This is a genomic window from Acinetobacter sp. V102_4 (genome assembly GCF_031799005.1).
Classification (GTDB): domain Bacteria; phylum Pseudomonadota; class Gammaproteobacteria; order Pseudomonadales; family Moraxellaceae; genus Acinetobacter; species Acinetobacter calcoaceticus.
Genome location: NZ_JAVQNR010000038.1, coordinates 1 through 409091, shown reverse-complemented (window position 1 = coordinate 409091; position 409091 = coordinate 1). Strand labels below are relative to the sequence as shown.

Annotated in this window: 373 protein-coding genes, 4 tRNA genes and 7 pseudogenes; 208 read left to right on the top strand and 176 right to left on the bottom strand. The window is 38.3% G+C overall.

Annotation, left to right across the window (positions count from 1 at the left end; translation table 11 throughout):
• The 3 genes from RMB13_RS11565 to RMB13_RS11555 all read right to left on the bottom strand — a co-directional run.
• Window positions 1-579 (bottom strand): fimbria/pilus periplasmic chaperone (locus RMB13_RS11565; protein ID WP_311085303.1); only part of this gene is annotated, 579 nt, incomplete at its 3' end.
• 86 nt (window positions 580-665) lie between these two features.
• Window positions 666-1199 carry a fimbrial protein gene (locus tag RMB13_RS11560; RefSeq protein WP_311073117.1) on the bottom strand — a complete coding sequence of 178 codons (534 nt, stop codon included), beginning with the start codon at window positions 1197-1199 and terminating at the stop codon, window positions 666-668.
• Between the two features lie 1620 nt (window positions 1200-2819).
• A complete protein-coding gene (locus RMB13_RS11555; protein WP_311085302.1) occupies window positions 2820-3332 on the bottom strand; it encodes a TetR-like C-terminal domain-containing protein in 513 nt (170 codons plus the stop codon).
• A 222-nt stretch (window positions 3333-3554) separates the two neighbouring features.
• Here RMB13_RS11555 and RMB13_RS11550 point away from each other — a divergent pair, with 222 nt between their 5' ends.
• On the top strand, window positions 3555-4421 hold the full coding sequence (locus RMB13_RS11550; RefSeq protein ID WP_281834491.1) for a metal-dependent hydrolase: 867 nt from the start codon (window positions 3555-3557) through the stop codon (window positions 4419-4421).
• A gap of 294 nt (window positions 4422-4715) precedes the next feature.
• Here the strand turns inward: RMB13_RS11550 and RMB13_RS11545 are convergent, their stop codons facing one another.
• Complete coding sequence (locus RMB13_RS11545; protein WP_281834489.1) at window positions 4716-4940, bottom strand: hypothetical protein; 225 nt, start codon at window positions 4938-4940, stop codon at window positions 4716-4718.
• Window positions 4941-5725: 785 nt separating this feature from the next.
• On the opposite strand from RMB13_RS11545, the gene RMB13_RS11540 reads away from it, so the two are divergent.
• From RMB13_RS11540 to RMB13_RS11490, 11 genes and pseudogenes are all read left to right on the top strand, one after another.
• Window positions 5726-5962: a hypothetical protein gene (locus tag RMB13_RS11540; RefSeq protein WP_311085301.1), complete on the top strand. Its 237-nt coding sequence runs from the start codon at window positions 5726-5728 to the stop codon at window positions 5960-5962.
• Window positions 5963-7120: 1158 nt separating this feature from the next.
• Entirely contained in the window at window positions 7121-7420 is a 300-nt protein-coding gene (locus tag RMB13_RS11535) for a hypothetical protein (RefSeq protein ID WP_281834485.1), read from the top strand.
• Between the two features lie 174 nt (window positions 7421-7594).
• A complete protein-coding gene (locus tag RMB13_RS11530; RefSeq protein WP_281834483.1) occupies window positions 7595-7930 on the top strand; it encodes a type II toxin-antitoxin system HicB family antitoxin in 336 nt (111 codons plus the stop codon).
• A 781-nt stretch (window positions 7931-8711) separates the two neighbouring features.
• Window positions 8712-8957: a hypothetical protein gene (locus tag RMB13_RS11525; RefSeq protein ID WP_311077310.1), complete on the top strand. Its 246-nt coding sequence runs from the start codon at window positions 8712-8714 to the stop codon at window positions 8955-8957.
• A 119-nt stretch (window positions 8958-9076) separates the two neighbouring features.
• Window positions 9077-9724 (top strand): annotated as a pseudogene (locus RMB13_RS11520) (putative metallopeptidase).
• A gap of 102 nt (window positions 9725-9826) precedes the next feature.
• Window positions 9827-10144 (top strand): annotated as a pseudogene (locus RMB13_RS11515) (DUF2280 domain-containing protein); the annotation flags it as partial.
• Between the two features lie 360 nt (window positions 10145-10504).
• Complete coding sequence (locus tag RMB13_RS11510; RefSeq protein ID WP_281834475.1) at window positions 10505-10813, top strand: hypothetical protein; 309 nt, start codon at window positions 10505-10507, stop codon at window positions 10811-10813.
• A gap of 74 nt (window positions 10814-10887) precedes the next feature.
• Window positions 10888-11322 carry a DUF2213 domain-containing protein gene (locus tag RMB13_RS11505; RefSeq protein ID WP_311077309.1) on the top strand — a complete coding sequence of 145 codons (435 nt, stop codon included), beginning with the start codon at window positions 10888-10890 and terminating at the stop codon, window positions 11320-11322.
• Window positions 11309-11491, top strand: a complete 183-nt coding sequence (locus RMB13_RS11500) for a DUF2213 domain-containing protein (RefSeq protein WP_311085300.1) — start codon at window positions 11309-11311, stop codon at window positions 11489-11491. Before RMB13_RS11505 ends, RMB13_RS11500 begins: the two co-directional genes overlap by 14 nt.
• A gap of 31 nt (window positions 11492-11522) precedes the next feature.
• A complete protein-coding gene (locus tag RMB13_RS11495; protein WP_281834473.1) occupies window positions 11523-11843 on the top strand; it encodes a hypothetical protein in 321 nt (106 codons plus the stop codon).
• 63 nt (window positions 11844-11906) lie between these two features.
• Window positions 11907-12287 (top strand): annotated as a pseudogene (locus RMB13_RS11490) (DUF932 domain-containing protein); the annotation flags it as partial.
• Window positions 12288-12718: 431 nt separating this feature from the next.
• Here RMB13_RS11490 and RMB13_RS11485 read toward each other — a convergent pair.
• Both RMB13_RS11485 and RMB13_RS11480 read right to left on the bottom strand, forming a co-directional pair.
• Window positions 12719-13312 (bottom strand): hypothetical protein, encoded by a 594-nt coding sequence (locus tag RMB13_RS11485; protein WP_311077307.1) that lies wholly within the window; start codon window positions 13310-13312, stop codon window positions 12719-12721.
• A 499-nt stretch (window positions 13313-13811) separates the two neighbouring features.
• Window positions 13812-14396: a TetR/AcrR family transcriptional regulator gene (locus RMB13_RS11480; RefSeq protein ID WP_311077306.1), complete on the bottom strand. Its 585-nt coding sequence runs from the start codon at window positions 14394-14396 to the stop codon at window positions 13812-13814.
• Between the two features lie 154 nt (window positions 14397-14550).
• Between RMB13_RS11480 and RMB13_RS11475 the strand changes: the two genes are divergently transcribed.
• From RMB13_RS11475 to RMB13_RS11450, 6 genes are all read left to right on the top strand, one after another.
• Complete coding sequence (locus RMB13_RS11475) at window positions 14551-17637, top strand: type VI secretion system Vgr family protein (protein WP_311077305.1); 3087 nt, start codon at window positions 14551-14553, stop codon at window positions 17635-17637.
• A gap of 71 nt (window positions 17638-17708) precedes the next feature.
• Window positions 17709-22532, top strand: a complete 4824-nt coding sequence (locus tag RMB13_RS11470) for an RHS repeat-associated core domain-containing protein (protein ID WP_311077304.1) — start codon at window positions 17709-17711, stop codon at window positions 22530-22532.
• Window positions 22533-22541: 9 nt separating this feature from the next.
• A complete protein-coding gene (locus RMB13_RS11465) occupies window positions 22542-22802 on the top strand; it encodes a hypothetical protein (RefSeq protein WP_311077314.1) in 261 nt (86 codons plus the stop codon).
• Between the two features lie 2 nt (window positions 22803-22804).
• Window positions 22805-23065, top strand: coding sequence for a hypothetical protein (locus tag RMB13_RS11460; RefSeq protein ID WP_311077303.1), 261 nt, complete (start codon window positions 22805-22807; stop codon window positions 23063-23065).
• Window positions 23066-23301: 236 nt separating this feature from the next.
• On the top strand, window positions 23302-24429 hold the full coding sequence (locus RMB13_RS11455; RefSeq protein WP_311085299.1) for an exodeoxyribonuclease VII large subunit: 1128 nt from the start codon (window positions 23302-23304) through the stop codon (window positions 24427-24429).
• Entirely contained in the window at window positions 24426-25421 is a 996-nt protein-coding gene (locus RMB13_RS11450; RefSeq protein WP_311077301.1) for a hypothetical protein, read from the top strand. Before RMB13_RS11455 ends, RMB13_RS11450 begins: the two co-directional genes overlap by 4 nt.
• A gap of 390 nt (window positions 25422-25811) precedes the next feature.
• Here the strand turns inward: RMB13_RS11450 and RMB13_RS11445 are convergent, their stop codons facing one another.
• The 6 genes from RMB13_RS11445 to RMB13_RS11420 form a co-directional block, all read right to left on the bottom strand.
• Window positions 25812-27560, bottom strand: coding sequence for an ATP-dependent helicase (locus RMB13_RS11445; protein WP_311077300.1), 1749 nt, complete (start codon window positions 27558-27560; stop codon window positions 25812-25814).
• Window positions 27560-27805: a hypothetical protein gene (locus RMB13_RS11440; RefSeq protein WP_311077299.1), complete on the bottom strand. Its 246-nt coding sequence runs from the start codon at window positions 27803-27805 to the stop codon at window positions 27560-27562. The genes RMB13_RS11445 and RMB13_RS11440 overlap by 1 nt, the downstream gene beginning before the upstream one ends.
• Window positions 27806-27828: 23 nt before the next feature.
• The gene (locus RMB13_RS11435; RefSeq protein WP_311077298.1) at window positions 27829-29685 is read right to left on the bottom strand and encodes an AAA family ATPase; all 1857 of its coding nucleotides are present in this window, start codon (window positions 29683-29685) and stop codon (window positions 27829-27831) included.
• A 315-nt stretch (window positions 29686-30000) separates the two neighbouring features.
• Entirely contained in the window at window positions 30001-31290 is a 1290-nt protein-coding gene (locus RMB13_RS11430) for a phage integrase central domain-containing protein (protein ID WP_311077297.1), read from the bottom strand.
• Between the two features lie 368 nt (window positions 31291-31658).
• Entirely contained in the window at window positions 31659-32441 is a 783-nt protein-coding gene (locus tag RMB13_RS11425; RefSeq protein WP_311085298.1) for an SDR family oxidoreductase, read from the bottom strand.
• A complete protein-coding gene (locus tag RMB13_RS11420) occupies window positions 32441-32764 on the bottom strand; it encodes a nuclear transport factor 2 family protein (protein WP_311085297.1) in 324 nt (107 codons plus the stop codon). Before RMB13_RS11420 ends, RMB13_RS11425 begins: the two co-directional genes overlap by 1 nt.
• 107 nt (window positions 32765-32871) lie before the next feature.
• On the opposite strand from RMB13_RS11420, the gene RMB13_RS11415 reads away from it, so the two are divergent.
• The 3 genes from RMB13_RS11415 (at window position 32872) to RMB13_RS11405 (ending at window position 39394) form a co-directional block, all read left to right on the top strand.
• Window positions 32872-33774 (top strand): LysR family transcriptional regulator, encoded by a 903-nt coding sequence (locus RMB13_RS11415; protein ID WP_311085296.1) that lies wholly within the window; start codon window positions 32872-32874, stop codon window positions 33772-33774.
• Between the two features lie 278 nt (window positions 33775-34052).
• Window positions 34053-38048: a delta-poly-L-ornithine synthetase PosA gene (posA, locus tag RMB13_RS11410; protein ID WP_311085295.1), complete on the top strand. Its 3996-nt coding sequence runs from the start codon at window positions 34053-34055 to the stop codon at window positions 38046-38048.
• A 467-nt stretch (window positions 38049-38515) separates the two neighbouring features.
• A complete protein-coding gene (locus tag RMB13_RS11405; protein ID WP_005038764.1) occupies window positions 38516-39394 on the top strand; it encodes a MetQ/NlpA family ABC transporter substrate-binding protein in 879 nt (292 codons plus the stop codon).
• 98 nt (window positions 39395-39492) lie between these two features.
• On the opposite strand, the gene RMB13_RS11400 is transcribed toward RMB13_RS11405, so the two are convergent.
• Both RMB13_RS11400 and RMB13_RS11395 read right to left on the bottom strand, forming a co-directional pair.
• Window positions 39493-39798, bottom strand: coding sequence for a hypothetical protein (locus RMB13_RS11400; protein ID WP_311085294.1), 306 nt, complete (start codon window positions 39796-39798; stop codon window positions 39493-39495).
• Between the two features lie 117 nt (window positions 39799-39915).
• A complete protein-coding gene (locus RMB13_RS11395) occupies window positions 39916-40398 on the bottom strand; it encodes a hypothetical protein (RefSeq protein ID WP_311085293.1) in 483 nt (160 codons plus the stop codon).
• 189 nt (window positions 40399-40587) lie between these two features.
• Between RMB13_RS11395 and RMB13_RS11390 the strand changes: the two genes are divergently transcribed.
• Both RMB13_RS11390 and RMB13_RS11385 read left to right on the top strand, forming a co-directional pair.
• The gene (locus RMB13_RS11390; protein ID WP_311085292.1) at window positions 40588-41508 is read left to right on the top strand and encodes an aminoglycoside phosphotransferase family protein; all 921 of its coding nucleotides are present in this window, start codon (window positions 40588-40590) and stop codon (window positions 41506-41508) included.
• Window positions 41509-41718: 210 nt separating this feature from the next.
• Window positions 41719-42432, top strand: a complete 714-nt coding sequence (locus RMB13_RS11385; RefSeq protein WP_311085291.1) for a DUF4882 family protein — start codon at window positions 41719-41721, stop codon at window positions 42430-42432.
• Between the two features lie 91 nt (window positions 42433-42523).
• On the opposite strand, the gene RMB13_RS11380 is transcribed toward RMB13_RS11385, so the two are convergent.
• Both RMB13_RS11380 and RMB13_RS11375 read right to left on the bottom strand, forming a co-directional pair.
• Window positions 42524-42916, bottom strand: coding sequence for a hypothetical protein (locus tag RMB13_RS11380; RefSeq protein WP_231764719.1), 393 nt, complete (start codon window positions 42914-42916; stop codon window positions 42524-42526).
• 45 nt (window positions 42917-42961) lie between these two features.
• Window positions 42962-43237, bottom strand: coding sequence for a hypothetical protein (locus RMB13_RS11375; RefSeq protein WP_311085290.1), 276 nt, complete (start codon window positions 43235-43237; stop codon window positions 42962-42964).
• A gap of 295 nt (window positions 43238-43532) precedes the next feature.
• Here RMB13_RS11375 and RMB13_RS11370 point away from each other — a divergent pair, with 295 nt between their 5' ends.
• Complete coding sequence (locus RMB13_RS11370) at window positions 43533-43958, top strand: hypothetical protein (protein WP_311085289.1); 426 nt, start codon at window positions 43533-43535, stop codon at window positions 43956-43958.
• A 194-nt stretch (window positions 43959-44152) separates the two neighbouring features.
• On the opposite strand, the gene RMB13_RS11365 is transcribed toward RMB13_RS11370, so the two are convergent.
• Window positions 44153-44638: a hypothetical protein gene (locus RMB13_RS11365; RefSeq protein ID WP_080027634.1), complete on the bottom strand. Its 486-nt coding sequence runs from the start codon at window positions 44636-44638 to the stop codon at window positions 44153-44155.
• A gap of 727 nt (window positions 44639-45365) precedes the next feature.
• Between RMB13_RS11365 and RMB13_RS11360 the strand changes: the two genes are divergently transcribed.
• Window positions 45366-45935: a TetR/AcrR family transcriptional regulator gene (locus RMB13_RS11360; protein WP_311085288.1), complete on the top strand. Its 570-nt coding sequence runs from the start codon at window positions 45366-45368 to the stop codon at window positions 45933-45935.
• Between the two features lie 69 nt (window positions 45936-46004).
• Here RMB13_RS11360 and RMB13_RS11355 read toward each other — a convergent pair whose 3' ends face one another.
• Window positions 46005-46868, bottom strand: a complete 864-nt coding sequence (locus tag RMB13_RS11355) for a metal-dependent hydrolase (RefSeq protein WP_311085287.1) — start codon at window positions 46866-46868, stop codon at window positions 46005-46007.
• Between the two features lie 107 nt (window positions 46869-46975).
• On the opposite strand from RMB13_RS11355, the gene RMB13_RS11350 reads away from it, so the two are divergent.
• Window positions 46976-47593 (top strand): TetR/AcrR family transcriptional regulator, encoded by a 618-nt coding sequence (locus RMB13_RS11350; protein WP_311085286.1) that lies wholly within the window; start codon window positions 46976-46978, stop codon window positions 47591-47593.
• A 115-nt stretch (window positions 47594-47708) separates the two neighbouring features.
• Here RMB13_RS11350 and RMB13_RS11345 read toward each other — a convergent pair whose 3' ends face one another.
• Together RMB13_RS11345 and RMB13_RS11340 are read right to left on the bottom strand one after the other, a co-directional pair.
• Window positions 47709-48314 carry a nitroreductase family protein gene (locus RMB13_RS11345; RefSeq protein WP_017391802.1) on the bottom strand — a complete coding sequence of 202 codons (606 nt, stop codon included), beginning with the start codon at window positions 48312-48314 and terminating at the stop codon, window positions 47709-47711.
• Window positions 48315-48347: 33 nt separating this feature from the next.
• Window positions 48348-49133 (bottom strand): SDR family oxidoreductase, encoded by a 786-nt coding sequence (locus RMB13_RS11340; RefSeq protein ID WP_056481576.1) that lies wholly within the window; start codon window positions 49131-49133, stop codon window positions 48348-48350.
• Window positions 49134-49255: 122 nt separating this feature from the next.
• On the opposite strand from RMB13_RS11340, the gene RMB13_RS11335 reads away from it, so the two are divergent.
• Window positions 49256-49822 carry a TetR/AcrR family transcriptional regulator gene (locus RMB13_RS11335; RefSeq protein ID WP_231764727.1) on the top strand — a complete coding sequence of 189 codons (567 nt, stop codon included), beginning with the start codon at window positions 49256-49258 and terminating at the stop codon, window positions 49820-49822.
• Here the strand turns inward: RMB13_RS11335 and RMB13_RS11330 are convergent.
• The gene (locus tag RMB13_RS11330) at window positions 49819-50976 is read right to left on the bottom strand and encodes a glycerate kinase (RefSeq protein ID WP_311085285.1); all 1158 of its coding nucleotides are present in this window, start codon (window positions 50974-50976) and stop codon (window positions 49819-49821) included. The two genes, RMB13_RS11335 and RMB13_RS11330, sit on opposite strands and share 4 nt — an antisense overlap.
• A 214-nt stretch (window positions 50977-51190) precedes the next feature.
• On the opposite strand from RMB13_RS11330, the gene RMB13_RS11325 reads away from it, so the two are divergent.
• From RMB13_RS11325 to epmA, 3 genes are all read left to right on the top strand, one after another.
• Window positions 51191-51583 (top strand): YkvA family protein, encoded by a 393-nt coding sequence (locus tag RMB13_RS11325; protein ID WP_080027627.1) that lies wholly within the window; start codon window positions 51191-51193, stop codon window positions 51581-51583.
• A gap of 105 nt (window positions 51584-51688) precedes the next feature.
• Complete coding sequence (locus RMB13_RS11320) at window positions 51689-52756, top strand: 4-phosphoerythronate dehydrogenase (RefSeq protein ID WP_311085284.1); 1068 nt, start codon at window positions 51689-51691, stop codon at window positions 52754-52756.
• Window positions 52753-53727 (top strand): EF-P lysine aminoacylase EpmA, encoded by a 975-nt coding sequence (gene epmA, locus RMB13_RS11315; RefSeq protein WP_311085283.1) that lies wholly within the window; start codon window positions 52753-52755, stop codon window positions 53725-53727. Before RMB13_RS11320 ends, epmA begins: the two co-directional genes overlap by 4 nt.
• Before the next feature lie 58 nt (window positions 53728-53785).
• Here the strand turns inward: epmA and RMB13_RS11310 are convergent, their stop codons facing one another.
• Together RMB13_RS11310 and radA are read right to left on the bottom strand one after the other, a co-directional pair.
• Entirely contained in the window at window positions 53786-54763 is a 978-nt protein-coding gene (locus RMB13_RS11310) for a Tim44-like domain-containing protein (protein ID WP_311085282.1), read from the bottom strand.
• A gap of 82 nt (window positions 54764-54845) precedes the next feature.
• A complete protein-coding gene (gene radA / locus RMB13_RS11305; RefSeq protein WP_311085281.1) occupies window positions 54846-56234 on the bottom strand; it encodes a DNA repair protein RadA in 1389 nt (462 codons plus the stop codon).
• Window positions 56235-56723: 489 nt separating this feature from the next.
• On the opposite strand from radA, the gene RMB13_RS11300 reads away from it, so the two are divergent.
• The 6 genes from RMB13_RS11300 (at window position 56724) to RMB13_RS11275 (ending at window position 62224) form a co-directional block, all read left to right on the top strand.
• Window positions 56724-58130, top strand: coding sequence for an amino acid permease (locus tag RMB13_RS11300; RefSeq protein WP_004643801.1), 1407 nt, complete (start codon window positions 56724-56726; stop codon window positions 58128-58130).
• Between the two features lie 140 nt (window positions 58131-58270).
• Complete coding sequence (lptM, locus tag RMB13_RS11295) at window positions 58271-58495, top strand: LPS translocon maturation chaperone LptM (protein WP_004643800.1); 225 nt, start codon at window positions 58271-58273, stop codon at window positions 58493-58495.
• Between the two features lie 22 nt (window positions 58496-58517).
• The gene (gene lysA, locus RMB13_RS11290) at window positions 58518-59768 is read left to right on the top strand and encodes a diaminopimelate decarboxylase (RefSeq protein ID WP_311085280.1); all 1251 of its coding nucleotides are present in this window, start codon (window positions 58518-58520) and stop codon (window positions 59766-59768) included.
• A 5-nt stretch (window positions 59769-59773) separates the two neighbouring features.
• Entirely contained in the window at window positions 59774-60619 is an 846-nt protein-coding gene (dapF, locus tag RMB13_RS11285; protein WP_003650169.1) for a diaminopimelate epimerase, read from the top strand.
• A gap of 77 nt (window positions 60620-60696) precedes the next feature.
• Window positions 60697-61620: an ADP-ribosylglycohydrolase family protein gene (locus tag RMB13_RS11280; protein ID WP_311085279.1), complete on the top strand. Its 924-nt coding sequence runs from the start codon at window positions 60697-60699 to the stop codon at window positions 61618-61620.
• Window position 61621: 1 nt separating this feature from the next.
• Window positions 61622-62224 (top strand): alpha/beta fold hydrolase, encoded by a 603-nt coding sequence (locus RMB13_RS11275; RefSeq protein ID WP_311085278.1) that lies wholly within the window; start codon window positions 61622-61624, stop codon window positions 62222-62224.
• A gap of 49 nt (window positions 62225-62273) precedes the next feature.
• Here the strand turns inward: RMB13_RS11275 and RMB13_RS11270 are convergent, their stop codons facing one another.
• Entirely contained in the window at window positions 62274-62897 is a 624-nt protein-coding gene (locus RMB13_RS11270) for a LysE family translocator (protein WP_005038808.1), read from the bottom strand.
• Window positions 62898-63070: 173 nt separating this feature from the next.
• On the opposite strand from RMB13_RS11270, the gene xerA reads away from it, so the two are divergent.
• From xerA to gyrA, 6 genes are all read left to right on the top strand, one after another.
• Window positions 63071-63961 carry a site-specific tyrosine recombinase/integron integrase gene (gene xerA, locus RMB13_RS11265; RefSeq protein ID WP_281835245.1) on the top strand — a complete coding sequence of 297 codons (891 nt, stop codon included), beginning with the start codon at window positions 63071-63073 and terminating at the stop codon, window positions 63959-63961.
• A 461-nt stretch (window positions 63962-64422) separates the two neighbouring features.
• A complete protein-coding gene (locus RMB13_RS11260) occupies window positions 64423-65172 on the top strand; it encodes an electron transfer flavoprotein subunit beta/FixA family protein (protein WP_003650176.1) in 750 nt (249 codons plus the stop codon).
• A 17-nt stretch (window positions 65173-65189) separates the two neighbouring features.
• Window positions 65190-66122, top strand: a complete 933-nt coding sequence (locus RMB13_RS11255; protein WP_311085277.1) for an FAD-binding protein — start codon at window positions 65190-65192, stop codon at window positions 66120-66122.
• Window positions 66123-66197: 75 nt separating this feature from the next.
• Window positions 66198-67040 (top strand): AraC family transcriptional regulator, encoded by an 843-nt coding sequence (locus RMB13_RS11250; protein ID WP_311085276.1) that lies wholly within the window; start codon window positions 66198-66200, stop codon window positions 67038-67040.
• Window positions 67041-67130: 90 nt separating this feature from the next.
• Window positions 67131-68090, top strand: a complete 960-nt coding sequence (locus RMB13_RS11245) for an MBL fold metallo-hydrolase (RefSeq protein WP_311085275.1) — start codon at window positions 67131-67133, stop codon at window positions 68088-68090.
• 415 nt (window positions 68091-68505) lie between these two features.
• Window positions 68506-71220, top strand: coding sequence for a DNA gyrase subunit A (gene gyrA, locus RMB13_RS11240; RefSeq protein ID WP_017391817.1), 2715 nt, complete (start codon window positions 68506-68508; stop codon window positions 71218-71220).
• 44 nt (window positions 71221-71264) lie between these two features.
• On the opposite strand, the gene RMB13_RS11235 is transcribed toward gyrA, so the two are convergent.
• The 4 genes from RMB13_RS11235 to RMB13_RS11220 are packed head-to-tail and all read right to left on the bottom strand — an operon-like array spanning window position 71265 to window position 76114.
• The gene (locus RMB13_RS11235) at window positions 71265-72362 is read right to left on the bottom strand and encodes an ABC transporter permease (protein ID WP_311085274.1); all 1098 of its coding nucleotides are present in this window, start codon (window positions 72360-72362) and stop codon (window positions 71265-71267) included.
• Window positions 72359-73489 (bottom strand): ABC transporter permease, encoded by a 1131-nt coding sequence (locus RMB13_RS11230; RefSeq protein ID WP_311085273.1) that lies wholly within the window; start codon window positions 73487-73489, stop codon window positions 72359-72361. Before RMB13_RS11230 ends, RMB13_RS11235 begins: the two co-directional genes overlap by 4 nt.
• A gap of 3 nt (window positions 73490-73492) precedes the next feature.
• The gene (locus RMB13_RS11225; protein ID WP_311085272.1) at window positions 73493-74614 is read right to left on the bottom strand and encodes an efflux RND transporter periplasmic adaptor subunit; all 1122 of its coding nucleotides are present in this window, start codon (window positions 74612-74614) and stop codon (window positions 73493-73495) included.
• Window positions 74615-74626: 12 nt separating this feature from the next.
• Complete coding sequence (locus RMB13_RS11220) at window positions 74627-76114, bottom strand: TolC family protein (protein ID WP_017391821.1); 1488 nt, start codon at window positions 76112-76114, stop codon at window positions 74627-74629.
• Between the two features lie 385 nt (window positions 76115-76499).
• On the opposite strand from RMB13_RS11220, the gene serC reads away from it, so the two are divergent.
• Entirely contained in the window at window positions 76500-77579 is a 1080-nt protein-coding gene (serC, locus tag RMB13_RS11215) for a 3-phosphoserine/phosphohydroxythreonine transaminase (RefSeq protein ID WP_005038821.1), read from the top strand.
• Between the two features lie 57 nt (window positions 77580-77636).
• Here serC and RMB13_RS11210 read toward each other — a convergent pair whose 3' ends face one another.
• Together RMB13_RS11210 and RMB13_RS11205 are read right to left on the bottom strand one after the other, a co-directional pair.
• Entirely contained in the window at window positions 77637-77783 is a 147-nt protein-coding gene (locus RMB13_RS11210; RefSeq protein WP_005038822.1) for a hypothetical protein, read from the bottom strand.
• Window positions 77784-77816: 33 nt separating this feature from the next.
• The gene (locus RMB13_RS11205) at window positions 77817-78758 is read right to left on the bottom strand and encodes a hypothetical protein (protein ID WP_311085271.1); all 942 of its coding nucleotides are present in this window, start codon (window positions 78756-78758) and stop codon (window positions 77817-77819) included.
• Window positions 78759-79003: 245 nt separating this feature from the next.
• On the opposite strand from RMB13_RS11205, the gene RMB13_RS11200 reads away from it, so the two are divergent.
• Complete coding sequence (locus tag RMB13_RS11200) at window positions 79004-79492, top strand: YaiI/YqxD family protein (protein ID WP_016801978.1); 489 nt, start codon at window positions 79004-79006, stop codon at window positions 79490-79492.
• Window positions 79493-79499: 7 nt separating this feature from the next.
• Complete coding sequence (locus RMB13_RS11195) at window positions 79500-80408, top strand: EamA family transporter (protein WP_311085270.1); 909 nt, start codon at window positions 79500-79502, stop codon at window positions 80406-80408.
• 29 nt (window positions 80409-80437) lie between these two features.
• Here the strand turns inward: RMB13_RS11195 and RMB13_RS11190 are convergent.
• Window positions 80438-80518: pseudogene (locus tag RMB13_RS11190) on the bottom strand (PilZ domain-containing protein); the annotation flags it as partial.
• 149 nt (window positions 80519-80667) lie between these two features.
• Here RMB13_RS11190 and RMB13_RS11185 point away from each other — a divergent pair.
• From RMB13_RS11185 to RMB13_RS11175, 3 genes are all read left to right on the top strand, one after another.
• Entirely contained in the window at window positions 80668-81903 is a 1236-nt protein-coding gene (locus tag RMB13_RS11185) for a lipoprotein-releasing ABC transporter permease subunit (RefSeq protein ID WP_003650195.1), read from the top strand.
• Window positions 81896-82582: a lipoprotein-releasing ABC transporter ATP-binding protein LolD gene (gene lolD, locus RMB13_RS11180; protein WP_017391826.1), complete on the top strand. Its 687-nt coding sequence runs from the start codon at window positions 81896-81898 to the stop codon at window positions 82580-82582. The genes RMB13_RS11185 and lolD overlap by 8 nt, the downstream gene beginning before the upstream one ends.
• Before the next feature lie 83 nt (window positions 82583-82665).
• On the top strand, window positions 82666-85098 hold the full coding sequence (locus RMB13_RS11175) for a DNA internalization-related competence protein ComEC/Rec2 (protein ID WP_311085269.1): 2433 nt from the start codon (window positions 82666-82668) through the stop codon (window positions 85096-85098).
• On the opposite strand, the gene RMB13_RS11170 is transcribed toward RMB13_RS11175, so the two are convergent.
• Window positions 85051-86034 (bottom strand): lysophospholipid acyltransferase family protein, encoded by a 984-nt coding sequence (locus RMB13_RS11170; protein ID WP_311085268.1) that lies wholly within the window; start codon window positions 86032-86034, stop codon window positions 85051-85053. The two genes, RMB13_RS11175 and RMB13_RS11170, sit on opposite strands and share 48 nt — an antisense overlap.
• A 133-nt stretch (window positions 86035-86167) precedes the next feature.
• Here RMB13_RS11170 and sppA point away from each other — a divergent pair, with 133 nt between their 5' ends.
• Together sppA and RMB13_RS11160 are read left to right on the top strand one after the other, a co-directional pair.
• Window positions 86168-87184, top strand: coding sequence for a signal peptide peptidase SppA (gene sppA / locus RMB13_RS11165; RefSeq protein ID WP_311085267.1), 1017 nt, complete (start codon window positions 86168-86170; stop codon window positions 87182-87184).
• A gap of 21 nt (window positions 87185-87205) precedes the next feature.
• Window positions 87206-88015 carry an alpha/beta fold hydrolase gene (locus tag RMB13_RS11160; RefSeq protein ID WP_198495297.1) on the top strand — a complete coding sequence of 270 codons (810 nt, stop codon included), beginning with the start codon at window positions 87206-87208 and terminating at the stop codon, window positions 88013-88015.
• A 69-nt stretch (window positions 88016-88084) separates the two neighbouring features.
• Here the strand turns inward: RMB13_RS11160 and purN are convergent, their stop codons facing one another.
• On the bottom strand, window positions 88085-88714 hold the full coding sequence (purN, locus tag RMB13_RS11155) for a phosphoribosylglycinamide formyltransferase (RefSeq protein WP_017391829.1): 630 nt from the start codon (window positions 88712-88714) through the stop codon (window positions 88085-88087).
• Window positions 88711-89781 (bottom strand): phosphoribosylformylglycinamidine cyclo-ligase, encoded by a 1071-nt coding sequence (gene purM / locus RMB13_RS11150; protein ID WP_311085266.1) that lies wholly within the window; start codon window positions 89779-89781, stop codon window positions 88711-88713. Before purM ends, purN begins: the two co-directional genes overlap by 4 nt.
• A 135-nt stretch (window positions 89782-89916) precedes the next feature.
• Between purM and cxpE the strand changes: the two genes are divergently transcribed.
• From cxpE to RMB13_RS11130, 4 genes are all read left to right on the top strand, one after another.
• Window positions 89917-91110: a chloramphenicol efflux transporter CxpE gene (gene cxpE / locus RMB13_RS11145; protein WP_080027610.1), complete on the top strand. Its 1194-nt coding sequence runs from the start codon at window positions 89917-89919 to the stop codon at window positions 91108-91110.
• A gap of 20 nt (window positions 91111-91130) precedes the next feature.
• The gene (hda, locus tag RMB13_RS11140; RefSeq protein ID WP_003650214.1) at window positions 91131-91829 is read left to right on the top strand and encodes a DnaA regulatory inactivator Hda; all 699 of its coding nucleotides are present in this window, start codon (window positions 91131-91133) and stop codon (window positions 91827-91829) included.
• A 329-nt stretch (window positions 91830-92158) separates the two neighbouring features.
• Entirely contained in the window at window positions 92159-94015 is a 1857-nt protein-coding gene (gene rbtA / locus RMB13_RS11135; RefSeq protein ID WP_311085265.1) for a rhombotarget A, read from the top strand.
• Between the two features lie 17 nt (window positions 94016-94032).
• Window positions 94033-96468, top strand: a complete 2436-nt coding sequence (locus tag RMB13_RS11130) for a CSLREA domain-containing protein (RefSeq protein WP_311085264.1) — start codon at window positions 94033-94035, stop codon at window positions 96466-96468.
• A 94-nt stretch (window positions 96469-96562) separates the two neighbouring features.
• Here the strand turns inward: RMB13_RS11130 and RMB13_RS11125 are convergent, their stop codons facing one another.
• The 5 genes from RMB13_RS11125 to RMB13_RS11105 form a co-directional block, all read right to left on the bottom strand.
• Entirely contained in the window at window positions 96563-96952 is a 390-nt protein-coding gene (locus RMB13_RS11125) for a DUF3106 domain-containing protein (protein ID WP_004790640.1), read from the bottom strand.
• Entirely contained in the window at window positions 96942-97262 is a 321-nt protein-coding gene (locus tag RMB13_RS11120; RefSeq protein ID WP_004643705.1) for a hypothetical protein, read from the bottom strand. Before RMB13_RS11120 ends, RMB13_RS11125 begins: the two co-directional genes overlap by 11 nt.
• Window positions 97252-97866 carry an RNA polymerase sigma factor gene (locus RMB13_RS11115; RefSeq protein WP_004643704.1) on the bottom strand — a complete coding sequence of 205 codons (615 nt, stop codon included), beginning with the start codon at window positions 97864-97866 and terminating at the stop codon, window positions 97252-97254. The genes RMB13_RS11120 and RMB13_RS11115 overlap by 11 nt, the downstream gene beginning before the upstream one ends.
• 159 nt (window positions 97867-98025) lie before the next feature.
• Window positions 98026-98802: an RNA methyltransferase gene (locus RMB13_RS11110; protein WP_056481512.1), complete on the bottom strand. Its 777-nt coding sequence runs from the start codon at window positions 98800-98802 to the stop codon at window positions 98026-98028.
• Between the two features lie 59 nt (window positions 98803-98861).
• Entirely contained in the window at window positions 98862-99833 is a 972-nt protein-coding gene (locus RMB13_RS11105; protein WP_311085263.1) for a class 1 fructose-bisphosphatase, read from the bottom strand.
• 184 nt (window positions 99834-100017) lie between these two features.
• Between RMB13_RS11105 and RMB13_RS11100 the strand changes: the two genes are divergently transcribed.
• Complete coding sequence (locus tag RMB13_RS11100) at window positions 100018-100203, top strand: NF038105 family protein (RefSeq protein WP_003650227.1); 186 nt, start codon at window positions 100018-100020, stop codon at window positions 100201-100203.
• A 58-nt stretch (window positions 100204-100261) separates the two neighbouring features.
• Here RMB13_RS11100 and pal read toward each other — a convergent pair whose 3' ends face one another.
• From pal to RMB13_RS11050, 10 genes are all read right to left on the bottom strand, one after another.
• Complete coding sequence (gene pal / locus RMB13_RS11095) at window positions 100262-100822, bottom strand: peptidoglycan-associated lipoprotein Pal (RefSeq protein ID WP_009393712.1); 561 nt, start codon at window positions 100820-100822, stop codon at window positions 100262-100264.
• A gap of 27 nt (window positions 100823-100849) precedes the next feature.
• A complete protein-coding gene (tolB, locus tag RMB13_RS11090; protein WP_080027605.1) occupies window positions 100850-102130 on the bottom strand; it encodes a Tol-Pal system beta propeller repeat protein TolB in 1281 nt (426 codons plus the stop codon).
• A gap of 93 nt (window positions 102131-102223) precedes the next feature.
• Complete coding sequence (gene tolA / locus RMB13_RS11085) at window positions 102224-103630, bottom strand: cell envelope integrity protein TolA (protein WP_311085262.1); 1407 nt, start codon at window positions 103628-103630, stop codon at window positions 102224-102226.
• Between the two features lie 3 nt (window positions 103631-103633).
• The gene (tolR, locus tag RMB13_RS11080; RefSeq protein WP_003650231.1) at window positions 103634-104086 is read right to left on the bottom strand and encodes a protein TolR; all 453 of its coding nucleotides are present in this window, start codon (window positions 104084-104086) and stop codon (window positions 103634-103636) included.
• Window positions 104086-104784 (bottom strand): protein TolQ, encoded by a 699-nt coding sequence (gene tolQ / locus RMB13_RS11075; protein WP_003650232.1) that lies wholly within the window; start codon window positions 104782-104784, stop codon window positions 104086-104088. The genes tolR and tolQ overlap by 1 nt, the downstream gene beginning before the upstream one ends.
• 23 nt (window positions 104785-104807) lie before the next feature.
• Window positions 104808-105215, bottom strand: coding sequence for a tol-pal system-associated acyl-CoA thioesterase (gene ybgC, locus RMB13_RS11070; RefSeq protein ID WP_004643695.1), 408 nt, complete (start codon window positions 105213-105215; stop codon window positions 104808-104810).
• A gap of 210 nt (window positions 105216-105425) precedes the next feature.
• Window positions 105426-106760, bottom strand: coding sequence for a M20 family metallopeptidase (locus tag RMB13_RS11065; protein ID WP_311085261.1), 1335 nt, complete (start codon window positions 106758-106760; stop codon window positions 105426-105428).
• 205 nt (window positions 106761-106965) lie between these two features.
• On the bottom strand, window positions 106966-107970 hold the full coding sequence (ruvB, locus tag RMB13_RS11060) for a Holliday junction branch migration DNA helicase RuvB (RefSeq protein WP_005038860.1): 1005 nt from the start codon (window positions 107968-107970) through the stop codon (window positions 106966-106968).
• Between the two features lie 7 nt (window positions 107971-107977).
• The gene (gene ruvA / locus RMB13_RS11055; RefSeq protein ID WP_056481505.1) at window positions 107978-108577 is read right to left on the bottom strand and encodes a Holliday junction branch migration protein RuvA; all 600 of its coding nucleotides are present in this window, start codon (window positions 108575-108577) and stop codon (window positions 107978-107980) included.
• 93 nt (window positions 108578-108670) lie between these two features.
• The gene (locus tag RMB13_RS11050) at window positions 108671-110011 is read right to left on the bottom strand and encodes a deoxyguanosinetriphosphate triphosphohydrolase (RefSeq protein WP_003650236.1); all 1341 of its coding nucleotides are present in this window, start codon (window positions 110009-110011) and stop codon (window positions 108671-108673) included.
• A 309-nt stretch (window positions 110012-110320) separates the two neighbouring features.
• On the opposite strand from RMB13_RS11050, the gene purL reads away from it, so the two are divergent.
• The 4 genes from purL to RMB13_RS11030 all read left to right on the top strand — a co-directional run bounded on the left by purL (window position 110321) and on the right by RMB13_RS11030 (window position 116153).
• Window positions 110321-114154: a phosphoribosylformylglycinamidine synthase gene (gene purL / locus RMB13_RS11045; RefSeq protein ID WP_311085260.1), complete on the top strand. Its 3834-nt coding sequence runs from the start codon at window positions 110321-110323 to the stop codon at window positions 114152-114154.
• Window positions 114155-114230: 76 nt separating this feature from the next.
• Complete coding sequence (locus tag RMB13_RS11040) at window positions 114231-115436, top strand: multidrug effflux MFS transporter (protein ID WP_004643690.1); 1206 nt, start codon at window positions 114231-114233, stop codon at window positions 115434-115436.
• Between the two features lie 200 nt (window positions 115437-115636).
• Window positions 115637-115762 (top strand): KGW motif small protein, encoded by a 126-nt coding sequence (locus tag RMB13_RS11035; RefSeq protein ID WP_311085259.1) that lies wholly within the window; start codon window positions 115637-115639, stop codon window positions 115760-115762.
• Between the two features lie 70 nt (window positions 115763-115832).
• A complete protein-coding gene (locus RMB13_RS11030; RefSeq protein WP_311085258.1) occupies window positions 115833-116153 on the top strand; it encodes an NGG1p interacting factor NIF3 in 321 nt (106 codons plus the stop codon).
• On the opposite strand, the gene RMB13_RS11025 is transcribed toward RMB13_RS11030, so the two are convergent.
• Window positions 116146-116946 carry an enoyl-CoA hydratase-related protein gene (locus tag RMB13_RS11025; RefSeq protein ID WP_003650247.1) on the bottom strand — a complete coding sequence of 267 codons (801 nt, stop codon included), beginning with the start codon at window positions 116944-116946 and terminating at the stop codon, window positions 116146-116148. The two genes, RMB13_RS11030 and RMB13_RS11025, sit on opposite strands and share 8 nt — an antisense overlap.
• 109 nt (window positions 116947-117055) lie before the next feature.
• On the opposite strand from RMB13_RS11025, the gene RMB13_RS11020 reads away from it, so the two are divergent.
• Window positions 117056-117631, top strand: coding sequence for a nicotinate-nicotinamide nucleotide adenylyltransferase (locus RMB13_RS11020; protein ID WP_133747140.1), 576 nt, complete (start codon window positions 117056-117058; stop codon window positions 117629-117631).
• 11 nt (window positions 117632-117642) lie between these two features.
• On the opposite strand, the gene RMB13_RS11015 is transcribed toward RMB13_RS11020, so the two are convergent.
• From RMB13_RS11015 to dapD, 8 genes are all read right to left on the bottom strand, one after another.
• Window positions 117643-118005, bottom strand: coding sequence for a glyoxalase superfamily protein (locus RMB13_RS11015; protein ID WP_004643686.1), 363 nt, complete (start codon window positions 118003-118005; stop codon window positions 117643-117645).
• 12 nt (window positions 118006-118017) lie between these two features.
• Window positions 118018-118587, bottom strand: a complete 570-nt coding sequence (locus RMB13_RS11010; protein WP_311085257.1) for a CAP domain-containing protein — start codon at window positions 118585-118587, stop codon at window positions 118018-118020.
• Window positions 118588-118705: 118 nt separating this feature from the next.
• Entirely contained in the window at window positions 118706-119167 is a 462-nt protein-coding gene (locus RMB13_RS11005; protein ID WP_017391841.1) for a peroxiredoxin, read from the bottom strand.
• An 18-nt stretch (window positions 119168-119185) separates the two neighbouring features.
• Window positions 119186-119872, bottom strand: a complete 687-nt coding sequence (locus tag RMB13_RS11000; RefSeq protein ID WP_311085256.1) for a diphthine--ammonia ligase — start codon at window positions 119870-119872, stop codon at window positions 119186-119188.
• 95 nt (window positions 119873-119967) lie between these two features.
• Window positions 119968-120384, bottom strand: coding sequence for a hypothetical protein (locus tag RMB13_RS10995; protein ID WP_005038873.1), 417 nt, complete (start codon window positions 120382-120384; stop codon window positions 119968-119970).
• Between the two features lie 16 nt (window positions 120385-120400).
• On the bottom strand, window positions 120401-121069 hold the full coding sequence (gene queC, locus RMB13_RS10990) for a 7-cyano-7-deazaguanine synthase QueC (protein WP_004643680.1): 669 nt from the start codon (window positions 121067-121069) through the stop codon (window positions 120401-120403).
• A 40-nt stretch (window positions 121070-121109) separates the two neighbouring features.
• Window positions 121110-121820: a 7-carboxy-7-deazaguanine synthase QueE gene (gene queE, locus RMB13_RS10985; protein WP_311077262.1), complete on the bottom strand. Its 711-nt coding sequence runs from the start codon at window positions 121818-121820 to the stop codon at window positions 121110-121112.
• A 78-nt stretch (window positions 121821-121898) separates the two neighbouring features.
• Complete coding sequence (gene dapD, locus RMB13_RS10980; RefSeq protein WP_004643678.1) at window positions 121899-122720, bottom strand: 2,3,4,5-tetrahydropyridine-2,6-dicarboxylate N-succinyltransferase; 822 nt, start codon at window positions 122718-122720, stop codon at window positions 121899-121901.
• 295 nt (window positions 122721-123015) lie between these two features.
• Between dapD and carO the strand changes: the two genes are divergently transcribed.
• Entirely contained in the window at window positions 123016-123765 is a 750-nt protein-coding gene (carO, locus tag RMB13_RS10975; protein ID WP_311085255.1) for an ornithine uptake porin CarO type 1, read from the top strand.
• Between the two features lie 90 nt (window positions 123766-123855).
• On the opposite strand, the gene RMB13_RS10970 is transcribed toward carO, so the two are convergent.
• The 6 genes from RMB13_RS10970 to RMB13_RS10945 all read right to left on the bottom strand — a co-directional run bounded on the left by RMB13_RS10970 (window position 123856) and on the right by RMB13_RS10945 (window position 129322).
• Window positions 123856-124779: a CysB family HTH-type transcriptional regulator gene (locus tag RMB13_RS10970; RefSeq protein ID WP_003650277.1), complete on the bottom strand. Its 924-nt coding sequence runs from the start codon at window positions 124777-124779 to the stop codon at window positions 123856-123858.
• 28 nt (window positions 124780-124807) lie between these two features.
• On the bottom strand, window positions 124808-125869 hold the full coding sequence (locus RMB13_RS10965) for a sulfate/molybdate ABC transporter ATP-binding protein (protein ID WP_003650279.1): 1062 nt from the start codon (window positions 125867-125869) through the stop codon (window positions 124808-124810).
• Window positions 125870-125880: 11 nt separating this feature from the next.
• A complete protein-coding gene (gene cysW, locus RMB13_RS10960; protein WP_045429575.1) occupies window positions 125881-126765 on the bottom strand; it encodes a sulfate ABC transporter permease subunit CysW in 885 nt (294 codons plus the stop codon).
• Window positions 126762-127595, bottom strand: coding sequence for a sulfate ABC transporter permease subunit CysT (cysT, locus tag RMB13_RS10955; RefSeq protein WP_003650283.1), 834 nt, complete (start codon window positions 127593-127595; stop codon window positions 126762-126764). The genes cysW and cysT overlap by 4 nt, the downstream gene beginning before the upstream one ends.
• An 80-nt stretch (window positions 127596-127675) precedes the next feature.
• Window positions 127676-128284, bottom strand: a complete 609-nt coding sequence (locus tag RMB13_RS10950; protein WP_005038880.1) for an alpha/beta hydrolase — start codon at window positions 128282-128284, stop codon at window positions 127676-127678.
• A gap of 30 nt (window positions 128285-128314) precedes the next feature.
• Window positions 128315-129322: a sulfate ABC transporter substrate-binding protein gene (locus RMB13_RS10945; RefSeq protein WP_005038882.1), complete on the bottom strand. Its 1008-nt coding sequence runs from the start codon at window positions 129320-129322 to the stop codon at window positions 128315-128317.
• A gap of 263 nt (window positions 129323-129585) precedes the next feature.
• Between RMB13_RS10945 and pabC the strand changes: the two genes are divergently transcribed.
• From pabC to RMB13_RS10925, 4 genes are all read left to right on the top strand, one after another.
• Window positions 129586-130398: an aminodeoxychorismate lyase gene (gene pabC / locus RMB13_RS10940; protein WP_017391847.1), complete on the top strand. Its 813-nt coding sequence runs from the start codon at window positions 129586-129588 to the stop codon at window positions 130396-130398.
• Window position 130399: 1 nt separating this feature from the next.
• Entirely contained in the window at window positions 130400-131470 is a 1071-nt protein-coding gene (gene mltG / locus RMB13_RS10935; protein WP_311085254.1) for an endolytic transglycosylase MltG, read from the top strand.
• Between the two features lie 9 nt (window positions 131471-131479).
• Window positions 131480-132079, top strand: a complete 600-nt coding sequence (gene tmk, locus RMB13_RS10930; RefSeq protein WP_311085253.1) for a dTMP kinase — start codon at window positions 131480-131482, stop codon at window positions 132077-132079.
• Between the two features lie 136 nt (window positions 132080-132215).
• Window positions 132216-132632, top strand: coding sequence for a PaaI family thioesterase (locus RMB13_RS10925; protein WP_003650294.1), 417 nt, complete (start codon window positions 132216-132218; stop codon window positions 132630-132632).
• A gap of 57 nt (window positions 132633-132689) precedes the next feature.
• Here RMB13_RS10925 and nadB read toward each other — a convergent pair whose 3' ends face one another.
• Window positions 132690-134333: an L-aspartate oxidase gene (gene nadB / locus RMB13_RS10920; protein ID WP_056481442.1), complete on the bottom strand. Its 1644-nt coding sequence runs from the start codon at window positions 134331-134333 to the stop codon at window positions 132690-132692.
• Window positions 134334-134563: 230 nt separating this feature from the next.
• On the opposite strand from nadB, the gene RMB13_RS10915 reads away from it, so the two are divergent.
• From RMB13_RS10915 to RMB13_RS10855, 13 genes are all read left to right on the top strand, one after another.
• Window positions 134564-135940 (top strand): Do family serine endopeptidase, encoded by a 1377-nt coding sequence (locus RMB13_RS10915; RefSeq protein WP_311085252.1) that lies wholly within the window; start codon window positions 134564-134566, stop codon window positions 135938-135940.
• Window positions 135941-136063: 123 nt separating this feature from the next.
• Window positions 136064-136516 (top strand): thioesterase family protein, encoded by a 453-nt coding sequence (locus RMB13_RS10910; RefSeq protein WP_198495320.1) that lies wholly within the window; start codon window positions 136064-136066, stop codon window positions 136514-136516.
• A 20-nt stretch (window positions 136517-136536) separates the two neighbouring features.
• On the top strand, window positions 136537-137085 hold the full coding sequence (locus RMB13_RS10905) for a GNAT family N-acetyltransferase (RefSeq protein WP_231764764.1): 549 nt from the start codon (window positions 136537-136539) through the stop codon (window positions 137083-137085).
• A gap of 183 nt (window positions 137086-137268) precedes the next feature.
• Window positions 137269-139086, top strand: a complete 1818-nt coding sequence (gene lepA, locus RMB13_RS10900) for a translation elongation factor 4 (protein ID WP_003650302.1) — start codon at window positions 137269-137271, stop codon at window positions 139084-139086.
• A 75-nt stretch (window positions 139087-139161) separates the two neighbouring features.
• A complete protein-coding gene (gene lepB / locus RMB13_RS10895) occupies window positions 139162-139989 on the top strand; it encodes a signal peptidase I (RefSeq protein WP_056481432.1) in 828 nt (275 codons plus the stop codon).
• A gap of 24 nt (window positions 139990-140013) precedes the next feature.
• Window positions 140014-140388: a DUF4845 domain-containing protein gene (locus RMB13_RS10890; RefSeq protein WP_056481431.1), complete on the top strand. Its 375-nt coding sequence runs from the start codon at window positions 140014-140016 to the stop codon at window positions 140386-140388.
• The gene (gene rnc / locus RMB13_RS10885) at window positions 140360-141052 is read left to right on the top strand and encodes a ribonuclease III (protein ID WP_004643662.1); all 693 of its coding nucleotides are present in this window, start codon (window positions 140360-140362) and stop codon (window positions 141050-141052) included. Before RMB13_RS10890 ends, rnc begins: the two co-directional genes overlap by 29 nt.
• Before the next feature lie 11 nt (window positions 141053-141063).
• Window positions 141064-142086, top strand: a complete 1023-nt coding sequence (gene era, locus RMB13_RS10880; protein WP_080028321.1) for a GTPase Era — start codon at window positions 141064-141066, stop codon at window positions 142084-142086.
• 17 nt (window positions 142087-142103) lie between these two features.
• Window positions 142104-142301, top strand: a complete 198-nt coding sequence (locus RMB13_RS10875) for an NF038104 family lipoprotein (RefSeq protein WP_311085251.1) — start codon at window positions 142104-142106, stop codon at window positions 142299-142301.
• Between the two features lie 9 nt (window positions 142302-142310).
• Window positions 142311-143024, top strand: a complete 714-nt coding sequence (locus tag RMB13_RS10870; RefSeq protein WP_311085250.1) for a DNA repair protein RecO C-terminal domain-containing protein — start codon at window positions 142311-142313, stop codon at window positions 143022-143024.
• Window positions 143025-143037: 13 nt separating this feature from the next.
• Complete coding sequence (gene pdxJ, locus RMB13_RS10865) at window positions 143038-143763, top strand: pyridoxine 5'-phosphate synthase (RefSeq protein WP_311085249.1); 726 nt, start codon at window positions 143038-143040, stop codon at window positions 143761-143763.
• Window positions 143764-143769: 6 nt separating this feature from the next.
• Window positions 143770-144414, top strand: coding sequence for a tRNA-(ms[2]io[6]A)-hydroxylase (locus tag RMB13_RS10860; protein ID WP_003650317.1), 645 nt, complete (start codon window positions 143770-143772; stop codon window positions 144412-144414).
• Window positions 144415-144713: 299 nt separating this feature from the next.
• Window positions 144714-145472 carry an SDR family oxidoreductase gene (locus RMB13_RS10855; protein ID WP_205468685.1) on the top strand — a complete coding sequence of 253 codons (759 nt, stop codon included), beginning with the start codon at window positions 144714-144716 and terminating at the stop codon, window positions 145470-145472.
• A 187-nt stretch (window positions 145473-145659) separates the two neighbouring features.
• Here RMB13_RS10855 and RMB13_RS10850 read toward each other — a convergent pair.
• Window positions 145660-145735: transfer RNA gene (locus tag RMB13_RS10850), tRNA-Asn, on the bottom strand.
• 52 nt (window positions 145736-145787) lie between these two features.
• Here RMB13_RS10850 and RMB13_RS10845 point away from each other — a divergent pair.
• Together RMB13_RS10845 and RMB13_RS10840 are read left to right on the top strand one after the other, a co-directional pair.
• Window positions 145788-145928 (top strand): annotated as a pseudogene (locus RMB13_RS10845) (hypothetical protein); the annotation flags it as partial.
• A 41-nt stretch (window positions 145929-145969) separates the two neighbouring features.
• A complete protein-coding gene (locus RMB13_RS10840) occupies window positions 145970-146401 on the top strand; it encodes a hypothetical protein (protein ID WP_311085247.1) in 432 nt (143 codons plus the stop codon).
• 15 nt (window positions 146402-146416) lie between these two features.
• On the opposite strand, the gene RMB13_RS10835 is transcribed toward RMB13_RS10840, so the two are convergent.
• Window positions 146417-146854, bottom strand: coding sequence for a PaaI family thioesterase (locus tag RMB13_RS10835; protein ID WP_005038906.1), 438 nt, complete (start codon window positions 146852-146854; stop codon window positions 146417-146419).
• Window positions 146855-147040: 186 nt separating this feature from the next.
• On the opposite strand from RMB13_RS10835, the gene RMB13_RS10830 reads away from it, so the two are divergent.
• Complete coding sequence (locus RMB13_RS10830; protein ID WP_311085246.1) at window positions 147041-147448, top strand: GFA family protein; 408 nt, start codon at window positions 147041-147043, stop codon at window positions 147446-147448.
• A 55-nt stretch (window positions 147449-147503) separates the two neighbouring features.
• Here RMB13_RS10830 and RMB13_RS10825 read toward each other — a convergent pair whose 3' ends face one another.
• A complete protein-coding gene (locus tag RMB13_RS10825) occupies window positions 147504-148739 on the bottom strand; it encodes a pyridoxal phosphate-dependent aminotransferase (protein WP_311085245.1) in 1236 nt (411 codons plus the stop codon).
• A 207-nt stretch (window positions 148740-148946) separates the two neighbouring features.
• On the opposite strand from RMB13_RS10825, the gene RMB13_RS10820 reads away from it, so the two are divergent.
• Entirely contained in the window at window positions 148947-149126 is a 180-nt protein-coding gene (locus RMB13_RS10820) for a hypothetical protein (RefSeq protein WP_045429644.1), read from the top strand.
• Between the two features lie 30 nt (window positions 149127-149156).
• Here the strand turns inward: RMB13_RS10820 and RMB13_RS10815 are convergent, their stop codons facing one another.
• Both RMB13_RS10815 and RMB13_RS10810 read right to left on the bottom strand, forming a co-directional pair.
• Complete coding sequence (locus RMB13_RS10815; protein ID WP_311085244.1) at window positions 149157-150596, bottom strand: sensor domain-containing diguanylate cyclase; 1440 nt, start codon at window positions 150594-150596, stop codon at window positions 149157-149159.
• 175 nt (window positions 150597-150771) lie between these two features.
• A complete protein-coding gene (locus RMB13_RS10810) occupies window positions 150772-151563 on the bottom strand; it encodes a hypothetical protein (RefSeq protein WP_311085243.1) in 792 nt (263 codons plus the stop codon).
• 180 nt (window positions 151564-151743) lie between these two features.
• Between RMB13_RS10810 and uvrB the strand changes: the two genes are divergently transcribed.
• From uvrB to proB, 8 genes are all read left to right on the top strand, one after another.
• Window positions 151744-153765: an excinuclease ABC subunit UvrB gene (gene uvrB / locus RMB13_RS10805; RefSeq protein WP_005038916.1), complete on the top strand. Its 2022-nt coding sequence runs from the start codon at window positions 151744-151746 to the stop codon at window positions 153763-153765.
• Between the two features lie 93 nt (window positions 153766-153858).
• Entirely contained in the window at window positions 153859-154446 is a 588-nt protein-coding gene (locus RMB13_RS10800) for a lipocalin family protein (protein WP_005038917.1), read from the top strand.
• 110 nt (window positions 154447-154556) lie between these two features.
• Window positions 154557-155504, top strand: coding sequence for an EamA family transporter RarD (gene rarD, locus RMB13_RS10795; protein ID WP_311085242.1), 948 nt, complete (start codon window positions 154557-154559; stop codon window positions 155502-155504).
• A 216-nt stretch (window positions 155505-155720) separates the two neighbouring features.
• Window positions 155721-157178: a glyceraldehyde-3-phosphate dehydrogenase gene (locus tag RMB13_RS10790; RefSeq protein WP_003650341.1), complete on the top strand. Its 1458-nt coding sequence runs from the start codon at window positions 155721-155723 to the stop codon at window positions 157176-157178.
• 149 nt (window positions 157179-157327) lie between these two features.
• Window positions 157328-158053: a hypothetical protein gene (locus RMB13_RS10785; protein ID WP_004643644.1), complete on the top strand. Its 726-nt coding sequence runs from the start codon at window positions 157328-157330 to the stop codon at window positions 158051-158053.
• 11 nt (window positions 158054-158064) lie between these two features.
• Window positions 158065-158739 (top strand): hypothetical protein, encoded by a 675-nt coding sequence (locus RMB13_RS10780; RefSeq protein WP_003650344.1) that lies wholly within the window; start codon window positions 158065-158067, stop codon window positions 158737-158739.
• Between the two features lie 182 nt (window positions 158740-158921).
• A complete protein-coding gene (gene cgtA, locus RMB13_RS10775) occupies window positions 158922-160142 on the top strand; it encodes an Obg family GTPase CgtA (protein ID WP_003650347.1) in 1221 nt (406 codons plus the stop codon).
• A gap of 15 nt (window positions 160143-160157) precedes the next feature.
• Window positions 160158-161291, top strand: coding sequence for a glutamate 5-kinase (proB, locus tag RMB13_RS10770; RefSeq protein WP_005038923.1), 1134 nt, complete (start codon window positions 160158-160160; stop codon window positions 161289-161291).
• Window positions 161292-161318: 27 nt separating this feature from the next.
• Here proB and RMB13_RS10765 read toward each other — a convergent pair whose 3' ends face one another.
• Both RMB13_RS10765 and RMB13_RS10760 read right to left on the bottom strand, forming a co-directional pair.
• Window positions 161319-161975 carry an HAD-IB family hydrolase gene (locus RMB13_RS10765; protein WP_005038925.1) on the bottom strand — a complete coding sequence of 219 codons (657 nt, stop codon included), beginning with the start codon at window positions 161973-161975 and terminating at the stop codon, window positions 161319-161321.
• On the bottom strand, window positions 161942-163150 hold the full coding sequence (locus RMB13_RS10760) for a DUF1615 domain-containing protein (protein WP_026056191.1): 1209 nt from the start codon (window positions 163148-163150) through the stop codon (window positions 161942-161944). The genes RMB13_RS10765 and RMB13_RS10760 overlap by 34 nt, the downstream gene beginning before the upstream one ends.
• 83 nt (window positions 163151-163233) lie before the next feature.
• Between RMB13_RS10760 and dusB the strand changes: the two genes are divergently transcribed.
• Window positions 163234-164259, top strand: coding sequence for a tRNA dihydrouridine synthase DusB (gene dusB / locus RMB13_RS10755; protein WP_017391860.1), 1026 nt, complete (start codon window positions 163234-163236; stop codon window positions 164257-164259).
• 37 nt (window positions 164260-164296) lie between these two features.
• On the opposite strand, the gene RMB13_RS10750 is transcribed toward dusB, so the two are convergent.
• Complete coding sequence (locus RMB13_RS10750; protein ID WP_311085241.1) at window positions 164297-165343, bottom strand: nitronate monooxygenase; 1047 nt, start codon at window positions 165341-165343, stop codon at window positions 164297-164299.
• 117 nt (window positions 165344-165460) lie between these two features.
• Complete coding sequence (locus RMB13_RS10745; RefSeq protein WP_311085240.1) at window positions 165461-166162, bottom strand: VIT family protein; 702 nt, start codon at window positions 166160-166162, stop codon at window positions 165461-165463.
• Between the two features lie 265 nt (window positions 166163-166427).
• On the opposite strand from RMB13_RS10745, the gene RMB13_RS10740 reads away from it, so the two are divergent.
• Both RMB13_RS10740 and wecB read left to right on the top strand, forming a co-directional pair.
• Window positions 166428-167645: a hypothetical protein gene (locus RMB13_RS10740; protein WP_311085239.1), complete on the top strand. Its 1218-nt coding sequence runs from the start codon at window positions 166428-166430 to the stop codon at window positions 167643-167645.
• Between the two features lies 1 nt (window position 167646).
• Window positions 167647-168789 carry a non-hydrolyzing UDP-N-acetylglucosamine 2-epimerase gene (gene wecB / locus RMB13_RS10735; RefSeq protein ID WP_311085238.1) on the top strand — a complete coding sequence of 381 codons (1143 nt, stop codon included), beginning with the start codon at window positions 167647-167649 and terminating at the stop codon, window positions 168787-168789.
• On the opposite strand, the gene RMB13_RS10730 is transcribed toward wecB, so the two are convergent.
• From RMB13_RS10730 to RMB13_RS10690, 9 genes are all read right to left on the bottom strand, one after another.
• Complete coding sequence (locus tag RMB13_RS10730) at window positions 168774-169694, bottom strand: hypothetical protein (protein WP_311085237.1); 921 nt, start codon at window positions 169692-169694, stop codon at window positions 168774-168776. The two genes, wecB and RMB13_RS10730, sit on opposite strands and share 16 nt — an antisense overlap.
• Window positions 169672-171516: a hypothetical protein gene (locus RMB13_RS10725; RefSeq protein WP_311085236.1), complete on the bottom strand. Its 1845-nt coding sequence runs from the start codon at window positions 171514-171516 to the stop codon at window positions 169672-169674. The genes RMB13_RS10730 and RMB13_RS10725 overlap by 23 nt, the downstream gene beginning before the upstream one ends.
• Window positions 171513-172766, bottom strand: coding sequence for a glycosyltransferase (locus RMB13_RS10720; RefSeq protein WP_311085235.1), 1254 nt, complete (start codon window positions 172764-172766; stop codon window positions 171513-171515). The genes RMB13_RS10725 and RMB13_RS10720 overlap by 4 nt, the downstream gene beginning before the upstream one ends.
• Complete coding sequence (locus RMB13_RS10715; RefSeq protein ID WP_281835072.1) at window positions 172753-173649, bottom strand: hypothetical protein; 897 nt, start codon at window positions 173647-173649, stop codon at window positions 172753-172755. The genes RMB13_RS10720 and RMB13_RS10715 overlap by 14 nt, the downstream gene beginning before the upstream one ends.
• Complete coding sequence (locus tag RMB13_RS10710; protein ID WP_311085234.1) at window positions 173649-174392, bottom strand: hypothetical protein; 744 nt, start codon at window positions 174390-174392, stop codon at window positions 173649-173651. Before RMB13_RS10710 ends, RMB13_RS10715 begins: the two co-directional genes overlap by 1 nt.
• A gap of 192 nt (window positions 174393-174584) precedes the next feature.
• A complete protein-coding gene (locus RMB13_RS10705; protein WP_005038952.1) occupies window positions 174585-176027 on the bottom strand; it encodes a deoxyribodipyrimidine photo-lyase in 1443 nt (480 codons plus the stop codon).
• Between the two features lie 116 nt (window positions 176028-176143).
• The gene (locus RMB13_RS10700) at window positions 176144-176626 is read right to left on the bottom strand and encodes a peptidylprolyl isomerase (protein WP_003650377.1); all 483 of its coding nucleotides are present in this window, start codon (window positions 176624-176626) and stop codon (window positions 176144-176146) included.
• 136 nt (window positions 176627-176762) lie between these two features.
• A complete protein-coding gene (locus tag RMB13_RS10695) occupies window positions 176763-178049 on the bottom strand; it encodes an NAD(P)/FAD-dependent oxidoreductase (protein WP_311085233.1) in 1287 nt (428 codons plus the stop codon).
• 98 nt (window positions 178050-178147) lie between these two features.
• Entirely contained in the window at window positions 178148-179467 is a 1320-nt protein-coding gene (locus RMB13_RS10690; protein ID WP_045429688.1) for a D-alanyl-D-alanine carboxypeptidase PBP6B, read from the bottom strand.
• A gap of 171 nt (window positions 179468-179638) precedes the next feature.
• Here RMB13_RS10690 and RMB13_RS10685 point away from each other — a divergent pair, with 171 nt between their 5' ends.
• Window positions 179639-181342 carry a M61 family peptidase gene (locus tag RMB13_RS10685; RefSeq protein WP_311085232.1) on the top strand — a complete coding sequence of 568 codons (1704 nt, stop codon included), beginning with the start codon at window positions 179639-179641 and terminating at the stop codon, window positions 181340-181342.
• Window positions 181343-181740: 398 nt separating this feature from the next.
• Window positions 181741-183978 (top strand): NADP-dependent isocitrate dehydrogenase, encoded by a 2238-nt coding sequence (locus RMB13_RS10680; protein WP_017391874.1) that lies wholly within the window; start codon window positions 181741-181743, stop codon window positions 183976-183978.
• Window positions 183979-184096: 118 nt separating this feature from the next.
• Here the strand turns inward: RMB13_RS10680 and RMB13_RS10675 are convergent, their stop codons facing one another.
• A complete protein-coding gene (locus RMB13_RS10675; protein ID WP_311085231.1) occupies window positions 184097-184885 on the bottom strand; it encodes an rRNA large subunit pseudouridine synthase E in 789 nt (262 codons plus the stop codon).
• A 196-nt stretch (window positions 184886-185081) separates the two neighbouring features.
• Between RMB13_RS10675 and icd the strand changes: the two genes are divergently transcribed.
• Window positions 185082-186338, top strand: coding sequence for an NADP-dependent isocitrate dehydrogenase (gene icd / locus RMB13_RS10670; RefSeq protein ID WP_311085230.1), 1257 nt, complete (start codon window positions 185082-185084; stop codon window positions 186336-186338).
• Window positions 186339-186373: 35 nt separating this feature from the next.
• Here icd and RMB13_RS10665 read toward each other — a convergent pair whose 3' ends face one another.
• Window positions 186374-186499: a hypothetical protein gene (locus tag RMB13_RS10665; protein WP_017391875.1), complete on the bottom strand. Its 126-nt coding sequence runs from the start codon at window positions 186497-186499 to the stop codon at window positions 186374-186376.
• Window positions 186496-187722, bottom strand: coding sequence for a YbfB/YjiJ family MFS transporter (locus RMB13_RS10660; protein ID WP_311085229.1), 1227 nt, complete (start codon window positions 187720-187722; stop codon window positions 186496-186498). The genes RMB13_RS10665 and RMB13_RS10660 overlap by 4 nt, the downstream gene beginning before the upstream one ends.
• 48 nt (window positions 187723-187770) lie before the next feature.
• Here RMB13_RS10660 and RMB13_RS10655 point away from each other — a divergent pair, with 48 nt between their 5' ends.
• From RMB13_RS10655 to RMB13_RS10640, 4 genes are all read left to right on the top strand, one after another.
• Window positions 187771-188652 (top strand): LysR family transcriptional regulator, encoded by an 882-nt coding sequence (locus tag RMB13_RS10655; protein WP_045429716.1) that lies wholly within the window; start codon window positions 187771-187773, stop codon window positions 188650-188652.
• 208 nt (window positions 188653-188860) lie between these two features.
• Window positions 188861-190252 carry an L-cystine transporter gene (locus RMB13_RS10650; RefSeq protein WP_004643616.1) on the top strand — a complete coding sequence of 464 codons (1392 nt, stop codon included), beginning with the start codon at window positions 188861-188863 and terminating at the stop codon, window positions 190250-190252.
• A gap of 147 nt (window positions 190253-190399) precedes the next feature.
• Window positions 190400-191218 carry a PhzF family phenazine biosynthesis protein gene (locus tag RMB13_RS10645; RefSeq protein ID WP_311085228.1) on the top strand — a complete coding sequence of 273 codons (819 nt, stop codon included), beginning with the start codon at window positions 190400-190402 and terminating at the stop codon, window positions 191216-191218.
• 122 nt (window positions 191219-191340) lie between these two features.
• Window positions 191341-194103, top strand: a complete 2763-nt coding sequence (locus RMB13_RS10640) for a pitrilysin family protein (protein ID WP_311085227.1) — start codon at window positions 191341-191343, stop codon at window positions 194101-194103.
• A gap of 61 nt (window positions 194104-194164) precedes the next feature.
• Here RMB13_RS10640 and RMB13_RS10635 read toward each other — a convergent pair whose 3' ends face one another.
• Complete coding sequence (locus RMB13_RS10635; protein WP_004643612.1) at window positions 194165-194548, bottom strand: DUF3144 domain-containing protein; 384 nt, start codon at window positions 194546-194548, stop codon at window positions 194165-194167.
• Between the two features lie 103 nt (window positions 194549-194651).
• Here RMB13_RS10635 and RMB13_RS10630 point away from each other — a divergent pair, with 103 nt between their 5' ends.
• The gene (locus tag RMB13_RS10630) at window positions 194652-195284 is read left to right on the top strand and encodes a hypothetical protein (protein ID WP_003650404.1); all 633 of its coding nucleotides are present in this window, start codon (window positions 194652-194654) and stop codon (window positions 195282-195284) included.
• 35 nt (window positions 195285-195319) lie between these two features.
• Here RMB13_RS10630 and RMB13_RS10625 read toward each other — a convergent pair whose 3' ends face one another.
• Window positions 195320-196783 (bottom strand): CHAD domain-containing protein, encoded by a 1464-nt coding sequence (locus tag RMB13_RS10625; protein ID WP_311085226.1) that lies wholly within the window; start codon window positions 196781-196783, stop codon window positions 195320-195322.
• Between the two features lie 165 nt (window positions 196784-196948).
• Here RMB13_RS10625 and RMB13_RS10620 point away from each other — a divergent pair, with 165 nt between their 5' ends.
• The 6 genes from RMB13_RS10620 (at window position 196949) to rapA (ending at window position 203920) form a co-directional block, all read left to right on the top strand.
• Window positions 196949-197332, top strand: a complete 384-nt coding sequence (locus RMB13_RS10620; protein WP_017390055.1) for a DUF962 domain-containing protein — start codon at window positions 196949-196951, stop codon at window positions 197330-197332.
• Between the two features lie 116 nt (window positions 197333-197448).
• Window positions 197449-198060, top strand: coding sequence for a thiamine phosphate synthase (thiE, locus tag RMB13_RS10615; RefSeq protein ID WP_311085225.1), 612 nt, complete (start codon window positions 197449-197451; stop codon window positions 198058-198060).
• 42 nt (window positions 198061-198102) lie between these two features.
• The gene (gene hemL, locus RMB13_RS10610) at window positions 198103-199401 is read left to right on the top strand and encodes a glutamate-1-semialdehyde 2,1-aminomutase (protein ID WP_311085224.1); all 1299 of its coding nucleotides are present in this window, start codon (window positions 198103-198105) and stop codon (window positions 199399-199401) included.
• Window positions 199402-199462: 61 nt separating this feature from the next.
• Window positions 199463-200167: an acyl carrier protein gene (locus RMB13_RS10605; RefSeq protein WP_311085223.1), complete on the top strand. Its 705-nt coding sequence runs from the start codon at window positions 199463-199465 to the stop codon at window positions 200165-200167.
• Window positions 200168-200299: 132 nt separating this feature from the next.
• Window positions 200300-200938, top strand: a complete 639-nt coding sequence (locus RMB13_RS10600; RefSeq protein ID WP_111854438.1) for an RluA family pseudouridine synthase — start codon at window positions 200300-200302, stop codon at window positions 200936-200938.
• 144 nt (window positions 200939-201082) lie between these two features.
• A complete protein-coding gene (rapA, locus tag RMB13_RS10595; protein ID WP_132068862.1) occupies window positions 201083-203920 on the top strand; it encodes an RNA polymerase-associated protein RapA in 2838 nt (945 codons plus the stop codon).
• Window positions 203921-203976: 56 nt separating this feature from the next.
• Here the strand turns inward: rapA and RMB13_RS10590 are convergent, their stop codons facing one another.
• Window positions 203977-204993 (bottom strand): AI-2E family transporter, encoded by a 1017-nt coding sequence (locus RMB13_RS10590; protein WP_005038990.1) that lies wholly within the window; start codon window positions 204991-204993, stop codon window positions 203977-203979.
• Between the two features lie 166 nt (window positions 204994-205159).
• Window positions 205160-205855 carry an HTH-type transcriptional repressor FabR gene (fabR, locus tag RMB13_RS10585; protein ID WP_005038992.1) on the bottom strand — a complete coding sequence of 232 codons (696 nt, stop codon included), beginning with the start codon at window positions 205853-205855 and terminating at the stop codon, window positions 205160-205162.
• A 141-nt stretch (window positions 205856-205996) separates the two neighbouring features.
• Here fabR and RMB13_RS10580 point away from each other — a divergent pair, with 141 nt between their 5' ends.
• The gene (locus RMB13_RS10580) at window positions 205997-207064 is read left to right on the top strand and encodes a ferredoxin reductase (protein WP_311085222.1); all 1068 of its coding nucleotides are present in this window, start codon (window positions 205997-205999) and stop codon (window positions 207062-207064) included.
• Between the two features lie 12 nt (window positions 207065-207076).
• Entirely contained in the window at window positions 207077-208171 is a 1095-nt protein-coding gene (locus tag RMB13_RS10575) for an acyl-CoA desaturase (RefSeq protein WP_005038996.1), read from the top strand.
• A gap of 36 nt (window positions 208172-208207) precedes the next feature.
• Here the strand turns inward: RMB13_RS10575 and RMB13_RS10570 are convergent, their stop codons facing one another.
• A complete protein-coding gene (locus tag RMB13_RS10570; RefSeq protein WP_080027561.1) occupies window positions 208208-208672 on the bottom strand; it encodes a hotdog fold domain-containing protein in 465 nt (154 codons plus the stop codon).
• Window positions 208673-208790: 118 nt separating this feature from the next.
• Between RMB13_RS10570 and RMB13_RS10565 the strand changes: the two genes are divergently transcribed.
• The gene (locus RMB13_RS10565; protein ID WP_311085221.1) at window positions 208791-209414 is read left to right on the top strand and encodes a TetR/AcrR family transcriptional regulator; all 624 of its coding nucleotides are present in this window, start codon (window positions 208791-208793) and stop codon (window positions 209412-209414) included.
• Between the two features lie 63 nt (window positions 209415-209477).
• On the opposite strand, the gene RMB13_RS10560 is transcribed toward RMB13_RS10565, so the two are convergent.
• On the bottom strand, window positions 209478-210179 hold the full coding sequence (locus RMB13_RS10560; protein WP_004643594.1) for an SIMPL domain-containing protein: 702 nt from the start codon (window positions 210177-210179) through the stop codon (window positions 209478-209480).
• Between the two features lie 465 nt (window positions 210180-210644).
• Between RMB13_RS10560 and RMB13_RS10555 the strand changes: the two genes are divergently transcribed.
• The 3 genes from RMB13_RS10555 to RMB13_RS10545 all read left to right on the top strand — a co-directional run bounded on the left by RMB13_RS10555 (window position 210645) and on the right by RMB13_RS10545 (window position 215272).
• The gene (locus RMB13_RS10555; protein WP_004643593.1) at window positions 210645-212018 is read left to right on the top strand and encodes a diaminobutyrate--2-oxoglutarate transaminase; all 1374 of its coding nucleotides are present in this window, start codon (window positions 210645-210647) and stop codon (window positions 212016-212018) included.
• A gap of 2 nt (window positions 212019-212020) precedes the next feature.
• Complete coding sequence (locus RMB13_RS10550) at window positions 212021-213553, top strand: aspartate aminotransferase family protein (RefSeq protein WP_311085220.1); 1533 nt, start codon at window positions 212021-212023, stop codon at window positions 213551-213553.
• 288 nt (window positions 213554-213841) lie between these two features.
• Window positions 213842-215272: an aldehyde dehydrogenase family protein gene (locus RMB13_RS10545; RefSeq protein WP_311085219.1), complete on the top strand. Its 1431-nt coding sequence runs from the start codon at window positions 213842-213844 to the stop codon at window positions 215270-215272.
• Window positions 215273-215342: 70 nt separating this feature from the next.
• Here the strand turns inward: RMB13_RS10545 and RMB13_RS10540 are convergent, their stop codons facing one another.
• A complete protein-coding gene (locus RMB13_RS10540; protein ID WP_017387914.1) occupies window positions 215343-215828 on the bottom strand; it encodes an Lrp/AsnC family transcriptional regulator in 486 nt (161 codons plus the stop codon).
• Between the two features lie 134 nt (window positions 215829-215962).
• Here RMB13_RS10540 and RMB13_RS10535 point away from each other — a divergent pair, with 134 nt between their 5' ends.
• From RMB13_RS10535 to blp2, 8 genes are all read left to right on the top strand, one after another.
• On the top strand, window positions 215963-217684 hold the full coding sequence (locus tag RMB13_RS10535; protein WP_005045955.1) for an alpha-keto acid decarboxylase family protein: 1722 nt from the start codon (window positions 215963-215965) through the stop codon (window positions 217682-217684).
• A 141-nt stretch (window positions 217685-217825) separates the two neighbouring features.
• The gene (locus RMB13_RS10530; RefSeq protein ID WP_004643586.1) at window positions 217826-219205 is read left to right on the top strand and encodes an amino acid permease; all 1380 of its coding nucleotides are present in this window, start codon (window positions 217826-217828) and stop codon (window positions 219203-219205) included.
• Between the two features lie 476 nt (window positions 219206-219681).
• Complete coding sequence (locus RMB13_RS10525; protein WP_056481326.1) at window positions 219682-220713, top strand: substrate-binding domain-containing protein; 1032 nt, start codon at window positions 219682-219684, stop codon at window positions 220711-220713.
• A gap of 99 nt (window positions 220714-220812) precedes the next feature.
• Window positions 220813-222192 (top strand): phosphate ABC transporter permease subunit PstC, encoded by a 1380-nt coding sequence (gene pstC / locus RMB13_RS10520; RefSeq protein ID WP_311085218.1) that lies wholly within the window; start codon window positions 220813-220815, stop codon window positions 222190-222192.
• Window positions 222189-223586: a phosphate ABC transporter permease PstA gene (gene pstA, locus RMB13_RS10515; protein WP_017391895.1), complete on the top strand. Its 1398-nt coding sequence runs from the start codon at window positions 222189-222191 to the stop codon at window positions 223584-223586. The genes pstC and pstA overlap by 4 nt, the downstream gene beginning before the upstream one ends.
• A gap of 13 nt (window positions 223587-223599) precedes the next feature.
• Window positions 223600-224502, top strand: a complete 903-nt coding sequence (gene pstB / locus RMB13_RS10510; RefSeq protein WP_003650451.1) for a phosphate ABC transporter ATP-binding protein PstB — start codon at window positions 223600-223602, stop codon at window positions 224500-224502.
• A 148-nt stretch (window positions 224503-224650) separates the two neighbouring features.
• Entirely contained in the window at window positions 224651-225613 is a 963-nt protein-coding gene (sohB, locus tag RMB13_RS10505; protein WP_311077227.1) for a protease SohB, read from the top strand.
• Window positions 225614-225868: 255 nt separating this feature from the next.
• The gene (gene blp2, locus RMB13_RS10500) at window positions 225869-228052 is read left to right on the top strand and encodes an Ig-like repeat protein Blp2 (protein ID WP_311085217.1); all 2184 of its coding nucleotides are present in this window, start codon (window positions 225869-225871) and stop codon (window positions 228050-228052) included.
• A gap of 52 nt (window positions 228053-228104) precedes the next feature.
• Here the strand turns inward: blp2 and RMB13_RS10495 are convergent, their stop codons facing one another.
• The 9 genes from RMB13_RS10495 to RMB13_RS10455 form a co-directional block, all read right to left on the bottom strand.
• Window positions 228105-228731, bottom strand: a complete 627-nt coding sequence (locus RMB13_RS10495) for a DUF2238 domain-containing protein (RefSeq protein WP_311085216.1) — start codon at window positions 228729-228731, stop codon at window positions 228105-228107.
• An 81-nt stretch (window positions 228732-228812) separates the two neighbouring features.
• Window positions 228813-230201 (bottom strand): adenylosuccinate lyase, encoded by a 1389-nt coding sequence (gene purB, locus RMB13_RS10490; RefSeq protein ID WP_311077225.1) that lies wholly within the window; start codon window positions 230199-230201, stop codon window positions 228813-228815.
• Between the two features lie 55 nt (window positions 230202-230256).
• Entirely contained in the window at window positions 230257-230988 is a 732-nt protein-coding gene (gene hflD / locus RMB13_RS10485; protein ID WP_004643577.1) for a high frequency lysogenization protein HflD, read from the bottom strand.
• 13 nt (window positions 230989-231001) lie between these two features.
• Window positions 231002-232135 (bottom strand): tRNA 2-thiouridine(34) synthase MnmA, encoded by a 1134-nt coding sequence (gene mnmA, locus RMB13_RS10480; protein ID WP_056481309.1) that lies wholly within the window; start codon window positions 232133-232135, stop codon window positions 231002-231004.
• A 4-nt stretch (window positions 232136-232139) separates the two neighbouring features.
• On the bottom strand, window positions 232140-232628 hold the full coding sequence (locus RMB13_RS10475; RefSeq protein WP_311085215.1) for an NUDIX hydrolase: 489 nt from the start codon (window positions 232626-232628) through the stop codon (window positions 232140-232142).
• Window positions 232629-232772: 144 nt separating this feature from the next.
• On the bottom strand, window positions 232773-233324 hold the full coding sequence (locus RMB13_RS10470; protein WP_005039022.1) for a gamma carbonic anhydrase family protein: 552 nt from the start codon (window positions 233322-233324) through the stop codon (window positions 232773-232775).
• A gap of 90 nt (window positions 233325-233414) precedes the next feature.
• Window positions 233415-234563, bottom strand: coding sequence for a D-alanyl-D-alanine carboxypeptidase PBP5/6 (gene dacC / locus RMB13_RS10465; protein ID WP_311085214.1), 1149 nt, complete (start codon window positions 234561-234563; stop codon window positions 233415-233417).
• 126 nt (window positions 234564-234689) lie between these two features.
• Window positions 234690-235112 (bottom strand): MCR_0457 family protein, encoded by a 423-nt coding sequence (locus tag RMB13_RS10460; RefSeq protein WP_005039026.1) that lies wholly within the window; start codon window positions 235110-235112, stop codon window positions 234690-234692.
• A 153-nt stretch (window positions 235113-235265) separates the two neighbouring features.
• Window positions 235266-235637, bottom strand: coding sequence for an MCR_0457 family protein (locus RMB13_RS10455; RefSeq protein ID WP_017391902.1), 372 nt, complete (start codon window positions 235635-235637; stop codon window positions 235266-235268).
• 101 nt (window positions 235638-235738) lie between these two features.
• Here RMB13_RS10455 and surE point away from each other — a divergent pair, with 101 nt between their 5' ends.
• The 3 genes from surE (at window position 235739) to RMB13_RS10440 (ending at window position 238479) form a co-directional block, all read left to right on the top strand.
• Window positions 235739-236509, top strand: coding sequence for a 5'/3'-nucleotidase SurE (gene surE, locus RMB13_RS10450; protein WP_004643567.1), 771 nt, complete (start codon window positions 235739-235741; stop codon window positions 236507-236509).
• A gap of 111 nt (window positions 236510-236620) precedes the next feature.
• Entirely contained in the window at window positions 236621-237448 is an 828-nt protein-coding gene (locus RMB13_RS10445; RefSeq protein ID WP_311085213.1) for a peptidoglycan DD-metalloendopeptidase family protein, read from the top strand.
• 101 nt (window positions 237449-237549) lie between these two features.
• Window positions 237550-238479, top strand: a complete 930-nt coding sequence (locus tag RMB13_RS10440) for a LysR family transcriptional regulator (protein WP_003650468.1) — start codon at window positions 237550-237552, stop codon at window positions 238477-238479.
• 51 nt (window positions 238480-238530) lie between these two features.
• Here the strand turns inward: RMB13_RS10440 and RMB13_RS10435 are convergent, their stop codons facing one another.
• On the bottom strand, window positions 238531-241149 hold the full coding sequence (locus RMB13_RS10435; RefSeq protein ID WP_056481294.1) for a Lon protease family protein: 2619 nt from the start codon (window positions 241147-241149) through the stop codon (window positions 238531-238533).
• 165 nt (window positions 241150-241314) lie between these two features.
• On the opposite strand from RMB13_RS10435, the gene RMB13_RS10430 reads away from it, so the two are divergent.
• The 4 genes from RMB13_RS10430 (at window position 241315) to rpmE (ending at window position 245434) form a co-directional block, all read left to right on the top strand.
• Complete coding sequence (locus RMB13_RS10430; protein ID WP_281835000.1) at window positions 241315-243486, top strand: AmpG family muropeptide MFS transporter; 2172 nt, start codon at window positions 241315-241317, stop codon at window positions 243484-243486.
• Window positions 243487-243508: 22 nt separating this feature from the next.
• On the top strand, window positions 243509-243910 hold the full coding sequence (gloA, locus tag RMB13_RS10425) for a lactoylglutathione lyase (protein WP_003650472.1): 402 nt from the start codon (window positions 243509-243511) through the stop codon (window positions 243908-243910).
• 134 nt (window positions 243911-244044) lie between these two features.
• Complete coding sequence (locus RMB13_RS10420) at window positions 244045-245016, top strand: bile acid:sodium symporter family protein (protein WP_171252330.1); 972 nt, start codon at window positions 244045-244047, stop codon at window positions 245014-245016.
• Window positions 245017-245209: 193 nt separating this feature from the next.
• Window positions 245210-245434, top strand: coding sequence for a 50S ribosomal protein L31 (gene rpmE, locus RMB13_RS10415; RefSeq protein ID WP_003650476.1), 225 nt, complete (start codon window positions 245210-245212; stop codon window positions 245432-245434).
• Between the two features lie 63 nt (window positions 245435-245497).
• Here rpmE and RMB13_RS10410 read toward each other — a convergent pair whose 3' ends face one another.
• From RMB13_RS10410 to epmB, 3 genes are read right to left on the bottom strand one after another with little or no spacing between them, the layout of a single operon-like run.
• Entirely contained in the window at window positions 245498-247609 is a 2112-nt protein-coding gene (locus RMB13_RS10410) for an EAL domain-containing protein (RefSeq protein ID WP_311085212.1), read from the bottom strand.
• Window positions 247606-249351: a GTPase gene (locus RMB13_RS10405; RefSeq protein WP_311085307.1), complete on the bottom strand. Its 1746-nt coding sequence runs from the start codon at window positions 249349-249351 to the stop codon at window positions 247606-247608. The genes RMB13_RS10410 and RMB13_RS10405 overlap by 4 nt, the downstream gene beginning before the upstream one ends.
• Window positions 249352-249366: 15 nt before the next feature.
• On the bottom strand, window positions 249367-250383 hold the full coding sequence (gene epmB, locus RMB13_RS10400; protein WP_003650480.1) for an EF-P beta-lysylation protein EpmB: 1017 nt from the start codon (window positions 250381-250383) through the stop codon (window positions 249367-249369).
• Window positions 250384-250456: 73 nt separating this feature from the next.
• On the opposite strand from epmB, the gene efp reads away from it, so the two are divergent.
• The 4 genes from efp to RMB13_RS10380 all read left to right on the top strand — a co-directional run bounded on the left by efp (window position 250457) and on the right by RMB13_RS10380 (window position 253837).
• Window positions 250457-251026 (top strand): elongation factor P, encoded by a 570-nt coding sequence (efp, locus tag RMB13_RS10395; RefSeq protein WP_004643557.1) that lies wholly within the window; start codon window positions 250457-250459, stop codon window positions 251024-251026.
• Between the two features lie 164 nt (window positions 251027-251190).
• The gene (locus tag RMB13_RS10390; protein WP_005039046.1) at window positions 251191-253287 is read left to right on the top strand and encodes a carbon starvation CstA family protein; all 2097 of its coding nucleotides are present in this window, start codon (window positions 251191-251193) and stop codon (window positions 253285-253287) included.
• Window positions 253287-253592, top strand: a complete 306-nt coding sequence (locus RMB13_RS10385) for a YbdD/YjiX family protein (protein ID WP_004643555.1) — start codon at window positions 253287-253289, stop codon at window positions 253590-253592. Before RMB13_RS10390 ends, RMB13_RS10385 begins: the two co-directional genes overlap by 1 nt.
• A 168-nt stretch (window positions 253593-253760) precedes the next feature.
• Window positions 253761-253837, top strand: a tRNA-Val gene (locus tag RMB13_RS10380).
• A gap of 139 nt (window positions 253838-253976) precedes the next feature.
• Here the strand turns inward: RMB13_RS10380 and RMB13_RS10375 are convergent.
• The gene (locus RMB13_RS10375) at window positions 253977-254846 is read right to left on the bottom strand and encodes an NmrA/HSCARG family protein (RefSeq protein WP_311085211.1); all 870 of its coding nucleotides are present in this window, start codon (window positions 254844-254846) and stop codon (window positions 253977-253979) included.
• A 30-nt stretch (window positions 254847-254876) separates the two neighbouring features.
• The gene (locus RMB13_RS10370; RefSeq protein WP_311085210.1) at window positions 254877-255812 is read right to left on the bottom strand and encodes an NADP-dependent oxidoreductase; all 936 of its coding nucleotides are present in this window, start codon (window positions 255810-255812) and stop codon (window positions 254877-254879) included.
• Window positions 255813-255914: 102 nt separating this feature from the next.
• Between RMB13_RS10370 and RMB13_RS10365 the strand changes: the two genes are divergently transcribed.
• From RMB13_RS10365 to RMB13_RS10345, 5 genes are all read left to right on the top strand, one after another.
• Entirely contained in the window at window positions 255915-256790 is an 876-nt protein-coding gene (locus RMB13_RS10365; RefSeq protein ID WP_003650531.1) for a LysR family transcriptional regulator, read from the top strand.
• A gap of 508 nt (window positions 256791-257298) precedes the next feature.
• Entirely contained in the window at window positions 257299-257514 is a 216-nt protein-coding gene (locus RMB13_RS10360) for a cold-shock protein (RefSeq protein ID WP_003650532.1), read from the top strand.
• A 107-nt stretch (window positions 257515-257621) separates the two neighbouring features.
• On the top strand, window positions 257622-257849 hold the full coding sequence (locus RMB13_RS10355) for a hypothetical protein (RefSeq protein WP_003650533.1): 228 nt from the start codon (window positions 257622-257624) through the stop codon (window positions 257847-257849).
• A gap of 68 nt (window positions 257850-257917) precedes the next feature.
• The gene (locus RMB13_RS10350; RefSeq protein WP_004643550.1) at window positions 257918-258124 is read left to right on the top strand and encodes a hypothetical protein; all 207 of its coding nucleotides are present in this window, start codon (window positions 257918-257920) and stop codon (window positions 258122-258124) included.
• An 805-nt stretch (window positions 258125-258929) separates the two neighbouring features.
• Window positions 258930-259490, top strand: a complete 561-nt coding sequence (locus RMB13_RS10345; protein ID WP_311085209.1) for a TetR/AcrR family transcriptional regulator — start codon at window positions 258930-258932, stop codon at window positions 259488-259490.
• 33 nt (window positions 259491-259523) lie between these two features.
• Here RMB13_RS10345 and RMB13_RS10340 read toward each other — a convergent pair whose 3' ends face one another.
• Window positions 259524-260381 carry a LysR family transcriptional regulator gene (locus tag RMB13_RS10340; RefSeq protein WP_311085208.1) on the bottom strand — a complete coding sequence of 286 codons (858 nt, stop codon included), beginning with the start codon at window positions 260379-260381 and terminating at the stop codon, window positions 259524-259526.
• A gap of 331 nt (window positions 260382-260712) precedes the next feature.
• Between RMB13_RS10340 and RMB13_RS10335 the strand changes: the two genes are divergently transcribed.
• The 4 genes from RMB13_RS10335 (at window position 260713) to RMB13_RS10320 (ending at window position 264294) form a co-directional block, all read left to right on the top strand.
• A complete protein-coding gene (locus RMB13_RS10335; protein ID WP_311085207.1) occupies window positions 260713-261144 on the top strand; it encodes a DoxX family protein in 432 nt (143 codons plus the stop codon).
• A 32-nt stretch (window positions 261145-261176) separates the two neighbouring features.
• The gene (locus tag RMB13_RS10330) at window positions 261177-262091 is read left to right on the top strand and encodes a glyoxalase (RefSeq protein ID WP_311085206.1); all 915 of its coding nucleotides are present in this window, start codon (window positions 261177-261179) and stop codon (window positions 262089-262091) included.
• A gap of 109 nt (window positions 262092-262200) precedes the next feature.
• Entirely contained in the window at window positions 262201-263661 is a 1461-nt protein-coding gene (locus tag RMB13_RS10325; protein ID WP_311085205.1) for an alginate export family protein, read from the top strand.
• 18 nt (window positions 263662-263679) lie between these two features.
• Window positions 263680-264294 carry a M17 family peptidase N-terminal domain-containing protein gene (locus RMB13_RS10320; RefSeq protein WP_311085204.1) on the top strand — a complete coding sequence of 205 codons (615 nt, stop codon included), beginning with the start codon at window positions 263680-263682 and terminating at the stop codon, window positions 264292-264294.
• 95 nt (window positions 264295-264389) lie between these two features.
• Here RMB13_RS10320 and RMB13_RS10315 read toward each other — a convergent pair whose 3' ends face one another.
• Entirely contained in the window at window positions 264390-265301 is a 912-nt protein-coding gene (locus tag RMB13_RS10315; RefSeq protein WP_311085203.1) for an ornithine cyclodeaminase family protein, read from the bottom strand.
• A gap of 115 nt (window positions 265302-265416) precedes the next feature.
• Entirely contained in the window at window positions 265417-266385 is a 969-nt protein-coding gene (locus RMB13_RS10310) for a threo-3-hydroxy-L-aspartate ammonia-lyase (RefSeq protein WP_311085202.1), read from the bottom strand.
• Between the two features lie 255 nt (window positions 266386-266640).
• Between RMB13_RS10310 and RMB13_RS10305 the strand changes: the two genes are divergently transcribed.
• On the top strand, window positions 266641-267264 hold the full coding sequence (locus tag RMB13_RS10305; RefSeq protein WP_004643545.1) for a transcriptional regulator: 624 nt from the start codon (window positions 266641-266643) through the stop codon (window positions 267262-267264).
• A 47-nt stretch (window positions 267265-267311) separates the two neighbouring features.
• Window positions 267312-267554: a hypothetical protein gene (locus RMB13_RS10300; protein WP_311085201.1), complete on the top strand. Its 243-nt coding sequence runs from the start codon at window positions 267312-267314 to the stop codon at window positions 267552-267554.
• Between the two features lie 34 nt (window positions 267555-267588).
• On the opposite strand, the gene RMB13_RS10295 is transcribed toward RMB13_RS10300, so the two are convergent.
• Window positions 267589-268275: a pirin family protein gene (locus tag RMB13_RS10295; RefSeq protein ID WP_311085200.1), complete on the bottom strand. Its 687-nt coding sequence runs from the start codon at window positions 268273-268275 to the stop codon at window positions 267589-267591.
• A 188-nt stretch (window positions 268276-268463) separates the two neighbouring features.
• Complete coding sequence (locus tag RMB13_RS10290) at window positions 268464-269702, bottom strand: L,D-transpeptidase (protein WP_311085199.1); 1239 nt, start codon at window positions 269700-269702, stop codon at window positions 268464-268466.
• Between the two features lie 301 nt (window positions 269703-270003).
• Between RMB13_RS10290 and hemE the strand changes: the two genes are divergently transcribed.
• The 4 genes from hemE to RMB13_RS10270 all read left to right on the top strand — a co-directional run bounded on the left by hemE (window position 270004) and on the right by RMB13_RS10270 (window position 274452).
• A complete protein-coding gene (gene hemE, locus RMB13_RS10285) occupies window positions 270004-271077 on the top strand; it encodes a uroporphyrinogen decarboxylase (RefSeq protein ID WP_003650543.1) in 1074 nt (357 codons plus the stop codon).
• A gap of 5 nt (window positions 271078-271082) precedes the next feature.
• Complete coding sequence (locus tag RMB13_RS10280) at window positions 271083-271877, top strand: DUF817 domain-containing protein (RefSeq protein ID WP_311085198.1); 795 nt, start codon at window positions 271083-271085, stop codon at window positions 271875-271877.
• Window positions 271878-272027: 150 nt separating this feature from the next.
• Window positions 272028-272498, top strand: coding sequence for a DUF3015 family protein (locus RMB13_RS10275; protein WP_005039106.1), 471 nt, complete (start codon window positions 272028-272030; stop codon window positions 272496-272498).
• Between the two features lie 61 nt (window positions 272499-272559).
• Window positions 272560-274452, top strand: a complete 1893-nt coding sequence (locus tag RMB13_RS10270) for a DUF4105 domain-containing protein (protein ID WP_311085197.1) — start codon at window positions 272560-272562, stop codon at window positions 274450-274452.
• Window positions 274453-274519: 67 nt separating this feature from the next.
• On the opposite strand, the gene blaADC is transcribed toward RMB13_RS10270, so the two are convergent.
• Together blaADC and folE are read right to left on the bottom strand one after the other, a co-directional pair.
• Entirely contained in the window at window positions 274520-275671 is a 1152-nt protein-coding gene (gene blaADC, locus RMB13_RS10265) for an ADC family extended-spectrum class C beta-lactamase (protein ID WP_311085196.1), read from the bottom strand.
• Window positions 275672-275822: 151 nt separating this feature from the next.
• Window positions 275823-276371, bottom strand: a complete 549-nt coding sequence (gene folE, locus RMB13_RS10260) for a GTP cyclohydrolase I FolE (protein WP_005039113.1) — start codon at window positions 276369-276371, stop codon at window positions 275823-275825.
• A 261-nt stretch (window positions 276372-276632) separates the two neighbouring features.
• On the opposite strand from folE, the gene xdhA reads away from it, so the two are divergent.
• Genes xdhA through xdhC form a run of 3 tightly spaced genes read left to right on the top strand, consistent with a single transcriptional unit; the run spans window position 276633 to window position 281505 of the window.
• A complete protein-coding gene (gene xdhA / locus RMB13_RS10255) occupies window positions 276633-278132 on the top strand; it encodes a xanthine dehydrogenase small subunit (protein WP_311085195.1) in 1500 nt (499 codons plus the stop codon).
• 1 nt (window position 278133) lies between these two features.
• Window positions 278134-280509, top strand: a complete 2376-nt coding sequence (gene xdhB, locus RMB13_RS10250; protein ID WP_311085194.1) for a xanthine dehydrogenase molybdopterin binding subunit — start codon at window positions 278134-278136, stop codon at window positions 280507-280509.
• Between the two features lie 6 nt (window positions 280510-280515).
• Window positions 280516-281505, top strand: coding sequence for a xanthine dehydrogenase accessory protein XdhC (gene xdhC, locus RMB13_RS10245; RefSeq protein WP_311085193.1), 990 nt, complete (start codon window positions 280516-280518; stop codon window positions 281503-281505).
• 10 nt (window positions 281506-281515) lie between these two features.
• Here the strand turns inward: xdhC and RMB13_RS10240 are convergent, their stop codons facing one another.
• Genes RMB13_RS10240 through trpD form a run of 3 tightly spaced genes read right to left on the bottom strand, consistent with a single transcriptional unit; the run spans window position 281516 to window position 284087 of the window.
• Window positions 281516-282211, bottom strand: a complete 696-nt coding sequence (locus tag RMB13_RS10240; protein WP_003650560.1) for a Smr/MutS family protein — start codon at window positions 282209-282211, stop codon at window positions 281516-281518.
• A gap of 10 nt (window positions 282212-282221) precedes the next feature.
• A complete protein-coding gene (trpC, locus tag RMB13_RS10235) occupies window positions 282222-283028 on the bottom strand; it encodes an indole-3-glycerol phosphate synthase TrpC (RefSeq protein ID WP_017387943.1) in 807 nt (268 codons plus the stop codon).
• A 9-nt stretch (window positions 283029-283037) separates the two neighbouring features.
• On the bottom strand, window positions 283038-284087 hold the full coding sequence (trpD, locus tag RMB13_RS10230; RefSeq protein ID WP_080593083.1) for an anthranilate phosphoribosyltransferase: 1050 nt from the start codon (window positions 284085-284087) through the stop codon (window positions 283038-283040).
• Between the two features lie 357 nt (window positions 284088-284444).
• Between trpD and RMB13_RS10225 the strand changes: the two genes are divergently transcribed.
• Both RMB13_RS10225 and RMB13_RS10220 read left to right on the top strand, forming a co-directional pair.
• A complete protein-coding gene (locus RMB13_RS10225) occupies window positions 284445-287177 on the top strand; it encodes a TonB-dependent receptor (RefSeq protein WP_311085192.1) in 2733 nt (910 codons plus the stop codon).
• Between the two features lie 7 nt (window positions 287178-287184).
• Window positions 287185-289956 (top strand): M1 family metallopeptidase, encoded by a 2772-nt coding sequence (locus RMB13_RS10220; RefSeq protein ID WP_311085191.1) that lies wholly within the window; start codon window positions 287185-287187, stop codon window positions 289954-289956.
• Between the two features lie 100 nt (window positions 289957-290056).
• Here RMB13_RS10220 and RMB13_RS10215 read toward each other — a convergent pair whose 3' ends face one another.
• The 3 genes from RMB13_RS10215 to RMB13_RS10205 form a co-directional block, all read right to left on the bottom strand.
• Entirely contained in the window at window positions 290057-290641 is a 585-nt protein-coding gene (locus tag RMB13_RS10215; RefSeq protein WP_003650566.1) for an aminodeoxychorismate/anthranilate synthase component II, read from the bottom strand.
• Window positions 290642-290943: 302 nt separating this feature from the next.
• On the bottom strand, window positions 290944-292746 hold the full coding sequence (locus RMB13_RS10210; RefSeq protein ID WP_311085190.1) for an aminopeptidase P family protein: 1803 nt from the start codon (window positions 292744-292746) through the stop codon (window positions 290944-290946).
• Window positions 292743-294302: a peptide MFS transporter gene (locus RMB13_RS10205; RefSeq protein WP_311085189.1), complete on the bottom strand. Its 1560-nt coding sequence runs from the start codon at window positions 294300-294302 to the stop codon at window positions 292743-292745. Before RMB13_RS10205 ends, RMB13_RS10210 begins: the two co-directional genes overlap by 4 nt.
• A gap of 794 nt (window positions 294303-295096) precedes the next feature.
• On the opposite strand from RMB13_RS10205, the gene glnA reads away from it, so the two are divergent.
• From glnA to RMB13_RS10180, 5 genes are all read left to right on the top strand, one after another.
• Entirely contained in the window at window positions 295097-296512 is a 1416-nt protein-coding gene (gene glnA / locus RMB13_RS10200) for a type I glutamate--ammonia ligase (protein ID WP_003650573.1), read from the top strand.
• 126 nt (window positions 296513-296638) lie between these two features.
• Complete coding sequence (locus RMB13_RS10195) at window positions 296639-297148, top strand: chorismate lyase (protein ID WP_311085188.1); 510 nt, start codon at window positions 296639-296641, stop codon at window positions 297146-297148.
• Window positions 297145-298023 carry a 4-hydroxybenzoate octaprenyltransferase gene (ubiA, locus tag RMB13_RS10190; RefSeq protein ID WP_311085187.1) on the top strand — a complete coding sequence of 293 codons (879 nt, stop codon included), beginning with the start codon at window positions 297145-297147 and terminating at the stop codon, window positions 298021-298023. The genes RMB13_RS10195 and ubiA overlap by 4 nt, the downstream gene beginning before the upstream one ends.
• 114 nt (window positions 298024-298137) lie before the next feature.
• Complete coding sequence (locus tag RMB13_RS10185) at window positions 298138-299475, top strand: lipase family protein (RefSeq protein WP_311085186.1); 1338 nt, start codon at window positions 298138-298140, stop codon at window positions 299473-299475.
• 106 nt (window positions 299476-299581) lie between these two features.
• Window positions 299582-299782 (top strand): hypothetical protein, encoded by a 201-nt coding sequence (locus RMB13_RS10180; protein WP_026056195.1) that lies wholly within the window; start codon window positions 299582-299584, stop codon window positions 299780-299782.
• Between the two features lie 9 nt (window positions 299783-299791).
• Here the strand turns inward: RMB13_RS10180 and RMB13_RS10175 are convergent, their stop codons facing one another.
• The 4 genes from RMB13_RS10175 to RMB13_RS10160 all read right to left on the bottom strand — a co-directional run bounded on the left by RMB13_RS10175 (window position 299792) and on the right by RMB13_RS10160 (window position 302045).
• Window positions 299792-300235: a DUF2726 domain-containing protein gene (locus RMB13_RS10175; RefSeq protein ID WP_311085184.1), complete on the bottom strand. Its 444-nt coding sequence runs from the start codon at window positions 300233-300235 to the stop codon at window positions 299792-299794.
• Between the two features lie 56 nt (window positions 300236-300291).
• Window positions 300292-300367, bottom strand: a tRNA-Asn gene (locus RMB13_RS10170).
• Between the two features lie 147 nt (window positions 300368-300514).
• Window positions 300515-301141, bottom strand: coding sequence for a superoxide dismutase (locus RMB13_RS10165; RefSeq protein WP_003650584.1), 627 nt, complete (start codon window positions 301139-301141; stop codon window positions 300515-300517).
• Window positions 301142-301286: 145 nt separating this feature from the next.
• On the bottom strand, window positions 301287-302045 hold the full coding sequence (locus RMB13_RS10160; protein ID WP_004643518.1) for a Nif3-like dinuclear metal center hexameric protein: 759 nt from the start codon (window positions 302043-302045) through the stop codon (window positions 301287-301289).
• A gap of 194 nt (window positions 302046-302239) precedes the next feature.
• Here RMB13_RS10160 and RMB13_RS10155 point away from each other — a divergent pair, with 194 nt between their 5' ends.
• Window positions 302240-303415 carry a S1C family serine protease gene (locus RMB13_RS10155; protein ID WP_004643516.1) on the top strand — a complete coding sequence of 392 codons (1176 nt, stop codon included), beginning with the start codon at window positions 302240-302242 and terminating at the stop codon, window positions 303413-303415.
• Between the two features lie 42 nt (window positions 303416-303457).
• Here the strand turns inward: RMB13_RS10155 and RMB13_RS10150 are convergent, their stop codons facing one another.
• From RMB13_RS10150 to ahcY, 6 genes are all read right to left on the bottom strand, one after another.
• Window positions 303458-304696, bottom strand: a complete 1239-nt coding sequence (locus RMB13_RS10150) for a multifunctional CCA addition/repair protein (RefSeq protein WP_003650590.1) — start codon at window positions 304694-304696, stop codon at window positions 303458-303460.
• Window positions 304697-304787: 91 nt separating this feature from the next.
• On the bottom strand, window positions 304788-307058 hold the full coding sequence (locus RMB13_RS10145; protein ID WP_003650593.1) for an NADP-dependent malic enzyme: 2271 nt from the start codon (window positions 307056-307058) through the stop codon (window positions 304788-304790).
• Window positions 307059-307295: 237 nt separating this feature from the next.
• A complete protein-coding gene (locus RMB13_RS10140) occupies window positions 307296-310148 on the bottom strand; it encodes an EAL domain-containing protein (RefSeq protein ID WP_311085183.1) in 2853 nt (950 codons plus the stop codon).
• Between the two features lie 135 nt (window positions 310149-310283).
• The gene (locus RMB13_RS10135; protein ID WP_311085182.1) at window positions 310284-311006 is read right to left on the bottom strand and encodes a 16S rRNA (uracil(1498)-N(3))-methyltransferase; all 723 of its coding nucleotides are present in this window, start codon (window positions 311004-311006) and stop codon (window positions 310284-310286) included.
• An 18-nt stretch (window positions 311007-311024) separates the two neighbouring features.
• The gene (gene metF / locus RMB13_RS10130; protein WP_004643512.1) at window positions 311025-311861 is read right to left on the bottom strand and encodes a methylenetetrahydrofolate reductase [NAD(P)H]; all 837 of its coding nucleotides are present in this window, start codon (window positions 311859-311861) and stop codon (window positions 311025-311027) included.
• 74 nt (window positions 311862-311935) lie between these two features.
• Window positions 311936-313318, bottom strand: coding sequence for an adenosylhomocysteinase (gene ahcY, locus RMB13_RS10125; RefSeq protein ID WP_005039164.1), 1383 nt, complete (start codon window positions 313316-313318; stop codon window positions 311936-311938).
• A 223-nt stretch (window positions 313319-313541) separates the two neighbouring features.
• Here ahcY and RMB13_RS10120 point away from each other — a divergent pair, with 223 nt between their 5' ends.
• Window positions 313542-314078 carry a cysteine peptidase family C39 domain-containing protein gene (locus RMB13_RS10120; protein ID WP_311085181.1) on the top strand — a complete coding sequence of 179 codons (537 nt, stop codon included), beginning with the start codon at window positions 313542-313544 and terminating at the stop codon, window positions 314076-314078.
• Between the two features lie 37 nt (window positions 314079-314115).
• Here the strand turns inward: RMB13_RS10120 and RMB13_RS10115 are convergent, their stop codons facing one another.
• The 3 genes from RMB13_RS10115 to lipA form a co-directional block, all read right to left on the bottom strand.
• On the bottom strand, window positions 314116-314499 hold the full coding sequence (locus RMB13_RS10115) for a carboxymuconolactone decarboxylase family protein (protein ID WP_000043120.1): 384 nt from the start codon (window positions 314497-314499) through the stop codon (window positions 314116-314118).
• Window positions 314500-314605: 106 nt separating this feature from the next.
• Window positions 314606-317068, bottom strand: coding sequence for an acyl-CoA dehydrogenase (locus RMB13_RS10110; protein ID WP_311085180.1), 2463 nt, complete (start codon window positions 317066-317068; stop codon window positions 314606-314608).
• Between the two features lie 282 nt (window positions 317069-317350).
• Window positions 317351-318364, bottom strand: a complete 1014-nt coding sequence (lipA, locus tag RMB13_RS10105; protein WP_003650609.1) for a lipoyl synthase — start codon at window positions 318362-318364, stop codon at window positions 317351-317353.
• Between the two features lie 196 nt (window positions 318365-318560).
• Between lipA and sthA the strand changes: the two genes are divergently transcribed.
• The gene (gene sthA / locus RMB13_RS10100; RefSeq protein WP_017387960.1) at window positions 318561-319973 is read left to right on the top strand and encodes a Si-specific NAD(P)(+) transhydrogenase; all 1413 of its coding nucleotides are present in this window, start codon (window positions 318561-318563) and stop codon (window positions 319971-319973) included.
• 119 nt (window positions 319974-320092) lie between these two features.
• Here sthA and RMB13_RS10095 read toward each other — a convergent pair whose 3' ends face one another.
• From RMB13_RS10095 to map, 5 genes and pseudogenes are all read right to left on the bottom strand, one after another.
• Window positions 320093-320227 (bottom strand): hypothetical protein, encoded by a 135-nt coding sequence (locus tag RMB13_RS10095; protein ID WP_005039176.1) that lies wholly within the window; start codon window positions 320225-320227, stop codon window positions 320093-320095.
• Window positions 320217-321432 (bottom strand): annotated as a pseudogene (locus tag RMB13_RS10090) (MFS transporter). The gene RMB13_RS10095 and the pseudogene RMB13_RS10090 overlap by 11 nt, the downstream one beginning before the upstream one ends.
• 170 nt (window positions 321433-321602) lie before the next feature.
• Window positions 321603-322949, bottom strand: coding sequence for an MFS transporter (locus RMB13_RS10085; protein ID WP_017391946.1), 1347 nt, complete (start codon window positions 322947-322949; stop codon window positions 321603-321605).
• 413 nt (window positions 322950-323362) lie between these two features.
• The gene (locus RMB13_RS10080; RefSeq protein WP_056481188.1) at window positions 323363-324436 is read right to left on the bottom strand and encodes an OmpW family protein; all 1074 of its coding nucleotides are present in this window, start codon (window positions 324434-324436) and stop codon (window positions 323363-323365) included.
• A gap of 206 nt (window positions 324437-324642) precedes the next feature.
• Window positions 324643-325467 (bottom strand): type I methionyl aminopeptidase, encoded by an 825-nt coding sequence (gene map, locus RMB13_RS10075; RefSeq protein WP_004643502.1) that lies wholly within the window; start codon window positions 325465-325467, stop codon window positions 324643-324645.
• A 210-nt stretch (window positions 325468-325677) separates the two neighbouring features.
• Here map and rpsB point away from each other — a divergent pair, with 210 nt between their 5' ends.
• The 6 genes from rpsB to RMB13_RS10045 all read left to right on the top strand — a co-directional run bounded on the left by rpsB (window position 325678) and on the right by RMB13_RS10045 (window position 330052).
• Window positions 325678-326430 (top strand): 30S ribosomal protein S2, encoded by a 753-nt coding sequence (gene rpsB / locus RMB13_RS10070; protein WP_002118204.1) that lies wholly within the window; start codon window positions 325678-325680, stop codon window positions 326428-326430.
• Window positions 326431-326567: 137 nt separating this feature from the next.
• Window positions 326568-327443: a translation elongation factor Ts gene (tsf, locus tag RMB13_RS10065; protein WP_311085179.1), complete on the top strand. Its 876-nt coding sequence runs from the start codon at window positions 326568-326570 to the stop codon at window positions 327441-327443.
• A 65-nt stretch (window positions 327444-327508) separates the two neighbouring features.
• The gene (locus RMB13_RS10060) at window positions 327509-327994 is read left to right on the top strand and encodes a DUF3465 domain-containing protein (protein ID WP_311085178.1); all 486 of its coding nucleotides are present in this window, start codon (window positions 327509-327511) and stop codon (window positions 327992-327994) included.
• Between the two features lie 104 nt (window positions 327995-328098).
• Window positions 328099-328923, top strand: a complete 825-nt coding sequence (locus RMB13_RS10055; protein ID WP_005039189.1) for an AraC family transcriptional regulator — start codon at window positions 328099-328101, stop codon at window positions 328921-328923.
• Between the two features lie 93 nt (window positions 328924-329016).
• Window positions 329017-329733 carry an AzlC family ABC transporter permease gene (locus RMB13_RS10050; RefSeq protein WP_311085177.1) on the top strand — a complete coding sequence of 239 codons (717 nt, stop codon included), beginning with the start codon at window positions 329017-329019 and terminating at the stop codon, window positions 329731-329733.
• Between the two features lies 1 nt (window position 329734).
• Complete coding sequence (locus RMB13_RS10045) at window positions 329735-330052, top strand: AzlD domain-containing protein (protein WP_311085176.1); 318 nt, start codon at window positions 329735-329737, stop codon at window positions 330050-330052.
• Between the two features lie 44 nt (window positions 330053-330096).
• Here RMB13_RS10045 and RMB13_RS10040 read toward each other — a convergent pair whose 3' ends face one another.
• The 11 genes from RMB13_RS10040 to RMB13_RS09990 all read right to left on the bottom strand — a co-directional run bounded on the left by RMB13_RS10040 (window position 330097) and on the right by RMB13_RS09990 (window position 339257).
• Complete coding sequence (locus tag RMB13_RS10040) at window positions 330097-330546, bottom strand: Mpo1-like protein (RefSeq protein WP_311085175.1); 450 nt, start codon at window positions 330544-330546, stop codon at window positions 330097-330099.
• Between the two features lie 569 nt (window positions 330547-331115).
• Window positions 331116-331727 (bottom strand): septal ring lytic transglycosylase RlpA family protein, encoded by a 612-nt coding sequence (locus RMB13_RS10035; RefSeq protein WP_003650639.1) that lies wholly within the window; start codon window positions 331725-331727, stop codon window positions 331116-331118.
• Between the two features lie 289 nt (window positions 331728-332016).
• Entirely contained in the window at window positions 332017-333018 is a 1002-nt protein-coding gene (mltB, locus tag RMB13_RS10030) for a lytic murein transglycosylase B (protein WP_311085174.1), read from the bottom strand.
• 19 nt (window positions 333019-333037) lie between these two features.
• Window positions 333038-334180: a rod shape-determining protein RodA gene (gene rodA, locus RMB13_RS10025; protein WP_017391954.1), complete on the bottom strand. Its 1143-nt coding sequence runs from the start codon at window positions 334178-334180 to the stop codon at window positions 333038-333040.
• Between the two features lie 127 nt (window positions 334181-334307).
• On the bottom strand, window positions 334308-334958 hold the full coding sequence (locus tag RMB13_RS10020) for a hypothetical protein (protein WP_017391955.1): 651 nt from the start codon (window positions 334956-334958) through the stop codon (window positions 334308-334310).
• 23 nt (window positions 334959-334981) lie between these two features.
• Window positions 334982-335794: an NADPH-dependent 7-cyano-7-deazaguanine reductase QueF gene (queF, locus tag RMB13_RS10015; RefSeq protein ID WP_004643495.1), complete on the bottom strand. Its 813-nt coding sequence runs from the start codon at window positions 335792-335794 to the stop codon at window positions 334982-334984.
• Entirely contained in the window at window positions 335791-336564 is a 774-nt protein-coding gene (locus tag RMB13_RS10010) for an ABC transporter permease (RefSeq protein WP_016137528.1), read from the bottom strand. Before RMB13_RS10010 ends, queF begins: the two co-directional genes overlap by 4 nt.
• A complete protein-coding gene (locus RMB13_RS10005; protein ID WP_005039205.1) occupies window positions 336561-337496 on the bottom strand; it encodes an ABC transporter ATP-binding protein in 936 nt (311 codons plus the stop codon). The genes RMB13_RS10010 and RMB13_RS10005 overlap by 4 nt, the downstream gene beginning before the upstream one ends.
• Before the next feature lie 116 nt (window positions 337497-337612).
• A tRNA-Arg gene (locus RMB13_RS10000) sits at window positions 337613-337689 on the bottom strand.
• Window positions 337690-337790: 101 nt separating this feature from the next.
• The gene (locus RMB13_RS09995; protein WP_311085173.1) at window positions 337791-338423 is read right to left on the bottom strand and encodes a hypothetical protein; all 633 of its coding nucleotides are present in this window, start codon (window positions 338421-338423) and stop codon (window positions 337791-337793) included.
• 147 nt (window positions 338424-338570) lie between these two features.
• On the bottom strand, window positions 338571-339257 hold the full coding sequence (locus RMB13_RS09990) for a 3'-5' exonuclease (protein ID WP_045430094.1): 687 nt from the start codon (window positions 339255-339257) through the stop codon (window positions 338571-338573).
• A gap of 247 nt (window positions 339258-339504) precedes the next feature.
• Between RMB13_RS09990 and RMB13_RS09985 the strand changes: the two genes are divergently transcribed.
• Complete coding sequence (locus RMB13_RS09985; protein ID WP_311085172.1) at window positions 339505-340734, top strand: alpha/beta fold hydrolase; 1230 nt, start codon at window positions 339505-339507, stop codon at window positions 340732-340734.
• A gap of 92 nt (window positions 340735-340826) precedes the next feature.
• On the opposite strand, the pseudogene RMB13_RS09980 reads toward RMB13_RS09985, so the two are convergent.
• Window positions 340827-340919 (bottom strand): annotated as a pseudogene (locus tag RMB13_RS09980) (hypothetical protein); the annotation flags it as partial.
• Between the two features lie 61 nt (window positions 340920-340980).
• Between RMB13_RS09980 and glyA the strand changes: the two are divergent.
• On the top strand, window positions 340981-342234 hold the full coding sequence (gene glyA, locus RMB13_RS09975) for a serine hydroxymethyltransferase (RefSeq protein WP_311085171.1): 1254 nt from the start codon (window positions 340981-340983) through the stop codon (window positions 342232-342234).
• Between the two features lie 62 nt (window positions 342235-342296).
• Here the strand turns inward: glyA and RMB13_RS09970 are convergent, their stop codons facing one another.
• From RMB13_RS09970 to adeF, 3 genes are read right to left on the bottom strand one after another with little or no spacing between them, the layout of a single operon-like run.
• Window positions 342297-343772, bottom strand: coding sequence for an efflux transporter outer membrane subunit (locus RMB13_RS09970; RefSeq protein WP_311085170.1), 1476 nt, complete (start codon window positions 343770-343772; stop codon window positions 342297-342299).
• Window positions 343773-343784: 12 nt separating this feature from the next.
• Window positions 343785-346964 carry a multidrug efflux RND transporter permease subunit AdeG gene (adeG, locus tag RMB13_RS09965; RefSeq protein ID WP_311085169.1) on the bottom strand — a complete coding sequence of 1060 codons (3180 nt, stop codon included), beginning with the start codon at window positions 346962-346964 and terminating at the stop codon, window positions 343785-343787.
• A 6-nt stretch (window positions 346965-346970) separates the two neighbouring features.
• Window positions 346971-348191: a multidrug efflux RND transporter periplasmic adaptor subunit AdeF gene (gene adeF / locus RMB13_RS09960; RefSeq protein WP_311085168.1), complete on the bottom strand. Its 1221-nt coding sequence runs from the start codon at window positions 348189-348191 to the stop codon at window positions 346971-346973.
• A 197-nt stretch (window positions 348192-348388) separates the two neighbouring features.
• Here adeF and RMB13_RS09955 point away from each other — a divergent pair, with 197 nt between their 5' ends.
• The 5 genes from RMB13_RS09955 to RMB13_RS09935 all read left to right on the top strand — a co-directional run bounded on the left by RMB13_RS09955 (window position 348389) and on the right by RMB13_RS09935 (window position 352654).
• On the top strand, window positions 348389-349417 hold the full coding sequence (locus RMB13_RS09955; protein WP_311085167.1) for a LysR family transcriptional regulator: 1029 nt from the start codon (window positions 348389-348391) through the stop codon (window positions 349415-349417).
• A 174-nt stretch (window positions 349418-349591) separates the two neighbouring features.
• Window positions 349592-350377: an ABC transporter substrate-binding protein gene (locus RMB13_RS09950; protein WP_311085166.1), complete on the top strand. Its 786-nt coding sequence runs from the start codon at window positions 349592-349594 to the stop codon at window positions 350375-350377.
• A gap of 91 nt (window positions 350378-350468) precedes the next feature.
• Window positions 350469-351158 carry a histidine ABC transporter permease HisQ gene (locus RMB13_RS09945; RefSeq protein WP_311085165.1) on the top strand — a complete coding sequence of 230 codons (690 nt, stop codon included), beginning with the start codon at window positions 350469-350471 and terminating at the stop codon, window positions 351156-351158.
• The gene (locus tag RMB13_RS09940; RefSeq protein WP_311085164.1) at window positions 351155-351868 is read left to right on the top strand and encodes an ABC transporter permease; all 714 of its coding nucleotides are present in this window, start codon (window positions 351155-351157) and stop codon (window positions 351866-351868) included. The genes RMB13_RS09945 and RMB13_RS09940 overlap by 4 nt, the downstream gene beginning before the upstream one ends.
• Before the next feature lie 9 nt (window positions 351869-351877).
• On the top strand, window positions 351878-352654 hold the full coding sequence (locus RMB13_RS09935; protein ID WP_174726538.1) for an ABC transporter ATP-binding protein: 777 nt from the start codon (window positions 351878-351880) through the stop codon (window positions 352652-352654).
• Between the two features lie 72 nt (window positions 352655-352726).
• Here the strand turns inward: RMB13_RS09935 and abeS are convergent, their stop codons facing one another.
• A complete protein-coding gene (gene abeS / locus RMB13_RS09930) occupies window positions 352727-353056 on the bottom strand; it encodes a multidrug efflux SMR transporter AbeS (RefSeq protein ID WP_003650669.1) in 330 nt (109 codons plus the stop codon).
• A gap of 258 nt (window positions 353057-353314) precedes the next feature.
• A complete protein-coding gene (locus tag RMB13_RS09925) occupies window positions 353315-354775 on the bottom strand; it encodes a PLP-dependent aminotransferase family protein (protein WP_311085306.1) in 1461 nt (486 codons plus the stop codon).
• A 232-nt stretch (window positions 354776-355007) separates the two neighbouring features.
• Between RMB13_RS09925 and RMB13_RS09920 the strand changes: the two genes are divergently transcribed.
• Entirely contained in the window at window positions 355008-355877 is an 870-nt protein-coding gene (locus tag RMB13_RS09920; RefSeq protein WP_311085163.1) for a PhzF family phenazine biosynthesis protein, read from the top strand.
• 53 nt (window positions 355878-355930) lie between these two features.
• Here RMB13_RS09920 and RMB13_RS09915 read toward each other — a convergent pair whose 3' ends face one another.
• Window positions 355931-356710, bottom strand: a complete 780-nt coding sequence (locus RMB13_RS09915; protein ID WP_080027497.1) for a ferredoxin--NADP reductase — start codon at window positions 356708-356710, stop codon at window positions 355931-355933.
• A gap of 101 nt (window positions 356711-356811) precedes the next feature.
• On the opposite strand from RMB13_RS09915, the gene tsaA reads away from it, so the two are divergent.
• Window positions 356812-357543 (top strand): tRNA (N6-threonylcarbamoyladenosine(37)-N6)-methyltransferase TrmO, encoded by a 732-nt coding sequence (gene tsaA, locus RMB13_RS09910; protein WP_080632494.1) that lies wholly within the window; start codon window positions 356812-356814, stop codon window positions 357541-357543.
• A gap of 8 nt (window positions 357544-357551) precedes the next feature.
• Here tsaA and RMB13_RS09905 read toward each other — a convergent pair whose 3' ends face one another.
• Complete coding sequence (locus tag RMB13_RS09905; protein ID WP_005039358.1) at window positions 357552-358823, bottom strand: DUF4010 domain-containing protein; 1272 nt, start codon at window positions 358821-358823, stop codon at window positions 357552-357554.
• A gap of 288 nt (window positions 358824-359111) precedes the next feature.
• Here RMB13_RS09905 and RMB13_RS09900 point away from each other — a divergent pair, with 288 nt between their 5' ends.
• The 4 genes from RMB13_RS09900 (at window position 359112) to RMB13_RS09885 (ending at window position 363414) form a co-directional block, all read left to right on the top strand.
• Complete coding sequence (locus tag RMB13_RS09900) at window positions 359112-360869, top strand: GspE/PulE family protein (protein ID WP_311085162.1); 1758 nt, start codon at window positions 359112-359114, stop codon at window positions 360867-360869.
• Between the two features lie 80 nt (window positions 360870-360949).
• Window positions 360950-361309, top strand: coding sequence for a NirD/YgiW/YdeI family stress tolerance protein (locus tag RMB13_RS09895; protein ID WP_005046092.1), 360 nt, complete (start codon window positions 360950-360952; stop codon window positions 361307-361309).
• Window positions 361310-361414: 105 nt separating this feature from the next.
• Window positions 361415-362077, top strand: coding sequence for a response regulator transcription factor (locus RMB13_RS09890; protein ID WP_004643474.1), 663 nt, complete (start codon window positions 361415-361417; stop codon window positions 362075-362077).
• Window positions 362074-363414, top strand: a complete 1341-nt coding sequence (locus RMB13_RS09885) for an ATP-binding protein (RefSeq protein ID WP_311085161.1) — start codon at window positions 362074-362076, stop codon at window positions 363412-363414. The genes RMB13_RS09890 and RMB13_RS09885 overlap by 4 nt, the downstream gene beginning before the upstream one ends.
• Before the next feature lie 72 nt (window positions 363415-363486).
• On the opposite strand, the gene hemP is transcribed toward RMB13_RS09885, so the two are convergent.
• Window positions 363487-363657, bottom strand: coding sequence for a hemin uptake protein HemP (gene hemP, locus RMB13_RS09880; protein ID WP_002118129.1), 171 nt, complete (start codon window positions 363655-363657; stop codon window positions 363487-363489).
• A 136-nt stretch (window positions 363658-363793) separates the two neighbouring features.
• Here hemP and RMB13_RS09875 point away from each other — a divergent pair, with 136 nt between their 5' ends.
• On the top strand, window positions 363794-364696 hold the full coding sequence (locus RMB13_RS09875) for an NUDIX domain-containing protein (RefSeq protein WP_311085160.1): 903 nt from the start codon (window positions 363794-363796) through the stop codon (window positions 364694-364696).
• Between the two features lie 25 nt (window positions 364697-364721).
• Here the strand turns inward: RMB13_RS09875 and RMB13_RS09870 are convergent, their stop codons facing one another.
• A complete protein-coding gene (locus RMB13_RS09870) occupies window positions 364722-365273 on the bottom strand; it encodes a tetratricopeptide repeat protein (protein WP_003650683.1) in 552 nt (183 codons plus the stop codon).
• 21 nt (window positions 365274-365294) lie between these two features.
• The gene (gene mrcB, locus RMB13_RS09865; RefSeq protein ID WP_311085159.1) at window positions 365295-367691 is read right to left on the bottom strand and encodes a penicillin-binding protein 1B; all 2397 of its coding nucleotides are present in this window, start codon (window positions 367689-367691) and stop codon (window positions 365295-365297) included.
• Window positions 367692-367876: 185 nt separating this feature from the next.
• Between mrcB and RMB13_RS09860 the strand changes: the two genes are divergently transcribed.
• The 3 genes from RMB13_RS09860 to RMB13_RS09850 all read left to right on the top strand — a co-directional run bounded on the left by RMB13_RS09860 (window position 367877) and on the right by RMB13_RS09850 (window position 369524).
• Window positions 367877-368785, top strand: coding sequence for an NAD(+) kinase (locus RMB13_RS09860; protein ID WP_003650688.1), 909 nt, complete (start codon window positions 367877-367879; stop codon window positions 368783-368785).
• Window positions 368782-369054, top strand: coding sequence for a YeaC family protein (locus RMB13_RS09855; RefSeq protein WP_004643467.1), 273 nt, complete (start codon window positions 368782-368784; stop codon window positions 369052-369054). The genes RMB13_RS09860 and RMB13_RS09855 overlap by 4 nt, the downstream gene beginning before the upstream one ends.
• Window positions 369055-369116: 62 nt before the next feature.
• Window positions 369117-369524, top strand: coding sequence for a hypothetical protein (locus tag RMB13_RS09850; protein WP_003650692.1), 408 nt, complete (start codon window positions 369117-369119; stop codon window positions 369522-369524).
• Window positions 369525-369562: 38 nt separating this feature from the next.
• Here the strand turns inward: RMB13_RS09850 and RMB13_RS09845 are convergent, their stop codons facing one another.
• Window positions 369563-370558, bottom strand: coding sequence for a glycosyl transferase family protein (locus tag RMB13_RS09845; protein WP_017391973.1), 996 nt, complete (start codon window positions 370556-370558; stop codon window positions 369563-369565).
• A gap of 503 nt (window positions 370559-371061) precedes the next feature.
• Here RMB13_RS09845 and RMB13_RS09840 point away from each other — a divergent pair.
• Both RMB13_RS09840 and RMB13_RS09835 read left to right on the top strand, forming a co-directional pair.
• Window positions 371062-372420, top strand: a complete 1359-nt coding sequence (locus tag RMB13_RS09840) for a dicarboxylate/amino acid:cation symporter (protein ID WP_056481146.1) — start codon at window positions 371062-371064, stop codon at window positions 372418-372420.
• Window positions 372421-372583: 163 nt separating this feature from the next.
• Window positions 372584-373729, top strand: coding sequence for an acyl-CoA dehydrogenase family protein (locus RMB13_RS09835; RefSeq protein ID WP_311085158.1), 1146 nt, complete (start codon window positions 372584-372586; stop codon window positions 373727-373729).
• A 50-nt stretch (window positions 373730-373779) separates the two neighbouring features.
• Here the strand turns inward: RMB13_RS09835 and RMB13_RS09830 are convergent, their stop codons facing one another.
• Both RMB13_RS09830 and RMB13_RS09825 read right to left on the bottom strand, forming a co-directional pair.
• Window positions 373780-374406 carry a hypothetical protein gene (locus RMB13_RS09830; RefSeq protein ID WP_311085157.1) on the bottom strand — a complete coding sequence of 209 codons (627 nt, stop codon included), beginning with the start codon at window positions 374404-374406 and terminating at the stop codon, window positions 373780-373782.
• Between the two features lie 108 nt (window positions 374407-374514).
• On the bottom strand, window positions 374515-375459 hold the full coding sequence (locus tag RMB13_RS09825) for an alpha/beta hydrolase-fold protein (RefSeq protein ID WP_311085156.1): 945 nt from the start codon (window positions 375457-375459) through the stop codon (window positions 374515-374517).
• 185 nt (window positions 375460-375644) lie between these two features.
• On the opposite strand from RMB13_RS09825, the gene pheA reads away from it, so the two are divergent.
• The 4 genes from pheA (at window position 375645) to RMB13_RS09805 (ending at window position 381250) form a co-directional block, all read left to right on the top strand.
• Window positions 375645-376754, top strand: coding sequence for a prephenate dehydratase (gene pheA / locus RMB13_RS09820; protein WP_003650703.1), 1110 nt, complete (start codon window positions 375645-375647; stop codon window positions 376752-376754).
• 107 nt (window positions 376755-376861) lie between these two features.
• A complete protein-coding gene (locus RMB13_RS09815) occupies window positions 376862-379108 on the top strand; it encodes a bifunctional prephenate dehydrogenase/3-phosphoshikimate 1-carboxyvinyltransferase (RefSeq protein ID WP_311085155.1) in 2247 nt (748 codons plus the stop codon).
• A 127-nt stretch (window positions 379109-379235) separates the two neighbouring features.
• Window positions 379236-379619, top strand: a complete 384-nt coding sequence (locus RMB13_RS09810; protein WP_004643460.1) for a hypothetical protein — start codon at window positions 379236-379238, stop codon at window positions 379617-379619.
• A gap of 170 nt (window positions 379620-379789) precedes the next feature.
• On the top strand, window positions 379790-381250 hold the full coding sequence (locus tag RMB13_RS09805) for an aminoacyl-histidine dipeptidase (protein WP_311085154.1): 1461 nt from the start codon (window positions 379790-379792) through the stop codon (window positions 381248-381250).
• Between the two features lie 107 nt (window positions 381251-381357).
• Here RMB13_RS09805 and RMB13_RS09800 read toward each other — a convergent pair whose 3' ends face one another.
• Complete coding sequence (locus RMB13_RS09800; RefSeq protein WP_311085153.1) at window positions 381358-382314, bottom strand: ribonuclease Z; 957 nt, start codon at window positions 382312-382314, stop codon at window positions 381358-381360.
• A 201-nt stretch (window positions 382315-382515) separates the two neighbouring features.
• Complete coding sequence (locus tag RMB13_RS09795; protein WP_311085152.1) at window positions 382516-383148, bottom strand: hydrolase; 633 nt, start codon at window positions 383146-383148, stop codon at window positions 382516-382518.
• A gap of 125 nt (window positions 383149-383273) precedes the next feature.
• Between RMB13_RS09795 and yaaA the strand changes: the two genes are divergently transcribed.
• Window positions 383274-384047, top strand: a complete 774-nt coding sequence (gene yaaA, locus RMB13_RS09790; RefSeq protein WP_311085151.1) for a peroxide stress protein YaaA — start codon at window positions 383274-383276, stop codon at window positions 384045-384047.
• A 19-nt stretch (window positions 384048-384066) separates the two neighbouring features.
• Window positions 384067-384696, top strand: a complete 630-nt coding sequence (locus tag RMB13_RS09785) for a metal-dependent hydrolase (RefSeq protein WP_311085150.1) — start codon at window positions 384067-384069, stop codon at window positions 384694-384696.
• A 147-nt stretch (window positions 384697-384843) separates the two neighbouring features.
• On the opposite strand, the gene RMB13_RS09780 is transcribed toward RMB13_RS09785, so the two are convergent.
• The 5 genes from RMB13_RS09780 to RMB13_RS09760 all read right to left on the bottom strand — a co-directional run bounded on the left by RMB13_RS09780 (window position 384844) and on the right by RMB13_RS09760 (window position 387575).
• Window positions 384844-385629, bottom strand: a complete 786-nt coding sequence (locus RMB13_RS09780; protein WP_005039404.1) for a thiazole synthase — start codon at window positions 385627-385629, stop codon at window positions 384844-384846.
• Between the two features lie 13 nt (window positions 385630-385642).
• The gene (gene thiS, locus RMB13_RS09775; RefSeq protein WP_003650729.1) at window positions 385643-385840 is read right to left on the bottom strand and encodes a sulfur carrier protein ThiS; all 198 of its coding nucleotides are present in this window, start codon (window positions 385838-385840) and stop codon (window positions 385643-385645) included.
• 13 nt (window positions 385841-385853) lie between these two features.
• Window positions 385854-386219 carry a DUF423 domain-containing protein gene (locus RMB13_RS09770; RefSeq protein WP_004643452.1) on the bottom strand — a complete coding sequence of 122 codons (366 nt, stop codon included), beginning with the start codon at window positions 386217-386219 and terminating at the stop codon, window positions 385854-385856.
• A 110-nt stretch (window positions 386220-386329) separates the two neighbouring features.
• Window positions 386330-387196, bottom strand: coding sequence for an RNA polymerase sigma factor RpoH (gene rpoH / locus RMB13_RS09765; protein WP_311085149.1), 867 nt, complete (start codon window positions 387194-387196; stop codon window positions 386330-386332).
• A gap of 133 nt (window positions 387197-387329) precedes the next feature.
• On the bottom strand, window positions 387330-387575 hold the full coding sequence (locus RMB13_RS09760; RefSeq protein WP_004643450.1) for a sulfurtransferase TusA family protein: 246 nt from the start codon (window positions 387573-387575) through the stop codon (window positions 387330-387332).
• Between the two features lie 375 nt (window positions 387576-387950).
• Between RMB13_RS09760 and RMB13_RS09750 the strand changes: the two genes are divergently transcribed.
• Together RMB13_RS09750 and rhlB are read left to right on the top strand one after the other, a co-directional pair.
• The gene (locus RMB13_RS09750) at window positions 387951-388163 is read left to right on the top strand and encodes a cold-shock protein (protein WP_000126912.1); all 213 of its coding nucleotides are present in this window, start codon (window positions 387951-387953) and stop codon (window positions 388161-388163) included.
• 102 nt (window positions 388164-388265) lie between these two features.
• On the top strand, window positions 388266-389417 hold the full coding sequence (rhlB, locus tag RMB13_RS09745) for an ATP-dependent RNA helicase RhlB (RefSeq protein WP_003650737.1): 1152 nt from the start codon (window positions 388266-388268) through the stop codon (window positions 389415-389417).
• Between the two features lie 38 nt (window positions 389418-389455).
• On the opposite strand, the gene RMB13_RS09740 is transcribed toward rhlB, so the two are convergent.
• Window positions 389456-389836: a hypothetical protein gene (locus tag RMB13_RS09740; RefSeq protein ID WP_003650739.1), complete on the bottom strand. Its 381-nt coding sequence runs from the start codon at window positions 389834-389836 to the stop codon at window positions 389456-389458.
• 210 nt (window positions 389837-390046) lie between these two features.
• Between RMB13_RS09740 and RMB13_RS09735 the strand changes: the two genes are divergently transcribed.
• From RMB13_RS09735 to RMB13_RS09680, 12 genes are all read left to right on the top strand, one after another.
• Window positions 390047-390622, top strand: coding sequence for a nitroreductase (locus tag RMB13_RS09735; protein WP_003650741.1), 576 nt, complete (start codon window positions 390047-390049; stop codon window positions 390620-390622).
• Window positions 390623-390656: 34 nt separating this feature from the next.
• Entirely contained in the window at window positions 390657-391730 is a 1074-nt protein-coding gene (locus RMB13_RS09730; RefSeq protein ID WP_003650743.1) for an NAD(P)H-dependent glycerol-3-phosphate dehydrogenase, read from the top strand.
• A 56-nt stretch (window positions 391731-391786) separates the two neighbouring features.
• Entirely contained in the window at window positions 391787-392242 is a 456-nt protein-coding gene (locus RMB13_RS09725) for a phosphoglycerate mutase family protein (protein WP_311085148.1), read from the top strand.
• Window positions 392243-392264: 22 nt separating this feature from the next.
• On the top strand, window positions 392265-393404 hold the full coding sequence (gene gspL / locus RMB13_RS09720; RefSeq protein ID WP_311085147.1) for a type II secretion system protein GspL: 1140 nt from the start codon (window positions 392265-392267) through the stop codon (window positions 393402-393404).
• Window positions 393404-393883 (top strand): type II secretion system protein GspM, encoded by a 480-nt coding sequence (gene gspM, locus RMB13_RS09715; protein ID WP_151743252.1) that lies wholly within the window; start codon window positions 393404-393406, stop codon window positions 393881-393883. Before gspL ends, gspM begins: the two co-directional genes overlap by 1 nt.
• An 89-nt stretch (window positions 393884-393972) precedes the next feature.
• Complete coding sequence (locus tag RMB13_RS09710) at window positions 393973-394977, top strand: quinone-dependent dihydroorotate dehydrogenase (RefSeq protein ID WP_017391991.1); 1005 nt, start codon at window positions 393973-393975, stop codon at window positions 394975-394977.
• A gap of 6 nt (window positions 394978-394983) precedes the next feature.
• Window positions 394984-395571 (top strand): CvpA family protein, encoded by a 588-nt coding sequence (locus RMB13_RS09705; protein WP_004643443.1) that lies wholly within the window; start codon window positions 394984-394986, stop codon window positions 395569-395571.
• A gap of 25 nt (window positions 395572-395596) precedes the next feature.
• Window positions 395597-397138, top strand: a complete 1542-nt coding sequence (gene purF, locus RMB13_RS09700; protein WP_017391993.1) for an amidophosphoribosyltransferase — start codon at window positions 395597-395599, stop codon at window positions 397136-397138.
• Window positions 397139-397216: 78 nt separating this feature from the next.
• The gene (locus RMB13_RS09695) at window positions 397217-399106 is read left to right on the top strand and encodes a M48 family metalloprotease (protein ID WP_080758364.1); all 1890 of its coding nucleotides are present in this window, start codon (window positions 397217-397219) and stop codon (window positions 399104-399106) included.
• A 100-nt stretch (window positions 399107-399206) separates the two neighbouring features.
• Window positions 399207-399854 (top strand): hypothetical protein, encoded by a 648-nt coding sequence (locus RMB13_RS09690; protein ID WP_311085305.1) that lies wholly within the window; start codon window positions 399207-399209, stop codon window positions 399852-399854.
• Window positions 399855-399865: 11 nt separating this feature from the next.
• Entirely contained in the window at window positions 399866-400831 is a 966-nt protein-coding gene (locus tag RMB13_RS09685) for a D-glycerate dehydrogenase (protein ID WP_311085146.1), read from the top strand.
• Window positions 400832-400973: 142 nt separating this feature from the next.
• The gene (locus tag RMB13_RS09680; protein WP_311085304.1) at window positions 400974-402401 is read left to right on the top strand and encodes a M48 family metalloprotease; all 1428 of its coding nucleotides are present in this window, start codon (window positions 400974-400976) and stop codon (window positions 402399-402401) included.
• Window positions 402402-402491: 90 nt separating this feature from the next.
• On the opposite strand, the gene RMB13_RS09675 is transcribed toward RMB13_RS09680, so the two are convergent.
• Window positions 402492-402938, bottom strand: a complete 447-nt coding sequence (locus tag RMB13_RS09675) for a GatB/YqeY domain-containing protein (protein ID WP_311085145.1) — start codon at window positions 402936-402938, stop codon at window positions 402492-402494.
• Window positions 402939-402963: 25 nt separating this feature from the next.
• Window positions 402964-403179: a 30S ribosomal protein S21 gene (gene rpsU / locus RMB13_RS09670; protein ID WP_001136722.1), complete on the bottom strand. Its 216-nt coding sequence runs from the start codon at window positions 403177-403179 to the stop codon at window positions 402964-402966.
• Between the two features lie 145 nt (window positions 403180-403324).
• On the opposite strand from rpsU, the gene tsaD reads away from it, so the two are divergent.
• A complete protein-coding gene (gene tsaD / locus RMB13_RS09665; protein ID WP_311085144.1) occupies window positions 403325-404335 on the top strand; it encodes a tRNA (adenosine(37)-N6)-threonylcarbamoyltransferase complex transferase subunit TsaD in 1011 nt (336 codons plus the stop codon).
• An 8-nt stretch (window positions 404336-404343) separates the two neighbouring features.
• Here tsaD and RMB13_RS09660 read toward each other — a convergent pair whose 3' ends face one another.
• Window positions 404344-405441: a DUF6670 family protein gene (locus tag RMB13_RS09660; RefSeq protein WP_311085143.1), complete on the bottom strand. Its 1098-nt coding sequence runs from the start codon at window positions 405439-405441 to the stop codon at window positions 404344-404346.
• Between the two features lie 110 nt (window positions 405442-405551).
• Window positions 405552-406433, bottom strand: coding sequence for an ATP-binding protein (locus tag RMB13_RS09655; protein WP_311085142.1), 882 nt, complete (start codon window positions 406431-406433; stop codon window positions 405552-405554).
• A gap of 177 nt (window positions 406434-406610) precedes the next feature.
• Here RMB13_RS09655 and RMB13_RS09650 point away from each other — a divergent pair, with 177 nt between their 5' ends.
• Both RMB13_RS09650 and RMB13_RS09645 read left to right on the top strand, forming a co-directional pair.
• Entirely contained in the window at window positions 406611-408119 is a 1509-nt protein-coding gene (locus RMB13_RS09650) for a DUF3336 domain-containing protein (protein ID WP_005306944.1), read from the top strand.
• Entirely contained in the window at window positions 408106-408909 is an 804-nt protein-coding gene (locus RMB13_RS09645) for a serine/threonine-protein kinase (RefSeq protein WP_311085141.1), read from the top strand. Before RMB13_RS09650 ends, RMB13_RS09645 begins: the two co-directional genes overlap by 14 nt.
• Window positions 408910-409091 lie beyond the last annotated feature (182 nt).

Below are 409091 nucleotides of genomic sequence, written 5' to 3'. Positions count from 1 at the left end.
TGCCTTTTGGTAAACAGAGGTCATCGTGATATGAAAAGGAGTTGGATTTTTTACCGTTAAATTTTGACCAGATTTAACCCATTGAAGTTTATCAGCTGCTAAATTCGCATCGTCTTTAATCGAAGCTGGTCGATAAAAGAATTTAATACGTGAGCGAATTGCTAATTGCAGGAAATTATCAGGTGTCGTATCTTCACTTTTTGAAGTTGGTCTTGGAGGAATATCCAAAACATTTAACCACAAAACTGTTTCTTGCTTCTGATTTAGCTGAGAAGCTGTTGGCAGAGCAGTAATACGAAGGGTCTGACTTTTTGTAGCCTCAACACGAGAAATAGGAGGAGCAATCATAAAAGGTACTTTTGATTGGTCCGGAGTGCTTTTTGGGTCACCTTCATCAATCCAAGCTTGGACAAGTGCTGGTTTTGAACCGTTATTGCTAACTTGTAGTGTAACTTCGCGAGCATCCGAAGGATAAATCACACGAGTGCCATGAATTACAATTTCTGCTTGAGTAGCAGGTGCAACAACTGCTGAAGCAAATGCCAAACCTAACAAAAAATTATAACTGTTCAATTTCATTTCAGAATTCTCAACCAAGAATGATTCGGGAAAGCGTCACAAAAAGAGGGTTTCCATGTAAACATAGAAACCCTCTCATCCATCAATTATTGATAGATAATTGTGTATTGAACAGAAGTGTTTACTTTACCAGCGGTAGAAGCGCCAGTTGCATAGTATTCAGCATAGTAGTTAAGGTCAGCACTTGCGCCTTCAACTACGTCAACCCATTGAGAGTTAGCTTGAGTACCATTTGCACCCGCAGCAAGTACTGGGATGAAGTTATTATTATCACCTAAAAGTTGAACATCAACGTTTTTAGCACCAGTAGCATCTTGGTTAAGTAAACGACCAGAATTAAAGTCAACAGTTGCACCTGGTTCGAAGTAAGTCGCTACTTTACCTTCAGAACAGTTAGCTAAGTTGATTTGGAAAGGAGTACGGCCAGCTGTATCCCCAGCTGCAGCTAAAGTTTGTTTAGAAACAGTTGGAAGAGTAACTGTGAAGTCTTTACCTGCAGGGGTAACGATGTCACAAGTTTTGTCTGTAACTAAACCATTAATTGTAATTGTACCGTCAGCAGCTTGAACATTCGCAATTCCTACAACCGAAAGAGCAGCGATCAAAGCAAGTTTTTTCATGGTATTTTCTCGTAAAGTTTAGATAAGGAAAAAATTAATTACACTTCAAATAAAATGCCTTGAAGTCGTAATGGGCGGAAATTAACAGTTGATATAAAAAAATGCAAACTTCATCACATAAAACTCATTGTTTTTCTCTCAACACTTGCATGAAAGGTATTGTTTTATATTTGTTTTTGCTACCTATATTACATTGTAATTTTTTTGTAACACTGTGAAGTTTGTCTTTATAACTCCACTTGATTTTGAAAATTTACTTACTAATTTGAGACTGCTAGCTATTATTTTTGTGTCATAAGATGTATCTTCAATGGGTGTTTTGTTAGTTTTGTTTATTGAATGTCTAAAAAGAAGTTAAAAAAGCTGTATTTGAGGAAAGGCGAGCATCCATTTGTTTTGAGTACTTTATTTGCTTCTTCAGCAAGGAACCAAGGGTGGAGTGTTGAAGAGATCAATGAAGTGCTTATGAAGTCAAGGGGACTTGATTATGCACATTTCTATAAGACATTGACCTCATATCTTCAGGATTGAGAATAGCTGGTAGATGATTAATTGTTAAATATTGAGACTATATTAGTAATAATGTGATTTTATGAGGCCAAAGCTTAAATTGATTTGTATACAAAGTGAGTTTTACAATAGCCGTGTTTTTGCATCATATTTTTAATAGATTGTTCTACTTTTTGCTTTAGATTTCATTGTAAGTATCGGATTGAGATTTTTGGGAATTGACGTGATGCGGAAGGATGTTACAGTAATTATGATCATTTTTTTGTGACTTCGTTAGGTTATTTCTCCATAGCAAATTTGTCGAGAGAAAATCCAAGTATTAGTTTTATAGGTGATCGTATTACTTAATTGCTGCCAAACTTATAGATTTATGGATAACTAAAAATATATCAATATGCTCTAAAGCAAATGGCTTACTTCTGTTTTTTTCTAGTTCAATCAGAGTATTGATATAAGCCCATGTTTTCTGAGGTTGATGCAGTTTTTTATCGTAAACAGAGTCACTAGATTACACTGTCTAGAATATTGATGAATACGTTAGCTAAAAATGTAGGACTATTTACGTTTAATTATTTAAATAAAGACAATGTGAGTTGGAACCCCCAGTCTTGATATTCATCCTGAATTTCTAAAATTGAAGCTATAGCTCTCCGACATCCATTGAAAAACTCATTATACGACTATATGAAAAGCATAGGTTGTTTTGTTGCATTGCATAAAAAGATTTCTTAGTCATCAAGGAGATGGACTGAAGATCAATTAAATTTAAGATTTGCGCTTCTAGTACAGCTTATGTTCAATTGTGATTGTTGGATTATGATTCATCACAAATGATTTTTAATGATCCTGAGTTCAATATACTTTATTTGATCGTCAAACAGGGTGATCACTTTGCACAGGCAATAGTGAAATCTGTCAGTGACTTGGAAAAATGGGATTGAACAACATTTTTAACGTACTAGGAGAAGAGGGTTTGGATATTGTTGAGGAGTTTTACACAGGAAAATCCAAATCAGAGCAACATCTAGTTGTTGCCAAGACAGTAGCTTAGCATTTCCTTCTGCCAAATACCTCAACACATTGCTGATGAGGTTTTTTCTGATTTAAGGTTTAAACTTCCTGTTGAGGTGGTTCCTTATAAAGACCGCGTATCAGAATAGGTAGATTTAGTTCAACTAGGTTGACGGTGGTCGGATAGCATAGTTCAAACAATACGGCTCCATGTATGGATGCCCATAAAGCTTGAGTGCAGGTTTCAATATTATCAATCGCATAAAACAAGCCAGTATCAACACCTGATGCTATTAATCCTGAAAATAGCGAGAATGCATTGGAAGAAGCCATCATTTCTAACAGGTTGGCTTCATTGGCGGCAGGTGAACAACCAAATAAAAATAAATCTGGATTGGATAAAGCTTGCTCCCGATAAATATGTGCGGTTTGAGTGATCAATTCAACGGTTGAGGAATGAAGTTTTGCTTCTAATAATCGTTGCTCCAATTCTGTGATCCAGTGCTGGTACATGGCCTGAATTAAACCTGATTTTCCACCCAGTAGGGTGTAGATGGCTTGAGTTGACGTTCCTGATAGTTCTGCCACCATACGCAAATTTAGAGTATTCATTCCCGAGTTTTTTACCATATGTCGCGCAACATTTACTATGGTTTTTTTAAGCTCGGCGGGCGATTTAGTTGAGGCGGATTTAATGTTCTGTGTGGTTGAGGCCATGCGAATCACGAATTAATTTTGCAATTTCTCCATTTTAATGCAAAAGCATTGACATTGTCTATAACGATGTTATATCGTTGTTATTGTGGTCATACATTGAAGTCGGGATGAGTAATCATGAATAGACCAGCTACCAATAAAAACCGTCAAAACATGTTAAATCAGAAGCCTTACGAAATAAATCCATCTACGATCCAATCGACATGGGGAGAGTCGACACCTGATTATTGGTTTGCAGATAATCCTTTTTTGACGCATTTTATGAATGCTTTTTCGGGTATCTTACCGCAAGGTGAATATTTCATGATTGCTAGTGTGCGTTCGGTACGTGATCAAGTACAACAGCAAGCTCAATTAAATAAGGATATTTCAGGATTTATTGGGCAAGAGGCTCATCACGCCAAAATACATCAATCCTTTAATCGTATGTTGGAAGAACGGGGGCTACCTGTTCAGCAATTAGAAAAATTGATGATGCAATGCCTTAAATTTGTCGATCAGCTGTCTGAACAAAATCGCATGGCGGTGACGGGGGCGACGGAGCATTTTACAGCGTTGTTTGGCAAATTATTGCTGACCCACCCCGAAATCATTGAACAAATTGATTCGACCATGAAAAGGGTGATGATTTGGCATGCACTTGAAGAACTTGAGCACAAGGCTGTTGCCTATGATGTTTATCAATTAATTGATGGTAGTTATGGGCGTCGCGTGTATGGTATATTGTTGGCAACAGGTCTTATTAGTGGCACGGTATTATACGGACAGGCTAGTTTTTTATGGGCGGATAAATCCATCTGGAATCTTAATGCCACTATGAAAGGGCTATGGTGGATGTTTGGTGTTGGCAAGAAGGCTGGATATTTTAGAAAGGCGCTACCAGGTTATCTGGAGTTTTTTAAACCGAATTTTCACCCAATGCATGATGATAACTCCGCGCTGATTGAGCAATGGAAGCCTATACTGAATTTACATAATGTATAAAATTAAAGTTTTCCTTTTTAAGGTGAGCCCTAAAAATAAACTTACATGAACAGATGAAAATGGATAGTCGCCACGTATTACAAATGGGTTGAAAGAGCAAGCTTTTATGCTCATAATAACTGTGCTTTTTTGTTATTTGTAAGATTTATATTTGGTAAGATTAATCAATAATTCTAATAGACTTGCCTAAATAATAATTGAATATATTCAAGCTAGCGTGATTTAGGATTGCTTCTTTCAGTTTTGTCCACCATTCTTTTCTTCTCTAGATTAATTTTAAAGGATTGTGCTAGGTCAAGGCTTATTAATTTTCCTCAATTCTATATTCTGACTAAGTTTACCTTCCTTTGCCATTTGCAAAACCTGCTCATTGGTAAGTACAGGTATAAAGTATTTGTCTCCAATTTTTCTTGAAAGAATTTTCACCTCTTCAGCGGTTAATACTAATGCTTCGTTATTGACTGCAGCATCATTAATTCTAGTAATAATTTTGTTAATTGGTGGTTTTGAGTAATCCATTTATCATCCTTAAAATATACTTGAACACACTTCGAGGGGCATTCGATCTTTGGGAGGCGCACAACATACCAACCATTTCTGGTAGGAGGGCTTTGAACCTGACCCCTTTACCATACTATTTCACTGGCAGAATGGATAGGAATATATCCATTTCCATCATTAGCCTTGTACCCTGTATAGGTAAGGTATTCATCTTACTGTATACTTTTACTAGATCTCACCTTTTTGAAATGACAGAGGTTTTTTCTACCATATTCGGAGAATTGTACATTGTGCTAAGAGTTTATCGGATAGTTAAGTATTTGATGTTTATAAATGTTTTGATATTTAAGGATTTTAGTAAAAATGTAATTTTAATCACATAAAATTACAGTAATGTAAGTTTAATCAATAAGTTGACTATGTTGAAAATCTCAGCTTTAGCCTTACTTGGGGCATCTGTTGTTTATTATGTATTTATTAATCTTTCACGCCCAGAGAAGAAGTCAAAGATGACTATACTTATATAAATGAAGTTGAACAATCGATGACTGATGCTCAAAAATCAGTGGAAAATGCCGATAGATCATTGAGTAAAATTAAATTGAAACAATTAACTGATAGTGAAATTCAAAAATAAACTGTTTTAAAGGGTAAGTATTTGAAAATAATAAAATTATTGTATGTTTTTTATGGGTGAGCTATTGCATATTCTAAAGCATGCCATTTATGGACTTTTTTGCATTTCGATTAATTGTATGGAATTCTAACTCCTTATCTTAATTTATAATTAAAGTTGTAAGAGAATGAAATTTTATACTATTAGGTATGGTCATTGTGATAACAGTTTTTTTGTGGCATCGAATTCTGCAGGTGAATTTATTGTTATTGAAGCGTTTGGTTCAGAGTTCAAAATTGGTCATCAAGTACTGTGTAACGGCGTTAGAATAGTGAATGAAACTTTAAATAAAGAAACAAATGCAATAGTTCGAAGCAAGAGTAATGAAGAAGGAGCATATAAATTCTTAAGCTCCCAAAAATGAAAGTTTACATCACTAAACAGGGCCCATAATATCGCAAAATAAAGTGATAGTGTAAATCTGACTATTTAGCCTGTTTAATATGTGAATATTTATTAGTCCTTCCCAAGATGCCTTATTTTTATGAGGTTTACATATCCTTTTACATTTTTGATATGGTCAATGAGCATCATTTATAGTTGCTAGAAAATGAGGTTTTACACAGAGTTTATTTAGTGATGAATTTAACTTGCTTTTAGATTATAACAAATTGAAAAGATAAGAAATGTGGCTATTTTTAATCCTGGAGGAATCCATGAGAGAAAAATTTATAATGGAACGCTTCATTGAACTCATTAGATGAACTTTCTAAGAGTTGAATGGGTTTTATAGGGTATTTAAAATAAAATATTGAAATATATATTATTGTGTGGGACTATTGTTTTGCAAACAAGAGTAGGTGAGATACTCCCTATTACGTTTGTATTTCAGGACTGAGTGGATCTTCACTAAACCCATTTCTTATTTAGAAGTAGAGAAATGGGCTTTTTTTTATGTAGATTGCAGAACAATGTTGATATGAAAATATTGTAATTTGTCACTTTTGCTATTGACCAAAAGAGCGGGCTTACATAGATTAATAGAGTATTTTTGAGAATTATAATTATATAGCTTAGTCCTGAAATACAGTAAGAAGCCTGCTCGTTTGAGTGGGCTTTTTACTTTGTACATTTGAATAAAAACCGCTAAGTTAATTTTCAAAAAGCTGGTTTTGAACCTCTCAAACATGACCTATCAGAATATTGGTCAAGGCAGCATTGATCAGGAAAATCGTATCGTCGATAAGGTTACATCAGACTCTATTATCCTTGTTATGTGCCGTTATCATTGTAATTAAAGATTAATAAAGGTAAAGCTTCATAATAATAAATACTATATGAGCTTTTACTGTGTTGTCTTAGTTTTGCGGTCAAGACCAAACAAGTATCTTAGTATGTAACTTTCTATCAATGTCTTTTGAGTGCTATTTTAATTGATATAAGAAAAGTGGCCCATTAGTGTGCGGTTCACTGAATTATTCAAAGCTCATCAAATGATGGGCTTTTTTATGGGCATTTGAAATTGGATTTTTAATGAATAAGGGGATTAGAATGGCAAAAAAGAAATCTAATAGGAACGGTTATGAGAAAAATTATATTAATCTACTTGATTGCTTTTGGAACTGCTGGGTGTACATCCAATGAACTTCAAGAAACTCAGCAAGATATAGAGCCTATTAAAAGTACTTATTGTCTTCCCCTTGAGGCAGAAAAACTTTTAGGCCAACTTGTTCTAAGTGAAGATGATTTAAAAAGAAGAACTAATGCTGGAGTTATTCTAATCTCTTATAGAGGCGAACCTGTTAGTTCAGATTTGCGATATGATAGGTTGAGCATTGTGATAAATAGCGAATTAAAGATCATTTATGCAGCTTGTGTTTAAGGTTGGAATGATATCTAGACGAGATCATGGGTATTGAAATTTAATATTATTTTTATCACAAATTATTAAAATACAGTGAATTACAAGAGAAATTGGGAAATGTTAAGAATACATCTCCTTATAAAGACTTGGTCCTTTAAAGGCCGTCAAGCAAACACTGAACAGGAGTTTGTTATGAGTTATTTAAAATACAAAGGTTATCTTGGGACGATTGAGCCAAATATTGAAACAGGTGAACTATTCGGGAAGTTAGCTTTTATTCGTGATTTGATTACATATGAAGCGGAAACATTAAAAGAGCTTGAAAGGGAGTTTCAATTTTCTGTGGATGGATATTTAGCATCATGTGCGGAATTGGGTAAGTCTCCTGAACAACCACTTAAAGGAACGTTCAATGTGTCTATCTCTCCTGAATTGCACTGTAAAGCCGTGATGGCTGCAGGTGATAGTAACTTGAATGCATTTGTTAGTGAAGCAATCAGTGAAAAGTTGGTGCGACTATACGACTAGGCACTTGACTGTACGGTGTGCTTTGCCTATATTTTTTTGATATGGTGGAGCTTAGAATAACTAAGAGAAATCACCAGTCCAGTTATTATGAAAAAAAATTAGAAAGCCTAACTTTATCAGTGTAAAGGTGTTTTTTTTATTTTAATGTCAAGTGTTGATTATTTTGCGATTATGCGTATAATTTGTGATGAAGTTTGCATTTATTGAGTGGTTTTTCGGTGTTTCTCGCTTATGAGGTGAATATATTTTTTCTATTCACTTGAGTTTATGCTCGCAGCCATCCGTAGATGCGGGCTTTTTTAATTACTTTATCAACTGCAGTATTTATAAATACTGCAGATAACAAGAACCCTCAATGATCAGCGCAAATATCATAAGGGGAAGCCTACTCAATGAGTAGGCTTTTTTTTATTCTAGATATAAAAATAAAAGAACTCGGCACTTTGGGGATGCCGAGTTCCGGTTGAGCCTGAACTTGGTAAACACTTGCGAAGGGAAAGTAATGCTGATCGTCGTATATCAGATTAGTTTAATTACCAGTTCAGAAACAAACTATCAAAATGTGATTTAGTGCACAATATTGCAACTTATACAAAATATGTGTAATACGTCACAAAACTTTGCACATATTAACTTACATCTTTGTTACTTGACTGAATGTCTTATGGCAGAGAAAGCTGCCTTAAATATCAATTGTTGTTTTAAGTAGTAAATTAATATGCTGTAATTTAATGAGTTTTGTTCATGTTATAATGGTTGAATAACCTCATTGGAGTTTGCTATGAGCATTTCAGTACATTGGGTGGAAGCTTCTGTTGATATTGGCCAGGATCAAAAAGTAACTAAGCAAATTTACTTTTATAAAGAACAGTTACTTCATAAAGGCAAAGATTTATCAGATTTAAGTTACAGAGATATTGAGAGTGGCTTGAAGCAACAATATGATGAAACTATTCAAATACGTGTGCTTATAGATCGGGGTGTACATGGAATCAATAAATATAAATCTAGTTTGCGGAATGATTAAAGTCTAGCATTAAAAGTGGAAGATCTCCTTCGGGAGGTTTTTGTTTACCATAGTTATTACGGGTACATGAAGCCCCGCTAATAATCGATATTTAGTGGGTTCTTCTTTTTGGAGTATGTATGAAAAAAGAAGTCGGTTTTCATGTTCCAGTTCGGCCAATGCCTCCAGAATGGATTTTTGAGCTAGATACTCCTAATTTTGCGCCGGCACCAGAAATGTGGGATTGGATTTGACAGGTATTTTTAGATCCTAAATCTCAAATGTTTAACTCAGATCATTTGCATTTACGGTCATTTCGTTACCCGAATATTGCCGTGATGTGGGCTAGATCAGGCTTTAGTAAACAAGGACGTCAGGTCATTGGTACAACAGAGAAAGTCATGATCAATGCTGGTGGTTGGAAAAAAGAGCTACAAGAAGAACAATATATCCAATGGTTCAGATGTGTTCCTGAATACCTCATTACTTTTGATGCTTCATATTCTCGTATTGCTAATGATGTGGACTTTTGCGCTTTGGTTGAACATGAGCTTTATCACATTGCACATAAGAAAGACCAATACGGACACCTGCATATAACAGAGAGACTAGTGCGCCAAAGTTAGCAATTCAAGGCCACTATATAGAGGAATTTACAGGCGTTGTTTGCTGTTATGGAGCAAATAAAAATATGCAAAGAATTGGTGGAAGCAGCGAATACAAGACCAGAGCTGTCACGTGCTGATGTCCATTACGCTTGTGGCACTTGTTACTTGAGAGTGGTTTAAATTTTTTTGCCATTCTACCTTGATGGAATAGTTGAAATGGCAGGTATTACCAAAAAGATGAAACTGTTCATCGTTAGGATGCTTGTTTAATTTGAGACACCCACCAAAACGTCCAAAGCAGTTAAAGACATATTTAATGTTGATGTTTCACCACAACAAGGTGAACTATATGGCCCTACAAAAAGGATGGGGCAGGAATTAAGCCAGGAACTCCGAGATTTATTCTTTGATTTCCGCCGTAAAGCCAATCAAGAGCTTGAAGCTATACCAATCTCAAATAAACGCTATCGACTGCAATTGCTACCTACCGTCCGTGAGGCTAATTCAGAAATTTGGGTGACATGGCCAAATGTCATGATAGTCCAACCAGCCAGCATTACATCGGATCAAGCAAACAAACAAGGCTCATGCAGAATATGAGAGTGCTAGACGGCAAGAGCTTGGCATTAAGAAAGCTATTTGGCTGCATTCTCATACTGGAAAAAAGCCAAAAAACTCACATGTTGCTATTCATGGAAAAGCCTTTGATGTGGTTAAGGACATGTATCTGGATGGCCAGTGGGTTAAATCTGGGCAATTGATTCACTGCCGCAGTGGGAGTAAAGCCATTATTGATGGGGCACTTCTATAGCTAAATAATCGTATTAAATGTGAACTAATAGCAAAAAATAGCTTTTTTTAACGATTGGTTCATGGGATACTTAAGTTTTTCTTATATTTAATATTACATTGTTAATATTTTTTAACATATCGTTTTGCTTGAGTCTAAGGTCAGTTGAGATGAGTCAAATTTCAGAACTAGAAAAAAATGAAATATATATGCAAATAGATAAGAGGTTTCATGATTACATGAAGGCTAGAGTTCTACGCATTGATAAGGACTCCTATAAATATGAACTTTTTAATATCTTGGCTAAAACGGTGATTGAGCCCGCAGGCTTTAGAATTGAACACTTCAGGGGATATACCGCTCAAGAGAAAATTGAAAAGACTTTGTACTGTTGCAGGAAAATAGGATTAGACCAATTTAATACGGAGAGTGTGTTGTTCATCTGGTCGGATGATGCACTTAAATTAGTAGATATCTAAGTCATTATAGTCGTTATTTTTTAATATTTTGGGCCCCACATATTAGTGGGGGTTTATTTTTATATAGTGAGTAAATGAATATAAAAATCGCAATGGACTCATCATCTGTAAGACGATATGACGGCAATGGGCATCTCATCATTGAGCGAACGGTGATTACCAAGTGTGGGGTGAATGAGTACCTTGGTAAAGAGATACCTGGCTACGAGCAGTTAGGTTTAGATCCAAAAAAAATCTATCGCTTATTACGAGATCCGGAAGAGCTGTCAAAGGCTCTTTTTACGTTTAGAGGGGTTCAATTTCTATTATGCCATATCCCTGTCAGTGCTGAAAAGCCTCAGAAAGACTCTACAGTTGGCGCAATAGACACAGAGGTCGAAATGGAGGATGGCGTTGTCTACAGCTCAATGCGCGTATGGGATGACAAAGCGATCTGTTACATCGAAACAGAAATGCTTGATGAGATTTTTGCTTGTTATGCATATACCCATCGATATGACATCAGGTGAATGGAATGGCCAGCTATATGATGGCGTTATGCGAGATATTCACGGCAATCATGCTGTTTTAGTTAAACACGGTCGTATCGGTACAGATGCGGTTATTGCAGATCATCTATCTGATGAATTAATAGAGAGACAAATAGGTAATAAAACCAATCGAAAAAGGTGCAGTTGAGCGAATTGCAAAAGTCATTCAAGGTTTTGCAATGGACTCAGAAAATCCAGAACTTGGGCAAGATCAAGTGGAGGACATTGTAGAGGCTGTTACTCAGAAAATTGAAGAGGAGCCTGAAAAACTAACCTTAGGTGCTGATGAAGTTAAAGTAGGCTTGGCAGCATTAGATGAGGATATTGTTAAAGAGATCCTCACTGAATTGGGCTTAGCTCTGACAGCGGCAGATGATGATGAGGGTAGCCCGGAAAAGGTTGATGGTGGTTATTGGGCTTTGTTGGCCGCAGCTATACCACACCAATTCTTGAGCATCGTGTGGAGGCTTCTATGGAGATTCCTGCAGGTAGAGTGTTAATAGCTATCAGCAATATGCATTATCTCTAGGTTCCTCACTATGATTTATCAAGGCGCTTAAATACAACAGGAAGCAGCAGCTTACTTTGATGCTGTGTTTAACAACACGAACCTGAGTGCTACAGATCAGGACGAAAGTATCATTCAGTTCTACCGTAATGTAGCTACGCCTAAACAAATCCATTCAACCAAAGCTGTCAATAAAACAGAACCAAATGGGCGTGCCATGTCTAAGGTCATGACCATGTTTAACGGGCATGGACGTGGGGCTGAGTTAGCTTCCGCTAAAGATACGGCTTATGGGCTACTTTGTAGTATTACCGAGTTTGTCGATCACGAACGACGTGCGATTTCAACGGATCACCGGATGGATTCAGCATGGTTTGGGGCTGGGGCCAATCTTAAACAACGAGGACTGGAGCAGGCATTAAGAATGATGTCTTAATAACATTTTTAATGGTTCAGTTTAATTTAAGCTTGCCTGTTTAGCCTAAGTCAATTCTTTACGCTGCGTTTTAAAATTACTCTAAGTCGATCTTTAGCCACATTTCTCCCAATGTGGCTTTTTTTATGCCTTAAAAATATAGGAGTACTGTTATGTGATAAATCGCTGTTAGCTAGTAGCAACTTTTTAAAAGTCTACTTGTTAGAGTAAAAACTTATTCACGATATAACCAATAAATAATAAATCCAAACGATTATTTGAAACCAGACGGATGAGCCGTGAACAAGATCGACAAATTTGAGAGTAGCGTATTGGTAGTAGGATAGTGCGGCTGTATGGGGAGAGATTAGATGTAGTTGAAGAGTTTTTCTTAATTCCCCCTTATTAAACAAAGGGGGAAGGTGTAATCTGAATTTTATAGAAGTTTAGAATTAACCATTAATAAGTGCGTCTAATCGTCCTATCCATAAACTTTGTTCTCGGTCACTAGAAACAGCAAATCTCATTTCTGGAATGTTAGGATCGGCTATACGTACTGTAATATGTCTAGCTATAGTCAAAGATCTAGTACCTGCATAAGCACCATCACTATTTTGATATTGAGTTTCATGTACTTCTGACCCGGAAAACCATTGCCTCACATCATCAAAATTACAAATGTAAACGATTGGTTTCGGATCTAAAGTAAAAATAAGTTTTCTATTTTTATGATCAACCAATAGACCTATTGCGGAGAAATCAATGTTAAAACCATGTTTTTTAATCTCGGTTTCTTTTTCTCGATGTAGCTTTTTTATATCTACCATTAACATAGTTCTAAAAAGAAGATATAAGGCATAAGGCACCATACATAAAGAACCTATACCTAAAAAGGCGAGAAAGAATGTACCAAAAAAACCTCCTCCATCTCGAGTAAAAGTGATTATTAATGCAATTGCTAGGATGATAAAGAAAAACATTTTCCAGCGAGAGCCCTGCGATTTGAATTTACCTATATTTGAGAGTTCTTTTATTTCAACAGCCATATTTGTCTTCTTGCTAATCTAAGATTAGGGAAATTTTAAAAAGAGTTTGAATAATTTAGAAAACTAAAGAATTTAATCTTTATGTTTAACTTAATTTTTAGTAGGGTTATTATTTAAACTTGAAAATAAAAAATCAACTAAAAATTATAAATAGAGGTAATTTTAGGCATAGTTATGAGCTAATAATTTAATACAGTATCTTAATTTTTTTGCTAAATTATATTTAATCAGCCAGAAAGTTTGCAGTATTTTTATCAATTAAACTAGTTTAAATTGAGAATATACTTGTTTAATGAGTAATAGAAAAACTGTTTTAAATTTAGTGCAAAATATTTAATGAATATTAAAGTCATGGCTACAAAAGTTATTGTTAAAGCAATCTTCAAAGGATGAATCAGGGCAAAATAACATTATGTAGATTTTGATTGATTATCTTTATCAAAATATTCTATTGATAGATACCCCTAAGAGCTAGTAGCTCTCAGGGCTTATTAAATATCTATTTTTTTTCGAGTTCAATCAAGGTTTGAATAAAGTCCCATGATTTTTTAGGTTTAATAGGGGCTTTCTCACAAACCGAACTATTGATGATGCCATCTAAAAGTGAGAGAAATAGATGAGCTATAGCAATAGGATCGTTCAATTCTAATTCTTTCAAAATAGAAGTGGTGGTATCGAATAACCAATTGCGGTACTCATCCAATACCACCAGAATGGATGGGTATAGGTCGCCTACATCCATACGAGCTTTATGAAATGGGCAGCCTCTGGCATCATTTTGATTTACCCAGTCGATATACCAAAGATAGAGTTGTTCCAGTTTTTCTAGTGGAGCTGACTTTTCCGAGATATGTTCTTCAACTGCAATTTGAATATCGAGTTTTAATTCCTTTAAGCAGGTGAGTACCAATTCTTCTTTGGAGGGGAAATTCTTGTAAAAAGTCATTTTTGCTACGTTGGATTCTGAAATAATACGGTCTACACCGACATTGATATAACTTTCCTGAATAAAGAGCTGAGTTGCTGTAGTTAGAATAATTTCTCTTTTTGTACATTTTTTTTTGAATTTTATTTCTGCATTCATAATGAGTTAGCACAATATTCTGAAGTATTTAGTTTTTATTTTAGTGTATAGATAGGGTATTCGGCTAGGCTTCAGGAGTAAGATTGATATAAAAAATAGACAGAACAGTATGTATTTTATAAAATACTGCAAAATATAACTCAGTCCTATAAAGATGTTGAACAGTATTCATCAAGTTTTAGATAGTTTGGGTATTAGCCCACAGAAACGTGCCATTCATATTCAATTTACTTCTCCGATATTGAATGACCAAGTATTTCTGCAAAGAATTGATGGCGTACATGCATTAAATGATGGCTTAAAAGCAGAACTTTTATGCCTATCAACGAATGCAACGATTCAACTAAAATCTTTTATTGGTGTTCAGGTCGCTGTAGATATAGTGACGGAGCGAGGTGAGTTAACCCGAGTTACAGGCATTATTACTCAAGCTCAACAAGGCCAATCAGATGGAAGCTTGACTTTATATAAGCTGACCTTAGAAGATCCAACCACTTTATGGAAGTACCGTCGCAACTCGCGTGTATTTATAAATAAAAGCGTGGTTGAGATATGGGAAATATTATTTAAAGAATGGCAAGTTAAAAATCCGATATTTGCTGCAAGCTTAAGTTTAGATTTAAGTGGTTTAACACAAACTTATGATGTTCGTCCTTTTGTTATGCAACATAATGAAAGCGATTGGGACTTCCTCACACGCTTACTTCGCTGTGAAAATATCAGTTGGCTAATTGATGAAGCTCAGCATATTGTTCCAAGTACCGATACATCTATTCAAGCTCAGAAACTCAGATTGATTGATGCTAATAGTCAATATCAGCCTTTAGACCGTAAAACGATTCGTTACCACCGTAGTAGTGCGGTGGAACAATACGACAGCATGACTCGCTTAACTGCCGAGCGTTCTCTTCAACCCAACGTTATGCATATACAACGTTGGCAAGCAGAAATATTAGAACAAGAAGAAGGGATTGGAAGCGTTCAAAGTAAGCATCAGCATAGCGAACAATATGACAATGCTACACTTGGCTTAGAGCAAGCTTGGAACTATGCGCCTGCATGGATTGGTGACTTAAAGGGTGAGGATGGTGTAACTAAATCTGGAAATCAACAAATTGAGCGCTTAAACCAGAACCTCCACAATTACTACGAGGCACAGGCGAAACGCTTTATTGCGCAAACGACAGTCCGTGATGCCTATGTGGGTTACTATTTCGAATTAAATGAACACCCAGAAATAGACCAGCATGAAAGCTCAGATAAAAGCTTTTTGATTGTTTCTAAAAACTTCTTTAATCAGAATAATTTACCTAAAGATTTAAATGACCAAATTAATGGTCTATTGGTGCAAAGTAACTGGTCAATACAAAACCCTGAAAACAGTGATGAACGCCAAGCGAATCAGTTGATTTTACAACGTCGTCATATTCCAACAACACCCGCTTATAACCCACAAATTCATAGTCCAGTCACTCATCCACAACGTGCGAAAGTGGTGGGTCCTGAAGGTGAAGAAATCTATGTAGATGAATGGGGACGTATCAAAGTCCGTTTCCTGTTTACCCGCAGTGATGACCATAGCCATGATGGGGGCGCAGGGACCAATAATAATGACACCGATTCAGCTTGGATTGATGTTTTAACACCTTGGGCCGGGGAAGGGTACGGAGCACGGTTTTTACCTCGTATTGGTGAGATCGTCGTTATTGACTTCTTTAATGGTGATATAGACCGACCATTTGTAATGGGTCGAATTCATGAGGCTCAGCGTCATCCAACTAAATTTGATAACAAAGGTAAGCTTCCCGATACGAAAAAGCTGAGTGGTATCCGCTCCAAAGAAGTAGCGGGTGGTGGTTTTGGGCAACTCAGATTTGATGATACTACGGGACAAATTAGTACCCAGCTACAAAGTAGTCATGGTGCAAGCCAGTTAAATCTGGGAAAACTTAGTCATCCTAAAGATAAAGCGGAAAGTGAAGACCGCGGAGAAGGATTTGAACTGCGTACTGACCAATGGGGAGCTGTTCGTGCGGGGGCTGGATTATTACTTTCAACTTATAAACAAGCCCAAGCAAAAGCAGATCATTTAGATGTACAGGAGACACAAAAACAACTTGAAAGTAGTCAGAAAAACACTAAAGCATTAAGTGATTTAGCCAAGAATCAACAAACGGATGAAATCGAATCTGTAGAGCAACTCAAAGTATTTGCAGAACAATTAGAAAAAGATATTGCCAAGTTTAAAAAATCTTTGATGCTCCTAAGTTCACCTGACAGCATTGCTCTGAGTACCCCGGAGGATATTCATCTATCAGCAGATGGACAGATTAACCATTTTGCAGGGGATAGTATTAATCTTAGTACACAGAAAAACTGGGTGGGGCATGCGCTAAATAAAATTAGTCTATTTGCAGTTCAAGGTGATTTTAAGCTTGTTGCCGCACAAGGCAAATTTAGTATTCAAGCTCAATCTAATGCATTGGATATTTTATCGAAGTTAGGTATTCGTATTGCTTCTACTGAAGACCGTATTGAAATTAGTAGCCCCAAAGAGGTTTTGATTACTGGCGCCTCTTCACAAATTGCCCTAAATGGTTCTGGGATATTCCCCAAAACTGGTGGAAAGTTTGAGGTGAATGCTGGACAACACTTATTTAAAGGTGGTGCAGGTGCAAGTCAGTCTGCACAACTTCCAGAAGCAAAGCCATTAAAAGGTGCACTTGAGCTATTGAAAAGCTATGGTGGAAATGACTTTTTTAAACAAACCAGTTTTAAAGTTCAAGATTCATTAGGAAAGCAAGTTACGGGCACATTGGATAACAATGGCTTTGCAACGGTGACAGGAATTGCACCGGGTCCAGCAAAAGTCGAATTTGAGAAAGATCAACGGAGTTCTTGGGATCAAGGAAGCCATTTTACTACACGAAATTATACATGGTCTGATCAAGTCATTAATCGTGTAACTCAAGGGGCGAAGGATGCAATGGGCTCGTTAGGACAAAATATGATGTCGCAACTCAAGAGTAATCTCTTTTCCGGACAATCTTTGAATCTTAAAGATATGGGTAAACAAGCTCTTAGTGATTTAGGACAACAGACGCTAGGGCAGGTTAAAGAACAAGCCGTTACTCAAGTTTTCGGGGGTATTTCTTCACAGTTAAATACCCATTTGTCGCCTGAGCAAATGATGATGGGGCAAGGTGGTTTTAATCCAAATCCCACTGGTAATAAAGAATAAAGTTCAACTGCATTTTAAAAGATAAACAGTATTACAGATATGCTTTTGCATAGAGAAAAGGTTTTAGTTTTATGGCAACAAATAATATTAAGTCAACTTCAGAACAAAATAAGCCTGCGGTTGAACTTGCTGTTTTTAATTTAGAAAGTATTACTGAAGTTACAGACTTACAATTGATCGCAAAACAAATTCAGCAATATCTATTTGTACGCGGTAAAACTAATTTAGAACAATTACAAACTCATGCTTATACACCAACTGTAGCAAATATTTTTGCATTAACGGGAAGTGTTCTAGATCTATTGCTCTATATAACTGATAAAAAGACTGGGGATGCAGGGACACAGCAAACAGCCCTATTGGGAGCAAATCTGATTGGATTATTTTCAGAGCCGAATAACCAAGCGCATGCCCGTATGGCTTTACGTCCTATGTTAGGACTCATGGCTGAGTGTTTATATCTGGAAAACGGAAAAATGAAGAGTACGGATATAAAACGCTTGGGCCTACATTTAAATGCCATGATTGCGGGAGATTTAGAAAAATTCTTACAAGAAACTTTAGCTAAACTCCCAGAACTTTTAACAAATGCCACAATGTTGGGCCTCAATATTTTGCGCAGTCTTGGTACTCCTCTTTCTGCTGACTTTCCTATTACAAGGATTGGTTCAGCAGGCGCAAGTGCGGAAAAACGTGACCCTAAATTAAAATTTACCAATTGGGCTGTACCTTTAATTGATTTATTGGCAGCCCCTAGTCAATCAGATGATTCTGCAAAAATTAAGGTAGAGGCGAGTAGTGCACTTATCCAAGATGCTCTAAAGGCGACCGCTACTTTAGGTTCAGCGCTTCAACAGCAATCTAATGCTGGACAAAAATATACATTAGCTTGGCTTATACAAGAAAGTTTAAAGGCGATTAAAGAGCAACAAAAAAAAGCGAACGCCAGTGTTCCTGCTAACCAAACTGGCGAACATGAACAACATACGAAAGGTGATATTTTGGAGTTTGTAAGTCTGCAAGCGAACGCTCTAAATGCTGCACCTTGTACAGGTGTAGATTCACAAACAAATAATAGTATTAATTATTCAATTGGTGCTGAAAAAGTAGAACATATTGATTTTTCTCTACCTAAAATTAATTTTTCGTTCAGCCGTCATTATCACTCACAACGAGGTGAGTTTGATAACGGTATGATAGGTGCACGTTGGATGATGCCTTTTTCCAATGTCATTAAACAAAGTTCTAAAGGTTATATATTTATTGATGCTCAAGGACGAAAACATCAGCTTCCATCCTCAATAGCATACCAAGCTTATGCTGCACCATTCGAAAACCTCACAGTTCAACCATTAGAAGATGGAGATTTAATTTTAAATTTTGGCACAGAATGGAATTGGCAGTTCCACAGCTTTAATGAAGGTAAAGACTACCAGTTAATCCAACAGCTTAATGGCAGTACCCAAGAAAAAATCATATTGAGTTACTTGTTAGTAGGACAGGATGCGTATTTACAGGCGGTCAATTTTCAATTTAAAAGGGCAAAGCATACACTTAAATTTGCTTTTAATGATCAAGTGAAAATTATTGCCATCTTTGTTGATGATCAAGTAGAGCCTTTAGCTAAATATGAATATGATCAATATGGTAACTTAATAAAAGCCTATGACCAAAATGGTCATACTCGTCAATATGAATACAACCAAGCACATCAACTCACTCGTTATACAGATCGTACTGGGCGAGGGCATAACATTCGTTATGACTCTATAGAGGTTAATGCGAAAGCTATAGAGGAATGGGCAGATGATGGTAGTTTCCACACCAAATTGAAATGGCATCCTCGATTACGTCAAGTCGCTGTTTATGATGCGTATGAAACCCCAACTTACTATTACTACGATTTGCAAGGTTTCACTTATCGTATTCGTTTAGCAGATGGGCGAGAATCATGGTATTCCCGTGATAAATACAAGCGAATCACGAGACAGATTGACTTTAATGGTCAGGAAATCCAACAAGAATATAATGATAAAGGGCAATTAATTAAAATCGTACAGCCAAATGGTGGGGTGATTCGTTTTGCATATAACGAACAAGGACATTTGATTGAAGCTAAAGATCCAGAAGGAAGTATCTGGAAATGGGAATATGATACACAAGGCAATATCAGTAAAGAAATTAATCCTTTAGAGCAAATAACTCAATATAAATATAATAGTGGCAACCAATTGATAGAAGAGATTGATGCCAAAGGTAACTCTAAAAAAATCCTATACAATGACCTTGGACAAATACTTTCTTATACAGATTGTTCTGGGAAAAGTAGTACATGGGAATATGATGAGGATGGAGTTCTTAAGGCCGAGCAAGCTGCTGATGAAAATGCCGTTCAGTATAAATACAGTACACAAGGTAAGAATAAAGGGCAGTTACAAACCATCATTCATGCAGATGGACTAAAAGAACATTTCGAACATGATGAAGAGGGACGCTTACTTAAGCATACCGATACCAAGGGTTTTGTTACTCAATATCAATATAATTCTGTGGGGTTAATGGCCCAACGAATTGATGCTAATCAATCTCAGGTTAGTTATGAGTGGGATAAGCAAGGGCGTTTGAATAAGCTTATTAACCAAAATCATGCTGAGCATCAATTTGACTATAACCACTATGGGCAGTTAGTTCGCGAACAGGCATTTGACGGTGAGGAAAAATACTTTAGTTATACTGAAAGTGGACAATTGTCAGAGATCCGACAGCCGAATATCTTGAGTCGATTCAGCTATCATGATGATGGTCAAATCGCATCAATAATCTATACAAATATAGAGACAAGACAGAGTCAAAAACAAGAGCTTGAATACAATTTAAATCAACAGCTTATTAAAGCAAGTAATGAAGTAAGCCAGATTGATTTTTACCGCAATGCACTTGGACAAGTGATTAGGGAACATCAAAATTATAAAGTTCCAAATTCTGTACCACTAACAGCAGTGTTACGTTATGAGTATGATGAGTTAGGTAATTTAAGCAAAACGATTCGACCAGATGGGCAAGAGCAAACTCATTTAAGCTATGGCTCAGGGCATGTTTATGGTGTTGGTTTCAATCAACAAGATATGGTGGCTTTTCATAGAGATGATTTACATCGTGAAACAACACGGATGCTGGCAAATGGCCTAATCCAAACCAGCAATTACAATACTATCGGTTTATTAAGTTCACAAATCGTAAATCCTGAATCGGAAAGTCAAATTCCATTACAGGTTTTGAAATATCAAACAGAGCGTCATTACCAATACGATAAAAACTATTTATTGGCTCAAATAAAAGATAGTCGTTTAGGGCAGCTGAATTACCAATATGATGCAATTGGCCGAATAATTAAAAGCCAAGGGCCAGAACATAATGACAGTTTTTATTTTGATCCAGCGAATAATTTAATAGATTCTAAAGCCACTCAATCTTCTGAATTGAAAAGCAATTTAGTTGCTCAATACCAAGGTAAGAATTATAAATACGATGCACAAGGTAATGTCACTGAAGTAAGTGAAACTGGAAAAATGCTCAAATTGAAATGGGATAATTTGAATAGACTCATTCGTACTGATCTTAATGGGCAGATCACCGAATATGGTTATGATGTCTTCGGACGACGACTTTACAAGAAATCATCCCAAGAACTTACACTGTTTGGTTGGGATGAAGACTTAATGATTTGGGAGTCTGGGCAATATCAAGATAGTGAACAGAACTATACCAAACACTATGTGTACGAACCGAATAGCTGTATACCGCTATTCCAAACAGGCTACAGAAGTTTTATTCAGTTAATTAAAACACCGGACTATTCTAAATTCCAAACAGAAGCTTACTCTATCCATAAAGATCCGATTTGGCGTGATGACTCTAGACGTAATAGAGCTGAATTGGAGAGGGTTAGCTTTTACCATTGTGACCAGATAGGTACACCACAAGCTTTGAGTAATGAATTAGGAGAGCCCGTTTGGGAAATTACTTTAAATACTTGGGGTAAGGCTCTCAATATAAAAACAATTAATGAAAGTAATCCATTTGAGCAAAGCAACGTACGTTTCCAGGGGCAATATTACGATAAAGAGAGTGGATTACACTATAATCGTTATCGCTACTATGATCCGCATAGTTCAAGATATATAAGTAAAGATCCGATAGGATTAGATGGTGGACTAAATACTTCGGCTTATGTAAGTAACCCAACTCAATGGGTGGACCCAATGGGGTTACAGCCAGTAGGTGGGAAAAAACCAGGATTAGGTATTGGCTTTTTATTCCCAAATACAATGGCTGGCTTCGCTAAAGATCCAGATGATGCTCGTACTTTAAGAGCATTAGGGGCAATACGTAATAATAACTTGGCGGCAGTGTCTGTAGCAGGCTATGGACCTTATGTTGTGGCAGGGACAGCAGCAGCTGGATCTGCTGCTGCACCAGTAGTAGGAAGAGTGGCTGCACCATTTATTGGTACTGGAGCACAATTAGAAGGGGCTGGTTTAACGGTTGGAACTGTGGGCAAAGCTGCTGTCACAAGTGCGGGCATTGGTGGAGGCTTGGACGTAATTGCTCAAGGAGCTAAGTGTAAATGTTTAAAAGATATTAATCTTGTCCGTACTGGAGGAGTCGCTGCGGTAAGTGCTGTAACGAGTGGATGGGGAGCAACAACCTCAGCTGCCGCTGGTGTTGGGCAAGTCGGTTGGAAAAGTATGGCATTAAATGCTCCAAAAATAGGGCAATTTCTTAAAAATAATACTTCAGGATTAGTTATATTCGCAAATGAGCAAATGATTGGGCAAGCTGGTTCAAGAGCAGTTAAAGCTGCAACTGATAAAGATAAATCAAGTAAGAAATAAGGTGAAATGATGTTAACGATGTTGGTAGAAGTGATTATGGGTGTTTTTATAGCGAACTTTAAAGCTTCAGAACATCCTATTATAAATATAATAGTACGTGGCCTTTTGGTTGCGGTAATCGGCTTTTTTATAGCATTATTTTCGTCAATCGTAGAAGGTTGGGATTTTTCGATTGGATTTGCTTTAATATTTAGTCTGGCAATTGGTATGCTCGTAAGTGTTTTTCTGTTCTTGGTGGAGATTTTTTTTAATTATCTTGATAAAAAATAGTAATGCTGACAGTGTTAGTTGAAGTGATTATGAGTGTTTTTATAGCGAATTTTAAAGCTTCAGAGCATCCAATTATTAATATTATTATACGAGGCATTATCATTGCTGTAGTTATGTTTTCGTTGATGATGTTTTCAGACATTTCAAATGGTAAAGAAAGTTCTATTGGGCTAGGGCTGGCTATAAGTATTGGAGGTGGGCTAATAATTAGCTTAGCTGTTTTTTTAATTGAGATATTTGCAAATTATCTCGATAAGAAATAGTAATGCTGACAGTTCTAGTTGAAGTTTTTATAAATATCTTTTTGCTATAGCAGTCATGATCATGAGTCACCAGATGGATAATTAACTATCACGGATTATGTTCAGGTATACGAACCTTCTCCTTTTTTAAACAGATTAATAAGAAGTTTATCGATATTGGAATGATGAATAACTTAACTGGATTATTTCCAATAAAGCTTTTAATAGATAGTTGTATATAAATTTTAAGATGAATTATGAACCAGAATTTTTTACCCACGTTTACGGTTAGTGACTTACATAATTTTTTAAATGATACATTAAATGCTTGTATTGCTCAGCGGAAACAAGGAGGACAATTGTTTTGCGTGCGGGGCATATTAAAAAATGTTGAGCAAGCAGTTGAGAACTCAAAATGGGCATTAGTCTATGATCTGATCATTCAAGATATAACTGGGACGATTGAAGTAGAGATTTCAAAACATCTATTATCTAGTTTCAAAAACGGTAGTTATGTTGAAATACAAGGTGTCCCAACATTTAATTTTTTTAGAGAGCAATGCACGAAAAGATTAAAGGGATACACTATACGGGCGATTGAAGAAGATAGTGCAATACAAGCATTCCAGTCGAAGCTGTCAACATTAGATGCTTTAAAAAAATATAGACCTAAAAGTCAAACTTTTCCTAGTCAGTTTGATCTTTCAGTTGCAGTGATTTATTCATCAGCAACAAAAGACTCTATCCAAGAAGACTTTTATGATTATCTGAAAGAATATCGTGATGAGTTCAATTTTGATGAGAAGCCTGTTAGCTTGAGCAATGTTGAAGCATTATCGCAAGCAATAAGTTCTTGTACAGATCATGATATTGTTGTGATTATTCGAGGTGGGGGAAGTAAGTATGCATTTGATATTTTTAATGAAGAAAAAGTATTAAATGCTTTTTCTAATTTGAAGGGATACAGGATTGTAGGCTTGGGCCATAATCCAGATTTAACACTTTTAGACTTTCTTGCAGATCATTCTGTAATCACTCCAACAGCAGCTGGAGTACACTTAAAGGGGCAGTTTGATGAGCTATTTGCTAGAAATCATACTTTGACGCAGCAAAAGACTCAAATATTAAAGCTTCAGAATGACCTTAAAACAAAAAATGATGATGTGATTGCATTGTCTGCTAATTTAAAGCAACTGTCTGATCGAACAGATATACAGTCATTAATGAATGAAAATGAGAGCTTAGTTGAACTGAATCATGAGCTCAAACAACAAGTAAGCAATAGACGGAAGGACGACGAAACTAATAAAAGAGGTTCCGTTATGATGTTTATTATTGCCGTTGTTGCTGTTATTGCAGGAGCAGTATTAGGAAGACTAATGTGAAGACAGTAGATAGGGCTAGGTTGGTGATAGATGCTTTGAAAGATAAGTCATCGGTACAGAAAGTCAAAAAGCAAATTTGTAATGATGATAATGCTGACTGGAAGACTGTCAGTAAAGAAGCCTATGACTTATATCTCGAAGAAGCGCGTCAACAGCGCAAAGTTGATGAAAAAACTCGGCATGTAATTGTTACTCCGCTGGAAGAAATCGATGATCTCATTCAGTTAAATAACAACCTTCTACAATATGCCCTAAGTTTGCCATCAACTGTAACGGGGGCTGATGTATCGAATATTCAAAAGTTAATTTCTGATATGCCAGCAAATGAACATAAAATCATAGATGCCTTTGCAAGTATTATCATGAATCCTGTAATGCGAGCGCGACAGAAAAAAGGTCGATTTGAGCACTTTGGTCCTTTTAAAAGCTTTGTAAACATCATTGAATCTGCTGTGATTTCTTACTATCGAGGTAATTTTATAGGCTCTTATTTGACCTTGATTCCTGTTGTTGAGGGGGGTCTCTTAAGGTGGCTTGATTATTTCGGAAAGGGTAAAAAGCCTAAGTTTGGTGATCTAAAGATGTTCTTTCGTAATTCTTATCAGAGACAACCATGCCCGGGTAATGTTTTGTTTCATGATGTATTCTCAAAAGCATGTGACAAGTTACTTACAGAACATTTATTTAAAGATTCGCAAGATGGAGATGCCTATTCAAACTTTAATAGGCATCTAGCAGCTCATCTGCTTAGTGATTCACAATTTGCTACTAGAGAAAATTGTGTAAGACTCTTTTTGTTATTGGATTTAATGTCAGAGCTTTACTTATACGAAGCTCATTGCGGTGGTGATCCAAGATTTAAATTGAGCGGTGAAGACATATCACTTGAATTTAATGAATATCTTAAACTAATAGCGCAGTTACATAGCCCTGAAAGAGTTCTTTTAGGTGTCCCAATGGACACTAAACATCCTTCATCAGGTGACCAATGACAGAACCTACAATATTTGAAGAGTTTAAGTCATCTTTAGCTGAGAGAGACTTAGATGGCATTGAATTTTGGGCGAGAAGTGTTGGAGTTAAGTGGAAAGCGTTCGATGATCCACTTTCCTAGTTCTGTTCTTACCTTAAGAGAACTTCGAGAAATTGTAATTGCTAGACCACATTCTCAACACAAGTTTAAGAATGAAGTCATTGATCGTATCATGCCAGAGATTGTGCAAAGGGTCGTTAAGTTCTGTGATGGGTTATCTTGACTAAAATTGTTATTTTGAGATATGAGAGTTGTGATAGGTAAGGAGTAATTTTGCCTGCTTACCCGTTTAGATTAAAAAATTACGAGATCAGTAATTTGCCTATTTTTCAAAGTTTTTTTAATACTACTATAGTTGTCTTGTGGGTCTATATGGTGCGCCCTTAGTTGTTCTATATCCAAGTTCCGAAATTAAATAGAGATGCTTTTTAGCACGTGAGGAAATGACATACAGTAGCCTTCTAGCAACATAATCTTGATGTGTATCGCCACAGCCCATTATATCATTCCAGTGTGGTATTTTCCCTTCTAACAATCCGGTGCATATAACGACTTCGTATTCGTCACCTTTGGTGGAGTGCGCAGTTGTTATTTTTACTCCACTGGAGGAGGAGAAAAATTTTTCTAATTCTGAAGCTTTGTAGTCCATTTTATACTTCGTCATCCTCGCCCTTGTTGCATTTAATATGCTTTTCATCCCTTCATGAAATAGGTCATTTTCTGTTAGTTCTATTCTGAGTCTTTTGCAAAAGCTAACGATAATTTCTTCTATCCACTCGTCAATCTCTTTATCAAATTGCACGTTAAGTGAATTAACTGTTCTTAGTATAGTTTTAGGGTTTATAACCTCTTCATCAAAGGATATATCGGTTAATTTTTCTGAAAGCTCGTTAGCGTACCATTTTCTTTTTATATAATTGTGGATACTTGGTTTAGTAAGTACTAGTCGAATTAATATCAGCCAAAAGTTATCTTGATTTTTGGGAATAGGCGAGATTAAAACACCGTCAATATTAAAGCCTTTATTTAATGTACTAATGTTTTTTGACATATTAATTACATCGAACCAGCTAGGGCACAGAATTGCTATCTCTTTCTCAGGAATACCTTCTGTAAGGTGCTGCTTAACAATATCTGCCACATAATCAGCAAGGTTATCTTTATGAAGGCTTCTCTCTAAATGAACGACAGAAGGGTAGTTTCTTAGATTCGATTTAGAGTCTATTCCATAGCCTTCATCTTGGTATTTAGGATAATGATTAATTATTTTTTGACTACTGCGAAAGCAACCTGTCAATCGTTTTTCTTGTAAAGAGAAATCGAGTTCAAAAAAGCTCTCTAGCTCTGATTTACTTTTAACAATTGCACCTAGTCCAGTGTAAATTGCCTGCTCTCTATCTCCTATCAATGTTATTTTGGTTTGCTTCTGTTTGATAATACATTTCAGTATCTCATACTGCATTACAGAGGTATCTTGATATTCATCTACAAGTATATGGTAGAAAAGGTTTCCTAGTCGCTTACATAACTTAGGATTAGATTGTAGGAGACGATGGCTAATGTTTAGTATTAAATCAAAATCAATATAATTGTTTTCTGCTAGATATCTATGATAATCAATCGTCAGCTTGTATTCTTTAGTTTCTGCTGAGTATTGTGGGATATTATCTAGATTTAGTGCTGTGTCGATATGGTTATAAGATTTGAAACCGTAATTTTCTTTAAGTTCTGATATTTTGGTTTCTTTCTCATGTTCATCAATAATAATAAAGCCTCCACATAATCTTGATATTATATTGATATTTGGCATTATTATCCATTGAAGGCAGAGTGCATGAATTGTGCCGACCCAGAGTGATTTGCTTTCAACTCCATAGGAAAGCAGTCTTTCTTGTATTGTGTTTGCAGCAATGTTTGTGTATGTAATAGCTACTACTTTCCGCTTACCAATTAAAAGTTCTTCAGAGTTATCAATTATGTGGCAGAGCTTTGAGACAAGCGTTCTTGTTTTACCTGAACCTGGACAGGCTGACAACAACATATTGTCATTGTATACGACAGCATCCATCTGCTCATCAGTTAAGTTTTTATAAGGCATTATATTTCCCAAAAACGTATAAAAGTGTCACTATCATAAAAGCTCTTATAGGTAGCTATTTTTTCATCAAAACTCTTACATTTATTTATTTTGTGTTGTTGTTCTGGATATTCGTCCATGGCTGCTACATTATATTCCATCATTTTTAAAGCTATTGCATCAATATTTCTATCAGAAAGTGAAAACTTGATGGCTTTTAGAATATATTCAGGGATTATGTTATTAATTGTTATATGACTTACCATCTCAGCGGCCAGCCATCCTTTTCCTATTTTTTCGCGAATTTCAATGTGTAATGATATTTTGTGGGTATATCGCTAGAAGTTATATTTGCGAGAACTGTTTTACAACGTGTTTTAACGCTATAGGTTGATTCTATTACTAATTTAAATAGATGAACATTTTCAGCATAACTGATTAATTCAGTTTCAAAGGTGTTTTCTGCGTAAAAAGCACTGACGTATGCATTGTTAACTGTGTAAGCATCTAGAGCAGTCTTTCTATCTGCTCCTGACTTTTGAGCATTTAATTGGGCTTTTATATATTCAGCATCTGCGAAAGTATCATTTTGATGAGTTATGAATGCTTTATCTAAATCAGTGAGAATGGAACAATAGCTGCGGATTCTATCTTCATGAAATAGATCAGATATATGCTTAAATACCGTCCCGTCCATTTTTATTAGGCTAATGCCCATCTCTTCTAGGCTTACTCCTAGCGTCTTTTTGACTAGTGCTGGTATAAGTATTAATTCTGCATCACCCTCTACGAGAATTACACTTTTTGCAAATAGAATGTCACTTCGGATAGCATCAAGATATCTTTCAATACATCGAATATTGTCAAGTTTTAGATTGTTAGAGGGCGCATATACTTCAGTCTTTACATCTTTCCTCGAAAGTATATTCATAGACGAAATATTTGACACAGAGCTTATTTGTGTAGAGTGAGTTGATACGAATACCTGTGTGTTTTTAAAGTTGAAATTCTCAAAAAGTGTTTTCTGAATATGATTATGAATATGAGCTTCAGGCTCTTCAATCATCAAGAAGTGGGTGATATGTTCTTCGTTGTCACGAATTGATTCATATTCATAAAGTTTTAGTGCTAGATATATAAGGTTCGCCCCACCAAGGCTAAGGTCTTCTATTCTTCCAGTTCCTTGATAGCTTAAAGAGTCTTCTATTACTAGACCAAGAGATTGGATTAACTCGATAAAATCTTCTGGAAGCTGTGATGATACTTGGATCTTAGGTGAATAGGTTGAGCCTATGGTATTTACTAATGAGCGAGAAATGTCATTGCTGAGATTTTCGATTTCGGGTATTGAGGAAATTTTTTGATTCACTTTAACTATGTCATTAACAATACTTTTGTCATCATTGATCTGTTTACTTCTTAAGGTTAGTAGCTTGTATAGAGGATTAGTTTTGTAATATTTTAGATCTGCAACTACATTTCTAAGTGCTTTTACGTATGTACAGGCAACTTCATTTACTAAAGAAAAATATGGAGGTTTTTTATTCCCAATCAGTTCTTCACTTTCTAAATTTGGGTCTGGGAATATATATTGTTTAAAGTCTCCTACGTGGTCTCGGTATACGCTTTCGTCAGTGAGGTCGATTTTTGTTCGAACAAATGCTACAGGCTCATAAGTTTCTCTTGATATTGTGTGTGAGGAGCAGAACTCAAGAATTTTATCTTTACGAGTACCAAGGTCTTCATGATCATTACTAATTTGGTGAAGCTCTTGTCTGAATGAAAATTTCGGCCTAAAAATAAAGGTGTAAGTTCCTTTCGTTGAGGTTTCTTGGTCTTCTCCATCATTTAATATGTAGTTCGCTAAAACTTGCTGTTCTTCTGTATCCCCTAAACCAGCAAAATTGAGAGAGATTATTATCCAATGCCCAAACGCTTCTCCTAGTCCTCTGTGAAAATCATCTTTGGAAAGGAATTTCGCATTAGCAGGCAATGAGTCATCTAGAATTAATCTCATGGCTTGGAAAACATTGGTTTTACCTGAGGCATTTTCGCCAATGATGTTGTTTACCGATTTTCTTTTGAACTTAAATTTTTCCTGTTTGAAGTTTTTATAGTTAACGATGGATAATTGGCTAATATACATGATGTTATGGCGCCTTAAACTCTTGTTGGATTTGTAATGTCATAGATTTATTGTGTAGCATAAAATCATGTGATATGGAATCAAGAGTTTATGGAATAAGTTAAACATTCCATTGAATACTGGTAAAGCAATCTAATACGTAAACCAAACCTGATAGCTCAGGATATGAAATATCATATTTCTAATCCCTCAGACTAAATGGAACTGGGGGGTAGCATTAATACAGAAACTTATAAAGCTCCTTTGAGTCGATTGACTCCAAGTGAAGTGGACTAACTGTGTAGGGAGATGGCTGAAGAATTCGTTTTTTGTTACCTAGTTACAGTATGTACTAGATGTACTAGCGAACTCAGCCCAATCTTCCATTAATCCCTTACGTTTTTCTAGATAAGCTCCACGTAAGTAAGCTGCTTCAACTTCATCTGGTAGCTTGTGTGCTAATACATGTTCACAGACTTCACGAGGATAATCTGTTTTATCGGCTGACCAATCACGGAAAGTCGAACGAAAACCATGTGTTGTGATCACTCGATTTTGCTTAGGATCAATATAGCCAATACCATCTTCTTTTAATTTCTTGTCATGCATCCGTTTAATTAAAGTTGTTAAAGACATATCGGACAACATACCACCGCGTGGAGCAGGGAAAATAAAGTCACCTAGTTGAGGATGCATTTCTTGATAAAGTAGTTCAAGTAATCTAATTGCTGCTTGTGATAAAGGAACTCGATGTTCTTTATCAGCTTTCATTCGTTCTTTTGGAATAATCCAGATTTTATTTTTAAAGTCGATTTCTTTCCATAATGCACCAAATACCTCACCTGAGCGACAAGCCGTTAATATGGCAAATTCTAATGCTTTGGGAGAAATTCCAATTCGATGTCTCAAGTCATGAATAAAACTAGCCACTTGCATATACGGTAATGAAGGATGAGGTCTGGACTCTTGCTTTAAATTTCCAAGAATGGGTTCTAAGTTACCTTTCCATGATGCGGGATTATCTCCAACAAAATATTCCATAGCTTTAGCATAATCGAAAATAGTTTCTATTCGACCACGAACCCGTTTTGCTGTTTCATGTATTTCTATCCAGATAGGCTCAAGTGCTGCAACAATATCCGTTTTAGTAATAGAGCCAATCACCCGATCACCAATAACAGGATAGATATAGGTTTCTAGAGTAGATGACCACTGTGCAATATGTTTTTCATTTTTGAGCTCACGTGTTTTCTTCTCAATTACAATCTTGGCGCATTCACGGAAAGTTTTTTCACGCTGTTGTTTAAGAAGTAAAGCTTCGCGTTGTTCCTGTTTATGTCGAAGAGGATCAATTCCGTTTCGGATTTGTAATCTTAGTTCAGTAGCTTTTGCTCGTGCTTCAGCTAAAGAAACTTCAGGGTAGGGACCAAGACCAATATCATGGCGATGTGGTTTTAGCTTTCCATTTTCACCAAAGTGCTTTCCAAAAGTAGCGCGTAGAATCCATACACGAGAATTACCTTCAACATTCAAACATAAGCCATCAACACCCCCTACAGAATGTCGTCCAGTCTCTTTAATTTTTGATACACTGAGTGCTGAAAGCTCTTTAGATTTTTTTGGCATCTACCTTTTACCCCACAACCTACCCCTCAAAGAATATTGGAAAGAGCTAGATTGTGCAAGACTGTATTGGATGATTTTTGTTTTAATATATTGAATTATATAATTATTATTTATTATATTGGACTGTATAAGACTGCTGTTAGACGGACACCGCTTCCGCCAAATTCTTAAAAAGCCCTTGTTAATGACGAGGGCTTTTTTTATGCCTGTTATTTTATCTTCAGCCCACCTCATGCTAAAACGTAGATTGGAATAGTCCGAATCTCCTATTCTTACTTTCTCAGCCATTTTTTAATTGAGCAGTCTAGTGTAATTATAAACTGCTTAAGTAAAGAGAAAATATAGTATGGAGTGATTCAATATGACTATTAAATTGTAGGAATCGTCCCACCATCAATCACATATTCAGTACCTGTAATTGCAGACGCACGGGATGATGCCAAAAAAGCGATAAGATTTGCTATTTCATCAGGTTTAGCAGGTCGTCCCATAGGAATTCCTCCGATTGAATCCATAACTATCTTTTTACCACCCTCGTAATCTGTGCCAGCTTGTAAAGCCAGTCGCTCTGCAAAAGCAATAGATGCCTCTGTTTCAATCCATCCTGGCGAGGCTTGAACAACCCGAATACCTTTGGGGGATATTTCTTTTGACAGGCTTTTACTATAAGTCGCTAGTGCTGCTTTTGCAGCAGCATAAGCTGTCGTAGCTTCTGGTAACGGAAGTGAGCGTTGTATTGACGTAACATGGATTACAACACCTTGGCCTTGCTGAAGCATATCGGGAATTAATTGACGATCAATACGTATTGCAGGCATCAGATTTAGGTGAAGTTCTTTATACCATTCTTCATCGGTTAATGCTGCGAATCCACCTGCTGGTGCTGATGAACCACCAAGAATGTGTATAATTATGTCCACACCGCCTAATATCTCTTGTACTGCTTGGACGACAGCTTCACAACCTTCTGGAGTTGTGAGATCAGCAGAAACAAAATGTGTATTATTTGGTAAATAATCTGGTTGAGTTCTAGCAGTGGTTAGTACTGTTGCGCCAAGTTCATGGAATAACTGAACTGTGGCAGCACCAGTACCTTTTGTACCCGCCGTGATTAAGGCACGTTTTCCTTTTAAAGTAATAAAATCTTCCATTAATAAATCCTCAATTTAACAACTTTGCCATTTTCAAGTGTGAACTGAAACTTAAGTTTCACAGGACTATTCGGAAAGTTGCCGCTCACTTGTGTTAAAACCGTGCTGATATGGTCTGTATTAGAAATCTCAATAAGTTCAAGAAAATATTGGTATTTTTCTTTCATTGCTAGCCACCAGGTACGAATTTCCACAATTCCTGTGTATAGACTATTTTCATCTTCAACAATGGCAGAGTCAGAAAAAATTTGGTTTAAAGCATCTATATCGTTTGCTTGATCAGCATCAAAGTATGCACTAACCACTTCTGGTATATCTTTCATGAGTCGCTCTTTTTGAATGATCCAAATTGGTGTTTTAAATTTTATAATTTGACGATTGTTCTAACAATCCGTATAAAATGGGATGTTTAGTTGAATAAATCAGGATAATGGAAAGAGCAAATTTAAATGATCTAAAAGCAGTAATGGCAATCGCCAAACGTGGAACGTTTCGTGGCGCTGCGATTGAACTTGGGATGTCTACAACAGCTTTAAGTCATGCAATTAGTAAATTAGAAGAAAATTTGGGTGTACGTCTGTTTAATCGAACAACACGTAGTGTCTCATTGACAGAGGCAGGCAGACTTTTTGTAGAACAAGTCGGGCCTGCTCTTCAGGATATTCATAGCGCTTTAGATATTGTACGTTCGCAGAGAGAAACACCCTCAGGTACATTAAGAATTAATGCGGCCGCATTTGCAGCGAGAGAAATTATTTCTCCTGTGATTATCGAATTTCTTCGACGTTACCCAGAAATGAATATTGATTTGGTGACTGAGGGTAAACTTGTTGACATTATTGCTGATGGTTTTGATTTAGGCATTCGTGTTGCCCATCTTGTTCCAAGTGACATGATTGCAGTGTCTCTTGGTAAACTTCAAAGATATGTTGTTGTTGGTTCGCCTGAATATTTTGAGCGTTACGGAAAGCCAAAAATACCAACAGATCTTTTTAGACATAAATGTATTCGAGTACGTCTCCCTGATGGTGCATTATTTAGCTGGAAGTTTGAAAAAAATGGAGAAATTATTCAAATTGATGTGCAAGGACCGATTACCCTCGATGAAGCAAGCTTATCAAGAGCTACAGTATTAGAGAACATTGGCCTAGGATACTTTATGGAACAGGATGTTCGTGCTGAAATTGAGTCAGGTCAACTTATTTCTGTTTTAGAGGATTGGATGCCTTGTATGTCTGGTCTCTGTTTATATTATTCAGGAAGACGCAACCAATCTGCTGGTTTGAAAGCCTTCCTTGCCCTAGTTCGTGAAGTAGCCTTGTGTAATGAGTAATTCGTTATATATCAATTTTGAATAACGCTATTTAAGTTTTATTGAAACACGTGCTTATATTTTTACTTATTGTCGCCCTAGTTTGATTTATAAGTCATAAAAATCGATTGTTCTTCTAAGTTAATAACTCACTCTCTACGCTTAAAATAAAATCTTTAATCTTCATTTAAGTTCAACTCTTTAATTTGTTGCCTAACAATTGATTTCTTTAATAAGTCATAAAAATCTAAACATGACTGTATTTAAGTTAAATCAAGAACTTAAAGAGAGTTATAAAAATGAACCAATGCGTAACAAGCTCGAAAAATATTATTCGTGGTAAATTTCACCCCGAATTTTTGCAAGATGAAGTACTCGCCGATATTTTTATTCAAACTGCTCAAAATCTCCCAGATAAAACAGCTTTAATTGAAGCAAATAAAATGCTGAGCTATGGAGAGTTATATCAGCAAGCTTTTGTTATGGCGCAACAACTGACTTTAAATGGTGTAAAAGCGGGAGATATTGTCGGGTTATGGCTACCAAGGGGTATTGAGCTTTTAAAAGCACAACTGGCGATCTGTTTGAGTGGCGCAGCTTGGCTTCCTTTTGATATGGATACGCCAGCAGACCGTATTGCAGTTTGTCTTGAAGATGCTGAAGCTGTAGGAATGATTACTACAGATGAATGGTATGAACATTTAGCTGAAGTGCCACAAACCAAATGGACAAACTCTGAGCTACAACAGCCAGTTATTAAAGAAGTAAGCTTACCGAAAACTACACCCGATCAACCTGCCTATATTATTTACACTTCAGGCTCAACTGGAAAGCCTAAGGGTATTGTGATTACCCAGAAAAATATTTGTCATTTCTTGCGTAGTGAAAATAGTATTTTAGGGATTCAAGAGCAAGACAAGGTCTATCAAGGCTTTTCAGTCGCTTTTGATATGTCATTTGAAGAAATCTGGCTTTCTTATTTGGTTGGGGCAACATTATGGATTGCTCCAAAAAACTTGGTGAGTGACCCTGAACGTTTATGCCAAACATTAAAGCAGGAACAAATTACAGTATTGCATGCTGTACCAACATTACTGGCTTTATTCCCTGAAGATGTACCAAATTTACGCATTATCAACTTAGGTGGGGAAATGTGCCCAGACTCACTTGTTGACCGTTGGGCATTACCTCATCATCAAATGTTTAACACCTATGGCCCAACTGAGACTACGGTTACTGCAAGCTTAGAGCTATTACAACGTGGTAAACCCGTCACGATTGGAAAACCGTTACCGAACTACGGCATGTTGGTGATTAATGCAGAACGAGAATTACTGGCTCAAGGTGAAACAGGTGAGCTATGCATTTTCGGTCCGAGTGTAGCACCAGGCTATTTAGGCAGACCTGATTTAACGGCGGATAAGTTTATTGAAAACCCTTGGGCAATGAGTGCGGATGAAGAGTTGCTTTACCGTACTGGGGATTTGGCAAAAATTGATGAATTTGGTCAAGTACATTGCCTAGGTCGTGCTGATGATCAGGTGAAAATCCGTGGTTTCCGTGTTGAACTCGGTGAAATTGAAGCGGCACTTTGCGATATTGATGGCATTGGTACCGCGGCTGTAATTCTACGTGCAGAAGACGGAATTGATCAGCTGATTGCTTTTATTGCACCTGAACTTGATGCCAAACAACCGATAGAAATTAAGCAGCTTCGACATAATCTTGGTCAACGTCTACCACCTTATATGGTGCCGAATCGTTTTGAGATTATTGAAGAAGTACCACGTTTATTATCTGGAAAAATTGACCGTAAAGCGTTAAAAGCAAGACCGCTCACTAGTGTGATTGACCGTAGTGAATCTGACCAGCCGCAAAATCCAGCAGAAGAAATCTTATTTGAAATTTTGACTCGCCTGTTTCCAAACATGCCGATTAAGCTAGATTCGGACTTCTTTGATGATTTAGGTGGGCATTCGCTTTTAGCAGCCGTTTTAATTTCTAACCTGCGTGAACATCCTCAATATAGCCATCTTACAATTCAAAGCTTATATCAAGCCCGAAGAGTGGGGGCTATTGCAGCTTTAATGTTAGAGCAACCAGAGCCTACTTTATTTGATAGCCAGATTGGGCAAAACAACCCACGCAATCAAACTTATAAATGGCTATGTGGTATTGCTCAGTTTGCAACTATTCCCGTTTTAATCTCAATTAATATTTTGCAGTGGTTGGCACCATTCTTTACCTATCACTATTTTACAGGGGGAACCCGAGATAGCATCCCGTATGCGATCTTGTTGTCTCTATTGGTCTATGTCAGTGTCATTATTAGCAGTTTTGTACTTTCAATTACGGTGAAACGATTATTAATGTTGGGCATTGGTGCAGGACGTTACCCACTATGGGGGATGACTTATTTCCGTTGGTGGTTGGCAGACCGTATTAGTAATATTTCACCAGTTTATTTATTGTCGGGTTCAACTTTACTTAACCTCTATTTAAAAGCACTGGGTGCGAAAATCGGACATGATGTCACCATTAGTTCGGTTCATATTCGCATGCCATCTTTATTAACAGTTGAAGACGGTGTGAGTATTGGTTCTCAAGTGAATTTAGAAAATGCCAAAGTCGAACATGGTCATTTGGTGTTGGGTTCAATTCATCTTAAAGAAGATAGTTATGTGGGTTCGTATGCTGTATTAGAAGAAAATACAGTGTTAGAAAAACAAGCTCATGTAAATGCCTTAACTTCAATTGAATATGACACGGTTGTACCAGCCGGCGAAATTTGGGATGGTACGCCAGCTAAGAAAATAGGGCATGTAGATGAACACGCTAAAATGCCAGAACGTCCTAAATTATCGTTCATTCGTAAAATTTCTGAATATGGATATTATGGTGTTAGTGCGTTAATCATTGCTTGTCTGTTCTTTATTCCAATTTTCCCAAGTTTCCTTTTGGTCGATTGGTTAGATGTAAACGTATTTAATATTAATCCGAATAACCACCTGCAAATCGCACTTTATTATTTTGCTTTAGCGATTCCAGCTAGTGCAATGATGATGATTACTGCTGTCATTTCTTCAGCAATACGTAAAATTGCATTGCCTCATCTTGAGACTGGAACGTACGCTGTTCATGGCAGCACGTATTATCGTAAATGGTTTGCATCTCAAATTTTAGAAACAAGCTTACAAACATTGCATGGCCTGTTTGCTACGATTTATGCACCGATATGGTTCCGTATGTTAGGGGCGAAAGTAGGTAAAAATACCGAAATTTCTACCGCAAATGGTGTTATTCCTGAAATGCTGACTTTGGGCGAAGAAAGCTTTATTGCCGATGCTGTAATGTTGGGTGATGAAGAGATCAAAGGCGGTTGGATGACATTAAAATCGACCAAAATCGGGAATCGTAGCTTTGTCGGAAACAGTGCTTATATTACTGATGGAACTGTCTTGCCAGACAATGTCTTAATTGGCGTACAGTCAAAAACACCAGATAACCTTGAGATGTATGATGGTCAAACTTGGTTTGGTTCTCCGCCATTATTATTGCCTGCACGTGAAGCTGCTGAAAAATATCCTGACCATTTAACGTTTAAACCTAGTGCCAAGCGCCGTTTCATGCGTGGTTTTATTGAAGGACTTCGTGTTGTATTGCCAGCCGCACTCGCAATTGGCGTAGGTTATATGATTGTATTAGACGTTATTGATGTTATTAATAACTACGGCATAGCGAAAGGACTATTAGCATTAACCATTGCAGGGCTGCTCTATGGCGTCGGCTGTTTCGTTATTGTGGCTCTATTAAAATGGATTTTGATTGGACGTTATCAACCTCGTTCAGCGCCAATGTGGACCATGTTTGTATGGTTAAGTGAAGGGATTACCAGCTTATATGAATCGGTTGCGATTCCAAACTTCCTGAACTACTTAAGAGGAACGCCAATGTTGCCATTCTTCTTGCGTATTTTAGGTGTTCGAATTGGTAAAGATGTCTATATGGATACGGCTGATATCACAGAATTTGACTGTGTGAGTATTGGCGACCGTGCTGAATTTAATAGCTTTTCAGGTCCACAAACTCACTTGTTTGAAGATCGTATTATGAAAATCGGGCAGGTCAATGTTGGAAATGATGTGGTGGTAAATTCGCGTAGTATTATTTTATATAACGCCAATGTTAGTCACCATGCAGTTTTAGGGCCATTAACATTAGTTATGAAAGGGGAGAATATTCCTGCTAAATCTGCGTGGATTGGTTCGCCAGCTGTGCCTTGGGTTCATAAATAATTGATATTAAGTTGAATCATCTCATTTAAAAAAGTCCTTGTGAAAACAGGGGCTTTTTTTATGCATAGGACATAAATTACAGTCATAGTTAGCTTAAATATTGCTAACAAATCCTGAAAATTTCATATAAATCAAATAAGTACATATTTTAATCAAAATTGCTTCATTTATATAATATGTTTTTTATTTTCAGTATCTTATCAAGAGCGTGTCTATATATCAAAATCGAACAAGTTATTTGTAGAATATTCACTTATTGATATATGATGATCCAATATTTAGAAACTGATTCAAAACATAATTCTATTGTTCAGCGAGCAAGATCAAGGAAGAAATTAGGCTGAATTCAGGCTTCTAAACCCTTATATATCTGGAAATTACTTCCAGCCAAATATTGCATTTGACCCAATGGTTGGGAATGCCTCATTCTTTTGAAGAGTAGGCATTTCCTATTTTAGGATGTATCTATGAAAAAATTATTTAGTGTCCTGTTCAGCGCATCTGTACTTACACTGACTGCATGTAATAAACAACCTGCACAAACTGAAAATACAGCACCAGCTAATGACAAAACTGAGTCAGTACGCACAATTAAACTTGTTTCAACAGGTTCAGACACTGACGTATGGAAATATGTTGCAACGCTTCCTGAGACTAAAGAAGCGGGCATTAAACTGGAAGTGACCAACCTGACTGACTACGTTGTGTTGAACACATCTGTAGCAAGTGGCGAACAAGACGTAAATGCGTTCCAGTCATTTAACTATTTAGCGGCTTATAACGCTTCAAATACAGCTAAAGTTGCTGCTGTTGCGACAACTTACTTGGAACCAATGGGCCTTTATGCAAATAAAGTTAAAACTGTTGATGAGTTCCCACAAGGCGCTACAATCGCGATTCCTAACGATACTGCTAACGAAGCGCGTGCATTAACATTATTACAGTCTGCTAAACTCATTAAACTTAAACCAGACTTTGACCCTGTAAAAGGGACAACGAATGACATCGCTGAAAACCCTAAAGGTTTAAAATTAAAACCAATTCAAATGACAACAGCAGTTCGTGTTAAAAACGATGTAGATGCAATTGTATTGGGTAATACATTGGCACTTGAAGGTGGCTTAAACGTACTGAAAGATTCTATCTTCCGTGAACCTATTGACCAGTCTACAAAGCTTTATGTGAACCTATTAGGTGTGGCTGAAGCGAATAAAAATGACCCGATCTATACGAAGTTAGGTGAACTTTACCACTTACCTAAAGTACAAAAGTTTGTGAGCGAAAAATTTGCTGGCACAAAAGTTGAAGTCAACAAACCTGTTTCTGAGTTTACAGACATCAAATAAGTAGTTTTTTAATTAAAAATTATTTTAAAGCTAAGCCTCGGTAATCGGGGCTTAGCTTTTGTTTATTTAGAGCTTTTTTATTTATTAGTTTAAGAATATTATTCTCTAGAAAAATAAATTGCTAACATAAGTATAAGAGTAATAAAAAATCCCACGCCTACGCTGATAGTTACTAGTTCTAAATTAAATATCTCTTTCCATAAGCCATGTGCTCCCCAATCACCATCTATTCCTCGATTATTAGATTTACGGCCATAGGTAGCTGCTACACCAAAACCTAAAGTGGAAAACAAGAAACAAGCTAAAGAAAGTTTTAGGGGGTTAAACTTTAAAAATAAAGGCATTAATACTGTTGCAATAATAGTCACAACAACGGCGGTGATGATATGCTTCCAGTTATCCATAACTTCTCATTAAATTTTATTGTTTATAGCGTGTAGGAGAGAACACTCTCCTATATATCGTTATATTTTATCTTGTACCAGTGACGGAATATATAACAGATGGCTGGATAAAAAAATCTAGGGTATAGAAATAGGAGTATATTTTCCTATAGGAAAATTCCATTTTGTTAAATAAGTAGTATAGCTACACCAGTCCTCATAGCTAGATAATTTTACTTCTAATCCCATTCCATCTTTCTCACATCGATATACAGCCCAAGCCATATTTCTAGATTTATCAACTTTTAAGTCAACCAGCTTTGCTTCACTAAAACAGTTTTTTAAAGGAATCTCTAAAAGTCCATTTCCTGATTGATCGGGATGAAATAAATTGAGTTTTTTAGCTTCTAATAATTTTTCTTTTAGTTCAGGGTAACGAATTACTGAGTAATTGGTAGGAAAGCAATTTCTTCCTGGTCCACCGTTCGGTGATTTTTTCATTCTTTCCCCCCAATTGATAACAAATTCTTTTGGAGATATCTCAGATTCTTTTTTATTAATGAAATAAATAGCTGTAAGTGCTACAAGTACACTACTCGATACTAATAAGATTATCTTCACCTACTTTGACCTTGTCTTTATAATTTAAAATTTTCCTGAAATACAAATACAGGTTATATGAAATATGGCTTAGCTTTTGTTTATTTAGAGCTTTCGAAGTTCTAATAGTCCTTATAAAACAGGGCCTCTCATGTATTCTTTATCATATAATGAATAGAGTTTATAACTTTATATATTTAATAAAATATTATGAAAAATTTAGATGGTTTACTTAACCGAATTCAAGCAGAGACATTGAGTTTAGTTACTCATAGAGATGGAGCTACTGTATACAAAGCACAAACTACTCAAGGAGAGGTCTTTGTAAAGGCGTATACACGAAAAGTAGATAATGACAGATATTGTGAAATATTGAATGAGCTTAAGGCATTTTCCCTAGCCCCAGAGTTATTAAATAAATTTGAATGGGGAAATTATTTTATTGTTGTAATGAGTACTTTAGAAGGGCAGCCAGTAAACAGTATTTTAAAAAATTGCTCGAGAACAGAAAAGTTATTATTGCTAAAATCCGCAGGATCATCTCTAGGAAGTTTTCATCGAGAGATTAATTCTTGTCGTTTACTTGAGATGAATTTCTGGAAGGGACGAGATAATTCTTCTGAATATCCAACTTTATGGAGCGAACATCTAAAATTAATGACATCAAAGTGGATGTCCCGTATTAATCCATCTAAAGCTGACTATCAAGAATTTAGTTATGAGTTGAATGTATTGCTTTCATATTGCAAAGATTTACGAGAACCAAAGCAGTTGAGTCTTTTGCATTGTGACTATATTGGTCGGAACCTTCTTGCAACTAGCAGTAATAAAATCTCTGGTGTTTTAGATTTTGAGGCTGCTCGTATTGGAGATGCGGTTTATGATCTAGCGAAGATGGTCTGGGTAGATATAGATTTCTCTGATTTAGAATTAAGAAATTCATTTCTACGAGGTTGGGAAATGACTTATGGAGAAGAAGTTCCTCAAAGGGAATTTTTATGCTATGTCGGTATTCAATGTCTTGCAGCAATAGCATGGACAGATAAAAATAAGCTTATGGACGGTAATACTATATTTAGGGCTTCAGCCGTTAAGACATTAAAAATAGTACTAGAAGAGTTACAGATGTAGTTTTAGTAAATTTTTAGTTTCATTAATAAATATTGCTGATGATTGGTAAGTAATCTTACTTTTATTTAATACATATTATTTTGTTTTTAGAAAAACACCTATCTAATAAATCACTATAGAGCTTAACCTATTGTCTCTTTATCTGAAAAATTTCTACGTCTTAAATTTTTGCCATACAATCAAAAATCACAATAAAATTAAGGTGAAATAATGAAAAAAAATATATTGATTTTTAGCTTATTAATTATCAGTGTACAGAGCTGGGCCGAGTGTAAAATTGGTGATCTAGAGATTGATCCAAGTGCTTCGCAAACACCAGAAGGGACACCAAATCCAAGCAACTATATAACAATAACTGGGCAGAAAGTGTTAACTAAGGCTTTGGCTAATATAAACATAGGAACACTTATAAAAACTAAATCTGATACCAATATTGCTCAGTCTAATGTGATTGCTCTTGAATATATTTTCAAGAAACCAATAAATCTAAATTCAAATGAACTAGCTTCAGGATTTATCACGGGAACAAGTAATTATGACGGTATTGTTTTTGCCGCACCAAGTTTTGGAAGTGCGTATGGTTCACAGCAAAATTTATTTATGAGTTCTATTTCTGGAAATATAACCCCAACTCAGACACAAAATGAAGTCTTAGCAAATGAAACAGTGAGAGTTGGGGTTTATTACAATCAAATCAGCAAGAAAATTGGCTATATTGTAAATGGAGTCGATAGAGGATACACATGGAGTTATACAACTCCATTAAGCAAAATGAAATTTGCTATTGCAATTGAAGAAGGATTTTATGCTTCCAACTCAAGTGCTTTAGGTAAAGAAATATCATATGAAATAGTATCTGATTATTCAAAACTACAATTTACCTATCCAACAGGCACTACAGATATTTGTGGAACACCTCTTTAAAAATAAATTATATATCAAATAGGCTGTTTCACTACTTTAGTGAGACAGTTTTAATAGTCTATTGAGTAATCTATTTCTAAATTCTTATTTACTAATAGTGAAAGGTTATTCCTTTAAAATCATTTTTAAAGTTATTTATAAAAGTAGTACAAGCATTTATTAATTCTGAATATGTTACATAAATATTGTTTTGATTTTTATTGAACCAGGCAGAGTTAATTCTCCATAAATTATCTTTATCTTCTTCAAAAGTGAGAATATTTTTTTCCTCAAACTCCATGGAGGTATAGGAAAAATTTGACTTTTCATCTCTATCAAGCCATTGTTTTAAGTGAATGGCAAATTCCAGTAATAGCAGATTCTCTTCATTGAAGATAATTTTATTTTTAACTTTAATTATCAAAGTACCTTCAATTTCTGATGAAACAATAGGATCTATGATAGAGCTTTGTGGACTATGCGTGATTACGTAGGAAATTTCCATATTGCCTTTCTTTAATTTTATATAGTAGATATCTTAATAAATACTTTATTCTAAAGTTATTTTGTTTAATTCAGTTTTGAGCCAATTAAAAAAATTAATAAAATCTGTTTCAGATTGAAAGTAAATATTTGCTTCATCTGTGAAGATCTTCCAATCTAATAAATCATCATTTATTAGCTTTGAAATTTCATCAATACATATAGGAATTTCATCAGGATTTTTTTGAAAATAATTTAAAATATCTTGGTTGCTTTCAAGAATATCTAAATATCCCAGAAAAAATCCTATTAGATATCCATATTTATCAAAATATGTGGACATATATTTCCTCTTATTAGACTTAGAAAAAATGAAAATTTCCTAAAATACACAATACAGCTTATATGAAATTTACCAGCTTAATAAGTAAAAAACTTAGTATTTCTAATCGGCTGATTAACTAAATTGTATCTAAACTGCTGCATCAATTCTTTTAAAATTGGCTGAGGCTGCTGTAGTTACATCATCAAAAGCTGTAAAAATAGGTTTATAAATTATTTAGTGTTGAATTAAATATGTTATACGATGAAAAGCTCTTAATGTATCCTTATAAAATTCTAGAAATTTGAGTAAATTTATGTGGGACACGGTCATTTCTATTTCTATTTTTGATCATTGGCTTTCAGAAGTAGAAGCTGATCAATCGAATATCATTTGCTATGACATATCATTGAAAAATAATAGTCTAGATGAATATTTAAGTGGGGAGGAAAAATTCTTAAACTTTTACTATCAACTTTTTGATGAGTATTCTTTTAAAGATAATAAAAAAATAGATTTTGATGAATATAAAACCACCATTATACAAAGTCTAAGAGAGCAGCAGTTGATGGATATTTATGTTCAAAATCGAAAAATAAGGTTACAAGGTGGATTTGATAGGACTGATCAGCTCTTTTTAGCTAATAGATCTTTGATCCCAGATATTATGAAAAAACTAGAAATAAGTAAATTACACGTTTTAGAGATAATGAGTTATGAAGATCATTTAAAATTAATGTAATGCAGCTTATACAAAATCTTTCTAGCTTAAAACAGCTTGTAATCAATAGGCTTTTTTAATTTATAGTCATTTAAATAATGGTGTAACTCCAGAGATAGAACAGGTACTAAATGATTTAGAGCTTGAATTGGAAAATTATTAGAAAGATACGATATAGCCTCCTTAAGTGAGGCTAATTTCTAAGAGCAGTTATTCTATGAAAGAAGCTCACATTGTAATGAAAGCCAATTTTTAAGATCCTTCAAGAAAGTAGGCCATATCTCATCTAATTCTAATTTAGATATACCTTCTGAAGCCAAATATAACTCATCATCATAATAATTTATAAAATTGTATAGATCTTCATCTTCAGCAAATCTAGATATCTTTATTAATATTGCAAATAAATTAGAAATGAATTCTATTGAATATCCGATAGAGGGCGTTATCTCTGTATATTTTTTTAATATTTCATAAAGAATTTTTTTCTTAAGAGTAGGTTCTACATTAGTTTCAGCAATACTAATATTATTACAATAATCTAAGATTTCCTCATCTTTAGAGAAAAAACAAATGTCTAAAGCTAATAGATCTGCTGGGTTTTTGTCTAATTTATCTATAGCCCATTTTTGAATGTCTTGAGCAGATTTTAAGTTTAATGTTAACTCCAGTTTGAGCTGAAACTTCTCTGCATCATTCATTTCATATTATTCACTTCACTTAGAATTAATAGAATATACCTTATACAAAGAGTCTGTCATAGGGCGGCAGTTTTCTCTATATCCCTTTTATATATTCTAATCGTACCCACCTAAACTAATATATCTATGTAAATTTCAATCCCTTTATAAACCCCACTTTAACAATACCTCACTCATTATTTATCCTTACTTTTTAATGATCTAATTTAAAACAAATGTCATTTTGTGTGCTTGACTGCAAAAGGGCGGAGCACTATCCTTTGCCTGCTGGCCTACATTGCCAGTCGGTTGTCGCAGACCGTACTCAAGTGCATCGAAAAAATTCGTTTTTTTGATGTAGACCCGTTCGTCTCCCTTTTGTTGCGGTAGGACGGAAGGGGGACACCTTCGGGTGTGCTGGGTCTTGAGCCAGTCTGCGAACCCCTTTTCGTTCTGCCACCATAATTCCTATTCATGTCTGGCGGAACTCCCAATAAAAAGGAGTTGGCTTTGCACATTCTTAATTTCTTGGCAGCCTTTGCCAAAGTCTATATCGACACGACTTAAACTTTAAAAGCAGTTTGATGGCCATTGCGCTTTTCAGGCTTTAAATCGTCACGACCAAAAAACTTAATCAACAATAAAACTTGAGATGTGCCACGCACAGTCTTTACGGCTTTGCTATGCCTTTTTTCTCCCAAAAAAGTATCTCGTTTATCTACAACAATAATTTTATAACGGTAAAACTATGCGACATTTAGTGATCTCCCCACGTGCCATACAAGTCGTAAATAAATCGATTAATCTGTTTCACAACCACGGATTTCATACTGTTGGGATCGACAGAATCGTGAAAGATTCTCAAATTCCAAAAGCGACTTTTTATCATTATTTTCACTCTAAAGAGTGGTTTATCGAAATCTGTTTAACTGTGCAAAAAGAACGCTTAAAAGAAAAAGTAGTATCAATTGCTGACTACGACCAAGGTGCAGGTATGATGGATAAAATCAAAGCACTTTATCTTTTACATACCGATTTAGAAGGGTTGTACTATCTATTATTTAAAGCCATTTTTGAAACGAAACTGACCTATCCCAAAGCCTATCAAATCGCAGTGAGGTATAGAACGTGGCTACTGAATGAAATCTATAGCCAACTTATAAAACTAAAAACCGATGTTTCCTTTCAGGATGCCAAACTATTTTTATATATGATTGAAGGCGCGATTATTCAGCTTTTAAGCTCGGGTCAAGTAGGGGATAGAGAGATGATATTAGAATGTTTTTTGAAGCAGTTTAAATTTAGCGAGCCTATGTAATCTCTACACATTTTTAAAGAGAATCAAGTCTGAAAAAGCCCTCAGATGAGGGCCTTATATATTGCTTTTCTAGCTGAGCGATTCTTTGAGAAATCCTTCTTGGCCAAATAGCTTTTCTCGAAATTCGGCTTCGAGGCGCTCTGTTTGCATGTGTAAAGGATCAAAACTTTCTTCTCTGACATCAAGCATATCGACAAATGCTTTAGATAAAATTCCTAAGCGATTGATTCCGCCAAATCCTAAATAAATACCATCTTTCAACTGTTTTAAGGTGAATCTAATATCTTTTCTTTTCAAAATTTTTATCCAATATTCAAACATAATTGGCATGATAAGTTTTGAAACTCTCGCTAAAGCTGCTTTTCTGTTTTTGCTAGAATTTCCTCCTATCGCATTTAATACATCAAATGCGACCGATTTATGTTCAAGTTCTTCGAGTGCATGCCACTCCCAAAGATTTCTGCTCTCTTGCGTGGTTTTTTGTTTAATTAACTGGTCTGTGAGTAATAGGCGAGCGAGTGTAGCTGTATAGTGTTCCATTACTACTGTCGCCGCGACTTGTTCGACTGTTGAAAGTTTACGTAATTTATCCAATCGTGCTTTGGTTTTGGCCTCAATCTCTATCACTTCAGGATAATTAGAATGGATGAGATGATTGTTCAGTGTTTTATGTTCACGGCTATGAAAGGCTTCTTGAGCAATAAAGGCTCTGATATCTTCTAAAAGTTTTTCATCCTTAATTTGATTTCGAACATTTCTGATACTTTCAATAAAGAACATTTCACCTGGGGGAAACATAGCTGAAAGTACAACGAATAAAGACGTAACGACAGGATTTTCTTCATAATAAAAAGAGTAACTTTTATTCGCATCGTAAGAAAGTTCAACATTACGACGAACAATTTTTTGATTTGTAGCGAGAGCTGTATTCATTTTTTTAACTCATCTTTAAAAAACAATTGATCAAATTTTGATTTCAACTAGAATTTATCAATGAATTTATACGGAAAAAAGACGGATTTTTTGAAGGATAAAAAACAATGGTAACTATAAGAAAACCAAAACAAAATAGAGCTAAAAACACATTTGAATCTATAGTAAGTGCAGGATTTATATCTGTTATAAAAAACGGCTTGGACCATACCACTGTACTTAAAGTGTGTGAGATAGCAGGCGTAGGATCGGGAAGTTTTTATGAGTATTTCAAAAATAAAGAAGCACTTTTTATTGAGATGCAGCAGCACTTTATTATGGAAATATCAAAAGTCATTTATGAGGTAATTCCAGAAATTTTGGATTTAGAGATCCCTGAAGCAATCAGAAGAATTTTTTTAAAAATCGGTGAATTTTTGGCGAAGGATAATAATAAATATTTTTATTGGCTCAGTGTTTCTTCTAAATATAGTACTGAAGCAAGTCATGTAAAAGCTGTAAAAGCGATTAATGTATTGGCGATTGAATATGCCATGAAGCATCCTGAAGTATTAAAAATCAAAAACTTAAAAATGATGGTTTATATTTTGATTCATTCAAGTATTGCCTTAACGATGAACTTTTTTGCTTCACAAAATATGGGTTTTACTTTTGAAGAGTTAGTTGACTGCTTAATTAATCTTACGATGTCATACATCGAGAATGATAGGAATAAGGTGGTTTAATTTTCTGTTCGCAAATTTATGATTTTAGTCCCTAAATGCTTGCCAAATTAAAGGCTTCCAACTATTCATATTAAAATTAAGAAATAGTATGGAAGCCTAAAATCTGACTAAAAACTTAGAATGTATTTTTAATAATTACATCATCAAAAGGAAGTTTACCCACACGTGGGTAAGGCTCGGAAGCTGATTTACCAACTGCAATCATTAAACACACCACGTGATCTTCAGGTAAGTTAATGAGTTTCGCCATCGCATCAAAGTCAAAACCATCCATTGGGCAACTGTCTAAACCATGCTCTTGAGCAAGCAACATTAAAGTTTGAGCAAAAATACCCGCACTACGCATCACTTCGTCACGTTGAGTTTGTGGGCGGTCACGGTAATATTGATCAATCGCACCTACCATAATATTTTGAACTTCCGGAGAAGCCCCATCCCACACACGTTTAGCATCAGCTTCCCACGAGCTTACTTTCGCGCATAACACAATCAGTAATGATGCTTCAGTAACTTGTGGCTGGTCCCATGCAATCGTGCGAATCTTTTGTCTTAACTCAGCATCTTCAATCACAACAGGGCGCCAGTGTTGCAAGTTAAACGCACTTGGAGCATTTGCTAAAACTTCTTGTAATAACTGCTTTTTGTTATCGTCAGAAAGTTGAAATGTAGGGTCAAAGCGTTTAACTGCACGGCGGTTACGGATGGCATCAATAACATTCATAAGATTTTCCTACTTGAGAATTGGGTAGCAGTATTAGTTAGTTTTATAACGTTGGGCTACATCAGCCGAAGAAAAGTTTGGTAGTAATGTGATACGTGATTTTTCAAAATTATTCCATTGATTTTCGTCTTTTAGCACAGGAATTGTGATCGTTTCTTTACGGTCAAAACCAATCAGAGCTGCATCGACCAAATCATTGACATCCATTAATGGTGGAACTTGGCTTAAGTCGATGCCTGAACGTTCCCAAATTTCGGTTTTAGTTGCAGAAGGCAATACCGCTTGAACATGCACGCCATGATCTTTTAACTCTAAATGTAAGCCTTGGCTAAAAAATTGGATGAAAGATTTACTTGCGCCATAAATGGTCGAACCAAATTCAGGAGCTAATCCAAGCACTGAACCTAAATTAATAATAGCGCCTTTACCTTTGCGTAGAAGAGGTTGCGAAATTGCATGAGACAACCGAACAACCGCAGTCATATTTAAAGTAATGAGTTTTTCAATGTCTTTAATATCTTGAGTCAAAAAGTTTCCGTTCAGTGCAATACCTGCGTTATTTACTAAAATTTCAATATCAGCATCATTTTTGAGTACATCTTCAATTTTACTGATGTCTTGATCTTTTGATAGATCGGCTTGAATGAACTCGACTTGAACACCGTATTTTTCTTGAAGGTCTTTTGAGATTTTATCTAAGCGGTTGGTGTCTCGTGCAACCAAGATTAAGTTATGGCCACGTTGAGCAAATCGGTCTGCATAGACAGAACCAATTCCTGACGAAGCTCCTGTAATAAGTACTTTTGATTGAACTGACATGTGATGTCTCCACGCTTTAATTTTAGATGATGAGTATAATCTAAAATATACAAGTTTTGATGTCAATCATAATCAATGTATAATTATGAGCGGTAGGGTGAATAAAAAGTGAGTAGGCCAACATGAAAGTCAGTAAAACTCAGGTAAAAGAAAACCGAGAAAAAATTGTTGAAAAGGCGACTCAACTCTTTCGTAACAAAGGCTATGACGGAGTTGGCATTGCCGAATTAATGTCTAGCGCAGGCTTTACTCACGGCGGCTTTTATAAACATTTCACTTCGAAAACAGACCTTGTCTCGATTACCGTTAAGCACGGGCTTGAGCAGATTTTAAAAAGAATAGAAGGTTTAAACTTAACTCAATTTATTCAGCTTTATGTGTCTCGCACTCATCGAGATAACCGAGATTTGGGTTGTACCTTAACAGCATTATCTTGTGATGCTGCACGACAGCCAGACGAAGTAAAAGTCGAATTTGAAGAGGGTATTGAGCAACTTATTCAGTTCATTATGAATGAACGAGCAAAACAAGTTTCTTTGGAAGCGCCAGAGTTGAGAAAGCAAGCTATTAATATTCTTGCTCAATCTGTAGGGGCAATTGCCTTGTCTCGCGCCTGCCCAGACCAATCCATGCTTAGCGATGAAATATTGGAAAGCTGTAAAGAGAGCCTTTTAAAATTAGCCGATTAAGCTTTTTTATCTTTCAAGCTGGTTTGGCTAAACTGAATTAATCTCGCAATATCGATTGTTCTTTCGAAAATGAGTTCTGCTGCTTGTTCGCAGGCTTGTTCTAATGTGATTGGACCATTTGTTAGTGAAAAAGCAGCCGTAACACCGTGCTCATAAAGCGCTTGGTAGCCTTCGCCTAAAGTACCTGCAATCACAATAACAGGTACATTTTTCATTTTCGCGACTCGACTCACACCAAAAACTGTTTTGCCATTTAAAGTCTGTCGGTCAAATTTGCCTTCACCTGTAATGACCCAATCTGCATTGGAAATTTTACTGGCAAGTTGGTTAAGTTCAGCCACAACTTCAACCCCAGCTTTAAACTCTGCATTTAAATAACTTTTTGCTGCAAAGCCTAAACCTCCAGCCGCGCCAGAGCCAGCTTCATCTCTTTTATCGAAACCCAGAAGTTGGGCAGAGACATCGGCAAAATGGGCAAGGGCCTGATCAAGTAATTGTACTTGAGCAGGGGTAGCACCTTTTTGTGGGCCAAAAATATAAGATGCACCGTTTGGACCGCAAAGTGGATTGGTGACGTCGGCAGCCAACAAAAAACGTGTCTGCTGAATACGCGGGTCGAAATGCGTTAAATCAATTTTTGACAATGTTTTTAAAGCGAGGCCACCAGCGGATAAAACGTGTTGGTTCGAGTCTAATAAACGTGCACCTAATGCAGTTAATAAACCAGTGCCGCCATCGTTAGTTGCACTACCACCTACTGTTAAAATGATGTCTTTTGCACCTGCGTCTAAAGCATCTAAAATGAGCTGACCTGTTCCAAAAGTTGTGCTTTGACAGGCATCACGTTCTGAAGGTGGAACTAACTGTATGCCGCTGGCTTGTGCCATTTCAATCATCGCTATTTTTTGTTTTTCTAACCATCCCCATTTTGCTTGAACAGGTTTACCTAAGGGGCCAATTACGGTTTTTTCACGCCATTCACCTTTGCAGACTTCTAACACCGCTTCAAGTGTGCCTTCACCCCCATCTGCCATAGGGCATAGAATTGTTTCGGCTTTAGGAAAAACCTCTTGCCATCCTCGAGCAATTGCCTGAGCTACACACAAAGCAGATAGACTGTCTTTAAAAGAATCTGGCGCAATCACAACCTTCATACGTTCTCTAAATATTGCTTCTTTTCAACTAATTTATACTGCTTAAAGCAAAAAAGCCTAGATAATTTGTTTTATGGTCAAGATACTTTGATTTTGCTGTATTACCTGATAGTCAAATTAAGTGGAAATTTACATTTCTATTTTTTTCTAATTTTAAGCTAAGCAGAAGTTTTATACTTTATTATCAGACTTCGGTAGGTCGGAGTGTGTCCCAATGTCTTGGTTGCAGTCTCTAAAAGATTGGGCAAAACATCTAAAAAAACAAATTATTATGCTGTGGTTTGCATCGAAGCACCCGCAAATGCCGTGGTTACCAAAAATTATTGCTGTTGTGGCGGTAGCTTATGCTTTTAGTCCCATTGATTTAATTCCAGATTTTATTCCTATTTTGGGTTTGCTTGATGAAGCTTTAATTTTACCCATACTCATTTGGTTAGCTGTTCGCTTTACACCCAAACACGTCATTTTAGATGCAGAACAACAAGCTGAAGAATGGCTTGAACAACAAGAACGTCGTCCTCAAAATTATTTGGTCGCTGTGTTGATTATTCTAGTTTGGATAACATTGGCTGTGCTGGCTTATTTCTATTTTAGCGGTGGTTTATAAGTTCTAAAGGTTCAAGATATAGAGTACTAATTTAAAGGCATTAACATTGTACTTTGCTACAACTCAAAGGATAATAACGTTTTTATAAGCTATGAGTTGCAGACAATGAAAATCGTCGCAGATGAAAATTTGGCATTTACCGATTACTTTTTTTCAGAGTTTGGCGATATTCAACACCATGCAGGGCGTACCTTAACTCATGCAGATGTAAAAGATGCTCAAGCTTTACTGGTTCGCTCGGTAACAGCAGTTAACGATAGTTTAATTCGAGACACTTCAATAAAATATGTAGGTAGTGCCACAATTGGTACCGATCATTTAGATATTCCAGCTTTAGAAAAACAAGGAATTACATGGGCAAATGCGGCAGGTTGTAATGCCCAAGCAGTTGCTGAATATATAATTACTGCTTTACTGTATTTAGATGCTAACCTTTTAGAACAACAAGAAAAATTTACCCTAGGCATTGTTGGGCTTGGAAACGTCGGTAAACGTTTAGCATATATGGCTCAGTTGCTTGGCTGGCATGTGATTGGCTTTGACCCATATGTACAGTTAGATTCAATTGAAAATGTAAGCTTAGAAACGCTCTTGCGACAAGCGAATGCAATTTCAATTCATGTGCCTTTAACCAAAAATGGTGAGCATGCGACGTATCATCTTTTTGATGAGCAAGCGTTTGCAGCACTTCAACCTAATACAATTTTAATTAATAGTGCGCGTGGTCCAGTCGTTAAAGAAGCGGCTTTAATCGAAGATATTCAGCGTACAAAACGTAAAGTTGTGCTCGATGTATTTGAGCATGAGCCAGTCATTTCAGAAGAGCTTCTTGATATGTTGGCTTTGGCCACACCGCATATTGCTGGTTATAGCCTTGAAGGGAAGGCTCGCGGTACACAAATGATTTACGAAGCATTTTGTCAAAAATTTGGGTTCAATATAAATAAGCGTTTCGAGACACAATTGCCTGCGTGCGAAGATTATTTTTCAGGTAATGATTTAAAGGCTGTGTTAAAGCAAAAATTAACTCAAATTTATGACATTGCACAAGATGACGCCAACATACGTGCTTGTATTAAAGACGGCAAGGTTGAGCAAAAAGCATTTGATTTATTACGTAAGAACTATCCGCTGCGTCGCGAGTGGGCAGCACATGGAGGGCCGCAGGCATGAGTTTAAGTTATCAACCTACTTGTTCAATTGATGCCTTAAAAGCTCGTGCCAAGCTCTACACCCAAATCCGCCAGTTTTTTGCAGAACGTGGCGTCATGGAAGTTGAAACACCGATTGTTTCACAAGCAGGTGTCACCGATGTGCATTTAGCGTCTGTTCAAGCTTTGCGTCATATCAATGGCAAATTGCAAACTCAATATTTACAGACTTCGCCTGAGTTTGCCATGAAGCGATTATTGGCAAGTGGTAGTGGGCCGATTTACCAGATTTGTAAGGTTTTTCGAGACGATGAACACGGGCGTAAACACAATAGTGAATTTACGATGCTTGAATGGTACCGCCCGAGTTTTGATCTAAAAGCTTTAATGCATGAAACCGCCGATTTATTGCAAAGCTGTTTGCAGCATCGTTTTGGTGAAGTTCGTCCGTTTATTCTAAGTTATAAACATGCCTTTCAGGACCGTTTAGACATTAACCCATTACAAGCAACTTTGAAGCAACTCAAAGATACGGCAAATCGTGTGGGATTAAACCTTGATTTGGGCGACGACCGTTTAGCTTATATCGATTTGTTATTCTCGCATTTTGTTGAACCAAGTTTGGGGTTTGATGCACCTGTCTTTTTAACTGACTTTCCACCAGAAATGGCATCTTTGGCAAAGGTAAAACTCGATGAAGATGGGGAAGAGGTTGCTGCCCGTTTTGAGGTTTATATTGAAGGTCTAGAACTTGCCAATGCTTACGATGAATTGCTCGATGCAGACGTGTTACGTTCACGCTTTGAAGCAGATAATGCAGAACGGGCTAAGCAAGGGCTTCATGTCATGCCTTTAGATGAACAGCTATTAGCTGCTTTACCTCATATGCCGGAATGTTCGGGAATTGCTTTAGGTATAGACCGCCTATTAATGGTTGCAATAGATCAGGTCAAAATTGAAAAAGTCATTACATTCCCAGCAGATATTGCTTAAAAACTAACAAATAAAAAAGCCACAATATTGTGGCTTTTTTATTTAGAGCTTATTCAATTTAAGCTTGTTGAATACCTGCAACAACCCAGTCTTGTTGAGAGCCAGCAGGCTTAACAAAGTGCCAGATTTCAGTAAATGGTTGTGGCAAGCTATTTAAATCTTCACTCACATTACCTGTGAAGCGTACGCTCACAACGTATTGACCATTTTCAGTCGCACTGTCTACAACCATCGCATTAAGATTGCTAAATTCAGCAACGTCTTGATCTTGGTTTTCCATGATGTCGTTATACATAGAAGTATAAAGTTCTGGTGTTAAGTAACGGCGAATTTCTTCAATGTTACTTGCAGTATTCATCGATTGGATGTGATTAAAACGTTGACGTGCAATACGCAAGAACGCAGCTGGTTCACTACCGTCTGGAAGTTGGTTGCCATTGCTGGTTGTTACACCGCCAAAAGGAGCTTGGGTTGCAGCGCCACCAGCCACAGACTGACCAAAGATGTTTGTATTATCTCCAGCATTACGTGGTGTCGCTTGTGGTGCAGCCGAACGGCCAAATGGGTTTTGACCGCCGTTGTTTGGTGCGTAAGGATTATTACCCGCTAATTTTTTTTTTGCGCCCAATTTGCGGAAAACAAAAAAGGCTAAAGCTGCTGCAAGTAATACCCAAAGCCAGCCAGGAATTCCGCCTTTCTTCTCTTCTTGTGCTTGAGCAGCTTGGTCTGTAGCTTGATGTTCAGTTGATGTTGGTTTGTCATCAGCTAAAGCATTTGCTGCAACAGCACCTACGGCAGCACCAGCCACACCAGCTGCAACCATTGAACCAACGCCTGGACCAGATCTTTGAGGTGCAGTAGCAGGTTGTTGAGCAGGAGTCACTTGACGAGGTTGTTGATAAGACTGGCTTGAAGTAGTCGAGCGTGCCATACCGTGGCTTTTACCACCACCTGCACGTTTAGCTTCAGCAAGAGGCGAAATTGCTAAAGCAGCCATTAAAATACCGGTAATCAAGCCACGCTGGTGTACTTCCATAGGAAATTCCTGTTTAAAATTAAATTGTAATAGTATTTATGAAGGTATTTGCGCTAAATTTCAACTATAAAAGTATGTTTTTTTATGTCAATTCATCACTAAGTTGCATTGCTTCGGTCAATGCTTCATGCAGGCGGGCAACCGCAATGACTTGTACGCCTGGAATTGCTTTTTGCGGCGCATTACCTCTTGGTAAAATGACATATTTAAAGCCATGTTTTGCAGCTTCTTTTAAACGTTCTTGACCATTAGGGACTGGACGAATTTCACCAGAAAGACCAACTTCGCCAAAAACTGCAAGCTGCTGAGGCAAAGCTTTAGTACGTAAACTTGAGGCGCATGCTAACAAAACTGCTAAATCAGAACCTGTTTCGGTAATTTTTAAGCCACCCACAATATTGACATAGACGTCTTGCCCCGTGGTTTGGACACCGCCATGACGATGCATTACAGCAAGGAGCATGTTTAAACGATTTTGTTCAAGACCTAATGCCACACGTCGTGGTTGTCCCTGAGCATCGTCAACTAAAGCTTGTACTTCGACCAAAAGAGGACGAGTCCCTTCACGGCTAATCATGACAATTGAACCGGGGATCGCTTCATCATAACGACTCAAGAAAATGGCAGAAGGGTTAGCAACTTCACGTAACCCTTTATCTGTCATGGCAAATACACCCAGTTCATTGACCGCACCAAAACGATTTTTAACAGCACGAATCATTCGATAACGTGAGTCGGATTGACCTTCAAAGTAAAGTACACAATCCACCATGTGCTCTAAAACACGAGGGCCAGCAAGTGCACCTTCTTTGGTCACATGACCAACAAGAAATAGCGCCGTGCCACTATTTTTTGCATAGCGTGTAAGTAATGCAGCAGATTCACGAATTTGAGAAACACCACCTGGTGCCGATTGAAGTGTTTCGGTGTAAAGGGTCTGAATAGAATCTAAAATAGCTACCGCAGGCTTTTCTTGTTCTAAAACCTCACAAATTCGTTCTACACAGGTTTCGGCCATGGCTTTTAATTTGTCAGTAGGCAAATCAAGACGTTGAGCACGAAGAGCAACCTGAGATAAAGATTCTTCACCCGTAATATAAAGTGCAGAGCTTTTCTCGCTTGCCATGTGAGTCGCGGTTTGTAACAGAATGGTCGATTTACCAATACCGGGGTCACCGCCGATCAGTACAACTGAACCGGTAACTAAGCCTCCGCCAAGTACACGATCAAATTCGCTAATCCCTGTCTGTAAGCGGGTTTCATGGGAAACTGAGACTTTATTGAGTGTTGTAATATTGGCGGCTTGGCCTGCATAGCCCCCAGTTTTGGGACGTGCTCGGTGCACAGTGGTTGGTTCAACTCTGACTTCACTAAGACAATTCCATTCACCACACTCTGAACATTGACCTGCCCATTTAAGGTGGTCGGCACCACATTGTTCGCAACGGTAAACAGTTTTGACTTTGCTCATATTCGACTTCAGTTAAAAAACTTCTTAATCAATAGTAGAAATAGAGTATAGCAAAACCAAAATAGAGAATCAGTTTTGAAGTGGAATACATTTTGCTTAATTTAAAACAACGAAAATATCAGGTCATTGTCATGTGTTAAATAAATTGAAAGATTAAGGTCGAGAAGGGGTGTTTTTAATAAACAGATGAATGACTGAAATGAAATTGAATATTAGAAAAACGGTCAATTGAGTCGTCTTTTTAATTTAAAAATCAGACAAGTTCAAGTCATGTTTTTAGACCGTAAAGTGCGTTGTATTGCTATGGGCTTGTGCGTATTATCAGATTTAATTGTATGTAGCTTGAAATCATCAGCAATACAGATAAAAATCGGTTAGCTGAAAAATTATCAAAAAATATACATTTAAAAGATACCTGCAAATGGTGCGATATCGTCTTTTTGATTTTAGCTAACGGACTAAAAAAAATTACTGGAGTGTATTGATAAGATGTCGAATCAAAATCTGAGTGAGTCTCATGAACAAGGTGAGCTCCATCGTAGCCTCTCAAATCGGCATTTACAGCTGATCGCGATTGGCGGTGCAATTGGTACGGGATTGTTTATGGGATCGGGCAAAACAATTAGTCTTGCTGGCCCATCAATCTTATTCATTTACCTGATCATTGGTGTGATGGTGTTTTTTGTCATGCGTGCGCTTGGCGAACTACTTCTTTCAAATTTGGCCTACAAATCATTTATTGATTTCACAACAGATTTAATTGGCCCATGGGCAGGTTATTTTGTAGGCTGGACGTATTGGCTATGCTGGATCACAATTGGTATTGCCGATCTGTCTGCAATTATCTATTACTTACAATTCTTTAATAATGGTCTACCTTTCTCGCCTGTCGAAGGTGCCATGATCAGTGTTGCGGCCATCGTATTCATTATGGGTTTGAACTTGTTAACAGTTCGCTTGTTTGGTGAATTGGAGTTTTGGTTTGCGCTTATTAAGATCCTTGCAATTATCATTTTAATTGCTGTGGGTTTATGGATGATCTTTACGGGCTTTACTTCTACTACTGGTGAAGTGGCATCCTTTACTCATTTGTGGGCAAATGGTGGTTTCTTCCCAACAGGGGTGCATGGTTTCTTAGCAGGCTTCCAGATTGCGATTTTTGCTTTCGTTGGTGTAGAGCTGGTTGGAACAACGGCTGCGGAAACTAAAGATCCTGAACGTAATTTGCCTAAAGCAATTAACTCAATTCCAATTCGTATCATTATTTTCTATGTGTTCGCATTAATTATTGTAATGTCAGTAACACCATGGAATCGAATTGATCCAGCCATCAGTCCATTTGTAAATTTGTTTAGTCAAGCAGGTGTTGCAGCAGCAGCAATCTTGATGAACTTAGTCGTATTGTCATCAGTGATGTCATCAATGAACAGTGGCGTGTTTTCAACAAGTCGTATGTTATTTGGTCTATCACGTGAAGACCAAGGACCTAAAGCTTTTGGTAAATTGAACAAACGTGCAGTACCTGCAAATGCATTGTATTTCTCTGCTGCGTGTTTATTGTTAGGTGCGGCTTTACAGTATTTTGTTCCAAATACCGTTGAGGCGTTTACGCTTGCAACAACACTTTCAACGATTCTGTTCATTTGTGTGTGGTTGTTAATTATCTGGAGTTACATCCGCTATTACACTACGCGCCCTGAACTACATGCCAAATCAACATTTAAATTACCGGGTGGTTTATTTACATGTTGGATCACCATTATTTTCTTTGTTGGCATGATTTATGTGTTGTCTTTAGAGCCTGACACATTTAAGGCGCTTAAGGTAAGTCCAATCTGGTTTATTATCTTGCTCATTGGTTATTTCTTCTTCTATAAACCACGCAATAAAAAATAATTAAACTTATTTGGTTATGACTAAACGCCGGCTGAAAAGCTGGCGTTTTTTATGCATATTGTTTTTCTCTTTAAGTTTACTCTTTAGCCGCTTGCATGATCACGGTATACTGCATCGAATTGTTTAAATCAGGTGCTCAGATGCGTCGTGTCATTTGCCTCATCAGTTTATTGAGCAGCAGTGTTTTGCTTAGTGCTTGTGGTCAGTCAGGAGTATTACAACTACCTTCTGATCCAAATTATGACAAACGTGCAAAATACTTGCTCTATCGTAATAAAGAACCAAAACAAGTTGTGCAAAACGATGAAAAGGCTGATCAGTCAGTTGAATCATCATCAGCTCCAACCCAAACAACATCACCTTAAGCTTTGAAATAAGGACACATTCATGAGTTTCACCCGCATTAATGGAGTATTGCACGCAGAGCAATGTTCTCTGGAGCAGCTTGCGCAGCAATTTGGCACACCGTTGTATGTTTATTCAAAAACAGCTTTTGAAAAACATTATCTAGATATGGATCGTGCTTTTGACTTTATTGATCATCAAATCTGTTTTGCGGTGAAATCTAACTCAAATTTAGCTGTTCTTAATGTATTGGCAAAACTTGGTGCGGGTTTTGATATTGTATCTGGTGGTGAGCTTGCACGTGTTTTAAAAGCGGGTGGGGATGCATCTAAAATTGTTTTTTCGGGTTTAGGCAAAACTGAAGTTGATATTGAAACATCATTAAATGCGGGTATTGCCTGCTTTAATGTAGAGTCATACGCAGAACTAGACCGTCTTCAAAAAGTTGCGGCTCGTTTGGGTAAGAAAGCTCCGATTTCTTTACGTGTAAATCCTGATGTAGATGCAAAAACACATCCTTATATTTCAACAGGTCTTAAAGAAAATAAATTTGGTATTCCAAGTGATACCGTTTATGAAACCTATCAATATGCTGCGTCTTTACCCAATCTTGAAATTATTGGGATTGACTGCCATATCGGTTCGCAATTAACCGAGACTAAGCCATTTGTTGATGCTTTAGATCGTGTCATGTTGATGATTGATGAATTAAAAAAACTTGGCATCAATCTTAAACATATTGATATTGGCGGTGGTTTAGGTGTTTGTTATAAAGATGAGACACCACCAAGTGTTGAAGAATATGCAAATTCAATGAAACCTGCTTTAGAAAAATTAGGTCTTAAGGTTTATATGGAGCCGGGCCGTAGCATTAGCGCAAATGCCGGTGTGCTTTTAACAAAAGTTGATTTGCTCAAGCCAACAAGCCACCGTAACTTTGCCATTATTGATGCTGCAATGAACGATTTGATTCGCCCTGCATTATATGAAGCATGGATGGATATCCAATCTGTGGTACCAAGTTCAGATACTGAAGAAAAAACTTGGGATCTTGTTGGTGCAATCTGTGAGACAGGTGACTTTATTGGTAAAGACCGCTCATTGGCTTTAAAAGAAAATGACTTGTTAGCTGTTCTCGGTGCTGGTGCTTATGGTTTTGTAATGAGCTCAAATTACAACACACGTGGACGTGCCGCTGAAGTAATGGTATCAGGCGATAAAGCTCATTTGATTCGTGAGCGTGAAACAGTTGAATCCCTTTGGGAAAAAGAACGTTTATTGCCTGAGGAGTAAATGAGATGTTATTAGAATTTACTAAAATGCATGGCTTAGGCAATGACTTTATGGTGGTTGATCTGATTAGCCAGCGTGCTTATTTAGATACAGAAACAATTCAACGCTTAGCTGACCGTCATTTTGGGATTGGTTTTGATCAGCTTTTAATTGTTGAACCACCAGATTTACCAGAAGCAGATTTTAAATATCGTATTTTTAATGCTGATGGTTCTGAAGTTGAACAGTGTGGTAACGGTGTCCGTTGTTTTGCTCGTTTTGTACATGAGCGTCATTTAACGAGCAAAACCAATATTACTGTTCAAACCAAAGCCGGTATTGTAAAGCCAGAACTGGGGCAAAATGGTTGGGTACGCGTGAATATGGGTTACCCGAAATTTTTACCAAATGAAATTCCATTTGTTGCTGAACAACCGGAAGCTTTATATACACTTGAGTTAGCCAATGACCAAAACATTAGTATTGATGTGGTCAATATGGGCAATCCTCATGCCGTAACGATTGTTCCTGATGTACTCACAGCAGATGTTGCTGGTATTGGTCCACAAGTTGAGTCACATAAACGTTTTCCTGAGCGTGTTAATGCTGGTTTTATGCAAGTAATTGATGAAAACCATGTGCGCCTTCGTGTATTTGAACGTGGTGTAGGTGAAACACTTGCATGTGGTACAGGTGCTTGCGCTGCTGCGGTAAGTGGCATGCGCCGTGGCTTACTTGCTAATTCTGTAGAAGTTGAATTGGCTGGCGGTAAGCTACAAATCGAATGGCAAGAAGGCGATGTGGTTTGGATGACTGGTCCAACAACCCATGTGTATGATGGGCGTTTGGATTTACGTTATTTCCAAGGCTAAATTAGATTTGTCTTAGGGGAGAGGACTTAAAATAAGGCCTTTCCCCTTTATTTTATAAGAATAAATATTGAGGAAAAATGCAAAATAGAATTAAAGGAGCAATTTATGGTTTGCTGATTGGTGATGCAGTCGGTGTACCTTATGAATTTCATTCAGCGTCACAGCTCCCTCCTTATTCGCATATTGATATGATTCCACCTAAAAATTTTAGGCGAACTTATCCCGATATTCCAATTGGAACATGGTCAGATGATGGAGCCCAGGCACTGTGCTTATTAGCATCACTATTGTATTGTCAAAAACTCGATAGTATCGATTTTGCTAACCGTCTTCGCAATTGGTACCGTTATGGTTATATGGCGGTTGATTATCAAGTGTTTGATATTGGTGTACAAACTGCTCAGGCATTAAAGCGTTATGAAGCTGGGGTATCTGTAGAAGAGATAGCGAATACAGATGAACATTCGAATGGTAATGGAGCGTTGATGCGTACATTACCTTTGACATTATGGCATAGGGGATCAGATCAGCAATTAGTTGAGTTAGCCTATCAGCAGTCCCATTTGACCCATGCTCATCTCCGATCAAAAATTTGTTGTGCATTATATTGCTTATGGGCAAAATATTTATTGAAAGGACAATCAGTTAATAATGCTTGGAAATCTAGTATTTCAATACTGATGCAACTTTATAAAAATAGTGTTAATGAACAACAAGAACTCGATAATATTCTTGATTCAACACATGAGAAAAAAATATCAGGCAGTGGTTACGTAGTAGATTGTTTACATTCAGCCCGTTTTGCTCTGCAAAAAGATAGTTATCAAGACGTCATTAAAACAGCTATTGCTTTAGGACAAGATACTGATACAACCGCTTGTGTTGCAGGAGGATTGGCAGGAATTGTGTTTGGATATGAAGGGATTCCTGAAATATGGTTACAGCATTTAAGAGGGAAAGAAATGCTTGAACCATTATTAAAACAATTAGAAGAAGCATGACATGAATTTAATTTTCTTACCCGGTGCTTCAGGAAGTATTAGTTTTTGGCAACCATTAATTGAAAAACTACCTCAGCAGTATCATACAAAAATTATTGGTTATCCTGGCTTTGGAGATACACCAGAATCTGTAGAGGTCAAAAATTTTAAAGACTTAACAAACCATGTTCTTAATCAAATTAATGATGAGTCTGTAATTATTGCTCAATCTATGGGTGGGATTTTTGCTGTTGCCGCAGCATTGCAAAAACCTCAACTGGTGAAAGGGCTGGTTTTGATTGCAACTTCTGGTGGAATTAACCTTGAAAGATTTAATGTGCAAGACTGGCGAGAAGCATACCGCCAAGCATTTTTAAAATATCCAGATTGGTTTGTTACTAATAATGCTAACTACGAAGAGTTTTTATTAGATATAAACATTGAAACTTTATTAATCTGGGGCGATAACGATCCAGTGAGCCCCATTCAGGTAGGTCAATATTTAAATCAAAAATTTGAAAATTCGTCGTTATATGTTGTGAAAGGTGGGGACCATCAATTAGCAGAAAAATATGCCGATGAAGTTGCAATCCAAATAAAACACTATTTAAAAAAGCTGAAGTAACTCTTTAAGTTATATTAAGCGTGCTAGATATCAGCACGCTTTTTTAGATTTACTTTTTGCTCAAAGCCAATTTCAAAGCAAACAACACAAAAATACTGCCTGTAATACGGTCCATATATTTCACAAACTTAGGTTGCTTTAGATAACGTGACAGTGGTTGCATAGCCAAAATTAATAGAGTTGACCATAACATTCCAATTACTACATGAATCATCACAAGCCCCATGACCCAAGTAACAGCTGATGCTTGCGGTGGAATAAATTGGGGAAGAAATGAAATATAAAAAATGCCGACTTTAGGATTAAGTAAATTACCCAAAAAACCTTTAATGAACCAATTTTGTGAAGTGGGTATATTTGAATTACTCCCTTGCATATCTGCAAGTTGACTACGGGGTTTTAAAATCATATTCAAACCCAGCCATGCAAGATAAGCGGCCCCCATCCATTTCAATATATTAAAAGCTAAATCAGAAGCCATGAGCAAAGCACCCAGACCACAAGCAACTACAATTCCCCACGCGATACAACCAAGGCTAATGCCTACTGCTGCTTGGAATGCTTTAGATTTACCTTCAAGTGTAGCGGTACGAATAATTAAAGTCGTATCTAGACCAGGAGTAAGCGTAAGTAAGGTAATTGCAAGTAGATAGGGTATGAGTATGGTGGTCATGGCAGCAAGGTTCCGACAAATACTTGAGCTAAAGTGTAATACATATATAAGGTAGTTAGTTGTTATGCTGTACGATCTCAATTTTCCTGATCAACTACTTTTTGGTACACTGAAAAAATAAAATGAGCAAATAAATGGAGAGCAATTTGGATTTTGCATTACAACTGCTCTCAATGTGGTTAAAAGAAAGAAAAATTCAGAACCAGTCTGAGCACACGATTACTGCTTATGAAAGAGATGTTAAAAGCTTTCTTGAGTTTTGTGATCTCAAACAAATTGATTTAAGAAATGTTGAAGCTTCAGATTTACGTGAATATTTGGCCCAGCGTGTTGAGCAGGACCAGTTAAGTTCAAGCAGTATGCAGCGTCATCTCACTTCCATTCGCCAGTTCATGAAATGGGCAGAACAAGGAAAATATCTAGAAATTAATCCTACTGATGATTTTAAGCTAAAACGCCAGCCTAGACCTTTGCCCGGTATGATTGACATAGAAACGGTTAATCAGATTTTAGATCAACCTATGCCTGAAAAACCGATTGATCAGCAACTGTGGTTACGTGATAAAGCTATGTTGGAGTTGCTTTACTCAAGTGGTTTGCGTCTGGCTGAACTGCAAGGTTTAACAATTAAAGATATAGATTTTAATCGGCAACTGGTGCGTATTACAGGTAAAGGAAATAAAACCCGTATTGTACCATTTGGAAAAAACGCGAAAGAAAGCCTATTGAATTGGTTAAAAATTTACAAAATCTGGAAAGGCCATTTTGATCAAAATGCTTTTGTTTTTATTTCTCAAAGAGGTGGTGTATTAACCCCACGTCAAATCGAGAAGCGTGTAAAGCTTCAAGCGCAAAGAGCCGGTGTGAATGTAGATTTACATCCTCATTTATTGCGGCATTGTTTTGCTAGCCATATGTTATCAAGTAGTGGTGATTTACGATCGGTGCAAGAAATGTTGGGGCATAGCAACTTGTCTACCACACAAATTTATACGCATATTGATTTTGATCATTTGGCGCAAGTCTATGATCGAGCTCATCCGAGAGCGCAAAAGAATGAATAGATTTAAAAACTATCTTAATAATAAAGTTGACTAAAATGGCAAGTCTTATACGAATGTAGACATCATTTGTATTTTTTTAGAAATTTGTTTAAGAGAAATAGGGAAAATAGTCAAATTGACCATTTTGATCTTCGGATATTTTGTCGGTACCCCTGAGTCAAAAACATCTAATCTCGATTATTTAAAGGCGATCTTATGTTTCTGGCTAATAAGCTAAATAAGATAAAAAGATAATAAAAATCAATATATAAAATAGAGTGTAAAAAGAATGAAATAGCACCTAATAAGGCACAATATTTTTTTTATGAACTGATGGTTTCATTTTTTTTGTGCTGTTCTGGAAAATTGTGACTTGACCGAAATGCCAAACACATTGCAAGATAGGGTACCTAAAAAATTTTAATTGAAGAGTTAATATACTTTTCTCAACATTTACTTTTGCTAGAACAGCCGAGGATTACATGAAGGCTCTTGTTGCTGTAAAACGCGTGGTTGATGCCAACGTCAAAGTTCGTGTTAAGCCGGACAATAGTGGGGTTGACCTTACTAACGTTAAAATGTCAATTAACCCATTTTGTGAAATCGCAGTGGAAGAAGCGGTTCGCTTAAAAGAAAAAGGAACAGTATCAGAAATCGTTGTTGTTTCTGTTGGTCCTAAAGAAGCTCAAGAACAAATCCGTTCTGCAATGGCTTTGGGTGCAGACCGCGGTATTTTGGTTGAAACCACTGATGAAATTGGCGCTTTAGAAGTTGCTAAAATTTTAAAAGGTGTTGTTGATGCTGAAAAACCAGAACTTATCCTTCTTGGTAAACAAGCAATTGATGATGACTCTAACCAAGTAGGTCAAATGCTTGGCGCATTATTAGGTGCGGGTCAAGGTACATTCGCTTCTGAAGTGAAAGTTGATGGCGGCAAAGTACAAGTAACTCGTGAAGTTGACGGTGGTTTACAAACTGTTGAACTGGCACTTCCAGCAATCATTACAACTGACTTGCGTTTGAATGAGCCACGTTATGCAGCATTGCCTAACATCATGAAAGCTCGTAAGAAGCCACTTGATACTAAATCTCCTGCTGATTATGGCGTTACAGCTGGTACTAAGCTTAAAACTGTTAAAGTTGAAGCTCCAGCAGAACGTAAAGCTGGCGTACAAGTGAAATCTGTAGATGAGCTTGTTGAAAAATTGAAAAATGAAGCGAAAGTGATCTAATACGGAAGGATAAAATCATGAGTATTTTAGTTATCGCTGATCACAACAACCAAGTACTTAACGGTGCTACTTTAAACGTTGTTGCTGCAGCACAAAAAATCGGTGGTGATATTACTGTATTAGTTGCTGGTTCTGGTGCTCAGGCAGTTGCTGATGCTGCTGCTAAAGTTGCTGGTGTAAGCAAGGTTTTACTTGCTGACAACGCAGCTTATGCAAACCAGTTAGCTGAAAACGTAGCTGCTTTAGTTGCTGATTTGGCTAAAGGTTACAAATACGTATTAGCTGCTTCTACAACAACTGGTAAGAACATTCTTCCACGCGTTGCAGCTCTTCTTGATGTAAGCATGATCACAGATATTATTTCTGTTGAATCTGCTAACACATTCAAGCGTCCGATCTATGCAGGTAATGCGATTGCTACCGTTCAATCTGACGAAGCAATCATTGTTGGTACAGTCCGTGGTACAGCATTTGATCCAGTAGCTGCTGAAGGTGGTTCTGCTAGCGTTGAAGCAGTAAGTGAAGCGAAAGATGCAGGTATTTCTAATTTTGTATCTGAAGAAATCGTGAAACTTGACCGTCCTGAATTGACAGCTGCTCGCATTGTTGTTTCTGGTGGTCGTGGTGTAGGTTCTGGTGAGAACTACCATAAAGTACTTGATCCATTAGCTGACAAGCTTGGTGCAGCACAAGGTGCTTCACGTGCGGCAGTTGATGCAGGCTTCGTACCTAACGACTTCCAGGTTGGACAAACTGGTAAGATCGTTGCACCTGACCTTTATGTTGCTGTAGGTATTTCTGGTGCGATCCAGCATTTGGCTGGTATGAAAGATTCTAAAGTTATTGTTGCAATCAACAAAGACGAAGAAGCGCCAATCAACAGTGTTGCTGACTACTGGTTAGTTGGTGATTTGAACACTGTAGTACCAGAGTTGGTAAGCAAGTTGTAATTTACAGCTTGTCACTTATTCAAAAACGCCCTTGTGCTATAAATAGCCAAGGGCGTTTTTATTTAGATCATCATTATGAATATCAATTTTTCTGCTTCCGTAGAGGCTCATCAGTTGCATCAATCTCTTGTGAGATTGGCAAGGGCAGATATGGCGCGAGATTATTTGTGTATTCGATCTAAAAATCAGCATGGCTTGTCAAATATTAAAGTGAACCAGTTGCACATGGGCATCATTTTGCATGGTCAACAACAACTAAATATCCAAACAACAAAAATCAATTTAAGTGCTGGCCAGCTGTATATCGTGAAACCCGATACGATTATTGATGCAGTTAATCTGCCAGATCCAGTGACAGGTGAATATTTAACTATTCTTGTACCCATGTGTGAAGAGGTGATTCAAGCTGCACAGATGATTTGGGCTAAACCAGTTATAGATAAAACTGGAGCCATATTAAAATTTTCAATCGATGATTTTGCTACACATCTAGCTGAGTGGCAGACGGCTTTGTTTGATAATGATCTGGTGAAAGCCCGTTTATGCATTGCTTCTATACTGGTACAGTTATGCCAACAGCATTATTCAGATGTATTAATTCTGCCTCCACCTAAATTGGCAAAAATAATTCATGATTGGGTGATAGATAATCCAGAACATCATTGGCAATCGAGTGAGATTGAAATGCGTTTAAGCGTGAGTAGTGCAACACTTCGCCGCAAACTTAAGCATGAAGAAACGACCTTAAGAGAAACGATTACCCATGCACGTCTTGCTTATGCACTTGAGTTGTTATATTCAAATAAATTGCCCATGAAAACTATTGCAGCAAAAACGGGTTACCAATCTGTTTCTATCTTTCGTGAACGTTTTATGCAGCGTTATGGTGTAGATCCGACTGTGCTTGCTGCCGAATAATTCAATTTGAGCGATTCACACAGATTTTTGAGCGATTTAGATAGATAAAAATGGATAGAGTTGAGGTATTAAAATACTAAGGACTCTATTATGAAATCATTAAAATCAATTGCGATATTATTGCTAGCAAGCGCCAGTGTTATCATACATGCTCAACAAAACTCCAGCGTTCATCAGGTTGATGGTTACTTTTTACAACCAGTAGGAAACCTTAAGGTAACAGCATTGTTTGATGGCGAGTTAGGACTACCTCGTAGTGATTTATTGGGTATTTCAGCTGAAAAAGCGAATCAGTTGTTTGCAGAAAACTTTGTTCCCGTAGATGAGCATAATCAGATTGTCACAGATTTTTCTGCTTATCTTGTTCAAACACCCACACAAAATATTTTAATTGATGCTGGCACTGCAAAATGTTTTGGTCCAACTTTGGGTTATGTACGTGAAAATCTGAAGAAGGCAGGTATACAACCTGAACAAATAGATACGATTTTGATTACACATGCTCATCCTGATCATTTATGTGGAATTACGCTAGATGGCAAAATGGCTTATCCGAATGCCAAAGTATATTTAGCTAAAGAGGATGTGGACTACTGGACATCGACTGTTAATGAAGCAAAAGCCACTGATTTTTTTAAGCCAATATTTAAAATGACCAGAGATGCATTAAAGCCTTACCAGAAGGCTGGCCGATTGATTGCTTTTACTAAAGCTTCTTTTAACGTACCTAATGTTCAACTCATAACGACACATGGGCATACGGAAGGTCATTCATCTTATTTGGTAGATGGACAGAAAGGGCAAAAGTTCTTAGGTTTAGGTGATGTTGTACATTATGCGGCAGTACAATTTCCTTACCCCGAGGCAAGTTATAAACCTGATACTAACTCTAAGCATGCGATAGCAGTCCGTAAAAGTATTTTTGAGCAAGCCTATAAAAACCAATGGTGGGTGGGGGCGGCACATGTTGCTTTTCCTGGCATAGGACATATTGGTAAAAATTCAAAAGGATATCAGTGGGTTCCTGCTCAATATCGACCTGTAAAATAAAAACTCTAAAATGATTTTTAAAGAAATCAGAAGAATAATAGATTTGACTAAAAACAAGAATGTTTAAGCTAAATATCGTTGAACTAAGCTAATTAAAAAAGTTTTATTTTTAAGAATAAATAAAAAGTGCTCTTTAGGGAGCACTTTTGTGTTGGTTGTATTTTAGTCGAATTGTGCAGTTTTTAAAAATACATTTAAAAGCAGAAATGTCTAATTTTAACTTATTAATTCTAATGGAATTTTTATTGTAAAAAAATGCTATTTTCAGATTACTAAACTCCCAGTTAATGAGCAGTTTATGCTATAGTATACAGCTATATTTTTTTCGACTTTAGTTCAGTTTTCGGAACTAAATTTTTTGCAAGATCAAGACATATAAGCAGATGGAAATTTCTATCTGTAAGAAGGAGTATGCATGAGCGTATCGGAAATCCGACCGATTGCCATTGAGGATGAACTCAAGCATTCATATTTAGATTACGCGATGAGTGTAATCGTATCTCGTGCATTGCCGGATGTGAGAGACGGTCTAAAACCTGTTCACCGTCGTGTGCTATTTGCCATGCACGAATTAGGCAATGACTATAACAAAGCCTACAAGAAATCTGCACGTGTTGTTGGGGACGTAATCGGTAAATATCACCCTCATGGTGACTCAGCTGTTTATGAAACCATTGTACGTATGGCTCAGGACTTTAGCTTACGTTATTTATTGGTAGATGGTCAGGGTAACTTCGGTTCGATTGATGGTGATAGCGCAGCTGCAATGCGTTATACCGAAGTCCGTATGACAAAGTTAGCGCACGAACTTCTTGCAGATCTAGAAAAAGACACTGTTGACTGGGAAGATAACTACGACGGATCTGAGCGTATTCCTCAGGTGGTTCCGACACGTGTTCCAAACTTGCTGATTAATGGTGCTGCCGGTATTGCTGTTGGTATGGCAACAAACATGGCACCACACAACATGACAGAAGTTGTGAATGCATGTTTAGCCTATGCCGACAATCCGAATATCTCGATTGAAGGATTGATGGAATATATTAGTGGTCCTGATTTCCCTACAGGCGGTATTATTTACGGTAAATCAGGTATTGTTGATGCTTACCGTACAGGTAAAGGCCGACTACACATTCGTGGTAAGTACCATTTCGAAGAAGATGAAAAGACAGGTCGTATAACCATCGTCTTTACTGAAATTCCATATCAAGTTAACAAAGCAAGAGTTATTGAGCGTATTGCCGAGTTAGTTAAAGAGAAAAAACTTGAAGGTATTTCAGAGCTTCGTGATGAGTCTGATAAAGACGGTATGCGTATTGCGATTGACTTGAAACGCGGTGAAAACGCAGAAGTCATTGTAAATAACTTATTCTTAAATACACAGCTTGAAAACTCATTCAGCATCAACATGGTTTGTCTTGACAATGGACAACCAAAATTGATGAATCTGAAAGATATTATTGCGGCATTTATTCGTCACCGCCAAGAAGTAGTGACACGCCGTACCATGTTCGAATTGCGTAAAGCACGTGAACGTGGTCATATCTTGGAAGGCTTAACCGTTGCCTTAGCCAATATTGATGAAATTATCGAAACCATTAAAACTTCTGCTAACCCAGCTGAAGCGCGTGAGCGTTTACTAGCAGGTGAGTGGGCTGGCGGTGGTGTCGTTTCTTTACTCGAAAAAGCTGGTGCTATTTCTGTTCGTCCAGATGAAATCGAAGGTGAAAACCCAGATCGTCCATTTGGCTTGTCTGAATCGATTTATCGTCTATCTCCAACGCAAGTAGGTGCAATTTTAGAATTGCGTTTACATCGTTTAACGGGTCTTGAGCAAGATAAATTACATGCTGAATATACTGAAATTTTAGGTCAAATTGCTGAACTTACGGCAATTCTTAATGATTTCAATTTATTGATGGCTGTGATTCGTGAAGAATTAGCACAAGTTTTACAACAGTATGGTGATGGACGTCGTACGGAAATTATTGAATCGCGTATTGATTTTAGTCGTGAAGATTTAATTCCAGAAGAACAAGTTGTATTAACGGTTTCACAAACAGGCTACGCAAAAACTCAACCGCTTTCTGACTATCAGGCTCAGCGCCGTGGTGGACGTGGTAAGTCTGCAACTTCAATGAAGAGTGATGACTTTATTCAACATCTCATTGTAGCTTCAAACCATGCGACTGTGCTGTGCTTTACTAACGTAGGTAAAGTATATCGCCTTCGCGTATTTGAAGTGCCTCAAGCATCACGTGGTGCAAAAGGCCGCCCGATTATAAACTTGTTACCTTTAGATGCGAACGAAACAGTAACTGCGATCTTGCCGTTAACAGAGTTCCTAGAAAACCATTACGTATTTATGGCAACAGCTTCAGGTACAGTTAAACGTGTTGATTTAGAGCAGTTCTCTAACATTCGTTCAAATGGCTTACGTGCAATTGAACTTAATGAAGAGGATACCTTAATTGGTGTTGCGATTACTGATGGTAATCAGCAAATCATGTTGTTCTCAAATGAAGGTAAGGCAATTCGTTTTGCTGAAACTGATGTGCGTTCAATGGGTCGTACTGCTAAAGGCGTCCGTGGTATGCGCGTTAGCATTGCAAGCAACACTTTAAGTGAAGAAGATGCAGAAATTGAAAATGATGAATCTGATGATAATGAAGATTCAGCAGAGCTAAGTGTAGTAAGTCGCATCGTATCACTTGTTGTTGTTCCTGAAACGGGTGAAGTGCTGTGTGCGAGTGCCAATGGTTATGGTAAACGTACTCCTGTAAATGACTTCCCAACCAAAAAACGTGGTGGTAAGGGTGTTATTGCAATTAAGACAAGTGAACGTAATGGTGAGCTTGTGGGTGCGGTATCTATTGATGAAAGCAAAGAACTGTTGCTTATTTCTGATGGTGGTACATTAGTTCGTACTCGCGCGGCAGAAGTTGCAATGACTGGTCGTAATGCACAAGGTGTACGTCTAATTCGTTTAAGCGAAGAAGAAACCTTGGTGGGTGTTGTGTCTATTGAAGCGGTTGAAGATGAAGAAGAATTTCTCGAAGGAGAAGTGGATACTTCAGAATTAGATACTGAAGATGCAGTGTCTACGAATGACGATGCGTCAGAAGAGTAAGTCGTAATTAAATAAAAAAGGAAGCGTAAGCTTCCTTTTTTATTTTATGAAGAAGATTTTTTAACAAGTCGATAATAAGCTAAGCACATTAATATTAATCCGGCTGTCGCAAGAAATATCAATTTTGGTACAACCGTTGCTAAAGGAACACCCATCTGATTAAGTTGTACAAACATTTGTACGGCATGTGTAGAAGGTAAACACCAAGCAAACCATTGTAACCACTCGGGCATGGCTTGATGAGGCCATGCAGCTCCAGTTAATAAGAATAAAGGTATAGAGCTAAACACAATAATATGTCCAGCACGTTCTGGCATGTCTAAAAGTGAACCGATCAACATGCCTAATCCAATCACACAACTAATAAAAATAGGAACGGCGACTAGCAATCCAGTAAAGTTCCCACCATGTGGATAGTCATTGAACCACAAGGTAAAACCGAAAAGATAAAAACATCCTAAACAGCCAATGGTAAATATACTTGCAAAAATTCCAGCGAAGCGAACACCTGTAATTTTTTGGTGTTGTTCACGGTAGCTTGCGATTAGCATCGCTAAACCTAACACAATAGTTTGATGGATAATTAAACCTGCAACAGCTGGAAAAATATAACTTCCATATCCTGAAAGCGGGTTAAATAACGGGACTTGATGAATAGAAAGGGCCGGTTGGAAATGTGTGCGCTCTCCAAATCTTTCAATATATTCTTTTAATGTGGCTTCAATGGATGTGGCTAAACCTAAACCAATTTCTTTAGTTTTTAAAAAGTTGGTTGTGCTCAGATATAAGCCAATCCCACCTGTTTCTCCTCGGCGTAAGCTTTGAGTTAGGTTGCTTGGTAAAAGTAAAATACCATCGGCCTTTTGTTCACGCACCATTTGTTCAGCTTGTAAGAAATTACTTGTAACGGTAACAATATGAACATGTGGACTATTTGCACTTTGGCCGATTAATTGAGAGGTTAATAGGCTTTGTTCTTCATCAACAATCACAATTGGAATTGATTCTGCACGCTCAGCTTTATAGGCAGTTGGATAAAAAAAGCTATAAAGAATGACCGATAAAATCAGAGTTGTGAAAACCGAACTATTACTAACAATATCTTTAAATGTTTGCCCATAAGCCTTTAAAAAGTCTTTCATGGAGTTGCTCCCCGAATTAATTTTTTAAGCAGCAGAGAGCTTAAAAAGAAGTAAATAAGGCAGTAACCCAGAAGTATTAAAAAGGGAATCATTGAAATGAAAAGTGGGCTACCAATCACCCATTGTTCGGTTTGCAGCTTGGCATAAGGTGTATAGGGAATAATGAGTGACCAAAATTTAGTGAAAATCGGTGCATTATTTAAAGGCAGAGTAACGCCTGCAAAACTTAAAGATGAGCCACCATAGACGGCAATAAAGCCAAAAGTTTTACTTAAATTCTTGGTCGCAAGAATAACGGTACTGCTAATTAAAGCATAGGCAAAATAAAGTAAGAACTGTGCGACCAGCAATAAACTTAAGGAACCCGCTACGAACCAGCCACGGATTTCAACTAGCCAAAACATCCACAACCATGTCCAGAAACAGAAAATAAGGCTATAGAGCAAATTTTTAGCCAATAAGCCTTGAATAAAATTTTCTCGGTTCACCCATTGAGTGAGAGTATTACGTTTTAGTTCTTGTCCAATTGCAAAAGCAACACAGCAGCATAGCAACAGATGTAATACGGCAGGAACCATAAATGGCTCTAAATAAAACTCATAGCTCATGCTCGGGTTGTAAAGCGTTGATACTTTTACATGAGCTGTAGGTACATCTAAATAGGGAATATTATTTGCAAGATAACTTTGGCCTGCATAGTCTGCTAAAGCATTGAGGGTACTTACCAGCATTGCTGAAGAAATCGTATTTCCCACACTAAAGAAGGACTGGTTAAAAGCAATGCTGATTTGAGCATCTTGCGCTTTCACAAATCGCTTTTCAGCACCGTCTGGAATGAAAACATAACCCCAGATTTTAGTTTCGTTAAGTAATTGTTCCGCTTCAGTAGGGCTTGCCGTAATCGTTTTAATATCTACCGTATGATTCAACGAAAGATACTTTTCAATATTGCGGCTGAGTTCACTTTGGTCCTGGTCAATAATCGCAATCGGTAAGTGTTCAGCTTTACCTGCGTAAAACATGCTGCTAAACAAAAAAATGATAAAAGCAGGGATAAGTGTCACCATGCACAAATCCCATTTATTGCTTTTTAGATAGTTTAGTTCGCGTAATATACTGGCAAACATACGTTATTTTTCTTCTTTAATTTTAAATAGAACACTCATACCCACTTTTAAATCTTGCACTGGTTTTTCAGGTACAAGATGAAGTTTAAAGCTACGAATATCATAACCACCAGTTTGACGAGTAGTTTTAATCGTCGCAAATTCACCCTCAGCATCAATATTTTTAATTTTAAAAGTCACATTTTGATTAAGTGCGGGAATGAATCCTTCAAGGGTTTTATTTTTATAAACAGAAGCATACTGATTTTCTCCTACGTTTAAGCTGACCCATAAATCATCATCTTCTAAAATGCTGACAACAGGTACATCCATAGCGACTAACTCGGAAGGCTTCCCGTAAGTTTTTGAAATTGTACCGGAAATAGGAGAGAATAAACGTGTCTCAGCCTCAAGTGCTTTTGCTTCGCCTACAGCTGCTTTTGCAATTTCAACCTGTGCATCTGCTGTAGATTTTTGTTGACTCGTACTGCCACGTTTTGCACGAGCATATTGTTGATAAGAGGCTTCACTTAATTCTTGCGCAGAAGTTTGAGCGGCTAGCATCTCATCTCGTCTTTGGCGTGAAATAACACCTTGTCTATATAAATTTTCACCACGTTGGTAAGTGGTTTTTGCAAGGTTTGCTTGTGCTTTGGTGCTTTGCCAGTTGGCATAGAGAGTATCGATATTTTCTTGCTGAGAACCGCGGTCTACCGTAGATTGAAATGCTAAAGCTGATTGTAAAGCTGCCAAGGCTTGTTGCTTTTTAGCTTCTATTTCTGGGCTAACCAAGCGAACAAGTGGCTGGCCTTTGGAAATTTTCTGGCCTTCTTGTACATAAATTTCTTCAATACGACTTGGAACTTTCGTACTCACGTGAATAGTTTCGGCTTCAACCCGACCTTGTAGTTCAATAGGCTTTGGCTGATAACTTTTCCATAAACCAAAAATAATTAAACCTAATAGGGCAATAATTACTAAGCCAATAATCAGTTTAAGCTTGGAGTTTTTAGGTGGTTGAGAGTCACCGTTATTTATGTTTGATTCAGGGGTGTCACTCGCTTGATCGTTTTTTTGAGATTGGTTAATTTCTACCGTATCCGCAGCAAGAGAATCCTGTTCTGAATGAGATGATTCTTGATTCATTTTATACTCCTATTAACGGATATAGTCGGTATGTGGTTGATTGACATAAGCTTTAAATTGATCAATTGAACCATGACTTTGCAATAGAGTCGCGAGTGACATGACATATTTATAGGCATTTAAAGCCATTTCAGTTTTTAAAGCACTTAAAGCATTTTGTGCATCAATGACTTGGGTAGCTGTACCCATTCCTTCACGGAAAGACAGTTCTTGAATACGCAAGTTTTCTTGAGCGGCATTCACGTTTCTTTGTAAGAGTTGATGGCTTTGCTGAGCAGAATTGAGTTCGTTATATGACTTATTCAGAAGTGCCTCAATTTCTTGCTTGGTACGTTCGGTCATAAGTTCAGAGGCATAACGCTTTAATTCGGCGGCATGGATATTCTTATTTTTATCTACACCTGAAAATAGGTTGTATTTTGCCATTACACCTACAATCCAGTTTTCATTTTCATCAAGGGCATATTCACCAAATGCAAAAAGACTTGGTTTTTTCGCGGCTTGTTGAGCTTGAATATTTACGTTAGCCAGTTGGGTATCCATCTGCATTTTTTGTACAAGACTGGATTTTTGCGAATAACTGGTTAAAAGTGATTCTAGAGTTTGGCTTGGAGTGTTATTTACAAATAATGGGGTACTTAAATCTACATTATTTTGTTGATGTAGAAGATTATTAAGGCTAAAGCGACTGGCATTTAAGTTGGCTTGAGTACTTTGTAAAGTACGTTCCGCATTATTGCGAGCTACTTCAAACTGCATGCGTTGTCCTTTACTAATAAACCCTTGTTGTTCGAGCTTTAGGGCATTGCTGTAATGTTTTTGCATGGCATTAAAGTTGAATAAACTACTTGCTACCAGTTGCTGTTGTAATTGAACATTAAAATAACTTTGTACAACTTCAAACCGCTGTACATCTTGTTGTTGTTGACTTGAAAGTTCCGAACGCTGTGCTTGAATGTTGGCTATTTTTTTTGCACTACTGGTTAAGCCGCCTGTATATAGTGGCATAACGACCGAAATAGAAGGGCGTACAACCTGATCTTCTACAGTCAGATTCGCATAGTCGGGAAAGCGATTTATACCATCATGAATGGTTTGATTTGCACCTTCTTGAACTTGTCCAAGCACATCCGATGGAATGACATTGTTCCACTGTGAAAGTTTATCGTTGAACCCCTGACTTAAATCATTCTCAAGCTTTTGTTTAAAAGAGGCGAGGGGGACGTCTGTTTCGCTATGAAAGGCATATGCTCTAACATTTAAATCAACTCGAGGTAATCCGAGTCCTTTCACTGCTTCAGCTTCTAGTTGAGACGCTTGCTGCAAAGCCTGATTGGCTTGAGTGCTATATGAACTCTTCAAAGCTTGTTGTTCCGCTTCAGCATAGCTTAAGCTTTGAGCATATAAATGATTTGTGAAAAAAAGTCCTAAGGCCAAAGCAAGATGCTTGGGTTTAAAGAAAAAGGGGCAAATAGACTGTCTATATCGATGTACTGGCATTTTAAATAACAATTTCTGGCATCCCTTATAGTTTAAATTTCTTGTTATTAAATTCAATTATCATCTTGTTTCTTATACATTTGTATAGAAACAAGATAGTTTAAGCTCCCTTTAATTCTTAAATATTATAAAGCCCATATTTTGTACTACATATCAAAGTATGTGAAATCATAATCACAAGTCAAGTTGATCTTTACTCAATGAAAATGTTTTAAACTGATAAAATCACAAATAAAAGCAAAGAAATAAATACAACAATAATTGAAAAAATGATCCTAAATACAGTCCAGCATTGAAATATTTACTTGAGAAGCTGCTGCAAGCTTAAGCAATCTGTGGTTAAATGCCATTTTTATTGTGTTTGACTTTATACAAGGGAAAAATCATGCGCGCGTACAATTTCTGTGCTGGTCCTGCTGCATTACCTACTGCCGTTTTAGAAAAAGCTCAACAAGAAATGTTGGATTGGCATGGTAAAGGTCTATCCATCATGGAAATGAGTCATCGTAGTGCTGACTATGTTGCTATGGCTGAAAAAGCTGAAGCAGATTTACGCAAGTTAATGAATATTCCAGAAAATTATAAAGTACTGTTTTTACAAGGCGGTGCGTCATTACAATTTTCTGCGATTCCTTTAAACCTTTTGGGTAAGAACAATAAAGCTGATTATATTGATACTGGTATCTGGTCTGAAAAAGCGTTAAAAGAAGCAAAACGTTATGGCGACATTAATGTTGTAGAAGCTGGTATTAAAGTAGATGGTAAGTTCGCAATTTCTGAACAAAGCGAATGGAATTTATCTGACGACGCAGCCTATGTACATTATGCCGATAATGAAACGATTGGTGGCTTACAGTTTGCAGGAATTCCTGATGTAAAAGCGCCACTCGTTTGTGACTATTCATCAAGTATTTTATCTGCTCCATTAGATGTGACCAAGTTTGGTTTGATCTATGCTGGCGCACAAAAAAATATTGGTCCTGCTGGTTTAACAATTGTCATTATTCGTGATGACTTACTTGATCAAGCTAAACCAGAAATTCCAAGCATTTTGAAATATGGTGACCAAGCGAAAAATGGTTCTATGGTTAATACACCATCGACTTATGCTTGGTACTTGTCTGGTTTGGTATTTGAGTGGTTGCTAGAGCAGGGTGGGGTAGATGCTATCCATAAAGTTAACCTTGCAAAAGCTCAGTCATTATATGGTTATATAGACTCAAGCGATTTCTACAATAACCCGATTGCAATTCCAAACCGTTCAATTATGAATGTACCGTTTACCTTGGCAGATGAAGCTTTAGAAAAGCAATTCTTAAAAGAAGCGGAAGCAAACCATTTATTAAACTTAGCTGGACATCGCTCTGTCGGTGGTATGCGTGCAAGTATTTACAACGCAGTGCCTTTAGAAGGTGTACAGGCTTTAATCAACTTTATGGATGATTTTGCAAAGCGTAATGGTTAAGTAAATCAAAAATAAAGCCCTCAAATGAGGGCTTTATTTTTGAATAAATTTTATAAACTAAAAAGGAACTAAACCAAACTGGTGCATGAATATGGCAGCTAAAAACATACCCAATACAAAAAAGCAAAACGCACCAGTATCGACCTTTACGCGCAGGCTACTAGATTGAATGAGGCTGGTAGTTTGTTCGGGTATAATCTTCATTCAATAACCTAATTATTAAAATATTAGTGAAATTCAATTAGTTTCACCCTTTTTAGCACAAATAGTCGCCTGAATCCAGATATTACCGCGAATATATTCGCCAATATTAAAGTTTTTATACAAATCGTTTTTGGTTGCAATGCGCACTAATATGGCAGGAAGGTCATCTTCTAAAACCAAAGTAACATCATAAAGGGTATATTCTGCCCCCATAAATGTCATAGAAGTTTTGCCAACAATATTACCTTGGAACCATGCTTCATCTTCTTGACCAAGATTTTCACCATATAAATAAGCAACCATTTTAGAAAAATCAACGGTTACAGGTTCTTGATCTTCTGGAGTTTTTGGTTGCCATTCATTAATGAGTTCCTGTAAATTTTCAGGAGCAATACCATTATGTTCAGTTAAAATCACATTTAATGCACGGTGATGTTTAATTGAGGCTGGGTCATCAACAACGATTTTTTCGCCTGCTGGAACCGGTTCTAATTCATAAGCCCATGCATTAAATTGAACTTGATAGTCTTTAGTTTTGTCATATTGACATGAGTTAACGCTAAATAAATTATCAAATGCATAAACCGTTGTATCTTTATTTAGTTTTAAACTTAAAACAGCTTGTGTCGCAGAGTCACAAGTAATGATACGTTCAATTTTCGCATTATATTGATATGGACTTTCAAAACTTGGAAAGGCTGTTTTGAGTGCGCGAGGTTTCTGATTTTCAACCGCAATAATCTGGTTGATTGTAACTTTTTGGTTTTGTGGGCCTTGAATCAACCAAAAAGATTGATCCATATCGTCTTCATGTTCGCATAAGCCCATTGGCATTACGGGTGCATCAAGTGCTAGTCCTAACCATTTTGGTACATCTGTTTCGGGATGGGACGTCAATAGATTCCAATGTTCGCCATGACTACCAAAATTTTGGTCATTTACTTTAATAACTTCTGGACTGTTTTGATTTTTCATAAGCATGATGCTGTTGGGTTCACATTACTTGTTATATTAAATCGAGGGTGTTTGCTATTTTTCAAGTCACCATATGTAAATTCTCTTGTAAAAGCACATATTTAGTCATTGAAAGATAGATATTGCTGCTAATTATAAAATAAAAGGTAGATCTGGCTCTTAAAAAACTTAACACTAAATTAAAAATAAGTTTAATGTTTATTACTATTCACCTTAGAAAAGCATCTGTTAGACTTATATTTTTAATGGAAATAGAGAATAACTTGCTGCCATTTAAGCTATGGGTAGATGCAGATGCTTTACCAAGAATATTACGTGAAGTGATTTTGCGCGCATCAGATCGTTATCAGTTAGAAGTCATCTTTGTTGCTAATCAAAATGTTGGGATTACGCCTTCAGTTCGCATCAAGTCAATACAGGTTTTAAGTGGTGCAGATCAGGCCGATAAAGAAATAGTTGATCGTATGATTGAAAATGACATTGTCATTACGCAAGATATTCCACTAGCGGCTCAAGTAATTGAAAAGGGTGGCGTTGCTATTCACCCCCGAGGTGAGGTCTATACAACTGCGAATGTTAAAGCGCGGTTACATCTACGTGACTTCATGGATACGCTTCGTGGCGCGGGCGTGCAAACTGGTGGACCGCCACCTATTTCCGAGCGGGATAAGCGTGAATTTTCGAGTGCATTAGATCAAACAATTTTAAAGCAAAAACGTAAAACAGCTAAGTGAGCATCGCATGCCATCGCAAACCAATTTGGCTTTAACCTATGCCTTGTTAGTGTTTATATGGGCAACAACTCCCTTGGCTATTGTTTGGAGTGTGTCCGATCTACATCTTATGTGGGCATTGTTGTTACGCTTTTTTATTGCATTGCCTTTGGCAGTAATCATATTACTGATTTTAAAAACGCCTTTTCCAACTCATCGACAAGCTATTCATAGCTATGTTGCCGGATCTTTTAGCTTAATTGGTTCTCAAATTTTCACATATGCCGCTACCCAATATTTAAGTTCAGGCATGATTGCACTTATGTTTGGTTTAGCACCCATTATGGCTGGGCTGATTGGCCGTTTTGCATTTGGTCAGCAACTTTATAAGTTGCAATGGTTAGGTATGGCTATTGCCGTAAGTGGTTTAGCGATTATTTGCTTGAATGGATCGAATCAGCATGTGCATCCGTTTGGCATTGTTCTCATGCTGATCAGTGTTTTTGTCTATTCTTTTTCAATTTTCTGGGTTAAGAAAGTTAATGCACAGATCCAGCCTATGGCTCAGGCAACGGGCTCTATTTTAGTTTCTTCGATTTTGGCAAGTTGTCTTATTCCATTTATTTGGCAATATGCACCGACACATTTACCAGAGGCCAAATCTTTATTTGCCTTAATTTATACGGTATTGATGGCTTCATTAGTCGCCATGTTTTGTTATTTCAAGCTTATACAAAACATTCAGGCAACGACTTTATCTTTAACGACAGTTATTACGCCAATGTTAGCCATGATGATTGGAGCTGCTTTAAATCATGAACAACTTTCGATTATGGTTTTTGTAGGTGCTTTAATTATCCTGTTTGGACTATTTTTATATTTCTATAAAGACATTCAGGCAAATCGAAATTTTGCCCGGCATATTAAGTCTAAATAGGAGAAGATTTGGGTAATTTGTTGAGCTTATTCATTAAATTGTTCTAATTCGTAGCGAAATGCATGATCAAATTGATCTCCCAACTTAAGTAGTAGAAAATAGCGCAGCAATATAATATTAGGATTGTTAAGGAAAGATCAGAACTTACTGATTTTTAAACCTTAATACAGCATCTAACGATATGGCCAAATAGTAGATGTGGATGCGATTTGACATGAGCATCTGCTATTTCCCATCAATCACCTTGGATTTAGAAGGTATGTTTAAACCAATCTCACTGTATATAGGGTTGAGATATACTCGCGCAAGACGCAGTAATCATTTTATTTCTTTTATTGCATTGGTTTCGATGGTCGGTTTGACACTAGGTGTCGCTGTGCTAATTACGGTACTTTCTGTGATGAACGGTTTCGATCGCGAATTAAAAAACCGTGTTTTGGGAATGGTTCCGCAAGCGACAGTTTCATCTACACAAATCCTCACGGATTGGCCTGAACTGGTAAAACGAGTTGAACATCATCCACATGTAACTGGGGTTGCACCTTTTACCCAATTGCAAGGTATGTTAACCGCGCAAGGGCAAGTCGCAGGTATTATGGTGACGGGTATTGACCCAAAATATGAAAAGAATGTGTCTATTATTCAAAATCATATTGTTGCTGGTAGCTTAGATTCACTTAAAAAGGGTGAGTTTGGTATTGTTCTTGGTAAAGATATGGCCGATTCATTAGGCTTACGTCTAAATGACAGTGTGACATTGGTTTTACCTGAAGCAACGCCATCTCCAGCAGGTGTAGTACCTCGTTTCAAGCGTTTTAAAGTGGTTGGTATTTTTAGTGTAGGTGCTGAAGTCGACTCTATGGTGGGTTATATCGCCCTATATGATGCGTCAACCCTATTACGCTTACCAGATGGTGCTCAGGGTGTCCGTTTAAAACTAGATGATATTTTTGCCGCGCCAAAAGTTGCGGACGACTTGGTAAAAAGTTTACCAAGTAATTTCTACGCGACGAACTGGACCTATACGCATGGCAATCTGTTTAATGCCATTCAAATGGAAAAAACACTAGTTGGTTTGTTACTTGTACTTATCATTGTGGTTGCAGCATTTAATATTGTTTCGTCTTTAGTAATGGTTGTGACTGATAAAAAATCAGATATTGCCATTTTGCGTACATTAGGCGCGTCACCATCAATGATTACTAAAATATTTATGGTGCAAGGCACCGTGATTGGTGTGATTGGGACAGTTGCGGGTACGGTTTTAGGTGTAATTTTGGCTTTAACCATTAGTGACATCATTTCATGGTTTAACAATGTGTTGGGCCTAAATCTATTTGATGCTTACTTTGTGCATTACCTACCTTCTTATTTAAGATGGCAAGATGTGACGATTATTGTGATTGTGTCTTTACTTCTAAGCTTCTTGGCAACTATCTATCCGGCGCTTCGTGCGGCCAAAGTTCAACCTGCCGAGGCACTCCGCTATGAGTAAAATTGTTTTAGAAGCGAAAGATATCTATAAACATTTTGATGATGGTAAATCTAAGGTTGAAGTCATTAAAGGTCTTTCTTTACAAGTTGAAGCAGGGCAGTTTGTTTCTATTGTTGGTGCGAGTGGTTCAGGTAAAAGTACTTTGCTTCATGCGCTAGGCGGTCTAGAGCAACCAACCCAAGGACAAGTATTTTTAAATGGTCAGCGTTTTGATAATTTAGGTGAAGCCGAGCGTGGTTTTCAACGTAACAAATACCTCGGTTTTGTTTATCAGTTTCATCACTTATTACCAGAGTTTTCTGCGCTTGAAAATGTGGCAATGCCTCTTATGCTTCGCCCAGATAGCCAATACAAATCGGTAAAAGCACAAGCTGAATATTTACTAGACCGAGTGGGTTTATCTCATCGTATGGATCATCAGCCAGGTGAGCTTTCCGGCGGTGAGCGCCAACGTGTCGCTTTGGCCCGTGCTTTGGTCACTCAACCTGCGGTTGTTTTGGCTGATGAACCTACCGGTAACCTAGATCGTAAAACAGCTTTAAGCATTTTTGAATTATTGACCGATCTTAAGAAAGAACTTAACATGGCTATGCTCATTGTGACTCATGATGAGCAGTTGGCGCAGGCAGCAGATTCAATCTTGCATATGGAAGATGGTCTTTGGGTGAGCGGTTCTTAAAAAATTGTCATTAAATCACATTGTTAAAGCCCACTCAGTTGGGCTTTAATTTTGCCCCTAAAAAGATAACGATATGATTTTAAATGTTAAAGATTATTTTAGTGGGGTGGGTTGGTGGTATTGCATTCATGGGAATAGATATTCCTTTAATAATGCAATATGGATGGATTGGGAAAGTTGTCCTCTTTATCAGCTTTATTTTTTATATTTTTAAGCAGCACATCGTTGTAAATCGTCCTCTATTAAAGGCAGGTTACTGTTTAATCTGTGGTCTAAGCCTTTTTGTTATAGGTCATCAATATGCTCAGCATGCCTTAAATGAAAGACTACAACTACGGGAGATACAACCTGAGTCTTTAGACGTTATTGTTTATATAGATCGAATAAGTGAAGAAAATGATAATAAGACACAGCAACTCGCTCAGGTTCTAGGGCGGTCATCCCATGTGGTGAATTGGTTGTTATATTTAAAAAATGAAAATGAGAGTGCGTTAATAGAGGGGCCAAAATTACAATTAGGCCATTACTATCGGATTTCGGGTAAAACCAGACCAGCTCATAGTTACGCAGTATCTGGTGCTTTTGATCAGGAACAATGGTTCATTCAACGAAATATAATGTCAGGTTTCAGTGTTCAGCATATTGAACCTTTAAGCTCTGATGAAATTTATCGATTGGGTTATCAAAATCATTTACAACAGCAACAAAAGTTTTTTACTAGGCAACAATTAAATATAGAAAAATTGCGCCTAAAATTTAGATTGATGCTAAAAAAATCTCCCTTACAGAACAAAGGACTGTTATTAGCACTTCTAACAGGAGATGAAAGTCTTTTAAATGAACAGATTAAAAATCAATTTAAGCAGTTAGGAATCTCTCATTTGTTGGCCATTTCAGGGCCTCATGTCCTTATTTTTTCCATCATGTTGTCTTGGGGATTGCATCAATTAGTACGACGTTATTATCCGCAGATTTATTTGTGGCACCCCAAGCAAATATTGGCAATGATTCCGTTATGTTTTGGAGTTTTGATTTATACGGCTTTTGTAGGCTTTGAAACTCCAGCCTTAAGAACTTTACTTTCAGTATTTTTATTCGCCTTTTTATTATTGGTAAAACTACCTGTTAAGCCATTTTCCCTCTTGGTTTTCAGTGCAAGTCTACTTTTGCTTTTCGATCCATTTAGTGTCTTATCGGCAGGTTTTTGGCTCTCTTATGGTTCTTGTTTTATTTTATTACGCATTTATCAAACCATAGTACAGACTCCAAATCTTGCTTCAGTGAGTCTGCTATCTAGAATAATTCTTTTAAGCAAGACCCTCATTGAATCTCAGGGCAAAATATTTATCGCCCTATGTCCCTTAATGCTGTTTTTCTTTCAACAAATTTCATGGGTTGCACCTCTCACAAATATTATTGCAGTTCCTTTGCTAGGAGGAATTATTGTTCCTTTGAATATTTTTGCTGCTTGTGTGTGGCTTATTTTTAATTCAATTGGAAATGCACTCTTTCAGATTAATGATATTTTGCTCAGTATAGTGCTGACATGTTTTAGTTTTTTAGAGAAGTTATCTCTACCGTTGCAAGGTTTTAGCCTGACACTACTTGCTTTAGTGTGTCTTAGCTGTGTCATTATTATTTTATTTTTACCGCGTGGTATTTTACCGAAATCTTGGGGGCTCATATGTTGTTTACCCTTAATCATTCCAAATAAGTCATCCCAGCAAATCCAATTAAATATTATAGACGTAGGCCAGGGCCAAGCGATTTTTTTACAACATTCAGAGCAGACATGGTTAATTGATACTGGCGGTTCTTATGATGAGAAGGCTTTTAGTATTGGTCAAAATGTAGTGATCCCATATTTACGACAGAAAGGTGTTAAACAATTAGATCATGTCGTGTTATCTCATCTTGACCAAGATCATAGTGGTGCATTTCCTGCCATAAGTCAGGCTTTTCCTATCAAACAGGTCATATCAAATGAGTTGTGGAAAGAGCAGGTTAAAGAACCATTTACTTATTGTCATCAAGGGCAAAAATGGCAATATCCCCAGTTAGATATTGAAATACTTTGGCCTAAAGAAAATGATTTAAATTTAGTTCCTTCTAATCAAAATCAATATTCTTGTGTCGTTTATATTCATTTAAAACAAGTAAAGGGTTATCAAAATTATTTAATTATGGGGGATGCTGGATGGGAAGCAGAATATCAATTGATAAAAGAATATCCTGATTTAAAGGTAGATGTTTTGGTATTGGGTCATCATGGTAGTAAACATAGTTCTGCCTATGACTTCTTAGCGACTTTAAATCCCAAGCTTGTTGTTGCCTCTGCCGGCTTTAATAACCGATACGGTCATCCAAGCAAAGAGGTGATAGCGAGAATACAAGCACTTAATATTCCTTTTAAAAGTACAATTGAGCAAGGAACATTAAGTTTTGTATCTCAGAATCATCAAATGGCTTTATACACTCGACGTTTTGAGCGTACTTGGCTTCACAGAACTTTGTGAAGCTTCGGCTTTAAGTCTATCTACAATTTGAAGTGCTTCATTTGGATCAATATTGTAAATATTATCTAAAGCAGGATTTGCCTTAAAACGTTTATAGCTCCAGTGATAGTGTTCTGGATAACGCTGGATGAGTTGTTCAATAGCCTGATGAATGACATAAGTTCCATCATCCGCACTACCTTCGTAGATTTTCTCATCCATAGGTTCAATGTGCATCGTAAAACCATCATTTTCGTTACGAATCGCGTAAAGGAATAAAGCTTTTGCTTTAGTCTTTTGAATAAGCTTGGTACTTAAATTACTTGAGGCAAGGGGAACACCAAAATAATTGATCATACTGCCGCCGACATTAGGCGTATGGTCAGGCAAAATTACGGTAGTTTCACCTTGTTTTAAAGCTTTAAAAATTTGTCTTACACCAGTTTCGTCAGTAGGAACCAAGTGGGCTTGTTCACGACTACGTGCTTCTCGAACAAAACGGTCTGCATCTTCATTTTTTACTGGCTTGTATAAAATTGTCATTGAAGTGAATTGTGAACACCAAGCATTCAGGACTTCCCATGTACCAAAATGTGGAACAATCAAAACTACACCTTTTTTTGCTGCAAGTGCTTCGTGAAAGTAATGTTCGCCTTCAATATGATGAATTCTTTCGATATTCTTACTATTTGATGAACCCCAAATACTTAAAAATTCAAAGTATGAGGTGACTTCATTACGAATAGCTTGTTGCGTAATTTCTATTCGCTGCTGTGGCATTAAATGTGGAAGGGCGATTTGTAAGTTTAGTTCTATACTTTTTGATGTTTTAGTAATTTTTAAAGTATTGATTAACCCTGCCAACATACGAGCAAGAAAACGTCCAAATTGAATTGGCTGGCGGCTAAAAGTTTTGAGTAGGTAGTAGTTCATGCTTTTTGTATCTAATTTGGTCATCTATCGCGGGAAAAAGGAAGCAATAATTAAAAAAAGATAAAATTATTATAAATGAAATCATATTATTTAGACAGTTTTTATCAAATCAACGTATATAATGACATCATTTTAGATTAATTTGGATTGGAATTTTATGTCCGATTGGCCGCCAAAACCACAAAATGAACCTATAATCCCTAAACAAAATGGACCAGAATGGCAAATTCTCGAGAAGGCTGTGCTTGCCTCTGTAGAGGAACAGCGTCGAAGTCGCCGTTGGGGTATCTTCTTTAAAACATTAACTTTTATTTATTTGTTATTCATTATTGTACTCATGGGTAAAGGCTGCTCAACCAGTAAAGAAGGATCTGCTGTGAGTAGCAGCAGTGCTCATCTGGCAGTGGTAGATATTATTGGAACTATTGATGCTTCAAGCAATCAATCTGTGAATAGTGAAGATACCAATAAAGCGCTTAAGCGTGCTTTTGAGGCATCAAATAGTAAAGCTGTTGTACTTAATATTAACTCACCTGGCGGTTCTCCAGTTCAGTCTGATGAAATCTGGCAGGAAATTCGTTATTTGAAAAAACAACATCCTGATAAGAAGGTTTACGCCGTTATTGGTGATATGGGTGCATCGGGTGCGTACTATATTGCTTCTGCTGCAGATGAGATTATTGTCAATCCATCGAGTTTAGTGGGCTCAATTGGTGTCATCATGCCTAACTATGGGATTACTGGTTTAGCTCAGAAACTTGGTATCGAAGATCGCACTTTAACAGCAGGAACGAATAAAGACATTTTAAGTATGACAAAACCGATTGATCCTGCACAAAAGCAGCACATTCAATCTGTTCTTGATAATGTTCATACTCACTTTATTACCGCAGTTAAAGAAGGGCGTGGAAAGCGTTTGAAATCGAATGATCCAGCTATTTTTTCTGGTTTGTTCTGGACCGGTGACCAAGCAATCCAGTTAGGTGTTGCTGACCGTTCAGGTAACATTACGAGCTTGATGCGTGAACTAAACCTTGATAATAAAGTTGACTACACAATTGAGCGTAACCCATTACAATCAATTTTAGGTCGTATGGGTGCACAAATAGGGCAAGGAGTAAGTGAATCTATTGCTCAAGAAGTGCAGACTCGTCAAAGCGCAAAATTACAATAAAATCTGTTTTAGGATAGCGGTATGTCAATGAAACCAGTTATACACTTTGCTCATGCGAATGGCGTACCCTCAAAAGTGTATCAAAAACTGTTTGACCAGTTGAAAGGGGAATATGACATTATTTATGTTCCCCTGATTGGTCCTGATAAGCGTTATCCTGTGACTAACCATTGGCCTTCTTTGGTTGATCAGGTGATTGATAGTATTGTGCGGCAGGCGAAAGGACGTAAAGTCATTGGACTTGGGCATTCTCTTGGTTCAGTTTTAACTTTGATGGCCTCTTTTCAGCGTCCTGAACTCTTTTCTCAAGTGATTATGCTAGATCCTCCTCTTATTTTAGGACGATATTCATTTGCTTTTCATATGGCAAAATTATTTCGTCCTAAATTAGTTGATGCGATGACACCAGCAGGCTTATCTGCACGTCGTCGTGAACATTGGGAATCGAGAGAACAGGCGGCCGAATTGCTGCGTCCTAAAGGCTTCTATAAAGATTTTGATGAAGATTGTTTTCAAGCTTACATTGACTATGCTTTAAAAGAAGACTCGGTCCGCGGTGGAGTTACTTTAACTATTTCTCGTGAAGATGAAGTTGCAATTTTCCGAAAAAATCCTTCTTGGTGGTGGCTACCTATGCCAAAACCTAAGATGCCTGTACATTTAGTGGTGGGGAAAAAAAGTGATTTCTTAAAAAGAGGCTTTCCTCAAATGGCAAAGCGAAAAATGGGAATCCCATTTACTGTAGTTGAAGGGGGGCATATGTTCCCTCTAGAACATCCTATTGATACAGTGAACTCTATAAAGAAATTGATTCATACTCAGCCAAATTAATTTTTAAACTTATAAAAAAAGGACATGCCAGCATGTCCTTTTTTTATTTTTGCTTGTAAGTAAAATGTTTTACCAATTTGCAAAACGAATAGGGTGTTTAAGAATTTGATCACGGAAATAAGCTTGACCATTTTTCCATGTAAGTTGGCCGTTACATAACCACTCTGCTACTTGTGGGTAAATAAAGTGCTCAAGTGTATGTACTCGATCTGCTAATGAAGCGGCAGTATCATGTTCTTTAACTGAAATAGCAGATTGGGCAATTGATTGACCAGAATCCAGTTCGGCAGTTACAAAGTGTACGGTACAACCATGTAAACGATCACCTGTGTTTAAAACACGTTGATGAGTGTTCACGCCTTTGTAAGCTGGAAGAAGTGAAGGATGTATGTTCAGCATTTTCCCTTGCCATTTATTGACAAAGGTGGGAGTTAAAATGCGCATGAAGCCGGCTAAAATAACTACATCCACTTGCCAAGCTAAGAGTTGTTGATGCATTGCTTCATCAAACACTTCACGAGTTGGAAAGTCTTTATGCGAAATAACAGCCGTAGCAATATTAGCTTTTTGAGCACGCTCTAGGGCATAAGCATCTGCTTTATTAGACAGTACACCTACAATTTGCCCTGATAGATTTGCATCTATCAAGGCTTGTAAATTACTGCCGTTCCCAGAGACTAGAACAGCAATTTTTATCATGCAAAGATCACACGAATTTTTTCGTCTGCGCCTTCCACTGATTCAGCATTTTCTTGGATATGTCCGATTTTCCAAGCTTTTTCACCTTGAGCATTAAGCACTTCAATTGCTTTTTCTGCATCATTTGCATCAACAGCAATGACCATACCTACGCCACAGTTAAACGTACGGTACATTTCAAAGCGTTCTACATTGCCTTCGCGTTGTAAAAGTTGGAATAATTCAGACCATTCCCAAGAAGCTTCATCAATGACAGCTTGTGCACCATTTGGTAATACACGAGGTAAGTTACCTGGTAAACCGCCACCAGTGATGTGTGCCATAGCATGTACATCAACTTGTTTGCATAGCTCAAGAACTGGTTTTACATAAATACGAGTTGGCTCCATTGCTACATCAGCAAGAGGACGGCCATCAATCATTTGAGTTAAATCAACATTTTTAACGTCTAAAATTTTACGTAATAATGAATAACCATTTGAGTGAGCACCACTTGATGCAACACCAATAAGCACATCACCAGACTTTACTTTAGAACCATCAATAATTTTACTTTGCTCAACAACACCAACAGCAAAACCAGCAAGATCGTAATCTTCGCCTTCATACATGCCTGGCATTTCTGCGGTTTCCCCACCTACAAGTGCGCAACCTGCAAGCTCACAACCTTTACCAATACCAGTAACAACATTTGCAGCAACGTCAACATTTAAGTGACCAGTTGCATAATAATCAAGGAAGAATAATGGTTCTGCGCCACAAACTAAAAGGTCGTTTACACACATAGCCACAAGATCTTGGCCGATTGTGTCATGACGATTAAGATTAAGTGCCAAACGTAATTTAGTTCCTACACCATCGGTTCCAGAAACTAAAACAGGCTCTTCATAACCTTTAGGAATTTTGCATAGTGCACCAAAGCCACCAAGTCCGCCCATTACTTCAGGACGACTTGTACGTTTAGCGACTGACTTGATACGATCGACCAGTGCGTCGCCCGCTTCAATGTCGACACCCGCATCTTTATAGCTTAAACCGGTATTTGGGGTAGAAGTTGAGTTGCTCATAAATGAAGTCTCCGCATTGGCGGCAGATTATAACCTGAATATACGAAACTCTTATGTTATTTATGCTCGAAAATGCTATCTTTAATAAAAATATTTTTTCATTTATAACGATTAAATCAAAAAAGGCTAGATTTTATGCAAGATCGTATACTGCGCCGTATTTTTTTACTCGCAGGTATTGTATTGCTGGTATGGGTATTATACTTACTCAAGCCTGTAGTCATTCCTTTTATCGGCGCTTTTTTCCTGGCTTATTTATTCAGTCCACTTGTTGATGTTCTGGTAAAAATCAAATTGCCTCGCTGGTTAGCAATTAGCGTGGTGTTTATAGGAATAGGTGTAACTTTAACTATCGCTTTGTGGTATTTGGTTCCTCTAATTTGGAAACAATTGGTTTATGCCCGAGATAGTATTCCAGCTGGTATTCACTGGATTAACGCTACCTTTTTGCCTTGGGTATCTTCGACTTTTAATCTACAGGCAATGGAAATTGACACAGAGCAGATGTCTAAAGCTGTGATGGAATATGTTCAAACCAATTATAGTGCCGATAGTATTCAGTCAGTGTTATTAAAATTGGCCCAGTCTGGTTTGAATTTTATTCAAATTGGTGGAACAGTTGTTTTAATTCCAATTATTGCTTTTTATTTTTTACTAGACTGGGATCGTATGTTACAGAACTTACGTCGTCTCATTCCACGTCGATATGAAGCAAATACTTTACAGATCGTTGGTGAATGCCATAGCGTTTTAGGGGCATTTGTTAAAGGTCAGTTTCTCGTCATGCTATTGCTAGGCATAGTATATGCAGTTGGATTGCAGCTCATTGGTTTGGAAGTTGGTCTTATTATTGGTATGGTGGCTGGCCTCGCCAGTATTATTCCTTATTTAGGATTTGCAGTAGGTATTATTGCAGCGGTTATCGCAAGTTTGTTCCAGTTCGGCTTGGACTGGATGCATTTATTACTCGTTGGTGTAGTTTTCATGATTGGCCAAGCGGTAGAGGGTTATATTCTACAGCCATTCTTACTGGGTGATAAAATTGGCCTATCTCCTGTAGCAGTTGTCTTTGCAGTATTAGCAGGTGCACAACTTGCAGGTTTCTTGGGAATGTTAATTGCATTGCCTGTTGCGGCTGTTATTGTAGTGTTGTTGAAACATTTAAGAGATAACTATGAAAAAAGCTCACTTTATGCTTCACCGTCTACGTTAGTCATACAACAAGGTGATATTAAGCAAATTCATGTAGAAACCGAAAGCACTAAGCTTGATCTTGAGGTTAAAACACAGCAAGATACAGATAAACTGAAACCATCTGACCAGAAATAATTTCAAGGTTAATTCGATATATGCGTCAACTCCAACTGGATATAGAACCTCAACTTGATGCCCGAATCAGTGATTTCTCGGGACCAAGTTGGGGGAATGTAGTCGATGCTGTGCGTCAACTACATGCTGGTCTGGTCAGTAGGTTTTATATCTACGGTGGCGCAGGGACAGGTAAGAGTCATTTACTTTCGGCAATTTGTGACTCTTATTTAGAAATAGGCAAATCTGCGATTAAAGTTTCTTTGCTTGAACTCCTGGATGCTCCTATCGAAGCAATTACATCTTTAGAGCATTATGACCTTGTTGCTCTGGATGATATTGAATCGATTAGTGGTGTGCCCCATTGGCAAAAAGCTGTCTTTCATTTAATGAATAATCACGAAGGGCAGTTGGTATTTTCTTCGCGTGTAGCACCTATCGAATTAAAGTTGGAATTACCAGACTTACAATCACGACTTACCCAAGCTGTCAGTGTTAAGGTACCGAGTGGAAGTTTATATGCGGATCGCTATGCTTTGGTTACATCTGTAATGTCTAGACGTGGTATTCATTTTGATCAGCAAATTGTTGACTATTTATTGTTACATGGCCCTCATCAAGCTTCTCTTTTGCTACAGACAGTTGCCCAATTAGAAAAATTACTCAAAGGCGAAAAAACAAAACTTTCGAATGCAACGTTAAGACAAATTTATGCTTTGATTGATGAATATCAACAATAGATATTCTTTCACTTTGGTTTATTGCTTTGCCTAAATTTATAAAAACCTATTAAAAATAGAGTCTCTGGCACAAGATTTCTAATTTCAGAGCACTTGCATTTATATCTTTTTAAATTTCCTTCTAATTTTTAAATGAGTCAATTTTTGTATTTAAAAAAGTTTTTTGAATGTATGAAGCTTTTTGTAATCTGGTTCAAAAATGACTCTACAGACCGACCAAAATGTCTTGAGAAATTCTACTTGCTGTGACAAAGTACGCACAAAGGATGCGATTGCAAAAGTAAAATTTTTGCAATATTGACAAAAAAAATGAAAAAAGATGTAAGGAGATGGGTATGCTCAAACGGAGCATTGCTTTTGCTTTATTGGCTGCTGCTGGACACGCTTATTCTGCCGATATTCAAGTCACAACTACAATTGATGAAGATGTCGATAATACAGTCTGTTCATTACGCGAGGCTGTAGTACTGATAAATAAGCGTAATTCAAGTGATTCTACCGTTGTTGCTTCTGTAAAAGATGGTTATCGCGGGTGTGGAAGTAAAGACGTCTCTTCAAATATTATTTTGCAGCGTGATAAGGAATATGCCCTAAATAAAAGTATAAAGATTTCTGCGGCTCTAACTATTAGTACAGCAAAGAATGATTCTACTCTGGTTGAGGAAGGAGCACCCAATTCTCATAATGCAACTATTAAAATGATAGGTACGGATCAATTATTCCGTATAGATGATGATAGTGTTGAAAAAGCCTCTTTTACAGTTTCATTTATTGATATCAATTTAAAAGGTGCTGGCTCAAAAAGTGTAGTCCCTCAGGGTAACGGCGGATTAATTTATAATCATGAACAATTGGTTATTCAAAATTCGCGTTTAATGGATGGGTATGCAACAAGTGGTGGAGCAATTTATAACGCTGGTAATTTATCGAATACTACAAAAACAGCAGGTTCGGTAATGATTACTAATAGCCTGATGCAGAATAATAAAGCGAGTCAGGGGGGAGTTTTATATAGTGATATGCCACTTTACTATATCAGTCGCTCTGTAGTGCGTGATAATGAAGTAACGGCACCAGATGGCGCATTGTTCCACGCACAAACTAAATTTGCAGATGAAAGTACAGGGGGATATTTAACTTCTCGTGTTATTGGTTTGAGTAATAGTACGATTTTCCATAATAAAGGTAGTTTTATTGGCATTGTCCGAGATGGGATGGTGATCAATAACATTACAATGATTAAAAACGCGGGCGGGCTATTTTTTGATGCTCCACAAGGAAAAGCTTCCGTTTCTAATAGTATTTTAGTAGGCAATACAACAAACTGTCAGACATCTGCAACAGATAAAACGATTGTACAGAGCAATTTGGTGACTGCGGAATGTAACCGTAATGCTTCAGCAACACTTCCTAATATTATTTATCCAGCCAGTGAAAAACTAATTGCAGGGAATGCCGATGAAGGAACCTGCGATGTACCACCTGCAGATGGATTGCTTTGTCCTTATTCAACACCAAGTGATAGTTTCTTAGGTTTCTTTAAACCCCGAATTCTCGATAAATATACAAGCCTTTCACAGTCATTGTTAATTAACAAAGGTCGTTTATATAGTGATGGAACTTCTGTCGGTTTAGCAAGTTGTGAAAAACAAGATCAACGTGGAAAAAATCGAAGTGCTTATGATGAGCTATGCGATTTAGGCTCAATTGAATTAACAATTAACCGTGATGATATTAGTACGCATGGTCAAGATATTAAATATGGAGAAATTGCGAAATTTAATATTGCTGATGTTGTAGGTGATGGTGAATTAGTTTCTCCAAAAACATGTGAAAAAATGTTTGGAAAAAGAACAGATGGTAAAGCATGGCAACCAGGCTGTATGAAAGTGGTTCAAACAAGCACACCATCTAAAGGAACTTTGTCGATTGATACACAAGGGAACTTAACTTACGTTCCAAATGGTAACTGGCATGGGGCAGATGTTTTTAATCTCTTGGTCGTCACAACAACAACACGTTTTAATGACGCTGCGGATGTTTATTTAACAGTTCCTGTTCAAATCGTACAAGATCCACCGTCGGGAATAGAAGATAAATCAGTGAGTACTGGTGGAGGAAGCGTTGGTGGTGGTTTAATTTTAGGTTTATTTGGCTTAATTGCTTTGCGACGTTTAAAGTCATAATCAAGGATGATAAGGCTATGAAAAATTATAAAAAAGCTTTTTTAGCATTAGCTGTGATTACTGCAATGCCATTATTTGCAGATACCACTAATGGAAGAATTGATGTTACCACTTTTGTGGATGAAGATGGTGATAATACCAATGCTTGTTCATTGCGTGAAGCGATAAAGACTGCTGAATTACGTAAGTCTTATGGTGGTTGTACAGTTATTGATACACGTGAGACTACACAGAAATCTATTCAGCTTAAAGCAGGAACTTATACTTTAACCAAGGAGTTAGTTCCTAATGCCAATATTGCTATTTTTGGTGCTGACCCCGTAGATTGGCAGAAGAAAAGTGTTTTAACCAATGATTATCCCGCACAGCTTGAATTACAAACGTATATTGATGCCCAAGGTAAATCACGTGTTTTTAATACAACGCCCTATAAGCAACCCTTAAGCTTAAATAATATCATTCTTGCAAATGGCGTTACAACCGGTCAGGGTGGGGCGATTTATGCCGGTGCTGATATTGCTTTACAAAATAGCCAGATTTTATCATCACGAGCAACAAGTGGTGGAGCAATTTATTTAGCTTCACCTAATATTACTTTGTCAGTAAATCATTCATTACTGAAAGGTAATAGCGCAACACAAGGCACTGTTTTATCAATGGGGTGTTTTAGTGACACCGTTTATGCACCACGTACCATTACGTTTACATCAAATAGTATTGTGAATAATGGTAATACAGCTTCAATAAGTACATTTGAGTTTTGCGGTAAACCTAGTGCGACATTATCGGTTAATACTATTGCAAAAAATATAGCGAATAGTACTAACGGCAGTATTATTAAGTTTACTGGCGATACCAATAATCCAGCCAATACATCAAGTATTTTAAGTTCAAGCAGTAGTTTAGTACTCTTAAATAATACAATTGTTGAAAACAACGCAAACAGTACTTTCCTCTACGACAAACTGGGCACAAAAAAGCTTAGTTTTAACGTACTGGCTTATAATACTGGAAGTTATGCCTGTAAATATCTTTTAGGTGCGGCAGCAGAACAAAAGAGTGTAGGTTTAATGCTGGATTTCAATGCCCTTAACTGGACATCAGCAACAGCAAAATGTGATGTTCCAAAGGAATCTCTGCCAGATGGTCACACGAATATTAACATCAGTACACAATCATTTAGCAGTTTACTAAGCCCACAGGATGCAACGGCTGATACAGGCTGGTTACCTATTTATTATCCAAAAGAGATTACTGACCCTCAGCAAATAGATTTAATTGATGTTGATAAAGATGGTAAAGGAAGCTGTGCTACAGCTGACCAACGCGGTTTAAATCGTTTGACAGATGGCACATCATATTACCAATCAGGAAGTCGTAATAGCTGTGATATTGGTTCTGTGGAGTTAATGAAATTAACAGCAGGTGATTTAGAGGATGTTAGTAATATTTCATTAACAACTTTAATTGATACTTATCAACAAAATTATGATTTATTTGATAAGTATATTAAGGATCCTAAGACGCCTTCTAACTTTATTACTTATTATAAAGTACGTTTAGCAGAGTTTAAAAACCTGATTGATACAACCAAGGCAAATCTTAAATATCGTGCTATATATCTTGATTTAAAGAATTATGATTTACCTTTGCCGGCCGAAGATGCTAATCATGTGTTGAAGTTCTTCAATACAACTGACTATCGTATTACAACAGAGGCATTGGGTATTGGGTCACTTGATGACAAATATGATGAACAACAAGTTAAAGACTTGTCTGATGAAGATAAGGTATTCTGTGAGTGGAATAGTGCTTTACAGCAAATTGTTTTTTATCGCAAAGACGATACGGTGACTCAAGCTGGTACCTATGCTTATTGTAAATATACAATTACAACAGCCGATAATAAATTAAGCTCAAGCGGTCTGATAAAAGCTCGTTTTAATAATATTGAACCTATTTCTGGTGATGGAACAGTTACCTTTAAATATCTTGCAAATGAAACTATTCCATTGAATTTGCTTAAATATGCGAATGATGATGGTGATGGGCCTGTCAAAACGCTTTTAAAACCTAAATCACAGTTTTGGGTAGATGAAAAAGGCGTAGAATTACCAATCTATTTACCGAGCAAAACTTCAAAAGATGGAATTTTTAAGGTAGTTAAAGCTGACCGAGAAGGGCCATGTCCGAAAACTGACAAAGATAAAACTTGTTATGGTGGGAATATCTATATTCAGGCAAATAACGTCTTTAACGTTTTCAATGATTCATTAAGCTATAACGTTTATGATGCTGATGGTAAAATTTCACCTAAAGCTGGCACAATTAACCTAGTAAGTACTGCAACTACCACAGACGATACACGTGGCGGAGGCGGTGGTGGTAGCTTAGGAATTTTATCTATAGCATCTTTACTTGGTTTAGCGATCTATAGACGCTATCGTAAATAAATCATTTAAAATAAAAAGCCTCCAATTAGAGGCTTTTTATATAAAATTATTTAAGGCATTAAATCTACTACATACGAATTTTACAGAGTTGTATTTAATGTTCTAAATACTTGTTCATATACTCTTCACGAATAGCTGTTCTTTCTTCACCATTCGCTTTAAGCATACGCTGGCGTAAATCATTACGCTCTTGTGTACTCATTTTCTGCCATGCTTCACGCATTTTTTCTTTTTCAGCATCGGGGAGCTGAGTAAACCAGTCCATACGTTGCTGTAGGTTCGTACTTTGATTGGCTGGTAATTCTTTTAAGCTCTGGTAACGTTTAATGACTGCACGTTGTTCCTCTTCAGAAAGGGCATTCCATGTGTCATCAACTTGTGTATTGGCATCTTTAGAAAAAATCCAAAATCGTTCAAAACCTGCAAAACTAGTTTGCAAGAAACTTAATGAACAAAGGATAAGAGCTAATTTTTTAGCTGCCATGTTGTACTTTATCCTCACCCAAGACCATTAGCATTTCTAAATCTTCCACCATTTGTGGGGATAATTTAGGATTTACAATCACTTGATTTTGCGGCTTATCAACAATATCTGCTGAATTAGGTAAAATTACAAAACCTGTGATCGCTGCTGCAAGTGCAAAACCAGACATTTTCCAGACACTATAAAAAGAGGCTGGTTTTTGTTGAATATGGTCAAGCACATGATTCATGACCACTGTTTTATTTTTATGGTGATGTGCCAAACTATCAAGTTTAGACGTCACCTTTTTAGTGAAATCATCATGATTCATCAGAACCTCCCAAGGGATTTAAATGGGCCAAGTACTCTCTAAGTCCCTGAATTGCTCGGTGATAATGGGTTTTTACACTACCTTCGCTACAGTCCATGATCTGAGCTGTTGTGTGTGTGTCAAAACCTTCCCACGCACGTAACATAAATGCCTGTTGTTGACGAACAGGTAATTTTGAAATCGCTTCTCGAATTTCTTCGATAGTTACTGCTTGATCGAGAAAATCCGCAGGATTAATGGCTTTTTCATCAACTACATCAATAATTTCGTCGTCGTCATTGTCCAGACTAACTTTTTTGAAGAATGAAAATGGGTTTGCTCTACGAGACTCTTTGCGGCGCCAATCCTGAAGTTTGTTGTTTAAAATCGTATAAAACAGGGGATACCATTCTTCTGTACTTTTATCGGCATAAGATTTGTGTAAAGCAATAAATGCTTCTTGAACCAAATCCATTGCAATACCTTGTTGACCTTGGGTAGCACTCTCCATCATCACCAAAGCACGACCAGTTACATCTTGCATGAAAACTTTCAGGCGTTGTTCAGCCGTGCTTGCATGAGCACTAGATGTTTCCGATCGAGACTTTTTCGGTGCTAAATCCATGGAGATGGAAAATCCTGTCATTGGACATACCCACCTTATCTTCAATATATCTCTTATATAACGTTGAAAAGAGGTGGGAGGTTGACAACAATCGGCTATTTTTTACTAGTGTAATTGATTTTTTTCACAAATATGTGAGATGTAAAATAAATTAACGTTTTATTGGCGTTGACGAACCATCTCAAAAAAACAAATAGATCCTGCAATTGCTACGTTTAATGACTCTTGTCCACCTGGTTGAGGAATAGTCACTGATTGTGCGTGATCTAATGCGTAATCACTAGCACCTTGACCTTCATTTCCTAAAATCCATACACAGGGTTTAGAAAGATCTTGTGAATAGAGGCTTGTTGAGCGATGTGAGCTTGTAACAAAAACTGGAATAGGAAATTTTGGAAGAATATCTGTGAGTTGGAAGTTTTCAAAACAATGTAAGCTAAAATGAGCTCCCATACCTGCTCTTAAAACTCGCGGAGACCAAAGTGATGCAGAGCCTTGTGTGCAAATAATTTGTTTAATATTTGCTGCTGCTGCTGAACGTAGTAATGTGCCTACATTACCTGGATCTTGGATATTCTCCAGAATTAAAGTATCTACGTTATAATCGATTGTTGATGCAGTTTTAGGTAAATCGATAATAGCTAAACAAGGCAGACTCGTACCTAATGTACTCAAATCTCTATATAAAACTTCACTAATAACAAAGATATGACCTTGATGCAGTTCGATTATTTCTTTTAAATCGTCGTGTTCTAATGCTTGTTCTGTTGTAAATAAAGAGAAAAGCTTCTTCTGTTGCTGTAGCCAAGCTAAACAAAGATGAGTGCCTTCAAGAACTGTTTGCTGGTGTTTTTTTCGGGCGTTACTAAGTTCGATTAATCCACGCAAATGTTTAATTTTTGCATTGTCTTTTGATTCTAAAAAAATAACAGCCATAAGGAAATATCCAACAAAAGGGCACCATCATACTATGATGCCCTAAGTAATTAAAATTATTAATGATAGCTTGTTACGCGTTCAACTTCATTTTTAGAGCCAATAATCACAGGAACTCGTTGATGAAGTTCTGTTGGTTCGATGTCTAAAATGCGAACACGTCCTGTAGTTGATGCACCACCAGCTTGTTCAATCAGCATACTCATTGGATTCGCCTCATACATTAAACGTAAGCGACCCGCTTTTGTCGGATCTTTTAAGTCGTATGGATAAAGGAAAATACCACTGCGGCATAAAATACGGTGAATATCACCCACCATACATGCTACCCAGCGCATGTTGAAATCTTTTTCACGAACAGAGGTTTTACCTGCAAGTAATTCATTAATATATTGTTTTACAGGATCTTCCCAATGACGCTGATTAGAAGCATTAATTGCAAACTCTTGAGTATCTGCTGCAACTTGAACATTGTCAGTAGTGAGCAAGAATGTTTGAGTTTCTGGGTCTAAAGTAAAGAATGCTACGCCATTTCCAACTGTTAAAGCCATCATGGTTGATGGGCCATAAAGTACGTAACCAGCAGCAACTTGCTGTGTACCAGCTTGCATGAAATCTTCTGCTTGTGTTACCGCATTTTTTGCCGGCAGAATAGAGAAAATTGTACCTACACACATATTAATATCGATGTTACTTGAACCATCTAATGGGTCAAACAAAACTAGATATTTACCATTTTCTTGGGCTGGTGTGAACTCATCAAGCTCTTCAGAAGCAAGACCACCTACTTGAGGATGAACTTTTAATGCATCGATTAAATAGTCATTAGAAATCACATCAAGTTTTTTCTGTGTTTCACCTTGAACATTTTCATTACCAGCACTTCCTAAAATACCAGCGAGCGCACCTTTTTGTAAGGCTTGATCGATAGTTTTACAGGTTGTGGCGATAGTATCGATGACTTGAGCCAACTCCGGTGTTAGATTCCCTTTTTGTTGTTCTAAAAATTGGGACAAGGTGAGGTTGGACATAGAAAATAGCTCCTGTGCTTCAAGCATCAAAATGAGTCAGATAAATACGTGGCATATTCTAGATGAGAATGTCACAAAAGAAAAATTATCTTACTTTATTTGTGTTGGATTTATGCTTACAACCCCCATTTTAAGTGGTATGTTGATTATATAACAACGGACTGTATATTTTAGGAGAATCGAAATGACAACAAAGAAGTTTGATGCGACCCCAACGGCAGGTGAACCAATCAATCTAGATGAAATTTCGAAAGAGAATGTTCAGGATGCTTGGAAAGATTATGAGGCAAAACCTGAATATAAAGATTTTAATAAGCATGATTTGATTGAATCGATGCAACATTCTGAAGAAGAAAAGAAATCTTCCTAAGTTTGGTTGTTATAAAAAAACGCTCATAAAAATATGAGCGTTTTTTTATGCGTATTCTTTATTTTAATAAAGGGGGTACTGCTTCGTAATTAATTTCAACGCGGCGGTTTTCTTTCCACGCAGATTCATCATGTCCTGCATTAACAGGAGCTTCTTTACCATAACTTACAGCTTCAAGTTGCTGTGGGTTTACGCCATTGGTAATTAAGTAACTTTGTACAGCTTTAGCACGACGCTCACCTAATGCCATATTGTACTCACGTGTACCACGTTCATCTGTATGACCGGTTAAAGCAACTTTTGAATTTGCATTTGCCATAAGAAATTGTGCGTGAGCTTGGAGAGTTTGATAGTCTTCAGTAGATAAGTCACTGCTGTCATAATCAAAATGAACAACGCGTTTAGCCAAAGCAGCTTTATTTGCCTCAGTTACACCTTTAGATGAAGCACCTGCCAAATTTTGAGCATTTAATGCTGCATCTTCACTTAAACCAGAAGTGTTTACCGTACTTGGATTTGTACCAGTTGTTGTAGTTGCTGCCGGTTTGCGGCTAGCACAACCTGTCATCACAAGTGCTACGCTAAGAAAGGGTAAAGCTAAATATTTGATTGATTTCATGATCATCTCCATCAATGGAATTAAAAGTTATTTTGGTGCCCATGCCGGTTCACGTACTTCACCTTGTTCACTTGGTAAATTCATACGGAAACGTCCATCAGTAGACATAATAGACAACAAGCCACGGTTGCCTTCACGAGTTGCGTAGACCACCATTTGCCCATTTGGTGAGAAACTTGGTGATTCATCTAAACTGGTTGGGGTAAGAATATTGGTGATGCCAGTATTAATGTCCTGAATTGCAACTTTATAACTGCTGCCACTTGGGCGATGAACAAGAGCAATCTTTTTGCCATCTGCACTCAGAGTTCCACGTGCATTAAATGAACCTTTAAACGTTAGACGTTTTACTGAGCCATCAGCAAAGGTATAACGATAGATTTGGGCAGAACCACCACGGTCAGAAGTAAAAATAAACGATTTTCCATCTGGTGTATAACGTGCTTCAGTATCAATTGCCGAGTCGTTTGTCATACGTTTGACTTGGCGAGTTGATAAATCCATTTGATAGATTTCAGGGTTGCCATTCATAGATGCTGTAAATAGCATTGATTGGCCATCAGGTGAAAAACTCGGTGCGCCATTTAGGCCTTTAAAACTCGTCAGTACTTCACGCGTCCCTGTAGATAAATCTTGTAAATAAATTGCTGGACGTTTGGTTTCAAACGAAACATAAGCAATTTTCTTGGCATCAGGTGTCCATGCCGGAGAAAGAATTGGATCACGAGATGACAAAACAGTTTTTGGTTGTTCACCATCCGTATCTGCAATCTGTAACGTATAACGTTCTGCAGGAGTTGCCGGATTTCTGAGAACATACGCAATACGGCCACTAAAATCACCCGGAATGCCTGTAAGTGCCTGATAAATAGCATCACTTACCATATGGCCAGCTTGACGTATGCGTGAAGCTGGTACATTTAAAAGTTCATTTAAAATGTATTGCTGCTTTTGTACATCATAAAGTTGGTAATGAACTTCAAAACCAGTAGCTGTTTGTTTAATTTGTCCAGTAACTACATATGGAATTCCAGCAGCTTGCCAGTCAGAAGCTTGAATCTGATTGATTGCAGCATTAGCAGGTAAATTTTTAGATGAGCTTGTAAAGCGTCCAGAACGATTTAAGTCAGTTTCAACAATAGGAGAGAGCCCATTGTCATTATTAAACGGGACAATAGCAATTTTAGGTGCCTGATCTGGTGCTTTAGCAATTTCCAGATATAACTGGGCAAAAGCAGTTGTAGGAGCTAGAGGGCTTAATGCGGTGATCAATGCTAAAGATAGCAGGTGTTTGCGGCTCGTATTCATAAGTTTAAAGTCATAGCTGGTATTTTTGTGACTGTTGATTTTGTAGCATAGTTACATGCCTTAAACTATTTAAAGCATGTAACTCTTTCAAAATTATTGCGCTCTAAATGTAGAGGTAACACTTCTTGCTTCGCGCCTTGCATCTGGGTCTGATGGCATAGGATATGGCGCAGAGGCTTGAATTGCGGCCTTAATACTTGCATCTAAAGCATCATCTCCGCTTGAACGCGTGATTACAATTGAATTGACACTTCCCGAATCTGAGAGGGTAAAACGAACACCAACTGTTTTACCACTACTGCCCGTCGGAACATCCCAAGAGCGTCGAATTTTTTGCTCAAAATCACGTCTAGCTGAAGAAGCAACTTTTTTAGCCTCAGCTTTCTTTTGAGCTGCCTCTTCTTGTGCTTTTTGAGCAGATGCAGCTTTTGCTTCAGCCTCTGCTTCAGCTTTACGTTTAGCATCGTCAGCAGCTTTTTGCTGCTTAGCTTTTGCATCGGCGTCAGCTTTGCGTTTAGCGTCGTCATTGGCTTTTTGCTGTTTAGCTTTTGCATCGGCATCAGCTTTACGTTTAGCGTCGTCATTGGCTTTTTGCTGTTTAGCTTTTGCATCGGCATCAGCTTTACGTTTAGCATCGTCATTGGCTTTTTGCTGTTTAGCTTTTGCATCGGCGTCAGCTTTACGTTTGGCATCTTCATTTGCTTTTTGTTGCTTAGCTTTTGCATCGGCGTCAGCTTTACGTTTAGCATCGTCATTAGCTTTTTGTTGCTTAGCTTTCGCATCGGCATCGGCTTTACGTTTAGCGTCGTCATTGGCTTTTTGCTGTTTGGCTTTTGCCTCAGCTTCAGCTTTACGTTTAGCTTCTTGTTGGGCTAAAAGTTTAGCGTTTTCAGACTTTTGAGCCTCACGTTTCAGTTTTGCATCGGTCTCAGCTTTACGCTTAGCCTCTTCAGCGACTTTTTGTCTAGCCTTAGCATCTGCTTCAGCTTTCGCACTTTGTTCGGCTTTGCGTTTTTGTTCAGCTTCCGCTCTTGCTTTAGCTTCAGTTTGACGTTTAGCTTCAGCCTGCTGCTTTTGTGCTTCCTCTACACGTTGCTGCTCTGTTGCTTGTTTAGCTTTCGCCGCTTCCTCAGCCTTGCGTTTTTGTTCAGCTAATTTTGCTTGTTGTGCCTGTTCAGCTTTTTGCTTTTCAGCAGCGAGCTGCTGTGCAGTCGGAGGAGGGGGCACTGCTGGAAGATTTTGAGGAAGAGTTTCATCCACAATAGGGCTTAACACCTCTTTTGCTTCATTTGTAGCAGTTGTCTCTTGTTCAATTTCTTTCGCTAAAGGCGGGGGTAAATCTTCTGGCTTAACTAAAATAGTTGTTAGCTTTTTTGGCTGTTCAGGTGGTTTACTCAAGCCTAAAAAAAGCAAGCCAACAATGGCAATTGCATGAACTCCAATTGTAAAGCTCAATGCAATCGCATTTTGTTTAAAGTGTGGCTTTTGATTTTTATTCATAGCTTATTTTAAAGGCTCTGTCAGAAGGCCAACCTGAGTTAAACCTGCTTCTTGTAAACTTGCCATCAGTGATACGACCTCTCCATAAGGACGAGACTTATCACCATTGACTAAAACTGTGAGTTGTTTATTTTCTTGTTCAGCTTGTTTTTGAGCATCGCTTAAAACTTCTTCAAGTTTTTCACGAGATAATGGCTCACTATCTTTGTAATCTTCATACTGAAGATAAATATTGCCATCTTTACCAATCGTTACCATAGCAGGCATATCTTTTGATTCGATTGGATGGTTATTTGCTTGAGGTAAATCGACTTTAATACCACTGGTAATCATGGGAGCAGTCACCATGAAAATAACCAAAAGTACGAGCATAACGTCAATATAAGGTACGACGTTCATATCACTTTTTAGTGGTTTTTTTATGCGCTCAAAGCGCCCTGAACGCTGAATTGCCATTATGCATCTTCCTGTGATGAACCCACAGACTGACGTTGCAATAAGGCAATCATCTCTTCAGCAAATAAAGCACGATCAGAGTAAACACTTTCACTTTTAGAAGTGAAGTGGTTAAAAGCCAATACAGCAGGAATTGCAGCAAATAAACCAATTGCGGTTGCAATAAGTGCTTCGGCAATACCCGGTGCAACAGTTGCCAGAGTAACTTGATCAACAGCAGCTAAACCGATAAAGGCATTCATAATGCCCCAAACAGTACCGAATAGACCGATATAAGGAGCTACAGAACCGATACTTGCCAAACTACCTAAGCCATATTCTAGGTGGCTCTGATCACGACTCAAACCTACACGTAAAATACGTTCAGTTCCTTCGATCGTTTGTGAAACAGGGGCCTGACGTTTTTTAAGTTTAAAAAATTCACTTAATCCTTGATAAAAAATATCTTCAAGACCTGAGCGTTTTGAGTTGAGTTGAGCATTGTTGTAAAGCGTATTGAGTTCAGCACCAGACCAGAACATTTTCTGGAAATGTTCATCTTCTTGATGTGCTTTTTTATAACTCATATGTAACTTGGCAATCAGATACCAACTAAAGATTGATGCTAATAATAAAATTAGCATGACCAACTGAACGACTGGACTTGCCTGTAAAATAAGGTCAGAAATATGCAGGGTTGATTCAATGTTTGTTGCCATAGTTACATATGCCGGTTGTTTTTTTAGTCTTGTTCCAATTCTTTACGAATAAGATCACGTATTTCTTCTGGAAGACGACGAGCTATCAGTTCTTTGCTTAAACATGCCAACTCAACCTCGCCAGAAGCAAGCAAGATTTCACCACGATAAATATTTTGTTGCAACACAAATGACGCAGCTTTACATGAAACTACACGTGCTGTAACAGTAATTAAATCATCCATTAAAATAGGACGCATGTATTTTACGTCAATTTTGTGTACGACAAAGTTGTAGTCTTTTTGATGCCAGTAATGATCAACGCCAGAAGCACGGAGCCATTCAGTACGGGTACGTTCCATATAGCGAATGTGGTTGGCATGGTAAACAATACCACCTGCGTCCGTATCTTCAATATAAACACGAATGTTGAATTCAAAATGATTCGCCATGAGAGGATTCCGTTTTAGTTCACTATAGAGCTTTGCATTTAAAATATGACTGCTGAATAAAACATCAATTTTATTCGAAGCCACGTATATGCTTTAAATACGGGGCAGTTTAGCAGATTGCATACTAAGTCCTATGGCACAACCTTTCAATTGCGATTGCTGTATTTCTAGTCTAAAAACGGTACATCTTATGGCTAGCACGCTTTTAAATTATGACGGTTTCCATGTGGTTTGAACTTGTTTTGATATATTCGGATAATCTAATACGAACCTTATATGTAACTCGGTTCCTGTTTTTAAGGCCTTGTCATCTACAATAAAATAAGGATTGTGATTCGGTGCAGCCTGACTTAAATCTTGATTTTCTGGTGTAGCTCCTAAGAAAACAAAGAATGAAGGCATCAATTTGCCATAATATGCAAAATCTTCACTTGCACTCGCATTATGATCTAAAACATGTAATTTTGAATCTCCAGCAACTTTGGCTAAAGTTGGCTGAATAAGTTGAGTAAGAGTTTTGTCATTCATGGTCACTGGTGCATAAGGTGCAATTTCAACTTTCGCAGTTACATCATTGGCTTGAGCATTATGCTCTATCATGACCGGTAAGCTTTTTAAGATATTATTTCTTATTTGTTCGCTATTAGAGCGAATGGTCCCGATCATATTGACCTGTTCAGGAATTACATTTCCTGCAGTGCCGCCTTGAATATTACCGATACTGATTACGCCCATACCTTCAGTCAGATCTGTTCTTCGGCTAATAAGACTTTGTAAATTGTTAATCATCAGTGCAGATGCATAAATTGGATCTTTGCCTAACCATGGGGTAGAGCCATGGACCTGTTTGCCATTGACCTGAATACGTAAGTGATCTGCACTATTTAAAATGGCCCCATCTTTATAGTAAAGATGACCACTTTTCATGCCTGCCATGACATGCATGCCAAAAATAGCTTCTAGCTTATAGTCTTTAAAGGCGCCGTCTGCGATCATTTTTCTAGAGCCGATTTGATCGCCATGAGTAAAGTTATCTATATCTGCACCACCTTCTTCAGCAGGTTGAAAAACAAAAACAACTGTGCCCGATACTTTATCTTTATTAGCAGCCAGAATTTTTGCTGCGCCTAATAACATTGCAGTGTGTGCATCATGTCCGCAAGCATGCATCACATAAGTTTCTTTACCTTGATAAATTGCTTTTTGTTTACTTGCAAAGGGTAGACCGCTTTTTTCTTCCATCGGCAGAGCATCCATATCAGCTCTAAGTGCGATGATAGGGCCGGGTTTGTCGCCTTTTAAAATGCCGATTACGCCAGTTTTTGCATAACCAGTTTTGACCTGAATGCCATAAGATTTCAATTCTTTTTGAACAAGGGCAGATGTTTTAAACTCCATATTGCCCAGTTCAGGATGTTGGTGAATGTTTTGTCTTAGCTGAATAATCCGATTTTCATTTTGTTGAGCAGCATGGTTGACCCAATCTGCTAGGCTTAGCTGACTTATGAGGGCGAGTGGCAAAAATAAAGTGGCTTTCTTATACATGTCCTTATCCTAAAAATATTATTGTTCATAAGATTTAATATCTTGATTTCTTATAATTCAGTTTTTAAAAATATTAAAAAATCAATAAGGTATAAAGAAATACTTAAAAGGTATCGAGTCGCTAATTGATTGATAAGACAATTATTATTTTAGTTAAATAGAATCGTTAAATTAAAAAAAGGAAGAGAAAATTCTCTTCCTTTGGCTAGTTTTTAGGCTCAGGTGGCGTCAGTCCAAACTGTAAATAAGATTGATTGGTAGCAATACGACCTCGAGCAGTACGCATCACATAACCTTGTTGAATTAAATACGGTTCAATCACATCTTCAAGTGTGCCACTATCTTCAGCCATTGCTGCTGCAAGTGCTTCAACGCCAGCAGGACCACCATCAAAACGCTCTAGTAGCATGCTCAAATAACGTCGGTCTAGGGTGTCTAAGCCTGCCTTATCAACATTGAGCATATCAAGAGCACGTTGAGCCATGTCATGGGTCACTTCACCTGTACCTTTTACTTGTGCATAGTCACGCACACGACGTAATAGACGATTGGCAATACGAGGTGTTCCACGTGCACGGCGTGCAACTTCTTCTGCACCCTCAACTGTAATTGGCACATTCATTAAGTTTGCAGAGCGCGACACAATATGAGTTAGGTCTTCTACTGAGTAAAACTCAAGACGTTGTACAATACCGAAACGGTCACGTAGTGGCGAGGTAAGCAAGCCCGCACGTGTAGTCGCAGCGACGAGTGTAAAAGGTGGTAAATCCAGTTTGATTGAGCGAGCAGCAGGACCTTCACCAATCATGATATCCAGTTGGTAATCTTCCATCGCTGGGTAAAGAATTTCTTCAATAACTGGAGAAAGACGGTGAATTTCGTCAATGAACAAGACATCGCCTTCTTCAAGGTTGGTAAGCATTGCAGCTAAGTCGCCCGCACGCTCCAAAACTGGCCCCGAAGTAGATTTAAGATTACCGCCCATTTCACGCGCAATAATGTTGGCAAGTGTGGTTTTACCCAAGCCGGGTGGACCAAAAATCAGCGTGTGATCGAGTGCTTCACCACGACCGCGAGCAGCGCCAATGAAAATTTCCATTTGTTCGCGTACTACAGGTTGCCCAATATAGTCGGCAAGTGAAGTTGGTCGAATCGCCCGATCAAAATGATCTTCTGGTTTTTCTGCTCCACTGATTAAACGGTCTTGCATAAGTGTTTTACTTCATCATTGATTTTAGAGCAGCGCGAATAATATCGGCTGATTCGGTGTAATCGGCTTTAACAGCAGCAACAGCTTTTTGTGCTTCAAGTGGCTTGTAACCTAAAGATTGCAAAGCTGCTTCTGCTTCTGCCACAGGAGAGTTTGCAGCAAACTGAATTTGAGGCAGGGTAGTCGAAGAAGAAGTTCCTTGAGCCAATGTTTTGAAACGGTCACGAAGTTCAATCATTAAACGCTCGGCTGTTTTTTTGCCAACGCCTGGGACTTTTATTAACGTGTTGATGTCGTCATGTTCAATTGTATGCACCAGTAACTCAACACTTAACGTCGATAGAATCCCTAATGCCATTTTCGGGCCAACACCATTTACTTTTAATAAGGTGCGGAAAATTATTTTTTCTTGAGCATCACTGAAACCGTAAAGCTGTTGAGCATCTTCACGGACCACCAAATGCGTCCATAACGTAACTTTTTGGCCTTTTTGTAATTGGCAAAATGTTGAAAGTGGCGTATCAATTTCATAACCCACACCATTTACATTCAGTAAGACAGTAGGGGCTTCCAGGGCAAACACTTCGCCAATTAAACATCCGATCATAGAGTAATTTCACTTATTCATAACTGTAAATCTGGTCGTTCTAACATTCATTGAAAACGACACAGGTTTTATTTCTTTCTATATCAAGCCAGCTTAAAACAAGCCAATTTTATTACCTTGTAACTCTTGAGCCAAGCTATATGCCTGATGATCTGAGAACTTACTGATAATATCGAGTACTTGCATAATATTACTGTAGTGATTATTGCTAAAGTTAGCACCATACAGATTAAGGATAGACATTAAACGTTGTTCTTTAAAGCTCAAAGATTTATGTGGCGTGGTCAAAGGTACAAATGCATCCAAAATTGTTTGCAAACTTTGATGTGCAATAATTTCTAAACCAGACTTTTGTGGATGTTCAAAAATTTTATCACGTGCCAAATTTTTGGCTGTTTCGATACCAATTGCAATATCGGGTGAGCAATATTGTAAAAGGTTGCCTTTAAGCTGACCGGTAATAATTTCATAATGATGTTTAGCAAAAGCTGTGGTGACTTCATCCACAAGACGTTTCATGACACGACCACGTAATGCTGAAATTTTTTGTTGCCACGTACTGTCTGGGTGTGACAATTCTTCAGGCTGACCATAATCGGCAATGAGGTTTAAGAAAATTGGCTCAACTTCTTGGTAACTCAGCATATTTAAGATAATGCCATCTTCTAAGTCAATTAACGCATAGCAAATGTCATCAGCAGCTTCTAACAAGTAAGTCAGTGGGTGACGGCAATAATGATATTCACCTAACTGAATAAGTCCGAGCTGTTCAGCAATCTGTTTTAAAATTTCTTTTTCAGACTGATAACAACCAAACTTTGCTCGTTGATGAGAAGGGCGATCACCTTGTGAAGCAATGGTTTTTGAAAGCCATGGATACTTTAAATAAGCCCCTAAAGTTGCATAGGTTAAGCGCATCCCGCCATCATTTGGATGATAATCAATCCGACTTAATAAACGTAATCCTTGAGCATTACCTTCAAACTGGCGAACATCGGCTTCTTCTTCGGGGCTTAGTTTCTTCAAAAAATCATCATGTGAGGCATCATCGAACCACTCACGAATTGCATATTCACCCGCATGTCCGAAAGGTGGGTTACCAATATCGTGAGCCAGACAGGCTGCTTGAATAATTGCACCGACATCGGCAGGAGAAATCCAGACAGGTAATTCATTTTTTATTTTTTCTGCTGCGAGCATGCCCATTGAGCGGCCAATACAGGAAACTTCAAGTGAGTGAGTTAAACGGGTATGAATGCCATCATGCTGTGCGAGTGGGTGAACTTGCGTCTTACGGTTTAGCTGACGAAAACTTTGAGAAAATATAATGCGGTCATAATCTTTATGGAATGGGCTACGAGCCAGTTCTGTACTGCTTTTTTTACTACCTAAACGAACTGCAGAAAGCAGCTCTAACCAACGCATTTGTTCCATTTATCATTATTCAAAACTGTAAAACCTGATCATGCCAAAAAAAAGTTAAAAGCACTAGCTTGGTGCGACATAGTTTGTCTTAGTTCAGGTTTTATTATGTTATTGAACAAACATGAAACAATTTATTTTTAGCTAGAATGCCTAAAAAAATGATTTTGAACAAAAAACTAATCACTTCTTGCAGAATTAGGTTACAGAATACTGATTCTACATCTAGCTGATTTTAGCAAGAAGCAGTAGAATATGCGCTCTCTCTAAAGTCACATTGCGGTAAGGTTCATAAGACCTGCCCGTGGAGCCAAAATCAACATGTTTATCGTGGCCGGTGCAGCAGCACATTCTTCTTTTAAGAAAGCTCAACTATTAACACGTTTATCGTCAATTAGTTCTGTTCAATCTTTTGACAGCCAATGGGTCTATTTGTTTGATCAAGCGCTCAACGAGCAGCAACATCAATCTGCTTTGCAATTATTGAATGACGGTGAGTCTTTTGAACTTCGTCAATCTGCAAGTGATGAGATTCAGATTTTAGTTACACCACGTGTGGGTACTATTTCACCTTGGTCTTCTAAAGCAACTGATATTTTCAAAAACTGTAATACGCCAGTGCATCGTTTAGAACGTGGCCTTTTATTTACGTTAAAAGGTGTTTCTGAACTTTCTAATGAAGTTAAACAAGTACTTCATGACCGTATGACAGAAACAGTTTTTGCTCAAATTGATGATGCAAAAGCATTATTTTCAGAAACGGCACCAAAACCATTAAATTCAATTGATATCTTGGGTCAAGGCAAAGAAGCTTTGGTTAAGGCGAATAATGAGTTTGGTTTTGCGTTATCTGAACAAGAAATTGATTACCTAACTGAAGCATTCGGTAAGCTTGGTCGTAATCCAAATGACATCGAGTTGATGATGTTTGCACAGGCAAACTCTGAGCACTGTCGTCATAAAATCTTTGGATCTGAATGGACAATTGATGGTGAAAAACAACCATTATCATTGTTCCAGATGATTAAAAACACTTATAAAGAATCTCCAACTGATGTGTTATCTGCTTATAAAGATAATGCTTCAGTGATTGTGGGTTATGACACGATGCGTTTTTATCCGAAAGCGGATGAAAATGGTCACTTCGTTTATAAATATAAGAGCCAAGCTGCTCATATTTTAATGAAGGTTGAAACTCATAACCACCCAACAGCAATTTCTCCATTTGCTGGTGCTGCAACTGGTTCAGGCGGTGAAATCCGTGATGAAGGTGCAACAGGCCGTGGTGGTAAACCAAAAGCTGGTTTAACAGGTTTTACAGTTTCGAACTTAAACATTCCTGGTTTTGAACAACCTTGGGAAGAAAACTACGGTAAACCTTCACGTATGGCATCGCCATTACAAATCATGATTGAAGGTCCATTAGGTGGCGCGGCATTTAACAATGAATTCGGTCGTCCTGCATTAAATGGTTATTTCCGTACTTTCGAACAGAATGTAAATGGTGAAGTGAAAGGCTTCCATAAGCCAATCATGATTGCTGGTGGTTACGGTAATATCCGTCCAGATCATGTAGAAAAAGATGCGATTCAACCAGGTGATTTACTCATTGTCTTGGGTGGCCCTGCAATGTTGATCGGTCTTGGTGGTGGTGCTGCATCTTCAGTAGATAGCGGTACAATGGGTGAAAGCCTTGATTTCGCATCTGTACAACGTGAAAACCCAGAAATGGAACGCCGTTGTCAAGAAGTGATTGATACTTGCTGGCGTTTAGAAGACTTCAACCCAATCGTTTCTGTACACGACGTTGGTGCTGGTGGTCTATCAAATGCTATGCCTGAACTTGTGAATGATCATGAGTTAGGTGCGGTACTTAATCTTCGTAAGATTCCTTCATTAGAGCCGGGCATGAGCCCAATGGAAATCTGGTCAAATGAAGCACAAGAACGTTATGTTCTCGCAATTCGCCCAGAATCTTTGGATCAGTTCGAAGCAATCTGTGCCCGTGAGCGTTGTCCATTTGCTGTTTTAGGTGAAGCAACAGAAGCGCGTCACTTAACAGTTGAAGATCCATTGTTCCAAAACGATGCAGTTGATATCCCAATGCAAGTAATGCTTGGTGGTACACCACGTATGCAACGTTCTTATGAAACTATTGAACGTAGTGGTGATGATTTCGACGCTTCAAAAGTTGATTTGAAAGATGCGATTTTCCGTGTATTGAAAAATCCTACAGTTGCGTCTAAGTCATTCTTGATTACCATTGGTGACCGTTCAATTACAGGTATGGTTGCACGTGATCAAATGGTTGGTCGTTGGCAGGTTCCTGTTGCAGATGCAGCAGTAACGACAACAAGTTTGCAAGGTTTCACTGGTGAAGCAATGGCAATGGGTGAACGTCCACCAGTTGCATTGTTAAATCCAGCAGCATCTGCTCGTTTAGCAGTTGCTGAAGCAATTACCAATATTGCATGTGCGAACATTGAGCAAATTAGTGATATCAAACTTTCTGCAAACTGGATGGCTGCTGCTGGTCAAAAAGGCGAAGACCAAGCATTGTTTGAAGGCGTGAAAGCAATTGGTATGGAAATGTGTCCTGCTTTGGGAATTGCGATTCCAGTAGGTAAAGACTCACTTTCAATGCGTACAACTTGGAATGACGACGGTGAAGATAAAGCCGTAACTTCTCCAATGACCGGTGTAATCACTGCGTTTGCTCCAGTGACAGATGTTCGTAAGACCTTAACACCTGAACTTAAAAATTTAGAAGATTCAGTACTTGTACGTATTGATTTATCTAAAGGTCAGTTCCGTTTAGGTGGTTCGATTCTTGCGCAAGTATATAAAGCAATCGGTTCAATCACTCCTGACGTTGATAGTTTTGATGATTTCAAAGCGTTCTTTGCTTTAATCCAAGACTGGAACAACCGTGGCTTGATTCAGGCTTATCATGACATCGGTGATGGTGGTTTATTAGCCTCTGTAGCTGAAATGATGTTTGCTGCGCGTTTAGGTGTTGCATTAGAAGACCAAACTCAAGCAAGTTTGTTTGCAGAAGAAATTGGTGCAGTACTTCAAATCAAAGCAACTGATTGGGAAGCTTTACAAGCAGAAATCGCTGCTTCTAGCTTGAAAGATGCAATTGCTGTAGTTGGTCGTGTAAATAACTCAGATCAATTATCTGTAAATGGTTTAACTTTAGATCGTGCTGAATTACAACAAGCTTGGTCTGAGGTATCTCATCAGATCCAACGTCTACGTGATAATGTAGAAACTGCTGATCAGGAATTTTCATTAATTACTGATAATACGCATCAAGGTTTAATTGCTAAACCAACATTCGACTTGAATGAACCTGTTGAAGCGCCGTTTATCAACACACGTCGCCCAAATATGGCAATCTTGCGTGAGCAAGGTGTAAACGGTCATATTGAAATGGCAGCAGCCTTTGATAAGGTTGGTTTCAATACTGTTGATGTGCACATGAGCGATTTACTTGCTGGTCGTGTAAGCCTAAGCGATTTCGAAGGTTTAGTGACTTGTGGTGGTTTCTCTTACGGTGACGTAATGGGTGCTGGTGGTGGTTGGGCAAAATCAGTATTGTTCAACGCTAAATTACGTGATCAGTTTGAACAATTCTTCCATCGCGATGAAACGTTCAGCTTAGGTATCTGTAATGGTTGCCAAATGTTGTCACAATTAGCGCCACTTATTCCTGGTGCTGAACACTGGCCGCGTTTCCACCGCAATATGTCAGAAGTTTTTGAAGCTCGTAGCGTAAACGTTCGTGTTGAAAAATCTGTTTCTGTATTGCTTGATGGTATGGAAGGTTCAATCTTACCGATTGCTGTTGCACACGGTGAAGGTCGTGCTGTTGCAAGTGAAGCTAGCATTGCAAGCTTGAACGCAGCTAACCAAGTGGCATTACGTTATGTTGATAGCCTTGGTAACCCAACTCAGCACTATCCATTGAACCCAAATGGTTCACCTGAAGCGATTACTGGTGTGACTTCTAAAGACGGTCGTGCAACCATTATGATGCCGCATCCAGAGCGTACTTTCCGTGCGCTTCAGCATTCTTGGAAACCAGAAGAGTGGACTGAAGACGGTGCATGGTTGCGTATGTTCCGAAATGCGCGTAAGTTTATTGGTTAATGTAAAGATTGAAATAAGCCACCGTAAGGTGGCTTATTTATGTGTACTAGAATATTAAAAATAGTGGAGAAGAAAAATGAAATCAAAAATCCATTTTCGTGAGTTTGCTTTGCTCATGGCATTACTCATGTCGATTGTTTCTTTTTCTATTGATGCAGTTTTACCAGCTTTAGGTGAGATTGGACGTATTTTTGAATTAAAAAATAATAACCAGTCGCAATGGGTCATCATTGGTATTTTTTCTGGAATGACAATCGGGCAGCTCATTGCAGGTCCATTATCTGATGCGATCGGGCGTAAACGGATTTTATTCACAGGAATTATTATTTATTTTCTGGGAAGTTTATTGTGCTTTTCTACACAAAGTTTTGAGTGGTTTTTAGTTGGGCGCTTTATTCAAGGTATTGGAGTGTCAGGGCCTTACGTTGCTTCTATTTCAATCGTTAGAGATAAATACAGCGGGGCTCAAATGGCTCGCATCATGTCTTTAATTATGATGGTGTTTATGGTTGCTCCAGCAATTGCACCGAGTTTAGGACAACTCATTATTCATTTCTTTGGTTGGCGTGAAATCTTTGTTTTATATATGGTCTATGCCACTGTTGTGGGAGCATGGGTCGCTTTGCGACTAGAAGAGACTTTACTTCCCGAAAATCGTTTACCTATGCGTATAAAAGCATTTAAGGAAGGCTTTAAAGAAGTTGTGAGTAATAAAACTACCATGAGCTATTTACTATGTGCTGGATTCTGTTTTGGTGGATTTATTGGTTATTTAGGAACGTCACAGCAAATTTTTATGCAGCAATTTGGCAAAACAGGGCAAGAGTTTAGTGCTTACTTTGCTGTGCTTGCGGGTGTGATGGGAATCGCATCATTTACAAACTCTAAAATTGTCATGAAGTTTGGCATGCGTCCAATCTGTATTTATGGCTTTCTTGGACTGTGCTTAATTTCTTTGATTTTCTTGTTGATTCAACTTGCGGGTGTAACGGTATCATTTTGGATGTTTATGCTTTATGCCTGTATTTTGTTTTTATTGTTTGGAACCCTCTTTGGTAATTTGAATGCGATTGCCATGGAGCCGATGGGGCATGTTGCTGGAATGGCATCGGCTATTATTGGTGCAGCTTCCTCTGTATTGTCACTTATTCTTGCTTCTATCATTGGGCAGTTATATAACGGTACATTAGTTCCAATGACCTGTGGTTTTGTGATTTTGTGTGGTTTAGCTTTTGCTATGACAATATATGAGAATAGATATTTAAAGAAATCGGATGCTTAAAATTATAAAGATGAAGATAGATTACTGAATTTTAAACTTTTCTTCAGACTAAGATTTGCATATGGATGAGTGCTGTTCTTTTAAGCGTTTTAGACAACTTACGAGACTATAGACATAGAGCTATTTATCCCCGTATGCTTGGTTCGAGGTTGGTTCAATTTTTGCTTTCTCTGTAGCAACGATAAAAATCGGAGATCAAAATGATGAAAAATAAGTATCACATAAGAACAATGTATACCAAAGATAATGGCTGGCGCTTATTTGGCTTGGCGCTTGCTATTCAAATACTTTTTATTGGAGCAAATTATTTAGCAATGATGAGCTGACTTTGCTTCTAAAGCTTGCTTAGCGGTATGATCTAAACCTTGTTCATAAAAGTTTTGAGTCATTCTTGTTATGTTAAAGCTGATTTATTACGTGCCTGAGTCACATCTTGAATTAACTAAACAAGCCATTTTCTCTGCTGGTGCAGGTGGTATTAGTAATTATGAACACTGCGCATGGCAAGTAAAAGGAATAGGGCAGTTTAAGCCAGTTAAAGGGGCTGCTCCCTATATTGGGCAGCTAGATGAACTTGAACAAGTTGATGAGTGGCGTGTTGAAACAATTGTGCTTGAAGAAAAAGCAAGTGCGGTAGCGAAAGCATTAAAGGCAAGCCATCCTTATGAAGAGCCTGCCTTTGAGTTTATTCAAATCATAGAAATTGATTTTAATTAAACTGAGAGAAATCTGGTTTACGTTTTTGCATAAATGCTTGAACAGCCTCTAGCATTTCAGGTGAGCGCACACGTTGCATAAAGATTTCAGCTTCATGATCAACACATTCGATAATCTGCTCTAAATTATGCTTCATGAGTGCTTTGGTTTGTTTTAAAGATGCAAGAGGCAAGGCCGTTAATTGTTGAGCAGTTTGTTGAGCTGAAACATAAGCATCTTCAACTACTTCATTGACTAAACCTGCTTGCACCGCAGTTTCTGCATTAAACTTTTTCGCAGTAAATAGCAGCTCAGCTGCTTTATGGTAGCCAGCTTGTTGAACAAGTAATTGACTTGCACCACCTTCCGGAGAAAGACCTAGGCTTACGAATGGAATTTGGAAAAGAGCGGTGTTGTCAGCAAAAACCAGATCTGCATGCAATAAAATTGTAACGCCAATACCAATTGCAACGCCTTTTACTGCAATGATAAGTGGTTTAGATAATTTGGCTGCCGCTTTAAGTAAAACGAATGGTGGGACTTCTCCCGCTGGGCCGATGTTAGGATTTTGTACAAAACCCATAAAATCTTTCATGTCATTGCCAGCTGTAAAATCTTGTTCTACACCGCGTAGAACGACTACTCTAACTTCTTTATTGAGGTCGGCTTCATTCAGTGCTTTGGCAATCCATAAATAAAGTTCGCCGTACAATGCATTTTTTGCATCTGGGCGATTTATGGCTAAGGTGAGTACGCCACCTTCTAAATTTGCGTTTAAATGTTGATGAGGTTGTTGAATACAGCTAAGTGTCATCGTACTATCCTTGCTTTAAACCACGTTGTTAATTTTTAGGTTCTCATTATGGCGCATATTTTTTGTAATGAGCGTTACTGATGAGTTCATAAAAAGTGAAAATCTAATTATGTATAAATTTGACTATCTCGTTTTTATAGGTCGCTTTCAACCATTTCATTTGGCTCATATGCAGACAATTGAAATTGCCTTACAGCAAAGCCACTATGTGGTTTTGGCATTAGGCTCTGCGCAAATGGAACGTAATATTAAAAATCCATTTCTTGCGATTGAACGAGAGCAAATGATTTTATCTAATTTTTCATTAGATGAGCAAAAACGTATTAAATTTGTGCATGTGGTCGATGTTTATAATGATGAAAAATGGGTGAAACAAGTCAAATCTTTAGTGAATGGCGTGATTGAACCGAACTCAAAAGTAGGTTTGATTGGGCATTTTAAAGATGAGTCTTCTTACTATTTAAAACTTTTCCCTGAATGGATTATGGTTGAGCTTGATAGTTTGAAAGATTCTATTTCAGCCACTCCGATGCGTGAAGCATATTATCGTGGTGAAATCCAAACTGAATTTTTTCCTGTAGGAACCATTCAGTTTTTGGATGAATTTCAAAAAACACGTGTTTATCAGCAACTTCAGCAACGCTTTGAAGAGGATGACCTCTCTAATCTAGATGAGTTTGAATAAGAGCATATAGCTTAAGCATCTGCCCAAAAGATAATTCGGTTGGAAAACGGATCGGTGATACTGAGTTCAAGTGTTTCCCAATCTGTTTTTTCAACTTGAGGTTTGGCGAACTTATAATCTTTTTGACTCAATTCGCTATGCAGCTCATAAATAGGTTCCCAATAAATGCGGATTGCGCTATGCGGGCTTGCATCTCCAAAATGCTCAGATAAATGAATAACGCAATCATCTTTGGAAATTTGTAAATATAACGGAAAGTTATCTTCAAATTGATGTTGCCAATCAAGTTGGAAACCTAAGAATTCAAGATAAAATGATTGGGCTAAATCAACATCAAAAATTCTTAAAATTGGGGTGATTGAACCTGATTGCATCATTTTTTCCTTTTAACGTGTACCAAATTGTTGAGTCCAATAGCTCTTTTGCTTTACAGACTGATCGGAAGCACAAGCGATTGCGTAAGTTGTAAATTTGGGGTTCATTAGATTACTACAATGTAGAGGACTCGGCAGCCATTTAGACATAACTTCACTCAAAGTTTTCTGGCCGCTAGCGACATTTTCACCATTAGCTTTACCGAGTGTATTATAAATTTTCAAACGTGACTTTAAATCTAGTCCTGTTGAACTCACATGTCCGAGAAAGTTATGTTTTGCCATATCTTCACTATGAGAAAGTGCACCTTTATATAAATTATTATTCCAACTCAGCGGTTTAGCAGCAGGGAAAAATTGTTGACCACACTTGCGTGGTTGTTGGCGTATCTGGTTAATTGTATTAAGTATGGCCTGTTGATAAGCCGGGTTTTGTAAATCTTGGCAGCTTATTTCAATGGCAGTTTTCTGAATTTGAGCAATTGATGGGGTGGTGTCGGTTGGCATGGGTAATGTATTTGCACTACATGCACCGATAAAAAGAGTCAAAGGCAGTAAAGAGTAATTTTTGAGTAGACTCATGTGAACGCCTTAAAATAATTATTCTAATGTTTTTATCATACGCCAAAGTAAAATTATTGAGCAATTCTTTGCAATAAAAAAGCGAGTTCGATACTCGCTTTTTTATTGCATATTTTTATCAAGCTGATTGAAGGGCTTTTAGGTCTTCAAGTACTTGTTCAGCATGTCCTGCTGCTTTGACTTTACGGTAGCTTTTAACTAAGGTTTTGTTATGGAAAATGAAAGTAGAGCGTTCAATTCCCATAACTTTTTTGCCATACATGTTTTTTTCTTTAATGACATCAAAATGATTACAAAGTACTTCTTCTTTGTCGCTAATGAGGTCAATCGTGAGCGCTTGTTTTTCAGTAAAGTTTTGATGGGCTTTTACTGAGTCGCGCGAAACACCAAAAATACGTGTACCCAAAGCTTCAAATTGGTCTTTTAAACAAGAGAAACCGACTGCTTGTGTTGTACACCCTGGGGTTGAATCTTTTGGGTAGAAATAAATGATTAACCATTCATTTTCGACCTCGGCCAAGTTCACTTCACCGTGGGTAGTAGGGAAAACCTGATGTGGTAATTGAATATTCTCAGTCATTTCTCATCCTTCAAAAAGCTAAATTTGATCTAATTCAAGTGGTAAAAAAGCATATTCTTCATGATAAACAATATCGAGCTTTCTTACAGGAATTGGTTTGTTAAAAATTGGACCGTCAATCACAGTGGTATGAAATTCACCGCCTTCACCACATGGATCAATACCGCGATTCTCAAGTTCTTGGATATATTCTAAGGTTAAAGTTTTTCCTAAATCTTCAATTGTCATGCCTAGTTTTAAGTTTACTGTCACAATGACACTACGGAAACCAAGATTGATAAACTCTTCAACAACCTCATGATGTGGACGTAGCCAAAGAGGCATGCCTAATTTGAGTCCCACTTGTTGAGTGATCCGATCATGCCAACACCCATGTTCAGGCATATCAAGGTCACCTGTAACGAGTACCTCGGCACCTTGTTGTTTTGCCTGAGTTAGTAATTCAATAAATTTAGCTTCATAGTCATTCCAACTTGATGAAGCCATAAATACTGGTAGGCCGATTGCTTTAGCTTGTGCTTGAATAATATCAAGTGGCATAGCATGTGAACGAGAGCGCTGACCTTGTTCTTCCAGCATGACGATGAGTCCACTAACCGTACCAGTTTGCATTGCATGGTAGAGTGCAAGGGAGCTGTCTTTACCCCCACTAAATGAGACAATAGACTGTTTGTTAATTGTGTTGGTTTTCCATTGTTCTTGCATGATTTATTTCAAATGAATTGGTCAAGATCGATTTTATTTTAACAGAGCACAAAAAAGCCTGCATAAATGCAGGCTTAATTTGGAATAACAAAAGCTTATTTTTTAGGAGCTTGTTGTTGAGCTGCTTTCATAGCCTCTTCAGTTAATTTTTCAAGCTTAGTTGTTAACTGAGGACCGAAACATGCTTTAAGATCACGGTTTTGTTGTTGTACAAATCCTAGAGAGCTTGGGCTTTTCTTCGCATTGATTGCACTTTGGATTTCCCATTTTTGTGCTTCAGTTACTTTACCTTGTGCTTCAACTTGGCAGCTACAGAATTTGCTAACTTCAGATGAACTTAGTTTACCGCCTTTAGCTGTTTGATCTTTACAAACGTTAACTAATGCACCTTTAACGTTAGTACTTTTATATGCTGCTTGAACTGGGTTTTCCGCAGCATGTGCTGCACCAGCCATAAGAGCAACAGTTGAAAACAAAGATGAAAGAATAAGATTTGATTTTAACAACTTCATAAATTTTACCTACTTATTACGGTATATAGCGTGTTGGGTCGGCAACACCGGCCTCGATAAAGCCTTCTTTACGCAAACGGCAACTGTCACATTTGCCACACGCACGTCCTTGAGCATCTGCTTGGTAGCAAGATACCGTTTGACTATAGTCTACGCCATGTTCAATCCCTAAACGTATAATATTCGCTTTGGATAAATGTAACAGGGGTGTTTCAAATTTAAGTGGTTTTCCTTCCACGCCAGCTTTGGTTGCTAAACGTGCCATATTGGCAAAAGCGTCAATAAATTCAGGGCGACAATCAGGATATCCTGAATAATCAACGGCATTGATACCAATAACGATAGCTTCAGCATTGAATACTTCTGCTGCTGCTAAGGCATATGAAAGAAAAATTGTGTTACGTGCTGGTACATAAGTTACAGGAATGCCTTCTTGTAATTGTTCTGGTACAGCAATGTTATGGTCTGTAAGTGCAGATCCACCTAAATTAGCCAAATCAATATTAATTACACGATGTTCAACACCTGCACGTTGAGTTAATGCTTTTGCTGCATCTAGTTCAGTGGTTGAGCGTTGACCATACATAAAACTAATAGCAATACATTCATAGCGTGCTTGTGCCCAAGCTAGGCAAGTGGTTGAGTCTAAGCCGCCTGAAAGTAAAACAATGGCACGAGGGCGCATATTTTTCTCCATATTCGGAATGATTTATTTTATTGAGTGATTAGCGACCTGATTCGTCATTCCACAGCAGTTTATGTAACTGAAGTTGGAAACGAACAGGTAATTTATCATCCAGTATCCACTGTGCCAGATCACGCGCTAGACGTGGCAGGCCAACAGCACCTTTTTCAACTGCAAAGGCAGGGGAGAACCAAACGGTACTGACTTTTTTATGCAGTTGATATTTTTCAACTTGTTGCTTTGACCATTCATAATCTTCGCGGTTACAAATGACGAATTTAATTTGGTCATGCGCAGTCAAATGATCAAGATTGCTGATGAGGTTACGATGTTCCTCACCAGAAGTTGGAGTTTTTAAATCGAGAACTTTAGAAACACGCAAATCTACTTTTGAGACATCGAGCGCGCCACTGGTTTCTAAAGAAACATCAAAGCCAGCTTCACATAGACGTTGTAATAAAATCAAACAGTTTGGCTGTGCAAGTGGCTCACCACCAGTTACACAAATATAAGGCGTTTGAAATTGTGTAGCTGTTTCAATGATATGTTCAAGTGAAAAACGTTCACCACCTTCAAAAGAATAAGTGGTATCACAATAGCTACAACGTAATGGACAGCCCGTTAGACGAATAAATACAGTCGGTAGGCCAGAGGCATTTGCTTCACCCTGCAACGAGTAAAAAATCTCGGTAATGCGTAAACCGGACGCAGGGTCTGAGACAGGGATTGCAGAGGAACGTAAGGAAGCCATTCTAGAAATACCACACTATATAAAAAATAAAATCTCTACGATCAGTGTTGACCGTAGAGATGTTTGATCAAACTGAAATTAGTCAGCGCGTAACAAATCGTTCAAACTTGTTTTTGCACGTGTTTGCGCATCAACTTTTTTCACAATAATTGCAGCATATAAGCTGTATTTACCATCAGCAGACGGCAGGCTACCTGCTACAACAACTGAACCTGCTGGAACGCGACCATAATGGATTTCGCCAGTTGCGCGGTCATAAATTTTAGTCGATTGACCAATGAAAACGCCCATTGAAATTACTGAGCCTTCTTCAACAATAACGCCTTCAACGATTTCTGAACGCGCACCGATAAAGCAGTTGTCTTCAATAATGGTTGGGTTAGCTTGTAATGGTTCTAAAACACCACCGATACCTACACCGCCAGACAAGTGAACATTTTTACCGATTTGAGCACATGAACCTACAGTTGCCCATGTATCAACCATTGTGCCTTCATCTACGTAAGCACCGATGTTGACATAAGAAGGCATTAACACTACGTTTTTAGCTTGGAAGCTACCACGACGTGCTACAGCAGGAGGAACAACACGAACACCTGCTGCTTTAAATTGTTCTTCAGTCCAACCAGAGAATTTAGTTTCAACTTTGTCGTAGAAACGAAGATCACATGACTCGATTGGTTTATTGTCATTGAGTTTAAATGATAATAAAACAGCTTTTTTTAACCATTGGTGAACAACCCATTCACCATTGATTTTTTCAGCAACTCGAAGTGTACCGTTATCTAAACCAGCAATTGCTTCTTCAACAGCTTGGCGAATTTCGCTTGGGCAATCTGCTGCAGTAAGGTTTGCGCGGTCTTCAAATGCTTGCTCAATGATCGTAGAAAGCTGAGACATGATCTTCCTTCCATAAAAAATTTTAAAGATTTTACACTAATTTGTGACAAGAATCTTTGAAAAAACGTGTTACGTTTAATCGAGAGTATAAATGAGGTAAATGAAATTAAGCTTATTAGATAATCAAGTGTTTTTTACACAAAAATGATTTGAAAATAAAAATTTAACTCAATTTGTATCAAAAAATAACAGAAATCTAGCATTTTTTGTATAAAAAAGAATCTAAGCTGTCTTTATTATGATTTTAGTCACAAGATGAATAAATTAAAAACAGAGCCTTTTTAAGGAGAAAACCATGAAAGTATTACGTGTATTAGTAACAACTACTGCTTTATTCGCTGCTGGAGCAGCAATGGCAGATGAAGCTGTTGTTCATGACAGCTACGCATTTGATCAAAAACAATTACTTCCTGTGGGGGGTCGTGCTGAAGTAGGTACAACTGGTTACGGTGGTGCTTTATTGTGGCAAGCAAATCCATATGTAGGTTTGGCTTTGGGTTATAATGGTGGTGACATTTCATGGACAGATGATGTTTCTGTGAATGGTACGAAATATGACCTAGACATGGATAACAACAATATCTATTTAAATGCTGAGATTCGTCCTTGGGGTGCTAGTTCTAACCCATGGGCTCAAGGCCTATATGTAGCTGCAGGTGCTGCTTATCTAGATAATGATTATGACTTGGCTAAACGCATTGGTAATGGTGAAACATTATCTATTGATGGTAAGAACTATCAACAAGCAGTTGCTGGTCAAGAGGGCGGCGTAAAAGGTAAAATGAATTATGAAAACAATATTGCCCCTTATGTAGGTCTCGGTTTTGCTCCTAAAATTAACAAAAACTGGGGTGTATTCGGTGAGGTAGGTGCATACTATACTGGTAATCCAAAAGTGCAGTTAACTCAATATAATCTTGCTCCTGTGACTGGCAATCCAACATCTGCTCAAGATGCAGTAGATAAGGAAGAAAACGAAATCCGTAATGATGATAAATATAAATGGTTACCAGTTGGTAAAGTTGGTGTGAACTTCTACTGGTAAGATCCTAAAGAAAAAACGAGCTGCGGCTCGTTTTTTTGTGTTTAATAAAAATAAAAGAGCTAAAAAGCTCTTTTATTTTTTCCTTAATTTTTATTCATCTGGATAAGCAATTTTCTTAAGTGCTTTAATATCGGCATCAGGTGAGCATAAAGAAATAAACTCGTAACCATAACCGCGTAATAGATGGCCTTTACGAACTGCAATCCATGTCGTGTTTACACCAAAAATATCGGTTTTAGTTTGTTTTAAACGATGATCACGTTCTGTGTCATAAGCTACGGCATTGACAATTCCGACCCCCATGCCCAATTCGACATAAGTCTTGATAACGTCCGCATCAAGCGCAGACATCACGATATCTGCATCGAGGTGAGCTTCTTCGAAAGCTTTGTCAATTTTAGATCGACCTGTAAAACCGCCATGATAAGTAATGAGTGGATAGTCCGCTAAAAGTTCAAGCGTAATCTTGTCTGCCTTCACTAAAGGATGATTTTGCGGTGTGATAATACTATGTTGCCATTGATAGTAAGGAATACTCGCTAGATTTTCTTCAGTCGTTAAAGACTCTGTAGCAATTCCAATATCAGCCTCACCTTGTAAGAGCATTTCTGAAATTTCAACAGGACTGGCTTGTTGTAAAATCAAATGAACTTTAGGAAATAACTTCTTAAATTGATTGACGATTGGAGGCAGTACATAACGTGCTTGAGTATGGGTCGTCGCGATCGTCAATGTTCCTTCATCAACTTTATTAAAGTCTTCTGCAAGGCGTTTAATATTTTCAGCATCAACTAACATGCGTTCAACGATGCCAAGAAGAGATTGTCCTGGTTCGGTTAAACCTAAAAGACGTTTACCTTTTCGTATAAAAAGTTGTACACCTAGCTCATCTTCTAAATCTTTAATATGTTTACTTACGCCCGATTGAGACGTGTAGAGTGCAGCCGATGCTTCGGTTAAGTTAAAGTTTTGGCGTACAGTTTCTCGGATAATTCTTAATTGTTGAAAGTTCATTCACACTTTTCCTTACCAAATATATTTCTTAAGCAACTTGATCTGCAAATAAGTGCAGTTGAGATGCACTTACCCAAACGGTTTGATTCGGTTTAAACGCATGTAATTTTGCAGCTTCATTGCTTAGAGCAATCTCAATTAAACGTCCATTACGGTCTTGTAATTCTGCCACTACTTTTCCAGCAATCCAGATTTCACGTACAAAAGTCGCTTCAATAGTATTCGCCTGCGGTTGCGAGTGAATATGTAACTCATCTGGACGCGCAAAAGCAATCACTTTTCCTTGAGGCGCCTCAACTAACGTTGGTAATTGAATACGGTCATTGCCAATACGGATAATACCGCCTGTGTTTTCACCTTCAAAACGATTTGCCTGACCCAAGAAATCAAATACAAATGGTGTTGATGGTTTTTCATAAACTTCACGAGGCGAACCGATCTGCTCTACATTACCTTTATTCATTACAATGATCTGATCGGCAACTTCAAGTGCTTCTTCCTGATCGTGGGTCACGAAAATTGAAGTAATATGCAATTCATCATGTAAGTTGCGTAACCAGCGGCGTAATTCCTTACGGACTTTGGCATCTAGTGCACCAAATGGTTCATCAAGTAATAATACTCTTGGCTCTACTGCCAAGGCGCGGGCTAAAGCAATACGTTGACGTTGTCCGCCCGAAAGCTGAGCAGGGTAGCGGTCTGCCAAAAATCCAAGTTGAACTAGATCAAGTAAACGAGTAACGCGTTTTTTAATTTCAGCTTCCGAGGGACGGGTTGCACGAGGGCGAACGCGTAAGCCAAAGGCAATATTGTCAAATACAGTCATATGGCGGAATAAAGCATAGTGTTGAAATACAAAGCCGACCTGACGCTCACGCACATGTACATTGGTTGCATCTTCACCTTCAAGTAATACTTGACCACCATCAGCTGATTCTAGACCCGCAATAATACGGAGTAGCGTCGTTTTACCACAGCCTGATGGCCCGAGTAGGGCAACCAGTTCACCTTCAGGAAAGTCTAGGGAAATATTTTTAAGCGCATGGAATGCACCAAAGTGTTTTTCAATATTTTTAACTTGAATACTCATGATTTCATTCCTTACGAATCAGTTGAATGCGGTTCTGGTTTGTCTTGATGTAGTTCTAACCACGTTTTCAATACCAGTGTTAATAGGGCTAAGAAAGCAAGTAATGAGGACACGGCAAACGCTGCGCTAAAGGTGTACTCGTTATATAAAATTTCGACATGAAGTGGCAGGGTATTGGTTTCACCACGGATGTGACCAGAAACTACAGATACTGCGCCGAACTCACCCATTGCACGGGCATTACATAGAATCACGCCGTAAATTAAACCCCATTTAATGTTTGGTAGAGTGACCTTCCAAAAGGTTTGCCATCCTGATGCACCGAGTACAATCGCTGCTTCTTCCTCTTCAGTCCCTTGAGCTTCCATGAGTGGAATTAACTCACGTGCAACAAATGGAACAGTAATAAAAATAGTGGCTAAAACAATTGCTGGTACGGCATATAAAACTTTGATGTCATGTTCCATTAACCATCCGCCAAACCAGCCTTGCGCACCAAAAATTAATACAATCATTAAACCGGCAATAACGGGTGAAACCGAAAAAGGCATATCAATGATGGTGGTTAAAATTGCCTTACCTTTAAACTGGAACTTAGAGACAGCCCATGCAGCGCCAACACCAAATATCACGTTAATTGGTACAGCAATTGCTGCGGTTAATAAGGTCAATTTCACTGCCGATAGCGTGTCTGGATCAATCAACGCTTGAACATAGACTTCAAGTCCTTGTTTAAATGCTTCTACAAAAACCAGAATGAGTGGCAACATCAAGCAGCTTAAGAAAAAAATCAGAGCCACGGTAATGAGTGTGTAACGTACCCAAGTTGGTTCACGTGTCGCATCTCGTGATTGCAATTTAAGCGCAAGCGCATTGCTGTCAGTATGTAGGTTCATGTGACATTTCTCCCTGTACGACGGTTTGCCCACGCTTGAAGTAAATTAATGGCAAATAAAATGATGAAAGAGAGAACTAACATGACCGCAGCAATCGTTGTTGCGCCTGCATAATCATATTCTTCAAGACGTGAAATGATCATGAGTGGAGCAATTTCTGTTTTAAACGGCTGGTTACCCGCAATAAAAATAACTGAACCATATTCACCCACACCGCGGGCAAATGCTAAAGCAAAACCTGTGAACAAAGCCGGTAGTAATATCGGTAAAATAATTTTAGTAATCGTCTGCCAGCGATTTGCGCCAAGTGCTGAAGCTGCTTCTTCAAGCTCAGTTTCGATATCACTGAGTACTGGTTGAACTGTTCTTACAATGAATGGAATACCAATGAAGACCAATGCCAACGTAATACCGATTGGGCTATATGCGACCTGAATGCCTAGAGGTTCGAGATATTGACCAATCCAGCCAGTAGGTGCATAGAGTGAGGTAAGTGCAATACCTGCAACTGCAGTTGGAAGAGCAAAAGGTAGATCGACTAATGCATCAACCAGACGTTTCCCTGGGAAGTTGTAACGTACAAGGCACCAAGCCAGAAGTAAGCCAAACACAACATTAATAAATGCTGCTATTAAAGCTGAACTAAAACTGAGTTGAAGCGATTTTAAAATACGTTCAGACGTTAAAATTTCCCATAATCCGTCCCATCCAATTCCAAATGATTTGATAAAGACTGCGGCTAATGGAATAAGCACAATAAAAGACACATAGGCGAGGGTGAAGCCCAAAGATAGACCAAACCCAGGCAGCACTCGGGATCGCTGCGACATGATATTTCCTCAAAGAGAAAAGCCTGCTGAAACCAGTAAGCGAATAAATAAAGATAAACGGTGCGATATAAAGATGGGTATTAAGCAAATTTCAAAGAGAAATGAGTTTTTACCGGGTCGATAGATGAGTGACTACACATCGAATCTTCTGGAATCAGATAATTCAGCAAATCTGGAAATGGTCCAAAACCTGAAGCAACATTAATATGGCCGACCTCACCAAGATTAACTGGATTTAATTTCCACGACTTAGCAAGTTGTAAAGCATCAAAAAAGCCGAGCCATGGATCATTTTCACTAATGAGCAGAGATGTTGGGACATCAATTTTTAACTGATGAAAATATGTTTTGTAGTCGGTCAAGCTATGGCGGGCAAAACCAGCTTCCCCAAAGCGTGCTGGATTTGCTGGAGCAACCAAAATAAGTTTCTTAACTTGTCCCTTTAACTCTGGATATTCAGCTAAAGCAGCAACACTCGTTAAGCAACCGAAACTATGCGCAACAATTTGTACAGGAGCTTGCGCTGCTTGAACTGTTTTAACGAATTGTTCAACCCATTCACTTAATACTGGTCTATCCCAGTTTTTTTGCTCAACACGAGAACTAGACACGAGTTGACGCTGCAACCAAGATTGCCAATGCTGATGTTCACTTCCACCTACACCCGGAACAATTACAGTGTGAATCATGTCTGTTCTCCTTATCTTTAGTACAAAGAATTACTTCTCTGTACTATTGATTTTCACGATTTGATCGAAAACACCACCATTGTCAAAGTGTTGTTTTTGTACCTTCGTCCAACCACCAAATTCTTTGTCGATGGTTACAAGCTTCAATGGCTTAAATACATTGCTGTATTTCTTAAGAACGGCTGCATTACGTGGACGGTAGAAGTTACGTGCTGCAATTTCTTGGCCAGCTGGTGAATACAAGTAGTTGAGGTAACCTTTTGCAATCGTGAGGTTGCCTTTTTTAGTCGCATTCTTTTCAACAATTGCAACTGGAGGTTCAGCTAGGATCGAAAGAGAAGGGGTAATAATTTCAAATTTGCCTGGCTGTTCGCGAAGCGCTAAATGTGCTTCATTTTCCCAAGCAAGTAACACATCACCAATGCCACGTTCAGCAAAAGTAGTGGTTGCGCCACGAGCACCCGAATCTAGGACTTTAGTATGTTTATAAATTTGACGAACATATTCTTGTGCTTTTGCATCATTACCACCTGGTTGATGTTTTGCCCAAGCCCAAGCTGCAAGATAATTCCAACGAGCGCCACCAGAGGTTTTAGGGTTTGGTGTAATAATTTCTACGCCTGGTTTGATTAAATCACCCCAGTCTTTAATTTGTTTAGGGTTACCCTTACGTACTAAAAACACAATTGTTGAGGTGTATGGGGTAGAGTTCTGCGGTAACTTTTTCTGCCAGTCAATTGGAAGTAATTTTGCTTTTTCAGCAATTTCATCGATATCTGCTGCAAGTGCTAATGTCACTACATCTGCATTTAAGCCATCGATAACAGCACGTGCCTGTTTACCAGAACCACCGTGTGATTGTTTAAACTCAATATCTTGACCAGTACGTTGTTTCCAGTAAGTACCGAACTGTTTATTGAAATCTGTATATAACTCACGAGTAGGGTCGTAAGAGACGTTTAAAAATTCTTGAGCTGCAAATGATGAAACTGAAAGAAGTGCAGCAATAACCCCGACTTTTAACTGAGAAAAACGCATGAGATAATCCCTCAAAAAATATGAAATGTTCAAAACATGAACGCAGAATAGCGCTAGTCTTTATTCTAAAAAAATAATAAAAAACGAATTTAATATGAAAAAAATAGAAATAGTAAAAACAGATAAGTTATTCTTAAATCTTGATATACAACAAGTTTCAAAAGTAGATACGAAATCGGTATAATTTTTTAAAATCAGTCATTTATTATTTAAATGAAAGGTGTTGTATTGTTGGATCGTTTTAAGCAAAGGGTGGATTAAACATGTGGTGTTTTAAAAATGGTCAACCTGTTGAAACCATTCCTTTACTGGATCGAGCATTTCATTATGGAGATGGGTGCTTCACCACAATTCGTATTTTTCAAAACCAGATTGAGCTTAAAGAAAGACATTGGGAACGCCTAAAACTTGCATGTCAAAAACTGTTTTTAACTGCAGATTTTGAATTAATAGAACAGAGTTTGCAGCAACTACAAAAACAGCATCTTGTGCTCAATGGCACTTTAAAAATTGTGATCAGTCGTGGGATAGGTGACCGTGGTTATAGTTTGCCAAAGCATCAGGCTGATATTTATATCTGGTTTTATCCGAAAGCTTTAGAGCCATTTCAGCCAGACTTTATTCAGTGTGGCGTTTTAAATCAGGCTTTAGGTTTAACCATGCCAAGCTTAGTTGGGCTTAAATCTTTAAACCGTCTTGAACAAGTATTGCTAAAAAAAGAAGCAGATCAACTTGGGTGGGCTGAAGCATTAGTTACTGATGTACAAGGTTATATTGTTGAAGGAGTCAGTAGTAATTGTTTTATTCGTTTAAATGATAGATGGATTACTCCCGAACTTCGCTATAATGGCGTCCACGGTGTAATGCGGGCGGAAATTTTAGCGCGTATGCAGCACCATGGAATTGCCTGTGAAGTACGTATAATTGAGCTAGATGAAGTATCTGAAATACAAAGTCTATTCTTTTGTAATGCTTTACATCCTATGCGAGTGGTCACTCATTTAGGAGCGAAAACGTTAGAAACACAGGCATGCATAGATTTATTTCATCTCCTTAACTTAAATCAGATTCATTAATATGCCGAAGCCACCTGTGAATGCGAAAGCAAAAAACGCCAAGAAAAATAACAAAAAACAAGCTCCAAAATTTTCTAAGCGATTGGTTCTAATTGGCCTGTTTATTGTTTTAATTTCTACTTTTGCCATTTTATGGTCGAGTCTATTTAAAGCTTATCCGATTGAAGGCAAAAAACAGATGTTATCCATTACATCTGGTGAGACCTATTCTGGTTTTATTGATCGGTTGGCGAAAGAAGGCAAAATTAGCTTTCCAGTGGTATTAAAGCTTTATCAGAAATTTATGATTCATGACAGCATGAAAGCTGGTGTGTATGAAATTGAACAGGGAATGAGTGTAAGAGAAGTATTAGAGATGTTATCTGATGCAGATAATGCTCAGATGAACCGTGTTTTGGTCATTGAAGGTACAACTTTTAAACAGCTTATCACTGCATTAAAAAATGATAAAAACGTAGAAAATACAATATTAGATTTACCTGATGATCAGCTTATGAAGGCGCTTGGCATTCCTTATGGACACCCTGAAGGTTTGTTTGCACCTAATACGTATTTCTTTGCAAAAGGTGAGACTGACAAGAAAATTCTTACCGATTTATATCATCGTCAAATCAAAGCTCTAGATGCAGCTTGGGCAAATCGTGCGCCGAATTTACCTTATAAAGACAAATATGAAGCCTTAATTATGGCTTCTATTGTTGAGAAAGAAACAAGTTTAGACAGTGAACTTACACAAGTTTCGGGAGTTTTTGTTCGCCGTTTAAAAATTGGTATGCGTTTACAAACTGATCCAACTGTTATTTACGGTATGGGCAATAACTATAAGGGAAATATTACCCGAGAAGACCTGCGTACCCCAACAGCATATAATACCTATACTATTAATGGCTTACCGCCAACTCCAATTGCTTTGCCAAGCCAAAAAGCAATTGAAGCTGCGTTGCATCCAGATGACTCAAATAACATCTACTTTGTAGCGACTGGCAATGGTGGGCATAAATTTACGGCAAGTTTGCAAGCGCATAATCAAGCGGTGCAAGACTATTTATCCGTGTTGAGATCGAAGAAATAAGGAAAAGAGATGTTTATTAGCTTTGAAGGCACGGAAGGTGTAGGTAAAACTACACTCATTCGAAAAATTCATCAGCATTTTGAAGAGCAAGGCAAACAAGTTGTTTTAACGCGAGAGCCGGGTGGTACTCCTCTAGCTGAACAGATACGCTCTATGCTTTTGGCAGTCAATCATGATGAAAATATGAGTCATGATACCGAGCTATTACTCATTTATGCGGCACGTGCTCAACATTTACAACAGGTCATTTTGCCGGCTCTAGAGTCTAATAAAATTGTATTAAGCGATCGTTTTACCGATGCAAGTTTTGCTTATCAATGTTCTGGTCGTGGCCTAAGCCAAGATAAATTACAGCTTTTAAATCAGAACTTTGTTTCACGCATGCCAGAGGTGACTTTCTGGTTAGATGCACCGATTGAACTCGGGATGGATCGTGCGCGTGAACGTGGAGCTTTAGACCGTTTTGAACAAGAAAAGTTAAGTTTTTTCACTAAGGTTCGTGAAGGTTATGAAACCTTATGGAAAGCTGAACCCGAACGTATTAAGCGAATAGATGCAACCCAAAGTCCTGATCAGGTGTTCGAACAGGCATTGCAATATTTAGGATAAGTAATTGGATGAGCCACTCTTATAAAAATGGGAGTGGTTAAAAATGACGTTAATTCTGATTTAAAACATCATAGAAGATATCTGTAATTTTCTTATGCTATCTTACATATGATTTATAGATTGAAGAATAACAAGGATGAAAAGCTCAAAAGAAGAAATCGTGGCATTTCTTGAAAAGGAATTTCCACCAAGTCTTGAACATTGCACGATTGAATCAGTCACGCCTAAAGCTGCTGTCGTTTATTATCATGTCGATCAAAGACATCAACGTCCTGGTGGAACCATATCTGGCCCGACCATGATGACCTTAGCAGATTTTGCTTTATATATTGCTATCTTAGGTGAAATCGGAATTATTGGCTTAGCTGTGACCACCAACTTTAATATTAACTTTTTACGCAAACCTGCGGGTGATCAAGACTTACGCAGTGAGTGTAAACTCATGAAAGTAGGAAAGAGTCTGGTTGTGGGGGAAGTCTGGATTTATTCAGTAGGGTTGGATGAACCCGTTGCACATGTGACCGCGACTTATTCAATTCCACCTAAATCATAAATATCAAACCAAATAAAAAGCACAGTCTGAACTGTGCTTTTTTTTGTTTTATAAGAATTACAGCTCTGTATTAACCAATGGCTGTTCTACTGCAAAGTTTGGAGGTGTTAAAACAGTTTTACGAATTTCACTCGAGGTTTCAGGATAATCGAGTGTGTAATGTAGACCACGTGATTCTTTACGTTGCATCGCACAACGCACAATCATCTCAGATACTAAAACAAGATTACGCAGTTCAATCAGGTTCTTGCTCACACGATAGTCTTGATAGTATTCGGTAATTTCACGCTTTAACATTTCAATACGGTGTAAAGCACGTTCTAAACGTTTTGTGGTTCTTACAATACCAACGTAGTTCCACATCGTAGAACGTAACTCATCCCAGTTTTGTAAAATCACCACATCTTCATCTGGATTGGTGACTTGAGAATCATCCCAACTTGGCACTTCTGGTAGTTTTAAATCTTTATCAAATTTATTTTCGATGTCTTTTGCTGCACTCATGCCATAGACGAAGCATTCAAGTAATGAGTTACTCGCCATACGGTTTGCGCCATGTAAACCCGTATAAGACGTTTCCCCAATAGCATATAAGCCTTCAATATCGGTCTGGCTATTTGAGTCAACCACAACACCACCACAGGTGTAATGAGCTGCTGGCACGACAGGAATCATATCTTTGGTAATGTCGATGCCCAATTCAAGCAATCGCGCATAAAGTGTAGGGAAGTGTTCTTTAATAAACTCTGGTGATTTGTGCGTGATGTCTAACCACACATGGCGAATACCGAGGCGTTTGATTTCATGGTCAATGGTACGTGCCACAATATCGCGTGGAGCCAGTTCTGCACGATCGTCAAAACGTAGCATAAAACGTTCGCCGTCAGGTAAGCGCAAGTAAGCACCTTCACCACGCATCGCTTCGGTAATTAAAAATGAACGAGCTTGTGGATGGTACAGGCAGGTTGGATGGAACTGATTAAATTCCATGTTGGCTACACGGCAACCTGCGCGGTAGGCCATAGCAATACCATCACCAGTGGCAATATCTGGATTAGATGTGTAGAGGTAAGCTTTCATCGCACCGCCGCAAGCAAGCGCGGTAAATGGTGCAAGGAAGGTATGAACCTTTTCTGTGTTTTCATCTAAGGCATATAAACCAATAGCGCGATTCGCTTGGTCAACATGGCCTAATTTTTGTGAAGTAATTAAATCAATCGCAATATAGTTTTCAAAAATAGTAATATTTTTACGTTCTTTGGCGCGTTCAACTAAGGTGGTTGAAATGGCTTTGCCTGTTGCATCAGCAGAATGGATAATACGGCGTTGTGAATGACCGCCTTCGCGTGTTAAATGAAGTTGTTCATCTTCATCTAAGGTAAACTGCACGCCTTGCTTTAAAAGAAAATCTACAGAAGGGCGACCACCTTCTACGGTATGTTGTACCGCATCCATTTCACACAAATGAGCACCTGCAATCATAGTGTCATTAATATGCTGTTGAATAGAGTCAGTCTCATCAAGAACAGCAGCAACACCACCTTGAGCATAGAAGGTACTTGCTTCGGTTAAAGCAGCTTTGGCTAAAACTGCAATATTAAAATGATTTGGTAACGATAAAGCCAGACTTAAACCAGCGCCGCCGCTGCCCACAATAATCACGTCAAAGTGGTGAATTGTCTGTAAATTAGGCATGTCCATTCGCAACAATCTAAAACGTCCGCTAATGACACCGCTTTTTATCTAAAAAGGCAAGAGCTTAAGCGCTCTAACTCAGAGAAAAATTGCAATTGGCTTAAAAAGTTGCAATGCGTAAAATAATCATTGTGATGATGCCTTACAAATAAACATATTGTTACGCACAACTCCAAAGCGTTGTGATACAAAAGTTTTATTCTTATTCTCGTAGACCAATTGTGGGTGAGCACCAAATGAAAACTCGCTATTTACAACAAGGAATGTATGCAGCGGTATTTACAGTTGCTGCTGTTCAGGCAAATGCTACTGTTGATTTTTCAAACCTCGTTGAACAAGTTAGTCCAGCCGTGGTGAGTGTAAACGTCGTAAAAAAAATGACTCAGGATGAACTATTGCAGCAGCAAGTTCCTGAAATTTTAAAACGTTTTTTTGGTAATCAGGTCATCATTCCGCAGCAACAAGGTCCACAAGAAAAAACTGCATACGGTAGTGCATTTTTTATTAGTAAAGATGGTTACCTACTCACTAACCACCATGTGATCGAAAATGCCTCACGCATTAGTATCACTTTAAATGATCGTCGTGAAATTGATGCAACGGTGGTCGGTAGTGATGAGCGTACAGACGTTGCATTGTTAAAGGTGACTGGAAATAGCTACCCAGCTTTAAAAGTGGGGAATGTTGATCGCTTACGAGTGGGAGAGCCAGTTTTAGCAATTGGTTCGCCGTTTGGTTTTGACTATTCAGCTTCGGCAGGTATTGTTAGCGCTAAATCACGAAATATGAGTGGTGAAACCTCGATACCGTTTATTCAAACTGATGTTGCGTTAAACCCAGGTAACTCTGGTGGTCCATTGTTTAACCAAAATGGTGAAGTGGTCGGTGTAAACTCTCGAATATTTAGTGGTACTGGCGGCTATATGGGCTTGTCTTTCTCTATCCCGATTGACGTAGCGATGGATGTAGCCGAACAGCTTAAAACTAAAGGTAAGGTAACGCGCTCTTATCTTGGTGTGATGATGCAAGACATTGACCGAAATCTTGCCGATGCTTACAAGTTACCAAAACCTGAAGGTGCTTTAATTACTCAAATTTCTCCGAACTCGCCTGCACAAAAAGCAGGACTGAGAGCTGGAGATGTGATTTTGAAATATAACGGCAATCCAGTATCGCGTACCAGTGAATTACTGTATGCATTAAATAAAGTACAGCCGAATCAAACTATACAGTTTGAGGTATTACGTGATGATAAAACCCGTAATATTTCAGCAACTTTAACGACTGCCCCAGATGAAACGCCTGCCACTGGTGCACAAGCTGCGGTATCTAAAGGTCCAGTTCTAGGAATGAGCATTCGTGATTTGGCTGAACCAGAAAAAAGTGCTTTAAGTGTAAAGGGCGGCATTTATGTACAAGATGTTCGCCGTGGTGGTTTGGCATCATTGTCAAATATCATTCCGGGTGATGTGATTGTTCAAGTTAACAATAACCAGATTTTAAATAGTCAGGATTTTGCAAAAGTTGTTTCTAACTTGCAAAAAAATACGGTAGCACGTGTTGCAATTATTCGTCAGGGACAACGCGCAATGCTTGGGTTACGTATCCAGTAAACTTAAAATGAAACAATGAGCCACCCTAAAGATGGGTGGTTTTTTGTTATTTATCTTGAGCGTATAGTGATATCTACCTACACTTATTTCAGTTTAAAAGTTAATAAATAAGAGCGAACATTCGTGAGTAGTATTTTTGATTTACATATTCAGGTACAGCCACATCATATTGATGCGTTAGGACATGTGAACAATGTGATGTATGTACAGTGGATGCAGGATGTAGCTGCTGCTCATGTTGAAACCTTAGGAGTCGGGGTAACTAAATATCTCGAACTAAAACATGCAATGGTCGCGGTTGAGCATCATGTGCAATATCGTAAAGCTGCATTTGAAGGCGAACAAATTGTATTACGCACATGGTTAGATGATATCAATGCTCTTTATTCTTTCCGCCAGTATGTATTTTTCCGTCCATCAGATCAGGCCGTATTATTTGTTGGAAATACCAAATGGGCATGTATTGAAATTGCCACAGGGCGCCCAAAACGAATGTCTCCAACTTTTACTCATGCATACAAGCCACTTGATTCAAGCATAAACCCTTATGATTTTACTGTTTCATATGTTAGCTAGTAAAAAAGAGAGGCTGAAATTTGGAGTATTCATTTTCCATAGAAACCGATCGATTGGTTTTAAGTGATCTTACAGATGATGATAAAGATTTTGTCTTTGAATTATTTTCAAATTCAAGCGTACTCGAATTTTATGATTTAAAAGCCTTTACTGCATTAGAAGAAGCTCAGGCTCTAATTGAAAAAATGCATAAAAAATGGGACCAACGGCTAGGTTTTAGACATGCTATTCGTCTTAAACAAGATGCAACTATGTTGGGAACATGTGGAGTAAATGCTGTCAAACCGATTGGTGATGATTTTGCGGTAGTCATTGGTTATGAGCTTCATCCTCATGCATGGGGTTCGGGATATATGCATGAAGCTCTTACAGGGCTAATTCATTCTTTGAAACAAGAGGGATTATTCCAACGAAAAATAAAATATGTTTGGGCTGAGATATTTGAGCCCAACATTAGATCCCAGCAAGTTGTTCACAAACTTGGTTTCAAATTGATTGGAAAGACAGCTAATCATACTGGCAATAATTTATCTGCAAGCCTGCTTAGGTTTGAGCTAAAGCTGTACTGATTTACATACTCTTCAAGGAGAAATAGTTTGTTATGTTGAGAAGTTTAAAAAGCTTTTTTAAAAGAAAGAATTTATGTCTTTTTCATATCTGCAATCTGTTATAATCGCACGCAATTAATTTAACTGCTTTGGCTGTGTATTAAAACAAGCTACATAGCACTCTATATTTTCTCAAGGTAACCCATGGCGCAAGCTAAAAAATCCGTCGATATCAAAAATATACGAAATTTCTCGATTATTGCTCACATTGACCATGGTAAGTCTACATTGGCTGACCGTTTTATTCAGATGTGTGGTGGTCTACAAGATCGTGAAATGCAAGCTCAAGTCTTGGACTCAATGGAGCTTGAGCGCGAACGTGGGATTACCATTAAAGCCGCTTCAGTTACGCTATATTATACTCATCCTAATGGTCAGGAATATCAACTTAACTTTATTGATACTCCTGGACACGTAGACTTCTCGTATGAAGTTTCTCGTTCATTAGCTGCATGTGAAGGTGCGCTATTGGTTGTAGATGCTGCACAAGGTGTAGAAGCACAATCAGTTGCAAACTGTTATACCGCGATTGAACAAGGTCTCGAAGTTCTTCCTATTTTAAATAAAATTGATTTACCACAGGCTGAACCTGAACGTGTAATTCATGAAATTGAAGAAATTATCGGAATTGAAGCCACTGATGCACCAACCTGTTCAGCAAAAACTGGTTTGGGTGTTGAGGGTGTTTTAGAGCGTTTAGTCGATGTTATTCCAGCGCCTGAAGGTGATCGTGATGCTCCATTGCAAGCATTAATTATCGACTCATGGTTTGATAACTACTTAGGTGTAGTTTCTCTTGTACGTATTAAACAAGGTCGTATCCGTAAGGGCGACAAAATGTTGGTTAAATCGACAGGACAAACTCATCCGGTAACTTCAGTGGGTGTATTTAATCCTAAGCATACTGAAACAGATATTCTTGAAGCTGGTGAAGTTGGTTTTGTTATTGCGGGTATTAAAGATATTTTTGGTGCACCAGTAGGTGACACTATTACCCTTGCTGCTACACCTGATGTTGCAATTTTACCGGGTTTTAAAAAGGTTAAGCCACAGGTTTATGCTGGTCTTTTTCCGATTGATGCGAGTGATTTTGAGCCATTCCGTGAAGCGTTACAAAAATTGCAGATCAATGACTCGGCTTTATTCTTTGAACCAGAAAGTTCAGATGCATTAGGTTTTGGTTTCCGTTGTGGCTTCTTAGGAATGCTACACATGGAGATTGTACAAGAGCGTTTAGAGCGTGAGTATGATCTTGATCTCATCAGTTCTGCACCTACCGTAATTTATGAAGCATTAACCAAGAAGGGTGAAACGATTTATATCGATAGTCCATCAAAAATGCCAGACGGATCTACTGTAGAAGATTTGCGTGAGCCGATTGCAGAGTGTCATATCCTTGTTCCTCAAGAATACTTAGGGAATGTAATGACCCTATGTATTGAACGCCGTGGTGTTCAAAAAGATATGAAATTCTTGGGTAATCAAGTTTCTATTACCTTTGAAATCCCGATGGCTGAAGTCGTTATGGATTTCTTTGATAAATTAAAATCATGCTCTCGTGGTTTTGCATCGCTAGACTATAACTTTGTGCGTTTCGAAAGTTCAGCTTTAGTTAAGGTTGATGTATTAATTAATAGTGACAAGGTTGATGCCTTGGCTATGATTTGTCACCGTAATGACGCGCGTCATCGTGGTATTGCATTGGTTGAGAAAATGAAAGATTTGATTCCTCGCCAAATGTACGACGTTGCTATTCAAGCGGCTATCGGTGCACAAATTATTGCTCGTTCTACTGTAAAAGCAATGCGTAAAAACGTATTAGCGAAATGTTATGGTGGTGACGTTTCACGTAAGAAAAAACTACTTTCTAAACAAAAAGAAGGTAAGAAACGTATGAAACAAGTGGGAAGTGTTGAAATTCCACAAGAAGCGTTCTTGGCTGTATTGAAAGTAGAAAGATAAGAAATGAGGGGGGAGAAGTAAGATATTACTTTTCCCCCACTTTAAGACAAGCAGCTAGGCTGCGAGTGAGGTCGTGTGGATTTTGATTTTAATTTAATTCTTGTTCCAGTTACGCTGATTCTATTTGCAGTGTGGTTGTTAGATAAATTTGTATTCAAACAGCGTGCAAATAAAGGGCGCGGGAACGAAAATTTTGTTATTACATGGGCCTATGACTTTTGGCCAGTTTTAGCTGTAGTGCTTGTACTTCGTTCATTTCTTTATGAACCATTTAATATTCCATCAGACTCTATGGTACCTACCCTAGAAACTGGTGATTTTATTCTGGTTAATAAATTTGATTATGGTGTACGTTTACCTATCGTCAATAAGAAGATTATTGATGTAGGAGAACCAAAGCGTGGTGATGTGATTGTGTTCCGTTATCCACCTCAACCTACCATTAGTTATATTAAACGTGTAATCGGTTTGCCGGGTGATCATCTTGTTTATGATCATGGACAATTGATTATTAACGGACAAAAAGTACCGAAAGTATTAACACAGTTTAGTCGCGAAAAAGATGTGTTAGATACCCCAACGTCTATTTATCATAAAGAGACGGTTGGTGAACACACCTTTACGATGCGTGAGCTTGAAGGCGTAAATGTGGCACGTCAAGCACCGTTTATCAACTATGTTGAAAATGGTAAATATGCAAACCAAGACGGTTTATATTGGGAAGTGACTGTTCCAAAAGGACATTACTTTGCAATGGGGGATAACCGTGATCAAAGTGCAGACAGTCGTTTTTGGGGCTTCGTTCCTGAAGAAAATCTAACAGGGCGAGCATTCTATGTCTGGATGCATAAAGAACCGGGTTTACATCTTCCTAACTTTGGCCGAAATGGAAAAATAGATTAAAAACAACCATTAGGAAAAAAAGAAATGCGTAAGGCACAACAAGGTACTTCGTATTTAGCAATTTTATTTGGGGTGGTTATATTTGCAGTTGCAGTAAAAACTGTACTTGCAGTTTGGCCAGCATATTGGGATGATCGATTGATTAATAATCAAATAGAAGAGCTTTTGCGAGAGAGCTCTTCTGAGATCACACCACGTAAGTTTGTGACACAAATGGATCAGCGACTGGAAATGAACAATATTCGTGATCTTCATTTTAAAGAGATTGCGCAAGTGTTTAATGAGTCTGGTCTGACAGTCAAAAAGAAATATGAAGTAAGAAAACCTTTCTTATCAAATATTGATTTAGTTTTAACATTTGAGAAGAGTTTTGATAAAACATCAGTTCAAACTAAGTGATCCTCGCTTATTGAGTCGCATCGGATATCAATTCAAGCAGCTTGAGTTGTTACAGTTAGCTTTGACTCATCGTTCGGTGAGTCATAAATACAATTACGAGCGCTTGGAGTTTTTAGGCGATTCATTATTAGGCATGATTGTTGCCAATTATCTATATCATGCCTATCCAAATGAAAACGAAGGTCGTCTAACGCGTATGCGGGCGACTTTAGTCCGTCAGGAAGCTTTAGGTAAGATTGCAACCGATTTGCAACTTAGTCGGTGTTTAATATTAAGTACGGGTGAGTTGAAATCTGGTGGTCATCATCGTGAGTCAATATTAGCTGACACGGTAGAAGCCATTATTGGTGCAATTTATATTGATAGTGGTGATCTCAACTTACTTACAGATATTGTGCTAAAATGGTATGTACCCTATTTAGACCATATTGAACCTACGGATCAACTTAAAGACCCGAAATCACGTTTACAAGAGTATCTACAAGCACGTAAAAAACCTCTCCCTGTTTACGAGGTTGTAGATATTCAGGGTGATGCACCTCACCAGCACTTTAAAGTTGAATGTTTGATAGATGGTTTATCAAAGATTTATGGTGAGGGTTCAAGTCGTCGTTTTGCCGAGCAGGCAGCAGCGGCGGAAATTTTAAAGTTATTGGAGCAATAACCTGCATGTCGATGCATTCTGATCAAATCAATCCAGATTCAAATGATAACCAAGATCCTAATAATCTGATTGATCAATTTTTTAGTTCCAAAGGCGTGACAATTCCTTCGGATTTTAAGAGCGGATTTGTGGCGATTGTAGGACGTCCAAATGTGGGTAAATCTACCCTCATGAACCATTTATTAGGTCAAAAGCTCTCTATTACTTCGCGTAAACCCCAAACAACACGCCATAAAATTATTGGTATTGATTCGCGTGAAAAAATGCAGGCGGTATATGTAGATACCCCAGGTATGCATAAAAAAGAAGTACGCGCTATTAATAAAATGATGAACCGTGCAGCTCATTCTGCATTACGTGACGTCAATTTGGTCTTATTTGTTATTGATGCTTATAAGTGGACCCCAAATGATGACTTAGTGCTTGAAAAACTTAAGAATGCTGAAATGCCAGTTATCTTGGTGATTAATAAGGCTGATACTTTTGAAGATAAAAGAGATATTCTTCCTTTAATTCAAGAGCGTGCCAAGCTTATGAATTTTGCCGAGATTGTTCCTGTATCTGCATTACGCGGAGCAAATCTGGAACACTTGAGTGAAACGATTGAGAAGTATCTTCCTTATCAAGCGCCTTTGTATTCATTTGATCAGATTACTGACCGTTCTGAACGCTTTTTAGCTAGTGAAATTATTCGTGAAAAAATCATGCGTCAGTTAGGTGAAGAGCTTCCTTATGATTTAACAGTACAAATTGAATCTTTCAAAACGGAAGAGGCTGCTGTTAATGAGAAAACTGGTCGTTTAAAACCAGCTTGTACCTATATTGATGCAACGATTTTTGTAGATCGTGCGGGCCAGAAAGCGATTGTGATTGGTGAAAAAGGTGCCAAGCTTAAAACAATCGGTATGGATGCTCGAAAAGACATGGAAAAGATGTTTGAGCAAAAAATTATGCTCACACTTTGGGTAAAAGTGAAGGGTGGCTGGTCTGATGATGAGCGTGCCTTAAAAAGCTTAGGGTATAGTGATATCTAAAGGATAAGGATACTGGTATGAAAACAATTACATCATTGGTCGCTATAATTGGATGTACATTGATGTTACAAGGTTGTGTATATAAGCTTGTAACCGTACCAGTAGGTATCGCCTATAAAACTACAAAAGGTGTTGTCAAAGGTACAGTGGCTGTTGTAGGTGCGGTGATTCCTGATGGTGATGATGAGGATGACAAAAAAGAATCTGAGGAATAGTTTCTTTTTATGATGCGCAATGAAGTCCTCCATGGATATATGATTCATCACCGTAAGTACCGTGAAAAAAGTCATATTGTGCATCTTTTTACTCAGGAGTATGGGCGAGTCGATGGTATTTTAAGACAGACTCCGCCCCCTCAGTATCAACCTATCCGATTGCAAGCAACTGGTAAAAGTGAGCTGAAGAACTTTACTAGGTTAGAAATATTAAATCAGCCTGTTTTCTTTTTTGGTGACGCCTTTTTTGCCGGATTTTATTTAAGTGAAATCATTCTTCGGCTATGTCCACTAGAAGAGGCAATGCCTCAATCTTTTGAGCAATATCAGTTAACTCTATTGCAGTTACAGCAGCTCGCTTCTACTGATCAGCCCGATCTTTTTTTAAGACAGATATTGCGTCAGTTCGAACATGTGCTTCTGCCTGAACTAGGGTACGCGCTTGATTTCTCAATTGATACTCAGCAGCAGCCGATTCAATCTCATCAGTTTTATCAATTTCAAGTGACCGAAGGTTTTGCTCCCGTTGCGCAGGCGAGTCGTTCCTCTTTGTCAGGAAAAGCGATTTTGTCTATGGTGGACTATGAGCAAGGGCAGGATTTTTCTCACGAACAACTGCAATTATTAGGTAAACTATACCGTCAAATGATTACATCGCTTTTAGGAGATCGTCCCCTAAAAAGTCGACAATTGTGGATTCAAAATACTCAAACTCAATCGTAATTAGGATTTTTTTATGGCTGCATTGCTTGGTGTAAACATAGACCATGTTGCTACTTTAAGACAGGCGCGCGGTACTACTTACCCAGACCCTGTAGAAGCTGCTCTCATTTGTGAACAAGCTGGTGCAGAGGGAATTACCTTGCATTTGCGTGAAGATCGTCGCCATATTCAAGATGATGACGTACGCCGCATGCGGCCATTACTAAAAACACGCATGAATCTAGAGTTGGCTGTTACTGATGAAATGGTCGAGTTTGCGAAAGAAATTCAGCCACAGCATGTATGCTTCGTTCCTGAAAGACGCCAAGAAGTAACAACTGAAGGTGGTTTGGATGTAGTAGGTAACTTTGAAAAAGTTAAAGCTGCAACTCAGGCCTTAGCTGCTATTGGTTGCGATGTATCATTATTTATTGATGCTGATCTAGCTCAAATTGATGCAGCAGTTGCATGTGGCGCACCTACGATTGAGTTGCACACGGGTGCATATGCAGATGCCGCAACGGAGCAAGATCAACAGGCTGAGTTGGCGCGTATTGTTAAAGGTGTTGAATACGCAGCTTCAAAAGGTTTGGTGGTAAATGCTGGTCATGGCCTTAACCTTAAGAATATTGCTCCAATTGCTGCTATTTCACAAATTCATGAGTTAAACATTGGGCATTCAATTATTGCGGATAGCATTTTTGTAGGCCTTGTTCAAGCTGTCAAAGATATGAAAGCAGCAATTCAGGTGGCAGGATAATTGGTTATGTCGAGTATCAATTACGATGAACTAATGCAACCTGTTTTGGCCTTTTTAGGATGTCAAACGCCAAAGGCATGGCTGGATGAGGCAATCAATAATTTAGATATCTTGATGCAAGATCATGCTAATTGCGAAAAAAAAGCAGCTAGTACAGCAATGAACTTAATGTTCCGCTATAGTTTTTTCCCTGATTTGCAAGTAAAGCTTGCACAACTAGTACGGGAAGAAATGCTCCATTATGAACAGGTGCTTGAGCTAATGGCCAAGCGTGGTCAGAAATGGGATGGCTTAAGTGCAGGGCGCTATGCAGGTGGGTTGCGTAAAGAGATTCGTACTTATGAGCCGGAAGCTTTAATTGATGTACTTGTGGTAGGTGCTTTTGTTGAGGCGCGCTCATGCGAACGTTTTCATGCACTTGCCCCACGTGTAGATGAAGAGTTAGGACGCTACTATCGCTATTTGCTTAAGTCAGAGTCTCGTCATTTTGAAGACTATTTGGCACTTGCACTTGATGTTGCAAAAACTGCAAAAATGAAAAATCCTAAAGAGGATATTCAGCAGCGCATTGAGCATATCCGTGAGGTTGAAAAGAACCTGATTTTAACACCTGATGATACCTTCCGCTTTCACAGCGGCGTGCCTGCATAATCAAAAAAGTTGTGAATAAAAAAGTTTATCTTTCTAGGTAAACTTTTTTTATTTTAACCTTTAAATTTTTTAATTATTTTTTATAAGTGGTTAGCATCTGGGATGCGGTATTTATTACCTGATACTCCTGATAAAATCATATCTATATAATTAATTTCCTTAAATATTGTTATCCATAATTGAATTTTTTAGAAAAATCTTTTATTTTTTAAAGTAATAACGAATATTATGTAAATATAAAGATAGGTTTGTTCATAATCGGTTCAACTAAAGTAGTCGAATATTTTAAGGATATAAGAATGTTAGCATTAGTTACAGGCGCTTCTGCGGGTTTTGGTTATAGTATTTCAAAAAAACTGATTGAGTTAGGTTATAAAGTTATTGGCTGTGGAAGACGAGCAGAAAAACTAAAAGAATTACAGCAAGAGCTTGGTGAAAAATTCTATCCGCTCGTATTTGATATGACAGATACAGTAGAAAATATAAATAAAGCATTGGTTGATTTACCAGCCGAATTTCAAATCAGTCAAATTGATTTATTGGTCAATAATGCGGGTTTGGCATTAGGCCTAGAGCCAGCAGATAAATCAGATTTGGATGATTGGTACACCATGGTAGATACCAATATTAAAGGATTGATTACTGTTACGCGGTTAATTTTACCGAATATGGTGAAGAAAAAGTCCGGTTTAATCATCAATATGGGATCAATTGCAGGTACATACCCATATCCGGGTGGTAATGTTTATGGTGCAACCAAAGCATTTGTGGAGCAATTTAGTTTAAACCTTCGAGCTGATCTATCAGGTACAGGCATCCGAATAACTAATATTGAGCCAGGTCTTTGTGGTGGTACAGAATTTTCTTTGGTGCGCTTTAAGGGCGATCAGGAAAAGGTAAATAGTTTGTATGATAAAAAGAACCCAATCTTGCCTGAAGATATTGCAAATACGGTAGCGTGGGTCGCATCACAGCCTCCACATATTAATATTAACCGTATTGAAATTATGCCGACTTCTCAGTCTTTTAATCCTTTAAAAGTTGTTGAAGTAGAGTAATAAGATTCAGAATGAACCTATAGTGAGTTTATAGATGCTATGTCCTTTGAATTTTGATTCGGACATTGAATGAAACTAAGTAGATTAATAATTAAATCCTCTATGTCGTCATAGGGGATTTTTTATAGTTATGGGTAAATTTATAGCAAAAAAAAGCCCGCTTTAATGCTGCGGGCTTTTTAGTATTTGGCTCTCCCACCTGGGCTCGAACCAGGGACCTGCGGATTAACAGTCCGTCGCTCTACCGACTGAGCTATGGGAGAATCTGCATGCGATTATAAGGAGATTTTGAGAAGGGTCAAGTGAAAATCGCCATGTTTCCTTCATTTTTGTGTTGTATGCTTTTTATTTGATCAGTTGGGCGGTGAGCTGAGAAATTACTTGCGCTTTAAAAATCCAATTGCTAGATTCAAAACAGAACAAGCGTTTGAAGAAATTCAAACAGTGTGGATTTAAACCAACTTGCCAGCACTAAAATGGCTAAATCGGAGATAAGTATGAAAACACTTACTGTTGCCTCTATTTTTTCTAATTTTGATTTTTATCAACGCAATTATCTTAATATCTTAAGTCGATCAGACTCTTATTACACATCTGTAGAGGGTGCGTCGATTGATGCTTATCCTTTTAAAAAGCAGGACTTGTACTTAGGTGATTTATTACAGCTTTGGTTCAGTTCTAAATGGAATGTGCATAGTTCACTAAAAGTTTTAAAGTGTTCAAAAGTATTAGATCAATCTAAACCCCTATATATTTTTCAATTAGAAGGGGAGTTACTGCTGGGCAAAAATAAAGTTCTAGCTTGGTCTACTGAACATCAAGAAGTTATAGAACTTCAACTTAAAAATATTTGGGCACCTTATATAGTGGCGCAAACCTGTGATCGTCCAGATAATCCAGATTACTCAATAAAAAAGGCAGCGGTTTAAGGCTGCCTCTTATGACTATGGGCGAATAATCATGCAGGTTGCTGTTGCATATGCATAAAGTTTACCTTCTTCATCAATAATTTTACCTTCAGAAATACCCAAATTTTTGCTTATATTAATGACTTTACCTGTTGCAATTAAAGGATGGTTCTTCGGAATAGGGCGGCACATTTTTACATTGAGATCGATGGTTCCATAGCCTACGCCAGCAGGTAGCATGCTGTGTACAGCACAGCCAGTCACAGAATCTAAAACTGTAGCAGCAAAACCACCATGTACCCCACCTAATGGGTTGAGATGGTTGTGATCTGCCTGAGCTTTGAACGTAACAGATCCTTCTGAAATTTCAGTAGGCTGCATAGGGATAGTTTTACTAATACTTGCTGCTGGAATCTGGCCATCAATCATCGCTTGTAAAAATTCAAGACCAGTCATTTCCGTAGGATTTATCATTTTCGAGTCCTTTAATTTTATAAGTTCTTAAATAGAACTTAGATTTAAATTATGATGTAAAAGTACTATTGTCAAGTTAGAAAAATGAAGTGATAAGTTCAGTTATAGTTTACAAACTTGTAAATTTTAATTAGACAGAATATTTTATTAAATTAAAAATATAAAACTTATCAATGGGAAATAATAATGAACGGTCAATGTTTATGTGGTAAGACTACATTTGAGGTAGAGCTAAAAAATCATGATGTGCATGTTTGCCATTGTTCGATGTGCCGCCGACAAACCAGTGGTGTTATTATGACGATTGATGTTGTACAAGGCAGTCTAAAGTTTATTCAACAAGAGCATCTGAGTATTTTTAACTCTTCCGAATGGGGAGAAAGAGGCTTTTGCAACGCTTGTGGAACTACAATTTTTTGGAGAACTAAGGATCAAGGCTACTGCAACATTAATGCATTTTCTTTAGATGAACCTGTAGATGACTTAAAGTTGGATCTGGAAATTTTTATTGATTCAAAACCCGATTTTTATACTTTTCAAAATGATACAAAGAAATTGACTGAGGCTCAGGTCGCTGCGTTATTTAACCTATAATAATTTTAATTATAAAAAAGGGCCTCAATTTTGAGGCCCTTTTAATTTTTACAGATTATTTCGCAGCTTTTTCAGCTTCGATTGAAGCAATTGCAGCATCTACGCCTTCAATTGAGTCAGCAGCTTTTTTGATACGTGCTAACGCATCAACGAGCACTTCGTCAGCTGTTGCATATGAAATACGCATAAAACCGCCTAAACCAAATGCATCACCAGGCACTACTGCTACACCAGTTTCTTCTAGTAACCATTCAGAGAATTCTGTGCAAGATTTTAAGCCTTTTGCACGAATAAGAGGGCGAATGTTTGCATAGGCATAGAAAGCACCGTCAGCAGGCAAGCAAGAAATTCCTTTGATTTCATTCAAGCCGTTTACGACTAAGTCATGACGGCGTTTGAACGCTTTAATCATTGGTTGTAAAACGTCTTGAGGACCATTCAATGCAGCTTCAGCAGCAACTTGTGAAATAGAAGTTGGGTTTGAAGTTGATTGAGACTGGATTTTTTTCATTGCGCCAATGATTTTTGCTGGGCCGGCTGCATAGCCAATACGCCAACCAGTCATTGCATATGCTTTAGAAACACCATTTAAAACAATCGTGCGATCATATAAATCTGGAGCAACAGTTGCGATGTTGTAGAACTCATCTTCCCAACGAATTGGTTCATACATATCGTCAGATGCAACAAACACTTGTGGATGGCGACGTAATACTTCAGCTAAAGCTTCTAATTCAGCTTTGCTATAGATCATACCTGTCGGGTTAGATGGGCTGTTTAATACAACTAAACGAGTGTTAGGAGTAATAACCGCTTCTAATTGTTCAGGAGTAATTTTAAAACGTTGGTCTTCACCACATTTCACAATGACAGGAGTACCTTCAGCAATAATGACCATATCTGGATAGCTTACCCAGAAAGGTGCTGGAATGATAACTTCATCGCCTTTGTTTAATAGAGCAAGTGCCAAGTTAAAGAAGCTTTGCTTACCACCACATGAAACCAAAATCTGATTCGCTTGATAATCAAGATTATTATCACGCTTAAATTTAGCAATAATTGCTTTTTTTAATCCAGGAGTACCATCTACAGCCGTATATTTGGTGAAACCATTATTAATCGCTTCAATTGCAGCATCTTTGATGTGTTGCGGGGTATCAAAGTCTGGTTCGCCAGCACCTAAACCAATCACGTTCTTGCCAGCAGCTTTGAGTTCAGCAGCTTTGTTGGTTACAGCAAGTGTAGGGGACGGTTTGATGGCATTGACACGATCAGAAAGACGTACGTCCACGGCAATATTCCTCTTATGGGATTAAAAAATAAAAAGCATACTATCTTATCGCAAAAATTAAGTAATTTGCGGATGTGAACCTTTTCAGATGTAAAAAAGTTTAGTTTGGTAATCATCTTAAGCAAGATTTATTCAATTGAAGCTTTTTTAGAAAGAAATGAGAAAATCATTTATAATAGGTCGCAATCGAAATTTCGAGAATGAATCATGACTGAGCAACAGCCAAAACAGAAAAAGGCTTTGGTGAAATTGCCATTCCCAATGCCGAATGATAGCAATGCAGCCGACGACGCGGTACACAACCAAGTGCGTCCAAAACCAGAGCAATACGCAGATAGAACGTGGATGCCTCCGCGTGGTACTCGTCGTTCTATGGGAAAACGCTAATCTCGAAAACAGGCAATATGCCTGTTTTTTTTATTGATTAAATAAAATTTCCTGATAATAGCTTTTTTTCTTTTGGTACATGTGATGGTCAGCTCGCTTCAACATGTCCTCAATTTGTTCATTTGCTTGAGTTGTTGCATGTCCAATTGCAATGCTAATTGGGTGGCTTGAATAATATTGATTGTCGATATTAAAAAGCTCTTGGATGGTTTGAAGCATAATTAGAACATTCGCCTCATCTGCCCCCGGCATTAAAATCACGAATTCATCGCCACCTATTCTAGAAGCCGTATATGCTGTATTTAAAATAGCCTGACTTAAAATATTTCCGACGCGGCGTAATAAGCCATCCCCAATATCATGACCAAACTGATCATTTGTTTCTTTTAATCCATTCATATCTAAGAAAATTGAAGAAACAGGTCGGATAATACTTCGGTTTAAACGATTAAGTTCCTCTGTAAAAAAAGCGCGATTATATAGTTTGGTCAGGACATCATGCTGCCCCAAATATTCAAGATAGTTTTCCGCTTTTTTCCGCGCGGTAATATCGGTAAGTGCAACCTGTACCAGTCCCCAAGTGTCTTCATAACCCGGAAAAACGGTAAATTGAAGCAATACATTTCTTATTTGCCCATCTAAGGCATAGTTAATCGCTTCACGCTTATGATGAATATTACCTTGCCATAATTCGATGAGTTGTTCTCGAAAGGTTTCAATCATCTCTTCAGCAAAAATCTTATGTGTATTTCTTAAAAGGGTCGATTTATCAGGAGCTTTAAATAAATCAAGAGTTGCCTGATTAACATCTAAAATCAGAATATCTTCTACACACTGACGAACAAATTCAGGATGGACATCTAGAAAAGTTCTAAAATCTTCAATACCTAATAACCTGAGTTGATCAATTCTATTTTTTATGCGGCTGAAATCTTCGACCCAGAGAGAGGTGGGTGAATAGATAAACATTGACTCAGCTAATCGACGATTTTTTGCTTCCTCACGAAGTGCATTTTGATAGGGCGTAATGTCTTCGGTGGTAATTAATACACGCTCAAAGGTCGATTCAGAGCCGGGTAAAATAGAACCTCTTAGCTGAACATCAATACGTTTGCCTGATAAGGTGTAATTTACAGTCGTACTTGAAAAGTGAGTTTTACCATTCCATAGTTCTTCAAGTTCATGAATATGTGATTCGAACATTTCTTTTTTAAAAATAAGATTTAAATTCGAATATAGCTCTTCGTGAGTTTTGGCTTCAAAAAGTTCTAATGTTTTTTGATTAACACGAACGATTTTAATTTTATGTGCACATTCACTGATTAAGTTTTTATTTTCACTTAAAAATTCATGGAGGTTTTCAATACCTTGATTTCTCCATAAATCAAATTGTTGTTTAACTTCACTGAAATCCTCAATCCACATTGGAATTGGGCTAAGGTCAAAAATTGAAGAATCTAAAGTTTCCATATGTTTCTTTAAGTATTCAGTTTGCCTTAAAGTATAATGAGAAAAATTAAGATTTGGGAAGCTAAAGAACTTAAATCTATTAGAATAATTAAAAATATAAAGATTAAATATAAGTAAAAATAAAATAATGAGAAAGCAGATATTATCTGCTTAGCTCATAAATTTATAAGAAAAATTAACGATTAATAGGGTGGTCAATATTCTTTTCACCACGCCAGAGTTTGATAAAGTCTTGCTCGTCAAAATCGTAAAGTTCCATGAGTGCAACCACTGCACTTACAAAAATCATGGCGCCCTCAGAGTTTCCGTGCAGGTCAAAAATTTTACCATTGAGCTTTCCTAAAATATCACTCAGCTCATGATCACGGCCTCGGCCATAACGATCCCGAGGGTATAGCTCTTCATTTAAAACAATAAGAGCAATGGCTTTTTCAGCACTTGATAAATCTGTTTTATCTAAGGCTTCTTCAAAAGATTCACTTCCATGATTAAAGTAAAAAATAACTTCATCATTAATGAAACTTTTCACCATCTTTTGGGTTAATGTCGGAAATTCAGAAACTGCATTATCTTCAACATACGGTTTAAAAGATTCTGGAAAGATAACGTTTTGATGGATATCTTTAAACAGTGGTGCAATTTCAGAAACTTTATAACCTGCGATGCCACAACCTAAAGCCGTGACAAAATATTTCATTTTAGGATGATTTTTTGCATATATTTTAAAATCTTCAACATAGTGCTCAATCTGTGAAAGAGGCATTTGTTGAATATGTTCATTTAAGGTGGGAATTGCAAAGCTTTGACCAGCCCAGCCGCGACCTACACCTTCAACTGCTCCGAAGTGTTGACTGGCAACGCGTGCTGCACCGCTACCGTGCTGTCCAGCAAGGTTACTTCCAAATACAAAAACTGTATCTTCGGGAAGTTCGGTTACAATACTTTCATCATGATATTGATAGGTCATGGTTATGCTTTTTATTTAATGGATAGCTTCATGTTGCAACTGATTAGGGTATTGGTCAAGTGTTAAGATGCTTAATCTTTTACATTGAATTTCCAACTCAATTTGCACTTTAAATTAAGATAAAAATCCCCATTAATGAGGGAGACGTTAAATTCAATTTTTTCATAAAGAGAGATAACTTTGAACGAAAATCAACCTTTCGATTTGGTCACTCATTATCAGCCAGCAGGTGATCAGCCACAGGCAATTGAAAAGCTGGTCAATGGTATCGAGCATGGTTTTCGTAATCAGTTATTGCTAGGGGTAACGGGCTCAGGTAAAACCTATACCATGGCAAATGTGATCGCTCAAACACAGCGACCTACAATTGTGATGGCCCACAACAAAACTTTGGCTGCCCAGCTTTATGGTGAGTTTAAATCTTTCTTCCCTAATAATGCGGTTGAATATTTTGTAAGTTATTACGATTATTACCAACCAGAAGCTTACGTTCCATCTTCGGATACGTTTATTGAAAAAGATTCAGCCATTAATGATCACATTGACCAGATGCGCTTATCAGCAACACGAGCTTTATTAGAACGCCGTGATGCAATTATTGTGGCATCGGTTTCTGCAATTTATGGTTTGGGTGATCCGAATGCTTATATGCAAATGTTGCTGCATGTGGTTGAGGGCGACCGAGTAAGCCGCGATGAAATCATCCGCCGATTGGTTGAAATGCAATATACGCGTAATGAACTTGAATTTTTACGTGGTACTTATCGCATTCGCGGCGAAATTATTGATATTTTCCCAGCGGAATCTGATCAACATGCGATTCGTATTGAACTATTTGATGATGAGGTCGATTCAATCCGTTGGTTTGACCCGCTAACTGGGAAAATGGTTCGTAAAGTTTCTCGGATAACGATTTATCCGAAAAGCCACTATGTAACACCAAAAGATCATTTGACCCGTGCTATCGATACAATTAAAGATGAATTACAAGATCAGCTCAAATTCTTCCGTGAACATGACAAATTGCTTGAAGCACAACGTATTGAGCAACGGACACGTTACGATCTGGAAATGATGCAACAGTTGGGTTATACCAATGGTATCGAAAACTATTCGCGTCATTTGTCAGGACGCCCGTCTGGTGAAGCACCGCCGACTTTATTCGACTATATTCCAGAAGATGCTTTGCTCATTATTGACGAATCACACGTTACCGTTCCGCAAATTGGAGCGATGTATAAAGGTGACCGGTCACGTAAAGAAAACTTAGTGAATTATGGGTTCCGTTTGCCAAGTGCGCTTGATAACCGTCCAATGAAATTTGAAGAGTGGGAGCGTATTGTACCGACGACCATTTTTGTAAGTGCAACACCTGCTAAATATGAATTAGAAAAGTCAGATCAAATCGTTGAACAAGTGGTACGTCCAACAGGTCTAATCGACCCTGAAATTGAGATTCGTCCTGTCTTAACCCAAGTAGATGATGTTCTTTCTGAAATTAATATTCGTAAGAACTTGAATGAACGGGTATTAATTACCACTTTAACAAAGCGTATGGCAGAAGACCTGACTTCTTATTTAAAAGAATATGGTGTTAAGGTCGCTTATCTCCACTCAGATATTGATACGGTTGAGCGCGTTAAAATTATTCATGAACTACGTACCGGTGTATTTGATGTTTTAGTCGGTATTAACCTGTTGCGTGAAGGTCTGGATATGCCGGAAGTTTCTTTGGTTGCTATTTTAGATGCAGATAAAGAGGGCTTTCTACGTTCGGAACGTTCACTCATTCAGACGATTGGTCGTGCTGCGCGTAATGTGAAAGGTAAAGCAATTTTATATGCTGACCGAATTACCGATTCTATGCAAAAAGCAATAGACGAGACTGATCGCCGTAGAGCCAAACAAATTGAATTTAATGAGTTGCATGGTATTACACCGCGTAGTGCTGTTCGTCAGGTTGTCAAAGAAATTGACTCGGGTGAGGTACTTTCAGACGACGAGATTGATGAAAAAGTACTTGAACAAGCACAAGCATTGAGTGCCGATGAAAGACATATTCTTTCAGATCCTAAACTGTTTAGTAAACATATTACTAAGCTTGAAAAAGATATGTTAAAGGCCTCGAAAGATTTACAGTTCGAGCAAGCAGCGCGGATACGTGATGAAATCATTCGATTAAAAGCGCAAATGTTGCAATAAACGAATACATAACGCTACATAATGTGTTTAAAAAACAAGCTACTGTAGATGTTTGGGTTCTTTTGTATTCACAACTAATCGTTGAGGGCAACAATGGCATTTCGAAATAATGTTCCGCAAGCCAGTTGGCGTTTGGCTAAAATTGCGTTGGGCGGTGTTGTTTTGGCTGGTTTAGCTGTTGGAACGTATGTCTATGCTCAGCCGAAACCTTTGCAAACCGTTTATAAAGTTGAACTGGACCGATATTTAGGTGTCTGGTATGAAGTCGCCCGTAAGCCTGCTTTTTTTCAAAAAAAATGTGCTTATAACGTATCTGCAACTTACACCTTAAATGAAAATGGAAATGTGGTTGTAGATAATCGCTGTTATGACAATAGAAAACAATTACAGCAATCTATTGGTGAAGCCTTTGTCGTAAATCCGCCATATAACACGAAATTGAAGGTGAGTTTCTTACCTGAAGCTGTGAGATGGATTCCAGTCATTCGTGGAGATTACTGGATTTTAAAAATAGATGAAGACTATCAAACTGTTTTAGTAGGAGAACCTTCTCGTAAATATCTTTGGGTGTTATCAAGAACACCTCATCCTGAACAAGAAGTGGTTGATGAATATCTAAATTATGCAAAAACATTAGGTTTTGATATTCGCGATATTATTCATACAGAACATAAAGAATAGCTGTAGATGTCTGATTAATAAAAAACCATGTTTTTACATGGTTTTTTCTTTTTTATAGTGGATAAATCAAGTATTGTGGTGAGCTGTTTTTACTAAAGTCTAAGAGGGTGATGATGTTTAAGGGCGTGAGCTTGTCTGTCATGGCATCTATCACTTTTGGTGTACTTTATTTTTATACTCAGTTGTTAAGTCAGCTTGATAGTGAACAGACTTTTGGATGGCGGATTATTGCAACATTACCAGTTCTCACTTTGTTTATGTGGTGGAGCGGTGATTTAGGATATATAAAAAATATCTACCAACGTATTTTGGCAAAGCCATCTTTATTATTGTTATTAATCACAACCTCTGTTTTAACTTCAGTACAACTTTGGCTGTTTTTATGGGGGCCAATGCATGGGCGTGGCCTACAAGTATCTTTAGGCTACTTTCTATTGCCGCTTGTTCTTGTCTTGGCTGGAAGTGTGCTGTATGGCGAAAAAATATCAAAATTTCAATGGGTCGCAATTATTCTTGCAGTCATTGGAGTGGGCCATGAGATCTGGCGTTTAGGAAGTATTGCTTGGGAAACTGCACTGGTTGCAGTTGGCTATTCTGCCTACTTTTTATTACGTAAGACCATTAAAACAGACAATTTAGGCGGCTTTTGGTGGGACTTAGTCATTATTCTGCCGATTGCGATTTATTTGACCCATACGGGTTTACTCCCTTATAGCAAATTTATAGACCAACCGAGTCTTGCTTTGGTCATTGTTGGGCTTGGAATTTTAAGTGCTATTGGTTTAGGAAGTTATATTCTGGCAAGTCGCTTTTTACCATTAGTCGTGTTTGGACTTTTAGGATATTTGGAACCTGTATTACTTGCTTTAGCTTCTTTAGTTTTAGGGGAGAGTATTGGCCAAGAAGAATGGTTTACTTATATTCCGATCTGGTGTGCAGTATTTGTACTCGTGTTAGAAGGCGCAGTTCACCTTTATCAGCAACGTCAAAAAGCCAAAAATTTGCAGCTAAACATCGCAAAATATCAAAAAAGATTAAAAAATGATGCTCAGGATTAGAGCATCAGAATCTAAAAAGTAAGAAAAAGCAAAAATTTAGCTGCTTTAAACAATAAAATAATAAAAAATAATTATAGGTATTTTATGAATTTATGATGAATTTTAGGAAAATCTAATCACTAACGTCAGCTTTTGATTCATTCTTGCCAATAATTCCATTACAATTACGGGGGTTAAAAAATCACGCCTAGATATAATTAATTAGAGGACGTATCTGTGAGCAAAGACACTATCATCGCCCTGCATGCTGAACACCAAGGCCGTTGGAAAAACCGTGAAGAAATCGCGGAACGTATGATTGCATTAATCGGACAATTATACCGTGAAAAAAATATTGTCGTATCTGTTTACGGTCGCTCTTTAATTAACCGTTCTGTTATCCAAATTTTGAAAACTCACCGTCGTACACGTGTTGTAGACGTTGAGCTTTCTGTTGTAAATACATTCCCAATTTTAGAAGCTTTAGCTAAGCTTGAAAATATTGGTTCTGCAGAAGTTGATATCGGTAAACTTGCTGTTGAATATAAAGAAAAAGGCGGTGATGTTGATGCTTTTGTTGCTCAAGCAGTTGAGTCAATTAAAGGTAGCGCAACTTCTGAACAACCTAAAGATGTCGTTCTTTATGGTTTTGGTCGTATTGGCCGTATCTTGGCTCGTTTAATCATTAGCCAATCAGGTCTAGGTCGTGGTTTAAGCCTTAAAGCAATTGTTGTGCGTAAATCTTCTGATGGCGATTTAGCAAAACGTGCTTCTTTACTTCGTCGTGACTCTATTCATGGTACTTTCGCTGGCACAATCGCTGTTGATGAAGAAAACGAAGCAATCATTGCGAATGGTAACTTCATTAAAGTGATTTATGCGTCTAGCCCAAGTGAAGTTGACTATACTGAATACGGTATTTCAAATGCACTTTTAATCGACAATACTGGTAAATGGCGTGATGCTGAAGGTCTAAGCCAACACTTGAAATGCCCAGGCGTTGCACGTGTTGTATTGACTGCACCAAGTAAAGGCGAAATGAAAAACGTTGTATTTGGCGTAAACAACACAGATATCTTAGATGAAGACAAAATCATCTCTGCTGCAAGTTGTACAACAAATGCAATTACTCCAATTCTTAAAGTATTGGATGACAAATATAAAGTTCTTAATGGTCATGTTGAAACTGTTCACTCATTTACAAATGACCAGAACTTGATTGATAACTACCATAAAGCAGATCGTCGTGGTCGTGCTGCTACTTTAAACATGGTAATTACAGAAACTGGTGCAGCTAAAGCAGTTGCTAAAGCATTACCTGCATTAAAAGGTAAGTTAACTGGTAACTCTGTACGTGTTCCTACACCAAACGTATCTCTTGCTATCTTGAACTTAACGCTTGATAAAGAAATTGATCGTGAAGAAGTGAACGAATACATTCGTCAAATTTCAATTAACTCTAGCCTTCAAGGTCAAATTGGTTATACCAACTCGACTGAAGTTGTATCGAGTGACTTTATCGGTTCTCGTACTGCTGGTGTATATGATGCGCAAGCAACTATTACTTCTGGTAACCGTTTAACTGCTTATGTTTGGTACGATAACGAAGTAGGTTATAGCTGTCAGGTATTACGTATCGCTGAACAAATGTGCGGCGTAAGCTACAAAAAAATCCCAGCAGAATTGAATGCTTAAGATCATTTAACGATCTATAAAAGATTTTCACAAAAAGACCCAGTTTAGACTGGGTTTTTTTACAACCGTACAAAATATATGCTGACTATTTTTTGTAAATAAATGAGAATATAAATTAAGGAAAAAAAGAAAATAGTAAGGGATTAGAATTGTCGCAGTTTAAACGTTTGTTGGTCGTTTTTATATTCATCATTATTGCCAATTTATGTGGTGTACTCATTGCAATATGGGTGTTTAAGCATTTTAATATTTATATTCCATTGAAGAATCAGGCAGTTGCTATTGACTTGCAAGAACCCCTACAGGTTAAAGTTAAAGTACAAGATGCTTTAAATGTGGATGTAAAAGGACGGGTAAATGCCAGTATTCCAATTGATGAGCAATTAAATATTCCATTAACACAAACGTTAACTCCACGTGTTTATTTCGATAATATGGTGCCCATTAGCACAACAATTCCTGTCAAAGAAGTATTAAAAGTTGAGCAAAATTTACCAATTGATACGAAGGTTCAAGTCAGAGTTTTGGGGCGTGATATTACCTTACCGTTAAAGGGATCAATTCCATTAAAACTTGATGTTCCAATTGATATTAATGTTCCGCTAGAGCAAAAGGTTCATTTGAAATTTGATGCGCCAGTGCGGACAGTATTAAAAGAAAATTTACATATTCCTCTGAAAGCAAGATTAGATACAAATATTCCAATTGAGGGTAATTTGAGTGTCCCTGTTAAAACAGCGCTAAATGCTTCGGTTGATGTGAAAAATACTTTACCTGTGAAGATTGCAAATGGTGAGTTAAAAATCCCTCTGTCCAGTATGCGATTAAATCGGGTATTAGGTTCAGAAACGTCGCAGACGACAGCTGATCAATAGGGTGGATGGTAATGTTTCGTTCACTCAAGAGTATGCTCATCAGTTTCATTTTAATGATGATACTTGCCGCTGTTATGTTTTGGGTATATCTCAATATTCAGGCAAATGTAGTGGTTTCGGCTCATAACGCAGATATTAGTTTACCTGACTCTTTAGAAACAAAGATTCAAGTTGGCAACACTTTGCAAGTCCAATCTATTGGTAAACTTGATACAACATTGGATATAGACCGCCAACTGACTTTACCGCTGAAAGGGAAATATTTAGCAGATATCAGTTTTGCTATAGAGACGCCTGTTACAGTAAATGTTGATTACACAACGACTCTAAAAATTGATCAGGTCATGCCTCTGGAAACAACTACAGATTTAATTTATCAAAATAAGTTGTTACCTAAATTTCCACTTAAACTTGATATTCCCATAAAGTTAGATGTGCCTTTTCAGTTAAAGCGTAGTTATACCATTCCGATTAAAATTGTTTTTGATGGTCCTGTTTATTTTGAATTTGATGAGCCAGTAAATTTATCGGTTAAACATCAGTTTAAACCAAGTCTACAAGTGAATGATCCTATGGAAATGGGGAATGTCTCTTCATTTAATGCCATTATGTATAATTCGGTTCCAAAAACAAAAGCAAATCTTGATATGCAAATGACCTTACCTCTACGGAATGTTCATCCTTAAAAATTAAATAGTCATCCTGCATTTTATTTTCAATTTAGGCTGTATTTGTGGATCTAAAATGCTTCTGATGACTTAAATATAAAAACAGATCGTTATAAATAGGAATTGTCCCATTTTATATTCGAGAATTTTATGAAAATATGGCAGAATAAGCGGTTTTAGAGTTTTTAGAGGATTGGCAGATGCGCTTTGTTGATGAAGCAGTCATTACCGTAGAGGCTGGCGACGGTGGCAATGGCGTAGCCAGTTTTCGCCGTGAAAAATTTGTACCATTTGGTGGCCCAGATGGTGGTGATGGCGGACGTGGTGGAAGTATCTATATTCAAGCTGATGATGATACGAGTACGCTAGTCGATTACCGTTACACACGTAAGTTCCGTGCTGAGCGCGGAAAGAATGGTGCAGGCGCTAACTGTACCGGACGTGGTGGTGAAGATGTGGTTTTAAAAGTACCCGTTGGTACAACAATTGTTGATACAGATTCAGGCGATATTATTGGCGATTTGGTTGAAGATGGCCAAAGAATTCTGGTTGCAGGTGGTGGTGACGGTGGTTTGGGGAATACCCACTTTAAATCATCAACTAACCGTGCTCCGCGTAAATGTACGACAGGTATAAAAGGTGAATTTCGTGAAATTCGCCTTGAATTAAAAGTATTGGCAGATGTTGGTTTATTGGGCATGCCAAATGCTGGTAAATCAACCTTTATTCGTGCTGTAAGTGCTGCAAAACCAAAAGTGGCAGACTATCCATTTACAACCATGGTTCCAAACCTAGGTGTAGTAGATGCTGACCGTCATCGTTCATTTGTAATGGCCGATATTCCTGGGTTGATTGAAGGTGCAGCAGAAGGTGCAGGTTTGGGAATTCGTTTCCTTAAACATCTGGCACGTACGCGTATCCTTTTACACATTATTGATGTGCAGCCAATTGATGGTTCAGATCCGGCGCATAATGCAAAAGCAATTATGAACGAGTTAGTTAAGTTTTCACCTACTTTGGCTAAACTACCAGTTGTTTTAGTACTGAATAAACTTGATCAGATTGCTGAAGAAAGTCGTGAAGAGTGGTGTCAGCATATTCTAGATGAACTAGAGTGGACTGGGCCTGTCTTTAAGACATCGGGCTTATTAAGTGAAGGAACGAAAGAGGTGGTGTATTACCTAATGGATCAGCTTGAACAACAACGTGAACGCGAAGTTGAAGATCCTGAATATGCAGCAGAAGTAAAAGCTTTCCGTGAACAACTAGAAGTTGAAACACGTGAACAAACCATTGCGGCAAAAGAAGCATATCGCGCTATGCGTCGAGCACAACGTCTTGAAGGCATGTTAGGCGATGATGATGATTTTGACGATGATGAAGACGACAATGATGTAGAAAGCGTCTACGTTCGTGACTAGAAAACCGAGGAAAACATGATAGAAGTGGTCGATGGGCAACGTCAGCTCAGTGAGTGTAAACGAATCGTTGTTAAAATCGGATCATCTTTACTCACAGCCAATGGGCAAGGTTTAGATTTGGATGCTATTTCGCATTGGGCGAAACAGATTGCAGATCTACACAATGCCGGACACGAAATTATTTTAGTGTCTTCTGGAGCTGTGGCTGAAGGTATGGTTCGTATGAAGCTTGCGAGTCGACCCACCGATCTACCCAGTCTACAAGCCTGTGCTGCGATTGGGCAGATGGGTTTAATTCATACTTGGTCTAGTGTGCTTGAAGAACATGGTATTCGTACTGCTCAGGTTTTACTGACACACGATGACCTGGCGGACCGCCGTCGTTATTTAAACTCATGTGATGCTTTGCAAAACTTGATTGATTGGCGTGTGATTCCGGTCATTAATGAAAATGATACGGTATCTACCGATGAGATCCGTTTTGGTGATAACGATACTCTAGCTGCGATGGTTGCAGGTCAGGTTCATGCAGAATTGCTGATCATTTTAACGGATCAGCAGGGTATGTTTGACTCAGATCCACGTCATAACCCTGATGCTAAGCTACTCTCTACTGTTCGTGCCATGGACGATGTTTTATTCGAAATGGCTGGCGGTGGCGGTGTGCTTGGCAGAGGGGGTATGGTGACTAAAGTTCGTGCCGCACGTTTAGCTGCTAAGTCGGGTTGTCCAACGCTCATCGCAAGTGGTGAAAGTGATAATGTCTTGTCACGTGCGATGGCGGGTGAAATGTTAGGTACGTTGTTTACGACAGATAAAGATCGTATGACTGCTCATCAACAGTGGCTCGCTGCTCATTTACAGACAGCAGGCCGTCTTGTAATTGATGATGGTGCTATTGAAGCGATTAAATTGAAACATCGCAGTTTACTCCCTGTTGGGGTTAAAACTGTTGAAGGACATTTTGATCGTGGTGATGTGGTTGAATGTGTCGATAAACAAGGTAAACGTATTGCAGTGGGGCGAGTGAATTTTAGCTCGCGATCTGCTGAGATTATTAAAGGTTTAGCCTCTGATAAGGTTTATCAAGTGCTTGGTGAAGCTCGTTCACTTGAAATGATTCATCGTGATCATATGGCGATTTACTAGATTGTTGTAAAATTAAAAAAGCTCGCTTTATGCGAGCTTTTTTTCTGGTGTTAAACGAGGTAAAACACGATCTTCACCCACCATATATGGGTGTGTCGCGAGACTCAACATATCTAGGTCTTCCGAGCTATTACCGTAAGCATAAATTTGATGATAATGCTGTAGCGTATATTGCTGATGTACTCTTAATTTCTTTTGTTCACTACTACAATCTGGGGTGGAGTAGTAACCCGTCACTATGCCGTTTTTAATTTGAGTTTCAGTACAAATTAATTCGATATCTAGTAACTTGCACAGTGGGGCAAGGTAGACATCAATTGAAGCCGAAACCAGTACGACCCGATCACCACGTAACTGGTGGTGCTGTAACTGTGCGAAAAGTTCAGGTGAGAGTGCAGAGACTAGCTCTTGTGCGTATTCTTCACCTAATCTTTGCAGTTCAATTGCGGAGGTATCTTTGAACATGCTGCGAAATAACTTGGCACGCATCGCATGGGCTGGATAAAAATTAAGATAGTAGGCTTGAATCCATGGCAGAATTTTCAAGCCTTGTTTAACGATGTGACGCTTAGACAAAGCATAAAAGATGAACCCTGTAAAACTGTCTTTGCTACACAAGGTTCCATCAAAATCGAACAGGGCGAGACTTTTTATAGTCTTATTCGTTTCGCTCGTTGCATACATGATTCATATCGTCCGTTTACGCGGGTTGCATACCAGTTGGTATTATAGTCACGACTTAATTTTGGCCCAGAAATAACGACTTGCGGCATAATTGCATAGATAGGTTCTTTACCTGTCTTCGTTTTATAAAGTTTAGTCAGGGCAATATAGGTTTGTGTACTTTCAAACTTTTTCTCTTTTTCTAATTTAAGATCATCACGAATTTGTCTTGGCGTAACTAATACATTATTTTTTGCAAATACGGTAATCAGTTCTTTTTCTGACTGGCTCTGAGTCGGGCGCGGATCGCCATCTTTTGTGTAAAGAAGTAGATCACCATCAAGACTTATTTCTGTATCTGTTAGGTCCTTTAACATGCTTTGAAAAGCAGCATTACGGCTAGAATACATGCCTGAGTTATAGTCTGCAAATCGATAAATGGCTTTATCATAATTAGCTGGATAAACCATTAAACGATGTATGCCGTAATATAAACCGCCATATTCAGTATATAAGTCATCACGAAGTGCAGCAGTATTCATGCTTGAACGTTTATTGGCTTTTGCGTAGTTAATATGGACTTGCATAGAACCTAGGGTCGTAATAGGGTTCATTTTCTCGCCAATATCTTGACCAACCAATTTAGCTGCACCCGTTAATGCGCTCACATGATAATGCTTAGCCATGAAGTCGAAAATTTCTCGGTAAAGTAAGTCGAGTTCTTTTTCGGTTTTAACCTTACGCATTTGACTCATATAGTTATTATCAGGAGAAGGCTGAGTTTTTAGCACTTCTTCAAAATAACCAGCAATTGTTCCACCAACGGTTTTGCCAAGCTTATCTTCAAATTTTTCATTTAAACGCGTACTAACTTCTTCAACTGCTTTTTGGCCTAACCCAGGCACTTGAGGATTTGCAACGAAGTTCGACTCTTGATCGACAACCGCAATAATACTGCAGACATTTTTCTTATTTTTTGGAATATCCAGTTCTTTCATAATGTCGTCAATATCTTTTGCCCAAGACTCACGATCATTCACACGTGATGGAATTAGACGTTTAATCTGTTTGCTTTCTAGTTCAGGCTCATCATTGTTTGACCACCAAGCTTTATCACCACAAGCAGCTAAACTCATGCACACGGCGACCATACCGAATGATTTTAATAAAAAACGGGAAGACAACGGTTTGTTCATGGCGAGGAAAGCACCTGCATAAAAAGATGAGCCGATCAAGCGGATGAAGTATACTATGTTGATCATCAATTGTATGAATATATATGTATATTGGTCCCTATCAACTGTCAAATAATTTAATCGTTGCTCCTATGGCTGGAGTCACTGACCGTCCATTTAGAACGCTCTGTAAGTATTTTGGCGCAGGCCATGCAGTCAGTGAAATGATGACTGCCGATAAGACTTTGCAGATGAGCAAGAAAAGCCTCTACCGTGCAAATTTTGATGGGGAACTTGCTCCGATTTCTGCACAAATTGCTGGTTCTGATCCTGAGCAGTTAGCTGAGGCCGCACGTCATCAAGTGGCAAATGGCGCCCAAATTGTTGATATTAATATGGGATGTCCTGCCAAAAAAGTATGTAATAAACTTGCCGGTTCAGCTTTATTACAAGATGAAGATTTGGTGGCACGAATTCTTGATACGGTGGTTGCTGCTGTTGATGTTCCTGTTACCTTAAAAACCCGATTGGGCTTTTTAAATGGTCAAGAAAATATTTTAAGAGTAGCAAAAAGAGCAGAAGAGGCGGGAATTGCTGCACTAGCCTTACATGGTCGTACACGTGAAGACATGTATTTAAATACAGCACGCTATGATTTGATAAAACATGTCAAAGAATTAATCAATATCCCACTTATTGCAAACGGTGATATCGATAGCCCTGAAAAAGCTAAATATGTGCTCGACTATACAGGGGCTGACGCGATTATGATTGGTCGCGCTGCTCAAGGCCGACCATGGATTTTTCGTGAAATTGCTCATTATTTAAAAACTGGAGAGCACTTAGCCGCACCTAATATTGAAGAAGTGAAGCAGGTGTTATTGGGACATTTATCAGAACTTTATCAATTTTATGGTGAATATTCTGGCTGCCGTATTGCCCGTAAACACATTGCTTGGTACACAAAAGGATTACGTTCAAGTAACGAATTCCGCCAAAATATGTATAAAGTTGAAAGTACAGCTGAGCAAGCAATAGTAGTTGAAAACTATTTTAATCAGTTATTGGCTGAAGGTAATTTGATGAGCGATGTCCAAGTCGAGCAAATTAATTTATTGCAAACTCATTAAATAAAAAAGCCAGTATCTTCACTGGCTTTTTAAGGTCTTACTCATCTTCTAATATTTCTACCACTAACTGGTTAATCAGGTCAGCAGCATCTAGTTCTCTTATTTGCGATACATTACTACCTGCCCAAAAAGCACCATATCCATAGTCTTGATATTTACTTGCAATCGCATTTAATTGCTTGGCTAAATCATAGGTATATGGATATTCTGGTTGAGGAGGGCGATTGGGTAAATCAATTTGTGTATGCCAGTGGTTCAATAGACCACGGGCTGGACGACCAGAAAGACTCGCACTAATTTGTGTTACTGGTTCATTAAATAAAGCTTTACGATATTCAACAGATGCATTGGATGATCGACATTGAACAAAAGCGGTCCCCAGTTGAACAGCCGCAGCACCTAAGCTCAACATATGCCGCGCTTGTGCTCCATTCATAATCCCACCGGCGGCCACGACAGGCAACTTGCAGTGTTTTACAATAAGCTGCACTAAATCGCTAGTTTTTATTGCTGCATCAAAGGTTTTATTAAAGATTCCTCGATGTCCACCTGCTTCAATACCTTGAGCAATAATAATATCAATACCAGCTGCTTCAATGGCTTGTGCTTCAACTAAATTGGTAGCAGAAACCATAGTGATAATTCCGGCATCTTTTAACGCCTGAATTTGATGGGGATGAGGAATGCCAAAATGAAAACTGACCGCTTTAGGTTTCGTTTCTAGTACTACATTTAAAAAGTCATCGTTATCAAGAAAACTTGGATAAATGCATTTTAAATTTTGAGGAGGTTGCTCGCCAAACTTTTCAAACTGTGGACGTAAATATTCAATCCATTGTGCTGAAGTTTGAGGATTAAGTTGTTCGGATTGATGGCAGAAAAAATTAACTTGAAATGAGTTTTCTGTGAGTTCTTGAGTTTTTAAAATCTGTTCGCGTGCACTTTGAGCCGTATTTGCACCTAATCCTAATGATCCAAGCCCACCTTGGTTAGAAACTTCGGCTGCAAGTTGAGGGGTAGACACACCTGCCATGGGTGCAAGAAAAATTGGATGTTTAATTTCAAGTTGTTGTAACAGGGTCATTTTATTCACCTCATTTCTTTCCCTTCACCATAACGTGAAATCAGAACCAAGAGCAAATAATATTGGGCATTTAGTTTTTAAATATTTATTCCTTGATGTTTAATAAGTTACTCTTTTTTAAAGAGGAGTAACATGAAACAAAGAGCCGATCCAGCTTGAAAATGCCATCGCCAGAATACCCCATAACGTAATACGTAAACTGCCTTTGAGTTTAGACGTTCCAGCAAAATGGCTTGAGAGAGCTCCTAAAAAAGCTAATGAAATAATGCCAAATATTAAAACCATTTTTTCGACCCATATGTCTGGACTAATTAAAATAGCTAACATGGGGAATAAGGCACCAAATGAAAATGAACTGGCTGATGCAAGAGCTGCTTGAATCGGATTTGCTGCTGTATTTTCATGGATACCTATTTCATCACGTGCGTGAGCACCTAAAGCATCATGACTGGTGAGTTGTATGGCAACTTGCCTTGCTAAATCAGGTGCCAAACCTCTTGATATATAAATTTGGGTGAGTTCATCTAGTTCCCTTTGCGGGTGTTTTTTAAGTTCTTGTGCCTCAAATTTTAAGTCAGCTTTTTCAATATCTTCTTGAGATTTTACAGAAATATATTCTCCGGCTGCCATGGAGGTTGCACCGGAAATTAAACCTGCAATGCAGGCAATAAAAAGAGTATGAGCAGACGCCCCACTTGCAGCCATTCCCATAATTAAGCTAGTAACAGAAATAATCCCATCATTAGCCCCTAAAACGGCTGCTCTTAACCAACCTGAACGGTGAATAAAATGATGTTCGGGATGTTGGGAGAATGACATAACTTTTCCTAATTCTAGTTATAAATTTTTATCTTATCCTATAAGATTATTTACAATAATACGATTAAAAAATGTGCCATTATAGGAAAAACAATCAGATAAGAACTTTTTAAGGATAATATAAAAGGAGATAAAATGAATGACTTATGGAACCAGCTATCACACCTAAATAGGGTAATTTACGAGTTTAATTATAATATTTATTGATTAAATTTTAATTTTATTTCTACGAATAGATTCTATCCACTTTACTCTAGAGGTCTCAATGAATAGCAAAACAATAAAATCTCTAACACGTTCCTTTATCGTTATCGGTTCGATTTATCCTGCTTTAGGCTTTTTAACTATTGAGACTACATTTGCCCAAGAGATTGTTAATCAAGAATATAAACCCGGTAATCCGATTTATGATAAATGGGACCAATTTTATAAAATTGAGAAGACTCAACCAGAGAATGCTGAGAAATTATTACTCGAACTTGGAGAGATGACTCCACAAGATATTAAGGTGTGGAAAAGCTTAACCTATTTGCAGATTAGATTAGGTAAACAAGACGCCGCTTTGCAAAGTCTAAGAAAAGCAGAGGCATTAGATCCAGCAGATGATACTTTAAAACTACAAGAAGCCTATCTACTCAATTCTCAAAAAAATAATAAAGAAGCTTTGGTAGTTTTCAAGGAACTTACACAATCTAAAGATGCTGATATTGCCAATAAAGCCACACAAGCCGTAAAAAATCTGAGTGGAGGGGGGGTTAAAACTTATTTCCGTGATGTTTATTTTGCACCTTCATATGAGTCACGTTATGACGATGTAATTTTCCCACTTAAAGCCCGTTATGGTAAGAACTTTGATAATGGCCGAGCACAAGTGTATGGCTTTTTAAACTTAAACCGTGACACTCAATCTCAAGGCGGGGTGCGTCCTGAAATTATTGATGAAAATGCAGTGACGCTAGGGATAGGTGCTAATTATCAACCTTGGACTTCAATCCCTGTACGTGCATATCTAGAAGTTGGCGGAAGTTACGATCTGATTGACCGCAATAGAGATAAATTTCGTGAAAGTGTAGTTGGTGGCGTTACGGGTTATAAAGAGTGGAATTCTCAAAATAATTGTAATAATTCACTTTGCTTTAATGATTACTTCACCGACTTATATGGCAATGCTGCGACCTATTCTAGGGAAGATTATAATGTTATTGGGGATTTACGCCTACGCACAGGCTTAAATGTATATAAAGGTGAGAATGGAACTGTGCAGGCTTATGTAAAATTGCATGGTTTAGCTGATAGTAAGGATGAATATTACAATAATTTATTCGAATATGGCCCAGGTATTTCATGGCAGCCTTTTAATTATCAACCTATAAAATTACGTGTTGAACGACTATATGGCAATTACTTTAAAGATGTGCCAGTAAATACAAAAGATCATTACAACAATACTCGCGTCGAACTCGTTTTTTATAAGGATTTCTAAAATGAAGAAAATTTTTATATCTATTGTATTTGGCACACGTCCCGAATTAATCAAACTTGCCCCTGTTATTTTATTGGCAAAACAAGATCCGCGCTTTCAAGTTGAGGTTATTTTTACCGGACAGCATGATGAATTGGTAAGGGATGCGATAGATTTCTTTGGGGTTGAAATTGACCACCGTCTCAAAATTATGAATGCAGGCCAAAGTCTAAATCAGTTATTAATACATGGTTTGAGTCAAATTGAACAGGTATATACAGATGGTCAGAAAAGAGATGCAATTGTTATTCAGGGCGATACAACGACTGTTTTAGCGGCAGGTTTAGTCGCATTCTCTATGAAAGTACCTGTTGCGCATGTCGAAGCGGGGTTACGTTCCTATGATCTAGATCATCCTTTTCCAGAAGAAGGAAATCGCCAGTTAGTTTCCCGCATTACAAAATGGCATTTTGCTCCTACTGAACAATCAAAGAGAAATCTACTCAATGAACAAATATCGCCAGAACTGATTACTGTTACAGGCAATACGGTTGTAGATGCGGTGTATTTGGGACGTAAATTAATTTCTGAAAAATCGGGTTTGAAAAATCAGCTTGAACCTTATGGTATTCAATTAAAGCAAGATGACAAAGTTGTGCTTATTACGGCTCATCGCCGTGAAAACTTTGGAGAAGGAATTCAAAATATTTGTAATGCAGTTGAGCATTTAGCGAAGGGGCATCCTGACTTACATTTTATTTGGCCCGTACATTTAAACCCAGCCGTACATGATGTCGTCCATAATAAGTTTAAAAATCATGCCCAAATCCATCTTGTTAAACCATTAGACTATCCAAGTTTATTGGCAGTCATAGATCGATCTACTTTTATTTTGACCGATTCGGGCGGTTTACAAGAAGAGAGCCCATCATTTAATAAGCCTGTTTTAATCTTGCGAGACACCACAGAACGACCTGAAGTTGTTGAAGTGGGGGCAGGTGTTTTGGTCGGTACAAACCAACAAAAAATTATTGAAGAAGCTGAAAAACTACTCACCGACCAACAGCATTATGAAAAAATGGCACATGTAGAAAATCCATTTGGTGACGGGCACGCTGCTCGGCGTATTCTTGATCAAATTGCTAAATCTTATGAATTAGCATAGTTGTGAGTTAAAGGTTTATTCTCACTTACGGAGGTATTCTTACCACCATAAGTGAGGCGATACCACAAGCTCACAATATTGACGCACCAACGATTCATGTAGTGAGGACCATCAAAAATATAGACAGTTTTTCCTTCATATGCTTTCAGTTGAGAAATAATTTCCCAAGGATATGCAGCTCTAAATTGTCCATTCTTTTTAACTCTAAAAGCTTCTAGCACTATAATTACTTTATCTTTTCCAAGCTTTTGTTCAAGCTGATCTAAAATATGTTTGGCTTGCTGAGGAGACCTTACACCTACGCCAACCCCGTCTTGGAAGAAAACACCGTTATGTTCTGGTAACCAGCTTTTAACCCATAAATCATAATGTTCGGGTTCGCTTTCACCACTATAAATACTTACCCAAACTGGTACTGGAAGTTTCGTTAAAACCTGACCTAAAGCACTGACTCTCAACCACGTTGGATCTGCTTCCACCGGAAAATAATAGCCTTTAGGCGCCGTTTTTTGCTCTTTTATAATTTCGGCAGATTTTTCCCCTAACTTAGTTACATTTGCCCGAGCTTTAGGTTCATTATATTCACCTGCTAAACCCAAGATTAGATTTTTAGCCCAAGGTTCTTGTTTAATTTTTTCTAAATTAATTGCTTTTTCCCATTGAGGAAAGTTTGATTCTTTCCACCATGATTTAGATTCAACAACAGACCACTGAGGGACAAATGTGTTAACACCCAAATAGTGCCAGTTTCCCTCTGGTGGGGTCGTGTTATTGTCGGGCTGCCAGAAAATTCCTTCAATATGCGGGGCTTGTCCTTGATGTTTGAACAACCCCGCATAAGCTATAACACTACATATAATTAAAATAATAAAAGCAGCTATTTTAATTGGTATCTGTTTTTTCATTATTTCGTCTTAACCAGTACCACAAGAAGATAATTATTATCATGATTGCAGAGATAATCACAACTAATAAGAAGAAAGAAGATTGTTGAACTAAAGGTGCTTTTTGATTTCCGACAATAAGTTTTTGTAAAACATAAATATTTCCATTTTCTGAAACTAACATTTTTGTCACATTATTTGGAATTTTATGTTGTATTTTTTCCCAAAGGTGCATGAAAGCTTGTGCGCCACCTTGTGAGTCGGTAATCACATCAAAGCGATTGTTGTTATAACTGACAATAAAACCATTTTGGGCAGCAGGTGCATAAATAATATCTTGATGCATTAATACCTGTTGTTGGTAAATATCTTTATTCACACGAACATTTATTGCTTGTGGAGCACTTGGCGAATAACGGACTAGGTTAAGTGGTATTGGTCCTTGTGTTAAAAGCATTTTTTTCGCAGTTTGGCCTAATACAATCGCGATATTTAACGCACCAGATTGATCATCAATCGCAATGGTTGGAGTAGTTGCTAAAGTCATAGAAATTGCGGCTACGCCATTTTTGAGTTTATGTGGCAGTTTTACAGTAGATTTAGCTGTATCAATCCAGAGCGAACCATGTGCAGTGGGTAAACACTGAGAGTTAGCAATCACCGAATTTTCAAGCTTTAAACTAAAATTGGTCGTATTAGAAATAGCTTTTGCAAAAATGTTGAATTGTCGGTTGACGGGATCGGAAGCAAGGTCGGCTGTTTTCATACTGCCTGCAAGTCCGCCATCAATCCAAGCCGTAATATTTGAACCTTGTAATAAGCCACTTTGAATGCGAAGAGCGATCTGTCCTTGCAAAATATCAGTGGGTTGCCATACAGCTGGGAAATCAAGGAATAAGTTCTTTTCAGCGTGATTTAATCTGAAGTCCTCAATGCCTAAATCGGCAAGTGTATTAATTTTTTTAAATTGGGCCCAAGTTGGATTAGAGATCGTGGTTGGGAAAATTGCACTTCCTGTATTCAGTTGCTGTATATAAGATGGATTAATGAGTCCATTTATGGCCGCAGTGAGTTCTTGTGGGGTGTGATAGGTAATTGAAAGAGTGGCCACGCCATCTGCTGGTTTTGCAATTTGTACTAAGGCACCCCCTTTGAGTGGCGTAGCTGAGCGAACCACTTCAATAATAAAATTTGTTTCAGGGTTTAAGTTGGTTTGTCCAGAATCCACCCACTCAATTGGCGTTACTGAATTCCAAGAGCTAGCTAATCTAGCAAGCATAGAAGCTTCTGTAATCTCTTTGCGGTTATATTTTAAGATCCCCACAAATGGTGTAGGACGTCGAGCCTGTGGGTTAAATAAAGCATCTGGTAGGTATTTTAGCTGATAGTCTTTTCTAATTGGTGTGAAGTCGAGCTGGGAATTATTAAAGTATGTTAAGTGATCAATATCTTCAGAGCAGAAAGAGTCCTTAGTTTGATTCAGAGTGTTGGGTTTCGCATATTGCTGAATAATGAAATCTAAGCGATGGAAGCCACTTTGACTTTTAGGAATATTAAACTTCAGTTGTCCATCACCGCTTAAAGTGGTGTTATAGATGAGCTTATCATCATATTTTACAAGTAACGTTGTCTCACTTTCAGTAGAGTAGTTGCTTGAAAATTCAATGTTTTCCCATTCAGCACCTTTCCCAATATAGAAAAAATGGGGCTCAACGGTATATTTGGTAGAAGTATTAATATCATTTAGTTCCCATGTATATGCATGAGCAGACATTGCTAACATTAGACTAGTGCTGGCAAGGAGTACTTGAACCATTTGGTAGAAATTAGAAGAGTATTTCATTTTTTTTTCTCCTTGCTACGTTCCGTTTTGTACCATTGAAGGGAGTTGCCCTGTATTTTATTTTTAAGCATGTCATATGCGGCTTTAAATACAATAAATAGAAATATTTGTGAGTAAGTTACGTAAGATAAAACCGAGTAAAAATAGAGCTCTGGTTTAACTTTTTCTAAAGAAAGGGTAAACCACATTTGCGCAACATAGAGGCAAAATGAAAGGCCCCACAATAATGTGAATGGTCCCGGAACTGAAATGCCTGCAATACCGAGTAAGCCCAGAGTTAAGGTAATATGACTCCAGAATAAAGCGGGTACAAAAAGTATGTAGCACATAATGTTATTCAGAATTTCAATTCCGATAGGAAAAGGTGTTCTTAACGCTACAGGTAAATATTTACGGGTCACATAAAAATTACCTTGAGTCCAGCGTGAGCGCTGTTTAATAAATACACTCAAAGATGGTGGATCTTGCTGCCAACCAATTGCGTAGGGTACCCATTTAATCCTTTTTTGGCCGATAAAAATACGGAAGCTCATTTCAGTGTCATCGACCAATGATTTCTCATCAAAACCACCTAAGGTTTCTAATGCATCGCGCCAAATGACATAGTTCGTACCCATCAATGTAGATAGTTCAAAACGTTGCCAACGTCCGCCTTGAAAAATCCATTGGAAAAAGATGAACTCAATGGCAATAAAGCGAGTCAAAATACTATCTTGCCAATTACGGGTTCTGACTTTGCCATTTACAGCCACTAATTTTTTATCGGCAAGTAGTGTTTGAGCTAAGAGGCGAACACAATCAGGTTCAGGTGTACTATCTGCATCATAGACAACAATGAGTTCACCCGTCGCATGCAGTAAGCCATTATTAAGTGTTCTAGATTTACCTTTACCACCCATGCCTTTGGGAACATTAACAATTTTTATGCACGGATAAATTTTTGCGAGGTCCTCAGCAATTTCTAGGGTGTTATCTTTAGAACCGTCATTAATGAGCAAAACTTCATAAGATTCCGCAGGATAGTCCTGCTGAGCGATTGCATGTAAAGTATCTTCAATCACTACGCCTTCATTATAGGCAGGAATTAAGACACTCAAAACGGGCCATCTGTCTGGTATGGGAAGGTTCTGTAACTCTTTTTCCGCTGTTTTTGAGTATTTCCAAGCCTGATAACTTAACCATGCCCAAAATGCTTGCGGAATCCAGATTCCCAAAAAACCAAATAGGAAGAGAATATCAATGGGAGCCATTTGATTTAACCCTCCTAATAATAGATGAGATGAGCAATAACAATAAAATCAGCCCAACGACCAAAGAGATCCATGAAACATAGCTGCCAAACGTACCAAGGAGGTCAGGGTAGTTACTTGTTAAAATAAGATCGAGTGGAACTACAACTGTGCTTAAACCAATAAAAATGTATCCGATGAGATTAGTTTTTACATGTTCAGGCGTACTTATGTAGTTAATATTATTAAATTTCCATGATATTCCGAGTTGAGGGTATCGAATATTTGTGGTTGGTAGATCAGCAGGCGGGTTAATAATAATTTCATAACCCGAAATATGACCATCAAAACTTTTAGCTGAATAAAATAAGTGCTGCTTTTGTCTAATTTCTCTAGAGGGCAGAGGAAGTTCTGGTGGATTAAACTGAACAATATAACTGCCAGCATTTTGTGAAATTAAGTTTTCATCCCAGCCTTTTGAAACAAAAGCCGCCATGGGCCGTAAACCAATGGCAGTTGAAAATGTGGCTTTGGCTGCAAAATATTGGGGCTGTCCGGATTTAAAAAGTGCAATGGGAATTGCACCTTGGCTCACTGCTTCTTTTAATAAGAAATAATGAGAAAAGCTAAATACTTCATCTGGTAATATGATGCCTGGCTTTATTCCTGTACGAATAAGCCTTTGAAAACTATCCGAGCTGATCTGGTCAATTGTAAAGACAGGCCACCATGTGTCCTGCGCTGGGAAAAACATGGAAAGGTCATTAATACTCTGAACTTCAGTTTTGGTTTGTTCAGATTTAATTTCACAATGATAATATTGACGATAGAACTGCTGTAAAGTGCCATCTGGATATTGACTAGAGGCAATAATAATTCCACAAATATTAAGAAGATTAGACATTAAGTAATCTCCTCTTCGGGTGGAATCTGAATAATTTGATATTCTACTTCAAGCCTCAAAGTCGTAATTTGTTTGAGCTTTTTAATAAAATCAGGGTCTTCATCCGTTTTCTGCTTACGGATTACAATACTGTATATATTTTCTAGGTCATCATCGGCAAATTGGAAAATAATTTCTTGTGGCTGATGCTGGCTCAAGATTTGAAACATTTCATTTTGAGTTGTTTTCCATACATCATCACCTAACATTTCTTTAATTAGACTTCTGTTGAGGATTTTGATTTTAAAGACTTCATAATCTTGTAGGTGATGATGATCAAGAAGTTTAAAGAAACTACGTTGAAAATATTTTAATGCACTGATGGGAAAAATATCACGGCGGTAATTACGGTCATAACTTTGAATATCGCGGTATTTTTGAACGTTAATTTCAATATTGTGGCGAACAGCACTCAGAAAAAGTGGAATAAGGGGAATAATAAAAAGTAGAAGGAGCTGCCGTTCAATATGCGTCTGTGCACCCAAATCGAGTAAAAAGTATACTGCAACGCCTACAAAGGCAATTAAACCAACAATTAAAGACGCACCAACTTCTAAAAAAGCACCAGAAATTAAAAGAATGAGAATAAAAATCCAGCTTCCTCTAAAACTTACAGGTAACCACTCATATGCCACCATTCCCATAAAGAGGTGAGCTGCGATAATCCATAAGACGAGTGTTCTTCCTGGGTTCTTTTGTTGCATGCGAGCTCTGGCCACCTTTTTTGTAATGTTAATTTTTATACTTTTATAATGAACTGTGACGAATTCCTAAGTTATTGTTGTGTTTTTCCTTTTATAAATCCCTTTAGAATTATTTTTAGATTAAAGTCACATTATAGTCAAATTTCTTATTTTCTTTTAATCAAAAGCAAACATAAAAGACTCAATTAGCATCTAAATACTCTTGAAAGTTTCAATTGCTTTTATACGAGTTTCTTTTAAATCAACAATTGGTTTTGGATAATTCAATTGAAGATGAGTGTTGGTTGAGTAGGGTTCATGAATCATTTTATTGTCTAGATGAGCTAATTCATTCACCCATTGACGAATATAGTCTCCATTTGGGTCAAATTTCTTAGATTGAGCAATAGGGTTAAAAATTCGGAAATACGGTACAGCATCAGTTCCAGTCGATGCACACCATTGCCAGCCACCATTATTCGCAGCTAAATCACCATCGATTAAGTGTTCCATAAACCATTGTTCACCAACTCGCCAATCGATGAGTAGGTTTTTACACAAAAACATAGCGGTAATCATGCGGACTCGATTATGCATCCATCCTGTTTTTTGTAGCTGGCGCATGCCTGCATCAATAATCGGTATGCCTGTTTGGCCATTTTGCCATGCGACCAAATGCTCTTGATTATTTTCCCACTTAATATTTTGAGTATTTTGCTTAAAAGGAAAGTGCTTAGAAACATGTGGGAAATCAAATAAAATATGTTGATAAAATTCGCGCCAAAGTAATTCATCTAACCATGTTTGTTGGCCTTCGTTTGCCAGATGAAAGTTGCCATGTTCAGCTCGGAAAAGGGCTTGTAAACATTGACGGATAGATAAAATTCCAAGATTTAAATACGGAGAAAGTTGGCTAGTTCCTTTTACATTTGGAAAGTCACGTTCTAATTTATAAGTAGATAAATGATCTTCAATAAATAAATCGAGCTGATCCAGAGCAAAATCTTCTCCAGTAGGCCATAAGTCTTGTTGCTCTTTAGAAATTGATGAGTCAAACAAAGCTTTAACATCTTCTAGATCTAAACTTTTTATATTTGAAAAAGACTGCGGATAGGCATTTTGTTTCTCAGGAATTGGATAGCACTGAGGCAAGCCACTTATATCTAGTTTTGAATAACATGCTTTTTTGAATGCACTGAAAACTTGATACGGTTGCTGTGACTGATTGCGAATGGAACGTAAAGGGAAAATCGTGCGGTCATGAAATAAAAAAAGCTCTTTACTCTGCTGATTTAAATCTTGTTGTACAGTTTTATCTCTTTTCAACTCATTCACGCCTACTTCTATATTTGAGTAAACATTTTCGATATTGAGTTGTTGAGCGAGTTTAGAAATATAGTCTGCAATATCTTTCCAGTAGGGAATGACTTGAATGATAAGTGGAATATTAAGCTGTTCTAATTCTTTTTTTAGTTGTTGAAGCTGACGTAAATAGAAATTAATTTTTATTGGCGCATCGTGATGTATGTTCCATTGTTCAGGCGACAAAATAATTAACCCAATCGAAGGACCTTGTTGGCAGGCATGCCATAATGCAGCATGATCCCGAACTCTCAAATCCTGACGAAACCAAATAAGCTGATTTACGTTTGACATGAAAGATACCCTTATAAAGTTGAGTGAGTTAGAGGTTTATTATCAAGATATTATATAAAAATAAAGACATAAAAAAAGCAAAGCCGAAGCTTTGCTCTTATCATCTTTACAGATGATTAGTGGTGATGACCACCTGCACCGTGTACGTGACCGTGATCTAATTCTTCTTCAGAAGCTTCACGGATTTCTACGATTTCAACTTCAAAAGTTAAATCTTGACCAGCAAGTGGGAAGTTAGCATCAACAACAATGTTGTCGCCTTCAACCGCTTTAACAGTTACGATCTGTACGCCGTCGTCTGTTTGCGCTTGGAATTGCATACCAGGTTGAATGTTCTCAACACCTTGGAACATTTGAGCTGGAACTTCTTGAACTAGGTCTGGGTTATATTCGCCATAACCTTCAGCTGCTGGTACATTAACAGTAAATTTTTCACCAACAGTTTTACCTGTTAGAGCATTTTCTAAACCAGGAATGATATTGCCTGCGCCGTGCAAATATGCAAGTGGTTCACCTTGAGATTGATCAAGTGTTTCACCCTCAGCGTTTGTTAATTTGTAGTGGAATGAAACCACGTGGTTATTTGCAATAGCAGTCATGTTTTTGATCCATTCAATCAATTAAAGCGTACATCATAAAGTGAAAAATAAATTTTGTAGACTACAAAATTTGAATCTTTAACACTTTTATATAATGCGTTTTTATCTAAATAGGGATGAACTTAAAAAATTCAACTCAATATAGTTTAATTTTTGGACGTACACGTCTTGTAAGTAAATCTTTCATTGTGAGTAGTCCAGCCTGTGTGTACCCGTGAATCGTTGCTTGATGTAAACGATATAAAGATACGTACATGGTTTTGGCAATATAACCTTGCACACTTACATCGCCAAGTAATTCTCCAACGGCTTTATTACGGCTTAAAGACACAAGCGAACCTTTGTCGTTAAAGCTAAACATGGGTTGTGATCGGTCATTAAGTCGAGCAGCCATAGCATCGACTAAAAAGCTCGCTTGTTGGCTTGCAACCTGAGCACGCGGGCCAAGTGGAGGGTGTCTTGCATCAAGTTGGCAACGGGCGCAATCACCAAAAGCAAATACATTTGGGTCGGAATAGGTTTGCAATGTTGCGTAGACCATCAGGCGGTTAATATTATCGCGTTCAAAATCATTGAAACTTTCTAAAACTTTAGGTGCTTTTACACCAGCAGCCCAGACGGTAATATCACTTTTTAATTGATCATCATTACTAAAATGGATGGAATGCTCATCAATTTTTTCAACGCGATGTTTTGTTAAAACTTCAATGCCCATTTTTTTGAGCTGTTTTGCACTATGCTCAGCCGTTTTTTCACTTAGAGCAGGTAAAATGCGCTCAGAAGCCTCAATTAGGGTAATTTTAACTTGGTTGGGATGAATCTTCTTTAAACCATATCGATAAAAGTTTTTAGTAGTTTCAATTAACTCGGCAGCAAGTTCTACACCTGTTGCACCAGCACCCACAATCCCAATATTTAAAGTCCGCTGATTTGGTTGATTTTGAGCTTCAATATACAGATGTAATAAATCTTGCTGAAAAATATCGGCTTGTTTTCTGCTATCGAGGAAATGACAGTTTTCACGTACGCCCGCTGTATTAAAGTCATTTGACACAGAACCAAGCGCTAAAATAAGCGTGTCATAACTCAGCTCTTGTAGATGAGTTTGTTGATCCTTAGAAACTTGAGGGGGAATTAACTCAATTATTTTTTTATCTTTATTAACTCCAACTAATGTACCTAGTACAAATTCATAGTGATGCTTTTCTGCATGGGCAAAATAGTTAGTTTGTTCTTCGTGTGGATTTAAAGATCCAGCAGCAATTTCATGAAGTAAAGGTTTCCAGATATGCGTCAGGTTTTGGTCAATTAACGTAATCTTCGCTTTATGAGTTTTCCCAAAAGTTTCACCGAGTTGTGTCGCAAGCTCTAAGCCTCCAGCACCACCACCAACAATTACAATATGATGTAAATTTTGGGTCATTTTTATCACCTAATTATTTTTCTATAAAAAAAGATGGCTGAATTATGCCATCTTTCATTTATAAAATTTATTGTGCATCTGTGCACAATTTGATGTTTTTAGTGCGAATCTAAAGGGTAGAGTTTTGCAGCACTATGTTCACTCGATGAAAAAATAGAGAAGAGGCTAGAAAACCACATCATGATTCTTTGGAAAATATTGGCTTCTTCAATATGTACGTTATCTTCAATTTGAAGACTACGGATCAGCTGGTTGTTTTGATAAATAGATACTGTTGCCAAACTCATGACTTTCATTAATGGTGCAGTTAATTGTTTTTCATTGAGTTCAATGTTTACATGTGTTTGAGTCTTTTCGAGTGGAGCAATCACTTTTGGCTGTAAATTGCTATCAAGTACTTGAATGCGTTGAGTCACATTGTCAAAAGTATTTAAGTCAATTGGTGCTGGGTCTGCATATAGCGACGTCGTTACAATCGTCGGTTGCTTTGTTGCGACCTTAAACATTTTTAAAGTCGATTTTACAACAGGCAGTTCGGCAATTAATTTCTGCTCAGGAATAATGACTTCATCGCGTGTGTAAGCATAAGCAAGGTTCATTAACTTGTCTGCAATCTCAGCTCGTTTTACCGCACTTGGTGTACCTAAAACAATTACCAATAAACGTCTTTGAGCTAAGTCAGATGAAAATGAAGGGCGAGACGCCGTTAATGCCAAATTATAACCAGCGGCTTTAGTGTAACCAGTTTTTAGACCGTCAACAGATGGGTCATATTTCAGTGCAAGGTTTGTTGCATGATGGAAGCGTTGATTGTAGCTAAAGCTTGGCATTTTTGAATAATGTAAATATTCAGGAGTTTGTTTAATTAAAGCCTGACCTAATAAGCTTAAATCGTGAGCCGTAGTGTAATGATCAGGCATCGTAATTCCCGGAGGATTACTAAAATGAGTATCTTTCATGCCCAAAGCTTGAGCTTCCTGATTCATACGTTGTACAAAGTGAGGCACATCACCAGAAATTTTTTCAGCTAAAGTCACGGCTGCATCATTCGCAGACATCACAATTAAACCTGCCAATAACTGATCAACTGAAATTTGTTCACCAGCTTTAAGATACATTTGTGATTCATCCCACTGCACGACACTTACTACCGGTGTTGCAGTAATGATTTCTTCTTTTTTCAGCTTTCCAGCTTTAATCTCTTTTAAAGCAATATAAGCAACCATCATTTTAGTTAAAGATGCTGGTGCGCGCTGCACATGGCTATTGTGCTCGGCAATAATTTGACCCGATTGAGTATCTACAATGGTCCATGCAGCGGCTTCAACACTTTCAGGTGCAATATTGAGTAACGCAGCATTGGTTAGGGTAGTGCAGAAAATACTGAAGAGGGTAAAAAGAGATAGAAAAAATTTCACGGATGACCTTAACTTTTACTGGCAAATACGGGACACAGATGCACAGCATGCTATGCCTTTTTTTAATTGAAGGCTAGTGGAAATTGTTGCCAAAAAATACATGTACGCAAGACGATACAAAAAAGTGATAATCTAATGTGAAGCCGTTCTTATTTTTAAATTGAAGAATTTATGTTGCATTATCAAATTGAGTTCGATGATTACAAACAACACCTTGTTCACGTGACAATTCGTTTTTTAGCCAATCCGAATCAGGAACTTTGGCTACCAACGTGGATTCCGGGTAGTTATCTAATTCGAGAGTTTTCAAAACATATTGAATCCGTTAAAGCTTATGATGAAGCTGGACGTATGCTGGACATTAAAAAAACGAGCAAGAATCGCTGGCGTTTATTTAATACAGATCACGAATTAATGACGATTGAATATGATGTCTATGCATATGATTTGTCTGTACGTGGTGCATATGTAGACCAGACGCGTCTATATATTAATCCAGCGTGTGTATGTTTAGCTTTGGAAGGTCAGGAGCAGTCTGCTTGTGAAGTCGAAGTTTTCTTGCCAGATGAGTTAAAGCATTTTCAGTTAGCAACCGGCTTAGCTTCAAAAAGTCTAGTCAAAGGGCGCTTTACTTTAAAAGCCGATGATTATGATCAATTGATTGATAGCCCGTTTGAATTGGCTGATCAAACGCGCTTTGGCTTCGAAACACATGGCATTGAACATGAGTTTGTAATTTCTGGTCCACATAATGCCAATATTGATCGCTTAAAAGCCGATATTGAAAAGATTTGTGCAACTGAAATAAATATGTTTGGTTCAGCGCCATTTAAAAACTATACCTTTATGACGATGGCAACAGGGAATAGTTATGGTGGATTAGAACATTGCAATAGTACAAGTCTGATTACACCACGCGATGATTTGCCAAAATCGAATGAACCAACTGAACCTTCTAAAGATTATCAACGCTTTTTAGGCTTATGTAGTCATGAATATTTTCATTCATGGTTAGTAAAGTTTATCCGTCCTGAAAACTTTGCAAATTATAATTTGCACCAAGAAGGCTACACTTCTTTATTGTGGATATTTGAAGGCTTTACTTCATATTACGATGACCTAATTTTATTGCGTAGTGGTGTAATTTCTCAGAAGTCTTATCTTGATTTACTCAAAGCACAAATTGATCGCTATTTACAAAACCCAGGCCGTTTTGTTCAAACAGTTGCGGAATCAAGTTTTGATGCTTGGATCAAATTTTATCGTCAAGATGAAAACTCAAATAATGCGGGTACCAGTTACTATAATAAAGGTTCATTGGTAGCGTTATGCCTAGATTTAGGTTTACGTCTACGTGGTTCTAGTCTTGATGCTTTAATGCGTCGGTTATATGAAAATACTCAAAATGGTATGCAAGTAAATGAGCGAACCATTTTTGATTTATGTAAAGAACTGACGGGTGATAACTGGATTGAACAGATTAATCATCTGATTAACACGACTGATGAATTACCGCTTGATCAATTGCTTCCTGAATTTGGCTTAAGCTATAGAGTTAAAACTGACAAATCTTTGCCATTAGGCTTGAAACTTGTCGATAAGCCAGAAGGCGTGCTCGTGCAAAGTGCTCGCCGTGAGAGCGCTGGAGCAAAAGCAGGTATTTCTGCCAATGATGTGATTATTGCAATTGATGGTTTAAAAGCATCCACTAAGCTTATCGAGAAGTATGCAAAACAGGGTGGTACTTATACTGTATTTGCTTTCCGTCGTGATGAGTTAATATCTTTTGCAGTCGATTGCGCTACATCTGATTTAACCGAAGTTGAACTTGTCGTTCAAGATCAAGCTAAAACTGAAAAATGGTTAAAAGCATAGATTAAAGCTAAATAGTTTATAAAAAACCGATGTTTTGCACATCGGTTTTTACTTTTAAGTACGTTCAAGTGGTGAAATCCGTTTTACCTTTGAGTTTATTTTGAATGAAAAGTATAATAATTGTCAGAACACTGAAAGATATCTCATGTAAATTAATTATGTTTAATGCCTGAAAAGTGATCTGAATGTGCGTATTACAATGACTTAGATATCAGAAAATTATCTATATATTTGAATTATGTATTATTTCGCTACGAAATGTCGTTATCACTGTATATTTCGTTGACTGGAAGGCAATGAGAGCCGATACTCTCAGGGTTTTATTTAAGCATATCGGTTCGTAGGCACTGGGCCAAAAGCTCGGTCCTCAACACTCAATCAAATGGAAGGGGCTATATATGGCTGGTGAAAAGTCAACTATTATTTACACACTGACTGACGAGGCGCCACTATTGGCGACCTATTCGCTACTGCCGATCATTGAGACCTTTACTAAGCCAGCTGGCATCGAGATTATTAAAAGTGACATCTCTGTAGCTGCACGTGTGCTCGCAGAATTCGCTGAATACCTAAGTGAAGAGCAAAAGGTATCCGACAACCTTGCAGAGCTAGGTCGTCTTACACAAGATCCAGATACTAACATTATCAAACTCCCGAATATCAGTGCGTCTGTTGCGCAATTAACTGCATGTATCAAAGAGCTTCAATCAAAAGGTTATGCAATTCCTGATTATCCGGAAAATCCTGCAACCGAAGAAGAAAAATCAATCAAAGCTCGTTATGGCAAGTGTCTTGGTTCAGCAGTAAACCCTGTCCTTCGTGAAGGTAACTCTGACCGTCGTGCTCCAGCAGCAGTTAAAAATTACGCAAAAAAACACCCTCATTCAATGAGCGAGTGGAAACAGTGGTCACAAACTCATGTTTCACATATGGAAGAAGGTGACTTCTACCATGGTGAAAAATCAATGACACTTGATCGCGCACGTAATGTGAAAATGGAACTTATCACGAACAGTGGTAAAAGCATTGTTCTTAAGCCAAAAGTTGCGCTACAAGACGGCGAAATCATTGATTCAATGTTCATGAGCAAGAAAGCACTTTGTGATTTCTATGAAAAAGAACTTGATGATTGTAAAGAAGCGGGTATTTTATTCTCTTTACACGTAAAAGCGACAATGATGAAAGTTTCACACCCGATCGTTTTTGGTCACTGTGTGAAAATCTATTACAAAGAAGCTTTCGAAAAACACGGCAAGTTATTTGACGAATTAGGTATTAACGTCAATAACGGTATGGCTGGGTTATACGAGAAAATCGAAACTCTTCCAACGTCATTACGTGAAGAAATCATTGAAGATTTACATGCTTGTCAAGAACATCGTCCTGCACTTGCAATGGTAGACTCAGCAAAAGGCATCACAAACTTCCACTCACCAAACGACATCATCGTTGATGCTTCTATGCCTGCAATGATTCGTGCTGGTGGTAAAATGTGGGGTGCTGATGGTAAGCAATATGATGCTAAAGCTGTTATGCCTGAATCAACATTTGCTCGTATTTACCAAGAAATGATCAACTTCTGTAAGTGGCATGGTAACTTCGATCCGAAGACTATGGGTACTGTACCGAACGTTGGTTTGATGGCTCAAAAAGCTGAAGAATACGGTTCTCACGACAAGACTTTTGAAATTTCAGAAGCTGGTATTGCAAACATTACCGATCTTGACACTGGTGAAGTGTTATTGACTCAAAATGTTGAAGAAGGCGATATCTGGCGTATGTGTCAGGTTAAAGATGCTCCGATTCGTGACTGGGTAAAACTTGCAGTAACTCGTGCACGTAACTCTGGCATGCCTGCGATCTTCTGGCTTGACCCATACCGTCCACACGAAAATGAATTGATCAAGAAAGTACAAAAGTATTTAAAAGATCATGACACGAATGGCTTGGATATTGAGATCATGTCTCAAGTTCGTGCAATGCGTTACACACTTGAGCGTGTAGTACGTGGTCTAGATACTATTTCTGTGACTGGTAACATCTTACGTGACTACTTAACAGACTTGTTCCCAATTATGGAACTTGGTACTTCTGCGAAAATGTTGTCTATCGTTCCGCTTATGGCGGGTGGTGGTATGTACGAAACTGGTGCGGGTGGTTCAGCGCCAAAACACGTACAGCAACTTGTTGAAGAAAACCACTTGCGTTGGGATTCGCTTGGTGAGTTCCTTGCTTTAGCAGCTTCTTTAGAAGAGATGGGTATTAAAGAAAATAATGCTCGTGCTAAGTTACTTGCGAAGACTCTTGATGAAGCGACTGACAAGTTACTTGACAATGGTAAGTCACCATCACGCCGTACGGGTGAGATTGACAACCGTGGTAGCCATTTCTATTTATCACTTTACTGGGCTCAAGCGCTTGCTGCACAGGACGAAGATGCTGAGTTGAAAGCTAAATTTGCTCCTCTTGCAAAAACTTTAGCTGAAGAAGAACCGAAGATTGTTGCTGAACTTGCTCAAGTGCAAGGTAAACCAGCTGACATCGGTGGTTACTATGCAATTGATAAAGCAAAAGTAGATGCTGTAATGCGTCCAAGTGCTACATTTAATGCAGCTCTTGCAACTGTTGAGGCTTAATTACTAACTCGTTAGTAAATAGCTTAAAGGCCGGTGCATATGCACCGGTTTTTTTATTTTTAGAAAAATAAAGGGCATTAAAAAAGCCCACTGATGTGAGCTTTTAAAAGTTTAAATATTATCGACTATTGCGGCCACGACCACGTGGTGCTTTAGCATTTGGACGAGTTGTACCATTGGTTTTACGACGAGGTTTTTCACCTTCATCCATTTGCCAAATACGTTTCGTACCAGACTTTTTCGTAGAACCGTCTTTATTCTTACGAACCATTGGTTTACCGCCAGTACCACCTGGTTTTTTCACGTATGAACGTGAACGATAAGGTTCTTCAGCTGGAACATCTTTAAAGTCAGGGTAAAGCAGAGGCTCAATTTCTTTAACATCACCAGGTTTTAAACCGAGTTGAACTAAATCAATTGAACCAATTTTAGTACGAATTAAACGTAAAGTTGGAAAACCTACCGCAGAAGTCATACGACGAACTTGACGGTTACGGCCTTCGCAAATTGAAATTTCGATCCAAGATGTTGGAATATTTGCACGAAAACGTACAGGCGGGTTACGTTCCCATAACCATTCAGGTTCATTTACTTTAATGGCTGTAGCAGGAAGCGTCATACCATCATTAAGTTCTACACCTTTACGAAGCTGCTCAAGCGCTTCTTCAGTTACATCGCCATCAACTTGAACTAAATACGTTTTGTATTTTTTATTTGCAGGGTTAGTAATGAACTGATTCAAACCACCATGATCAGTTAAAAAAACTAAACCCTCAGAGTCCATATCAAGACGGCCTGCCAAACGCAAAGTCGGGTCATCAACAAAGTCAGAGACGGTCATATGCGCTTCGTCTTTACGAAACTGGGAGAGAACGTCATATGGTTTGTTGAGAATGACAATTTTCATAAAAAATGACTTCTTCTTTCAAATAACTAGAGAAAACATTGAGGTTTATTTAAGTGAGAAATCTTATTATTTCTCATATAAATCCCAAAAATGATTAATTTCAATTAAGCTATTATGCGTTAAGAAGAGTTGAAAGTATTGTGTATCGATAATTATTTTTAGTTAATTAAGTATTATAAAAGGGAGAATTCACATAATGGGTTATCAGAAGATCGTGGTTCCTGCAGATGGCGACAAAATTAAAGTAAATGCAGACCTGTCACTGAATGTACCAAATCATCCAATTATTCCTTTCATTGAGGGTGATGGTATTGGTGTGGATATTACACCAACCATGAAAGCAGTCGTAGATGCTGCTATTTTAAAAGCTTATGGTGGCAAGCGCTCAATCGAATGGATGGAAGTGTATTGCGGTGAAAAAGCCAATAAAATTTATGGCAGCTATATGCCGGAAGAAACTTTTGAAGCACTTCGTGAGTTCGTTGTCTCAATCAAAGGTCCTTTAACGACACCAGTGGGTGGCGGTATTCGTTCACTCAACGTCGCCTTACGCCAAGAATTAGATTTATATGTTTGCGTACGTCCAGTGCGTTGGTTTGAAGGCGTACCTTCACCAGTTCAACATCCTGAATTAACAGACATGGTCATTTTCCGTGAAAATTCGGAAGATATCTATGCAGGGATTGAATGGAAAGCTGATTCAGAAGAGGCTAAGAAAGTCATTAGATTCCTTCAAGAAGAAATGGGTGTGACAAAAATCCGTTTCCCAGAAGGCTGTGGTATTGGAATTAAACCTGTATCGAAAGAAGGTTCACAGCGTTTAGTACGCAAAGCCATTCAGTTTGCAATCGAAAATGATAAACCTTCGGTGACGCTTGTTCACAAGGGTAATATCATGAAATACACCGAAGGGGCTTTCAAAGAGTGGGGCTATGAGCAGGCTCTAGATCGTTTTGGTGGAGAACTGATTGATGGCGGCCCATGGGTTAAAATTAAAAACCCAAGAACTGGTAAAGACATCATCATTAAAGATGTGATTGCAGATGCTTTCTTACAACAAATTTTAATGCGCCCAGCTGATTACTCTGTTATTGCAACGCTTAATTTAAATGGTGACTATATTTCCGATGCGCTCGCAGCAGAAGTAGGCGGCATTGGTATTGCACCGGGTGCAAATATTGGTGGTGCAATTGCAGTTTATGAAGCAACTCACGGCACTGCGCCTAAATATGCTGGTCAAGATAAAGTAAACCCAGGTTCTATTATTTTGTCTGCGGAAATGATGCTACGTGATATGGGCTGGACAGAAGCTGCTGATCTGATCATTAAAGGGATTTCAGGAGCGATTGCCGCTAAAACCGTAACTTACGATTTTGAGCGTTTAATGCCGGGTGCAACCTTGTTACGTTGTTCTGAATTTGGTGATGCGATTATTAAGCACATGGGAGAGTAATCTTCTATAAGAAAGCCCTCGGTTGAGGGCTTTTTTTATTGCAAAAATTCAGGGTGTTTTGTGGTCTTGGTGATGCCGACTTTCTTTTGATAACTCTGATCTAGGGCCTGAATAATCAGAACAAAGGCAATTAAAAATAGGGGGAAGAACAGAGATTTCATGATTCGGTTTCTCCGAGAGTTGAGATGTAAGTAGGACGTACACGAAGTAAAAGGCAAACTGCAAAGAGTAGAACGATTCCACCCAGAAGAAAGAGATGTGCATAAGACCAATGCAAATGATGCAAAGTACTAATGACGACACCACCTAAAAGCTGAGTGCTAGCAAACCCAATCGTGGCCAGACTCCATAGCTTTTGATAACGCTGTTCATAAATCTGTAATAGGCTATAAGAGCTAATAAACACCGTTGCGGGAGTAAGTAATCCTGTAAGAAGGGAAGATAAAGCGAGTAAAGAAGTGGTCTGGGAAAAGAAAGGTAAAGCAACAGCTAGACAGTAAATGGCATATAACCATTTAATGGTGTGTAAATATCCCATTATTCTGCTTAAGCAATAAGCGACAAATGCACCAATGCAGCTTCCTGCACCATAGAGAACCCAAAATAAATTTCTTTGCTGTAATGGAAAATGCAAAGTTCCAGATAAATAATCCATCCAGAATAAAGAGTGGGGAATATAAGCAAAGGCACTGCACATGTAGGCAATAATAATGACAAGACCTAAACGTGATTTTTGTGAGGCTTGCAGTTTTGTAGAATGCGGTTTAATCACCTGAGCCGTATTACGACTTAATAATTGATAAAGCAGTACGCTTCCTAATATGGAGATGCCCGCAAAAATATCCCAAACATAATGCACAGGTATATTTTTAAGTACAGGAATAATAATGGTGGCAGATAACACACCCAGGCCAATCCCGCTAAATCCTAAGAAATTAACTTTTAATCTTTGCGTGGTGGGAATGTATTTCATGGCAAAGCTCGGGGCTAAAATCATAAGTAAGCCGCCAGCAATACCAGAAACCGTACGCCAGAAAATGAACCATGCCAGAGGCATATCCATGAATGAGCAGCATAGGAGGCTGAGGCTACCGGCAATAGTTGAGAGTACGATCATGGATGGGATGTACTTTTCTTTAATACTCAATAACGCCAATAAGGCACCAATGAGATATCCCAATAAATTTGCACTCCCTAAGAAGCTGGCAAAATCATGGGTCCAGTGATATTGCTCAATCATGATGGGCATGAGCGCAGTATAGGAAAATCTAAACACTCCAATACCCAAACAAGTTGCCAAAAAGACAAGTAAGCTCATTCGATAAAACGTAGACATGAGAAGACTCTCAATTTTTTTATTATTAAAAGCTAGTTTTGTGATCATTAAAAATGATTTAATAAGATGATGGTTATCTTATTTTGAGATAGTGTAATGTTATTAAAGTCACTAGAGTTTTTCTTGGCGGTCGCAGAGAGTGGAAGTTTTTCGTTGGCTGCACAAAAAATGTATACCGTTCAATCGAATATCACGAGCCATATAAAAAAACTTGAAGAAGAGTTGGGTGTGATTTTATTAAATCGCCATAACCCAGTGACGCTAACCAATGCAGGACAACAGCTACATAGTTATGCTGTTCAAATGCTTGCACTACACCATAAAGCTAAAAAAATCTTTCAAGAAGGGGGAATTGATCCTGCTGAATCAATCCGGCTTGGAAGTATGGAGACCACTGCTGCGATACGTTTGCCACAGTTACTCAATCAATGTATGCAGCAATATCCTACTTTACCCATTGAGCTCCAAACTCATCCGACACGTTATTTATTAAATGCTGTACATCAGGGGGAATTAGACTGTGCTTTTGTAGCATCTAAACATTCCATTCCTGAGTTATATAGTTTTCCAGTGTGGCATGAAGAGCTGGTTCTGGTTTGCCCTAAGCAACAAGAGAGCTTTCCAGACATGGCAACCCTTGCAAAAACAAGATTTATAGCATTTCGGCAAGGTTGTTCATATCGACATGCAATAGAGCTTTTCTTGAATGACTTTAGTATTCCACCTTCGCAAATTATGGAAATGGGAAGTCTGGACGGTATTGTGAGTTGTGTAGAATTGGGTGTTGGTTTTGCTTTATTACCTAAGTCTTATCTGGCAAAAGTTGCGGATAAAGTGTCCGTCAATTGTTTTGGACTAAATACGGAGTCTGCTTTTTTCACTACATATTTAGTTGCCCAGTTACCCGAAACATGGGGAACAAATTTAAAGCAATTTATTTATTTTATTGAGCAACAATTTGAATTAAAGGTTGCTTAGGTAGAGGCTGATTTTTATACATAAATATCTTACGTAATTTATAAATTAAAAGTGATATATATGTATTTAAAAGTCATTTTATATTCTCACGCAGGTTTGTAATCATCTTGATGCTATAAAATTGTTGAAAAGGGTAGTTTATATACGCCGGCTATGGTCAAATATGCCCCCTTGAAAGATGACACAAGCAATAATTTGGAGTTTGGGAATGAATATACCCTTAATCATCAATATTGTGGTTTTTGTCGGGTTAATATTTTTACTCGCCCAAACACGTAAAACGGACTGGAGCTTATCAAAAAAAGTTCTGGCTGGCTTAATTCTAGGTGTGGTGTTTGGCTTAGGACTACATTTGATTTATGGCGGTGGCCATCCGATTCTTGCTGAATCTATTAGCTGGTTTAATATCGTTGGAAATGGCTATGTAAAACTTTTACAAATGGTTGTTATGCCTTTGGTATTTGTGTCTATTTTGGGAGCGGTTGCAAAATTACACCAAGCATCGTCTTTAGGCAAAATCAGTTTTTACACGATTGGTACTTTACTATTTACAACACTGATTGCTGCGCTCGTAGGGGTATTTGTTACTAACCTGTTTGGCTTAACGGCAAAAGGCTTGGTGCAAGGTGCTGCTGAAACTGCACGCTTAACTGCCATTAATACAGATTATGTAGGCAAAGTTACCGATTTAAGTGTGCCGCAATTTATTCTTTCCTTTATTCCAAGTAATCCATTTGCTGAATTAACTGGTGCCAACCCAACTTCAATTATTAGTGTGGTTATCTTTGCCGTGTTCTTAGGTATAGCAGCACTCAACCTAATGAAAGATGATGAAGAAAAAGGTCAGCGTATTTTAACTGCAATCCAGACTTTACAGTCTTGGGTAATGAAGCTTGTTCGTTTAGTGATGACGCTTACACCTTATGGTGTTTTTGCACTCATGACCAAAGTTGTGGCAAGTTCTAACGTAGCAGATATCTTAAACTTAGGCGGTTTCTTGGTGGCGTCTTATTTAGGCTTGGCGATTATGTTTGTCGTACATGCCATTATTTTGACGCTTACAGGTGTTTCTCCACTTAAATTCTTTAAGAAAGTTGCTCCAGTTTTAACGTTTGCATTTACCAGCCGTTCAAGCGCTGCAAGCATTCCACTGAGCATTGAAGCACAAACTCGTCGTTTAGGTATTCCTGAATCTATTGCAAGTTTCTCTGCTTCATTTGGTGCGACAATTGGCCAAAATGGTTGTGCTGGTTTATATCCAGCAATGCTAGCGGTAATGGTTGCACCAACGATGGGAATTAACACGCTAGACCCAATGTGGATTGCATCGTTAGTCGGTATTGTGACTTTAAGTTCAATTGGTGTGGCTGGAGTAGGTGGCGGTGCGACTTTTGCTGCACTGATCGTACTTCCTGCAATGGGCTTACCTGTAACCTTGGTTGCACTTCTTATTTCAATTGAACCATTAATTGATATGGGACGTACTGCGTTAAACGTAAATGGTTCAATGACTGCGGGTGTTGTTACCAGTCAATTTATGGGCCAGACAGATAAAGAAATATTAAACAGTGAAGATGAAATTGAACTAACACATCATTAATAAACTGTAAGAGACGGCTCAATCTCATTGGATTGGGTCGTTTTTTTATGTGTGAATGATTGCTGTAATGCTAATTTTTAAAAATCTGTGTCTGTTTATATTTAAAAAAATTGAAGACAATGAATTAATTTAAAAGAGTTGAATATCATGAAAATGTATCAAGTCGATGCTTTTACAAAAGAGTTATTTCGTGGAAATCCCGCCGCTGTGGTTGTTGAAAAAGAATGGCTAGATGCAGATTTAATGCAGAAGATAGCATTTGAAAATAACTTGTCTGAAACTGCTTTTGTCAAAATCATAGACTCTGAAAATTATGAAATCCGTTGGTTTACTCCAACAGTTGAAGCTGATTTTTGTGGGCATGCCACCCTTGCCAGTGCTTTTGTAATATTTAAAGATTTTACTAAGAAAAAGACGATTAATTTTCATGTCCGAAACTTAGGGCTTTTTGTGGTTCATCAAGATGAAGACGGCAAAATTAGAATGAATTTTCCAATTTGTAAAGCTCATCAAGTTGAAGATTATCCGGCTATTTTACGTCAAGCTTTAAGCAAACCTTTTAAAGCGGTTTATCAAAATCCTTATGCCTATGTCATTGAATATGAGTCAGTTCAAGATGTATTAGATGAACAGCCCGACATGAATTTGCTAAAAAAATTAGGTAAGTTACGTACTGCTGTTACAGCAAATGATGTGGATGTTGCAATAACATCAAAAGCCGAACAGCAATATGATTGTGTCTCTCGCTATTTTGCACCTGTCGCGGGTATTGATGAAGACCCCGTAACAGGTTCAATTCATACTGCTATAGCACCGTTATGGGCAGAAAAGCTTGGGAAAAATAATATTGTGGCTTATCAGGCTTCTAGTCGTGGAGGTATTTTATATTGCAATATTCTGTCTAAAGAACGTATTGAAATTTCAGGATATGGGAAACTTTATATGCAAGCTGAAATTTTTCTTTAAAATATAAGGCCGTTTAAATAAACGGCTTTTTTTTCAAAACTTTACTATGAAAGTCAGCTTAAATTTCCTACTATAGTCCCACAACTATTGATTTTTTATTATTCAAATTAATTGGTATTTATATGTTTATGCAGTTTAAACAACTGACTCTCTCCCTATGTATTCTTAGTTTAAGTGCTGCGTCTTGGGCACAAACCACACTAGTAAAAAGCAAGCAAAATATTGAGGAATATAAATTAGATAATGGTTTTCGGATTGTACTTGCACCGAATGACAAAGAAAATAAAATCTTTATTAATACCATTTATTTAACAGGTTCATTAAATGATCCGCAAGGCAAAAGTGGCTTAGCTCACTTGCTTGAACACTTGGCTTTTAAGGGGACAAAGAATGTTAAAGGGGAAGAATTCCAGCGTCGTTTAGATCAATATACATTGATGACGAATGCGAGTACGGATTATTATTCAACCAAATATACCAATATTGTTCGTCCAGAAAAAACTGCACTCAATGAAGTGTTGTACCTTGAATCTGAGCGTATGGATAAATTGGTTCTACAAGAAAAATTTGTTCCTTCTGAAATTGAAATCGTAAAACGCGAACGTGAAGTTCGTATGGATCAGCCTTTTGCTGTTTTAATGGACCAAATGTGGAAATCAGCTTATGGCAATCAATATTTAGGTCGTTTACCGATTGGTGATTTGCCTGAGCTTAAATCTATTAAAATGCCGGAACTAGACCGTTTTTATCGTAGCTGGTATGCACCGAATAATGCAGTCATGGTTGTTTCGGGTAAATTCGATAAAACAGATGTCTTAAAAACAATTGATCAATATTTTAGTCCAATCGCGGCACGAGAAGTTCCGAAGGCTGTACAGATTCCTGTACTCGACTCTACAAAAATAAAAAATCGTCAGTTCGTGGTGAAAAAGGGCAGTGATCTGGCGAAGTTCCATATTTATATGAATGGAAAAAACACCAAAATTCAGCCGACACTAGCGTTAGCTCCTTTGTTATATACCATGCAACCAAGTGGTCATTTATATCAGAACATGGTTGAAACAGGCATTACCACAAATGTTGATGCGAGTACGTGGTTAGACCAAGATTTTAATGTGGTATTTCTAGGCGCTATTTATGCACCAAGTAATGACCCTAAAAAAGTTGAAAGCTCTTTGCTAGCGGGTATTGAAAAAGGAAAGCCTTTTACTGAAGTGGAATTAAATCGTGTTAAGAGTTTAATGAAAACTCAAGGCGACTTAATCACTAAAGATGCGGTAGCACTTGGTTCACGTTTGAGTGATTACACGGTCGCTGGTGGGCAATGGGATCAGTATTTTAAAGATTTAGATTCGGTAAAAAACGTTAAGCTAGATGAAGTAAATCAAACTTTAAAACAGTTCCTTGTTGCTGAGCATCGTATTGACGGTGATATTTTGCCAACACCTGAAGACCAGAAGAAAGCTCAACAACAAAACTCAAAAGATGCGCCTAAAACCTTAGATCAGGTGGAAGCAAAGGCTGAGCCTTTAAAAGATCCGAAGGCGTATCAACAAGAAGTCGCTGAGTTTTTAAAAACTTCTAAGCAATATGTTGAAAGCAATGAGAAAAAGATTATTCGTGGAAAGCTGAAAAATGGAATGAAGTATGCTTTATTCCCAGTTGAAACACGCGATGATCGTACTTATGCCACAATTACGATGGACTTCGGAACAGAGAAATCTTTATTTAACAAAGGTACAGTAGTCGATTTAACCTCATATTTATTACTACGTGGTTCTGATAAATACAGTTTGCAAGATATTGCCGATAAGTCGATTGATGCGGGTGGGGCCGCTTATGCGAGCGCTGATGGTAATGGCATGACCATTAATATTCAGTCTAAATCAGAAAAATTTGATGAATTCTTTAAGTTTGCTCTCGATGTGATGAAAAATCCAAAATTTGAGCAATCTCAATTTGATTTGATTAAATCGCAGAGCTTATCTAGTTTAGATCGTCCGTATACTGAGCCGGATGTTGTAGCAGGTTTAACACTTTCCCGTTTACTTGAAGAATATCAACCGGGAGATTTGCGTTACCACTTTGAACCAGAGTTGGCAAAGCAGCAATTGAAAAGTGCTACTCAAGAACAAGTGAAAGAGTTGTACGAGCGTTTCTTTGCTATGAACCACGCCCAGATTGCGATTACGGGTGGATTTGATCCGAAAAAAATGCAGAAATTACTTAATCAGGAATTTGGTCGTTGGAACGGTAAACAACCTTATCAAAAAATCTTGATTGATCATGTTGATTTTCCAGCTCAGCAAGTTCATGTTTTATCTGAGCAGCGCGAATTTGGTAGCTATCAAAGCGTGCTTTCACTGCCAGTTGGGAAAAACCATCCAGATGCATCTGCTTTAATTTTACTTAACTATATTTTAGGTGAGTCTCAAATTTCATCACGTTTGGCCCAAGAGCTTCGTGAGAAAAATGCATTGGTTTATGGTTTTGGAAGTGGGTTACAGCTTGATCGCGATACTAACGTAGGTGCTTTAAGTATTAGCGCTAATTATACTTCGGGCCGCTCAGCGCAGGTTTCTGCATCAATACATAAAGTATTGAATGACTTGTTGAAAAATGGTGTGACAGAGCAAGAGCTTGAAGCTGCAAAAGCAGATATCATGAAGAAACGCGTTACGGCATTAGAAGATGAACGTAATATTCATGGAATGTTAAATCTCCAGCTTGAGTCAGGTAAAACATTAATGGACCGTGTAAAACACGATCAAAATCTGACTAAACTGACTGTTGCTGATGTAAATGCAGCAATTAAAAAATATATTAAACCTGAACATTTAGTTGAGGTAATGGCTGATCAATATGGTCAGGCAGCAAAAAAATAAAGTCTTCTTTTAAATAAAAAGCCACTCAATTGTGGCTTTTTATTTGGGTATTTAAATCATTTTAATGATCATGTTTATGCGCGTGAAAATCTTCATTTTTACGGAAACGTAAATAATTTTCGAACTGTTCACAATATTCATCGAAATTATCTTCAAGCATCATTTGAAATTGTTGCACAAGATAAGACATGACCTGATCTTTAGCATCACGCATTTCATCGCCATCTTTAAAGTTATTTGCCGCTACCCATGTGTTAAAACGGGCGCTAGCAAATAACATTGCTGCACTCACTTGACCACGCAGCTCGGCTGGATCTGGTTTTTCACCTTTTGGCGGGCGACAAAAATCATTGGCTTGTTTAATGAATTCATCCGCACGCTCAAAGAAAACCGCATTTAAAGCTTCTTCTTCAGTAACATCTGTTGCATTGATCTTTTGAGACATGACTTATTCCCGCAAAAATAGAGTTGCTTATTATAGGCAAAGCCTTGCGGAAACAAAACCTTTGCCTTAGTCTGTAAATAGCCTAAGTATCGGGAGGTTTAATATGCAAGATGCAATTGCTATTCAAAGTTTAAAAACGGATATTGCTTTATTACGACAGCATATTTTCCCGCCTCAATATTTAGAACATGTGGAAGGGCTGCCAATCTATTATGGTTTACAACAAGAAGTCGAAATCTATTACCAACAATGGCAAGGCCTAATTGAAAGGGCACAAGAACTTTTTCAACCCTTTATGGAAGATGAGTTACCAGATGCCATTCATTTGCCAAGTCATTTAAATTTACCCTTGTTCTTTTTTCATGTAGACCGAATTCGGATTAATAAAACACGTGCGAAAGAGTCTAAAACTTTCCGTGGTGTTGCAAGTCTTATTGAAAAATGTGGGCAGTTCGAAACAGACCAGATTTTTACGATGCAAGAATGGTTGCAGAGCGATGATACTGCTGCACTGGTGGCTCATCGTGAGTTTATCGATTTAAGAACCTATGTATTCCAACATGGCCAAAGTGAATATACCCGTTCACGTTTTTATACCAATGGTATTGTGTTAGGAGTTGAGCCGCATTTTAAATTAGTCGATGCCCGTGATAAGCCAAGAAAGCAACGTAGTGATAGCTATAATGACCCGTTAGCAGATAATGGTGTATGGAAAGTATTTGGTAAGTATAGATAAAAAGTCGCTGCACGTTTACAGCGACTTTTTATAAATTACCAGAAAGTTTCAGCCTGACTAAAAGTTTGTAAAGCTTTGGCGGACCGCTTTTGTAAGTGAGGCTGTTTGGCTTTTACCCAGCCTAATGCAAACCAGAAAGACGAGTCATTTTCGACAGCTTTATTAAAAATACCTTCAGCAATAAACAAATCGTTATATTGACCTAAAGTATTTTGTACAGGTTGTAGCTGTTTTAAATATTGCTGTACTTTTTTGTCAGAATAAAGACTCGAAATAAACTCAACACAATAGCGTAACTGCTTAGCCGTCTTGCGTATTTTATGCTGCTGGGTGACTTCAAGCTCAGAGAAATGTTCAGCATTGCTGATCACTTTATGATGTAGCTTATCTAAACTCTTTTTAATATATTTTTTTAACCCACCTGTTTTGTTCTTTGAATCTTCTTCTGAATACGCAAATGCTAATAAATCGAGTAATAGTTTAATCGTGTCCGAAGATGTAAAGAGTATTGAGAGCTCTTTTAATGGCTGTGCCGAAACGGGTAGTAAAAGCTCAGGTGAGCCATGTTGCTTAATGATTGGTAACACCTCGGTGCGAATAGCATCTTCATCACGAGTGTCTCCAAGCTGGCGGAAAAGCTCAGCAATTTGTTCTTCCCAAAGAGGATTTACCTCGTTTGACCAGCTAGAAAAATGTTTAAGTGCGCTACGTAAACGGCGCAAACTTACACGTGCCTGATGAATATGTTCAGCTTCGGCAACGCCATCGGCAATTGCAGCCATATTCGGTAAGAATTGTCCTAAACAGTTTTCTATAATCTTTTTGAGGGCCTGTTCAGCATTAATATCTTTATTTAATGTTAGCGCTTTGGCATGAACAGCGGGTGAAGCCGCTTGCCCCAGCGCTAATAAATTACCACGCTCGGCTTTACTTCTTACATCGAGCCAAAGGGTATAACGATTAATCCATTGCTGTGCAAACTGAATAAGTGTTTTAACTGCGCCTTGCTTAAGTTCAAATTCAACTTCGCAAATTATGCTTTGAGCGGTTGCAGTTTTTACGACACCGTCATCAAGGCAAACTTCAATCGCTGTATTGTCTGCTTCAAACACATGATAAGTACGCTGTACATCCGTTTCAAATTGCAAACTTAATTTATTAGCTTCTTTGCCTAGGGCTGTATTAAGTAAATCAGTCACTACTTTATTGTCTTGATATAATTCAAGGTTTAAATCAGGTTCTTGGTCACATTTGCCTAAAAAAACTTCTTCTTCAACACGGTGTAAATGGCTTTGACCAGCAGCTTTAAATGTTTGGACCCAAAGATCATTTTCTTTACGCAAACGTAGTGCCATGCCATTTTTTGCGAGTAAGCGATCGGGGGTGTCGTAATATTTTGCCTGTAGCTGAATCTGCTGTGCTTTATGCTTTTTTAAGTATTGCTGAACAGATTTTTTCTTCGATTCAGGTAACTGAAACTTAAGCTCAACTTCAACCATAATGTATCTCCCTGAATCAGTTATTTAAACTATCTTGAATGAGTATAATAGCTTAGTACTAAAAGTAATGGTTTTGATAGAGAAAGTTACAATCAAACATATGACGCCAAGCTTTTATTTCGGTGTACAATCAGGTGACGTTTTGATCAAATAAAAATCAGGAAGATGATCGTGAATGCACCCATAAACTTTAATCATGAAGCTCAGCCAGAGTTTGAATTACCAATTAAAAATTATCAGGAATTTTATCGTTTTTACTTAACCGAACACCGTAACATCATGAGCAGACGCTTACATGTGGTGGGTAGTAGCATTGGTATATACTTTTTTTCTAAAGCCATTCGTAAAAAACAAGCCAAATATGTACTCTATGGTTTGGTAGCGGGTTACGCAAACGCTTGGGTTGGACATTTTGTGTTTGAAAAAAATAAACCTGCGAGTTTTAAACAACCTTTCTATAGCTTTATTTCTGATTGGCGAATGTTGTCTGATGTTGCACGTGGTCGTTTGAGTTTGACTGATCGCAAACACGATAAGATTCCGAGTTAATTTTTTATTTCTATTCTTAATATACCGATTGGTACTGGTAAGCCCATATCAATCGGTACTTATGATGACCTATAAATCCGTTATACTAGCGAAGTTTTTTAAAGCAAGAGTAGAGTATGCGCGGTTTATATCTGATTACCAACGATGACCCAATCCAATTATTATTAGAAAAACTAGATGTCGCGCTCGCAACTAAACAGGTCGCAATTTTACAGTACCGCCGTAAAAAAATAGAAAAATCCAACCAACCTGTTGAAGTTGAACAGATCAAACTTTTATGTGAAAAATATCAGGTTCCTTTTGTGATTAATGATGACCTAGAACTGGCTGCTCAGTTTGGTTTAGGTGTACATTTAGGGCAAAGTGACGGTGAAATTACCGATGCAAAATCTCAGTTACCACAAAATGTCATTATCGGTCGTACTTGCTTGAACTCTCTAGAGCTTGCCCAAAAGGCGATTGCAGATGGTGCAACTTATATTGCATTTGGTGCTGTCTATGCGACCTCTACAAAACCTGAAGCAGGTAATGTGGGTATTGAAGTGATTAAGCAGGCAGCAGCTCAATATGATCTACCGATTTGTGCTATTGGCGGCTTAACTGTTGAAAACTCAAAACCTGTGATTGAGGCTGGGGCTGACCTGTGTGCCGTCATTAGTGATATATTAGGCCGATCAACTGCTGAAATTCCTGCCCGTGTACAGGCGTGGGCACAATTATTTTCTTAAGCTTTCAAAATTATTTTTTAGATATTTAAGACGAGCATTTCCATGAGTTTATCTCCAAAGCAAGAACAGTTATTTAAACAAGCCAGCAAACACATTCCAGGTGGTGTGAACTCTCCGGTACGTGCCTTTAATGGCGTTGGAGGAACACCTGTTTTCATCGAGAAAGCGAAAGGTGCATATTTGTGGGATGTTGATGGTAAGCGCTATGTTGACTATGTTGGTTCGTGGGGACCAATGATTTTGGGCCATGCTCATCCAGAAATTATTAAAGCAGTACAAACAGCCGCAGAAGATGGTTTAAGTTTTGGTGCACCGACCGTACACGAAACAACGTTGGCAGATATTATCTGTGAAATCATGCCATCAATTGAATTGGTACGTATGACGAACTCTGGTACAGAAGCGACCATGACGGCTATTCGTTTAGCGCGTGGTTATACTGGCCGTGACAAAATTGTGAAGTTTGAAGGTTGCTACCATGGGCATTCTGACTCGCTGTTAGTAAAAGCAGGTTCGGGCTTACTCACTTTAGGTGAAGGTGAACCGACTTCAAAAGGTGTTCCGGTTGACTTTGCTAAACACACTTTAACGCTGCCTTACAACGATATTGCTGCATTAAAAGAGTGCTTTGCTAAGTTTGGTCATGAAATTGCGGGTGTAATCATTGAACCTGTCGCAGGTAATATGAATATGGTGAAACCAATTGACGGTTTCTTACAAGCCATTCGTGATGTGTGTGATGAATATAAATCTGTCTTTATTATTGATGAAGTCATGACAGGTTTCCGTGTTGCATTAGGTGGTGCTCAATCAGTTTATAATGTAAAACCTGACTTAACGACTTTGGGTAAAATTATTGGTGCTGGCTTACCAGTAGGTGCATTTGGCGGTAAACGCGAAATCATGGAATGTATCGCACCTTTAGGTGGCGTATACCAAGCAGGTACTTTATCTGGGAATCCACTCGCTATGCGTGCTGGTATTGAGATGTTCAAACATTTGCGTCAACCAGACTTTTACAGCAACTTATCAGCTCAACTTGAAAACTTACTTGCAGGTTTACAAGCAGCAGCTGATGAAGCGGGTATTCCATTTAAAACTCAGCAAGCTGGGGCAATGTTCGGATTGTATTTTACCGATCAAGAAGACATTACAAGCTTCGACTCTATGTTGGCATGTGATATTGAAGCTTTCAAAAAGTTCTTCCATGGTATGTTAAAGCGTGGTGTAAACTTAGCACCGTCAGCATTTGAAGCAGGCTTTATTTCATCTGCTCATTCTGATGAAGATATCGAATATACGATTCAGGCTGCAAAAGAAACATTCGCTGAAATGAAGTAAGCAAAAAGGCCCGTTTAAAACGGGCTTTTTAATTTGAGCTATTTTTTATTTGTAGAGAACAATGTTTTATCCTTTACCTCGAAAAATCCAATTAGCAGCAAATACTTCAAATTGGTCAATTGAGTCTACGCAAAGTATTTTGCTCATGATTGGACTAAATGAACTTAAAGTTTTACCGAATTGGGCAGGGCAGCCATTAGCCGATCATTTAGAATTGCTAAGTAAAAGAGCGCAGGCGCTCGAAATTCCAGTCATTTTTATTGATGCATCTCTGCTTCAACAAACCATGTTGCAGTTAGGGCAGCAACTATCAGCAAATAGTAAAGCCCAAGTTGTGATGGCAGGCAATTTGTCACCTCTTTTTAAACAGGTCATGCAGCTTGTTTTATCTATTACCGATTATGTAGCTATTGTAAATGATGCGATCTTGGCGGCGAATCTAGAGCAGCATATTCAATGGGTTGAAAAGATCAGTTTTGACCATATAAAACATTTAAATACACAGAGCTTAATGCGCTTATGGTCTTTAAGTGCACCGTCTGAATATATTTTGTCGGATAAAGGAATTTTATTGGCGATTGCTGAACAGGTTGGGCGACATCCTATGGAAATTCACCCTGAAATTGATCTAAGAAACTACGGATTAAATCAATCTGCTGTGAATTATCTAGTCGACCTATGGCGTGCGAATGGTGCGAGCTTGAGCACTGAAGAGGTGATGCAAGCACCTACCATGCAACATATTATGCAGTTATTGAAGCATTGACTCACCATAGACCCAACGTGCGCCATAATATTTGCAAATTATGCTGTTAATTTACCCGAACGGCATTGTAATTCGGACGTAAGCTTTTTATTATTGCCCGCTTGTTTTTCATCTTGCCTTGGGAATACAACTTTGAGTGATTTTCTAAGTGAACATCTGATCTATCGTGATGATGATTTTATGGTGATTCATAAACCTTCGGACATCTTGAGTGTTCCTGGTAAGGGTGATTTACATGATAGCGTTTTGACAAGGTTGGTTGCGATTGAACCTAAAACTTTGCTCATTCATCGTCTAGACCGAGATACTTCAGGTATTTTAGTATTTGGATTATCGAAGCGCGGTCAAAGTGCGATTGCACGTCAATTCCAAGACCGTCAAACTTCAAAAATATATGAAGCGCTTGTCGCAGGTCATTTAGAGGGTGAGGGAACTGTAGATATTCCTGTTATTTATGACCCAAGCCGACCACCTTTACATATTGTCGACGCTTCTCACAACAAACCTGCTTTAACACATTGGCAGGCAGTAGAACATTTTCAGATTCAGGGGCAACCTGTAACTCGTGTGAAATTAACACCAATTACGGGTCGATCCCATCAACTCCGTGTACACATGCAATATCTTGGGCATCCAATTGTAGGCGACACGCTGTATGCAACACCGGAGCAGCAACTTGTTCCGCGTTTATGTTTGCATGCCAAACAGTTAAGTTTTAATCATCCTGTCACAGCAGAAACATTAACTTTTGACTGTCCTGTACCGTTTTAATGTAAAAATTTTAATGCGTGATTTTTTGTAGCAAAGTCATTTAATTGGTTTTTGCTTCAAAATTTTGCTTTAAAGACTACATAAAAAGATGCAAAAATAAGCTAATTTGCATCGTACAATATGTAGTGCGAACTTGAGAGAAAGGTGGAAAAATTGCAGCAGTATGCTATTGGTCAACGTTGGCTATCAGACACAGAAACTGAACTCGGTTTAGGTGTACTTATTGATGTAGATGAAAGATCTGTCAGCATTTTATTCCCCAAAAGTGATGAAACACGTGTATATGCACGTAATAACGCTCCACTATCTCGTATCATCTTTAACACAAATGATGAAGTTCAAGATCAAGAAGGCAAGAAGTGGATTGTTGAATCTGTTGAAGACCGACATGGCGTTTTGCGTTACAACGTTGTTCGTACATTAGAAAATGGCGAGCAAGATCGTAAAGCGTTGAACGAAACACGTATCGGTGCGCAAATTCAGTTGTCGAAACCTTTAGATCGTTTGCTTGCAAGTCAGGTCGACTATAAAGAGTGGTATGACCTGCGTATTGAAGCGATGCTTATGCAAGCACAAATGCAGAATAGCCCTCTACGCGGTATGATTGGTGCGCGAGTTGGTTTAATTCCGCATCAGCTTTATATCGCACACGAAGTTGGTAAACGTTTTGCACCTCGTGTTTTACTTGCCGATGAAGTGGGCTTGGGTAAAACAATTGAAGCTGGCTTAATTATCCACCAACAGCTTAAAACCGGTCGCTCAGAACGAATTCTTATTTTAGTCCCTGATTCTCTACAGTATCAGTGGATGATTGAAATGCGCCGTCGTTTTAACTTGCAATTCTCTCTGTTTGATTTAACACGTACCGCATCTATTAAAGAACATGACCCAGAACTTAACCCGTTCTTGACTGAGCAATGCATTATTGCCAGCGTTGATTTAATGGTTGACCATGATGATTTGCGCGAGCAAGCCATCGAAGCTGGGTTTGATTTGCTCGTGGTTGATGAAGCACATCATTTGATGTGGAGCGAAGAAGAAGGCGGTAATGACCGCTACGATTTAATTGAAGAGCTCGCTGAAAATACGGCTGGGGTGTTATTGCTTACTGCAACACCTGAACAGTTGGGTGTAGAAAGTCATTTCGCACGTTTACGTTTACTTGATCCGCAGCGTTTTAGTAGTTTAGAGCGCTTCTTAGATGAAGAAACTCAGTACCAGCAGACTGCAAAAATTGCTGAAGTGCTGATGTCTGATCAACCTTTAGCTCCTGAGCATTTATCTGCTTTAGAGGGCTTGTTAGGTCACAGTATTGAAGACCAACCTGACCAACGCTTTAGAGCAATTCACGAATTATTAGACCGTCACGGTACGGGTCGTATTTTATTCCGTAATACGCGTGAAGCAATTCAAGGCTTCCCAGGGCGTGATTGTCAGCCAGCACCATTACCAGCACCAGAAGATTGGTCAAAAGATGGAAAACTGCGTGAGCAAATGTGGCCAGAAGAAGCACACCTTGATGGTTCATGGATGCAAAATGACCCACGTGTGTTATGGGTAATGGAAGTTCTGCGCAAAGATCTCAAGCATAAAAAAGTGCTTTTAATTGCGCGTAGTGGGCCAGTTGTTGAAGCTTTAGAAAATGTGTTACGTTTGCATGCAGGCATCCGTACTGCCATGTTCCATGAAGGCATGAGCTTACTTGAACGTGACCAAGCGGCAGCTTATTTTGCTGAAGAAAGCTATGGTGCACAAATTCTACTGTGTTCGGAAATTGGTTCGGAAGGCCGTAATTTCCAATTTGCCAGTGATCTAATTTTATTTGATCTGCCAGCTAATCCAGATGTTTTAGAACAACGTATCGGGCGTCTAGACCGTATTGGTCAAGAAAACCGAATCCAGATTCATGTGCCATATCTTGTGGGAACAGCTCAAGAGCGTATGTTCCGTTGGTACAATGAAGCACTTAATATTTTCAGCAATATTTCGCCAACAGCACAAACGTTGCAAGAAAACTTTATTGTTGAATTAAAAGACTGTTTGCTTGCAGACCAAGGTCAAACATTTGAAGATTTGCTTGAAGAAGTGAATGTTCAACGTCAAGCTTTAGAAGCTGAACTTCAAGCAGGCCGAGATCGTTTACTTGAATATAACTCATGTCGTCCAATCGTGGCGCAAGAGATTGTTCAGGCCTTAGAAGATTATGATGACAACACAACGCTCCCAATGTTTGTGAAGCGTTTCATGTCATCAACCAATATCGACTTTGATGAGCAAAGTAACGGTACTGTGATTATTCGTCCAACAGACCAGATGCAAGTACAGGGTTTGGCGTTAGACGAAGAGGGCATGACAGCAACGTTCTATCGCGATCAAGCACAGCTTCGTGAAGATGCTCAATATTTAACTTTAGAGCATCCATTCATTGAAAGTGTAATGGAAATGATCCGTACACAATCATTTGGTAGTACCAATGTTGCTGTACTCAAATCTAATGCGTTAAAGCAGGGTTCAGTATTAATTGAAGTGTGGTTTAAAGTCGATGTGGTGGCGCCTAAGGCGTTGAATCTACCATCGAGCTTACCTAAGCAATTAATTCGTGTACTGTTAAGCGAAAATGGTCAAGATTTGTCTGAGAAAATTGATCCGACTATCTTAAAACCATATTTACACCATTTAGATGGCAATAGCTGTCGTCAGGTGGTTAAAGCTCGCCGTGATATCATTGAGGAACGTTATAAACAAGCGTTAGATATCGCAAAAGTTGATTTGCCACAGCTTCAGCAGCAAGCAAAAGAACACTATGGTAATAAATGGCAATATGAAATTGACCGTTTAACCTATTTAAAACAGTTCAACCCAAGTATTCGTCAAGATGAAATTGAACGCTTACAAAAGTTGCAAAAAGAAGGTTTGAGCTTGCTGGATGGTTTAACTGTTACACCAGAAGCAATTCAAGTATTAGTTGTGGTTAAGCCATAATTAATTCTAAATAAAAAAGCGCCTAGAGGGCGCTTTTTTTATAGATCGATTTTGAATTAGATGAGACCAGCATCTTTTAGTTCTAATTTTAAATATGCATAAAAAATTGGAGCCGCGATTAAACCGCCTAAGCCAAAAATTGACTCAAATACCAGCATTGCCAATAAAATCTCCCATGCATTTGCATTGATTTTATGGCCAATAATTTTAGCGTTAACAAAATATTCAAGTTTATGAACCAGAACGAGATAAAGTAATGCTGCTCCTGCTAGTCCGAGTGAAACAGTAAGAGCGGCAATGAACGTTAATGTGTTGGAAATAAGATTACCTAAAATTGGAATCAGTCCAAACATAAAGGTCAAAATAGTGAGGGTTTTAGCAAAAGGTAGGTGGACTCCCCAAAGCGGTAACAAAATAAAAGCGAATAAAATAAAGAGCAGGGTATTAATGGCTGAAATTTGTATTTGTGCAAAAACAACGTTTTTAAATGAAATTGATAATTTTTGAATGCGTTGAATCAGAAGAGATTTAAAAACTGGCTGGGGCCTACGGTGGTGAAAACCATGTATAGCGACCAAAATACCGATAATGAGGCCCATCACCATAGTCACGAAGTTATGCAAAATATCTGAACTGGCATTTTTTAATGTGGTCACGTTATTCTTCATAAATGCAAAGATTTCGTCTTTTAAATCTGTAACGCTATCGGGAATATAACCCGGAAGATATTTGCTAATTTCAGCTTGTAAATGCAGTAGGGTTTGATCAACTTTTGTATTAATACTATGTAATCCGACGCCTTTTAAATCATATACAACAAAGCTAATCAGACTCGTAATGAAAAAACCAATAAGTGAAATAGTGACAATACTTAGTAAAATACTAATAAAAATACGGGCTCTTTGACCATCAATATAACGTTCTACAACCGAGCTTAAGCTAATAATAATTTCATAAATAAGAAAGCCTGCAAAAAAACTTGCTAATAGGTGTAATGGGATAACCGAAAGCAAAAAGATGCCCATAAGAATGTAGCTTGCAATCAGGCTTTGACGATTATTCAAATTTTGCATGTTGATCCCTGAGATCGTTGGGAATATAGGAGAAAGAAAAAATGGGGTAATTATTTATACTCTCGCAAGCTATTCGCTTCAATCGATGAATTATATTTTTATTGGAAAATAGAGGAGTTAGATGTAAAAATGGCCTGTTCATCAACAAGCCATTCATTAGATAATTTTAACGAATTTTTGCTTCATCCAAATGACGTGCACCCTCTAAAATCATTCGAATCATAATCATGGTCTGTTCGGCAAGTTCTGACCTTTGCTCAATAGGAAGGTCAATCGCTTTTGCTCCCATGTGAAATACAAGTTGAGTAATTGCTTTTGCAACAAGTTCAGGGTGGTAGAGATGATTGTTATTTAAGCGTTCTAGCCGAATTAAATCTTCTTGTAGCTCTTGTTGAAAAAAGTTTAATTGACGTTCAACTGCAGCTTTATAAGAGGCAGAGCCTGTAAAGCCTTCACGTAATAATAAACTTAAGTTACCCTCATCAGCATCGAGCTGCTGAAGAAAAATATCGACAGAACTACGAATAATACTTTCTTGTAGGGATGCGCGTAGGCGAGCGTGGCGAATAATTTTACGTAAGACAATACCAGCTCGGTCAATTAAAGAAATCGCTAACTCATCAATATCTTTAAAATGGCGATAGAAACTATTTGGCGCAATTCCGGCCTCTCGTGCTACTTCACGTAAACTTAATGAAGCAATACTTTTTTGTGGACCAATAAGATTCAGAGCAGCCTGAAAAAGTTCTTCTTTAGTAATTGTCGCTTTTCTTCCTACAGAACGCGTAGCTGTTTTAATTTCAATGACATCTTGTTGTCGAGATGTGTCATTCAGGCTCTGAGAAAGTGAAGATTGGGTCATGCTGTTCAATATATTTATAAACTGTCAGGATTATAGCCTTAAGAAGGTGAACTTGTGAAATTGTAATTAAAAGTACAGGTGTATATACAAATATATATACATGTGTATAATAATTAAAAAAGAGCGATAGAGCCTCCAGCTATGCACGTAATCGAAAAGAGAAATTCTCTATTCAATTCATTGACACAAGCCATCTTTGATAGAGATACGGCTAACTTCTGGCTACAAAAAGTTAATCCTTTATGGTCCGTAAAACATGGACTTGTTCAAATTGTAAAAAAAGAATTTGTGGCTCATGACATGGTGAGCCTGACGCTAAAATGCAACCGTTTAGTAAAAATGGGTGTTGCTGGTCAGCATCATCCTGTCATTGTCGAAATCGCAGGTCGTCGTTATGAACGTACTTATAGTTTGACGCAAATTGACGAACAACATTTACGTTTAACGATTAAAAAAGTGACTGATGGTATTGTCAGTAACTGGTTTATGACTGAAAGCCAAATTGGCGATGTTTTTGAGCTTGGTCAACCTTATGGCGACATGCAACAAAATATCAAAACGCCAAAATTAATTATGCTGGCTGCGGGTAGTGGTATTACCCCAATGTTGAGCTTAATCACTGCAATTAAACAGAGTCAGCAGTTAGATAAAGTTCAAGTACAACTTCTATATTGGGTAAAACAGCGTTCTGATGTCGCTTTTATTGAATATTTTGAACAAGTTGCACAGCAATTCCCAAATTTTAGTTATCAGATTTTTTATACACAAGAAACACCAAATGATGAGCGTTTAAATGCAGAGCATTTAGCATTAGTAGACGATTTAGAAAACAGCACCGTATATGCGTGTGGGCCTTCAGGTTTTGTGTCGACAGTGGAACAGCTTTTTGAAAAAGCACCGACTGTATTAACAGAAGCTTTTAGCCTAACTCGTGATAGTACGGCTGAAGTTGGTTATGTAAATGTCACATTAACCCAGTCTAATAAGGTCATTGCAATTCCAAAAGGCGAATCAATTTTGGTGAGTCTGGAACATGAAGGCCTTAAGCCAACACATGGTTGCCGTATGGGAATTTGTAATAAGTGCGTTTGTAGTAAAGCCCAAGGGTCTACACGTAACTTACTTAATGGTAGCGAAAATACCGAACCAAGCCAATTACTCAAAATTTGTGTGAACTCCGCACAATCTGATCTAGTTATTGATCTTTAAGAGAGAACTTTTATGAATATGCCAGTGAAAGTCGAATATTTTAAAAATCCTAAAAATCGAGATTTGACGCCTGCAGAACTTGACGCATTTGCAAAAGAGCTCGATCAGATCAAACAAGAAGTATTGGATGATTTAGGTGAGAAAGATGCTAAATATATCCGCCGTGTCTATGCTGCAATTCGTTACAGTAGCTTTTTAGGGCGCGCATGCTTGTTTGCAGGTTGGTTCCCGCCAGCATGGATTTTAGGAACAGGTCTGTTAGGCTTTTCTAAAATTATGGAAAACATGGAACTTGGTCATAACGTTATGCATGGCCAATATGACTGGATGAACGATCCTAAATTTAATGGTCAAACTTACGAATGGGATACCGTTGGTACTTCTGATAACTGGCGTCAAACTCATAACTATAAACATCACACTTATACCAACATTAAAGGTATAGATGATGACATTGGTTATGGTTTGCTTCGCTTATTCCCAGAACAACGTTGGAAACCAGGTTTCTTGCTTCAACCTGTTTATAGCATACCATTTTGTTTGTTGTTCCAATGGGGCGTAGCCATTCAGAATCTTGAAATTGGACGTGTCCTTTATAAACGTAAGAGCATGGCAAAATTTTTAGAAGAGTTAAAACCAGTGAATAAAAAGATTGGTACTCAGCTCTTCAAAGATTACGTTTTTTTCCCATTAATTGCAGGCCCAGCAGCTTTACCTGTATTTACGGGAAATCTGGTTGCGAATGGTCTTCGTAATATTTGGACATTTACGATTATTTTCTGTGGTCACTTTACAAAAGATGCAGAAGTATTTCCAAAGTCTGTTTTACAGGACGAAAGCCGCGGCCACTGGTATATGCGCCAGATTCGTGGTTCTTCAAACTTAAAAGGTTCAGAAGCACTACATATCTTAAGTGGACATTTGAGCCATCAGATTGAGCATCATTTATATCCTGATGTTCCGGCACGCCGTTATCGCCAAATGGCTCCAAAAGTTGAAGCTGTATGTAAAAAATATGGTCTGAACTATAACAACGCTAGTTTGACCAAACAGTTTGGTCAGGTGGTTGGTCGTATCTTGAAATATGCCTTACCATTTAAAAAATAAATAAAAAAAGCCCTGATCAGTTCAGGGCTTTTTTTATTACTTCTTTTTAGAAATCCACATGGTAATCGTAGCTTGGAAGACTTTCTCTTTCTGAGAATCAAAGACTTCCACATTCACTAAATATTCTCCAGCTTTATCCCAGTCATAATTTTTTTCTACAGGCGTTGCAACTGCAATTAAGTCTGTTTCTGCCTTTTTTAAATATTCGACAGTCATACCTTTGGGAATCCAGCGATGTGTGGAAGGCACTGTAACTTCTGTCATTGTGCCACCTGCGAGTTCAGCCATATTACACATCGCAATCGCATGAACTGTTCCAATATGGTTGAGAACAGAACGCTTTTTCTTAATCGCTATTTCACAATAATTAGGTTTTAAATCGATAAAGAGCGGTGAAATACTGCCGAAATAAGGTGCTTTTAAACATAGCATGCGTGAGAAAGTCCATTTTCCTTTGGGGAAAGTAGACACTTTGTTCCAAAGTTCTAAAGTAGTTGCCATGGTTTAAAGCTCCATTATTAATAAAACAGAATTTTGTTCTGTTAAAGAATATAATTCTGTTTACAAAAGCGAGTCAAGTCATTCAGAATATCTCCGATAACTGGTTAGGGAACAAACAATGCAATCTGCACAAGAGCTATTAGAACGTTTATATCCAGGCAGAAGGGCTGCTTTAAAAAGACAGATTTTATTAGATGCTTTGTCTTGTTTCTTAGAAAATGGAATTGAAACTACAAGCATTGAGATGATTCGTGCGAAGTCTGACAGTAGTGTAGGGGCTATTTATCATCACTTTAAAAATAAAGAAGGGATTGTTGCGACTTTATTTTTTGCAGCTTTAGATGACCAAGCGGCAAGAAGAGATGACTATCTGGAGGGCACAGAATCCCTTCAAGAGGTTTTATATGCTTTTATTCATAGTTACATTGATTGGGTAAGTGAACAGCCAGAATTTGCTAAATTTTTAATATCTGCTCGTTTTAGTGTGATGCAAGGTGAAGACCAAGAACGTCTTGTTCAGAAAAATAAATCAAGAAATCAAAAGATCTTTAGAGAAATTTCAAATTATGCAGATTCTGAGTTTTTAAAATCTATACCTCATGAGCTATTACTTTCATTGGTGATTGGGTCTACAGAAAATTATTGCCGTGCGTGGTTATCACAACGTGTTCCTTCCAACCCTAAAATTTATAAAAATATTTTGGCAAAAGCTGCTTGGGATTCTTTGCAAAATTTGAGTTGAATATCTTGATCAGTAATAAAAAAAAGCCGCATCTTTCATGCGGCTTTTTTTGATGAAAAGAAATTATTTAAATTGAATTGAACCGTTTGCATTTACAGTAATTTTAGATTCACCAGCCGCCATGTCTTGAGCAGGAGCCGCTTCGGCAGTAGCAAACTTAGCCATGCTGGCACGCATTACAGGCTGTGGGAAATAGTTATTAGTGTTTAAGTTTAAATTAACGAGCGTGTATTGGCTTTTATTCCATGCTTGCGTCAACATTTGAGCACGTTGTTGAAAGTTTTTAGAAGCTTCGATCATCAACTCGTTTTCAACTTTTTTACGTTGTTCATCTGAAACTGTAAAATTAATGGATTGAGTTTGGAAGCCTTGCTGTAATTCATTTACTAACTGGCTTGCTGCTTTAAAGTCTTTACTTTCAAGACGAATTTCAGCGCGGCCACGCCATTCTTTTAGCTTGTTACTGTCATTATCGTAAATTGGATAAGTACTTTGTGCACCTGTTTCCACTTTTACTTGCGGATATTTACGAGAAACGGCAAGTGCCTGATTCATGAGTTGATTAATTTGATTTGAAAGTTCGGCTGGTTGTTTATTACTTTTTTCAATATATAAAGTTGCATGCATTTCATCATTAGAAACTTGACGAGAAGCTTCAGCTTGCACATTCACAATATTATAGTTCAAAGCGTTATCATCCTGAGCAAAAACTAAAGGGCTAAGGAGAGAACCTAAAAGAAGGGTTGAGACAGCTAAAGTACGCATAATTTTTTCCTTTAAAAATTAATATAAATTTAATTTTTTTCATTAAGAAATGTTAAACATAAGTTATGCATAACTTTTGCAGATTTTGTGGCGTATTTGTAATATTTAGATCAGTTTTTTAAATTTTGGTAAATATAAATTCTTTTAAAAACAAAGTCCTAAAATTAAAGTGTGTCAATGTAACTTAAAAAATCAAAGTAATATAAAAAAAGAATATTTTCTTTAGGTTGTCACATAGTATGATGATAATTCATCGTAACTATTGGGATGATACATTTTTTCAATAAGATTAGATGAGTAAAGTACATAAAAGACGTTTTTTTTCTTGTAAAATTAGGTATCATCGCGCTCCTAGTTACAAGATATAAAATAAGTGTCTTTACTAGTTCTATAAAGCACCGAGTCAAAGGACCCATCGTCACCAGACTTATTTCTTTCTACCCCTATCAGAGATGGTAATCCGATATGAGCGTTACTTCCGTTAACCCTGCCACTAATGCTACTAACGAATATTATTTGACTCGCCAAAGTCAAATGGAATCAAATGTTCGTAGCTATCCACGTAAATTACCGTTAGCGATAGCGAAAGCACAAGGATGCTGGGTTACTGATGTTGAAGGTACACAGTACCTTGATTGTTTAGCTGGGGCAGGTACATTGGCTTTAGGTCATAATCATCCTGCGGTGATTCAAAGTATTCAAGATACATTGGCAAGTGGTTTGCCATTGCATACTTTAGACTTAACCACACCTTTAAAAGATGCATTCACTGAAGCATTGTTAGCATATTTACCTGGTGGTAAAGAAGAATATTGCTTGCAGTTCTGTGGTCCTGCTGGTGCAGACGCAACTGAAGCAGCAATTAAACTTGCTAAGACTTACACTGGCCGTAGTTCAGTGATCAGTTTCTCTGGCGGTTATCATGGTATGACCCATGGTGCACTTGCTATGACTGGTAATTTAAGTGCGAAAAATGCAGTTAACGGTTTAATGCCAGGCGTACAATTCATGCCATATCCGCATGAATACCGCTGCCCACTTGGTTTAGGTGGTGAAGCTGGCGTTGACGCTTTAACTTACTACTTTGAAAACTTTATCGAAGATGTTGAAAGCGGTGTAACAAAACCGGCTGCTGTTATTCTTGAAGCGATTCAAGGTGAAGGCGGCGTAGTTACAGCTCCAGTAAAATGGTTGCAAAAAATCCGTGAAGTGACTGAAAAGCACAACATCGTTTTGATTTTAGACGAAGTTCAAGCTGGCTTTGCACGTTCAGGCAAAATGTTTGCATTTGAACATGCAGGTATTGAACCTGATGTTGTTGTAATGTCTAAAGCAGTAGGTGGTGGTTTACCACTTGCAGTATTAGGTATTAAACGTAAATTTGATGCTTGGCAGCCTGCAGGTCACACGGGTACTTTCCGTGGTAACCAACTTGCTATGGGTACAGGCCTTGTTGTATTAAAAACGATTACTGAACAAAATCTTGCTCAAAATGCGCAAGAACGCGGTGACTATCTACAAGCTGAATTTAAAAAATTGGCTCAAGAATTCCCATGTATTGGTAACGTGCGTGGTCGCGGTTTAATGATCGGTGTTGAGATTGTTGACGAGCGTAAACAAGCTGACCGTATTGGTTCGCTTCCTGCGGATTCACAATTAGCTGCTGCAATTCAAACTGCTTGTTTCAACAATAAACTATTGCTTGAAAAAGGTGGCCGTAACGGTACAGTAATTCGTTTACTTTGCCCGCTTATCATCACTCAAGAAGAGTGTGTTGAAGTAGTTGCTCGCTTTAAGAAAGCAATTGCAGAAGCATTGGTTGCAGTACGAGGCGCATAAGTATGGTGGATTTTGCAGAACATCGTAAAGCGTTACTCTGCAATGATGCACAATCCATTGCTGACTATGAGTCAGCAATGGGCGAAGCGGTAAAAGCCGTTTCAGCATGGTTGCAAAATGAAAAGATGTACACAGGCGGTAGCATTAAAGAATTGCGTTCAGCGATTTCTTTCCAGCCTTCAAAAGAAGGTATGGGTGTACAAGAATCACTTCAACGTATGATTGAGCTTTTCTTAAATAAAAGCTTAAAAGTACATCATCCGCACTCATTGGCACATTTGCATTGTCCAACGATGGTAATGAGTCAGATTGCGGAAGTACTAATCAATGCAACTAACCAGTCTATGGACTCATGGGATCAAAGCCCAGCCGGTTCATTAATGGAAGTTCAGCTCATTGATTGGTTACGCCAAAAAGTAGGTTATGGTTCTGGTCAGGCGGGTGTTTTCACCTCTGGCGGTACTCAATCTAACTTAATGGGTGTATTGCTTGCTCGTGACTGGTGCATTTCGAAAAACTGGAAAGACGAAAACGGTAATCCGTGGTCTGTACAGCGTGATGGTATTCCAGCTGATGCAATGAAAAACGTCAAAGTCATTTGTTCTGAAAATGCGCATTTCTCTGTGCAAAAGAACATGGCAATGATGGGCATGGGCTTCCAGTCAGTTGTTACTGTTCCTGTGAATGAAAATGCACAGATGGATGTAGATGCGCTTGAAAAAACAATGGCACATTTGCAATCAGAAGGCAAAGTAGTTGCTTGTGTCGTTGCGACAGCAGGTACAACTGATGCTGGTGCAATTGATCCATTGAAGAAAATCCGTGAAATTACCAATAAATATGGTTCATGGATGCATATCGATGCGGCATGGGGCGGTGCACTAATTCTGTCAAATGACTATCGTGCAATGCTTGATGGTATTGAATTGTCAGACTCAATTACCCTCGACTTCCATAAGCATTACTTCCAAAGCATTAGCTGTGGCGCGTTCTTGTTAAAAGACGAAGCGAACTATCGCTTTATGCACTACGAAGCTGAATATTTGAACTCTGCTTATGACGAAGAACATGGTGTACCAAACCTTGTTTCTAAGTCATTACAAACGACTCGTCGTTTTGATGCATTGAAATTGTGGATGACAATCGAATCACTTGGTGAAGACCTATATGGTTCAATGATTGATCATGGTGTAAAACTTACTCGTGAAGTTGCAGATTACATCAAGGCAACGACAGGCTTAGAGCTTTTAGTTGAACCACAGTTTGCTTCGGTATTGTTCCGTGTTGTACCACAAGGCTACCCAGTTGAGTTGATCGATAGCTTAAACCAAAACGTAGCGGACGAATTGTTTGCTCGTGGTGAAGCAAATATCGGTGTAACAAAAGTTGGTAATGTACAGTCATTGAAAATGACAACATTAAGCCCTGTTGTAACATTCGAAAACGTTAAAAACCTTTTAGGTCAAGTATTGGCTGAAGCTGACCGCATTAAAGATGCGATTGCTTCTGGTAACTATGTACCACCAATCGACTAATTGAGTTGATAACAAAAAAAGCCCGGTTTATTGCCGGGCTTTTTTATTACATATTATTTTTATTAAAAGTGTGTATCAGAAGAGTGATATATGCACAAACCATGCATATTTTTAAAAAACAAAAATAATTATGCATGATTTATGGGGAGCAAATTTCTTATTGTATTGGTATGTTCCCGATATTTTTGGTCGCATTGATATATCTATATCGTACTTACTTTAAATAATCCTGCTTTAACTGAAAATAAAGTAAGTGGCTGTAATTACAATTAAGACAAGGAAGAAGAAATGCAACAAGCGAATATGCTCAATGAATTTAAACTCATTATTGGCGGTCAACTTTGTTCAGGTGAACAAGGTGAACTAGAAATTATTAACCCTGCTACTGGCTTAACGGCTGCACATTGTGCAAAAGTATCGGTTGAGCAAGTGAATCAAGCAGTGAGTGCGGCTAAACAGGCATCTAAAGCATGGCAAATGGTGTCGCACGATGAACGTAAATCAATTTTAAACAAGGTAGCTGACGGTATTGAGAAGCACGCTGAAATGCTCGCAGAGCTGGTTGTGCTTGAACAGGGTAAGCCATTGGCACTCGCGCAAATGGAAGTGCAGGGCGCAATTGGCTGGACTCGTTATGCAGCTGCTATGGATTTACCTGTTGAAATTATCGAAGACAGTGAAGCCAAGCGTATTGAACGTCATCGTCAACCATTAGGTGTAGTGGCTTCAATTACCCCTTGGAACTGGCCACTCATGATTGCGGTCTGGCATATCATGCCTGCATTACGCGCCGGTAACGTTGTCATTAGCAAACCTTCTGAATACACACCACTATCGACTTTGCGTTTATGTGAAATCATTCAGCAAGAAGTTCCGGCTGGTGTTATTTCAATTGTGGTGGGTGCTGGCGAGATTGGTGAAGCATTATCTTCCCATTCAGATGTACAAAAAGTTGTGTTTACCGGTTCAACCAGAACTGGACAGCACATCATGACGGGTGCAGCTCAACAGTTAAAACATTTAACATTAGAGCTTGGCGGTAATGACGCTGGCATTGTATTACCTGATGCAAATATAGATGAAATTGCAGCTAAGATTTTCAATACTGCATTTTTAAATGCAGGCCAAACGTGCGCCGCGTTAAAACGTTTATATGTACATGAAAGTCAATATGATGCTTTATCCCAAAAATTAGCTGATATTGCCAATGCCCAAGTTGTGGGCGATGGAATGGAGTCTTCTACAACATTTGGTCCAGTACAAAACCAAATGCAATATAACAAGGTGAAAACTCTTATTGCAGAAGCAATTGAACAAGGTGCAAAAGCACTTTCTGGTCAACAGCAATTACCAGAGCAGGGCTACTTTATTGCGCCTACTATTTTGACTGAAGTTTCTGAATCTTGCCGTGTGGTCCAAGAAGAGCAATTTGGTCCAGTGTTACCTATTTTAAAATATACAGATATCAACGATGCAATTGCTCGCGCCAATGATAGTGAATTTGGTTTAGGCGGATCAATTTGGTCTTCTGACATTAAAGCTGCTCAGGTTTATGCTACTCAGCTTCAATGCGGTACGGTTTGGGTCAATACACATGCAGAGGTTCTCCCTTATGCACCTTTTGGTGGCTGGAAAATGTCAGGCTTAGGTGCTGAGTTTGGTTTGGAAGGCTTGCTTGAAAACACGATTGGTCAAACACTACATATTAGTAAAGTCTAAATATTAATTTTAAGGCGGATGATAGATCCGCCTTTTTATTCTAAATTATTTTATTAAAAGCCGAACTTGCTTAAGTCGTGTGATGGTAGCCGTGACTTTTAGGTTTGATCAAAAAATGATTCTGTTCTTTGATTTTTTTAAGAACAATGTAAGACTTTATGTGGCCAATAAAATTATAAGAAAGCAATCTTTCAGTCACAAATTGAGAAAGCTGTTCTAAATTCTCTGCAACTACTTTTAAAATAAAATCAGCATCGCCACTAATTGAAAATGCATCTTGAATGTTATCTTCAGCTTCAATTAATTCTTGAAAAGCCTGCTGCGATTTAGCTTCGTGTGTTCTTAAATTAATATGAATCATCGCTGTGACTTCCAGTCCTAGCGCTTGTTGCTGGATGCGGGCAGTGTAACCTAAAATTATGCCTTTTTGCTCAAGCAGCTGTCTTCTTCTAGAACATTGGGAAGCAGATAAACCGATTAAATCTCCAACTTCCTGATTGGTGAGCCGTCCATTCTTTTGTAATGCCTGAATGATTTGCCAGTCGAACTTATCCATTGCATAAAATCCTTTTATGATACACAAATCATGTATTTTTATTAAAATGCGTTTTTATTATGCACGAAATCTAAAAGGTAGATGAAATATTATTTTTCTATGGAATAAAAATTGGTCTCAAAGGATATAGAGCAATGTTCATAGAAATCGGTGACTTTTTAAATCTTCGTCTAAAACAAATGGGTATCCAACATCTGTTTGGTGTACCTGGTGATTTTAACCTCTCATATCTAGAACAAGTTGAAGCAGATCCAGAACTCGAATTTATTGGAAATTGTAATGAATTAAATGCTGCCTATGCAGCAGATGGTTATGCACGAATTAACGGTTTTTCTGCCTTGGCAACCACATATGGTGTAGGTGACTTAAGTGCGATTAATGGCATTGCTGGTGCCTATGCAGAAAATGTACCTCTTATCCATATTTCTGGTATTCCACCTTTACATGCAGTGCAAAAAGGTACTTTGATTCACCATACGTTGGTTGATGGTAACTACGACAATATTATGAACTGTATGAAAGAGTTCACAGTTGCTCAAACACGTTTAACTCCGGCAAATGCAGCCTTTGAAATTGACCGTGTATTACGTCAGTGTTTTCTTGATCGCCGCCCTGTACACATTCAATTACCTGGAGATATTACTCACGTTAAAATTGAAGTGTCTGAGCGTCCGCTTGACCTAAGTTATCCAGCTGTTGAACCTGAATTATTGCAAACTGTGGTGAGCAAACTTTGTGACATTATTGCGAATGCTCAAAGCCCAGCGCTTCTTATTGATAATGAAGCTTCAGTTTTTGGTGTAACTTCTCTACTTAATGATTTATCTCAAAAGTGCTCAATTCCATTTGCCGGTATGAATACTGCAAAAAATATTATGGATGAAGGCTCCCCTCGTTACATCGGTACTTATGTGGGTGGGGCAAGCCAGCCACATGTTAAAAATATCATTGAGCAGTCTGATTGTTTAATTGGTATTGGAGCACGTTTTACCGACGTCGGTTCAGCTGTATTTACTCATCAAATTGCGACTAAAAACTATATCGAAATTAAATCTTATGGTCTGAATATTTTTGGTCAGGATTTTCCAGGCATTGAGATTGGACAATTACTTGTTGAGTTAAATAAAAAAGTTGCACCGCGTAAAGCGACTAAACCTGTTCTTGAAAAGCAACCTCAAAAAGCCTTTGAAGCCCCAGCACAACAAAAGCTAAGCCAAGATGTACTTTGGAACTATATTGCAGGTTTCTTAAAAGAAGATGATGTGATTATTGGAGAGGTGGGAACATCAAACTCAGCTTTGTCTGGTTTAAAACTTCCTGCTACAGCTAAATATATTGCTCAGCCACTTTGGGGTTCAATCGGTTATACCTTACCGGCTTTACTTGGTAGTTTGCTAGCTGCTCCTGAACGCCGTCAAATTCTATTTATTGGTGATGGTTCATTCCAGCTTACGGTACAAGAGCTCTCTACGATTATCCGTCACGGTTTAAAACCCATTATTTTCTTGCTGAACAATGGCGGTTACACCATTGAGCGATTAATCATGGGCGAAAACGCTGCCTATAACGATGTACAAAATTGGAAATATACTGAAATTCCAGCTGTATTTAACGGTAAAAAAGGTCATACCACCTATGTGGTTGAAACTGCCGGACAGCTTAAGAGTGTTTTAGACAATGTTCATCAGAATGATCAATTAACTTTTATTGAATTAAAACTACCAGCAATGGATGCACCGGTGAGTTTGAAAAAATTTGCTTCTGTGATTGCTCGTTTTGACTACGGTGATCGCGGTTACGAAATTTTAAAGGAGCGTTCCCAGCCTATTAAATGTAAGGATGCAAGCTCGTTTTAAATAGAAGACAGGACAAGTCTTCTCAAAAATTAAATGGACTCATATTAAAGCAAACTTATGTCCGAAGGTCGGTTTCTGATCTTCGGATATGGTGCTGAATAAAGGTGTACAGGAAGTGACACCAACATTGGAGATAATGTTATGGATGCAAACAATAAGCACGAGTTAAAACAAGGCTTATCCAATCGGCATATTCAACTCATCGCACTCGGAGGGGCGATCGGAACAGGGTTATTCTTAGGTCTTTCTCAAACAATTAAACTGGCAGGTCCTTCAATTTTATTGGGATATGCAATTGCCGGAATTATCGCTTTCTTAATTATGCGTCATTTAGGTGAAATGGTTGTTGAAGAGCCAGTAAGCGGTTCATTCAGTTATTTTGCAAACAAGTACTGGGGCAAAATGGCTGGTTTTATGTCTGGCTGGAACTATTGGGTGTTGTATGTACTGGTAAGCATGGCTGAACTCAGTGCAATTGGCACCTTCATTCAGTTTTGGTGGCCTGAAATTCCCACTTGGCTGACTGCTTTATTTTTCTTTATTTTAATTAATGGCATTAACTTGGTAAATGTCCGCTTTTTTGGGGAATCCGAATTCTTATTTTCCTGCATTAAGATTGTTGCAATTTTAAGCATGATTGGTTTTGGTACCTATCTCTTATTTACAGGTTCTGCTGGTCCGCAAGCAGGTATTGCAAATTTATGGCAACACGGTGGTTTCTTCCCGCACGGAATTCACGGTTTTGTCATGGCTTTGGCCGTCATTATGTTTGCATTTGGTGGCTTAGAATTAATTGGTATTGCTGCGGCTGAAACTAAAAAACCTGAAACGACTATTCCAAAAGCAGTGAACCAGATTGTTTACCGTATTTTAATTTTCTATATCGGTGCGATTGGAATCTTACTGTGCCTTTACCCTTGGAATATGGTTGCAGAAGGCGGTAGCCCATTTGTAATGATTTTCCAATCATTAAATAGTAATGGCGTTGCGAACGTTTTAAACTTTGTGGTCTTGATTGCTGCCATTTCGGTTTATAACAGCTGTATTTATTGTAATAGCCGTATGTTGCATGGTTTAGCAGAGCAGGGTAATGCCCCAGCTATCTTGAAGAAAGTAAACAGTCGAGGCATTCCAGTTCCAGCAGCAGTAGTATCTGCATCGATTACAGCAATATGTGTGGTCGTAAATTACCTAATTCCAGGTCAAGCTTTTCAGCTCTTTATGATGCTGGTTGTGGCTGCACTTGTTATTAATTGGCTTATGATTTCAGTGACTCATTTGAAATTCACTAAAGCAATGAAATTGCAAAAACGTCAAACCAAATTCCAAAGCATTCTTAGCCCATGGAGTAATTATTTAACCATTAGCTTTGTATGCTTTATTCTTATTATTATGGCAATGACGCCAGATATGAGACTTGCTGTTATTTTAGGCCCAATCTGGTTGGCTGTTTTAGCCCTTACATATTTCTTAAAATATCGTAAAAAAATGGTTGCGATGCCAGAAGTACAATCGAGTTGATCGTTTAAATTGACAATGATATTGCGGTTACCTGACGTAAAACAGGTAACCCTTTATCTTTTGTCATATTATTTTCATGTTACAAAGAAATTATTATTTTTAGAAATATTTTAATAAAAACTTCCTTAATCAAAAAATATTTTAATCATTAAACTAAAGATAACTAAATTATCGTTTTTTAAAACATTTATAACATCTTTATTTTTTATATTTTATAAATACAAAAATCTTATATTTTTAACGAGTGTAATAATACAGACTAATATATAACGTAAAATACCTACTAGGATTGAATTAAATATTTGATAATAGGTAAAAAATAATAATGTGACAATTAACAATATCGAAATCATTAAAGCGTCATCATACTGTAACTTAATTGTCATATTTTCTATTCACAATGCAGCTATCGAAGAGCGTACAAGCACTCAACAAAAAGTGACGTACAACCTATTGCATTAATGAGAGAGAACAGAATGCGCTTAAATCCACGTCAAATCGCAATTGCGTTAGCAGTAACTGGGGCAGCTGTAACAACGACTGCAAATGCAGCTCGTGATACGATTCAAATTGCTGGTTCTTCAACTGTATTACCATTTGCCAGCGTTGTAGCTGAAGAGTTTGGTAATACTTTCCCTCAATTTAAAACTCCTGTAGTTGGTTCTGGCGGTTCTTCTGCTGGTTTAAAACAATTCTGTCAAGGCGTTGGCGATAACACAATCGACGTTGCAAACGCTTCTCGTAAAATTAAAAGCACTGAAATCGAAGCTTGTAATAAAGCTGGTGTAAAACAAATTCAAGAAATCAAAATTGGTTACGACGGTATTGTATTCGCGTCTAACTCAAACAAAGCTGCTTATAAATTAAAACCTTACCATGTGTTTGCTGCTTTAGCTGCACAGTTACCTTCAAAAGGTAAGTTGGTTCCAAACCCATATACAAACTGGAACCAGATTGATAAATCTCTTCCAAATGAACCGATTACACTTGTAATTCCTGCATCTAACCACGGTACTCGTGAAGTTTTCCAAGAGAAAATGGTTGAAGCTGGTTGCGAATCGTATGAATACTTCAAGAGCTTAGACAAAGATGCTCAGAAGAAAGCATGTTCTACTTTCCGTAAAGATGGTCGTGTAATTGAAATTGCTGGTGATTACACAGAAACATTGGCTCGCTTAAAGACTTCTCCAAGTGCAGTAGGTGTGTTTGGTTTAAGTTTCTATGATATGAACCGTGACAAGTTACGTGTAGCGACAGTAAACAATGTTGTTCCTTCTGAGAAAACTGTATTGAACGGTACATACCCTGTATCTCGTCCATTGTTCTTCTATGTGAAAGGCGAGCACTTAAAATCAGTTAAAGGCTTACCGCAATATGTAGAATATTTCGTAAGCAAAAAAGCAACAGGTAAAGGTTCTAAAGCTGAGCGTGATGGCTTAATCGCAATGTCTGATGCTGAACGTGCAAAAGTTTTGGCTGACTTTAAAGCAGGTAAAACTGTTAAGTAAGTTAGTTTGAATAGGGGCTGGTGATCTTGAAAGTTCATCAGCCTTTTTGTCTAACTTGTTTTTCCAAATTATGACAATTGAGAAAACAGTGGAGAGTACATGAATCTGCTACTTATCGGTGTGTTGTTAGCCCTTGTGGCAATCGCATATCAACTTGGGCTAAGAAAGAGCCGTAGCCTAGCAGGTAAGGGAAGCAACTCGGCGACGTTACATTCTCGTCCTGGTTATTATGGTGCACTGGTTGGACTTTGGTGCGGTATCCCTGCTTTTTTAATTTTGATCATTTGGAGCTTGGTTGAACCAAGTATTTTAAATCATATTATTTTTAATAATATTCCCGCGTCTATAAGTGCTTCACTTGATGAAGCCGGCAGAAGCGTATTGGTTGATCGTGTTCAAGCCATTGCTTCAGGTTTTGGGGTGAGTGATAAACCGGCAGCCTATGAATTAGCGGCTGCACAACAGTTCGCAAAATTTCAAACCATTGGCTCTTTTGCCAAATTTGCTGTTGTCGTTTGTGTAGCTTTATTGGGTTTAGTCTGGGCAAAGAAAAAAATTAATCAACAATATCGTGCGCGTAACCAAGTTGAGCGCGCCATTAATGTTGCTTTGATTTTATGTTCTGGTGTTGCGATTTTAACAACCATCGGTATTGTGATGTCGATGTTTGGCGAAGCAATGCACTTCTTCCGTTTTGTAAGCCCACTTGATTTCTTCTTTGGGACAGAGTGGAACCCAGGTTTTAGTACCTCAGGTAATGCTGAAGGCAGTTATGGTTTATTGCCATTACTTTGGGGCACATTGATGGTCAGCGGCATTGCTTTATTAGTTGCCGTACCAATTGGATTAATGATTGCCATTTATTTAGCTGAATATGCTTCGCCATGGTTACGCTCATGGGCAAAACCAACAATTGAAGTTTTAGCCGGTATTCCAACAATTGTTTATGGTGTTTTTGCCATGATGATTATTGGACCATTTTTCAAGACAGCTGGTGCTTATGTGGGTCTTGAAATTAACGCGACCAGTGCTTTAACTGCTGGTTTCGTGATGGGGATTATGATTATCCCGTTTGTTTCTTCTTTATCAGATGACATTATTACCCAAGTGCCTCGTGCATTACGTGACGGTTCTTTAGGACTTGGAGCAACTAAGTCTGAAACAATTCGTCAAGTCGTTTTACCCGCTGCGTTACCAGGTATTACTGGCGCCTTTTTATTAGCTGTCTCTCGTGCCGTAGGGGAAACCATGATTGTGGTTTTGGCCGCAGGGAACAGTCCACTTTTACATGCAAATCCATTTGAAGCTGTTTCGACAGTGACCGTTACGATCGTAAAACAGTTAACTGGTGATACTGACTTTGCCAGCCCACAAGCTTTGGTTGCATTCGCGTTAGGTCTAACACTCTTTGTGATTACCTTATGTCTAAACATTGTTGCACTGTACATTGTGCGTAAATACCGTGAGCAATACGAATGAGTACATCAAATACATCGTCTCCTATGGATCAGAACGTATTTGATCCAAAAGTTGCTGCTGAATTAAGTGAACGACGTAAACAAGTCATCGAAAAATCTTTGGCTAAACGTCATCGTAAAGAAAAAGCTTTTCGTTATGCTGGGTTCTCGGCAGTCGTAATTGGACTTGCATTCGTTGCGCTATTGTTTAGCAGTATTTTGGCAAAAGGTTTACCTGCTTTTTGGCAAACGAGTATGAATGTTCCAATTTACTTTGATCCGAAAGTGATTGATGCAGGTCCAGTACCTGTTCGTGGGCAGGGGGAAACACCTGCACATTATCAAGAGCGTTATATCGACTGGCAAACCAAAATGGGTATGGTGGATTGGGACGGCATTATTGTAAATGGAATGATTGCTAAAGACCCTACGCTTGCTGGCCAACGTGATTACTTAAGCAGTCTTTATGCGAGCTCAGAAGCTTATCGTTTACGTGATATGGTTTTTGCGGACCCATCACTCATTGGTAAGAAAGAAAATCTTAATTTCTTGGGCGATGCCAATGTTGATGTCTGGTTAAAAGGTAATATTGACCGTTCATTGCCAGATGATCAGCAACAGCTTGATCCGGAAGTGCGTAAACTTGCAGATGAACTAAAAGCAAAAGGTGTTCTTGAAAGTACATTTAATATGAACTTATTTAAGAACCCTGACTCTCGTAGTTCACCAGCAATTAGTGGTCTTGCAGGTGCATTCATGGGTTCATTATTCATGATGCTGATTGTGATCATTATTGCAATTCCGATTGGCGTTGCCAGCGCAATCTATCTTGAAGAATTTGCTCCAAAGAATCTTATTACAGACATTATTGAAGTCAACATCAATAACCTTGCTGCGGTTCCTTCAATTGTGTTTGGTTTACTCGGTGCAGCAATTTTTATTGGTTGGATGCATTTGCCTTTATCTGCTCCGTTAGTAGGTGGTTTAGTTTTAAGTTTGATGACATTACCAACAGTCATTATTACTACTCGTGCTTCATTAAAAGCAGTACCACCTTCTATTCGACAAGCTGCACTTGGTTTGGGAGCTTCTAAATTTCAGACCATTTTTCACCACGTTTTACCATTAGCTTTGCCAGGTATTATGACCGGCGCAATTATTGGCGTTGCTCACGCACTTGGTGAAACAGCACCTTTACTTTTAATCGGAATGAGTGCATTCGTTGCAAGTATTCCAACAACCCCATTTGATCAAGCAACAGCTTTACCTGTCCAAGTTTATTTATGGCAAGGTAATGAGTTGCGTAACTTCTTCGAAGGCCGTACTGCCGCTGCGATTATCGTACTCCTTGCATTAATGATTGGTTTAAACAGTCTTGCAATTTGGTTACGTAAAAAGTTCGAAGTGCGTTGGTAATAGAGGATAAATCATGAATACTATTGATATTACGAATTCCTTAGAAAAGGATAAGTTAGTGAACACTGAACAATCTCAATTTACAGATAAATCGCAAAATCATGGCACTTCGTATGTTTCGCATTTTGAACCACATACTTCAAAAAAGCAGAACTCAACCGAAATTAAAATCAGTGCACAAGATGCCCATGTTTATTATGGTGATTTTGAAGCGATTAAGGGTATTGACCTCGATATTTACCAAAACGAAGTTATTGCCTTTATTGGACCGTCAGGTTGTGGTAAATCTACCTTTCTTCGTACGATAAACCGTATGAATGACACCATTGATGGTTGTCGTGTAACAGGTAAGATTACACTTGATAACCACAATATTTATGACCCAAACCTTGATGTCGTATTATTGCGTGCTCAAGTTGGTATGGTGTTCCAGAAGCCAAATCCATTCCCTAAAACTATTTTTGATAACGTGGCTTATGGTCCTAAACTTCATGGTCTAGCACGTGATAAATATGATCTTGAAGAAATTGTTGAAAATAGCTTGCGTAAAGCGGGTTTATGGGACGAAGTGAAAGATCGTTTGAATCAACCGGGTACTGGTTTGTCAGGTGGTCAGCAGCAACGTTTATGTATTGCACGTACGATTGCAGTAAGTCCAGAAGTCATTTTAATGGATGAGCCATGTTCTGCACTTGACCCAATTGCCACAGCAAAAATTGAAGAATTGATTTCTGAATTGTCGAATCAATATACAATTGTAATTGTGACTCACTCTATGCAACAAGCAGCACGTGTTTCAGATCGTACTGCCTATTTCCATTTAGGTGATTTGATTGAAGTCAACTCAACTGAAAAAGTCTTTACTCAACCTGACCATCAGTTGACGGAAGCCTATATTACTGGACGCTTCGGTTAATTAGTAAGTGATATAAGAAAAAGAGCCATGCGCTCTTTTTTTTATTTTATAAATGAAAATGACTCTATTTTGCAAAATCGCTATTGAATTTTAATCAAAAGGACCACATCTTAAGGCTATAAAAGATAACTTATGAGCTTAGAATTTTATGTTATTCCATTTGCCTAAACTCCCTGCAGAAATACGTGTTAGTCATTTAAATGCACGTGTAAATGAACAGAGAAAAAAAATTGCACAAACTACTGCAAGCCGTTTAGAACTTTTACAATTGGCTCAACAACTTGCTAAAGAAGCTAAAATCCGCCGTAAAAATAATCAGAAAATCTTTGTGTTGGATTTTAAAGGTGATATTCAAGCTTCAGCAGTTGAAAACATACGAGAAGAAATTACTCTCATTTTAGCAACTGCTAAAGCAGGGCGTGACCGCGTTGTTGTTCGCCTTGAAAGTCCAGGAGGCATGGTACATGGTTATGGTCTAGCAGCAGCTCAATTGGTGCGCTTACGCGATGCAGGTTTCCATCTGACCATCTGTGTAGACAAAGTGGCAGCGAGTGGCGGCTATATGATGGCATGTATCGCAAATGAAATTATTACTGCACCATTTGCTATTGTGGGTTCAATTGGTGTTGTTGCTCAAGTTCCAAATTTTAATCGTCTTTTAAAAGAACATAATGTTGACTTTGAGCTTTATACAGCAGGGCAATATAAGCGTACTGTAACGATGTTTGGTGAAAATACACCTGAAGGTAAAGCAAAGTTTGAAGAAGAACTTCAACAGACTCATGTGTTATTTAAGCACTTTGTAGAAAAGTATCGACCACAGCTTAATGTTGATAAAGTCGCTACAGGTGAACATTGGTATGGTGAAGATGCGCTTAATCTCAACCTTGTTGATAAATTACAAACATCTGATGAGTATCTATTAGCTTTATTAGCACAGCATGATGTCTATGTGATTAACACTCGTAGGAAAGCGACCTTAGGTGAAAAGTTGGGTTTACAAGCAGCACAAATGGCAGATAGTTTGATTCCAGCTATAATGAATAAAGTGATGGAAAACCTTGCAAAAGCAAATACAACTCTTGTGCAGATGCGTGATCCAAAACTATAAGTTTTTGTGATTCACATTTTGATAAAAACCAGCTTAATATGCTGGTTTTTTTATTGAATTAATAAATAAATCCAGCTTTTTAAATATCTTTAGCTTTTTAATAAAAAGTCAAAAATAATTATTGATAAATATACTTTTTGAATTGTGATAAACACATGATTTTGATATTTTAAACAGCAATAAAATAGCTTTTAGATGAATCATTTAAAAAGTTAAACATTTAAAAAATATAACTGAAACTCAGGGTAGGAAATAATGACAAGAATAATTGTGGCATCCAAAGAGGGTTTGGACGTTCTGCAAGATGGTCAGCTCAATAAGGTAGTGTTAAGTAAACCTTCTATTATTCAAATTGGTGTAAGTCAAAAAGATATAGCATCGGTGGAAAAACAGGGTGGAAGTCTCGTCATCCATTTAAAAAATGGAGAGACCATTGTCTTAGAAAATTTCTTTAATGAAGCAACGAATACAACAGACCATTCACTTGTTCTTCCAACTGAACATGGGAAATTTGTTGAAGCTCAATTTGATGCCCAAGGTAAGGTGATCGACTATACAGGTTTAAACCATGTCACAGATTTAGCCTACACAAGCACTAGCCAATCAGCTTCAACAATGGCGGTCGATGATTCCCCAACTTTTTCGATGGGTAACGTGCTAAAAGCAGGCTTAGCAGTTTTAGCTGCTGAAGGTTTATATCTTTGGGCTTTTGATAACGATGACAAGGATGATTCACCTGTTGATGTCCAAAACACTGCTAAACCAACAGATTTAAAACTTGCAGATGATGCTGTTACTGTCACTGGTAAGGCAGAAGCTAATGCAAAAATCTATATTAAAGATACTGCTGGAAATACGGTAGCCTCTGGTGTTGCAGATGCAAGTGGTAATTTTACTATCAAGTTAGACAAGCCTTTGACCGATGGAAATAAATTAAATGTTTCTGCTCAAAATGGGGGCGGTAAAGAGTCTAGTGGTGCTGCTATTACAGGTACAAAAGATACAATTGCTCCAGATGCTCCCCAAGCTCAGCTTAGTGCAGATGGGTCATTAGTAACAGGTAAAGCTGAAGCCAATGCAAAAATTACTGTATATGATGCCGCTGATAAAGTATTAGGAACTGTAACTGCGAATAAAGATGGGATCTTTTCTTTAAAACTTACTCCGCCATTGACTAATGATGCAGGTGGGAAGGTGATTGCAGAAGATGCAGCTGGCAATAAATCTGAGCCAAGTAAAATAATTGCTGGAAAAGATACGTATGCTCCAGATGCGCCTTTAGTAGAAGTGAATAAAGAAGGCACAACAGTTGAAGGTAAAACTGAAGCCAATGCAAAGGTTCAAATTAAAGATGCTGATGGTAAAGTGATTGGAAGTGGTACAGCAAACGCTCAAGGCGAGTTTCAAATTACACTTTCTCCTGCATTAAAAGATGCACAGAAGGCTACTATTGTTGTTGAAGATGCAGCAGGAAATACTTCTAGACCTTTAGAAATTTCTCCAAATTATGACTCTATTGCACCTGATAAACCCATTGCTCAAATTAATGCGGATGGTACAACAGTAACAGGCACAGCAGAAGCTAATGCAAAAATTGAAGTTAAAGATTTAAGCGGCAAGGTCATTGGTAGTGGAACCGCTGGTGCAGATGGGAAATTTACGATTTCTATTTCGCCAGCCTTAACTGATAATAAACATGCATCTGTATCAGCTATTGATAGTGCCGGAAATAAATCTGATGTTCTTGATATTATCGGCACTAAAGATACTACGCCTCCTATCAAACCTATCTTAAATAGTGTGGATGATGATGTGGGAGCTTTAAAAGGGGCGATTACAGCTGGTTCTGAAACAGATGATGCAAGACCAAAACTTACAGGATCAGGTGAGGCAAATGCCACGCTCACTATTTATGATAATGGCGTTGCTATTGGAATTGTGACTGTAAGTAGTGGTAGATCGTGGACGTTTAGTCTTGATAAAGATTTAGCCATTGGAAAGCATACGATTACTTTGACTCAGACAGATGCAGCAGGACTTACGAGTGAAGTCAGTTCGCCATTTACCTTTTATGTAGTCGCTCCAAAGACTGCGAGTTTAAGTGATGCAGCAGTTGATACAGCTCATACAGAAACTGTATCTGTTGCTGATAGTGTTGGGTTAAATACATTAAAGTTAGTACAGAATACAACGAATGAAACGAATAGTGGCCAGCAGAAATCTGTGCAATTAGATGAGTTGTTAAAAAGTTCTTCATCTAATGATTCAGACCCGATCGCAAAACTTTTATCTGCAACAGAGTCTAAGCCAGTGGTGAATGAACAGAGTGATGTAAATAATACAGTTAGTGAAGTCACGACCAATCTAGATCATCTTCTACCAAATACAACTTCTTCAGTTTTACAAAATCTTTTAGATCAAACTTATCCAGTAGTCTGAAGAACCTTTAAAAGAAGCGCTCATTGAGCGCTTTTTTTTATTTATGAATTATTTATTTTAGGTTTTTTATAAGAGCAGCAACTCCATAAATTATTGCCCCAATAGTTGCTAACAGCATATCTTTATGGGCATCCCACATGTCGCCTTGTTGACCATTATAATTCTCAGCTTCTTCTGGAGATAAACCAATTGCAATCGCCCATTCAATGAGTTCATAAAAAACGCTAGATGCCATCACGAACTGGATAACAAGTAAAAACAGAGTAAAAGGCCGTGCTGTAGGCAACCAAACTTGAAAAACTCGATAAATAAGAGGGTAGAGTAAAACACCATATGCAAGATGTACTAAACGATCATACATATTACGGGACCACCCCATGTATTGATCTAGATTAAAATGGAACACCTGTTGAATCCAGTCATTATAAGGAACATATGAATATAGGTAATGTGCACCGATAATGTGAATCAGTAAAAATAGTAAGTAGAGAGTAAAACTTAAAAAATCGAGACCAATCTTTTTAAAAATAATAAATAGTAGAACTAACATAAAAACAGTCCCTACCTGATGAAGTAAATAAGCTTCAAATTCAAGGGGGTGAATGCTTGATAGTAAGATGGCAATAAATATGAGGACTAGAGCAACATAGTGTTTAAGTTTGAATTGTTTTTCGATCATTTTATAAATAGGACTTTATTGTGCTTTATATCAGTGTAATAAAAAAGCGAAGCCGAAGCTTCGCTTTTTTTAACTTTTCAATTAGATTTTGCTAATTAAGTCATTGATCTGTTTTGCTTGTTCAGCAGCATTACCTGTGTAAGTTGCAGGAGTAAGCTCTGCTAAACGCGCACGCTCTTCGCTTGGCACTTGAAGAAGTTCCTCACCATTTACGAAATTAACCATCATGTCGCGAGTCATTGCTTGACCACGAGTTAATGCTTTTAACTTTTCATATGGCTTTTCAACGTTATAACGGCGCATAACAGTTTGAATTGGCTCTGCTAAAACTTCTTGAGCTTGGTCAAGATCTTCAAGTAAACGAGCTGCATTGAGCTCAAGTTTACCAATACCTTTTAAACACGCATCAAAAGCAATTAAACTTTGCGCAAAACCAACACCCATATTACGAAGTACAGTCGAGTCAGTTAAGTCGCGCTGCCAGCGAGAAATTGGTAATTTTTCGCCTAAGTGAGCTAATACGGCATTCGCAATACCTAAGTTACCTTCAGAGTTTTCAAAGTCAATTGGGTTAACTTTGTGTGGCATAGTTGAAGAACCAACTTCACCATCTTTTAATCTTTGTTTGAAGTAACCTAAAGAGATGTAGCCCCATACGTCACGGTTAAAGTCGATTAAAATCGTGTTGAAGCGACGTAGGGCATCAAACAACTCTGCCATGTAGTCATGTGGCTCGATTTGTGTCGTGTACGGGTTGAATGCTAAACCTAAAGACTCCACAAAAGCTTGAGCATGCGCAGCCCAGTCAACATCTGGATAAGCAGAAAGGTGAGCATTGTAGTTACCTACAGCGCCGTTGATTTTGCCTAGTAGCTCAACATTTTCAAATTGCTTGATTTGGCGAGCTAAACGGTATGCGACGTTCGCCATTTCTTTACCCAAAGTTGTTGGGCTTGCAGTTTGACCGTGTGTACGTGACAACATTGGTTGTTCAGCATGAGTCGTTGCTAAAGCAGAGATCGCATTTAAAATTTGCTTCATGCTTGATACTAAAACTTCGCGGCCGTTTTTAAGCATCAGTGCATGAGACAAGTTGTTAATGTCTTCTGATGTACAAGCAAAGTGAATGAACTCACCCGCATTTTGTAATTCAGTAATACCTGCAATTTTCTCTTTTAAGAAATACTCAACAGCTTTTACATCATGGTTCGTTGTGCGTTCAATTTCTTTAATGCGGTTAGCATCTTCTTCAGAAAAGTTGCTAACAATGGCATCTAAAGCTGCATTTGTTTCATTTGAAAAAGGAGCAACTTCAACAATTTCTGGACGGTTAGAAAGCGCTTGTAACCAACGCACTTCTACAGTGACACGAGCATGAATTAAACCAAACTCAGAAAGAAAAGGGCGTAGCGCATCACATTTGCTGGCATAACGTCCATCTAATGGTGATAGTGCGGTTAAAGCGTTCATAACGATTCCTTAATGTTGGAATAAACATAAAACCAAAAATAATCTCTTTACAGTCTTAGATGACCTGGTACTGTAAACGAGCAAGTGCCTGAATATCCTGTAGCAATTTACGCTTGCTAAAAATCATGTTCCACGAACTACCACCGAGTTGTCGCCATAAATGGGCCATTTGCAAGCCAGTAAACAGACAAGCACGGATGCGATTCGTATGGTTGGTATCTTTAAATGCTTCTGCATTACCACGAACGAGAATGCGGGGATTAATCTGCCCAGCAGTATCAACATAAGTTTGAGCCAAATTGGCTAAAATGCTTGGGTGTAAATAGTTGTTATCAAAAAAAGAAAGCTGTTTTAAAATCTTTTGCTGAGCTTTTTCAATGATTGCGACGTATTCGGGATTGCTATAGACCTTCTTTTCTAATTGTAAAAGGGACATCGCGTATGACATGGGAAGCTTGGCAGTGCCCATTTTTGGAAGGCGAGATTTAGGCATATTTGTAAAGGGTTGGGTAATACAATTTTCGAGTGTTTTAAGCCCTAAAGAAATATCTGCCAATTGATTAAAAAAATCTAATGTTTGGACACCATTGTTGACTGTAGGACGAATATTTAAACTCGCTTTGATTAACAGCTCAAAATAGAAGTTACCACTTTCACCAATACTCTGTTGACCCGTTAAAGCTGTCATGTGCGTGAGCTGGGTGGCCTGAAATACCCCAGCCAAGGCAAGGGCACGGTTTTGGCGAACATTCAAGGCTTGTGATTGTTGAAATGGTAACTCCACCATGCCATTCATTCCCTTAAATAAAATTTGGTGTAGGGGCATTTGTATGGTGAATGACACCCCCGCCTAAGCAAACTTCATCTGAATAAAATACAACGCTTTGACCCGGTGTAACAGCGCGCTGAGGTTCATCAAACTCAACTCGTACACCGTGTTCACTATTTTCATCATTAAAAACTGTACATGCCTGATCAGGTTGGCGATAGCGTGTTTTAGCTGTACAGCGTAAACCTTCAGCTGGAATATTCTGTTCGCCTGCCACCCAGTCGATTGACTCACTCCAAAGCTGTGTGCTTTGCATGAGTGGGTGTTCATGCCCCTGACCAATAACTAGGCGGTTATTGGCAATATCTTTGTGTAGTACGAACCATGCACCTTCAGCTGCACCTTTCAAACCACCTAGACCAATTCCGCCACGTTGACCGAGCGTATAGTACATCAGACCGTGATGTTCACCAACTTCTTTACCTGTATCAAGTACAATTTTTCCAGGTTGAGCGGGCAAATATTGTTTAAGAAAGTCATTAAATCGACGTTCGCCAATAAAACAGATTCCTGTAGAGTCTTTTTTCTTGGCTGTAGCAAGATCAAGTTCTTCAGCAATTCTACGGACTTCTGGTTTTTCGATCTCACCTACCGGAAATAGGGTTTTGTTAATTTCTTTACCATGAACAGCATGTAAGAAATAAGTTTGGTCTTTGTTATTGTCTACACCACGTAATAATGGTGCGTATGCTTCGCCTTTCGAGTTATATGCAGTTTCACCACGGCGAGCATAATGACCAGTTGCGATAAAGTCTGCACCTAAAGTCATGGCATGATCTAAAAATGCACGGAACTTAATTTCTTTATTGCATAAAATATCTGGGTTCGGGGTGCGTCCAGCTGCATATTCAGCTAAGAAAAGTTCAAATACGCGGTCCCAATATTCCATAGCAAAGTTTGCTGTATGGAGTTTGATACCGATTTTATCCGCTACTGCTTGAGCATCGGCTAAATCTTCCATTGCCGTACAGTATTCCGTGCCGTCGTCTTCCTCCCAGTTCTTCATGAAAAGACCTTCAACTTGATATCCTTGTTGAAGTAAAAGTGCTGCAGAAACAGAAGAGTCTACACCACCAGACATACCGACGATGACACGTTGTTGCATAGGACTAGGCATCCAAATGAGAAGTTAATGAGGGAGAGAAAGGGTGCTCATAAATAAGCGATAAAGGATAATGGTAGCCTTTCATGGCATCTTCAACTGCTTTTAGTACGAGCGGACTACGAACACGAGCAGATTCTTTGAGCTCATCTGGTGTCATCCACACAGCAGCTACAATATCTGTATCGAGTTGAGGATTACTTTCAACCTGCGTCACATGCGCTAGAAAACAGAAGCGATAATATGTACGGTCCGGAAACATGGGCGGGGTATAAGTATAAATACCGAGCAAGGCATCAATTTCAACATGATGACCCGTTTCTTCAAGTGTTTCACGAATGGCTGCTTGTGTTAATGACTCACCACATTCCACATGACCAGCAGGTTGGTTAAATACGGTGTGTACAAAACCTTCGCTATGTTCTTCTACAAAAAGATAGCGTCCGTCTTTTTCTACGACTGTAGCAACGGTGACATGAGGAGTCCATGCGGCCATAAAAAAGCACCATTATTTAAAAGACGTATAATACGAAATTTAGGGGTTTTTGGCTACGGTGATCTGCTAAACGATATGAGCAATACTACAAAACCATATCGTTTAAAAAATCAGAATTTTATTGCTGATATTTCATAGAGCTAATTAATCTTGCTCTGCTTGAGCCGCTTTATGATTATTTTGTACTTTCACATAATGTCTTGCCGAATAGGGAAGAAATGCTAATTCTTTTTCGGTAAGAGGGCGTACTTGCTGTACAGGGCTTCCTACATACAGATAACCACTTTTTAAGACTTTACGCGGTGGAACCAGACTTCCCGCGCCAATCATCACATCATCCTCAATAATCACGTCATCTAGAACAACGGTATTGATCCCGATTAAAACACGGTTACCGATGGTGCAGCCATGCAAGGTGACATGGTGGCCAACAGTCACATCTTCACCAATAATAAGAGGTGAGCCATTAGGTTTTGCATCATTTTTGTGGCTAACGTGCAACATACAATGATCTTGTACGTTACTGTTTTTGCCAATTTGAATACTATTTACGTCGCCGCGAATCACTGCAAAAGGCCAGACAGAAACATTTTCAGCTAAGCTCACTTCACCGACTACAACAGCCATTTCATCGATATAGCATGTTGTATCAACTTGAGGGCGGTGTTCAAGATAGGGACGGATGTTCTTTGCCATGAGAGGTATCAACATAGAATTTAGACGAATTATAAAATAAAAAAGCACTCAGGCTAAATAGCATGAGTGCTTAATTCAACTATTCAAAAATTAGAATAAGTTGCTGAAGAATTGTTTAACATGGTCGATTAAGCGTGCAAAGAATCCTGCTTCTTCAACTGGCTTTAATGCAACTAATGGCTTTTCAGCAATTACTTTGCCGTCTAAGCTTGCAACGAGTTTACCTACGATTTGGCCCTTTTGAAGTGGCGCATTTAAGTTAGGTTGAACCACTAGCTGAGTTTTAATGCCGTCAGCTTTACCTTTAGGCATCGTCACACTAAAGTTTTCAGCTAAACCTACTTGAACTTCATCTTCTTTACCAAACCAGACTTTCGCTTTTGCAAGAACCTGATTGGCTGGCTGAACATTTGCAGTTTCAAAGTTTGCAAAGCCCCAAGCTAATAATGTACGAGTTTGGTCTGCACGTTCAGACATGCTTGGAGTGCCAAAAATCACCGAAACTAAACGCATTGGACCGCGTTTACTTGAAGTAGTTAAGCAGTAACCAGCTTCATCTGTGTGGCCTGTTTTTAAACCATCTACACTTGGGTCTGTGTAAAGCAAGGCATTACGGTTGCCTTGTTTAATACCATTAAAGGTAAATTCTTTTTCAGAGTAGATTGGGTAATATTTTGAGCTATCTTTAATAATATGCTGCGCTAAAACTGCCATATCTTTTGCAGTTGAATAGTGGCCTTCAGCTGGCATACCAGTCGAGTTAACAAACTGGGTATTTACCATGCCGATACGTTTTGCTTCCTGATTCATCATGTGAGCAAAAGTGCCTTCATTTCCGGCAATATGTTCAGCCATTGCTTTTGATGCATCATTACCTGACTGGATAATAATACCGCGAAGCATTTCTAGAACAGTTGCTGTACCATTTAAAGGGACATACATACATGATTCAGAGCTACTTCCTTTACACCATGCAGACTCGTTCATACGAACCTGCTCATTTTCAGTCAGATCACCTTTTAATAATTTTTGTTCAATGATGTAACTAGTCATCATTTTAGTCATAGAAGCAGGTGCAAGCTTTTCGTTTTCATTTTTAGAAGCAAGAATTTGTCCTGTCTCGTAATCCATTAATACATAAGACTTATTATTTAATTCTGGCGGAGCTGATAAGACAGTTGCTGCATAAGAAAAGCTTGGCAAGAGGAGTAGTGCAGCAATAGCGCTTTTTCGAGTCATTCTATGTAATTCCAATATCTTGTATGAAGCAGAAGAGCCTAGCATTTTAGGATAAAGCAAAGCCGACTTCTATGGGGGAAGTCGGCTTTTTCAAACAGTATTGTAACTCAAGAGTTTTTTGCTAATTTAGTTTTGCGATTGATATGCTTTCACGTCTTGGCAAACTAAAGTGTTTTGGTCATCGCCTGCGGCTTTCGCATCTTTACGCGCTTCTTTTAAGTATTTTTTGAAGCCTTTGTCTTTGCTACGTTTTTCTAACGCAGAGACAGCATCAGTTTCATTTGGAAGATAGTCTTTAACTAAACGTTCGTAACCTTGAGCAAAATCAGCATCTTTTTTGCCAATAAGGTCTGGGCAAATTTCAGAAAGTACTTGAATTGCAGCTAATTCTTCAGGGGTTATACCTTGTTGTGGAGTCACTTCAACAACATTTTCATTTTCGGTTTTCTTTTCAGTTGTTTTCTTCTTATCAGCAGCAAAACCAACTGTTGCCATGCTCATAAGTAAAACCAAAGAGAGCGATTGAACTAAGCTTTTCTTCATAAACATTGATAACCCGAAATAAAAAATTTAAATATGTCGATAGCTTAACCAATTTGTAGGTTAAGAAAATGGAAAAAATGTATTGTTATGTTGGTTTTCTGCTTAATGCCAAACAGAAAACCAAAAATTGATAAATCTCTATTCTAAAAAGATTAAGACCTATTCCTTATAATTAACCATCTCTTCACAGAGCTCATGTTGTTCATGATGGTCCATTTGTTTTGCAGCCTGACGTGCTTCATTTAATAAAGTTTTAAATTCAGCATCATTTTGCAGATTTGCTAAGGACATTGATTTATTTGAATAACCTTTCAAATACATCGCAATAATTTTTTGAGTATTTAACTCAAGTTTTTTATTTGTTCCCACGAAAGCTGGGCAGATTTCCTGCAAAACTTGCGTTGCGGCAATATCATCTTTAATTAAGCTATCAGCCTCTTGTGTTGAGATATCCTCATCTGCAAATACAGCTTGCGTACACAATGTGATACTGATCCCCAATACCTGAAAAAAAGGAGCGAAAGTTTTCATTTTTTCACAATTTTATAATGCTATGGAGGCATAAATATATATAATTCAACAGATAATTCAATTGTGAAAACCTTTAGGTTTATTTGTCGAGAAAGATTTTAGTGAATATTTTAATTGCGAACGATGACGGTGTTTTTGCGCCAGGTATACAGGCTTTAGCTGAAGCATTAAGACCACTTGGACGCGTGGTTGTGGTTGCACCAGAAAGTGAAAGAAGTGGTTTTTCAAGTGCATTGACATTGGATCGACCATTACGTCCAATTCAAATTGCCGAAGATGTATGGGCAGTGAATGGTACGCCAGCAGATTGTGTTTATTTATCAATGAATGGTTTGTTCGATTTTGAATTTGATTTGGTCGTGAGTGGAATCAATAGCGGAGCAAACTTAGGTGATGATGTTTTATATTCTGGAACAGTAGGCGCAGCATTTGAAGGTCGTTTGATGAAGCAACCAGCAATTGCTGTGTCTTTAGCTGGCTCTGATGTGCGGGCTTATAACAATAAAGAAGATTATGCTCAGGCTGCTCAGTGGGTTCATGATTTTATTGCAAGTGGACTGCCATCTTTGCCTCCAAGACATATCTTGAATATTAATATTCCAGACGTGCCACAATTAAAAGGAGCACAAATTACTTATCAGGGACGCCGTGCCCAATCTAAGCCAATTACGAGTCATGTCGACCCACGAGGGCGTCAAGTTTACTGGATTGGACTAGCAGGTGAGGCTGTTACAGATCCGCAGCGCGATCTAAGCCAGATTCAGTCTGACTTTTTTGCAGTGGCCAATGGATATGTAAGTGTTACCCCAATTCAGATGGACGCAACAAATTATGCTGTTTTAGAAGACCTACAGCTAAGTTTGAGCCAATAATTTGCCTCGAATGTTATAACTTTGTGAATAAAGAAAAAGAGGAACGTGTTTCCTCTTACTTTTTTGGTACTCTTAGCCGAAATGATTTGTAGCATTTAGTGAGGGAGATCAATGCATTTAATTGGGCAACAAAGCAGAGTGAATATCCAAAAAGACAAAATAATGAAAATTATGCTGTTGTCTGTAGCTGTAGGTTTTACTGTGGCTATGGCTGGATGTGCTTCTAAACCGCAAATTAATAATAGTTCACGCTATGCAATGGCTCCTAACTATTACACAGTTCGTTCAGGTGATACTTTAAGTGGTATTGCAATGCGTTATGGTCTGGACTATGTCAGTATTGCCGAAATGAATGATATTCCCGCACCATATCGCATTTATGTTAATCAGTCTTTGCGTTTGAAGAAAGGTTCTTCACCAAGAACAGTTTCTACGCAAGTCATGGCGCAACCTGAACAAATTAAGCGTCAAACCATTGCTTTACCAACAACACAGCCTGTTACTCCAGTAACTCAGCCAGCAACTAGCGTACCATCAACAAATACGACAGTAGCTTCAATTGCACCAAATTCGAGCTTACGTTGGATAAAACCGACTAATGGCCCAGTAATTCAAGGGTTTAATTTGGCAAATAATGTCAAGGGAATCCGTTATGGTGGAAATCAGGGTGACCCTATTTATGCCGCAGCCGATGGTCAAGTTGTCTATGCAGCGGATGGCTTAAAAGAATACGGAAATCTGGTTTTAGTTAAGCATATTGACGGTTACATCAGTGCGTATGCCCACAATAGCAAGATGTTGGTGAAAAGCGGTGATAATATAACTGCTGGACAAAAAATTGCCGAAATGGGATCTACTGGCGCGTCTCAGGTCATGCTCGAGTTCCAGATTCGTTTGGATGGAAAACCGATTAATCCTATAAATCTTTTACCAAAATAGCTAATGCAAAAAACTTAGGTTTCCTCGTATAATGTAATTGGTTGCTTTCATTACAACAATAAGCATTTTTTATAAATTTAAAATTAGATTTGAGGAAACCTATGTTAGATCAGCTTCGTGCGATGGGTGTTTTTGCTTGTGTGGTCGAAAAAAGTTCATTCAGTGGTGCGGCACGTGAATTGGGAATTACAACAAGTGCGGTGAGCCAACAGATTCGCTCCCTTGAGAATGAAATGGATGTAATTTTATTACATCGCTCCACTCGTAAACTTAGTTTAACAGAAGCCGGACAGGCTTTTTTTTCAAGCTGTCAAGAGATGTTGGCGGCTGCTGAAAGGGGAAAAATCAGAATTAATGAATTGAGGGATGATTTAATCGGAGATTTGCGTATTGCAACAACTCCTGATTTAGCAGTTCAACACCTCATTCCTGCATTATCTCACTGGATGTCAGCTCATCGCGGCTTATCTGTGCATTTCGAAGTTGGGCATCGCTATATCGATTTAATTGAAGAGCGAATTGATATCGCAGTACGCATGAGTTCCACTCCGGTAGAAGAGAGTAGCTCTATCATTCCGATGGCTTTTGTAGATCAAATTTTGGTAGCTTCTCCCAGTTATCTGAACCAATCTAGTCCAATTGTGCATCCTAATGATTTAAGAGATCATGAATTGTTGTCGATTAATGTCATGAATGACTCGCGCCATTTCAATTTTCAACATGTAAAAACAGGTGAAACGCTTAATATTGAAATGCAAAGCCGTTTGCAGAGCAATAATTTACAAGTTGCAAAAGCGTTATGTCAGCAAGGACACGGTATTGCACGAATTTTATATTTGGACGCTCAGAAAGAATTAAAAAATGGTTCTTTGATTGAACTCATGCCAGATTGGAAATTACCAGCTTTTACATTGTATGCAGAAGTTGCCAAGCATGATCAACAACCAATGAAAATTCAACGTTGTGTTGAAGCACTTAAACAATATTTTAGCCAGTTAGCAGGAGGGCGAGCGATTCAAATCGTCCGTTAATTTTGCAAGTCTAAAAGTAAAAAGGGCCTGTATTTTACAGGCCCTTTTTTATTACTTCTGTTTTAGTGCGGCAACTTCTTCTGCATTTTCTTGTGGCAGATCGTTAGCAGTAAGTTCTTCATGCTTCTTAATTTTTTTCTTATTTTTCTTTTTCTTTTTTGGCTCTTCTTCAATTTCAGCACCATCCTCAATGGCTTGCCAATATTCAAGTTGTTCCATCACTGCTGCATAAATTGAATTTTTGCTGTATTTACCTTTTTTATCGAGTGCACCAACCGGACGAGCCATTAAAATTTCAAGTGCCTGATCAATCGTATCAATCGCATGGATATGGAATTGACCGCTGCGAACAGCATCAATAACATCCTGACGTATCATTAAATGCTGCATGTTTTGACGAGGAATAATGACACCTTGCTTACCTGTGAAACCTTGTAATTTACATGCATCATAAAAGCCTTCAATTTTTGCATTGACGCCACCAATTGGCTGGACTTGTCCTAATTGGTTCATAGAGCCAGTAATCGCCCATGATTGATCAATTGGTATCTGGCTAATCGCAGAAATCAATGCTGAAAGCTCAGCAACAGTGGCACTATCGCCATCGACTTGACCATAGCTTTGTTCAAATGCAAGCGCAGCGGAGAAATGTAAAATTTGTTCACGGCCAAAGTGAGCTTTCAAGAAGCTAGACATCAGCAACACGCCTTTGGCATGCAGTGAGCCACCAAGTTCTACACTACGTTCAATATCAAGAATATCACCACCACCTTGATAAACAGACGCTGTCAAACGTGAAGGCAAACCAAACTCAACATCTGCATAATGAATAACGGAAAGGGCATTGATCTGACCTAAACGGTATCCCGACGTTTCGATTAATTGTGTACCACGTGAAAGATCTTGCCAGTAAAGTTCTCTTAAATAGCCTAAACGGTATTGTCGATGTTGTAGAGCTAAATTGATATGCTGTTCAGTGACGATCTTGTCTTCGGCTTTAAACGCATGGTGGTGCGCTTCTCGAATGAGGTCACCTAAAGTCGACGCATGTAATGATAACGAGCTTTGATCTTCTGCTTGGCGGCTCGAATCAGTTAATAAAGCTGCTAAAGCGCTACGATCAAATGGTAATAATTTATCGGCTTGTACATAGTCAGCAATCAACTGCATATAAGCCTGTTCATTCGTTTCATTACGTTGCAGAGTATCGGTAAAATCTGCACGAATTTTAAAGACACTGCCAAGTTCTGGTTCAATCTCTAAAATTTCATAATAAATTTCAGGCTCAGCCATTAAGATCACTTTAATATCGAGCGGAATTGCAGCAGGTTCAATCGAAATGCTGCCAGTTAGAGTCAGCATGTGTTCAAGTGAAGACAATTTAAGCTGCCCAGATTTAAGCGCGCGTTTTAAACCTTGCCATGCATAAGGTTGTTCTAGTAACTGCTCAGCTTCAAGCATTAAAAAGCCACCATTGGCTTGATGCAATGAACCAGGACGAATTAAGGTGAAATCTGTGATAATTGTGCCGTTATGGGTGAGCTGTTCAACGTGACCAAGTAAATTATAGTGCGTTGGAAAGTCTTCAAAAATAACAGGAGCACCGCTATTTGGTTTGTTAGCCACAATAACATTAGCTTGATAACGTGCAGGAACACGGTTGAACATTGATGGAGCATAATCATCTTCATCTTGTTCTAAAATCAATTCAACATTATCAATAATATCTTGCGCATATTGTTTTAAGTAGTCTTCTAACCCTTTAACCTGACCATATTTATTTAAAATAAGGTCCATTCTTGGCATAACGACTTGCGTTGCAATATCTCGATTTAACACAGACACTTTGTCACGTGCATCATCTTCTAAATCACCTAAATGTAGACCAAGGCGATCCAGCTTTTTATCCATATAGCGAATATTGGCAGCAATTTCAGCGCGTTGTTTACTATTTAAGGCATCAATATCATTTTGGGTAAGTTCTTGAACTTGATCATCTTTGACTTGTACTGGTACAAAACCATGTTTCTCATTACGAGAAATGAGTTTTAAGTCGAGTTCTTCACCTTCTTTGGTCAGTTCAACAAGTGCTTGCTGTTGTACATCACCTGTTTCCTGACGGATGCGCTCAATACGGTTATGATAAGTCTCTGCACTAAAACGGCGTTCAAGTTGTTTTAAAATTATTTGCCAAGTTTGTTCATGTGCTTGTTGAAACTTAGTCCCTTGACCTGCTGGGAAACGTAGGGCAATAGGTTGACGTGCTTGTTTGAAATTATAGACATACACCCAGTCATCAGGCGTTGGCATTGTTTTGGCGTGCTGCTGTAACAAACGTTTGATCATGGTACGTTTGCCTAAACCAGCAGTTCCTACGGCAAAAATATTATAGCCTGAGTAGGGTAAAGAAATTCCCGCCTCTACAGATGCTTTGGCACGATCTTGACCTAAAAAGTTATTAAGCGGTTTGATGCGTTTGGTTGAAGCTGGAATTTTTTCAAAATCTGGGATATGTGTAAGTTGTTCGGGTTTTAAAACGGTCTTATCTAAGGTCATTTTTATATCAGGTTGCTCAAAAGCTGAAGGAAATGCATTTACTGTGACGTTTGTGGTGTTTGTTTTGGCGAGTGATAAAGTTGAAATAGTCACTTGATCAAGTTTTTGTGTCACTGTTGATATCCAGCAAAAGAAAACGAAGGTTGAAGGCTAAAGGTATACAGGTTTAGCATAAAATATCAAGCAAACTTGCGGTTTTTATCGCCAAACTCAAAATGTTTGCATAAAGAATCTTGAAAGCAATTGTAAGAAGGGTTTGAATAGGCACATTTATAATTTATGGAAAATAAAAAACGAATGAGTGCTGAATCTAAAGGGTGGAAAAGTTCCTTTATGGCTTTCTTAGATCGCCGGGCAATTATTATGTTGTTTCTAGGTTTTTCATCGGGCATTCCAATATTCCTGATTTTTTCGACCTTATCCTTTTGGTTGACTGAAGCTGGAATTAATAGAAGTACTATTACGATGTTTTCTTGGGCGGCTTTGGCTTATTCATTCAAGTTTATTTGGGCTCCATTAATAGATAAATTGCCACTTCCGTATTTAACAAAAAAAATGGGACTAAGACGTAGTTGGCTGTTAGTGGCTCAGCTTTTGGTAATTTGTGCAATTTGTATGATGGCATTTACAAATCCACTGCCGAATTCCTCTGATTTTGGTTCATTTTCAAATCTAACGATTATGGCAGGAGCTGCTATTTTTCTAGGTTTCTCGTCTGCTACACAAGATATTATTGTGGATGCTTATCGAATTGAATTAACTGAAGATCCCAATATACAAACTGTTTTGGCTTCAACTTATAATGCCGGATATCGTACTGCTACAATTATTACACAATTGGGTGCGCTATTATTCGCAGCCTCTTTAGGTACAGCTGTGGGCAACTATATATATGAGGCTTGGCGAACTACTTATCTATTAATGGCTGGTTTAATGTCTATAGGGATTATTACAACATTACTCATCCATGAACCTCAAGTTAAGCGTGTTCAACATCATTATCAAACTAAAGATTATTTCCAGTTATTCTCAGTTTTTGTTATTTCAACTATAGTTTTTGCTACCAGTTTTTATCAAATTGGCTTAATTTTTGATTCATTCTCTATTCAAGATGCTTTTTTGAGCTTTATAATTTTAGTTATAAAATTCTTAGTTAGTATATTAATTGCTGTTGTTGCAATTTTAGCTTTAATTAAATTTGGCTTGATTAATAAGACAATTGTTGTAGAAACATGGCTATCACCACTCTTAGATTTTTTTAAACGATATGGAGTAAAAGTTGCGTTAGCAATTTTATTATTAATTGGTTTTTATCGTATTTCCGATGTCGTTGCTGGCGTAATGGCTAATTTATTCTATTTAGATTTAAATTTTGATAAAGAAGAAATTGCTTGGTTTAATAAATTTTTTGCAATTTTCTTTGTTATATTGGGGGGTTTTCTGGGAGGGATGTTAGCTCAACGCTATAATGTTATGAAGATGATGCTGTTAGGAGCAATTCTAGCAAGTACGACTAATTTGATTTTTGTAGGTTTAGTTAAATCTGGCGCAACTATGCAGAACGTTCAGGTTAATATTGGTGATCAGGTTTATACTGTAAATCCTGATGAGGTTGGAAATTGGTCATTACAATTCCCAAGTAATACCTTAACAACTCAGAATGAAGTCTCAATTACTTCACAGCCGATAGGATATACTGAGCCTTTAAAGATATCTGTTCCATTAAAATTATTTAACTCAGGATCTCAACCAGATATTTATATTCAAGCAATTGGTGGGGATAATCTCTTATATAAAGATGAGTTGAAGAAAGATGTAATTCTTCATGGTAATTTGTTGAACTTACCGAAAAATAGTCAAATAAAATCAGTTAGTATTTTATTGAATTCAAAAAATAGAATAGAAGGTAAGATTAAGGATAATGATTGGAATGTCGTTATTCCTGGAAATGAACTCGCTAAACTTGATCAAATACGAGTAGAGGCAAGTTATGAAGCTAACAAGCAATTACATAACCTAAGCTTAATACATAGTTATAAAAAACAGTTAGCAGAGAACCAACCTCGTTATCGCATGAGTTTATTTGATATTCCAGCGATTCCAGTTGATAAAAATATTGATATCGAGTTAAAAGGGAAAGTAGTTGTACCTTATAGTAAAGTCTGGCTAGTTATGGGGATCATATTTGATAATTTGGCTTCCGGATTAGCTGGTGCAGTTTTCATCGCATTTCTTTCTAGTTTAACTAGTGTGTCATTTACCGCCATGCAATATGCTATTTTTAGCTCTTTAATGTTGTTGTTACCTAAAACAATTGGTGGATACTCAGGTACCATAGTAAATCATATCGGTTATTCAGGCTTTTTTACGGTTACATTTTTGATGGGTTTGCCAATTTTATTGCTCGTTATTTGGGTAGGTAAATTGTTAAGTCAGCGATCATCAGAATAAAAGTTTCCTAGGAGATAGATATATGCGAATGCTTCATACAATGTTGCGAGTAGGCAATTTAGAACAATCTTTAAAGTTCTATACCGAAGTATTAGGAATGAAGTTACTTCGTAAGCGTGATTATGAAGAAGGGCGCTTTACACTGGCATTTGTTGGTTATGGTGATGAAGAAACCAATACTGTGCTTGAACTCACTCATAACTGGGATACTTCAAGTTATGATTTAGGCAATGCATACGGCCATATCGCTATTGGTGTCGATGATGCTTATAAAGCATGTGAAGAAATTAAAGCACGTGGTGGTAAAGTCGTGCGTGAAGCTGGCCCAATGAAAGGCGGCGTCACAGTTATTGCATTTGTTGAAGATCCAGATGGTTATAAAATCGAGTTGATTCAACAAGATGCTGATGCCAGAAATAACTAAATAAATGACTTAGGCGATTTAAGATTTAGGTCTTAAAAGTCTAGCTTTATTTTTAGAGCCCAGTATGATGAATATCCGACCGAATGGTCAATTTATCAACTGGGTTTTTTATTTATCTAAAATAATCATAGGATGTGGCTATGTTGAAGTTATTGGCACTTGATCGATTTACAATTTTGTTGGTTGGAATGGTACTACTAGCAACATTTTTTCCAGTCAGTGGTCAAGCAGCGCAATATTTCAATACACTCACCACGGTCGCGATTGCAATATTATTTTTTTTGCATGGTGCGAAGCTGTCTCGTGAGGCTGTAATTGAAGGCATTTTGCATTGGAAAATGCATTTACTTGTATTCGCATTTACTTTTTTTGTTTTTCCAGTGATTGGTTTGTTGGCTAAGCCGATTCTGTTACCTCTACTAGGTCAGCAGCTGTACTGGGGTTTTCTGTTTATGTGCTTTTTACCCTCTACGGTTCAATCTTCTATTGCATTTACATCAGTTGCAAAAGGGAATGTGGCGGGAGCGGTCTGTAGTGCATCTTTTTCAAATTTGATTGGTATGTTTATTACACCAGTGTTGGTTAGCTTTTTTATTTTAGGCCAAAGCCAACATGGGTTCGATCCGACTGCTTCAATTATACAAATTACATTGTTACTGTTAGTGCCATTTATTTTAGGACAAATATTACGTCCTTATATTTTTCCCTATATGGCAAAAGTTCCAAGTATTGTTAAAGCTTTCGATCAAGGTTCAATTTTGATGGTGGTGTATGGTGCATTCAGTGGGGCAGTGGTCGCAGGGCTTTGGCATCAGGTGAGCTGGAAAACCTTACTTATTTTAACGGTTGCTTGTTCAGTTCTTTTAACCATCATTATGCTATTAGCACTTTATCTACCACGTGTTTTTGGATTTAACCGAGCAGATCAAGTCACGGTTTTCTTTTGTAGCTCAAAAAAGACGCTGGCAAGTGGTGTGCCGATGGCGCAAATCTTATTTATTGGTCAGCCTTTAGGCATGATTGTGTTACCTATTATGATCTTTCACCAAATCCAATTAATGGTTTGTGGGGTAATTGCAAATTACTGGGCTAAATCTAAAGATTAATTCGCAAATAAAAATTATTTGACGTATAATCTTGTCCACTTGTTGTGCTTAGCTCTAACCCTAGAGGTTTCGGTGGGCCAAAAGAATGGTCTGTTGTGGTGTTGATCTGCTCATTTGAGCCTGTCCTCAACTTAGTTGAGAGTGATCAATTGCGATGGCAGCTTAAGCCTTTCTAAATTAGGAGTAATCGACGATGCGCGCCGATATTCACCCAAAATATGCAACATTAGTAGCAACTTGTTCTTGCGGTAACGTAATCGAAACTCGTTCTGCTTTAGGTAAAGACACTATCTACCTTGACGTATGTTCAGCTTGCCACCCATTCTATACTGGTAAGCAAAAGAATGTAGACACTGGTGGTCGTATCGACAAATTCAAACAACGTTTTTCTGGTATGTCTCGCTCTATCAAGCGTTAATACTGCAAAACGAAACAAAAAACGGGCTTTATGCCCGTTTTTTGTTTATGGACGACAAGACCATTATTGGTCTTGTACGTCTGTTAATCGATCAAGTTTTTTCTGGAAATAACGACCCTGTAAGAAACGTGCTTCTACATTCCAAGCGTTTGCAAATAAGTTCATATCATTAAGATCGGCAAGCAAAATCCCTACTGGTTTTACAGTCAAATAGTTCAAAACCTTTTCTTGTAATTGCGCTAAACCAGCGTCTGAGTTTAATAGCTCTGTCTTCTTCGATTGCAATTTTAAATATTGAACATCAAGTTGTTGCAAAATCGATTCACTATAAATAGAAGATGTGAAATCCCGAATTGAAATTTCTGCGCCGTGTTGACGTAGGCGAGCTATTTGTTGCTGCACAATTGCAAGATGTGGCTGAATCGCTTGTTCTGAAAATTGTAAAACCAATGGGCTTTCTTGCTTACTACCAATAATGGTGAGTAATTTCGAAATCAGCTCAGGGAATGATTTATCTTTGAGTAAGATATCAATATTCAAGTTAATAATCAGCTTAGCTTTCGGGTACTGCGTAATAAAATTATGTAGCTGCTTGCTAGCCTCAACCAAGACCCAACGGTCTAATTGAATAGAAAGTTCGCTATCATCTCTTAATGTGGCTAAATCGTTTAAGTCGTGCCACTGTTCATCTGCAATAAAACCGCTAGTAACTTCATAGTTATGGGTTTCTTGATCATGCTTATCATAAATCTGCTGATATTTTAAATGGATTTCACCCCGTGCTAACTGTTGCTTTAATTGTTGCAATAGAGAGGATTGCACAGGAGCATCAACATTCTGAAGGCTTAGATCAAGTGAGATAGAAGAACTCGTAGGCTCAGGAGTGATAATATCGATAGTTGGCACTAACTCAATTTCTGACTTCGCCTTAGGTAGCTCTTGCTGATTGGTTTGATCGAGCAGCTTTGCAAAACTAGCTTCATCTAAAGGTTCAGTAATTTGCGCATAACTCAGCTTAAACTGGATCGAGTAGTTAAGCTCATTAATCGGTAATAAATGCTCTTTTTGCAAACTTTGCAAACTAGCCAATTGGGAGTTAAGGACTGTACTGTTTTCGGCTTGCAAAACGCCAAGGTATGCCCCAAGTTCAAGATTGAAAATCGGCATTTGTGCTTGTTCTTTCAGAAAACTTTGCAGCCGATTAAAATATTGTCCAGGAGTTTGCCAATCGAGTTGAAATATACGTTCTGGGCACTGACTTAATCTAAATAAAACCAATGCATTCGCTTGAGCAGGGTGGGTTGATAGCTGTCGATTAATCTGTTGCCAAGGCGTAATTAACCCATAGCTCTTTTCAGAAAAGACTGTATTTACGGGTGTTTGTAAATCCAGTTGATAGTCAATGGTTAACTGTACGGCATCTTCTTCCTGACTGGGAATAAATTCAAGTTTTAAAGCATTATTGCCTGAAATTGCTGCATGTTGACTCTGGATTTCAAAACGCGCCTGATCAAATTGACCTAATGAAATCTTCTTAAATCTTTGTTTAAAAATATTTAAATCATTGGGTTGTAAAACATCTAATATCGGCAGGCCAATAATCTCTTCTTCTTGCTTAAAGCCAAAAAGGTTGAGATATTCTGTATTTGCCTTAACGTGCATACCTTCTTGAAAAAGGGCAACTGCTTTATGACTGTTATTGACCAATGTTTGTGTATGAGAGTGAATAGTCTCTAGTTCACTCGTCAGGCGTTGCTCAGTTTGCAATAAATGACTATACGACAAGGTCCGAATAAGCGTGATATAAAAAAAATCTAATGGTTCTAATGGAACTACATCATAAATACCTTTATGAATATAAGTCTGATATTGCTGAGGTTGATAGTCTTCAGGTTGCAATAACAAAACAGGTAAATGTGGCTGCTCAGATGCTTGAATAAGGGAGAGGGTTTGTTCAATTTTTAGGTCATAAGCACGACCAAAAATAATAGCATCCCAAGGCGTATTTAACTGTTTTTCAAAAATTTTTAGGTCATCAAGCAATAATGCCTGAACTTGATAATCATTCCCCAATAATAAATTTAAAATCTGGTTATAACGTAGCTGGTTGTCATCAATAATGAGTAAACGTGTTTCAGTACGTTTTAACTTTTTAGATAATAAAGAGTTTCTCACTTTAGTGCTTCCCATAAATCTTGACTGCTAGAGTTGCTATTCTTTTTCATCATGAACTGATCAAGCAGATTTTGTTGCTGCTCATTCAGAAGTTCGAAATGAAATTGAATAAAACTTTGAGTAATGAGTTGTGCTTTGAGTAGATACACTTTGATTTCTTCTGTCCCCAATCGTAAATGAATTGTTTGTTGCTCTCTAAAAATTTGTGACCCCGGTAAAATCAGCGTATTTTGTATTTCTTCTAGGTTTTGTGTTTGTAGTAATAGTGCAGGATGATAATTGCGAGTATGACGCTCAGCTTGAATATGCACTGCGCAAGGGAACATGGCCTGTGACAAAATCTCTAAACCTAACTCTAGGCTTTTTTCTGTCGACTGCTTAATCCAGCGGATTACTCCACCACGCCATTGTCCATGCAAGGTTTCTTTAACTAAAATATATTCACCGGTTCTTAGATTTTTCGGTGCTTCCCCAGACCATTTAATACGATATCCATTGACACTAATATCGAGAACAGTAGTTTGATAAATGGTTTTGCTTTCACGACTTAAGCGTTGATAGGATGTCGTTTGTTGTTCTTTTTTCTCTAAATTGGATAGAACTTTAGATTCACTTTGTAAGTTGTAGTTATTGTTAAGTTGTAGCGTTTCTTCAAAGTTTTTTGCTTTCGAGAGATAGAAATGAGCCGTGCTTAAACCGAAACAAATTTGTAGCTCTGCATTATATTCATAACGTTCATGACGACGTTGAGCGGTAGTACCTAAAATAGTTTGAACATGAAACTTTAAAGCTGGGCTTAAATAAAACTTTTCATTCTTGGAAATATATTGCGCATTTTTATGCATGGTTGCAGTGACATGCTCAAGTAAAGCTTGTGTGCCTATAAAAATGTTTGGGCTAAAGTTAGAGCTGCGTTTGGTGTTATAAACCGGCGGATGATCTTTATTTGGGTCGACTACATATTTCGTTAATGCTATGTCTTTCGGCAAAATATGAATCATTCTTGCCCAGTCAAAGCTACATTGAAATAATGCCTGAATTTCTGACTGACGAATTTGGTTCGTATTTAAAATGTCGAGCAAAATAAGCTGAGCATAAGCTTGAGTAATATTTGCTAGAGGGTGATGTACACCTTGAATATGGTTAATATTTACCAGATGATATTTATGCTGAACAGCAGTTTCATAGAGTTGATGTGCAATTAACCATTGTCCTTTAACTGGCTCACTATAAAGCATATGCTGCTGATATAAGAGACTGGTTAATTGTTGTAGCGCATGGAAAGTCGATAAAGTACGTGCCGTTTGCAAATTCTTTTTTTGTTTATAGGCAAACAGTGAAAATTTTTGATGCTGTAATTGCTCATGGCTATTTTTAGCAATATTTAAATAAATACTGGCAAAATAGCATCGGAGCAACATCGCTAATTCAATAATGTGTTCATTACGGTCTGTGCTAATAACACCTTGGTTAAAAAAGTTTTTTTCTAGGCTTGCAAGAACGTTATTAATGGTGGGATGAAGCGTTTGTATGAGATCGAAACGCAAGGTCTCACTACATTTTAATTCATTGAGTTCTAAAATGGCTGTGAATAATGCTTTTGACGTATCGCCGAGTTGCATAATAGAAAGGGTGGTGACCCATTCATTAAGATCTTTAATATTGGCTTCACAAAAGCTTAACCGCTCACGAGTGAGTGCGGTTTGATTGTGAAAAATGTCCGATAGTGCATTATTCATCATCACTTATTATATAACTCAAAATGTTGTTGCCCCAAAAAGCGGTGTTTTATTCTTTTCGCCCGCAATTTCCCTGACGAGTTTAGGAACCAAATACCCCGGTAGGTTCGCTAACACATCACGATATATATCATCTATCTCAGATGGTATTAAATCAAAATGTTGTGCACCTTTTACTTTATCTAAAACATGTAAGTAATAAGGCATAACGCGAGCTTCAAATAAACGATAACTTAAATCAATTAATGTTTGCGCAGAATCATTAACACCTTTAAGCAAAACTGCCTGATTAAGTACAGTAATGTGCTCGGCAGATAACTGCAACAATTTTGAACAGGTAAAGTCATCAAGTTCAGAAGCGTGGTTTGAGTGTACCACCAGAATAATACGCAGCCTACTGTTTTTTAATAAAGAAATAAGCTCTTCGTCGATACGGTTTGGAATAACAATTGGAACCCGTGAATGAATTCTCAGAATCTTAATTTGTTTGAGAGATGATAAGCGTTCTAGCCAAAGTGCTATTTTACGATTAGAAAGCGTAAGGGGGTCGCCACCACTCAAAATGATTTCATTAATGTGCGGATTCGCTTCAATATAATTTTTTATATTTGGCCAATCGTCATTTTTCGGTAAATTTTCTTGATAGGGAAAATGACGACGGAAACAATAACGGCAATGTACCGCACAAGCACCCGTCAAAGTCAGTAAAAAACGTGATTGATATTTATGTAATACACCGGGTAATTGATTTGCTGCTTCTTCACCTAAAGGGTCAGTTACAAATTCAGGATGTTCCTCAAGTTCTAAATGATGAGGTAAAACCTGTAGTAAAAGCGGGTCAAAAGGGTTTTTAACGTTCATTTTTCCGACGAACGCGCGAGGAACCCGTAATTTAAACTGTTCAGAAGCCAGAATCGCACCTGATAATAGCTGATCGGTGGATAACTCGAGTAGGTTTAGCAACTCCAAAGGATCTGTAATAAGGTCACTCAGTTGCGATTGCCAGTTTTGCTCTTGGTATAAATAGTTTATCATTTGACACGATTAAGATAATGCAACAACGCATTATATCGCATAGTTGACTTGTTAAGTTTGGAGTGTGCCAGTCATGGCCAATTATTCTACAAATGATTTCAAGCCGGGCCTTAAGGTCATGCTTGACAGTAACCCATGTTCAATCATGGAAAATGAATACGTAAAACCAGGTAAAGGTCAAGCGTTCAACCGCGTAAAATTACGTAACCTTAGAACTGGTAAAGTTTTAGAAAAAACTTTTAAGTCTGGCGATACTGTAGAAGCGGCTGACATCGTAGAAGTAGAAATGGACTACTTATACAATGATGGCGAACTTTGGAACTTCATGGATCCTGTAACTTTTGAGCAAATCGCTGCAGACAAAACTGCAATGGGCGATGCAGCTAAATGGTTAAAAGACGATTCAAATGAAAAATGTACTATTATGTTGTTCAACGGTGTGCCTTTAACTGTAAGTGCGCCGAACTTCGTAGTATTAAAAATTGTTGAAACTGATCCAGGTGTACGCGGTGATACATCTGGCGGTGGCGGTAAACCAGCTAAGCTTGAAACAGGTGCGGTTGTTCGTGTTCCGTTATTTGTTCAGCAAGAAGATAGCGTTCGTGTAGATACTCGTACTGGCGATTATTTAGAGCGTGCATAATAGTTAAAAAATAAACTATTATCGAAGGGATGATGTAAATCATCCCTTTTTTTATGCGAAAGTATAAGAGGAAAAAAATTAAAGGAGGAGTACAGTCACAAGGATTTGATAGAACAGTACATAACAATATAAAAATGCTGTAGTTATTTATTGAGAGGTTAAGAATGGACACAATGCAAGCGAAATCTACGCTTCCCTCCAAGCTGGTCTGGAGCCTAGTGGCAATTATAGGTGCAATTTCTTTTGGGATGCTGGCACTCAGTCGTGGTGAACATGTCAATGCGGTTTGGCTTGTACTTGCTGCAGCATGTGTATATAGCATCGCATATCGATTTTATAGTCTATTTATTGCAACTAAAGTATTTGAATTAAACCCAAGACGTTTAACCCCAGCACATCGTTTAGCCGATGGTCTGGATTATGTTCCCACCAATAAATACGTACTTTTTGGTCATCACTTTGCGGCAATTGCCGGAGCGGGACCATTAGTCGGGCCAATTTTGGCTGCACAAATGGGTTTTTTACCAGGGACAATCTGGCTACTGGTCGGTGTGGTTGTCGCAGGTGCAGTACAAGACTTCTTAGTTTTATTTATTTCAACGCGTCGAGACGGTCGTTCGCTTGGTGAAATGGCAAAACAGGAACTGGGTTCTTTTGCTGGTATCGTTGTAATGCTTGGTGCGCTTGGGGTAATGATTATTATCCTTGCGGTATTGGCCTTAGTTGTGGTTAAAGCACTCGCCCATAGTCCATGGGGTGTGTTTACTATTGCAGCAACTATTCCAATTGCATTATTTATGGGCGTTTACATGCGATTTATTCGCCCGGGACGTATTGCTGAAGTTTCTATTATTGGCTTCGTCTTAATGATGCTTGCCATTGTTTATGGTGGGCATGTTGCGGCAGATCCTTATTGGGGTGAATTTTTCACCTTAACAGGAACACAGCTTACATGGTGCTTAATCATTTATGGATTTATCGCCTCAGTTTTACCTGTCTGGTTATTGTTAGCACCACGTGATTATCTATCAACATTCCTTAAAATTGGTGTCATTCTCGGTTTAGCAGTCGGTATTATCATTGCATTACCTGAATTGAAAATGCCAGCAGTGACTCATTTTATTGACGGTACTGGCCCTGTTTTCTCAGGTAGCTTATTCCCATTCCTATTTATTACCATTGCCTGTGGTGCTATTTCTGGTTTCCACGCGCTTGTATCAAGTGGTACCACACCAAAACTCATTGATAACGAAGCTGACATTCGCGTGATTGGTTATGGCGGCATGCTCATGGAGTCTTTCGTCGGTATTATGGCGATGATCTGTGCAACTGTCTTAGACCCAGGCGTGTACTTTGCAATTAATGCACCCGCGGCTGTACTTGGTACAACTGTAGAATCAGCGGCAGAAGCGGTTCGTAATTTAGGATTTGTCGTTACCCCTGAAATGTTAACAGTGTTGGCACAGGAAGTAGGTGAAAGCTCGATTCTTTCACGTACAGGTGGCGCACCTACTTTTGCGATTGGTATGGCACATATCATTTCGGAAATTTTCAATAGCCGTTCAATGATGGCATTTTGGTACCACTTTGCGATTTTATTTGAAGCATTATTCATCTTAACTGCTGTAGATGCGGGTACACGTGCTTGTCGTTTTATGGTGCAAGACACAGTGGGTATTGTGATTCCTGCTGTTAAATCTTCTGGTTCATTCGTGGGTAACTTAGTGGGTACAGCAGTTGCAGTAGGTGGATGGGGATTCTTCGTCTATCAAGGTGTGATTGATCCACTGGGTGGTGTTAACTCCTTATGGCCTCTGTTTGGTGTTGGTAACCAAATGCTGGCTTCAATGGCTCTCATTTTGGGTACAGTCATTCTGTTTAAAATGAAAAAAGAAAAATATGTGTGGGTGACAATCATCCCAACAATTTTCTTATTCGTGACCTGTATGACTGCGGGTTGGCAAAAGATTTTCCACGAAAATCCAAAGATTGGTTTCTTAGCGCAAGCAAATAGATTTTCAGATGCAATCGCTCGTGGTGAAATTCTTAAACCAGCTAAAACTATTGCTGAGATGCAAAACATTGTGATGTCTAATCAGATTAATGCTGCGCTTTGTGGCTTCTTTATGATTGTATCGATTGTCATGATTATTGCTTCAATTGGTATTGTACGCCGTGCTTTAGCAAGCCCAACACCGACTGTAAATGAATCCCCAGCTGTATATGCTGATCCTGAAGTGGTCACCACGCGAGGAGAGTAATGATGAATTTTAAATTTGCAAAGAATGGAACTGTCATTATTGCGAAAATCATCAAAATGACGGTGCTCTCACAAAAAGAGCTATTGCTCTCTCCAAAGAATTGGTCACGCATTGCAACACTGTGGCAGCGTTTGCAGCAAAGCTTTCGACTCATGGTTGGAGTGCCAGATTATCAAACGTATTTGGAACATATGAAGCTTCATCATTCTGATTTAACACCAATGGATGCTAAAACTTTCTATCGCTATTGTGTCGATGCGCGTTATCCATCGGCTGGCGGTACTTTAAAGAAATGCCCTTGTTAAGTTGAGAGTTAATTTCAGCTAAACAAAACGGTATGTGGTTAAACCATGTACCGTTTTTCTTTTTTGGAAAATGAAAAAGAGTTTGCTTAAAGTCTGCTCATTTGTATTTTTTTCAATTGAAAATCACTTGTTTTGCTTTTGAAAAATGAATATTATGCTTTCCATCCTAGGTGTATAGCTCAGTTGGTTAGAGCGCTACGTTGACATCGTAGAGGTCTCCAGTTCGAGTCTGGATATACCTACCAAGACATTAAAGTCATATAAACTCGAATAGCTTTATATGATTGAAAAAGCCCTAAACTATGATGGTTTAGGGCTTTTTTTATTGCTTTCTATAAACTCATATAGCAGATCGATTCTTATGTGGTCCTAGCAATCGCTCTTTTAAACAGAAGCAATAGACTCACGGACTAAATCTTCATAGGTACGTAGGGGATGTCCTATCATCATCTCTAAATTTTCTACTGTGCCAGCAGCAGCTTGCATCCCAAATGTTTGGATTCCAGCCATCATAAGACGCATGTCATAAGCCATCCAGCTAGGGCTAAATGAAGATAATTGCCCTTCAAAAGCAGCGACATCATCCCCGCCATAAGTGATTTTTTGACCTAAAGCTTCACTCCAAATTTGTGCAACCGAATCTCCCGTAAGTGGCTGAGGGCCTACTAATTCGAGTGTAATACGATCAAGTACAGAAGAGGATCGGTCGCGTCTTAGTAATTCAGCGACGGCCACATCTGCAATATCTCGTGCATCGATCATAGAAACGCCAGCAGAACCAATTGGCATTGGATAAACTGAATAATTTTTAACGGTCTGTTGAACCATTAAATCATTTTGCATGAAGTAAGCTGGACGAAGAATAGTGGCAGGGATGTCATGACTTTCAATCATACGTTCGACCGTATGCTTCCCTGTAAAATGAGGAACATTCGTAAACTTGTCAGCATGTATGACCGAAAGGTATACGATGCGTTCAATGCCAGCTTCACGTGCAAGGTTTAATGTAATTAGGGCTTGGGTCACCTCATCTGGTGTAACTGCATTTAGCAAAAATAGGGTACGTACAGATGACAGTGCTGTACGCATGGAAGAGACATCAGTAAGGTCTCCCACTACTTCAGTCACGCCCTCAGGAAGTTCTCGCTTACCCGTTTTGCGTACAAGTGCTTTAATTTCGGCACCTGCATTTGCCAGTCCTTGAATGATGAGTGAACCAATAGTGCCTGTAGCACCTGTAACAAGAATACTCATATTGATCTCCTAGAATTGATACGTAATTATTTAAATTGAAAAATCTGCAATGACCTTACCAGTTCCTGAAACGGTACGATTGCGTTCAATTGCATTGGGAATATCAGTAAAACTGACTACGTCACCAATCCTGAATTGAAGTGTGCCGTTTGATACCTCTAGAGCTAATTTTTCTAGCAGTTCGGGATTAGGTTGGTTCATGAACCAGAGCCCTCGACGGTTCGGAGGCATACGGACTAGAATGTCGGGAGATGCAGTGCTAATCACTGTTCCATCAGTTGCCAAGACTTGCCATGAGAGGTCTAGAACTTCTCCCCCGACATAATCAAGTACTAAGTCGATGTCCTGTACAATGTCTTCGAAACGTTGAGTGTGGTAATTAATAACTTCATCAGCACCAAGACTTTGCACAAAACCCAGATCAGCTTTACCTGCAGTAGCAAAAACCTTGGCACCTGCTTGTTTCGCATACTGAACTGCATAAGAGCCCAAACCACCAGCAGCACCGTGAATAAGGATTTTCTGATCTGGGTAAAGAGGTCCTGCGTAATGTAGGCTGTTCCAAGCTGCGACTACTGCTACTGGTAGAGCGGCAGCATGTACATCGTTTAAACCTTCAGGTGTAGGAGAAAGGCTGGATTCGCCAATGACTACAAATTCAGCAAATGCTCCCAGTCTTCCCATAGCACCCATAACACGGTCACCTACACGGAAGCGGGATGTATTGGGGCCAACAGCTTCGATGACTCCCGCCATTTCGGCCCCTAAGATGATTGGTAATGGACGTGGGAAAGCTCTTTTTACATTCCCTTCACGGACCTTCCAATCAATCCCATTAATTCCAGCAGCCTGCACCCGAACCAGAACCTGACCAGATTCTGGTATTGGTTTCTCAATAGTGGCAATTTCACTAATTTCCGAACCACCATAATCACGGATTAATACCGCACGTTGAACGTTGCTCATTGCAATTCCTAATATCAAGTTTCCATAACAAGACATTATTCCATTGCATTTAATAAACAAAGATTATAAAAAATAGACACCTTGTTTTAAAAATGGAACACCATGAACTTGAATGCGCTATCAGATTTCATACTTGTGGCAACACATGAAGGTTTGGGGAGGGCTAGTCGTGTGAGTGGTATTCCAAAAGCCACGTTATCTAGAAGAATTGCCGATCTCGAGGAACAACTAGGAGTCAGATTGATTGAACGTAGTGCTCGAGGATTGAAGCTTACAGAAGCAGGTCAGCAATTGATGTCCCGCACTGAAATATTGATGCTTGAGGTAGCAGAAGCCATGACTTCTGTTAGTGATGGAATTTCAACACCTCGTGGGCGTTTACGAATAGCAGCACCAGTTTTATTCTCTCAACTCACAATGGGACGCATTGGTGCCGAATTCTGTGCAGCTTATCCAGAGATTGAAATTGAAGTTGTTGCAGAAGATCGCTTGGTAGATATTATTGAAGAACAATTTGATGTAGCTATTAGAATAAACCCAAGTCCTGATAGTAATTTAGTGGGGCGATGTTTCGCAAAAGATAAACTCGTTGTTGTAGCAGCTCCAGAAATTACCAAACCTCAATCTGGTGCAATCAGACAAGTTCCCAGTATTGTAACGACAAGCTTCCAGCCCACACATTGGAAACTAGATGAAGGGGAGTTGATTTTGGAACCAATTCCGAAACTACGATTCTCGTCACTACTTATGGTCCGTGAAGCTGCTATTGCTGGTGGTGGCGCTGCACTCATTCCGCAGTCCATAGCATGGAACCAGATTGCCCGTGGTGAATTAGTTCAGTGGGGGACATTGTCAGGAGTAGAGAGATCATTATGGGTTTTACATACTTCTAGACGACTTGCAGCTCCTAAAGTACGGGCGTTTGTTGATTTTATATGTGCAAGATATCCAGATATGTTCTTAAGTCTTAATGGATAGAGCAGCTTTGATACTCCCTGCTTATTACATAAATAAGCAGACTGCTAGTTTAAGTTTATGTTGGATAACCTATTGCTAATGATTTAAGAAATGGTTGATGAATAGAAGGTTATAGCTATTGATGTATTTCCCAAGCAAAGACAGTAGCAATATTTTTGTATCACCACTTGTATCATTAGTAATTTTTTATTAAATATATACTTATCAATATCTTATATATTATTTTGTATTAAGTTCCACCAAGATTTATAAACACCTAGAATCCAGAACATCACCTTTTTTATAAATAAATAAAATAAATATATATATTAGAAAACTTGATTAATTTTATTTTTCGTATACAATGAACATAACTAGAAAAAGTCATGTTTGGTAAATCTTCTCTAAGTACCGCAGTATTAGTCATAATCCTTCGTTTTTTTCAGATTTTCAGCTCCATTCTTTATTATTTCGATGTTACTCATAACCAATAAAATGGTTTAAATTTTTAAAAAAACTAGGATGTATTATGTCTAATTCAAATATCATGAAAGGTACTGTTAAGTGGTTTAACGAAGCTAAAGGTTTCGGTTTTATCCAACCAGAATCAGGACCAGACGTTTTTGCTCATTTTAGCGAAATCGCTAACTCAGGTTTCAGAACTCTTGCTGAAGGTCAACGTGTTGAATTCAGTGTTGCACAAGGCCAAAAAGGCCCAAATGCTGTAAATATTGTTGCTCTATAAATAATTATAAGCAGTCATAAATGAAAAGCACTAATGAGTGCTTTTCACTTTAAATTAATTTTAAAATTATTTTAAGATTATAAGTAAATTTTAATTTAGGATATAAATTGTTAAAAATAAATGATTTAATTGCAAAATCTAAAAATGGTACAGAAATTTTAGTGTCTTTAATTCCTCTAAATAGAATACAAAATACACGTGAAGGTTTTAAAACTGTTGAAGTTGGTAAAAGAGTTCTTCTTTCCTCTGGAATTGAAGTTGATTTAAATTTAGATGGTCGCACCTTTTATGCGTCTATAAATCAACTATTTAAATTAGATTATAGAGTTAGTTAAAACTCAGTTTGCTATTGGATATTTAGGCGGGTCCATTATTTCTGCCATAATTTTATTAGGATATCGTCATGCTTAAACAAAATATCAGTGTTAAAGACCAGTTTGGAATTAAATACGTCATTCAGGCAACAGTAGATAATTATTTCGCTAATACTCAATGTTTTTCTAATTTAAAATACATTACAGTTGAAGGTGAAGATATACGACCGGGTTTTGAAATGTTTTTTCAAAGTACTCTAAGTGGTAAAATTTTTAAAATTGATAAAATAAATTAATCTATCAACGCAGTACATTTAACGTTGCAGGATAGCGTTCTTTTAAAAATAGAAAACCTCATAGCTTTAGGGCACATTGCAAATACTTAATTAAACAATAACTTTAATAATAAAGCGCAGGTGGCGGAAGCCGCACTAGCGCATTTCTAGTTTCCTAAACCGCTATATCTCAAAATTCCGCAACTTTATAAACCCTAAATTAACAATAACTTATTTATTATTTAACCTTACTTTTTAATGATCTAATTTAAAGCAAATGTCATTTTGTGTGCTTGACTGCAACAAATGTGAAGCTTATCCTTTGCCTGCTGGCCACATTGCCAGCCGGCTTTGACAGGCTGAATATTATCTCCCGCATCAGAGTTATTTCTTCTGAGGAATAGCCTTGTGTGGTGTACCACTCGTTCCCTCCCGTAGCGGTAGGACGGGAGAGGGACACTTTCGGGTGTGCTAGTTTGAGATAATACTAGTCTGTCAACCTTCTTCCGTTCTGCCACCATAATTCTTATTAATGTCTGGCAGAACTCCCAATAAAAAGGAGTTGGCTTTGCACATTCATAATTTCTTGGCAGCCTTTGCCAAAAGCTATAACGACACTACTTAATTCATCTTTAAATAGTTTGAAGGCTCATCGGCTTTTCAGACTTTAAGTCATTACGGCTAAAAACTTATTTCAACAATAAAACTTGAGATGTGCCAAGCACAGTCTTTACGGCTTTGCTATGCCTTTTTTTCTCCCAAAAAGGGCAATGGATTTTGTATCTCATTTATATACAAAAAAAATTTAATTTATAACGGTAAAACTATGCCAAAGTTAGTTCTCCCAACGCGTGCTATGCAAGTCATTCATACGTCGATTCATTTGTTTCACCATCACGGATTTCATACGGTTGGGGTCGACAGAATTGTGAAAGAGTCTGAAATTCCAAAAGCGACTTTTTATCATTATTTTCACTCTAAAGAGCGGTTTATTGAAATCTGTTTGACCGTGCAAAAAGAACGGCTAAAAGAAAAAGTGATTTCAATTGCTGAGTACGCCAACCACACGAGCGCGATTGATAAACTCAAGACACTTTATTTCTTACATACCGATTTAGAGGGGCAATACTATTTATTATTTAAAGCAATTTTTGAAACAAAACTGACCTATCCAAAAGCCTACCAAACCGCAGTGAGGTATAGAACTTGGCTAATTAATGAAATCTATAGCCAGCTTAGATTGCTAAAAACCGATGCTTCCTTTCAAGATGCCAAACTATTTTTATATATGATTGAAGGCGCAATTATTCAGCTTTTAAGCTCAGATGTGGCAAATGAGCGAGAGAAGGTGCTGGATTGTTTTTTGATGGGGTTGAAAAACGCATAGCAGCATGTGATTGAAAAACTAAATTATAAAATTTCAGTGATCGTTAGAAAAATGTTGCTTTAACGAGTCTAAGAAAAGCTCAACCTTTTTTGGAATTTTTGATCCATAAGGGGTGGTTGCATAAAAATGAAGTTTTGATGAAAAGATGTCTTGTGAGCAATTAATAATAACTCCGTCATCTTCATATTTTTTTGCTAAAAAATCAGGTATAAATAAAATACTTTGATTTTTCTTGCATAAATCTAACAGGATTTCGATATTATTGCAGATCAGTTGAGGGCTTGAATTAATAATTTTGTTTTTTAAATCTGACCCTGAATATAATAATATATTATGTTTTCTTAATTCTTCTATGCTTTTAGGTTTTCCATGCTTATTTAAAAAAGCAGATGTCGCATAGAAATTTCTTTTATAGGTGTCTAGAATAAAAATATTTTCTTCTTTAATGTCTTCTTCAATTTTTAAAACAATATCAAATTTACTTTCATTGATATCTATAGTTTTTTCTGAAAATAAGAGGTCAATTTCTATGTTCGGATATTGAATTAGAAAATTAGAAATAATATCTGAAAAGCAAGTTTGAATAAAAGCATGAGGAGCGTTGATTTTTAATATACCCTCAGGGTACTTTTGATCATATATAAAGTCATTAGCCGCTAAATCTAATTCTTTAACAATGACTTTACAACGTTGATAGAACTTCTCTCCTGAGCGAGTGAGGTCCATCTTTCTGGTGTTGCGAATAAACAATGATGTACTAAATAGACTTTCTAAATAAAAAATTCTTTTAGAAACCTGATCTCTGCTGATTCCTAAATTTCTAGAGGCATTACTAAAATTTCCACTTTCGACAACGCTGATAAAAGTATTAATACAGTCTAGTTTATCCATTAAATTTTGAAAGGCTAAGTTGGCGTGTCGCTAAACTATATTATGATCTTATGGTTATCAATCATTGTATCTTTTAAGGATACAGTTTGTATTTAAATAAATATCTAGTAGTTTACATTTATTTTTGATTTTATATAGCCTAGTGGTTGGTTTTGTTTTTTGGTGGTAAGTGATATAAATAATATTTTATATATTTAAATTAAAATTAACTATTCTTGAGAATATTAATATGCATTTTAAAAAGTTAATTTTATATTTTTTAATTGATATTTTCAGTGTTTTATAAATTCATTGGGATATTAGAAAATTGAAATATCAATGAGGTAAATAGATGAGTGACTTGATTAATAATAACCCTGTATGGGTGAAAAAGATTTTATCAATTCATGGGTTGCTTCCACTTCTAAGAGTTGCATTAGTTTCGGCTTATTTAGTGGGGGGGATTAATAAATTCATAGGGTTTCATCTGGCAATTGAGGAGCAAGCAAGTTTTGGTTTACAGCCTGCTTGGCTTTGGGCAGCTACAGCGATTGTTATTGAAATTGTTGGTTCGCTCTTGGTTATTTTTAATCGGTTTGTCTGGCTAGGGGCTGGAGCTTTAGGCTGTCTAACCGCAATAGCGATGCTTGTTGCAAACGATTTTTGGAATCATACAGGTCTAGCATTCTTTAGTACGTTTAATAGTTTCTTTGAACACCTTGGTCTCATCGCTGCATTGGTTATGGTCACCATTCTTTCTAATCAAAAAACGAAGTCACAATAAGTTATAGCACCCAATATAAACAGGAGTCTTTTATGCGTAAATCATTATCAGCCTTGCTTTTAAGCACAATGCTAGTGGGCACAAATGTTGCCTTTGTTCCTCAAGTTTTAGCCAAAACAACAACGAGTGTAAAAAGTGAAGCGCCCGGTGTAGCCCCTCAATACGATACAACGCATGTTTATGTGAACCCCGAAGACTTTGCTAAATTTACCGATAGCTTAGTGGCGACATTTGGGGGAACCAAATCTAAACAGGGTGTTTTTCAGGTAACGTCAACGCCAAGTCAGACCATGTCTCAGCTTGTATTAACTCCAGTTGGAACACTGTCTGTATTTGGTTTTAAAACTCCGGTTCCATATCCTTTTGGTTTGGAGCGAACAGGCTATTTAGTCAAAGATATGGATGCAGCCGTACAGTCAGCTAAAGCAAACGGTGCAGATGTGATTGTGGATGCATTTCCAGACCCAATCGGGCGTGATGCGGTCATTCAATGGCCGGGTGGCGTGAATATGCAGCTTTATTGGCACACGACTAAACCTAACTATAACAAGTTAGAAACTGTTCCAGAAAATCGTATTTATATTTCAAAACAAAGTGCTGACTCTTTTGTTAAAAAGTTCGTCAATTTCTCGCACGGTAAAGTGGTTTCAGATAATCCAAAAGCTGCTGGTGTAGAAATTGGACGACCAAATGAAACGTATAGACGTATTCGTGTTGAATCTGATTTTGGCAAAATGACAGTGTTGGTCACCGATGGTCATCTTCCTTATCCATATGGGCATGATATGACGGGCTATGAAGTCAAAAATTTATCTGAGACTTTAGATAAAGCGACAAAAGCTGGTGTGACAGTACTGGTCAATGCCTATAAATCAGAGGGTCGTGAGGCCGCGATGGTGCAGTTCTCTGGTGGTTATATTGCCGAAATTCATGCGCCCATAAAGTAATTTATTGCCTTAAATATTGATAGAAAACAACGTTCATATTGTCCAAGGGCAATGTGAACGTAAAAGACTAAGTCTCTGCAATGACCTATTTATTACCATGGATAACAAGATGGCCCCGCATATTTCTAATGATAGAAACTGTCGAATTAAGTGCTCAGAAACTTACCTTAAAATAATTAAAATGAGTTTATTGCTAACGGGTAGTTTATTTCTTTATGAATTTGCTCATGCAGAAAATGAGGTTTCAAATACAAATGTATGTCCAACTCGTCCAAAAATCTCAAACAATCGTTGGCAAGAAAATTGGGATGTTTTAAAAAATCCGTGTGTACCAAAGAAAATAGGCGACGACTTCAAATATATACCTTTTGGCAATAATAATTATTTGTCATTGGGTGCAAATATTCGTGAGCGTTTTGAAGTCAATAATAATGCGAGATTTGGCAGCGGAAATAATCAAGCCGATCGTTATTTAATTCAAAGATTACAAGTTCATACAGATGCACGTATTGGCGATCATTTACAATTATTTACTCAGCTAAGTGATGCGCGAGCGTTTGATAAAAAGAATATTGCAAGTACAGATCAGAATAGACTCGATGTAGAGCAAGCCTTTATTGCGTGGGTGAGTCCTTTAAATAATGGAACTTTTAAATTTAGAGTAGGGCGTCAAGAAATGGCTTTTGACTTACAACGTTTTATTTCAAATCGTGAAGGTCCAAACGTTAGGCAAGCCTTTGATGGAATTTGGTCAGGTTATGAATATGGCGATTGGAGAGTTTTAGGTTATCTCACCAGACCCGTTCAAATTGAAAAAGATTCAACTTTTAATGACCACTCGAAACGAAATTTAAGTTTTAGCGGTTTTCGCGTTGATAAACAAAATGTCTGGGGCGGTGAGTTATCGGGTTACTACTCGCGTTATGAGCGAGATAATGCATCTTTTACAAGTGTTAAGGGTAATGAAATTCGAGACTTATATGATTTTCGTCATATGGGTAAACAGAACAATATGGATTGGGATGTTGAGGGTATGCTTCAACATGGAAGGATTGGAGCGCAATCTATTCAGGCATGGGGACTTAGTAGCATTACAGGATACACTTTTACTGAGCAAGCTTGGTCGCCGCGTTTAGGCGTCCAGTTTGATATTGCCACAGGCGATAAAAGTGCCAACGATAATGAACTCAATACCTTTAACCAGCTTTTTGCAAATGGCTCATATTTTACTTTGGCGGGTTATAGTGGCTACAGCAATATTATTCATATCAAACCGTCTCTGACACTTAAGCCTTCCGATAAACTCACTCTGTTAAGTGCATTAGGTTTTCAATGGCGTGAAACCACCCACGATGCGATTTATTTCCAAGGTAATAACAGCATGGCGAACACCGCAGGACAAGGTTCAAGCTGGACGGGGGCATATATTCAACTAAGAGCAGATCAAAAAATAAATTCTAATTTGTCTGTGGCTGCCGAAGGTGTTCACTTTGAAGTTGGAGATACGATTAAGAGAGCAGGAGGCAAAGACTCAAATTATTTAGGACTTGAACTTAAATATGGCTGGTAAAACTAAAAGAGTAAAAATATGAGCACAGATTTAAAGCAAACTAAAATTGGAAATTATCAAAATCTAGACATTGAACTCGTGACTTGGGATTGCACCACGGCCGAAGTTGATCTTTCTTGTGCTTGTATCTTTGAACATGAAATGAATAACCGTCCTTTTTCGGGCGGTTTGGCACATTTAGATGACGCTCTAAATGGAAGACTAAATGAAATACGGAAAAATAACTGGTTCAGCGCGAATTTGAATGATGCTCTTTTAATAAATCAAACTCCCTCAACAATACAAGCTTCTAAAGTTTTATTGATAGGAATGGGTGCGCCAGAAGATTTTACGTTAGAGCGAATCGAGACTGCGATAAAAACTGCTGTAAAAACAGCGCATCAATTGGAGCTAAAAAGTGTGTCATTTGCACCTAGTATTTTAGATACGGGTCTTAATCCTCCCGCTGGCTTAAATGAACTCATGCTAAGAAGTTTAAAAGAAGAATTAGACCGACATAATCAGCTTTATTTGCAAAATTTAGTCAAAAAGTCTGAAATTGAAAGGTGGATATTTGACTCGGGTTTTCAAAATTATGATGTTAAAGTTGAACAATATAGAACGTCTTTTGCCAAAATTTTTACTGAAGATTAATTCTTGTTTTTAAAATTAATTCGGTAAAGTGGTACAAAAGAAACACGTTTTAACTTAACTGTATCAACCTGAATAATGCAGTTAAATGATAAATATTAAGAAATTTCTAAAATTTTTTGGGCGATATATAAATCTTGTATAGATAACCCTGAACTATCATAAATCGTGATTTGTTCCTGAGATTGCCTTCCTTGAGCGTTTGCTGAAAGCACATCACCTATATTGATTAAAGTTGCAGACTCAGGCGCATGCTGGAATTCACCAATGACTTTAGACTGAGTATTAAGATCACAGAATAAACCACTCTGTGAAAATAATTCTGGTGGAAGTTCTTGTTTGCCTTTTTTATCGGAACCCATAGATGAAATATGAGTGCCAGCTTTGACCCATTCTGCTTTAAAAAGAGGAGCGCGTGAGGGAGTTGCTGTCACAATAATATCCGCTTGCTCACAAGCTTCTTTTGCATTGGTAATTTTAATCTCAATCCCTAACTTTTTTAGGTCTTCTGCCATTGTTTCGGCTTTACTTTGGTCGCGTCCTACAATCAAAACCTGATCGAAATTTCTAATTCTCGCTAATGCCTCGCATTCATATTTGGCCTGATTTCCTGTGCCAAATATGGCTAATACTTTTGAATCTTTTCTTGCCAGTACATGGGTTGCAACTGCATTAGAAGCTGCTGTACGAAATGCGTTGACTTTGCCTGCTTCGATGGCTGCTGCCATTTTTCCATTGACTTGATTAAATAATAAAATGAGCGCGTTATGGCGTGGTAAACCATTTTTAGGGTTATCTTCCCAAAAAGAACCAACTTTAAGACCAGCTAAGTGCTGGGTAGCAGATGATTTAATACTAAAGGTATTTTTTGTATCAGACGCTTGACCATGAACCACAGAAAAACTTTTAGTATCCAATTGAGTTGCAGCAATTAAAGCTTGGTAAATGGCATCGTAAGCGAGTTCATGATTGATGAGAGCAGAAGATTCAGACTCAGAAATAAATCTCATAGCCATCTCCAAAAGTTGATGTTTAAATTAAGACGTGAACAGTTCGAGAGACGAGTAGCTTGTAATGTCTATCCATGACGCTTTAACTGACATCATAGATAGACATCGATTTTTATTAAGCTGATAAAAACTCTACATATTTGGAAATATCGACATTCCCACCACTAATAATGATGCCTATACGTTTGCCTTTTAACTCATGTTTTAAATTACGCGCAGCCGCAAATCCAAGGCATCCTGTCGGTTCAACCACCATCTTCATTCTTTCAGCAAAGAACTTCATAGAAGTCACGAGTTCTTCGTCTGTTACAGTCAAAATGTCATCTACATTCTTTTGAATAATAGGAAAAGTTAGTTTGCCTAAATATTGAGTTTGAGCACCGTCGGCAATCGTTTGGGGCGTATCAATATGAACAATTTCTCCTTTTCTAAAGGACATTTGCCCATCATTTCCTAGAGCAGGTTCAACACCATATATTTTACAGTTCGTAGAGAGTTGACGAGCAGATAAGGCAGAGCCTGCTAATAAACCTCCTCCACCTAAACATACAAAGAGGTAATCCAACTCACCAACCTCTTCAAATAGCTCTTTTGCAGCCGTTCCTTGACCGGCAATTACATGCGGATGGTCATAGGATGGAATTAATGTCAGACCATTTTTTTCGGCAATCTCTTTTCCAATTTGTTCTCGATCTTCCGTATAACGGTCAAATTCAACAATATTGCCGCCGTATTCTCGCGTCGCTGCCATTTTTGCAGCAGGAGCATCTTTGGGCATGATGATTGTTGCTGGAATACCAAGGATTTTTGCTGACAGTGCAATCGCTTGAGCATGATTTCCCGAAGAGAAAGCAACCACACCAGCTTTTTTTTGAGCCTCATCGAACTGTGCAAGCGCATTCATTGCACCACGAAATTTGAAAGCGCCAACACGCTGAAAATTCTCACATTTAAAGAATACTTCTGCTTCAAATTCATTGTTAACAGTACGTGAAGTTAAAACAGGGGTTTTATTTGCAAAACCTTTTATATGTTCAGCAGCGGCTGCGACATCTTCATAAGTTGGAAGGATTAAATTTTTCATAATTAAACCTAATTCTATTCAATGTTTTCGGATGCAAGATTTCGTATTGCTCAAGCAACGCACAATATATTGACCTTGTTTAGATAAAATATATATATTTAGATAAAATGTCTAATTTTATTTTCTGATGTGATAACAATGAGATATAAGATTTTGATTTACATTAAGTTTAAAATTAGATAAAAAGTCTAAATTACTATTGCATACTTCACGCTAGGGTTTGAAATAGTAAGTAAGTCATTTGGAGGAAATACATTGGGAAATCGTGATAAACATTTACTCACTCAACTAGATACAATCGCGAAAGGATTAAGTGAAACGCTATTTCCCTTTTGTGAAGTTGTTGTCCATGACTTAACAAATCCTGAGCATGCCATACTCTCAATACACAATAATTTATCTGGACGAAAAATTGGAGATCCAGCAACAGAGTTAGGGCTGGCAAGAATTATGTCTCCAGAATTTCCAAATCTTATTTCAAACTATGCAAACCAGTTTGCAGATGGCCGCCCCGCAAAAAGCACTTCGATTGGTATTAAAGATGAAGAGGGCGAATATGTGGCCGCTTTATGTATGAATATTGATTTAACCCTATTTAGGGGCATGCAAAGCGCTTTAGACCAGTTTACTAAAATTGAAACTGACAACATTATTGAAAATTTGGAACCGAATGGGTCTGAAGCAATTCGAAGATATATCGATCAATTTGCATCAAAACATGCCACTACGCCGCGTATGTTAAAACTCAATGAGCGAAAACAATTAATACACGAGTTAAAGAATAATGGTTTATTAGACATTAAAAAGGCTGTAGAGACGGTTGCACAACATTTAGGTATATCAAGAGCGAGTGCCTATTTGTATGTGAAGGAAACTTAAAATAGTTTATTTTAATGTGTGTTTAGATTGATCAAGGAGGCCGTTATTTGAAGTTATTTATTATTGTATCTATTGCAATTTTTTCCAGTATTGGTCTGATCTGTTTAATTGCACTGCTTAGAAATTTAAAAAATTCTTCGTCATCTGGCGAGCATGATTATTCATCTTCTTCAACCCATCATTTTCACGATAATAGCCCTAGTCATCATAGCTCTAGTTATTCAAATGACTGTTCATCATCATCTTCAGATTCGGGAGGATGTGATGGGGGCGGTGGTGGTGGAGATTAAAAAAGCCCTTTTGTTCAAAGGGCTTTTGATTAATTTAAGGTAAGTCGAACCAAATAAATTGACTATCTTCGTTAGCCTGAATCGTCGCTTTATCTTCAAATACGAAAGCATCGCCTGCTTTAACTTCTTGATCGCCAATGCGGATTACACCTGAAATAACGTGGATATAATTCACTTTTTTAACCGGATCAACACTTAACTCATGTCCTTTTTCCAATACGGCAGATTTTATCTCTGTATTTTGGCGAATATGCATCGGTGCATTTGCATCAGGTCCTGCAATTAAATGCCATTTATTTGGATCTTTACGTGGGTCAAGACTAATTTGTTGGTAATTGGGCTCTGCATCTCTTACATCTGGAATAATCCAGATCTGTAATAAATGTACAGGCGTATCAGTGTTGTTAACTTCACTGTGGGCAACACCTGTGCCAGCACTCATGAGTTGCCATTCACCTGCTTTAATTTGACCTTCATTTCCCATCGTGTCACGGTGTGAAATTGCACCATCTAGCACACAGGTTAAGATTTCCATATTGTCATGCGAGTGCGTACCGAAACCATTATGCGCATCAATTCTGTCGTCATTAATGACTCGTAAAGCACTGACACCCATATATTTAGGGTTGTACCAGCTACCAAATGAGAAGCTATGATATGACTCTAACCAACCAGCTTTTACATGACCTCGATCTTCACCACGATGTACGTAAGCATTCATGATCTAATCTCCTAAGTTTTTATTTATCTATTGAGAAATATATTAATGCTATATCGGGAGTGAAAAAATAGAATAACTGCAACATGTCGTTTCATAATTGATATGATATTGAGTTTTTTGTCTGTTTGTTGCAATTTTCACAATAAAAAAAACTGCCATAAAGACAGGTTTTTTATGAAAATATTTAATTATTCAAGGAATTTAACAGTTACGCCAGAACGTACTTTACTTCCTAAATCATTTGCATCCCAGTTAGTCAAACGGATACAACCGTGTGATGCTGTTTTAGAAATTAAAGATGGATTTGGCGTTCCATGAATACCAAAAGATTTTTTACTTAAACCAATCCAGATATTACCAACAGGGGCATTCGGGCCAGGTGGTAAAGAAAGAGGTTTTAAGTTTTTACCTTGTATGAAGTTCGAAGGTGAATAGCTGTACCAAGGGTTACGAGCCACACCAACTACCTTGTAAGTACCGGCCGGAGAAGGCGTATCAGTACTGCCAATTGTTGCAGGAAATGAGGCAATCATTTGGTTCCGGCTATTGAAGAGATACAATTGTTTTGCACCTTTATGGGCAATAATCAAATGAATATCTTCTGGTAAGTCATTGCGCACGTTTGGAACAATGATTTTTTCACCAGCTTTTTTGAATGTCGCAGTTGGGTTAATTTTCTTTAAGAATGCTTCATCAATATGAAACTTCTCGCCCAACATTTCGCTAACACGGGTGTAGTACAAACCTTTCATTTTAGCTTGTAATGCGTAGTCAGAAGGAATTGACTCAGCATATGGGCCTTTTAAGTCAGCATCAGAAATGGTGTATTCAATAAATGCTGGCTTAGTTTGTTTAGCAACCAATGCATCCCAAGTTTCTTTGGTCAGGTCACCCGTAGGTGATAAACCATTCATTTGTTGGAATGAAGAAATTGCTTTTAATGTATTTTTACCGCTCATGCCGTCAATTGCACCTGGCGAAGCATGTGCATTATTAAGCATCACATGGGTACGTGCATAAACTGGAAGTTGGCCTTTACCAATATTTTCAGACCATTCTGCCGAGTTTAAGCTATCTAAAGTCCATGATGCAGCGGTTGTCGCAGGAGCCGTAGATGCAGCAGTGCTTTTAGCAACAGCTGGAGTAGACGCCGCGATGCCTGATTCAGCATTTGGATCTTCAGTTTTCTGTAAATTTTGTAATGTTGTTGACGCTCGATTTAAGTCGTTTTGTTCTTGAGCGGTAATTTGTGTCGAAGCTTGAGCTTTTACAGTTGAAGCTGCATCTACTGCTAAAGGATCAATCGGATCTTCTACAGGAGCTGATACCTTTTTAGGGTTCAGGGGTTGCTCAGTTGTTGAAGCAGCAAAAGCAACATTAGCAATAATACAACTTAAACTCATAGCGAGTAATGAGCGAACAAACATGTAATTCAACCTTAAGAATTTTCATATAAGCAATAGGGGATTGATCTAATCTCAAAGTGCATAAAACTACCAATAACTCATTTCTATGAGCCCAAGATTGGCAATTTAGTGATTAAAAGAATATCAATGACCCCAATGTAACATGTTGCAAGTATTGCAGAAAACCCCACAGCTTGCAGTAGAGTTTTGTGTAAATATGCATTTTTTAGTAGATTGACGAGTTTTTTGTGTGAAATTGAAATTATAAAAATGTCTCTGTTTTTGATATGATGCTGCCACATAAAGAAGATAGAGATTGGTAATGACGACTTTGAAAAATGATCGTTTCCTCCGTGCTTTGTTACGCGAACCTGTAGATACCACTCCGGTATGGATGATGCGTCAAGCAGGGCGTTATTTGCCTGAATATCGTGAAACACGTTCAAAAGCAGGTGACTTTCTATCCTTATGTAAAAATACAGATTTTGCCTGTGAAGTCACTTTGCAACCTTTGCGTCGCTATGATTTAGATGCAGCAATTTTATTCTCAGATATTTTAACAATTCCAGATGCACTGGGCTTAGGTCTTTATTTTGAAACAGGTGAAGGACCAAAGTTCCATAAAACAGTACGTACTGAACAAGATGTGGCGAATTTACCTAAGTTAAATGCAAAATCAGACCTTGATTATGTCATGAATGCGGTAAGCACGATTCGCTCTGCTTTAGGTGGCCAAGTTCCCCTAATTGGTTTTTCGGGTAGCCCTTGGACGCTTGCAACTTATATGGTTGAAGGTGGTTCAAGTAAAGAGTTCCGTTTTACCAAGCAAATGATGTACGCCCAACCAGAAGTTTTGCATGCCTTACTTGATCATTTAGCAGACTCTGTAATTGACTATTTAAATGCTCAAATTGATGCAGGTGCTCAAGCGATCCAGATCTTTGATAGCTGGGGCGGGGCATTGGCACATCGTGAATATGTCGAATTTTCTTTAAACTACATGAATAAAATCATTGCTGGTTTGCAACGTGAAAAAGACGGTCGACGTATTCCTATCATTGTGTTCACTAAAGGTGGTGGTCAATGGTTGGAGCCAATGATTAGCACAGGTGCAGATGCATTAGGTTTAGATTGGACTACGCGATTAGATACCGCTCGAACTACGGTGGCTGGGCGTGTCGCTTTACAAGGGAATCTTGATCCGGCTGTTTTATATGGTTCGGCTGCTTCAATTGAAAAAGCAGTGAAAGCCATGTTGGATGATGCCTACGCAAATGGTGAAAAGACGGGTTACATCGCTAACTTAGGCCATGGGATTACCCAGTGGGTAGACCCTGCACAACCAAAAATCTTTGTAGATACAGTGCATGAGTATAGTGCTAAATATCTAGGATAGTTTTTGTGCAATATTTAAATTTACCGTTTCAATTTATCGGCAAGGCTGTTTCGGCAGCCTTGTTTGGTATTTTGCTTTTAATAGCTTTTGCTTTAACAGCACCGATGGGAAGCCATGAATATATGGGGTTCTATCGTTATGATTATTTACTCATCTATGCTGTGCTGATCCAGATCTGCTTACTCTATTTAAAACTGGAGTCATGGGCAGAAGCCAAAGTCATTGCTTTATTTCATGTCATGGCGATGGTCATGGAAATATTTTTGACTCATCCTGCAATTGCTTCATGGCAATATCCGCAGCCCGCCGTATTTAAAATTTTAACAGTGCCGTTATTTGCAGGTTTCATGTATTCGGCTGTAGGTAGCTTCTTCGCACGTTCAATACGACTGTTTCAAGTGTCTTTTGAAAAGCTTCCAAATTTTGGAACTATGCTATTACTGGCATTTTTCTCATATATAAATTTTATGAGTAAATTTTTTGTTCCAGATATTCGCTATATTTTATTCGCGATTAGTATTTTTATTTTCTGGAAAACAAAACTTTATTTTCAAATAAATGAACATAAATTTAAAATCCCAATGTTACCGATATTATTGACGCTCGCATTTATCATCTGGATTGCTGAAAATATAAGTACATTTTATAAAATTTGGCTCTATCCAAGTCAGGTCGATGCTTGGCATATGGTGGGGTGGGGCAAGCTAGGATCGTGGTATTTATTATTACTTTTAAGCTTAGTATTGGTTCTTAAAATATTAGGTAATCGAGATAATCAAGGTAACTGGAATTTAAGGTAAATTTTTCTTTAGCACTTTTCATCATATTGTTTATTTTTTAATTGCTAAATCGTAGCCTTCTCGCTATCTTTAATATCGTGTAATAAAAATTACACATAACAATACAAGACATAAGAAACAATCAATAATGATTTTTGGAGATATACATCTATGTTAAAAAAAATAGCTTTAGCTGCATTGTTAGCAGCTGGTTCAAGTGTTGCAATGGCTGACAACGATGTGGGTTGTGGTGTGGGTACACAAGTATGGGCTGGCAAAAAAGGAGTAGCGCCTAAAATTCTTGCAGCAACAACAAACGGTATTTTTACTAACCAATTATTAGGGATCACTTTCGGTACTTTAGGCTGTCGTCAAGGCGGAACAGTAACAGCGCAAGTTGTAACATTCACAAATGAAAATGCAGAAGCTTTAGCACGTGATATGGCAGTAGGCCAAGGTGAAAGCCTGAACGTACTTGCTGAGTTAATGCAAATTAAACCTCAAGATAAAGACCGTTTCTTTAAAGTTTCAAAAGCAAACTTTGGTGAAATCTATTCAGCAAATAATCAAAATACCCTTCAAGTTTTAGCATCATTACAAACTGTAATGGCTAAAGACGACGTTTTAAAAGCTTACGTATAAGTTTGAAATTGAAAACCCTGTCGTATGGCAGGGTTTTTCTTATATTTAATGATAAAAATTGATGATTTTAATGAAGTCAGTTGTTTTAGTTTTTGCCTCTTTGGCAGTGAGTACTGCATATTCAGCAGATATAAATCCATCTATTCAAAAATATTGGTCCATTGCAGAACAACAAAACTTAGATCAAGACATTACATGGCAAAGGCTCATGTATGCAAATAAAGACCATAAAAGTGAGGTCACTTATTCTGGTTATTTCATGTCAGAAAATGGGAAAAATAATTTAAAAGAAGAACTGAAAGCTGACATCTCGGCATTATTTATACCTGCTCAAGATAATCAGTCTATTCGTTGTAAGTTTCCGGCTCGAAGCCAATGGCTTATACAAAAAGTAGGTATTCAAGAAAGTGAATTGCCTAAAGTTAAATGTTCAGAATTTGAAAACTGGATTGGACAGATTAAGCCTTATAAAGCCACATTAATTTATGCGACAGATTTTATGGGCAACCCTAGCTCGATGTTTGGTCATACTTTATTGCGTTTAGACCCAAAAGATCAGCAGCAATTAAATTTAGTCTCTTACGCCGTAAATTATGCAGCAACTGTGGCGGGGAATGACAACTGGTCATATGCATGGAAAGGTTTAACAGGGCAATATCCAGGTGAATATTCACTTATGCCTTATTATCGTAAGGTAAAAGAGTACGGTGATTTCGAAAGCCGTGATTTATGGGAATATGAGCTGAAACTTTCCCCTGAAGAAACGCGGTTTTTAGTAAGCCATATTTGGGAAATGCAGCATGTAAGTTTTCCTTATTATTTTGTCAGTGATAACTGTGCCTATAGGTTATTAGGCTTGGTCGATTTAGTAAAACCTGAGTCTAACTTACAAGAAAAGTTTACTTATGCATCTATTCCGATGGAAACCATTAAATCGATGCAACAGCAAGGGCTCACCAAAGCTCCTGTATATCGGCCTGCTTTAGAAACTCAGCTATTGGCCCAAGCTCATCAGCATGGTGCCTCACTCGCGAAGGTTGCACATCAAATTACGATGATGCCAATTAAGCAGTCTACAGAGGTTTTAAAAACTTTTAGTGAGCAAGATCAGGCCAAAATTCTAGAGATGGCTTACGATGATTTATATCTTCAATTTACGAGCCGTCAAATAGAAGAAAGCGTTGCTCAGCCACAGTTACGTCAGCTTTTGGCTTTAAGAAGCCAGATTGATTTAGACAAACAGCGTCAAGAACCTAAACGACCAGAAAAAGAGCCAACTCAAGGCCATAATGCACGTAATATTTCAGTGAAAGCCGGTGAAGTCCAAGGTGATAAGTTTATCGAAATTGGTCATCGACAAGCCTATCACGACCTAATAGATCCTCAAGGGGGATACCGTGCGGGGACTCAATTACTATTTTTAAATGGCAATGCACAGTGGCGAGATGATCATTTAAAGCTAGAACGTCTTGATCTGTTAGAAGTAAATTCTTATAACCCAATACAACCTTTTAAAGCACCGCTGAGTTGGGGATTTAATTTAGGCTGGCGTCAGGAAGCAATTCATGATGGAAACTTTAGTGAAGAAAAACAGCATGGCGTAGCGAATTTTAATGCTCAGGTTGGTTACAGTTTTGCAGATTATGACCGCAAACATATTTGCTATGGGCAACTACAATCCTATCTACAAGCAGGCTCAAATCTAGATAAAGGGTGGCGTGTGGGAATGGGCCCGACTTTTGGTTGTATGAACCAATGGTTTGATCGATTTAACTCTGTGGTGCAAATTGAATTGCCCTATTGGGAAGACCAAAATCAATGGAATTTGAGAGTAAATACCCAATGGCAATATGTGATTAATAGTAATAATGCCGTTCGATTAAACTGGGATTATGAACAACAAAATCATCAAGACTGGATGAAATCTAGTTTAGGCTACGTTTGGTTCTTTTAAAGAATAAGTGCATAAAAAAAGAGAAATGAGATTATTCATTTCTCTTTTTTATTTTTAGACAAGACGATTATTTCTTAATCGCGTTTAGTACAGCATAAGCCGCTTTAATACGTTCTTCATTTGGAATGCGTTTATTGGTTAACATGACTAAACCAATATTTTCTTTGGGAATAAACACGACATAAGTTCCAAATCCGTTAGTTGAACCAGTTTTATGGAACATCTTGATTGAAGGTTCTTGGGAAATGGCAGTCACTTTATTAGGTTTCATCACGATTTGTTCAGAATTACTGTCTAATAAAGTCTGTAAAGGAGTTGGATAAGAAAACTCTTCCCAACCAAGCGCCTGATACATCGTACCTACTTGATAAAAACCTTTATGAGTCTCATCAATTGCGCGTCGAATATCTGCCGGATATTTTTGTGGATTTAGATTGGCATCAATAAAGCTAAGCATGTCTGGTAATGTAGATTTAACCCCGTAGGCAGGCGCATCTAGTGGGCCTGGGGTCACACGAATCGGCTGATTTTCTTGGTTATAGCCAAATGCATAGTTTTGCATCTGAGTTTTAGGTACATTTACATAGCTATGTTTTAAGTGAAGAGACGGAAAAATTGTCTTTTCTAAAACCTGACTAAAAGGCTGGTTCATCGATAAGCCTACAACTTTTCCAAATAGGCCAATACTAGGGTTTGAATATTGTCTATATTCACCAATTTGGTTTTTAGGTTTCCAGTCTTTGAAAAAAGTTAAAACTTGTTGGTCTGTTTGTACTTCATCTGGAAACTGTAAGCCAAGGTTGCCACTCGTATAGGTTGCAAGTTGAAGTAGGTTCACTCGGTCAATCGGTGTATTTTTTAACTCTTTCCAGTATTTTCCTGGGGTATCTTCAAAAGAGATTTTTCCATTAGTTTTGGTATATCCACCTGCCGTCGCAGTAAATAATTTACTGACTGAACCTAGCTCAAAAATCGTATTGCTATTTACGGATTTTTTATCTTGAACTGATTGTAGGCCATAATACATTTCGTACTTTTTATTGTTTTGGATGATACCAACAGCCATACCGGGAACGTCATATTTTTCTAATAATGGTTTAAAGTTCTGATCAACAACTTTCTTGATATCTTGTTCTTTTGATGTGTTACCTGCATAAATTGAGGTATTAAAAATAAAAAGAGAAGGTAGAATTAAGTAAGAAATTTTTTTGAATCGCATTATCAACTCATCAAACATTTTAAAGTAAAGGGACGTACTTTTATAACAAAAATCACATAATTTAATTGTTATGTTTTATAGAATAAACGCTGTATTTAGATATAAAAAAACCCAACTAAGTTGGGCTTTTAAATTTATCACTAAAAAGAATTTAGTAACTTTCTGGTACTGCACTCAAGAACTCACGTCGTGATTCTTTATCGGTTTTAAAGTCTCCGATAAATGAAACTGTACGAGTAGTTGACTCTTGTTTGCCTACACCACGCATCATCATGCACATATGTGCTGAATCGATGACGACAGCAACGCCTCGAGCACCAGTCACTTCAGCCACAGCTTCTGCGATTTGCTGAGTCAAGTTTTCCTGAATTTGCAAACGGCGTGCAAACATTTCAGTAATACGTGCAAATTTAGATAAGCCAAGAACCTTGCCTTCCGGTAGATAGGCAATATGAACACGGCCATAGAACGGGAGGAGATGATGTTCGCAAAGCGAATAGAATTCAATATTCTTCACCAATACCATTTCATGGTTATCTGATGGGAAAACAGCATTATTGGTGACTTCTTCTAAAGTTTTACTATAGCCAGAAGTTAAATATGAAAAAGCTTTAGCCGCACGCACAGGCGTATCTTTAAGGCCGGGACGATTAAGATCTTCACCGACGGCAGTCAGAATATTTGCGTACGATTGCTGCATTGACATAAGACGTATAAATTTACTCTATTAGACAAGCTCGGCATTGTATCAGAAACATAACCAGATGTTCATAACTCGACGCACTATATTTATTTTGGTTTTGCGCGCGTTTAATAAAAGATGAATAAATTTCATGTTTTTTATCGTTAATAGTCAAGAGTTTGAACATGAAATATGCATTTAATGTTGGTAAGTTCTAAATGATCGCCTAGTGGCATCATATTTGCACAGATGCAGTGTTATAGAGCATAAGGATAAAACATGTCAGAACGTCCAATCACCTTTTTTTTCCGTGGTGGTCAGCAGCAAGTGGAAAATGTATTACCTACCATGACGGTTTTACAATTTCTGCGAGAATATACCCAAACTGGTAAGACTAGGCAGACCGGTACAAAAGAGGGCTGTGCTGAGGGCGATTGTGGTGCATGTACAGTCGTGATTGGTGAGTTGGTCAATGACAGCTTGCAATTGCGGAGTGTGAATGCATGTATTCAGTTTTTACCGACTTTAGATGGTAAAGCCCTATTTACAGTAGAAGATCTGCATACATTATTGCCTACACAGGATGGGAAACTTCATCCGGTACAACAGGCGATGGTCGATTTGCATGGTTCACAATGCGGTTTTTGTACACCTGGTTTTATCATGTCGTTATGGTCAATGTATGAAAATGAACAACATTCTCCGAGCAAAGATCAAATCAGCGATTATCTTTCTGGAAACTTGTGTCGCTGTACAGGCTATCGCCCTATTTTAGATGCAGCACAAAAAGCTTGTGACTATCCACGTGTTGTATTAGAACGCCAAAAAGTACTTGATGTATTAAAAGAGATCAAAGCATTGCCTGCATTGCATTTGAATGATCATGGTCAGCAATTTTTTGCACCAAAGACTTTGCAGGATTTTGCCGCTTTACGTTTGCAATTGCCACAAGCGCGTATTGTCGCTGGTAGCACAGATGTCGGTTTGTGGGTAACCAAGCAGGGCCGTGATTTAGGCGATATGCTTTATATCGGTCAGGTTGAAGAGCTGAAAAAGATTGTAGTTACCGAGCATGCTTTAACGATTGGGGCAAATGTAAGTTTGAGTGATGCACTCATAAAAATTTCAGATTTTTATCCTGACTTTCAAGAATTACAGCGCCGTTTTGCTTCCATGCCCATTAAAAATGCTGGAACCCTAGGTGGAAATATTGCCAATGGTTCGCCTATTGGTGACTCAATGCCGGCATTAATTACGCTAGGTACACGATTGATTTTGCGTGTAGGTGAACAGACCCGTGAAATCGCCTTGGAAGACTTTTACCTCGATTATCAAAAAACAGCATTACAGCTTGGTGAGTTTGTTGAAGCGATTGTTATTCCACTTCGTGAAGGGCAGACGCGCTTTAAATTTGCCAGCTATAAAATTGCCAAACGTTTTGAGCAAGATATTTCTGCGGTATGTACGGCTATTTCATGCGAGTTAGATACTCATTACGTCGCTCACAATGTGAGAATTGCTTTTGGTGGCATGGCTGCTATTCCCAAACGTGCAAAATATGTAGAAGCCATATTGGAAGGTCAGCAACTTACAACTGAATTGATGGTTCAGGCACAGCACGTGTTGTCGCAAGACTATCAGCCTCTAGATGATGGACGGGCTAGTTCGGCATATCGTTTACAAGTCGCGAAAAACTGTTTACAGCGGTTTTATGTAGAAAAAATCCTGTCTCAAACGATCACTCGTGTGAATGACTTGATTGCTATGGTGGAGATCTAACATGAATCAAACCATTGACTTAAGTATTTCTAAAAAATCTGCTAAAGCAGGCGACTCCATTCCACACGAAAGTGCACATTTACATGTGACTGGGCAGGCAACCTATATCGACGATTTACCTGAACTTGAAAATACATTGCATCTGGCGGTCGGTTTTTCGAGTTGTGCCAAAGGTAAAATCAGTAAGTTTGATTTGGATGTAGTACGTCAGGCTGATGGTGTCCATGCAGTTTTTTCAGCAAAGGATATTGAGGTTGAAAATAACTGGGGACCCATTGTTAAAGATGACCCGATTTTTGCTGAGGAGCAGGTCGAATTTTACGGGCAAGCCTTGTTTGTGGTTGTTGCCGAGAGTTATCAGCAAGCCCGTCAGGCAGTTCGTTTGGCAAAAATTGATTATGTGCCCGAGACTCCGATTTTAACGATTCAAGATGCGATTGAAAAAGAATCGTGGGTGTTACCGCCTGTTGAATTTAGTCATGGTGAAGTTGAACAGGCATTTCAAAATGCAGCCCACCAACTTTCAGGCGCTATTGAACTAGGCGGGCAAGAGCATTTTTACCTAGAGGGACAGATTTCCTATGCTATACCACAAGAAAATGATGGGTTAAAAGTCTATTGCTCGACACAACATCCAACAGAAATGCAGCTACTGATTTGTCATGCATTAGGCATGAATATGCATCAAGTAAGTGTGGAAAGCCGCCGTATGGGTGGTGGTTTTGGCGGTAAAGAATCTCAGTCGGCACAATGGGCATGTATTGCATCATTGGCCGCACAGAAAACAGGCCGTCCGTGTAAGTTACGTTTAGACCGTGATGATGACATGAGTGCTACAGGCAAACGTCACGGTTTTGCTTATGAATGGTCTGTGGCTTTTGATGACCGTGGTGTTTTGCAAGGCTTAAAAGTGCAGTTGGCTTCAAACTGCGGTTTTTCGGCTGATCTTTCTGGGCCTGTGAATGAACGTGCTATTTGTCATATTGGCAATGCCTATTATTTAAATGCGGTTCAGTTGCGTAACTTACGCTGTAAAACCAATACTGTTTCCAATACGGCATATCGTGGTTTTGGCGGACCGCAAGGCATGTTTGTCATTGAAAATATTATTGATGATATTGCTCGTTATTTACGGTGTGATCCGGTTGAAATTCGGCAGCGTAATTTCTTTGCCGAAGAGCCCGGTGCCGGACGTGATCGTATGCATTATGGGGCAGAAGTCCGTGATAATGTTGCTCCTCGACTGGTGGCCGAATTGTTGCAAAGTAGTGATTATGCGAAACGTAAACAGACCATTCATACCTTTAATCAGAATAATGACATCATTAAGCGTGGTATTGCGTTAACACCATTAATGTTCGGTATTTCGTTTAACGCCGTGCATTACAATCAGGCAGGTGCATTGGTCTATGTGTATATGGATGGTACTGTCTCTATTACGCATGGCGGTACAGAAATGGGACAGGGGTTATATACCAAAGTACGGCAGGTTGCTGCGCATGAGTTGGGTTTACCAATCGATAGTGTTCGCTTAATTGCAACCGATACTTCTCGTGTGCCAAATACATCGGCAACCGCAGCATCGAGTGGAGCGGATTTAAATGGTAAAGCTGTGCAAAATGCCTGTATTAAAATTCGTGAGCGTCTGGCAAAACTTGCAGCAGAAATAAGTCAAAGTGATGCTGAGCAAGTCCAGTTTGAAGATAGTATGGTTTCAACAGCGAATGGACATTCATGGACATTTCCTGACTTAGTTCAACGGGCATATATGGCGCGGGTGCAACTATGGGACAGTGGTTTTTATAAAACACCAGAAATTCACTACGATCAGGTCAACCATTTAGGGCGTCCATTTTTCTATTATGCCTATGGTGCAGCAGTCAGTGAAGTCGCAATAGATACCTTAACTGGGGAAATGAAAGTATTACGTGCTGACATTTTGCATGACGTTGGTCGGTCCATTAATCCTGCAATTGATATTGGGCAAATTGAAGGTGGCTTTGTTCAAGGAATGGGGTGGCTCACCACAGAAGAGTTGTATTGGCAGCCCCAAGGACCACATGCGGGACGCTTGTTTACGCATGCACCTTCAACTTATAAAATCCCGACCAGTTTTGATATTCCTCATATTTTTAACGTCAAACTGTTTAATAACCAAAATCAGGCAGACACTATTTATCGCTCCAAAGCGGTAGGTGAACCTCCATTTATGTTGGCATTGTCAGTTTTTTCTGCAATTCGTCAGGCAGTACAGGCGGCTATTCCAGAAAATGCACCACTCGTACTTAATGCGCCAGCAACTGCCGAAGAAATTTTACGTGCAATTGCCATTGGACGGGGACAAGCTTTGGCTGACCGCCCACAAGCTAAAATGTAGAAGATTATGCAACATTTACAATGGTGGACTGATTTTGTGGCGTGGCAAGCCGATGCTGCGCCTATGGTGTTGGTAACAGTAGTGCGCGCTGATGGTTCAACACCACGAGAAGTTGGTGCAACAATGTTATTGCGGTTTAATTTGCAACAACAATGGCAGCAGTCGGATACGATCGGGGGCGGGCATCTAGAGTTTCAGGCTATTGATATTGCTAAAGCAATGTTAAGAGAAACGGAAGCTTGTGTGAGGCGTGTTGAGCGATTTAACCTCAGTGCTCGGTTGGGACAGTGTTGTGGCGGAGTAATGTGGTTATTGTTTGAAAAAATATCACCCGCTGTAATTACCTCAGATTTATCCCATTGTTTGCAAGCATGGCGAGCTGGACAGCGTATATGGCGTACAGTCTCACATCAACATGCATCCATTTGGCAGACTATGGATATAAGTAAGGAACAGCAATCATGTTTCGAGGTTCAGCCTGCCAGCAGTGACCAATGGCAATTTGACCAGCAGATTCAACCTTATGTCATGCAAGTGCTGATTTGTGGCGCGGGGCATGTGGGTGAAGCAATTGTCCGTTGTTTATTGCCTATTGGTGTTAGTGTGAAATGGATTGATCCGCGTGATGATATTTTCCCATCGGATTTACTACAACAGGTGCAATGTTTAACGACAGATACGCTTGAAGCCGAGATCGAGCATTTTGATCGTTCAGGTGCAATTTTAATTTTAACCCATGATCATCAACTAGATCTGCAACTGTGCTTTGCAGCTTTGAAACCTGCGCCAAAGCCATTTGCTTATGTTGGGATGATTGGTTCAAAAAGTAAAAGGGCTATTTTTGAGAAACGTATGTTGACGCGCGGTTATACACCCGAAGCATTACAACGTTTAGTTTGCCCTATAGGGATAGAAGGGATTTCATCGAAACAACCTGCAACGATTGCCGTTGCAGTGGTTGCTCAATTATTGCAGGTGTTTGATGTGAAGAAATGATCTTTTGGGATCATTTCTTTTGTTCGAACTTTGGATTTTTTTCTGCACGTTTAAGCAGTACGAGAACGGCACCTGTGCCGCCTTGATTTTCAGGTGCACTTACAAAAGCTAAAACATCGCGGTGCTGACGTAGCCATCCGTTGACATAGGTTTTTAAAACAGCTTCAGGGCCTTTACCATGTACAATCTTGACAACATTTTGATTTTCATCTTTTGCCATCTGGATAACCTGTAAAACCGCGTCACGTGCTTGCTCAATCGTACAGCCGTGTAAATCTACCGCTTCAAACCAGCGCATTCTTCCAGCTTTTAAGTCTTCGAAAACTTTATGCTGAAGTGTGGCAATGCGATAGCTTAGCGTTGCTTGACTTGCTACAGGGTTTAGAGCGGCTTGAGTGTCTGATAACTCGGCATGTTCAGTTTCACGACCACCTTCGGCAGCTGCACGTTTAGCGAGTGTTTGAGCATCAATTTTTTTTGTGCGAGGCGTTCTTACATCAGCAATATTACTATTGTTGATGGGCTTAACACCTGCTAGAGCACTTTGAAACAGGTTTGCATCTTCCAATTCTTCAGACTCAGCCTGAGGTTTTGGGGCCTCAGACTGACTTGCGATTTTGCTTGAATGAGGATTGGAGATTTGCTTTTTAAATTGCTTCAGTAACTTTTGTTGCTCTTTAGAAAGCGATGAATCTTTATTACTCATATATCTTCTATTAAACCGTTTGGGGTTGTCCAAAAAGGGCGGTAAAGGCTTGATCTGGTCTTGGTTGTTTCATAAAACTTTCGCCAACCAAGAAAGTGTGAATATCATTTTCTTGCATCATACGAACATCATCTGGAGTGGCAATACCACTTTCAGTCACAAGTAAACGTGATGATGGAAGCAAGTTTTTCAAACGAATTGAGGTATTTAAATCTACATCAAAAGTTTTTAAATTACGGTTATTCACACCTAATACACATTGCTCAGACAACTTTAAAGCACGTTCCAGTTCTTCTTCGTCGTGAACTTCAACCAATACATCAAGCTGATGTTCAAAAGCAGTTTTAGACATTTCTTCAAGTTGTTGATCTGACAAAGATGCAACAATCAATAAAATACAGTCAGCATGTAATGCACGTGCTTCAACTACATTATATGGATCAATCAAAAAGTCTTTACGTAAAGCAGGTAAAGCACAGTGGCTTCGTGCAATGGCAATATTTTCATCCGCACCCTGAAAAAAATCAACATCAGTTAAAACGGATAAACATGCTGCTCCAGCTTGTTCGTACTGCTCGGCAATTTCAGCAGGATTAAAATCTGCACGAATAATGCCTTTTGACGGAGAAGCTTTTTTAATTTCAGCAATTACGGCAGGGCGTTTGTGTTGTAAAGCTTTTGCAAAGCCTCGTACCGGAGTTGCAGCTTTCGCTAGTTCTTCAACATCTTGCAAATTACGTTGTTTTAAACGTGCAGCAAGTTCCTCATGTTTACGGTCAACAATTTTACCTAAAATGGTATTTTGAATATTAATCATGAGAAGTCCTTAATCTGCCTGACATTGTTTTAATGTTTTGGTAAATTCAGCCAAAACACTCATTTTCTCTAAGGCTTGTCCGCCATAGATAATATCTTGAGCGAATGTAACAGCTTGAGCATAGGTTTTGGTAATGCCTGCTACATAGATGCCAGCGCCTGCATTAAGCGCAATCATGTTTGCTGCTTTTTCACCAATATCGGATTTATTTTTGCTTAAAGCATCTTTAATTAACTTTAGACTCGCCGTTGCATCAGCAACAACTAAACCACTTAAGGTTTGTGATTCAATTCCGACATCTTCAGGATTAAGTATCCACTCAGTAACTTCACCATCTTTGAGTTCGGCAACAGCAGTTGGAGCTGCCAGACTAATTTCATCAAGACCATCTTTTGAATGAACCACCATCACATGTTCAGCACCAAGTTGCTTCATTACTTCGGCAATTGGACGGCAAAGCTCATCTGAAAACACACCAATTACAAAGCGTTTTACACCAGCCGGATTAGTCAGTGGGCCAAGTAAATTGAAAATACTACGAATACCAAGTTCACGACGTGGGCCAGCAGCATATTTCATCGCTTTATGATGGTTTGGTGCAAACAAGAAACCTACACCCATTTCACGGATGCAGCGTTCAGTTTGTTGCATATCTAAATCAAGATGAATACCCGCTTGCTCAAGTAGGTCTGATGAACCTGATTTACTTGAAACGCCACGGTTACCGTGTTTGGCAATAGTTGCTCCTGCTGCTGCAATCACAAAGCTAGATGCTGTAGAGACGTTAAATAAATTTTGTCCATCGCCGCCAGTTCCCACAATATCAACTAAATGTTTGATATCGCTAACATCGATCTTGATCGCAAATTCACGCATGACACGTGCAGCAGCCGTCATTTCGTCAATGCTTTCACCTTTCATGCGTAAGCCCATCATTAAAGCACCAATTTGTGCTTCGGTTGCCTCACCTTGCATGATGCTGCGCATGATGTCTTCCATTTGAGGCTGAGTCAAATGAATGTTTTTGGTAATGTGGTTGAGCGCCTGTTGGATATTCATAGTCATGATTTACAGCATTAATGATTAAAATTTTTAGGTGAAGTTGATCAAGAATGGAAGGTTCGGCTTGTTGCGTTCCATGATTCACTAGCTACGGAGAGCTATGTTAGCAGAAAATAATCAAAGATTTTTGTTGTTCGATCATAGTTTTAAAAAATTTGCTCGTTTCTTACTTTAGTTTGATTAATAAACAGAATTTATTCATTGAAAAAGGTTTTAGTTTATTGTGAGTTTTTATGATAAAGAATTAACCATTTGGTATATCTTAAACATAAATATATCTAGGAAAAATGCGTATAAATCAACCAAATAAAAGTGGATATATTAGGGCGATCTTTATTTTGTCCATTAATAAATATGTATTTAAACAACTTGAAATATCGAGTAGCTTTAAAAAATAAGCACTCATTTGTTTTTGTATTTTTTGCACTATTTCATCCATTAGAAAGTTATGCCAAAGAAGCTGTAGAGCAACCACAAAAGCAAGCTAAAACAGATAAAGTAATACGTGTTGCTGTGACAGGTTCGAGGATTTCAAAAGCACAAAAAGATGGCCCGACCAGTGTAACCGTAATTACCGCAGCCGATATTGAAAAACAAGGTTTTAGTAATGCATTTGATGCGCTTAATAACCTGACGCAGAACACGGGTTTTGTACAAGGTGCCGATTATGGAAATACTTTTACGCCTGCGGCTAATGCTATTAGTTTACGAGGCTTAGGACCAAATCACACCTTGACTTTGATTAATGGACATCGGGTTGCAGATTATCCTGTACCGTACGATGGGTCTGTCAATTTCGTTAATTTAGCCAATATTCCAACTGCCATTATTGATCGTATTGAAATATTAAACGGTGGTGCCTCTGCTATTTATGGTTCAGATGCAATTGCAGGTGTCGTGAATATCATTCTGAAAAAGAAAACTGACGGTACTCAATTTAATATCAAGGCAGGCGGAACTAAAGAAGGTGGTGAGAATTTACGTTTACAACTGAGTGGCAGTAAAACTTTAGACAAGCTCAGTCTTGTTTATGGGGTTGAACTCAGTGGCCGTGAACCGATATGGGCAGCCGATCGAAATTTTATGTCGAGCCGAACTCGTTTGGGAGAGAAACCAGATACTATTGTTGGTCGTAAAGATGCCAATACTGGTAAATATCTTTCAATTGGTGGGTGTCAGGCTTTTAATGGTTTATTTAAGGGATCAGTAAATAATATAGGACAAGCTGGTGCAGACAATTGTGCCAGTGGTTTAGCGCGACCAACCTATTGGACTGTTCAAACCCAAAACCGTAGTCAAAATGGTTACCTCGGTTTGGATTACGAGTTAAATGATAAAACTCAATTGTTTGCAGATGTTTTGATTGGTGCTAACCAAATCGAAAATAATACCCGTGGTCCGACATGGACCTCTTTAGGCGCATCGAGTGGTTATTTCCTCAATCAAGATTCGGGAAATTATGAAATTTGGAATCGACGTTTTGCACCTGAAGAATTAGGTGAGGTAGAACGCGTAAATAAAAAGTGGAAAGAACTTTCTTCTAACTTAAATTTTGGAATTCGAGGTGACATTGGAGAAACTAGTTGGCGTTATGAGGCAGCCTATAATGGTTCCATTTACACCAGTCAGCTAAGCCGCCAAGGCTTATTACGTGCGAATGTTGATGAATATTTCTTAGGTAAGCAACTTGGTACAGATGCAGATGGTATTCCTATTTATTCACCTCATTTAGATCGTTTAAGTCGACCACTGACGGCAAGCGAATTTGAAAGTATTTCGGGAACCACAAAAGAAAAAGATAAGTCGTGGGCACAAAGTTTGACCTTAAGTGCGAATGGTGACGTATTTAAGTTACCTGCAGGAACTGCCAAACTTGCAGCTGTGGCTGAAATTGGGCGTCAAGGTTTTTCAATTAAGCCAGATAAAGCACTTGAAAATGGTGAGTTTTATAATGCGAGTTCTAGTGGCGAATATGGCGGTACACGTACCCGCCAAGCACTTGGTGCAGAATTATTCTTACCTTTAGCAAAACCATTAAATTTAACGCTGTCTGGACGTTATGACCGTTATGCTTTGTCAGATAACAGTATTGATAAGCTGACTTTCGGTTCAGGTCTAGAATTTAGACCACATCCGACTTTATTGGTGCGAGGTAACTACGCTACCAGCTTTCGTGCACCAGATATGAACTATCTGTTTTTAAATAAACAAAAAGGTTATTTTCCAAGCACTACAGATTATTTACGTTGTAACCAAACGGGACAACCTTTAGACAAATGTAGCTTTAAAGATTACTCGCCTGGGGCAAACTATACTTTAACTGGAAACAAAGAATTAAAACCTGAAGAGGGTAAATCTTATGGTGCAGGCTTTGTTTGGTCACCAACCAATAAATTTGATATCAGCGTCGATTACTGGGATATCAAAATTGATAATCTTGTGACGAACTTAAGTGAAGATAAAATTCTACGCTTAGAGGCAGATTGTCGATTAGGCAACCAAGATATTAACTCTGCGGCTTGTATCGATGCATTGGCACGCGTAGAACGTAACCCTGCAAATGCAGTTGTCGATCCAAATGTGATTAAGAATATTAATATTGTGCCGATTAATGCTGCGTCAGATCATACTCGTGGGATTGATTTCACCAGCAGATGGCGCTGGAAAACAGAGAGCTTTGGTAACTTTCTCTGGACGGTAAATTATAGCCGTGTATTAGAACACGAATATCAACAATCAAAAGATGGCGAGAAGGATGACTATTTAAAAGATTTAACCATTCCTGATTGGCGTGACCGTTTTAATACTAGTCTAAGTTGGAGCTTTGGTGATTGGGCATCAACAGTGTTAGTTAATCGTTATGGCAAGATTCCAAACGGCGACCAGACTGTCTATCTAAGCCCAACTTATTTAGTGAACTGGAGTGGTACTTATCAAATCTCTCCAAAAGCTTCCGCTTCAATCATTATTAATAACTTGTTTGACAAAGTGAAACGAGATGACACGGGCGGTTGGCCGTATTATCCGGTAGGATCATATTCACCATTCGGCCGTCAAGGTTGGTTGGAGTTTAACTATAAATTCTAAGAATGATGTGTGGGTGCAGCGAAGTGGTACAGCATTTGCTGCATCTTTTTATTTAAAACTACAAAGGATAAAACCCCTTATGCTGGTCAAGCCTTCATTTAAAAAAAGATTGCTACTTACAACATTATTATCTTTATCGGCAACACAGATTTTTGCATCGAATAACAGTGAACAAATCCCGATTGGTAAATTACCCGAGTGGGTCGTACCAGAATCTTATGATTTAGATTTTAAGATTGATCCTGCACAGAAAGGCTATACCGGTAAAACCACCATTCATTTAAAGCTGGCTCAAGCCACAGATCATATTTGGATTCATGGTAAATCTTTAACGGTTAAAGATGTGAATATCACATCGGCAGAGGGTACTAAAACCAAGGCAAAATATGAGCAAGCCTCTGAGGTAGATGGAGTGAGTAAAATTAAATTTGCCAAGACTTTGCCCGCAGGTCAGTATCAACTCGTTCTAGATTTTAATGCGGCGTATGACCAGCAGCTCGACGGTATTTATAAAATTGAGTTTGAGGGTAAACCTTATGTTATGACTCAAATGGAAGCAATTAGTGCACGACAGTCATTCCCGTCATTTGATGAGCCACGTTTTAAAACGCCGTTTAATATTCGTTTGACGATTCCAAGCAAATATTCAGGTTTTGCAAATACCCAACAAACATCTGAGCAAGCAGAGAAGTCGGGTTGGAAAACCCTAAGTTTTGCACAAACCAAACCACTACCAACTTATTTACTTGCTTTAGCTGTTGGACCGTGGCAATTACAAAAAGGCCCGGATATTGGAGCAACTTCATGGCGTAAGCAGCCTATCCAATTACGTGGTATTGCGCCTGATGCTAAAGCTGAAAAAATGCAGCATGCCTTATCTGAAACACCAGCCATTTTAAAAACTTTAGAAGATTATTTTGCCTTTGGTTATCCATTTGACAAGCTCGATTTACTTGCAGCGCCAGACTTTGCTGCTGGGGCCATGGAAAACCCAGGGCTAATTACTTTTAGAGACTATCTAATGTTGCTCGATAAGGATTCGCCAGTCTCTTTTGTACAGAATTCATTTAATGTCAATGCACATGAGCTGGCGCATCAATGGTTTGGTGATGTCGTCACGATGCCGTGGTGGGATGATCTGTGGCTCAATGAATCTTTTGCCACATGGATGCAAAGTAAAATTACTCAAAAATTACATCCCGAATTTAATGCTGACCTAGAACGTATTACAGACACTGCAGATGCGATGAAAAGTGATAGTTTGGTGAGTGTACGTCGTATTCGTCAGCCTATTTTAAGCAATGCCGATATTCAAACTGCTTTTGATGGCATCACGTATCAAAAAGGGGCTGCTGTTTTAAATATGTTTGAAAGCTATTTAGGCGAAGAAAAATTCAAACAAAGTGTGCGCAATTATATTAATAAGCACCAATATGGTAATGCGACAGCCAATGATTTAATTAGCGCTTTAGCAGAGCAGTCTGGGCAAGGTGAGCGTTTTACTAGAGCGATGAAAAGTTTTCTTGATCAACCGGGTGTGCCTTTAATCAACACCTCATTACAGCAAGACGGTAATAAAGTTTTTTTAAATGTGAAGCAAACCCGTTATTTACCTGTAGGCTCAAAAGGAGATGCGAGAAGCCTGTGGGGAGTACCATTATGTGTACGTTATGAAGTTCCAAATGCAGGCAGTAAAGTTCAGTGTGAACTGGTAGACCAAGCAGAAGCTAAGATTGAACTCAAAGGTGCTAGCCTTGGCAGTTGGTATATTCCAAATGCAGATGCGGCAGGATATTACCAATTTAGTTTGCCACAAAAAGATTTTGCTCGTCTGACTGCCGCTACAGAAAAGCTTTCTAACAGTGAACAGTTGGCTTATGCCTATGCAATCTCAGCTGCTTTTAACCACGGTGATATTAATTTATTGGCTGTAGTAGATGCTGCGAAGAAATTTGCCAATTCAAATAGCCGACAAATTAGTACAGCATTGTTTTCCCAGTTAAGTACCATTCATCGTCATGTATTGAAAACAGAAGTTGAACGTGAACATTTTAGAAAAGTCTTGGCTAATTTATATTTACCTAAATTAAATCAGTTAGGTTATGTAAACAAAACAGGTGAATCAGCCGAAGACAGTTTATGGCGTAGTGAGTTGGTTAAGTTTCTTGCTTTGGATATTCAAGTTCCTGAAGTTCGTACACAACTGTTAAAACAGTCAGATGCTCTATTTGCTCAAAAGCAACTTAACTTTGCGCAAGTAACACCTGAATTATTACCAACCATTTTAGCTGTACGTGTACAAGAAAAAGGCCAACTTGCTTTTGATCGTTTATCTGGAGAACTACAACGCGTGACTCAACCGACACAACGTCTTGCGATTCTTACAGCCTTAGGTTCGGCAAACCAAGAAGCAACACGCCAACAAGCACGTCAGTTGATTTTAAACCCGCGTGTTAAAGTCGGTGAAGTTCGTACCGTGGTTAACTCAATCAATAATTATGGAGGTGAGCAAGGTGGTTTGTGGTCTTGGTTTAAAGTAAATCATGACGCCGTGTTTGATCGTTTAGGTAAATCTTCGGCTGGGCGTTTTCCTGCAATGTTTAGTGGGACAGCCTGTACCCAACAACAGGCAGTACAGTTAAATGACTTTTTTGCACCACGAACTAAAGAATTGGTCGGGGTTGAAAGAGGATTGAAACAGACCAAAGAGCGTATTCAACTTTGCGAATCTTTGGTTACAAAACAAGATGGATCAATTGTGCAACAGTTAAAGTTGTAATTGATGCAACCATAAAAAAGCCAACTGATCATAGTTGGCTTTTTTATTCAGGTTACTTATCAAATCTAGTCATTTTTAAAATGACTTATTCGAAGCTGAATTATGCATAGATATCTAAAAAGTTTTTAAAGATTTGATGACCATGTTGGCTCAAGATTGATTCTGGATGGAACTGCACACCTTCAACAGGCAATGTCTTATGTTTAACACCCATAATTTCTTCCATTGAGCCATCTGCTTCATTGGTCCAGCACGTTACTTCAAGGCAATCAGGCAGTGTTTGCTGATCGATCACCAAAGAGTGATAACGAGTTGCTGAGAATGGGCTAGGGAGATTACTGAAAATACCTTTATTGCTATGGTACATATCAGATAAACGTCCGTGCATCACCGTTTTGGCTCTTACAATGTTTCCGCCAAAAGCTTGCCCAATACTTTGATGCCCTAAACACACGCCAAGCAAAGGAATTTTTCCGGCAAAGTGGTTAATTGCCGGAATTGAAATACCTGCTTCACTTGGAGAGCATGGGCCAGGACCAATAACCAGATATTTAGGTTGCCATCGTTCAATATCCTCTAATGTGACTTGATCATTGCGAACAACTTTTACTTCCTGATCCAACTCGCCAAAGTACTGGACGATGTTGTATGTAAAAGAGTCGTAATTGTCGATCATTAGAAGCATTTTTAGTCTAACCTCTTGATATATGGTATTTATTTAAATAGCTATTTAAATTTTTACCTGTTTAATTACCCATTTTGATTATCACACCAAAATCGTAGGCAAAAATAAAGCTGCTATCTAAGCGGCTAATATAACAAAAAATGAAGTGACCAGTTTAACTATTTCATTCGTTAGAAATTTGCTAAAAAAGTCAGCTTTAAATTGATATTAGATCTGTTAAGAAACAGAGATATGTGCAACTAGGGCAGAATCGGCTTTTTCATTAGAACTAAAAAGTATTCTGCCTTAGTTAGAAAAGCAGATTAAATCGCACGAGTGTTGTAAATCAGCCAGTCTAGAACCTCTCCAGACAAATGTTCAGCTAGTTTTTCTTGAACCATTTGGTGATAAGCATTTAGCCAGTCTTTCTCTTCATTGTTGAGCATATCAACAAGGATACAGTCCAAATGGATTGGGCAAAGCGTAAGTGTTTCAAACTCCAAAAATTCACCATAAGTTTTTTCAAACCCAGAGTGAAGACGGTTTGCCACTAGATTTTCAATGCGAATACCGTATTGTCCCTCATGGTATAAGCCCGGCTCGTTAGAAAGAATCATTCCTTCACGTAGTTTGCTGTAAGCATGAACTGGCGCGTAATAAGAAAGTACTTGTGGCCCTTCATGTACGTTAAGAGCAAAGCCTACGCCGTGACCTGTTCCGTGGCGATAATCTAAACCATGTTGCCATAAGGTATGGCGACAAATTGAATCAAGTAGCGGTGCAGCTAAACCTTCTGGATAAATCGTTTTGGCCAAGGCAATATGACACTTTAAAACCAAGGTATAGTCACGTTTTTGTGGTTGCGTTGGCGTCCCTACAGGAACTACACGAGTAATATCTGTTGTTCCATTTACATATTGTCCACCCGAGTCAATCAGCAATAATCCATCGCCTTCAATAAATGAATAGTGCTCCTCGGTCGCACGGTAGTGGGGTAGAGCACCATTGGCATTAAAGCCAGCAATAGTTGAAAAACTTGGCCCTATAAACCCATCTTGCTGAGCACGGAAAGCTGTAATTTTTTCATCAATGGTCAGTTCTGAAATGTTTTCACGATGATGAAGTGCTTTTTCTAGCCAGTGGAAAAAGTGGCAAAGGGCAACACCATCTTTAACCATTGCATGACGGATATGAGCTATTTCACTTTCATGCTTACGCGATTTAAAAAGCGTACTCGGGTTGATGTCGTATACAACCTGAATATCTTTTGCGATGGCTTGTTCATGATAAATCGATACTTTGGCTGGATCTAAAAGTACAGAGGCATCAGAAATATTCGCTAAAAACTTAGCTGTATCTTCGTAGTTACGAATTTCAATACCATCAGCTTTAAAAGCTTGTTGAATGGCTATATCAACTTTGTCCGCATCAATGAAAAGAACAGCTTGTTTTTCACTAATATATAAATGAGACAGAAAAACAGGGTTGTATTCTACATCTTGTCCACGTGCATTTAGGACCCATGCAATATCATCTAAAGATGAAATGAAGTGACCCTTAATATTCTTGCTGTGTAAAGTTTCACGAATATTCTGAATTTTCTCTTTACGAGATAGCGCATTTAACCCTTCAGGCATTAAATGAATTTTATTTGATGGAAGCTCAGGGCGATCAGACCAGATGGCTCCAATTAAATCTTGTTGAGTTTCGAGTTTATAGTTGTTAAGTCTTGCAGTATGTTCGAGTGCCTTATATTGTTGAATGGATAGGGTATGTCCATTTACTGCAATGACGGATCCTGCTGTTAAGTTTTGTGCAATCCAAGCTAGATGTGTTGATGATTCATCACTGGTCAGTTTTTGAAGTTCAAATCCAGTTCCGACAAGCTGTTGCTCGGCTTGTACCCAATAGCGTCCATCTGCCCATAGGCCTGCAAACTTTTGGGTTACCACAAGAGTACCAACAGAACCGCTAAAACCACTAAGCCATTGTCTTGCTTTCCAATAGTCTGGTAAATATTCTGACATGTGTGGATCGGCACTCATGACGACTAACGCATCAACATGCTGGTTAAGCATTAGTTCACGAAGTTTCTCTAGCTTTTCTTGAACAGTTAAATTGGTCATATGGTTTCCAAGTCAGGTTGAACTTTACTGGTACTTTTGTTCATTAATCTATAAATAGGTTTCTTTAATAAAAATAACACGAGTGCGCCAATCACTAACGCCAAAACACATCTCATAAAGAGGGTAGGTAAGTGATTAATGCCATCTGCCGATACATGTCCTCCAATCAACCCTGCTATCAGATTACCTAAAGCTGAACCAGTAAACCACAGACCCATAATTTGACTGCGGATGATATCAGGTGCAAGTTTAGTCATGGTTGATAAGCCAATCGGGCTTAGGCAAAGTTCACCTATGGTAAGAAAAAAAAAAGTACCGACTAACCAAAATGGTGAAACTGCCCCGCCATTAATAGCAAAATGACTGGCAAGAGACATGAGCAAAAAGCCACCTGCTGCGAATAACAATGCAATAATAAATTTGCTGATATAGCTTGGGTCTTTATTTGCCTTACCTAGCTTCGCCCATAGCCAAGCTGCAACTGGAGCAAAAACAATAATAAATAGGGCATTGATTGATTCAAACCATACAGTTGGGATCTCAAATCCGAAAACAATACGGTCTGTATAATCTTGTGCAAATAAAGTAAAAGTTGTGGGCTTTTGCTCAAAGGCAGACCAAAATAGCGCAGATGCTGCTAATAAAACAAAGCAAATAATAATTTTAAATTTGTCATGCTGCTCTAAATTCAGGAAAAGTAGTAAATATGCAAAATAAGCAATAATCCCAATACCAATCCCAACTGTTAAATAAGTTGCTACCGCGACCGGATTGATATGAATGACACCAAAGAAGGTCAGGGCAATAACGACTGCAACACTTAATAAAAAAGAGAAAGCAATTTTTGGCGCATTTTTATTTTCAACAATTGGTTTATTCCAATTGTCATTTTCTTGACGCAACTGATTAAAAGCTTGTAGCTGTGGAATAGCGAATACACGAAAAATAAGTAATGCAACTAACATCCCAAGGCCACCAATCCCAAAACCTAGATGCCAGCCATGATCACGAGCCAATATACCTGTAATAAGAGGGGCAATAAACGATCCCATATTAATCCCCATATAAAAAATGGAGAAGCCGGCATCACGTCTATTATCTTGGGCTTTATATAATGTTCCGACAATCACTGAAATACAGGTTTTAAACAACCCAGACCCAATAACAATAAGGACTAAACCGAAATAAAAAAAGAATTGATCAAAGATAGGAGTAAGTGCAATCGATAAATGACCTAATGCAATAATGATGGAACCATACCAGACAGATCTTGCTTGGCCTAACCAGTTATCGGCAATCCAACCGCCTAAAACGGTCATTAAATACATAGAGCCGGCAAATAATCCTACAATTGCTGCTGCGGTAGGACGATCAAGCCCTAAACCACCATCATTGACCATCGCAACCATGTAAAGAACCAATAAAGGACGAATTCCATAGTAAGAAAACCGTTCCCACAGTTCAGTAAAAAATAAAGTTTTTAAGGGTTTTGGATGGCCGAAAAAAGCTGTGTCGCATTGTTCGAGTTCATGCTTCATTTCAAATCCTTTGAACATATTTGTAGTTTAATAAGCCAAACTTTTAGTTTGTTTAGTTATAAAAAAAAGTTATGTTTTATTTTTTAGATTTTTTTAAATTGAAAAGCAAGTTAGTCATGTATAAAAAAGGTATATAACAAATGGTAAAAAATTATCCGTTGAAAAAATTATTTTAGCGCACCAAATCTGACCAAAACTTGCGTCACAGCAGAGAACTCCATAAGGAAAATAAGGATTAAGCTGCTTTTAACGAGTCTTAAAATAGAAGTGCTGTAAAAAAGAAAAATAATTTCAGAAAACCTCAGTATTTTAATGGGTGAGGTATAACGCAAAAGAGGACTATTTAATTTTTTTTGAAAATTACTTTTCAGGGCAATATTTACATTAAAACCTTTTTGGCAAAGGCATAAGTAGATGTTGAGTTCTTATCTAAAGGTTAAAATTTCATAAGTCATCGTTTATTATTTTTTTATTCATTGTAATAAGAATGCCAGCTTGCTATATAAGAAAGTATTATGATCATGAATTACTGTTAGATATTGATGCGATGATTCATATTAGCGCAACAATTTTGCACTAAATTAGGGCGATTGTGAGCTGTTCTTGTATGCCATAATTTGAAAATGTCTGAATATGGTGCATTTCACTATGCAAACAGTATAATGGGTTCAGGACAAGGGGCCTAAATCATGGATAGTTATAAGCAATTCAATGTTTTAGGTAAGTCTTATAAAGTTGGTATGAGATTTGCTTTATAAATACCAGCAATTAACACGCACTTAACAAGTGCAACAAAATTTCATTGGAGCAAAATGAGCATGGCGAACAAGGTCCTTCAACTCATACAAGAAAGTGGCGCAAAATGGGTCGATTTTCGCTTTACTGATACTAAGGGTAAAGAACAGCACGTAACTTACCCAGCTGATTCTATTGATGAAGATACTTTTGAAGACGGTAAAATGTTTGATGGTTCTTCAATCGCTGGTTGGAAAGGCATTGAAGCATCTGACATGATTTTACGTCCAGATGCAGAAACTGGTTTTGTTGACCCGTTCTTTGCTGAACCAACTGTAGTTGTGACTTGTGACGTTATTGAACCTTCAACTGGTCAAGGTTATGAGCGTGACCCACGTTCGATTGCTCGCCGTGCAGAAGAATACTTAAAATCTACAGGTATCGGTGATACTGCATTCTTTGGTCCAGAACCAGAATTCTTTGTATTTGATGAAGTGAAGTGGGACATCGATATGTCTGGCGCTCGTCATACATTGATCGCTGAAGAAGCTGCTTGGTCTACTGGTAAAGATTACGAGTCTGGTAACTCAGGTCACCGTCCACGTGTTAAAGGCGGTTACTTCCCAGTTCCTCCAGTTGATTCTTCACAAGATATGCGTGCAGAAATGTGTGCGAAAATCGAAGACATCATGGGCCCTGGTCGTGTAGAAGTACACCACCACGAAGTTGCTTCTTGCCAATTAGAAATTGGTGTGAGCTTCAATACACTTGTACGTAAAGCTGACGAAGTTCAACAATTCAAATATGCTGTTTGGAACGTTGCACACCAATATGCAAAAACTGCAACCTTTATGCCTAAACCAATGGTAGGCGATAATGGTTCAGGTATGCATGTTCATATGTCTATCTCTAAAGATGGCAAGAACTTGTTTGCTGGTGATGAATATGCAGGCCTTTCTGAAATGGCATTGTACTTCATCGGTGGTGTTATCAAGCACGCTCGTGCATTGAATGCGATCACAAACCCATCTACAAACTCATACAAGCGTTTGGTTCCTCATTTCGAAGCGCCAATCATGCTTGCTTACTCAGCGCGTAACCGCTCTGCGTCTATCCGTATTCCATACGTTTCTAGCCCTAAAGGTAAGCGTATCGAAGCTCGTTTCCCAGATCCAATGATGAACCCGTACTTAGGTTTCGCTGCATTGTTAATGGCTGGTATCGACGGTATCCAAAACAAGATCCATCCGGGTGAAGCTGCTGATAAGAACTTGTATGATCTTCCTCCAGAAGAAGAAGCAAAAATCCCAACAGTTGCTCATAGCTTAGATATGGCTCTTGAAGCACTTCAAGCAGATCACGAATTCTTGTTAAAAGGCGGCGTGTTCACTAAAGAAATGCTTGATGCATACATCGAACTTAAAACTGAAGATGTACGTCGTCTTAACACGACTACTCACCCAGTTGAGTTTGATATGTACTACAGCTTGTAATACGTATTTTCATAAAAAAGCCTGCTTATGCAGGCTTTTTTATTGCTTGGAATGTTGATTGAATTCTCTACGTTTTTTATCAAAAAATTGGGTTAAACTAAGTGCGAGTTTTCATGTGAGCAGATTATGCGTAAACGGCAACCAGTACTTAAACAGGACAAGAATTTAAATCCTGAGTTGAAAAAATGGTTGTATGCGTCTGGTTCTCTGACTCAACAATTGACTGATCTTGGTGGTGGTCAGTTCAGTGTAAAACCTTTTAAAGAACACTTTCAGCGTTTAACTTTTGCAGATAGCCAATGGATGAATATGCCTCATACTCACACCTCATGGGTGCGTGAGACTTATTTATATGGCAGTGAAGCAGAGCCATGGGTTAAAGCAAAAAGTATTTTTCCTATTTTAAGCCTACAAAAAAAAGCTCGCATATTTCAGCATATTGGTTCTACACCGATTGGATTTTTTCTATTTCAAAGAACGACACCACTTTGTGACCGCCGTGTCATTCGTTTGCCAGAAGGGTGGACGCGACAAAGTTGCTATACTTGGCATGGGTGTAAATTTATAGTCCAAGAAACATTCTTACCAGCTTTTGAAGCTTTTCTACATCAGCAGCACGACAAGGAACTACTATGACGACTGCAACAGATACCACATGGCGTCAGCGTTTAGAAGCATACTATTATCTATGTCGATTTGATAAGCCAGTTGGAACAGAACTGGTTTTTTGGCCAACCATGTGGGCACTTTGGGTTGCGGCAGAAGGAAGGCCGCCATTGCATATTCTTTTGGCAATGGTCTTAGGCACAATTTTTATGCGTGCTGCTGGTTGTGCCATTAATGACTTTGCGGACCGTAAAGTAGATGCGCATGTTGAACGCACTAAAACACGCCCATTAGCAACTGGGGTAATTCGTCCTAGAGAAGCAATATATGTATTTTTAACGCTAGTATTTGCTAGCGCTTGTACTTTGTTCTTTTTACCTATAGCGACATTCTATTGTGCACTAGCTGGATTAGTTTTAGCATTTATATATCCTTTCATGAAAAGATATACCCATTTACCACAAGTGGTTTTAGGTATGGCATTTTCTTGGGGAATTCCAATGTCATTTACTGCGATGGGTAAGCCGTTAGATATAACTTGCTGGCTTCTTTATTTTGGTAATCTAGCTTGGACAGTCGCTTATGACACTCAATATGCCATTACTGACCGTGAATATGATTTAAAGATTGGTGTGAAATCTACAGCTATTCTTTTTGGTCGATATGACATCCAGATTATTGCGCTTTTACAAGCAACCAGTCTTGTTTTGATTGGTTCGGCACTGTATTTAGAAAATATTTTATTTCCATGGGCGATCATTGCTTTGATTGTTGTTGCATTCGATTTTATATATCAAACAATTAAAACCAAAGACCGCAACCCTCAAGTCTGTTTTTGGGCATTCCGTCACAATCGCTGGGTTGGATTAATCATTTTTCTGGGAATAGTTTTAAATTTCATATAGTAAAAATGACCGTAAGGTTGAAAAGTGTTCTATGCAGAGCACTTTTTTTATGTCTTAATATTTGTGCATAAAAATATGCGGAATAAATAACACATAACATAAAAAGGATATTTTATGAAACGGTCAAAAATTGCTTTAGCTATAACATTATCGGTTTCAGCATTATTTCTTACAGCATGTAATGACGATGATGATGACTATACTGGTGTGAACCCTGATAAAACATATATTTCTGAAAAAGCCTATTCTAAGGATAGTTTAGAGGGTGCTTCATCTATAAAAGTCATGACCTATAACATGGTCAATGTACAAGGTAAAACAGCAGAAGCAACCGCACTAGTAATGTTCCCTAAAATTGCTCAACCTAAAGATGGTTATCGCGTAGTGGTATGGGAACACGGCACTGTAGGCGTAGGGGACAGTTGTGCGCCAAGTAATAATACGATTAATCCACGCTTCAAAATTTTAGCCGATACATTATTAGCTGCTGGATATGTGATTGTGGCGCCAGATTACGAAGGTCTTGGTACAAAAGGAATCCATCCATATCTTAATTTAGCTAGTGAAGCCAAATCAGCATTAGCAGCTGTTAAAGCAGCAAAAGATCATTATGGTACTCAGTTAAATGGTGATTGGATGTCTGTAGGTCAGTCACAAGGAGGTCAGGCATCTATAGGTACTGCTGAATATGCAAATACAGATATAACATATAAAGGTGCGGTCGCAGGCGCACCTGCATCGAGCTTGGGTACAATTATTCTTGATGTGGCACCAAATGCATTAGCATTAATTGAGCAGCAAGAAATTGCAGGTAATGTAGCTTTAGATAAACGAGTATCTGTTGACTCTTATGCTACCCTGCTAGCTTATGCCGCTTTAACGGGTGTGGGTATTAAAGCGTATGAACCACGTTTTGAGTATAGAGATCTTTTCCAAACTAGAACAAAGTCTTTAGCTGAATTTGCGGAAGGAAGTACTGGAGAAAATGGTTTATGTTTAGATAGCGCTGATCCGAGTCTTAGTCTAATTAATAAATTTAAAGAAGATATTATTAAATTTATGACTGATAACCCAGATAAAAAAGTTATGGATTATCCTGGACTTGATGCTAATAATTTTAAGTCAAATGAGACTGTTCAGAAATTTCTACTCGCAAGTCAGCCTGGTACAAAACGTTTAGATAAACCTGTATATATTGCTCAAGGTAAGCTTGATACCAATGTCCCTTATCCAATTACTCAAATGATGGTGGCTGGACTGGTAACTTTGGGTTCACCTAACATTAAACTAGATCTAGTAGAAAATGCGACACATACCCAAGCCATTGTTTGTAAAAATGCTGATATCTATCAATTTATACAAAAGAATATGCCTGCTAAGACAAATGCTGTTGTAGACCCATCGATAATTGATGCAAGTGGAAAACAAGAATGTACTGGAGTAGCACAATAATTTTTTGTATTTAAAATATTCAAGTTAAAAGGGTCCTAAAGAGGGCCCTTTTTTTGTTATATTGTTACGCATTCTGAAATCGATACCGTTTGAGTTTGAAGTAGTTATGAGCCAGCCAACTGTTGAAAAAAAATCTGTTCCTTGGTTATTAATGGGATTAGGTTTGCTTATTCCTTTTTTTATTATCGGAATACTTTTCTTGGCTGCAAAGAGTGATGCTAAGACTAAAAAACAATATGAGCAGCAACGTTTAGAAATGGAAAAAAGAATAGCTGAAAAAGAAGCAGCAAGTTCTGAAAAGAAATAACAGCGGTTTTTAATGAATATCTTTTTGTAGCTGACGTACCGTCGGAATATTTGTGTAACGTCTTACAATGTAACCTGCTTCTGTGAGCATTTGATCACGAATACGATCTTCTTCCGCTTTTTCAAGATGAGAAGGGTCATCTAGTTCAATAATGGCAATTACTTCCATCTTGTCGTTAAGCACAACGAAGTCGGTAACTTTACGGTTGAACTGACTACGAATTTTATAGTCCTTACTGGTAATTAAAGCGCTAAAAGCCACTTGTGCGAAAACATGATAACTTGGAAAACTTTGTTTTAAACGGATAAACATTTGAGTTTCAAAGTTGGTAATAACAGGGCGAGCAAAGAATTTTTGTTTTGGAAATAAATAAGGACGTAAACAAACAGCAAGAAAAATGCAGGTGCTGATGCAACCTAAAACAATAAAAAATAAGTGACTCGATTCGAACATGTGAAGGCATCATACAAATAAAAACCCACTCATGATGAGTGGGTTTTTAAGAATCTTGGCTCTCCAACCTGGGCTCGAACCAGGGACCTGCGGATTAACAGTCCGTCGCTCTACCGACTGAGCTATTGGAGAATCTGATGCGCATTTTATGGATGAAATCTAAAAGCGTCAATAAGAATATTAAAGAAAATGAATCGTTTGCTTGATTAATATGCTTTTAAGGTACTAAAAATAAAAAAACCACCCAAAATAGGGTGGTTTTTTTATAAAGAAATAAAATTATTTCTCTACACCAGCTGGTTGACCTGCAAGTTTTGCATTCGCATAGTCCCAGTTCACAAGGCTTTCTAAGAAAGTTGCGATGTATTTAGGACGTAGGTTACGGAAATCGATGTAGTAAGCATGTTCCCATACGTCAATTGTTAATACAGCAATTTGACCATGAGCAAGTGGAGTGTCTGCATTAGAAGTTTTAGTAATAGATAATTTACCGTTTACTTCATCAGCAACTAACCAAGCCCAGCCTGAACCGAATTGAGTTGTTGCAGCAGCAGCAAATTCTTCTGCAAATTTTTCGTAGCTACCAAAAGCTTCTTCAATTTTAGCAGCGATTGCGCCAGTAGGCTTACCACCACCATTTGGCTTCATAGAATTCCAGTAGAATGTATGGTTCCAAACTTGAGCAGCGTTATTGAAAATACCAGCTTTAGATGCATCACCAGCAGTTGCTTTGATGATTTCTTCTAAAGTTTTACCTTCAAGGTCAGTCCCTTTGATTAAGTTGTTTAAGTTAACAACATAGGTATTGTGGTGTTTATCGTGATGGTATTCTAAAGTTTCTTTACTAATATGTGGCGCTAAATCATCATAGCCATATGGAAGTGCAGGTAAAGTAATGGTTGTCATGTTCCTATTCCTTGCATTTGCTGGGTTATACAATTAAGTGGCTCTATTGTAAATGATTCTGTTCACAATAGGGCATCGTTTTAAAGAACTATACACAATAAAGATCTAATTAATACGCATAACACAGATTGAAAAAAAGACTTAATTAAATCGGATTATTCAATTCAAAATATTCGGCTTCAATTGCAAACTGCTTTGAAATTGCTTGGGCTAAACGTTGAACTCCATAACGTTCGGTTGCATGATGACCACACGCAAAATAGTGAACTCCTAATTCTTTTGCTTCATAGAAAGTTCGTTCACTGACTTCGCCTGAAATATAAGCATCGCAATTTTGCAAAGCCGCTTTAGCAATAAAATCTTGAGCACCGCCAGTACAGAAACCTACTTTTTGAATAGTTTTTTTCTCGGCTGGTAAGTGAATTACTTTAAAATCAAAGCTATCTTGTAATTTTGCTTTAAACTCTTCAACAGAAAGCGCTTGCTCTAAATAACCAATATTTCCAATTGGATGTTTTTCGGCTAAATCGAGTGGTTCTAAATGGTGTAAGCCCAATTTTTCTGCAATGGCTACATTGTTACCCAAACTTGGATGTGCATCTAAAGGTAGGTGGTAAGCCACGAGTGAAATATTATTTTGAATTAATTTTTTAATTCGGTTACCGCGCATTCCTGTAATTGGGTACGGTTCGCCTTTCCAAAAATAACCATGATGTACGAGTAATAGATCGGCATTTTGAGCAATAGCTGCATCAATCGCATCTTCGGAAGCAGTAACGGCACAAACGATACGTTTTACTTCAGTTGAACCTTCAATTTGCAGGCCATTTGGTGCGTAATCTTTAAATTCTGCTGCTTTTAAGGTTTGGTCGCACCACTGAATAATTTCATGCAAATTCGCCATGATATTTCCTGAATTGAGTAGTAAATAATTGCTAAAGCTATAGAAACATATTTTGTTGTGTAACTAAAGCTAGACAAATCTTTTTTGAGTTTTTTATGTATATCGACATATTTAATTTAAAATGCTTAACTGAAAACTCTTTTTGTTCAATATATTAATTTAATTAAAAGCTTCTTTGCGTAGAGGATATGAACGTGCGCCGCACCTTTACATGGTTACCTTGGGTGTTACTTATTATTGTAATTGCCAGTTTTATTGCATGGCAAAAATACCATCAGCCGAAACCAACTGTTGCAGTTGATGGGGTGCAAATGCCTGCCGAAAAAGTTGAACCACTGGTTGATACTTCACGAGCGGGCGGGGTGGTGTCTTATAGTGCTGCGGTGAAAGTTGCAGCGCCGGCAGTTGTTAATATTTTTACGACCCAGAAAGTTAAACAAAATCATCCATTGTTAAGTGATCCAGTATTCCGCGAATTTTTTGGAAATCAGGTTCCTGAACAACAACAGCAAAATGAAAATAGTTTAGGCTCTGGGGTTATTGTTCGTGCTGATGGTTATATTCTTACCAATAATCATGTGATTGCTCAGGCTGACCAAATTGTAGTTGCATTGCGTGACGGACGTCGTGCAGAAGCAACTATTGTTGGAACAGATCCTGATACGGATTTAGCTGTAATTAAAATCGATTTAGATAAATTACCCGTGTTGCCATTTAAGCTTAGCGGTAATGAAGTGGGTGATGTTGTCTTAGCGATTGGTAATCCATTTGGAGTAGGGCAAACAGTAACTCAAGGTATTATTTCTGCCACTGAACGTTCTGATTTAGGCATCAATACTTATGAAGATTTCATTCAAACAGATGCTGCAATTAACCCAGGTAACTCAGGCGGAGCTTTAATTGATGTCGCTGGTAACCTAATTGGGGTAAATACCGCTATTTTCTCGCAGTCAGGCGGCTCTTTAGGTATTGGTTTCGCAATTCCAGCTAAAATTTGCCAACAAGTATTAAACTCGATTTTGAAAGATGGTCGTGTTGTACGTGGGTGGTTGGGCATTAGTCTAGTACCGCCTACACAAGAAGATGTATTAGCACCAAAACAGCAAATTGGTGTAGTTGTTGCTGATGTTTTGAAAAACGGGCCAGCAGCTTCAGCCGGTATTAAAGTTGGTGATAAAATTATTCAGGTGAATAATGAATCAATTACCTCAGCTTCTCATTTGATTAATTACGTTGCATTACAAGCGCCTAATAGCGAAATTAATGTGGTGGTTGAGCGAGCTGGGAAGCAAGAAAACTTTGTGGTAGCAGTTGGGGAAAGAAAAAACCAAAATACTCAATCTCAATATATACCACTGCCTAAACAGTAAAAACAAAAAAGCCTCGTAATGAGGCTTTTTTATTGGCTTAAATTAAGAATGTGTGGGTGTTTGATGTTGATGTTTGAACTCAGTTAAAGCATCAATGCGACATTGAATTAACATTTCACCAATTTCAGCACCCTTAATGTTCTCGGGTAAGTCCTGAACTTTAATAGAGCGAACCACTTGCATCGCATCTAACATATACTGAGCTTGAGGATAAGGACGGTCTTCTAAACCTAATCTTCCTCTAGCATCACACTCACATGCCTGTACAAAAGCTTCCACTCTCTCAGGGCGACGTAATACATCTAAACGCTGTAATAAACGCCATACAGTTCCGGGTTTTAACGACATAATCTGATGGCATTTTAGATGTTCTTTACACACCGATAATGCCAACTGTCGAGTTTGAGTTGGAACCTTTAAACGTTCACATAATTCGGTAACGGGTTTCACACCACGCTCTTCATGCATGATATGGCGAGGAAGTTCGTTAACAGGCGTTAATGCTTTACCTAAATCATGTACTAAAACAGCAAACCGAACATCAAGCGAGTAGTTTGACTTACACGCTTGCTGTAAAGACATTAGGGTATGTATGCCGCAGTCTACTTCTGGGTGATATTCTGGACGCTGTGGTACACCAAACAATGCGTCAATTTCAGGAAAAAGATGTTTTAAGGCACCGCAATCCCGTAGTGTCTGAAAATAAATATCTGCATGGTCTTCTAAAAGTGCGCGAGACGTCTCTTTCCACACACGTTCTGGTGTCAAGGCGTCGAGTTCACCTGATTCAGCCATTGTTTGCATCAATTGTAAGGTTTCAGATGCAATATGAAAGCCATATGAAGAATATCGAGCTGCAAAGCGTGCCACACGTAAAACACGTAAAGGATCTTCAGCAAAAGCTTCTGAAACATGTCGTAAGGTTTTATTTTCTAAATCAGTCTGACCACCATAGGGGTCATATATTCTGCCATCTTGATCCATTGCTATGGCATTGATGGTTAAATCACGGCGAATCAAATCTTCTTCTAAACTTACTGTGGTATCGGTAAAAAACTGAAAACCGTGATAGCCCTTACCGGACTTTCGCTCAGTACGTGCAAGTGCATATTCTTCTTTAGTTTTAGGATGAAGAAACACAGGAAAATCTTTGCCTACAGGTTGAAAACCTTGGGCGAGCATATGTTCAGGCGTTGCTCCGACCACAACATAATCTTTTTCTTGATAGGGATGCCCAAGTAGAGAATCTCGGACGGCACCGCCTACTAAATACACTTGCATGAAAAAACCTCTATTCTTCAAGCAATCATGCTACAGAATAGAGGTTTTCTCAAGTCATTAGACAGGCTTTTCGTAAAAAGCTCTTTCTAAATTACTTTTCTTGTTGTTGGATTTCCGCAACAGTTAAAGCAGTCATATTGATAAGACGACGAGTCGTTGCTGTCGGTGTCAAAATATGAACAGGTTTTGCTGCGCCAAGCAAAATTGGACCAATAGTAACGTTGTTACCAGAAGTTGCTTTTAACAGGTTGAATGAAATATTTGCTGCATCTAGATTTGGCATAATGAGCAAGTTTGCAGAACCTTTAAAACGTGAACCAGGGAATGCAAATTGACGAATATTTTCGTCTAATGCTGCATCACCATGCATTTCACCTTCAACTTCAAGCTCAGGAGCTTGCTCAGATAAAATACGATAAACTTCACGCATTTTTTGAGCACTTGAATCAGTTTGGTCGCTACCAAAACTTGAATGAGAAAGCAGTGCTACACGTGGAGTAATACCAAAACGACGCACTTCTTCAGCTGCTAAAATGGTCATTTCAGCAAGTTGTTCAGCAGTCGGGTTAGTGTTTACGTAGGTATCTGCGATAAACAAGTTGCGATCTTCAAGCATTAATGCATTTAACGTGAAGAAGTTATTCATGCCTTCTTTAAGACCGATAACATTGCGTACAAAGTCAAGGTGAATGTTATAGCTACTGTAAGTACCACATAACATACCGTCTGCTTTACCGAATTTAACCAGTAGAGATGCAATTAACGTTGAACGACGGCGAGCTTCACGTTGAGCATATTCAACAGTGATACCTTTGCGTTGCATTGTTTGATAGTAGTCTTTCCAAAACTCTTCATACATCGGGTTTTGTTCTTGATCTACAATCTCAATATTTACGCCATGTTGTAAACGCAGGCCTAATTTTTTGATATTTGCTTCAATTACAGCCGTACGACCTACTAAAATTGGTTTAGCTAAATCTTCATCAACAGCAATTTGTACTGCACGTAATACGCGTTCGTCTTCACCTTCAGCATATGCAATGCGTTTAGGATCAGCTTTTGCTTGAGCAAAAATTGGCTTCATCAAGAATGCAGAGTTATATACAAACTCAGACAATTTTTGACGATACACAGCGAAATCTTCGATAGGACGAGTTGCTACACCTGAGTCCATTGCAGCTTTAGCAACAGCTGGTGCAATTTCTAAAATTAAACGTTGATCAAGTGGGCGTGGAATTAAATAGTCACGACCAAATGAAGCAGATTTTTCACCATAAGTTGCTGCATCAGCTTCTACATGAGCCATACGCGCAATTGCATGTACACATGCAATTTTCATGTCTTCATTAATCGTAGTTGCACCAACATCAAGCGCACCACGGAAAATGTATGGGAAACATAATGCGTTGTTTACTTGGTTTGGATAGTCAGAACGACCAGTTGCCATAATGACGTCAGAGCGTACTTCATGTGCATGTTCAGGTAAAATTTCTGGATCTGGGTTTGCCAAAGCAAAAATAATTGGGTTCTCTGCCATCTGTTTCACCATTTCTTTGGTGAGAATACCAGCAGCAGAAAGACCCAAGAACATATCAGCGCCAGTCATTACTTCATGAAGCTGAGATGCTGTAATATCTTGAACATAACGTTTTTTAGATTCGTCTAAGCCTTCGCGAGAAGTCGTTAATAGACCGCGAGAATCGGCAACAATAATATTTTCTTTTTTAGCACCAAGCGCACAAAGCAAGTCTAAACATGAAAGTGCTGCTGCACCTGCACCTGAAGCTACGATTTTGATTTCATCAATTTTCTTATTTACAAGTTGCAATGCATTGAGCAAAGCTGAACCTACAATAATACTTGTACCATGTTGATCGTCATGGAATACAGGAATTTTCATGCGTTCACGAAGTTTCTTTTCGATATAGAAACATTCTGGCGCTTTAATGTCTTCGAGGTTGATACCACCGAAAGTTGGCTCAAGAGAGGCAACAATATCCACGATTTTATCTGGATCGTTTTCTGCAATTTCGATGTCAAATACGTCAACACCAGCAAACTTCTTGAAGAGAACGCCTTTACCTTCCATTACAGGTTTAGAAGCCAATGGGCCAATATTACCTAAACCAAGAACAGCAGTACCGTTAGTGACTACAGCAACCAAGTTTCCGCGTGCTGTATATTTAGCAGCAGTTGATGGATCACGTTCAATCTCTAAACATGGCGCAGCAACTCCGGGTGAGTAGGCTAGAGCCAAATCTCGTTGGTTGACAAGTTGCTTACTTGGGGTGACGCTGATTTTCCCTGGGTTTGGATATTCATGGTAATTTAAAGCGGCCTGTTTTAAAGATTGATCGTCCATCTGAGTCTCTATTTGATACAAAAAAGCAAACTAGTCAAATCACTCATTCAGGGGAAGGCAACTCGGTTCTTTTACTATGCTTTAATTTTTATCAATTAAGAGAATAGTAGACGAATTGCCAATAGCCCTGTAGTGAGCTAAATGCTAAAGAATATAACACTACTTCTTTATTTCTCACAGTCAAAAACGCTCATTTTTGGAAAAAGCAGCATATGTAAAAATAGTCTGTGAGAACCATTAAGAAATAGGCGAATCTGTTTGTAGATAAGGAATAATCTGCTCAGCCGGGATAGGACGACTAAAGAAATAGCCTTGTAAAAAATCACATTGCTGTTTTTGTAGATAGGCAACTTGTTCCTCTGTTTCTACACCTTCGGCAACCAGTTTAAGACCCATACTTTTACCCATCGCAATCATGGCATTTACAATGGCTTCTTGTTTGTGATCACCAATTTTAGAAATAAAAGCACGGTCAATTTTTAATACATCAATTGGGTATTCAGTCAGATAGGCTAAAGAGGAATAGCCTGTACCAAAGTCATCAAGCGCAATTGAAATATCTCGTTGTTTTATTGCATGTAATAACGTTTTTACGTTATCGGTATTGTCCAAGAGGGCTGACTCAGTAATCTCAAGTTCAAGATCTGAACCTTGTATATTATATTTCTGCAAAATTTCATCAATATCATTGAGTAATAAGCCTCGATGTATTTGCTGAGCAACAATATTTACAGAGACTTGAATGTTTGTGTAGCCTTGGCCTTTCCATTCTTGTAATTGTTTTCCAACTTTATCTAAAACGACTTTACCAATATCCGAAATCAGGCTACTACGCTCAGCAAAAGGTATAAACATATTTGGCATGACTAATCCTTTTTCGGGATGTTGCCAGCGAATTAATGCTTCAAAACCTATAATTGATTGATCTTGTAAATTGATTTTGGGTTGGTAATAAACGACAAATTCATCATTTTGAATGGCTTTACGTAACTCTTGCTCTAAATCGGCAGATTTATACGAGTGAGTTGTTTGATTGCAATAGTAAGAAATGGTATTGCCTCCTAAGCGTTTTGCTTCTGAAAGTGCTTGTTCTGCATGATTGTTTAGATGATCAATTTGTCGTCCATGCTCAGGAAAGCATGCTACGCCAATAGATGCGGTAATGAAATATTCTTGATTATCAATATAAAAAGGGGCATTGAGTGCCTGCAAAATATTTTGGCAATATTGTTCAATATTTGGATGAATTGGGGAAATTTCATAAATAATTGCAAAATCGTCACTATTTAAATAGGCAACTAAAATTGCATTAATATTGATTAAGCGTAATCGTTGTGCAAACTGTTTAAGAAGTTCATCACCACTATCATTATTTAAAAATTCATTAAAAGCTCTGAAACGGTCAATGTTTACTCTTATTAATGCTAAGTTTTTAATGTTATATGATGGATTTACAAGGTATTGATGCAGTTGATTGTAATAGTAAAGACGATTAGGCAAGTGAGTGAGGCTATCGTAATTTTTTAAATAGGATAGATGCTGTTCCTGACGTTTTTGCTCAGAGAGGTCCCTTGCAAATCCAATATAATTTGTAATTTGATTGAACTCATCTTTGACCACATTGATGTGTAACCACAAATATACGCTTTTGCCAGAACTAAACTTTTCGTCAAATTGGCCCATATATTCTCCAGTTTCGAGGAGCTGTTGGGTAATTGAGCTATGAAATTGTTGTTGTAGTTCTTTTTGATTAATTGTAATGCTAAATAACTCTTTATTTAGGAGTTCTGATTTAGAAAATCCGGTTAATTTTTCGTAGTAAGGGTTAATATCAATATAGTTCAAGTGTTCATCTAAAATAAATATGCCTTCCGCAGCTTGCTCAAGCACAATCGCCGATAGTCTTAAGTGTTCTTGATCTTTTTTCTCTTGATGTATATCTCGGGTCATACCAACCATGCGAAGCGCTTTTTGTGTTTTAGGATCTCTTGTAATGACACGGCCTACATCATGAATCCATCGCCAAGAACCATCACGACGTAAAATTCGAAAATTGACATTAAAATGATCTGTAGTTCCTTCCAAATGTTGTTTCAAGCGCTCGTCAAAAAGCTTTTTATCACTTGGATGTATGCGGTCTAAAATGGTATTGAGATGAATAATGGTTGTCTGAGTTTGTTTTTGTTGATCGAAAAATGTAATTTCTAATTTTTGATTTTCAATATCCCAGTCCCATGGCCGAATGCCAGCCGTTTCATGTGCAAAAGCTAAATTGTAGTGATGGCTTTCGAGTTGCTCATTCATTTTGGTGAGATCGTAAGTGCGTTCACGTACCTTTTGCTCAAGTAAATGGTTATTAAATTGGAGCTGGGCTTCAATATCTTTAGATTTATTCACTTCTTGTTGAAGTTGTACACATAATTCTTCAGCCCACTGGGTATGTTGTTCTGAAATTTGAACAAGCTGTTTATTTTTTAATAATAGTTTAGAAATCTTTTGATAGTTACGTTGAGTTGCGTATGCGCAGAGTACTGTAGCCACGAAAGCTATATTATAGGCGAAATAAAAAGGTAGCTGAGCAATGGGTGTATGTGTAAATTGAGCGATTAATAAGGGTAATGTACTGGGAATGAATAAAAGATAAAAGTATCGAGGTTGTTGCGTTAAAAAAGTCAGGCCAATGATATGGGCAGAAGTGATAAACAAAGCAATTAAAATATGAGCATCTGGTAGCGAAACTAACTCTTGAGGAAGATAGAAGTGAATAACTGTAACGGTTATCCCTAATAAAATTCCTGAAATAAAACAAATACTTTGTAATATAAGATCAGCTTTTTTAATAAAATTAATAGTACGATAGTGGGTTAAAATATTTGGAACGAATAATAGACAGGTAAAAGATGCAATAGTGAGGCCGATAGACCAGTTAAATATGGTTATTGAAGATGAAAAATAATAAGAAAAAATAGCATATGAGATCAGACATAACAGTATTAAGCTAATCAAATACCAGCGTATATATTGAATTGAAAGTTTTAGCTGCTCAATTTTTGTTTGATGCTGTAAATATTCTTCCTGAAGCCCGGACATAAGATTTTTCTATCCTATTTTTTTTACATATATACAGAAAGAATCTGATTTATCAGTGATAAAGAATTTGAAATTTTATTCATACAATAAAAGTAAATTAACTTTAAATAACGATTTAATCAATGTTCAATGAACTTAGGTTGATAAAAACCGATAATTTAAAATAGATAAGGCAACGACAGGTGCGGTTTCTGTACGTAAGACACGGTCACCGATACACCAATTCATAAAACCAGCTTGATTGGCTTGAGTAATTTCATTTTCACTTAAACCGCCTTCTGGGCCAATCAATAAGGCAAGTTCAGGTTGTATGCCTGCTAATACATCTTTTTGTTCTTTTTCTGGTGCTAAAACAAACTTTGAAGCGGGAAGCTGAGTAGAGCTTAACCATTCACTTAGAGAAATGGGCGCTAACACTTCTGGAACGATATTAAGACCACATTGTTCACAAGCAGCAATTGCAACAGCTTGCCAGTGATCTAATTTTTTTTGATCTCGGTCGTATTTTAAGCGCATTTCACAGCGCTCACTTGTAAGCAACTGAATTTGACTTACTCCAAGTTCAGTTGCTTTCTGAATGGCATAATCCATTCGGTCACCTTTACTCATGACCTGACCAAGGACAGCTTTAAAAGGGGCACTACGGTTAGTAGGGTTAAAACTCTCAATCGTGACAAATGCATTTTTTTTATTAATTTCGGTTAGTGTCGCGAGATATTCGCCACCTTGACCATTAAAGAGAGTGGCTTGTTCTTGTAATTGTGCACGTAAAACACGCACCCAATGATGAAATACTGTTTCTGTCAATTGAATTGTTGAGCCAACAGCAAGTTCAGTTTCGATAAAAAAACGATTCATTGGGTACGCCTTACAAAATTAATTTAAACCAAGATCAACGACGAGTTGACGAGTTGGTTCGACTTGATTCATTGAATAGAAATGTAGGCTTGGTGCACCACCTGCGATCAAGCGTTCACATAGCTTCACAACAACTTCATGACCAAAAGCTTTAATACTCTCACTGTCATCGCCATAGGCTTGTAATTGCTTACGGATCCAGCGAGGAATTTCTGCACCAGTACCATCAGCAAAGCGAATTAAGTTGCTGGCATTGGTAATAGGCATGATGCCAGGAGCTACCGGAATATTAACTCCAGCTTTTTCTAAACGCTCAATAAAATAAAAGTATGAGTCTGGATTAAAGAAGAATTGAGTAATTCCTGCATTAGCACCAGCTTGTACTTTTTCAATAAAACGTTGGATATCTGAATCAAGATTCTCAGCTTGAGGGTGCATTTCTGGATAAGCTGCAACTTCAATATGAAAATGATCACCTGAATGCTGACGAATGAAACGTACTAAATCTTGAGCATAAGGAAGTTCGCCAAGTCCGACTTGACCAGACGGCAAATCACCCCGTAAAGCGACAATACGGTTAATGCCTTGCGCTTTATATAGGTCGAGTAGCTCAGCAATACGAGCTTTATCATCACCAATGCACGAAAGGTGAGGTGCAACTGGCGTACCTTTACCATTGAAATCGTCAATAGCAGCAAGAGTACGTTCACGAGTAGAACCACCAGCACCATAAGTAATCGAGAAGAAATCGGGATTTAGTGGTTGTAATTCTTGATGAACAATACGAAGTTTTTCAGCACCGGCATCAGTTTTCGGTGGGAAAAACTCAAAAGAAATGGGTATACGTTTAGTCATGTCAAATCCTTGTAAACAGCGAAACAATATTTTTAGAAAAAAGGGCAGTCGGTTCACCGTCTGCCCTTAAGTTCTTAGTATTTGTAAGCGTCAGACTTGAATGGTCCCTCAACAGCAACACCTAAATAGCCAGCTTGCTCTTGAGTTAATTGAGTAAGTACACCACCAAAACCTGCAACCATTGCCGCAGCAACTTCTTCGTCAAGTTTCTTAGGAAGAACTTCTACACGAATTTTTGCAGTTTTTTCGTTTGCAGGAAGGTCAGCAAATTTCTCTTGGAATAAGTGAATTTGACCTAACACTTGGTTAGCAAAAGAACCATCCATCACACGTGATGGGTGACCAGTTGCATTACCAAGGTTTACAAGGCGACCTTCAGAAAGAAGAATGAGGTAGTTATTTTCATCTTCAGAACGATAAACTTGGTGAACTTGTGGCTTAACTTCAACCCACTTGTAACCACGTAAATAAGCAGTATCAATTTCTGTGTCGAAGTGACCGATGTTACATACAACTGCACCAGCTTTTAAGCTATCTAACATTGCAGCATCACATACGTGGTAGTTACCAGTAGTAGTTACAACAAGGTCAGTGTTGCCAAGTAAGTCTTGGTTAATATCTTCTTTTTTGCCTGTTTGTACGCCGTTTTTGTATGGAGATACAACTTCATAGCCGTCCATACATGCTTGCATTGCACAAATTGGGTCAACTTCAGTTACACGAACGATCATGCCTTCTTGACGTAAAGATTGAGCAGAACCTTTACCAACATCGCCATAACCGATCACAAGCGCACGGCGACCAGACAAAAGCATGTCAGTTGCACGTTTGATTGCATCATTTAATGAGTGACGGCAACCATATTTGTTGTCGTTTTTAGACTTAGTAACAGAGTCATTTACGTTGATAGCTGGTACTTTCAAAGAACCGTCTTTCCACATTTCGATAAGACGTTGAACACCTGTTGTAGTTTCTTCAGTAATACCGTGAATACGTTCTAAAAGTGCAGGGTATTTGTCATGAACAAGAGCAGTTAAGTCACCGCCATCATCCAAGATCATGTTGGCATCCCAAGGTTGACCATTAACATTAATTTGTTGTTCTAAACACCATACATATTCTTCTTCAGTTTCACCTTTCCAAGCGAAAACTGGAATACCACGAGCAGCAATTGCAGCAGCAGCATGGTCTTGAGTCGAGAAAATGTTACATGAAGTCCAACGAACTTCAGCACCTAATTCAATAAGCGTTTCAATAAGAACCGCTGTTTGAATGGTCATGTGGATACAACCAAGAATTTTTGCGCCAGCAAGTGGTTTAGAGGCTGCATAACGTTTACGTAAACCAATTAGAGCTGGCATTTCTGCTTCAGCAAGTTTGATTTCTTTACGACCGTAGTCAGCAAGTGAGATGTCAGCAACTTTATAATCTGTAAATGAAGCATTAACCGCGTTCATCAGGATCTCCTAGGGAAAAAATAGTATGGATCGTTCTGTTCGCGGATGCCGTTGTTGGTTAAAAACGAGCGTTTAACCGATTGTCGAGCCTGGCAAATTGATCTTTAGTGCCGATCACTTGTCGCAGCATCCCTCGACTAGCGAAACATTGTACTTGGAAAAGCTTTTAGTGCCAATCCAGTTTTGTTTATTATCTGCTTAATTACGACTTTAGATTTAAATTATGGCCTTAAATATTCCCAAATCTTTGGCAAACCTCGAAGCGAATAGCGGTGTTTTTGCGGTTTGGATGTTACTTCGGCATCATGGGGTTCAAATTGATATTTCCGAGCTGATTCAAATTTGTCGATATGATGAAGACGGCACCTATACAATTGCCTTGGCTGTTGCTTTAAAGAAATTTGGGTTTGAGGTGTCATTTCATTCGGATAAAGACCCAAATATTAGCCCAAGCGAACGCATGAGTTATAAAGAAGCAAATGTATTGAAAATACCAACGGGCCCAGCATTAAGCTATCAGGATATTCAAGCTACAATTCAAAATGGAAAAATGGTGATTGTGTATTACGACACTTTAGAAGGTATCGGAAATCAGTCACTCATTTATTCTATAGATCAAAATGAAATCTGTTTTTTTGATAGTTTTGAACCGATGTCAGCGGCAGTCTTTGAAAAGCAACGTCAAGTGGAAGGGATTTGTCGTCAGGCTATCGTGATTGATGATCGTAATTTTCAAATGCATTCAACCAAATTGAATTAGATAAAAAGAGCCAGTAGAGTACTGGCTCATATTAAAGTTATTTTTGTTGATATTCTTGAATCACTTCTAAAGCCGCTCGAAAGGCTTCTTGAGTAGCAGGGGCACCGCAATATGGCAGACTATGCAATAACGTTTCTTGAATTTCTTCAACTGTACAACCATTGTTGAGCGCGCCGCGAACATGTCCTTTGAGTTCCGTTGGTGACTTAAGTGCAGTTAACATGGCCAAAGTAATTAATGAACGATATTTGCGCGGCAGCACACCTTCACGCTGCCAAGTAGATCCCCATGCATGTTCATTAATCCAGTCTTGCAATGGCTGAGTAAATGGTACCGTATTCTCTTGGGCACGTTTTACAAAAGCTTCTCCCATCACTTCTGTGCGAACTTTTAATCCATTTTCGTAATCTTGCTTAGACATTAATTTCTCCTAAAAATAAAAGCGTCGATTGACGCTTTTATGGCTGTTTATTAATTAATGCGAATCAAAAATGATTGCAATAGTGAATTAGTGGAGGCATCAGTCACTAAATTTGATGAGGGTTAGATAAAGGAAGATCTTTATTTAAATGTTCATCAAAAACATCTGTAAGCATGCTGTCGAATCGAATTGCGTTGTATTGCAATAATTGTTGAGCTTCGCTTTCAGAAATAAAACCTTCTTTTGTAGCGTGTTCAATATTCTCTTCGAAAGTAAGTCCCTTAAATTTACCTTTAGATTCAGCTTTTTTAAACTTATCCCAAAGTGGTTCAAGAGTTCGTAAAATTTGGAATGTATGTTCTAAACGACCAGTCACATCATCGGCTTTGGTTGAGTAAAATACATGATGTTTGAGTTGTTCTCTAAAAGGATGCTCTTGCATCATAAGTTCAGCAACTTGCTTTTTTAACTCATCATCGGGTTTTGAAATGACACGACCAAAAGGGAAACAGATCCATTTTACAAATGCTGCGGGAAGTTTAGCTGGGAAGTTTTCAAATAAGCCCCAAAATGCTTCCTGAATATTCAAGAAAGCTTTTTGCAGAGCTAATTTAGCGTGAAGTTGTTCAGCTTCAGTTTTTTGACCAGCTTCATAAAACTTTAAAATTGCAGTAGAAATAAAAAGGTGAGCATGAATATCTGCCAAGCGTCCTGATAACATTTCTTTGCGTTTTAAGTCTCCTGCAAGTAAGCCAAGCGCCATATCTGCAACTAAAGCAAAGTTGGCACTGAAACGGTTAATCGTTTTATAGTAACTGGCAGTAAATTGATCTACTGACTGCGGAGCATCGCTTGAGCCACCTGTCCAACCATAAGCAAATGATTTTGCTCCGCGGTTAAAGGTATAGGCTAAATGTTTAAATAAAAGATCATCGAATTTTTTGACTGAAGTGCTTTTATCTTCAGACTGAAGTAGTTGCAACTCTTCAAAAAGGTAAGGGTGACAACGCATTGAACCTTGACCAAAAATCATCAATGAACGGGTTAAAATATTTGCGCCTTCCACTGTAATTGCAATTGGAATTGCTTGATAGGTGAGTGCAAGGAAGTTACGTGGTCCAAGTTGAATTGCACGTCCTCCGGCAATATCCATTCCGTGATTAACCACTTTGCGCATCGTTTCAGTTGCATAATATTTTGCCATGGCGGTCATCACGGCGGGTGTTCCACCTTGATTTAGACCACACGTAACTAAATAACGGAATGCCTCAAGCATATAGGCATCACTTGCAATTTCACTCGTCGCTTCTTGTACACCTTCAAATTTGCCAACAGAGATATTAAATTGCTGGCGAATTTTCGCAAAAGCCCCTACGGTGAGATAGCTCATTTCACCTGCGGCTGTTGCTAAAGCTGGAAGTGAAATACCACGGCCAACACCTAAACATTCCATGAGCATGCGCCAGCCTTTACCGGCATTTTCTTGTCCACCAATAATCCAGTCAATTGGAATAAAAACATCTTCTCCTTCTACGGTTCCATTCATAAATGGAGAACCTGGAAAATGACGTGCTCCTATTTTTATGCCTGAATGACTTGCAGGAATGAGTGCACAGGTAATACCGTATTCTGTTTTATTTTTATCGCCGAGTAGACCTTCTGGATCATAAAGTTTAAATGCGAGGCCAACAACGGTGGCAATTGGGGCAAGCGTAATCCAGCGTTTAGAGAAATTCATGCGAAGACCAAGAACTTGAGCACCTTCATATTCGCCGTAACAAACAACGCCTGAATCTGGAATGGCACCTGCATCTGAACCCGCTTCTGGACTGGTTAAACCAAAGCACGGAATTTCTTCACCTTTGGCAAGACCGGGTAAGTATTGTTGTTTTTGAGCATCTGTACCGTAGTGCATGAGCAGCTCACCCGGTCCTAATGAGTTTGGAACCATACAACTCACCGCGGTGGTGAGTGAGCGTGAAGCAATTTTGCTCATAATACGACTTTGTGCGAATGAGCTAAATTCTTTACCACCAAAAGACTTTGGAATAATGAGTCCTAAAAAACCCTTATCTTTAATAAATTGCCAAACTTCAGGAGGAAGGTCTTTTAAGTGATGATGAATTTCCCATTCATTGAGCATGCTACAAAGTAGTTCAACTTCATTGTCTATAAAACTTTGCTCTTCTTCTGATAAAGTTGGGTAGGGATACTTTTCAAATTGAGACCAATCAGGTGCTCCCATAAATAATTCTTTTTCCCACCAACTGGTACCAGCCTCTAAAGCCTCTTGTTCGGTGGTACTAATGCTCGGCATTGAATTCGCTAAAGTCTTATAGGCTGGCTTGGTAATTAGGTTAAATCGTAAAGGCTCAACTAAAATAATGATGCTGAGCGCAATAATTGGAATACCTAAAAGCAGAGACCATGGTGTTAGCAAGAATGCCGAAAGTATGGCAATAATAATGGCCACACCGCTACCAAGAACTTTATTTAAGTTAAAAAAGAAAATTGCCCATACTGCAATAAGCTGAATAATAATACTTAATATAAAGAGTAGGAAAATCATACTTGCTCCTTACTAGCTAAGCCCTCAAGTGGATGAAGTTACAAAAGCGAGGAGATATTTAAGGCTTAACTAGCTATTTTGTTGCTGTTTAAATTTGAGTTTTTATGTCGCAAATATTGATGTATATGCTAGAGCAGGGATATATCGTACTTTTAGGTATAAGATATTTTTGAGTGAAAGTGTAAGGGGTTATTTTATTGATTTGTCAAGAAATGTTATTGATTTTCTTATACAAATAAAAAGCCCTCTAATACAGAGGGCCTTTTATAGATATTTAATTTATTAAGCTTCGACGACCTGAACAGCAATTTTCTTAGCAGGATCTACTTTACGACGAACTTCTGGTACTGGTTCACCATGGTATTGACGATCAGCAAAGTAACTTGAACGAACCATTGGTGCAGACCAAATATTTCTAAAACCAAGTTTGCGGCCATGCTCTGCATAACGTTCAAACTCTTCTGGTGTTACAAAGCGGTCAATTGGTGCGTGTTGTTTAGAAGGCTGTAAATATTGACCAATAGTGACATAGTCAACATCGTGAGCGCGTAAGTCATCAAGTAATGCAATGACTTCTTCTTCAGTTTCACCAATACCCACCATCAAACCACATTTTGTTGGAATATCTGGGCAATATTCTTTAAACATTTTGAGTAAGGTTAAAGAATGTTGATAGTCTGAACCTGGACGCATTGCTTTATATAAGCGAGGTACCGTTTCAATGTTATGGTTAAATACGTCTGGCGGACATTCGGTCATAATGCGTAAAGCAATATCCATACGTCCACGGAAGTCAGGTACTAAAATCTCAAGCAATGTAGTTGGGCTAAGCGCACGAGCTTCTTTAATACAGTCCACAAAGTGTTGTGCACCGCCGTCAAGCAAGTCATCACGGTCAACAGAAGTAATTACTGCGTACTTGAGTTTCAGATTGGAAATGGTTTCTGCCATGTGACGAGGTTCGTCAGCATCTAACGCATTTGGACGACCATGTGCAACATCACAGAAAGGGCAACGGCGTGTACAAATATCACCCATGATCATGAATGTTGCTGTACCGCCCCCAAAACATTCTGGGAGGTTAGGACAAGCTGCTTCTTCACAAACGGTATGGAGTTTTTGAGCACGTAAAGTCGTTTTAATACGCTGAACTTCTTCTGGTGCCGTCATCTTGACACGAATCCAGTCAGGTTTACGCGGCACTTCAACCGTAGGTACAACTTTTACAGGAATTCTTGCGACTTTTTCTGCGCCACGAAGTTTTACACCCTGTTCAGGTTTACGGTGTTCTGACATATTTAACTTTTCCACTCGTTTATAGAGACATTGACATTGTATTATAGCGAAGTTCTTCAGTTAATAGCGGAAAATAACTATTCATATAATAAATGTGGTTATTCAGAAATATAGGGTTGAGAAATACATAAATTCACCGCATATTAGTCATAATCTATTATAAAATATGGTCATTCAAGAGAGGAAGGAGCTTTCAATGCCACGTAAAAAAGAGGTCGTTAGTGGGAATTTCGTTAAATACGATGCGGTAGTTCTCGGTTCTGGACCTGCAGGTGAAGGCGCGGCAATGAAGCTTGCAAAAGCGGGTAAGCGTGTTGCAATTGTAGATGTGCGTGATCAACTCGGTGGTAACTGTGCACATGTAGGAACCATTCCAAGTAAAGCATTACGTCAAACAGTTTCTAGTATTATTCGCTATCAACGTGATCCAATGTTTCAAAAAGTAGGTGAATGGAAACAGTTCACCATGAAACAGGTTTTGCGTAATGCACATAAAGTGATTCAACAACAGGTTGATACACATACACGCTTTTATGACCGTAATAAGATCGGTGTATTCCACGGGCGTGCATATATTCAAGATAAAAATACAGTCTTAGTTTTTAGCCATGAAGGCATTAAAGAAACAATTATTTGTAAACAAGTTGTGATTGCGACAGGTAGTCGTCCTTATCATCCGCAAGGTCTCGACTTTGATCATCCTCGCGTATTTGATTCAGACAAAATTCTTGATCTTGATTACTCAATTCAAAAGATCATTATTTACGGCGCCGGTGTTATTGGCTGTGAATATGCCTCAATCTTTATTGGTCTAGACCATAAAGTTGACTTGATTAACACACAGCAAAAACTACTAAGCTATTTAGATGATGAAATTGCTGATGCTTTGTCTTATCACTTGCGTGAACAAGGTGTTTTGATTCGTCACAATGAACAAATGGATCATCTTGAAACGTTTGATGACCACGTTGTTCTACACTTACAAAGTGGTAAAAAGATTAAAGCCGATGCCATTCTTTGGTGTAATGGCCGTTCAGGTAATACGGAAGGTTTAGGTCTTGAGAATGTTGGATTAGTACCAAACAACCGTGGTCAACTTTCAGTAAATGATCAGTACCAAACTGAAGTTGAAAACATCTATGCTGCTGGTGACGTGATTGGTTGGCCTTCATTAGCTTCGGCTGCTTATGACCAAGGGCGCTGTGCTGGCGCAAACATGAGTGGTGAAGATGCTAAACCAGTACGTGATATTCCTACAGGTATTTATACCATTCCGGAAATCTCATCAATTGGTAAAAATGAACAGGAATTAACGGAAGAGAAAATTCCGTATGAAGTTGGTCAAGCATCTTTCCGTCATTTAGCTCGTGCACAAATTACGGGTGATACAGTGGGTGAGTTAAAGATTCTTTTCCACCGTGACACTATGGAAATTTTAGGTATTCACTGTTTTGGTAATAACGCTGCTGAAATTATCCACATTGGGCAAGCAGTTATGCACAGCCCAAATAATACCTTGAAATATTTTGTTGAAACGACATTTAACTATCCAACAATGGCTGAAGCATATCGCGTAGCTGCGCTCAATGGTATGAATCGCTTGTTTTGATTTTAAATAAGTTTTTAATAAAAAAGCCCGCAAATCTGCGGGCTTTTTTATTTGCATTAGATCATACGATTTTTATATTTTTATGACAGTTCTGAGGAGTGATTTACGTGCTTTATATTTTAGTGGGCACAAAACGCTTGGTTAAAATATTCAAATAAATCTGGTGTTTGTTTCCATAAAATTATAGAAAGCACCAAAAGCGCAGCTATGATAAAAGTCATAATTGTTTTCAAAAGTAAGGCATTATGCGTCATGAATAACTGCCTCCTCATTAACAAAGAAGTGTACGATTACCCCTAGTATACTTAAGGCTATAGAACATAGCCAAATCGCATTGTAATTACCTGTTAAGTCATGGTTAACGCCGCCAAGCCATCCACCAAAGAAAGAACCGACTTGATGGGTGAAAAACACAATACCACTCAGCATCGAAAGATATTTAACGCCAAACATATTTGCCACAATGCCATTTGTGAGCGGAACTGTAGAGAGCCATAAAAGGCCCATAATGACGCCAAAAGCATATACCGTATAAGTGCTTAAAGGTAATAGTAAAAAGGCAATGATTGCGATGCCACGGCTGCCGTAAAGCGCCATTAATAATTTAGGCTTTGAGAAGCGATCTCCTAACCAACCAGCACCGTAAGTTCCTACTACGTTAAATAGGCCCACCAATGCCAGAAATACAGTGCCAGTAGCCGCGTCAAATCCGTGGTCGATTAAATAACCTGGCAAGTGAACGCCTAAGAAGACGACTTGGAATCCACAAACTAAAAAGCCTAAAGCTAACCACCAGAAGGGCTTATGTTTTCTGGCAATGTTAAGCACTTGTTTAAATGTGAGTTGAGGTTGAGCAATTGCTTTTGGTGTTTGATTGCTTGACCCTTATTAACATAAGCGCTAGCGGAATAATAAAAGCAATTAATAGCGCACTCACCATTAAGGCTGCTGACCATCCCACCGTTTTAAGTAAGAGCAGGGTAGATGGCAACATAATGAACTGACCGAAAGATCCAGCAGCACTCGCAATACCCATTGCCATGCTTCTTTTTTCTGGTGGAGCAGCTCGACCTACTGCACTGAGTAAAACCGTAAATGAGGTTGCTGATAAAGCTAAGCCAATAATTAACCCCAGACTTAAATTTAAGATTAATACGCTTGAACTAAAAGCCATTAAGAGTAAGCCGAGGGTATAGAGCATGCCACCGACTGCGACAACAATTCGACTGCCATATTTATCGGCAATTGCGCCGGTAAAAGGTTGAACGACTCCCCAGATCAGGTTTTGCATAGCAATGGCAAGGCTAAAAACATGTTGCCCCCAACCAAACTCATGACTCATCGGTACTAGATAGAGTCCGAAACCGTGTCTGACTCCTAGAGAAAGAGCTAGAATAATTGCACTGCCAATCAACATATAGATGAGGGGCTGAGAAAATTGATTGCCAGTTTTAGTCATGATTAATGGAAAATTATAATAATGTGATGATTTATTGTAGAAGATATATCGGGTAATATCGATATATTTAGAGAGAATATTTAAGGCGGGCTAAAGAGTTAGTAGGGATTGTATTGCTTTATGCAAAAGAGAAGAAGCAGAGCCAATTTGATCTCTGCTTCTTATAAAAATTAAGCTGCGGAATTACGTTCAAGTAATGCTTGTTCAAAAAGAACTTGTTCTTTTTCTTTATGTTCGGTGGTGAAGCGAATCAAAATTACACTACAGCCTGCGACCATAACCAGACCACCTAAAATAAACAGGCAAGTTTGAACATCAAGCAATCCTTTGAGTAAGAAACCAGCTGCGACAGCACCAACGTTACCACCTGCACCAATAATTCCTGCAACGCCGCCTAATGCATTACGATCAATAAATGGTACGAGTGCATAAGTTGCACCACAAGCCATATGAGTAAACAGTGCAAAAATGGTCATAGAAATGATTGCAAGAGCAACCACATTCATTTGTGAGAAGAGTATTAAGAATAAACCTTCACCCAAGATCATGAGTACGAGTACTTTTGTACGACCATCTAATCCTTTTTTGAGTGCAACTTTATCGGAGATGATCCCGCCGAGTGCACGAGCAAATAATGCCAGTAAACCAAATATCCCAGCAGTTAAACCAGCGGTTTTCAGATCCATTTTGAACTGATCGACATAGTACATTGCTGCAACGTTATGAATAAAAATTTCAATACCGAAGCATGCGCCGTAAGCTACAAATAAAATCCAGACACGGTAGTTGCGAGCAGCTTGCATTAAAATTGCTGTACCACCTTTTTTACCACTACCAACATCCATGCCTTGCGCGCGAACTTCTTTAAAGTTCCCTTGAGGGCAATCTTGAGTTAATTTCCAGTAAAGGATGCCGACAATAACCATCATTATGCCGGGTACAATTAATGCCACACGCCATCCCATGGCTTGCTCAACACCAAACATCACAATGGCACCGAGCAATAAAGGCATTAATGCTTGAGTTGCACCCCCACCAGCATTTCCCCAACCAGCCGCCGCTGCATTTGCTGTGCCTACAACGTTAGGAGCAAACATAACGCTTGTATGGTATTGCGTAATTACGAAGCTTGCGCCAATTGCGCCAATGAGTAAGCGAAAGAACAGAAAAGATTCATAACTATTGGCAGCAGCTACACCAAATACTGGAATACTGCCAACTAATAGGAGGGTGGTGTACGTAATGCGTGGACCATATTTATCGCAGAGTGGTCCGACAATAAGCCGAACTAAAATCGTAATGGCAACAGCAGCAATATTAATATTGGCAATTTGATCTTTTGTTAATCCAAACTCACCTTTAATAACGGGCATTAATGGTGCACACGCAAACCATGCGAAGAAACATACAAAGAAAGCGAGCCATGTCATGTGGAAGGCACGCATTGCTGGAGTTGAAAAACTGAATAATTTAATCTCAGTTGCTTTTTTTGCATCTAGATTTACATTTGAAGACATACGCCGTCCCCCTGAACTGAACGAAATTTAATTTGCATGGCAATAAGTTGCCTATCTGCAGACCGATCAGAGCGGACATCGTTGGCCGTCTTGGTTTATTCATTGAATCAGCGTTGATTCATTATGCTATGAATAAAGCAAAGGGCGTGCCAAAAAATGAATTTTACTAAAAAGGAAAAATTACTTTCTAATTTTATTAAGTTAGTTTGTGAAGATAAAAATAATCAAAAAGATTCCGAAAATGAGGAGGCCGTAATAAGAATATAAGAAGGCCTTTATATCTGTAGTTTTTATAAAGAATGCTCATTTTTTTAGCATTTTGATTTAAAAAGAAGCAATTTGTAGATGTTTATAGATTGAAAGAAAGCTATAAAAACGTGCATAAGTTTTTATAGCTTTATATAAAACAAAAGTTAGAAGCGGTAACCGATCCCTGCATAACCTAAAATTGGGTTAATTTCGATGTCTGCTTTTGCATTAATTAATTCGCCATATTTGGCGTCGCTCACTGTAATGGTCGTATCTGTTTTTAAGTGAGCATAAGAGACAGAACCTACAGCGTACCATTTGTCATTAAAGTCATAGGTAAATCCTAAAGTTGCTACTGGAGCAATAGCATCGGATGCTTCAAGGTCAACTTTTGGATCACCAGAGCTAGTTTTTCTTTCTAAAGCAGCTCCTGATTTACCATCTTTAATATTTACAATCATATGACCTGCACTAACTAAGTCATTTTCAATTTCAGGGTTCATTTCTAATTCGCTGAAATAGGCATACATCACACCTAGACCAACATAAGGTCTAAATTTATTTACGCCGGTTTTGCCAAAGTGATATTGCAATTCAAATGCTGGTGTCCAAGCACGGGCTGACGCAGCACTTCCATGGGCCTCAAGATCTGTAATAAAAATATTATTATTAAGCTCCATAGAACCAGCAATTCCTCCCGCTGGTGTAGCGGTAGCTGAAAAAGGAGCATAAATTTTACCTTTACCTTGTAAATCAACTTTAGGAGGAATACCTGCTTTTACTTCTAAGGAAATGTTGTCAGTAAAGAAATAATTACTCATGAGTCCTAAGGTAGTAACGTCATCTGCCTCTAACCCAGTATTCTCTGCCTCCCATTGACTTAAACCGCGGATTTCAGCAGTTCCACTTAACCAAGATGGAATTTCATCAGCACCTAATCCACCAAGAGTGTCAATAAGTTTTTCAAGCACAATATTACTATTATCATCTGAAATATTGTCTTGGATAGTTTTTACTTTAATATCTCCAACCTTGGATTTCTCATTCTCTTTAACAGATGTATTAATTCTGAAAGGTTGAGCTTTTCCTGTAGGCTTGACATATAAAGGACCAGCAGAGACTGAAAAACGTTTGAAGCCATCACCATCTTTTAAACTAAAATATGGAGAAGCGGCAGAGGTGACTGTTGGCAGAGCAAAAAAGGCAGCTGTCATACAAAATAATGACTTTTTCATCATAAAAGGACTCCATGTCCGGCATTTGTTTACTGATTTTTATTGAGCCAACCATACCGTGTTTTATAAAAATGATTGTTTATTAAAAATTAATAATTGTAATTTTTTTGAAATAATTGTTTATATTTAGCAATATTTATTAATTAAAAATACATAATAAATAATAAAAGGCTACATAAAGTAGCCTTCTATTAAATGTAATTAAATGATTAGTTGAAGCGAGATAAGTCTTCTTCAGGGCGTGCAGTTAAAACTTCAATGCCAGTTTGAGTCACTAAAATAGTATGTTCATATTGAGCTGAAAGTTTATGGTCTTTCGTTACGACAGTCCATTTGTCGCCTAACAGTTTAGTTTGCCATACGCCTGCATTTACCATAGGTTCAATGGTAAAAGTCATACCTGCTTCCAGACGCATACCGGTACCAGCTTGACCATAATGTAATACTTGAGGCTCATCATGGAAAACAGTTCCAATACCGTGACCACAATATTCACGTACTACACTAAAACGTTCTGATTCGACATATTTTTGGATTGCATGGCCAATATCACCTAAATATGAACCATCTTTAACAGTTGCCATACCTCGGTACATGGCTTCTTGAGCAACCTTGCATAGACGGTTAGCTAAAATAGAAGTTTCGCCACCGATGACATACATCATATTGGTATCACCGTGATAGCCATCTTTAATCACAGTTACGTCAATATTTAGGATGTCACCATTTTTTAAGATTTTATTTTCAGAGGGAATACCATGACAGACAACATGGTTAACCGAAGTACAAATAGAGTGCTGAAAAGCAGGGCGTCCAGGAGCGCCACCATAGCCGACACAGGCAGGAATAGCATGCTGTACATTTTCAATGTGATTACGGCAAATGGTATCAAGTTCAAGTGTACTTACACCTGCCTTAATATAGGGCTTGATCATCTCTAGAACTTCAGCCGCCAGTCGTCCTGCAATGCGCATTTTTTCAATTTCATCTGGAGTTTTGATTAATCGACGTGGAGCTGTATAAGTACTGTTCATGATCTCTAAAAACTTTTGGTAATTTACAAGTGTCTATGGTATAAATAGCCGCCCATTTTATCAAATGCTTTTCGTGAATATCTTTTGCGAACAATTTTGATAGATGGGGTAAAAAATCCGCACATATATCGTCACATTACTCTGGGTGCCTGTAAAAGGGTGGAGAATGCGGATATATGGAGGCCTAACCCAAACTTTAAGGTAAAGAAAATGGCAGATTACAACGTAAGCATGCGCGACCTTCTTCAAGCTGGCGCGCACTTTGGTCACCAAACACGTTTCTGGAACCCAAAAATGCGTCAATACATTTTTGGCGCGCGTAACAAAATTCACATCATCAACCTTGAGCACACTGTTCCTGCGTTAAATGATGCTTTGAACTTCGCTAACCAATTAGCAAGCAAAAAGAACAAAGTTTTGTTTGTTGGTACAAAACGTGCTGCTTCTAACATCATCCGTGAACAAGCTCAACGCGCTGGTCAACCATATGTAGATCACCGCTGGTTAGGTGGTATGTTGACGAACTGGAAAACACTTCGCCAATCTATCAACCGTTTAAAAGATCTTCAAACTCAATCTCAAGATGGTACTTTTGCTAAGCTTACTAAACGTGAAGCTTTAGAACGTGCTCGTGAGATGGAAAAACTTGAGCGCTCTTTAGGCGGCGTTAAAAACATGGGTGGTTTACCTGACGCATTATTTGTAATCGACGTTGATCACGAAGCGATTGCAATCAAAGAAGCGAAGAACTTAGGTATTCCTGTTATCGGTATCGTTGATACAAACTCTAACCCAGACAACGTTGATTACGTTATTCCGGGTAACGACGATGCGATCCGTGCAGTAACTCTATATGCTTCAGCTATGGCTGACGCAATTCTTGCTGGTAAAGAATACGCTCAATCTCAAGCGAACGCTCAAGCAAAAGGCGATGACGCTGCGAAAGACGCTTCTGAGGCTTAATGCGTTTTGACGCAGGCTTGTCATTTTTGCGACATGTAATGGTGGCAAATTAAGCGTCGAGAGTGCAAACGGCCCAGAGTTTCTTTGGGCCGTTTTTGTTGAAAAGATTTATTTTCTACCGATTTTAGGAGATCAACATGACTGCAATTACTGCAAGCATGGTAAAAGAATTACGTGACCGTACTGGTCTTGCAATGATGGAATGCAAAAAAGCATTAACAGAAGCGAACGGTGACATCGAGCTTGCTATTGATAACCTTCGTAAATCTGGTCAAGCTAAAGCTGCTAAAAAAGCAGGTAACATTGCTGCTGACGGTGCAATCACAATCGTTCAAGAAGGCAACAAAGCAATTTTAGTTGAAGTTAACTGTCAAACTGACTTCGTTGCTAAAGACGAAAACTTCTCTAACTTCTCAAAAGCTGTTGCTACTGCTGCATTAGCTGCTGGCGAAACTGATGCTGCTAAAATCGCTGAATTAAAATTAGCAGACGGTCAAACAGTTGAAGAAGCTCGTATTGCACTTGTTCAAAAAATCGGTGAAAACATCCAAGTTCGTCGCGCGAAAATCGTTGAAGGCGAAAGCTTGGCTATCTACAAACACGGTTTAAAAATCGGTGTTGTAGTTTCTTATACTGGTGATGCTGATACTGGTAAAGGTATTGCAATGCACGTTGCTGCATTCAACCCAGTAGCTGTAAATGCTGAAGCTGTTCCTGCTGACCTTATCGCTAAAGAAAAAGAAATTGCTGAAGCGAAAGCGTTAGAATCTGGCAAACCAGCTAATATCGTTGAAAAAATGGTAACTGGTTCTGTTGATAAATATTTGAACGAAGTTGCTCTTGATCGTCAAATGTACGTAATCGACAACGACAAAAAAGTTGCTGATGTATTAAAAGCAACTGGTACTACTGTTGCTAACTTCGTACGTTTCGAAGTTGGTGAAGGTATCGAGAAGAAAGTAGAACTTAGCTTCGCTGAAGAAGTTGCTGCTGCTCAAGCTGCTGCGAAGTAATTCGTATCACGATAAAAAAAGCCCCTTTGGGGCTTTTTTTATCTCAACTAAAATGAGGGCTTAGCATGATAAATAAAAAAAATCTTAGTATTGGCAGTGTCATTATTTTATTGGTTGCTGGATATTTTGGTCTAGATTTATCTGGGCATAAGCAAAATCAATTACCGTCAACAACCATACCCGAAGCCCAGCATACAGAAACTACATTACCAAGTAATGGAGTCGACAACATAAAAGCTGCTCATGAGCAGAGACAAAGTAATGTTCAAGTGCAGGGGAGTGGTCGGGTCAAAGCAATTTTAAGAGATGATAATGATGGGTCGAGACACCAGAAATTTATTCTTGTATTAAAAAATGGCCTTTCAATTTTAGTCGCACATAATATCGATTTAGCCCCTAAAATTCCTAATTTAAAAAAAGGTGACACGGTAGAATTTTATGGCGAATATGAATACAACCCTAAAGGTGGTGTATTGCACTGGACTCATCGTGATCCACAAAGTCGTCATGAAAGCGGTTGGCTCAAACATGATGGGCAAATCTATCAATAAAGCCGAATAAACGAATAAAGAGATTGTTTTTATAGAGCAATTTTATTCTATTCAGTTTCTTAAAACATGTTATGGTTTTTTTATTGAATGGATGAGACGTATTTATGCAGCGGGAGCAAGCCGATTATCTGCATGTGCGAGAGCTGGGCGGTTTAGAGTTATTAAAAGCACATTATCACCAAACACAATTTTCGAAGCATACTCATGAAGGGTATTGTATTGGCGTGATTGAAGAGGGCGCACAGTCTTTTTTTAGGACAGGCCAGCTACATGTAGCTCCCAAAGGCGATATTATTTTAGTAAATGCTGACGAGATTCATACGGGTTCATCTGCTGTTGAGTCGGGTTGGCGATATCGGGCGATTTACCCTACACCTGAAATGTTAGCAGAAGTCAGCCAAGATTTTTTTGAAAATCCGCATGGTGCACCATGGTTTCCTCAAGCTGTGATTCGTGACTTAGGTTTGGCCCAACAACTTTGTTTACTCTTTGATTTATTAGAACAAAAAGATAATTTCTTACTCAAAGAAACAATGTATTTATCGACTTTAGCCTGTCTAATGAAGCGACATGGTAAATCAAATCAGACTTTTTGTGAGCTGCCAGAGGCATATTCCAAAATATTAAGAGTTAAAGAATTACTAGTAGAAATGCCTGAAACGAATTTTTCTTTGCAAGATCTGGCTGACATGGTGGGCTTGAGCGCGTGGCATTTCTTAAGACAATTTAAAAAATATGTGGGCTTGCCACCTCATGCTTGGCTTGTTCAAGCGCGCTTACAAAAAGCAAGACAATTATTAAAACAGGGTGACCAAATTGCGATGGTGGCACAGCAGTGTGGCTTTTCTGATCAAAGCCATTTTAATCGCCACTTTAAAAAAGCAATGGGGGTGACGCCAACTCAATATGTAGCTAGTCTAAATAACTAAATTATTAAAAATTTATTTACAGCAATTTTATTCAATATAAGTCGGCTCTCATCAAGCATTTTATAGAGATGCTTTTTATATTGGACTCTATATATGAATATTCAGCTTAATCAGTCAGTTGAGTTTCCAAAAAATAAGCCATCCTATCTTTTTTTGCGCGGTGCAATGGATATTTTACCATTGTCAATTTCTGTTATTCCATGGGCAATTTTAGCAGGCTCTATGGCAATTCATGCAGGTTTATCTTTCTATAAGGCGCTTGCGATGTCAGGAATTGTCTTTGCTGGAGCAGCGCAATTAGTTAGCTTAAGCATGGTAATGGAAGGTGCATCCACTTTTACAATTTATGTGACGATTTTCTTTTTAACAGCTCAGCATTTTATTTATGCATTAACTTTAAGAAATGACATTTCTATTTTGCCTCTTTCGAAACGATTAAGTTTGGGTTTTTTATTAACAGATGAATTATTTGCGGTGTGTGCATCCGGTGAAAAAAGGCAGCCAGAATATCTGTTGGGTGCAGGCATATCTTTTTATTTATTCTGGGTAGTGTTTAGCCTGGTAGGAATATTTTTAGCAACAGTGATTCCTGATTTATTAAATTATCATTTAGATTTTTCAATTGTGGCTATTTTTGTTGCCATGATCGTACCGTTATGTAAGGGGTTGCCTGTACTTGCTGGCGTACTAATGACTTGTTTTAGCGGTTTTTTCTTTAAATTTTATCAAGTTGAAGGGGCGATTTTACTTTCAGGATTACTAGGGATGTTGGTTGCTGTGTTAACTGAAAAAATAGAGAAGGAGCGATAATATGTCTTGGTTCATGATTTTAGGCTTGGCAGCAATCGTCTTTTTTAATCGTTATTATTTTTTAGAGCCTAACGTTAAAATTAAACTACCTCTCATTATGAATAAGATGCTTAATTATTCTGCTCCCTGTTTATTAACAGCAATTTGTATTCCGGTTGTTTTTTTTGATGGCGATAATTTAAAAGGAGTTTTAGATAATTCTTATATTTATGCAGCAATCTTTTGTATTGTGATTTCCATTTATCTAAAAAGAGTACTTTTAAGTGTTGTCACTAGTTTGGTTTTTTTCTATTTTATAAATTTTCTAATAAATCAGTAAAATGTAAAAAGCTGAATCGAGATGATCCAGCTTTAATTTAATAATTAGGAAAGAGCATGTTTTTGTCTGCTTTTCCATTTAGGTAAGATTTTTCCTAGATAGGCATCCATGCACCAAACTGGTCCAATTAGTAGAAATTGTAAATCTTTAAAAAAAGATGGTTTTTTGCCCTCGATTTTATGGCCATAAAATTGTCCGACCCAAGCAACCACAAAAATAGCGATATAAAATCCTACTCCTACAGGTAGGGTGTAAATGAGCCACGCCATAACAACCAGTAAAGCAGCCATTGCAATAGCAAGTACAAGATCTAAACGTGCATAAAATACGAGAGTCAGTACAAGTAATAGAGCTGTGAGTAAAGCGCTGAAATGGGCAATGATTCCAATAATAGAAAATAAAATGGCAGGAACGCAGAGCCAGTGAATTTGCTTGTTTGTTGGGTTTTGATGGCTTTCGCTATATTTATCAAACCATTCTGTAATGGATTTCATTAATGGCACACTCCTTGTTTTAGCTTTGATTTATTTTTTCTGAGTATATTTTATCCTGTTCTTAAGGTGGGCGACAAGAAACCGGTATTATTCAACTATAGAAACTTGGCAATAAAGATTTAAAAAGAACATGAGAAAAACGTAATGTCTGGGTGGTAGAAAAAGTACTCAATGTAACGTTGAGAATGATGCAATATTTCAGAATATTTTTTATAGGTTGCTAGATGATGAAATCATCAAAAAAAATGTGATTTTGAGATAGGTGGGAAAATTGCATGAAAAAGCTCTAGTTATCTACTCTAAAAACGCCATAATTAGCCTTAATTTTATAAAAATGGTACTAGGGTAGCGTAAATTTAATAAAGTCGCTCTAAACGCAATTTAGAAGCAAAATAAGCTTGGATAAGATAAACGTACTTTTTTGTGTAAAAAATATTCAAATTTAAGGGTGGAGAAGGGCTAAAAAAGATAATTTTTTAAACCTAAGTTAGAAATTATTTTATAGTTTAAAACATAAAAAAGCCGCAGAAAAAATTGCGGCTTTTTACATGAACTCTAGAGGCTATAACTTATGAAGTTGGACCATCAACACGTTCAATATTTACTTTTGCAGTTCCAGCATTGGTAATGCCAAGACGTTTAGCTGCACCGTATGATAGGTCAAGTACACGATTGCCATGGAAAGGACCACGGTCATTTACTTTTACAACCACACTTTTACCATTGTCTTTGTTAGTTACTCGGATGTAACAGTTTAATGGTAGGCTACGGTGAGCAGCAGTGAGAGCATTCATATCGAATGTGTCACCACTTGCTGTTTTGCGTCCATGGAATTGACGACCATACCATGAAGCCATGCCAGTTTGGCTAAACTTACGAACAGTGTTTGAAGCTACTGTGTTAAGTTTTTCAATCACTGAAGGCTCATCTTCAGGGATTTCAATTTTTGCTGCGATCGCTTGACGACGGATTTGATCGCCAGAACGTTCAGTGATTGAAAGACTGTTAATGTTAGAAAAACGAGAATTAAAATTTTGAGTATCTTTACTCAATACACGAGCTGCTAAATTAGAGCCATCTACATCACTATTTAATGATGATGATTGCACCATTTCAGCATGCAATGGGGCCATGCTTAAACTAGCCGTCAGTGCAAGAACGTATTTCAGCGATAACTGCATTTGTATAAACTCCTGAGAACATGTACTTTTTTCTTTCAGCGATTGACTGAAATTTAAAGTGAACATGTCTGATTATTCACTTTTGCAATTGCTACATTGGGGTGGATAATATTCATCGCTTACGGAGAGTGTCTAGTCTTTAACGAGAAATCGTTACAAAAAGGGCAAAAACTTACAGTTCTGGGTTAAAAAATAATCAAAAGTGTAACAAGATATTAAATTTGTGCGTATTGTGATCTATTTAACAAAAATATTTATTGACTTTTACATAACTCATAAAAAAGCTAGCCTATCGGCTAGCCACTTCAGTGCCTAATAACCATACAGCAGTCGCATACATACGGCTCTTATTATAGGTCGTAATTACTTGAAAATTTGGGTAAGTTAAATAGTAAATCGGACCATTATAGTCTTGTAATTGAATAACATTTACCATATCCAGATCATCAATTTTAACTAAAGGATTTAATGGTGAGATGCCTAGTGTCTTTAATGCACCATATGGAAAAGGCTGAGTTAAATCTTTAGCAATAATACTTTCCGGATTTGATCCCGTGTAACGCGCCATAAAGCCGATAGGTTGATCGCGTTGCCATCCTTGTTTTGCTAAGTAGTTTGCGATTGAACCGATTGCATCTTCTGCAGAGTTTCTTAAATCGATATGACCGTTACCGTCATAATCGACCCCATATTTACTAATATTGCTCGGCATAAACTGTGGATAGCCAATTGCACCTGCATAGGAACCTACAATACTACTTGTTGGGGAACCTTCCTTATAGGTCCATGCAATAAGAGCGGCGAGTTCATCACCAAAATATTCAGCGCGGCGAGGGTAGCCAAAAGCAAGTGTGGCTAAGGCATCACGTGTAATAAAAGAACCTTTATTCGCGCCATAACCTGTCTCAACACCCAAAATACCCAAAATGACAGCTTGAGATACACCATATTGTTGTTCAGCGCGATTTAAAGCATCTGCATATTGGTTTTTAAAACGGACGCCACGTTGAATTGTCCCTTCAACCAAAAACATAGAACGATAGTCATACCAAGGTTTGCTTTCCCCTGGACGAGTCATAATATTTAGAATGTTTGGTAAATTTTTTGCACCATTCATGGCTGCATCAACTTGATCGCCACTTAACCCATAAGCGCTCATCGTTTTGTGTTTAAAATTTACATAATCAGGATGTGTTGCAAAATCGTTGGCCTGAGCGAAGTGACTTGTACTGATTAAACCAGTACACAAAGCAAGCATTTTTAAAGTTTTATTTAAGTGTTGAGACAACATATCGTTTTAAAATTCCAGATTATCGATGTGTATGAATGGACATGACTAAACCAAAGGTGGCCATTAAAGTAATAATAGCTGTTCCACCATAACTCATAAAAGGTAAAGGAACACCTACTACAGGTAAAATACCACTGACCATTCCCGCATTTACAAATACATAAACAAAAAAAGACAAACCAAAGGCGCCAGCAACTAAACGTCCATAGTTATGGAAGCTTTGTAAGCCGATTTGGAATGTTCTAAAAATAATAGCAAAATAAAGAATAACTAAAATAAGTACACCGATGAGCCCAAATTCTTCGGAATACGCAGCAATAATAAAGTCGGTATGACCTTCGGGTAAAAAGTGCAAATGTGATTGAGTTCCTTCAAGAAATCCTTTACCCGAAAAACCACCAGAACCAATCGCAGTTTTAGATTGAATAATATTCCAACCTGTACCGAGCGCATCAGCCTCTGGGTCAAGCAAGGTTAAAACCCTTTGACGTTGATAGTCGTGTAAAAGAAATTCCCAAGCAATCGGAATGATAATCGCAGCGCAAGCTACTGCGGCACCGATCATACGCCATGATAGTCCACTTAAAAATAAAACAAATATGCCACTTGCTAGCACTAACACTGATGTCCCTAAATCGGGTTGTTCTGCAATTAGTAAAAAAGGAATACCAATTAACATTAATGATAAAACAACTTGTGAAAAGCTAGGGGGAAGGGGTTTACGTGCTAAAAACCATGCAACCATCATGGGCATACCGATTTTCATGAACTCACTGGGTTGGACACTTCCGAAACCGGGAATATCAATCCAGCGCTGAGCACCCATTCGGACTTCGCCAAACACCATGACTGCCACAAGTGAAAATAAGCCAAATAAATAAAAATATGGAGAAAAAGCTTGATAGACCTTGGGCGGAATTTGGGCTAGACCAAACATAACTAAAAAGCCAATACCAAAACTCATGGCTTGTTTACTCACTAACCCTACATCTTGTGCAGAAGCACTATATAGTACGGTTAAACCTAATAAAGCATTTAAGAGCAGAAATAGGCATAACCAAGGGTCAACATGGAGCTGTTGCCACTTTGATGGTTGCATAGCGGTGCTAAGACCATCTCGAGGAGCTTGGCGTAAAAATTTATATTGTGGGCTAGGAGACATGCGGCGTTAACTAAGGTCAATCAGTGCTTGGCGCATGCTAACATAAACGTGGTGAATGGCAATGTATATCAATATTTTGCAATAAAAAAACCTAGCTCTCGCTAGGTTTCCGATAGTCTATTTTTTATTAGTTAAAGAATAGACCATCATGGTATTCAGCCATCGCTTTAAGTTCAGTGCGATTTAAGCTTGGGATCAGTTTGTCGATTGCAATGTGAACAGCTTTTGTTACGGCTGCTGCACCAATATCTGCTGCTTTACGTTTGATCATACCGAGGTCTAATGTTTTATTAAAATCAGACATGAAGTGTTTGATCATCGCATCGCCGAATTGTTTATATAATTCAGCTAAAGCAGCTTTATTAATGTCATTGCCGGCTTCAAGCTCAGTAAAGTTATGCTTAAGGTTAGTCACTAAACCTGCATCTAAATTTACGCCTACTTTATATTGACCTTGTGGGTCTTTAAATAAGCTTTTTTCAGAGAACTCAACTGACTGTTTAACTACATCGTTAGGTGCTTTGCTTAACAATTGCTTTAAAAGAACAGCAACGGTTGATTTGACATAACCTGCTAGTTTTTCGGCAGTATCACGCTTTTCACTTGCAGGAAAATGTTGAACTAACTGAATCAAGACATTATCAATAATTTCTTCATTAAGTTGTAAAGCAATCTTATCGCGAAGTGGATATAAAGGTTCACTAGAATTTTTATTCGCAATTCCAGTCTGCATATCGTTCAATAAGCCTTCAGAAGGGGTAAAACCAAAAAACGGCATGGTATATCCTCAAATTATTCGTTTTATTGTCGTGCCAATCGAATCGGTTTTGGCATCCATGAAAGATCCGATACTCGGCAAGGGTTAATATCAAGTCCGCCGCGACGAGTATAAGTTGCATAAACCATCAGCTTTTCAGGCTGTAGATTTTGCCAAATATCGGCAAAGATCTGCTCAACACACTGTTCGTGAAAGCCGTTATGCTGACGGTACGAGATAATATAAGCTAAAACACTACGATAACAAGGTTTTTTGCCTTTAAAACGAATAAAAACTGTACCCCAATCCGGTTGTCCGGTGACTGGGCAGTTACTTCTTAAAAGATGAGAATACAATTCAACTTCGACTTCTTCACCAGAATCATCGAGTTTTAAAAGAGTGGCATCAGGATGCTGCTCTAAACGCTCTGGAGTGAGGTCATCAACACAAATGCCTTGAGGCTTAGAAATCTCTAAATCATCTACTTGAAATAGGGTTAACTCAACTTTTGCACCTGCCGCCGCCGAGAGGTCTTTTTCAACAGTTTCAATAAATGATTGTTTAGACTCAAACTGAGTGAAGTTAAGACTATTGAAGTAAAGTTTTAATGACTTAGATTCAATCAAATTCGGTGAAGATGCAGGTAGCGTAATTCTGCCAATAGCAACTTGCGGGATAGCATGAGCGTTTAACCATGAAATTTCAAAAACATGCCACCAATCTTTACCTTGTGTGATGCCTTCAATATGCGAGTAGGCTTCACGAGACTGAGCACGGGCAATTGGAAATAAAACATCAGGTTGATAGTTAGTTGGATATTGGGTTTCTTTACCCAATAAAGACTGTTCGACACTCATTCACGCATTCCTGAACCACGAGCAAGTAAATAGTAAGCAATTCCGTAAAGTACAACACAGCATGATGTCACAATGATTAAAGAGAATGAAACATTCACATCGCTATGACCTAAAATGCCGAAACGGAAAGCATTAACCATATAAACAATAGGGTTAATTAAAGAAAGTTTTTGCCAAAAAGGACCAAGGGAACTAATGGCATAAAATACACCACCTAAATAAGTTAAGGGTGTAAGAACAAAGGTTGGAATAATAGAAATATCATCAAATGATTTTGCATAGACTGCATTAATAAAACCACCTAATGAGAAAAGAACCGAAGTAATTAAGACTGTATATATAGTTACGAACCAGTTGTGTATGAAAAGGTCAGTAAAGAACATGCTCATTGCAGTTACAATTGTGCCAACTAATACACCACGGCAAATACCACCAATCACATAGCCCCACAAAATAATATGTAGTGGCACAGGACTCATGATGAGTTCTTCAATGCTTTTTTGGAATTTTACGCTAAAGAAACTGGAAGACACGTTGGCATAACTATTAGTAATGACCGCCATCATAATTAAGCCAGGCACAATAAATTGCATATAGCTCACGCCACCCATTTGTCCAATGCGTGAACCAACCAAATTACCAAAAATGACAAAGTACAAACTCATTGTAATTGCTGGTGGTAATAAGGTTTGTGGCCAAATGCGTAGAAAACGGCGTACTTCTTTACGAACGATGGTCCAGAGAGCAATTTGCAGTTGGCTAAAATTCATTTTGCCTCTCCTTCAAGATTTTTCTCGACCATTTTGACAAATAACTCTTCTAAACGGTTCGATTTATTACGCATACTGTTAACACGAATACCTTGAGATTCTAATAACTGGAATAGGTCATTCAATGTATGCGCTCTATCCATCGTTACTTCTAAAGTATTACTATCAATTAAGTTGAACTTGACACCAATAATGTTTAACTGGAGCGGTCCAATCGGCTCAGCTAAATCGAAGATAAATGATTCTTCATTGAGCTGATTAAGGAAGCTCTTCATGCTGGTATCTTCTTTAATTACACCGCGGTCAATAATCGCAATGCGACGACACAACATTTCTGCTTCTTCTAAATAGTGGGTCGTTAAAATAATAGAAGTACCGCTTTCGTTCATTTCAGTCAGAAAGTCCCACATAGAACGGCGTAATTCAATATCTACACCCGCAGTAGGTTCATCTAGAATAAGAAGTTTAGGCTCATGCATCATGGCACGGGCAATCATCAGACGGCGCTTCATACCACCAGACAGCATACGTGCTTGTATATTACGTTTTTCCCACAAACCGAGTTTTTCTAAATAATGTTCGGCACGTTTTTCTGCAATCTTTTTATGGATACCGTAATAGCCAGCTTGAGTGACTAAAATATCGAATGTTTTTTCAAACTGCCCGAAGTTAAATTCTTGAGGAACGACACCAAGCTGCTGTTTTGCCAGAGATGGATGGGTATCAAGATTGTGCCCAAAAATCTCAACTGTTCCTGAGGTTTTTTTTGTGAGGGAGCTGATAATACCAATGGTTGTTGATTTGCCGGCACCATTCGGGCCTAACAACGCATAAAATTCACCTTCAGGCACAGTGAGGTTAATACCTTTTAACGCCTGAAAACCATTACGATATGTTTTGGACAAATCTCTTAAAACCAAAGCATCAGTCATGAAATTCTCACATTATGAAAGAGGGGTATATTTTGAGCGATAATGATTAATAAACCAAGTAAAATAGTCGGAATTTTATAAAATTAAGATAAATTGAGAAATTATTATATAAAAGCTGGTGCGCCCGGCGGGGATCGAACCCACGACCCCAGGTTTCGGAAACCTGTACTCTATCCAACTGAGCTACGAGCGCATGTGTGGGGCACATCATAGGAAAAAAACACTTGCAGGTAAAGCACGAAATACATGCCAAGTGATTTTAATGCTTAATTAAACAGCAAGTTGTTCAATATTTTATATGCTTTGTGACAGAAGCTGAATTGAATAGTTAATTGTACGTAAAGCTCTTGCAAGTTCTTGAGGGGGAATGCGTGATTCTTGTAAATTAGTAATCCATTGCATTTGACATAATTTAAGCTCTTGTATTGTTGCAGTTTTCTCTATTTTTTGAACAAGCGGTTTAGTCATTAGTCCGCAATAGCTGCTAAGTGTTTTTATCATTAACTGTTGTATTTCTTCGAAAGAAAGAGCCTCAGAAGATATTACTGGTTGAAAATATGTAGTACTGGGCTGATCTAAAGTTTTTTGCTCGGAAAGCTGGATTTCTCCAACAAGATGAGGGGAATGCAGTATAGAACTATCAACAGATTCTTTTTGATTTTCTTCTACTTTATTTATGGCTGATGTTTTTAAAATAATTTCTTCATTAGTAGCGGGTTTGGTAGAGGCAATTGGGGCAATAAGTTTTAAGTCTATAAGTTGTTGAATAAGTTCTGGAGATGCAATACGTTTTTTAAACTCACCATTTAAGTTCTGAAAATCTTCATGGTCTATTAATAGTAACAAACGTCTTTGTTTTGCATTTAAAACAATATTGCGTTGTTGAAGCGCAACTCTTCCCAAATTGGTTCTATAAAAACCAGCCATTACTTTTCCCCAATATAAAAATAAATCAGACTGTTCAATCTTGTGAGTCGAACAGTACTGTTTTTAATAAAATATAAATGGGGTTAACAATAAAACCTAAAAATGACAATATGATGAATAATCTATAAATATCATTTGGTTAAAATATTAAAAGGCACTTTCTAATGCTTTGCGAAGATAGACATCAAGCTCATCTTGGCGTAGTAGCCATTGAATATAGTCTTTAGGAAGTTCAGCAATTGCTGTGCCTTTATGCTTACCAAAGTTAACAGTAGTGGGGATACGTGCTTCTTCAGAAACTCGGTAAAGCTCTTCAATATCTTGAATATTTAAATGATAGACAATATGCATCAAGATATTAGCAGTCAAAATAATATCGGCATCGGCACGGTGAGCACCTTTAAGCATCTCCCGAGCTTTACTGCTGCCTTGAGAAATCATATAGATCAGTGCTGAGATATTATGAGCCTCTGCATCTGCCCAAACTTTACGTGCCAAAGCCAAAGTACAAATCGGTTTAATATTTGATACATCAACGCCGCAACGAGCAATCGCGGCAATATCGTAATCAATATTGTGACCAATAATATACGTCGTACTCTCTGGTAATTTAAACGTTTTATAGTGAGGCTGGTTTTCTAAATCTGTTTCTAATATGTGGTGTACTGCCATCGCAGCATAAGAGATAGGCGCACCCACTTGATATAACTGATCAAACAATTTGCTTTTATCTAAGGTGAGTTTGCCTTCATTAAGTTCGATCGGGGCATACGCAATTTCAATAGGCAAACCATTTAGTGTATGAGTTTCTGTATCTAAAATAATGGCTTGCATATTTGGCCCTTTAAAAAATCACGAGTAGCTATGAATGGTAACAGTTGGCTATCTACTTTAAAACATGAAGTGCAACTAGAAAGTGATGAGAATGACAATTTATATTAAAAATAGAGTCTTTCATGGATTAATTTCATCAAATAGAACTTGCGAAAAATAAAGATTAGGCGTAATTATTTTTAAGGCATTGGAAAATGTTGATTAAAAAACTAAAGCACAACAAAAATGGAATTTAAGGGATATATCAATGAAAATAAAACTATTAATGACCAGCGTTCTCAGCACGAGTTTATTTTTAGTCGCCTGTGGAGGAGGGAGTAGTGATGATGACTCACCGATTGTTGATCCATCCGGTACTCCTGCCAACAACATACAAAATCCAGTTGTTAAAGTTGATGCTTACACCAGTACCAACTTAGGATCAGTTGCTGCAGAAAGTAGTATTTTGACTTATAAAATGTTGGGCCAAAGTGGGCAAGAGGTGCAGGCAACCAGTTTGGTATTCACACCAAACACTCCATCACCAGCAGGCGGTTGGCCAATTGTAGTCTGGGCACATGGCACTACAGGTGTTGCAGATGCCTGTGCACCAAGTAAAGCAGCTTTAACAGACAGTACAAAAGATTTAATTAGTAAGTTACTTGCAGCTGGTTATGTTGTTGTTGCACCAGACTATGAAGGTTTAGGTACTTCAGGCCTACATCCATTTTTAAATGTTAAAAGTGAGGCTTTCTCAATTACAGATGCTGTGGTTGCAACGCGTAACTATTTATCACAGCGTAACTTATTAACTTCAAAAAAATGGCTTACAGTCGGACATTCCCAAGGGGGACATGCTGCGTTGAGTGCTGCACAATATGCGAGTCGTGCACAGCTAGACTATAAAGGTACAGTAGCCGTAGCACCCGCTTCTAATTTAGGTTTTATTTTAGTTGCAGGTGAACAAGCTGTTGCTAATGCAACTATAGATAAAAAGATTCCGATGTATGCACAGCTTGATACATATACTGCGTTAGTTACAGCAGGTATTCGAAATACACAGCCAAGCTTTAATTATTCGCAGGTATTTACTTCACAAACAGAAAGTACAGCACAGCAGGCAGAAACGATTTGTGCGGGACCATTGGCCCAAGCTTTGGCAGTTAATATGCAAACCTACGCAGCAACTCATGGCGGCACACTGGATGGTTTTACGCGTACACAACCTAACTTTATGACAGTACCCTTGGTTAAAACATTCTTAGATAAAGATTCTCAACCTTTACAGGCAAAAGTATCTACACCAATCATCATTTATCAGGGGCTAGCAGATACAACAGTTCCTAAAGTAGCTACAGATATTTTGATATCTAATGCCACTGTCGTAGGTACTAAAATTAATAGTTATGTGACTGGTAACTGGGACCATAATACGGCAATGAGTAGTAATGTAGACAACATTGTTGGAAATGTTCAGACTTTGCTAACAGCACAATAGAGTTATTGATATTTAAAGTATTTTTAACCGTATTGTAAGCTAAAGTTAACGATGGAAAATTTTAAAATATAAGCTTTAAACCAGCTTTTTTATTGATTTATAAACAATGGCTCATTTTTTATAAAACTTGAGCCATTTTTATTTAAAACTGAGCTAACTTCATTCTGTTTAATTATAAAGTTCATGCTACAATATGTCGCAATCTTAGCACGGCTTAAAAGCCCTAATTTTATAGGACCCCCGCTAATGTTTGCCAATATTTCCATTTCTGAATTTGATCCAGAATTAGCTCAAGCAATTGCTTCTGAAGGTGAGCGTCAAGAAGCACATATCGAGTTAATTGCTTCTGAAAACTATTGCTCTCCTGCTGTGATGGAAGCGCAAGGATCAAAACTTACGAATAAATATGCAGAAGGTTATCCAGGTAAACGCTATTATGGCGGTTGCGAATATGTGGATATCATTGAGCAAATGGCGATTGATCGTGCTAAAGAACTTTTTGGTGCAGATTACGCAAACGTTCAACCACACGCTGGCTCACAAGCTAACTCTGCTGTTTATCTAGCACTTCTTAACCCAGGCGATACTGTTTTAGGTATGAGCTTGGCTCACGGTGGTCACTTGACTCACGGTGCAAAAGTAAGCTTCTCTGGTAAAACTTATAACGCGGTTCAGTATGGTCTAAACTCTGAAACTGGCGAGATCGATTACGAAGAAGTTGAACGTTTAGCATTAGAGCACAAGCCACGTATGATCGTTGCTGGTTTCTCTGCTTACAGCCGTGTTGTAGATTGGCAACGTTTCCGTGACATCGCGGACAAAGTTGGCGCTTACCTTTTTGTTGATATGGCTCACGTTGCAGGTTTAGTTGCTGCGGATGTATATCCAAACCCAGTTCAAATTGCTGATGTAACCACAACTACGACTCACAAAACACTTCGTGGTCCACGTTCTGGTTTAATCCTTGCGAAAGCGAATGAAGAAATCGAGAAAAAACTTCAATCAGCTGTATTCCCTGGTAACCAAGGTGGTCCATTGATGCATGCGATTGCTGCTAAAGCAATCTGCTTCAAAGAAGCAATGTCTGATGACTTCAAAGCTTACCAACAACAAGTTGTGAAAAATGCTCAAGCTATGGCTGAAGTATTAATCGCTCGTGGTTATGACGTTGTTTCTGGTGGTACTGACAACCACTTATTCTTGTTATCTTTAATTAAACAAGACGTAACTGGTAAAGAAGCAGATGCTTGGTTAGGTGCTGCTCACATTACTGTTAATAAAAACTCAGTTCCAAATGACCCACGTTCTCCATTTGTGACTTCTGGTATCCGTATCGGTACTCCAGCGGTAACAACTCGTGGTTTCGGTGAAGCTGAAGTACGTGAACTTGCTGGTTGGATCGCTGATGTGATTGACAGCAAAGGTGACGAAAAAGTTATTGCTGACGTAAAAGCGAAAGTTGAAACTGTTTGTGCAAAATTCCCTGTATACGCACAATAAGTTGTAGATATAAAAAAAGCGCCCTATGGCGCTTTTTTTATATCTAGTTAATTACGTAAGAATTAACTTTTAGTTTTTACCGATGAATCTGAATCATGCCATCCACCACCTAATGCCCGAATTAAATCTACACTAGCCATCATTCTGCTGCCATTAAGCTGAGCAGAAAGTTGCTCTTGTTGTAAAATAGTACGGTCAGAATCAATTACATCAAGATAGCTAATAGCACCTTCTCGATAACGTAAATGAGAAAGCTGATTTGCGTGACGAGAAGAAGAGAGTGCTTGGTTTTGAGCTTGTATTTGTTGATCGAGAATTCTTTGATCAGATAAACCATTTTCGACTTCACGAAATGCATTCAATACAGTTTGGCGATAGTTTGCAACGCTTTCTTCATAGGCAGCTCGTGCTTGAGCAATTCCAGCCTTACGTTGCCCGCCGTCAAATAATGGCAAAGACAAAATAGTGCCTGCGACTGGACCAAGTAAGAATGTACGGCTCGACCATTTACCTAAATCACCTAAAGTTGAGGATTCATAACCGAGTGCACCTGTCAGGTCTAGTTTCGGGAAGAAAGCAGCGCGTGCAATACCGATACGCGCATTATCTGCTGCCATAGCACGCTCGGCGGCAGCAATATCAGGTCGTCTTTCAAGTAAAGCTGAAGGTAAGCCTGCTGGCAGACGGAGGCGGTGTGCAGTTAATGGTTGAGCTGCTAGATTGAAGTCAGCTGGCGTTTTTCCAAGTAAAACAGCAAGTGCATGTTCTGCACTGGCCCGATTGCGGGCAATCGTTAGTGCATTGGTTTGGGCTGTAGCCAGTTCAGTCTGTGCGCGAGAAACATCTAATTCACTGACTAAACCATTACGAAATCGAGTTTGAACTAGATCTCGAGTCTCACCAAGTAATTTAATAGTGCGATTATAAATTACTTGTTCAGCATCAAGCTGGCGAATTAGAAAATAGCCTTGTGCAACATCTGCTTGTAAGGCTAAAAGTGCCGACTGGTATAGCGCTTCTTGTTGCTGTACATCAGCTGTTGCTGCATTGACACTACTGGCGATACGACCAAATAAATCGAGCTCATATGAAACATTCGCTTGAGCACGCCATAAAGTTTGTGCAGATGTATGGGCATTGTCATCTAAACCCAGTGAAGCGGGAGATGGTTTTTGGCGAGTTGGGCCAAAGCCAGCATTAATACTTGGTAAACGTTCTGCTTGCGCTGCTGAACGTAACGCACGTGAAGCCTTAATATTGGCAGCAGCAGCTTTAAGGTTTTGATTACCAGCAATTGCTTGTTGCTCTAGTTCGTTTAACAGTGGGTCATTAAAAACACGCCACCATTCGCCACGTGATTGTGCATCGGCAGGTTGGGCAATTTTCCAGTTATTGTCTTCAAATTTAGGGTCAGACTCTTTAAATTTGACTGGAACTATGACCTTTGCAGGTTGATATTCCGGCGCCAATGAGCAGCCTGCAAGGAGCAGGCTTCCCATAAGTGAGGACACTAACCATTTTTGTTTTGATGATGTCATCAAATGTCCTCCTTAGTGATCATGTGGGTTAGCTAATGGAGCTTCATGAACCGCTGCCGAATGCAGTTTATGTTTGCTGTTGAGTGTACGAATCAGGACATAAAAGGCAGGGGTGAGGAATAAACCAAACAACGTTACACCGATCATGCCGAAGAACACTGCAATACCCATGGCATGACGCATTTCAGAACCTGCACCTGTTGAGGTAACCAGTGGGACTACACCCATAATGAATGCAATAGAAGTCATTAAAATTGGGCGTAAACGCAGGCGACTCGCTTCAACTGCGGCATTAAATGCAGTTGCGCCTTGCATTTCAAGTTCCCTTGCAAATTCGACAATTAAGATGGCATTTTTACAGGCCAGCCCGACCAGTACCATCAGGCCAATTTGCGTAAAGATGTTGTTATCTCCACCCGTAAGCCAGACACCTGTCAGAGCCGCTAAGATTCCCATTGGCACAATGAGGATCACAGCTAAAGGCAGAGTTAAGCTTTCGTATTGTGCTGCCAATACCAAGAACACGAGTAATACACTGATTGGGAAAACCCACAGTCCTGCATTACCAGCCAAGATTTTTTGATAAGTTAAATCAGTCCATTCAAACTTAATACCGCGCGGTAAGGTTTGAGCAGCAATACGTTCAACAGCAGCTTCAGCTTGGCTAGATGAATAACCCGGTGCAGGGCCACCATTAATATCCGCTGAGGTATAGCCGTTATAACGAACGACCATTTCCGGACCGTAAGTTTGAGTCACATTCACCAATGAAGATAACGGCACCATTTGCCCAGCACTGTTGCGGGTTTTTAGCTGCAAAATATCTTCAGGGTTAGCACGGAAAGGAGCATCAGCTTGCGCTCGAACCTGATAAACACGTCCAAAGCGGTTAAAGTCGTTGACGTACTGAGAGCCTAAATAAATCTGCATGGTGTTGAACACATCGGTTACAGCCACACCTTGTTGTTTGGCTTTTACACGGTCCAGATCTACGTTCAGCTGAGGTACGTTAATTTGATAACTTGAGAACATTGGACCCAGTTCAGGGGCTGATTGTGCCGCTTTCATAAAGTTTTGTGCAGCATCGTTCAAAGCTGAATAGCCTAAGGCACCTCGGTCTTCGAGTTGGAGTTTAAAGCCGCCCATGGTCCCTAAGCCCATCACTGGTGGCGGTGGGAAAACCGCAATATAGGCATCTTGAATAGCTGAATATTTCTGGTTGAGAGCACCAGCAATTGCATTTGCAGATAAGTCTTTGGCCTTACGTTCATCGAATGGCTTTAAGGTCACAAAGACAATACCGGCGCTTGAGCTGTTGGTAAAACCGTTAATGGATAGACCAGGGAAGGCAACAGCACTTTCTACACCGGGCTGTTTAAGTGCGGTGTCACTCATTTTACGAATGACTGTTTCGGTACGATCTAATGAAGCGCCGTTTGGTAATTGAGCAAAGCTAATCAAGTATTGCTTGTCTTGGGCGGGAACAAAGCCACCCGGAACAATATAAGAAATACCAACGGTTAAACCTAAAAGTGCTGCATAAACACCCATTGCCGATGCTTTATGAGAAATGACACGACTCACGCCTTTACCATAGTTGTCTGACGCACGGGTAAACACACGGTTAAACAGTGCAAAGAAACGTCCAAATACACGGTTCATAAGACGTGTTAATGCATCAGGTTTAGCATCATGTCCTTTTAGTAGCATGGCTGCTAAAGCAGGAGAGAGCGTAAGGGAGTTAAATGCCGAAATAACAGTTGAAATGGCAATCGTCATGGCAAATTGTTTATAAAATTGCCCTGTTAAACCCGTCATAAAGGCAAGAGGTACGAAGACCGCAACGAGAGTTAAGGCAATCGCAATAATTGGACCACTCACTTCTCGCATGGCGCGATAAGTTGCATCTCTTGGGCTTAAACCTGCTTCAATATTCCTCTCGACATTTTCGACGACGACAATCGCGTCATCGACCACAATGCCGATGGCAAGTACCATCCCAAACAGTGATAACGCATTGATGGAATACCCAAAGGCAAGCATAAGTGCAAATGTACCAATAATAGAAACCGGTACTGCAAGCAATGGAATAATCGACGCACGCCATGTTTGTAAGAATAAAATAACAACCACAACAACCAGTGCAATCGCTTCAAGCAAGGTATGAACAACCGCTTTAATACTAGAGCGTACGAATTGAGTTGGGTCGTAAACAATGTCGTATTTAATTGAAGATGGGAAATCCTTTGAAAGCTCCTTCATCGTGCTACGCACTTGATCGGATACTTGCAAAGCATTGGCACCCGGAGCTTGGAAAATTGGAATAGCAACAGCTTGTTTATTATCAAGCAATGAACGCAGGCCATATTGTGATGCTGCAAGTTCAACACGTGCAACATCGCCCAATCGAGTGACTGCACCATCGGGTGCAGTTTTTAAAATAATGTCTGCAAATTCTTGCTCAGTGGTTAAACGACCTTGAGCATTCACTGAAAGTTGTACAGGTGAATTAGTTGGTGACGCACCAATAGTACCTGCGGCAACCTGAATATTTTGTTCACGGATTGCATTCACAATTTCAGTGGCTGTGAGATTACGTTGCGCTACTTTTTGTGGGTCTAACCACACCCGCATAGCGTAGTCACCAGAACCGAATAAACCAACTTCACCTACACCTTGTAAACGTGCCAAACGATCTTTTACGTTCAGTACCGCGTAGTTACGTAAGTAAGTCATGTCATAGCGGTTATCTGGAGAGGTCAGATGTACCACCATGGTTAAAGTGGGAGAACTTTTTAAGGTGGTGACACCTAAACGCTGTACATCTTCAGGTAAACGAGGCATTGCCTGAGACACACGGTTTTGAACCAATTGTTGAGCTTTATCTGGGTCAATACCGAGTTTGAAGTTCACTGTAATGGTTAAGTTACCGTCGCTGTTTGCTTGAGATTGCATATACAGCATGTCTTCTACGCCGTTGATCGATTCTTCAAGCGGAGAGGCAACAGTTTCAGCAATTACTTTGGGGTTTGCACCCGGATATTGAGCACGCACAACCACAGATGGCGGTACAACTTCTGGATATTCGGAAATAGGTAACTGGAATACCGACAGTAGACCAGCGAGTAAAATCAGTACTGATAAAACACCAGCAAAGATTGGCCGATCAATAAAGAATTTAGAAATATTCATATGTGATTAACCTTTTGCCGGAGTTGACATTTTTTCTGTTGGCTGAGGTTGAGGTGTGTTAGTACTTGCAGTGATTTGTGAATTTGGCATCGGGACGAGGTGTGGCGTAACGGGATCACCCGGACGAATACGCTGTAAACCATTCACCACAATACGGTCGCCCGCTTGTAATCCGCTATTCACGATTTGCAAGCCATCTTGTTGTGCCCCGATTTTTACTTCGCGGTAAGCAGTCTGGTTTTTAGCATCGACAACAACGACAAAGCGTTTATCTTGATCGACCCCAATGGCTGTTGGGCTAATGAGAATGGCTGAACGTGGTTGGCCACCACCCAGACGGATTCGAGCATATAAACCAGGTAATAAAACTCCGTTTGGATTGTCGAAAGTTGCACGAACACGAATCGTGCCTGAGGTTGTGTCTAGGTTATTGTCGATTGAGTTGATGGTTCCCTCACGAGAAAAACCAGTTTCATTGGCAAGCCCCATATAGACAGGAACTTGTGCAGAATTACGCTGATTACTGATGTATTTCAGGTAAGTTTGTTCATCAACATCAAAAGATGCATAGAGACGGGATACTGACACTAAACTCGTTAAAACTTGTGCTCCGTTGCCAGCAGAAACCACATTACCCACGGTCACTTCAGCACGAGAAATTCGACCGCTAACCGGTGCAGTAATACGGGTATATTCCAGATTTAAGCGTGCAGATTGAACGGCTGCTCTGGCTGCTTGTAGGTTGGCACTAGCTGAGCGTGCATCATTTTCTGCCAGATCAAGTTCTTGGCGTGATACAGCATTACTTTGAATTAGACGTTGAATACGGGAAAGATTGGTTGAGGTATAGGTGACTTGCGCTTCGGCTGAAGCAAGTTGAGCCTTGGCACGGTTGAGTTCTGCTTCAAATGGTCGAGGGTCAATTGTGAAAAGCAAATCACCTTTTTGAATTAGACTACCATCTTTAAAATGAACGGCAATTAACTTGCCCGAAACTTGAGGCCGAATGTCGACCTGATCAATCGCCTCTAGGCGACCGGAATATTCTTGCCAGTCGGTAATGGTTTTGCTGATGACATTGGAGATATCAACAGTGGCAGCTTGTTGGGCAGTGGTCGGTGCAGCTTTTGCATCGGCATTTTCATGTAAGAAGATAAAACTGCCACCCGTTGCCAAAATGGCGACAAAGATGGCAGACAGTGCGAACTGTTTGCGGGAAAATGACATGTTGTGCTCCTACTTATTTGGATACCTGTTTTCAGACTTTTAGTTATGGTCCGTATGGGAGAAACAGGGTTTAGGCAATGGACGGAGCATAAAAGTTTGTCAATCACGAATAAATATATTAAATTTGATAACACTATTCGTATTTTTATAACAATTGATGTGTTTGAATTAGAAAATGCATTGATAGGAGTGTGCGTGTGGATCTATTTCATGCCATGAAAGTATTTAACAAAGTTGTCGAAACAAATAGTTTCAGTTTAGCGGCTGACAGTTTAGGCCTACCGCGTGCTTCTGTGACCACAACCATTCAGGGTTTAGAGAAACATTTACAAGTTCGCTTATTGAACCGAACCACTCGTAAACTCAGTTTGACACCCGATGGCGCGGTTTATTATGAACGGACTTCGCGAATTTTAGCCGATGTTGAAGATGTTGAATCGAATTTTCATGATTCGGAACGTGGACCACGAGGCCGACTACGTATTGATGTTAAAGCTTCGATCGGGCGACTGATCCTGATTCCGATGCTTTGTGATTTTCATGCTAAGTATCCCGATATTGATTTGGTGATTGGAATGAGTGATCGTCCAGTCGATTTGGTACAAGATGCGGTGGACTGTGTCATTCGTATTGGTCAGCTGAAAGATTCAAGTTTGGTTGCACGTCGTATCGGAACAATTCAGTGCGTGACGGTTGCTGCACCTCGTTACTTGGCTGAACATGGTGAACCGAAAACCATTGATGATCTACAAAAACATCAGGTCGTGCATTACTTTAATAGTCGTACCGGACGTAATATCGATTGGGATTTTATGGTTGATGGTGAGATTCATAGCGTTGGCGTGAAAGGGCGCGTTTCTGTCAACGATGGTGATTCATATGTTGATTTGGCTGTACAGGGTTTTGGCTTAATTCAATGCCCATATTATATGGTGGCAAAACATCTGGAGGGTGGCTCACTCAAGGAAGTGCTGACTGAATGGTTGCCGGCACCGATGCCAATATCAGTCGTATATCTACAAAACCGTCATTTATCGCCTAAAGTTCGTGTGTTTGTTGATTGGGTGGCCGAATTATTTGCAGGTTGTCCATTGTTGAGTGGTTGCTCAATGGTATGGGATCAGAAATGTGAATTTGCCAGTGCCAAAGAACATAACCATGAATACACTATTCGGACATTGGTCGAAAATGAAAATATGGCAGAGGCTTATACACTCAAAAATTAACCTCGCAGTTTGATTGATTTTTCAACATTTAATCAGTTAATGCGATCTGCTGTTTTGACATCTTCCTGATTCTTTAACTTATGGTATAAAAATTGCAATTATTTCGGCAGAAGAGTAAGTTTGAAATACTCAAGTTTTTATCACCTTATTTTGATTTCAAGGAGAAGCTTCAAGATGGTAAGCTTTATGAAAAAAATGTTCGTTTCAACAACCTTAGTTCTGGCTGCTGTTGCGACTAATGTGCAAGCAAAGGATTGGAAGGTGATTCGTTTTGGTACTGAGTCCTCTTATGCACCATTTGAATATAAAACACCGGATGGCAAGTTAACTGGTTTTGATGTTGATTTGGGTAATGCCATTTGTGCAAAACTCAAAGCCAAATGTGTTTGGGTTGAAAACTCTTTTGATGGGATGATTCCAGCACTTAAAGCGAAAAAATTTGACGGCATTCTTTCATCAATGACGGTCACTGATGAACGCGCAAAACAAATTTTGTTTAGTAGCAAAATCTATAACACACCAACACGCATGGTTGCAAAAAAAGGCTCGCCGTTATTACCGACAGCTGCATCATTGAAAGGTAAACGTGTAGGTGTACAACAGGGCACAATTCAAGAAACTTATGCTAAAACCTATTGGGCACCAAAAGGTGTAACCGTTGTACCTTATCCAGTCCAAGATTTGATTTATCAAGACATGATGTCAGGTCGTTTAGATGCAACTTTACAAGATGCAATCATGGTTGATGGTGCTTTCTTAAAACAACCAAAAGGCAAAAACTTTGCATTTGTCGGTGGCAATGTAGTTGATGCAAAAACACTGGGTGTAGGCGCGGCTATTGGTTTACGCAAAGAAGATGCAGATTTGAAAGTGAATATTGACAAAGCACTCGCAGCAATCATTGCGGATGGTACATACAAGAAACTAGAGAAAAAATATTTCTCCTTTAACATTTACTAATGATGTGAAAAATGTCGGCTGAGTGCCGACATTTTTAAATCTATTCTCATCTCATCAATATTGGATATTGTTTTTAAGGAGAAGATGAGTCATGTTTTTATCTGGCTATGGGCTACTCCTTCTCAGCGGGACATGGATGACCCTTCAGCTTGCGCTGTTGTCACTTTTGCTTTCTGTCATTATTGGCTTAATTGGTGCGAGCTCAAAACTCTCTAGTTTTAAAGCCTTACGCTATATTGCGACCGCCTATACTACACTCATCCGTAGTGTGCCAGACTTGGTGATTATGCTGCTGTTATTTTATAGCTTGCAGTTGGGTCTAAACCAAATTACTGAATCACTGCAAATGGATCAAATTGATATCAATCCTTTTGTGGCGGGTGTGATTACTTTAGCGTTCATTTATGGTGCATATTTTACCGAGACCTTTCGTGGTGCATTTCAATCGGTTCCAACGGGTCAAATTGAAGCAGCAATGGCCTATGGTATGACCCCTTGGCAGGTTTTTCGACGTGTATTATTCCCTCAAATGATGCGTTTTGCATTGCCAGGTATTGGCAATAATTGGCAGGTCTTGATTAAGGCAACCGCACTGGTTTCTATTATTGGCCTGACTGACATTGTAAAAATTACCCAAGATGCAGGTAGAAGTACCATGCAACTGTTCTTTTTCAGCATCGTGGCTGCCGCGATTTATTTGGCAATTACCACTGTGTCGAACCTCATTTTAATGTGGCTTGAGCGTCGTTATTCTGCCGGTGTGAGGAAGGGACAATTATGATTGAAATCCTTCAACAATATTGGCAGGCATATCTTTGGACCGATGGACTACAAATGACCGGTGTCGCGATGACTGCTTGGTTATTGGTACTTTCAATTGGTATTGGCTTTGTGCTTGCTGTGCCTTTATCACTTGCACGAGTATCAGAAAATCTTTGGTTGCGTGGTCCAGTTTGGTTGTATACATATGTTTTTCGTGGCACACCACTTTACATTCAATTGCTGATTATTTACTCAGGCATTTACAGCTTTGATTACATCCATGAACATCAGACGCTCGATGCATTTTTTCGAGAGGGCATAAATTGCACCATTTTGGCATTCGCGCTCAATACTGGTGCATATACGACTGAAATCTTCGCTGGGGTGATCCGTTCTATTCCACATGGCGAGATTGAAGCTGCACAAGCTTTTGGCATGTCAAAATGGAAACGCTATACCCGCATTATTATTCCGTCGATGTTGCGCCGTGCTTTACCATTTTATGGGAATGAAGTCATTTTGATGTTGCACGCGACAACCATTGCATTTACAGCAACTGTTCCTGACATTTTAAAAATTGCGCGTGATGTGAATGCGGCAACCTATGACACCTTCAATGCTTTTGGAATTGCCGCGGTGTTGTATGCAGTGCTGGCATTTATTTTGATTTGGATATTTCGTAAGTTGGAAAAACGTTGGTTGGCATTTTTAAAACCATCGAATCATTAGGAGACATAAATGGAACACGTTGCAAAACTAGTGATTCGTGATTTACACAAAACATTTGGCGATCATGAAGTACTGAAAGGGATATCACTTGATGCAAATGCTGGCGATGTCATTAGTATCATCGGTTCATCTGGTTCAGGTAAAAGTACTTTGTTGCGTTGTATCAACTTCTTGGAACAACCGAGCAATGGCACCATTAAACTTAATGGTGAAAAACTACGTACAGTCTTTGATAAAAAAGGCAATTTAAAAGTGGTTGACCCAAAGCAACTACAAAAAATGCGTACCCAGCTCATGATGGTGTTTCAGCATTTTAATTTATGGTCACACATGACAGTGCTGGAAAATGTGATTGAAGGACCAATTCATGTACTTGGGGTAAAACGTGCTGAGGCAGAAGAACGTGCGCGGAAATATCTACGCAAAGTTGGTTTGCCTGAAAGCGTTGAAAGTAAATATCCTGCATTTTTATCTGGTGGTCAGCAGCAACGTGTAGCGATTGCTCGTGCTTTGGCTATGGAACCGGAAGTTATGTTGTTTGATGAACCAACCAGTGCGCTTGACCCAGAGTTGGTGGGTGAAGTACTCAAAGTAATGCAGGGTTTAGCTGAAGAAGGACGTACCATGATTGTGGTGACACATGAAATGGGTTTTGCGCGTCATGTGTCTAATCAAGTGATTTTTTTACATCAAGGGAAAATTGAGGAACAGGGTCATCCTGATGAAGTACTCAATAACCCGAAAAGTGAACGTTTAAAGCAATTTTTAACGGGTAGTTTAAAATAAGTTGTTCATACTGAGTATGGTAAAGTCTTTATAAAGCACTTTCATCATACTCGGTTGCTTTTTAATTATATTTTAAAGATGGGTATTTTTAGAAAACACATTAATAATGATAATGCCTGCGATCATTAAAGTTAGACCAATGCAGGCTGCTAAGTCTAAATGCTGTTTATAAAATATCCAGCCAATTGCAGAAATTAAAATAATACCTGCGCCAGACCAAATGGCATATGCAATTCCGATCGGAATTGTTTTTAGCGTCAGAGACAATAAATAAAAAGCAATTGCATAACCCACAACAGTAATAATCGAAGGAATTGGAACAGTAAAACCTTGAGATGCTTTTAAAGCTGAAGTTGCAATGACTTCACAAGCAATCGCAATTGCTAAATAAAGATAAGACATGGGGAGCTACGCCAGAATGAGTTTTAATCAATCTATATGAAATGTTGAAATGATTTGACCAGTTTTAACGATTGTGCAATTTTTTTGGTACACAAATACAAGTAAATCAAACTGAACTGATAGTTTGATTTTATCACTAGCAAAACGGTATAAACCATTAAATATATTAAAAACTAATCGTAATGATTAAAGTGCTATGTTTAACCTACATCATAAGCTAGGGTTGATGCTGTCATATCTCTCTTCGCATGCTGTAAATTACGAATGAGTAGCGATTTTGTCCATATGGTTTTGAGATGAAAGCATATTTTTTGCTAATTCTCCTAAGCGCATCAAAGCATTTAACATTTTTGGGTTCAACTCAAAACATACTGCAATACGTAAACAATGACTAAAACGTTTATCAGCAGAACATAAAATTCCCGGCATACATAAGATTTTTTCATCCATAGCTTGATGAAAGAGTTCCAGCGTATCAATAGATTCGGGGAGCTCTAACCATAAAATAAATCCCGCTTGTGGGCGACTGACTCGAGTACCGAGCGGAAAATAACGACAAATATAAGACTTGATGGTGTCAATTTGTTGTTGATAGCGTTTTTTGAGCTGACGTAAATGCAGGTCATAACCACCATTTTCCAAGAAAAGTCCTAAGGTTTCAGTGAGCAAGGCAGGCTCGGCCACTGTTGTTGTAAATTTCAGTTGCTGCACAATATTACGAAAGCGCCCAGCTTCTAACCAACCAATTCGATAGTCGGGTGCTACAGTCTTGGTGTAGCTACTACATACCAACACCCATCCATTTTGGTCAAATGCCTTAATGTTGGGTAATAGAGGTTCGGCTAGTTGCAATTCGGCATACATCGCATCTTCAATGACGGGAACTTGAAACTGATTAGCTAGCTCTGCCAAGCGACGGCGGCTGCTTTCAGGCATGCTGAAACCGAGGGGATTGTGCCCTGTTGGAATCGTTAATATGGCTTGTACACTTTGAGATTTTAAGAGTTCTTCAAGTGTATCTAGACACATGCCTGTATGTGGCGAAGTCGGTACTTCTATAATTTTTCGGCCTAAATTATGCAGGAGCGGGTACAAGTTATGAAAAGTAGGGATCTCAAGTGCAATGCTATCACCCGCTTGAGTCGTTGCCATAATCGCTAGGCTTAAGGCCTCCATAGTGCCATGGGTGAGTACAATATTATCTGCTGAAAGAAACATGCCCAGTTGCAAGCTTCGTCTAGCAATTTGAGTGCGTAGACGTATAGAACCTGGCGGTAAGGTATAGCTTTTAAAAATATCTGGTTGTGTCCGTAAAACTTGAGCAGTTAAGCGTTTTAAACGCTCAATTGGGTAGAAATTTTCTCCTGAGGGGCAAGCTAGGGCCAAATTAATATAGCTTGGGTCCATTTGCTTTTTAACGATTTGAGCGAGGAAGCAGCTAATGCCAGAAAGGGGAACTTTTTCTTCACTGATATAACGTTCTTCGAGTTCTAGCAAGTTTGAAGGTGCATGACAAACATAGTAACCAGATTGAGGACGAACAGAAATCAAACCTTGATCTTCAAGTTGACGATACGCTTCTTTTACGGTGTTAATGCTGACCTGATAATGGTTTGCACAGTCTCGTATTGAAGGTAGACGCGAACCAATAGGTTGCCTTCCATTATGGATTTGAAGGGTTAAGTCATCACTCACTTTTTTATATTTGTACATATCAATTCATTAAAAAGCTAAAGCAATGGATACACTTTATAGTGATCTGTTATTTATCTCAAATATTGTGATGACTTTAGGTTGGTCCATTTAATCGAGTTTTACACTTAAAAACTGTGTCTATTATTTTTCATATTAACTGATACTGTAACCATTAAAGATATCTCAGTAAGATCAAAAGTATGGTGAGGATTTAAAACCATAATTTTTTAATATCAAAATGAGTAGGAGTGGGTCTATGTCCGTTGTAGCATTTAAACAAGTTGATGTTTTTACTTCACAAGCATTTAAGGGAAATCCTGTCGCGGTGATTATGGACGCTAGTACCTTAACATCTGAGCAAATGCAGGCGATTGCCAATTGGACCAATCTCTCTGAAACTACATTTGTACTGCCTGCTACAGATTCGCAAGCCGATTATCAGGTTCGAATTTTTACTCCGCAAAATGAATTGCCATTTGCAGGCCATCCTACAATCGGCACAGCCCATGCTTTACTTGAAGCTGGTCTAATTATTGCTAAAGAAGGAAAATTGGTACAGCAATGTGGTGCAGGTTTAGTTGCTCTTACGGTAAGTGAATTGAATCATATTTCCTTTGAACTACCACAACCTAAAATTACGCCATTAGATACGACACAGACTCAAAAATTGGCAGAGATTTTAAAATGTCAGATTGACACTCAATGGAATGCTGCATTGGTTGATGTTGGGGCGCGTTGGGTTGTATTACAAGCTGTCAATGCCGAAGCTGTTTTAGCGGCTCAACCAGACTTCGCTGCTTTAAAACAACATGATTTAGAAATGAAAGTTGGTGGAGCGACGGTTTATGGTTTCTATGAAAATAATGATGAGAAAAAACATATAGAAGTTCGCTCATTTGCCCCTTCAATTGGAATAAATGAAGATCCAGTTTGTGGTAGTGGTAATGGTAGCGTAGCGTCTTTTATTCGTTACCATGGTATTTTGCCCGCACAAAATGATCAGGTACTTTCTTCACAAGGTCGCGTTTTAGGACGTGACGGACAGCTTCAACTAAATTTATATCAAGATAAAATTTTAGTGGGTGGAAGTGCTGTTACCTGTATCGATGGCACAATCAAGTTATAAAACAAATATAAAAAAACCGAGGACTTGGCCTCGGTTTTTTTAATTAGAAAAACTTATTTTTCTACGAACGCACGTTCAATCACGTAGTCGCCCATTACACCCATACGAGGTGATTCAACTAAACCGTGTTGGTCAAGTAACGCAGCAACGTCTTTCAAGAAAGCAGGGCTACCGCAAAGCATTGCGCGGTCAGTTTCACGGTTAAATCGTGGTAAACCAACTTTTTCGAATAAAGCACCAGTTTCAATTGCAGTTGTTACACGGCCTTGAGTGTGGAAAGGTTCACGAGTTACAGTAGGGTAGTAAACAAGTTTGTCTTTAATACCTAACTCTTCAAAGAACTCATGGTTTGGTAATTCGTTCAAGATAAGGTCTTGATAAGCTAATTCAGAAATATAACGTGTACCATGAACAACGATTACTTTTTCAAAACGTTCGTAAGTTTCTGGGTCACGAATAATTGATAAGAATGGTGCAAGGCCAGTACCAGAAGATAAAAGGTACAAGTTTTTACCCGGTAAAAGGTCATCATGAACCAATGTACCTGTCGGTTTTTTAGAAATTAAAATTTCATCGCCAACTTGTACTTTTTGCAAAATCGAAGTTAAAGGACCATCTTGTACTTTAATTGAGAAGAATTCTAACTCTTCTTCGTAGTTTGCACTTGCAATCGAATACGCACGCATTAACGGTTTGCCATTCACTTCAAGTCCGATCATTACGAACTGACCATTTTTAAAACGTAAGCTAGTGTCGCGTGTAGTTTTAAAACTGAAAAGGGTGTCATTCCAGTGGTGAACATGAGTAATGCGTTCGACGTTAAAAGCAGCCATTAAAGGTCTCGATCACGATTAAAAGAAAACAGATTGCTATTCTAATCTAAATTCATTCCCGATAAACTGAATATATTTAATTGTGTTTATAAGAAAAAGTGATGATCAATTCTGTCACCCTTCCCATAATCGGCCACATGTGCTCTCCATATCGAGAAAAATTCGGTATTCCACGCCAGCCTAATCTGGTAAATATCGAGTCATATATCGACATGATAGAACCTTATAATGACTTGTTGGCTTTTGAAGGAATTGAGCAATTTAGTCATCTCTGGCTAGTTTGGCAGTTTCATGACAATAAAAATCAGGGTAGTGCAGATAAATTCCGTCCGCAAGTTCGTCCCCCACGTTTAGGGGGTAATGAAAAAATTGGCGTATTTGCTACACGTAGCATGTATCGACCAGCACCAGTGGGCTTGTCTGTAGTACGGTTAAAGAAGGTTGAAAAAGTCGGTAAGTCAGTACGAGTGTACGTCACTGGCAGCGATTTATTAGATGGAACTCCAATTCTAGATATTAAACCCTATATTCAATATTCTGATGCGATTGTTGATGCACAAAGTGGTTATGCACATGCAGAACCAGAGCGTAAATCAGTCATTTGGTCTGAACCTGCTCTAAATACTCAAAAATATTTTTTACAAAATAAAGAAATGGACGATCAATACCTTGATGAGCTTGAGCAAGTGTTAGCCTTAGATCCTCGGCCTGCTTATCAAGAAGATTCAGACAGAATTTATAAAATGAAATTTTCCAGTTTCGATATTCATTTTAAAGTCGGTCAGCTTGAAGTTACTGTAGTGGATATGGTGAAAGCTTCTGCTGTGCAATAAATTCTATTTTAGAACCAATGGATGTTGAGCCAAAGTAAAGTAATAAAAATAGCCATATGAATAAGCTGGGCGGGAACGAAGGCAAGAGCATAAGGTAGCCCGCCCGAAATTACAGAGTTTATACTTTTGGCAATTGCATGCACTGCAAAGCCTCCCATAAAAGCAATTAATAAAGGGGACATATGAGCACTATCAGGTTCACCTTGTACAATTACTGCGGCTATAGCTGCATGGATCTCAAACAAAGAAGCGAGTAACGTTCCGGCTATTAATCCTGCATCGCCTAAAGATATACTTAAACCATAAACACCTGCCTGAATAAGCGTGAGTGTGCCAGCAATAATAATGGCTTCTTTAAGACTAAACATTCTTGAGTCGAGTTCGGGTAAAGTAGTACTAGGCTCTGCTTTACGTAATAAAATAAAAGCCCATACCGCTAAAACAACTAATGCAATAAGGGCAGGAAATATAATTAGCTTAAACCAAGTAAAGCTGATACCTATCACAATAATTAATGTTTGAATAAGTGTTGAAACGCAGGACATTAATGCAGCGCCCGCATTAGTCGTTGCATTTGCACGACCGGAACGTACCTCTAAACCCAGACTGGCAATAGCTGCTGTACTGGAAACAAAACCTGAAGCCAAAGACGAAAGTAATAAGGCATTTTTGGAAGATAATAAGCGTTTGGCAATATGTGCCAGTGCCTGTACAAATAAAATTAAAGTGAGCAATTTTAAAATAACATTCGGATTTAAAACTGGACCCCAAAAGGGTTTATTCGGGACTAAAGGTAAAGCAATTAAAAGTAAGGCGAGTAGGAAAATTCCATCGCGCAATTCTGCCTCGGTAATCCATTGGCTAGCAATACCATGCATAGACTGCTTAGCTATTAAGATAGCCGTCATGATGACTGCTAAACTTGCTGCCAATGAAATATTCCAAATACAGAGTGCTCCAATGAAATAAGTCATGATAAATGCAAGTTCGGTAGTAACGCCCGGATCATTTGGCTGATTTTTGAGGGAAACGATGCTGATTGCACCGATGATTAAAGCTCCAACAATCCCCATAGGAGTACCGAATAAAAAACAGATCGCGCCTAATAAAGCGCTAATTGCAAAAGATCTAAAACCAGCGAAAGTTTTATATTCGTGTTTGAGTTTACTGCGCTCTCGTTCTAAGCCGATTAATAAGCCACAGCCAAGGGCAGCTGCAATGACTGTAATGAATTCTTCAAAGGATGTTGTTTGTAATGACATTGTCATTGGAAGTTCCATATTACTTCCTCTTTGGTTTATTGTTATATGTAGATTTGAATCATTTTAAAATCATATATTCACGTTCAGTTTATGCTTTTTATGAGACTGATCATAGTATCTTTTTTAGACAATGCAACTTACAAAATAACTTTATAAACATGACCTATGACGCAAAAAAAGTTCAAGTTGAGAATTGGTTTAATTAATTGAAGTTGAAGGATATTTAAATAGTGGATTTAACGATTTTGGGGTGAGTTAAATCTAAAACATCTCTGCTATATTATAAAAGTATATTGGGGATAAAGCATGAATGCACATGTAGAAATAGATACCTATTGGTGTCTAGAACAACTATTACAAGAAGGCCGTATCACAGAACGAGATAAATTACTGGTACAGTCAAGCCACCGTCAAAAGGACCAGTTGAAATGGCATCCTTTACAGTGGATTGCACATTTTAATTTAAAAGATCAGCAGCACACACACGCTCATTTAAGTTTAAATCGTTTGTGTTTATGGTTTGCAGATCGGGTTCAACTTCCTTTATTTGTGATTGATCCTTTAAAGGCAGATGTGAGTGCTTTAACTCAAGTCATGTCACAAGAATTTGCTATTCGCAATCATATTTTAGCTGTTGAAATCCATGCCGATCGAATTGTGATTGGAACAGACCAGCCATTTCAAACAGATTGGCTCAATAATCTTGAAAGAAGTCTAGCTCCTAAAAAAATTGAGCGGGTACTACTTAATCCCGAACAGTTGCAACGTTATTTACGCGAATATTATCAGGTCAGTCGAGCGGTAAACTCAGCTCAAAAAGATGCAGCTCATGACCGTGATAATAAAAATGTTGAAGCTCTTTTACAACTTGGGGATAGCCAGAACCCTGATGCCAATGATCAGCATATTGTGAAATTAGTCGACTGGATTTTACAGTTTGCGTTCGAGCAGAGTGCCAGTGACATTCATATGGAACCACGCAAAGACAATGGCAAAGTCAGGTTTCGTATCGATGGTGTTTTGCACACCATTTATAACATGCCTTCAAATACACTGACCGCCGTGATTTCTCGAATTAAAATTTTAGGACGTTTAAATGTCGCCGAAAAGCGCAAACCGCAAGATGGTCGATTAAAAACTCGGACGCCAAAGGGGCAAGAAACAGAGCTACGTTTATCAACCTTGCCAACAGCCTTTGGTGAAAAACTGGTTATGCGTATTTTCGACCCAGATGTACTGGTACGTTCTTTTCATCAACTGGGTTTTGAAGAGAGTTTATTACAACAGTGGCAACAGTTAACAAAAAATAGCCATGGCATTATTTTAGTCACTGGTCCTACAGGTTCAGGTAAAACGACCACGCTATATTCTTCGTTAAAGCAGCTTGCAACAGATCAGGTCAATGTATGTACCATTGAAGATCCAATTGAAATGTTAGAGCCTAGTTTTAACCAGATGCAGGTCAACAATGCAATTGAATTAAGCTTTGCAGATGGTGTTCGTGCGCTCATGCGTCAAGACCCCGATATTATTATGATTGGGGAAATCCGTGATCAAGATACAGCGAATATGGCAATTCAAGCAGCATTAACAGGTCATTTAGTATTATCAACTTTACACACCAATGATGCGCCGTCTAGTTTGACTCGCTTGCACGATTTAGGTGTGCAGCCATTTTTAACAGCAGCCACAATTCTAGGTGTGCTCGCGCAGCGTTTAGTGCGACAGCTTTGCCCACACTGTAAACAACACACACAAATTAATGAGGACGAGTGGCAGCACCTAACATTCGACTACATTATGGACATGCCAGAAAAAGTTTATCAGGCTGTTGGATGTGAACAATGTCGTCATACAGGCTATAAAGGACGAATCGGTATTTATGAGTTTATGCCAGTCAGTCTAGAGCTTAAGCATCTTATTAGTAGTCATGTGACGTTAAATGATTTAAGAACTCAAACTAAAAAAGAAGGTATAGAACTTTTGAGAATTGCGGGTGCACGTAAAGTCATTGATGGTATTACGACATTAGAAGAGGTCTTACGGGTTGTTCCATTAAATTAAGTTTTTCTTAAGATTCACCTCATTTATGCTTGATTTAATTGCTTTATCCCAAGAGGAAACCATAAACAGAGGGTAATTATATGAATATGCTTAAAGTAATGTTGTTGACTGCTGGTATGGCTACTGCTGGCATAGTTGTAGCGAATACACCAGTGAATCAGGCTGCAATTGCTCCGGCAACTGTCACCACGGTAAAACAGGCATTAACGGCTAAAGATAGTACACCGATAAAATTACATGGTCAGGTTGTAAAATCTTTAGGTGATGAAAAATATCAATTTCGTGACAAGACAGGTAGCATTACAGTTGATGTAGATGATGAACTTTGGCAAGGTCGTCCTATTTCACCAAATACAAATGTAACTTTAATTGGTGAAGTAGACATTGATTATAAACCTTTAAAACGCGTCGAAATTGATGTGGATCAAGTTCAGTTTTAATTAATAATCTTAGATGTATTGTCTTTAGCCGCATTTTAATAATGCGGCTTTGCTTTTTCTAGAAAGGCTTGGCAAGATCAAATCAGGATATAACAGGAAAAACAGATGAGAATTTTGCTTGCAGAAGATGATCGCTCTCAAGCTGAAAGTATTCAATCGTGGCTAGAGTTAGACGGTTATCAGGTAGATTGGGTAGAAAGAGGCGATTATGCGCTTACGGCAATCGAGCAGCATGACTATGACTGTATTTTGCTTGATCGGGGGTTGCCTCAACTGGCTGGTGAAAAAGTTTTAACAACGATCCGCCATAAACAAAAAAATGTTCCTGTTATTTTTATTACAGCGCGTGACAGTATTCATGACAGGGTGGAAGGACTAGATTTAGGTGCAAATGATTACTTGGTTAAGCCTTTTAGCTTAGAAGAGTTATCTGCCCGAATCCGCGCTCAATTACGTAAGCAAACGTTGAGTCAGCAATCAGTCTTAACGTGGGGCGATCTGCAACTCGATACACAAGCAAAAGTTGTATCATGCGCTGGCAAGTCTATTGATTTAACAGCTAAAGAGTTCCAAATATTACGTAAGCTTATGGTCCATCCTGAGCATATTATTACGCGTGATCAATTAGAAGAAGCACTCTATGCATGGGGTGAAGAAATTGAAAGTAACGCAATAGAAGTATTTATTTATCAACTTCGAAAAAAAATCGGAAGTAGCAGCATTAAAACCATACGGGGGTTAGGCTACCGTATGGGAGATTTAAAATGAAATCTAATCGCTCATCCTTGCAGTCGCAACTGGTTAAAACCACGATGTGGAGTAGTGTCGTGGTGGGCTTGCTGGCTTTAAGCTTACTCACCATATTTTCTATTTATCACAACATGTCGGTGCAAGACGAAATCATGGATGAAATATCAGATACTTTGCTGGTTTCTGATATTTCTGGGCACTCTATGAAACAGTTTGATGAACTCAGTGATGAATTTGATATTCAGTATGAATTATTAAGTTCTGGGCAATTACTTACTCATTCTCATAGCTATCAGCACGAGCTTTTTGAACAAGGTAATTTATCAGAAGGTTTTTCATATTTTTGGTTTGATGGCCAATTATGGCGTAGCTTAGCTGCACAGCAAGAACACTCAAAGTTACAAGTTGAAGTTTTTCAGCCAATCAGTACACGTATTGAAGAAGTACTCAAAGCACTTGCTGGATATAGCGGCCTTATGGTGTTGTTCTGGCTGCTACAATGGGTCATTGTAAGTTGGCGTACCGAGCATCAATTGGCTGCACTAAATTTGCTTTCTAGACGAATTGCTCAAAAAACCGCATCAAATTTAGAACCCATTCAAGAACCAGATGTCATTACAGAAATTCAGCCTGTGATTGATGCGCTAAACCAATTACTTGCAAGGTTGCAAAGGGCATTAGTCGCTGAACAGCGTTTTACCGCAGATGCTTCTCATGAGTTACGTTCTCCGTTATCTGCCATACAAATGCGTCTTCAGGTTTTACAGCGTAAATATCAACATGTTCCAGAGCTTCATCAGGACTTTGAACGTATACAAGAAGACGTTTCTAGAAGTACAAAAATACTTGAAAATTTACTCCTTCTCGCTCGCTTAGAGCCCAATGAAGCAGAGCAGCCACAACTTCCCAAGACGATTATCGATTTAAATTATTTATTAGCTAGAGTCATTGAAACTGTAACTTTAGATGCGCAAGCTAAACAGATGTTGATAGAGACAAATACCTTATCGACAGAAACTAAAACATATGCAAATGAAGAATTGCTGTTTATTGCTTTTAGAAATTTATTTGATAACGCCATTCGTTATAGCCCGACTTTAGGCTCTATTCATGTGGAGATTAGTCAGCATGAACAGCAAATTAAGGTGTCTATAGAAGATACAGGCAATGGTGTAGATGATGAAGTGCTATTACGTTTAGGGCAGCGTTTTTTTCGAGTCTTAGGTACTCAGCAGCAAGGTTCGGGGTTAGGAATTTCAATTACCCGAAAAATTATTGAATTGCATAATGGCACATTACTTTTTATGCATGCTGAACAAGGTGGTCTAAGAGCAGAGATTATTCTTCCGTCATAAAAAATAGCATGGTTACCCATGCTATCCATTTTTTGTTTTCCCACGAATATTATTGAAACGCGAGTGTATTTTTTATTTAGTTAAAATTAGACGGTTGTTGCGAGTGAGGCGTAAACGATATTCCTCGCCAGCATGCATAATGCGGATTTCACGGCCTAATGCAAAGAGGTTATTAGAATGTAACATTGGTAAGGCGTGAGCTGTGTCATTGTTACGGGTAAATAAGCTAAAAGGTGCGTTCATTTGTTGTGCTCCGTGGTATGTTCTTGAACGATTTAAATGATAATCATTATCGAATAGATCTGTCAATGAGATTTTTAAAATTTTATAAAATGATAAAATTTGCTTACACTTGAGAAAAGTTTTAGAGAGTAAAAAGATGCCCAAACCAATAGTCGATGTCGCTATAGCAATCTTGATCCATCGTGGAAAAATATTAGTAGGATGGCGCGAAGAGCAGCAGCATCAAGGTGGAAAGCATGAGTTTCCAGGAGGAAAGGTTGAGCAGGGTGAAACACCAGAAGAAGCCTGCCGCCGTGAAATCTATGAAGAAGTGGGTATTGGTTTAAAAGATTGGCATCAATTTGATTATATTCACCATGAGTATGACGACATTATTGTCAATTTACATTTATTCCATAGTTATGTGCCTGATGAACTATTAAATCTTATTCATCAGCCATGGGCGTGGTACACACGGGAACAGTTACTTCATTTAAACTTTCCAAAAGCCAATAAAGACATCATAAAGCGACTCTATTGGCCCCATCTCATCAAAATCAGCAATATGCTTACACCTGTAGAAGGTAGTGATGCTTTATTGTATTGGCGTATAGAAGAAGCTGGTGCTGATCAGAGATATTTAGAACAATTAAATGCTTTAGGTGAAAATCAGTTATCAAACTTAATTATTAATACAGATATTTGGCAGCAGTTGAGCCCTGAGTTAAAGAAACAAATTAAGACCGTTCATTTAAAACAATCTCAGCTCATGAATTTGCATAAGGGCGATTTAACAGTAGGCGTACGTTATATTGCCGCTTGTCATGATGCGGTTTCTTTAAAGCAGGCTGAGCAGATTGGTTGTGATGCTGTTTTTATTAGTCCTGTAAAACCGACAACCACCCATCCAGAAGCCTTGGCATTAGGTTGGGAGCGTTTTGCTGATCTCGCCCAAAATAGCCAGATTCCGGTTTTTGCATTGGGAGGCGTGCATCCTGATGATTTAGCTACTGCACAACAGCATGGTGCCTATGGCTTAGCAGGTATTCGTAATTTCTAATAAGAAAATAGAAAAGCATTAAAAGCTAGAGGGCTTTTAATGCTTGTTGCGCTTCTTGAACAGTTTTTTGATTATTGCGTTGTTGTCCAGCTTTTAAGATGGTCAACCAAAGTTGCTTTTTCATGGCCTGACTTTGAGCAAAACTTAAACCACGTCGTGCTAGAGATTCAGCATTAGAATATTGCTGTTTATGATTTGCCGTAAGGGCAAGGAATAGATATGTTTCTGCGGCTTGTGGTGCTAAACGCTGTGCTTGGAGTGCATAGCGTTCAGCTTCTGACCATTGCTGATTTTTGTACGCTTGCTGCGTTTTCTGCATTAAGACTTTGAATGCAGGTAATTGGCTTCCATCATCATTAAAGCGTTGCGGCTTTTTCTGCTGAGGAACAATAACCTGCAAGTTCTTGCGGTGAATTTCCGGATGATCATAAGGCGTAATTTTTACACCCGATGGAGTTTCCGTGCTCTTTTTCGCTGGCGGAGCAGGTGCTTTGTCTTTGGAGCCAGATTGATCAGGCAAAGTTGTACAGCCGACCATAAGTACAGCACCAATATAAAAAACACCTTTCTTCAACATATCCTACTTTCCTGTTAACGCTTAGTTGTTATAACTACCACTTGAAATTACACGAGAGTTATTTGACAGATCTTGTTCCATCTGGCTTTCACTTTCACGAATATAACTGTCGGTATTATCATCTTGAGAGTCAGGAATTGTGTTATCACTTTGTGGCGTATATGTTGGATCAACTTGATAATAAGGTGCTCCACATGGCGTAGCACGGTGCGGAACCGTATGCGTTAGCATCGGAATATACATAGCACCATCACAAGCCTGCGCAGATAAATCACCCGTTGCACGGTCAATCCACTGCCACTGTACAGTGTCTGGTTGACGTATATTCACAGGAGTTTGACGTAATTGCTTCATCACATTAATCCATACTGGCAATGCCCCAGATGAACCTGTTAAACCAGTCACTTTGTTGTCATCTAAACCTAACCAAACTACAGCAACGTGATTACCTGAGTAACCCGCAAACCATGAGTCACGTGTATCGTTAGTCGTACCTGATTTACCTGCCAATTTTAAAGCTGGAGATAAGCTGCTATAAGCTGCACGACCAGTACCCGAAGACATCACCTGTTGTAGGCCATAATTCATGATATAGCCGACAGAAGGATCAATCGTTTGTTGAACATTAAGGCCATAACGGTCAAGCAGACGACCATTCGCGTCTACGACAGATCGAATCGCACGAGTTGGATATTTAAAACCGCCTGTAGCGAAGTTTTCATAAATTCCAAGTACTTCCATTGGTGACATATTGACTGCCCCAAGGAAAATAGAAGGGTAGGCAGGAATCGTTGATTCAACACCAAATTTTCTTAAATTATTAGTAAAAGTAGATAAACCAAATTCTTGACCCATGCGTACAGCAGATAGGTTGTATGAATTTGCTAATGCTTCACTCAGGCTGACTACACCATGTCCGCCACCACTATAGTTTTTAGGAGTCCAGCTTTTACCACCATCTACAGGAACACTGATTGGTGCATCTTCAATTTGGCTTGCCCAGTTATAACGTCCAGATTCAATAGCACTTAAATAAATCACAGGTTTCAATAATGAACCGACTTGACGTTTCGCATCTAAAGCACGGTTAAAACCAGTAAAGTCTTGTGTAGAACCAACGGCTGCAACTAACTCGCCATTTTCAGGGTGTGCAATCAGTACAGCACCTTGTAAGTTTTTCAAACGCGCTGGATTACTGTTAGCCAAACGGTCTACTGAAGCTTTAAAAGCATTTTGAACTTGAGTTTGAGTAATTGGATCTAAGGTCGTAAAAATACGTAATCCCTGATTGGTTAAATCACTTTCTTGATACTCTGTACGTAATTGACGACGTACAATATCTAAAAAGTCTGGGAATTTTGCAGGGCCTAAACTTGGTTTACTTAACACATTTAAAGGACGTGCAATTTCATCTTCATATTCAGCTTGAGTTAAATAACCCATCACACGCATGTTATTTAACACGGTATCACGGCGTTTTTTTGCACCTTCAGGGTTTTTCCAAGGGTTATATAAAGAAGGGCCTTGAACTAAACCGACTAAATAAGCTTGTTGTGCAACACTGAGTTCACGTAGCGGCAGACCGAAATAAAATTGTGAAGCCAAACCATAACCATTAATTGAATAGCTACCATTTTGGCCCAGATTCACTTCATTTAAATACGCTTCTAAAATTTCATCTTTGCTGTAATGCAGTTCGATGAGTAAAGCCATTAATGCTTCATTGACTTTACGTTTTAGTGTGCGTTCAGGGGTGAGATAGAAGTTTTTAACTAATTGTTGAGTCAGGGTTGAGCCACCTTGACGTTTTCCACCAGTGACATTACTCACCAATGCACGAGCAGTACCACGAATTGAAATACCATGATGATGATAAAAATTGCGGTCTTCTGTAGAAATTAAAGCTTCAATGAGTGGTTTAGGGACATTATTCAGTTTAATGAGTACGCGGTCTTCATTGTGTTGAGGATAAATTCCTCCAATGAGTAGCGGTTCTAAGCGTGCAACGCCGGTTGAAGAAGGTTTAGTACTTCTAACTTCCACAACTTGATCATTTGCAAAACTTAACTCTAAGACTTGTTCAGGTTCAACACTGTCACCGTAGTCAAAACCCCGTGTGTGGATATACATATTGCTGCCTTGAGCAACATAGCTTCCAGACTTGTCATAATTACTTGAAGTTTTGTAACCCAATAGCTTTAATTCTTGAGTGAAATTTGCTTGAGAAATAGGCGCGTTGTTATAAATTTCCAAAGGTCGTGCAAACACTTTGGCAGGAATATCCCACCGCTGTCCTTCAAATTTTTCACGGATAATATTATCTAAACGAATCAGATAGATACTAAGAGCAATAAAAGCACCAATGACCAAAATGGAAAAGATTAGTGCAAAGAAACCGATACCACGTTCAAACTTCATAAAAATGAGATAAAACCCTAACAATGCCTGTAATGATGCGATAGCTTGTCATCAATTTGCAATGATAAAACTGTGAATAATTGGAAAACTTAGATTGAATTTTACAGCATCTTGTAGTTATGTTTTTTTAAATTAATCGGGTTAATGTTATTATATGCGAGTATCGCAGCGGAGCTTACTCATTCGTGCAAATTTCACATAAGTCCTTCAGAAACGTCGGGTTAATCGGTCGACCAGATAAATCATCAGTTGTAGAAACACTATGTTTAATTCATGATCATTTATTGAACTTAGGTTTGAACCCCATTTTTGATCAGGAAACAGCCGAATTAGTGCCTTATGATCATGCACAGATAGTAAGCCGTCATCTATTAGGTGAAGTTGCTGATTTAGTTATTGTGGTTGGAGGTGATGGTTCTCTACTCCATGCAGCGAGAGCATTGGTCCGTTATAATACCCCTGTTATTGGTATCAACCGTGGGCGATTAGGTTTTTTAACTGATATCAAACCTTCAGAAGCTATTTTTAAACTGGATCAAGTCCTTCAAGGTCATTTCCAGCTTGATCGCCGTTTCTTACTTGAAATGGAAGTACGAACAAATGGCGAAGTTATTTATGATGCAATTGCTTTAAATGATGTTGTTTTGCATTCGGGTAAGTCCGTCCATATGATTGACTTTGAACTCAACATTGATGGTCAATATGTTTATCGTCAGCATAGCGATGGTTTAATTGTTTCTACTCCAACAGGATCAACGGCTTATGCGTTGTCAGGTGGTGGACCAATTTTACATCCAAGTATGGATGCGATTGCATTAGTTCCAATGCATCCCCATACATTGTCATCACGTCCCATCGTAGTCGGCGGGCAAAGCGAAATTAAAATTGTTATTCGCGAAAATCGAGTTTTGCCGATGGTGAGTGCTGATGGACAACATAGTATATCGCTGAATGTCGGAGATAGTTTACACATCCGCAAACATCCATTTAAACTAAGTTTATTGCATCCACCAGGTTATGATTTTTATATGGCCTGCCGTACCAAACTTGGTTGGAACCAAGATTTTGAATCTTTTCAAAGAGATGAATCATGAATATTGAACAAATGCTATCTGTTTTAAACCCTGAAATTGTAGAGCGTTTAAAAACAGCAGTAGAAATTGGTAAATGGCCAAATGGCGTTGTTTTAACAAAAGAGCAGCGTGAGACTTGTATGCAAGCTGTCATTGCTTGGGAGTTGAAAAACTTACCAGAAGAACAGCGTAGCGGCTATATTGACCGTGGTACGAAAGAAGAAGGTGAAGAGTGTGATGATGATCATCACAAGCATGAGCCAGAATTTAAGCCAATTCGTTTTGTTTAATTTAAGAAGCTCAGTGATTACTGGGCTTTTTTTATGTTTATCAAAATATAATAAAGAATCCTATGAAACGTTTAAAACCTATTTACGTACTATTATTTCTAATATTGTTTAGTGGTGCTGCATTAGCCAAACAGCCGATTGAATGTTTACTCAACGTGAAGGTTGTTGCGAGTCGGAAATACACTTCACCTCAAGCTAAATATACAAGTATAAAGAACGACGGTTATCCCATGTTATTGATTGGGATTCAGGTGCTGGAGTCGCAAACCATACGAAGCTCCCAAAAGATCAAAGCGCATCATTTATATTGTAAGACACTTATTGGTCAACAACGAGATGCTTATCTTTCGGGTTCCTACGATTCTAATAAGATTACAATCAAAATAGGTGATCACTTGAAACTAAGAAATATTCATTCTTCAGGTCAGGAATATCCATTTTGGCCAGATTTTTATTATATTGAACCTTAAAACCAAGGCTATCCGATATAACCTTGGTCATTCATATATTAGAAACGACTATTCCATAACACTTTTGCTTTCTGCATCGCCTCTTCAAAACTAGTAACAACTCCCATGGTATATAGTGCAATTCCGATGGTTTCTGTTACTGCCATTTCACCGTATTCATGGTGCTGCTGACCTAACCATACTGCTTTAAAAGTTGCTAAATCTAATTCTTCTTCAGTTGGACTACGTTCAGGTGTGAGCTTTGGTAACTCATGTTCATAAAGTTCACCATTTTTAATACCACAAATGAGTGTTTTTGCATCTGGATTTCGCTCAAATTCACCGCCTTCACCCTTAATGACTGCACTATTTTGATAGCCTAAGCGCAGTGCACTATGTTGATGGGAAGTTCTATAAGCTGGATGGAATATAGCTTGTAAGGTGGCTTTTGCATTAAAAGGATTTATTAAGCGGGCTAAAGTATGAATAGGCGAGCGTAATCCCATCACATTTCTTAAAGAAATCAGTTCACTTAAAACAGGTGAAATCACGTCTAAAGGTAAGTAAGCGAAATTTTGCTCTGCTAACTGAGTACGAACTTCTTGTTCTGAATGACAAATTGGATAACCAAGATATTCTAAAACCTGCTCGGTATAGACGCGGTTAAGCGTGTGGCCTGATGCACCGTGCATAACAATTTTATAACCGTGTTGAGCAAGGGTGAGGGCCGCTAATAAGAACCAAGGATAATGTTTACGTTTACCTGCATAAGATGACCAGTCTAAATCAACTTCTAAAGGCTGGAAATTAAGCTGGTCTCTAGTCGCTTGAACAAATCCTGCGAGTTCATCAATAGATTCTTCTTTAACCCGAAGCAGCATTAAAAAAGCGCCTAACTGCACATCAAGCACTTCACCTTTTAAAATCATGGTAAACGCTTGATACGCTTCTTCATAGCTTAAAGAGCGTGAACCACTTTTTCCTTTCCCTAAAATACGGACATATTGAGCGAAGGGGTGTTCAGCATCTTTATAGATATTACGTTTAGTATTCATCGTAGTTCAAAAACAATAAAAATGATGGGATGCAGGCAGCTCAAAATGAAATGTCCACAAGTATTTAATCAATATGACATAAAAAGCTGTCGAAAAAATATCAAAAGTGTTTCTTATACTAAAGTCTTAGGGCTACATGAGTGTTTTTTGCGCGTATTAGCCAAAAATTTAATCGAATCATTATTTAATTCGAGTACACTTTCTCGTGCTTTTTTGAGCACTCATATCATAATTTTCTGTGATTCTCCTATATCTTCAGCTTTTTATTAAAAAGTAAGAGGTTATTTCTAACTACTCAAAGTAGTTAGAAACTTCAGGTATTCTCCTGTTTTAGAAAACAGCTTTTTTGTTTTCATTGAGGTAGTAGGAAGGTTTTTTGTTTACAAAGAACCGTTTCCCTTTTGCGGTGTTCATGTGAAAGGTTAGGGCTGTGTATTCGTAAAGAATAGACGTTTCATTTTGGTATTTCCAACGGACTTGGAAATATAGATTGAAGTAAAGTTATGGCTAAAAAACCGATTTATAAATCACTTTATTTTCAAGTGATTATTGCGATTATTGCGGGTATCTTGGTAGGGCATTTTTCCCCAAGCTCAACGCAAATTGTCAATGGTGTCGAACAGCATATTCCAGGTTTAGGTGAAAAACTCAAGCCATTAGGTGATGCCTTTATTCGTTTGATCAAGATGATCATCGCTCCAGTTATTTTCTGTACCGTGGTGAGCGGTATTGCTGGCATGGAAAGCATGAAGTCAGTCGGAAAAACTGGCGGCGTTGCCTTGTTATACTTTGAAGTTGTTTCAACAATTGCACTTCTAATTGGCCTTGTTGTAATTAACATCGCTAAACCGGGTGTAGGGATGAATGTTGACCCTACTACTCTTGATACTTCGGGCATTCAAAAATACGTCAGTTCTGGTGAGTCACAATCTACCATTGATTTCTTAATGCATATCATCCCTGATACGGTGGTTGGTGCATTTGCAAATGGTGAAATCTTACAAGTCCTTCTTTTTGCAATTCTCTTTGGTTTTGCTTTACATAAATTAGGTGATGCAGGACGTCCAGTTTTAAAATTTATTGATCAAGTTGCACATGTGTTCTTTAACATTGTGAACATGGTCATGAAATTGGCACCGATTGGCGCATTTGGCGCAATGGCATTCACTATCGGTAAATATGGTGTTGGTTCACTCGTACAATTAGGGCAACTCATCATTTGCTTCTATATTACGTGTTTACTCTTTATCTTCTTGATCTTGGGTACAATCAGCCGTATTAGTGGATTTAGTATCCTCAAGATGATTCGCATGATTCGTGAAGAGTTATTAATTGTACTTGGTACATCTTCTTCTGAATCTGTTTTGCCGCGTATGTTGCGTAAACTCGAAATTGCAGGTTGTGAAAAATCTGTAGTCGGTTTAGTTATTCCAACAGGTTATTCATTTAACCTTGATGGAACGTCAATCTATTTGACTATGGCTGCAATCTTTATTGCTCAAGCAACGAATACTCAGCTTGATATTCAACATCAGATCACTTTGTTATTGGTACTCTTAATCTCATCTAAGGGGGCGGCGGGTGTAACTGGCTCTGGCTTTATTGTTATGGCAGCAACTTTGTCTGCTGTTGGACATATTCCAGTTGCAGGTTTAGCATTGATTTTAGGTATTGATCGTTTCATGTCAGAAGCACGTGCTTTAACCAACCTTGTCGGTAACTCTTTAGCAACGATTGTTGTTGCTAAATGGGTGGGTGCTTTAGATAAAGATAAGCTGAATGAAGCTTTAAACAATCCGGATGAAGTCGACAGAAAAATGATGGAACAAAAAACTCCTCAAGTCGCTGAAGGTCTAGATTAATTCGAATAAACCTATATAAAAAAGGAAGCTATGGCTTCCTTTTTTATTGGCTGACTGAAAAGTACAGTTTTAATGAGCAGCTATGCCATGACAGTTGCTTGAAAAATGATTAGCATGCACAACAACGAGATTTGATAAAACAATAAAGCTGAAGGAAAATATTATGTTGGCATACGATGCAGATTTAGAATTATTCCGTGATAATTTTAAACGTTTTATGAGTGAGCATATTGCACCACACTACGACCAATGGGAACGTGAAGGTATTATGCCTCGTTCTGTTTGGAACCAATTGGGCGAAAATGGCTATTTATGTGTGGATGTCCCTGAAGAATACGGTGGTTATGGGGTTCCGACATACTATTCATTAATGTTGGTTGAAGAGTCTGCACGTGCCGGTTTTTGTGCATTATCAACAGCCATTTCTTGCCACTCTGAAATTGCTGCACCCTATATTTTACACATCGGGACAGAAGAGCAAAAACAATATTGGTTACCGAAAATGGTAACAGGTGAAGTGGTCGGTGCAATTGGTATGACTGAACCAGGAGCAGGTTCGGATTTACAATCAATGCGTACCAGTGCCATCTTGCAAGATGATCATTATCTGTTAAATGGTTCAAAAACATTTATTTCAAATGGCCAACATGCTGATCTTGTTGTGCTTGCGGTAAAAACAGATCCTCAAGCCCGTGCGAAAGGTGTGTCATTATTATTAGCAGATACACATCTGGAAGGCTTTAAAAAAGGAACCAACCTCGACAAAATCGGCCTGCATTCTCAAGACACATCTGAGCTGTTTTTTGACAATGTGAAAGTGCCTAAAAACCAGTTACTTGGTCAAGCGGGGCAAGGTTTTACTTATTTAATGCAAGAATTACCACGTGAACGTACTGCAATTGCATCTACTGCAATTGGTGCAATCCGCGGTGCAATTGATTTGACAACGGCTTACGTAAAAGAACGCCAAGCATTTGGTCAACCTATTTCACAATTCCAAAATACGCGTTTTGTTTTAGCGCAAGCGAAAATTGATGAGCTTGCAACAGCAGCTTTTTATGAAAGAAACGTTGCCTTATATCAAGAAGGTAAACTAGATGTAGAAACGGCTGCGGCATTGAAAAGTTTCAGTAGCGATATGCAAATGAAAGTCGCAGATAACTTGCTTCAGCTTTTTGGTGGTTATGGCTATATGACCGAATATCCAATTTCTCGTTTCTTTGTAGATGCCCGTATTCAGCGTATTTACGGTGGTACAAATGAAATTATGAAAGAAATCGTAGCGCGTGGATTAATTGGCAAAGCCTAATTAAGCGGAGTAAAAACAGCTTGTCCTAGAACAGGCTGTTTTGTTTTTAACTATTTGGTCTTCTGTTGAATGACAGGGTAGTCTTGTTGTTTCGGTAATTGCTGTAATGCATGATTCATCTTTTTTAAAAACTCATCGGCTTCATCTTGACGAAATGAGTCTTCGGTATACTCACTGCGTTTTTGAAAGACGACGCCACAACCAGTTATTTCCATATTTTTAGGATTAAATGACCAGTCATTAGGATCCTTAAGGTTAATGTTTAAATCACTTTCACAACTTTTCCATAAACGTAAAAACTCATTTGATAGTTCTGTTTTAAATCCTTTGGCAGGATAGACTGAAAATCCTTTCATTTCGGGATTATAAAACTGTATAAACATGTCTACTGGCATGCCTCCCCAAACGATTGCCGTATCTGTTGGTAAAGCAATGCCTGATAAATTTTTCTCTTTCAAAGCATGTGTTTGCTCAAATTTCTGCCTGAAATGTTGCGACTGGTAGGTCAGCTTGGTTTGGGGTGGAATTGGAATACCACGAACTTGATTGCTGGCAGTCGTCATATAGTACGGGGACGGATCAGTACCATTGCACCCAGCGATGAGGGGGCAGCCACCACAAGCCGTTAGACTGACACTAATAAAACTCAGTAGACCTAAAACAATAATTTTATTCATTCTATTTTACTGTTGTTATGACATCTTCAGACAGTATAACTAATTCTCTCGATTAAGAGCTTTGTCTTTAAGAGGAGTGGAATGCTGCTCTTAAAATTTAAGTGCGTTTTACTCAGCTGTTTGCTGTGTAGGTTCATCAAATAAAGGTTTACAGCTCTCTAAGTTTTGGCATGCAGCAAACATAAGTGCTTTCGGCAAACTCGCATACAAATTGGTAATATGTTGTTCAGCAGGATTATAAAAATGCCAATAAGCAAATTGGGCTGAGCGGCGGTTTTCCAAAGCTTTAAAGAAATCTTTTTCATTAAAGTAATGATCAGATTGAGTACGAGGTCCTCCTTGCTCATGGGTGCCGACTGTAGTCAAAAGCATCGGAGAATTACTTTGTTTTTGACTCTGCCAAAAGTTTAATTTTTGAAATAGCATGCCTTGATCAAACCAGAGGGAAGGGCTGGCTGCGATGTAACGTTGAAATGTTTTAGGTTTTTGAAAAAAGTGATAAAGCACAAATAACCCTCCAAATGAGTGGCCATAAATACTTTGCTGTTGGTTATTAATTGGAAACTGTTTGGCGATTTCCGGTTTGAGTTCATCATTTAAAAATGTAATGAACTGGTCCGCACCACCATACTTATATCTGCCTTGCTTTTGAAATTCAGCAGAAGGTTTAGGGGTGTAGTCATAAGCACGTTTTTGTACATCAAAAGTTTTTTGTTTGGGGTAACCGACCGCAACGATCATGAGCGGGTCTAGACCTAATTTTGTAGAACCTGCCCCAATAGATTGAGCGATATTGACTGCACTTGGAAAGGTTGCATTTCCGTCTAATATATAAAGTACGGGATAGCCATGTTGTGGTGGGGCAACAGGTGGTTTATAGACTTGAATCAAATACTCATGGCCTGTATTTTTAGAGTTAATTTGAAATTGTGCCTGATTATTTTGAAAAACGATTTTTGATGGATTTTGTATAGGAGTTTGAGCCAAAGCAGAACAAGTTATTAAAGAGCTCAGAAGAAAACTGCAAGATAAAAAGAAAAATGAGTTATGCATAATAAACAAGAATAAAATTTATTATGTAAATGATAAATGAAAATCATTATCAAATAAAGCGATCTGAGGAATCCGTCCAAGACGGTTTAATGAAAAAAGCCAATACAGCCATATTGCCTAACAAATCAAAGCAGACTATTGTTATACTCTCGTTTAAAAGATGATTTTGCTGAGGCTGCATTCCAATGATCAACGATGATCAAAACAAAACGACTTCTCTTAGTTTAGAACAAATTCGCGAAGATATTGATAGCGTGGATCAACAGATTCAAGAACTATTAAATCGACGCGCAAGCCTTGCTGAAGCAGTTGCGAAAGCTAAATTTGCTTCCGAAGAGAATCCTTTGTTTTATCGTCCTGAACGTGAAGCACAAGTCTTACGTAAAGTCATGGAGCGTAACCAAGGTCCTTTGTCTGATGTAACCATGGCGCGTTTGTTCCGTGAAATTATGTCGGCTTGCCTTGCTTTAGAAGCACCGCAAAGTATTGCATTTTTAGGGCCAGAAGGTACTTTTACTCAATCTGCTGTGCTTAAGCATTTTGGTAAAGATGCGGTTGTACGCCCACTTCCAACAATTGATGAAGTTTTCCGTGAAGTGGAAGCAGGTAGTGCCCATTACGGTGTAGTTCCAGTTGAGAACTCATCTGAAGGTGTTGTAAACCATACCTTAGATTGCTTTAAAACATCGAATTTAAATGTGATTGGTGAAGTTGAATTACGTATTCATCATCAATTCCTTGTTTCTGAAAATACACGTAAAGACAGTATTAAGCAGATTTATGCTCATCAGCAAACTTTGGCTCAATGTCGCCAATGGTTAGATGCGCATTATCCGGGTGTTGAGCGTGTTGCTTTAAACTCAAATGCAGAAGCTGCGCGCCGTATTCGCAACGAATGGCATTCGGCAGCGATTGCATCTGATATCGCAGCGGGCATGTATAACCTTGAAATCTTACATAGCAATATTGAAGATAATCCGGAAAATACAACACGTTTCTTAGTGATTGGTCGTGAAAAAATTCCACAAAGTGGCAATGATAAAACATCATTATTGATTTCAGCGCATGACCGTGCGGGTGCTTTATTAGAAATTTTAGCGCCATTTGCAAAACATAATATTAGCTTAACAAGTATTGAGACTCGTCCAGCATTACCTGAAAAATGGGCTTATGTATTCTTTATCGATTTAGAAGGTCATATCGAACAAGAGAATGTTGCTGCTGCGATTAATGATATTCGCCCAATGGTGAAAGAGATTCGTATTTTAGGTTCTTATCCTGCCGCTGTTCTGTAATCACTTATGTTGGAATAATGACATGTATTAAGATAAGCATGTCATTATGCTTAAAAACAAATTGCTCAATGGTTTAAATATCTTTGAGCAAAAGCAAAGTTGAAGTTATGTCACAACCCCTATTTAAAAAAGTTGCATTTATTGGTTTAGGACTCATCGGATCGAGTTTAGCTCGTGTTATTGTTGCAGAAAAGTTGGCGACAACTATTGTGGCATCTACACGCTCACATAAAACTTTAGAAGATGCAAAATCACTTGGCTTAATACACGAAGGATTTTCTGATCCAGTTGAAGCCGTGAAAGGGGCAGATTTAGTCGTTTTAGCCTTGCCAGTGCGTGCTACACAAAAAGTGCTTGAGCAAATTAAACCTTATTTGTCAGCAACCACAATTTTAACCGATGTGGGAAGTACAAAAGGTAATGTCGTTGATGCAGCAAAAGCTGTATTTGGTGAAGATTTACCAGAAGGTTTTGTGCCGGGGCATCCTATTGCGGGTAGTGAACATACAGGTGTTCACGCGGGTAAAGTTGACTTATTTGCAAATCATAAGGTGATTTTAACGCCATTACCAACAAGTGCAGAATGGGCTGTTGATAAACTGATTCAACTTTGGTCGGCGGCAAAAGCTGAAGTCATTTGTATGGATGTTGCCAAGCATGATGAAGTGCTGGCACATACGAGTCATCTACCACATTTGATGGCATTTAATCTGGTCGAGCAACTTGCAAACCGTGAAGATAATCTTGATATTTTTCGTTATGCAGCAGGTGGTTTTCGTGACTTTTCACGAATTGCGGCTAGTGATCCCCAAATGTGGCATGACATTTTCTTTGCCAATAAAACAGCTATATTAAACGCTGTAGATGGCTTCGAAAAGCAGCTTACTGTACTTAGAAAATTGATTGAAAACGAAGATTCTCATGCATTAATGGGTTTGCTTGGCCATGCTCAGGCAGCCCGTCAGCATTTCAATCATATGTTAGCCAAAAAACCTTTAATGGAGAAAAATAAGGTGACACAGCAATTCAGTATCTTACCGGGAAATAAAACTTTTAAAGGTAAATTTACCGTACCGGGTGACAAATCTGTGTCACATCGCTCCATTATGTTTGGTGCTATTGCCGAAGGCACGACTCATGTCACTGGCTTCCTTGAAGGTGAAGACGCGTTAGCAACTTTGCAAGCTTTCCGTGATATGGGTGTAAGCATTGAAGGCCCTAAAAATGGTGAAGTGACTATTCACGGTGTAGGCATGCATGGTTTAAAAGCACCTGCAAGTGCATTGTATATGGGTAACTCTGGTACAAGCATGCGTTTGCTTTCAGGCATGTTATCTGCACAGAAATTTGATTCAGTCATGACAGGTGATGCTTCACTTTCTAAACGTCCAATGGAGCGTATTGCTAAGCCATTGCGTTTAATGGGCGCACAAATTCAGACTACAGGTGAAAAAGGTACACCACCTGTAAGCATTACTGGTGCTCAGCAATTAAATGGTATTCAATACGATTTACCTATGGCATCTGCTCAAGTGAAGTCAGGCATTCTACTTGCAGGCTTATGGGCTGAAGGTGAAACTTCGGTAACTGAACCAGAGCCAACACGTGATCATACTGAACGCATGCTTCGTGCATTTGGTTATGATGTTAAGACTGAAGGCAACAAAATTTCCCTTGTTGGTGGTGGTAAATTAGTGGGTACTGACATTCAAGTGCCATCTGATATTTCATCTGCTGCTTTCTTTATGGTGGGTGCGGCAATTACTGAAGGCGCCGACGTTGTGCTTGAAGCTGTAGGTATTAACCCAACGCGTACTGGCGTAATCGAAATTTTAAAACAAATGGGTGCTGACCTAACTGTTGAAAATGAGCGTATTGCGGGTGGTGAACCTATTGCTGATATTCATATTAAAGGCTCACGTACACTTAAAGGCATTCATATGCCAGAAGACCAAGTACCTTTAGCAATTGATGAATTCCCAGCTTTATTCATTGCAGCAGCTTGTGCGGAAGGCCAAACGGTATTAACTGGTGCAGCAGAGCTTCGCGTGAAAGAGTCTGACCGCATTCAAGTGATGGCAGATGGCTTAAAAATCATGGGTATTGACTGCACACCAACTGAAGATGGCATCATTATTGAAGGTAAGGGTAAGTCTGGCGATTGGTCACCAATTTTTACTGGTGGTGAAGTTGAATCACATCATGACCACCGTATTGCCATGAGTTTTAGTATGGCAGGCCTTCGTAATTCTGGTCCGATTACGATTCAGGGTACGGAAACAGTTGCTACCAGCTTCCCAACTTTTACTGAGTTGGCGAATCGTGCAGGCTTAACGATCGAAGTTAGCCAATAACTTTTTACCTAACACATTTTATAATTGCTAACACAATAGCAACGGCAGCAGCGGGCTAAAGGCTTGGCTGCTGTTTGTTTATTGCTTATGCTAAGCGCAGATAATGATAATAGTGTTAGGACAAAGGATGAAAAAATTACAATTTATTGCCAGTTGCCCACAACATGGGGTGCTTGATCATCCACCAAATGAATGCCATATCACCCAAGAATATGTAGCAGCTTTATTATTTAAACAATTGGGGCATTATGGTTTTGATGCGCAACATATTGTGCATGAACATGAAAAAGTAGAAGTGAGTATTGATAATCATCTTTTACCTTTGTCTATTACTTGCCAAAAAACAGACCATGATGGGCATTTGATGTGTGAAATCTCTGCCAACCCAGATGAAGAACAAGACTGGTTTGAGAAGATTGAAACACAAAGCATTATTCGTCAGCTCGCGCAGGCTGTTGAAAATAGTTTGAAAGCCGATCAAAGCTTTTCAGCATTTGAATGGAAAAATTAAATAAAACGATTCTTAAAACTTTTTCATTAAGTACGGCTTTTAGAAAAGTCGTACTTTCTGTTTAAATTAAATATAAAAATACAAAATCTTTACTCAAATCTCTACCTATCTTTAATGCGTTGTGTATATTGAAATTATTACGATATTTACATAATTAGAGTGTGGTTTTCATGACACAAGTTGATATTGCAGCGTTATCTCCTCAAGTGGTTTGGCAGCATTTTCAAACACTTTGCACTATTCCTCGTCCATCAAAACATGAACAGCAGCTTCGTGAGTTTTTACAAAACTGGGCTGAAAGTCGAAATTTAGAAACTTACGTAGATGAAGTGGGTAATTTGATTATCCGCAAGAATGCGACTGCGGGTAAAGAACATGTATCTGGAGTCATTCTGCAAGGCCATTTAGATATGGTCACACAAGCCAACACTGGCACAGTACATGACTTTTTTAAAGACCCGATCCGTCCAGTGCTTGAGAATGGTTGGTTAATTGCCAAAGACACCACTTTAGGCGCTGATAATGGCATTGGGGTAGCCTTAGCTTTGGCAGTATTAGATTCAAATGATATTGCTCATGGCCCTATTGAAGTTCTTTTAACAGTGGACGAAGAAGCAGGCATGAGTGGTGCGCGGCTTTTACAGGCAGGTGTGCTAAAAGGTAAATGGTTATTCAATATTGATACAGAAGAGTGGGGCGAGTTATATCTGGGGTGTGCTGGAAGTATTGATGTTGAAGTTGAGCAGCCACTTAATTATGAAAAAATCCCTGAAAACTTGACCACTGTAAACATTCAGGTTGCTGGCCTTAAAGGTGGTCACTCTGGTGTAGATATTCATTTAGGACGTGGCAATGCCAATGTTATTCTGGCCCGCTTTTTAAATGAGTATTTAGCAAAGCTTGGTGGAAGACTTGTTGAGTTTAGTGGTGGTTCAGCTCGTAATGCACTACCTCGAGAAGCAGTTGCAACTATTGCAATTTCGCCTAACCAATTACCTGAATTAGAAAAATTACTCGCTGAATATCAAACGACATGGAAAAAACAGCTACAGGGTATTGATGACAACCTGCGATTAACTATTCAAGCTACTAGCGTTGAAACGAATCAAGTGATTATTCAACAACAGCAAAATGAATGGCTACAAGCTTTGGCAACAAGTCCATACGGCGTTACAAGTATGAGTCAAGCTCTTCCAGATGTGGTTGAGACTTCAAATAATATTGGGGTTGTAAAATTAAATCGAGAGGGTGGAAAAGCTGTCTTAATGGTCCGCTCAATGGTGAACCAAGAAGCTGAGGATTTTGCAAAGAAAATTCAGACGCATTTTAGTCAATTTAATATCGCTTCTACACTCACGCCGTTGGTTTCGGGGTGGACACCAAATCCAGATTCGGCTGCTTTAAAGTGCTTACAACAAGCCTATCAAAAGGCGTTTAACATTGAGCCAAAGCTCAAAGTAATTCATGCAGGTCTAGAGTGCGGGATTATTGCCGAGCACTATCCAGATTTACAGATGGTTTCATTTGGACCTGATATTCAAGGTGCACATGCACCGGGTGAGCGAGTAAAAGTTGATACTGTAGATAATTGCTGGAAGTTGTTGGTGACGGCTTTGGCATCTGTAGAGTAATTTTTTAGAAATAAGAAGCTCATTAGTGAGCTTCTTAAACGTTGACCTCTACATGAAAATGATTTGTACCTAACTCGATAAATTCGATTTCACAAGGAATATAACTTTTATTCGACTTTTAAAAGCTGTCCTGCTTCGTTTAAAGTAAATTCATCAAAATCATTTGCTAAATAAAAATGACCTTTATAAAACTGGCGAACTTCTTCAGCAATAGCTTGCTGTCCAGTTCTATCCTGATGTCTTGGGCTAAAGTGCGTCAGAATTAAATTATCCAGAGATTGCTGCTCTGCAAATTCAGCCACCATTTTTGCAGAGCTGTGCATTGGCCCTTTTCCTACTTTATCTAAAACTGTTTGCAAATAAGTCGACTCATGAATGAGTAGTTGAGCATCCTTACAGGCATCAGCTAATAGTTCAGGCTGATCATTGTCACCACCTATAACTGCATGAATTTGCTGGTTTTGAACTTTGATAAAGTCCTGAGCTTTTAAAGTTTGTCCCTCAAATTCAACATCATAGCCTCGTTTTAAATGGCCCCACATATCGCCTTGAGGTACGCCAAGCTGATTTAGAGCTTGGATATCTAATTTCTTGTGAATAGATTTTATATAAATACTAAAAGCAAAACTTGGAACACGATGGCTAAGAGGATGTGCTTGAACGATGAATTCATCGGTGATCTGCTGTGGCTGTGTTGCTTCCTTAACATTAATAAATTGGAGTGAATAGGGCAAATGTAAATCTGTAAGTTGGGCGGTGATTTCAAACCATTGCTGAATTTCTTTTGGTGCAATCACTATTAATGGTTTTGTACGGGCATTCATGCCTGCACTTGCCAGTAAACCAACTAGACCATAACAATGGTCGCCGTGAACGTGGGTAATGCAAATGGCAACTAGGTTTTGTAAGGAAAGTTTGGCTTGTTGAATGCGGTGCTGCGTCCCTTCACCAGCATCAACTAAAATCCAGTCCTTATTTTTACTGTTACGAACAGCTAATCCTGAAACATTGCGTGAAAGGGTGGGCACACCTGAAGAAGTGCCTAAAAAAGTAAAATGAAGCATATTTTTGGAATTTTTTAGTCAAATGTGTAATGTATATTATAGATACTTATTGAAATTTTATAGAAATTATAGCCAACGAACGATAGTGATCGAGTGAAAAAATATTTGGCCCGTTTTGGATTAGGTTGGAATAATTTTTAGTAGTTACAGGGCTTATGAAATGATGGACATAGACTCAATCTATGTCCATCAAACTACTGCTTATTTCATAATAATAAAGCGTGTAATGATTTGGCGAAGCTGTTTTAAATAGCCTGTAAAGAAGTGGTTAGCGCCCGGTAAAATCGTAATTGGGTGCTTTTGAGGTTTCGCCCATGCAATCGCATCTGAAAGCAAGGTAATGTCATCTTGCTCGCCATGAATGAGTAGAATATCACCTTGAATTTCTGGAGTTTTATAGTGGCGCAAACCCACTACGGTAGCCGTTGGTAAACCACACAAAATTAACTGTACAGGTCGTAATTCAGGATTAAGCTGTGCAAAGCATTTTGCCAAAACATGTGAGCCGAAGCTAAAGCCGCCTGCATAAAATGGCAAGCCTTCATGTAGCTTACGAACATATTCAATTACGGCTAAAATATCTTCGGTTTCGCCATGACCTTCATCATGAATACCTTCACTGCCGCCTAAGCCACGGAAACTAGGGCGATAAACAATACAGCCATATTCATTAAGGATTTGGGTTAAGAGGGCAGGGACTTTATGTTGAGGGGTTCCACCTTGCAATGGGTGCGGATGACAAACAACCGCAAAGCCTTTGATTTCACCTTCAGGGCGGTCAACGAAAAGTTCAATTTTACCTACTGGACCCTGGATGAAAGTTTGCTCAGACATATAAGAACCGCTAAATAACAATACGTGATGCTATTTTACCGATAGTCGTCATTGAAAACACGAGTTAGCATTAAAAAATATCTACTGTTATAGTTGGCATTAATAATAATTTTTTCAGGTTGTCTATGCTTGCTTTAATTTCTCCTGCAAAAACTTTAGATTATGAAACAGCGTTACCTACAGATGAGTTTACTCAGCCTCGCTTGTTAGAACACTCAGCACAATTAATTGAGGTTTGCCGAAAACTCTCTGCTTCCGAAATTGCCAATTTAATGAGTGTCAGTGAAAAAATTGCCACACTAAATGCAGACCGATTTAGAGATTGGAAGCCTGAATTTGATTTTTCAAATGCTCGTCAGGCGATTTATGCGTTTAAAGGTGATGTGTATACAGGTTTAGATGCCTATCATTTAAAAGATAAAGATATTGATTTTGCACAGCAGCATTTACGTATGCTATCTGGCTTATATGGTTTACTACGTCCTTTAGATCTAATGATGCCTTATCGTCTTGAGATGGGCACTAAATTAAAAAATTTACGGGGCCATAATTTGTATGAGTTCTGGGGTGAAATTATCACGAACCAGATTAACGAAGACTTGGCGGCAATTAAAACTGAGTTACTTGTAAATCTAGCTTCAGATGAGTATTACAAATCGGTCAACGAAAAGAAAATTAAGGCTGAAATTGTTAAGCCTGTTTTTCTTGACCAGAAAAATGGCAAATATAAAGTCATTAGTTTCTATGCGAAAAAAGCACGCGGTTTAATGGCTCGTTTTATGATTGAAAACCAATTAAATAAAGCTGAGGATATTAAAGCATTCAATACCGATGGATACTACTTTGATGCTGAAAACTCATCACTAAAAGAGCTAGTATTTAAACGCGATGAGCAATAATCCTGAGCGTGGTTAATATATGATGATGCAGCTTTACTTATTAAAATTGGAACATGTTTGGTTTGAGCTGCATCAGCATTATCATTTTTCTGAGCCACAAAAAATCTTAAATATACTCATCGCTGCTTATAGTGAAAAGCAGCGGGCCTATCATACGGTTCAACATTTATATGAATGCTTAGCTTTGCTCGAATCAGTTCGATCTGATTTGAATGATGCCTATGCGGTTGCATTGGCACTCTGGTTCCACGATGCGATCTATAACCCACAAGCTAAAGATAATGAACTTAAAAGTGCTGAGCTTTTTGAGCAATGTATGGTTCAAAATTTACCAGTAAATACGGTTCAGAAAATAAAACAGTGGATTCTTGCCACGCAAAAGCATATAGCGACTGATGAGTTAGATTTGCAATTTTTATTGGATATCGATTTAGCTATTTTGGCAGCAACTCCAGAACGTTTTATGCAATATGAACAGCAAATTCAGCAGGAATATGCTTGGGTCGATCCAGAAGTATATTCAATCAAAAGAAAAGAAGTTCTAGCGCATTTTTATCAGTCAGACCCACTTTATCAGACGACTTATTTTCAACAGAATTTTGAGTTAAGAGCAAAGCAAAATTTACAGAGGACATTAGGCATAGCCTAAGTAAATATAAGAATGTTTATCTATGGATTGGAGAGGTATGGGTTTCTTGAGTGATACAGATATTCTTGGTCATTTTATTTTGAAAGATAAATACCTATATAAGAGTGAGTCGAGAGGTCACTGAAAAACAATGACCTCCCAAATAAATTACTTAAAGAAATAACCTGTTTCTGGCGAGCTCGCATTTGCCATACGCTTACGTGGCATACGACCTGCTAAAAATGCTTCACGTCCTGCTTCAACAGCTTTTTTCATTGCAGAAGCCATCAAAATAGGATTCTGAGCAGCTGCAATCGCGGTATTCATCAACACGCCGTCACAACCAAGTTCCATTGCAATAGCTGCATCACTTGCTGTACCAACGCCTGCATCTACCAAAACTGGTACTTTTGCATTTTCTTTAATAATTGAAATAGTATGTGGGTTTAAAATACCTAAACCTGAACCAATAAGACTGCCTAAAGGCATAATTGCAACACAACCCATACTTTCAAGTTCTTGAGCAATGATTGGGTCATCAGAGGTGTAAACCATAATCTCAAAACCGTCATCAATCAAAGTACGAGCCGCTTTTAAAGTCTCGGTTACATTTGGATATAAGGTCTTTTCATCACCCAAAACTTCAAGTTTTACCAAGTTGTGACCGTCTAGAAGTTCACGCGCTAACATGCAAGTACGTACTGCGCTGTCAGCATCAAAACAACCTGCGGTATTTGGCAAAATTGTATACTTTTCTGGCGGAATGACAGAGAGTAAATTTGGCTGATCTGGATGTTGTCCAATATTCACACGGCGGATTGCAACAGTAACGATTTCTGCACCACTCGCTTGAATGGCTAAATCTGTTTCATTTAAGTCTTTATATTTGCCAGTTCCTACCAATAAACGAGATTGAAAAGAACGTGAACCAATAATGAGAGGGGTGTCTTGCATGGATAACTCCGACTTAGCCGCCGCCAACAGCGTGAATAATTTCGATACGGTCATGTTGAGCGATAGAAATCTGCTCTAATTTGCTTTTTGGAATAATTTGCTGGTTGTATTCGACCGCAAATCTTTTTCCTTCAAGTGCCAAAGCCTGAATGAGCTGCATTAGGTTTTGACAAGGCGTGTCCGTTAATTCGCCATTTAAATAAATTTGCATGATCACATTCCAATTATTTTGCGTATTTGAGGGCATTCCAAGCCAAAACGAGCCATCCAGCTATCATAAATGCTCCACCAATTGGGGTAATTGCCCCTAAAATTCTCGGTAATCCAAGCGCCATGATATAGAGTGAACCACAGAAGAATAAAATACCAATCTGAATCAATATGAATGGCAATTTAATGGGGAACGTAAGGATAACTTTGCTTAAAATACCAAGTGCTAAGAGACCTAAAGCATGGTAGAAAAAGTAGTCGGTTGCAGTATGCCACCAAACAAGTTGCTCAGGACTCGCGTGAGCTTTAAGACCATGTGCTCCAAAAGCACCCAACATGACTGCAAAGGCAAGATTAAGGGCTGAAATGGCAATCCACATAACAAAAAACGCAAATGAATAATGAAGGGCAACGTTATCATAGATTGGGTTGGCTAAACATAGCCAGATAAAACAAAAGGGCTAATCGCCCTTTTATTTTTAAACTTATTTTAGCTTGCAGACATGGCAATTTTAATTTTTTCCATTGCATTCTTTTCAAGCTGGCGAATACGTTCTGCTGATACATTATATTCGGCCGCTAACTCGTGGAGAGTAGATTTGTCATCATCTAACCAACGACGTTGTAAAATATTACGCGAACGGTCATCTAACTGATCCATTGCATTATGTAGGGCAGATGTACTTTGCTCTTCCCAGTCCTCATTTTCGACTAAACGGGCTGGATCATAGCGATTATCTTCAAGATACAATGCCGGTGCAGTATGTGAAGTGTCATCGTCGTCGTCACCTTGAGCTTCGAAAGCAGCATCATAAGCGGTTAAACGACCTTCCATCTCCAGAACTTGTTCTGCAGTTACATTTAAGTCATTCGCAATCGATTGAGCTTCTTCGAGCGTTAATTTTTTACTCGATTTTTTTAAACTACGTAAATTGAAAAATAATTTACGTTGTGCTTTGGTCGTTGCAATTTTGACAATACGCCAGTTACGGATAACGTATTCGTGAATTTCTGCCTTAATCCAGTGGACGGCAAAAGATACAAGACGCACGCCCATATTTGGGTCGAAACGCTTCACGGCTTTCATTAAGCCTAAATTACCTTCTTGAATAAGGTCGCCTTGTGGTAGGCCATAACCTGCATAGCTGCGCGCAATGTGAACGACGAAACGTAAATGCGACATTACCAGCATTTTTGCGGCATCAAGATCTTGGTCATAATAATAACGTTCAGCAAGTTCTTTTTCTTGCTCGGCCGTTAAAATAGGAATCTGATTGACAGTACTGATATATGCACCAAGGTTTACACCGGGCGCAGACAATGACAGGGGCATCAATTGATTGCTGCTGTCACTCATGATTTCTCCTTATAGGATCGGATGGGATAACCAATAAATTCATCTTAGTTTGAATCAGCTTCATAATTAAGGAAAATTGGGTAGAGAAATGTAAAATTTTATGCAATTTCTAATCTTTTAGTTTATCAAAGAATTATTGAGTTTCAATTAAATAGTGAAATTCTCTTTCGGATATATGTGTGGTTTGACACATAAAATGATGTAAACCACAGTAACGAGTTACATCTATTTCACTATGGGGGTCAGAAGATTTTAATAAAAATAGCTGTTTACCCGATACTTTTTTGAGTTCGCGTTTAAGCATTAATAAAGGCATCGGACAAGGTTGGCCCAAGGCATTAATTTCAATAAGTGCTGTAGTAGAAGAAGTGTTGGTCATTCATCATCAAAACAACTAAAAAGATTATTCTAACAAATTTTTTTATAAACACCGCACATTTTATAAAAGAAGAAACAAGCAATTACCTATAAAAAATATTGTAATAAGCTGTTTAAAAAAAGGACTAAAAATAGGGGGAATAATTGAAAAAAATTCTATTAATTGTCATAAACCCGTGGTAAGCTCGAACCGTTTTAGGATTTACCACACACTTAAATTGGTTTAAAAATCCTATAACAAATGGATGTAACCGGAAATTGTTGATAGTTTCACAGAATGATTACAAGCTTTAAGATTATAAATATTTTAAAAACTTGTTTGCTCTGCTGTTTGCAACACCGGAAGGTCCTTTTTTCAACATCTGAGGATTGACTTATGACAGCTCGCGAACAAGGCGTAGTAAAGTGGTTTAACGACACTAAAGGTTTTGGCTTTATTCAACGTAACGGCGGTGACGACGTATTCGTTCATTTCCGTGCAATCGTTGGTGACGGTCACCGTTCTTTACGTGACGGCCAACGCGTAGAATTTAGTGTAGTACAAGGTCAAAAAGGTTTTCAAGCTGAGAACGTTCAGCCTTTAGACTAATTCATCTTTTGATGAATCACGGACGCTCCAATTTTTGAATTGGGGCGTTTTTGTTTATAATGATCTTCTCATTAGAGAGATTGTTTGTTAGAGCACGTATTTATGACATCTGGTTTTGAAACCTTGAATTTACATCCGCAACTTAAAAAGGCGATTGATGCTTTAGGGTTTAAGCAAATGACCCCGATTCAGCAAAAGGTTTTAAAATATACGTTGGGCGGGCATGATGCAATTGGTAGAGCACAAACAGGAACAGGTAAAACTGCTGCTTTCCTGATTAGTGTAATTAATGACTTGTTACATAACCCGATTCAAGAGCAGCGCTTTCGTGGTGAGCCACGTGCCTTGATTTTGGCGCCTACTCGTGAATTGGCATTGCAAATTGAAAGCGATGCGAAGTTACTCACAAAATTTTCAGATTTACACGTCGTGACACTATTAGGTGGCGTAGATTTTGATAAGCAAAAGAAACAGCTAGATGCTAATTTTGTCGATATCATGGTTGCCACGCCTGGGCGTCTAATTGATTTTGTAGAACAAAAAGAAGTTTGGCTCGATCAAATTGAATTCCTAGTAATTGATGAAGCAGATCGCTTATTGGACATGGGTTTTATTCCGTCTGTAAAACGTATCGTGCGTTATTCCCCGCGTAAGGAAGAACGTCAAACCCTCATGTTCTCGGCTACTTTTAGTTATGACGTGCTTAATTTGGCGAGACAATGGTTGTTTGAGCCAATCACTGTTGAAATTGAGCCTGAGCAAAAAACCAATAACGATGTTGAGCAACGTGTTTATGTAGTAGCTAAGCAAGATAAATATCGTTTGCTACAAGATATTTTGCGTGAAGAGCCTATCGATAAAGTCATGATTTTTGCTAATCGACGTGATCAAGTGCGCCGTCTTTATGACCATTTAAAGAGAGATGGATATCGGGTCGGGATGCTTTCAGGTGAAATTGCTCAAGATAAACGTTTAAAAATGTTAGACCAGTTTAAGCAGGGTAAAAATAACATCATGATCGCAACTGATGTTGCTGGCCGTGGTATTCATGTTGATGGCGTATCTCATGTGGTTAACTATACCTTACCTGAGCAGTCAGACGATTATGTGCACCGTATTGGCCGTACAGGCCGTGCTGGGTCACAAGGTGTAAGTATTAGTTTTCTTTCAGAAGATGATGCTTTTTATTTGCCGGAAATTGAAAAAGCAATTGGTAAGAAATTGCCATTAACCCGTATAGAGGGTTATTGCTAATAAAAAAATCCCAATCATTTGATTGGGATTTTTTTTGATTAATTAATTTTGCAATAGAAGGTAAGTGTTGTTTGATAATCATCATCTTTTGCTAGAGATGCATTTTTACCAGTTAATGTGCCAATCACACCAGCTGCTGCTTCAACCATTTGGCCTGTTTTCTCGCTTACTACATCTTTTAATACACCGTTGTATGTTGTTTTTTCATCTACCACAACAGGGCTGGTGCTTTTTGAACAAGTTTTTTGAGCGGCAGTAATCGCATTATTTTTTGCAATTAGATTTGTTTTACCAATGCCGGTGACTTCAAATTGATTATTTTCTTTTTGAACCGCCAAGGTGTTTTTAGGGGTAGTGGCACAAGCTCCTAGTAATAAAACAACACTGCTCAATGCACTCGCTAAAATTATTTTTTTCATGTTTCACCTAATATCGTTAATCGTCAAAAGATCTCACTATTTGAACACAAGTTTTCTAATTGACTTTGAAGACGTTGTATTAGTTTTGATGTTTTGTCTTAAAAATATGTCAAAGCATGAGCTCGTTGTTTTTTATGTTCTAGATACAATGGTGGATTATCTGTAGATTATGCTAATCTATTTTGAATTTTTTGAGTTAGATCAATATTAATGACGGATTCAGCAACACAGATAATTCATCAGAATATTCACCAACGTCAATCTATTGGCCAATTGATTGAGCCTGCACCAAATGCAGATCAATTAGAGTTGGCTTTTCAAGCTGCTTTAACTGCTCCTGACCATCATAGACTTAAACCAACACGTTTTGTTGTTATCGAGGCTGAACAACGTGCTGCATTTGGTGAGGTTTTAGCAAAAGCACTGGCTGATTTGGGTGAAACTGACTCAGCGCAACTTGAACGAGTTAAGCAACATCCTTTTCGCGCGCCTTTACTCATTTTAGCGCTTACGCAATTGCAAGACCATCCTAAGGTTCCGCATTTTGAACAGATTTTAAGTACTGGGGCTGCCGTACAGAACCTTTTATTGTCTTTACAAGTTCAAGGCTTTTCCACCATGTGGCGTAGTGGCGCGGTTGTTGAATCAAATTGGTTAAAGCAGCATTTAGGATTGCAACCACATGATTTAATTTCAGGTATTATTTATGTGGGCACAGCAGCTAAAGCGATTGCACCGCGTGCAGAGATTGAAAGTAAAGAATTTGTAAAGGTTTGGCAGGCTTAACGAGCCTCAAAAGTAAGAAATAGGATAATAAAGCATGGCTGAATTTAAGTTTACAGATTTAGTGGAACCTGTTGCGGTTGATAAAAAAACAGCATTACGTATTACTGTGTTAGGTGGAGGTAGCTTTGGTACGGCGATGGCCAATTTAGCTGCACGTAATGGTTGCGACACCATGATCTGGATTCGTGATGCCGAAACAGCAGAAGAAATCAATAAAACCCATATTAATAAACGTTATTTGCCAGACTTTGTTTTAGAGTCATCATTACGCGCTGTGTCTGATCTAGAACAAGCCGTGTGTGATCGAGATATTATTTTGGTGGCAATTCCTAGTCATTCATTTCGTGATGTATTAAAACAAATTGCGCCTTTTATTACGGCACAAGCGGTTGTCTCTCTAACGAAGGGCGTCGAGGCTAAAACTTTTAGCTTCATGAGCGATATTATTCGTGAAGAATTACCAGAAGTTCCTTATGGTGTGTTATCTGGACCAAATCTCGCTAAGGAGATTATGGCAGGTATGCCATCGGGTACTGTTATTGCCAGTGATTCTGAGTTAGTTCGTTATGCTGTGCAGCATGCTCTTCATAGTGCTTTATTCCGAGTTTTCGGTAGTGATGATGTGCATGGTGTTGAACTAGGGGGCGCACTTAAAAATATTTATGCAGTTGCAATGGGAATTGGTGCTGCTTACAAGATTGGTGAAAATACCAAGAGTATGATTTTAACGCGTGCCTTGGCTGAAATGAGCCGTTTTGCAGTCAAACAAGGGGCAAACCCGTTAACGTTCTTAGGTTTATCTGGCGTTGGTGATTTATTTGCAACCTGTAATAGCCCTTTAAGCCGTAATTATCAGATTGGTTATGCTTTAGGTTCAGGTAAAACACTTGACCAAGCGAGTAAAGAGTTGGGGCAAACCGCTGAAGGAATTAATACGATTGTTCAGGTGCGTGGTAAGGCAGAAGAACTTGACGTATATATGCCTATTACCAATGCCTTATATGAGGTTATTTTTGAGGGTGCGCCACCTTTAAATATTGCTTTATCTCTTATGAAAAATGGACACCGTAGTGATGTTGAGTTTGTTTTACCTCATCATGAAGTCTGAAGAAGAAATGTCATAAATTACGGTTATAATGCAAGAATTATTAACAAGGAATATTTATGCAACTGACATTGGTTCGTCATGGGGAAGCCGCTCCTCCAGTGAATGGTAATGACACTAAACGTCCACTTACCGCTCGTGGGCATGCTCAAGCTGAGCAGACAGCAACATTTTTAAAAGATATTGTTAAGCCTGATATTTTTGTAGTTAGTCCTTTATTGCGTGCTCAAGAGACATTGGCGCATATTCAAGCTTATTTTAAAGATGTTCCTGTGCTGTTATGCGATAAAATTAAACCAGATGATAATGCGAAAGAAGCAGTTGAGTGGTTGTCTCAGGTTCCTTATGAGTCAATTGTAGTCGTGTGTCATATGAACGTGGTAGGGCATATTGCTGAACTACTAACACATGAAAACTTTAATCCATTTGTACTTGCCGAAGCCCGAATTTATGATCAGGCTGTTATTGCAACTGGTTTATCAACACAAAAAAATAGTTTTATACCCACAATATAATTAAAAGGTCATTTAGCCCATTATGCTGTATTTATGGATGCCTGAAACCAATGGAATATGGCATTGGTCTAACGGAGAAAACTGGTTGCAGGCAGCAAGTCTTGAGCAATTAATACAAGACCTGCAATTACATCAAGGAAAAGAAGCTGTCATCTTTTTCCCTAGTCGCCATGCTCAGGTACTCCAGCAGCACATGGCAAAGTCTCATTACAAGCAACTAGGGGCAGATGGTGTTAAATATTTGCTTGAAGAATTTGTAACTTTGCCTATTGATCATATGAAAGTGGTGCATCATTTTCATGCTGATCAATTAACCGTATTGGGAGTGGCAAAAACAACAGTGGAAACATGGCAGCATGCGTTGACTTTGCTGCCTATTAAACTCGTTGCTTTATTGCCAGACTTTCTAATTTTACCGGAACCTCAAGAGCAGCAAGTGGTCTTATGTAATATTGACCAGAAATTACTTGTGCGTGAAAGTAAATGGGTGGGTAATTCGCTAGATGATTTAGCATTATTTTTAGAGTTTCAATCAGTCGAAACTCATTATCAATATAGTGGTTTGACAACAGAGCAACTCGAAAGCTTGGTGGCAGCATCAGATGCCGAGCATCATTCTGAATTTATTTATCAATTTCAGGGTTTAGATAAACCCAAACAGCATCCTTTTAATGTTCTGCCTAAAGCTAAAGGACAAGAGCATACTGTTTCTGGGTACTGGAAAGCGTGTGCCGCTATTGTTTTAGCAATTATAGTGGTTCAGTTTAGTTATGATTTTTTGCGTTGGATAAAGTTAAGAAATGTGGCTAATCAAACCGCCGAACAGACGGTCGAGCAATATAAATATTGGTTTGGTCCTTCAAGTCGGGTAAATGAGCAAAATATAAAAAGCCAATTTGAAAGTCATTTACGCATGAGTAAGCAAGGTGATACACAAGCACTTTCTTTATTGAGCCGTGTTGGACCTATTTTAATGCAAAGACAAATTTTAGCTCAGCAGTTAAATTATGATGCTTCAACACTGACCATGGCATTAAAAGCAAAGTCGGCAGATGATTTGCAAGCTTTAACACAGCAACTTAACCAGCAGGGATTCAAAGCTGAGCTGGGTAATGTTCAAGCTGATGGTGGTGGGGCAATTGGGGTGGTGAAAATACAATAATGAAAATGATAACTCAATTGCAAAACCGCTTTGACCAGTGGATTGAACAAGTCACTCAATATTTAGATCGTTTAACTGTGCGTGAGCGGGTTATGGTGGTCTTTACTACAATTTTTGTTGTGGTTACCATTGTGGGTGCTTCGCTTTGGAAAATGCATTCGTTGGCAGAACAACAGCAAAAACGGTTAAATGATTTAAAAGATTTAATGGTATGGATGCAGAGTAATGCAGTTACCATGAAGCCAGCGAATGAACTCGAATTAGGCCAATCGGAAAAAATACAACGAGTAGCTCAGCAACAAGGCTTAACAGTCACTTCTCAACAAAATGGTGAGCAGTTACAAATTATTGTTACTCATCAGAATTATGCAATTTTAGCGAACTTTTTAACCCAACTTGCGCAAATGGGCTTAAGTATTGAAAAAATGGAAATGGTTTCAAGTGATGGACAGATTAAATTAACAGCGACGGTTCAATAACATATTAAAATATGCTGTTCTTAAGCATGGTGTTTTGTGCTACCTGTGCCTATAATATGCCTACCTAAAATCAGTAGACTGTGATTGGTATGTTATATTCACTTGCTCGCCCGATGTTGTTTAGTTTAGCACCAGAGCGTGCCCATGAATTAACATTATCTATGCTTGATAAAGCACATAAGTTCGGCCTGCTGCGCCAGAGCGTAGAATCAAAACCAACAACCTGTATGGGAATTGAATTTCCAAATCCGGTAGGTTTGGCAGCTGGACTTGATAAGAATGGTGCACATATTGATTCTTTAGCTGGACTGGGTTTCGGTTTTATTGAAATTGGAACAATTACACCTCGTCCTCAGTCGGGTAATCCACAACCACGATTGTTCCGTATTCCTGAAGCGAAAGCCATTATTAACCGCATGGGTTTTAATAATGATGGTGTTGATAAACTTGTTGAGAATGTCAAAGCTTCAAAATTTAAAGGAATTCTAGGCATTAATATTGGTAAGAATGCAGATACGCCTGTAGAAAAGGCTGTTGATGATTACCTGATTTGCCTTGAGAAAGTTTATAACTACGCTTCTTATATTACCGTTAATATCTCATCTCCAAATACTAAGAACTTAAGAAGTTTACAAAGTGGTGATGCATTAACTGAATTATTGCAAACCTTAAAAGAAAGACAACTTGAGCTTGCCGAGCAATATAACCATTATGTTCCTTTGGTTTTAAAAGTTGCGCCTGATTTAACAGCAGAAGATGTCGAGTTTATTGCAGCACAATTATTGCAATTTAAAATTGATGGTTTAATCGTTACCAATACGACTTTATCTAGAGAAGGTGTAGAGAATCTTCCTTATGGTAATGAGTCGGGTGGCTTATCAGGTGCGCCTGTTTTTGAAAAAAGTACCGAATGCTTACGTTTATTTGCCCAAACGTTAAAAGGACAAATCCCATTAATTGGCGTGGGTGGAATTTTGTCGGGTGAACAAGCAGCAGCCAAACAACAAGCTGGAGCAACACTAGTACAGATCTATAGCGGATTGATTTATACCGGTCCTATATTAGTAAAACAATGTGTTGCAGCCATGACTTAAGTGAATATGAACACAATTGATATCATTATTCTGATACTTTTGCTCATTGGGGGGCTAAACGGTTTGCGACAAGGATTTATCAAAGCCTTTGCGAACTTGGTAGGATGGATCATTGCATTAATTATGGGTGCAAAATATGCTGTCCTTCTTGCGCCGTCCATGTCAGGTTTAAGTCATGATCCGGTTGTTCAAAAAATTGCAGCTTTCGCATTTATCGCACTTATGATCATTGTTTTAACATGGATCGTCACTGCATTTTTAAATGGCCTCTTGAAAAGTCTGAAATTGGGGCCATTAAATCGTTTAGCGGGTGGTGCTTTTGGTTCTTTAAAAGGCTTGTTGGTTGTGTTGATTACAATGCAGGGCGTAGGGCCTTGGGTTGAAAGTTCACCACACTGGAAACAGTCCAAACTTATACAATTTTTATTGCCTTATGCGCCTTTAGCTACCGAATTGTCTAAAGATGCAGCAAGTGAGGCATTTCATCAAATAACATCTGGAGGTAGTGCATCAAGCACCCCTTCAAAACCAATGGGCGAATCGGAAGATTTAGAAAACCGATCCGACCATTCGACAAAGAATCCTTTTTATTAATTCCTAGCTTGTCTGCGAGGTTGCTATGTGTGGAGTTGTTGGTATAGCCGGTAAATCGCCAGTGAACCAAATGTTGTTTGATGCTTTAACGATGTTGCAACATCGTGGGCAAGATGCAGCTGGAATAGTAACCTGCCATGAAGGCCGTCTTTTCCTTCGTAAGGATAACGGTATGGTGCGTGATGTTTTTCATACTCGTCATATGAGAGCATTACTTGGTAATTATGGTATTGGCCATGTACGTTATCCAACTGCTGGTTCTGCTAGCAGTGCTGAAGCACAACCATTTTATGTGAACTCACCTTACGGTATTACGCTTGCACATAATGGTAATTTAACCAATGCTGAAGATATTCATGATGACCTGTTTAAAACAGATTTACGTCATATGAATACAGATTCGGACTCAGAAGTTCTTTTGAACGTATTCGCGCATGAGTTGCAGAAGAACGGTACTTTAAACCCTACACCAGATGATATTTTCCATACAGTTACTCGTGTACACGAGCGCTGTCTAGGTGCATATGGCGTAGTGGCGATGATTACCGGTCATGGTTTAGTTGGTTTCCGCGATCCAAACGGTATCCGCCCACTCATTTATGGTTCACGTATGACTGAACAAGGCGAGATGGAATACATCATCGCTTCTGAATCAGTTGCTATTACAGCGCTTGGTTTTAAAATTGAGCGTGACATTGAACCTGGTGAAGCAATTTTTATCACTGCTGATGGTGAATTGTTCTCAAGACAATGTGCGGCTAATCCAAAATACCGCCCATGTATTTTTGAATATGTTTATTTTGCACGTCCTGATGCCATCATTGATGGAATTTCAGTTTATAAAGCCCGTTTAAAAATGGGTGAAAAGCTTGCTCATAAAATTTTACGTGACTGGGGTGAAGACCACGATATTGATGTGGTTATTCCAATTCCAGATACGAGCCGTACTTCAGCATTAGAACTTGCAAATATTCTAGGTGTTAAGTTCCGTGAAGGTTTTATGAAAAACCGTTATATCGGTCGTACCTTCATTATGCCAGGCCAGCAACAGCGTAAAAAATCTGTACGTCAGAAATTAAACCCTGTTGAGTTGGAATTTAAAGGCAAGAACGTTTTATTAGTTGATGACTCAATTGTTCGTGGTACTACCTGTAACGAAATCATCCAGATGGCACGTGATTCTGGTGCAAAAAAAGTATACTTTGCATCAGCTGCACCTCAGGTTATGTATCCAAACGTTTACGGTATTGATATGCCTGCTAAAACTGAGCTAATTGCTTCAGAACGCAGTGTAGAAGAGATCCAAGAAATTATTGGTGCGGATCGTTTGGTTTTTCAAGAATTGGAAGACTTGAAAAATGCTGTACGTACCAGCAAAGTGCCTGATCTAACTGAGTTTGATTGCTCTGTATTTGATGGAATCTATGTAACAGGTGATATTGATGGTGCTTATCTAAATAATTTGGAGCAGAAGCGTAATGATTCTGCTAAAAAGAAAAAAGATGGTTACATTGATGTGAATGTTGACGCAGCTTCTGTAGATCTAACAGGCATTAAAGAAGAATAGGAATAGCTGAAAAAAGCGGGTGTTTCCCGCTTTTTTCTTTTATGATGAAACCTAACAATGTAATTGGGATTATTTACATTGAAAGAAGTAAGCCACTATCTAATCGAAAATAAGAATATGGCATGGTCCATCACTATGTGTTTGGTTGCTGTGCTGCTTACTATTTTTATTTTAAATTTAATTTTAGGTTTGCTCGTTCATTTTTTTGATTATAGTCAGCCCATTTGGTGGCACACTTTAAGTCCTTATTTTGTCGTACTATTACTTTTTATTATGGTTTGGTCGGTAGTTACCGAACTTTATATTCTACGTAAAGGTGGACATTCTTTAGCGAAACAACTTAAAGCACGCCGTTTGGTGAAAGAAGAAAGTACCCCAGAAGAACTTGCGGCATTAAAAATTACAGAAAATTTGGCGCAGAATTTCTCACTAAAAGTTCCAACCTTGTATGTTTTACCTGATGAAGTCGGGGTCAATGCACTCACAGCAGGTTTTCACCCTAAAGATATTGTGATTATTCTGACATGGGGAGCCTTGCAGAATCTGGATAAACTTGAGCTATATGGCTTATTAGGTCATGAGTTTAATCAGATTTTATCGGGTGAAGCAGTTGAAAACACTAAATTAAAGATTCTATATAGTGGATTAACAACCTTTAGTCAGTGGGGGAGTAAATTAGCGAAACAAGGTTTTAAACGCTATAGTCCCGGCTATAAACATAAATTTGAAACCGTCTTTGTTGCAGTTGGTGGGGTAATTTGGTTGGCGGGTAGCCTTGGTGTATTGATTACACGATTTATTAAGTATTTAACTTTGAGTGGTCGCACATTTCGTAATGACCAAAAAACAGTACGATTATTAAAAAATAGTGCGAATACCCAGACTTTATTGCGTATTTATGTTCACCATTCCGGTTCTCAAATTCATAGTGCTTATTCAGAATCAATCGCACATATGTGTTTTGCAAACTCACTTAGCCCTCAAAGCTGGATGAATATTCATCCGAGTATTCGTGAGCGCATTTATGAATTAAACCCGACTTTGCTACAAGATTTACAATTAGAAAATTTAAAAAAACTACGTAACCGTCCGTTATTTAGCTTATTTCATTTTTTAGAGGAATCTGAGAAAGAAATTTATATTCCGTGGTCATCTCCACAGCCCTTGCCTTTACTAAGGTTGTCGCCTATTAGTTTTGCACTAAATGATGCGATTAAGCCCCTTAGTAGTGATGTGCGTCGCAATAAAAAGCGCCCTGAGCTAATTCAGCGTGCGCTACAAACGGCTACAGGGTCACGTGAAGTAATGGTGGCTATTTTGATGATTCGTCAATATCGAGAATTCATCCCTAAAGATGCGCCAGTTAGCCATGCCATTATTGATGCCTTATTAAATCTGGATGGTCGTATTCATATTCAGATATTCCATGATGCCTGTAAAAATATTGGACATATGCCAGCAAGTATTGCGCGGCAATTTCTCACAAAACTAGCGCTCATTATTCAAGAAGATGGCGAGATTGGGTTGCTGGATGCACTTTTGTTAGAACGGGTTAAATATGAACTGAATTTGATGCCGCTGCATTTACCAACTGCATTTGAAGAAGTAAAACCCCAAATTGTTCGCTTGGTTGATGCTTTACTTCATGTTCAACAAATTAACAGCCCAAATCAGTTAGAAGTCCGTGATCGTATTTTACGTTCTTTGCTCAATCCTGATGAAATGAATATTTATGATGAAATTTCGGATGAGCCTTTAGATCTTGCTGAAATTTTAAATGATATTGCGGGTTTATTGTTGCGAGACCGTCTGAGTATTTTAGCGATTGCGGAAATGTGCTTGTGGAGCGATCGCATCATTACTCAAGATGAGTTGGATGTACTTGAATTGCTTTATTGGCGTTTCGGCTTTGAGACAGAAGAAATTGTTGAGCAAATGCAAAAAAGAAATAGTGTTATGATTATTTAAAAGACATCTACGATTATAAAAACAGCTGAACGAAATAAAACACTGAAAAAAAAACTGAAGCCCGTTAGAATGTAGATTGAGTAGAGGTATTGATTCAAACATGATTGGGCAGCAAAGAAATATACTGGCAACTTTAGGAATTGATTTATGGATTCCTAAGACACAGGTGTGCCAAAAAAATAATGCTCAAAGCCTTTGGCGAGATCATGTTGTTGAACAACCTGAACCGATTATATTGCCTTCTGTAGAACCAGCCGTTCTTGAGCAGCCCACAAAGCCACAAATCAACGAGATTCCAAAAGTTGAACCTGAAATTGTGGCACCAGTTTCAATAGATGTTCAGCCTGTTATAGAGCCTTACAATGAAGTGCAAGCGCCTGTAATTAAGATCGCATCATTTGAGCTACAGGCTTTTGCTTTTGAAAAATGTGTTATTTTTTTAGATGTTACGAATTTAAGCGAAGAAGAAAAACAGCTTTGGAGCAACATACAAAAAGCAAAAATAGGGCAATATGCTGAATTGAAATGGCCTTTCCCTTTAGCGACTTATCAAGATCAGCGGGGTGCCGGTTCATATATACAAGGCTTTTTAGATGCTGTCGCAGCAGAGAAAAAGATATTGTGTCTTGGTGATTGTTCTTATATTCAACATGCGAATATTATTTATTTAGCAAGTTTAAAAGAAATGCTGGAGAAACCACTCCTTAAAAAAAGGTTATGGAAATTAATGCAAGATAACAACGAGTAGCAGGGATTTACATGAAAAAAGTTGTAGTATTTAGCCAAATTGATGAAGAAATTTTGTCTCAATTACAACAGAATTATCATGTTGTAGTTCTTAACCCAAAACTGGGTGATATTAATGAACAAATACGACAACACGTTGTAGATGCTGACGGGATGATTGGTGCAGGACGGTTACTGAATGAAAGTAACCTTGCACCAGCCCAAAAACTAAAAATTATTTCATCTGTAACGGTGGGCTATGACAATTATGATGTGGCTTATTTAAATCAAAGAAAAATCTGGTTATCAAATACGCCTCATGTTTTAACAGAAACAACAGCTGATCTTGCTTTTACATTATTACTGAGCGCTGCTAGAAAAGTTCCTTTTCTTGATCATTGGACAAAACAAGGTGAATGGAAAAGAACTGTAGGGCCTCAGCAGTTCGGTTTAGATGTTTTTGGAAAAACACTAGGAATTATTGGGCTTGGTAATATTGGGGCTGCAATTGCTCGACGTGGTTTTTATGGATTCAACATGAATATTGTTTACCATAATCGTCGTGAAAAGCCTGAATTAGCTGAGCCGTTAAACGCACAATATCTTGGTTTGGATCAATTACTACAGCAGTCCGATTTTGTAGTAACTGCAGTTGATTTAAATAACGAATCGAAAGCTTTAATGGGCAAAGCTCAATTTGAGCTTATGCAGAAACACGCTATTTTTATTAATATTGCACGCGGTTCGGTAGTTGATGAGCAAGCTTTGATTGAGGCTTTACAGCAAAATCAGATCTTTGCTGCTGGTTTAGATGTGTATGAAAAAGAACCTTTGCAAGATTCAGCACTTTTTAAACTGCCGAACGTAGTCACTTTACCTCATGTAGGTTCAGCTACTGCAGAAACCCGTAAAAAAATGGCAAATCTCGCCTATAAAAATCTGGTTGAGGCTTTAGAAGATAAAACACCTAGATATCTGGTAAACCCAAACTTTATATAAGTGATGAATAACACTTCATTGCAAAACTAGTCGATTTCCAGTGATATAGTAAAAGTCTATTGATTGAACATCATTTTTTATGGTTCACATCAGTAGACTTTTTTTATGGTTTAATTTTAATAGAGAAAAACTTTTGAGATTTTTGCCAGTTATTTTAAGTGCGACTTTTATAGCAAATGCTGCGTATGCACAGTCTTTCGACCCTCGGTCATCTGCGAATCAGGTGGAAATTCCAAATATTGGAAGTGGGATAGGTTTGCTTGATCAACAAAAAGAAAAATTTATTGGTGAAAAAGTATTCCGTGAAGTTCATAAACAAATGCCAGTTCTCCAAGATATCTGGCTCGAAGACCAATTTTTCCAAGTATTTTCAAGTATTTTGAGTGAGACTCAACTTGGTCAGCCTATTGGTCTAGTTGTAATTAAGGATCCACAAATTAATGCGTTTGCTGTTCCGGGTGGTTTATTCGCGCTTAATACTGGCCTTATTGCTTCAGCTCGCAATATTGATGAAATTGCTGGGGTTATGGCGCATGAAATTGCACACGTATCTCAAAGACATTTTAGTCGTTCGGAGGAAGCCTTTAAGGGGCAAACTTTATTAAGTTTAGCTGGGCTTTTGGCGGGCGTGGCAATCGCTGCACAGGGCGGTGGAGATGCTGGGGCAGCAGTGATGTTGGGAACACAGGCTGCACTAATGGATAGCCAGTTAACATATAGTCGAAATCAGGAACGTGAAGCAGACCGTATTGGCATGCAATATATGTATGCAGCGGGTTATAACCCTCAAAGTATGGCAGACTATTTTGAAACAATGCACCGTGCGACGAGTCGGGTAAGTTTTTTACCAGATTTCTGGCTGACTCATCCATTGACGACTGAGCGTATGAGTGAGGCTCGACTTCGTGCGAACCAGATGCCTAAAGTCAAAAATCGTATATATGATGCCGATTTTGAAATTTTAAAATGGTACACAATGGTGGTTTCAAATCAGGCTACTGAAAATAAACTACAGAGTTTGGCCTCTCAAAAAAATATTGCTGGTCTTATTGCTTTGGCAGCTTTTTACGTAAAACAAGGTGATTATACACAGGCGCAGTCCACCTTAGATCAGGCAAAATCTAGTGGAAAACCTCTTGTTACGCTATTGCAGACAGATATTTATCTAGGGCAAAACAAGCTTGACCAAGCCTATTCCTCAATTGCTTCTACACAAATGACTATGCCTGAAAATAGAGCTTTTAGCTATAAATTGGCTGAGGTGCTATTACGTCAAGGAAAATTTGCACAAGTTCAAACGCTTGTTCAGCGATTTATTAATAAAAACTCAAGAGATATACAAGGTTGGCAATTTTTACAGCAAGCTGCGAATTTGGATAAAGCAGGAAAGTTGAGAGCAGTTAATGTTTTACGCTATCGGGCGGAAGCTGAATATTGGTCGGGGAGTGAAGAGAATGCAATTAAATCGATGTTACATGCTCAGCGATTGGCAAAAGACAATCAAGCAATGTCGGCTAGAATAGACAGCAGATTAAAACAAATGCAAGATGAGCGACGAATGAAAATCTAAAAATATATCTTTTAAATTTTTCAGATATGCAAATATGCACAAACTAAAAGGAATTTTGGTTTGAAGGAATATAAAATTTAAGAGAGGAAATTAAGCTAATTTAACTTTAATTTTTGCTGAAACGATAGAAGGATCGGCACGCCCGGCTATGATCGGACGTAGAGAATTCATCACCTTACCCATATCTTTCATGCTAGTTGCTTCTTGAGCAGAAATCGTTTGCTCAATGAGAGAATCAAGCTCTTCCTCAGTCATAGCTTCTGGTAGAAACTGAGATAAAATCTCAGCTTCGGCTTGTTCTTTACTAGCTAAATCATCACGACCAGCACCTTCAAAGGCTTTGATCGATTCTTTACGTTGTTTAATTTGCTTTTCAATGACCGCAAGAACCTGAGCGTCGCCAAGCTCTATGCGCTCATCGACTTCGATTTGCTTAATTGCTGCTTGTAGACTACGCAAAACCGTCACTGTTGCCATATCTTTGGCACGCATAGAAGTTTTTAATGCATCAGTAATTTGGTTTTTTAAAGTAGTCATAATTCAGCAGTCAATCACAAATTAATTAGTAAAGGCGAGTAGTACGTACAGATTCGCGAGCCAATTTCTTTTGGTAGCGTTTAACTGCAGCAGCTTTTTTACGCTTACGTTCTTGAGTTGGTTTTTCGTAGAATTCGCGTTTACGAACGTCAGCTAAAACACCAGCTTTTTCGCATGAACGTTTGAAACGACGGATAGCTACGTCAACTGGTTCGCCTTCTTTCAACTTAACTTGTGGCATGTAAAATCCTCTAGATTATGGATAAGATCAAGCACACTATTGTGCCGGATCACAAGTGAAGGTCAGTATTTTACTCATTTACAACTCATATCACAAGTCTATAATAGCGATTGCAATATTTTGACTCATATAAAAGGCAGTTTTGATGATTGTTTTAGGCTTGGAAACTTCTTGTGATGAAACAGGGTTGGCACTTTATGATAGCGAACTCGGCTTACGGGGACAGGTTCTTTATAGCCAGATTAAACTTCATGCCGAATATGGTGGGGTAGTACCTGAACTTGCTTCTCGTGACCATGTTCGTAAATTAATTCCTTTAATGAATCAACTGCTTGAACAAAGTGGAATAAAAAAACAAGAGATTGATGCAGTTGCTTATACGCGTGGTCCTGGCTTAATGGGAGCCTTAATGACAGGGGCTTTATTTGGAAGAACTTTAGCTTTTTCTTTAAATAAACCTGCAATTGGTGTTCATCATATGGAGGGGCACATGTTGGCACCTCTACTTTCAAGTCAGCCACCCGAATTTCCATTTGTGGCTTTATTAGTTTCTGGTGGACATACACAATTAATGGCAGCTCACGGTATTGGTCAATATGAACTCTTGGGTGAGTCTATTGATGATGCAGCTGGAGAAGCTTTTGATAAAGTTGCAAAAATGATGAGCTTGCCATACCCAGGCGGTCCAAATATTGCAAAATTAGCTTTAAGTGGTAATCCGTCAGCATTTGAATTTCCGCGACCAATGCTTCACCAAGGTTTAGATTTTTCTTTTAGTGGTTTAAAAACAGCGGTTTCTGTGCAATTGAAAAAATTGAATGGTGAAAACCGAGTCGCGGATATTGCAGCTTCATTCCAAGAAGCAATTGTAGATACTTTGGTAAAAAAATCAGTAAAAGCTCTAAAGCAAACTGGACTGAAACGTTTAGTTATCGCAGGTGGCGTAAGCGCAAATTTACGATTACGTGAACAGTTGGAAACTTCATTGGGTAAAATTAAGGCACAAGTTTACTATGCTGAACCTGCCTTATGTACTGATAATGGTGCAATGATTGCTTTTGCTGGTTATCAACGTTTAAAAGCAGGACAACATGATGGTTTGGCTGTAACCACGACACCACGTTGGCCAATGACGGAATTAACTATTCCTGAGTAAAAGTATTCCTATTTAAAAGCTTCTTGGTTTTCGATATCAATGTATTCGATATAACCACGGCCTTGAACTTCATTGCCGAAGTAATTACCAGTAAATTTATAGCCACTAGCATAACCACGCCCATGACCATAGCGGAATGGGCAGTCAATTTCTGCCTGAATATTCAAAATAATTTGTTTATTCTCATTTCGAGCAATCCACGAAAAGTATTTCGGAAGTCGCATTTTTTCTCCAGTCGGTGAGATGTAGTCATCGACTTGATGAGAAATAACGTCAAAGCTAACATCTGTATAAATTTCAGCTGGCTGATCAAGATATCTAATATGGAGGGTGTAAGCGACCGTCTGTCCCGCAATATCTGCTTTAGTAAGAAGAAGTTGAGTGGTCTCGTTTAAATTAATAATTTGATAAGTAAAAAAATCAAGCGGCAGTTTATAAGCGTCAGGAAGAAGTTTGTTTATGAAACTATGTGGACCAGCTGCTCGTGCATATTCATACGTACAGAGTCCTTCACTTTCAATACGTTCTGCTTGATAACTTAAAAAGCCTTTAAACTTTGCCAATAAACTAAAATGATCATAAATTGGTGTTTTTATAAACCATGAAACATGTGTTGTAACATCAATATCAAAGTCGAAATCAAGCCCATCATAATGTCCATGGATATGAAATTTCGGGAATTTTCCTTGAATTGAAATTTCTTTGCCTAGTTCTATTAAGTTTCCATCTTTATTAATTTGTGTCTCTTTTGGAATGATATACGCCTTAAGCAAAGCTTGCTCAACCGCGGCAGTACTTGAAAAGAACGTGGCTGTTTTTCTGGGGGCTTCATTAATTATGTTGTCATGATCAAAGGCTAGCGCACCGGGCGTGCCTAATAAAATCATAATGTTTAGATAACGATGCGGTTCGGGTAAAAGTGGAAAAAAGATACCGTAATGTGTCCAGCTATAATATTTTTCGTCAACTCGTGGGCGGATGATATGAGACTGAGTAAAAGGAAGAGTTGAGTATTTTTCTGCTTGATCCAAGGCACCTTGCACGAGCAATAAGCTTTTACCAAGGACTTTGCTGCCTATGGAAATTTTTGGCAATTGTTTTTTCATATATAAACCTAAATAAGGATAGGACTATCTTTGTTTTAGGTTATGAAAAACAACTGCCAAATCTAAGCGGTTTTCAGGCCAAAGCCAAGGCTTTGCGGGACATTCGTCATTTAATTATTAGACAACTGTTTTAACCCATTTAAACCAATCCAATGCTTTGAGAACTGGTAAGCAGCGCGGCCAGAGCGCTGACCACGCATTTGGCACCAACGTAAACTCTCGGCACGAACTTCATCATTAAAAGGCATATTTGCCTTTTGAATATAATGTTCTACGATTTCTAAATATAAATTCTGATCCATTGGATAAAAAGATAACCACAAACCAAAACGATCTGACAAAGAGATCTTTTCTTCAATCGCTTCTTGAGGGTGTAGTTCAGTATATTGAGGAACATCTACCTTGGTTACAGGTGTATTTTCATGCATGAATTCGGGTAACAAATGGCGACGGTTACTGGTCGCATAAATAATAAAATTACTCGCACCAGATTGTAATGAGCCATCCAATACACTTTTTAAACTACGATAGTTTTCATCTTCAGCATTAAAAGCCAAGTCATCGCAATATACGATGTATTTTTCAGGCCGATTTTGAATGATTTTTTGAATTTTAGGTAAATCTGCCAAGTCATCACGTTCAATTTCAATTAAACGTAACCCTTGAGGGGCATATTCAGTCAATAAAGCACGAACAATAGATGATTTACCTGTACCACGTGAGCCAGTTAGAAGAACATCATTTGCTGGTAAGCCATTTAAAAATTGCAAAGTATTTTGAATGATTTTTTCTTTTTGGCGTTCAATGCCTTTTAAGTCATCTAAATAAATATTCTTTGGGGTATGGATGGCTTTAAGTTGCTGATTTTCCCATCTAAAAGCAGGTGCAGTAAAATCTGTTTCTTGTTTAGGTTCAGGTAAGACCTGCTGTAACTGATTTAATACAAGTGATAATGTCTGAACTAAATTGTCTGGTAAATCAATGGTAGCCATGGTAAGTCAATCATGTTAAACAGTAATTTACTAGGATACTAACACCGAAATTAACAGGCTGACAAAAAAGTTGTTGCTATACAGTTTATCGGTTTTGCAATTGATTGAAATGTTCAGACCGCGCATAGTGTGGTCATGTCTATTCAGTAAAATCATCTGTGAAGATGAGGACGAAATATGTTTGAAAAAATACGAAGTGATATGAATCCGCATCAGGCTTACCGTATCAAAAAATTACAACGTCAATTAGACATGGCTGAATCTTATGAAGAGTGGAAGTCTTTTGCATTAAAACTAGATGAAGAAACAGGGGTGCAAGAGTGGAAATTCGATAATAGTTCACCTTATTTCGATGCAGAGCTCATTTCTTATCGATATACCTTACTGAAAAGATACCGCCAGCAACATCGAACGTTAGACCTCATTTATCTACTCAAAGAAGGCCTAACCTACGATATAGCAAATATTGGTCACCCTATGCTTTTTGCTGCAACTCATGTGGGCACAAAAAAACTAATTGAAGACTATATTGAAGAAGTTAGCCAAAGCTTGGCCTATATAGCTTCAAGTGAATGTATTACTTTCCAACGCAAAGAAAAAATTGAGTTTTTTGAAAATTGTGAAAAAGCATATGGACAACCGGCTCTTATGTTCTCGGGTGGAGCGACTTTAGGTCTTTTTCACACAGGGGTGTGTAAAGCTTTAATTGAACAGGATTTAATGCCTAAAGTGTTGTCTGGCTCAAGTGCAGGGGCAATTATGACAGGCATGCTTGGAACTTCTGCCAGTGAAGATGTTCAAAATTTATTAAATGGAGAACAATTCTTTAGTGATGCTTTTCATTTTAGAAAACTTCGTGAACTCATTAAAGGAAATGGTGGAATTGCCGATGTGCACTATTTGAAAAAATTCCTTGTTGAAAACTTAGGCGATCTTACTTTTGAGGAAGCTTTCAAAAAATCTGGTTTAAATATTAATGTGGCGGTTGCTCCCTATGATGCAACAGAAAACCCGCGAATTATGAATGCCATTATGACCCCTAACGTTTTGGTATGGAGTGCTGTGTTGGCTTCATGTGCTGTACCTGTATTATTTCCACCAGTGCGTTTAACCAGTAAACGTTATGACGGTGAACATACACCTTATATGGCAAATACAAAATGGGTTGATGGCAGTGTAAGAAATGATTTTCCGCAAGAAAGAATGGCGCGTCTATATAATTTAAATTACACCATCGCCAGTCAAGTGAACCCGCATATTGTGCCATTTATGCAAAATGATGCAGATCGCTTTCGTAAAGACGTTTTAAGTTGGCCCGAACGTATTTTAAGACGTCAAGGCAAAGTACTATCGATGGGACTTATGGACTTTACGCGTCAAAGACTTGGTTCTATTTCTCCGATTAGGAGATTACTCGATCATGGATATGGCGTAATGGGGCAGCGTTATTATGGCGATGTTAATATTATTGCTAAATATGGCTTGAGTCACTATACCTATACTTTGCAAAACCCGCGTCCACATTTGTTTAAACGTTTGCAACGAGAAGGGGAACGCGCGACTTGGCCAAAAATTTCTTCGATTGAGACCCATGCTCGTATTGGCAAGACGATTCAGCATTGCTTAGAAGTTTTGCGTTTTGAAGAAAAGCAACAACAGCCAGAGTCGTACTATGCTGAAGCATGATTTTGCTTCTCATATAGAAAACTTAACATATGTTACAAAGCCCAGAAGTTCAGCTTTAGGACGGCATCTATGGACATGTTCTGTAGATGCTAGAAACTATTGGTTAAAATATCACTTGCCTGAAACGTATGTTCAAAGTGAGCAAGATTTCATACATGAACAATTGTTTTACGAAGAAATTAATCACAAGAAACCTGCATGGCTTTTACCCCATAAATTAATCGAAGTTAGTACCATTCCTCAATTAAGCCATTCTTTAGGTCAGGTTTTAATTTTACCTGATACTGGTTTGTGGTTTGGTTCATTGTCTCATGAAACTAATTTAACAGATGTGTACCGTACGATTTGGTTCGCACTAGATAAGCTCTCGGAACTTCATAGATTAGGTTGGATTCATGGAGATATTAAAAGAGAACACTTTCGAAAGTTTCAGCAAAAACCTTACTTGATTGATTTTGAGAAAGCCCGACTTTTGACGAGTTCAGATTCAGTGATGGATGCAACACCACGTTATATGGCACCTGAACTTTATCAAGGTCATGGCAAGAGTGTACAAAGCGATTTATATGCACTTGGAATTGTTTTGTATGAATGGTTAGCCCAAACTCGCTTAGAAGCAGGGAATTACTATGATTGGGCAGTATTGCATTGCCAAAATTTAACCATTCAATTACCAACACAGTTTATGAATTTTTATCCATTACTTTCAGGTTTATTGCAAAAACAACAAAAAAATAGGTTTGCAAACGCGTTTGAAGCGCTCAATTGTTTAAAAGCAGTTTCAATCTGATAAAAATCATTGATCTAGTATCTGTATACAATTTACACGGTCAGTTTTTTTTAGAAAAAAAACACTTGTCACTGTTAGATCTTATCGCTAATATACACAGCCATCGGGGGCGTGGCGAAATTGGTAGACGCACTGGATTTAGGTTCCAGCGCCGCAAGGTGTAAGAGTTCGAGTCTCTTCGC

What these genes read in the sequence shown, in the direction of transcription:
- hflD (WP_004643577.1), bottom strand. Translation starts at nt 230,988, where the DNA reads ATGGTGGAGTTACCATTTCAACAATCACAAGCCTTGAATGTTCGCCAA.
- RMB13_RS09725 (WP_311085148.1), top strand. Translation starts at nt 391,787, where the DNA reads ATGCAACTGACATTGGTTCGTCATGGGGAAGCCGCTCCTCCAGTGAAT.
- RMB13_RS09890 (WP_004643474.1), top strand. Translation starts at nt 361,415, where the DNA reads ATGAGAATTTTGCTTGCAGAAGATGATCGCTCTCAAGCTGAAAGTATT.
- RMB13_RS10020 (WP_017391955.1), bottom strand. Translation starts at nt 334,958, where the DNA reads ATGCCGTTTTTTGGTTTTACCCCTTCTGAAGGCTTATTGAACGATATG.
- RMB13_RS11105 (WP_311085263.1), bottom strand. Translation starts at nt 99,833, where the DNA reads ATGTCCAACCTCACCTTGTCCCAATTTTTAGAACAACAAAAAGGGAAT.
- RMB13_RS09850 (WP_003650692.1), top strand. Translation starts at nt 369,117, where the DNA reads ATGAAACGTTTAAAACCTATTTACGTACTATTATTTCTAATATTGTTT.
- RMB13_RS11035 (WP_311085259.1), top strand. Translation starts at nt 115,637, where the DNA reads ATGATGAAAAATAAGTATCACATAAGAACAATGTATACCAAAGATAAT.
- ubiA (WP_311085187.1), top strand. Translation starts at nt 297,145, where the DNA reads ATGACGACTGCAACAGATACCACATGGCGTCAGCGTTTAGAAGCATAC.
- RMB13_RS10295 (WP_311085200.1), bottom strand. Translation starts at nt 268,275, where the DNA reads ATGAATGCTTACGTACATCGTGGTGAAGATCGAGGTCATGTAAAAGCT.
- hda (WP_003650214.1), top strand. Translation starts at nt 91,131, where the DNA reads ATGCGTCAACTCCAACTGGATATAGAACCTCAACTTGATGCCCGAATC.
- RMB13_RS09945 (WP_311085165.1), top strand. Translation starts at nt 350,469, where the DNA reads ATGTTTTTATCTGGCTATGGGCTACTCCTTCTCAGCGGGACATGGATG.
- lptM (WP_004643800.1), top strand. Translation starts at nt 58,271, where the DNA reads ATGCGTCGTGTCATTTGCCTCATCAGTTTATTGAGCAGCAGTGTTTTG.
- RMB13_RS09835 (WP_311085158.1), top strand. Translation starts at nt 372,584, where the DNA reads ATGTTGGCATACGATGCAGATTTAGAATTATTCCGTGATAATTTTAAA.
- RMB13_RS11275 (WP_311085278.1), top strand. Translation starts at nt 61,622, where the DNA reads ATGAATTTAATTTTCTTACCCGGTGCTTCAGGAAGTATTAGTTTTTGG.
- queF (WP_004643495.1), bottom strand. Translation starts at nt 335,794, where the DNA reads ATGAGTGTCGAACAGTCTTTATTGGGTAAAGAAACCCAATATCCAACT.
- fabR (WP_005038992.1), bottom strand. Translation starts at nt 205,855, where the DNA reads ATGACCCAATCTTCACTTTCTCAGAGCCTGAATGACACATCTCGACAA.
- mnmA (WP_056481309.1), bottom strand. Translation starts at nt 232,135, where the DNA reads ATGCAACAACGTGTCATCGTCGGTATGTCTGGTGGTGTAGACTCTTCT.
- RMB13_RS10745 (WP_311085240.1), bottom strand. Translation starts at nt 166,162, where the DNA reads ATGTCATTCTCCCAACATCCCGAACATCATTTTATTCACCGTTCAGGT.
- RMB13_RS10810 (WP_311085243.1), bottom strand. Translation starts at nt 151,563, where the DNA reads ATGACCTATCAATATCATGATGAAAGTATTGTAACCGAACTTCCCGAA.
- RMB13_RS09660 (WP_311085143.1), bottom strand. Translation starts at nt 405,441, where the DNA reads ATGAAAAAACAATTGCCAAAAATTTCCATAGGCAGCAAAGTCCTTGGT.
- ybgC (WP_004643695.1), bottom strand. Translation starts at nt 105,215, where the DNA reads ATGGCGAATCATTTTGAATTCAACATTCGTGTTTATATTGAAGATACG.
- RMB13_RS10725 (WP_311085236.1), bottom strand. Translation starts at nt 171,516, where the DNA reads ATGAAATACTCTTCTAATTTCTACCAAATGGTTCAAGTACTCCTTGCC.
- RMB13_RS09690 (WP_311085305.1), top strand. Translation starts at nt 399,207, where the DNA reads ATGATTGGGCAGCAAAGAAATATACTGGCAACTTTAGGAATTGATTTA.
- RMB13_RS09885 (WP_311085161.1), top strand. Translation starts at nt 362,074, where the DNA reads ATGAAATCTAATCGCTCATCCTTGCAGTCGCAACTGGTTAAAACCACG.
- hemE (WP_003650543.1), top strand. Translation starts at nt 270,004, where the DNA reads ATGACGACTTTGAAAAATGATCGTTTCCTCCGTGCTTTGTTACGCGAA.
- tolB (WP_080027605.1), bottom strand. Translation starts at nt 102,130, where the DNA reads ATGAATACGAGCCGCAAACACCTGCTATCTTTAGCATTGATCACCGCA.
- RMB13_RS11440 (WP_311077299.1), bottom strand. Translation starts at nt 27,805, where the DNA reads ATGGTAAGTCATATAACAATTAATAACATAATCCCTGAATATATTCTA.
- RMB13_RS10455 (WP_017391902.1), bottom strand. Translation starts at nt 235,637, where the DNA reads ATGAAAACTTTCGCTCCTTTTTTTCAGGTATTGGGGATCAGTATCACA.
- RMB13_RS10085 (WP_017391946.1), bottom strand. Translation starts at nt 322,949, where the DNA reads ATGTCTTCAAATGTAAATCTAGATGCAAAAAAAGCAACTGAGATTAAA.
- RMB13_RS11205 (WP_311085271.1), bottom strand. Translation starts at nt 78,758, where the DNA reads ATGAAAAATCAAAACAGTCCAGAAGTTATTAAAGTAAATGACCAAAAT.
- RMB13_RS10365 (WP_003650531.1), top strand. Translation starts at nt 255,915, where the DNA reads ATGAACTTGAATGCGCTATCAGATTTCATACTTGTGGCAACACATGAA.
- RMB13_RS11555 (WP_311085302.1), bottom strand. Translation starts at nt 3,332, where the DNA reads ATGAATACTCTAAATTTGCGTATGGTGGCAGAACTATCAGGAACGTCA.
- RMB13_RS11505 (WP_311077309.1), top strand. Translation starts at nt 10,888, where the DNA reads ATGAATATAAAAATCGCAATGGACTCATCATCTGTAAGACGATATGAC.
- RMB13_RS09785 (WP_311085150.1), top strand. Translation starts at nt 384,067, where the DNA reads ATGATGATGCAGCTTTACTTATTAAAATTGGAACATGTTTGGTTTGAG.
- RMB13_RS11270 (WP_005038808.1), bottom strand. Translation starts at nt 62,897, where the DNA reads ATGACCACCATACTCATACCCTATCTACTTGCAATTACCTTACTTACG.
- RMB13_RS09855 (WP_004643467.1), top strand. Translation starts at nt 368,782, where the DNA reads ATGAATATTGAACAAATGCTATCTGTTTTAAACCCTGAAATTGTAGAG.
- ahcY (WP_005039164.1), bottom strand. Translation starts at nt 313,318, where the DNA reads ATGAACGCGGTTAATGCTTCATTTACAGATTATAAAGTTGCTGACATC.
- RMB13_RS11510 (WP_281834475.1), top strand. Translation starts at nt 10,505, where the DNA reads ATGAGTCAAATTTCAGAACTAGAAAAAAATGAAATATATATGCAAATA.
- mrcB (WP_311085159.1), bottom strand. Translation starts at nt 367,691, where the DNA reads ATGAAGTTTGAACGTGGTATCGGTTTCTTTGCACTAATCTTTTCCATT.
- RMB13_RS10335 (WP_311085207.1), top strand. Translation starts at nt 260,713, where the DNA reads ATGAGTGACTTGATTAATAATAACCCTGTATGGGTGAAAAAGATTTTA.
- RMB13_RS11335 (WP_231764727.1), top strand. Translation starts at nt 49,256, where the DNA reads ATGAAAGTCAGTAAAACTCAGGTAAAAGAAAACCGAGAAAAAATTGTT.
- cgtA (WP_003650347.1), top strand. Translation starts at nt 158,922, where the DNA reads ATGCGCTTTGTTGATGAAGCAGTCATTACCGTAGAGGCTGGCGACGGT.
- RMB13_RS10525 (WP_056481326.1), top strand. Translation starts at nt 219,682, where the DNA reads ATGCGCTTAAATCCACGTCAAATCGCAATTGCGTTAGCAGTAACTGGG.
- RMB13_RS09710 (WP_017391991.1), top strand. Translation starts at nt 393,973, where the DNA reads ATGTTATATTCACTTGCTCGCCCGATGTTGTTTAGTTTAGCACCAGAG.
- RMB13_RS10780 (WP_003650344.1), top strand. Translation starts at nt 158,065, where the DNA reads ATGTTTCGTTCACTCAAGAGTATGCTCATCAGTTTCATTTTAATGATG.
- RMB13_RS10045 (WP_311085176.1), top strand. Translation starts at nt 329,735, where the DNA reads ATGTCTTGGTTCATGATTTTAGGCTTGGCAGCAATCGTCTTTTTTAAT.
- RMB13_RS09990 (WP_045430094.1), bottom strand. Translation starts at nt 339,257, where the DNA reads ATGCAAGCCATTATTTTAGATACAGAAACTCATACACTAAATGGTTTG.
- RMB13_RS09995 (WP_311085173.1), bottom strand. Translation starts at nt 338,423, where the DNA reads ATGGCTGGTTTTTATAGAACCAATTTGGGAAGAGTTGCGCTTCAACAA.
- dapF (WP_003650169.1), top strand. Translation starts at nt 59,774, where the DNA reads ATGTTATTAGAATTTACTAAAATGCATGGCTTAGGCAATGACTTTATG.
- RMB13_RS10680 (WP_017391874.1), top strand. Translation starts at nt 181,741, where the DNA reads ATGGCTGGTGAAAAGTCAACTATTATTTACACACTGACTGACGAGGCG.
- RMB13_RS09940 (WP_311085164.1), top strand. Translation starts at nt 351,155, where the DNA reads ATGATTGAAATCCTTCAACAATATTGGCAGGCATATCTTTGGACCGAT.
- RMB13_RS10315 (WP_311085203.1), bottom strand. Translation starts at nt 265,301, where the DNA reads ATGAGATTTATTTCTGAGTCTGAATCTTCTGCTCTCATCAATCATGAA.
- metF (WP_004643512.1), bottom strand. Translation starts at nt 311,861, where the DNA reads ATGACTAAACGTATACCCATTTCTTTTGAGTTTTTCCCACCGAAAACT.
- RMB13_RS11300 (WP_004643801.1), top strand. Translation starts at nt 56,724, where the DNA reads ATGTCGAATCAAAATCTGAGTGAGTCTCATGAACAAGGTGAGCTCCAT.
- purF (WP_017391993.1), top strand. Translation starts at nt 395,597, where the DNA reads ATGTGTGGAGTTGTTGGTATAGCCGGTAAATCGCCAGTGAACCAAATG.
- RMB13_RS10620 (WP_017390055.1), top strand. Translation starts at nt 196,949, where the DNA reads ATGATCGTGAATGCACCCATAAACTTTAATCATGAAGCTCAGCCAGAG.
- RMB13_RS10150 (WP_003650590.1), bottom strand. Translation starts at nt 304,696, where the DNA reads ATGCAAGTGTATTTAGTAGGCGGTGCCGTCCGAGATTCTCTACTTGGG.
- RMB13_RS10545 (WP_311085219.1), top strand. Translation starts at nt 213,842, where the DNA reads ATGCAACAAGCGAATATGCTCAATGAATTTAAACTCATTATTGGCGGT.
- RMB13_RS11345 (WP_017391802.1), bottom strand. Translation starts at nt 48,314, where the DNA reads ATGAATGTTATTGATGCCATCCGTAACCGCCGTGCAGTTAAACGCTTT.
- RMB13_RS11310 (WP_311085282.1), bottom strand. Translation starts at nt 54,763, where the DNA reads ATGGAAGTACACCAGCGTGGCTTGATTACCGGTATTTTAATGGCTGCT.
- tolA (WP_311085262.1), bottom strand. Translation starts at nt 103,630, where the DNA reads ATGAATAAAAATCAAAAGCCACACTTTAAACAAAATGCGATTGCATTG.
- RMB13_RS10945 (WP_005038882.1), bottom strand. Translation starts at nt 129,322, where the DNA reads ATGCGTTTTTCTCAGTTAAAAGTCGGGGTTATTGCTGCACTTCTTTCA.
- RMB13_RS10950 (WP_005038880.1), bottom strand. Translation starts at nt 128,284, where the DNA reads ATGATTCACACTGTAATTGTTCCGGGTGTAGGTGGAAGTGAACATCAG.
- RMB13_RS10350 (WP_004643550.1), top strand. Translation starts at nt 257,918, where the DNA reads ATGCTTAAACAAAATATCAGTGTTAAAGACCAGTTTGGAATTAAATAC.
- sthA (WP_017387960.1), top strand. Translation starts at nt 318,561, where the DNA reads ATGCCACGTAAAAAAGAGGTCGTTAGTGGGAATTTCGTTAAATACGAT.
- purM (WP_311085266.1), bottom strand. Translation starts at nt 89,781, where the DNA reads ATGAGCAACTCAACTTCTACCCCAAATACCGGTTTAAGCTATAAAGAT.
- RMB13_RS10270 (WP_311085197.1), top strand. Translation starts at nt 272,560, where the DNA reads ATGATTTTAATGAAGTCAGTTGTTTTAGTTTTTGCCTCTTTGGCAGTG.
- RMB13_RS09675 (WP_311085145.1), bottom strand. Translation starts at nt 402,938, where the DNA reads ATGACTACTTTAAAAAACCAAATTACTGATGCATTAAAAACTTCTATG.
- cysW (WP_045429575.1), bottom strand. Translation starts at nt 126,765, where the DNA reads ATGAACCTACATACTGACAGCAATGCGCTTGCGCTTAAATTGCAATCA.
- RMB13_RS09740 (WP_003650739.1), bottom strand. Translation starts at nt 389,836, where the DNA reads ATGAAAAAAATAATTTTAGCGAGTGCATTGAGCAGTGTTGTTTTATTA.
- RMB13_RS10495 (WP_311085216.1), bottom strand. Translation starts at nt 228,731, where the DNA reads ATGATCGAAAAACAATTCAAACTTAAACACTATGTTGCTCTAGTCCTC.
- RMB13_RS09780 (WP_005039404.1), bottom strand. Translation starts at nt 385,629, where the DNA reads ATGCAAGACACCCCTCTCATTATTGGTTCACGTTCTTTTCAATCTCGT.
- cxpE (WP_080027610.1), top strand. Translation starts at nt 89,917, where the DNA reads ATGCAAGATCGTATACTGCGCCGTATTTTTTTACTCGCAGGTATTGTA.
- RMB13_RS09650 (WP_005306944.1), top strand. Translation starts at nt 406,611, where the DNA reads ATGTTTGAAAAAATACGAAGTGATATGAATCCGCATCAGGCTTACCGT.
- gspL (WP_311085147.1), top strand. Translation starts at nt 392,265, where the DNA reads ATGCTGTATTTATGGATGCCTGAAACCAATGGAATATGGCATTGGTCT.
- rarD (WP_311085242.1), top strand. Translation starts at nt 154,557, where the DNA reads ATGATGTTTAAGGGCGTGAGCTTGTCTGTCATGGCATCTATCACTTTT.
- RMB13_RS10290 (WP_311085199.1), bottom strand. Translation starts at nt 269,702, where the DNA reads ATGTTTGTTCGCTCATTACTCGCTATGAGTTTAAGTTGTATTATTGCT.
- epmB (WP_003650480.1), bottom strand. Translation starts at nt 250,383, where the DNA reads ATGATAAACTATTTATACCAAGAGCAAAACTGGCAATCGCAACTGAGT.
- RMB13_RS10590 (WP_005038990.1), bottom strand. Translation starts at nt 204,993, where the DNA reads ATGCAAAATTTGAATAATCGTCAAAGCCTGATTGCAAGCTACATTCTT.
- RMB13_RS10820 (WP_045429644.1), top strand. Translation starts at nt 148,947, where the DNA reads ATGACTGAGCAACAGCCAAAACAGAAAAAGGCTTTGGTGAAATTGCCA.
- RMB13_RS11230 (WP_311085273.1), bottom strand. Translation starts at nt 73,489, where the DNA reads ATGTTTGCCAGTATATTACGCGAACTAAACTATCTAAAAAGCAATAAA.
- RMB13_RS11400 (WP_311085294.1), bottom strand. Translation starts at nt 39,798, where the DNA reads ATGGATAACTGGAAGCATATCATCACCGCCGTTGTTGTGACTATTATT.
- glnA (WP_003650573.1), top strand. Translation starts at nt 295,097, where the DNA reads ATGAGCATGGCGAACAAGGTCCTTCAACTCATACAAGAAAGTGGCGCA.
- RMB13_RS10430 (WP_281835000.1), top strand. Translation starts at nt 241,315, where the DNA reads ATGGAAAATAAAAAACGAATGAGTGCTGAATCTAAAGGGTGGAAAAGT.
- RMB13_RS09970 (WP_311085170.1), bottom strand. Translation starts at nt 343,772, where the DNA reads ATGACATCATCAAAACAAAAATGGTTAGTGTCCTCACTTATGGGAAGC.
- RMB13_RS11325 (WP_080027627.1), top strand. Translation starts at nt 51,191, where the DNA reads ATGTCTTGGTTGCAGTCTCTAAAAGATTGGGCAAAACATCTAAAAAAA.
- tolQ (WP_003650232.1), bottom strand. Translation starts at nt 104,784, where the DNA reads ATGGCAACAAACATTGAATCAACCCTGCATATTTCTGACCTTATTTTA.
- RMB13_RS10135 (WP_311085182.1), bottom strand. Translation starts at nt 311,006, where the DNA reads ATGAATCGTTTTTTTATCGAAACTGAACTTGCTGTTGGCTCAACAATT.
- RMB13_RS10915 (WP_311085252.1), top strand. Translation starts at nt 134,564, where the DNA reads ATGAAAACTCGCTATTTACAACAAGGAATGTATGCAGCGGTATTTACA.
- tolR (WP_003650231.1), bottom strand. Translation starts at nt 104,086, where the DNA reads ATGGCAATTCAGCGTTCAGGGCGCTTTGAGCGCATAAAAAAACCACTA.
- purB (WP_311077225.1), bottom strand. Translation starts at nt 230,201, where the DNA reads ATGAACGCTTTAACCGCACTATCACCATTAGATGGACGTTATGCCAGC.
- RMB13_RS10720 (WP_311085235.1), bottom strand. Translation starts at nt 172,766, where the DNA reads ATGGCTCCCATTGATATTCTCTTCCTATTTGGTTTTTTGGGAATCTGG.
- RMB13_RS11115 (WP_004643704.1), bottom strand. Translation starts at nt 97,866, where the DNA reads ATGGATTTAGCACCGAAAAAGTCTCGATCGGAAACATCTAGTGCTCAT.
- RMB13_RS10330 (WP_311085206.1), top strand. Translation starts at nt 261,177, where the DNA reads ATGCGTAAATCATTATCAGCCTTGCTTTTAAGCACAATGCTAGTGGGC.
- proB (WP_005038923.1), top strand. Translation starts at nt 160,158, where the DNA reads ATGATAGAAGTGGTCGATGGGCAACGTCAGCTCAGTGAGTGTAAACGA.
- carO (WP_311085255.1), top strand. Translation starts at nt 123,016, where the DNA reads ATGAAAGTATTACGTGTATTAGTAACAACTACTGCTTTATTCGCTGCT.
- RMB13_RS09935 (WP_174726538.1), top strand. Translation starts at nt 351,878, where the DNA reads ATGGAACACGTTGCAAAACTAGTGATTCGTGATTTACACAAAACATTT.
- trpD (WP_080593083.1), bottom strand. Translation starts at nt 284,087, where the DNA reads ATGAATATCCAACAGGCGCTCAACCACATTACCAAAAACATTCATTTG.
- blaADC (WP_311085196.1), bottom strand. Translation starts at nt 275,671, where the DNA reads ATGCGATTCAAAAAAATTTCTTACTTAATTCTACCTTCTCTTTTTATT.
- blp2 (WP_311085217.1), top strand. Translation starts at nt 225,869, where the DNA reads ATGACAAGAATAATTGTGGCATCCAAAGAGGGTTTGGACGTTCTGCAA.
- RMB13_RS10110 (WP_311085180.1), bottom strand. Translation starts at nt 317,068, where the DNA reads ATGATTTTCCTACTCTTTATATTAAGTATTATTATTCAGCTTATTGCA.
- RMB13_RS10840 (WP_311085247.1), top strand. Translation starts at nt 145,970, where the DNA reads ATGAAAACACTTACTGTTGCCTCTATTTTTTCTAATTTTGATTTTTAT.
- gloA (WP_003650472.1), top strand. Translation starts at nt 243,509, where the DNA reads ATGCGAATGCTTCATACAATGTTGCGAGTAGGCAATTTAGAACAATCT.
- RMB13_RS11430 (WP_311077297.1), bottom strand. Translation starts at nt 31,290, where the DNA reads ATGCCAAAAAAATCTAAAGAGCTTTCAGCACTCAGTGTATCAAAAATT.
- gyrA (WP_017391817.1), top strand. Translation starts at nt 68,506, where the DNA reads ATGAGCGTATCGGAAATCCGACCGATTGCCATTGAGGATGAACTCAAG.
- rodA (WP_017391954.1), bottom strand. Translation starts at nt 334,180, where the DNA reads ATGTCTCCTAGCCCACAATATAAATTTTTACGCCAAGCTCCTCGAGAT.
- xdhB (WP_311085194.1), top strand. Translation starts at nt 278,134, where the DNA reads ATGAATCAAACCATTGACTTAAGTATTTCTAAAAAATCTGCTAAAGCA.
- map (WP_004643502.1), bottom strand. Translation starts at nt 325,467, where the DNA reads ATGAACAGTACTTATACAGCTCCACGTCGATTAATCAAAACTCCAGAT.
- radA (WP_311085281.1), bottom strand. Translation starts at nt 56,234, where the DNA reads ATGAGCAAAGTCAAAACTGTTTACCGTTGCGAACAATGTGGTGCCGAC.
- RMB13_RS11470 (WP_311077304.1), top strand. Translation starts at nt 17,709, where the DNA reads ATGGCAACAAATAATATTAAGTCAACTTCAGAACAAAATAAGCCTGCG.
- RMB13_RS11415 (WP_311085296.1), top strand. Translation starts at nt 32,872, where the DNA reads ATGGAAAGAGCAAATTTAAATGATCTAAAAGCAGTAATGGCAATCGCC.
- sppA (WP_311085267.1), top strand. Translation starts at nt 86,168, where the DNA reads ATGTCCGATTGGCCGCCAAAACCACAAAATGAACCTATAATCCCTAAA.
- RMB13_RS10875 (WP_311085251.1), top strand. Translation starts at nt 142,104, where the DNA reads ATGAAAACAATTACATCATTGGTCGCTATAATTGGATGTACATTGATG.
- RMB13_RS10890 (WP_056481431.1), top strand. Translation starts at nt 140,014, where the DNA reads ATGCGTAAGGCACAACAAGGTACTTCGTATTTAGCAATTTTATTTGGG.
- RMB13_RS10470 (WP_005039022.1), bottom strand. Translation starts at nt 233,324, where the DNA reads ATGGCAAAGAACATCCGTCCCTATCTTGAACACCGCCCTCAAGTTGAT.
- icd (WP_311085230.1), top strand. Translation starts at nt 185,082, where the DNA reads ATGGGTTATCAGAAGATCGTGGTTCCTGCAGATGGCGACAAAATTAAA.
- RMB13_RS11050 (WP_003650236.1), bottom strand. Translation starts at nt 110,011, where the DNA reads ATGGAACAAATGCGTTGGTTAGAGCTGCTTTCTGCAGTTCGTTTAGGT.
- RMB13_RS11550 (WP_281834491.1), top strand. Translation starts at nt 3,555, where the DNA reads ATGAATAGACCAGCTACCAATAAAAACCGTCAAAACATGTTAAATCAG.
- tmk (WP_311085253.1), top strand. Translation starts at nt 131,480, where the DNA reads ATGTTTATTAGCTTTGAAGGCACGGAAGGTGTAGGTAAAACTACACTC.
- RMB13_RS10625 (WP_311085226.1), bottom strand. Translation starts at nt 196,783, where the DNA reads ATGGTTGAAGTTGAGCTTAAGTTTCAGTTACCTGAATCGAAGAAAAAA.
- RMB13_RS11485 (WP_311077307.1), bottom strand. Translation starts at nt 13,312, where the DNA reads ATGGCTGTTGAAATAAAAGAACTCTCAAATATAGGTAAATTCAAATCG.
- RMB13_RS10060 (WP_311085178.1), top strand. Translation starts at nt 327,509, where the DNA reads ATGATAAATAAAAAAAATCTTAGTATTGGCAGTGTCATTATTTTATTG.
- RMB13_RS10445 (WP_311085213.1), top strand. Translation starts at nt 236,621, where the DNA reads ATGCATTTAATTGGGCAACAAAGCAGAGTGAATATCCAAAAAGACAAA.
- tsf (WP_311085179.1), top strand. Translation starts at nt 326,568, where the DNA reads ATGACTGCAATTACTGCAAGCATGGTAAAAGAATTACGTGACCGTACT.
- RMB13_RS11160 (WP_198495297.1), top strand. Translation starts at nt 87,206, where the DNA reads ATGTCAATGAAACCAGTTATACACTTTGCTCATGCGAATGGCGTACCC.
- RMB13_RS09795 (WP_311085152.1), bottom strand. Translation starts at nt 383,148, where the DNA reads ATGTCTGAGCAAACTTTCATCCAGGGTCCAGTAGGTAAAATTGAACTT.
- queC (WP_004643680.1), bottom strand. Translation starts at nt 121,069, where the DNA reads ATGCGCCCTCGTGCCATTGTTTTACTTTCAGGCGGCTTAGACTCAACC.
- RMB13_RS10080 (WP_056481188.1), bottom strand. Translation starts at nt 324,436, where the DNA reads ATGATGAAAAAGTCATTATTTTGTATGACAGCTGCCTTTTTTGCTCTG.
- RMB13_RS10660 (WP_311085229.1), bottom strand. Translation starts at nt 187,722, where the DNA reads ATGATCACAAAACTAGCTTTTAATAATAAAAAAATTGAGAGTCTTCTC.
- RMB13_RS09735 (WP_003650741.1), top strand. Translation starts at nt 390,047, where the DNA reads ATGACGGATTCAGCAACACAGATAATTCATCAGAATATTCACCAACGT.
- rpmE (WP_003650476.1), top strand. Translation starts at nt 245,210, where the DNA reads ATGCGCGCCGATATTCACCCAAAATATGCAACATTAGTAGCAACTTGT.
- sohB (WP_311077227.1), top strand. Translation starts at nt 224,651, where the DNA reads ATGTTATTCCATTTGCCTAAACTCCCTGCAGAAATACGTGTTAGTCAT.
- RMB13_RS11200 (WP_016801978.1), top strand. Translation starts at nt 79,004, where the DNA reads ATGGAAATAGAGAATAACTTGCTGCCATTTAAGCTATGGGTAGATGCA.
- pabC (WP_017391847.1), top strand. Translation starts at nt 129,586, where the DNA reads ATGTGGTGTTTTAAAAATGGTCAACCTGTTGAAACCATTCCTTTACTG.
- lysA (WP_311085280.1), top strand. Translation starts at nt 58,518, where the DNA reads ATGAGTTTCACCCGCATTAATGGAGTATTGCACGCAGAGCAATGTTCT.
- RMB13_RS09895 (WP_005046092.1), top strand. Translation starts at nt 360,950, where the DNA reads ATGAATATGCTTAAAGTAATGTTGTTGACTGCTGGTATGGCTACTGCT.
- RMB13_RS10165 (WP_003650584.1), bottom strand. Translation starts at nt 301,141, where the DNA reads ATGACAACCATTACTTTACCTGCACTTCCATATGGCTATGATGATTTA.
- RMB13_RS10225 (WP_311085192.1), top strand. Translation starts at nt 284,445, where the DNA reads ATGTATTTAAACAACTTGAAATATCGAGTAGCTTTAAAAAATAAGCAC.
- RMB13_RS10035 (WP_003650639.1), bottom strand. Translation starts at nt 331,727, where the DNA reads ATGCAGTTATCGCTGAAATACGTTCTTGCACTGACGGCTAGTTTAAGC.
- pstC (WP_311085218.1), top strand. Translation starts at nt 220,813, where the DNA reads ATGAATCTGCTACTTATCGGTGTGTTGTTAGCCCTTGTGGCAATCGCA.
- RMB13_RS11455 (WP_311085299.1), top strand. Translation starts at nt 23,302, where the DNA reads ATGAACCAGAATTTTTTACCCACGTTTACGGTTAGTGACTTACATAAT.
- dapD (WP_004643678.1), bottom strand. Translation starts at nt 122,720, where the DNA reads ATGTCTCAGCTTTCTACGATCATTGAGCAAGCATTTGAAGACCGCGCA.
- thiS (WP_003650729.1), bottom strand. Translation starts at nt 385,840, where the DNA reads ATGCAAATTTATTTAAATGGCGAATTAACGGACACGCCTTGTCAAAAC.
- yaaA (WP_311085151.1), top strand. Translation starts at nt 383,274, where the DNA reads ATGCTTGCTTTAATTTCTCCTGCAAAAACTTTAGATTATGAAACAGCG.
- RMB13_RS10665 (WP_017391875.1), bottom strand. Translation starts at nt 186,499, where the DNA reads ATGAAATCTCTGTTCTTCCCCCTATTTTTAATTGCCTTTGTTCTGATT.
- RMB13_RS11210 (WP_005038822.1), bottom strand. Translation starts at nt 77,783, where the DNA reads ATGAAGATTATACCCGAACAAACTACCAGCCTCATTCAATCTAGTAGC.
- RMB13_RS11320 (WP_311085284.1), top strand. Translation starts at nt 51,689, where the DNA reads ATGAAAATCGTCGCAGATGAAAATTTGGCATTTACCGATTACTTTTTT.
- RMB13_RS10325 (WP_311085205.1), top strand. Translation starts at nt 262,201, where the DNA reads ATGGCCCCGCATATTTCTAATGATAGAAACTGTCGAATTAAGTGCTCA.
- RMB13_RS09805 (WP_311085154.1), top strand. Translation starts at nt 379,790, where the DNA reads ATGACACAAGTTGATATTGCAGCGTTATCTCCTCAAGTGGTTTGGCAG.
- RMB13_RS11420 (WP_311085297.1), bottom strand. Translation starts at nt 32,764, where the DNA reads ATGAAAGATATACCAGAAGTGGTTAGTGCATACTTTGATGCTGATCAA.
- purL (WP_311085260.1), top strand. Translation starts at nt 110,321, where the DNA reads ATGTTTATCGTGGCCGGTGCAGCAGCACATTCTTCTTTTAAGAAAGCT.
- RMB13_RS10050 (WP_311085177.1), top strand. Translation starts at nt 329,017, where the DNA reads ATGAATATTCAGCTTAATCAGTCAGTTGAGTTTCCAAAAAATAAGCCA.
- RMB13_RS10835 (WP_005038906.1), bottom strand. Translation starts at nt 146,854, where the DNA reads ATGATAAATCCTACGGAAATGACTGGTCTTGAATTTTTACAAGCGATG.
- RMB13_RS10650 (WP_004643616.1), top strand. Translation starts at nt 188,861, where the DNA reads ATGAATATACCCTTAATCATCAATATTGTGGTTTTTGTCGGGTTAATA.
- RMB13_RS11110 (WP_056481512.1), bottom strand. Translation starts at nt 98,802, where the DNA reads ATGGCTGTTATTTTTTTAGAATCAAAAGACAATGCAAAAATTAAACAT.
- nadB (WP_056481442.1), bottom strand. Translation starts at nt 134,333, where the DNA reads ATGGACATGCCTAATTTACAGACAATTCACCACTTTGACGTGATTATT.
- RMB13_RS10390 (WP_005039046.1), top strand. Translation starts at nt 251,191, where the DNA reads ATGGACACAATGCAAGCGAAATCTACGCTTCCCTCCAAGCTGGTCTGG.
- RMB13_RS10120 (WP_311085181.1), top strand. Translation starts at nt 313,542, where the DNA reads ATGGCCTTAAATATTCCCAAATCTTTGGCAAACCTCGAAGCGAATAGC.
- pheA (WP_003650703.1), top strand. Translation starts at nt 375,645, where the DNA reads ATGATCAACGATGATCAAAACAAAACGACTTCTCTTAGTTTAGAACAA.
- RMB13_RS11170 (WP_311085268.1), bottom strand. Translation starts at nt 86,034, where the DNA reads ATGACCAAATTAGATACAAAAAGCATGAACTACTACCTACTCAAAACT.
- RMB13_RS09875 (WP_311085160.1), top strand. Translation starts at nt 363,794, where the DNA reads ATGCCCAAACCAATAGTCGATGTCGCTATAGCAATCTTGATCCATCGT.
- RMB13_RS11245 (WP_311085275.1), top strand. Translation starts at nt 67,131, where the DNA reads ATGAAATCATTAAAATCAATTGCGATATTATTGCTAGCAAGCGCCAGT.
- RMB13_RS10580 (WP_311085222.1), top strand. Translation starts at nt 205,997, where the DNA reads ATGCACGTAATCGAAAAGAGAAATTCTCTATTCAATTCATTGACACAA.
- RMB13_RS11360 (WP_311085288.1), top strand. Translation starts at nt 45,366, where the DNA reads ATGCGACATTTAGTGATCTCCCCACGTGCCATACAAGTCGTAAATAAA.
- RMB13_RS09830 (WP_311085157.1), bottom strand. Translation starts at nt 374,406, where the DNA reads ATGAATAAAATTATTGTTTTAGGTCTACTGAGTTTTATTAGTGTCAGT.
- RMB13_RS10925 (WP_003650294.1), top strand. Translation starts at nt 132,216, where the DNA reads ATGAAAAGCTCAAAAGAAGAAATCGTGGCATTTCTTGAAAAGGAATTT.
- RMB13_RS10475 (WP_311085215.1), bottom strand. Translation starts at nt 232,628, where the DNA reads ATGGCCGCATGGACTCCTCATGTCACCGTTGCTACAGTCGTAGAAAAA.
- RMB13_RS11525 (WP_311077310.1), top strand. Translation starts at nt 8,712, where the DNA reads ATGAGCATTTCAGTACATTGGGTGGAAGCTTCTGTTGATATTGGCCAG.
- RMB13_RS10570 (WP_080027561.1), bottom strand. Translation starts at nt 208,672, where the DNA reads ATGGCAACTACTTTAGAACTTTGGAACAAAGTGTCTACTTTCCCCAAA.
- RMB13_RS10995 (WP_005038873.1), bottom strand. Translation starts at nt 120,384, where the DNA reads ATGAAGTTGTTAAAATCAAATCTTATTCTTTCATCTTTGTTTTCAACT.
- xerA (WP_281835245.1), top strand. Translation starts at nt 63,071, where the DNA reads ATGTGGTTAAAAGAAAGAAAAATTCAGAACCAGTCTGAGCACACGATT.
- RMB13_RS09760 (WP_004643450.1), bottom strand. Translation starts at nt 387,575, where the DNA reads ATGACCAACACTTCTTCTACTACAGCACTTATTGAAATTAATGCCTTG.
- RMB13_RS10240 (WP_003650560.1), bottom strand. Translation starts at nt 282,211, where the DNA reads ATGAGTAATAAAGATTCATCGCTTTCTAAAGAGCAACAAAAGTTACTG.
- RMB13_RS10640 (WP_311085227.1), top strand. Translation starts at nt 191,341, where the DNA reads ATGTTTATGCAGTTTAAACAACTGACTCTCTCCCTATGTATTCTTAGT.
- RMB13_RS11500 (WP_311085300.1), top strand. Translation starts at nt 11,309, where the DNA reads ATGACATCAGGTGAATGGAATGGCCAGCTATATGATGGCGTTATGCGA.
- RMB13_RS11365 (WP_080027634.1), bottom strand. Translation starts at nt 44,638, where the DNA reads ATGAATGATGCAGAGAAGTTTCAGCTCAAACTGGAGTTAACATTAAAC.
- RMB13_RS10560 (WP_004643594.1), bottom strand. Translation starts at nt 210,179, where the DNA reads ATGCGTACTTTAGCTGTCTCAACCCTTCTTTTAGGTTCTCTCCTTAGC.
- RMB13_RS11540 (WP_311085301.1), top strand. Translation starts at nt 5,726, where the DNA reads ATGAAATTTTATACTATTAGGTATGGTCATTGTGATAACAGTTTTTTT.
- gspM (WP_151743252.1), top strand. Translation starts at nt 393,404, where the DNA reads ATGAAAATGATAACTCAATTGCAAAACCGCTTTGACCAGTGGATTGAA.
- glyA (WP_311085171.1), top strand. Translation starts at nt 340,981, where the DNA reads ATGTTTGCCAATATTTCCATTTCTGAATTTGATCCAGAATTAGCTCAA.
- RMB13_RS10965 (WP_003650279.1), bottom strand. Translation starts at nt 125,869, where the DNA reads ATGAGTATTCAAGTTAAAAATATTGAAAAACACTTTGGTGCATTCCAT.
- serC (WP_005038821.1), top strand. Translation starts at nt 76,500, where the DNA reads ATGCGCGCGTACAATTTCTGTGCTGGTCCTGCTGCATTACCTACTGCC.
- RMB13_RS11465 (WP_311077314.1), top strand. Translation starts at nt 22,542, where the DNA reads ATGTTAACGATGTTGGTAGAAGTGATTATGGGTGTTTTTATAGCGAAC.
- RMB13_RS11475 (WP_311077305.1), top strand. Translation starts at nt 14,551, where the DNA reads ATGTTGAACAGTATTCATCAAGTTTTAGATAGTTTGGGTATTAGCCCA.
- RMB13_RS10535 (WP_005045955.1), top strand. Translation starts at nt 215,963, where the DNA reads ATGTTCATAGAAATCGGTGACTTTTTAAATCTTCGTCTAAAACAAATG.
- RMB13_RS09645 (WP_311085141.1), top strand. Translation starts at nt 408,106, where the DNA reads ATGCTGAAGCATGATTTTGCTTCTCATATAGAAAACTTAACATATGTT.
- rhlB (WP_003650737.1), top strand. Translation starts at nt 388,266, where the DNA reads ATGACATCTGGTTTTGAAACCTTGAATTTACATCCGCAACTTAAAAAG.
- RMB13_RS11220 (WP_017391821.1), bottom strand. Translation starts at nt 76,114, where the DNA reads ATGCCAGTACATCGATATAGACAGTCTATTTGCCCCTTTTTCTTTAAA.
- hemP (WP_002118129.1), bottom strand. Translation starts at nt 363,657, where the DNA reads ATGAACGCACCTTTTAGCTTATTTACCCGTAACAATGACACAGCTCAC.
- xdhC (WP_311085193.1), top strand. Translation starts at nt 280,516, where the DNA reads ATGCAACATTTACAATGGTGGACTGATTTTGTGGCGTGGCAAGCCGAT.
- RMB13_RS10175 (WP_311085184.1), bottom strand. Translation starts at nt 300,235, where the DNA reads ATGTTCGAATCGAGTCACTTATTTTTTATTGTTTTAGGTTGCATCAGC.
- RMB13_RS09900 (WP_311085162.1), top strand. Translation starts at nt 359,112, where the DNA reads ATGAATGCACATGTAGAAATAGATACCTATTGGTGTCTAGAACAACTA.
- RMB13_RS11120 (WP_004643705.1), bottom strand. Translation starts at nt 97,262, where the DNA reads ATGAATCATGATGATTTCACTAAAAAGGTGACGTCTAAACTTGATAGT.
- wecB (WP_311085238.1), top strand. Translation starts at nt 167,647, where the DNA reads ATGAAGAAAATTTTTATATCTATTGTATTTGGCACACGTCCCGAATTA.
- RMB13_RS09920 (WP_311085163.1), top strand. Translation starts at nt 355,008, where the DNA reads ATGTCCGTTGTAGCATTTAAACAAGTTGATGTTTTTACTTCACAAGCA.
- RMB13_RS10205 (WP_311085189.1), bottom strand. Translation starts at nt 294,302, where the DNA reads ATGTTCAAAGGATTTGAAATGAAGCATGAACTCGAACAATGCGACACA.
- RMB13_RS11195 (WP_311085270.1), top strand. Translation starts at nt 79,500, where the DNA reads ATGCCATCGCAAACCAATTTGGCTTTAACCTATGCCTTGTTAGTGTTT.
- RMB13_RS11130 (WP_311085264.1), top strand. Translation starts at nt 94,033, where the DNA reads ATGAAAAATTATAAAAAAGCTTTTTTAGCATTAGCTGTGATTACTGCA.
- RMB13_RS11125 (WP_004790640.1), bottom strand. Translation starts at nt 96,952, where the DNA reads ATGGCAGCTAAAAAATTAGCTCTTATCCTTTGTTCATTAAGTTTCTTG.
- RMB13_RS11495 (WP_281834473.1), top strand. Translation starts at nt 11,523, where the DNA reads ATGGACTCAGAAAATCCAGAACTTGGGCAAGATCAAGTGGAGGACATT.
- cysT (WP_003650283.1), bottom strand. Translation starts at nt 127,595, where the DNA reads ATGTCGCAGCGATCCCGAGTGCTGCCTGGGTTTGGTCTATCTTTGGGC.
- RMB13_RS10970 (WP_003650277.1), bottom strand. Translation starts at nt 124,779, where the DNA reads ATGAACTTTCAACAATTAAGAATTATCCGAGAAACTGTACGCCAAAAC.
- tsaA (WP_080632494.1), top strand. Translation starts at nt 356,812, where the DNA reads ATGATCAATTCTGTCACCCTTCCCATAATCGGCCACATGTGCTCTCCA.
- RMB13_RS10630 (WP_003650404.1), top strand. Translation starts at nt 194,652, where the DNA reads ATGCAAGATGCAATTGCTATTCAAAGTTTAAAAACGGATATTGCTTTA.
- RMB13_RS11280 (WP_311085279.1), top strand. Translation starts at nt 60,697, where the DNA reads ATGCAAAATAGAATTAAAGGAGCAATTTATGGTTTGCTGATTGGTGAT.
- thiE (WP_311085225.1), top strand. Translation starts at nt 197,449, where the DNA reads ATGCGCGGTTTATATCTGATTACCAACGATGACCCAATCCAATTATTA.
- RMB13_RS10530 (WP_004643586.1), top strand. Translation starts at nt 217,826, where the DNA reads ATGGATGCAAACAATAAGCACGAGTTAAAACAAGGCTTATCCAATCGG.
- RMB13_RS10320 (WP_311085204.1), top strand. Translation starts at nt 263,680, where the DNA reads ATGAGCACAGATTTAAAGCAAACTAAAATTGGAAATTATCAAAATCTA.
- RMB13_RS10210 (WP_311085190.1), bottom strand. Translation starts at nt 292,746, where the DNA reads ATGACCAATTTAACTGTTCAAGAAAAGCTAGAGAAACTTCGTGAACTA.
- RMB13_RS11255 (WP_311085277.1), top strand. Translation starts at nt 65,190, where the DNA reads ATGAGTATTTTAGTTATCGCTGATCACAACAACCAAGTACTTAACGGT.
- hemL (WP_311085224.1), top strand. Translation starts at nt 198,103, where the DNA reads ATGAGTTTATCTCCAAAGCAAGAACAGTTATTTAAACAAGCCAGCAAA.
- RMB13_RS09750 (WP_000126912.1), top strand. Translation starts at nt 387,951, where the DNA reads ATGACAGCTCGCGAACAAGGCGTAGTAAAGTGGTTTAACGACACTAAA.
- RMB13_RS10710 (WP_311085234.1), bottom strand. Translation starts at nt 174,392, where the DNA reads ATGCAACAAAAGAACCCAGGAAGAACACTCGTCTTATGGATTATCGCA.
- RMB13_RS10310 (WP_311085202.1), bottom strand. Translation starts at nt 266,385, where the DNA reads ATGAAAAATTTAATCCTTCCAACTTATGAAGATGTCGCAGCCGCTGCT.
- RMB13_RS11370 (WP_311085289.1), top strand. Translation starts at nt 43,533, where the DNA reads ATGTGGGACACGGTCATTTCTATTTCTATTTTTGATCATTGGCTTTCA.
- RMB13_RS10695 (WP_311085233.1), bottom strand. Translation starts at nt 178,049, where the DNA reads ATGACCCAAAATTTACATCATATTGTAATTGTTGGTGGTGGTGCTGGA.
- RMB13_RS11350 (WP_311085286.1), top strand. Translation starts at nt 46,976, where the DNA reads ATGGTAACTATAAGAAAACCAAAACAAAATAGAGCTAAAAACACATTT.
- RMB13_RS10565 (WP_311085221.1), top strand. Translation starts at nt 208,791, where the DNA reads ATGCAATCTGCACAAGAGCTATTAGAACGTTTATATCCAGGCAGAAGG.
- RMB13_RS10740 (WP_311085239.1), top strand. Translation starts at nt 166,428, where the DNA reads ATGAATAGCAAAACAATAAAATCTCTAACACGTTCCTTTATCGTTATC.
- RMB13_RS11030 (WP_311085258.1), top strand. Translation starts at nt 115,833, where the DNA reads ATGTTAAAGCTGATTTATTACGTGCCTGAGTCACATCTTGAATTAACT.
- RMB13_RS10860 (WP_003650317.1), top strand. Translation starts at nt 143,770, where the DNA reads ATGTCGAGTATCAATTACGATGAACTAATGCAACCTGTTTTGGCCTTT.
- xdhA (WP_311085195.1), top strand. Translation starts at nt 276,633, where the DNA reads ATGTCAGAACGTCCAATCACCTTTTTTTTCCGTGGTGGTCAGCAGCAA.
- RMB13_RS10370 (WP_311085210.1), bottom strand. Translation starts at nt 255,812, where the DNA reads ATGAGCAACGTTCAACGTGCGGTATTAATCCGTGATTATGGTGGTTCG.
- RMB13_RS10645 (WP_311085228.1), top strand. Translation starts at nt 190,400, where the DNA reads ATGAAAATGTATCAAGTCGATGCTTTTACAAAAGAGTTATTTCGTGGA.
- RMB13_RS10870 (WP_311085250.1), top strand. Translation starts at nt 142,311, where the DNA reads ATGATGCGCAATGAAGTCCTCCATGGATATATGATTCATCACCGTAAG.
- RMB13_RS10830 (WP_311085246.1), top strand. Translation starts at nt 147,041, where the DNA reads ATGAACGGTCAATGTTTATGTGGTAAGACTACATTTGAGGTAGAGCTA.
- RMB13_RS10815 (WP_311085244.1), bottom strand. Translation starts at nt 150,596, where the DNA reads ATGGAAACTTTAGATTCTTCAATTTTTGACCTTAGCCCAATTCCAATG.
- RMB13_RS10185 (WP_311085186.1), top strand. Translation starts at nt 298,138, where the DNA reads ATGAAACGGTCAAAAATTGCTTTAGCTATAACATTATCGGTTTCAGCA.
- RMB13_RS10360 (WP_003650532.1), top strand. Translation starts at nt 257,299, where the DNA reads ATGTCTAATTCAAATATCATGAAAGGTACTGTTAAGTGGTTTAACGAA.
- RMB13_RS10855 (WP_205468685.1), top strand. Translation starts at nt 144,714, where the DNA reads ATGTTAGCATTAGTTACAGGCGCTTCTGCGGGTTTTGGTTATAGTATT.
- trpC (WP_017387943.1), bottom strand. Translation starts at nt 283,028, where the DNA reads ATGATTAATATTCAAAATACCATTTTAGGTAAAATTGTTGACCGTAAA.
- pdxJ (WP_311085249.1), top strand. Translation starts at nt 143,038, where the DNA reads ATGGCTGCATTGCTTGGTGTAAACATAGACCATGTTGCTACTTTAAGA.
- RMB13_RS10145 (WP_003650593.1), bottom strand. Translation starts at nt 307,058, where the DNA reads ATGGACGATCAATCTTTAAAACAGGCCGCTTTAAATTACCATGAATAT.
- RMB13_RS11355 (WP_311085287.1), bottom strand. Translation starts at nt 46,868, where the DNA reads ATGAATACAGCTCTCGCTACAAATCAAAAAATTGTTCGTCGTAATGTT.
- RMB13_RS10010 (WP_016137528.1), bottom strand. Translation starts at nt 336,564, where the DNA reads ATGAATTTTAGCCAACTGCAAATTGCTCTCTGGACCATCGTTCGTAAA.
- posA (WP_311085295.1), top strand. Translation starts at nt 34,053, where the DNA reads ATGAACCAATGCGTAACAAGCTCGAAAAATATTATTCGTGGTAAATTT.
- abeS (WP_003650669.1), bottom strand. Translation starts at nt 353,056, where the DNA reads ATGTCTTATCTTTATTTAGCAATTGCGATTGCTTGTGAAGTCATTGCA.
- queE (WP_311077262.1), bottom strand. Translation starts at nt 121,820, where the DNA reads ATGGCTTCCTTACGTTCCTCTGCAATCCCTGTCTCAGACCCTGCGTCC.
- RMB13_RS11005 (WP_017391841.1), bottom strand. Translation starts at nt 119,167, where the DNA reads ATGACTGAGAATATTCAATTACCACATCAGGTTTTCCCTACTACCCAC.
- rbtA (WP_311085265.1), top strand. Translation starts at nt 92,159, where the DNA reads ATGGGTATGCTCAAACGGAGCATTGCTTTTGCTTTATTGGCTGCTGCT.
- adeG (WP_311085169.1), bottom strand. Translation starts at nt 346,964, where the DNA reads ATGAATATTTCTAAATTCTTTATTGATCGGCCAATCTTTGCTGGTGTT.
- pstB (WP_003650451.1), top strand. Translation starts at nt 223,600, where the DNA reads ATGAATACTATTGATATTACGAATTCCTTAGAAAAGGATAAGTTAGTG.
- RMB13_RS11000 (WP_311085256.1), bottom strand. Translation starts at nt 119,872, where the DNA reads ATGCAAGAACAATGGAAAACCAACACAATTAACAAACAGTCTATTGTC.
- RMB13_RS09985 (WP_311085172.1), top strand. Translation starts at nt 339,505, where the DNA reads ATGAAAATAAAACTATTAATGACCAGCGTTCTCAGCACGAGTTTATTT.
- era (WP_080028321.1), top strand. Translation starts at nt 141,064, where the DNA reads ATGCATTCTGATCAAATCAATCCAGATTCAAATGATAACCAAGATCCT.
- RMB13_RS11375 (WP_311085290.1), bottom strand. Translation starts at nt 43,237, where the DNA reads ATGTCCACATATTTTGATAAATATGGATATCTAATAGGATTTTTTCTG.
- RMB13_RS10800 (WP_005038917.1), top strand. Translation starts at nt 153,859, where the DNA reads ATGGCATTTCGAAATAATGTTCCGCAAGCCAGTTGGCGTTTGGCTAAA.
- RMB13_RS11185 (WP_003650195.1), top strand. Translation starts at nt 80,668, where the DNA reads ATGTTTAAACCAATCTCACTGTATATAGGGTTGAGATATACTCGCGCA.
- RMB13_RS11480 (WP_311077306.1), bottom strand. Translation starts at nt 14,396, where the DNA reads ATGAATGCAGAAATAAAATTCAAAAAAAAATGTACAAAAAGAGAAATT.
- RMB13_RS11020 (WP_133747140.1), top strand. Translation starts at nt 117,056, where the DNA reads ATGTATAAATTTGACTATCTCGTTTTTATAGGTCGCTTTCAACCATTT.
- RMB13_RS11385 (WP_311085291.1), top strand. Translation starts at nt 41,719, where the DNA reads ATGAAAAAAAATATATTGATTTTTAGCTTATTAATTATCAGTGTACAG.
- RMB13_RS10685 (WP_311085232.1), top strand. Translation starts at nt 179,639, where the DNA reads ATGTTGCATTATCAAATTGAGTTCGATGATTACAAACAACACCTTGTT.
- RMB13_RS10705 (WP_005038952.1), bottom strand. Translation starts at nt 176,027, where the DNA reads ATGTCAAACGTAAATCAGCTTATTTGGTTTCGTCAGGATTTGAGAGTT.
- RMB13_RS11330 (WP_311085285.1), bottom strand. Translation starts at nt 50,976, where the DNA reads ATGAAGGTTGTGATTGCGCCAGATTCTTTTAAAGACAGTCTATCTGCT.
- mltB (WP_311085174.1), bottom strand. Translation starts at nt 333,018, where the DNA reads ATGTTGTCTCAACACTTAAATAAAACTTTAAAAATGCTTGCTTTGTGT.
- RMB13_RS10605 (WP_311085223.1), top strand. Translation starts at nt 199,463, where the DNA reads ATGTTTTATCCTTTACCTCGAAAAATCCAATTAGCAGCAAATACTTCA.
- RMB13_RS10345 (WP_311085209.1), top strand. Translation starts at nt 258,930, where the DNA reads ATGCCAAAGTTAGTTCTCCCAACGCGTGCTATGCAAGTCATTCATACG.
- lepA (WP_003650302.1), top strand. Translation starts at nt 137,269, where the DNA reads ATGGCGCAAGCTAAAAAATCCGTCGATATCAAAAATATACGAAATTTC.
- RMB13_RS09915 (WP_080027497.1), bottom strand. Translation starts at nt 356,710, where the DNA reads ATGGCTGCTTTTAACGTCGAACGCATTACTCATGTTCACCACTGGAAT.
- RMB13_RS10635 (WP_004643612.1), bottom strand. Translation starts at nt 194,548, where the DNA reads ATGTCTCAAAAGATCAATGCAACAGATGTTACTGAAGAAGAAGCTTTA.
- RMB13_RS10555 (WP_004643593.1), top strand. Translation starts at nt 210,645, where the DNA reads ATGAGCGTTACTTCCGTTAACCCTGCCACTAATGCTACTAACGAATAT.
- RMB13_RS11530 (WP_281834483.1), top strand. Translation starts at nt 7,595, where the DNA reads ATGAGTTATTTAAAATACAAAGGTTATCTTGGGACGATTGAGCCAAAT.
- RMB13_RS11235 (WP_311085274.1), bottom strand. Translation starts at nt 72,362, where the DNA reads ATGAAAGACTTTTTAAAGGCTTATGGGCAAACATTTAAAGATATTGTT.
- RMB13_RS11025 (WP_003650247.1), bottom strand. Translation starts at nt 116,946, where the DNA reads ATGACACTTAGCTGTATTCAACAACCTCATCAACATTTAAACGCAAAT.
- rpsU (WP_001136722.1), bottom strand. Translation starts at nt 403,179, where the DNA reads ATGCCACAAGTTAAGTTGAAAGAAGGCGAACCAGTTGACGTAGCTATC.
- RMB13_RS11340 (WP_056481576.1), bottom strand. Translation starts at nt 49,133, where the DNA reads ATGTCAGTTCAATCAAAAGTACTTATTACAGGAGCTTCGTCAGGAATT.
- RMB13_RS09840 (WP_056481146.1), top strand. Translation starts at nt 371,062, where the DNA reads ATGGCTAAAAAACCGATTTATAAATCACTTTATTTTCAAGTGATTATT.
- RMB13_RS09685 (WP_311085146.1), top strand. Translation starts at nt 399,866, where the DNA reads ATGAAAAAAGTTGTAGTATTTAGCCAAATTGATGAAGAAATTTTGTCT.
- RMB13_RS10575 (WP_005038996.1), top strand. Translation starts at nt 207,077, where the DNA reads ATGAATATGCCAGTGAAAGTCGAATATTTTAAAAATCCTAAAAATCGA.
- RMB13_RS10140 (WP_311085183.1), bottom strand. Translation starts at nt 310,148, where the DNA reads ATGTCCGGGCTTCAGGAAGAATATTTACAGCATCAAACAAAAATTGAG.
- RMB13_RS09825 (WP_311085156.1), bottom strand. Translation starts at nt 375,459, where the DNA reads ATGCATAACTCATTTTTCTTTTTATCTTGCAGTTTTCTTCTGAGCTCT.
- RMB13_RS10215 (WP_003650566.1), bottom strand. Translation starts at nt 290,641, where the DNA reads ATGCTTCTAATGATCGACAATTACGACTCTTTTACATACAACATCGTC.
- RMB13_RS11100 (WP_003650227.1), top strand. Translation starts at nt 100,018, where the DNA reads ATGACAACAAAGAAGTTTGATGCGACCCCAACGGCAGGTGAACCAATC.
- RMB13_RS11065 (WP_311085261.1), bottom strand. Translation starts at nt 106,760, where the DNA reads ATGTATAAGAAAGCCACTTTATTTTTGCCACTCGCCCTCATAAGTCAG.
- RMB13_RS10460 (WP_005039026.1), bottom strand. Translation starts at nt 235,112, where the DNA reads ATGTTTATGAAGAAAAGCTTAGTTCAATCGCTCTCTTTGGTTTTACTT.
- RMB13_RS10180 (WP_026056195.1), top strand. Translation starts at nt 299,582, where the DNA reads ATGAGCCAGCCAACTGTTGAAAAAAAATCTGTTCCTTGGTTATTAATG.
- RMB13_RS10550 (WP_311085220.1), top strand. Translation starts at nt 212,021, where the DNA reads ATGGTGGATTTTGCAGAACATCGTAAAGCGTTACTCTGCAATGATGCA.
- lipA (WP_003650609.1), bottom strand. Translation starts at nt 318,364, where the DNA reads ATGTCAGAACACCGTAAACCTGAACAGGGTGTAAAACTTCGTGGCGCA.
- RMB13_RS09770 (WP_004643452.1), bottom strand. Translation starts at nt 386,219, where the DNA reads ATGTGGATTGCCATTTCAGCCCTTAATCTTGCCTTTGCAGTCATGTTG.
- purN (WP_017391829.1), bottom strand. Translation starts at nt 88,714, where the DNA reads ATGATAAAAATTGCTGTTCTAGTCTCTGGGAACGGCAGTAATTTACAA.
- RMB13_RS11545 (WP_281834489.1), bottom strand. Translation starts at nt 4,940, where the DNA reads ATGGATTACTCAAAACCACCAATTAACAAAATTATTACTAGAATTAAT.
- RMB13_RS11175 (WP_311085269.1), top strand. Translation starts at nt 82,666, where the DNA reads ATGTTAAAGATTATTTTAGTGGGGTGGGTTGGTGGTATTGCATTCATG.
- RMB13_RS10195 (WP_311085188.1), top strand. Translation starts at nt 296,639, where the DNA reads ATGCGTAAACGGCAACCAGTACTTAAACAGGACAAGAATTTAAATCCT.
- adeF (WP_311085168.1), bottom strand. Translation starts at nt 348,191, where the DNA reads ATGTCATTTTCCCGCAAACAGTTCGCACTGTCTGCCATCTTTGTCGCC.
- RMB13_RS10385 (WP_004643555.1), top strand. Translation starts at nt 253,287, where the DNA reads ATGATGAATTTTAAATTTGCAAAGAATGGAACTGTCATTATTGCGAAA.
- epmA (WP_311085283.1), top strand. Translation starts at nt 52,753, where the DNA reads ATGAGTTTAAGTTATCAACCTACTTGTTCAATTGATGCCTTAAAAGCT.
- RMB13_RS09730 (WP_003650743.1), top strand. Translation starts at nt 390,657, where the DNA reads ATGGCTGAATTTAAGTTTACAGATTTAGTGGAACCTGTTGCGGTTGAT.
- RMB13_RS11040 (WP_004643690.1), top strand. Translation starts at nt 114,231, where the DNA reads ATGAAATCAAAAATCCATTTTCGTGAGTTTGCTTTGCTCATGGCATTA.
- RMB13_RS10715 (WP_281835072.1), bottom strand. Translation starts at nt 173,649, where the DNA reads ATGTCTAATCTTCTTAATATTTGTGGAATTATTATTGCCTCTAGTCAA.
- tsaD (WP_311085144.1), top strand. Translation starts at nt 403,325, where the DNA reads ATGATTGTTTTAGGCTTGGAAACTTCTTGTGATGAAACAGGGTTGGCA.
- RMB13_RS11015 (WP_004643686.1), bottom strand. Translation starts at nt 118,005, where the DNA reads ATGCAATCAGGTTCAATCACCCCAATTTTAAGAATTTTTGATGTTGAT.
- RMB13_RS11010 (WP_311085257.1), bottom strand. Translation starts at nt 118,587, where the DNA reads ATGAGTCTACTCAAAAATTACTCTTTACTGCCTTTGACTCTTTTTATC.
- RMB13_RS10375 (WP_311085211.1), bottom strand. Translation starts at nt 254,846, where the DNA reads ATGAGTATTCTTGTTACAGGTGCTACAGGCACTATTGGTTCACTCATC.
- RMB13_RS10760 (WP_026056191.1), bottom strand. Translation starts at nt 163,150, where the DNA reads ATGAACAAACCGTTGTCTTCCCGTTTTTTATTAAAATCATTCGGTATG.
- ruvB (WP_005038860.1), bottom strand. Translation starts at nt 107,970, where the DNA reads ATGCAAGACCGTTTAATCAGTGGAGCAGAAAAACCAGAAGATCATTTT.
- RMB13_RS11260 (WP_003650176.1), top strand. Translation starts at nt 64,423, where the DNA reads ATGAAGGCTCTTGTTGCTGTAAAACGCGTGGTTGATGCCAACGTCAAA.
- RMB13_RS10095 (WP_005039176.1), bottom strand. Translation starts at nt 320,227, where the DNA reads ATGACGCATAATGCCTTACTTTTGAAAACAATTATGACTTTTATCATA.
- folE (WP_005039113.1), bottom strand. Translation starts at nt 276,371, where the DNA reads ATGCAGCAATCGTACGCAAATATTCTGACTGCCGTCGGTGAAGATCTT.
- RMB13_RS09845 (WP_017391973.1), bottom strand. Translation starts at nt 370,558, where the DNA reads ATGAATACTAAACGTAATATCTATAAAGATGCTGAACACCCCTTCGCT.
- RMB13_RS09705 (WP_004643443.1), top strand. Translation starts at nt 394,984, where the DNA reads ATGAACACAATTGATATCATTATTCTGATACTTTTGCTCATTGGGGGG.
- RMB13_RS10730 (WP_311085237.1), bottom strand. Translation starts at nt 169,694, where the DNA reads ATGAAAAAACAGATACCAATTAAAATAGCTGCTTTTATTATTTTAATT.
- RMB13_RS11225 (WP_311085272.1), bottom strand. Translation starts at nt 74,614, where the DNA reads ATGAATCAAGAATCATCTCATTCAGAACAGGATTCTCTTGCTGCGGAT.
- RMB13_RS11390 (WP_311085292.1), top strand. Translation starts at nt 40,588, where the DNA reads ATGAAAAATTTAGATGGTTTACTTAACCGAATTCAAGCAGAGACATTG.
- lolD (WP_017391826.1), top strand. Translation starts at nt 81,896, where the DNA reads ATGAGTAAAATTGTTTTAGAAGCGAAAGATATCTATAAACATTTTGAT.
- RMB13_RS10655 (WP_045429716.1), top strand. Translation starts at nt 187,771, where the DNA reads ATGTTATTAAAGTCACTAGAGTTTTTCTTGGCGGTCGCAGAGAGTGGA.
- RMB13_RS09950 (WP_311085166.1), top strand. Translation starts at nt 349,592, where the DNA reads ATGGTAAGCTTTATGAAAAAAATGTTCGTTTCAACAACCTTAGTTCTG.
- RMB13_RS11405 (WP_005038764.1), top strand. Translation starts at nt 38,516, where the DNA reads ATGAAAAAATTATTTAGTGTCCTGTTCAGCGCATCTGTACTTACACTG.
- pstA (WP_017391895.1), top strand. Translation starts at nt 222,189, where the DNA reads ATGAGTACATCAAATACATCGTCTCCTATGGATCAGAACGTATTTGAT.
- RMB13_RS10275 (WP_005039106.1), top strand. Translation starts at nt 272,028, where the DNA reads ATGTTAAAAAAAATAGCTTTAGCTGCATTGTTAGCAGCTGGTTCAAGT.
- RMB13_RS10440 (WP_003650468.1), top strand. Translation starts at nt 237,550, where the DNA reads ATGTTAGATCAGCTTCGTGCGATGGGTGTTTTTGCTTGTGTGGTCGAA.
- RMB13_RS11560 (WP_311073117.1), bottom strand. Translation starts at nt 1,199, where the DNA reads ATGAAAAAACTTGCTTTGATCGCTGCTCTTTCGGTTGTAGGAATTGCG.
- RMB13_RS09815 (WP_311085155.1), top strand. Translation starts at nt 376,862, where the DNA reads ATGTCACAACCCCTATTTAAAAAAGTTGCATTTATTGGTTTAGGACTC.
- dacC (WP_311085214.1), bottom strand. Translation starts at nt 234,563, where the DNA reads ATGACTCGAAAAAGCGCTATTGCTGCACTACTCCTCTTGCCAAGCTTT.
- RMB13_RS09810 (WP_004643460.1), top strand. Translation starts at nt 379,236, where the DNA reads ATGAAAAAATTACAATTTATTGCCAGTTGCCCACAACATGGGGTGCTT.
- RMB13_RS09905 (WP_005039358.1), bottom strand. Translation starts at nt 358,823, where the DNA reads ATGGAACTTCCAATGACAATGTCATTACAAACAACATCCTTTGAAGAA.
- RMB13_RS10160 (WP_004643518.1), bottom strand. Translation starts at nt 302,045, where the DNA reads ATGGCGAATTTGCATGAAATTATTCAGTGGTGCGACCAAACCTTAAAA.
- RMB13_RS10540 (WP_017387914.1), bottom strand. Translation starts at nt 215,828, where the DNA reads ATGGATAAGTTCGACTGGCAAATCATTCAGGCATTACAAAAGAATGGA.
- ruvA (WP_056481505.1), bottom strand. Translation starts at nt 108,577, where the DNA reads ATGATCGGATGTTTAATTGGCGAAGTGTTTGCCCTGGAAGCCCCTACT.
- RMB13_RS10750 (WP_311085241.1), bottom strand. Translation starts at nt 165,343, where the DNA reads ATGACCCTGTTACAACAACTTGAAATTAAACATCCAATTTTTCTTGCA.
- RMB13_RS11445 (WP_311077300.1), bottom strand. Translation starts at nt 27,560, where the DNA reads ATGCCTTATAAAAACTTAACTGATGAGCAGATGGATGCTGTCGTATAC.
- RMB13_RS10675 (WP_311085231.1), bottom strand. Translation starts at nt 184,885, where the DNA reads ATGAAAATTGTCATTCTCAACAAACCATATGACGTTCTCTCCCAGTTT.
- RMB13_RS10005 (WP_005039205.1), bottom strand. Translation starts at nt 337,496, where the DNA reads ATGACTGATGCTTTGGTTTTAAGAGATTTGTCCAAAACATATCGTAAT.
- RMB13_RS11460 (WP_311077303.1), top strand. Translation starts at nt 22,805, where the DNA reads ATGCTGACAGTGTTAGTTGAAGTGATTATGAGTGTTTTTATAGCGAAT.
- RMB13_RS10115 (WP_000043120.1), bottom strand. Translation starts at nt 314,499, where the DNA reads ATGTCTAAGCAAGATTACGAAAATGGATTAAAAGTTCGCACAGAAGTG.
- RMB13_RS10700 (WP_003650377.1), bottom strand. Translation starts at nt 176,626, where the DNA reads ATGACTGCTATTGCAAATAACCACGTGGTTTCATTCCACTACAAATTA.
- RMB13_RS10405 (WP_311085307.1), bottom strand. Translation starts at nt 249,351, where the DNA reads ATGATGAATAATGCACTATCGGACATTTTTCACAATCAAACCGCACTC.
- RMB13_RS10765 (WP_005038925.1), bottom strand. Translation starts at nt 161,975, where the DNA reads ATGTATGCAACGAGCGAAACGAATAAGACTATAAAAAGTCTCGCCCTG.
- efp (WP_004643557.1), top strand. Translation starts at nt 250,457, where the DNA reads ATGGCCAATTATTCTACAAATGATTTCAAGCCGGGCCTTAAGGTCATG.
- RMB13_RS11425 (WP_311085298.1), bottom strand. Translation starts at nt 32,441, where the DNA reads ATGGAAGATTTTATTACTTTAAAAGGAAAACGTGCCTTAATCACGGCG.
- RMB13_RS11380 (WP_231764719.1), bottom strand. Translation starts at nt 42,916, where the DNA reads ATGGAAATTTCCTACGTAATCACGCATAGTCCACAAAGCTCTATCATA.
- dusB (WP_017391860.1), top strand. Translation starts at nt 163,234, where the DNA reads ATGTATATTGGTCCCTATCAACTGTCAAATAATTTAATCGTTGCTCCT.
- rpsB (WP_002118204.1), top strand. Translation starts at nt 325,678, where the DNA reads ATGGCAGATTACAACGTAAGCATGCGCGACCTTCTTCAAGCTGGCGCG.
- RMB13_RS09655 (WP_311085142.1), bottom strand. Translation starts at nt 406,433, where the DNA reads ATGGCTACCATTGATTTACCAGACAATTTAGTTCAGACATTATCACTT.
- RMB13_RS09870 (WP_003650683.1), bottom strand. Translation starts at nt 365,273, where the DNA reads ATGTTGAAGAAAGGTGTTTTTTATATTGGTGCTGTACTTATGGTCGGC.
- rpoH (WP_311085149.1), bottom strand. Translation starts at nt 387,196, where the DNA reads ATGAGTGACAGCAGCAATCAATTGATGCCCCTGTCATTGTCTGCGCCC.
- pal (WP_009393712.1), bottom strand. Translation starts at nt 100,822, where the DNA reads ATGAAATCAATCAAATATTTAGCTTTACCCTTTCTTAGCGTAGCACTT.
- RMB13_RS09800 (WP_311085153.1), bottom strand. Translation starts at nt 382,314, where the DNA reads ATGCTTCATTTTACTTTTTTAGGCACTTCTTCAGGTGTGCCCACCCTT.
- RMB13_RS10040 (WP_311085175.1), bottom strand. Translation starts at nt 330,546, where the DNA reads ATGAAATCCATTACAGAATGGTTTGATAAATATAGCGAAAGCCATCAA.
- RMB13_RS11250 (WP_311085276.1), top strand. Translation starts at nt 66,198, where the DNA reads ATGAATATCAATTTTTCTGCTTCCGTAGAGGCTCATCAGTTGCATCAA.
- RMB13_RS11435 (WP_311077298.1), bottom strand. Translation starts at nt 29,685, where the DNA reads ATGTATATTAGCCAATTATCCATCGTTAACTATAAAAACTTCAAACAG.
- RMB13_RS11535 (WP_281834485.1), top strand. Translation starts at nt 7,121, where the DNA reads ATGAGAAAAATTATATTAATCTACTTGATTGCTTTTGGAACTGCTGGG.
- RMB13_RS10055 (WP_005039189.1), top strand. Translation starts at nt 328,099, where the DNA reads ATGCAGCGGGAGCAAGCCGATTATCTGCATGTGCGAGAGCTGGGCGGT.
- mltG (WP_311085254.1), top strand. Translation starts at nt 130,400, where the DNA reads ATGCCGAAGCCACCTGTGAATGCGAAAGCAAAAAACGCCAAGAAAAAT.
- RMB13_RS10340 (WP_311085208.1), bottom strand. Translation starts at nt 260,381, where the DNA reads ATGGATAAACTAGACTGTATTAATACTTTTATCAGCGTTGTCGAAAGT.